This is a genomic window from Pannonibacter sp. CBAS1226 (assembly GCF_055685825.1).
Map to the genome: position 1 here is coordinate 55,412 of NZ_JBVOUO010000002.1, position 451,685 is coordinate 507,096.

Below are 451,685 nucleotides of genomic sequence, written 5' to 3' on the forward strand. Positions count from 1 at the left end.
CAGAAGCTTCCTGTGCCGCCAGACGGCCCTGACGGCGGGAAGGCGCCCCTATGACGGCATGCAGCGCGCGAAGAGCACCTGACTGTCGCCGCTTGTGCGCTGATCGAGAAGCTCGAAACCGGCCGGAAGCGCAACCGTGTTGCTGGCCCGCTCTTCCAGAACGCAGATGGCGCCACCGGCCAGCCAGCCGCCCTCGCGGGCAGAGGTCAGGGCCAGTTCGCCGAGGCCCTTGTCATAGGGCGGGTCGGCGAAGAGCAGGTCAAACGGCTCGATTGTTCCGGCAGCCCCCAGTTTTGTGGCATCCCGGCGCAGGATCTTGGCGGCGCCGTTGAGGCCGAAGGCTTCCATGTTGCGGCGGATCACGCCGCGTGCATCCGCGCCTTCCTCAACGAAGGTGGCGTGTTTTGCGCCGCGGCTGATGGCTTCGAAGCCGAGGGCGCCGGTGCCGGCAAAGAGGTCCAGCACCCGTGCGCCCTCAAGATCCGCGCCAACGCCATGCAGCAGGATGTTGAAGATGGTTTCGCGCAGCCGGTCGGAAGTCGGGCGCGTGGCGTCCGACTTCGGCGTGGCAAGGCTTGCGCCCTTGAACCGTCCGGCAACGATGCGCATCACCGGTCCTCTTAGCCGCGCGAACGGGGCTTGAAGCCACCGCCGCCGCCACCGCCGCGCTTCGGCCCGCCGGGGCCGCTGCGAACGGGACGGTTTCCACGGTCAGGCCGGTTGCCGCGGTCCGGACGGGGACCGCGATCCTCACGCGGGCCGCGCTCAGGCCGGTCATTGCGCTCGAAGCGGCTACCGCCTGCAGGGCGTTCGAAACGGCTGCCGCCGTCGGGGCGCTCGCGCCGCTCCGGACGGTCAGGGCGCTCGGAACGCTCGCGGGGACGGATCGGCCGGTCATCCGGGTCACGGAAGGCGGGCTTGCGGTCACGGCCGGTGCGCTGTTCCTGCTGCTTGTCCTCAACGAGGCCCTCTGCCCCCCAGATGCGGCGGGGGCGGGCGGTGCGCTGCGGGCGCTCGTCTTCAGCCTTGCGGACGGAAGGCTCACGCGTCAGGCGGAAGCGGCTGCGCGGGGAGATCTTCTGCGGACGCTGGCTCTCGCCACCTTCACGCTTGCCACCCTCCCGGTTGCCATCACGTCCGCCGTCTCTGGCACCAAAGCTGCGCTCGCCGCCTTCAGGGCGCGGCTTGCGCGGGCCCTTGGGGCGGTTCACGGCTTGTGCACCGTCACGGGCTGTCATCCACTCGCCGCGGGTCTTTGGACCCTGCTGCTGCGGCTTCTTTTTCTTCGGCTCTTCCTTCGGAGCGGCCTGGGTCAGCACCGGAGCCTCGAAATCAGCCCCTGCGGCTTCGGCCAGCTTGTCGCCCAGCTGGTCGCGCAGCACGCGGCCCTTGATTTCGCGGGCCTCGCCCTCGGGCAGATCGAGAAGCTGGAACGGACCGAAGGACAGGCGGATCAGCCGGTTGACCGACAGGCCCAGATGCTCCAGCACGCGCTTGACTTCGCGGTTCTTGCCCTCGCGCAGGCCCAGCGTCAGCCAGACGTTGTCGCCCTGCGTCTTGTCGAGCACAGCTTCGATGCCGCCGTAAAGCACGCCGTCAATGGCAACGCCATCGGCCAGCGCGTTCAGCTGGTCCTGCGTGATCTCGCCAAAGGCACGCACGCGGTAGCGGCGCAGCCAGCCGGTGGCGGGCAGTTCCAGCACACGGGCAAGGCCGCCGTCATTGGTCAGCAGCAGCAGGCCTTCGGTGTTGATGTCGAGGCGGCCAACGGACACCACGCGCGGCAGGTCTTCGGGCAGTTTCTCGAAGACGGTCGGACGGCCTTCCGGGTCGAAGTTGGTCGTCACCAGGCCACGCGGCTTGTGATAGAGCCACAGGCGGGTGCGCTCCTTCTGCGGCAGCGGCTCGCCATCCACCAGAATGATATCGTCTTCCGTCACGGTGATGGCCGGAGTGGTCAGCACGGTGCCGTTGACGCTGACGCGGCCGTTCGTGATCCACACTTCCGCATCGCGGCGCGAGCACAGTCCGGCGCGGGCCATCACCTTGGCGATACGCTCGCCGTCGTGGGACGACACTTCGGGCGCAACGCGCACGGCCTGCGGCTTGGGAGCCGCCTGACGCTTGGGCGCAGGCTTGCTGTCTGCGCGCTTGGGCCGGTCGTTGCGCATCGGGCGGTCATCACGATAGGGGCGGTCGCCGCCACGCGGGGCCCAGCCATCACGCTGCTGCGGGCGGTCGCCGCCACGGGGAGCCCAGCCCTCACGCTGCTGCGGACGGTCGCCGCCACGGGGAGCCCAGCCCTCACGCTGCGGACGTTCACCGCGCGGGGCGTCGTCATTGCGGCCGCCGCGCTGGCCATAGCCGCGCTCGCCGAAGCCACCTTCGCGGCCCTGACGGTTATCTTGGCGGTTACCTTGGCGGTCACCCTGACGGTCGCCTTGGGGGCCACTCTTGCCACCGAAGCGGGGGCCGGAAGAGCGGGGGCCAGAAAAGCCTTTGCCGGGCGCGCGGTTGTCGCCGCGTCCGGAAGAGGAAGAGCCTGCGCCATCGTTACGGCGCGACGGGCCGCCGGGGCGATTGCCGCGGGGCCGGGAAGGAGTTTTATTGCCGGTCATGGCCGCCTCATAGCAGAGCTTGCACGGTTTAGGAATCAAGCAAATGCGGCTGCCGCACAAAATTCGCAGCTCATGGCAAATATTGCCGCCGCAAGACAGGCTGACGTTCCGCACAGTTTGGTCTAAAAGCAGCGGAGAGACAGTGAGATAGCGGCGTTACCGGACATGAAACCGCCCAGGATGGCAGAGCAGAAGGCCCCCGTGCCGTCCTTCATGGACATGGCACTGGAAGAGGCGCGTCTGGCCGCTTCACGCGGTGAGGTGCCGGTGGGGGCCGTGCTGGTGCGCCAGGGGGAGGTTCTGGCAAGGGCGGGCAACCGCACGCTGGAACTCAATGATCCCACGGCCCATGCCGAGGTGCTGGTCATCCGCATGGCCTGCGAGGCACTTGCCTCCCAGCGCCTGCCCGAGTGCGATCTCTATGTCACGCTGGAGCCTTGCCCGATGTGTGCAGGCGCCATTTCCTTCGCCCGCATCCGCAGGCTCTACTATGGGGCGGGGGATGAAAAAGGTGGCGCCGTGGATCATGGCGTGCGCTTCTACGCCAGCCCCACCTGCCATCACGCACCTGAGGTCTATTCGGGCTTTGCCGAAGCCGAGGCCTCGCAGCTGCTGAAGGACTTCTTCCGCAGCAGGCGGGAAGAGTAAGGGTGTCTATCCGCCGCCCGGCATCATCACCATGACCGTGCGCTCGCCAGGCAGCACCTTGCGGGAGAGGACGGCGGCAGAGGTGGGATAGGGCGTCACGGCCCAGCCCTCGCTTGCCGCACGGACGAGAAAGCGCTCCAGCGCACCGGCGAAGTGGAAATGCATCGGCACCACGACGCTGGGCTTGATGCCGTCCAGCACCGCCATCAGGCTGTCGAGGCGCAGGGTGGCGGCATTGTCCACCGGCGCCAGCACCACGTCGATCCGGCCGAGCGTGGCCAGATCATCCGGCGTCAACTGGTGATGCAGGTGGCCGAGATGGGCGATGCACAGGTCCGCCAGTTCGAAGATGAAGATGGAATTGCCGAAGGCGCGTGTTTCCCCATCCCAGCCGCGGGCGTTGGTCGGCAGGTTGCGGATGCGCACGTCTTCGACGCGGATGTCGTGATGGATGGGGCCACCTTCCGGGTTCCAGCCCGTCAGCACATGCTCGATGGACGGATCCGGGTTGAGGGTGAAGTGGGTGGAATGGGCGTTGTTCATGGTCGCAACGCGCGGCGGCACAGCCGGCTTTTCGTAGTCGTTGTAGTCCGTTGCGATGCGCACGCCCTTGGGGCTGGTGATTTCGAAAGTCGCGTGGCCGATGTAGCGCAGACCCACCTCGTCCAGCGCCAGAGAGGGCGCCTGCGCCAGCTGCAGGACGAGATCCGGCGACGCGCTGGTGACCTTGATGCCGGAGGGCAGCACCCAGCCGCTGGTCTGAGGCGCTTGCGGGCCGGAAGCGATCAACTGGCAGCTTGCGGCAGCCGGAGTGGCAAGGTTCAGGCCCGCCAGAAGCAGCGCGGCAGACCAGACATGGGCGATCGGCTTGCGCCAGGTGGCTTCGTTCTTGCCGCGGAGCCCTTCAAAACGGGCTGACCTGCTGCGGCTTGTGGAGGTTTTCCGGACCATGGCGCACCCCGTCCTGATGCGTTGACACAGGAAAGCCTAGGCCAGTTTCTCTCGCAGACAAGCTCACAATTGCGTCAGAGCCGGGCGGGAAGGCAAAGAAAAAGCGCCGCTCCGGATGTCTGGCTGGGGGGAAGACGGAGCGGCGCGAGGCGGGGGCAGGCGGGAGGAGAGACCTTACCCCTTGATTACACAGAGAGTTACCGGCGGCCTTGTGCCGCGCTGAGGCTGGAACTTGTCGCAGGGCAGGCTGGCCTGCATCTCGCGGGACTGGCGGTAAAGAATTTCACCGGCATGACCGGCCTCGTCGAGCAGCGCGCGCAGGCTGCAGCCTGCTGCGATCATCAGCCCGATGGGCCGCAGATGCGCCTTGCGGTAGCAGAACACGGCAAGCCGGGCTTTCTGCTCTTCCGGCAGATCTCCGGCGGCGCTTGCGGCCGAGGCTGCATTCAGGTGCATCAGGTGCTGGAAGGTCTCTTCCGAGACCGGGCAGGTGTCCTCATCCAAGGACCGGGGTGCAACGCGGGTCATGCGGTTTCTCCTTCTGGATACAGGAGAAATTCTCAATCTTGCGTATTAAACAATGGTTAATTTGGCATTCCGCGTCAAATAATGGCAGGAAAAGATATCAAAACACTCTGCGAATACACGGGATCCGCGAATTCTGGCGGGTTACGCCGCTTTTTCGAGCAGTTCGGAGAGCTGTTTCTTCACAAGCTCACGCAGCGGAGCTGCGGATTCAAGCACCGTCCGGGTCTTCATGAAGTCGAGAACGCGGATGTCGTCGACGGCTGGCCGCACAAGTATATCCGGCCGTTTTTGCTTGAGCTTTTCTGCAGTAATTGTACGCATGAGGATCTGTGAGGATCCGAACAGGGAGTCCAGTGTGGCCGGTGCATTCTTGTGGGTGCGCCGCGGCACGGGCACGCCCACCACGTCCACCGCAACTGTCAGCCCGCAATCGGCCGGGAGAATGTCGAAGGGCAGGGGATTGGCGATGCCGCCATCCACCAGCACCCTGCCGCCCATCTCGACCGCCCGGAACACGGCCGGAATGGCGATGGAGGCGGCGATGGCGGGGCGCAGCGGGCCCGTGGTAATGTCAATCTCGCAGCAGCCGTAAAAGTCGGTGGCCAGCACCGTGAGCGGGATCTTCAGGTCCGCGAAATGATCGGGGATCAGATCTGCGGCAAACAGATTGACCACCTTCAGCGGGTCAAACTGGGCGATGCCGCCGGCGAACATGTCGGTGAAGCGTTTGGGCCGCAGCTGCCACAGGCGCGCAATCAGCGCATTGCGGTGGCGGAAGGTTTCAAGCGCATAGTCATAAAGCTCCTGACCGGACAGGCCCGCCGCATAGCCCGCCCCCAGCAGGGCGCCGATGGATGAACCAGTGATATGGCAGGGCTTCACGCCCAGATCGTCAAAGGCCTGAAACACCGGAATATGGGACATGCCGCGCGCTCCGCCGCCGCCAAGGGCAAGGCCGATCCGGGGGTAGGTCATCTTGAAACTCGCTTCCTGCATCTGCGCGGGGAGATATTCCTGTATCAGGGTTGTGCCTGTCTTGCGTGATTTATCCGGCAGGAAGATGACAGGACCGCCCGCCGCTTATCCTCCCTGCAGAAACGGCAGAAGGGCCGCCAGCGTTCCATCCGGGTTCTCCTCGGCGAGAAAATGCCCGCCGGTCACGCCCTGACCTTCCGCCTGAGGTGCCCAGCGGCGCCACACATCGAGCGGCGTGCCTGCGCCCGGCGCAATGCCTGACGTGCCCCACAGGGCGAGCAGCGGGCAGGCGATCTGGCGTCCTGCGGCGATGTCGGCGCCGTCATGCTCCAGATCCGTTGTGGCGCCTGCCCGGTAGTCCTGACACATGGCGTGGATGCGGGCTTGCTGGCGGAAGGCGTCCCGGTAGGCCTTCATGGCGGCGGGGGCGAAGGCGGTAAGGCTCCGCTCCGCCGTCCAGCTCGCCATGGTGTGATCGATGTAATAGTCCGGGCTGCCGCCGATCAGCGTCTCGGGCAGGGGCGCAGGCTGGGCGAGGAAGGCCCAGTGATAGACCTTGAGTGCGAACTGCCGGTCCATGCGGGCCCAGTAGTCATGGGTGGGCAGAATATCCAGCACGGCCGCGCGGCTGACGGCTTCCGGATGATCCAGCGCCAGCCGGTAGGTGACACGGGCGCCCCGGTCATGGCCGCAGACCATGAAGCGGTCATGGCCAAGGCCGCGCATCAATTGAGCCACGTCCTGTGCCATCTGCCGCTTGGAATAAAGGCTTGCATCCACCTCGGGCGCGTCGCTGGCGCCATAGCCGCGCAGGTCCGGGATCACCAGTGTGAAGTGCCGTGCAAGCTCCGGCGCGATGCGGTGCCACATCACATGGCTTTGCGGAAACCCGTGAAGCAGCAGCAGGGCTGGCCCTGATCCGCCGATACGGCAGAACAGGCGGACATCGCCAGCCTCAATCATTCTGGCGTCAAATCCGGGAAAAAGATCTGCCTCGGGTGCTGTCATCATCCGGCTCCTTCCTGTGCTGAAGACAGGATGGCCGGAGGGCGGGGCAGGCGCAAGGGAGATGCCTATTCACGAAAACAAGAAGCCCGGCACGGCGGATGCCGTGCCGGGCTTCTGCAGTCCGGTGCTGAGCCATCTGTCCTCAGAGCGCGCGCCAGGCGATGTCGCGGCGGCAGAAGCCTTCGGGCCAGTCGATCAGGTCCACGGCCCTGTACGCCCGCTCGCGGGCTTCGGCGACGGTCCTGCCGGTGGCGGTGACGTTGAGCACGCGCCCGCCCGTTGCCAGAATGCGCCCGCCGTCGGCCTTGGTGCCGGCGTGGAAGACTTTGACGCCTTCGACCTTGCCCGCAGCTTCAAGACCGCGGATCTCCGTGTTCTTCTCGTAAGCGCCCGGATAGCCCTTGGCGGCCATGACGACGGTGAGGGCCACGTCATCGCTCCAGGTGGCTGTGTGCTGGTCCAGCGTGCCGTCTGCGGTGGCGATCAGCAGCGGCAGCAGATCCTCCTTGAGGCGCAAGGTGATGACCTGGCATTCAGGGTCGCCGAAGCGGGTGTTGTATTCGATCAGCTTCGGGCCGTTTTCACCGATCATCAGGCCTGCGAAAAGCACGCCCTTGAACGGGGTGCCGCGCTTTGCCAGCGTTTCGATGGTCGGGAGGATGATCTCCTCCATGGTGCGGGCAATGACGGCATCGCTGGCGACGGGAGCCGGCGTGTAGGCGCCCATGCCGCCGGTGTTGGGGCCTTCGTCGCCGTCAAAGACGCGCTTGTGGTCCTGCGCCGCCACGAGGGGCAGGGCGGTCCTGCCGTCGGACAGCACGAAGAAGCTGGCTTCCTCGCCGGTGAGGAATTCCTCGATCACCACTTCCGCCCCGGCTGCGCCGAAGCTGCCGTCGAAACAGGCGTTCACTGCCGCCTCGGCCTCGTCCAGCGTCATGGCCACGACCACGCCCTTGCCGGCGGCAAGGCCATCAGCCTTCACAACAATCGGCGCGCCCTGCTGGCGCAGATAGGCCAGCGCCTTGTCCTTGTCCGCAAAGCGGCCATAGGCAGCGGTCGGAATATTGGCTTCGGCGCAGAGATCCTTGGTGAAGCCCTTGGAGCCTTCCAGCTGGGCAGCGGCCTTCGAGGGGCCGAAGGCCTTGATGCCGGCCGCCGCCAGATCATCGACGATGCCTTCCACCAGCGGGCCTTCCGGGCCGACGACGACGAAATCGATCGCCTTTTCCTTGCAGAAGGCAATCACGGCAGCGTGGTCTGCAACGTCCAGAGCAACGAGTTCCGCCTCTTCGGCAATGCCGGCGTTGCCCGGCGCGGCGTAGAGCCGGGAGGTGAGCGGCGACTTGGCAATGGCATAGGCGAGGGCGTGTTCACGGCCACCGGAACCGATGAGGAGAATATTCATGGGCAAGCTCTCACGTCTGCGCGGCATCGCCGCTGGGCCTTCCAGAGTTGCGGCGCGCATTAGCACGGCAGGCCGGGGGCGGCAATCCGCTGAGACGCCGGAGAGCGCCCGATGATGCGGCCCGGCGGTTTTTCGCTGCTGCTTGGAACGGCTGTCACGGCGCCGCGTATTGTCGAACTCGCCGGCCGCATGCGCGGCGAAACGGGGCTGCCAATGACACGGGCGCAGGAAAGTGCGCTGCGCATGCTGATGGTGGATGCAAATCTTGGCCGGGCGTGGCTCGCCAATTTCCGGGATCAGCCTGCGGGCTATGCCGTGGCGTTCTTCCGTCACTCGGTGGAAATGGCTGGCCGTCTGGCGCTCTTCGGCGAGTTCTACATCGCTCCGGAAGCCCGCGGGCGCGGGCTGGGCCGCCGCCTGCTGCGCGGGGCCTGTGCCGATCTTGCCGATTTCGGCATCCGCCATTTCCAGGCTGCTGCGCCGCAGAATTCCGTCGCGGCCGGATTGATCCTGTCCGAAGGCTTTGGCCGCAGCCCGCTTGCGGTCTATGAGCGCGAGATCGGTGAGGAAGACGATCTGGGGCCATGACTGCCCATGCTTGATGAGGCTGGCAGCCGGGAATGGGATTGGAAGACCTGGTTACATGGCGGACGTAAGGCTTCAGGCCGCCGCCAAGGGCTCGCCAGAGGCGGCAGGGTCGTGGTAACGAAGGGGCATGAGTCTCAAGATCTTCGGCACCCGCGACACGGGCCCGGTTTCCGATGCTGTGAAGCGTCACTGGGTCGACACCAAACTGCCCGCCTGGGCCCGGCCTTATGCGCGCCTTGCGCGCTGGGAGCGGCCCATCGGCTGGCAATTGCTGCTGTGGCCGTGCCTGTGGTCCTCCGCGCTGGCGGCGGTCGCGGCCGGAAATGCCTATCCCAACCCCTGGCACATCCTGCTGTTCCTCATCGGGGCGGTGGCCATGCGCGGGGCGGGCTGCACCTATAACGACCTTGTGGACGAGAAGATCGACGCGCAGGTGGAACGCACCCGCTCGCGGCCGATCCCCGCCGGGCAGGTGACCCGCGCACAGGCCAAGCTCTTCATGGCGCTGCAGGCGCTCGTGGGCGGACTGGTGCTGATCCAGTTCAACCTGTTCACGATCGTGCTCGGCCTCGCCTCGCTGCTCGTCGTGGCCATCTATCCCTTCATGAAGCGCTTCACCAACTGGCCGCAGCTGTTCCTCGGCTTTGCCTTCTCCTGGGGCGCGCTGATGGGCTGGGCGGCCCTGTTCGGCAAGCTCGATACGGCGCCTTTCCTGCTTTATGCCGGCGGCATTCTCTGGACGATCGGCTATGACACGATCTACGCCCATCAGGACAAGGAAGACGATGCGCTGGTGGGGGTTCGCTCCACCGCAAGGCTGTTCGGATCCTGGACGAAAGCGGCGCTGGTGGTGCTTTATTCCGGCGCAACGGTGCTTTTCGCCCTTGCTGCGGCCTTTGCGGACGCGGGGCCCTTTGCCTTTGCCGGCATTGCGCTGGGCGCGCTGCATCTCTTCTGGCAGATCGTGGTGCTGGATATCGATGATGGCGATCAGTGCCTGAAGCTCTTCCGCTCCAACGACCGCTATGGCTGGATTGTCTTTGCCGGGTTCTGCCTGGAGGCGTTGGTCAGCCGTCTGTAACGGCTACTGGGCAGCGGATGCCACGGGAAGATGCAGCACCTGGAGGACGGAGGAGGCTCCGGTCTCATTCTGCTCCTGGAGATCTGCGCCGCACTTCTCATGTCCGTTGCGAACCCGGTTTCGGCCCGCGCGCTTTGCAGCGTAGAGGCCATGGTCGGCGGTTGCCAGCGTCTGCTCCAGGCCATTGACGCCGCTTCTGCCCGCCGCGATCCCGGCACTGACGGTGACATGCAGGACACCGCCTGATTTCCGCACGGTCTTTTCGGCAAAGTCGGCGCGCAGCCGGTCTGCAACCGTTTCAAGCGTGCGTATGTCCGTATCCGGCAGGAAGATGGCAAATTCCTCGCCGCCGAGCCGGGCCACATAGTCACCCTTGCGGGTGTTCTCGCGCAGAACATCGGCAAAGATCGTCAGCATCTCGTCGCCGGCGGCATGGCCATGCAGGTCATTCACCTGCTTGAAGTGGTCCAGATCGAACAGGGCAACGGCAAATGGCCTGTCGGCAAATGCGTGCTTCTCCAGCCAGCGGCCCGCATCATTAAAGAAGGCGCGCCGGTTGGACAGCTCCGTCAGCGGATCGCGCAGAGCCTGTTCCCGCAGCAGCCTCTCCTCCCGTTCGATGATCATCGCAAAGGCGGAGATGATGGTGGCGAGCGTGGAGATGATGAGCGTGAGAAGGTAGATCGCGGTCAGATTGGATTTGACTGCAGCTTCAAAGCTATCGAGCCCGATGAAGGTGAAGCCGAGAACCATGGTCATCTTCGACATTATCTCGAAGATCATGCTGTCGCGGAGCCAGTTTGCTGATTTCAGCTGGTCATGATTGCACTTGCGCGTGACCTGGATCGACACGACCAGGAGCAAGAGGACCAATGCGTTGACCAAGACCACACGCGGCAGGAAGTTATTGTAGAACGCGGGCACGAGGCACATGGACATCCAAAGGGTGGCAGGCGCTGCGGTGACCATCCAGCTCTCATGCCGGTTCCAGAACATCTTGATGGCCTTGAGGCGCAAGCTCATCGCCAGCAGAATGATGCCATTGCCAAACGCAATGCTTGGGAAGTCCGGGATGTATCCGCGCAGGCTGACGAGAAAAACTCCAACGCCCATGAGGCCGAGAGCAACAGACCAGTAGCGGACGCTGTCGGCGTGGGCGCTTGGTCTGCGGATCGAGAACCGGAACACAAGCATCAGCATGCCAGCGCCCATCAGAAGCATGAGCGTGACTGCAGTTGAAAGCGTAACGGCATCAAGATGCATATGACTTTGTTCCTGCCCGGAAGGTGACAGATCTAGCGCAGAAAATGCTAAAATATCCGTTAGGTCAAACCCGTAGAAATTGAAAAAAATGCCTTTCGCGGCGATAAGAAAGTCCGGAGTTTTCAAATGAATAAATAAAAACAGAAGAGGCGGCCCAGGGCCGCCTGCCAGTTTCTAAGCTGAATGCCGTTCGGCGGCCATTCAGTGCCGGGCGATGATCTCGCGCTCGCCGCGGTGCACCGGCTGCAGGGCAAGGCCACGGCCCGTCTTGCGGCGGTTCAGAAAGCGGGGGCGGTGGCCGGTGAGGGCGTAGACCTTGCGCCGCAGGCAGGGCCTTGCGGGAAAATGCGGCTGCGCGGCATCCTGAATGGTCGAGACGCTGCCGTCCGGCTCCACAATCTGAAGCGGCAGGTTGAGCGCTTCGGCCCAGCCGGCCCAGTCTTCAGCCAGATCCTCTGCATTGTCCGCCTCACGCAGCGTGAGGCAAAGGGCCGGATCGGGATGGCGCAGGAAGAGCCGCGCCACCAGCGTGCCAAGAAGTCCCGCCGGGCGGATTTCCACGGCAATGCCTTCAAAGACATTGAGCGGCACCACCAGCGTCAGCGGCAGTCCGGCCAGCGGGCGCTTGATGATGGCGGTGTCACGGTCCAGATAGACCCTGGCATCGACGCGGGCGCTGCCGGCAGCGGGCGGCGCGCTCATGGTGGTGTCGAATCTGACGGGGAGGGTTGCCGGGTCGAGCCGCTCTGCGCGGCCCGCCCCGGCCTCCAATGCTCCGTCGATAGCTGTCTGACGTCTCAATTGCCTCTCCATCGGACCCTTGTTTTTGCGGTGGGCCTCGTGAATGACATCAATCTACGCAGCAGCCGGTGGGCATTGCCTTAACAGGCGTGGTTAAGAAAAGATGATCTGATTCAGGGTTATCAAAGACTAACCAGTTACTTAAGAAAAAACTTACTTTGCTTGTCCGTCCCCGCTGGCACGCCGGTCTTGCCGCCTGTGCGCCCGCGCCTTAAACAGGGGCATGACAAGGAGAAAAGACCAGCCATGAGCGATCTCGTCGACAAGCGGGTACTGGAAGAGCGGGCAGCGCGCCTTGTGGAGGCTGCGCGCCGTGCGGGCGCCGATGCCTGCGATGCGGTGGCCATCACAGGTGTTTCCCTGGGCGTCGAGGTACGGGAAGGCAAGGTCGAGGAAACCGAGCGGGCCGAGGGCGATGACGTTACCCTGCGCGTCTTCGTCGGCCGGCGCACCGCCTCCGTCTCTGCCAACACGCTGCAGGACCTGGACGGCCTTGCTGCCCGCGCCGTCGCCATGGCCCGTGTTGCGCCGGAGGACCCTTATGCCGGTCTTGCGGAGGAGGACCGCCTTCTGAAGACGCTGCCGGAGCTGGAACTGCTGGACACGCATCAGCCGTCTGCCGATGAACTGAAAGAGATGGCGCTGGCCGCTGAGGCCGCAGGCCTGTCGGTTGCCGGCGTCAGCCGGTCCGGCGGGGCGAGCGCCTCCTGGCGGCTGGGCGGCATGGTGCTGGCGACGAGCCACGGCTTCACCGGCTCCTACACCAGCTCCCGCTTTGGCCTGTCCATGACGGCGGTGGCCGGTGAGGGCACGGCCATGGAGCGGGATTTCGACTTCGATTCCCGCACCTTCTTCGCCGATATGGACGCCCCGGCGCTGATCGGCCAGCGTGCGGGCGAGCGGGCGGTGCGGCGGCTCAATCCGAAGAAGCTGTCCACCCGCAAGGGGCATGTGATTTATGAAGCGCGTGCGGCGCGCAGCCTGCTGGGGCATCTGGCCGGGGCCATCAATGGCGCGGCCATTGCCCGTGGCACCAGCTTCCTCAAGGACCGGATGAACGAACGCGTCTTCGCACCGGGCATCCGCATCAGCGACAATCCGCACAAGCCGCGCGGCGCAGCCACCCGCCCCTTCGACGGGGAGGGCACCGGTGCGCTGCCGCTTGACATGATCGAGGATGGTGTCCTGCGGCACTGGTTCCTGGACGGGGCAACCGCGCGGGAGCTGGGTCTTGCCGCCAATGGCCGGGCGCACCGGGGCGGTTCCGGCACATCGCCCGGGGCCACGAACCTGACGCTGCATCCGGGCACGGAAAGCCCGGAGGAGATGATGCGTGCCCTCGGCTCCGGCCTGCTGGTGACGGATCTGATCGGCCATGGCGCCAATGGCGTGACGGGCGACTATTCACGCGGGGCGTCCGGCTTCTGGTTCGAAAACGGCGAACTTGTCGAGGCGGTCAGCGAGATCACCATCGCGGGCAACCTCAAGGACATGTTCGCCCGGATGCGCCCGGCCAATGACCTGGATGCGCGCTATTCCACCGCCACGCCCTCTGTCGTCATCGAGGATCTGACCATTGCCGGAAACTGACGCTGGCCTTCTGGCGGATCTTGCGCTTCTGGAAGCGGCTGCCCGCAAGGCCGGGGAAATCACCCTCGGCTTCTTCGGACGCGAGCCGCAGACCTGGATGAAGGCGGGCAGCTCGCCCGTCTCTGAGGCCGATATGGCGGCCGATGCCTATCTGCGCGAGACGCTGCTCGCCGCCCGGCCGGATTATGGCTGGCTGTCGGAGGAAACGGCGGATACGCCCGACCGGCTCGGCAAGGCGCGTGTCTTCGTGGTGGACCCGATCGACGGCACGCGGGCCTTTCTCGCGGGCAAGGATGAGTGGACTATTTCGCTGGCGGTGGTTGAAGGCGGCCGCCCAGTGGTGGCGGTGCTGCTCAATCCGGTGCGGGGCGAGCTGTTCAGCGCCGTCACGGGCTGCGGCACCCGCCTCAACGGGCGGCTGGTGACGGCGAGCGTCCGGGAGAACCTGACGGGGGCAACGCTGCTGGGGCCGCAGGGCCTGCTCAACCGGGCTGCCGAAGGAAGCGGCATCGTGCCTTCCGGCACCATCGGCTCGCTGGCCTACCGCATCGCCAAGGTGGCCGCCGGAGATGTGGACCTCGCGGCTGCCGGAGGCAATGCCCATGATTGGGATCTTGCGGCTGCCGATCTTTTGGTGCAGGAAGCGGGTGGACGGTTGACGGACTGGTCCGGCGCTGCATGCCTTTATAACCGTAAGACACTGCAGCACCCGGAACTGGTGGCCGCCGGTGAAGCGCTGTCGGCAAAGGCCTCGGCCTTTCTGCGCGGATTGAAGCTGCGCTGAAGCCGTCCGCCGCTGAACTGCCGCCAGACTGCTGGAAGACAAGACGCAAGGAGCACATCGTGACGAACAGCACCGGAAACGAGCCCAAGCAACTGCTGCATCTGGTTTTCGGCGGTGAGCTGGAAAGCCCGGAGGGCCTGACCTTCCGTGATCTCGAAAAGCTCGATATCGTCGGCATCTACCCGAATTATGCGACGGCCTACACCGCCTGGAAGAGCAAGGCGCAGGCCACCGTCGACAATGCGCACATGCGCTACTTCATCGTCCACATGCACCGCCTGCTGGACCCGGAAACCGCCGCCTGAGAGCCTCTTGATCCCTCGGGCGCGACGTCAGGAACAGAATGCTTAAGAAACTCGGCCGGACTCCCGCGCTGTTGAAGGCCGCTGGCTTGCTGCTGGCGGCTTACCTGCGTCTTGTGCGCAAGACGAACAGCATGGTCATTGATCCGCCGGATGCCTACGAGCGGCTGCAGCCGCACCGGCCCTTCATTTGCGCCATGTGGCATGGCCAGCATTTCATGATGCCCTTCACCCGGCCTGACGACTGGGACGTGCATGTGATGATCTCCCGCTCCGCGGATGGCGAGATCAACGCAACGGCAGCTGAAAGGCTGGGCCTGAAGCTGATCCGCGCCTCGGGCAGCCAGAAGTCCTACCAGATCACCAAGCGCGGCGGCATGCGCGGCTTCATCGAGGGCCTGCGCGTGCTGAAGGAGGGCGGCATCATGGCCCTGACGGCGGATGTGCCGAAGGGGCCGGCCCGTGTTGCCGGACAGGGCATCGTGCAGATGGCCCGCCATTCGGGCCGCCCCATCGTGCCCTTTGCCATTGCCACCAGCCGCTTCCTCACCTTCAACAGCTGGGACAAGGCGAGCCTGAACCTGCCGTTCGGCCGCGCTGCCATCGCCATCGGCGAGCCCATCTATGTGGCCAATGATGCCGATGACGCGGCGCTGGAAGTGGCCCGCCTTGCCGTCGAGGCCGGCCTCAACGAAGTGACGGCCCGCGCCTATGCCCTGACCGGGAAACGCCATGGCTGACGCGCGCGCCGCTGCCGCCGCTTCCTTTCCCTTGCGCGCTTATGGAGCCGTGGCAGGGCTGGCCCTGCCGGTCCTGAAGCTGCTGCATGCCTCCCGCGTGCGTGCGGGCAAGGAGGATCCGGCACGGCGCGGCGAGCGTTTCGGCGTGGCGTCCTTACCACGCCCGCAAGGCCGGCTGGTCTGGCTGCATGCGGCGAGCGTTGGCGAAACCAACTCGGTACTGCCGCTGATCGAACGGCTGACGGGCGAGGGCGTCAGCGTGCTCCTGACCACGGTGACGCGCACCTCTGCGGAAATTGCCGCGCAGCGCCTGCCGCAGGGGGCCTTCCATCAATATGCCCCCTTTGATGCGCCGCAGCTTGTCCGCCGGTTTCTGGGCCTCTGGCAGCCGGATCTGGCGCTGGTCGTGGAATCGGAGATCTGGCCCGGCACCTTCGCCCGGCTGGCGCGGACGGGCATTCCGCTTGCCATCATCAACGGGCGCATGTCGGCCCGCTCCGGCGCCAAGTGGGAAAAAAGCCGTGCCTTCGGCCGCGCCGTCTTCGGCTGCGTCAGCCTGTGCCTGGCCCAGAGTGAGGCGGATGCCGCGCGCTACCGCAAGCTGGGCGTGGCCAATGTGCGCTCCCCCGGCAACCTGAAATTCGACGCCGCCCCGCCGCTGGCCGACCCTGCCGCCGTTGCCGCCCTTTCGGCGCAGATGGCTGGCCGCCCGCTGTGGCTGGCCGCGTCCACCCATCCGGGTGAGGATGAGATCGTCCTCGCCGCCCACAAGCACCTGGCGGAGCGCTTTCCCGGCCTGCTGACGCTGCTGATGCCGCGCCATCCGGTGCGTGGCGGTGATATCGCAGCGCTCGCTTCAGGCGCGGGCCTCAAGGCAGCACAGCGCTCCTGCGGGGCGTTTCCGGTGGCAGATCTTGATGTCTATATCGCCGACACGCTGGGTGAGATGGGGCTCTTCCTGCGGCTGGCACCGGCTGTTTTCCTCGGTGGCTCCTTTGCGCCCGTGGGTGGCCACAATCCGGTGGAACCGGCGCAGCTTGGGGTGCCGCTCGTCACCGGGCCGCTCGTTGCCAATGCCCGGGCCGTCTACCGCGACCTGTGGGATGCGCAGGCGGCCGTGCGCGTTGAGGACCCGGCAGAGCTGGGCCCGGCCATTGCCCGGCTTCTGGCTGATGGGCCGGGCCGCAAGGCCATGGCCGCACGCGCCTTTGCGGTGGCGGAGGCGGGTGCAGGCGCGCTGGATCGCACGCTGGAACATCTGCGGCCTTTGCTCTACGCTGACAGCGGTGCAAGGGACGGGATTTCCGGGGAATGAGAACGGCTCCAGCCTTCTGGTGGCATGACAGGATCAGCCTGAAGGCCGCACTGCTTTCGCCTCTCTCCTTCATTTACGGCGCGGTCTCCGGCCGCCGCATGCATCAGGCGCCTTCGGCCCATGCCAGCCTTCCGGTCATCTGCATCGGCAATTTCGTCGTGGGCGGGGCGGGCAAGACGCCCTTTGCCCTGAAACTCTGCGCCCTGCTGCAGGCCGAGGGGCACAAGCCGGTGTTCCTGCTGCGCGGCTATGGCGGGCGGCTGAAGGGCCCGGTGCTGGTGGACCCGGAAAAGCACAGCGGCGCCGATGTGGGCGACGAGGCCTTTCTGCTGGCCGCCGCTGCGCCCACGATCGTCGCCGCCAACCGGCCGGAGGGCGCGGCCTTCGCCGCCACGCTGGAGGCAAGCCTCATCCTCATGGACGACGGCTTCCAGAACCCGGCGCTGGCCAAGGATCTGACGCTGGCTCTGGTGGATGCTGAAGTCGGCACCGGCAACGGCCTGTGCCTGCCCGCCGGTCCCTTGCGCGCGCCGCTTTCCGCCCAGATCCGCAAGGCCGATGCGCTGGTGGTGGTGGGCGAGGGCAGCCGCGCCGCCAAGGCCGTGCATCTTGCTGCCCGGCGCGGCCTGCCGATCATCGAGGCAAAGATCACCCCCACCAATGGCGCGGAGTTCGAGGGGCAGAAGGTGCTTGCCTATGCGGGCATCGGGAGACCGCAGAAATTCTTCGCAAGCCTTGCCGCTGCGGGGGCCGAGGTGGTGGAGACCCGCGCCTTCGCTGATCACCACCCCTATTCGGAAGCCGAAGCCCAAAGCCTTCTCACCCGCGCCGAAACGCAAGGCCTGCAACTGGTGACCACAGCCAAGGACATGGCCCGCATCGAAAGCGCCGAGGGCGAGATCTACCGCTGGCTCGCCAAACGCTCCGCCGTGCTGGAGGTGGACATGCGCATCGAGCCGCAATCCCGCCTCATGGACCTCGTCTCCGAAACCCTCCGCCGCCGCCCCTTCCGCAGCCGGTGAGGGGAGGGGCTGTGTTCCCTGAGAGAAGCAGCGGGGATCCTGTCCTCTTGCCATGACTGAGGCACAGTTGGCCGAACCAGCAGGCAGAGAAACCCTCACAGGTCCCGGCTCAAGGCCGGGACGGCACAGTGAGGATGCTTAGGCAGTGCTCTCTAGACTTCGGGAAGGCGGAATTGCCCCAGAAGGCAATCATTTCTCCGCGCCGTCCCGGCCTTGAGCCGGGACCCGTAAGGGACGCAGGGCACGTCAAGCCCAATCCCCCGCTGTCCCGCATGCACAGAGGGGCAAATCCGCCCCGGACAGCAAAAACCTCAGAGGTCCTTGCCCTCGAACTGCACGAAGCGGGTGTGGGCGGCGGCGGGGTCCACATAGGCTTCCTGGCGCTCCACGTTCCAGTATTTCAGCTCGTCCAGCGGAATGGTCTGCCCGGTCACGGCGCAGCGCACGAAGGTGCCGGGAGACTCGATCTGGAAATCACCATCCAGATAGCGCAAACGCGCCTCACCCGGCATGCGCGGGGTTTCCATACGGTTCATCACATCTCTCTCCTGCATCCGGCCCACCCCTCAGGCAAGCCCCAACTCTTGCGCCGGTTATGGCCGGAAGCCGGGGGATGGTCAATGCTGGGGTGGGACTGCTGGAAGCCAAGGGACGGAACTGGGCCCACAGGGGATGAATTCCCCCATCCAACCCGCTATGTTACCTCAAAACCGGTGCCGCCTGTGCGCCGGTTCCCTGTTCCGCAAGTCAGCTGAAAGACACCGATGAGCCAGTCCCCTTCTGCCGCCGCAATTCCGGATCTGATTGAAGCCACGGGGCTCGGGATGGAGGCGGCGCGGCGGATTGTTGGGGAGGCGCTGGCGGGGGCGGATGATGGGGAGCTGTTTGTGGAATACCGGCAGTCCGAAGGGCTGGTGTTCGACAATGGCCGCCTGAAGGGCGCCAATTACGATACGTCGCAGGGCTTTGGCCTGCGGGCTGTCTGCGGTGAGGCGGCCGGTTATGCCCATTCGGGCGAGATTTCGGAAGCGGCGCTGAGGCGGGCGGCGGATGCGGTGTCTGCGGTGCGCTCCGGCCACGCGGGCAGCTATGCCGCCGCGCCTGCCCGCACCAATGTGCAGCTTTACCCGGATCTCAACCCGCTGGCGGGGCCAAGCTTCGAGGAAAAGGTGAAGCTGCTGCAGGAGATCGACGCCTTTGCGCGGGCGCGTGATCCGCGCGTGCGGCAGGTGACGGCCTCGATCGGCGGCTCCTGGCAGGTGGTGGACATTCTGCGGGCCGATGGCCACCGGGTGCGTGATGTGCGGCCCATGGTGAGCCTGTCCATCTCCGTGGTGGCGGCCTCGGGCGAGCGCATGGAAACCGGCTCTTTCAGCTGCGGCGGGCGTGAGGGCTTTGCCCGTTTCATCACGCCGGAGGCCTGGCAGGCGGGTGTGGATGAGGCGCTGCGCCGGGCGCTGGTCAATCTGGAGGCGGTGCCCGCGCCTGCCGGCACGTTTGACGTGGTGATGGGCCCCGGCTGGCCGGGCATTCTGCTGCATGAGGCGGTGGGCCACGGGCTGGAAGGGGATTTCAACCGCAAGAAGACGTCCGCCTTCGCCGGGCTGATGGGCCAGCGCGTGGCGGCCCCCGGCGTGACCATTGTGGATGACGGCACGATTGCCGGCCGGCGCGGCTCCATCACCGTGGATGACGAAGGCACGCCCTCGGCCTTAACGCCGCTGATCGAGGACGGCATTCTTGTGGGCTACATGCAGGACCGGCAGAACGCCCGGCTGATGGGCATGAAGCCCACCGGCAATGGCCGCCGCCAGTCCTTTGCGCATATTCCCATGCCGCGCATGACCAACACCATCATGATGGGCGGCGACAAGGACCCGCAGGAAATCCTCGCCTCGGTGAAGAACGGCATTTATGCCGTGTCCTTCGGCGGCGGGCAGGTGGATATCACAAGCGGCAAGTTCGTCTTCTCCTGCACGGAAGCCTACCGCATCGAGAACGGCAAGGTCGGCGCGCCGCTCAAGGGGGCGATGCTGATCGGCAACGGCCCGGATGCGCTGACCCGCGTCAGCATGATCGGCAATGACATGGCGCTGGACCCGGGCATGGGTACCTGCGGCAAGCAGGGGCAGGGCGTGCCGGTGGGCGTCGGCCAGCCGTCGCTGCGGCTCGATGGGCTGACCGTCGGCGGCACGGCGGTCTGATATCCGTTCCGGGGAGCCTGGCTCATCCGGCAGTGGCACGATGGCTCTCTGAAGCCCTTGCGGCGCTTGAGCATTTTCAAGGCGTGATGCGTCAGCATCGAAAGCCTTGGTACAACGCCTTGAAGCCGCCCTGCGCGGCTTCGGCTTCGAGGTGTGAAGGCTGCATGAAAAGACCCGCCAGCTGTTGCAGCAGGCGGGTCCTGAAGGCGCGAAGGTATGCGGCGGCGTTACGGCAGGGCGTCGAAGCCGGCGGAGAAGCCGGCGAGCGAAATCGGGATGCCGATGCCTTCTTCCGGGGTCTGGAAGATGATGAAGGTGGCCTGCTTGCCGCCGCGCAGCTTGCCCACCACGTCATCCTGCAGGATCACTTCGGCAATGCAGCCATTGGGCAGGCAGCGGACGAAGGCGGCGCGGCCGATATCGGCCTCATCAACACGCAGGCCAAGGCCGGAGGGCAGCAGCACGCCGAGCGGCGCCAGCACGCGCAGGATGCGCGCCTGCTTGTCGGCGGTCTTCAGCACGATGACGGAAAGGCCCACATTGTCCCGGTCTTCCGCCGTCACGTTCTGGATAAGGGCGCACTGTTCGCTTTCGGCCCCCGGAGGGGTGTCGCAGCGCATCTGCCAGTCACCATGAACAGCCTTCACCTCGCCCTGGGCAAGGGCGGGGCTGGTGATGGCCTGTGCTCCCAGGCCCAACAGGAGGCCAAAAACCGGGGCGGCAAAAGCGGCAAGGCGCGGGATACGGGTCAGCAAGGACTTTTCTCCGACTGGGTCATTCAACGCCGCAAGGGCGAATCAGGTTCTTAAAACTCAACGCACAATGCCGCAAGCGGGCAGCGTGATCCACATTTCAATAGGCTCCATGGCAGAAGCAAGGCGGAAACGCTGCAAGAGGCGGGAAAAATGCCAGCCTGCCGCTGGCTGCGTTGATTCTGATCAACCTGTGCATGGAGCTGGCCGCTGGCCGGAGGTTTCAGCCAAGCTGTAAAATATTGACAAGGATCAAGGCGGGGAAATGGACAAGCTCTGGCGAAATCACGACAAACCCATTGCTAAGGCCGTTCTCTTGTGGTTTTTGTGCCCGAAGAGGGAGAAGTGAAAAGGCTGCGGCAGAACGTCGCTCCTCCCTTGGCCGCATCGTGCAGCATGCGGTTATATGCGTATTATCATACGCGAAACGGACGCGAGACACTCCGGTCTGATGCAGGGCGCCAAAAGGGCGCCGGCCTCGGGCGGGAGGTTTGGCTGTCCCGCAAGAGTTTGAAGGTTCTGCCTTGACGACGAGGCAGCAGGGCACCCGCCGGAAACCGGCCGATGACCGGATTGTCTCCGGACGGGGCGTGCTGCAGGCGGAACCGGAAGCTGTCCCAACCCGCAAGGTGGGGATGGGGCATCTCCGCCGCAAGGGCAGGCCGCGCAGGCCGCCCCGGGGCGGACACAAGGAAAACCGCCGCAAGGCGGGCGAATTGAGCATGATCCGCCCGGGGGGCGGGCAAGGGAAGGGAGCGCGGACGTGAAGGCAAACTTCAAGCGTCTCATTGCGGCAGGTGCAGCGGCTGTCTTGCTGGCGGGAACCGCCGGTGCGGCAATGGCCGAAGTCTCAGGCGGTATGTCCAGCTGGCAGCTTGGCCTGCAGAACTCTGTCACCGAGGTGATGGACGACATTCACTGGTTCAAGAACTTCACGCTTGGCATCATCACCATCATCACGCTGTTCGTGCTGGCGCTGCTGATCTACGTGATGGTGCGGTTCCGCCGTCAGGCCAACCCGTCGCCCTCGCGCACCTCGCACAACACGATGATCGAAGTGGCCTGGACGGTTGTGCCGATCCTCATTCTGGTCGTCATCGCCGTGCCGTCTTTCCGCCTGCTGTACAAGCAGGTCGAGATCCCGGCCTATGACATGACCATCAAGGCCACCGGTTTTCAGTGGTACTGGGGCTACGAATATACGGACGAGGCGCTGGAAGGCATCGCCTTTGAAGCGATCATGCTCAAGGACGACGAGCGCCAGCAGGCGGCGCAGGAACGCGGCGTTCCCCTGAGCGACGTGCCGCGCCTCCTCGCCACCGACTATGATGTGGTCGTGCCGGTCAACAAGACCGTCCGCGTCCAGGTGACGGCGGGTGACGTGATCCATGCCTTCGCCATGCCGGCCTTCGGCATCAAGATCGATGCGATCCCGGGCCGCCTGAACGAGACCTGGTTCAACGCCCGCGAGACCGGCATCTATTACGGCCAGTGCTCCGAGCTTTGCGGCAAGGATCATGCCTTCATGCCGATCGCCATCCGGGTGGTCACGCAGGAGCAGTTCGACGCCTGGGCCGAGACTGCCAAGACCGACATCGACGGCGCACACAAGCAGCTGATGGCGGCCATCGCAGCTGAGCGCAACACGGCTGTCGCCGCTCGCTGAGGCGGAAAAATCCGGGGCGGCGGCACGACCACCGCACCTGCTCAAGCTGAAACGGGTGCGGCGGGGTTCTCGCCGCTTCCGCTCAATCCAGAGGGGCGCGGAGGGCAAGAGGAGCCGCCCGCCCTGTCGTGAAATTCAAGAGGGAGCTCGATCATGGCTGCGGCTGCTGCGCATGGCGCTCATGACCATCCGACTGGTTTCCGCCGGTGGGTCTATTCGACCAACCACAAGGACATCGGCATTCTCTATCTCATCTTCGCAATCATCGCCGGCATCATCGGCGGCGCGCTCTCGGTCGGCATCCGCATGGAGCTGCAGGAGCCGGGGATGCAGATCTTCTCCAACCCGGACATGTTCAACGTCTTCACGACGGCCCATGGCCTGATCATGATCTTCTTCATGGTCATGCCGGCGCTGATCGGCGGCTATGCCAACTACTTCGTGCCGATCATGATCGGTGCGCCGGACATGGCCTTCCCGCGCATGAACAACATTTCCTTCTGGCTGCTGCCGCCGTCCTTCGCGCTGCTGCTGCTGTCGCTGTTCGTGGAAGGGGCTCCAGGCTCCACCGGCGTGAGCGGCGGCTGGACCATGTATCCGCCTTACTCCTCCTCCGGCCAGCCCGGCCCGGCGGTGGACCTGGCGATCCTGGCGCTGCACATTTCCGGCGCCTCGTCGATCCTGGGCGCGATCAACTTCATCACCACCATCTTCAACATGCGCGCGCCGGGCATGACCCTGCACAAGATGCCGCTGTTCGCCTGGTCGGTGCTGATCACGGCCTTCCTGCTGCTGCTGTCGCTGCCGGTTCTGGCCGGTGCCATCACCATGCTGCTGACGGACCGCAACTTCGACACTGCCTTCTTCAACCCGGCCGGTGGCGGTGACCCGATCCTGTTCCAGCACCTGTTCTGGTTCTTCGGCCACCCGGAAGTGTACATCCTGATCCTGCCGGCTTTCGGCATCATCAGCCACATCGTCTCCACCTTCTCCCGCAAGCCGATCTTCGGTTACCTCGGCATGGCCTATGCCATGGTCGCCATCGGCGTGGTCGGCTTCATCGTGTGGGCGCACCACATGTACACCGTCGGCATGTCGGTCGAGACGCAGGCCTATTTCGTCGCCGCCACCATGGTGATTGCGGTGCCGACGGGTGTGAAGATCTTCTCCTGGATCGCCACCATGTGGGGCGGCTCCATCGAGTTCCGCACCCCGATGGTCTGGGCCATCGGCTTCATCTTCCTGTTCACCGTTGGCGGTGTGACGGGTGTGCAGCTGGCCAACGCCGGTCTCGACCGCGCGCTGCATGACACCTATTACGTGGTGGCGCACTTCCACTACGTGCTGTCGCTCGGCGCCGTGTTCGGTATCTTCGCAGCCTGGTACTACTGGTTCCCGAAGATCTCCGGCTACATGTACAATGAAACCATCGGCAAGGCACACTTCTGGATCACCTTCATCGGCGTGAACCTGGTGTTCTTCCCGCAGCACTTCCTCGGCCTCAACGGCATGCCGCGCCGCTACGCCGATTACCCGGATGCGCTGGCCGGCTGGAACTTTGTGTCCTCCATCGGGTCTTACATCTCGGCCTTTGCAGTGTTCGTCTTCCTGTTCGGCATTCTGGAAGCCTTCATGAAGAAGCGCGTTGCGGGCAACAACCCCTGGGGTGAAGGCGCGACCACGCTGGAGTGGACCCTGTCCTCGCCCCCGCCGTTCCACCAGTTCGAGACGCTGCCGCGCATCAAGTAAGCAGCGCTCCTGCAGGAAACAGAAATGCCGCGCCGCATGGGCGCGGCATTTCGCCCGGATCCTTCATACGGGAAAAGCCGTATTCTTGGCGGATCCAGCGGACAGGTCAGCTGTCTGCGCCCTGCTGCGGCAGGGCACCCGAAGAGAAAGGGCAGCACCTGGCCGCAGGGCCGCGGGTGCAAAGCCCTCATCTCCGCGCCCGCCGCGGAGCCCAGGACGCACAGGTACGAGGAAGAGCCGATGTCTCTCGCAGAGAGCAATGACAGGATGACTGCCGGCCCCGCCGTCTGGAACGGTGGCATGGGTTCGGTTGGCGACTACATCGCCCTGCTGAAGCCGCGGGTCATGTCGCTCGTGATCTTCACCGCCTTTGTCGGCATGATGCTGGCGCCCGGCTCGATCCATCCGCTTTTCGCCGGGGTTGCCCTTCTGTGCATTGCCGTTGGCGCTGGCGCCTCCGGTGCCCTGAACATGTGGTATGACGCGGACATCGACGCCGTGATGAGCCGCACCGCAAAGCGACCGATCCCGGCCGGCAAGATCACGCCGGACGAGGCCCTGGCCTTCGGCATGGTGCTGTCGATCGGCTCCGTGCTCGTGCTCGGGCTCCTGGTCAACTGGTTTGCCGGGGCCTTCCTTGCCTTCACGATCTTCTTCTACGCGGTTGTCTACACCATGTGGCTGAAGCGCTCGACGCCGCAGAACATCGTCATCGGTGGCGCGGCCGGTGCTTTCCCTCCGATGATCGGCTGGGCCTCCGTCACGGGCAGCATCAGCCTCGAAAGCGTCGTGCTGTTCCTGATCATCTTCATGTGGACGCCGCCGCATTTCTGGGCCCTGGCCCTGTTCAAGAGCGGTGACTACCGCGCGGCCGGAATCCCGATGCTGCCGGTCGTCGCCGGTGAAACGGCAACGCGCCGCCAGATCCTGATCTATTCCATCATTCTGGCGCCGCTGGCGGTGGCCCCCTATGCGCTCGGCTTTGCCGGTGTGGTCTATGGTGTGGCCGCCACCGTGCTGGGCGCCGTGTTCCTGGGGCTGGCGGTTGCCGTCTACCGCAAGCGCGAGGGCGAGGCGGCCCGCAAGGCGGCCGTGCGGCTCTTCAGCTTCTCCATCCTCTATCTTTTCCTGCTCTATGCCCTGATGCTGGGTGAGAGCCTTGCCGGGCGGATGCTTTGAGCCATGACGGAAGACGGTATCAAGCTCACCGATGAACAGCTGAAGCGGCGCAAGGCCCGCTCGCTCGCGATCGGCCTGTCCCTGGCCGGTCTCGTGGTTCTGTTCTATCTCGTCACCTGGTTGAAGCTGGGCGCAGCCGTCCTGCAGCGTCCTTTGTGAGGCCCTCATGAACAGCGAAACGAACGGAATGGACCTTCGCCGCCGTGATGCCAGCAATCGAAAGGTGGCTTTCGTCTGTGCGTCCATCTTCTTTGCGATGGTGGGCGCATCCTTCGCTGCCGTGCCGCTGTATGAGCTGTTCTGCCAGGTCACCGGTTTCGGGGGCACGACACAGCGCGCCGAGAGCGAGAGCGGCACCATCATCGACCGCAAGATCACCGTCCGTTTTGATGGCAACATCAATGGCGCGCTGCCCTGGAGCTTCAAGCCGCAGCAGCGCAGCGTGACCCTGCGCATGGGCGAGACCATGCAGGTGGCCTATGAGGCCCATAACACCAGCTCTGACGTGACCACGGGCACATCCGTGTTCAACGTCACGCCGTTCGAGGCGGGGGCCTATTTCAACAAGATGCAGTGCTTCTGCTTCACCGAACAGGCGCTGGCCGCCGGTGAGGGCGTTGAAATGCCGGTGGTGTTCTTTGTCGACCCGGCGATGGACGAAGATCCTGACCTGAAGCACGTCAAGGAAATCACCCTGTCTTATACTTTCTACCCGGTGCAACATCCGGTCAAACCAGTCGCTGCCAGACCTGCGGATCCGGCAGCGGAGAGCAATTTGTGATGGGTCAGGCCGCTGAACGGCCGGTCCGTCCGGAACGCATTTGGAACTTCGGGGAGCATGCCCATGGCTGAGGCACATACCAAGAACCACGACTACCACCTTGTGGACCCAAGCCCCTGGCCGTTCCTGGCCTCGATGGGCGCCTTCATTCTCGCTCTGGGCGGGATCGGCCTGATGCGCTCTGCCAAGGGTGCCGATTTCACCATCTTCGGTGCCGATCTCACCGGCTGGGGCCTCTTCGCCGTTGGCCTCGTGATCGTTCTCTACGTCATGTACGCCTGGTGGCGGGACACCGTGCGCGAATCGCTGGAAGGCCATCACACCCGCGTGGTCAGCCTGCACCTGCGCTACGGCATGATCCTGTTCATCGCCTCGGAAGTGATGTTCTTCGTCGCCTGGTTCTGGGCCTTCTTCGATGCCTCGCTCTTCACCAGCGAAGCCATCCAGTATGCCCGCGTCGAGGCAACCGGCGGTGTCTGGCCGCCGGAAGGCATCACCCCGTTTGATCCCTGGCACCTGCCGCTGCTGAACACGCTGATCCTGCTCACCTCCGGCACCACCGTGACCTGGGCACATCATGCGCTGCTCGAGAACGACCGTCAGGGCCTTAAGTGGGGTCTGACCCTCACCGTGATCCTGGGCGTGATCTTCTCGATCTGCCAGGCCTATGAATATGCCCACGCCAGCTTTGCCTTCTCGGGCAACATCTATGGCGCCACCTTCTACATGGCCACCGGCTTCCACGGCTTCCACGTGATCGTCGGCACCATCTTCCTGGCGGTCTGCCTCATCCGCGCTTCGGCCGGCCAGTTCACCCCGCAGAAGCATTTCGGCTTCGAGGCGGCTGCCTGGTACTGGCACTTCGTCGACGTGGTGTGGCTGTTCCTCTTCGCCACCATCTATATCTGGGGCGCATGGGGCGTGCCGACGCACTGACGCGGCGCTTAAACCGGTGTAAACAGAACGGGCCCGGACGGGTGGCATGCATGCCATCTGGCCGGGCCTTTCGCTTTCAGGCGGGGCAGGAGAGGTTTCGATGCAGAACAGCTTGCAGGACAGCTTGCAGGACAGGGCGCTTTATCCGCCGCAGAATCCGGTGTCCGCCGGTCTGAGATGCCGCTGCCCGCGCTGCGGCGAAGGGAGGCTGTTCCGTGGCTTCCTGACGTCGCGCCCGGCCTGCACGGCCTGCGGCCTCGACCTTGCCTTTGCTGCGGAAAGCGGCGATGGCCCGGCCGTTTTCGTCATCATGATCGTCGGCTTCATCGTGGTGGGGCTGGTGCTGGCGGTGGAACTGGCCTATGCGCCGCCCATATGGCTGCATCTGCTGCTCTGGCTGCCGCTGACCGTCATCCTCGGCCTCGGCGTGCTGCGCCCGTTGAAGGGGCTGATGATCGCCATGCAATACCGCAATGATGCGGCCGAAGGCAGGCTTGACGCGGATGGACAGGACGAAGCCTGAACCCGGCCGTCTCATACCAAGGCTTTCGATGCTGACGCATCACGCCTTGAAAATGCTCAAGCTCATCGAGCATTGGTATCAGCCAATCCGCAAGCCGAACAGGATCGAAGCACGTGTCCGCCTCAAACCGCCCCTCCCGTTCCCCCGGCCAATCTGCTGTCCGCCGCCTGCTTGTTCCGGGAGTGGCGGCTGCCATCGGCCTTGCCATTCTCGTCAATCTCGGCCTGTGGCAGATGCAGCGGCTGGCCTGGAAAGAGGCGCTGATTGAACGGGTGACCGCAGATGTGGCGCGGCCGGCCGTTCCGGCACCGGGGCCGCAGGACTGGCCGCAGGTGACCACCGATCCCCTGACCGACTACCGCCATGTGGCCGTCAGCGGCCGCTATCTGCCGGGCGCGGCCTATTACTACACATCCCTGCCGGTCAAATCCGGCGCACCGTCCGGCCCGGGCTACATGATCTACAGCCCCCTTGTCACGGAGGAAGGCTGGCTGGTCATGATCAACCGGGGCTTCGTGCCGCAAGGGCTGGCAGCGGATCTGATGGCGGCACTGGAAACCCCGCCGCTGGGCGAGCAGCAGCTGACGGGCCTTTTGCGCCGCCGGGAGGAGCCGAACTGGACAACCCCCGCCGTGGATACCGGAAAGCGCATCTGGTTTGCCCGCGATACGGATCACATGGCCAGAATTCTGGGCGCCACCGGCAGCCTCGCGCCCTACAGCATCGATCTTGATGCCGCCTTCACCGGGGCGGACGGATTGCCCAGGGCGGGCGAAACGGTGGTGAAGTTCAAGAACGATCACCTCGGCTATGCCCTGACGTGGTTCGGCCTTGCCGCCACGCTCGCCGGGGTTTTCATTGCCTATGCGGTGCAGATCTTCCGCCGGAAAGCCTGAACAGCTCAAGGCGCAATGCCTCCGGCCTCTGTAGATATGTGAGCCTGCAGGTATGGGTTTCTACAGGTATGGGCTTCTGTGCGCCCGGACAGACGGCAGCCGCCCAGCTCCATCTTCAGCCTGGCTTGCCTTTCGGCGGCTTGCTGAGGCTGGTCTGGCGCAGACGGAGACGGCTTGCGCTGCTCCTGGGCTCGCCCAGCCGGACAGCCCCGAGAAGCTGCCGCGGGGACAGGATGATGCGGCTGCGGCTGTCGGGCCCCGGCATGCCGAAGGGCGGCTGCGGCTGCATCTGCAGGGGCGCAAGCGTACGCACCACGGGACCGCCTATGGCAGATGGCTGGACGGAAGGTGTGGAACTGGCAGAGGTGGAAACGGAAGCGGCTGAGCCAGGCTCTGCATCCCGCCCACCGGCTTGGCCGGAGGGCTTCGGGTGAGGCGGCGCTTCGCTGCGTGCCCCGCGGCTGACCGTGTCCCGTTCGACCAGCGCAATCGCGGGCTTGCCTGAGACGGGCCTTTCCGGCTCTTCGCGGCCCCCGGTGGGCATGCGCGCCGTATTGGCCTGCCGCCGCCGCCGGGCACGCCGGACAGCATGGATCGCGGCAGCCGAAGCAACCACAAGAGAGACTGGCCACAGAAGGGCACCCGCCAGAGCGAGGAAAAGCTCCAGGCGGCTTGTGCGCCCGCGTTCCGCCAGTTCGAGCATGGCGGCAGTCAGAAAAACAAAAGCAATCAGGCCGTAGATGCCAATAGCCACGGCACCGGCAAGGCCGCCAACAAAGCCAAGCGCGGACATATCCCGCTCCTTATGTTGCTTGCCACCCCCACGCAGCATGCAATCGCAATGCGGCAAAAGTCCAGATCACCACTTAAAAAACCGCGTGAAAAAAGTCAGAAAAGAATGGAGGCCGCAATACCGGCCGCTGTCAGAACCAGGGCCATCGAGCCCCAGAACAGCATATTCTTGAACAGGAGGAAAGAGGTGGTCATGCCATCTCCCTCTGCGCGGGCCGATCGCCCTGCGTCTTCCCAGGCCTCATCCTGCAGATCCTCCGCCCAGGCCGCATCGGCAGGCGCGGATGGGCCGGAGGGCCTGTGCTCCGGTGTGCCGGATGACTTGCGGGTTTCGCCTGCTGCCGGTCGCATCAACTCTAAACTCCTGACTAGCCGTATGCCACCTGAGTAGGCCCGTCAATCGTTAACAACTGTTAAACATTGAGGTTGCAATTTGAAGGAAACGCCGGTTTCCGGTGGGAGTTCTGCACAGGGAAGATGGCCGCAGTAGGGAGCCCGTTCCGGCACGGCTTTTCAGCCCCCTCGTGTGGCATGTTTACAGCAGGCACAAGGCAAAGGAATGCACTCTCCTTCTGCCGCAGCGCCCCTTTCCCCCTGGTACCCACCGCATGCACACATCGTGCATGAAGCCGGAGACGGTTTGGGGAAAGGCTGCAGTCTGGTTACTCTGGCGCGGCGTTTCAGCCCCCTCCCCCTGGTGGGGAGGGGGTAGGGGTGGGGGGATAGCCTTTCCGGCTGGCAAGGTGTCCATTGATTTCAGACAGCTGCTCCTCCTGATGCCTATTCAGGAAAATCTCTATCTTTCAGACGGTTGCGGACTCAGAGCCCCCCACCCCTTCCCCCTCCCCACGAGGGGGAGGGGGGCGGAGGGGCCCTGCCATCATGCCGGTGCATTCTTCTTCCGTGCGTCCAATGTAAACACTGCCCCACCAGGGGGAGGGGGGCGGCAGGTGTCCTCCCGAAAAGCAAACGCCTTACTGCGGGCGATGTCCGAACCTGATGTGTGAATCCGGCAGCCCTTGAGGGGGAGGGGGCTGAAAGGCCGTGCCGGGGTGGCCGGACCGCAGGCTTGCCCTAAGCCGCGGCTGTCTTCCCGCACGATGCGTGAAGGTGGCAGCTCAAGGGGCAGAAGTGTTGATGCCTGATCCTCTTCCGTATCAGGCCCGCCAGAACGGTTTTGACACTTCGAGAAGAACGGCGGACCGCTCGAGGCCGGCGTCGGCCAGAACGCTGTCGGGCTGCGGCAGCAGCTCCTTGCGCAGCATGCGCCGGTAGCTGATCCGCTCCAGCCAGATGCGGGTCCACACGCCTGCAATGCGGTGCAAGCCGTGGTCTCCGGCGCGGGCGCGGTCCTGCACATGGAGGGATGGGTTCGGGAAAAGGTAGATGACGCTGGGCATGATCTTGCTTTCTGTTCTTTTTTCTTGATGTAGCCGAGGTGACATGCCCCAAAAAATTGAATATTTTTCGGGGTAATGTAACCGGAAGGAACAAAGATGCGCCGTCTCCCTCCGCTGACAGCCCTGCCGGCCTTTGAGGCGGCGGCGCGGCTCGGCTCCGTCACGGCTGCCGCAGGGGAGCTTGGGCGCACCCACAGCGCCATAAGCAAGCAGATCGCCCATTTGTCGGAAGACCTTGGCGGCAGCCTGTTCGAGAAGGCCGGCACGGGGCTGAAGCTGACACCGCGCGGCGAACGGCTGCGGGTGGCGGTCACGGCCGTTCTGGACCAGCTGGACGGGGTGTCGCGCGGCCTCCGGGGCGAGGTGGACGGGAACCACATCACCCTGCTGCTCAGCGCCACCCTGGCCACCCGCTGGCTGACCCCCAGATTGCCGCGCCTCTACCGGACCCATCCGGAGATCGAGATCCGCCTGCTGATGGCCGGGCCCAGCCGGGTGCCCGACCACGAATTTGATCTGATGCTGAGCTATGACCGCCTTCGCACGCCCGCTGTGGAGCCCGGTGTCACGCCGATCGGGGACACCTCCTACGGGCCGGTCTGTTCACCGGACTATCCCTTCGGCGTGCAGGACGGCATATGGACCGCACCGGTGAGCCTGACGCATATGGAGGCGGCCGGAAGCTGGCAGGAATGGGCGCGCCGCGCCGGCGTCACGTTCCAGGCGGGGCAGGATCTGGAGCACCCACATCATATGCTGGCCATTGAGGGCGCGGCCGCCGGGCTGGGTGTGGCCCTTTCGGAGCGGCGGCTGGTCGAGCGGGATCTGGCCACGGGACGGCTTGCCGCCCCCTTGGGATTTGTGCCGGTTCCCGGCGGGTTTCACGCCAAGATCACGGCCAAGGCCGCCCCCCGCAAAGCCGTGCGCCATCTGCTCGGCTGGCTGTCAGCCGAGCTGGAACGGGATTTCCCGTAATACCTGCGCTCGATGAGCTTGACTCATCGAGCGTTGGTCAAGCCCGTGCGGCGCTTGAGCATTTTCAGGGCGTGATGCGCCGGCACCGGCAGCTCTGGTCTCAGCCCTTGGCGCCTTGTCCGCGGGAATAGATGTCGTCGTAGCGGATGATATCGTCTTCGCCGAGATAGGCCCCTGTCTGCACCTCGATCAGCACCATCGGCACCTTGCCGGGGTTTTCCAGCCGGTGGGTGGCGCCGAGGGGGATATAGACGGACTGGTTCTCGGTGAGCAGCTGCACATCCTCATTCACCGTCACCCGCGCGGTGCCCGACACCACGATCCAGTGTTCGGAGCGGTGCAGGTGGCTCTGCAGCGACAGGGCAGCGCCCGGATGCACGACGATGCGCTTGACCTGGAACCGGCCGGCCAGCGCCAGCGTCTCGAACCAGCCCCACGGCCGGTGATCGCGCGGGAAGGTTTCGGCCTGGCGGGCGCTTTTCTTCTTCAGCGCCTCGACGGCAAGCTTCACATCCTGGGCGCGGGACTTGTCGGCCACCAGCACCGCGTCATTCATCGCCACGGCGATGATATCCTTGAGGCCGATGCCGACGAGCTGCAGCCCGTCGCTGTCGGAGCGCAGCAGCGTGCCGTCGCAGTCGATGGCCGTGGCCTCGCCGCCGAGGCTGTTGCCGCGGCCGTCCGGCCCCATTTCCTTGGCCACCATGTCCCAGCCGCCAAGGTCCGACCAGCCGGCGCCAAAGGGCACGGCCGTGAGGTTGGTGGCGCGCTCCATCACCGCATAGTCGATGGAGATGGACGGCGCCCGGCCAAAGGCCGCCGGATCAAGCCGCAGGAAGCCGAGATCGGACTTGGCATCGTCAACCGCGCGGGTGACGGGCTCCATCAGTTCCGGCGCCAGCGCCTGGAAGGCATCCAGAATGGTGGAGACCTTGAACAGGAAGATGCCGGCATTCCACAGATAGGACCCGGCGGCGAGCATCGCCTCGGCCTTCTCCCGGTCCGGCTTCTCGACAAAGCGCTTCAGCGCCACCGGCTCGCCTTCGGCGGCAGCGGCGGAAAGCTCCAGCCAGCCATAGCCGGTCTCGGCATGGGTGGGGCGGATGCCGAAGGTGACGATCTGCCCGGCCTCTGCGGCCGGCACGCCGGCAGCCACGGCCGCGCGGAAGGCGGCCGGGTTGGGCACCACATGGTCGGAAGGGGCAACCAGCATCAGCCCGTCCGGGTCGGATTTTGCGATGTAGAGCGCTGCGGCCAGCACGGCCGGGGCCGTGTTGCGCGCCTCCGGCTCGATCAGGACCGCGCCGGGATCAATGCCCGCGGCGGCCAGCTGTTCGGTGACGATGAAGCGGTAATCCGACCCGGTGATGACGACAGGCGCGGCAAAACCCTCCGCCGAAAGCCGCCTGGCCGAGCCCTGGAACAGGCTTTCCCCGCCGATCAGCGGCGCAAACTGCTTCGGATAGCTCTTGCGTGACAAGGGCCAGAGCCGGGTGCCCGAACCGCCGACGAGGAGAAGGGGAGTGATAGTCATTCTGTCTCCATTTCAGAATTTTACAATATTTTTCAATTGTTAACTTGCTTGATTTATTGATAATTCCATGTGATTCCGATATTATTGCACATTTAACTTATTTACTAACTTCAATCGCTTGCCAATATCTTTCCAATGCCCTTTCAAGGCTGTATCTGCTCGCTCCAACTCGCGATTTTTCCATCCAAATATTTCGCATGGAAGGTGATGTAATGATATTGATTGCTTCTGCCATCTCGTCAGGAGCATCTGTTGGAACCAATATCCCATACTTAGCTTGGTGAACCTCTTTTACACCTGCGTATGGAACGTCATCGAGAATTTCTGCTGGCCCAGAATGACAATCTGTAGAAATAACAGGTCGTCCTAATACCATAGCTTCCACGAGGCCGTTTGGAAATCCCTCTCCATTTGATGGAAGAACATATGCGTCGGCTTTTACAATAATGGGAAAGGGATTATCAACAAAACCGACGAGAGTTACTCGTGTTTCGATTTCAAGTTCCTTTATCAAATTCATCAAGTTCTCATGCTCTGGGCCTGTTCCGAGTATAACTAATCCACCTTGGTACGATGATTTAGCGAAGGCTCGAATAAGAAGAGAAAAGTTTTTTGATTTCACAAGACGCCCCATTCCAACTATGAAAGGAACAGGTATGGCAAGAGGTGATGCTTTAGAGGATTGTTCAATTATAGATTTGCCATTTACTGGATTACTTATAATAAGGCATTTCTCGGGATATACACCGAAGTTATCTTGTAAGTCCTGGCGTATATCAGCGGAAACACTAATAACACAATCCGCATAAGGATAAATTAGCCGAACAAGAGTGCGGTAAATTCGTCCAAAAAATATCGATTTATGGTGACCACTTGTATGCGCTCGTTCACTAATTACCGCTCGATGTCGGATGATTTTCTTTGTGAGAACATTGCAAAAATTTGATCTAGTAAGAAAACTCAACACAACATCTGGTTTAATTTTATGAAGAATATTCAGGACATGAAAGAACGATCTGAAAAGAGATTTTCTTCCATTAAGTCTATGAACTTTTATAAATGGTGGGGGCGTGTATATTTCTTTTTCTTTATCGATTAAAACGAGATGCATTTCATATGCATCCTTTTTTTCCTCAGAATGCGCGATAATAGTACTAATGACTCGCTCGGCGCCTCCTCCGGCAAGTGAGTTTATCATGAATACGATTCGTTTGCGTTGACAGGTCACTGATTGGGTAACTCCAACAGGTCCATGTATATAGTCGCTGTTTTCAGACATACTTGCTCCCAATCGAGGAATTTATTCTTCTCTATACGATATTTCTCAGGTTCTGATATTGCATTCAGCATGCCGCTAGCAATAGCTAGATGATCATTAGGATCGACGTATATCTGTGGTGGAAGTTCCATATCGTGATTTTCAGGAATTGCGCTTAATAGCACCGGCTTATCGTAGCTAATTGCTTCCAACGTCGCATTGGAGCTGCCTTCGTGTAATGACACATTCACAAAAAGCTCAGCACCGCGCAAAAGATCTGGAACCTGACTTCTGGGGATGCGTCCCAGAAATTTGGTCTTCTCATTTGCCATTTGTTTCAAGTCGTTGGCATACTTTTCGTCATCAAGTCCACCGGCGATATATAAATCGTACTCTGGCCTAATCTCAGAAAAAGCACAAAAAGCCTTGATTAAAGAGCCAACATTTTTCTGATGGGTGACGCGGCCAACCATCAGAATGTAAGGCCTTGACTGAGTAGGAGTGATGACGGGGGGGGGTATATGCGTAATCCAATGCATTGGGGATCATGTGAACGTTCTCAGATATTCCTTTGCTTGCCAGACGCGACGAAAGTGAGGGTGCCACTGAGATCACCGCGTCCGCATAGCGGAGTTGCCACTCGCTGAAAAGAAATCCTAATCTTCCAATTATTCCCCATTTAGGCAAAATGTAGTCCGCAGACCCATAGCGAACTACAACGGTCCTGCCTAGCATCTTATACACAAGCAAAAAAATAGCCGCACCGAGTCCTTGAAGGTGAACGATATCTGGCTTGAGACGTATTGTCTCTCCAATTGCGGCAACATAATAAGCCAACTTATCGGTTTTCAGGACACGAAATGTTGGGGCAGCCTTCAATGTTACGCCTTTGTAACAAGGAGATTTGATATTCTGCTTAAGTCCCATTAGGGTTACGTCGAAACCGCGCTGAACAAGCCTTGGAAAGAGAGCCTCTGCGTTTTTTTCAGCTCCACCTTCGGCATCGGGGATACCGCGGGCGCCGATTACAAGAATACGAGGTTTGGCATCCCCTGAGATTTTTCGGCTAGTTTTCATTGTTTAACTCCAAATGAAAAAAAACTTAGTGATAGGAAGGCTCAGCTTCTTGGTGGGCCATATGTTTGTAGGGCGACAGAAGACCAAGTTTGGTCGGCCGCATGAAGACGTGCATTCCGAGCTAATGTTGCGAGTTGGTCTCGGTTCATGAAAAGATTAGCAATTTGATCTGAAATTTCCCTTGCGTTATTTGGTTCACACAAAAATCCTGTATGCCCGTCAATAACAGCATCTGGCACCCCGCCTACTCTTGTAGCAAGCGATGGCACACCTAAGGCCGCGGCTTCTAAGTATACAAGGCCGAAGCCTTCTACGCCGCCATTCGAGTCAATCAAACCTGGTAGGCAAAATAGGTCGGCTGTTGACATTATAGAAAGCAACTCAACATCGTCGATCGACCCCATAATCCGTATGTCTATGGGTAATTTCGATACTAGATGCCTGAGCTCGGATTCGTAGTTAGTGTCGTTCTTAGGACCAATAATAAGCCATGTAAGGTTATTAGATACACTTGTAGGAAGATTCTTCAATGCCTCGGCTATGACGTGAAGTCCTTTTCGCGGAACAATACGTCCAACTGAGACGATTACAAAGCGATCCTCTCCAATATCATGCCGAGATCGTGCTGCTTGCTTATCGACTTTGTAGTCAAGCCATTTGCGGCTTACACCTAAACCTATTGGACGAGCCTGACCTTCCGGAAGACCAAAGGCGGTGCAAAGAGAATTTGCCGTATAATTCGAGTTCGCAATGTACTCCGCCCATCCATTCCAGAATTTAAGTATTTGTAGTAGCCAAGATCTCCGCCTTTGCTGCATAAAAGCGACTTCTGACCCATGAAAAGTCAATAAACATCTAGATTCTTTGCGATACCTTGATAGTGCTAAAGGAATATAAAAGGGCCAGTCTGCAGCATGTACAATGTCGAATGATCGATTTTTCGCTAATTTGTGTACGAACGCAATTTTATTAGCTAGATGCTTCATCGAGTGCTGTTGTCCTGAGAAGCGAATGGTTTCAAATGGGTAGGTTTGATCTAAGGATGTCTGATCCTCGTAGTAGTCTGCGGCAGCAACAGTTACTTTATACCCGATCTCTGCTGCCGCTTGCGCGAGATTGACTGCATATGCACCTATACCGCCGCGCCGAGGAGGAAATTCGCTTGTTAAAAGAAGCAAAGTAGAATGTTGCATCATGTTATTCTCCGGTTTTTTCGATAGATGATTTGCTTTTTCTCACTGCAGAATTGCGTTTACGACGAAGAATGTGGCGCATATTCCTCGCGATTTCTGGAAGTAAAAATAGTATTAGGATAAAATATATAATTGCGCCCATGACTATTTTTCCCAATAGATAAAATGATGTATGCGTTTCTGGTAAAATCCATACAGATATAAACATCAACAATGTAGCTATGGTGACACGGAACAGCTCACGAGTTGGCAAGAAAAAGCCAAATTTCAGTCCGGAGAGTGCTATAGATAATATTAAGGATATAACGGCAGCAGCTAAAGATCCTGCCGCGACGCCGGCCAAGCCCCACATTTGGACGCCAATAAATGAAAGAGTAATTCCTACAACTAAGTCTATTAGAGAAATAACGGTAGAGAAGCGTGTTTTATTGTGCAGTAGGAAAATTTGATTTGTTGAGTGACTCCGAAAATCCCGGATAACGCCAGCGATAGCCGCTATTGGCAGGATTAAGAGAGCACTTTCGCGAAAGTCAGGGGGGAGGATTATATTGACAAGGGATTGGTTGATGGCAATGAGACCGAACACGGCGGGCATTACACATGCTGCAAGCATGATCGTGTTTTGCTGAAGCTGTTTGTGAGCCGCGCGACTTCCTTCGGCTTCATATTTGTTCACTACAAGAGGATATGCACCAGCTGTCACCAACATGGATGCAATGTTTGAGGTGCGCACACCCAAGCCGTAAATCACTGCGAACATTCCCGCTGCAGCTAAATCAATTGTCTGATCGACAATGAAGCGTGGAGCATGAACTGCAACAGCAGTTAGCAATGCTGAAGCCATTACCGGGATGCCGAAACTAAGCGCGTTATTAATAAGGTCGCGATTTAACATAGGTTTCACGCGAAAAACATCGCTAAAGGATACTGAAACTACCAGACTCATTGTTTGAGAAAGCGTAAAACCAAAGAGTACTGAAGCTGCAGAAGCATCAAAGAGATAAACAAACAAAACGCTTAATGCTAGGCCTGCCGCAGGTACCAGGGCACGTTGAATAGTATATATAAAAATACGAGCATCCGCTCGAGCGCGCTCCGCAAGATAAATGTTAATCGATCTGGTTGCGATGAATGCAAGTGTAGATAACAGAAAAGTATATGAAATTAAATCGGAAAAATACCATATTAATATGGGTGTCATGAAGACAATTTGCGCCAATAGTAAAATAAAAATTACAATAGATTCACTTGATAGAAATGAAGTAATGCTATCTTCCTTACGAAATCGAACTATATTCCGCAACGCAAAATGTGACCACCAAGCAAAGAAGAGAGATGAGCTAATTTCTTGAAATGATATTATTAAAGATGCTGCACCGAGCTCCGTGGGGGGGAGCAAAAATGCCCAGATCAATAAAGTAACAGCCTGAACTAGTGGGGAAATCAACTGTGCAGGCATGTAGAGAATTGTGTGTCGGATCAGCATGATTTTTTTGAGGTACTCTGTCGTGAATGAGTTACTATTTAAATTTACAAAGTATAAATAAACCCCCTTTCCAGAAATATTTTTTTGTTCCGTAGCGTGCCTCGTCTTTCATGATATTTGGAGTTTCGCTAAGTTTTTTCTAGATATTAGTATCGTGCGTAGCGAGACTGGCAAAATACATACAAAAAATCTAAAGGCACGGTTCATTCTGCTGGCATATGCCTAGACAAGAATAAGATATTAACAAATACAGAGTTGTCAATCCTGTCTATGCCGTGCTTGTATAGAGGTGGTGTTCACCAGGAGGAGAGGTCGACGTTGCCCCTTTGCCTAACCCGCCAATCTGAAGTTTATTCTGGCTCTGTTTGGTAATCTTGCCTGTTAAATTAAAACGTATTACTCTTGACTGTGTTTCTAGCTACTTATTTTGCGGAGCCTTTGCCGATTGATGTTTTAATTTCCGCTTATTTCGATATGAATAAGATATGTGCTTCAAAAAAGTTTGAATCTTTCATCAATTTTTCTGCGTGGATTATGAACGGAAACCTTCAGTTCTGGATGCCCCAATTTATCGGGGGGGGCTTGATTTACGAGGCGGTTGCGTTGCGCTGGTTTCAGTCCCTAATAGTGATGCTGTAATAATTATAAAAATGCTTGTAGAAAGCGTCTTTGATGAAATTGATACGGATGTGAAAGTTGTAAGAACATAATAATATAAGGCGTAGAGAGAAGATAGATCTTTTTCTTTTCGGTATGTAATCATTAGTCTGAACAAAGAAAATATTAATAAAGCTGCAGATGGTACGCCAAAATTAGCAGCAAGTGCTATCCAGGATAGCTCGATTCCATGGACGGAGTTCAGAGAAATTTGTCTCGATATCCTTTCCTCAATCGGGACGCCGATCGCAATTTCAACTTCACTCATCGACATGAGGAATTCTATGGCTGCAAGTCGTGTTGCATCGCTTTTGCTACTGTTTTGTGCTCGATCCAGCACGGTATCGGTGACTGAGCTCATCATTAGAAGTGGAATCGATAGAAATAATGTAATTATCAAGTAGGTTACGTGGTAAAAAATTCGATGACTATACCCATTTATCTTGACTGATATCATCGCGTGCACGCCATAGGCTATGGATACAAGAATTATAAAAAACAATCCAGCGCGCCCCCCAACTAATAACATTGCGCAAAAAGAAATACCGCATAATACAAATATTTTTGGCGTTAGGCCTATTCTTATCAGCTTGGTGAATAGTATGAAAACATACAGGCCGGTCAATAAAGAGTTGACCAGCGGGTGCCCCAGAAGGGCGGTCGGCCTGTCATCAAACGTTATGACTTCAGATCCTGCAGTATATGGAAGTATTCGTTCATTAGTTATTGATTCAAATATTATTATCATTGAATTTATTAGAAAGAACGTGTGGATGTAAGCTGATAAATTCTTAAGGTGGTTATCGCTTATATATAGCATTAATACGACAAGCATCGCCGGAGTGATGAAGGTGACAATGAGTGCTGATTGTTCACCGCCCCCGCCTCCAGGGCCACGGCTTAGGATGACTGCAAAAGCGATTAAGGTGGCAAAAACTACTAACGATGCTCGAGTGAAAGCTCGCACCGTGAGATGTGGCTTCAAAATATCTTTAGAGCTGAGCGCATAAATTAAAGCAAAAAAGATAAGATAAGTGGATGGATGAATTTTCTCTAAAGCTCCACCTGTCGGGTCCATATACTTTACTCCTAAATAGTAAAGCAAATTAGGAGATAGTAGCAGCATCGATATGGTAGTGGATATGAGGGTAAATTGCATTTTGTATTCCAAAATACTTATTTAAGAAATCACGCTGACGCGATGCTTGGATGATAATCTATTTAGCGAAACTATGCGTTCCTGACAATGCCTGACTGGACGGTGAGTGCAGATACAGAATGCCTCTCTCGAGAGGCCCCGCGATGATGATCTATCACCGCGGGGAGGAGTTGTCAGCTTGCCGCAAACTTCAGCAGGCGGAGGGCGTTGAAGTCGGAGATGCCGCCGCCGACGCGCTTGGTGGCGTAGAACAGGATGTATGGCTTGGCGGAATAGGGATCACGCAGGATCTGCACGCCCTGGCGGTCCACGATCAGATAGGCCCGGCGAAAGTCGCCGAAGGCAATGGAACTGCTGCCGGCGCTGATTACGGGCATCTCGTCGCATTCGGTGATGGGGAAGCCCATCAGAGACATGCGGAACCCGTCCGCAATGCTGGTCTGGAACAGGTAGCTGCCATCCCCGGTCTTCAGCCGCCGCACGGCGCTCAGGGTCATGCGGTTCATCAGGAAGCCGCCGTTCTTGCGGTAGCGGGCGGGCAGGGCGTGGACCAACTCGATCAGACTATCGGCCCCGTTCTTCGCATCGAAGCCTCCGGCGGTCCCGGTCAGGCTGGTGCCGACGCTGCCGAAGGCAGGCGTGCTGCTCACCTGCTGCGGATAGGAGAGAATGCCGCGCGGGCTGGCGCTGCCGTTGCCGGAGATGAAGGCCTCCGTCTCCTGTGCGCTGAAGGCATCGGCCAGTTCCTGCACCAGCCAGCTTTCCACATCGATGATGGCATCATCCAGCAACTGCTTGGTCGTCACGGGCATGGCATAAAGCTCCATGGCCGGGAAGGAGAGTTCCGCAATCTGCGGTGTGCTGGTGGCCGGGCGCTCCGCCGTTTCCGCCACCCAGCCGGTGCCCGGCCCGGAGATGGAAAAGGGGCGCTTGTAGACTGCGCTGGAAATGGTCATCACCGAGGCAATCGACCGGATGGGGGACTCGGCCTTCAGCGACGTGTGCAACTGTTCGTCCATTTCCGGATGCACGATGAAGCCGCCATCGGCTTCCGACCCCACCGAAAGCCCTTTGATTTCCAAGCTGTCGAAGCCGTCCGTCTTGCCCTTGCGGATATAGGTGTCAAAGGCTGACTTCTGCTCGTTCGGCCCCTGAGGCAGATCCTGCCCCAGATGGGGGCGCTGTGCCCGCAACAGGTTGCGGGTCATCTCGTCAAGGCGGTTCTCGATCCGCATGAGCTTTTGCTCCGTCAGCGGGTCCGCCCCCTTCTGCGTGGTGATCTCGCGCAGGCGCTCGTCATTCACCGCCTTGAAATCCTCAAACACGCGCAGGTGTTCCTCGAACTGCTGCTCCAGCGCAGCGGTTACAGCCGTTTCCTGGTGCTGCCGCGGCTCGATGCCATAGGCCTTGTATTCAAGCCCGGCACGGGGCGCCAGAAAGCTGCCCTCCTTGAAGTTTGCACCGTAAAGATCTGCCGATTGCATGCTGTCCATGCTGCTTTCAATCCGGTCTTCCATGTCTGCGCCTTCCTCTTCTGTGTTCCTTGTGATGGAGGCGCCGCCCGCCCTGAAGAAGCCCCGCGCCGCATCCGGTTGCCTTGCTGCCGATGATCGAAACTCATCGGGTCGAGGTCTTGGCCGCTGGCGTCCCGCCATTGCCTGGCAGGGCGCCGCTGCTTGCAACCACTCAGCAACAACAGGAAGATATTCCTACAGGTCCGGAGAGTGAGGATAAGTTTTCAAGGATTATTTTTTTTGTTCCTGAATTCAGCGGGTTACTGGATGCCCAATTGGAAAGGCCGTTGATAAGTGCTGGCATGCGCCTTTTTGTTGAAGGTCACTTGCCTCAGTCTCACGTGCCCTTGCCTCATTTGCGCCCGTCCCGGGGCTCTGCATCGGGGACGCATCAGGCCCCACAAGGCTCAGGCGCTGTGCGCGGGAACACAAGACCCCGGTGAGACGGGCTCACCGGGGTCTTGTCTCATATCAAGGCTCCGCCCCCAGCGCTGAGGTGCCGAAGCATCACGCCTTGAACTTGCTGAAGCGGTACACGGGTTGAACTGCTCCCGATGCGGTGAGGCGCATCGGGAGTTGGTATCAGGCGCCGGCGGCGAGGCGGACGGCAATGAGCCGGGCGGCGTCTCCGGTCAGCGGCCCCTGGCGGCAGCGCTCGCCGGAAGGGCCAGCATCACACAGCGCGCTGATGGCGCGGATGGTGTCCCGGGTGAGCAGGCCGTTGAGCGGCCCCTTGTACAGCCCGCGTGCCTGCATCTCGTCCTGCACGAGATAGACAAAGGCATTGGCATTGGACCAGCGCAAGGTGATGAGCAGGTTGAGGCGCGTCTGCTGCGGGGCCTGCCTGAAAGCCTCGGCCAGCGCCGTAAAATCGGCGCGGGAACTGGCCGCAACGCCGCGGATCATCAGTTCCTCGCGCGCCACAAAATTCGGCCCCAAGAGGGCGGCATGGGCGGCCAGTGCGGCCCGCGCCTTGGCCGGATTCGGCTTCAGCAGTTTGCCGGTTCCGCTGCGGTGGAGGCTGACGAGCCGCCGCGCCGCATCCGCGTTGCCGGAAGCTGCCGCTTTTTCCAGCCTGGCCAGCGCACCGGCAGGATTGGCCCTGGTGCCCTTGCCGCGCAGCATCCACTCGGCGGCCAGCACGGCGGCGGCCGGAATGTTCCGCGCCTCCGCTTCCTTCAGATAGGCCGCGGCCTTTGCCTGGCTCGACTGGCGGCCGAATTGGCCGTCCATATGCCCCCGGGCAAGATCAAGCAGCGCGGTGCTGTTGCCTTCCGCTGCTGCGCGCTCCAGGTGGGAGAGGGCCTTGCCCGGGTTCTGCCCGGCCAACTGGCCGGTCCGGTAGGCATTGCCAAGGCGCAGCAGGGCTGTGGCATTGCCCTGTGCTGCGGCCTCTTCAAGCAGCCGGATCCCTTCACCTCGGTCTGCCGCAACGAGTTCGCCGCGCAGCAGCACATCCGCGAGGGCCAGCATCGCGGAGGCATTTCCGGCCTCGGCCTGCTCCCGCAACAGGCTGATGCCCTTCTCCGTGTCCTGCGGCTCGCCCTGGCCCCAAAGCGCGGCCTCGGCCAGCCGGAGTGCTGCGTTTGATGCACCGGCCGACTGGGCCGCCTCGAAGGCGGCCAGCGCCTTCGCCGCATCGGCCGGCACGCCGATGCCGTCGCGGTAGATTTCCCCAAGGCGGAGAGAGCTGGCGGCGTTTCCGGCTTCGGCGGCCTGGGTCAGGTATTCCACGGCCCTGGCGCCATCCACCGGAATGGGGCCGCCGCGCGAATAAAGATCGCCCAGGGTGTGAAGCGCCCAGCGGTCGCCGGTCTCCGCCACTTCGCTCAGCAGGGCAAGGCCCTCTTCCGGATTGGCTTCAACGCCCTCGCCGTTGATGAGAGCTAGAGCATAAGCACGCTTGCCACCGGTATTGCCGTTGTCTGCGGCGGACTTGAAAAAGGCGGCTGCCCTGGCCCGATCCTTGTCCACGCCAATGCCGTCCCGGTAAATTTCCCCCAGACGGAGAGAACTGGCGGCATTTCCGGCTTCTGCGGCACGGGTCAGATAGTCAACGGCCCTGGCCCCATCCACCGGAATGGGGCCGCCGCGCGAATAAAGGTCACCCAGATTGTGAAGCGCCCCGCGGTCACCAGTCTCTGCGACTTCTGTCAGCAGGGCAAGGCCCTCTTCCGGATTGGCTTCAACGCCTTCGCCACTGATGAGGGCACGGGCATAGGCGCGCCTGCCGGCGGCATTGCCGTTGTCTGCTGCCGATTTGAAGAAGGCGGCTGCCTTTGACTGATCCTTGTCAACGTCAATGCCGTCCCGGTAGATTTCCCCCAGGCGCACCTTACTCCAGTCGTTCCCGGCTTCGGCGGCACGGGTCAGGTAGTCAATGGCCCTGGCGCCATCCACCGGCACCAGGCCGCCACGCGAATAGAGATCACCAAGGGCGTGGAGGGCATCCTTGTCGTCCGCCGAGGCCGCGTCTTCCAGGTGCTGCAATGCGGTCTGCGACGCGGCTTCGTCCGTGCCCTGCCGCACGATCTCGCGCAGGTCCTGTATGCTCGGCGTCTCCGGCGTGGTCTGTGCGTAACTGTCAGAGGCTCCCGGCAGGACTATTGCTGACGAGAGCAAAAGACATGCGGCGGCCGTCCTGCCGAAACGGGGCAGAGCGGCACGGCGCCAAAAAGAACTGGTCTTTCCACTATTTAGGTCAAGATTTAGATCAAGGTTCAAGTATGGTATTGGCATGGCAAATTGCCTCCGGAATGCAGGTGAAAATCAAGTATGAGAATGATCGTGATCATTAAAATTTTAAACAGGCATGTCAACCTTTGTCATTTGATTTGATGGCTGTTTATGTATTTCTATGCGTTTCCTGAATATAGTGAATGCGCTTTATTTGTCGGGATTTTTTACCGCGTCAATGTTCGTGCCGGGTGATAAATAAAACAGCAAGTCTTACGATTTGTTGCCGGGGCGGGCAGGTGATACCAGCTCCCGATAAGCTTGACGCATCGGGATCCGGTACAGCCTGAGCGGCATCCGCGTATTCTCACGGCGTCATGCGGCAGCATTGCGGCGCCTTGATATTGAACGGCGTCACACCCGTCCTGACCGGATGCCACGGGCACATGACCCTGTAGGCCAGGAGCGGATTTCCAGAAGACGGGGCATCGTCAGACGGGGCACTGTCCGCTGGCTGCGGCCTCCGCCGCCCGGAGGGCGTTGAAACCGGTCACGCGAATACGGGCGAGCAATGTGCCTGCCGCAGCCTGATGTCTGCGGGGCTGTTTTCCCGAGGAAAAACATGCACTTGCCGGAAATGAGATCGGCCGGTGGGCTGGTCTGTGTGTTGACCGGTGGGCTGGCCTGTGAGCTGGTCTATGTGTTGCCCGGTGGGCTGGATGGATCTGTTGAAGCGGTGCTTGCAGTCTGCCGCCGCATGGGGCAAAGCTGCCATGTTTGCGGTGGCGGGCTGCCGCCGGTGCAGGCTTCGTTTCGAAGGAAAGACATTTGCCATGACGACACTCATCACCGGCGGCGCCGGCTATATCGGCAGCCACATGGCTCATTGCCTGGTGCGGGCGGAGGAGAAGGTTGTTGTGCTCGACAATCTCACCACCGGCTTCGGCTGGGCGCTGCCTGCCGAGGCACAGCTGGTGGTGGGGGATGTGGCCGATGCCGCGCTGGTGGGCCGCCTGCTGGCGGATCATGGCATCGAGGCGGTGATCCATTTCGCCGGATCCGTCATCGTGCCGGAATCGGTCTCCGATCCGCTGAAATATTACCGCAACAACACCTCCGCCTCGCGCAGCCTGATCGAGGGCTGCGTCACGGCCGGGGTGGACAAGTTCATCTTTTCCTCCACGGCCGCCGTCTATGGCGATCCGCTCAGCGTGCCGGTGCCGGAGGATGCGCCGCTGGTGCCGCTGTCGCCCTATGGCATGTCCAAGCTGATGACGGAGCTGATGCTGAAGGATGTCAGCGCCGCGCATGACTTCCGCTACACGGCGCTGCGCTATTTCAATGTGGCCGGGGCTGATCCGGAGGGCGCGACGGGGCAGAGCACGCCGCAGGCAACCCATCTCATCAAGGTGGCCTGCGAGACGGCGCTGGGGCGGCGCCCGCAGATGAGCCTGTTCGGCAGCGATTACGACACCGTGGATGGCACGGCGGTGCGCGACTATATCCATGTGAGCGACCTTGTGGAGGCGCACCGGCTGGCGCTTTTGCGCCTGCGCGAAGGCGGGGCCAGCGCGGTGATGAACTGCGGCTATGGCGAGGGCTATTCCGTGCGCCAGGTCATTGAAACGGTGAAGGCCGTTTCGGGCATCGATTTCAAGGTGGAGGAAGCCCCGCGCCGGGAGGGCGATTCGCCAAAGGTGGTGGCGGACAGCGCCCGCGCCCGGCAGGAACTGGGCTGGCAGCCGAAATACAATGATCTCGAGCTGATCGTCCGCCATGCTTTCGCCTGGGAGGAGACGCTGAAGGCCCGCCGGGTCAATTCGGTACAAGAGGGGTGACGGGAGACGGCGGGACCGCATCAGGCTTCCGGTGCTGGCGCATTATGCCAAGGCTTTCGATGCTGAGGCATCACGCTTGAAATGGCTCATGCGCCGCACGGGCTTGAGCACCTCCCGGTGAGCCAGACTCACCGGGAGGTGGTATAAACGGGCCGCTGCCGCCACAGGCCGGGTCACCGCCAGCCCACAGCCGTCACCAGAGGCGCTGCGCCAAACGGGCTTTCCGGCACGGACAGGCCGGCCGGGCCTGCGGCCGTGGCGGCGCTTGTGTCCAGTGTCAGCGTTGCAGCGGTTGCGGCAGTCAGCGTCACACTGCGGGTGCCTTGCGGCAGATGCAGGGTGAGCGCGTCCGCCGGCCGCAGGACAGGGCTGCCGCGCGTCGGCACTGGCGCGGCCAGCCCCCGCGCGGACAGGCTCGCGGCGGGCGAAAGTTCCAGATGCGCACCGGCGATCCGCAAGGTCAGGTCGAAAGCGCCGGAAAGGGTCAGTTCCAGCCCGAATCTGAGGCGCGACGTCCCGCTGTTCTGGACCGTCCAGTTCTTGCTGAAGTGCGCAAGCTCCAGGGCGGCGGCGGACGGGACGACGGTTTCGAGTTGCTTTGTGAGATAGACGTTGCCTGCGGCCAGTTCTGTCAGGCGCAGGCGGCAGGTGACGTTGCCGAGGCTGCCGGCCGCAAGCACCAGGTTCAGGTTGCTGAGAACTGCCGCGCTGCTCCCCGCTGTGATGCCGAGGTGCTGGTCTTCGGCATTGGAAAAGAAAAGCTGCAGGTCCGTGGCGGTGGAATTGCCCCAGAAGCGGACATCCACGTAAGGCAGGCCGCCAAAGCTGCCTTTGGCGGTGATCCGGGCCCGGATGGTGGAGCCATCCACCCGGGATTGCCCCCAGCTGCCGGACAGTCCGTTCAATGTGTCGGTGGTAGAAAGGCTTGCCCCGGTTCCGGTGCTGTCCGCGATGGCATTGCTGACGGCCGGAGAGAGAAACAGGCCAAGGTCCGTGCGGGCAGGCACATGGGCGGCAAAACCTTGATAGCTGCCGGTACTGTCAGGGGCGAGGGCTTCGCCGCCGCGCGTCAGGCTGAAGGTGGCGGCCGGTGTGATGCTGCGCCCGCCTGTCATATAGCGGTGCTTGCGGAAGTCGGCGGCATAAAGGGCCCCGCGCGGCCACCAGCCGCCGCCCTGCATCGGGGCCGCAAGGCCAAGACCCAGCATCGGCCCCAGACAGAGGCTGGGTGCTGCGAGCGAGGGAACGGCGGCGCTCACAGCAGGCCAACCAGGCCGGAGGCGGTGGTGCCGGTGGCCTTCACCGCCGTGGTGCGCAACGGCAGCAGGCTGCCATCGGGCACATTGGTGAGGGTGATGGCCGCGCCGCTGCGCAGGGTCAGGGCGAGTGACCCGCCGGTGCCCACATAGATTGCGCGCACCACTTCGCTCAAGGCGGCGCTGTCGCTGGGGGTGATGGAAAAGCCGTGGCTGGCGGGGGCGGTCAGGCCGGCGCCATGGCTGTCGAAGCGGTCCGTCATCGCATCTGTCTCCTTGCAGCAGGCCGCGCCTGCGAGGAGGACAGAATAGGGCTGCCGGAGGAGGCGGGGATAAGCTGCCGGCAGCGTGACGCTGGCAGGCGCTTGGGCGCAAACAGGCAGGCGGTGGGGCGGACCCGGGGCAGGGATTTGAGTCTGGCCGGAACAGTGTGACCAGGATTTGCGATGATTTTCAGGTGCTTGTAGACGCCGTCTTTCGGCGGGGCTTCGGCAAAATTAGCGAAGACGGATGGCTGGGGCGGGAGGATTCGAACCTCCGAATGTCGGTACCAAAAACCGATGCCTTACCACTTGGCGACGCCCCAGAATGAGGAACAAGCGGTGTCTCACCGCGCCTCAGGCGCGCTGTATGCCTCAAGCCCGGCGCGGGCGCAAGTCTTCCGGTCAAACACCTTCCACACATCCACATGATGCGCAGGGCCGCATTTCGTGAAACAGGAGAAGCGGTGCAGGGACTTATCCACTGCCGGAGGGCTGATTGTGGAGCACTGGCAAACTTTCTTTGCCGATGTGCGAGAGGGGGCTTGCGGGGTCAAAAAAGCGGTGCTAATACCCGCCACATCGACGGGGCGGCGCCCCGGCGGTTCCCGGCCCGGGTTTCCCGGTGCTCGACTGGATCGGAGTGTAGCGCAGCCTGGTAGCGCACCTCGTTCGGGACGAGGGGGTCGAGTGTTCGAATCACTCCACTCCGACCATCCAGTTTTCTTCCGCAAAATCAGATAGATAGCCGCCCTTGGGCGGAGCCGTCATGCCGTTTGCGCCGCAATTCCGGATAAAGCCGCACACTCTGCGCCGCCCCGGGCGGAGCGAAGCGCAGACCCGGGGACCACTCGCTTGCAGAGCGGTGAGGCCTGAGCGCGGCGTTGAGGCTTGCTCAAGATCCCGCTGCCGCAGCACTCATGAAGACGTCCTCTCTCTGCAAGCGAGTGGATCCCGGCTCGTGCTGCGCTTGGCCGGGACGACCCGGAGGCCGGTCTGCGCTCAGGGGAAAATGACTCAGCCACAAAGAAAAAGCCGGAGACATGTGCCTCCGGCCTTATGTGTTCCCGTTCCGGTTTCCCGAACTGGATCAGAGCGCTTCCAGCATCGCGGCGGCACCGGAAACGGTGGCCTGGCCGGGGGCGTCTTCCACGTTGAGGGCGGTGACAACGCCGTCCTTGGCGATGAGGGCGAAGCGCTTGGAGCGGATGCCCATGCCGAAGCCGGAAGCGTCCAGCTCAAGGCCCAGTTCCTTCACGTAGGACGCGCTGCCATCGGCGAGGAAGAGGATCTTGTCGCCGGCGCTGGTGGCCTTCTTCCAGGCATCCATGACGAACATGTCATTCACGGAAACCACGGCGATGGTGTCCACGCCCTTGGCCTTGAAGGCGTCGAAATGCTCGACAAAGCCCGGCAGGTGATTCATGTGGCAGGTCGGGGTGAAGGCGCCCGGCACACCGAACAGGACAACGGTCTTGCCGTTGAAGATGTCGCTGGCCTTCATCTCCACAGGGCCGTCGCCGCCGATGACCTTGAATACGCCGTCGGGCAGACGGTCGCCAATCTTGATGCTCATCCGGATCTCTCCACGTCCAAAGAAAAACGCTCGAGGACTGCCGCAGGCGTTGCACGCAAAGGCGGTCCGCCCTTCGACATAGGGTCATATGGCGGCGCCGTCGAGCCTTTTTCAGCGGAAGGGGCGCTACTGCCCCGGGCCGTCCGTCCGCCGGATGCTGCGGGTCCTGCTGTCGATCGTATAGGAGGCCTCGACCGCCTGTCCGTCCGTTACCAGCACGAGGCGCAGGGGCAGGGCCTCTTCCGGCCCGCTCAACCCCTTGAGGGACAGGCTCCAGCGGACTTTGCTGCCGTCCCGCGCGCCCGGCTTGGGCAGGCCGGTGGTGGCTTCTGCTGCGCCTTCGGCAAAGAGATCGGCCGAGGTGGCGTCTCCCACATCCGCGGTGATGTCGAGTTTCAGCGCGCTCTTGCCTTCCCGGAAACTGAAGCCGACAAGGCGCGGGCCTTCGGTCTCCTGCATGGCAACGGGCAGGGCAGCCCGGGCCGTGCTGATGAGCCGTGCGGCAATGCGGTCCGGCTGCGGATCGGCGGCCAGGTCCAGCGTGAAACGCGCTTCAGCGGGCACACAGATCTTGTTGCAGACGCCGAAGAAGGCATTGGCCTCCAGCTTGAGCGGCGTGTCTGCTGCTTCGGGCGTCAGGCGCAGGGGCAGAAGAACGCTGTCCGTATAGACAATGGACTGGCTGAAGCCGTCGTCATAACGCTCCGGGGCGGGGAAGGAGAGACTTCCATGCGCCAGATTCGCGCTTCCCTCGAAGCTGAGTTCCGGCGGAATGCCGGTTTCGCCCGGATAGCGCCAATAGGTGTGCCACTCAGGGTCCAGGGCGATTTCAAGGCCGGCCTCGTAGCTGCCATCGGGCGCCTTGCCGGCCACCACCAGCCGCACGGCACCGCCCTCAATCACCTGCCACTCGGTAATGACGGCGCTGGCGGGGGCCGTTCCGGCCAGCAGCAGGGCGGAGCAGGCCGCTGCAAGACGCTGTGCTGCAGAGCGAAGGGGCGTTGCCGTCTGATCGTGGGGCTGACGTGAAGACATGCGATAGGTGATAGCGCAAAGCCTGCGCGGCGTCCTCCCCTTCTGTGGCCGGGGAATGCTCATAACTCTGTGAACGCTGCAAAAATTGCAGCCCGCCACGGCGTGAAGCAAGTTAACAAATCACCTGGCAGCAGGTAATCTCTACAGGGGTGCAATGCAAAAGGGAGGCTGCATGACACAAGGTTCGGACACAGGCTGGCTCGATGGGCAGTTTCTGATTGCCATGCCGAACATGCCTGACAGCCGGTTCGCCCATACTGTCATCTATCTCTGTGCTCACTCTTCCGAAGGGGCGATGGGGCTGATCATCAATCAGCCATCCAACAGCCTGTCCGTGGCCGATCTTCTGGTGCAGCTCAACATCGTGCCGGAAGGCCAGTCGATCCGCCTGCCCAATGCCCTGCGCGGCATGAGCGTCTATCGCGGCGGCCCGGTGGAAACCGAGCGTGGCTTTGTGCTCCATTCCGATGACTTCCAGCTGGAAAGCTCCACCTTGCCCATTCAGGACGGCATCTGCCTGACGGCAACGATGGACATTCTGAAGGCGCTGGCCGAAGGGCGCGGCCCGTCGCAGGCGATGCTGGCGCTGGGCTATGCCGGCTGGGCGCCCGGTCAGCTGGAACAGGAGATTCAGTCCAACGGCTGGCTGACCGGCCCGGCTGATCCGTCGATCCTGTTCGATACCGAAATCGGCACCAAGTGGCAGAGGGCGATGTGGCAGATCGGCGTTGATCCTTCCATGCTCTCCGGCGATGCCGGCCATGCCTGATGCGGGGCAGGGCACCCGCCAGCCATGCTGAGCCGGGCGGGCAGATGTTCTCAAATGCAGTTTGCGCGCCTTGGCAAACTGTCTTATGGGTCATGGTCCCGGGACGCCCGTCCCGACGAAGATCAAACGCCTGTTGACTGCACCCGCCGCAAATTGGCCAGGGCGCAGGACTGTAGCCAGACATAAAGGGATCCGGCGCGGTGAGATATGTCAGTACGCGTGGTGACGCACCTGTTCTCGATTTCGCAGATGTTCTTCTTCAGGGCCTTGCCCGTGACGGCGGGCTTTACCTGCCCGAGACCTGGCCGCAGTTTGACGCAAAAACCATCGCAGGCTTTGCCGGCAAGTCCTATCAGGATGTTGCCTTCGAGGTGATCCGCCCCTTCACCGGCGGCACCATCAAGGACGCTGATCTCAAGCGCATGATCGATGAGGCCTATGCCACGTTCCGCCATCCGGCGGTGACGCCGCTGGTGCAGATCGCGCCGAACCGCTTCGTGCTGGAGCTGTTCCATGGCCCGACGCTGGCCTTCAAGGACGTGGCCATGCAGCTGCTGGGCCGCCTGATGGACCATGTGCTGGCCGAGCGCAACCAGCGCGCCACCATTGTTGGCGCCACCTCCGGCGACACGGGCGGTGCGGCCATCGAGGCCTTCCGCGGCCGCGAGCGCACGGATGTGTTCATCCTCTTCCCCGAAGGGCGCGTGTCCGACGTGCAGCGCCGCCAGATGACGACGCCCACGGAAGCCAATGTTCATGCACTGGCGGTGGAAGGCAATTTCGATGATTGCCAGGCCATCGTGAAGGGCATGTTCAACCACTTCGATTTCCGCGACCGTGTGGGCCTGTCGGGTGTGAACTCGATCAACTGGGCGCGCATTCTGGCGCAGATCGTCTATTACTTCGTGGCAGGCGTTGCCGTTGGCGCGCCGCACCGTGCCGTATCCTTCACCGTCCCGACCGGCAATTTCGGCGATATCTTTGCAGGCTATGCCGCCATGCGCATGGGCTTGCCGGTCGACAGGCTGGTGATTGCCACCAACCGCAACGACATTCTGGTGCGCACGCTGGAAACGGGCCGCTACGAGATGCGCGGCGTCTCGGCGACCATCTCCCCGTCCATGGACATCCAGATCTCGTCGAACTTCGAGCGCCTTCTGGCGGAAATGCATGGCCGCGATGGCGCCGCCGTGAAGGCCATGATGGGCAGCCTTTCCCAGTCCGGCAGCTTCACCATCTCTGATGGCCCGCTCGGCGAGATGCGCAAGCTCTTCGCAGCCGGGCGCTGCGGCGAGGATCAGACGACTGCCACCATCGCCCGCACCCATGCGGAAACCGGCTACCTGCTCGACCCGCATACCGCCATCGGCGTGCATGTGGCGGAAGAGCTGGGGGCGGGCGAAGCGCCGATGATCGTGCTGGGCACGGCCCATCCGGCCAAGTTCCCCGCCGCCGTCAAGGCTGCCAGCGGTGTCTATCCGGCTCTGCCCGAACAGCTGGAGCCGATGATGACCGCCCCGGAGCGCCAGAGCGTGCTGCCGGCGGATCTGGGTGCCATCGAGCGCCATGTCGAGGCAAATGCCCGCGCCGTGAAAGGCACGGCCTGAAACTGACGCGGGGAGGGGCGCAGAATGCTTGCGCCCCTTTCTGCTTGAGCTGCCATCTGGCCGTGCCCTAGGGTATGTGTCACAACAATGACAAGGGCTGGCAAAGGCCCGCAAGCCGTGAAACAGTATTGCCGCAGCCGGAGCGCCGGAATGCCTGAGGGCAGGAGGGCTGAAACGAGGGCAGGCGTGACACGCCGCCCGCTCCCCTGTGAGCCCGGGAGGACCGCATGGAAGTAAGGACGACCCGGTTGGCCAATGGGCTGACCGTCATCACGGACCGGATGCCGAGCCTCAGGACTGCGGCGCTCGGGGTGTGGGTGAGGACCGGGTCACGGGCGGAGGCACCAGAGCAGAATGGCATCACCCATCTGCTGGAGCACATGGCCTTCAAGGGCACCGCCACCCGCAGCGCCCGCCAGATTGCCGAGGAAATCGAGGCCGTCGGCGGTGAGCTGAATGCCTCCACCAGCGTCGAACACACCAATTACTATGCCCGCGTGCTGGCCGAGGACGTACCGCTGGCGGCAAATCTTCTGGCCGATATCCTGAAGAACTCCGTTTTCGATGCGGAAGAGTTGGCGCGCGAGCAGCATGTGATCCTGCAGGAAATCGGCGCCTCGCTGGACAGCCCGGACGATCAGGCCTTCGACCTGTTCCAGTCCACCGCCTGGCCGGGTCAGCCGCTGGGCCGGCCGATCCTTGGCACGCCCGAAACCCTGATGAGCTTCGACCGGGATTCGCTGACCCAGTATCTGGCCAACCGCTACCGGGGGCCGGACATGGTTCTGTCGGCGGCAGGGGCCGTGGATCACGACGAGCTGGTGCGCATTGCGGAGGATCAGTTCTCCAGCTTCAGCGGCGAACAGGCGGCGCCTGTGGGCGAGGCCACCTATGCCGGTGGTGAGGGCCGTCTGGAAAAAGAGCTGATGGAGGCGCAGATCCTGCTGGGCTTCAAGGGCCAGTCCTATGCCTCGCCGGATTATTATGCCTCGCAGATCCTGGCCTCGGTGCTGGGCGGCGGCATGTCCTCGCGTCTCTTCCAGGAAGTGCGGGAAACGCGCGGCCTGTGCTACGCGATCTATGCCTTCCACTGGGCCTTCAACGACACGGGCCTTTTCGGCCTGCATGCGGCAACGGGCGAGGAAAACCTCGAAGAGCTGATGCCGGTGATCCTGGGAGAACTGGAGCGCGCAGGCAGCGACATTTCCGAGGAGGAGGTGGCCCGTGCCCGTGCGCAGATCCGCGCCGGACTGATGATGGCACTGGAAAGCCCGGCCGCCCGCGCCGGCCAGATCGCCCGGCAGATGCTGATCCATGGCCGCACGCTGAGCCTTGAGGAAGTGTCGCAGCGCATCAATGCGGTGACGGCCGAGAGTGTGCGCCGTGTGGCATCGGACATCTTCACCTCCAGCCAGCCGACGCTGACGGGCCTTGGCCCCATCGGCAAGATGATGACACTGGACGAGATGCAGCAGCGCCTCAGCGGCCCTGTGCCGCGGCGTGCCTTCGCCTGAACCGGGCCGGGATAAGGGGGGCGTCAGGTGGCCTTGCTTCTGTCCTTCGGAGCGTCGGAGACAGAGCCCACATTGCGGGGGCAGGGCTTCTATCTGCGCCCGCCCCTGATGGCGGACTTCCCGCAGTGGTCTGTGCTGCGGGAAGAAAGCCGCAGCTTCCTGACCCCGTGGGAGCCGCTCTGGCCGGTGGATGATCTGACCAAGCCCGCCTTCCGCCGCCGCCTTCGCCGTTATGCCAATGACCGCAAGGAGGGGCGCAGCTATCCCTTCTTCCTCTTTTCACAGGACGGACAGCTTCTGGGCGGGGCGACCTTGTCGAACATCCGGCGCGGTGTCGCCCAATGCTGCTCGCTCGGCTACTGGATGGGCGCACGGCACGCTGGAAAAGGTTACATGTCCAGCGCGGTCGCCTTGATCGCGCCATTCTGTTTCGATGTGTTGCGCCTGCACCGGATCGAGGCGGCCTGCCTTCCCAGCAACGGGCCGTCGATCCAGCTTCTACGCAAGAACGGGTTCACACGCGAAGGTTATGCGCGCCGCTACCTCAATATCAACGGTCAGTGGCAGGACCATATCCTCTTCGCGCGCCTTGCTGATGATCCGGTGCCGGCCGTTGCGGCCGCCTCTCCACAATGGACCAGTGGCGCCTCGAAAGAAATCTTGTGACATGGCCGACAACCCTTTAACTGTTCGAGCCATGCTCGCCACTCCGCTTCAACTGCCGGTGACATTTCTCCGGTTCCTGGCTGCCGTATTGCTGTTGCTGACTGCGACCCTGTTCGCAGGCCGCGCCCTTGCGCTTGAGCCGATCCCGGTGCCGCTGGATGTGGAGGCGCTGGAACTCACCGGCGCAATCGATCTTTACCGCGACGCCGGACCGCGCCTGCAGGTCTCCACCGCGCCCGGTGCCGATGGCATTGTCCGGCGTATCGAGGTGGCCTCGCGTGACGGGCAGAACACCAACTGGGCGGTTTTCTCGCTGACCAACACCTCCGATGAGCAGGTCGACCGGCTCATCGTCGCGCCTTTCTATCAGCTGGCCGGGTCACGCATGATCTGGCCGGATCTGGGCACCTCCCGTGTGGCTTCGATCACGCCCAGCCAGGGCATTGCCCCGGAGCGGCAGAAAAGCCTTGAGGCCGATGTCTTCCTGATCACGCTCGATCCGGGCGCCATCGTCACCTATGTGGCCGAACTGCGCACGCCCGAACTGCCGCAGATCCGCCTGTGGGAGCCCGATGCCTACAAGGAAACGGTCAACGCCTACACGCTGTACCGCGGTATCATTCTCGGCATTTCCGGTTTGCTGGCGCTGTTCCTGACCATTCTGTTCGTGGTCAAGGGCACGGTGATGTTCCCGGCAACGGCCTCGCTGGCCTGGGCGGTTCTGGCCTATCTGTGCATTGACTTCGGCTTCTGGAGCCGGGTGTTCAACCTGACACAGGGCGAAGACCAGCTTTACCGGGCGAGCGCCGAAGTGATGCTGGCGGCCAGCCTCATCATCTTTCTCTATGCCTATCTCAACCTGAACCGCTGGCACATCCGGTACAGTCACTTGGCACTGGGCACGCTCACCCTGCTGCTCGGGCTTCTGGGTGTCGCGGTGTGGGATCCCTCGATTGCGGCCGGCATCGCGCGTCTGTCGCTCGGCTTCATCGGCTTTGTCGGCTTTGCCACGGTTCTGGTTCTGGCGCTTCAGGGCTATGACCGGGCGATCATGCTGATCCCCACCTGGTTCCTGCTGATCGTCTGGCTCATTGGCTCGGCGATGACCGTTCTGGGCGTGCTCAACAACGACATCGCCCAGCCGGCGCTGGGCGGCGGTCTGGTGCTGATCGTGCTTCTCATCGGCTTCACGGTGATGCAGCACGCCTTTGCAGGTGGTGCCATCGTCCAAGGCCTGATTTCGGATGTGGAGCGGCGCGCTCTGGCCCTGACCGGCGCAGGAGATATCATCTGGGATTGGGATATCGACCGTGACCGCATCTACACCGGCCACGAAGTCGAGGATCTGCTGAACCTTCGCCATGGCACGCTGGACGGCCCGGCGCGTGACTGGCTGGACGTGTTGCACCCGCAGGACCGCGACCGTTTCCGCGCCACGCTGGATGCAGTGGTGGATCAGCGGCGCGGCAAGGTGCAGCAGGATTTCCGCCTGCGTTCCGAGGATGGCCATTTCCGCTGGTTCCGCCTGCGTGCCCGCCCCATTCTGGGCTCGGATGCCGAAGTCATCCGCTGCGTCGGCACGCTGCTGGACATCACCGAGCAGAAGACGGCCGAAGAGCGGCTGCTGCATGATGCGGTGCATGACAACCTGACGGGCCTTGCCAACCGCGAACTGTTCATGGACCGGCTGGAGGCAGCTCTTGCCCGCTGCAAGGCGGACAGCAGCATCGCCAAGCCGACGGTGCTTCTGCTCAATCTCGACCGGTTCAAGCAGGTGAATGACGGGATCGGCCTGTCGGCAGGGGATTCCATCCTGCTGACCATTGCCCGCCGTCTCGACCGCATGCTGCAGCCGCAGGATTCCCTCGCCCGGCTCAGCGGCGACCAGTATGGCATGATCCTGCTGTCGGAGCAGGAGGCCGGACGCATTGCCCAGGTGGCCGATGCCTTCCGCAAGGCCGTGCGCGCGCCGGTGACCTATGGCGACCGCGAAGTCTTCCTCACCTGCTCCATCGGTTTTGCCCTGTTCGAAGGCGGACGCCAGACGGCGGAAGAGCTGGTGACGGATGCGGAAATCGCGCTGAACCATGCCAAACGCCTCGGCGGTGACCGTCAGGAAGTCTTCCGCCCGATCCTGCGCCCGCTGGGCCGCAATGTGATTGATCTGGAAGGCGACCTGCGCAAGGCGATCAAGGACGGCGAACTCGCCGTCCATTTCCAGCCCATCGTGCGCCTTTCCGATCAATCCGTCGCCGGGTTCGAGGTTCTGTCCCGCTGGAAACACGCCAAGCGCGGGCCGATTGCTCCGAGCGAATTCATTCCGATTGCCGAACAGTCCGGTCTCATCAACGAACTGGGTGTCTATGTGCTCGACAAGGGCGCGCGCCAGCTGGCTGAATGGCAGGACAAGATCCGCACGCCGGTGCCGCTGTTCCTCTCGGTCAACATCTCCTCCCGCCAGCTGCTGCGTCATGACCTCATCAACGAAGTGAAGGCCATCCTGTCGCGCTCGCGCATTGTTCCGGGCACGCTGAAGCTGGAGCTGACCGAATCCATGGTCATGTCCAACCCGGAATATGCCGCCAAGGTGCTGGAGCGCCTGCGCGGTCTGGGGGCAGGGCTGTCGCTGGATGATTTCGGCACGGGCTATTCCTCGCTGGCCTATCTGCAGCGCTTCCCCTTCGACACGATCAAGATCGACCAGTCCTTCGTGCGGCACAACGGCCAGTCGGCCCGCCCGGTCATCCTGCGCTCCATCATCGCCCTCGGCCATGATCTGGGCATGTCCATCGTCGCGGAAGGAGCGGAAAGCGAGTCCGATGCGCTCGAGCTGTTCCAGCTCGGCTGCGAATATGCGCAGGGCTATTTCTTCGGCGAAGCCATGACCGCAGATGAGGCCACCGTGTATCTGCGTGAGCACCACGAGGCTTGAGGCAGCAGAAACGGCCGTTTTTCGCGCCCGGGTGCAGGCAACGCTCCGATCTCTCCATCGTCATCCCGGACGCGCCCCGCGCGATCCGGGACCGGAGAGCCGGGGTGCAGCTTAATCACATGAAATCCAAAGCATAAGCCGTGACTCACCGGTCCCGGATCTCCGCTTCGCTGCGTCCGGGACGACGCCGGAGAGGTTTAACCTGGAGTTTGTGCTGAACTGGCTGGCCAAGCTCGGAACGCTCTTCCAGTAAGCGTCACCCCACCAGCAGGGCCAGCGGACGGTTGCCGTCCGTCAGGGTCAGCGGCGTGACGCCGAAGGGATCGCCGTCGATCTGGGCGGGCACGGCGCGGCGGCTGGTGAGGGTGAGGCTGTTCACCGGCACCAGCGTGACACCCTTCGTCTTGTGCAGGCGGCCTGTCAGGAGGGCAAGACCGAAGCGCAGGGCGGCCAGCGGGGTGTCCTTTTCCAGCGCCAGAAGATGCAGGCCGGGCCTTGTCACGCCGCCATCCGGGCAGATGACGAAAGGACCGCCATAGTGGCGGGCCTTGGTGACGACGGCGAGGCGGCAGGTCAGCGTCCGGCCCGCATGGTCGCCGTTCTCCGGCTCATCACCGATCCGCACGAAGAGGTCTTCCCCATGGCGCGAGAAGGCGATGTCGAGCGCGGTGAGCACATAGGCGAGCTTGCCGAGGCGGCGCTTCAGCGCCAGCGGCACCGCATGCACCACTTCCGCATCAAACCCGGCAGAGGCCATCAGCACGAATGGCCGGCCATTGGCGAGGCCGTAATGCAGCGGCACACTGCGCCGTTGCAGCATCATGCGGGCGATGCCTTCGGCGCTGCGCGGAAGCTTCAACTCGGCGGCCAGAACATTGGCGGTACCGCAGGGAATGACCGCCAGTTCGGGAGCGGCCGCTGCCGTGTTCTGCTGAAAGCCGCGGATTGCCTCATTGACCGATCCATCGCCGCCGGCCACCGCCAGAATGCCGGTCCGCAGGGCCGGATCGGCACAGATCTCACCGATTTCTCCGGCCCGGCGCGTCAGGCGGATGGTCACCGTGCAGCCCCTGGCTTCCAGCCTTGCGGCAATGTCCTGCAGAAGGCGCGGGCGGTAGCCGCCGGAAGCCGGATTGGCGAGGATCAACACGCTGCGGGCAAGGGCGGCGGCACTGTCATGCGCGCCGGATCCGCCTTCCTGGGAATGAGCGGCGGCCCGAGCCTCTTCCGGCCCGGAGCTGTCATCTCCCGCCATGAAATCTGCCTTGCGCAGGGGCTTCATCCGTTGCTGTCTCCAGCTGCCTTGCGGCCTTTCTGATAGGGCTTCATGCCGAGCCGGGCCAGTTCGTCGGCCCGTTCATTCTCCGGGTGTCCGGCGTGACCTTTCACCCAGTGCCAGGAAATCTGATGCTGGCGCTGCGCGGCGTCGAGAGCCTGCCACAGGTCGGCATTCTTCACCGGCTTCTTGTCCGCTGTGCGCCAGTCGTTGCGCTTCCAGTTGAACATCCACTTGGTGATGCCATCACGCACATAAACGCTGTCGGTGTAAAGATCGACGGCGCAGGGGCGCTTGAGGGCGCTCAAGGCCTCGATGGCCGCCGTCAGCTCCATGCGGTTGTTGGTGGTGTCCGCCTCGCCGCCGTTGAGTTCCTTCTCGTGCGGGCCGAAACGCAGGATCGCGCCCCAGCCGCCCGGTCCAGGATTTCCCGAACAGGCACCGTCCGTGTATATGACGACCTTCGCGTCCTCGCTCATGCGTCCAGTCCGTAATCATGAGCGGAGATGGCGCCCCGGTGGAAGCGCAGCTTGCGCAGATATTCGGTGGGGTCCTTCGGCGTCACCAGCGCGCCGGGTGGGACGTTGAGCCAGTCGTAAAGCCGCGTCAGCAGGAAGCGGATGGATGCGCCGCGCGCCAGCAGGGGCAGGGCCGCGAACTCTTGCCGTGTGAAGGGGCGGATCTTGCGGTAGCCATTGAGGAAGGCGCGCGCCTTGGTGACGTTGAAGGCGCCATCTGCCTCGAAGCACCAGGCGTTGATGCAGATGACCGCGTCATAGGCAAAGCTGTCGGTGCAGGCGAAGTAGAAGTCGATGAGGCCGGACAGTTCGCTGCCGAGGAAGAACACGTTATCGGGGAAGAGATCCGCATGGATCACGCCGCCCGGCAGGTCCTTCGGCCAGTTGGCTTCCAGATAGTCGAGTTCGCCGGCAAGCTCTTCGGCAAGGCCGGGCACCACCGTATCGGCGCGCTCCGCCGAGCGGTTGAAGAGGGGGCGCCAGCCGCTGACATCCAGCGCATTGTGCCGCGTCATCGGGAAATCGGCACCGGCCAGATGCAGCCGGGCAAGCGCTTCGCCAAGGGCGGCGCAATGCTCAAGGCGCGGGCGGCGCACCCACATGCCTTCCAGGAAGGTGACCATGGCAGCGGGGCGGCCGGACAGTGTGCCCAGCATGGTGCCGTCTGCAGCCACCAGCGGCTGCGGGCAGTTGATGCCCTTCTTCGCCAGATGCTGCATCAGGTTGAGGAAGAAGGGCAGATCGTCCGGGTTCACCCGCTTTTCATAGAGGGTGAGGATGAAATTGGCCTGATCCGTGCGCACCAGAAAGTTGGAGTTCTCCACGCCCTCGGCAATGCCCTTGTAGGACAGGAGACGGCCAACGCCGTATCGGGCGACAAAGGCGGCAAGGTCTTCGTCGGCAACTTCGGTATAAACGGCCATTGGGGGCTACTCGGCTGCGCTGGGAACGTCTGCCATGGTGCGAAGCTCGCGCGGCAGGTTGAAGGCGATGGTTTCTTCCGCGGTGCGCACCTCGTTCACCGTCACGGTGAAGCGCTCGGCAAAGGCGGCGATGATTTCCTCGACCAGCGTTTCGGGCGCAGAGGCGCCAGCCGTCAGGCCCAGGCTGGAGATGCCCTCGAAATCAGCCCAGTCGATGTCCGACGCCCGCTGCACCAGCACGGCCTTGCGGCATCCGGCCCGTTCGGCCACTTCGCGCAGGCGCTGGGAGTTGGAGGAATTGGGGGCGCCCACCACGATCATCGCATCCACCTGCGGCGCCACCACCTTCACCGCATCCTGGCGGTTGGTCGTGGCGTAGCAGATGTCTTCCTTGTGCGGGGCGACGATATCGGGGAAGCGCTGCTTCAGCACCTCGACAATGCCCTTGGTGTCGTCCACCGAAAGGGTTGTCTGGGTGATGAAGGCAAGCTGACGGCCGGTGCGCGGCTGATAGTTGCGCGCATCCTCTTCCGTCTCGATCAGGAACACCGTGCCTTCCGGCAGCTGGCCCATGGTGCCGATCACTTCCGGGTGGCCGGCGTGGCCGATCAGCAGGATCTCACGGTCGCGCCGGTCGTGGATCTCGGCTTCCTTGTGAACCTTGGAGACGAGCGGGCAGGTGGCGTCGAGGAAGAACATGTTCCGCCCGCGCGCGTCTTCCGGCACGGATTTCGGCACGCCATGGGCGGAGAAGATCACCGGGCGGTCGCGCTGGTCTGACGGGATCTCGTCAAGCTCCTCGACGAAAACGGCGCCCTTGGCCTTCAGTCCGTCAACCACAAACCGGTTATGCACGATCTCGTGGCGCACATAGACCGGGCGGCCGAACTTCTCCAGCGCCAGTTCGACGATCTGGATGGCACGGTCCACCCCTGCGCAGAAGCCGCGCGGTGCACACAATTTCACGTCCAGCGCCGGAAGAGCGCCATGATTGCCGGTCATGTCAGGTCCTTGAGCGTGGCTCATGGGGGCAATAGAGTGATCACCCCATGGCATGTCAAGGGGAAGCATGCGCATTGCTGCGGGGCAAGCCCTGCATTCTGCGCCGTGCATCCATAGAGGCAGGCTGCGTCTCGCCAAAACGGATATGGCCTGTTATAGACCGGCGAACAGGTTTCGAGTGAAGTGGAACTTCTGAATGCTGCAAGTCGAACGCATTTCCGCCCGTTCTGCCGCAGGCCGCGTGGCCACCTTTGCCGCGCTGGCGGGGCTCCTTTCCGGCTGCATGTCATTCGGCGGCGGTGATTCCGCTGATACGGGCGGTGCGCCGGCAGGCCCCAGCCTGACGCAGAAGATCGTCAGCGGCGGACAGGGGCCGATCCAGGTGGACCCGCAGGCCTTCGAAAAGCAGCCTTATTGCCCACCGATCGAGTTGCAGTCGGACACGTTCCTCATCACCAAATATGAGCGCGGCAAGGAGCATGACGCCCGCGCGCTGCTCTATCAGGCCAATCTCGAGGATTGGGCGCGTGAGTGCCGCCGCGAGGGAGATCAGACCCGCATCAAGGTCGGTCTTGCAGGCCGCGTGACGCCGGGTCCCGCCTGGCCGGGCGGTGAAATCAAGCTGCCGGTGCGTGTTACCATCATCCCGCAGGGCGTTTCGGATGCCACCCCGGTGGTTTCTCAGCTTCTATCCGTGCCCGTGACGGCGGCGGCAGGGGCTCCGGCCATAACCTGGTCGCTGGTCGAAGATTCCTTCGTGGTGCCGCGTGATGCCTCGCTCAAGATCGTCTTCGGCTTTGACGAAGGCGCGCCGCAGCGGACGAAGCGCCGCTGAGGCATGTGCAGACGTTCTTAACCCTTGCCGTCAAACGGGACGGGAATACCTATCCGTCTCAGGATGGCGGATATTGACAAGGGCAGGACGGGAATAGACAATCACGCCGCTCATCTGGGTCGTGACAGGTGGGCGGAACGGCGGTGCCGGCACTTCATCTGGCAGGTGCCGCCGGTTCAAAAAGGCGACAGCGGGAGAGGCTGGAGAGGTGCCCTGCAGCAATGCGGGGGATCTGAGACAGCGCCGAAGGAGCAACCGCCCCGGAAACTCTCAGGCAAAAGGACCGCTTCGCTTTGACGCTCTGGAAAGCAGGCCTCGCATGCTGATGCGTGAGGTCTCACCGAAGGAGTAACCTTCCGGCTGCATTCGTGCGCCGGGCGGGAAATCTCTCAGGTACTCGGACAGAGGGGGTGCGGATGGGCCGTTACAGGTCTGTCCTTGCGCCACTGACGACGAGGACCCTTGATGGCCACGACTGATTCTGCGGCCGCCCCTGAGGCGGACCTGAAGCGTACCCCCCTTCATGACCTGCATGTGGCGCTTGGCGCCCGCATGGTGCCTTTCGCGGGCTATGAGATGCCCGTGCAATATCCCGCCGGCATCCTGACCGAACATCTCCACACACGCGCCGCTGCCGGGCTCTTCGACGTGTCGCATATGGGCCAGGCCTGGCTCATCGGCCCGGACCACGCCACCACCGCCCGTGCGCTGGAGGCTCTTGTGCCCTCCAACATGGTGGAACTGGGCCGCGGCAAGCAGCGCTACACGGTTCTGCTCAACGCAGAAGGCGGCATCGTTGATGACCTGATGGTCACCCGCCCGGTGTCTGAGGACGACGATGGCCGCCTGTTCCTGGTGGTTAATGCCTCGCGCAAGGATGTGGACTATCCGCTGATCGAAGCCGCGCTCCCCGAAGGTGTCCGCCTTGAGATCATCGAGGACCGCGCTCTGATCGCGGTGCAGGGGCCGGAGGCTGTTGCCGCCGTTGCCCAGCATGCGCCGGAAGCGGCGGACCTTGCCTTCATGAGTGCGGCCTGGATGGACTTCGACGGCATCCGCTGCCACGTGTCGCGCTCCGGTTACACCGGCGAAGACGGGGTGGAAATGTCCGTCCCCGCAGACGCTGCCGAAGCCATCGTCAAGGCGCTGCTGGCGGACGAGCGGGTGAAGCCCATCGGCCTTGGCGCGCGCGACAGCCTGCGCCTTGAAGCCGGGCTCTGCCTCTATGGCCATGATCTTGACGAGACCACCTCGCCGGTTGAGGGCGACATCACATTCATCCTGCAGAAGCGCCGCCGCGAGGAAGGCGGCTTCCCCGGTGCCGCCCGCATCCAGGGCGAACTGGCGGCTGGCCCTTCCTGCAAGCGTGTCGGCCTGAAGCTGGAAGGCCGTGCACCGGCGCGTGAGGGTGCGGAAATCCGCGTGCCCGGCGGCAGCGAGGCCATTGGCACCGTCACCTCCGGCGGCTTTGCCCCGACCCTCGGCCAGCCCATCGCCATGGGCTATGTCGCCGCTGCCCATTCTGCCCCCGGCACGAAGCTCGCGCTCATCGTGCGCGGCAAGGAGCTGGAAGCCACCGTCACCACGATGCCTTTCGTGGAGCACCGTTACGTGCGCGCCGCCAAGGCGTGAGCCGTTCAGAAACAGAAGATCATCCAGTCTGGAGACCAGAGAATGACGACCTATTACTCCAAGGATCATGAATGGGTTGCCGTGTCCGGTGGCGTCGCCACCGTCGGCATCACCACCTATGCCCAGAGCCAGCTTGGTGATGTGGTCTATGTGGAACTGCCGGATGTTGGCCGCACCGTCTCGCAGGGCGATGACGCCGCCGTGGTGGAATCGGTGAAGGCTGCCAGCGAGGTCTATGCCCCGGTCAGCGGTGAGGTGACCGAGGTCAACAGCGCCCTGACGGACAGCCCGGCCATGGTGAACGAGGATCCGGAAGGCTCGGCCTGGTTCATGAAGCTGCGCATCTCCAACGAGGGCGAACTGGCAGAGCTGATGGACGAGGCGGCCTACAAGGCCTACGTGGACACGCTCTGACCCATGCCCGGCCATCTCTACACCGCCGAAGTGATCTGGCGCCGCGAGGGCGAGTTCCGCAATGGACGCTACTCCCGCGGCCACACCTGGCGCTTTGACGGCGGTGTGGAGGTGCCAGCCTCTGCCTCGCCCACCGTCGTGCCGCTGCCCCATTCGGTGCCCGAAGCCGTGGACCCGGAAGAGGCATTTGCTGCCGCCATCTCCTCCTGCCACATGATGACTTTCCTCGATTTCGCCCGCCGCGACGGGTTTTTGATCGAGGCCTATGAGGACCGGGCAGAGGCGGAAATGCACCGCATCGCGCCGGGGCGCATGGGCATCACCCGTGTCACCCTGCGCCCCGTGATGACCATCATCGCGGACAGCCAGCCAGACCCGGCCCGGCTCGCCGAACTGCACGAGAAGGCGCATGAAATGTGCTTCATTGCCAACTCGGTGAAATGTGAAATCGTCGTGGCGCCCGGTCCGGTGCGCCTCGTTGCTCCGCAACCGCATGAAGGGACGTAAACCCGATGCGTTATCTGCCGCTTTCCGACACTGACCGCGCCGACATGCTGGCGCGCGTCGGCGTGTCTTCGATTGATGACCTGTTTGCCGATATCCCGGAAGCCGCCCGCCTCAAGGGCCTCGTCGACCTGCCCAGGCGCAAGTCCGAGATCGAGGTGGAGCGCCACCTGAACCGCATGGCCGGCAAGAATGTCGCTGCCGGTTCCGTGCCCTTCTTTGTGGGTGCAGGCGCCTACCGCCACCACGTTCCGGCGACGGTGGATCACCTGATCCAGCGCTCCGAATTCCTCACCTCCTACACGCCCTATCAGCCGGAAATCACGCAAGGCACCCTGCAGTATCTGTTCGAGTTCCAGACGCAGGTCGCCCGCCTCACCGGCATGGAAGTGGCCAACGCCTCCATGTATGACGGCTCCACCGGCACCGGCGAAGCCGTGCTGATGGCCCACCGCGTCACCCGCCGCAACAAGGCGGTTCTCTCCGGCGGGCTGCATCCGCAGTACCGCGCCGTGGTCGAGGGCCTGTCGAATCTCTCCGGCGACAAGGTGGAAGCGCTTCCCGCCGATCCGATGGGCACCGAGGACATTCTGGCAGCCATCGACGGCGAGACGTCCTGTGTCGTCGTGCAGTCCCCGTCCTTCTACGGCCAGATCATCGACCTGAAGCCGATTGCCGAGAAGGCCCACGCCCATGGGGCGCTGCTGATCGCCGTCTTCACCGAGGTGGTGTCGCTGGGTCTGATCGAGCCGGCTGGTACGCAAGGCGCGGATATCGTCGTCGGCGAAGGCCAGTCCATCGGCAATGGCCTCACCTTCGGCGGCCCTTACGTTGGCCTCTTCGCCACGAAGCAGAAATACATGCGGCAGATGCCGGGGCGTCTGTGCGGCGAGACCGTGGATGCGGAAGGCAAGCGCGGCTTCGTGCTGACGCTCTCCACCCGCGAGCAGCACATCCGCCGCGAAAAGGCGACGTCGAACATCTGCACCAACTCCGGCCTCTGCGCGCTGGCCTTCACCATCCACATGACGCTGCTGGGCGAAGCCGGGCTGACGCGCCTTGCCCGGATCAACCACGCCAATGCGGTGAAGCTGAAGAAGCTGCTGGCCGCCGTGCCGGGCGTCGACGTGCTGAACAAGGCCTATTTCAACGAGTTCACCATCGCCCTGCCGAAGGTGGCCGATCAGGTTGTCGAGGCGCTTGCCGAACGGGGCATCCTCGCCGGTGTGCCGGTGTCGCGGCTGGAGCCGCGCAACAAGGACCTTGCGAACCTTCTCGTTGTCGCCTCGACCGAAATCAACACCGATGAAGACCGCGCTGCCTTCGCAGCCGCGCTCAAGGAGGTGCTGGCATGAGCATGAACACTCAGGGACGCCCGACCGCTGCGGGCGATGCGGGCGCGGCTTTCCGGCCCAAGACCTTCACCGGCAACCGTGCGCTCGACATGGAAGAGCCGCTGCTGTTCGAGATCGGCCGCCTGGATGTGACAGGCGTTGATCTGGACGAGCCGGAGGCTTTCGAGGCGGAGCTGGGCACCCACGCCCGCACGGCGAAGATCGGCCTGCCGGGCCTTTCCGAGCCGGAGACGATGCGTCATTACGTGCGCCTGTCGCGCAACAATTACGCCATCGACAGCGGGCTTTATCCGCTCGGCTCCTGCACCATGAAGCACAACCCGCGCCTCAACGAGAAGATGGCGCGCGTGCCGGGTTTTGGCGACATTCACCCGCTGCAGCCGCTCTCCACCGTCAAGGGCGCCGTGGAACTCATCTCCGAGCTGGGTGACTGGCTGATGGAGCTGACCGGCACCACCGCCGTGGCCATGAGCCCGAAGGCGGGCGCCCATGGCGAGCAGTGCGGCATGATGGCAATCAAGGCCGCGCATATCGCTGCGGGCCGTGATCCGAAGATCGTGCTGGTGCCGGAAAGTGCCCATGGCACCAACCCGGCCACCGCTGCGCTGCTCGGCTTCAAGGTCGTCGCCATCGACGCCAAGGACGACGGCACGGTGGATCTGGCCTCGGTGAAGAAGGCGATTGCGGAGAATGACGGCAACATCGCCGCCATCATGCTGACCAACCCGAACACCTGCGGGCTGTTCGAACGGGACATCATGGAGATTGCTGCCGCCATCCACGCCGCCAATGCCTATTTCTACTGCGACGGCGCCAACTTCAACGCCATCGTCGGCAAGGCGCGTCCGGGGGATCTGGGCATCGATGCGATGCACATCAACCTGCACAAGACCTTCTCCACCCCGCATGGCGGCGGCGGACCGGGCTCCGGCCCAGTGGTTCTGTCGAGCCGTCTTGCCCCGTTCGCGCCGCTGCCCTTCGTCCGCAAGTCGGAAGGCGGGCTGGAACTGGTGGAAACGGAAGCGGGCCTCAAGGATGGCGAGAAGCCGTTTGGCCGCATGACGGCCTTCCACGGCCAGATGGGCATGTTCGTCCGGGCGCTGACCTACATGCTGAGCCACGGCTCGGACGGGCTGCGTCTGGCGTCCGAAGATGCGGTGCTGAACGCGAACTATGTCCGCGTTGGCCTGCAAGACCTGATGAGCCTGCCCTTCGGCGAGCGCCCCTGCATGCATGAGGTGCTGTTCGATGACAGCTTCCTCAAGGACACGGGCGTCACCACTCTCGACTTCGCCAAGGCGATGATCGATGAGGGCTATCACCCGATGACCATGTATTTCCCGCTGGTCGTCCATGGGGCAATGCTGATCGAGCCGACCGAGTCCGAAAGCCGGGCTTCGCTCGACCTGTTCGTCGCCACGCTGCGGGATCTCGTGATGTCCGCCAAGCGCGGTGAGACGGAGCGCTTCACCGGCGCGCCGTATCTTGCCCCGCGCCGCCGCCTTGATGAAACCCGCGCTGCCCGCAGCCCGGTTCTCACCTGGAGCGAACCGGCCCCGGCCAGCGTCACCCCGGCTGCGGCGGAGTAAGCGGAAACGCAAAGCGCCCGGAGCCGGAGGGCTCCGGGCAGCGTCACTCCGGTTGCGGCGGAGTGAGCGGAAACGCAAAGCGCCCGGAGCCGGAAGGCTCCGGGCGGTATTCAGGCCTGCAGGAACGCAAGCCTTTCATCCAGCCGCGAAGGCTGGATCTCGTGAATCTCGGCGCTGACAATCTTCTCCCGGACAAAGGGATCTCCGGCGACACGTGCCTCCAGATCTGTCCGGCTGATCTGATGTGCGAGAACCATTCCGCCTTTTCCGGGGACAAGACTGCCGGTCATCAGAAAGACCCCATCCTCGAAACCCTTGCGGATCCAGTCGTTATGGGCGGCCATGTGGGCCGGTGCGGCGCTCCGGTTGGGGCCGAATGCAAGAAACACGGCATACATCTTTCAGTCCTCTTTCTGCTGCTCAAGGGGGGAAAGGGGGGAGGTTGCCAGCGGCAGCGCCGCAATCTGCTGATCAAGCCAGAGCGACATGGCTTCAGCTTCCCGGTGGACGAATTCGGCATCCTTATAGGCGTTGGCCAGCGCGGCCACGCCCTGACTGCGCATGAGAAGATGCATGGCCAGGGCGTCTGACTGACCTGCAAAACCAAGAGCCTCGAATTGCTGCCTGAGCCAGGAGCGGAAGACCGTGAACAGCTCATTGGCCTGATCGAGTGCCGGATGGTTCAGCTTCGCCAGTTCTGCAGACAGGGTTCCGACCGGACAGCCGAAGGTCATGATCTTGCTCTGGTTGGTGATCAGTATCCCGATGAAGCAGCGGATCCTGTCCTCTGGCGGGAAGGCCTCCGCCCAGCCTTGCAGCAAGGCCTCCCGGTCTGCGATCCGCTTGGCGATGACGGCTTCCAGGATCTCGTTCTTCGTCTTGAAATGGTAATAGAAGTTCCCGCGCGAGATCTTCACCTCAGACGCGATGCTGGCAAAGGAGGCCGCCTCAAAGCCGCGCTCATAGAAAAGCTGGTCGGCTACGGCCGTTATGATTTCTCTGGTGGATCTGGAGCTCATCACATTCACGAATTAGGACATTTGACCTAATAATCATTAGGTCAAATGTCCTAATTCCGCAAGCTCCCATTCATTCCGCTTTTGGAAAGTACTTATATCATTGACTTAAAATTATAATTTTAAGGCCTGCGGCGTGGATCGGCGCGGTGAGGCTCAACGGGAGAAGACTCCATGCCGGGGCCGCCGGAATTCTGCTTTTCATGGCCGCTTGACAGACGGGATGGTTCCGGGGCATCTATCCTGCCATGATCAAGACCGCCGCCACCTTTGTGTATTTTTATTACGTCACCTCCATACCGGCGGCTGCGTAGGATCTTGCTCATTTGATCAAACCCGAAAAAGCCGCCGCGTCAGGCGGCTTTTTGGTTTTCAAAGGCTCTCCTGACAGGGGCAAACTCCCGAAGGAAGCCGCAAGTGACCCAGCATATGATCGAGGCCGGAAAACCGGCCAGCCCGCTCAAATCCGAAGCTCTGCAGGTGCTGTTCGAGCGTGGGCTCGTCAACCAGACCACGGAACTGGAGGCGCTGGATGCGCGCCTCGCGGAAGGGCCTGTCACGGTCTATGCCGGTTTTGATGCCACGGCCGCGAGCCTGCATGTCGGCCACCTGATGCCGCTGATGACCATGCGCTGGCTGCAGAAACTCGGCCACCGGCCCATCATCGTTCTGGGCGGTGGCACCAGCCAGGTGGGTGATCCCAGCTTCCGCAACGAGGCGCGTCCTATCCTCGAAAAGCAGCAGATTGCCGCCAACATCGCCGGTATCCGCCGCTCGGTGGAGACGCTGATCGACTTCTCCGGCGCGGAAGGCGCGCTGCTGGTGGACAATGCCGACTGGCTGACGGAAGTGAAGTTCCTCGAATTCCTGCGCGATTACGGCAGCCATTTCACCGTCAACCGCATGATGACCTTCGACAGCGTCAAGTCCCGGCTTGAGGCGCAGATGCCGCTGACAGTGCTGGAATTCTGCTACATGATGCTGCAGGCGGTGGATTTTCTGGAACTCTCCCGCCGCCATGGCTGCAGCTTGCAGGTCGGCGGTTCGGACCAGTGGGGCAACATCATCAACGGCGTCGAGCTTGGCCGCCGCGACGGGCGCAAGCTGCATGGGTTGACCGTGCCGCTGGTGACCACGGCGAGCGGGGCCAAGATGGGCAAGACGGCGGCCGGCGCCGTGTGGCTGCATCCCGAGCACCTGTCGCCCTTCGGCTTCTGGCAGTTCTGGCGCAACACGGCAGATGCGGACGTGCCGCGCTTCCTGCGGCTTTTCACCGAGCTGCCCTTGAGCGAGGTGGAGCGCCTGTCCGATCTGCAAGGCGCCGAACTCAACGAGGTGAAGAAGCTGCTGGCCACCCACGTCACCGGCATCGTCCACGGTGCCGATGCCGCCCGCCATGCGCTGGAGCAGGGCGATGCGCTGTTCTCCGGTGACGAGATGAGCGCCGAGCCGACCCATACCCTGCCGCTCGCCATGCTGGCGCAGGATCTGGGCTTGCTGGAGCTGCTGGTCGCCACCGGCTTTGCCGCCTCCAACAGCGACGCCCGGCGTCTGGTTGAGGGCGGCGGCGTGCGCCTCAACGGCAATGTCGCCGACGATCCGCGCCGCCGCATTTCCAGCGGAGATCTGGGCGCCAACGACCGCCTCACCCTCGCCGCCGGCAAACGCCGCAAGGCGCTGGTGGCGTTTGGGTGAGGATATACCCACTCCCGATAAGCTTGACTCATCGGGAGTTGGTCAAGCCCGTGCGGCGCTTGAGCCGTTTCAAGGCGTGATGCGTCAGCATCTCAGCGCCTTGGCATTGGCGGCGAGGCGGCGGGCAACAGCCCGCCGCCTGCCAATCCGTCAGGAGAAGCTGCGGATCATTGTCATCAGGAAGGATTGCTGCTCCGCGCTGGAATCGAACATAGTGCGCGGGAAATACTGCACATTGCTGCGGATCGGGATCGACAGGCTGCGGCCGGTGGAGGGCAGGGGAATGGTCAGTTCCTGCTTGCTCTGGCCTGCTTGCAGCAGGGCGGTCATCAGCCCGGGGAAACGGCTCTCATAGAAGCTTGTGATTGACTGGGGCATGGCAACCGAATGCCCCCAGTGAGCGCCAGTGGTGGTGTTGATGTTTGCCAGATCCAGATCCAGCATGTTGAGGGGCTGATACTTATTATTTGTCGCGGTTGCGCTGCCACCGAAGAACAAACCCTGCAAGGGACCTGCGTTGATATAGACCGTGTTCTGTCCCATCGGTATCGGATTGTTGGCCGCGTTGAATGTGTTGAGCTGCTGGGTGCTCATCTGATTTGCTTGCGAAGCCAGCAGGTTGGCATTGATCGTTGTCTTGTTGTTGCCAAGCTGGACCGAGTAGATCGTGTTGGCGGCAAGGTTTGCCTGAATCGTCAGGGCATCGTTCCACTGGCCTGCATACATGTAGACTTCGCGGCCCGCCTTCTCGGAGATAAGAAAGCCATCCCGGTGCAAGGGGCGGTAACGGATGAAGTTCACGACATTGTCGATGAAGTAGAGGCTCGGAAACTGGCCGTCTTCGATGCTGTACTGACCGGCATTGTTGGCAAGGCGCAAGGTGCCAAGCAGGAAGTTGCCCGGAATGACGGGCCGGATCGGTGTGGGATTTGCAGGCATGTCAGTGGTCCTTTCGGCAGGAAGGCTTGGGGAAGGTGGCAAGCTGTCCTGGGGAAGGGCCGGCAGAAGCGAGGCCAGCATGGCAGCAGCCGCTTCCTCGGGAGAAAGAGGCTGTGTCTGCTGGCGGTTCTGCCTGAAAAAGCGGTAGGCCAAAGCGGCCAGCATCAAGTCCATCTGGGTCACCGTTCCGGGCAGGACATGCCCACACGTGCAAGGACGCCTGATGCTCATTCATGTGAAAAAGGCCCGGAACATGTGAAAAAGACCCGGAGCGGGTTCTCCGGGCCTTGAAAGCTGCTTGCAGGAGTGCGCTCAGCTGATCCGCTTGCCGTCCGCGTCCAGAACCTTTTCGCCGTCTTCCTTGGTGAAGGCGCCCTTGTGGGTGTCCGGAAGGATCTCCAGCACCACTTCCGAGGGGCGGCAGAGCCGGGTGCCGAGGGGGGTGACGACGAAGGGGCGGTTGATGAGGACGGGTTCGCGCATCATCGCGTCGAGCAGCGCCTCGTCACCGAGATCCGGATTGCCAAGGCCCATCTCCTCGAAGGGCGTCCCCTTCTCGCGCAGGGCGCCGCGCACGGTGAGGCCTGCGGCGGCGATCATCGCGGTCAGGTCCTCGCGGGCGGGCGGGGTCTTCAGATATTCGATGACCGTGGGCTCGATCCCGGCGTTGCGGATCATCTCCAGCGTGTTGCGCGAGGTGCCGCAGGCGGGGTTGTGATAGATCGTGGCATCCATGGTTCAGGCCTGTCCTTCTGTGATGCTGCGGGCAGAAACGGCGCGGGAGGCCTCGTACCAGCCCTTGCTGCGGTTGACGACGGCAACGAGCGCCAGCATCACCGGCACCTCGATGAGCACGCCGACAACGGTGGCGAGCGCTGCGCCGGAATTGAAGCCGAAGAGGCTGATGGCGGTGGCGACCGCCAGCTCGAAGAAGTTCGACGCGCCGATCAGGGCGGAAGGGCCTGCGATGCAATGGGCCTCACCGGTCACCCGGTTGAGGATATAGGCAAAGCCGAAGATGAACACGGTCTGCAGCAGGATCGGCACGGCCAGCAGGGCGATCACCAGCGGCTGGGCAAGGATCTGGCTGCCCTGGAAGGCGAAGAGCAGCACGACGGTCAGCAGCAGGGCGCCGATGGACAGTGGCTGGATCTGCTCCTGAAAGCGCGCCAGCGCCCGGCCATCACCTGTGCCCAGCACCTTGCGCAGCATCTGCGCGGCAATCACCGGCACGACGATGAACAGGGCAACCGAGATCAGCAGCGTATCCCAGGGCACGATGATGGAGGAGACACCCAGCAGCAGCGCGACGATAGGGGCGAAAGCCAGCACCATCACAGCGTCGTTGAGGGCAACCTGCGTCAGGGTGAAAGGCGCGTCGCCCCGGGTCAGGTTCGACCAGACGAAGACCATGGCCGTGCAGGGCGCGGCCCCCAGGAGGATCAGCCCGGCGATGTAGCTGTCGATCTGGTCCTGCGGCAGCAGCGGGGCAAACAGCCAGCCGATGAAGATCCAGCCGAGCACCGCCATGGAAAAGGGCTTCACCGCCCAGTTCGAGAACAGCGTGATGCTCATGCCGCGCCAGTGCTGGCCGACCTGCCGGATGGCGGCAAAGTCGATCTTCATCAGCATGGGGATGATCATCAGCCAGATCAGCGCGGCGACGGGCAGGTTGACCTTGGCGATTTCCAGCGTGCCGATCACCTCGAACACCTGCGGCAGCAGGTGGCCGAGGGCGATGCCGGCGATGATCGCCAGCCCCACCCACAGCGTCAGGTAGCGTTCAAACAGGGACATGGATCACTTCACCTTTTCAGCAAGATTGGTGGCACCTTCAAGGGTGCCGATGTCGGTGAGCTTCTTCTTCAGGGCCATGGCGTCGATGGAGGCCAGCGGCAGATTGAGGAAGGCGCTGATGCGGTTCTTGAGATAGCGGGCGGCCTGGCTGAAAGCCTGCTCCTTCTCGAACGCTGCGCCTTCAAAGGCGGCAGGATCCTCGATGCCCCAATGGGCTGTCATCGGCTGACCCGGCCACACAGGGCAGGCTTCGCCAGCGGCGTTGTCGCAGACCGTGAAGACGAAATCGAACTGCGGTGCGCCGGGCACGGCGAATTCGTCCCAGCTCTTGGAACGGAACCCTTCTGCCGGATAACCAAGGGCATCCAGCGTCTTGAGGGCAAGCGGATGGACCGCGCCCTTCGGCTGGCTGCCCGCAGAATAGGCGCGGAACCGGCCGCCGCCTGTCGCGTTCAGGATGCCTTCGGCGAGGATGGAGCGGGCAGAATTGCCGGTGCAGAGGAACAGCACATTGTAGGTCTTCTCGGTCATGGCAGGCTCCTTATGGCATCCGGCTGTCAGGCAATGGGGCACAGGCCGGAGAACAGGTATCCGTGTAGCTTCCGGTCAGTTCGGCGATCAGCGGCTCGCACAGGCTGGCCTTGCCGCCGCAGCAATCTTTCAGGAGGTAGAGCATCATCTGCCTGAGCTGCTCGGGATTCGCGTGATAGACGATAGAGCGTCCTTGCCGCAGTCCTGTGACAAGTCCTGCTTGCGAAAGAACCGTCAGATGCGCGGAAAGCGTGTTCTGTGGCACGCCGAGGCGCTGGGCGAGGTCACCGGCGGCAATGCCATCGGGTTCTGCCTGCACGAGTGCGCGGAAGGCCTGAAGGCGGGTCGCCTGAGCAAGGGCTGCAAGGGCAGCGATGGTTTCTAGTTCATCCATATATCCAGAATTATGGATATATAAGGAGCGAGTCAATCCCCCTGCGCCGGGCTGGCGCACAAAAAAACACCCCCGGCCTCGGGGAGCCGGGGGTGTTCCGGGAATTCGCGGGGACGCGAATGTCCGGCCTTTCGCCTATGGATCAGGCGAAGAGGCGGGATCTGAGTTCCTTGCGCAGGTCATCCACCGGGTTGAAGCTGCCCCGGTCCTTCAGGTGCCAGAAGGTCCAGCCATTGCAACTTTCCGCGCCCTGAACGAGCGCACCCACCTTGTGGATGGAGCCGGAGTGCTGGCCGCTGACCAGCGAACCGTCAGCGCGCACAATGGCCAGATGCTTGCCCTTCGGGCAGATGAGTTCGGTGCCCGGTTCCAGCAGGCCAGCCTCCAGCAGCGAGCCGAAGGGAATGCGCGGTTCGGCGCGCTTGCCCTTCTGCATGTCGAGGGACACGCCCTCGGCCGGCACGATGGCATTGATGCGGGCAGTGGCCGCATCGATGTAGCTCTGCTCGCGCTCGATGCCGATGTAGTTGCGGCCAAGGCGCTTGGCGACGGCGCCGGTGGTGCCGGTGCCGAAGAAGGGATCAAGCACCACATCGCCCGGACGGGACGAGGCCGTCAGCACCCGGTAGAGCAGGGACTCCGGCTTCTGGGTTGGATGGACCTTCTGCCCGTCCTCATCCTTCAGCCGTTCCGCACCCGTGCACAGCGGCAGGTGCCAGTCGGAGCGCATCTGAAGGTCTTCGTTGAAGGTCTTCAGCGCATCGTAGTTGAACACCGGCTTGGAGGCCTTCGACTTCGAGGCCCAGATGATCGTCTCATGGGCATTGGTGAAGCGCTTGCCACGGAAGTTCGGCATCGGGTTGGACTTGATCCAGACGATGTCATTCTGGATCCAGAAGCCCAGATCCTGCAGGATTGCGCCGACGCGGAAGATGTTGTGGTAGGAGCCGATGACATAGAGCGAGGCATCGTCCTTCATCACACGGTGCACGGCCAGCAGCCATGCGCGGGTGAAGGCATCATAGGCCTCGAAGCTCTCGAACTGGTCCCAGTGATCGTCGCAGGCATCCACCTTCGACTGATCGGGACGGTGAAGATCGCCGCCGAGCTGAAGATTGTAGGGCGGATCGGCAAACACCAGATCCACCGACTTCGAGGGCAGCTTGCTGAGGGCGGCAACGCAGTCGCCCTTCAGGATCGTGTTCAGCCAGGCCGGAGTGGCGGCATTGTCTTGGGTTTCAAGGGGTGTCACAGAGGACACCCCAGTACGCAGAACTTTCATTGCGACGCAGCACCTCACGCAATTTCGAGGCTCATGGTTACCGGATCTGGTAAATCGCGGGTTAAGGCTCGCTCTAATTTTTCTTTTTGATTTCAATGCTTTCTTTAGGTTTGTGAAACCCGTGCGGCAGGTTAACTTTTGGCCGCAGGAAAACTGGCGGAAATAGTGTGCTTTTCCGGCAGGCAGGGCCGGGAAGGGCCTGTCCGCATTAACCATGATCCCGGGCAGCGGAGGCGGGAAGAAAGCGGAGCCGGGGTCCTGATGGGTTCGCGCGGATTCACCATGCTGGCTCTGTCATGCCCCTGCAATGCGATCCCATCAAGCTGCAAAATCATTCGCGCGATGAAAAATATTTCAAAAAATGACGTCTTTGGCTTGACGAAAGCGGGCCTCTGTTAGAGCCTGCCCGGTTAAGAACAATAAGGAGAACGCATTTGAAAAACCGGCCCTACCGAAATCCCCTTACGGATCCCCGCCCGTTCGTGCTGGCGCCCGCTGCGCCGCTGGAACCCTTCACCGATGCGGCCGTTGCCGTCGCCCGGCTGATGGAGCTGTTCGAGCGCAACACCGCCTTCATCCGGGACGCTTTCCGCGATCTCGTGGCAGGGACGGCGCCCGAGGGCCGGGTGAGGGCCTATTATCCGCAGATCCGTCTGATCACGGAGAGCCATTCGCGGCTCGACAGCCGCCTGCCGTTCGGGTTTGTCTCAGGCCCCGGCATCCATGGCACCACGATCACCCGGCCGGATCTGTTCCAGCAGTATCTGACGCAGCAGATTGCCCTGCTGATCCGCAATCACGGGGTGCCGGTGCTGGTGGGGGACAGCACGACGCCGATCCCGCTGCACTTCGCCTTCTATGATGGCACCCATGTGGAAGGGGCAGGGGATCTGGCCGGAGAGCGGCCGCTGGCGGACATGTTCGACCTGCCGGACCTGACACTGATGGACGACGCCATCGCCAACGGCACCTATGAGCCGGTGGACGGCATCATGCCGCTGGCGCCTTTCACCGGTCCGCGCATCGACTATTCCCTGCACCGCCTGCAGCATTACACCGCGACGGCGGCAGAGCATTTCCAGAACTACGTGCTTTTCACGAATTACCAGTTCTACATCGACGAGTTTTGCCGCATGGCGGAAGCGGCCATTGCCGATCCGGCCAGCGGCTACACCGCCTTCGTCGAGCCCGGCAACCTGCTGACGCTGGCGGGGCAGAAGACCCCGTCGTCCGGCACGGCGCCGGCCAAGCTGCCGCAGATGCCGGCCTATCACCTGAAGCGGGCCGACAGTTCCGGCATCACCATGGTCAACATCGGCGTCGGCCCCTCGAACGCCAAGACCATCACCGACCATATCGCCGTGCTGCGGCCGCATGCCTGGCTGATGCTGGGCCACTGTGCGGGCCTGCGCAACAGCCAGACGCTGGGCGACTATGTGCTCGCGCACGGCTATGTGCGCGATGACCATGTGCTGGATCAGGACCTGCCGCTGTGGGTGCCGATCCCGCCTCTGGCCGAGGTGCAGGTGGCGCTGGAAAGCGCGGTTGCCGAGATCACCGGTTTCTCCGGCTATGAGTTGAAGAAGGTGATGCGCACCGGCACGGTGGCCTCCATCGACAACCGGAACTGGGAATTGTGGGACCAGCGCGGCCTCGTGCAGCGCTTCTCCCAGTCCCGCGCCATTGCGCTGGACATGGAATCGGCCACCATCGCCGCCAACGGTTTCCGCTTCCGTGTGCCTTACGGCACGCTGCTCTGTGTCTCCGACAAGCCGCTTCACGGCGAGTTGAAGCTGCCGGGCATGGCGACCGATTTCTACAAGCGGCAGGTGGCCCAGCATCTGGAAATCGGCATGCGGGCCATGGAGCTGCTGCGATCTATGCCGCCGGAACGCCTGCATTCGCGCAAGCTGCGCAGCTTTGCGGAGACTGCCTTCCAGTAAGGTCCGGACATGACGGCAGGCGGGCGCTGCCTGCCGTCTTTGCCTTGTAAAAAAGGGCAGGCACTCTTGCCACTGTCCGTCCGGCGTCACATTTGACCTGAGGCACACGCGTGGAGGCGAAGGCATGAACTGGACGGAACCGCTGAACAACTACTGCGAGCGGCTGGACGCCAGTTTTTGGTCCGAGCCGGTCAATGCCATCACCAATGCCTCCTTCATTCTGGCGGCGCTGGTGGCCTTCCTGATGTGGCGCAAGCGGGCACCGGGCGACTGGCTGGCTCTGGCGCTGATCCTGATCACACTGGCAACAGGCATCGGTTCCTTCCTGTTCCACACCTTCGCCAACCGCTGGTCGCTGCTGGCGGATGTCATCCCGATTGCCCTTTTCATCCATGTCTATCTCTTCGCGGCGCTGAACCGCTTCCTGGGGCTGCGCTGGTACTGGGCGGTGGGCGTCACGCTTGTCTTCTTTGCCGCATCGCCCTTTGCCGGCCGGCTGTTTGCGCCGCTGGTGGGGTCTTCGGCCGGTTATGTTCCGGCGCTTGCCGCCATCTTCGTTGTCGCGGCGCTGGTATGGCGCTCCAGCGCCCGGCTGGCGAAGGGCCTTGCCGCTGCGGGAGTGGTTTTTGCCGCCTCGCTGACCTTCCGCATGCTGGACATGCCGGTGTGCGACAGCCTCGCGCTGGGCACCCATTTCATGTGGCATATCCTCAACGGGTTGGTTCTCTTCCTGCTTTTGCGGCTGCTTTTGCCTGCAACCGGTGGAGCAGGTGCGAAATAAGGTTGAACCGCACGCGCGGATGGGCCATGCCTCCTTGAGGGAAAGGCGGCTGAGACCGCTGTTGAGACGAGAGGCGACATGAGCGACAAGAAACCGGCTGGAAGCGATCTCACAGAATCCGCACTGTTCTTCCACATGCATCCGCGCCCGGGCAAACTCGAGATCAAGGCCACCAAGCCGCTCGGTAACCAGCGCGATCTGGCTCTGGCCTACTCCCCCGGTGTTGCCGCTCCCTGTCTTGAAATTGCCCGTGACCCGTCCACGGCCGCGCTCTACACCTCCCGCGCCAATCTTGTGGCCGTGATTTCCAACGGCACCGCCGTGCTGGGCCTCGGCAACATCGGCCCGCTCGCCTCCAAGCCGGTGATGGAAGGCAAGGCCGTCCTGTTCAAGAAATTCGCCGGGATCGACGTCTTCGACATCGAGGTGGACGAGCTCGACGTCGACCGGTTCGTCGATGCGGTTGCCGTTCTGGAGCCGACCTTCGGTGGCATCAACCTTGAGGACATCAAGGCGCCGGAGTGCTTCCAGATCGAGGCCAAGCTGCGCGAGCGGATGAACATTCCGGTGTTCCACGACGACCAGCACGGCACGGCGATCATCGTCGGTGCGGCGGTCAAGAACGCGCTGGAACTGGCCGGCAAGCCGATCGATCAGGTGAAGATCGTCGCGTCGGGTGCCGGTGCCGCCGCGCTCGCCTGCCTCAATCTCATCGTCTCCCTCGGCGCCAAGCGCGAGAACATCTGGGTCTCGGACATCGAGGGCGTGGTCTATGAAGGCCGCGAAGCCCTGATGGACCCGTGGAAGGGCATCTTTGCCCAGAAGACGGACAAGCGCACGCTGGGCGAGATCATCGAAGGCGCCGACGTGTTCCTCGGCCTGTCTGCCGCCGGTGTGCTGAAGCCGGAGATGGTCGCCAAGATGGCGCCGAACCCGCTGATCCTGGCGCTCGCCAACCCCAATCCGGAAATCATGCCGGAAGCCGCGCTGGCCGTGCGCGACGACGTGATGATGTGCACCGGCCGTTCGGACTTCCCGAACCAGGTGAACAACGTCCTGTGCTTCCCCTACATCTTCCGCGGCGCGCTGGATGTGGGCGCGACGGCGATCAACGAAGAGATGAAGCATGCGGCGGTGAAGGCCATCGCCGATCTTGCCAAGGAAGAGCCGTCAGACGTTGCCGCCCGTGCCTATGGCGGCGTGACCGAGACCTTCGGGCCGAAGTACCTGATCCCGTCGCCGTTCGATCAGCGCCTGATCCTGCGCATTGCACCGGCAGTCGCCCGTGCAGCCATGGAAACCGGTGTCGCCACGCGCCCGATCGAGGACTTTGACACCTATCTCGACACGCTGAACCGCTTCGTCTTCCGCTCCGGCCTGGTGATGAAGCCGATCATCCAGGCCGCCACCCGCGAGCCGAAGCGCATCATCTATGCGGAAGGTGAGGACGAGCGCGTGCTGCGCGCGGCGCAGGTGCTGATTGAGGACAAGGTCGCCGTGCCGGTCCTCGTCGGCCGTCCGGACGTGCTGAAGGCCCGCTGCGAGCGTTTCGGTCTGAAGATCCGCCCGGGTGTGGACTTTGAGTTCGTCAACCCGCAGGACGATCCGCGCTACCGCGATTATGTGGAGGAGTATTTCTCCTGCGTCGGCCGCAAGGGCGTGCCGCATGATGCGGCGCGCACCATCGTGCGCACCAACTCCACCGTCATTTCGGCGCTGGCCGTGCGGCGCGGGGAAGCCGATGCGGTGATCTGCGGTCTTGAAGGCCGTTTCATCCGCCATTTGCGCGATATCCGCCAGATCATCGGCCTCAAGGCCGGTGTGCGCGACCTCTCGGCCCTGTCGCTGCTGATCAACGACCGTGGCGCGATCTTCCTCACCGACACCTTCGTCTCCGAGGATCCGGACGCGGAAGAGCTGGCCGAGATGGCACGGCTTGCTGCTGAGGAAATCCGCCGCTTCGGCATCGAGCCGAAGGTGGCGCTGCTGTCGGCCTCCAACTTCGGCTCGCGCGAACTGGCCTCTGCCGACAAGATGCGCAAGGCGCTGGACATCCTCTGGAATGAATGCCCGGAGCTGGAAGTGGACGGCGACATGCACGGCGATTCGGCCCTGTCCGAATTGCTGCGCCAGCGCGTCATGCCGGACAGCCGCCTGAAGGGCGAAGCGAACCTGCTGCTCTTCCCGAATCTGGATGCGGCCAACATCGCGCTGAACCTGCTGAAGGTGGCGACGGAGGCCCTGCATGTCGGCCCGATCCTGCTCGGCACAGCCAAGCCCGCGCATATCCTCACCGGTTCGGTGACCTCGCGCGGCGTGGTCAACATGTCGGCTCTGGCCTGCGTCGAGGCACAGAAGAAGGCGGAAGCCTGAGCCATCCATCCCGTCCGCCTGCCGGAGCCAGCAGCACCGGCAGGCGCTACGGCGTTCATCCTCTCCGGCTTGGACAGGCAAAGGGCCTTTTGGAATGAAACCTGCGAAGGACTGCGTCACCAAGGGGGACATCCGGACCGAGATCGACCGGATCGACCAGCTTCTTCTGAAGCTTTTCGCCGAGCGGCAGACCTATGTGCGCCAGATGGCGCAGATCAAGCAGCACCCGGACGAAGCCTTTGATGCGGAGCGGATCGAGACCATGATCGAGCGCCTGCGCGGGCGGGCGGAAGACCTCGGACTGGAAGCCGGTCAGGCTGAAGCCGTCTGGCGTGTGCTGATCGACTGGAATGTCGATTATGAACGCCGCACCATTGCCGCCCGTCTGGGGCTCGCGCCGCAGGGCGCCGTTTTATCTTGACTTTCAGGCTTCAGGCGCCGATACAGGCGCCAAGATACGGTTTGGCCGCCGCGTGAGCGGCCTGCGTCCTCTCCACGCGCCTGCCCCTCACATGTTGTTGCGGGGCACCCGCAGATCCTGCGGTCTGGCAGATCCGGCCCTTCCCGAAAGGTGATCCGCGACGGAGACAGACAGGATGCGTGAGCCGTTCCGCGTCGCGCCAGAGGCTGCGATGCCTTTTCCCAGGTTCCCATTTCACGCGGGGTTCTGACGGTCCGGATTGCCATTTGGCCCGTGCCGTAACCGCCACGAAAGGCTGGTCCATCATGGGCCGGTCCACCTTGTGCGCGTGCCCTTTGATGCGGCAGGCGCGACAGTTGAAGGTTTTCATTTGACTCAGTTTGAAGCTCTCGGGCTTTCCCAGTCGATCCTCAAGGCCATCGCCGCTATCGGCTACGACCAGCCGACCCCGATCCAGCGCGAAGCCATCCCGCTCATTCTCGCCGGCAATGACCTGATGGGCCTGGCCCAGACCGGCACCGGCAAGACCGCCGCTTTCGGCCTTCCGCTGGTCGAGCGCATGCTCGCCAACCCCAAGCCGGCTCCGGCCCGCGCCACCCGCGCCCTGATCCTGGCACCGACCCGCGAACTGGTGAACCAGATCGCGCAGAACCTCATCGGCTTCATCAAGTCGACGCCGCTGCAGGTTGCCACCATCATGGGCGGTGTTTCCATCGGCCCGCAGATCAAGCGCATGTCCCGTGGCTGCGATATTCTCGTCGCCACGCCGGGCCGTCTGCTCGACCTGATCGACCGCAACGCCCTGCGCCTTGACCAGGTGGAATATCTGGTGCTGGACGAAGCCGACCAGATGCTGGACCTCGGCTTCATCCACGCCCTGCGCAAGATCGCCAATCTGGTGCCGAAGAAGCGCCAGACCCTGCTGTTCTCGGCCACCATGCCGAAGCAGATCGAGGAGCTGTCCCGCTCCTATCTGACCGATCCGGTCCGCGTGGAAGTGGCTCCGGCTGGCCGCACGGCGGACAAGGTGACCCAGTGCGTTCACTTCGTCTCGAACGGCGACAAGATCAGCCTGCTGATCAACTGCCTGTCCGAGCGCCCCGACGATCTGTCGCTGGTCTTTGCCCGCACCAAGCATGGCGCGGACAAGGTGGTGCGCCGTCTGGAAGCTGCCGGTTTCAAGGCCAATGCCATCCATGGCAACAAGAGCCAGAACCAGCGTGACCGCGCCATCAAGGAACTGAAGTCCGGCGAGACCCGCATTCTCGTGGCCACCGATGTGGCTGCGCGCGGCATCGACATTCCGGGCGTCAGCCACGTCTACAACCTCGACCTGCCGGATGTGCCGGAAAGCTACGTGCACCGCATCGGCCGTACCGCCCGTGCAGGCGCCGATGGCGATGCCATCGCCTTCTGCGCACCGGACGAAATCGGCCTGCTGCGTGACATCGAGCGCCTGACCGGCCTCCGCATCCCCGTCGCCAGCGGTGAGGCACCGGCCGAAGGCCGTGGTGCTGCCAAGCGCCCGGCGCGCGGCGGCGGCCAGCAGGGCCGTGGCCAGGGCCAGGGACGCGAACAGGGCCGTGGTGAACAGGGCCGTGGCTACGGTGCCCGTTCCGAAGGCGGCCGTGGCCGTGGTGAAGGTGGCAAGGGTGGTTTTGGCAATGGTCATGGCAAGTCGCATGGCAGCCAGGCCCGCAAGCCCGGCAGCGGCGGCCAGCGCCGCCCGCAGAACGGCGGCCCGGCCCAGATTGCCGCGCAGGTCCAGTCCCGCAGCGACCGCCGCGACGCCCGCCCGTAAGGGTAAGGCTGCTTCCGGTGTGAAAGTTTCAGGGCCCGGCGGGAAACCGCCGGGCCCTGTTGATTGAAAGCCCTCTCTATCGTCTTCCCGGACGCGCTTGCGCGATCCGGGACCGGAGAGCCGAGGTGCAAGTTGTTTGTGCCTCATACCAAGGCTTTCGATGCTGGCGTATCACTCCTTGAAAATGCTTCAGCGCCGTATGGACTTGGTCTCAGCCGATGGACCTTGACTCACCGGTCCCGGATCTCCGCTACGCTGCGTCCGGGAAGACGATGGAGAAGCTTCATGTTCTCCAAACAAAAAAGCCCGCAGCGGTGGCGTTCCGCTGCGGGCTTTTTTGTTTCAGGTCGCTGAACTCAGCCGGCGACTTTCGAGAAGTCGGCGACGAGGCCGGCGATGTCGCGGATTTCGGCGAGGAGCTTCAGGCGGTTGGCGCGCAGGGCGGCTTCATCGGCGTTGACGAGGATGTCGGCAAAGAACCGGTCGACCGGCGCGCGCAGGGCGGCGAGGGCCTCCATCGCGGCGGCGAAGTCTTCGCCCGAAAGCGCATCACTCACCGCAGCGCGGGCGGTATCGATGGCGCTGGCCAGCGCAATCTCGGCCTCCTCGCGGAAGTGGCTTGCGACCGGGCGGCCGGAAACGGCGGCGCCGTCCTTCTTCTCCTCGGCCTTGAGGATGTTGACCGCACGCTTGTAACCCGCCAGCAGGTTGGCGCCGTCCTCGGTGGCAAGGAACGCCCCCAGAGCCTCGACGCGGCGCACGACCATCAGCAGGTCATCCTGCCCGCCAAGCGCAAAGACGGCATCAATCAGATCATGCCGCGCGCCTTCTTCCTTCAGATGGACCTTGAGACGGTCTGCGAAGAAGGAGAGGAGGTCGTTGCATATCTCCGAATAAGGAAGAAGATGCCCTATGATTTCTTCTGTTTTTTCTCCACTTGAGAAAGATACTACTTTGCCTCTTTTTGTATTTCTCAAAATATCAAATTTCTCAGTGAGAATATTGTCGCGAATGTAATCCATCTTGTCAGCAAATGAATCGGATAAATTCATCATCGGGATGCTGGAGAAGGAAAACCCATCGCTAGTTTTGACTATGATGGATTTATTCTCGATGGCATGGAAGATTTGTATCCAAGATCTCAATATCTCGAGCAAGTTGATCCTAATTCCATTAGCAATCAAGATGCGGATGACGCCAAGTGCGGCGCGGCGCAGGGCGAAGGGGTCCTTGGAGCCGGTCGGCTTCTCGTCGATGGCCCAGAAGCCAGTGAGAAGGTCCAGCTTGTCGGCCAGCGCAACCGCGATGGCCACCGCATCGGTGGGCACGCGGTCGGACGGGCCCTGCGGGCGGTAATGGTCCTCGATGGCCGTGGCAACGGCGGCGCTTTCGCCCTGGTGTGTGGCGTAGTAGCGGCCCATCAGGCCCTGCAGCTCAGGGAACTCGCCAACCATGCCGGAGACGAGATCGGCCTTGGCCAGACGGGCAGCGCGGCGGGCTTCACTAGCATTAGCACCGCATGAAGAGGCAAGCTCTGTGGCCAGCGCCTCAAGGCGCTTCACGCGCTCACCCTGCGAGCCGAGCTTCTCGTGGAAGACGATGCTGTCCAGCTTCGGCAGGTTGTCTTCCAGCCGGGTCTTGAGGTCCGTTTCCCAGAAGAAGCGCGCATCGGACAGGCGGGCGCGGATTACCTTTTCGTTGCCTGCGATGATCGTCTTGCCGCCATCGGCCGCAATCAGGTTCGAGGTCAGCACGAAGCGGTTGGCAAGGCGGCCCGTTGCCGGGTTGCGAAGCACGAAGCATTTCTGGTTGGCGCGAATGGTCAGGCGGATGCACTCGTCCGGGATCGACAGGAACGCCTCGTCGAAGGAGCCCGTCAGCACCACCGGCCATTCCACCAGTCCGGCAACTTCCTCCAGCAGGCCTTCGTCTTCCACCAGTTCCAGCCCCAGCGCCATGGCCTGATCGCGCGCATCATGCACGATCACGTCCTTGCGCCGATCGGCATCGAGGATGACCTTCTGCTTTTCCAGCTTGGTCATGTAGTCGTCGAAGCGGCGGACGGTGAAGGTCTCGTTGCCGTGGAAGCGGTGGCCGCGCGTCGTGTTGCCCGCGGTGATGCCGTCGATGTCGAAGGCGATCACTTCCGGCTCTTCCGTTTCCGGGCCGAAGGTGGCGACGATGGATTTCAGCGGGCGCACCCAGCGCAGGGTACCCGTGCCCCAGCGCATGGATTTGGGCCAGGGGAAGTTGCGGATGATGCCGGGCATCACGTCCGCGATGATCTGTTCCGCCGGGCGGCCCGGCTTCTCGATGACGGCGATATAGAACTCGCCCTTCTTCGGGTCGCTCTGGATCGTGGCTTCCTCGATGGAAGAAAGGCCTGCACCGCGCAGGAAGCCTTCCAGGGCCTGCGCCGGGGAGCCGACGCGCGGACCCTTGCGCTCTTCGCGGGTGGCCTTCGAGGCAACGGGCAGGCCGGCGATATGCAGGGCAAGGCGGCGGGGCGTGGCAAAGGCCTTTGCGCCCTCATAGGTCAGACCGGCTTCCACCAGCGCATTGGTGACCAGTGACTTCAGGTCATCGGCAGCACGGCGCTGCATGCGGGCAGGGATTTCCTCGCTGAACAGTTCAAGCAGGAGATCGGGCATGGGTCTGAACCTTCGATAGAAAACATCAGGGCAGGGCGCGGGCAAGCACTCGCACACCGCAGCGCGTGTGCCTACCAAGCCCGGCCAAAAATGTCACCCCCAACCTTGCGGCAGCGCCGCGAAATGGCGCCTTTTCCGCCGTCAGCGCAAATTCCGTCGGGGTATGTTTCGGGGGCGTGTGCAGATTTAAGAGGTTCGTTTCATGCTTTTTCAATGGGATTCAAGAGATAATCTATCGAGAGCAGTTTGGAGTTCGCCCTAACTTGGCAAAAATACCAGTAACAAAAAGCCTGTCTGAAATAATACTTTTGATATCAAGTAGCAAGTTCTGCTTACCTGTAATTGTGTCTGCTGTTCTGTTTATTATATTTTTGGTTGCAGCTTCTGCTTTAGCCACTGAACAGGGTGATTGGCCATATGCCACTGTGATCGTTCTCTCCTTTCTGTCCAGCGCTGCTGCCGGGGCGTGGGTTGGCTCTGTCCGCAAGACACATGAACTGTCCGATGCCCTGGAAGAAGCAGAGGCCTCGCTGACGGAGGCGCAGGCGCAGGCCCAGCATGATCCGCTGACCGGCCTGCCGAACCGGCGTCATATCGAAATGGTGTTTCCTTCCATGGTGCACATGATGGAGCCGGACGAGTTCCGCGCTGTCATCATGATGGACATCGACGGCTTCAAGCCGGTCAACGATGTCTATGGCCACAGCTTCGGCGATCTTCTGCTCAAGGAGTTCGCCGGCCGCCTGATCGAGGCCGTGGGCGAGGGCGGGCTTGTCGCCCGGCTGGGGGGGGATGAGTTTGCCATCGTCACCGGGGTTCTGGCCAACAAGGACGCGGCTGCGGGCGTCGCACGGCGGGTGCTGAACCGGGTGCAGGAGCCCTTCCTCATCGGCGCCCGGCAGGTCACGGTGGGCTCCGGCGTCGGCATCGCCGTTTTTCCGGACAATGGCTATTCCATCGTCGAGCTGCTGCGCCGGGCCGATGTGGCGCTGTACCGGGCCAAGACGTCCGGCCGTTCCACGTTCCGCTTCTTCGAGACGGAAATGGATGCGGCGATCCTGCACCGCACGCTGCTGGAGCAGCGGCTGCGCGGGGCGATTGCCAGCAACCAGATCAGCCCCCACTTCCAGCCGATCTGGAACCTGCGCAGCGAGAAGATTGCCGGCTTCGAGGCTCTGGCCCGCTGGACGGACCGGGACTTCGGCAAGGTGCCTCCCTCGCATTTCATTCCCATCGCGGAAGACTGCGGCCTGATGCCGGAGCTGACCGACCACCTTCTGACGAAATCCTGCGAGGCGGCACTGCGCTGGCCTGACGGCGTCTATCTGTCTTTCAACCTGTCGCCGGTGCAACTGCACGACCGGATGCTGCCGCTGCGCATCCTGACCATTCTGGGCAACACCGGCTTTCCGCCGGAGCGGCTGGAAATCGAGATCACGGAGAATGCCCTGATCAAGGACCCCAAGACGGCGCGGGAGATCCTCGGTCAGCTTTCGGATGCGGGCATCCGCATTGCGCTGGATGATTTCGGCACCGGACACTCCAGTCTCAGGTATCTCAGGGACTTCCGTGTCGACCGCATCAAGATCGACCGGTCCTTCATCGCGGGCATGGGAGAGGGGGGCGAGAACGCCGCCATCGTCCGCGCCATTCTGGGGCTTGCGGCGGGCCTTGGTATCGAGGCCATTGCCGAGGGGATCGAATTGCAGGAGCAGCGGGCGCAGCTGCGCCACGAAGGCTGCAACTACGGGCAGGGTTTCCTGTTGTCCCATGCGGTCAGCGCGGAAGATGCTTATGCCCTGCTCTGCGCCAACATTGCCCGCCAGCAGAGCCTGGATGCCTCGTCTCCTGCTTGAGCATTTTCAAGGCGTCAAGCCCGTGCGGCGCTTGAGCATTTTCAAGGCGTGATGCGTCAGCATCGAAAGCCTTGGTATCAACATCGAAAGCCCTGGTATGAGGCGCAAAAAGGGGCACCCGCTGTGCGGATGCCCCTCTGTCATGTCTGCCGGATTTTGACGGTGAAAGGCGGTCTCAGCCCGAATAGCCGATGCCGCCCGCTGCCGTCTGCAGGAAGGCGCCGCCGCAGGCCTTGGCCAGCTCGCGCACCCGCAGGATGTAGCTCTGGCGTTCGGTCACCGAAATGACGCCACGTGCATCCAGCAGGTTGAAGGCGTGGCTGGCCTTGATGCACTGGTCATAGGCGGGAAGCACCATCTGATGCACATCGGCGCCGGCCGCTTCCTTAGCCGCTTCGCCAGCGGCGAGCAGGCGGCGGCATTCTTCCTCGGCATCGCGGAAGTGGCGGAACAGCATCTCGGTGTCCGCATGCTCGAAATTGTGCCGCGAGTACTCCTGCTCGGCCTGCAGGAACACATCGCCATAGGTGATCTTGTCCGCGCCTTCGCGGCCGTTGTAATTCAGGTCATAGACGTTATCGACGCCCTGAATATACATGGCCAGGCGCTCCAGCCCGTAGGTCAGTTCCCCGGAGACGGGTGAACACTCGAAACCGGCCACTTGCTGGAAATAGGTGAACTGCGACACTTCCATGCCGTCACACCAGCATTCCCAGCCAAGGCCCCAGGCGCCGAGGGTGGGGCTCTCCCAGTCGTCTTCCACGAAACGCACGTCATGCACCGACGGGTCGAGGCCGATGGCATAGAGGCTGTTGAGGTAGAGTTCCTGCAGGTTCTCCGGCGAAGGCTTCAGGATCACCTGAAACTGGTAATAGTGCTGCAGGCGGTTCGGGTTCTCGCCATAACGGCCGTCGGAGGGGCGGCGCGAGGGCTGCACATAGGCTGCCTTCCACGGGCGCGGCCCAAGCGAGCGCAGCGTCGTCGCCGGATGGAACGTGCCTGCTCCCACTTCCATGTCATAAGGCTGCAGCACGACGCAGCCCTGATCCGCCCAGTAGCGCTGCAGGGTCAGGATCAGCGCCTGAAAGGAATTTTCAGGGCGCATGTGGTCCGGAAGGGTTTCATTCGGCATCTGGCATTTCCCGGTCGTTCGAGACGGAGAGGGCACGGCGCAGCTGGCCGCCGCCCTGATTGGCCGGAGAGGTGCCACGGAGGCGGGACAAGGTCAAGCCGCACCCGCACGCAGGCGCGTGATTTGGGTGCCTGTAAGCCTTAGGGATCAGTCCTGCGGCTGGTAACGGCCCAATCAGTCTTGCGGCCGGTAACGGCCGGTGCTGGGGTCGAGCTTCAGCGTTACCGGAATGGGTGTGCCCGGCGCGGGACGAACCTTCGACAGGCGCTGGTCCACCTTGGCCATCTCACGGCGCATGACGCGGGCAAGAAGGAGACCGGCGGTTCCGGCAAGGGCGAGGATGGCGAGAGGATGCATGAGGAATATCTCCAGATGATGTGCAATCCTCCCGCCCGATCGTGGCGGAGGCAAGGCAAAACGGGCCTCAAGGTGTGGCGTCCCGGTCAAAAAATGTCACAGACCGTAACGGGCCCACAGGCTGCGGCTTTCGAGGGCGCCCAGCACGTCCTCTGTCAGGGCGCCTGCGTTCAGCGTGGTCCCGAGGCTGCTGCCAACGCCGCCTGAGGATCTGCGGCCGAACAGCCCGCGCGGCTGGCTGATCAGCACCGGCTGCGCCTTCTCGCCGAACCGTTCCTTCAGCACGGAGACAAGATCTCCCTCCCTGTCGGCAAGGCCAAGGCTGCAGGCGGTGCGTCCGGTCCAGAACAGGCCGCTGAACAGATCCGGATCCTGTGAGAGCAGCTCCCCGCGCCGGTCCTTGACCATGGAGATGAACACGTCGTGGATTTCGGCCTGCAGCGACTTCAGGTGCGCCACGTCTTCCGGGTTCTCCGGGCTGAAGGCGTCCAGCGACACCTTGCGGGTGCCTGCGGTATAGACGCGCCGTTCCACGCCGATCTTGCTGATGAGTTCGGTAAAGCCAAAGCCAGCGGAGACGACGCCGATGGAGCCGACCACGGAGGACGGATCGACGATGATTTCATCGCCTGCGATGGCGATCATATAGCCGCCGGATGCCGCCACATCCTCCACGAACACAAGCACCTGCTTGCCATGTTCTTCGGCAAGGGCGCGGATGCGCGTATAGATGAGGCGGGACTGCACGGGTGAGCCGCCGGGCGAGTTGATGATCAGCGCCACGGCCGGGGCCTTCTTCATCGAGAAGGCCCGTTCGAGCGGTTTGGCCACGGACGCGAGCGTTAGGCCGCTGCGCAAAGGGCCGGTACTGCCAATGACGCCCTGCAGGCGGACCACAGGAATGGCGGTGCCGCCGCGCCCGAGGAGTTTCTGAAATCTGTTCTTGAGTGCTGTCAGCATGAAATCCCGTTCCGGCTTGCCAGGGCAGGCGGTGATGCCTGCCAGTGAGCATTAGATAGTGCCGCGCGCGAGAAAATCAGCCTTTGTCTTGGCCGCCAGCTGACTGACAGCTTCCCAGTTGAGGCGCAGGCCCGCCCCCTCATCGTCGCACCACATGACTTCCGCCACGATGGCGCGGGGCATGCCCAGCACGCGCAGATGGATGGTCTTGCCCAGATGCTTGACGCCGGCCGCCTGTACGCGGCATCCGGAACGGGCGGCATCAACGATGCGCCCCGTGACGCGGCGTGTGCGTTCAGGGTCCGTCAGCACCACCTGGATCGAGACGGCGCGGCGCGCTTCCTTGCGCTGGCTTTCGGCATCGCCCGCCACCCCTGCAAAGACAATCGTTGCGTCATTGCCGTTGATAGAAGTCACCGTTGCTGCGCGGAGGCTTTTTTCGTCGCTGAAGCGCAGGGCGATGTTCTTCTGCAGCAGCGTGATATCGGGAGAGGAGAGAAGGCACCCCCACTGTGTGAGGTTGCTGATGGACGCCGGAATGCAGGTCAGGCGCTCGATGTCGATGGCCAGAACAGTCTGAGCCGCTTGCGTATCAGGTGCAGGCTTGGCCCTGCGGGGGGCTGCGAAACCGGATGGGATCCCGGCCGCTGCAGGCTTGACCACGGCCACAATTCCGCCGTCTGGCCCGGATGGTTTTTCCGGCGCCTTTTCCGCTGTCTGGTCCGGCCTTTGCCGCCTTGTCGAGAATGCCGTATCTGTCATCGCCCACGATGCCCCGCCCAACATAATAGAGCTAGCTGATACAACTTTAACAATGGGTATACTTAAGGGCTCGCCCGGTCATCCAATTGCGTCACTTGCGCTGGAAAGTGCTTGTCTCAACGCAAGGAAGTCCCGCCAGGCAAGCCGTTTTTCCAGCGGGCTGCGCAGGAGATAGGCCGGGTGATAGGTCGCGATGGCGCGGATCTTGCGGCCGCCCGCATCATAATCCATCCAGCGCCCGCGCATGCGGCGGATGCCATCCGTGTTGCCTGTCAGCGCCTTGGCGGACGCAGCGCCCAGGAAGACCAGAAAGTCCGGGTTGGCCAGTTCGATCTGCCGGGCGATGAAAGGACGGCAGATTTCCGTTTCCTGCGGTGTCGGCGTGCGGTTGCCCGGCGGGCGCCAGGGCACGACATTGGCGATATAGACGGAAGATCTGTCGAGCCCGATGGCCGCCAGCATCCGGTCCAGCAACTGCCCGGAGCGGCCGATGAAGGGCACGCCGGACAGATCCTCGTCCCGGCCCGGCGCTTCGCCCACCAGCATCACCCGGGCGGACGGGTTGCCATCGGCAAAGACCAGCGACTTGGCGGTGAGGCGCAGATTGCAGCCGTTGAAGGCGGCAAGGCAGGCCTTCAGGTCTTCCAGCGTTGCGGCTGACTTTGCCGCTTCGCGGGCAGACTTCACCGCCTGTTCGCCGGGGATGACCGCCGGATCCGTGGAGGCAGAAACAGGTGCCTGCGCCTGCGGTTCGGGCGCTGCGTTGCGGTTGAGTGACGGCAGGTTGAGAGGCGGCGGGGCGGCTTGACCGGCAATGCGTGACTGAACCGGACCCTGACCGTAATCTTGCGGGCTGAAACCGCCGCCGCGCGGGTCCGCCATGCCAGGGCCTGCATCAAAGCTGCGGCCCGGAGCTGCCGGCATGCCCTGCGGCCCCGGCGCTCCGCGCGACTGGCGCGCCATCGCAGCCTGCTCTGCCTCCAGCGCCGACTGGGCAAAACGGTCGATGACGTCATCTTCCACCCAGCCATCCACACCGGCGCCCTGAAGAAAGTCCAGAAGCGCCTCGATGTGCCGGGCCGTCAGGCCAGATGCTGAGAAAGACGTGATCATGCCGCCAATGTAACGGGAGATGGCGCAAACACAACATGCCTTGCCCCGCTCTCCCGTGATATCGGTTCCATTCCTGCGGCAAGCTGACGGGTTGACTAACGCTTACGTTAACGTAAAGTCTCAACCAGCCGAAACGGAGGAATTGCAGGTCCACTTGAGCTGCTCTAAAGAGGACGCGACGCTTAGACAGTCAAGCGGGCAGGGTGGGGCCGCCTGCTGCAATTGCGCCAGTCTGTTCGCAGTCTGGCGTGCTTGAGAGGGAGAGTGCGATGACGGAAGAGCTTGAGCTGCCCGAGCGCGAAAGCATGGATTTTGACGTGGTGATTGTCGGTGCTGGCCCCGCAGGCCTTTCCGCCGCCATTCGCCTCAAGCAGATTGCCAACGAGAAGGGCGAAGAGCTGTCCGTCGTGGTCCTGGAAAAGGGCTCGGAAGTGGGCGCGCACATTCTCTCTGGCGCAGTCATTGACCCGATTGCCCTGGACCGCCTGCTGCCGGACTGGCGCAGCGAGGACACGCCGATCAAGACGGCGGTGACGGCTGACCATTTCCTCGTGCTTGGACCTGCCGGTTCCATGCGCCTGCCGAATGTTCTGATGCCCAAGCTGATGAACAACCACGGCAATTACATCGTTTCGCTGGGCAATGTCTGCCGCTGGCTGGCCACCAAGGCCGAAGAGCTGGGCGTGGAGATCTACCCCGGCTTTGCCGCCGCCGAAGTGCTCTATGACGATGAGGGCAAGGTTGTCGGCGTTGCCACCGGTGACATGGGCATTGGCCGTGATGGCAAGCCCAACCACAGCTACACCCGCGGCATGGAGCTGCGCGGCAAATATGTGCTGATTGCCGAAGGCGTGCGCGGTTCGCTGGCCAAGCAGCTCATCTCCCGCTTCGAGCTGGACAAGGATGCGGATGTGCCGAAATTCGGCATCGGCATCAAGGAACTGTGGCAGATCGATCCGGCAAAGCACCAGCTGGGTCTGGTGCAGCATTCCTTCGGCTGGCCGCTGGACAACCGCACGGGCGGCGGCTCCTTCCTCTATCATCTGGAGGACAATCAGGTCGTCGTTGGCTTCGTGGTGCATCTCAACTACCAGAACCCGCACCTGTCGCCCTTCGACGAGTTCCAGCGCTTCAAGACCCATCCGGCGATCCGTGACACCTTCGAGGGCGGCAAGCGCCTTGCCTATGGTGCACGCGCCATCACCGAGGGCGGCTACCAGTCGGTGCCGAAGCTGTCTTTCCCCGGTGGCCTGCTGATCGGCTGCTCCGCCGGTTTCGTCAACGTGCCGCGCATCAAGGGCTCGCACAACGCTATGCTCTCCGGCATGATCGCGGCCGAGCATGTGATGGAGGCGCTGGGCCGGGGTGAGGCGAATGCTGAACTGACGGCCTTTGACACCGCCTGGCGCGAAAGCGACATCGGCAAGGACCTGAAGAAGGTGCGCAACGTCAAGCCGCTGTGGTCTCGCTTTGGCGCGGTCATGGGCGTCATGCTGGGCGGCCTCGACATGTGGACGAACGAACTGTTCGGCTTCTCCTTCTTCGGCACCATGAAGCACGGCAAGACCGACGCGCAGAGCCTGAAGCCGGCTGCCGAGTGCAAGCCGATCGCCTATCCCAAGCCCGATGGGGTCGTCTCCTTCGACAAGCTGTCCTCGGTGTTCCTGTCCAACACCAACCATGAGGAGGATCAGCCGGTCCACCTGAAGGTGAAGGACATGGCGCTGCAGAAGGCCTCCGAGCACGACGTCTTCGGCGGCCCGTCCAACCGCTATTGCCCGGCCGGTGTCTATGAATGGGTCGAGGAAGGCGAGGGCGCGCCCCGCTTCCAGATCAATGCGCAGAACTGCGTCCACTGCAAGACCTGCGACATCAAGGACCCCAACGGCAACATCACCTGGACGGTGCCGGAAGGCTCCGGCGGTCCGAACTACCCGAACATGTGATCCTTCTTCAGCCCCCGGCGAGCCCAGCTTTCCGGGGGCTGTTTTTGGGCAAACAGGAACATTCCCGCGCCGTCCCGCAGATTCTGCGTCGTCCCGGACGAAGCGAAGCGGAGATCCGGGAACCACTCGCTTCCAGAGCGATGAGAGGTGTTGACGCCGGAACGGCTTGCATCGGGCGAGAGCCTGCCGCCAGGCTCCGGGCAATCGCCCTTCTCTGCAAACGAGTAGTCCCCGGCTCGCGCTACGCTTGGCCGGGGTGACTCAGTGCTGGTTATAGCGCCGGTGCATGGGCGTATGGCGGCAGGTGGGGGCTTTGCTGTGCAAATCATTCAACGCCTTAACCATGTCCAGCGTCCGCAAGAAAAAATAACGCAGGGGCAGGCTGGAAATTTCGCGGCATTAACTCCTTCTCAAGGTTAACAGGACAAACTCAAGGTCAAGTCTTGATGGGATGTCCCCTGTTGCGTTCGCGGCCCTGTAAAGGCGCGGAAGGTTGGAGTTGCGTTGCGTATGTTCGGCCCCGTTTATCTCTGCGGCAAGCCCATCCGTCCGCGCCGGCGCTTCAAGCTCCGTCACGCGCTGGCCGCCGCCCCCCTCGCGTTCATCGGTCTCACCGGCTCCATCGGCCAGCAGGATATCAGTGCACTGATGTCAGCAGGCGGCATGCCGTCCTGGATGCAGGCGCTGGAGACCGTCGATTTCAGCTCGCAGCTGCCTCCCACTTTGACACTGGCACAGGCAACGCCCCTGCCGGCGCCGGAGCTGACGCTGGAAGGCGTCACTGTATCGGCACCGCAGGGCATGCAGAACACCGTGATCAAGGGGCTTGAGCCTCTGGTGCGCGAGACGCTGCCGACGGAAGTGCCGGATGAGATCCGGATCAACCGCACCGGCAAGGGCGACCGTTTCATGTCCATGGCGCCGGACCGGGAAATGCTGGAGCAGGCCTCCGGCTCGGTCTATGCCATGGCCAGCCTCATTGGAAACGGCGGTCAGGCCGACATGCCGCGCGTTGCCTTCGTCAAGCCCGAGCCGCTGACGGCCGATCAGCGCAATCAGTTTGCCAGCGCCGCCAAGCAGCCGAAGGGCGGCCGCAGCAAGGGCACGGAGGAAGCGGGCGAGCCGATGGATCTGCAGCGCATGATGATGGCGCGCAACGCGGCTGCAGCCGGCTTCTCGCTGGTGTCAGCCTATGCGCCGGAAGCGGCCGATACGTCCCGCGATCCGTTTACGGCTCTGTTCGGTCCGCAGTATGAAGTGGACCTGCCGCCGCCGGAAGATCCGCAGAACCCGCATTGGTGGGCGCAGAAGCCGTTGCCGCTGTCTGTTGTGGAACCCAAGGAACAGCGCTGCATGGCCGAGGCGATCTACTTCGAGGCACGGGGCGAATCCGAGGAGGGGCAGGTCGCGGTGGCTCAGGTGGTGCTGAACCGGGTGAAGAACCCGGCCTATCCGAACTCCATCTGCGAAGTGGTCTATCAGAACCAGAACAGGCGCAACCAGTGCCAGTTCTCCTTCGCCTGTGACGGCATTCCGGACCGGATCACCTCGCAGGCCGCCTGGACCAAGGCGCAGCGCCTTGCCAAGGAAGTGGTCTCGGGCCAGCAATATCTGAAGATGGTGGATGCCTCCACGCACTATCACGCCACCTACGTGAAGCCGCGCTGGGCCGGTGAAATGAACAAGCGCGGCCAGATCGGCCTGCACATCTTCTACAAGACCAAGGCTGGCGGCTGGAACTGAGGCTGATCAGGAAATGTGAGGGGCAGGAGAACTGCCCCTCCGTCGTCGTCCCGGACGCAGCGAAGCGGAGATCCGGGACCGGTGAGCCGAGGTTTACCTGTTCTATAACGTCCTGAACCAATTGACACTCCGGCTCGCCGGTCCCGGATCGCGCGGGGCGCGTCCGGGATGACGATGGAGAGGTCAAGGCACTGGTTCCGCCCAATCACCCGATGCCGATATCGAGCCCCAGATCGAGAACCGGGGCGGAGTGGGTGATCCAGCCGGAGGAGATGAGGTCGACGCCAGCCTCGGCCACGGCGCGCACGGTGGTCTCGTCGATGCCGCCCGAAGCTTCCAGCAGCACCTTGCCGCCGGCGATGGCGACGGCCTCGCGCAGGCGGTCCGGGCCCATGTTGTCCAGCATGATGACGTCGGGCTTTGCCTCCAGCGCCTCGCGCAGCTGGTCCAGCGTGTCCACTTCCACCTCGATCTTCACCAGATGCCCGGCAAAGGCCTTGGCCGAGTGGATGGCTTTGGCGACGCCCCCTGCAACGGCGATGTGATTGTCCTTGATCAGGATCGCATCATCGAGGCCGAAGCGGTGGTTGGAGCCGCCGCCGCAGCGCACGGCATATTTTTCGAAGGCGCGCAGGCCCGGTGTCGTCTTGCGGGTGCAGACGATCTTCGCTTTCGTATGTGCAATCGCATCGGCAAAGCGGGCTGTTGCCGTGGCGATGCCGGAGAGGCGGCCCAGATAATTCAGCGCCACGCGTTCCGCAGCCAGCAACGCCCGTGCCGGGCCATCGATGCGGGCGACGATGGCGCCCGGCGTCAGCCTTGCGCCGTCGCGGACCAGCACGTCCACCTTGAGCTTTGGCGAGGTGAGGGCAAAGGCGGTGATGGCAAGGTCGATGCCCGCCAGCACGCCGTTCTTGCGCGTGGCGATGACGGCGCTTGCCGATACATCCGGGCCGATGGTGGCCTGTGAGGTGATATCCCCGGCGCGGCCCCAGTCTTCCAGCAGGGCAGCGCGCACGGCGTCTTCCACCATCAGATGCGGCAGTTCGGGCAGGAAGGCGGTCATGCGCCTTCTCCCGCCATGTTGGCGAGGTCAAAGGCAGACAGCGGATCCTTCACCGCCTCGCTGGCGCCTGCTGCGGCTGCGTTCACCTGATCCAGGGTCAGGAAGCTGCGCTTGGCCTGTGCCGGATCGGCCTGCGGGAAGTCGGAGCGGTAATGCGCGCCCCGGCTTTCCTTGCGCAGGAAAGCGGCTGCGGCCACGATCTTGCCCGCAATCATCATGTTGCGGATGGAGGTGCGCTGCACCCGCAACTCGGCGGCCGCAATGCGGGCGAGGGCGGTCTGCAGCCCGTCCGCATCCCGCTCCACGCCCACCAGATCATTCATGGTCTGGCGCAGGATGGAGATGGCGGTACGCTCATCGTGGTTGCGCTGGCTGGGCAGGCCGGGTTCATCGTCCAGCTCTTCCCAATAGGCGGTGCGCGGGGTCGGCATCAGGCCCTGAATGTCCTCGGCGATGCGCGCGGCAAAGACCACGGCTTCCAGCAGCGAGTTGGAGGCCAGCCGGTTGGCGCCATGGGCACCGGTGGAGGCGACTTCGCCCGCCGCCCACAGGCCGTCCAGCGAGGTGCGCCCGTTCGCGTCCGTCAGCACGCCGCCCATGTGATAATGCTCGGCCGGGGCAATCGGGATCGGCTGCGTCACCGGGTCGATGCCCGCGGCAATGCAGGTGGCGTAAACGGTGGGGAAGTGCTCGGCAAAGCCTGCGCCGATCGCCTCGCGGCAATCGAGGAACACGCCGCGCCCGGCGGCCCGCTCGCGGAAGACGGCGCGGGCGACGATGTCACGCGGGGCCAGTTCGGCCAGCGGATGCACCTTCTGCATGAAGCGCTCACCGGCGGCATTCACAAGGATCGCGCCTTCGCCGCGCAGGGCTTCGGTGGCCAGCGGTGCCGGATCACGGCCAAGGTCCAGTGCCGTCGGGTGGAACTGCACGAACTCCGCATCCGCCAGAACGGCCCCGGCGCGGGCTGCCATGCCGAGGCCGTGGCCATTGGCCTCGCCCGGATTGGTGGTGACGGAATAGAGATGACCGATGCCGCCGGACGCCAGAACAACGGCCGGTGCCTGGAAGGCGAGGCGCTCCAGCCCGCCGCGGCGGCGGGCCATCACACCCGTGACATAGCGGCCTTCGGTAATGAGACTTTCGCCGAGATACCCTTCGATAACGCGGATGGACGGCGTGTTGCGCACTGCCGTCACCAGCGCATCCATGATGGCGCGTCCGGCCATGTCGCCGCGCACCCGCACCACGCGGCTCTGGGAATGGGCGGCCTCGCGCGAGACCTGCAGGCGGCCCTCCAGATCCTTGTCGAAGGGCACACCGTAGCTCAGGAGGTCATGCACCCGGCGCGGCGCTTCCGCCGTCATCATGGCAACGATCTTGTCCTGGCAGATGCCGCCGCCCACGGCCAGCGTGTCGGCGAGATGGCTTTCGGATGTGTCCCCGTCGGAAACGGCAGCGGCAATGCCGCCCTGCGCCCAGGCCGAGGAAGCCCCTTCACCGATCGGCGCATTGCTGATGATGGTGACGGGGCGCGGGCTGAGTTTCAGCGCGCAGAACAGGCCTGCAAGACCGCCTCCGAGGATCACCACATCGTCCACGCCGCGCGCAGACAGGGAGGGGGCCAGGATTTCGCTACGTATTGCCATCGCAGGGGCTTTCCAAACGGCGCCGGAAGGCAGCTCCGCCTCCGGCCGCAAGGCCGCACCCGGACAGATGGGGGGAGGGAGGGTCCGGGCGGGTCAGAAAACAGGACAGGCCGGCGCGCCAGGGTGACGCGCCGGCTTGCCGGTCAGCTCTTCAGGTTGATCATACGTTCCACCGCCCGGCGCGCAAGGCCTGCAACGGCGGGATCAACCGTGACTTCTTCCTTCATCTCGATCAGGGCATCGAGGATCTTGGACAGGGTGATGCGCTTCATGTGCGGGCACAGGTTGCAGGGGCGGATATAGTCCACGCCCGGCGTTTCGCTCGCCACATTGTCCGCCATGGAGCATTCGGTGATCATCATCACCTTGGCGGGCTTCTTTTCCTTCACCCAGTCGATCATGTGCTTGGTCGAGCCGGCAAAGTCTGCCTCATCCACCACTTCCGGCGGGCATTCCGGATGGGCAATGATCTTCACGTCCGGATCGATCTTGCGGTAGTCGCGCAGCTCCTGCGCGGTGAAGCGCTCATGCACTTCGCAGGCGCCATCCCAGACCAGAACTTCCACGTTGGTCTTGCGGGCGACATTGGCAGCCAGATACTTGTCCGGGATCAGGAACACCCGGTCCACGCCAAGGCTCTCCACCACTTCGACGGCATTGGACGAGGTGCAGCAGATGTCGCACTCGGCCTTCACGGCGGCAGAGGTGTTCACATAGGTGATGATCGGCACGCCGGGATTGCGCTCGCGCAGGGCACGCACATCTTCGGCAGTGATGGACTCGGCCAGCGAGCAGCCGGCGCGGCTGTCGGGGATCAGCACTGTCTTGGACGGGTTGAGGATCTTGGAGGTCTCGGCCATGAAATGCACGCCGCACTGGACGATCACGTCCGCGCTGGTGCGCGTTGCCTCGATGGCCAGCTGCAGGCTGTCGCCCACCACATCCGCCACGCCGTGATAGATGTCCGGCGTCATGTAGTTATGCGCCAGGATGACGGCGTTGCGCTCCTTCTTGAGCTTGTTGATCGCATGGATCGTCGGCGCAAGAGCGGGCCACTCGATGGCGGGGATGATGTGCTTGACCTTCTCGTAGATGGGCGCCGTTTCGCGCGCCACCTCTTCCGTATAGGCCAGGTCCGGACGGTTCACCGCACCATGACGGTCAATCGCCAGCTCCGCTGCAGGCCTGACCTCGCAGGCGGAACGTGAGGAAATCAGCGTGGTAGCCATAGGGCCGTACTCCCTTTGGAGCTCAGATCTATTATGCTCATTTTGAGCATATGGCCGGTAAAAGAAAACGGGACTGACCGCCCCTTGCCTGCCACCGTCTTTTGCTCTTCCTGAGCTTATATAGTCTTGCCCGCAGACCAAATCCACACTTTCTGCAGAAAAGTGTCATATTTTTGAAAAGATGATATTTTCCAGAGGCTTGTTTGTGTGCTGGCAATGGGTTGCGGATTGGAGGCGAGGCCGTTCCAAAACAAAGCCCCCGTTCAGACGGCCCATAAGAAGCTCTCATCTCTGCATCACAAACATTCACTTGAGTGACAAAGGCGCAGGCGCATAGTAGCGGGCGAGGGGCTCATCACACGGCCCGGAGTGTGTGAAACAGGGAAACCGGGTCATGTCCGCCGCATCTGCGCCCGCAAGGGCCAATATTCCGCTGATCATCATCTGCGGCTGTGCCATTGCGCTTCTGTCCTTCGGGCCGCGCTCGACCATGGGCATGTTCTTTCAGCCCATGACCGAAGCGCGCGACTGGTCGCGGGAGATCTTCTCGCTGGCCATCGCCATCCAGAACCTGATGTGGGGCATCGGCCAGCCGGTGGCGGGCATGTTTGCCGACCGGTTCGGCACCTGGAAGACGATTGCGCTGGGCGCGGTGTTCTATGGCTCGGGCCTGTGGCTGATGGCGGACGCCACCTCGCCAGTGGCGCTGCACATGACCGGCGGCGTGCTGATCGGCCTTGGCATTGCCTTTTCCAGCTTCTCCATGGTGCTCGCCGCCTTTGCCCGTACGGTGACGCCGGAAAAACGCTCGCTCGCCTTTGGTGTCGGCACGGCCTCCGGTTCGCTGGGCCAGTTCCTGTTTGCGCCGCTGGGTGCGGGGCTGATTGCCGAAATCGGCTGGCACAACACGCTGCTGGCCTTCTCCGGCCTGATGGCGCTTCTCCCGCTGCTCGCCATCGCCCTGCGCGGCAAGCCGGATGCGGCCGCCTATGCCGGCACCACCGCTGACCAGAACCTCGGCCAGGCCATCGCCGAGGCGTTCAAGACACGCGGCTACCTGCTGCTGACGCTGGGCTTCTTCGTCTGCGGCTTCCATGTGGCTTTCATCACTGTGCATCTGCCGCCCTACATCTCCGACCTTGGACTTGAGGCACGCTGGGGCGGCTATGCCATCGCCCTCATCGGCCTGTGCAATGTCTTTGGATCGCTGGCGTCGGGCTATATCGGCACACGCCATTCCAAGCCGCATTTCCTGTCGCTGATCTATTTTGCCCGTGCGGTGGCCATCACCCTGTTCCTCATGGCCCCGGCCTCACCGGCCTCGGTGCTGATCTTCTCGGCGGCCATGGGCTTTCTGTGGCTGTCCACCGTGCCGCCCACGTCCGGCCTTGTGGCGGTCATGTTCGGCCCGCGTTACATGGCAACGCTTTTCGGTTTCGTCTTCCTGTCGCACCAGATCGGGTCTTTCCTCGGTGTCTGGCTGGGCGGCAAGCTCTATGACGAGTTGGGTTCCTATGATGCGGTCTGGTGGCTCGGCATCGCCCTCGGCCTTCTCGCGGCCATCGTCCACTGGCCGATCCGCGAACAACCCGTCGCCCGCCTCGCTGCGGCGGAGTGAGTGATCTGCACCTCTACCTCTCCATCGTCATCCCGGGCGCGCCTGCGCGATCCGGGATCGGAGAGCCGGGGTGCAAGTTGACTGGTTTTACAAATAGATAGGCCTCGGCTCACCGGTCCCGGATCTCCGCTTCGCTGCGTCCGGGAAGACGTTTGAGAGGATGTGCCGCTGTCTGGACTTATCTCATCGCCCGCCAACCCTGAGCCCCGGGGCGGGGCGTTCTTTCAGGATTTCGCGGCGGAAGCGGAAGAGGGCGGCGGGGCGGCCGCCGGTGGCGGTGGAGGTGGCGCCGGTGGGCTCCACCAGTTCGGCGTTTTCCACGAGGCGGCGGAAGTTCTGCTTGTGCAGGTGCCGCCCGAAGATCGCTTCCACCGTCTGCTGCAATTCGGTGAGGGTGAAGGTGTCGGGCATCAGCTCGAAGATCACCGGGCGGTATTTCAGCTTGCCGCGCAGGCGCGAGAGGGCGGTGGCCAGCACCCGGCGGTGATCGAAACGCATGGGGCGGCCGAATTTCGGCAGATCCGGGCAGGCCAGCGCCTCGGGCCGCCCGTCACGCAGGGCCTCCTGCACAAGCCCGGCGCCATAGATCAGCTCATAGCGGTCAAGCGCGCGCTCTTCGTCCCAGCTGCCTTCATCCTCGCCAAAGGCAAGGCGGATGCGCTCGGCCCGGCCAAGGCCGCTGTGTGGCGCTTCCGGCGGCATGCGGCCGGAGGCAGCGTGCAGCGCGGGCAGAAGATCGCGGTCGAGCATTGCAGGGCGCCCGTCGCGCCAGTCTTCCCAGGGGAAATAGTCATACCAGGACCGCCAGGACGAATGATGCTGCGACAGCACATCCTCGCTGTCCGCGCTCTTGCGGGTGAGGGCGAGATAGCCGACGGAGACCACATGCGGGCCACTGTCGCCGCTGGTCATGTGGCGGCCCCGGTCGCCGAAGGTGTACAGCTGTTCCACGTAGCCGATGGTGAGCGCGGTCTGTTCCTCCACCCAGGTGCGCAACCCGCTTTCAAAGGTGCGGTGATGCAGCGGATCGAAAGGGCCGAAGGGCAGGCCCTCAGCCTCCGCCTCATCCTCTCCGCCACCGGCAAAGGTGACGACCTGCGGCACGCCCTCGCGCACGGCCACGATCACGGCGTTGAGACCGATTTCGATGGTTGCCGTGGTCTGGTTCATCCGCGCCCGCTCCTTCAGGCCAGAGGCATTTCGAAGGGCGTGCCCTCGAAGGCATCTGCCCCGCGGCCAATGGCCCGGATCGCCTCGATCATGCGCCCGTCGCGGGCAAGCATGCGGTCGGCAATCGCCACCAGCCTTGCATTGGGCGTGGCGGAGGGCGCACGGGCACGCAGAACCGAGGCAAGCTCCGCCTCATCCGCATCCGGCGTCAGCGCACAGGCGGTGATGAAGGCGCCCGCCGTGGACCGGCTGATTCCCGCCCAGCAATGGATGACCAGCGGGGCGGCCTTGTCCCAGTCCTGCACGAAGCCCAGAAGCGAGCTCACATGCACCTCGCCGGGGGGCACGAGGCCTTCCACCGGGTCCACGATGTCGTTGAAGCCAAGGAACAGGTGATTGGCCACCGCAATGGACTGGGGCCGTTCCACCGGCGTGCCGGCATTGATCAGGCTGACCATGCGGGTGGCGCCCGTCCGCTCCACCGTTTCCTTGAGGCGGGAAAGAGAAGACACGTAAAGCATCAATCGGTCATCCTGAAACTGTGTCTTTGGAGAGTAACCTTTTTACACCCCTGCGTCACCGCCCGCGCGCGGCCTTCTGCGGCGTGTTTGCGGCAAGGGCGGCTATGGCCTCGAAGCGTTCGGTGAAGGCAATCTGGGCGGCAGCTGCGGGCATCGGTTCAAGGCCAAGGCGCGGAGCGCTGGCCGGGCCGGAGCCGAAGCCCTTGGGCCGTCCGAAGATCTTGCCTGCCTCCTCATCGCCGAATCCTGCCAGTTCCACCGCCTCGAAGTAAGCGCAGATGATATCGGCCTTCTTCGCCAGTTTCTTGACAGCCTCCGGCAGCTTGCCCGGCAGGCCGAAACGCCTGTGGATGGCTTCCTGCAGACGGCCTTCCACCAGCTTGTAGTCGCCGCCCATCACCGCCTTGAAGGGGGAGATCATGTCGCCAATCACATATTCCGGCGCATCGTGCAAAAGCACGGCCAGCCGCCACTGCGGCGTCAGGTCCGGCTTCAGCTGCAGGGCGATGTCTTCCACCACGAGGCTGTGCTGGGCGACGGAAAAGGCGTGATCGCCGTGCGTCTGGCCGTTCCAGCGGGCGACACGGGCAAGGCCGTGGGCAATGTCGGACAGCTCCACATCCAGCGGCGAAGGGTCCAGCAGGTCGAGCCTGCGGCCGGAAAGCATGCGCTGCCAGGCGCGGGGCGGAAGTTCGGGGCGGTCGGCAGCCATGGATGCTCCGTCAGTCTGGGGCCGGTCAGTCTGGGGCCCGTCAGTCTTGGGCCGGTGCGGCGAAAGGGTTGAAGGGCTGCTCAGGCGCTGTCTATGCCTGCGCCGTTGCCGCTTTCGGGCCAGGTGAAACGCGCCCAGCCGGGCAGCGTCACATCAAGCGCCGTTCCGGCAGCGGTCAGCTGGACGCCCTTGTCGAGGGCCGCCTTCACCTTGTCAAGCCGCAGCAGCGCCAGTCCCCGGCCGCCTGAGGAGGATCCAAGCGTGCCCACCTCCTGTTCCCCGGCAAGAACCGGGCTGCCCATGGTGGGCAGGGCCTCTGCCGCTTCCACCCTGACGAAGCGCTTGCGGGCGGTGGAGCGGTGCTCCATGCGCGAGACGATCTCCTGCCCCACGTAGCAGCCCTTGCGGAAGGAGACGCCGTTCAGCTGGTCCATGTCCGCGTCATGGGGGAAGATCTCGCCATAGGCAAAGTCGCTTTCCGCCTCCGGCACGCCAAGGCCGATGCGGTGGGCATGCCAGTCTGCGGGCTCTGCCGCCTGCAAGCCGAGGTCTTCCAGAACGTTCGCCAGCCCCTTCGGCCCGGCAACCCGCAGGCCCAGTTCAGCAAGGCGCGGGTCGGCTGCGGCCAGCACCGCCGGTGCCAGTGGCATAGCAGGCAGGGCACCGCCGAAAACCACCGCCACCTCATGGGTGGCGGAGCAATCCTCCAGCGTCACCTTGGCGCGAAGCCGGTAGAAGCCGAGCCGCTTCACAAGCGCTGCCACCTGCGAGGCCGGCGTATCGAGCAGGAAGCCGTCCGCATCCTTCAGCACCAGAAAATCGAACAGGATCTTGCCCTGCGGTGTCAGCAAGGCGGCAAAGGCTGCTTCGCCCGTGGTCAGGCCTTCCACGTCGCGGGTCAGCAGGTTCTGCAGGAAATGCGTGGCTTCCGGCCCGCTCACCCGCACCAGGCCACGGTCAGGCAGAAGGGCAAAACGGGCAGCGGACATGAAGGCCTCCAGTGAAACTGCGTATATCTCTCCCGTTGAGATAGCCCCGCGCCTGCCCGGCGGCAAGGCGCGGCATTGCCGGGCAGGCTCTTTCCCGAAAAGCCTGTGGACCCGTGCGCCCTGCCAATCGTATAAGCGCGCCAGAAAAAGCCGTGCGCCAAGGCCCGCGCCGAAGATGGAAGAGGAGTCATCAATGTCTGCTGCCCATGATCTCATTCTCACCGGCGCCACGGTCGTCAATCAGGACGGCACGGCCATCCGCGATGTGGCCGTGCGCGGCGGGCGCGTTTCCGCCATCGGTGATCTGCGCAGCGAGACAGCGGCGGAAGTCATCGACTGCAAGGGCCTGACCATTCTGCCGGGCGTCGTCGACACGCAGGTGCATTTCCGCGAGCCGGGCCTCACCCACAAAGAAGACCTTGAAACCGGCTCCCGCGCCGCCGTCATGGGCGGTGTGACGGCGGTGTTCGAGATGCCGAACACCAATCCCAACACCACCACGGCCGAAACGCTGGCGGCAAAGGTCTCGGCCGGCCATCACCGCATGCACTGCGACTTTGCCTTCTTCGTCGGCGGCACGGCGGAAAACATCGAAGAAATTTCGATGCTGGAAAAGCTGCCGGGCGCAGCCGGCATCAAGGTCTTCATCGGTTCGTCCACCGGCAACCTGCTGGTGGAGGATGACGAGAACCTGGCGAAGATCCTGAAGAAGATCACCCGCCGCGCCTCGTTCCACTGCGAGGACGAAATGCGCCTGCGCGACCGGATGAACCTGCGCGTGCCGGGTGATCCCCGCTCGCACCCGGTCTGGCGCGATGAAACGGCGACGCTGCTGGCCACCCAGCGCCTCGTGACGCTCGCCCGCCGCCTCGGCAAGCGGGTGCATGTGCTGCATATTTCCACCGGCGACGAGATGGAATATCTGGCGGACCACCGCGATGTGGCCAGCACGGAAGTCACGCCGCATCACCTGACGCTGTTTGCCCCGGACTGCTACGAGCGGCTGGGTACCTATACCCAGATGAACCCGCCGGTGCGTGATCTATCGCATCAGAAGCGCCTGTGGTGGGGCGTCAATCAGGGTGTCGCCGATATTCTCGGCTCCGACCATGCCCCGCACACCCGCGAGGAAAAGGACCACGCCTATCCGGGCTCCCATTCCGGCATGACGGGCGTGCAGACGCTGGTGCCGACGATGCTCGATCACGTCAATGCCGGGCGGCTGACGCTGGAGCGTTTTGTCGACATGACCAGCGCCGGCCCCGCCCGCCTGTTCAACATGGCGCGCAAGGGCCGCATTGCCGTTGGCTATGACGCCGATTTCACCATCGTCGACATGAAGCGCAAGGAAACCATCCGCAACGAGTGGATCGCCTCCCGCGTGGGCTGGACGCCCTATGACGGCGTGGAAGTCACCGGCTGGCCCGTCGGCACCTTCGTGCGCGGCCACAAGGTGATGTGGCAGGGCGAACTGACCACCCCCTCGCAGGGCGAAACCGTCCACTTCCAGGACGCCCTCCAGCCGCAGGGGTGAAGGAAGTAGCCCGAACTGTCTGGCTGGCAGGGCGGGGCGGCGGTCTGGCCTTTACGGCACGGCGTTTCAGCCCCCCTCCCCCTGGTGGGGAGGGGTTAGGGGTGGGGGGAAGGGCCTTTCCGGCTGGCAGAGTATTCATAAATTTCACACAGCTGCTCCTCCTGATGCTTTTTCAGGTATCTGACTGTTTTTCATGTCGTTTTCGGCTCAGAGCCCCCACCCCTTACCCCTCCCCACGAGGGGGAGGGGGGCGGAGACGTTCAGCCGCGAACCAGGTGCATCACTTCGGGCGGTTGATGCATAGAAGCCTGCGGCCGCGCCGTTCGCGTCCCCCTGCCTCCCTCAAATCCGGCGAAAATGTGACGGGCGCCACAGCGGGTTCAGGGTTAAGCTTCTATGACCGGAACCGGTCAAATTCGCACACTTCGGTAACCCTGTTCCCTAACCCTAAGTACACGGAGCGTGGGTAAGGTGAGTGCGGGCTGACGGGTATGGCGTAGATGAGGCTCGCATGGTGATGGAGACGGCAACAGGATTGGTGGACGGCGGAGCGATGCGCGAGCGCATCTGGCGCGTGGCGCTGATGACGGGCTGTGCTCTTGCCATGATGCATTTCGCAGTTCCGCAGGCGAGAGCCGAAGGCCCGGCCGGGCTGAAGCAGATCGCGGGGCTGGCGAAACCTGCCGAAGCCAGCATGACCGCCGGTGCAGCGGAAACGCTGCAGGGGGCCGTTGAGATCAGCGATCCCGAGCATCCGATGCAGATCGTCGTGTCCTTGCGCGAGCAGAACCTCAAGGTCTATCGCGGGCTGGAGCTTGTCACCTCCACGCCGGTTTCCTCCGGCAAGACCGGGCACAGGACGCCGACGGGCGTGTTCTCCATTCTCGAAAAGCGCCGCAAGCACTTTTCCAATCTCTATGACAACGCGCCGATGCCCTATATGCAGCGGCTGACCTGGTCCGGCATCGCCCTGCATGAGGGCAAGCTGCCCGGCTATCCGGCCTCGCACGGCTGTGTGCGCATGCCCATGCGCTTTGCGCAGGACCTCTTCACCATGACCCGGCACGGCATGCATGTGGTGATCACCGATGGTGAAGCCTTGCCTGCCGCGATTGCCCATTCTGCCTTGCCGCAGCCCTATCAGCCGGGCACGGCGGTGGCGAGCCTGGATGAGGCCATCCTGCCGGAAGGGCAGGGGCTGCGCGGTTCCATCATGACGGACAGCGGCACGGGATCGATCGTCACCGGCTCCATCGAGCCTCAGACACCGGCGCAGGGCGCTGCTGCGGCCGATTTCGGTACGCCGCTGCGCATGATCATCCTGCCCCGCCCCTCGGGCCGGGAAATCCACGACCTGCAGGCCATGCTGAACCGGCTCGGCTTCGAGGCGGGCCCCGTCGATGGGGTCATGGGCCGCAAGACGCGGGATGCAATCCGTCTGTTCCAGGAAGGCTACGAGCTGCCGGTCACCGGCAATTACAGCCTCAGCCTGTTGAAGCGGGTCTACCGCGAGGCGGGCGAGGATCTGCCGCTGAACGCGGAACTGCGCATCCGGGCGAAGTTCAAGGACATCTATCAGGCAGGCGTCACCCTGAAGGACCCGAAGGCGCCCATCGGCACCGTCATCTTCACGGCGCTGGGCTTCAAGCCCGGAGACAGCGAAACCGGCTGGATGGCCGTGGTGGCGGAAGAGGCCGAAGGCATGACGCCGGCGCGCATCCTCGACCGGATCGACATGCCCGCCACTGTGCGCAAGGAGGTTGGCGCCATGCTGACGCCGGGCTCCTCGCTCATCGTCACGGACCGGTCGTTCCTGCGCAACACCGGCCTTGGCACCGACTTCGTGGTGACGACAACGAACTGATCTGGCAGAGCAGCTTAAAGGCTGTCCCCGCCGTCATGTCTCTGTCGCGTGTCTGCAGTATCGCTCCCCCTCAGGTTCTTATCCGGCGGAAGAATCGCCGGTGGGCAGTCCCTGAGGGAGCGAACAATGCCGGTGAGCACGCTTGAAGCATCGAAAGCCAGACTGAAGAAGGCCGTCCACCGGTCCAGCGCCACGTCCCGCGAGGGCTTTCTGGAGCGCATGTTCACCTTCGCCTTCAAGGGGCTGGTCTATCCGCAGATCTGGGAAGACCCGGATGTGGATCTGGAGGCGCTGCAGCTCAAGCCGCATTCGCGCATGGTCACCATCGCCTCCGGTGGCTGCAACGTCATGTCCTATCTGACGGCCGATCCGGCGGCGATCACGGCGGTGGATCTCAACCGCGCCCATGTGGCGCTGGGCCGTCTGAAGCTCGCTGCAGCTCAGCACCTGCCGAACCATGACAGTTTCTATCGCTTCTTCGGCGAAGCGGACGAGAAGGCGAACATCGCCGCCTACGAGCGTTTCCTGCGTGACAAGCTGGACGGGGAAACCCGCAGCTATTGGGAAGGCCGGGGCATCAGCGGGCTAGGCCGCCGCCGCATCACCCTGTTCTCGCGGGATCTCTATCACCACGGTCTGCTGGGCTATTTCATCGGCGTGGGCCATTTCGTCGCCCGCCTCTACGGCATCGACCCGAAGCATTTCGTCCGCGCCCGCACGCTGGATGAGCAGCGCAGCTATTTCGAGACGGCGCTGGCGCCTCTCTTCGACAAGCGGCTGGTGCGCTGGGCAACCTCCAAGAAGATGTCGCTCTACGGCCTCGGCATTCCGCCCGCCCAGTATGAGGCGCTGGTTTCTGCCAGCCCCACGGGCGACATGTCCGATGTGCTGAAGCAGCGGCTGCAGAAGCTTGCCTGTGATTTCTCGCTCTCGGACAACTATTTCGCCTGGCAGGCCTTCAACCGGGGCTACGCGCCGCAGGGCGGGGATGAGAGCACGGGTGCCTCCGGTCCGCTGCCGCCCTATCTGAAGCGCGAGCATTTCGATGCCATCCGCGAGCGGGCCTCCCGCGTCGAGGTGGTCAACCGCAGCTTCACCGAACATCTGGAAGGCGAAGTTCCGGCCACACTCGACGCCTATGTCCTGCTGGATGCGCAGGACTGGATGACCGACGAGCAGCTGAACGCTCTGTGGACCCAGATCACCCGCACCGCCCGCCCCGGCGCCCGCGTCATCTTCCGCACCGCCGCAGAGCCGACGCTCCTGCCGGGCCGCGTGCACGATGCCATTCTGGACCGCTGGACCTATGAGGCGGAGAAGAGCCTTGAGCTGGGCCGCCGCGACCGTTCCTCCATCTATGGCGGGTTCCATCTCTATGTCTTCAATGGATGAACCCCGCAGCCAGAGCGGCGCCCCCTCTGGCGCTTCCGCTGCGCTGATGGACAGCGTGTACCGCAACCAGCGGCACATCTATGACCTGACGCGCAAATATTACCTCTTGGGCCGCGACCGGCTGATCGCCCGGCTGGCGCCGCCTGCAGGTGGTTCCGTACTGGAACTGGGCTGCGGCACGGGCCGCAACCTGATCGAGGCGGCGCGGCTCTATCCCGATGCCCGCTTCTACGGCCTCGACATTTCGCGCGAGATGCTGGCAACGGCAGAAGCGAATATCCGCCGCGCCGGGCTGGAGGACCGTATCCGGCTCGCCTGCGGCGATGCTTCGGCTTTTGACGCAGAAGCCCTGTTTGGCCGGGACAGCTTCGACCGGGTGTTCATGTCCTACACCCTGTCGATGATCCCGCCCTGGCGCGAGGCGATGGCAGCAGGCTTTGCGGCGCTGGCGCCGGGCGGGCAGCTGTCGGTGGTGGATTTCGGCCAGCAGGAGCGTCTGCCGGGCCTCTTCCGCCGCCTGCTGCATGCCTGGCTGGCGAAGTTCCACGTCACGCCACGGGCGGATCTGTCCGGCGCCGTGGAAGCTCTTGCCGGGCAGCACAAGGCGCGCTTTGAGGCCGGTTCGCTCTATCGCGGTTATTCGGTCTGGGCGGAAGTCACCCGCGTTTGAACGGCCGCCGTGGCTTGTCCAACTCCCGATACTTGGAACTCACCGGGAGCTGGTTTCATTCGCCTGCGACGAAATAATGCAGCGTGCCGTCCGGACCAATGCCGACACGGTAGAACAGCCAGGCGCCGTAAGCGTCCATTTCCGCGAAATCGGCGGCGGTGACAATACGGTACATCTCCACCTTCTGCTCCGGTGTCAGCTTGTCGAAGGGGTAGCGGGCGAAATAGGGCCAGATGTACATTTCCTGCGGGGTTCCGGCGTCCACATGCACCCAGCCCGCTTCCATCACGTCCAGAAGGATCGCCAGGATTTCCTGGCCCTGCCCATCGCCGGAACTGTGCTTCAGGAACTCGATCGGGTCACCGATTTCCGCCAGGGACAGGGTCGGCATCATCTCGTTGCCTTCCAGCACCATGCGCATGCGCTCGACGTCGCCGCTGCGGGCCGCTTCCATCAACTGGTCCCGCATGCGGGCGACAGGCGCCGGCAGGCCCTCCGGTCCGTAATGCACCTCAGGGACAGGGAGCAGGTTCTGCGGAGAGACTTCAGAAGACTGGCCTTCCTCCGGGCTTTCGATGCCCTCGGCCGGATCAGCCTCATCCATGGGGCCGCCCGCATCATCCGCGCCGGCCTCATCGGGGATTGGGGGCAAGAGATCTTCCGGCGGAATGGCCGGGTTGCCGGAGGCATTCTGCTCCGGCGGGGTGACCAGGATCGTCTCGGTTCTCACGGTCGCAGCTTCCGCAGCCGGAAGCAGCAGGAGTGCAAAACAGAGGGTGGCAATGCAGTTGCGCAGCATGGTCAGACTCAGCCGGGAAGATTTTCAACGACTATACGCAGCCGCAGCGGAAAGGCCATTCAAAAGAGCCTGCACGCTTGGCATCCTGTCCTCCTTTCGTTAAACCGCAGGCACATGTGCCATTTTTGCCAGAGTTTTCCTGCATGACGCCATCGCTTTCATATGCACTGCTTGGACTGGCAATTGGCGTGATGACCAGCGCTCCCGTCGGGCCCGTGAACATCATGGCGCTGCGAAGGGCCCTTCACCGGGGCTTCCGGTCTGGTTTTCTCGTCGGTCTTGGGGCCGTTGCGGCAGACACGCTGTTCGCCGCCGCCGCACTTTTCGGCATTTCGGTTGTGGCCGAGTTCGTCGAACTGCACGAGACGGCCATCAAGCTGGTGGGGGCGAGCGTTCTGGTCGTATTTGGCATTGCGGTGCTGCGCAGCCATCCGCACATGGATACGCAAAAGAGCAAATTCGATCACACCCTGCTGCGTGATGCCCTGGCTGCCTTTGTCATGACAATCACCAATCCGGGTGCGATCCTGGGGTTTCTGGCGATCTTCGGCAGTCTTGGCGACTGGGCTCCGCAGCCGGGCAGGCATCTGGATGCACTGAGCATGATCTGCGGTGTGGCGGCGGGGGCTTGCCTGTGGTGGGCCGTCGTGGCCGGAGGGGCAAGCGCGCTGCGTGATCGCTTTACAGACCGCTGGCTTGAAATGGTGAACCGGGCCGCCGGTGCCGTGCTGATTCTCTTTGCGGCCGGAATCCTTGTCAGCCTGCTGGGCGTATTCTGAGCGTAACGGGCTGGAAAAGGCTGATCAGAGGATCAAAAAAGATCATTGGGGGAGCGCAGGGGCCGTGTCTCGCGCTCCGCCGTTCGCCGGCGTCACTGAAGGACGCGATTGACCGAATAGTCACCGCGCAGAATACGCTCCGGCAGGCCTTCTGCCAGCTTGGCAACTGCATCTTCGCCGTAAGTGGAAACAAGATCGGCAAGCGCAGTAAACATGGCTGCGTGGGCAACAGCATCCGTATCAACGCCGCAGGCAATCGCCTCGGACCATGCATCCTGAATGAAACCAAGCGCAGCACGGCGAATATCGTCGTCTTCAAGGTATTGGACGTCCGCAGACATCTCGCTGAATTCGTCGTTGGTCATGCTGTCCCTTAGGTCTTTGCCGCTTTCGCTTCGGATGAGTCGGTGCCGTTCCCCGAATCTGCGAAGACCTTACCATGGGAAGACTACGCGGGAAGCGAGTGTGAAGGCCTTCTTAACGTCCACCCACAAATTATACGTGGAGGGTTAAGCCTTTGGTAACGGAGCGCGGCTAGCGCGCATAACGGGCCGCAACATCGCGGCTCAGCTTCTCGCCTTCCTGGACATAGGCGTTCATGGCAGCCCGTGCAGCGGGCGTACAGCTTTGATACACCGAAGAAAATCCGCGATAGCCGAGGTTGAAGCGCTCGATGTGGCGGCGCTTGCGCACTTCCCCCTGCATTTCGGCTGCCAGCAGGTCTTCCATCCGCTCCCGCCAGCTTGGCGCATCATCGCGTCCGCACAGGGGGCGCAGGAAATGCAGAGCGCCGAGGATTTCCGACAGGCGGAGCAACTGGCGTTCATAAGGGGCTTCGGACAGGGGATCCTGCGCGCGAACCGGCAAAGCCGCGAGCATCAGGACAGCCGCTGCAAGGCCGGCAAGTGCTCTTGTGGTCATGCGGCGCCGGGCGCTGGTGTGTGTGCTGGAGTCCATTGGGTCCCTACCTGTCCGGCAGGATAATGGGCTGCAAGGACCGGCGGTGCAAGGCCGCGGTTGCCCCGTCAACAGGCCATCAGTTTCCGGATGCGTTCGGCAGTGCCTGGCGTCATTTCAAGGCTGCCGAGCGCGGAGAGGGGCTTGAAGCAGGCCTCTGCCGCATCATCGCCCGCGATGGGTTCGCCTGAGACATGTGCGCCCATGAAGATGGTCAGATGAAACCGGGCACGAATCGCCCCGCTTTCGTCCCGGCTGTCGATGGTGAGCGTTCCGGCCGGCTCTCCCAGCTCTGCGGTGACGCCGGTTTCCTCCAGAAGTTCGCGCTGTGCCGCCTGCAGAGGAGTCTCACCAGCCTCCAGCTTGCCGCCCGGCAGGCTCCAGTATCCTGCATAGGGCGCCTTGCCCCGCCGGATGATCAGAACGTCCCCATTCCTGTGGCAGAGGATGCTGACACCGGGAACAAGTGGAGGAGGAGGGAGCGTCCCGGACATGGTTCAGGCAAACCGGCTTCAGGCAAACAGGGCGTCGATTTCCGCCTGCGCTTCCGAGCCTTCGTGGGCGGGGACATCCTGCGCGCTGATATGGCCGTGGATGACGCCGCTGGCCATGGCGATCAGCGGCTTGATCTCGTTTGTCGCCTTCTCCGCCAGCTCAAAGGCGACCTCCGACGGTGACACAGCGCTGCGAATCATGTCCTGCGAATTCAGCACCGCCGAATTGATTCCGGAAACGAGCGTTTCCAGATGCGCGCGCAGACGCACGGGGGCGGCATGATAGGCCTCAATGGCAAGCTGGCGTTCGGAGAAACTGGAGTTCTCAAAATGGGTCTCGTAGTCCGCCGGGCTCCAGGCGAGCACGTCCTCGGCGCATTCCGGCATGGCCGGGAGCATTTCGAGCAGCATCACCACTTCGTTGAAGTGGTTCAGATAGTCGGTTGCAAGGCCAGTCGCTGGGTTGATATTGGCTTTGACAAGCCGCTCGGCGGACAGATCGCCGGTGCCCAGCACTGGATCCTCCTGCGTCATGCCATCCCCCCGGTTGAACTCTACTTCTCCCGAACCTAACCTGCCTTTGTTGCCAAAGAACTAATCAGATCACTGCAAGGATTTTCATGTGCGGACGCTTCACCCTGACGTCATCCCCGCAAGCGCTGGAGCAGCTGTTTGACTACCGGGACCGGCCAGACTTTCCGCCGCGCTACAATATCGCCCCCACCCAGCCGGTTGCCACCGTCCGGCATGAGCATGGCCAGCGGCGGTTCGCGCTGGTGCGCTGGGGATTGATTCCCGGCTGGGTGAAAGATCCGGCCAGCTTTACTCTCCTGGTCAACGCCAGGGCGGAGACGGCAGCGGAAAAGCCTTCGTTCCGTGCGGCCATGCGCCATCACCGCTGCCTCGTGCCGATGGACGGCTTTTACGAATGGCGGCGGACAGGCGGGCAGAAGCAGCCCTTCTTCATCCGTCCTGCGGGCGGCGGGTTGATGGCGGTGGCCGGGCTGTGGGACACATGGTCCGATCCGTCGGGCGGTGAGATCGACACCGGCGCCCTGCTGACCGTGCCTGCCAACCGTGCCATGCAGGCCGTGCACGACCGCATGCCGGCCATTCTTTTCGAACAGGATTTCGACGCCTGGCTGGATACGGGGCAGGTGAGGGCGGAGGAAGCGCGCCGCCTGCTGCGGCCGGTGGCGGATGACTATCTGGAGTTCATCCCCGTATCGTCCCGCGTCAACAGTGCCGCGCAGGATGATCCGGGGCTGACCGGGCGGGCCGCCGGGGCGGCGCCCGATGCTGTCTCTGAAAAAGCTCCGAAAACCCGTCCCGCCCGCAGAAAGGCGCAAGAAGACGGTGGCAATTCCGGTCAGCTTGATCTTTTCTAGGAAGATTGCCGTTTTCTGCGGCGGCCTAAACGGAAATGTAAATGCCTTCGCGTTAGCTTTGCTCTACCAGACATGGAAGGGAGCCAGATGCGGGCCGCGTTGAATGATCACCTGGCTGAAGTGCCGGAGCCCATGGCTGCCCGCCTGGTGCGCCCGATGCGTCGGGATGATCTTCCGGTCGTCGCTGGGCTCTTTGGCCGTGTGTTCCGGCCCTCCGGGGTCAGGGATGCGGCCGCGCTCGAAGCCTATCTCGGCGAATTGCTGTTCGGCAGCCCATCCTATAGCGAAGCATCCGGCAGCCTCGTGCATGACCATCCCTGTTCCGGCATCAAGGCGGCGGTGCTCGCCATTCCCATGGCCTTCAGCGTTGAGGGGCGGCCTGTCACGGCGCGGCTTTTGTGCTCCTTCATGTCGGAAGGGCGGGAGGGGCAGTCGGGCGCCGCGCGGATTGCGCGCTGCTTGAGGGCCAGCACACAGGATCTCCTCCTGTCCGACAGCGCCTCGCCGCTCAGCGCCAGCCACTGGATTGCCGGTGGCGGTCAGGTGCTGACGACGCAGAGCCTGGCATGGCGGCGGGTGATGCGGCCTGCCTCGGCAGCCCGGTTGATCGCGGGTCAGAGCCTGCCGCGTCTGCGTCCCTTGCTGGGGTTGCTGCCTTGTGGTGCGGTTGATGCTCTTGCCCGGTGGCTGAAGCCTGCGCTTGTCCCGGAAGAGCGGGCCGGGCTTGGTGTGGAAGAAACGGATGCTGCCGGTTTCCTGCAGGCCGCAAGACCGCTGCTTGCCCGCTTCCCGGTTCATCCCCTGTGGCCGGATGAAGAGTTTGTCTGGCTGACCGGCCTTGCCGCCCGGAACCTTGCGCTCGGAACCTTGCGCTTTGCCCTGGCCAAAGATGGCAAGGGCAGCTTTGCGGCTCTGGCCTGGTACAGCGATGGGCGCAGGGCAACGGTTCTGCATCTGCTGACAGAAGAGGGCCGGGAGCTCGACGCCGCCGCCGCCATGCTGGCCGCCTTCGAGGCTGAGGGTCTGACAATGGCCGAGGGCATGGCAAAACCCAGCCTGATGCGCGCGCTTCTTTCCCAGCGCTGGATCAGCTTCTCCCCGCGCGGCCTGTTCTGCATTGGCAGCCGGTTTGCCAGCGTCAATGACGCCGCGCGCCGCGGGGATCTTTATGCGGGCGGCTTTGCCTCGGAAAGCTGGAGCCGGCTGTTGACGGATCTTTGATCCGCTCCCCAGCTTGGTGATTGCGCCTGTCCTTTTCGGGCGGAGAGCGGTAAGAGGCGATCAGAAATACCGCACGCAGGAAAGGGCTGACCATGGCCGAAGAAGAAGAGACCGCATCCTTCGACGAGGAAGTGCTGGCCGGGGTCTATAACCGGGGCCTCGAGCTCGAAAAGGCCGGGGATCTGGATGGTGCGGAAGCCGCCTACCGGGAAGCCCTGACCATCGATCCGGCGGACCATTGCGGCGCCAGCGTGCGCCTGGCCGCCATGGGCCGGGACACGGCGCCCGATGCCATGCCGGAAGCCTATGTGGCGACGCTCTTCGACCAGCATGCAGATGTGTTCGAGGCCATTCTCGTCGATCAGCTCGGCTACTGCGTGCCGCTCCTGCTGCGCGAGCAGCTGCGCAGCCATGCGCCGGGGCCTTACAACGCCGGGCTGGATCTGGGCTGTGGCACGGGGCTCACCGGTGAGGCGCTGGGCGATATCTGCGAAGAGATGACCGGCGTCGATCTGTCCGAAAAGATTGTCGAGATCGCCTTCGACCGGGAGGTCTATACCGACCTTTACGTCGGCGAGGCGGTCGCCTTTCTGGAGGAGTTCGAGGACGACGACGGCCAGCGCCCGGTCTATGACCTGATCGCGGCAACGGACGTCTTCCCCTATCTCGGCAAGGTCGAGCGGATTGTGGCAGCCGCCGCAGACCGGCTGAACCCGGGCGGCGTTTTCGGCTTCTCGACCGAAACCCTGCCGGACGAAGCGCTGGGCGGGAAGGACTATCTCGTCGGCCCGAAGCGGCGCTATGCCCATTCCCAGGGATATCTGACCCGCGTGCTCGAAGCGCATGGCTTCACCATTCTGGCCATGGACCCGATCACCGTGCGCCTGGAAGAAGGCGAGCCGGTGCCCGGCCATCTGGTGCTTGCCCGCCGGGGCTAAGAAAAGCCGGGCCGCATGGATCTGTTGCTAGCCCAGTTCGAGGGTCGTGATCCCGAACACACCATCCAGCCGGATGGCAGGGGCTGGACCGCAGTACATGCGGCTCGTCTCGAAGCCGGGGGCAAATCCGGCGTCTTCCAGAAAGCGGATGAAGTCTCCGGCCGTCTCCGGGACGTCGATATGGATGCCGCCCTCGCATCCTTCTGCGAGCGCTGCGAACAGGGATCCGGCAACGGCGGTATCTTCGGCGAAGAGCGGGCCGATCTTCCAGCCCTCGCGGCAGGGGCGCGCCACCCCATACCCACGCAAGGTGCTGCCCTCGAACGCGGCAAGCGCCCGGCGTGGCCGCGTCAGCCACTGGCTGAGAAACCCGGTTCTTGGCGCAGGGAAATATGCGCGGTCGAAGGCTTCGACGGCCGGCATGTCTGCGCTTTCCAGCGGGCGGATGCCGCCAGCTTTGTCCGTGCGGGCAGAGTGTCCGCTGTAGCGGATGGTTCTGTACTGTGAGACGAAGCCCATCGAGCGGTAATTCGCCTGCTGTTCCGGCACGCCATCAAGCCCGATGGTTCGGCCTTCAAGGTGCTTGAGGCCAGCGTTCCAGACGGTTTTGCCATAGCCTTGCCCGCGAAAGTCCGGATGGCAGATGTAAAGCCCGATGAAGCCGAAGTCCTCACCATAGCGGACGGCCGAGATCCCGGCAGCCATTTCCCCTTCGGCGAAGGCGCCCAGGAAGCCGCCGGGATCGGCAGCCTGAAACACCACGGCATCGTCAAGGCCGGGGTTCCAGCCTTCGGCCGCAGCCCAGCCGATGAGCTGTTCCACTTCCGCCGTGGTGAGCTGGCGGATCACGGGGCCGGTCATTGTGCAGGCTCCGCTTCATGGGCAAAACCGGACAGAAGACCGGTAAAGGGCTTGCGGGCCGGCGTCGAATAGGCTCCGCGCTTGCCGGTCGATAGCCCCAGCGCCAGCAGCGCCTCGGCCTGCTTGACCGCTGCCCCCACGCCATCGATGACGGGCACCCTGAATTCCCGCTGCAGGGAAGCAGCCAGATCCGCCATGCCGGCGCAGCCCAGAACAATGGCCTCGGCGTGGTCTTCCCCAAGCGCGCTTGAAATCTCGCTGCGCAGCCGGTCCACCGCATTGGAGGCGGGGTTTTCCAGCTCAAGCACGGGCACGCCTGCAGCGCGCACGCGCACCCGCGAACTCATCCCGTAGCGATGCACAAGCTCCTCGACCGGAACGATGGACAGATGTGACATGGTGACCACGGTGATGCGCCGGGCGACAAAGGAGGCAAGGCTGAGCGCTGCCTCGCAGATGCCGATCACCGGAATGGTGGCCAGAGCACGTGCGGCATCAAGGCCCGTATCATCGAAACAGGCAATCACGGCGGCAGCAGCGCCCTCACGTTCGCCCTCGCGGATGGCCGTCAGGACGCCGGGAATGGCCAGCACCTCGTCATAATAGCCTTCGATTGAGGCCGGTCCCATGGCGGAGGTGACCGCGCAGATGTCGCTGGATGGTGCGGCCGCCCCCCGGGCGGCTTTGGCAATGGTCTGTGTCATCGATGCCGTGGTGTTGGGATTGATGACAAGAATACGCTGGTTGCTGATGGCCGTCATCCCTTGGTCCTGCGCCGGTTGAGCCAGACGATGACACCGAGCGCCGTGCCGATGACCGTCAGCGAGAACAGGGTGGTCACGGTGCCAAGGGCATAGAGTACAGGCGTCGTTACATTGGTGGTCATGGCATAGATTTCGAGCGGCAGCGTGTTGTAGGTGCCTGCCGTCATCAGGGTTCGCGCGAATTCGTCATAGGACAGCGTGAAGCCGAAGAGCCCGACGCCGGTGAGCATCGGCGCGATCATCGGCAGGACAACATGGAGGAACGTCTGCCAGGACGAGGCGCCAAGGTCGCGCGCCGCTTCTTCGTAGGAGGGGGAAAAGCGGTTGAAGACGGCGAACATGATCAGAACACCGAAGGGCAATGTCCAGGTCAGGTGCGCCCCGAAGGCCGAGCCGTACCAGGAGGGGCGCAGGCCAAGCTGCTGGAACATGACCCCGATCCCGAGCGAGACGACGATGGACGGAACGACGAGGCTGGCGACCGAGAGATAGAACAATGGCGTCGCGCCGGAAAACCTGCGCCGGAAGGCAAGTCCGGCCAGCAGGGAGACGAGCACCGTCACGCTCATCACCATCAGTCCGAGCGTGAAGGAGCGGCGGAACGAGCCGCCGAAATCACCGACGGCCTGCTGCTGGGTGAGGTTGTGGAACCAGTGCAGCGAGACGCCGTTCATGGGGAAGGTCAGCCCGCCGTTCGGCCCTTGAAACGACAGCATGACGATGGCCGACAGCGGGCCGTAGAGGAAGACGACGAACAGGGCGAAAAAGACCGCGAGCACCCAGAAGCTGCGTCCGCGTTTTTCGGAGATCATGTCAAAGCTCCTTGCGGATATCGACGGCGCGCAGGATTGCGGCGACCATCAGCAGCACGACAACCAGCAGCACCACCGCATTGGCGGCGGCCGCCGGATATTGCAGCAGGGACATCTGGTTGCGCATCATCAGCGCCACCGACGCGCTCTGTCCGCCACCCATCACCAGAACGGTGACGAAATCGGCCATCACCAGCGTGACGACAAAGATCGTGCCGATGGCCATGCCGGGTTTTGCCAGCGGCAGGATGACGTTCCACAGGATCTGGAAGCTGCTGGCGCCCGCATCCCGTGCGGCCTCGATGAGCGAACGGTCGATGCGCATCAGCGTGTTGAAGACCGGCGTCACCATGAACAGCGTGTAGAGATGCACCATGGCCAGCACGATGGCGAAGTCCGAATAGAGCAGCCATTCGATGGGCTCGGATATGATCCCGGCCTGTATCAGTCCGGAGTTCACCAGCCCGTTGCGCCCCAGCACGGGGATCCAGGAGATCATGCGGATGATGTTCGACGTGAGAAAGGGCACGGTGCAGACGAGGAACAGCACCATCTGCATGGCGGCCGTGCGGATGTGGAAGGCAAGGAAATAGGCCACCCAGAACCCGAGGACCAGCGTGATGGCCCAGACCATGACCGCATATTTCAGCGTGTTGAGATAGATCCGCCAGGTCACCCGGGAGCCGAGGGTTTCGGCATAGTTGGTCATGACGAAATCCGGGTAGAGCCGGGCAAAGTCATAATCCCAGAAGCTCACCACCGCGATCATCAGGACGGGAGCCAGCAGGAAAAAACCCAGAATGGCCGCAAGGGGAAAGGCCTGGAGATAGGCGGAGAACCGGTCAAAAAACGCGGTCAGCACACCGGCGGCCGGTGTGCCCGTGACCGGAACCGCTGACGGCTTTGCGGCTTGCGATGCCATATGGCTGTCTCCCAGGGAATATCCGCTGACTGTGACCGGTCCTCCTCCCCGCGGCAGCAGGGAGGAGGGGGATGCGATGATCAGGAGGCGATGAACTCGTTCCAGCGGCGGACCATGTAGCGGTCTTCGTCCATGACCGAGTTCCAGCAGGCAACCTTGCCCATGCGCTCTTCGAAGGAGCCGCCGTCACGCACGGCGCCGGCCGTTTCCATGACCGTGCCATCGGGGGCAAGAATGTCGCCCTGCGCAGGCTTGCCCTCGATCCAGTAGCCCCATTCATCCGCCGACATGTAGTCCTTGGCCGTTTCCATGCAGGCCGAGTAATAGCCCTGGCGGTTGAGATAGCCGCCGACCCAGCCGGAGGTGTACCAGTTGATGTACTCATAGGCCGCGTCGAGCTTGGCACCCGACAGGTGGGCGGCCAGGCCAAGACCGCCGCCCCAGGAGCGGTAGCCTTCCTTGAGGGGCTGGTATTTGCAGGCAATGCCGCGCGAACGGACGGCGGCGACGGCGGGTGACCACATGGACTGGATGATCACTTCGCCCGATGCCATCAGGTTGACGCTCTCGTCGAAGCTTTTCCAGAAGGCGCGGAACTGGCCGTTGCGCTTGGCTTCGATGAGGAAGTCGATGGTGGCATCGATCTCCTGCACCGTCATGTTGCCCTTGTCGGCATAGGTGATGTTGCCCATCGCCTCCATGATCATCGCCGCGTCCATGATGCCGATGGAGGGGATGTTGAGGATCGAGGTCTTGCCGCGGAAGGCCGGGTCCATGATATCGGCCCAGGTCGTGATTTCGCGGCCCACCAGATCCGGGCGGATGCCCAGGGTGTCGGCGTTGTAGATGGTCGGGACCATGGTGAACCAGCCGGTTTCGCCCGTGGCAAAGGTGCGGCTGTCCGGCCCTTCGACGAAGCCCACCGTGTGGGGTGCCGTGCCTTGCGCAATCACGCTGCCCGGCAGCAGCTTGCCGGTTTTGAACAGCGGCACGATCTTGTCGTAATAGGTGAGGCGCGAGGTATCCATCGGCTGGATGACGCCGGACGGGAACACCTTCTTCAGGATCCAGTATTCGATGTCGGCAATATCGTAGCTGTCCGGCTGGGTGACGGCGCGTTGGGCGGCAGCATCGGAATCGCTCGCCGTCATCTCCAGCGTGATGCCGAGGTCTTCCTTGCATTTTTCGGCAATGGCATTGAGGTTGGAAACGCCGGTGCCGAACTGGCGCAGGGTGATCGGGTTCTGCGCCCAGATGGTCGGGAAGCCGGTGATGGCACCCGAACCGGCGGCAAGACCGGCGGCCGCAGCCCCGGCCTTGAGAAGCGAACGCCGGGAAATATCAGTCTTGCTGCTGGTCTGGTCTGTCATGGCATGTCCCCTTGTTTTTGATGCTGCGAGATCTGGTCAAATCCGGCCAAGAACGATGGCGTCTTCGGCATCCCACGCGAATGGAACGGCCTCGCCGCGCTTGACGGGATTCGTGTAGAAAGCGCCGTCGCTGACGATTGCAGTGAACTCTTCCACACCTGGCCCCTCCGCCGTCAGCTTCACGGTCGGGCCCAGATATTCGATGTTGGTGATGATGCCGGTGAAGCCGAGGCCCGGACTTGCCGGTTGCGCCAGCCTGACCTTGTGGGTGCGCACGGCGATATCGGCTGTGCTGCCGGTTTCCGCGGCTCGCCCGGATGCTGCGAAACTGCCGCCGCCGGACGTCTCGATGAGGACGCTGTCCCCGGTGGTGCTGGCAACGCGCCCCGTGATGACATTGTGGTCGCCCATGAAGCGGGCAACAAAGGCCGTCGCCGGACGCTCGAAGATGGTGCGGGGGCTTGCGGCCTGTTCGATCCGGCCATCGTTCATGACCACGATCAGATCAGCCAGAGCCATCGCCTCTTCCTGGCTGTGGGTGACGTGAACGAAGGTGATGCCGAGTTGGTGCTGCAGACGCTTGAGTTCGGCGCGGACCTTGATCTTCAGAAACGGGTCCAGCGCCGACAGCGGCTCATCCAGCAGCAGCACTTCCGGATCGGTGATCAGGGCGCGGGCGAGGGCAACGCGCTGCTGCTGCCCGCCCGAAAGCTGCGCCGGGCGGCGCTCCGCATAGGGCTCCATCTGCACCAGGCGGAGCATTTCCAGCGCCTTGGCCCGGCGTTCGGGCTTGGCCACGCCCTTCATCTTCAGGCTGAAGGCAACGTTATCGGTGACGTCGAGGTGAGGAAACAGCGCATAGGACTGGAACATCATCGCCGTGCCGCGCTTTGCGGGCGGCAGATCGTTGATCATCGTGTTCCCAAGCAGGATATCGCCCGACGAAATGGCCTCATGGCCGGCAATCATGCGCAAGGTCGTCGACTTGCCGCAGCCGGACGGCCCCAGCAGGCAGCAGTAGCTTCCGGCCGGAATCTTGAGACTGATCGAGCGGACGGCCGTAGCCGTGCCATAGACCTTGGAAACGGAGGCGATTTCGATGGTGGCTGCTTTGCTCATGCGGCGTTCCTTGCTGGACCATCGCTTCGCATCATTCGTGCCAGTTTGCGGCCGGCCACCTAACCTGTTGTTTTGAAAAGGAATGCCGGTTGAGCCTGTGATTTGTGCCGATGCCCGGTCCACGCGCTGCTTAAAAAATACCCGATTGCGTTCAATGAACTGAATAAATTGTATGCAATATTTTCCGGCAGATGTATGCAAGAAGGGATTTCATCCTGCGCGTTTCGGAGTAAGAAATGGTGGGCAGAACAGGGGAGCCATGGGCGCCATCGATTCGACATCACAGGACGGGCCGCAGGCCGGGGATGACCGCACCCAGGCCATCCGCGATCATTTGCGCGATGCCATCGTTGACCGCCGCCTGGCGCCCGGCGCCAAGCTCACCGAAAGCGAAGTTGGTGCGCTGTTCGATGTGAGCCGCACCGTCGCCCGCGCCGCCTTGCAGATGCTGTCGTTTGAGGGGCTGGTGCGGTTCGAGCGCAACCGTGGGGCCTTCGTGGCAAATCCGACGCCTGCGGAAGCCCGGCAGCTTTTCGCTGCACGGCGGCTCGTCGAACCGGGGATTGTGGCTTCCGTGATCGAGAACGCCACGCCCGCCGACTTTGCCCGCTTGCGCGAGCATCTGATCGAAGAGCAGGGCCACATGAATGCGCGCGGGCCGAACGCGCGCCGCGCCGAGATCAAGGCTTCAGGTGAATTTCACCTGCTGCTGGCCGCCATCGGCGGCAACCAGATCCTGCAGCGCTTTATCGAGGAACTGATCGCCCGGTCCTCGCTGGTGATTGCGCTTTACGGACGGACAGGCTCGTCCAGTTGCGGCCTGGACGAGCACCGCCAGATTGTCGATGCGCTTGAAGCGGGGGATGCGAAGGGCGCCGAGGCCCTCATCATCCATCACATCGATCACATCGAAATGGATCTGGACCTCGACACCCGCTCCGGTCTGGCACTGCGGGAGGCCCTGCAGCTTTAGAGCAATTCCAGCAAAAGTGGGAACCGGTTTTGCGTCCGGAATTGCGTGAAAACAAAGAAATAGAGCACTCTCGGCGGCCCGTTTTTCAACGAAAGTGCTCCAGGTTCCGCGCCTATCCCAGATGTTGCTTGAAGAAGGCGATGGTGCGCTCTTCGGCAAGCTTTGCGGCGGCCTCGTCGTAACGCGGCGTGGTGTCGTTGTGGAAACCATGGTTCACGCCGGGATAGATATAGGCCGTGTAGGTCTTGCCATTGGCCTTCAGCGCTTCCTCGTAAGCGGGCCAGCCCGCATTGATGCGCTCATCCAGCTCCGCATATTGCAGCAGCAGCGGTGCCTGAATGGCCGGAACGCCGTCCAGCGGCGCCTGACGGCCGTAGAAGGGCACGCCCGCCGCAAGCTCCGGATAGGCAACGGCAATGGCATTGACCACGCCGCCGCCATAGCAGAAGCCGACCGCGCCCACCTTGCCGGTGCCGTCCTCGCGGGCCAGCAGATGCTCGAAACCGGCGAAGAAGTCATTCATCAGCTTTTCCGGATCAACCGTCTGCTGCAGCTCGCGGCCCTTGTCGTCATTGCCCGGATAGCCGCCAACGGAGGTGAGTCCATCCGGCGCCAGCGCCATGAAACCGGCCTTGGCGAGCCGCCGTGCCACATCCTCGATATAGGGGTTGAGACCCCGGTTCTCATGGATCACCAGCACGGCCGGCAGCGTTGCAGCGGCTCCTGCGGGCTTCACCAGATAACCGTTTACCTCGCCATTGCCATTGGGGGAGGCATAGGTGATGCGTTCCGCCACGATCCCGGCATCATCGGGCGCCACCTGTTGGGCGAGGGCGTAGTTGGGGGTCAGCTGATCCAGCAGCATGGCGGCCGTAACGCCCGCGACTGTAAACTTGGCGGCCTTTTCCAGGAAGTCGCGCTTGGTGATCTTGCCGTGGGCATAGAAGTCGTAAAGGTCGAGCAGTTCCTGCGGGAAATCCCGTGCGGTCTTGCGCTGCATGGGCGTCATGTCATTCATGATGTGCTCCCTGTCGATGATGGCCCGCCCCCGGGCGGTGCCATTCGCCAGCTGGTACACTAATGCGCCTTTATGCCAGTTCGAGGCTGATGAGCCTCGAGCACGCAAACGTGAACGTCCTGTCTTGCCGTTACGCCCGTTCCAGCGCAGCCACCACTTCCACATGCGGGGAGTAGAGGAACTGGTCCACCGGCGTCACGCGGGTGACCTTGAAGCCGCCGTCGATCAGGATGCGCAGATCGCGGGCGAGGGTGGCCGGATTGCAGGAGACGGCAGCAATGCGCTTCACCCTGGAAAGGGCCAGCTGCTCGGCCTGAGCCTGCGCGCCCGTGCGCGGCGGATCAAAGGTGACGGCATCAAAGCCTGCCAGCTCTGCTGCCATCAGCGGCCGGCGGAACAGGTCGCGCCGCTCGAAGGTGATCTGCCTGAGGCCTGCCGGCTGGCGCGAGGCACGGTCGAGAGCGGCCACGGCTGCGGCCTCGCCTTCCACCGCATGCACGGACATGGTTTCGGCCATGCGGAAGGTGAAGGTGCCGATGCCCGCGAAAAGGTCGGCCGCCTTCTTCGACTTGCCGAGGGCTGCCAGAACCAGAGTGGCCAGATGGGCTTCGGCCTCGGCAGTGGCCTGGGTGAAGCCGCCGGGCGCCGGAACGGCAGCCACCTTGCCCATCGGCAGGGCCGGGGCGCGGGCTTCCAGAATGATCTCGCCATCGACGGAAAGGCGGGCAAGACCGAGATCCGCCGTCAGGCCGGAGAGCTGCACGAGCTTCTTCTCGATGCCGGGCGCCACATTGGCCAGCGCCACATCAAGTCCCGCCTGTGTTGCCAGAACGGTAAGCCGCAGCTCGCCCTTGCGTGGCATCAGCACTTCGGCAAGGCGCTTGAGGCCCGGCACGGCGGCCACGATCTTCGGATCAAGAACGGGGCATTCGGTGATGTCCACCAGCCGGTTGCTGGCGCGCTCGTGATAGCCGAGCAGCAGCTTGTGGCCCGCGCGCACGGCCGTCAGCACGGCACGGCGGCGGGAGCCCGGCGCACTGGGGATGACTTCATCCACCGGCACCTCGATGCCCCGGTCTTCCAGAGCGCGCACCACCTGATCCCGCTTAAAGGCGAGGTATTCGGGCTCGGCCATATGCTGCAGCGAGCAGCCGCCGCAGGCCTCGAAATGGCGGCAGGTGGGCTCGACGCGAGCCGGGCTGCGGGTGAGGATTTCGAGGATGGTGGCCCGGTCCCCTTGCGCCTTCACGCGCAGCACGTCGCCCGGCAGGCCGCCGGGAACGAAAAGGGGGCCTTTCGGGCCAGAAGCCAGCCCGTCGCCCAGGTGGCCGAGGGCGGTGATGGTGATGTCGATTGTCGCGTCCGTCATCGCCGTGCGATACCCCGGCCCGCCCTCAACCGCAAGCGCGGAATTGCGGGGGAGATATTGTGACAGAAGCCCTTCTTCTTGCGCAGCCGAATTCTTCAATCAATTAAAGACGTATAGCCGTAGTGATGCATTTGTTTCCTGGCGGGACTTTTGCCGCCCCCCTCCCCCTGGTGGGGAGGGGTAAGGGGTGGGGGGCTCTGAGCCCGCAACTTACTGAAAGATAGATATTTTTCTAAATTGGCAGTCATCACGAACTGCAACTCGGGATCAATTGGTTTTCTCTGCCGGACGGAGAGGCGTTCCCCCCACCCCTACCCCCTCCCCACCAGGGGGAGGGGGGCTGAAACACCGTGCCGAAGTTACCAAACTGCTGCCTTTTTCTAAGGTATGAAGTGCTTCGATTGCGCTGTGCTTTACCAACGGTGAGAGAAGGACGGCGGCCTAATGCTTATCCTCAGCCGTTCTTGCGGCCGTAGAGCAGAAACTCGCGGTTGCCGTCGCCGCCGGTGACGGGGGAGGGGATGAGGCCGAGAGACTTCCAGCCGGGCAGGGCATCGAGCCAGAGGCGCAGGTCTTCGGCGCAAGGGCCCACCAGATCCGGCTGCACTAGGCCGCCCTTGCCGATGCCCTGACGGCCCACCTCGAACTGCGGTTTGACCAGAAGAATGGCTTCGGCGCCGGGTGCTGCAAGCTCAAGGGCCGGAGGCAGGGCGAGTTTCAGGGAAATGAAGCTGACGTCCGAGACGATCAGCTGCGGCGCCTCGCCCTCAAGGTCTGCCAGCGTCAGGTCACGGGCGTTGAGCCCGTCACGGCGGTTGACCTTCGAGTTGGAAGCAATGCGCTCGTGCAACTGGCCGTGGCCTACATCGATGGCATGGACACGGGCCGCACCACGCTCCAGCAGCACCTGCGTGAAGCCGCCGGTGGACGCGCCGACATCCAGACAGGTCTTGCCGGCAGGATCAACTGGAAAGGCCTCCAGCGCTGCCAGCAGCTTTAGCGCGGCGCGGGAGACGTAGTTTTGTGCAGGGTCGGCCAGCGTGATCTTCTGGGTGGAAGCAACAAGCTGACCCGGCTTGGTGATGACCACGCCATCGACACTGACCGTGCCGCGCAGAATGGCATCGCGCGCACGGGCGCGGCTGGGGGCAAGGCCGAGGTCGGCAAGGCACTGGTCAAGGCGCTGGCGGCTGGACATGCGGGCGGGGTTCCGGAGGGGTGAGGCTGGTGTTCAGAGGCAGCCGGCGAGGCCGGCCACCAGAACATCGAAATAGAGCTGTTCGCCATAGCGCAGCCAGCCGAAACCGGCCAGCGCAATCAGCGCTCCGCCCGTCAGCCCGCCTGCCGCGATCCAGCGTCCGGATACCACGTCCAAGTCTCCCGTTGTCCTGGCTCCCCTGCCTCTGCAGGGGCCAGCTGTCAGGCGCCGTTGCGGGCGATCAGGTTCTTCAGCTTCTGCAGGGCAGTTGCCTGATCTTCCTCATAGGCGATGGTGCCGACGAAGCGGTTGCTGCCATCCATGAGGTAGATCATCGCCGAATGATCCATCGTATAGCCGCCGCCGTCCAGCGGAACTTTCTTGGCATAGACGCGGTAGGCCTTGATCACTTCGTCGATCTGCTCGCGCGAGCCGGTCAGCGGCGTGATGCGCGGGTCGAAGGCCGCCACATAGTCGCCGATCACCTGCGGGGTGTCGCGCTCCGGATCAACCGACACGAAGGCATAGCTCATCTTGTCCGCATCCGGCCCGAGCTGCTCGATCCAGCCCTGCAGGTCCGACAGGGTGGTGGGGCAGACATCCGGACAGAAGGTGAAGCCGAAGAAGATGGCCAGCGGCTTGCCGGCAAAATCCTTGTCGGTCACTGTCGTGCCGTCGCCGCGCACGAGCGTGAAGGGGCCGCCGATGCTGGCAACGGACGCAACCTGCGCCCCGCCGCCGCCGGTCTGCATCTGCGAGACGGTGACATATCCTGCGCCGATGGCGAGGGCGGCAACTGCCGCCCAAGCGCCGTAGCGGATGAATTTCAGAGAAGACATGTTCCCTCTCAGTGGCTGTGGGCTGCCCCGTTGTGGCTGCCGTGGTCATTGCCCTTGGCGCCCATCTTTTCGACTTTCAGTGTCACGTCGATGGGGCCTGCCTTTTCGAAGGTCAGGGTCATGGGAATGCTTTCGCCTTCCACCAGCGGTCCCTTCAGCTCCATGAGCATGATGTGCAGGCCGCCCGGCTTCAGCTCGGTGTCCTGACCGGCCGGCAGCGCGATGCCGCCTTCGACTTCCCGCATCTTCATGATGCTGTCGACAACCGCCATTTCATGCAGCTCGACGCGGCCTGCAGCCGGGGACGTTGCAGAAATCAGCTTGTCATCGGCTGCACCGCCGTTGTGCACCTTCAGGAAGCCACCGGCTGCCGGAGCATTCGGCGGGGTGGCACGGGTCCAGGGGTGGTTGATGACGAGATCGCCGAGCTTGTACTCATGCGCCATGGCGGAGGAGGCAAGCAGGGCGAGTGCGGCGGCAGCACCGGCAAGGGTCTTCAGAATGGTCATGTGTATCTTCCAGTCATGTAGGCGGCAGCATCAGGCGTACCGCAGATCATCAGGGTTGCTTGCGGGCAGATGTCAGGCCGCAGGCGGTGCCCGGATGGCCTTGCCGGTCAGCAAGGCTTCGGTGACGGGAAGGGATTGGTTCTGCAGCAGCGGCAGGACCGCCGCTTCCGGAATGCGCAGGCTTGAATCGCTCAAGGGCGCGGCAAACAGCGGGCCGGTGATGGCAATGTGACAGCCCGTGGCACAGACGCAGGCTGCCGGATCATGCGGCGCCCTGGGTGCTTCAGCAGGCGTATCGCCGGGCAGGGTAGCTTCGACACTCTGGCTCATGCCGAGACAGATGCTGCCGAAGTCCACATCCCCGGCCAGCGCCGCCGCATGGGCAGGCGAAGCCAGCAGGAAGAGCCTGAAGACAAGGGCAATCACCGCCATCAGTGCGAATGGCGTGCGTTCCGTGCGCAGGATTGCAAACAGGCTCGAAGGCGTCTTCATGGGCGCACTATGACTATTTCCTGTGCAGTGTGCGAGCGCAAATTTGCCGCACCTTGCCCCTCACGCGGTGCCATCCGTCTTTTCCGTGTCCTGTCCGGCGCCGGGGACATTTTCCTCCGTGACACCGGGTTCCGCCGGATCGAAGGCCTGCGTGTCATAGGCCGGGAATTCTTCCGGCGGAATGATGAGCGGATCGGCCGTGTCCAGCGGATCGGGGGCGATGACCGAGCCGACCTGCGCGGTCGCGGCATATTCGAAGTCGGTCTTGTCGGCGCGCGAGGGGGTCTTGCGGGCCAGCAGACGGCCGGAGACGAACAGGATCGTCACCACCTGCACCAAAGCCACCTGGGCGTAAAGTCCTTCCGAGCCCATGACATACATCAGCAGCGAGGCTGACATGGGGCCCAGGATCGAGCCGATGCCATAGGCGAGCAGCAGGCCGGAAGAGGTTTCCACATATTCCGCCGGGTCGGCATGATCATAGGCATGGGCGACGGCGACGGAATAGGCGGGCTGCAGGAAGGCGCCGACGCTCATGGTCATCAAGGTGGCGATGAGCGGGTTTGATGGCTTGAAGACAACAATCAGGCAGGCCATCGTCAATGTCGCCATGGCAAGGCCGACGAGCACGAAACGCCGGTCGATACGGTCCGACAGGCGGCCAAAGGGCCACTGTGCAAGCACGCCGCCGCCGATGAAGGCTGCGGCATAGAACGCGGCCTGATCATTGCTGAGGCCGATCTGCGAGCCATAGAGCGGCGTCAGCGTCCACATGGCGCTGCTGGCGACGCCGACAAGGAAGCAGCCGACAAGGGCGGCGGGCGAGGTGATGTAGAGCTTCACCGGGCGGAAGCGCACCAGCGTGATCGGCGCCGGCTGATTGGCGTTGGTCAGCGACACGGGGATGACCGCGAGGCTGACCATAACGGAGGCCACGGCAAAGGGCAGGAAGCTGCTGATGCCGGTTGCGGAAATTGACACCTGGCCAACCATCATCGCTGCATAGAGCACGACGATGTAGACCGACATGATGGTGCCGCGGTTGCGGTTGTCGGCGGCCTCGTTCAGCCAGCTTTCGACGATCATGTAGAAGCCGGCGAGACAGAAGCCCGAGATGGCGCGGATGAGGCTCCACGAGATCGGGTCCATCAGCACCGGGTGCAGGATGACGGCAGCCGACATCAGCGAAACCAGCGCCGCGAAGGCCCGGATATGACCGGCACGCATGATCACGTAGGGCGAGCCAAGGCAGCCGAGCACCATGCCGACAAAGTAGAACGACGACATGAAGCCGATTTCGAGATCGGAAAAGGACGCCTGCTGGGCGGCAAGCGGCAGCAGCGTGCCCTGCAGGCCGTGGCCGACGAGCAGCAGCGCCACCGAGGCAAGCAGGGCGGAGATGGAGGCCAGAGCCTTGATCATGATGTCATCCTCAACGCACGCGCGGCAGCAGTCTACCCGGTGGTTGTGAAAATTTTCGTTCTGCTGTGCCGGTGCACTCAGGCGCGCAGGGCAAGACCGGCGGCGTCCTTGCCCAGCACCTCGAAGACCTTGCGCATGATGCCTTCGGCGTTGAGACCTGCGTCGCGGTACATCACGTCCGGCTTGTCATGGTCCTGATAGCGGTCCGGCAGGGTCATGGTGCGCACCTTGAGGCCTTTGTCCAGCGCGCCAAGCTCGGCCAGCGCGCTCAGCACGTGGCTGCCGAAGCCGCCAACGGAGCCTTCCTCGACGGTGATCAGCACCTCGTGCTCGCGGGCGAGCCGTGTCAGCAGATCCAGATCCAGCGGCTTGGCGAAGCGGGCGTCGGCCACGGTCGTCGAAAGACCGGCTGCATCCAGTTCATGCGCCGCCGTCATGCACTCCGCCAGACGGGTGCCGAAGGACAGCAGCGCCACCTTGGTGCCTTCCTTGCGGATGATGCCCTTGCCGACCGGCAGCACCTGCCCGCGTTCCGGCAGCTCGATGCCAAGGCCCTCACCGCGCGGATAGCGGAAGGAGATGGGGCCTTCGTCATAGGCTGCAGCGGTTGCCACCATATGCTTCAGCTCGGCTTCGTCGGCGGCCGCCATCACCACGAAGCCGGGCAGGCAGGCGAGGAAGGCCGTGTCGAAGGCACCTGCATGGGTGGGGCCATCGGCACCCACCAGCCCCGCACGGTCGATGGGAAAGCGCACGGGCAGGCCCTGAATGGCCACGTCATGCACGACCTGATCGTAGCCGCGCTGCAGGAAGGTGGAATAGATGGCGACGAAAGGCTTGTAGCCTTCGCTGGCAAGGCCCGCGCCGAAGGTGACGGCATGCTGCTCGGCGATGCCGACGTCGAAGACACGGGTGGGGAACACCTGCTGCATCAGGTCAAGGCCCGTGCCGTCGGGCATGGCTGCGGTGACGCCGACGATCTTCTCGTCGCGCTCGGCCTCTTCCACCAGCGCACGGGCAAAGACGCTGGTGTAGCTCGGCGCGTTGGCCTTGGGCTTGTCCTGCTTGCCGGTGATCACATCGAAGCGCGCGACGCCGTGATACTTGTCCTTGGCGCCTTCTGCCGGGGCGTAGCCCTTGCCCTTCTGTGTGACCACGTGAATGAGCACCGGCCCCTGGTGGGTGTCGCGCACATTCTTCAGGACGGGCAGCAGATGGTCCATGTTGTGGCCATCGACCGGGCCGACGTAATAGAAGCCCAGTTCCTCGAACAGGGTGCCGCCGGTCCAGAAGCCCCGGGCATATTCCTCGGCCCGCGCCGCCTTTTCCTGCAGCGGGCGCGGCAGGGTGTGGGCAATCTTCTTGGCCGCATCGCGCAGCGACTTGTAGGTCGGGCCCGAAACGAGCCGCGCCAGATAGGCGGACATGGCGCCCACCGGCGGGGCAATGGACATGTCGTTGTCGTTGAGGATGACGATCAGCCGCGAGTTGAGCGCCCCGGCATTGTTCATGGCTTCATAGGCCATGCCGGCGGAGATCGACCCGTCGCCGATGACGGCGATGACATTGTTGCTGCGCCCGTCCAGATCCCGCGCCACGGACATGCCGAGGCCGGCGGAAATGGATGTGGAGGAATGGGCCGCGCCGAAGGGATCAAACGGGCTTTCGCTGCGCTTGGTGAAGCCCGAAAGGCCGCCCGGCTGGCGCAGGGTGCGGATGCGGTCGCGCCGTCCGGTCAGGATCTTGTGCGGGTAGCACTGGTGACCCACGTCCCAGATCAGCCGGTCATCGGGCGTGTTGAAGACATAGTGCAGCGCCACCGTCAGTTCGACGACGCCAAGGCCCGCGCCAAGGTGCCCGCCGGTCTGGGAGACTGCATCAATTGTTTCCGTGCGCAGTTCTTCGGCCAGCTGGCGCAGGTCGCTCTCGGGCAGGGCGCGCAGGGCGTCCATGCCGGTGATCCCGTCAAGCAAAGGGGTATGCGGCTTAGAAGACACGCTTTGGGTCACTCCATGACACGGCAATGATGCGGCGCAAACAAGGTTCGAGCCTTACACCAACCATCTGGGCGGCGCAAACCGTTCGGCAAGGCCCGTCAGGTTCCGGAGCGGGAGTCGTGAAGCGAATGGCAATCCAGGCGCTGAAAAATCGTACCATAAGCCCCTGATTGTCACCCGAAAGGGTGATGCAGCAAGGTTTGAAATGTCCTAAGGGTTACGCGTGGTCGATGGGGCCACGTGCACAGTGATAACTTGGACCGTGTTTCGGCACGGTCCTTTTTTTTAAAGCCATGGATGACCTTACGTCAGGCGTGGTGAGCTTATCCAGCGGAAACCGCCTGGGGATTTGAGGGGACTGGTCAGGTTACGGATAGAGGCTCGCGAGCCTGAAGATCACCTGAGCCAGTTCCAGCTGGGACCGCGTGCCGGTCTTTTCATAAATCCTGCGCAGATGGGTCTTGGCGGTGTTGCGCGTGACGGACAGCGAATCCAGCGTGTCTGTCAGGGAGCCGCTGACAACGAGAAAAAAGGCAAGCCGCGCCTCACTTTTCGACAGGCCATATACCGCTTGCAGCGCAGTGCCGATTTCTTCGGGCAGATTGCGCGGCAGATGAATGCGGATCAGCACATGGGAAGCGCCTTCCTGTCCCTCCTGCCCGGTCACTGTCATCACGATGCGGCACGGGGTCCCGCTTTGCGTGATGAGAACAAGCTCCTGCGGCCGGGACAGATCCGTTTCCCGCTTTGCCGAGCGGCCGGATCCGAACAGGAGGCCCGGCGTCAGCCGGTCGAGCAGCGGATCCAGCTTCTCTTCCAGTTCCTTGGCAAGAATGTTCAGCCTGCCCGCCCGCACTTCCACAAGGTCGTTCAGGCCAAGTTCGTCGAGCGTGGTGCCGCAAGACGTGACAATCCGCCGCGTGCTGTCGATCAGAAGGGACAAGTGGCTGCCGGATTGCAGCATCAGCCGCATCTGCCCCGCTTGCTGCCGGGCCTCGCCAATGCGGGCAGCACAGTCCAGCGCCAAATTGAGGCGCCTGGACAGCAACTCGATGAGACAAAGCTCCTGCGTGCCGAAGGGCGGCTGCGGGGCCTCACGGAACGCGGCGAGCAGAGCCTTCTGCCCGTTCCTGTCATAGATACGGGACATCAGCGCCTTTTTAGAACGCAGGTCATCCTGCGCTTCAGGGGGAGCCGGCGCCGGGCTCTGAGCGGGGCTGCTGATCTTGCGCTTGCAATGGAAAGTCAGCTGATCCGCATCATGCAGCATATAGGCTATGATGGATTTGCCGCTTTCCACCTGGCTGCGGGCCAGATGAACGAGAACCGGCTCGGCCACGGCCCTGTCGCAAAAGCGTGCATCATGGCGTCCGTCCGGTCCGAACGTCAGCAAGACAAGCCTTGCGTCAAGTATCTGGTTCAGTGCGTTGCAGATGCGTGGCCAGCCGGCGGGTTCCAGAATGGCATCCAGAAGCCCCTCAAGCTCCCTGTTGAGAGCGGCAACAGGATCGTCAGGCCTGCCGCACCCGGGTGTCCGGCTGTTCCCGTCCGCCTCCATCGGCTTATGAACCTCTGTGACGGGCCGTTCAGGCCTCAGGGTCAAGCGGCACTGTCTTTGCGGCGCGGCCGTCAGCGCCAAGCTGGATCTTCTCCACCTTTTCTTCCGCAGCTTTCAGAAGCTGGTCGCAACGGGCACGCAGGCGGTCGCCGCGCTCATACATCTCGATGCTCTTTTCCAGCGGCACATTGCCCTGTTCCAGAGCCCTGACGATGCTTTCCAGCTGGCTCAGCGCCTCTTCAAAGGACAGGGCAGCCAGAGCCGCAGCTTCGTCGTGGGAAAGCGTTCCGTTCGCCATGGTGTCATCCTCGCCGGTTGGTCAGGCTGGCGACCCTTGCCGGAACGCTGCCGGGCGTCAAGCCTGACAATCCTGTTTTGCCGAAGTTTCCTACCCTGTCATCAGCGTCATGACATGGGCGGCCGTAGAGCGGGCCAGCCCTTCAAGGTCATAGCCGCCTTCCAGCAGGGAGACCACACGCCCACCGGCATGCTGGTCCGCTACATCCATCAGCACGCGGGTGATCCAGCCGAAATCGGCTTCCACCAGATTGAGCCCGCCGAGCGGATCGCGCGCATGGGCATCGAAACCGGCAGAGATGATGATCAGTTCCGGCTTGAAGGCTTCCAGCCGCGGCAGGATGCCGGTTTCCACAGCCTCGCGGAAGATGGCGCCGTCATCGCCTGCGGCCAAAGGCACGTTGACGATCGTATCCGCTTCGCCGCGCTCGCTGGCGGCACCCGAACCGGGGTAAAGCGGCATCTGGTGGGTGGAGCAATACATGACGGACGGGTCGGCCCAGAAAATGTCCTGCGTGCCATTGCCGTGATGCACGTCGAAATCGACGATAGCGACGCGGCCAATGCCGTGAACGGCCTGCGCGTGGCGGGCGGCAATCGCGGCGTTGTTGAACAGGCAGAAGCCCATGGCCCGCTCATGTTCCGCGTGATGGCCGGGCGGGCGCGATGCCACGAAGGCATTGCTGACCTTGCGGGTCACCACTTCATCGACCGCCTGACAGGCCGCGCCTGCGCCGCGCAGGGCCGCCTCCCAGCTGCCGGGGGAAAGCGTCGTGTCTGCGTCGAGCCGCACCAGCCCTTCTTCCGGCGCAGCCTTGTAGAGCCGGTCCACATGCGCCATGGGATGGGCCCGGGCGATGGCCTCCACCGTGCCCATTGCGGCCGTTTCCCGCTCCAGCGCCTGAAACCGCTCGTGCTCCAGCACCCTGTCGATGGCACGCAACCGGTCCGGCCGCTCCGGATGGCCGATGGGCGTCAGGTGATCGAGAAAGCAGGGATGGGAAATCAGAAGGGTGGACAAGGAACTGCGCTCCTCCGCAAGAACAGGGGTGCCAGTGAGCGGCATTTCATCCCGGCCTGTCAATCCGTGAGGTCACGCTTGCGCTGATTGCTGAGGAGAAGGGAACTTGAGGGGGCAGCAGACAAAAGAAAGGACTTGGCCACAAGGTCAAGTCCTTCTGAAGGTGCGAGCATCGCTATGCTCGGGGGAGGTCCGCTGCATCTCCTGTCCTCAAGACTATTGGTAGCTGATTCTGTGCCGCCTTACGCAGGTGATTACAGTAAAAAATGCCGGTCAGGCTGTGCATAAGCCAGCTCATCAACGGGGTTCAACGGGTCTGATATTGGCGAAATATTCAGGCAGGTAAATTGCTTACGCGGATCAGCCTAGGAAATTTCAGCAGGATGACGTCCTGGCTTGACCAACGTGCTCTTACCTTGGGGCAGCGGCGCGCCGCAGCCTGTCGTTGATCGCCTCGCCCAGTCCTTCGCCGGGGACCGCCTGCACTGCGATGACAGCGGCCCCGCTCGCATCCAGCTGGCGCAGGGCAGAGAAAAGATTGGCGGCTGCTTCCACCAGATCGCCGGTGGGGGAGAGGTTGAGGCTGGCCCTTGCCTGATCTGCACCGGGCAGACCTTCGGGGCCAAACAGCAGCGCTGCCTCGCCCGTTGCAATGCTGCTCGCCTCAAGCCGCACGGCGGCAGCGGGGGCGTAATGGGAGGTCAGCATGCCGGGGGCCTGCGGCGCGTGATCATCGGCGGCAGCGCGGATCAGGCGGCAGCCCAGCACCGCTTCGATCTCTTCCGCCGGAACGCCGCCGGGCCGCAGCAGCGCCGGAGTTTTGCCCGTCAGGCTGACGATGGCGGATTCGATGCCGATGGGGCAGGGGCCTGCGTCGATGACATGGGCAATCTTGTCCCCCAGATCCGCAATCACCGCATCCGCATCTGTTGTTGAAATGCGGCCCGAGAGATTGGCGCTGGGCGCCGCCAGCGGGCGGCCAAGCCGGCTGGCGAGCCAGCGCATGACGGGCGCGGCAGGCACGCGCAGCGCAACGCTGTCGAGGCCTGCAGTCGTCAGGCTGGCGATGGGGGATGCCGGATTGCGCGGCACCACCATGGTCAGCGGCCCCGGCCAGAAGGCTGCGGCCAGCGCCTTTGCCCTGTCATCAAACAGGCCGTGCTGCTCCGCCGCTTCGAGGCTCTCCACATGCGAGATCAGCGGATTGAAGCTCGGCCGTCCCTTGGCTTCATAGATACCGGCACAGGCGCGCCCGTTCGTGGCGTCGGCGGCAAGGCCGTAGACGGTTTCCGTCGGCACGGCCACCAGCTTGCCCCCGGCCAGCGCCTCCACCACCGGCTGAAGCAGGCCGGACATCATCCAGTCGGTGGACTTCAAATCGATGGGCCAGCGCTGCATTCTGGGGCTCCGGAAGCCGGGGCGGCTGCGCTGTGCCAACAGAAAACGGCGCGGCCTGCCTCTGGGTAACGTATTGACGTTTACGTAAACTGCGGTACGTTCGCAGGAGACACATGAGATGCGCGGCTTTTGCGGACTTCAGCGGTCCACGTCAAGCACCAAGCGCGTCCACAGCAGGGAGAAACAGGATGTATCGCGCGCCTCTCGCCGAAATTGCCTTCACGCTCAAGCATGTGGCCGGACTGCCGCAAGTCCGGGACGCCTATGGCGCGGAAGAGCTTGGCGAGGATCTGGTCGAAGCCATTCTGACCGAGGCCGGGCGTTTCGCCGCCGAGGAAATCGCCCCGCTCAACAAGATCGCCGACAGGCAGGGTACACCCTTCGCCAACGGCACGGTGACGACGCCGGAAGGCTGGCGCGATTGCTATCATCACTGGATCGAGGGCGGCTGGAACGCGCTGGCCGCCACCACGGACTTCGGCGGGCAGGGCCTGCCGGTGATGCTGAACATCGCCGCGCTGGAAATGTGGAACTCCGCCTCCATGGCCTTCGCCCTTGGCCCGACGCTGACCATGGGCGCCGTCGAGGCGCTGGAAAAGCACGCGGCGCCGGAATTGCAGGAGAAGTACCTCGCCAAGCTCGTGTCCGGCGAGTGGATGGGGACCATGAACCTGACCGAGCCGCAGGCAGGCTCCGATCTCAATGCGCTGAAGGCACGGGCGGAGCGCAACGCCGATGGCAGCTACCGTATCTTCGGGCAGAAGATCTTCATCACCTATGGCGAGCACGATCTGACGGACAACATCATCCATCTGGTGCTGGCCCGCCTCCCGGATGCGCCTGCAGGCACGCGCGGTATCTCGCTGTTCCTGGTGCCGAAATTCTTCGTCAATGACGATGGCTCGCTCGGCGCGCGCAACGATGTGCGCTGCGCGGGCATCGAGCACAAGCTCGGCATCCACGGTTCGCCGACCTGCACCATGATCTATGGGGACGAGGGCGGCGCCACCGGCTGGCTGATCGGCGAGGAGAACCGGGGCCTCGCCTGCATGTTCACCATGATGAACAACGCCCGCCTCGCGGTGGGCGTGCAGGGGCTGGGCGTTTCCGAGCGCGCCTTCCAGCAGGCGCTGGCCTATGCGCTGGACCGGCGTCAGGGCCGCGCTCCCGGCGACAAGGGCGAGAGCATGAGCCCCATTGCCCTGCATCCCGACATCAAGCGCACCCTGCTCGCCATGCAGGCCCGCACGCAGGTGGCCCGTGCCATCTGCTATTCCTGCGCCCATGCCATCGACATGGCGCATCTGGCCGCAACGCCGGAAGAGCGGGCGCATTGGGCAAGCCGCGCAGGCTTGCTGACGCCCATCGCCAAGGCGCTCTCCACCGACTTCGGTGTGGAATCGGCCTCGCTCGGCGTGCAGGTTCACGGCGGCATGGGCTTCATCGAGGAAACGGGGGCCGCCCAGCACCTGCGCGATGCCCGCATTGCGCCGATCTATGAGGGCACCAACGGCATTCAGGCGATTGACCTCGTACAGCGCAAGCTGCCGCTGGAGGGCGGGGCACATGTGGACGGGTTTATCGCCGAACTGAAGGCAATTGCGGAGACCGCCGCTGCCCATTCGGATGTAGATATCAAGGCCGCTGCCGCCCATCTTCTGCCCGCCCTCGACGGCCTGTCCTCCGCGACAGACTGGCTGAAGCAGGCGCAGGCCGATGGCCGGGTGGCGGAAACGCTGGCGGGTGCAACGCCCTATCTGCGGCTGGCCGGTCTGGCGCTGGGTGGTGCCCTGCTGGTCAAGGGCGCGATGGCGGCTGACGGGCAGAACCCGGCAGCTGAGGCCCACCGCCGCCTGCTGGCACGGCACTTTGCCGAAACGCTGCTGGGCGAGACAGCGGGCCTTGCCCGCGATGTCACCGGAGCGGCGGGCGCAATCCTGGCCTTCGATCCGGCGGCCCTTTCGGCTCGCATCGGCTGATGGCTGACCTTCTGACCAAACATGAAGCGGGGAGGGCGGCATGATCCGTCATGAAAGCAGGGATGGCGTCAACCTTGTCAGGTTCGACCGGCCGGACAAGAAAAATGCCATCACCGGCGAAATGTATCTCGCCCTCGTGGACGGGTTGATGGCGGGTGAGGCGGATGCAGGTATCGGCTGCCACCTCATCAGCGGCTCGCCCGGCGCCTTCACCGCAGGCAATGATATTGCCGACTTCATGCGCTACGCCTCGCAGGGCGACCTGTCGGACACGCCGGTGCTGAAGTTCCTGTTCGTCCTTGCCCGGCTGGAAAAGCCGCTGGTTGCGGCGGTGGACGGGCTTGCCATCGGCGTCGGCACCACGCTGCTGTTCCATTGCGACATGGTCTATGCCACGCCCCGCACGGTGCTGCGCACGCCGTTTGTCGATCTGGGGCTTGTGCCGGAGGCTGGCTCCAGCCTGCTGGCGCCGCGCATCATGGGCCACCAGCGCGCCTTTGCGCTTCTGTGCCTTGGTGATCCCTTCACTGCGGAAGCCGCGCGTGAGGCGGGCATTGTCAATCATGTGGTCAGCGAGGCCGATCTCGAAACGGCGGCTTTCGACTGCGCCAGCCGCATTGCCGCCCGTCCGCGTGAAGCCATGGGCCTCTCCCGCCGCCTGCTGCGCGGGGACCGGACGGAGGTTCTGGCACGGATGGACGAGGAAGCCCTCATCTTCGGCCAGCGCCTCTCCTCCCCGGAAGCCGCCACCGCCTTTGCGGCCTTCATGGGCAAGGGGAAGGGGTGATCTGGAACGGCGTGGAACTTGCTCCGCCCCGTCACAGACATGCTGCCTTGCAGCTTGCTCAGGTGTCACCCCGGCCCTTTGAGCCGGGGCCCACTCGTTTCCAGAGATGTGCCGTTGTTTGAAAGGGCGCGGCAATGGAAGCCACTTTTTGTTAGCCTCTACGGCGGCAATTCAATCCCGCCGCTCTGGGAGCGAGTGGTTCCCGGATCTCCGCTTCGCTTCGTCCGGGACGACGGCCTTGAACGCTTGACAGCAGCAACTCCCTGACAGGTCCCGGCACGGAGGCCGGGACGGCGTGGTGTGGGCTGAAAGCCTGCGGGAACCTGACCAGCAGAAGCCTGCAGACCCAAACAAAACAGCCCGCCGGACCTCTCCGGCGGGCTGTTTCAGTTCAGATTGCCCCAAATGGGGCGGAGTCAGTCGAACTCGGGGCCGCGGGCCGGGTAGGGGGTGACTTCCCGCCAGGCCTTCATCAGCGTCTCCAGCTCTTCGTCGGCATGCGGTGGCAGCACGATTTCGAGGCGGACCAGAAGGTCGCCATGGCCGCCGTTTTTCGTCGGCAGGCCCTTGCCCTTGAGCCGCATGGTCTTGCCGCTGCTGGAGCCGGGCGGAATGGTGAGATAGGCCGCGCCGTCGAGCAGCGGTGTGCGCACCTTCGCGCCCAGAACCGCCTCATAGAGCGCCAGCGGCAGATCGAGATGCAGGTCGTTGCCCCGCACCACGAACAGCTTGTGCGGCTTCAGGCGGATCTCGATCACCGCATCGCCCGCAGGCCCGCCGTTGACGCCGGGCTGGCCCTGACCGCGCAGGCGGATCTTGTCGCCCTCCACGGTGCCGGCCGGGATTTTCATGTCGATGGTCTTGCCATTGGGCAGGGTGACGCGGGTCTTGCCGTCGCGGCCAAGCTCTTCGACCGTCACAAGTGCGATCATCTCGACCGTCTGTCCGGCACGGGGGGCGCCGCCGCGCGCTGCGCCCGGATCCCCGGCAAAGCCGCGCGCCCCGGCACCAGCGCCGGGCCCTGCGCCCGCGCCGCCACGGCGTGCGCCGAAGCCGCCGAGAATGTCGTTCAGAATGTCGTCAAAGGCACCGCCCGTGAAGCCGCCGCCGGCACCGCCACGCGCGGAGCCTTCGCGGAAGCCGTCGAAGCCTTCAAAGCCATGCGCCTGAAAGCGCGGCTTGCCGTCGGCGCCGATCTCGCCCCGGTCGAATTTCTGGCGCTTCTCCTTGTCACCCACGATCTCATAGGCCTGGTTGATCTCGGAAAAGCGTGCCTGTGCATTCGGATCATTGGCGTTCTGATCCGGGTGATACTGCTTTGCAAGCTTGCGGAAGGCCCGTTTGATGTCCGCTTCGCTTGCCGTTTTGGTTACGCCAAGAACGGAGTAAGGGTCTTTCATTGTCAGTCCGCTATGTGGTGAAGGCGCCCGGAGCATCCGGACGCCTGATAAGTCTAGTCACGTCTCATATGGGAAGCGACAGGAAATGATGCCAGTACAAGCTTGCACGTAGCTCATGCAACGCCGGAATATCTTCTTTCAAACCCCAAGTGCGGCAAGACTGATGACGGCAAGGTTCTGGCGCGCATCCCGGCAGGCGCTTCCCTCATAGGCCTTCACCCCCTGAAACGTGTTGGCTGTGGTGCGGAAGCTCATGCAGCCGGGCACCTGCGCGCCTTCACCGGACACCTTGGTGATGGTGCCGGAGTTGCCGCTTTCGGGGTTGAGCCAGGGAATTTCGACCTCGCCGCCCCCGGCAGGCGCGGTCCCGGCAAGTGCAAGGGCGATGACCTGACGGTCTGCCGGTTCAACGCCCGCACTGGCATCCGTGGGCATGCCATTGATGGAATTGGTCAGATCCAGCGGCGCGATCATGTCGTTGGTGGCGAGCGTGGCTGACATCTGCGAACAGCCGGCCGCAATCCAGCCCAGTGACAAAATCACACCAAGCGGAACCAGCCGCTTGGAAAGCGGCCGGGGATATGAAAGGTTACGCATCACAAAAGCCCTTCTTTCCCCGGGTCGGACCTTCCCGCCTGGAGGCAAAGCGCCCATCAGAACCAGTCGTGAAAGCCGATGACCCATACAGTAAACACTCCCCCGGAAGCGTTAACAAAAGGTGACTTCACGGAAGTAGCGGAACCGTTTCAGCTTTTTGCTGAATGGCTTGCGGACGCCACGGAGAAAGAGATCAACGACCCCAACGCGGTCGCGGTTGCGACGGTCGATGACAGTGGATTGCCGAATGTGCGCATGGTGCTGCTGAAGGATTTCGATGAGCGCGGCTTCGTGTTCTACACGAATCTGGAAAGCGCCAAGGGGCGCGAGCTTCTGTCGGCCGGCAAGGCCGCCATGTGCTTCCACTGGAAGTCGCTGCGCCGCCAGGTGCGGGTGCGCGGGCTGGTCACGCAGGTCAGCCCGGAAGAGGCGGACGAGTATTACAAGTCCCGCCCGCGCGGCAGCCGGATCGGGGCCTGGGCCTCGAAACAGTCCCGCCCGCTGGAAAGCCGTTTTGCGCTGGAAAAGGAAGTGGCGCGCTACACGGCCAAGTTCGGCATCGGCGATATTCCCCGCCCGGACCACTGGTCAGGCCTGCGCATCGTGCCGGTGGAAATCGAGTTCTGGCACGACCGTCCGTTCCGCCTGCACGACCGGGTGAAATTCACCCGGGCATCGGAAGGCGAAGCATGGACGAAGGCCCGCCTCTATCCGTGAGCCACTGGAAGCTGCCCTGACAAACCGGCTCCCGGTGAGCTTGACTCATCGGGAGCCGCTATAAGCCCGTGCGGCGCATGAGCAATTTCAAGGTCTGATGCCTCAGCATCGAAAGCCCTGGTATCAGAGCAGCTTCTTCCAGCGGAAATAGAGGAAGTTCACCAGAACCGCGAGAAGCATCAGGCCGAGCGAAAACGGGTAACCCCAGTCCCATTCCAGCTCCGGCATCTTGGCGAAGTTCATGCCGTAGATCGAGGCAATCAGCGTCGGCGGCAGGAACACGACAGCAAGAACCGAGAAGATCTTGATGATCTGGTTCTGCTCCAGATTGACCAGGCCGACCGTTGCGTCGAGCAGGAAGCTGAGCTTGGCATCCAGTGCATCGGCATGCTGCTTGATCGAGTTGATGTCACGCCCCAGCATCTTGCAGGCCGCCACCTGCTCGTCCGTCAGGTTCACCCGTGTTGAGCGGGCGGAGAGGAACAGGAACAGCCGCGTCAGGCTGGCGCAGACATCATGCATGCGTGCGACCTGCAGACCGATGCGCCCCTGCGTGCGGATGGCGGAACGGTAGGTCTCGGCCTTGCGCGAACTCAAGCCCTCCTCGAATACCTGCATCGATATCCGGTCGAAAGCATCCGACGCTTCTTCCATCACATCGGCGCAGCGGTCGCAGATGATATCCAGCAGCACGAACAGCACACCGGGGCCATTGCGCGGGATGGTGCCATCCTGCTGGACGCGGCGGGCGCAGGTCTGGATCGACTGGGGTTCGCCATAGCGGACTGTCACAAGCCGCCGGGAACTGAGGACAAAGGTGACGGATGAGGTGCGCGGATCGGGCATCCGTGCGGCCATGGGCAGCACCGCCGTCATGACGATGGCGCCGGGTTCTTCATAGAGCCGCTCCGACGTTTCGATCGAGGAGATTTCCTCCCGCGTCGGGATCTCTGCGCCCATCAGTTTTTCCGCCAGCCGCTGTTCTTCGAAGGTGGGATTGAACAGGTCAATCCACACTGCAGACGGCGGTATCTGTTCGCCGCCTTTCACTTCAACCCTAACCATGGCGGCGGCTGATGGTGTGTATGCAATGATCATGAAGGAACTCCCGCCCGATGCGCCGGGGTGACGATGCCACGCCGCATACGATTCCACCATGACAGAAAGACGACAGGCACTGGCGCATGTGAAAGAGCGCCCTGCGCGGAAGGGGGCAGAAAAAGCAAGAGCCGGGCACCCTCCTCAGATGCCCGGCTCAGAAATCAGCGGTCATGCGCATTACTTGCGGTTGGAGCCGGCCTTGGCGGCCTTGCTCTGCTTGAAGCACATGGCGGCAGCCGTCACGGCCTGAATGCCCAGCGGCTTGTAGAGATCTGCAAGGTTCGGGGCGGCGGCGGCTTTCGGGGTCTGCTTTGCAAGGGTCGACATTGTTTCTGGTCCGTTGGGCGTTGAATGGCGCGCTCAGTGATGCCCGATTGCGGCATCTATGTGGCTTTCGCGCGGGTTTTTTCTTGCCTTTCCCTGAAAAACACAGAGGAAAGACACTGACTAAAGCGTAAACTTCGACAGTTTACGTCTGGTAAAAACTTAATCCTTGGGTAAGGCGAGTTGAAGGCAAATGCCGGTCAAATAAAATGTCGTCTTGTTACAATCCGCTCACGCCTTGAAAAGGCTGATGCCCCGTATGGCCGTTCCAAAGGCGGCAAAGGCAAATTGACGGATGCGGCGGGATAAAATCCAAGGAAACCGCCTTCTCCTTTCAGACGGGTCTTGCATGGGCGGGCAAGTCATGTCTGTCTGCGCAAAAGGGCGGAATCAGCCCGCAACAGAAGTTTGGTCCCGTCTCCGGCCTTTCATGTCCGGCCCCGGGCATCGGAGATGCAAGGCATGAGCACACGGCCGCAAACCCCGGTCAAGGCAATCCTGTTCGACAAGGACGGCACGCTGATCGACTTCCAGCAGACCTGGTCGCCCGCCTTTGCCCGGCTGCTCGACACGATGGCCGCCGGAAATGCGCTGGTGAAGACCGAGCTGGCGCGGATCACCGCCTTCAATCTGGAAACCGGCTTGTTCGAGCCGCATTCTCCCTTCGTGGCGGGGGCCAATGATGCGGTCATCGGCGAATGGGCCCAGGTGATGGGCATTGCCGATACCACGGCACTCCTGCGCGAGATCGAAGCGCATCTGAAGGCCTTTGGCCTTGAAAGCCTTGCGCCGTTCCCGGCGCTGGAAGCGACGATCCGGACGCTGCATGACGCCGGCTACATCCTCGGCATCGCCACCAACGACACGGAAAGCTCCGCCCGCGCCCAGATGCGCGCACTGGGCATCGAGCAGTGCTTTGCCCAGATCTATGGCTATGACAGCGGCTTCGGGGCAAAGCCTGCGCCCGGCATGGTCATGGCCTTCCAGGAGCAGAACGGCCTGCACCCGCAGGAGGTTGCCATGGTGGGGGACAGCCTGCATGACATGCATGCAGGGCGCCAGGCCGGCGCCGTTGCCGTGGCCGTTGCCACCGGGACAATTGGTGCGGACATTCTGGCCCCGCATGCGGATCACGTTCTCACCGGTCTTGATGATCTCCTGGACTGGCTGGATGCAATGATGCCGGTGCACTGAACACCGTCTCTTTGCCGGGGACGGCGTTTCTGCTCTTGCTTTTGACGGCGGCAGACGGCACCCAGATAGGGATGCCGCCTTCCGGCGGCCATTCCGGCAACAGGCCCAGCTGGGCCGGGCAGGGGAGCAGGTGGTGAGAAAGCGGTATCCCGTTCCGCGTTCTGAACTTGGGCGCGCCTCACGCTTCATGGCGGCAATGGGCGTTCCGACGCTGTTTGCCGCTGCCGTAGCCTATCGAAGCGGGGTCATCGCAGCCAACCAGCTTGAACTCAGCCTGCTGCTCGGCGCCGCTCTTGGGCTGTCCGGCCTTGGTTTGGCCATCACGGCCATCTTCCTGTGGTGGCAGCGCGGCGGGACCGGCGTCGGCGATGCTGTGCGCGCGGTGTTCTACGGTCTTGTCCTGCTCGTGCCGCTGACACTGCTGGCTGCGGGCTGGAACATGTTTCCCCAGCTCAATGATATCAGCACCGACCCATCCGATCCGCCTCCGGCCGTTGAAGCCCTTTCTGCCCGTGATGCTCTCGCGCCGCCGCGGTTCGATGCTGCCTTGCAGACGCAGGCCTATCCGGAAATCGTCTCGCGCCGCTTCCGGCTGGAGCCGGTCGATCTGCATGCGGCTGTGCGCAAGGTGATGGAAAAGAACGGCTGGGAAATCGTCACCGAACTGCCGCCGGACATGCGCGATTCTCCCAGCCTGCTGCAGGCGATCGCCCGGGTTCCGCTCATCGGCCTTCCGGCCGGCATATCCGTGCGCGTGGAGCCTGACGTGACCGGATCCATCCTCGATGTGCGGGCCAGCTCGCGTTTCGCCGCACATGATCTGGGTTTCAATGCCCAGCAGATCCGCAGCTTCTACCGGGATCTCGATGCGGCATTGACCGAGGCCTACGGGAGCATCGGCCGCCTCAACGTCACTGAGGAAGAAGCCGAGGAGGCCCGTGCACAGGCCGAAGAACTGCCGCTCCTGACCGAGCGGCCGGAAGAGGACGCGGGCAGGCCAGTGCCTTTGCCAGGCTTCAAACCCTATCAGGCACCGGAGCCTGCCGCTGCAGAGCCGGAGTTCGACGAGATTTATCAGGGGGATGAGGTGCAGGGTCATATCGCCCCTCGATGAGCTTGACTCATTGAGGGGTGGTCGAGCCCGTGCGGCGTCTGAGCAATTTCAAGGCGTGATGCGTCAGCATCTCAGAGCCTTGATATCAAGGCGCGAGCTTTCAGGGCGCCGCCCAGTAGAGCCCTTCGAGCCGTGCTTCTCCGTCGCACTGCGCCGCTCCTGTCTCCACCAGCCGCTCCAGTTGCGCAAAGACGGAGAGGGCTGCTGCCCCCTTCAGGCGCGGGTCAAGGCCTGCATAGACCGCATCAACGATCTGCGGAATGTTCGACTGTCCAAGGCGCTGCAGCACGCCGAGGATGGCTGCCTCCCGCTGCATCCGGTGTGCCTTCAGGGCGGCCATGTAGTCCTGCGCCGCGTGAAGCAGGTTGCCGTGGCCGGGCAGATAAAGGCTCTCGCTGCGCTCCATCATCCTGTCGAGTGAGGCGAGATAGGCCTGCATCGATCCGTCCGGAGGAGCGACGATGGAGGTGGACCAGGCCATGACGTGATCGGCGGAGAACATCAACCCGTCATCCGGCAGGGCGAAGGCGAGATGATTGGCCGTGTGGCCGGGGGCTTCCACCGCCTCGAACAGCCGTCCGCCGGCGGTGAAGCGCTCTCCGTCAGCCAGCTGCCGGTCCGGCCGGTAGTCCATGTCGGCGCTGGCATCCAGCGGATTGACCTCGTTGCCATGCAGTGCCCGGGCTGGCCGGTGGGGCGCGCAGCCGAGTATCTGGGCACCGGTGAGCGCGGCAAGCCGCGCGGCGGCGGGCGAGTGATCCTTGTGGGTGTGGCTAACGAGAATGGCCGTGACGCTCTGGCCGCGGGTGGCCGCCAGAATGGCCTGCAGATGCGCCTCATCCTCCGGGCCCGGGTCCAGCACGGCCACCTCGCCCTCGCCGATCAGATAGGTGTTGGTGCCATGAAACGTGAAAGGGCCGGGATTGTTCACCGTCAGCCGCCGGATGCCGGGGGCCACCTCCACCGGCTCGCCATGACGCGGATCGAAGGAAAGATCGTGCTGCAGTTTCGTCATCACCGGTCTCTTTGGAGCGGGCAAGCCGTGCGGCGCCTGAGCAATTTCAAGGCGTGACGCGTCAGCATCTCAAAGCCTTGCTATCGCCTGTTCCTGCGCATCTGTTCAGCGCAGGACAAGTCAAGTCAAGCAATTGTCAGGTCCGGCACACAACCGTTTCCCGTTTTGATTGACCGGTCGCATTGGCGCCACTGGCATGAAGCGGTAATGTGGACGGGTTAGAAAGCGATGGGCGGCGCTGTCTTTCCCCGAAGGAGAGGTGCGCGCGGCCGCTCGCATGACCAGCCAGATGAGGACAGGCAAGGCCCCATGCCCGAACATGCTCTTTCCCTGGAAGCCGTTCTTCCCCTCAAGCGCGAGGCGGCCTTTGCCCTGACTGTGGACAGGATTGCCTCCTGGTGGCCAAGGCATGATCCCTTCTTCGGCCAGTCCGCGCAGGACGTCCTCATTGATCCGCATCTGGGCGGGGCCTGCTCGCGGGTGGGCGAGGATGGCCGGCGGATCATCTGGGGCACGGTCCTGTCCATTGAAGCGCCGCTCTATCTGCGGCTCGCCTGGCAAATCGGCCCGGACGGAAAGCCGGTTGCCGATCCTTCCGCAGCAAGCCGGGTGGTGCTGTCCTTCCGCGATGCCGGGGAGGCGACGCGCCTTGAAGTCAGCCACGGGGATTTCATCCGCCATGGCGCGGCAGGCGAGGATTACCGCGCCTTCATGGCCTCCGGGGCTGGCTGGCCGCGTTTGCTGGAAGCCCTGACGAGGGCCGCCTCTTCACGCTACATCACCTCAGGATGAGTTCCGTTCGCCCGGCAGCGCCGGCCGCTCCCCGCATCAGCCTTCCGGGGCCAGGGGACGCCTGCCGTTTCGCACAGTGACAGAACATGTGAAATGCCGTCAAAATGACACGGGACATTCATCTGGGCGTTGGTTCGATACGCTAATCTGGTTTTTGTCGTGTGAGTGACATAGAGCCGGGTTATTTCACCGGCTCATGATATTCCGTGGGAGCGGCGGGGCGGAAGCAGGCGCAGGTTCGCGATGACCAATACACAGATTGAAGACGAGAAGCTGCCTCCGCGCGAGCTGCAGGCAAGGCCGTCGCAGCGCCTGAAGGATGCGCGCTGGGTGCTGTTCACGGCCGGCGCCGTGCTGATTCTGCTCTGGGCCGTCTTCCGTATTCCGCTTCTGGCCGTGCTTTGCGGTTTCTTCGCCGTGTTTCTGGCCGCAGCCCTCGGTCCCCGCCGCAGCGATGCCGTGCGTGCCCTGCAGCTTGAGAACAAGCGCGACCTGCGCCGCATGTGGCCCGGAACCGGCATCAAGGTGACGGCCGACGCGCTGCCCATGCCCTGTTTCATTGCCGACGGGCGGGGCATCACCCGTTATGTGAACACGCTGGCCCGCGAGCACTATCCGGCCGTCCGCCCGGGGGACCCGATTTCCTTCGGCCTGCGCACGCCATCCCTGCTGGAAGCCTTCGACCGCGCCCGCTCGCAAGGCACGGTGGAACGGATCGAATGGGCGGAAAAAGTGCCGACCGAATCCTGGTTCGAAGCCAGTATCGCGCCGATCTATCTGCCCTCGCTGAAGCCGGGGCAGGACGAACCCGCCATGCCCGACTTTCTGCTGGTGGCGCTGCGGGACCTGACCGAGCAGCGCCGGCTGGAGCGCATGCGCACCGACTTTGTCGCCAACGCCAGCCATGAGCTGCGCACGCCTCTGGCATCCCTCACGGGCTTCATCGAAACCCTGCAGGGGCCGGCCAAGGACGATGAGCGGGCGCGGGAGCGGTTCCTTGCCATCATGCTGGAACAGGCGAACCGGATGCGCCGCCTGATCGATGACATTCTGTCCCTGTCCCGCATCGAGCTGAAAGCCCATGTGCGTCCGGACAAGCTGGTGGATCTGCGCGAGGCCGTGCGCCACACCAATGACGCCCTGTCTCCGCTGGCGCGCGAGCTTGGCATGGAGGTGCACGTGGATGTGCCCGAGCAGGAGGCCGTTGTCCGGGGTGACCGTGACGAGTTGATCCAGGTGACCGAGAACCTCGTGGAAAATGCGCTGAAATACGGCAGCACCGGCAAGCGTGTCGATGTTTCGGTTCGCCCGCAGGGAAGCGGGCAGGGCTGGGTGCTGACCGTCCGGGACTATGGCGAGGGCATTTCGTCGGAGCATCTGCCGCGGCTCACCGAACGGTTCTACCGCGTCGATGTCGCCTCCAGCCGCGCCATGAAGGGCACCGGCCTCGGGCTTGCCATCGTCAAGCACATCCTCACCCGGCACCGGGCCCGCCTGGATATCGAAAGCCAGCCGGGGCAGGGGGCGGCATTCTCGATCACCTTCCCCGCAGATGGACAGACCGGGGCTGCAGCCTCACGTTGATCCGTCAAAATCTGCAAGGCGTCATGCAACTCTCACATCGTCTCATTAGGACATGTGCTATAGGCAGTCCTGCCGAAGCGGCCGTCCCCGTGACGGATCCCGCGCTTGAGTTGCACGCCGGAGATCATCAGCATGACAAGACATTATCTTGGGGCTGCGTTGCTTCTGCCCGCCCTCGTGGGGGCTGGCCTGCCTGCACAGGCGCGTGACAAGGTGCAGATTGTCGGCTCCTCGACGGTCTATCCCTTCGCGGCAGCGGTCGCCGAACGGGTTTCCCTTCAGAACGGCGGAAAATTTCCGGTCATCGAATCCACCGGCACCGGAGGCGGCATCAAGCTGTTCTGTGCCGGCGCGGGGGATGCGACACCCGACGTCACCAACGCTTCAAGGCCGATGAAGCCGGCCGAACTGGAGGAGTGCCGCGCAAATGGCGTCACGCCGGTCGAGATCCGGTTTGGCTTTGATGGCATCGTGCTTGCCGGAGCCGCAAGCGGGGAAGACATGGATCTTTCCCTCGAACAGCTCTTTCTGGGCCTCGCCCGCAAGGTGCCTGTGGAAGGCCGTTTGCTGGACAATCCCTTTCAATCCTGGCGTCAGATCAGCGCAGAGCTGCCGGACAAGCGCGTCGAGATTCTTGGTCCGCCGCCGACCTCCGGCACACGCGATACATTCGTCGAAATTGCCATGGAGCAGGGCTGTTCCGCACTTGCCGATGCAGGAAGCCTCGGGCTGAAGGGCGCAACCTGTCATGAATTGCGGCAGGATGGGGCCTTTCTGGAGACGGGCGAGAACGATGACCTCGTTGTGGCCATGCTGGAGCAGAACCCGCGGGCCCTCGGCATCTTCGGCTATTCCTTCCTGGACCAGAACCGCGGCGGGCTGAAAGCCGTGAAGATCTCCGGTGTCGAGCCATCCGCCGTCACGATTGCGGCTGGCACCTATCCCCTGTCCCGGCCGCTTTATTTCTACGTGAAGGAGGAGCATCTGGGAAAGATCCCGGGGCTTGAGGAATATCTCCTTGAATTTGCGTCTGAAAAGGCGCTGGGACCGGGCGGTTACCTGGCCGGGAAGGGCCTCATTCCGCTGCCGAAGCACCAGCGGCTCGAGAACGAGAAGCTGGCTGAGGAACTGGCGGCGGCCCATTGACCGCAGCTTTTCAAGAGGGGATGGGAGGCATTGCCGCTCTCCGCTGCTGCGGGCGCTGCCGGCAGGGTTCCTGGCGCGCTGCCGGCTAACAAGATGCTCCCGGTCTGACAGGCTGTTCCAGCCGGAGCGGCCCTGCTCGCCCGCCAATGTCACAAAACGGCATTTATTGGGGCAGCTTCGGAAAAATTATTCAACTTTATCAATAACTTAAATTGTCACAAAAGTGATATGGAACTGACATAGAAGTCTCATCTGCGGCCGTTAGGTTCCGCTCGTCGCCAGGGCCTCAGGGGAGGCTGGGTGGCGCGCCCAAAAACCTTGACATTCAAAGGGAGTGGTCAAGTGAAGTTCAAAACCCTCGTAAGCACGGTTGCCCTCGCGGTTGCCGCCACCGCAGTCGCCGGCGCCGCTCAGGCTCGTGATCAGATCCAGATCGCCGGTTCCTCGACGGTTCTGCCCTATGCTTCCATCGTTGCTGAAGCTTTCGGCGAAAACACCGACTTCCCGACCCCGGTCGTGGAATCCGGCGGTTCGGGCGCTGGCCGCAAGAAGCTCTGCGAAGGCGTTGGTGTGAACACCATCGACATCGCGAACTCCTCCAGCCGCATCACGCAGTCGGACATCGACACCTGCAACGCCAACGGTGTCACCGAGCTCATGGAAGTGCGCATCGGCTATGACGGCATCGTGTTTGCTTCCGACATCAACGGAAACAAGTTCGAGTTCACCCCGGCTGACTGGCACTCCGCTCTGGCCGCCCAGGTCGTGAAGGATGGCCAGCTCGTTGCCAACCCGAACAAGAAGTGGAGCGATGTGCGCGCTGACCTGCCGGAGCAGGACATCCTCGCCTTCATTCCGGGCACCAAGCATGGCACCCGCGAAGTGTTCGACGAGAAGGTTCTGCACGCTGGCTGCAAGGCCAACGGCATCGAAGAAGCTCTGACGGCTGCCAACGGTGGTGACGCCAAGGCTGCTGCCAAGGCTTGCATGGCGCTGCGCACCGATGGCGTGTCCATCGACATCGACGGCGACTACACCGAGACCCTGGCTCGCGTTGCTGCCAACCCGCATGGTATCGGCGTGTTCGGTCTGTCCTTCTACCAGAACAACACCGACAAGCTCCAGGTTGCGACCATGGGCGGCATCGTTCCGACGGTCGAGAGCATTGCCAAGGGTGAGTACCCGGTTTCCCGTCCGCTGTTCTTCTACGTGAAGAAGGCTCACATCGGCGTGATCCCGGGCCTGAAGGAATACGTCGAGTTCTTCGTCTCCGACGATATCGCAGGTCCGGATGGCCCGCTCGCTCAGTACGGCCTCGTTTCCGATCCGGAACTGGCTGCGACCCAGAAGGCCGTTGCTGACGAAGTCGTCATGGGTCCGCTCAAGTAAGCGGTTCGAGCCTATGGAAGACCAGGGTGGCGCAATAGCGCCACCCTTTGCTCTGTGGATTGGATAGCTCATGAGCCTCGGTGCCCTTCTCCTTATAATTGTTGCTCTTGCCTTTGTTGGGGCGTTCGCTGGCAGAAGCCGGGCGGTGGCTCTCGTTGGCGGAGATAGACGGAAACTGCATTCGCTGCCGGGCCACTATGGCACGGTTGTGTTTCTGTTCACGGCCGTTCCGGCGCTCGTGCTGATGGCTGCCTGGCTGTTTTTGTCGCCGGTGATTATTGAAGGAGCGGCGTCGCGGAGTCTTCCGGAGGCGTCATCCGACAGCTCGACCGCCATGACACTGGTGATGACCGACGTTCGCCGTATTGCCGGCGGGCTGCAGGTTCTTGCCCGCCGTGGTGATCTGTCTGAGGAAAGCATCGCGGAAATGCGCGGTGATCTCAGCCTCATTCGCGGCCGCATGGCGCAGGCTGGGGTTGCCCTCGGTGCCGATGTGCGCAGCGAAGTCTTTGAGGCTGCCAAGTCATACCGGGCGATGACCAATTCCTCCCGGTTCATGATGGCCATTGCGGTGATTGCGGTTGCGGCCGCCGGGCTTGTCTGGTCGTTTTTCCGGATTAATCCGGACTTCCGCGCCAGAAATGTCTCCGAGCAGTTCACGCGTTCAATGCTTCTTGCTGCATCGCTCGTCGCCGTGCTGACGACCTTCGGCATTGTGTCGTCCCTGCTGTTTGAGACCTATAATTTCTTCAACATGTACCCTGCTACCGAGTTCTTCTTCGGTACGGTCTGGAATCCGCAGTTCCGCGGCGGCTCCGAACTGGGCATCCTGCCGTTGCTCTGGGGTACCTTGTATGTCTCGACCGTCGCGCTCCTGTTTGCCGTGCCGGTTGGCCTTTATGCGGCAATCTACATGTCGGAATATGCGTCCAAGCCGGTTCGAAGCATCGCCAAGCCGCTGCTTGAGCTGCTGGCGGGTATCCCGACCATCGTCTACGGCCTTTTCGCCCTGATTACGGTTGGCCCTTTCCTGCGCGACTACTTCGCCCAGCCCATGGGCCTGGGCAATTCGTCGTCGTCGGTGCTGACTGCCGGTCTCGTGATGGGCATCATGCTCATCCCCTTCGTGTCATCTCTTTCGGATGACATCATCAATGCGGTTCCCCAGTCTCTGCGTGACGGTGCCTATGGCCTTGGGGCCACCAGATCCGAGGCGATCCGGCAAGTTGTCTTTCCGGCGGCCTTGCCGGGCATTGTCGGCGCTGTCCTTCTGGCAGCAAGCCGCGCCATTGGCGAGACCATGATTGTGGTGATGGGCGCCGGAGCTGCAGCCAAGCTGGGGCTCAATCCGTTCGATGCCATGACCACCGTTACAGTGAAGATCGTCAGCCAGCTGACAGGTGACACGGAGTTCGCCTCACCGGAGACACTGGTCGCCTTCGCGCTTGGCATGACGCTCTTTGTCTTCACTCTGGGACTGAATGTCGCCGCTCTTTACATCGTCCGTAAATACCGGGAGCAATACGAATGACCAGCGTCGATACTGTTCCGTTCAAATCGATCTATAACCCGGATGCACGGACCAAGCGGAGAAACGCGGCTGAGCGCCGGTTCCGCTTCTATGGAATGACGGCCATTTTCATTGGCTTGATGTCCCTCGTCATCCTTCTGTCTTCAGTGCTTTCCAGTGGCCTTGCTGCATTCAACCAGGCCTTTGTTGAGTTCGATGTGCAGCTGACGGAATCCGCCCTCGACAAGTCGGGCCAGCGGGATCTTGAGGAGATGAAGAAGGTCAGCACGGTCGGCTACGGGAATGTAATCCAGAAGGCGCTTCTGGAGGCTCTGAACCGTGCGGGCATTGAGACCGGCGGTTTGTCCGACAGGGAAATTTTTGATCTCGTCTCCAAGGAAGCACCGGCGACACTGCGCAACATGGTGCTGGCGGATCCGAACCTTGTCGGCCAGACAATCAAGTTCAAGACCTACGCCAATGGCCGTGTCGATGGCTACTTCAAGGGCCGCGTCACGATGGACAGCGCGAAGCTGGATAGCAATATCTCGCCTGAGCAGCTGGAACTCGCCGACAGAATGCGCGCAGCCGGCATGATGTATGAAGGCTTCAACTGGGGCTTCTTCTTCGGGCCGGATGCCTCCGACTTGCGTCCTGAAGCGGCAGGTCTGGGTATCGCCTTCCTCGGCTCCATGTATATGATGATGATTGTTCTTGTCCTGGCGGTTCCGATCGGCGTGGCGGCGTCCATCTACCTTGAGGAATTTGCCCCCAAGAACTGGTTTACTGACCTGATTGAAGTCAACATCTCGAACCTGGCAGCCGTTCCGTCAATCGTGTTCGGTATCCTTGGCCTGGCTGTTTTCATCAATTTTGCCGGTCTTCCCCAGTCGGCCTCGCTGGTTGGCGGTCTTGTCCTGACGCTGATGACGATCCCGACAATCATCATTGCCACCCGTGCTGCGCTGCGCGCGGTGCCGCCGAGCATCCGGGATGCGGCGCTTGGGGTCGGTGCGTCGAAGATGCAGTCGATCTTTCATCACGTGCTGCCGCTTGCCGCTCCCGGCATCCTGACTGGAACGATCATTGGCTTGGCTCAGGCCCTTGGTGAAACCGCGCCCCTGCTGCTGATCGGCATGGTTTCATTTGTTCGCAGTTTCCCGTCTGCTCCGCCGGAAGGCTTCTTCGAGCCGGCAGCTGCCCTGCCTGTTCAGGTCTTCAACTGGACGCAGCGTGGTGACCCGGCTTTCGTCGAGCGCGCATCCGGAGCCATTATCGTGCTGCTGGTGTTCCTGATCGTAATGAACCTGGTTGCCATCATCCTGCGCCGCCGCTTTGAGCGCCGCTGGTAAGAAAGGGATTACCGATGAATGTCAGCGCAAAAGTGGAGAACGGCGTGACCCACGCAGAACCCAAGATCGTCGCCCAGAAGGTTCAGGTCTATTACGGCGACAAGCACGCCATCAAGGACGTGGACATCAAGATTCAGCCCCGTTCCGTGACCGCCTTTATCGGTCCGTCGGGCTGCGGCAAGTCCACCTTCCTGCGCACCCTCAACCGGATGAACGACACCATCGACATCTGCCGCGTTGAAGGTGACATCCTGATCGACGGCGAGAACATCTACGATCCGAAGGTCGATCCGGTGCAGCTGCGCGCCAAGGTCGGCATGGTGTTCCAAAAGCCGAACCCGTTCCCCAAGTCGATCTACGAGAACGTCGCCTATGGTCCGCGCATCCACGGCCTGACCCGCAACAAGGCGGAACTCGATGAAGTGGTTTCTGCCTCGCTGCAGAAGGCCGGCCTGTGGAACGAAGTGAAGGACCGTCTTGATGGTCCGGGCACGGGCCTGTCCGGTGGCCAGCAGCAGCGTCTCTGCATTGCCCGCGCCATCGCCGTCAGCCCCGAAGTGATCCTCATGGACGAGCCGTGCTCGGCCCTTGATCCGATTGCGACCGCCAAGGTCGAAGAGCTGATCGACGAGCTGCGCACCAACTTCACCATCGTGATCGTGACGCACTCCATGCAGCAGGCTGCCCGCGTGTCCCAGCGCACCGCTTTCTTCCATCTCGGCAATCTGGTCGAGGAAGGGGCGACGCAGGACATCTTCACCAATCCGCAGGACAAGCGCACGCAGGATTACATCACCGGCCGTTTCGGCTGATACTGGATCTTGCGCTCGAGAATTTGAGAGGAACACGACATGTCCGAGCATACCGTAAGCTCGTATGACGAGGAACTGCGCGCCCTGGCCGGCCGGGTCGCCGAAATGGGCGGTCTGGCGGAGAAGCTGGTGAATGATGCCGTCACCGCTCTGCTGACTCACGATCTGCCCAAGGCACAGGCCACCGTTCAGGCCGATGCCAAGCTGGACGAGATGCAGCAGGAAATCGAGGCGAAGTTCATCCGCATCGTCGCCCTGCGCCAGCCGATGGGTCAGGATCTGCGCGAGATCATGGCCGCAGGCCGCATCGCCAACGATCTGGAGCGCGTCGGTGACCTTGCCAAGAACATCGCCAAGCGCGTGATTGCCATCGACGGCGTCTTCAATTCCAAGAAGGCCGCCTTCGGCGTCGAGCACATGTCCGATCTGGCGCTGAACCAGCTCAAGTCGGTGCTGGACGCCTATACGGGCCGTGATGCCGAAGCCGCCAAGGCTGTGCGCGAGCGCGACGATGAGGTGGATGCCATCTACACCTCGCTGTTCCGCGAGCTGCTGACCTACATGATGGAAGATCCGCGCAAGATCACCCAGTGTGCCCACCTGCTGTTCTGTGCCAAGAACATCGAGCGCATTGGTGACCACGCCACCAACATCGCCGAAAACGTCTATTTCATGGTGACCGGTGACCAGCTGCTGGAAGCCCGCCGCAAGATCGACGAGATGGGCATTGCCGAAAACGAAGGCGCCTGATCTGCCTGCCTGTAAGTGACGTCCGGAGCATATTGCCATGCCCAAGGTTCTTATCGTTGAAGACGAAGAGCCCCTGAGCCTTCTGCTGCGCTACAATCTGGAAGCGGAAGGCTATGACGTGGACTCCTGCGACCGGGGAGATGACGCCGAAATCCGGCTGCGGGAGACGCAGCCGGACCTCTTGCTGCTGGACTGGATGCTGCCAGGCCTTTCCGGCATCGAGCTGTGCCGCCGCGTCCGGGCCCGGTCCGAAACCGAACGCCTGCCGATCATCATGCTGACGGCACGCGGCGAGGAGGCCGAGCGCATCCGGGGCCTGGCCACCGGCGCCGATGACTATGTGGTGAAACCCTTCTCGATCCCCGAGCTGATGGCCCGCGTGCGCGCCATCCTGCGCCGGGCCCGCCCGGAAGTGGTGTCCACCATGCTGAAGTCCGGCGATCTGGAGCTGGACAAGGAAACCCACCGCGTCCGTCGCAACGGCAAGGAAATTCACCTGGGGCCGACCGAGTTCCGCCTGCTGGAATTCCTGATGACCTCGCCCGGTCGCGTATTCTCCCGCGAGCAGCTGCTCGACGGTGTGTGGGGTCATGATGTCTATGTGGATGAGCGCACCGTCGATGTTCACGTCGGCCGCCTGCGCAAGGCCATCAACAAGGGCAAGGTGAAGGATCCGATCCGCACGGTCCGCGGCGCGGGTTATGCCTTCAACGATCAGTTCGCCGTCGCCAGTTGATCCGCTCTGCTGCAATTCTTCTGGAAAGGCCCGCCATCCGTGCGGGCCTTTTGGCTTTTGGAGGCTCTCTGCGCTGCCCCTACACCAAGGCTTTCGATGCTGACGCATCACGCCTTGAATTTGCTCAGGCGCCGCACGGCTTGACCAACTCTCCGTTGTCATCCCCACGAAGGTGGGGATCCAGTGCGCTCTGAAACCAAGGCCCTGAGATGCTGACCATCATGCTCAATCGCCACAAGGGCTTGAGCAGCTCACGGTGAGCCAGGCTCGTCGCGAGTTGGTCTGAGTTTGAAATTTGAAGACTGGGGGTACTGGTTCCCCGCATGCGCGGGGATGACAACGGAGAGGTTTGGGCGGTGGCTCTCGTCCCTTCTGACGGAGCCTTTTGCGCCGGTATTCAATGCCGTCCCCCACCTCCAGCCAACAAAAAAGCCTGCCGCAACGGGCAGGCTTGATTGGGTGAGGGAGCCGCTTGGGGTGCTGGTTGGCCCCCTCTGAAGCATCAGCCGCGAAGGGCTTTCTTGTCCGGAGCGGCGCGGCGGCGGTCGTTGACCGGCTGGTAGGCGATCCGGCAGTGCTGCGGGCAATAGGGAACGCCGGGCTCCGAATGGCGGCCGCAGAAATAGAAATCCGAAGAGGACGGGTCACCGATCGGCCACTTGCAGGTGCGCTCGGTGAGGGTGAGGATCGTGGCGCGCTCGGTGAAGGGCACCAGTTCGGCGAGCGGTGCTGCTTCCACGTCGATGGCCACATCTTCCTGCGGTGCCATCTTCAGCGCCGTGGCGCCGCGCAGCTGCGGCGTTCCTGCCGAAGGCGTGCGGATGGTGGAGGTGGCCTGCACCGTGGTCTGCTGCGGCGCGGCGGCTGCCGTCACCGGCGCCGTTGCGCTGCGCGGGCGGCGCTGCTTGGTGACAGGGGCCGCCGTCTTGGCGCGGCCCGACAGGCCAAGGCGGTGAACCTTGCCGATGACAGCGTTGCGCGTGATGCCGCCAAGCTCGGCAGCAATCTGGCTCGCGCTCAGACCGTCCGTCCAAAGCTTCTTCAAGAGATCTACGCGTTCGTCAGTCCAGCTCATCTGTCGCACCCCGTCGTTTGCGGCTGTAGAATTTTACGCATTAACCATGAATTAAGGCACGCGTGGTCCGCGCCTTAGTGGCCATATCCAGTATGATTTGGTGAACTACAGCACGACATGTCGTATCCGACTGGTTGGACACTACAATGGGCGGTGAAGGCGAGGCAAGTTGGGGGCAAACATGAACCGGGGACGAAACGACTTTTCCCCAGATAACCGGGGTTGACTTTTACCTTCTGCGGCAATGGCGGAAATGCGCCATTTGCATTGACACCCATAGGTAGGACCGTTGTATAAACGGTCCTTGTTCGGTGTGCCGCCTGCGAGGGCGGCACAGTTCGTTTTGAGAACCCGTTGATGGTAGACGCCCTGGCATGAACCCCATGCGGAAGGCGCGCTTAACTACCTGAAGGAGCAAGGGAAATGACTGCGTCGGCACTTTTCGGCACATACGCACGGGCGGACCTGGATTTCGTCCGCGGAGAAGGCGTCTGGCTGGAGACCGCTGACGGGCGACGCTTTCTCGACTGCGGGTCGGGAATCGCGGTGAATGCGCTGGGTCATTCCCACCCCCATCTCGTCAATGCGCTGAAGGCGCAGGCCGAGAAGCTGTGGCACATCTCCAATCTCTACAAGGTTGCGGGGCAGGAAGAGCTCGGCCAGCGGCTGGCGGATGCCACCTTTGCGGACCGGGTGTTCTTTTCCAACTCCGGCGCCGAGGCGATGGAAGCCTGCATCAAGACGGCGCGGCGCTATCATTATGTCAATGGCCGCCCGGAACGGATCGGCATCATCACCTTTGAAGGCGCCTTCCATGGCCGGACCATTGCCACCATCGCGGCGGGCGGTCAGGCCAAATATATGGAAGGCTTCGGCCCCAAGGCGCCGGGCTTTGATCAGGTGAAGACCGGTGACCTGGATGCGCTGAAGGCGGCCATCGGCCCCACCACCGCAGCACTCTGCATCGAGCCCATTCAGGGCGAGGGCGGCGTGCGCGAGGTGGATGCGGAATTCCTGCGCAAGCTGCGCGAGATCTGCGATGCCGAAGGCCTCCTGCTGATCTTCGACGAGATCCAGACCGGCGTTGGCCGCACGGGCAAGCTCTTTGCCCATGAATGGGCGGGTGTGACGCCGGACCTGATGGCCGTTGCCAAGGGCATCGGCGGTGGCTTCCCCATGGGCGCCTGCCTTGCGACGGAAGCGGCTGCTGTCGGCATGGTTCCCGGCACGCATGGCACCACCTTCGGCGGCAACCCGCTGGCCATGGCCGTGGGCAATGCGGTGCTGGATGTCATTCTGGCTCCGGGCTTCCTGGAAGAAGTGCAGCGCAAGGGCCTGTTGCTGAAGCAGCGGCTGGCTGCGGTGATCGACGCCCATCCCAAGGTATTCGAGGATGTGCGCGGGCGCGGGCTGATGCTCGGCATCAAATGTGTCCGCCCGAATGCGGAAGTTCTGGCCAAGGTGCGTGCCAATGGCCTGCTGGTGGTTCCCGCCGGCGACAATGTGCTGCGGATCCTGCCGCCGCTGACGATCACGGATGAGGAAATCGGCGAGGCTGTGGCCCGCATCGAGGCGGCCGCAGCGGCCGTGGAGGCCGATCTGGCCAAGGAAGGGGATGGGGTGTGAACATGTCTGCGAATGGGCGTCATTTCCTCGATCTGACGCAGTTTGACGGTGAGGAACTGCGCGGAATTCTGGCCCTCGGGCGCAAGCTGAAGACTGAGCGCAACGGTGTCCGCCGCGGTGAAGGCCCGCTGGCCGGCAAGGTGCTGGCGATGATCTTCGAGCAGCCCTCCACCCGCACCCGCATTTCCTTCGACGTGGGCATGCGCGAACTTGGCGGTGAAACGCTGATGCTGACCGGCGCGGAAATGCAGCTGGGCCGGGGCGAGACCATCGCCGATACGGCCCGGGTGCTGTCCCGTTTCGTTGATGCCATCATGATCCGCATTCTCGACCATGATGACCTCAACGAGCTGGCGGCAAACGCCACCGTTCCGGTCATCAATGGCCTGACCAAGCGCTCGCATCCGTGCCAGATCATGGCCGATCTGATGACCTTTGAGGAGCATCGCGGCTCCATCAAGGGCAAGTCCGTGGCCTGGACCGGCGACAGCAACAACGTGCTGGCCTCCTGGGTGCATGCCGCGCCGCGTATGGATTTCGAGCTGCGCATCGCCACGCCGCCGGAACTGGCACCGCCGCCTGCGCTCATTGAAGCCGCGCGTGCGGAAGGCGCCTCGATCATCGTCACCGATGATCCCTTCGCCGCCGTGAAGGGCACCGATTGCGTCATCACCGACTGCTGGGTGTCCATGGGCGACGACGACGAGGCAACCCGTCACAACCTGCTGAGCCCCTATCAGGTGAACAAGCGGCTGATGGCGGAAGCCCATGCGGATGCCCTGTTCATGCACTGCCTGCCGGCCCATCGCGGCGAGGAAGTGACATCGGACGTGATGGACGGACCCAATTCTGTGGTCTTTGACGAGGCCGAAAACCGGCTGCATGCCCAGAAGGGTATTCTGGCCTGGTGTTTCAACGGCCTTTGAGGACGTAAAACGTGGCACTTGATCTTGCATCCTATGGCGTGACGCCTGCGGGCACCGATGCCGTCCGGCCCTTCTCCGTGGAAGGGCTGGATGTGCGCGGCCGCGCCGTGGCGCTTGGCCCCATCCTGAACCAGATCCTTGACCGGCATGACTATCCGGCCCCCGTGGCCCGCCTGCTGGGCGAAGCCATTGCGCTGACGGCGCTGCTCGGCACCTCGCTGAAGTTCGAGGGACGTTTCACGCTGCAGACCCAGACCGACGGCCCGGTGAACATGCTGGTGGTGGATTTTTCCTCACCTGATGCCATCCGCGCCTATGCCCGTTTCGAGCCGGAAGCCTTTGCGCCGGGCGGGGCAGGGGAACATGGCGATGCGGCCGCGCTTCTGGGCCGTGGCCATCTGGCGATGACCATCGACCAGGGCAAGCACATGCAGCGCTATCAGGGGCTGGTGGAGCTGGACGGCATTTCGCTGGAAGAGGTGGCCCGCCGCTACTTCGCCCGCTCCGAACAGATCCCGACCGAAGTGCGCCTTGCCGTTGGCCGTCTCTTCACCCGCCGCGAGGGCGAAGCCCCGAGCCAGCAGTGGACTGCCGGCGGCATTCTCGTGCAGTTCCTGCCCGAAGCGCCGGAGCGCATGCGTCAGGCTGATCTCCACCCCGGAGACATGCCGGAAGGCGTGGAAGAGCACAGCATTGATGAGGACGATGCCTGGACCGAGGCCCGCAGCCTCACCGGCACCGTGCGCGATGACGAGCTGACCGATCCGGACATCCCGGTGGAGGAACTGCTGTTCCGCCTGTTCCATGAGCGCGGCGTGCGCCTCTATGACGCCCAGCCCATCGCCGACCGCTGCCGCTGCTCGCGCGAGAAGATCGAAGGCATCTTCCAGAGCTTCTCCGAAGAGGAGAAGGCGGAGATGGTTGTGGACGGCAAGGTGGTGGTGACCTGCGAATTCTGCAGCGCCGTCTACGAGTTCAAGGCCGAAGCCGTCTGAAAGAGATGAAGGCTGCCCGCCCCGTTGAGGGCGGGCGCTTTTTTAGGCTGCCTCCGGCCCGGCAATGACGGCACCTTCCGTCCTGTTGCTCTCCAGAAGCTTCGCGATCAGGCCGGAACTGCGGGAGCGGGCAAGAAAGGCGTTGAGCGCCCCGATCAGGCGGGGATCCCGGCCTGCGGGCACGCCCAGGGCCTGCTTGATCACCATGAAACGCTCGGGCAGCAGACGCAATCCCGGCACGCGCCGCTGATCTGCTTCCAGCTGCTGGCGGACACCGGCCGCGACTTCCAGGTTCTCACGCATGAAGAAGTCCACGACTTCTTGTGACGTCGTGACCTTTTCCAAAGTGGCTGAGTGGATGGCGCGGCTGAGATAAAGGTCATAGGCGCTGCCACGGCCCACGGCAATCCGGATGCCCGGACGGTCCACCTGCTCCAGCGCCGTGATGGGCGAGTTCTCCCGCACCAGATACCAGCCCTCGATCAGAAGCCAGGGGTTGGTGAAGGCAACCACCTCTGCCCGTGTGGGATCGACCGCGAAGAAGCCGATGTCGGCGCGCTCTTCAGCTACCAGAGCCACGGAGGCTGCAGCATTCGTGACCGGCAGCAGTTCCAGCTCCAGCCCGCGTTCGGCGGCAAAGGCCCGGGCAAGGTCAACTGAAACACCGGCGGGAAGCTGTCCTTCGCCTGGCCTTGTCAGGATGGCGTTCCCGGTGTTGATCACCACCCGCAGCACCCCTGTTGGAGCGAAAAGAGCGTTCAGTCCGTCATTTGTCATTCGGCGTCTCCTCAGATGCTGCTGCTCTCAATAGCCTCAACAAGACGCGCAGTGAAGGCTGCAGTTCCGAGCGGGCCTCCCATATCGCCGGTTCTCCATTCCGGCACGGCGATGACGCGGGTCACCGCAGCTTCAATCATTCCGGCTGCTTCAGCCAGCCGCACGTCCTGCCGCCGTTCCGCCAGCCACCGCAGAAGCATGGCCGCGGAATTGATCAGGGACGCAGGATTGGCCCGGTCCTGTCCCGCGATCGAAGGTGCGGAGCCGTGCTGGGCCTGTGCCATTGCATGATCCGTCCCTGCATTCAGCGAGGCCGCCAGGCCAATGCTCCCCGCGATTTCGGTTGCCTGATCCGAAAGAATGTCGCCGAACATGTTCGTCGTCACGATCGTGTCAAAGGCGGAGGCATCCCGTACCAGCAATGCTGCCATCGCGTCGACGAGCACTTCCTCCAACTGGACATCGGGATAGGCCTTGGCAGTCTCGCGTGTGCAGGACAGGAACAGCCCATCGCTGAGACGCAGGACATTTGCCTTGTGCACTACGGTCAGCTTGCCGCCGCGCTGACGGGCCATCCGGAAGCCGGCCTCGGCAATGCGCAGGGAGCCTTGCCGGGTGACCTTGCGCATGGCGATGGCCACATCCTCGGTGGGCATGAACTCTCCGGTCCCGGCAAACATGGTGCGGTCGGCGTAAAAGCCCTCTGTGTTTTCCCGAACGATGACCAGATCCACCGGCACGCCGCAGCGGGCGGGGAAATCGGGATGCGACTTCGCGGGGCGGATATTGGCAAACAAATCCAGATGCTTGCGCAGATGCCCCGACGGATTGATGCCACCTTCTGAGGCGGGCGGATAGTCGTTGTGGGACACCGGACCCAGGATCACGCCATCGGCCGCCCGGGCCTGCTCCAGCAGGCCAGCGGGAAAGGTGGTGCCTTGTGCGGCGAGCGGGCGCAGCCCGACCTCGGCACGGCTCACCTGCAACCGCAGGCCAAGCCGGTGCTGCACCGCATCCAGCACCTTCAGCGTGGCCGTGGTGATCTCGGGGCTGATGCCATCGCCATCGAGGAGCAGCAGGGAAATGGGGGCGGATGGCTGGGCGGTCATGCGTGGCTCCAGTGTTGCGTTCGATCCTGCATATATCCATTTTTAGATTTAAAAATGCAATATCAAAACAGGGAGCCGCCGTGATAGGGTGAAAGCCTGTCTTCCCATTCATAGCCAAAGCACGCCATTGACCGCTTCGTCCACCTCGCGCAGCAGCATAAGTTCCCATCTGGCGGCCGATATCGCCGCCTTCATCGAAGCCGAGTCGCTGCCTGCAGGAGCGCATCTGCGCACCGGTGAGCTGGCGCGCCGTTTCGCGGTGTCCCGCTGGCCGGTTGAGCAGGCGCTGAAACAGCTGGCCGAGGCAGGACGTGTCAGGCACGAGTCCAATCGCGGCTTCTTCGTTCACGGCACCCATTCCGCCGCGCCCCCTGCGGCGCAGGATCCGATCCACGCCGCCTATCTGAAGCTGGCAGGATTGCTGGCCAGCCGGACCATCGGGCCGAGGGTGACGGAGCAGGAACTGCGCGACCGGTTTGCGCTGACGAAACGTCAGACGGCGGATCTGATGGGCCGCATGATCCGCGAAGGCATTGCCGAAAAGCGGGCAGGCTACGGCTGGGACATCAACACCGAACTGACGGCGCCGGATGCCCTTGCCCATACGACACAGTTGCGGCTGATCCTTGAGCCGGGTGCCCTGCGGCTGCCGGGCTACCGTTTGCCCCCGGAGGACATTGCCCGGTTGCGCCGCGTGGAGCACGATCTGCTGGAGGGCGGCATCGACCGTGTTCCGCCCGACACGCTCTACCTGCGGGGCGCACAGTTCCACGAGACGCTGATGACGGGTGCGGGAAACCCCTTCATGCTGCAGACCCTCGTGCGCGTGAACCGGTTGCGCCGGCTGCTGACCTATCAGGCGATGGAGGACCGGGAGCGCTACTACCGGCAGGCCCGGCAGCACTTGCGCATTCTGGACCTGCTTGAGACGGGTGACTGCGAAGGCGCGGCGGGGGAGATGGAGAGCCATCTCCGCCAGGTGCGTGACAGCCTGTCGGCACTTGGCTTCATTGTGCCGCCGGACGGTCCGGAGCGGTCCTGAAAGACGGTTGGCCTGCTCTGGAAACAGGCTGAGGCAGATCTATAATGGCTGGCATGAATCTCATCCTGCCCGCCGCCCCGCCTCTTCCTCCTGTTGTCCATCATCCGGCCTATTGCGCCGAGCTGCCGGAAGAGCACCGCTTTCCCATGAACAAGTTCCGGCGTGTGGCGGAGCTGGCGCTGGCCGAAGGGCTGGTGCCGGGCGGCAAGTTCCTGAAGCCACGGGCCGCTCCGGCGGAATGGGTGGCTTTGGCCCATGATCCGGCCTATGTGGAGCAGGTGTTCAGCACGGCGGTGCCGCCTGCCATTGCCCGCGAGATCGGCTTTCCGATGACGCAGAGCATTGCCCTGCGCGGGCGCTGTGCCACCGGCGGCTCGGTACTGACTGGCTATCTGGCGCTGGAACACGGCCTTGCCTGCAACACGGCGGGCGGCAGCCATCATGCCCGCAAGGCGCATGGGGCGGGCTTCTGCGTCTTCAACGATGTGGCCGTGGCCATCCGGGTGATGCAGGCCGATGGCGTCATCCGCCGGGCGCTGGTGGTGGATCTGGACGTGCATCAGGGCGACGGCACGGCGGATATCTTCGCAGGCGACCCGTCCGTCTTCACCTTCTCCATGCATGCGCAGAAGAACTATCCGGTGCGCAAGGTGCCGTCGGATCTGGATCTGGGGCTGGAGGACGGGCTTATGGACGCGCCTTATCTGGACCTTTTGGCGGAGCATCTGCCTCAGGTGATCGACCGGGCCGAGCCGGACATCGTGTTCTACAATGCCGGGGTTGATCCCTTTGCAGGCGACAAGCTGGGGCGGTTGGCGCTGAGCCATGAAGGCCTGCGGCTGAGGGACGAGCATGTCATCCGCACCGTGCGCCGTCTCGGCCTGCCGCTGGCTGGGGTGCTGGGCGGAGGCTATTCCACGGACATTGATGAACTGGCGGGCCGGCATCTCACCCTGTTGCGGGCGGCAGCCGCGGTCGCCCGCGAAACGTCCGTTCTGTCAGCTTGAACGGCTCGCCATCAGCCGCATGACCAGCCACACCGGCACCACCACGACGGCGCCAAGCACCAGATAGTGCCAGACCTGCTCGATGGCGGAAAAGCCCATGTTCCAGAGGCGCTGGACGAAGGAGATCAGCAGGTCGAAGAGACCCAGCGGGTCAAGGTTCAGCGCCGACAGGATGACGCCGACCACAAGCGACAGGAACACGAGGCGCAGGAGCACCCGTGCCGGACTGTCACCCAGAAACTTGTTGAGGCCACCGGACATGCCGAACTCCCTTGAAGCAGCGTCTGCGCCACAACATAGGGATTCGCCAGCCGTTCCGCATCCCCCCTGTGCGATCAGTCGGCAGCTTGCCAGCTGAGCGGGGCCGGAGTTTCCCCATGCAGCCGCACAGCCTTGGGCGGCACGCCGTACCAGGTCTTGACCGCGCGGGAGAAGGCCGAGAGCTCCGAGAAGCCAAGAAGGAAAGCGATTTCCTTCAGCGGCAGCGACGTGTCGCGCAGATAGCGTGCGGCCATGTTGCGGCGGATCGTTTCCGTCAGCTTGCGGAACGATGTCCCCTCCGCCTCCAGCAGGCGCTGCAGCGAGCGCTGCGACATGCCCAGTTCGCTGGCGACACGCTCCAGACTGACGGCGCCTGCCTTGAGGCTTTCGTTGATGGTATCGGCAACGCGCACCAGCGGATCGCTCTGGACCCGGAACTCCTCCATCTCCCGGATCGCGGCCTGTTCAACGATGCTGTAGAGGTTTTGCTCGCTGTTGGGTGTCGGCCGGTCGAGATATTTCGCGGGGATGAGGATACGGTCAAGCGGCTGGCCGAAGCGCAGCCTGCTGCCGTAGCGCTCCTGAAAGGCGGACCGGCATCGGGGCGCTGGCTGGCTGATGTCGATGCGCAGCTGCACCTGCGGGTCCTGCGTCGCATATTCGACGCGGCTGGCAGCCCAGGCAACGCGTTCGAAGGTATGCTGGGCACGGGGCATGTTCCGGTCGGGCACAATCCACTCGATGATGCCCCAATCCTCGTCCTCGCGGAAATTCAGTCCGTAGCTGTTGGAGCGCAATGGTAGGAAGCGGACCCAGTTGCGTATGCCTGCACGTAGATTGGGGGCGCACAGACCCACGTAGTCGAAGGTTGAAAACACGCCTGTCGGCATACTGGAGGCCACATCCAGAATGATGGCGTCATCCCGTGTTTCAGCCGCCACGAATTCGCAGACGGAAAGAGCGATGCGGTAGGGAATTGTCGCACCCGTTTGATGGACCGTCTCGGGAGAAATGCCAAACCGCCGGGCAATGCGGGGCCAGTCGAGGCCTTTTTCCTCGCAGATAATTTCGAGGGATTGCAGCGTGTCGGCCCGGCACCATTCCTCCACCATGCGGCGAGGCAACGACTTATCCATCAGATCTTCCCCGGCTTCATCCTGTGATTGCATAGGATGATACAACTCCCGCATTGGCGCAACATGTCAATTTTCCGTCAGATTCAATCAAAAACGGTTTGCGCCAGTGCAGGTGCCTATGCAGGTGCCAGTGCCAATGCCAGTACAGGTGCTGGCATGGTGCTTCCTCCTTCGCGCCACAGGATTCTGCCATCATGCCTCAGTCTTTACGGCTGGAAAGCGGGGAAGAATGCCTAGCGATTTCTGCCGTTGGGCTCAGGGCTGGGGGAGAGAATGAAGCGCAGGGGCAGAAGCCGTCTCCGCGCCGGTATCCTGTACATCAAACGGGTTTTCCCATGCCGGGATGAGCGGGGTTTCAGCGCGGGAACTGGCTTGATCCGGCGCACCTTCATCTTGGAGTATCTCGATGGGCGCGGGTCTTTGCGGTGCCGTGTCACCGGTCATGCCGATGAGCGGCATGTCCGGTATGGGGGTGCCTTGCGGCAGGGGTTGGAAGTCTGCCTGTTGCCATTGGCCGAGCCCAGCCTCGCGGGCTGCGGCCTCAGCCGTTGTGTAGTCTTCCGGCGCATCCTCGGAAGCCCTTGCCCAGCCTTGCTGCACCAGCCAGTAGCCAAGGTCCACCGGTCCCTTGCGGCAGATGGCGGACATGTGATGCGGGCCCAGGGAGGCGGCCGGTTCGCAGTCCACTCTGTGGCTGCGGACAAGCGCGCGCAGGGCCGTCAACGCCCTTGTGCCGCAGGGCCAGATCTGGCCGCTTGCGGTTTCACAGGTCCCGGCAGCAGGCAGGCCGGTGACATGGGCGAGTTCAACCGTCAGCTTCCCCGACTTGAGGGCGGCTCTTTCCAGGACGAGCGGGCGAATGATGTGGAAACTGCGTTCAGGCAGGGCGGCGGCTTCGCTCTGGCGGGCAGCCTGCGGCCGGACGCGCTCAATCCGCTGCAGGGGGGCCGTGATGTGAGGTACGGCGACACCCGGTGGCGAGACATTGCGCACGGCGGATTGACTGAAGGCTGGGCCTGCAAGAAAGACAAGGCTGCAAGCCCATGTGAAGCGAATGATTCCGCGGCATGAGACCGGGTGTCTGATCTCTTGTCCGGCCATGCAGTTCCGCCTCGTACCGTCCCGGTCTACTGACTGGCCCAGACGATCCGCGCCATCCAGGCGATGCTGTCGAGGTCCATCGCAGTGATGGTGCCCGAACTGCCCAGCGTATGCAACTCCAGCCGCCGCGCGGTGCGCATCACGAAGCTGCCGACCAGCATCCCGCCAGTGGTCTGGCGGAGCACGATCCGGTCGCCCCGGCGGATGGGAATGCCCGGCGCGATGACGATGATGTCTCCGTCCCGGTAAAGCGGCAGATAGTCATCGCCTCCCACACCCAGTGCATAGACCTGACTGCCCAGATCATCGGGAAAGGAGATCTCGTCCCAGCCGGCGCCCGCCGGATTGCCTGTCGCGTCGAAGAGGCCAGCGCCGTCGCCGGCCCCGCAGAGACGGGCAAATGGCATGGTTATGCCGTTTGCTGTCTTGGCGGGTGCGAGGATTGCGTCACCTTCCACAAGTTGTGCAAAGTCGGACAGCTGCGCACCTGTTGCCTCAAGTATCTTGGCAAGAGACTCCGTCGAGGGCCAGCGGGGGCGGCCGTCGCCGGCGACCCGCTTTGACGGATTGAAGGTGGTCGGATCCAGCCCGGCACGGCGCGCGAGGGCCGAGGGCGAAAGACGCTTGCGTGTGGCCAGGGCGTCTATCGCTGCCCAGACGCGCTCGTGCGAGAGCATGGTTCTTTCCTCCACGTGCTGCCTCATCAGGAATAAATCCCTTTGAATTCCATTGATATTGGCAAATATTCCTGATGCAAATGAATAGGCGGTTGATCCTGTGGTGCGTGCTGGTTGTCCAATGCAAAATCCCGGACTAGGGTCCGCCTCAACCAACGCACAGGGGCCAGTTCAGAGGCTCCCCAAAAGCACATGGGCGGACCGGCATGACGGTGATTTTCAAGATACTGACGCGCAACCTCTGGGATGAGGCCGTGAGCCGGGGCAGGTTCGATGGCGCGCCGGTCGACCTTGCCGATGGCTACATCCACTTCTCGACGGCGGAGCAGGTGCGCGAAACGGCAGCCAAACATTTTGCCGGGCAGGACGGCCTCTTGCTGGCTGCCTTCGACAGCGAGGCTTTCGGGCAGCCGGTCAAGTGGGAGCCCTCGCGCGGCGGCGCGCTGTTCCCGCATCTTTACGCCAGCTTCGATCCGGCCTGCGCCCTGTGGGTCGAGGCGCTGCCGCTCGGCCCGGATGGGCAGCATGTGTTTCCTGACCTGACGAAGTGATCTCACGCCCATGTTCCAGTCCCTTGCCAATCGCCTGACCCTCCGGGCTCTCCATTGTGTCGACGCCGAAACGGCCCATGGCGTGACGATCCGCGCGCTCGCCAGCGGTGTTTATCCGCGCTTTTCCAACACCAGCCTGCCCTCCCTGCGGCAGGAGGTGCTGGGTTTGAGCTTCCCGAACCCGCTCGGCATGGCTGCCGGCTTTGACAAGAACGGCGAAGTGCCGGATGCGATCCTCGGGATGGGCTTCGGCTTTGCCGAGGCGGGAACCGTGACGCCGCGCCCGCAGGAGGGCAACCCGCGTCCGCGCCTGTTCCGCCTGCCGGCCGATCAGGGAGTGATCAACCGCTTCGGCTTCAACAACGAGGGGCATGCGGCGCTGCTGGCCCGGCTGGAAGCGCGCAAGGGCAGGGGCGGCATCGTTGGCGTCAACGTGGGGGCCAACAAGGATGCGGCGGACCGGGTGGCCGACTATGTGGCCGGCATCCGCACCTTCGCGCACCTGGCGTCCTACTTCACCGTCAACATTTCCTCGCCCAACACGCCGGGCCTGCGCGACCTGCAGGCCAAGGCGGCGCTGGATGAGCTGCTGTCTGCCGTGATGGCCGAGCGCGATGCGCAGAGCCTGCAGGTGGGACGCAAGGTGCCGGTGCTTTTGAAGATTGCGCCGGATGTCTCCGCCGAAGGGCTGGAGGACATTGCCGAAGCGGTGCTGACCCACAAGGTGGACGGGCTGATCGTCTCCAACACCACGCTGTCGCGCGCAGGACTGCAGGACATGCGGACCGCGCAGGAAGCGGGCGGGCTTTCCGGGCGCCCCCTGTTCCGCCGTGCCGCGATCGTTCTTGCCCGCGCGCGCAAGCTGGTGGGGCCGGATCTTCCGATTGTCGGCGTTGGCGGCATCGACAGCCCCGAAACGGCTCTGGTCAAGATCACCGCCGGGGCAACGCTGCTGCAGATCTATTCGTCGCTGGTCTACAAGGGGCCGGGGCTGGTTCCCGCCATCCTCAAGCATCTGGATGGGGAACTGAAACGCGGCGGCTTCTCCAGCCTCGCCGGGCTGCGCTCAGCCAATGTGGATGCCTGGGCGAGCGAAAATCTGGACTGAGACCAAATCCCGACGAGCTTGACTCATCGGGATTTGGTCAAGCCCGTGCGGCGCTTGAGCAATTTCAAGGCATGATGCGTCAGCATCGAAAGCCTTGGTATGGAAACTGCGAAGAGGCCGGAGTTGTTGAACTCCGGCCTCTTCGCATTTGTACTTCGTGAAAGTCCCCGTCAGCGGCCCGCCGTCTGCTGCCGCAGCGCCTCGATCTCCCGGCGCAGGGCGCGGACTTCTTCGAGAATGACCCCCGTTTCGTCGTGGATCGCCTGCCGGTCAGCTTCGGCAATCGTCTCCGTTTCGGACTGCATGGCCGAAACGATGATACCGATGAAGAGGTTGAGCACGGTGAAGGCGGTGCAGACCAGGAAGGGCAGGAAGAAGGCCCAGGCATAGGGGTGAACTTCCATCACCGGCCGCACGATGCCCATGGACCAGCTTTCCAGCGTCATCACCTGGAACAGGGTGTAGAGCGAACGGCCAAGATCTCCGAACCAGTCGGGGAATGTCTCGCCATAGAGCTTCGTGGCCATGACGGCGAAGACATAGAAGACGAGGCTCATCAGCACCATGATGGAGCCCATGCCGGGCAGGGCGGTGATCAGTCCGCCGATAACCCGCCGCAGCGACGGAACCACCGAGATGAGGCGCAGCACGCGCAGGATGCGCAGCGCACGCAGCACCGAGAAGGGGCCGCTGGCCGGAACAAGGGCAATCGCCACGATCACGAAGTCGAAGATGCTCCAGGGATCGCGGAAGAAGGACAGCCGGTGCACATAAAGGCGCAACGTCAGCTCGATCACGAAAATGCCGAGGATGATCTTGTCGAGCGTGTGCAGCAGCGGGCCGATGGCAGAAACGACAGTGGGGCTGGTCTCAAGCCCGAGGGTGAAGGCATTGACAACAATGATCGCAATGATGGCCGCTTCCCAGCGGCTTGACGTGATGAGGGCCTTTAAAGTCTGGCGCATACTGAAAAATGTCCATCTGGAAACACGGCCGGACGCCGCCCGCGCAAACTGGCAATTCCGCTCTTGATACGCAATAGCCCGCAGGACATTGAAACGCAAAATCCCTCAGTTTTGCAGGTCAGTTTCCCGCGCCGGCCTCTGGAAGCACTCTGCGGAAGCCGCCCTGCATCCGGCTCCCGTTGAAAAGCGTCCCAGCGCCGCTTGACAGAACCGCCGCCGCAGGCGATCTAATGCGCCAAGGCCACGGCATCCGGACACACCTTGTCCCCTTTTGATGCCGTCATGCTCCGGCGGGTATGATGTAATGGTAGCCTGTCAGCTTCCCAAGCTGAACGCGCGGGTTCGATTCCCGCTACCCGCTCCAGATTTTCCAAGCCACTTCGAGATGCGCACTGGATCTGCCCTTGGCTGGCAGCCCTCTATGGCAAATGCTGATAGGCCCCCACATACCGGATCTTGATATTGTATCTCAAATGAGATACGGTAAGCTTGTTCGTTATAAGGGACAGGCCGATGAGCGCGACGCAGATGATCCATGTCCGTGTAGACCCTGAGCTCAAGGCAGGTGCCGAGCAGGCACTTGAGAATGTTGGGCTGTCCCTGTCGGAGGCAATCCGGGTCTTCTTGCATCGTGTGGTCCGGGATAATGGCATGCCGGTGGGTCTTGGGTCTGATCCTGACACCTATGAGCGCTGGATCGAGGAACGGATTGAAATGGCATTGGCCGATCGCCGTCCCTCCGTTTCAGGGAGCGATGCTGACCTTCAGATCGAAGCGGTTCTTGCTCTCAAGAAGTGAGCTCCATGGCAGGGCGGGCCGAGTCAGTTCGGAAACCTTGTCATCCAGTTTGATCGTTCTGGAAACACGCCAAGCACTTCTACATGCCCTTCATGTGCGATGAAGAGCACCGTCTCACCGAAACGGTTGATCTTGCGTATGCCCCGATCCTTATCGTGAAATGGATACAGGAGCGGTGTTGCCGAAAGTTTGCGGAGAATTGCCTGAACAGCCTTGTGTGTCTGCGCTGCCTGGCTCGCCGGGAGCCTCTCTAGACGGACTATGTACTCCTCAAGAGCAAAGGCGTTCCAGAAGACTTCGATGGATGGCATGACTGTTTTCCAGTTGCTGCGTTTGTTGAGCATTCGGGACCGGTAGCCCTCTACCCGCTCCCATCCTCCCCCTTCTTCCCGAAATCCGGCGTCTTGCGCTTGCGGGCGGTGCCGTGGGTGGTCTTGTGCCAGTGGTGGGGGCGGATGAAGAAGTCCCAGACGGCGCGGTAGAAGGCGAAGCTGGCGCAGAGCCAGTAGGCGGGAATGAGGGCGAGATCGCTGAAGCGCGGTTCGAAGCCGCGGGCGCGGGCGGCGCTGCGTCCGGCGATGACGGCGGCGCCATAGCCGGAAATGGCGGCCAGCGCGCTGAGGCAGACGGTGATGTCGGACATGAGCCCATCGGGCACGGGCATGTTCCACAGGCCGATCAGGTAACCCATCAGGATCATGCAGAATATGGGGTGCAGGCCGAGCGTCAGCAGGCTGCCGCCGATGAGGAAGGCGATGGGTACCGCGCGGCGCGGGCTCATATCGTGCCACAGCATGGACGGATCGCGCAGGTGGACGAGCACTGTCTGCAGCCAGCCCTTGTACCAGCGCGCCCGCTGCGCATACCAGACCTTCCACGTCACCGGCGCCTCTTCATAGGTGGCGCTGTCGAGGGCGGCACTGGAAAAGCCGAAGCGGGCAAGGCGCAGGCCAAGGTCGGCATCTTCCGTCACATTGTAGGGGTCCCACCCGCCTGCGGTAACGAGGGCCGCGCGGCGGAAATGGTTTGAGGTGCCACCCAGCGGAAAGGGCCATTCCTCGCCGGAAAACCACGGAATGACCTGATCGAACAGGCTGGCATATTCCATGGCAAACTGGCGGGTGAAAAAGCTCTCCTCCGCATTGTCGATGACAAGGCTCGCCTGCAGGCAGGCAAGGCTTTCCGGGCTTTCCCGGAACTTGCGCACCGCCTTTTTCAGCTGGCCGGGCTCTGGCCGGTCTTCCGCGTCATAGATGGTGACGAACTCGCCCATGGAGGAGTCCAGCCCATAGGCCAGTGCCCTTGGCTTGGTGCGCGGATGGCCCGGCGGCACCACCACCACTTCCATGCCTTCGCGCAGCAGGCCCCTGAAGGCCACGCGGGTTTCCCGGTCGTCCTGCTCCACCAGAAAACGGATGTCGAGCCTGTCCGCCGGATAGTCGAGCCTGGCAAGGCCATCCACCAGCGACGGCACGACTGCCGCTTCCTTGTAGAGCGGGACCAGCACCGTATAGAGCGGCCACTCTTCTTGAAATGGCCGCGCATGAGGTTGCGCTGCCGCCCTCTGGGACGGAAAAAAGGCTTCCTCTGCGGCAAGGCGCGCCCGTTCCTGGGCCTGCCTTGCGCTCGAAAGCCGGGCGATTGCGGTGAGAATGCAGGTGAGGCCCACAACAAGGCTCAGCAGCAGCATCTGCACATCAAAGGGCAGAACCATGCCGGCGAAAAAGCTTGCGGCCATGGCGGCCGCGCCGATTTGCTGGCGGGGCGTCACGCGGGTGCGGGCCGACATGTGGGGAAAGCGCGCTTCCAGTTCGCCGGCGGGCGCATTCAGCACCGTCAGGGCGTGGCGCAGAGCCGAAGGCGTGGCGATGCGCACGGCCGCACTCCAGTCCGGATGGCGCAGAAAGAAGGCGCGCAGTTCGGCGACGTGCTCAGGTTCGGGCGCAACCACATAGACCGGCCCCTCCCGGCCGAGACCGATCATCATCGGCCCGGCTTCACCCGGGCCGCATTGCAGCACGTGGCCATTGACCAGCAGCGGGCGGAAGCTGCCGACTGGCAGAAAGGGAACGCCGCAGACTTCCGCCACTGCGCTGTAATAGGCCTCTTCCGTGAGGATGGCATTGCGCATCATGTAGTGCACGGGATGGACACCGTGATAGGATGCCAGCTGACAGGCAGACCGCAGCGCAGAGGCAGAAAGACCCCGTGACACAAGGACATGCATCTCCTCTTGCAGCAATTGCTGCGGCGCGGCTCTTTCATTTTTCGGGACTGGCCCGTTTTCGGAAGAGGCCTGATGGGCCGCTGCCTGCGGGCGGGGCGAAGGAGATTCACACTGCAGGAAAGCTTCGCCGGCGTCTGCTGCCATTCTTGGCAGCTTCACAGTGTCTGACGCAGTCTCCTCTGCCACAACAGACATCGCCCGCCCCTTCCGAGGCCGCCGGACACACACTCATCCGGCTCCCGCAAGGAGTACGGCAGAAGATATTCCCACAATCAACAGTTTTATATTTTTTAGTCTCAATTGCGATTGGTTTTATACCAGCCCAGGCACCAGCTCAGGAAACTGCGGATCCTTCGCCGCTGAACGGAGCGGGCATGACCATTGTCATTCCCAACTTCCGCGATCCGCGCGCGCTGGCCGAACGTCCCGCGCAGCCGCCGGAGAAGATTGAATTCCTCGCCTCGGATGATTTTCCTCCCTTTTCCTTCCGTGACCCGCAAGGACGCCTGACCGGCTTCAATGTGGATCTGGCGCGGGCGGTCTGCGAGGAGCTTGGGGCCTCCTGCAGCTTGCGGGTGAAGGCCTTCGAGGCTTTGCCGGATGCGCTGATGGCGGGGGAGGGCGATGCCATTCTCTCCGGCCTTGCCAAGACGGAAGCTCTGCGGCGGGAGATGGCCTTCTCCGACACCTACATGCGCTTGCCCGCCCGGTTCGTGCTGGGGCAGGGCACGGACAGCTTTGATCCCAACATGCCATCCGCAAAGCGCATCAGCGTGGAAGCCGGCAGCCGCCACGAGGCCTTTCTGAAGGCTGCCTTTCCGAGCCTTGCCGTCGAGCCGTTCCCCACAGCAGGGGAGGCAAGGGCTGCGCTGAAGGAGGGCAAGGCCGATGTGCATTTCGGCGACGGCATGGCGCTGTCCTTCTGGCTGGCCAGCAAGGAGGCGGATGGCTGCTGCCGCTTTGCCCCCGGCCCCTGGCTGGAGCCGCGCTATTTTGGCGACGGGCTTTCCATTGCCTTGCGCCGTGATGAGCAGGCGCTGCTGGATGCGCTGAACTATGCCCTGCGGCAGGTGCAGGACAAGGGCATCTATGGCGAGCTTTACCTGCGCTATTTTCCGGTCGGGTTCTACTGAGGCTTCAGACCGCCAGCAAAGCCATTGCCAGACCGGCCGGTTCTGGCTAAGCCGGGTCACTCTTTGCGCGCGGAGCCCATCCGCCGCCACAACAGGACAGCCTGATGACCGAATTTCTCTGGACCCGCCCGGAAGGCACGCCGGATGCAACCCTGCTTCTGGCCCATGGCGCCGGTGCGCCGATGGACTCCGCCATCATGAACCGGCTTGCCACAGCCCTCGCGGCCGAAGGCATTGCCGTGGTGCGGTTCGAGTTTCCCTATATGGCCGCGCGCCGCACCACGGCCAAGAAGGCTCCGCCGCCGAAGGCCGAACTGCTGGTCGGGGCCTATCAGAAGGCCATGCAGGCGCTGATGGGTGAGGTGGAAGGCCCGTTCCTCATTGGCGGCAAGTCCATGGGCGGGCGTGTGGCCGCCATGCTGACGGCCGGCGCTTCGCTGCCGGGGCGTGTGAAGGGCGTTGTCTGCATCGGCTATCCGTTCCACCCGCAGGGCAAGTCCGATGTCTGGCGCCTTGAGCCGCTGGAACAGGCCCGCCGCCCCATCTTCATTGCGCAGGGCGAGCGTGACCCCTTCGGCAGTCAGGCAGAGCTGGAAGACGTGACCCTGCCGGGCACCTGCGAGATCCTGTTCCTCGAAGACGGCAACCACGACCTCGGGCCCCGCGGCCAGTCGCCCGCGACCTGGGACAGTAACATCACCGCCACCGCCAAGGCCGTTGCAGAGTTTGCCCGCAAGGTTCTGGCCGTCTGAGATAGCAGGCCCGGTGCGCCTGCCGCGCGGACTTGAGCAACTCCCGATGAGCTAGGCTCATCGGGAGTTGATATCAGCTGAGCGGACGGAAATGCTTGGAGAGCTTCAGCTCCTGCCCCTGATAGTTGGAACCGATGCCCTCGCCATAGAGCTGATGCGGGCGCTCGGCCATGTGCTCATAGACCAGCCGCCCGACCGTCTGGCCATGCTCCAGAATGAAGGGCACGTCGTGCGAGCGCACTTCCAGGACGGCGCGTGAGCCTGTGCCGCCCGCGGTGCTGTGGCCAAAGCCGGGATCGAAGAAACCGGCGTAATGCACGCGGAATTCTCCCACCAGCGGATCGAAGGGCACCATCTCGGCGGCAAAATCCGGCGGCACATGCACTGCCTCCTGGCTGACGAGGATGTAGAACTCGTTCGGGTCGAGCACCAGTTCGGCCGCCCCGCGCCGGTAGATCGGGTCCCAGAAGTCGAGCGGGTGATGCGCGTCCTTCAGATCCACGTCGATGACGCCCGTGTGGTGCTTGGCGCGGTAGCCGACGAGGCTGCCATCGCCGGAGCCTTCCAGATCGATGGACAGCTGCACGCCGCCGCCGATGCGCTCCATGCCGCCGGAGACAAGGCGCAGGCGCGCATGCACGCCTTCCAGCTCGCTGTCCGGGATCAGCGGCTCACCGGCGCGGAAGCGGATCTGCGACAGGCGCGAGCCGCTGCGCACCAGAATGGGGAAGGTGAGCGGCGAGATTTCCGCATAGAGCGGCCCGTTGTAGCCGGCCGGCACCGTGTCAAAGGCGCGCCCGCCATCGGTGATGACGCGGGTGAAGACATCAAGCCGCCCGGTGGAGCTTTTCGGGTTGGCGGTCGCCGAGATGGCATCGGGCAGCGCCAGGCTTTCCTGCAAGGGCACGATATAGACGCAGCCCGTCTCCAGCACGGCGCCGCGCGTCAGGTCGATGGTATGCAGCGCGAAGGCATCCAGCTTGTCGGCGACGGCGACGCCATTGCCCGGCAGGAAGCTGGCGCGCACCCGGTAGGCTAGCCCCCCGAGGCGCAGGTCAAGGCTGGCCGGCTGAATCTGGCCGTCGACAGGCGCCAGCTCGCTGCGGATCGTTCCGGCGCGGAACATGTCCTCGATCATGTGGGCGGGCAGAATGCCGTCTGGGCGCATGGCAAGCCTTTCATGGAGCCGGGGGAGCCGGGGAGGGGCGTTATCTTCCTCTGCGCTGTCATTAGCCGATGGCAGGGTCTTGGCCAACCCTTTCATGGCGGGTCCATGGCTGGCAAAGATTGACCACCGGCCATGAAAGGCGTATTTGCAGACAGGATCCGTGGTGATTTGAGCCGGCCGGCTTGCAGCCACGTTAAAGAAGTTGCTAAAGAGGCCGGGGAGAAACACCCGGCCTTTATGGCCGGTTTTTTGTTTCTGGAGCGAAGACCGATGAGCGCATCCGATACCCCGTCCTCCCGCCCCCTGCGTCCGGCCACCCGTCTTGTGCATGGTGGCACTGTCCGCTCCCAGCATGGCGAGACCTCCGAAGCCATCTTCCTGACGCAGGGCTTCGTCTACGCCAATGCGGAAGCAGCAGAAGCGCGCTTCAACGGCGAGGATCCGGGCTATGTCTATTCGCGCTATTCCAACCCCACCGTTGCCATGTTCGAGCAGCGCATGTGCGAGCTGGAAGAAGCGGAAGCGGCCATCGGCACCGCCAGCGGCATGGCCGCCGTCAATCTGGCGCTGATGGCATCGGTCAAGGCCGGTGATCATGTGGTTGCTGCCAAGGCGCTCTTCGGCTCTTGCCGTTACATCGTTGAAACCCTGCTGCCGCGTTTTGGCGTCACCAGCACGCTGGTGGATGGCACGGATCTGGACCAGTGGCGCGCTGCGGTGAAGCCGAACACCAAGGCCGTGTTCCTTGAGAGTCCGACCAATCCGACGCTGGATGTGATCGATATCGCCGCCGTCGCGGAGATTGCCCATGCCGTTGGCGCCCGCGTCATCATCGACAACGTCTTCGCCACGCCGATCTTCCAGTCGCCGCTGAAGCTGGGCGCCGATGTTGTGGTCTATTCGGCCACCAAGCACATTGACGGCCAGGGCCGCTGCCTGGGCGGTGTCGTCCTGTCCGATGCCAAGTGGATCGAGGAAGAGGTGCTGCCGCTGGTCAAGCACACCGGCCCGGCGATGAGCCCGTTCAATGCCTGGGTGCTGCTGAAGGGGCTGGAGACGCTGCCGCTGCGCGTTGCCCAGCAGTCTTCCAGCGCGGCCCGCATTGCCGACCGGTTGGCGGGCGACCCTGCCATTGCCCGCCTGATCTATCCGGGCCGTGACGACCATCCGCAGGCCGCCGTCGCCCGCAAGCAGATGCGCGGCGGCTCGACCATGCTGGCCTTCGAGCTGAAGGGCGGCAAGGCGGCAGCCTTCGCCTTCACCAATGCGCTGGAAGTGATCAAGCTGTCCAACAATCTGGGCGATGCCAAGAGCCTGATCACCCATCCATCCACCACCACGCACAAGAGCGTTGCCGAAGAGGCGCGACTGGAACTGGGCATCACCGAAGGCATGCTGCGCCTGTCCGTGGGCCTTGAAGATCCGCTGGACCTTCTCGAGGATATCGAGCGGGCACTGGCGGCAGCCCGCTGAGCACGGGACGATATCAGGACGGGGTGGAGTGCTTGAAAGCACTCCACCCCGTCAGTCATTTGCACGCTTGCACTTTTCGGGCGCGTTGCGGCGCTCTATATCTTGAAAATGACACGCGGAGCCGGCAACAGCCTGATCCGCTTCACGAATTGTTGAGGAGCCGGAAGGCCATGTACCGGGCCGTTACCAACGGGATACAGGTCACAGTCGAACCCTTCTATCTGGCGGACCAGTCCTCGCCGGAAGAGGGGAGCTATGTCTGGGGCTATACCGTCGAGATCGTCAATCTCGGGGATGTGCCGGTCCAGTTGCGCCGCCGCCACTGGCTGATTACGGACGGCAACGGCCAGATGCAGGAAGTGGAAGGGCCAGGCGTGGTCGGGGAAGAGCCGGTCATCAAGCCGGGCGAGGCCTTTGAATATTCCTCCGGCTGCCCGCTGACCACGCCCTCCGGCATCATGGAAGGCGCCTATCTGATGGAACTGCCGGACGGGCGCATGATGAATGTCTCCATCCCGCCCTTCTCGCTGGACACTCCGAACCGGCGCGGGTTTCTGAACTGAAACCCACTCCGCTCAAACCCGCTCTGCCGGAGGCCTCTCAGGCGAGGCGGTAGCGGGCGATGGCGCCGCGCTCGATGGCGGCGCAGGTCAGCTTGTCGAGGCGGAACCGGTCGCGCAGGATCTGCAGGATGCGCATTTCCTCCTTCGAGACCGCAATGTCGGAAGCTGCCACCTCCACAGCCAGCGCATAGGCCGTGTCATAGAGTAGGTGCGGCAGGGTTTCGGCGATGATGGTCAGCACGTCATTCATGCCGTCCTCGGCCTGCAGCAACTGGGTGCAGCGCTGGGCTGCGGGCAGCACGTTGGCCGGGTCGAAACCATCAAACACCGGCAGCATGCGGGTCACGTCGCCGATGGTGGCAAGCTCATTGTCGGTCATCAGCCCATCAGAGGCCGATGTGATGACCATGACATAGATCAGGGCTTCCTGGATGCTGAACGGCTTGCTCATTGTGGCTGCACGGTCCTGTTGAACAGTTTCAAGGCCCAATGGGTAATGCTTCGGCAGGCTGCCTTCAAGAAGGGCAGCGAATATTTGTGTCTCTGCCGTCAGCCAGCCTCCAGAGTTTGATTGACGCAAGCCCGTGGCTTTTCTAGTGTCCGCGCTCCGGCCGCCCGCAGGATCTCGCGGGCAACGGAACCGGATTCCCGAAAACATCACGGACCATCTGAGATTATGAGTGAACGTTCCCTCCCTTCGCTTGACCTGTCGCCCGCTTTTGTCGAGGCGGCCCGGACCTCCAAGGCCTGGCCGTTCGAGGAAGCCCGCAAACTGGTGAAGCGCATCGAGAAACGTGATCCCTCGATCCCGGTCCTGTTCGAAACGGGCTACGGCCCCTCGGGCCTGCCCCACATCGGCACCTTCGGCGAGGTGGCGCGCACGACCATGGTGCGCACGGCCTTCCGCATCCTCACCGAAGACAAGATCCCGACCCGCCTGCTGTGCTTCTCCGACGATATGGACGGCATGCGCAAGATCCCGGAAAACGTGCCGGATCAGGAAGCGCTGAAGCCCTATCTGCAGATGCCGCTGACGGTGGTGCCGAACCCCTTCGGCGGGGACTACAAGAGCTTTGGCGACCACAACAACGCCATGCTGCGCCGCTTCCTCGACACCTTTGGTTTCGAGTACGAATTCGCCAGCGCGACCGAGTATTACAAGTCCGGCAAGCTGGATGGCATCCTGCTCAAGGCCGTCGAGAAGTATCAGGAACTGATGGACGTGATGCTGCCGACGCTCGGTGAAGAGCGCCGCGCTACCTACAGCCCGTTCCTGCCGATTTCGCCCCTCTCCGGGCGCGTGCTCTACGTGCCGATGAAGGACGTGAACGCCCGCGAAGGCACCATCACGTTTGAGGATGAGGACGGCACCGACGTGACCCTGCCGGTCACCGGCGGCAAGGTGAAGCTGCAGTGGAAGCCGGACTTCGGCGCCCGCTGGGCGGCGCTCAGCGTTGATTTCGAGATGTTCGGCAAGGACCATGGTCCGAACATGCCGGTCTATGACCGCATCTGCGAAGTGCTGGGCGGCACCCCGCCGGAGCATTTCGTCTATGAGCTGTTCCTGGCCGATGACGGTTCCAAGATCTCCAAATCCAAGGGCAACGGCCTGACCATCGACGAGTGGCTGACCTATGCCTCGCCGGAGAGCCTTGCGCTCTACATGTTCCAGAAGCCCAAGACCGCGAAGAAGCTTTACTTCGACGTGATCCCGCGTGCCGTGGACGAATATCTCGCCTTTGCGGGCAAGTTCGCGGAGATGACGCCGGAACAGAAGCTGATGAACCCGGCCTGGCACATCCATTCCGGCAACGTGCCTGCGACCGGCTCGCCGGTGCCTTTTGCCATGCTGCTGAACCTCGTCTCGGCCTCCAACGCCGAGAACAAGGACGTGCTGTGGGCCTTCATCACCCGATATGCGCCGGGCGTGACCAAGGACACCCATCCGAAGCTGGACGAACTGGTCACCTATGCGATCCGCTACTTCGACGACTTCGTGAAGCCGTCCAAGCAGTTCCGTGCACCGGACGATGTGGAGCGGGCCGCTCTCGAGGCGCTCGATGCATCGCTCGCCGCCCTGCCGGCCGGTGCCGATGGCAACACCATTCAGGATGCCGTGCTGGATGTGGCGCGCAAGATCGAGCGCTATCAGGACCAGACGAAGAAGAGCCCGGACGGCGGCCCCGGCGTGTCGGTGGCCTGGTTCCAGGCGCTTTACAAGGTGCTGCTGGGCCTCGAACAGGGCCCGCGCTTCGGCTCCTTCGTGGCACTCTACGGCATCGCCGAGACCCGCGCGCTCATCGCCAAGGCCCTCAGCGGCGAGCTGGCCGCCTGAGCCTCTGGAGTTTTGACGTTTTGAGCCGCCGCAGCCTGCAAGGGCTGCGGCGGTTTTGTTTTTTTGGGCAGGGCGCACCGCTTCTCGTGATGACGGGTAACGGCCTGGATGCCATGGTCGAGCCATGGCATGACGAAAATGGGGAGGTTTGTGCGGAAATCTCGCCTAGCATGTGGGGCCGTATCCGCAGAAGAGCTGTCTCGAAGCCTCAACCACTCGCTCCGTCATGCCATGGCTCGACCATGGCATCCATGCCGTGATCTCTCCAGACGGGCAGCCCCGCGACATGCCCGTTCCATCACTGCTTCGCGTAGGTGAACAGCGTAGAAAGCAAAACGCCCGGCACATGGCCGGGCGTCGAGGTTAACTAGCAGAACCTGTCAGGCTGCATCCGCCGTGACGGCGGCTTCGGCCTTGGGCGGGAACTTGCCGTAGAAGCTCTCGTTGGTCTTGGCCATCTCGCGCAGCAGGCGGTTGGGCTTGAAGCGCGGGCCCCACTTCTTGGTGAACTTCTTGCACAGCTCCACGAAGGCATGGGTGCCCATCATGTCGATGTAGCTCAGCGTGCCGCCGGTATAGGGGGCGAAGCCGAAGCCGAGGATTGAGCCGACATCGGCCTCGCGCACGTCCGTCAGGCACTTTTCCTCGAAGATGCGGGCGGTTTCCAGCGCCTGCATCACCAGCAGCCGCTGCTTCAGCTCCTCGATGTTGAAGTGATCGGCTGCCTTGGGCTTGCCCACGACCTCCGGAATGCCGGGCCACAGGCTCTTTTCCTTGCCTGCATAGTCATAGAAGCCCTTGCGGTTCTTGCGGCCGAAGCGTTCGCGCTTGACCACCATCTCCTCAAGGATGTTGTCGAGCGGGCCTTCCACATAGTTGACGCCAAGGTCCTTGCGGGTGGCCGAGACGATCTTCCAGGCAAGGTCCAGCGCCACTTCATCACCCAGCGACAGCGGGCCGACCGGCATGCCGGCCATCTTGCCCGCATTCTCGATCATGGCCGCCGGAACGCCATCGGCCAGCATCATCAGGCCTTCGCGGACATAGGTCATGACCACACGCGAGGTGTAGAAGCCGCGGCTGTCGTTGACGACGATCGGCGTCTTCTTGATGGCCTTGATATAGTCCAGCGCCATGGCCAGCGCCTTGTCGGAGGTCTTCTTGCCGAGGATCACTTCCACCAGCATCATCTTGTCGACGGGCGAGAAGAAGTGGATGCCGATGAAGTTCGTCGGGCGGGACGAGGCTTCCGCCAGCGAGGTGATCGGCAGGGTGGAGGTGTTGGAAGCGTAGATGGCGCGGGCCTTCATCGCCGCCTCGGCCTTTTCCGTCACCACGCGCTTGACCTCACGGTCCTCGAACACGGCCTCGATCACCAGATCGCAGTCGGCGAGAAGGTCATAGTTGTCCGTCGGGGTGATGCGGGCGAGGAGCTTTTCCTTTTCCTCCGCCGTGGCATGCCCGCGCGAGACGGCCTTGCTCATCAGCTCGTCCGAATGGGCCTTGCCCTTGTCGGCGGCGGCCTGATCGCGGTCGATCAGCACCACGTCGATCCCGGCCTTGGCCGTGACATAGGAAATGCCCGCGCCCATGAAGCCGGCGCCGAGCACGCCGATCTTCTTGATCTTGTTCGGCTTCACGTCCTGCGGACGGCGGGCGCCCTTGTTCAGCTCCTGCATGGAGACGAAGAGCGAGCGGATCATGTTCGCCGCTTCGGGGCTCTGCAGCACATTGGCGAAGTAGCGGCTTTCCACCTGCAGGGCGAGATCCATCGGCAGCTGCAGCCCTTCGAAGACGGACTTCAGCAGAGCGCGGGCGCCGGGGTAATTGTCGTGGGTCTCACGCCGGTAGATGGCATTGGCGGCAGGCCAGAACTGGAAACCGGCGGGGGAATAGACCGGGCCGCCCGGCAGCTTGAATCCCTTTTCGTCCCACGGCTTCACCGGCTTGACGCCAGCCTGCAGCATCTTGCGGGCGGTCTCCACCAGCTTCTTCGGCGCTGCCGTCTCGTCCACCAGCCTCATCTGCTTGGCCTTGGCGGCGCGCAGGGTCTGGCCCTGCAGCAGGAACTGAAGGCCGGCCTGCGCATCGGTCATGCGCATGACGCGCTGGGTGCCGCCTGCGCCGGGGAAGAGGCCGACCTTTACTTCCGGCAGGCCCATCTTGAAGCTGTCATCCTCCGCGGCAACCCGGGCATGACAGGCGAGCGCCAGCTCGGTGCCGCCACCCATGCAGGTGCCGTTGATGGCGGCCACGAAGGGTTTGCCGCAGGTCTCCAGCTTCCGGTAGATCAGCGAGAGGCGGCGGGAACCCTCGAACAGCGCCTTTGCGGCCGCTTCCTGATCCTTGGCACGCTCGGCATGGAAGCCCTTCAGCAGGCCTTCCAGCATGGTCAGGTCCGCACCGCCCGAGAAGGCGGCCTTGCCGGACGTGATGATGGCGCCATTGATGGCGTCCGCCGTGGCCACCTGGGTGACGATTGCTTCCAGATCGTCCATCACGGACAGGTCGATGACGTTCATCGACTTGTCCTTCATGTCCCAGGTGATCAGGGCGATGCCGTCTGCGCCGGTTTCAAGAGTGAAGTTCTTGTAGGTCATGGCTTGTCTCCTCCGGTCTCTTGTCACACGCGCTCGATGATCGTCGCCGTGCCCATGCCGGCGCCGATGCAGAGGGTGACAAGGGCAGTGTTCAGGTCGCGGCGTTCCAGTTCATCAAGAACCGTGCCGAGGATCATGGCGCCGGTGGCGCCCAGCGGATGGCCGAGCGCGATGGCTCCGCCATTGACGTTGACCACGGACGGGTCAAGGTCGAAGGCCTGCCGGTAGCGCAGCACCACGGAGGCGAAGGCCTCGTTGATCTCGAAGAGGTCGATGTCCTTCAGCTTCATGCCGGAATTGGCCAGCAGCTTTTCCGTCACATCCACCGGGCCGGTCAGCATAAGCGCGGGCTCCGAGCCGATGTTGGCAAAGGCGCGGATGCGGGCGCGGGGCTTGAGGCCAGCCGACTTGCCGGCCTTGCGCGAACCGATCAGCACGGCGGCAGCGCCATCGACGATGCCGGAGGAATTGCCCGCGTGATGCACGTGGCGCACCTTTTCCAGCTCCGGATGGGCGGCAATGGCCACCGCATCGAAGCCACCCATGGCGCCCATCATCTCGAAGGAGGCGTTGAGCGAGGCAAGCGACTGCATGTCCGTGCCGGGGCGCATGTGCTCGTCACGGCCAAGGATGGTGATGCCGTTGACATCCTTCACCGGCACCACGGACTTGTTGAAGTAGCCCTTGTCCCAGGCGTTCGCCGCCCGCTTCTGGCTCTCCACCGCATAGGCGTCGCAGTCGTCACGGGTGAAACCGTATTTGGTGGCGATGAGATCGGCCGAGACGCCCTGCGGCATGAAATAGGAGGGCAGGGCCACCTGCGGATCGACCGGCCAGGCACCGCCGGATGCGCCGATGCCGATGCGGCTCATGCTTTCCACGCCGCCCGCCACGACCAGTTGATGCTGGCCGGACATGACCTGCGCGGCAGCCATATTCACCGCATCAAGGCCGGAGGCACAGAAGCGGTTGATCTGCATGCCCGGGACCGAGTTGTCGTATCCGGAAGCAAACACCGCCGCACGGGCGATGTCGCCGCCAGCCTCGCCGATGGGATCGACGCAGCCCAGCACCAGATCGTCCACCTGACGGGTGTCCAGCTTGTTGCGGTCGCGCAGTGCCTCCAGTGCGGTGGCGGCAAGGCGGACGGCGGTCACCTCGTGCAGGCTGCCGTCCTTCTTGCCGCGCCCGCGCGGGGTGCGCACATGGTCGAATACATAGGCCTCGGGCATGGTTTCCTCCTGATGTGGTTCTTGTCAGGCCTTGGCGGGCAGCGGGTGCCCCGGCATGAGTTCATAAGGGTGCACCCAGCCGGGCAGGGCGCGGATCGCATCCAGCCAGCGGGCGATGTTGGAATAGGGGGTAAAGTCGATGCCGATCTCTTCGGGCCAGAAGAGATAGCCGCACAGGGACAGATCCGCCGTGGTCGGCCGGTCCGCCGCCACGAAACGGCGCCCGTCCAGATGCTTGTCGAGAATGGCAAGGGCGGACTTGGCCCGCGCCTCGAAGAAGGCCGTTACCGGCGTCTCGCCGGTCCTGGCGAACTGGCGCAGGAAGCGGAGCGTTGCGGTGTAGCTGGTGAGCTTGTGGTTGTCGAACAGCACCCAGCGCAGGATCTCGCGGGCCTCGTCTTCCGTGTGGGCGCCGAACTCGCCCAGTTCCTCGGCGAGGTAATCAAGGATGACGCCGGACTGGCTGAGCTTCAGGCCCTTGTGCTCCAGCACCGGAATCTCGCCCATTTCGTTCACTTCGGCGCGGAACTCCTGCGTGCGGGTGGCGCCGTTGAAGAAGTCGCAGAAGCGGGCTTCCCACTCAGCTCCGGCAAGCTGGAGCATGAGGGCAACCTTGTAGGCGTTGCCGGACTGGGCGAAACAATGCAGGACATACTCGGCCATGAAACCTCCAGCCCGCAGCGGCGGGCTCTTCTTTGGCGGGGCTGCCCCGGGCATGGCGCCCGGGGCTATGGCGTATCAAAGGCTTAGAATGCGTCCGCCGCAAGGTTCATCATGGTGGCGGAACCGCTGGTGATGCGGGCCAGATGCGCGCCCGTTTCCGGCATGGTCCGTTCCATGAAGTAGCGTCCGAAGGTCAGTTTGGCCTCGAAACGCTCCGTCTCTTCGCCGCTGGCGATCTTGGCCTGCGCTGCCTTGGCCATCTGCGCCCACATGTAGCCAAGGGCAACCAGCCCGAAGAGATGCATGTAGTCGGTGGAGCCAGCGCCTGCGTTGTCCGGGTTGCTCATGGCATTCTGCATGAACCACATGGTCGCGGCCTGCAGATGATCGAGCCCCTGCTTCAGCGGTTTGGTGTAGGGCGCCAGCGCCTCGTCTTCCTTGTGGGCCTTCAGGAAGGCGCCGACCTCTTCGAAGAAGGCCATGACGGCGCGCCCGCCATTGGCCGGAAGCTTGCGGCCGACGAGATCCAGCGCCTGAATACCGTTGGCACCTTCGTAGATCATGGCGATGCGGGCATCGCGGACGAACTGCTCCATGCCCCATTCGGCGATGTAGCCGTGGCCGCCGAACATCTGCTGCGCATTCACCGCATTGGCAAAGCCGGTGTCGGTGAGCACGCCCTTCAGAACCGGGGTCATCAGCCCCATCATGTCATCGGCCTTGACGCGCTCGGCCTCGTCATCGGAGCGGTGCGACACGTCGCCCTTGAGGGCCGTCCACAGCACCAGAGCGCGGGCGGCCTCGTTGAAGGAGCGGATCGACATCAGCACGCGGCGCACGTCCGGATGCACGATGATCGGATCTGCCGCCTTGTCCGCCGCCTTCGGTCCCGTCAGGGCGCGGCCCTGGATGCGGTCCTTGGCGTAGATGACGGCGTTCTGATAGGCGACTTCGGACTGCGCCAGACCCTGCACCGCGACGCCGAGGCGGGCCTCGTTCATCATGGTGAACATGGCGCGCAGGCCCTTGTGCTCCTCGCCGACCAGCCAGCCGCGTGCGCCGTCATAGTTCATGACGCAGGTGGCATTGCCGTGGATGCCCATCTTGTGCTCGATGGAGCCGCAGGAAACGCCGTTGCGCTCGCCCGGTGCGCCGCTGGCATCAGGAACGAATTTCGGCACGACGAAGAGCGAGATGCCCTTCACCCCGTCCGGTGCGCCTTCGATGCGGGCGAGCACAAGGTGGATGATGTTCTCCGCCATGTCGTGCTCGCCGGCGGAAATGAAGATCTTGGTGCCGGAGATGGCATAGCTGCCGTCGCCCTGCGGCACCGCCTTGGTGCGGATGAGGCCCAGATCCGTGCCGCAATGGGGCTCGGTCAGGTTCATGGTGCCGGTCCAGGTGCCGGCCACCATCTTCGGCAGATAGATTTCCTTCTGCGCATCCGTGCCATGCAGGGTGAGGGCGGCGATGGCGCCGGCCGTCAGGCCCGGATACATGGCAAAGGCCATGTTGGCGGAGGACATGTACTCGGCCATGATCATCGCCAGCGTGTGCGGCAGGCCCTGGCCGCCGAAGTCCGGGCTGACGGACAGTCCGCCCCAGCCGCCTTCGCAATAGGCGTCATAGGCAGCCTGGAAGCCCTTGGGCGCGCTCACCCGCCCATCTTCATGGCGGACGCAGCCTTCCCGGTCACCGGTCTGGTTCAGGGGCTGGACGATTTCCTCGCAGAACTTGGCGCCTTCGCGCAGGATGGCTTCCACCAGATCCGGCGTCGCATCAGCGAAGCCCGGCAGATTGCTGTAGCGTTCGTAGCCGAACACATCATTGAGCAGGAAGAGGGTGTCCTCGACGGGAGCACGGTAAGCCGGCATCAATTCCTCCCAGAACGTAACCGTTGGCAGTTGACGTTTCCGTAAACGTCACCTCTCCCGATATATACGTCTCAATTTTCGGGCGGGCAAGCCATGTCCTTGGGGAAGGTACGCCTGTTTTTGCGTGAAATGAATGAAAACTGTGTCATGAAACGCGAAAAACCGGAGCGAAGGCCCCGGTTTTGATGGTCAGGCGCGCTGTTTTGCCGCCTCCAGGAGAAAATGGCGGCCGGACCGGGATCACTCCCCGCCTTCGTTTTCCTTGTGCTTCAGCATGCCGGAGACGATGGCGACGGTGCGCGACAGCTCTTCAATCGCCTGATCGATGTCCTTGCGCTGGGTCTCCAGCACGGCAATCTGCTCGTTGAAGCGGGAGAGGGCGACGCGCAGCTGGGTCACCTGACCGTCGCGCAGATCATAGAGGTCCAGCATGTCGCGGATCTCGGACAGGGAAAAGCCGACGCGCTTGCCCATGACGACGAGCTTCAGGCGGGCGCGGTCGCGGCGGGTGTAGACGCGGTTGAGGCCGTCACGTTTGGGGTTCAGCAGGCCCCGGTCTTCATAGAAGCGCAGGGTGCGCAGGGTGACGCCGAATTCCTTGGCAAGGTCACCGATGGTGAACTGGGTCTTCTTGGTGCTGTCGTCGGCTGCGGCAACGACATCGGCAATCTCGTTGCCGTCCTGAATGGAAAGTGCTTCGCTCATTGCCTTGTCCTGTCCGTCCGCATGTGGCCGAACCTGCTGTACTGCGGAAAATCTGACGTGCATGCGGGCGGATGCCCCCGGCGTCACGGCCCTTGAGGAGGGAGGGCCCGAGACTGCCTGCTTGTCTCTGCCTTACCTTACGCATACGGAATGGTCCAGTGACCTTACGCAATTTTTTGACAAACAGCCCCGCCAGAGCGCGTTTCCGGGGGCCTGCTGTTGCAACATGCAGGGCCAGTTAACGCGGTGTTTACCCTAACACGACAAAGATTCATCAATTGCTTCGTTGCCAAGTCAGTATCGCGTTCCGGGCTTCTGCAGCATCTCTTGTGTTCAATGGTCAGCACGACCGCAAGGCCAGGTCCAGTCAATGTCCTCTTGGAAAACCCGCAAGCCTGAAAGCGGCAGCGTACGTCATGACGCGGGATATGCCCGGCGTAGCCATGACGGCTGGGATGGTCCGGGATATGACGAAGAGGATGACGGCTTTGACGAGGGCTATGGCTTGCGCACAGAGCGTCCGCAGGAGCGTGTCGAGCGTCTGACGCGCACATCCACCGCTGCCGGCAACTTTGGCCGGGCCAGCCACGCCTCCGAAACCGCGCAGGAACTGGAAGAGGTGGCGAGCGAGCTCGACCGCCTGATGAACAGCCGCCAGCGCGCCCGCCGCAAGCCCGAAGAAAACCGCCGCCGTCCGGCCCATGACACCGCAGAGCATGGCGAGCGCTCCGCGCGTGCGCGCCGTGAGGCTGCTCCCGCCCGCCCTGCCGCGTCCGGCCGGATCGACGCCGTTCTCGAGGCGCTGGAGCGTCTGGACCGCCGTGTGGAAACCCTGTCCTCGCCCGTCCGGCCTCATGAAACGGCGGACGATGAGGCAGACTTCGGCAGCGGGGCTTACGGCTCTCATTTCGAGGATGAGGACTATGAGGACGAGGCGCCCGCCCGTGCTCCGGCCCATGCTTCTGTCCGGCCTCAGGCCCGCCGCCCCCAGCGTGCCGCGACGCCGAAGAAGGGCCGTGGTGTGCCCGGTTATGACTTCGACGAACTGGCAGCCGGCGCGGAACTGGATGACGAAGACGATTTTGCCGCCCGCACCCCGCGCCGTGCCCCGGCACAGCCACGCCGCCGCGGCAGCCCGCTGGAGCGGCTGATCGAGGAAGATTTCGAGGCGCAGGACACCCGCTCCCGCCCTGTCCCGCGCCGCGCTGCGGCTGAGCAGGCCGCCCGTGAGGGGGAAGAGCAGTCCCGCCATCTCTATCAGGATCTGGCCCGCCGCATCGACGCCCTGCGCCATCCGCAGGAAGAGGCGCTGGATGTGGTGCGGCAGGAAATCGGCTCCCTGCGCGAAGCCATTGGCAACATGCCCGCCGCCCGGCGTGATGACAGCGACCGGCGTGAGATGCGGCGCCTTGCGGAAATGGTTGAGGGCCTGCGTGCCGGAGGTGGCAACGACCGTCTGGCGAAGGAACTGCGCGGCGAGATTTCCAGCCTGAAGACGCTGATCGGCCAGACCAATGTGGATGGCACGCTGAAGTCGCTGGAAATGGGCTATGCCCATGTGGTGCAGCGATTGGACGAACTGACCCGTTCTGCCGTTGATCCGCGTGTCGTGCGCAATCTCAGTGCCCGTCTGGTCGAGATCGAGGACGGCCTTGCTTCGCTGCCGCGCGCCGAGCATCTGATGGTGCTGGAAGGCCGGGTGGGCGATATCTCCGACCGGGTGGAAAGCCTGCTGCGTTCCCATACGCGCCCCGACATCGAGCCGCTGCGGCAGGAACTGCGCGACATGCGCAAGCTGGTGGAGCAGGTTGATTTTACCGGTCTCATCGGATCGGTGGACGACCGCATCCGCTTTGTCGCCAGCCGCCTGGACGAGCTGGAAATCCTGGCGCGCGAGCAGCGCGGCCTTGATGACCGGCTGTCCGCGATGGAAGACCGCATGCCGGATGCCGAAGCCCTTGACCGCCTCAACGGGCGGCTGGAGGAGATCTTCGGCATGCTGTCGCGCGAGAACGGCCGCGCAGGGCGTGACGATGCCCGCTTCGGCCAGGTGGACAACCGTCTCGACGAAATCATGGACCGGCTCTCCGGCATCGAGCAGGGCGGCACGGCGCAGCCTGCCTATGACCGCGCCTTTGCCGAGCTGGAAAACCGTCTCGACGGCATCCACAGCCAGATTGCCCGCATTGAGGAACGTGCCAGCCAGCCGATGAACCTGCCGTCCTTCGGCGAAGGCAGTGCCTTTGAAGCGCAGATGCTGGCCCAGCTTGAGCGGCAGATTTCGGATTTGTCCGGCCGTCTGTCCGCGCCGCGTGACAGCGTCACGGCCGAGGACATGGCCGCGCTGCGCAGCGAGATCGCCGGGATCCGCCGTTCGGTCGAGCAGCCCGCGCCTTCCGTGGCTGCGCTTGAGGCACGCATCAGCGAACTGGCGGACGCCGTCTCCCGGGGCGGCGACAGTTTCGATGACCGGCGCCTTGACCAGATCACCGGCAAGATCAGTGCGCTGGCGGATCAGCTGCAGGCAACGGAAGGGCGCCTGTCCAGCGTTGCCGGCATTGAGAAGGTGCTGTCGCGCATCGAGAGCAATCTGCGCGCCACCCGCGAGGAAGTGATTGAGGTGGCCGAAAAGGCTGCCCGCCGCGCCGTGATCGAAAAGGCTCCGGCCACGGACGAATATGACGGTGCCATCGGCGCGCTGCGCGACGATCTGCGCCGTCTCATGGATGCTGCGCAGGGCTCCGAGACGCGCACGCGCAACACATTTGATGGCGTCCAGTCCATTCTGACCGGCATCACCGACCGGCTCGACTCGCTGGAACGCAGCACGCTGGACCGTGGTACCGCCTCCCGCCCGGCCGGTGAGAGCAGCAGCGCCCGCCGTGCTCCACTGCCCGGCCTGCCGCAGAGTGCCGCAGCCGCAGGCGAACAAGAGCGCCCGCGCGACCGCACCCGCGACCGCAAGGCCGATTTCATTGCTGCTGCCCGCCGTGCAGCCCATGCAGCATCTGCCGAAGTTCAGCAGCAGGCCAAGCTTGAGCAGGATGAAGGCGAGGACGCTGCCGGCGATAGCCGCGCCAGCTGGTTCCGCCGCGCCCTGCGCCGGGATACGGCAAAGACTGTGGCAAGGACTGCCGCGAAGGATGATGCCCGCAAGCCGGAGAAAGCGGCTGCGGAGGGGGGCACCCGCGCCAAGATCGAGCCTATGGTCGGCAAGCCGCAGAAGGCCCCCGCAGATGAGGGCAAGGCTGCAGGTGATCTCGATCTGGCGGACCTTGCTGCCGATATCCGCGACGAAGCCGCAGCGGGCAGCGGCAGCAGCCTGTTCGGCACCGGCCGCAAGCGCGCGATCCTGCTGGCGGCGGCTGCGGTCGTTCTGGCAATCGGCACGCTGCAGGTCTTCCGTCTGTCGACCGGAGGCGGCGATACGGCTTCGGCTCCGGATGCTCAGGACGAAGGCAAGCAGCTGGCGGAAGCTTCCGATGGCACCGGCACGCAGCCCGTTCTGGAGCTGACCGAGCAGGACATTGCCGAGGCTCTGGACGCGGCCACGGCGCAGCCCGGTTCAACGGCCGGGCAGACGCAGATGGCCGAAGCGCCCGCCCGCAATGTGACCCCGCCATCCAGTGGGGCCATGCCGCTGGAGCAGGTGCCTGCCGCCCAGGTGCCGCCGGCGGTCTCTGCCCAGCCTTCTGTTCAGGCCCCGGAAATGGCACCTGATCTCGCCTTCGCTCCGCCTGCGATCAGCGGCAAGTTCGGCGATACACCTTTTGTCACCGGGCCGCAGCAGCCGTCCGCCAGCCTCGCCGCCGCCGATCCGCAGTCCGGTGCCGACGCCGGTGCCCTGCCGCCGGAAACGGCGGGTCCGATGGCCCTGCGCAGCGCCGCTGCCGCTGGCAACGCCGCAGCGGAATTCCAGATCGGGGTTCATTACACCGAAGGCAAGGGTGTCACGCCGGATCTGGCGGAAGCCGCCCGCTGGTATGAGCGCGCAGCGGCCAAGGGGCTCGCTCCCGCGCAGTACCGCCTTGCCAGCCTTTATGAAAAGGGCCGTGGTGTGCCGCGCGACATCACCAAGGCACGCGACCTCTATCTGAAGGCTGCGGAAGCCGGTAACGCCAAGGCCATGCACAATCTCGCCGTCATCTATGCCGAGGGCGCCGAAGCCCAGCCGGACATGGCAGCGGCCGCCAAGTGGTTCAAGTCGGCCGCTGAACACGGGGTTGCCGACAGCCTCTACAATCTGGGCATCCTCTATGCCCGGGGTATTGGCGTCGAGAAGGATCTGGTCGAAAGCTACAAGTGGTTCGCCATTGCCGCGCGCGGCGGCGACGCGGAAGCTGCCCGCAAGCGTGACGATGTGGCCAACATGCTCGACGCCAGCGGCCTTGCCGCTGCCCGCCTTGCGGTGGAGACATTCAGGCTCAAGGACCTTAACCCGGCCGCCAACACGGTTCTGCTGGATCCGGCCTGGGATGAGGCGGCGCTGGCCATGCCAGTCAATGCCGCTGCGGGCGGGGAAGTGAACGAAGTTATCCAGGTTCAGGCTCTGCTGCAGAAGCTCGGTTTCGATCCTGGCGTGGCTGATGGCTCCATGGGCCCGAAGACCCGTTCTGCGATTGAAGCTTTTCAGCGCAGCGCCAACCTTCCGGTAACCGGAAACGTGGATGCTGGTCTGATCAGGGCTCTGCTCGGACGTTCAATCTGAATGTGAGCAGATTGCTGAAATTCCAAGGTTGACAGGGCTGCAAAAGCAGCCCTTTTAACACGTGTCTTTCCGTTCAGGCGCCGCGCCCCGCGCGGCTGCCGCAAGCCGGTATTGAGCCCGTGCAACTGTATCTGCCCATCGCCGAGATTTCGGTGAACATGTTCATGATCTTCGGCATGGGTGGCGCCGTGGGCTTCTTGTCCGGGCTCTTCGGCATTGGCGGCGGCTTTCTGCTGACGCCGCTTCTCATTTTCTCCGGCATCCCCCCCGCCGTGGCTGTGGCCACCGTCACCACGCAAACCGTGGCCTCATCGGCCTCCGGCGTGCTGACCTACTGGCGGCGCGGGGCCATCGACATGAAGATGGCCGGCATCCTGCTCACGGCGGGTATCGCCGGTTCGGCTGTCGGCGCCTGGCTCTTCGGCAAGCTGCAGGCCATCGGCCAGCTCGATGTGGTCATTGCCCTGTCCTACGTGACGTTCCTCAGCACCGTTGGCGGATTGATGCTGGTGGAATCCCTGCGGGCGATCCGCCAGCGCCGGGCAGGCACGGCCCGCGCGGCCCGCAAGCCCGGCCAGCACAACTGGATCCATGGCTTGCCGCTGAAGGTGCGCTTCCGCAAGTCGAAGCTTTATCTCAGCGTCATCCCGATCATCGTGCTTGGTGCCGGCATCGGCTTCATTGGCACGGTTCTGGGGATCGGCGGCGGCTTCCTCATGGTTCCGGCCATGATCTATCTGCTGCGCATGCCGACCAGCATCGTCATCGGCACCTCGCTGATGCAAATTCTCTTCACGATGGCTTTTGCCACGCTGTTCCTGTCCATCAGCACCCAGACGATCGACATCGTGCTGGCCTTGACGCTGATGATTGGCGGCGTCATCGGGGCGCAGTTCGGTGCCCGCATGGGCCAGAAGCTGCGCGGTGACCAGTTGCGCCTTCTCCTGGCGCTGCTGGTGCTGGCGGTTGGCGTGCGGTTCGCCGTGGATCTTGTCGTCATGCCGGACGAGTTCTACTCGGTCGCCGTGCGCAAGGGGGAGGGCCTGTGATGCATTCGCTGTCCCGTCATCTTGTGGCTGTGTGTGTGCTAGCAGGGGCCTTGCTGCCGTCTGCAGCGCGCGCTGAAGGTCTGGTAACGGCCCTGTCCGCGGACACGGTCAGCATCGCCTCGAATTTCACCGGCGCGAAGATCGTCGTCTTCGGCCAGGTGGAATTGCCGCCCGGCGTTTCTGCGCCGGATGCCGGTTATGACCTCGCCGTGGTGCTGAAAGGTCCGCCCGAAAACGTCACGACGCGCCGCAAGGGCCGTTTTCTCGGTGTGCTGTGGGTCAACCGGGAAGCCGAGACGTTTTACGGCGTGCCCTCATTCTACGTCATGTCCTCGACCGATCCGGCGAGCGAACTGGGCCCGCGGCAGATGCTGGAGGAGAACAGCATCGGGGCAAGCTACGTCAATCTGCCCATGAGGGCCGATTCCGAGATGCCGCTCGCCGAGAGAGCCCATTTCCGCCACGCTTTTCTGCGGCTGCGCAAGGAGCATGGCACCTACGTGGACCAGCCGGGCAAGGTGGAGTTTCTGACCCCGACCATGTTCCGCACGACCATTTCACTGCCTGCGACGACGCCTGTCGGCGTCTATACGGTGGACACGTTTCTTCTAAGGGGCGGAGAAATGCTGGCGCAGGATCAGAAGGGACTGACGGTGGCCAAGACCGGCTTCGAGCAGATGACCTTCGACATGGCGCATGAGCAGCCTGCGCTTTACGGGCTTGCGGCGATTGCGCTGGCGGTCTTCACCGGCTGGCTTGCCGGTGTCGTCTTCCGCAGGGATTAAGCGTAAGCCGCTGGCGGGATCAGTCTGCGATCAGCTTGGCGGCTGTGAAGGGGTAGAGCCTGTCCGCTCCCAGAAGGAAAGCCGAGAAACGGCGGGGCGGGAAAACGGCCGCAAAGGCCGGATCCATCACATTCAGACCGCCCGTCAGCGCGCCGAAGGCCGGCAGGACCAGCCGTGTGCCATCGGTGGCAAAGCAGGGGCGGCGGATGGAGCGGCCATAGCGGCGCACCTTGGCCGCCGGATGCAGATGGCCGCAGACTTCACCCTTTGCAGCGCCGTTGCCTTCTGAGGGCTCGTGCCGGAAGGTGAGGCCGCCCAGGGTGAGATCGTCGACGCATTCCCCGCAGAGCCGCACAGGCGCCACAGGATCATGATTGCCGGTGACCCAGATCCATTCGCGGTTGAGCTGCAGCGTGGCAAGGAAGGCGCGGTACGGTGCGGGCAGCCGGTCCGAGCCTTCCGCATCATGGAAACTGTCCCCTAGGGCAATGATGCGCGACGGGTCGAAAGCCTCGATCACCAGTGCCAGACGCTCCAGCGTGGCCGCCGTATCATAGGGCGGCAGCAGAACGCCGCGGCGGGCGAGGGAGGAGGCTTTTTCCAGATGCAGATCGGCGACGATGAGGGTGGCTTCTTCGGCCCACCAGGCGACGCCGCTGTCATGCAGACCGAGCTGGGTTCCGGCAACGGCAATATCGTGACACACGGGCGTGGTGCGCCGCATCAGTCCCGGCTGTCTCAGCGCCGTCATGCCATGGCCTCCCCGATCAAATCATCCGCTGCTTCTGCAAGGATGCTTTCCTGAGCCTCGCCATAAATGGGTTCTCTTCCGATTTCCAGCAGAACAGGAACCGCCAGGGGCGAAACTCTTGCGAGATGAGTATGCGTGATTCGACCCTTGATCCTTAAAAGAAGTTCACCAAGCCGGGAGATATCCAGAAGTCCTTCTGCTGCATCGTTCCATGTTGCACGCAGAAGGATATGGTCCGGCTCGTGCTGGCGCAGCACATCATAGATGAGATCGGATGAAACCGTGACCTGGCGGCCGGATTTCTCCTGCCCCGGATGGCGCCGCTCGATCAACCCGGAAATGACGGCGCAGTAGCGGAAGGTGCGCTTCAAAAGGCTGGACTCCGCCAGCCAGGCATCCAGGTCATCGCCCAGAAGATCCTCCTCGAACAGGGCATCGAGGGATAGACGGCCGGTACGGATGAGAAGATCCGGATCTCCCAGCCCCCAGATCGCCAGCGCATAGTCATTGGCGACAAAGCCCAGCGGCTTGGCGCCCAGCCGCTCCAGCCGCCGGGTCAGCAGCATGCCGAGTGTCTGGTGGGCAAGGCGGCCCTCGAAGGGATAGCAGACGAGGTAGTGCTTGCCCGCACGCGGGAAGGTCTCCACCAGCAGGCCGCTGCGGCTGGGCAGCAGGGACTTGGCCCGCTGCAGTTCCAGCCAGTCGCGCACCTGATCCGGCAAGGCCGGCCAGTGGTCCGGCTCGGACAAAAGCCGCCGCACGCCATCGGCCAGATAGGTGGAGAGCGGAAACTTGCCGCCCTGATAGGAGGGCACCATCGGCTTTTCGGCCTTTGCCCGCGAGACATAGGCCTCGCTTTCGATGATGCTTTCAAACCGCAGGATCTCGCCTGCAAAGAGGAAGGTGTCGCCGGGGGCAAGCTGCTCCAGAAACCATTCCTCGATCTCGCCCAGCACCCGGCCGCCGCGCCCCAGCGGCGTGCGGCGGCCCTGCTCCTTGCCGCGCACCAGCCTCACCTTCAGCATGGGGGCTTCGACAATGGTGCCCACATTCAGCCGGTATTGCTGGGCAATGCGCGGATGGGTGATGCGCCACAGCCCGTCCGGGCCCTGTTTCAGCTTGGCGTAGCGGTCATAGCTTTTCAGCGCATAGCCGCCGGTGGCCACGAAATCGAGCACGCGGGCAAAGGTTTCGCGGTCTAGATGGCGGTAGGTCTGCGTTTCGCGGATTTCGGCGTAGAGCTCATCGGCATCAAAAGGCCCGGCGCAGCCCATGCCGAGAATATGCTGAGCCAGCACATCCAGCGCGCCGCGCCGCAGCGGCGGTGTGTCCTGCCCGCCGCTGGTGGAGGCTTCGAGCGCGGCTCGGCATTCCAGCACTTCGAAACGGTTGGCGGGCACGAGAACGGCGCGGGATGGCTCGTCCATGCGGTGATTGGCGCGGCCGATGCGCTGGGCAAGGCGGCTTGCCCCCTTCGGCGCGCCCACGTTGATGACGAGATCGATATCGCCCCAGTCGATGCCCATGTCGAGGGACGAGGTGGCAACCACGGCGCGGAGCTGACCCGAGGCCATCGCCGCTTCCACCTTGCGCCGCTGTCCCACATCCAGCGAGCCATGGTGCAGGGCGATGGGCAGGGTGTCCTCGTTGATCTTCCACAGATCCTGAAACAGGCTTTCGGCCTGCGAGCGGGTGTTGACGAACAGCAGCGTCACCCGGTGCGCCTTGAGAAGCCGGTAAATGTCATCCAGCGCATAGCGCGCCGAATGCCCGGACCATGGCACGCGCTCCGCAGTATCGAGAATGGTAATATCCGGTGCAGCCCCGCCAGTGACGGTGACCAGCTCGCTGAGGCGGCGGCCATCCGGATCCGTCTGTGCCACAAGATAGGCGCGCAGGTCATCCGGCTCTGCCACCGTTGCCGACAGGCCGACGAGCCGCACATCCGGGGCAATACGGCGCAGGCGGGCAAGCCCAAGCGCCAGCAGATCGCCGCGCTTGGAGGTGACGAGCGCATGGAGTTCATCCAGAACGATGGTCTTCAGGCCCTTGAACATGCCGGAGGCTGCGGGGTCGGACAGCAGCAGGGCGATCTGTTCCGGCGTTGTCAGCAGGATATCGGGCGGTGCCTGCTTCTGCCGCTGGCGCTTGTGGGTGGGGGTGTCGCCGGTGCGCGTCTCGATCCGCACCGGCAGGTCCATCTCCGCCACCGGCGTTTCCAGATTGCGGGCAATATCGACGGCGAGCGCCTTGAGCGGGGAAATGTAGAGCGTATGCACGCCCTGCCGCATCGCCTGAACCGTGCCCGGCTTCGGCCGTCCCCGTTCCGTCAGCTCGACGAGGCTCGGCAGGAAGCCGGCCAGCGTCTTGCCCGCGCCGGTCGGGGCAATGAGCAGCGCGGATTGTCCGCGGCCCAGCACATCCAGCAAGGCCAGCTGATGCTCACGCGGGCTCCAGCCGCGCGCGGCAAACCAGGCACGGAACTGTTCGGGCAGAAGCTGATCCTGAGAGGAGGCGGTCATGTGCAAGGGCTGGCCGTGGCCTGAGGCTGTGAGAGGAAAGGCCTGGGGCCATGGCTTCTGATTATAGGTCAGCCGGTTGCCGCTCCAAGCTCTTTCGAGACAGGAATAATCCGCATGTTGACCGCCTCTGGCAAATGGCCGCGAAGGCCCTATGCTTCTGCCCCATGTCCATTGCCGCATCCAGCCTTCTGCATCTGACGCCGGAAGGGCTCTTCTGCCCTGAGGCGAACGCCCATGTCGATCCTGTGCGCCCGGTGGCGCGGGCCATCATCACCCATGCCCATGCCGACCATGCGCGGGCCGGACACGGGGCAGTTCTGGCGACGGAAGAAACGCTCGGCATCATGGCCCTGCGCTATGGCGAGGGCTTTTGCGGCCAGCGGCAGACATTGGCCTATGGTCAGAGGCTTGATCTGGGCGGCGTGACTTTGACGCTGAAGCCTGCCGGGCACGTGCTTGGATCGGCGCAGGTGGTGCTGGAGGCGGGCGCTGCGCGTGCGGTCATTTCCGGCGACTACAAGCGGCAGGCTGATCCCACCTGCACGCCGTTCGAGCTGGTGCCCTGCGATGTCTTCGTGACGGAGGCAACCTTCGGCCTGCCGGTCTTCCGTCATCCGGATGCCGGTGCGGAAATGGCCAAGCTGCTGGCCTCGCTGGCGCTGTTTCCGGAGCGCACGCATCTTGTTGGGGCCTACGCCTTGGGCAAGGCGCAGCGCGTCATCGCGGAGTTGCGCCGCGCCGGATATGACCGGACCATCTATCTCCACGGCGCGCTGGAAAAGATCACCGCCTATTACCAGAGCCGGGGCATTGCGCTGGGGCCGGTTGAGCCGGTCGGGCGGCTTGGCAAGGAGCTTGCCGGGGAAATCGTGCTGTGCCCGCCCGGCGAACTTGCCGGACGCTGGGCGCGGCGCTTCGGCGATCCGGTGACGGCGGTGGCCTCGGGCTGGATGCGCGTGCGTGCCAGAGCCCGCCAGCGCGGGGCCGAACTGCCGCTGGTCATTTCCGACCACGTGGACTGGCCCGATCTCACCCGCACTGTGCTGGAAACCGGGGCGGCGGAAACCTGGGTCACACATGGCGCCGAAGAGGCACTGGTGCACTGGTGTGAAACCGTTGGACGCAAGGCCCGGCCTCTCCATATGATCGGCTACGGGGAAGATGAAACCGAAACCGATTCTGCCCCGGCTGACACTGACACTTAAGCTTGAGGCGCGCTGCAGACCTGCCGCGCCCTTTCAGGAAGACGGCCATGGCGGACAAGAACGAGATCGAAGACACCGCAGAACCTGCCGAGCAGGAGCTGGAAGCAGCCATTGCGGAACTTTTCGAGGATTATCTCGCCGGTTTCAACGATGCCGATGCAGAGGCGCTCATCGATTGCTTTTCCTTGCCTGCCACCATCTGGCAGATGGAAAAGGGCTATGTCTTTGATGACGAGGAAGAGCTGGCGGAGAACATCGACGCCCTGCTGGATGCGCTCGACAAGGAGAATATCTCCTATTCCGAATTTGACGTGGTCTCTGCCCACATCTCAGGCCCGACGGCGCTGGTCACGCTCGACTGGCGCCAGGAAAGTGCCGATGGCGAAAGCGTCTTCGAATTCACCTGCCACTATCACCTCGTCTCCGATGGTGAGGTCTGGCGCATTGCCATGATCGTCAACGAGCAATAAGCGGCAGCTGATTTTACGTCTTTCCCCCCTTGCTCTGAGTCACCCCGGCCAAGCGTAGCGCGAGCCGGGGTCTACTCGTTCGCAGAGAGGCGGGTTTGGGCAGGAGCGCTGCACCAGACCTGCCCGGTCTTATGTCCCGCTGCGAGGGCAAATCTGATTGCTCTGCAAGCGAGTGGTCCCCGGATCTGCGCTGCGCTTCGTCCGGGGCGACCTCAGTGTGTGGCGCGGCCTATACCAGTTCCCGATGACGTGAGTTCACCGGGCGCCTGCCTCAGCCGTCCTGCTTCTTCGACTTCTTCTTCACGCCGTCGCCCTTGCGGTGGGCAGCCTTTTTCGGGCCGCCTTCCTTGAAGGCCGGCTTGCCCTTGCGCGGGGCGAAGCCTTCACCGGTTGGTGCGCCGCCGAAGCCGCCGCCGTCAGCGCCGCGCTTGCCGCGCTTCGGGCCACGGTCGAGCGGAGCTTCGTCCATCGGGGCAAAGGCCGGATGCGTCGGGCGCGGTTCATCGTCCTCGAAACGCCTGCGGCGCGGAGCCGGGCCGCCACGGCCAGCGGGGGCACCGCCACCGAAGCCACGGCCGGTGTTGCGTTCGCGGGCACGCTCGTAGCGGCTCGGGCCGTCCTCGTCATTGCCACGGAAGGAAGGGGCAAAGCCGCCGCGCACGTCGGCGGGCTCGATCACCACACCGCGCTCGCCGGAGCCATCGCGGCGGATCACATCGGCATATTTCTCCGCGTGGCCGCCCATGATCTCGAAGAGGGTTTCGGTGTTGCCGATCTTGATGGCACCCACTTCCTTCTTCGTCACATGGCCGGCGCGGCAGATCATTGGCAGCAGCCAGCGCGGGTCGGCGCGGTGCTTGTGGCCGAGGGACAGGCGGAACCAGACGCCATCTTCAAACTTGTTGCGGACTTCGAAGCTCTTGCCGCCACCGAAGTCATCACGCGGGCCCCTGTCTCCTCTGTCACCACGCTCACGCGGGCCGCGGGCTTCAAAGCTGTCTTCCGTCAGCTCTTCCGGCGGCGGCAGGCGCAGCTGGTACAGGCGCACGAAGGCCGCCGCGATGCGCTCGGCATCATGCACGGCCAGAAGCTCGCGGGCCGTCTCCAGATCTTCTTCTTCTGCCGGTTCGTTCAGAACCGGATCGGCAAGAAGACGGGCCTTGTCCTGGGCGCGGATGGCATTGGCAGAGGGGGCTTCACGCCATTCGGCCTTCACACCGGCCAGCTGCAGCAGGCGCTCTGCGGCGCGGCGGCGCGGGAAGGGCACGACGACAACGCTCGATCCCTTGCGGCCGGCGCGGCCCGTACGGCCAGAGCGGTGCAGCAGGGCAGCCTTGCCGGTCGGCAGGTCGGCGTGAATGACGAGATCAAGGTTGGGCAGATCGATGCCGCGTGCGGCCACATCGGTGGCGACGCAGACACGGGCACGGCCATCACGCATGGCCTGCAGCGCATGGCTGCGCTCGGCCTGGCTCAACTCGCCCGACAGCGCCACGACCGAGAAGCCCCGGTTGGCAAGGCGCGACGTCAGCCGGTTCACCGCCTCGCGGGTGGCGCAGAACACGATGGCCTTCTGGGCCTCATGGAAGCGCAGAATGTTGATGATGGCGTTCTCGCGCTCGTTCGGCACGACCGGCATGGCGATATAGTCGATGTCGACATGCTGCTCGCGGCCGCTGATCGTGGTCAGGCGCACGGCGTTGCGCTGGAAGCGCTGGGCGAGATCGGCAATTGGTTTCGGCACGGTGGCCGAGAACATCAGTGTGCGGCGGTCTTCCGGAGCGGCGTCCAGAATGAACTCCAGATCCTCACGGAAGCCGAGGTCCAGCATTTCGTCGGCTTCGTCCAGAACCACGGCGCGGATGCCGGAAAGGTCGAGGGCGCCGCGTTCGATGTGGTCGCGCAGGCGTCCAGGTGTGCCGACGACGATGTGGGCGCCGCGTTCGAGAGCCCGGCGCTCGGCGCGCGGGTCCATGCCGCCAACGCAGGACGCGGTCTGGGCGCCGGCCTGCTCATAAAGCCAGGTCAGCTCAGCCTTGACCTGCAGGGCCAGCTCGCGGGTCGGGGCGATGGCAAGGGCCACCGGCGCACCGGCGGGGCCGAGGTGTTCATCGTCTCCAAGCAGCGTCGGAGCAAGGGCGAGGCCGAAGGCAACAGTCTTGCCGGAGCCGGTCTGGGCGGAAACCAGAAGGTCGGCGTCTGCGGGGGCGTCGGCCAGGATGGTTTCCTGAACCGGAGTAAGGCTGGAATAGCCCCGTTTTGCCAAAGCGGCGGCCAGCGCCGGTGCAACGGCGTGCGTCTCGATCATGTGTGTCTTTCGTGAAAAAGGGGGCGGAGCAGCCTTCATATGTCCGGCGTGCCCGTCATGTTGGAACCCCCTATACGGCAAAATAGCCCTGCCGTCCACTGGCTGCGGCAAACCTCTGGCACACGGCTGCTTGCCGGGAGCTGCATGCGTGCGGTCCGGATAGGTCCAAACACCTAATATGCCAGAAATCACGCTTTGAGGTTGTCTGGTTAGTCTGGCGTTAACTCAGAGTACCTACCGAAGCATATTCAGGTTGTAGGTCCGGACTGATGGATGGTGGGCTTCGATGCGCAATATACGTCTGCAAATCGCTTTCATGGCGGTAGTACCGCTTCTGGCAGTTGTTGTTTATGCCAGTAATTTTCTTCTGAGCGAATTCACATACCTGCGCAAGATGCAAGACATGAAACCGCTCGTTGAGGTTTCGGGCCTTGTCGAGGCTGTCGTGGACGAATTGCAGAAGGAACGTGGCCAGACGGCGGTGTTCATTGCCTCCGGCTATGACCAGGCAGCGGCAGCGGCTGTCACCAAACAGAGGGGCGCAACGGATGCAGATCTGCAGGCTCTGCAGGCGTTTCTATCGCAGGCTGCTGTGGCGGATGCCTCTGCCGAGCTCAAGGAGATGGCCAGCCTCCCGCGCGTCATTGCCAGCCACCGGTCCGCGGTCGATGCCCGTTCGGTCAATGGCGCTGACAACCTGAAGGTTTACACAGATCTGATCTCCGGCCTCATGGGCACGGTTTCTGCGATCGCGCTTGATACGGGCGAGCCGCGCCTGGCAGCAGAATTGCTGCCGTTCACGGCGCTTATTCAGGCCAAGGAAGCTGGCGGGCTGGAGCGCGCCATCGGTGCGCGCCTGTTTACGGCGGCCAGCAAGGGGGAGGTGACCGACTATGCGGTGTTCCTGTCCTTTGTCGACCGGGTGGCTGCCGGCGAGGCCTATCTTCAGAGCTTTCACATGCTGGCGACGCCTGACCAGGCCGCAGCGCTTGACCGGATGATGACCGGCAGCGCCGTTCAACAGGTCAGAGACTGGCGCAAGGTGCTTCTCACCCTGCCGCAGACGGACAATGGGCAGGGGGTGACGGGACCGCAGTGGTTCGACGCGGCAACGGCCCGGCTCGACATCATCCGCAAGGAGACACTGGACCTGCTCAAGGCCGCCGGTGAGACCGTCGCGGTCATGGAGGGCGAAGCCTATTCCCGCGCGCTGGTTGCCGGGCTCATGTCTGCCGCGGCCATCGCGGTGACGGTGATCATCAGCCTTCTCAATCTGCGTGCGATCCTCGCCAACTTGCGCCAGATCCGCGCAGCGCTGGGCCGGGTGGCGCAGGACGAGACCGACTTCACCATGCCGTTGCTGGAGCGGGGCGACGAAATCGGCGATCTGGCCCGTGCAGGCACCGTGTTCCAGGACAATGCCCGCCGCCGTCAGGCGCTGGAAAAGGAAATGGAGCAGGAGCGTTCGCTCGAAGGCGGCCGCCAGTCGCAGGTCGAGGCCATCATTGACCGTTTCCGCAGCATGATCGATGCCAGCATGCAGGCCGTGGCCGAAAAGACGGAAGCGATGGCCGGCAGCGCCCAGCGGGTGACGGAAGTGTCGGGTCAGGCCTTTGCCGCTGCCGATCAGGCAAGAGCAGCCTCCGCAAGCTCCTCGCGCAGCGTCCAGACCGTGGCCGCAGCAGCCGAAGAACTGTCCAGCGCCATCTCCGAGATCCTCAACCAGTCCGACCGGTCCTCCGTCGCCATCACTGCCGCAACCGAAGTGGCGCACGAGACGGATGTGCATGTGTCGAGCCTGGCGGAAGCGACGGACAAGATCGGCGTTGTCGTCGAGATGATCCGCGCCATCGCCGAGCAGACGAACCTTCTCGCCCTCAACGCCACCATCGAGGCAGCCCGTGCCGGAGAAGCGGGCAAGGGCTTTGCCGTTGTGGCGGCCGAAGTGAAGGAACTGTCCAACCAGACGGCCCGGGCGACGGAGGAAATCGCCGCCCAGATCACTTCGGTGCAGGGCATGACCAGCAAGGCGGTGACCTCGATCCAGCGCATCACCGGATCGATCGAATCCGTGATGGAAATGACGACGGCCATCAAGAACGCGGTCGGCGAACAGAGCGCAGCAACACGCGAGATCACCCAGAGCATCACCATCGCGGCCGATGGCTCGGATCAGGTTGCGGCCAGCGTCGCCAATGTGACCCGGACCGCACAGGACACGCGCACCGAGGCGGAGATGGTCGACAGCCTGTCGCGTGATGTGAAGTCCGTCTCCGAGAACCTGTCCAGGGCGGTCGATGCCTTCCTCGCGGATATGGTTCAGGACGTGGAAGCCCGCCGCGCGGCCCTGCGCCGCCAGATGGCTAGCTGATACGCGCAGCAGAGACATGTTGATGAAGGACGCCGGTGGCAGCCCCGCCGGCGTCCTTTTGCTGTTCCACGAGCCAGCTTCGTGGACTTGGGGCCCCGGCGCGTTATCATCTTGGTATGCGTGCCTTTTCCCGCCTTCTGGACCGCCTTGCCTTTGAAAGCTCCCGCAATGCCAAGGAGGCGCTGCTGGTGGATTATTTCCGCCGCACGCCGGACCCGGACCGTGGCTATGCCCTTGCGGCGCTGACGGGCACGCTGGAGTTCCGTTACGCCAAGCCAGCGGTGCTGCGGGCGCTGGCAGGCGAGCGGACGGACCCGGTGCTTTTCGCGCTGTCCTATGATTTCGTCGGCGATCTGTCCGAGACGGTGGCGCTGATGTGGCCTGCACCGGACCGGGCCGGCGAAGCTGATGGTGAGGGGCCGGGACTTTCCGCCGTGGTGCAGCGGCTCTCTGGCGCTGGCCGCAGCGAGGTGCCGCAGCTGATTGCCGGATGGCTGGACCTTCTGGATGAGACGAGCCGCTGGGCGCTTTTGAAGCTTGTCACCGGCGGCTTGCGGGTGGGTGTATCCGCCCGCCTCGCCAAGACCGCGCTGGCGCGGCTTGGAACTGTCAGCGTGGATGAGATCGAGGAGGTCTGGAACGCGCAGAAGCCGCCCTATACGGCGCTGCTGGCCTGGGTGGAGGGGCAGGGCAGCAAGCCGGAAGCCTCGGACCCGGCGCCCTTCCGCCCGCCGATGCTGGCGCACCCGCTGGATGAGGCGCGGGACGTGGAGGCGCTGGATCCGGCTCAGTTTCTGGCCGAATGGAAATGGGACGGTATCCGCGTGCAGGCTTCAGCCGGGCGAGATGCGGCGGGCAGGCGTGTGGCGCGGCTTTACTCCCGCTCCGGCGATGACATTTCCGCCGCCTTTCCCGATGTACTGGAGAGCCTGACCTTCGAGGGCTGTATCGACGGGGAACTGCTGATCCTGCGCGATGGTGCGGTGCAGCCCTTTTCCGAGCTGCAGAAGCGGCTGAACCGCAAGACGGCAGCACCGAAGCTGATGCAGCAGCTTCCGGCCGCCATCCGGGCCTATGATCTTCTGATGGACAATGGAGAAGACCTGCGCGCCCTGCCGTTTGAGCAAAGGCGGGCGCGGCTGGAGGCTTTCCTGGTCGCGCAAGCCCCGCCGCGCATTGACCTGTCGCCACTGGTGCCCTTTGCGAACTGGGAGGAACTGGCCCGCTGGCGGGAGGAGCCTTCCGCGCATCTGCCGGAGGCTGATGCAGGCGCCGTGGAAGGGCTGATGTTGAAGCGGCGGCAGTCGCCCTATCTGGCAGGGCGTCCGCGCGGGGAATGGTTCAAGTGGAAGCGCGATCCCTTCACGGTGGATGCGGTGCTCATGTATGCGCAGCGCGGCCACGGCAAGCGCTCGTCCTATTATTCGGACTATACCTTCGGCGTCTGGCGGGGCGAGGAGCTTGTGCCGGTAGGCAAGGCCTATTCCGGCTTTACAGATGAGGAGTTGTTGGAGATCGATAGGTTCGTCCGCAACAACACCGTCAACCGCTTCGGTCCGGTGCGGGAAGTGGCGCATACGCCCGATCTGGGGCTGGTGCTGGAAGTGGCGTTCGAGGGGCTGAACCGCTCCGGACGGCACAAATCCGGCCTTGCCATGCGCTTTCCCCGCATCGCCCGCCTGCGCTGGGACAAGCCGCCGCATGAGGCCGACCGGATCGAGACTCTGGAGGCTCTGTTGCCAATGCCTGCCAGCGTGACTTGAGTCTCCGGCGCGAAACCGTCAAGGTTCTCCCTGACCGGAAAAGCCGGTTCGACGGGAGACCTGCCAGTGATCGACTATTTTTACACCCACGTTTCGCCCTGGGCCTATCTCGGCCATCAGGCCTTTGTGGATCTTGCGGCGGCGCATGGGCAGGAGGTGCGGTTCCGGCCGGTCAATCTGGCCGGGGTCTTCGAGGTGTCGGGCGGTCTGCCGCTGGCCAAGCGCCATCCGGTGCGTCAGGCCTACCGTTTTGTCGAGTTGCAGCGCTGGCGGGAAAAGCGCGGCGTGCCGCTGACACTGAAGCCTGCCTTCTTTCCCGCCAATCCCACCCTGGCCGATTGCTGCGCCATTGCCGTTGCCGAAGCGGGTGGACCGGTGGCGGCCTGTTCGGCACGGCTGTTCCGCGCCATCTGGGTGGAAGACCTGAACATCGCCGACGAAGCGGTTCTGGCCGGGCTGATGAGGGAGCTGGGCCTTGATGCAGATGCCTTGCTTGAAGCAGCTGGCAGCGCGGCCATTCAGGAGGCCTATCAGGAGAACCAGCGCCGTGCCATCGAACTGGGCGTCATCGGCTCGCCCTGCTACGTGCTGAAAGGTGAGCCCTTCTGGGGGCAGGACAGGCTGGACCTGCTGGAAGATGCGCTTGTCTCGGGCCGGGATGCCTTCCGGCCGGTTTGAGGCGGGACAAGCTTCCTGGGCAGAACTGCCGCAACGGCGTGCTTTTGACATAGTCCCCCGCTAACATGCGGCTTATGTGGGCGAGTCCCCCGGCGCGCGGCGAATGGAGGCATGGGCGATGGCTGATCCGAAACTGGCATCATCTGCGCGGCTGCGCGCAGGAAGGCTCGCCGTGGCTCTTCTGGCCCTGTCCGGCTTCCTGCATGGACAAGTGGCAGAGGCGAAAAGCGCGGCACCGCAGGGCGGCCTTGCGGCCGGCCAGGTGGCAGGTCAAGGGGCTCCCGCAAAGACCGTGCCCTCAGGCAAGCCTGCCGCCAAGGCAAAAGCTCAAGGCCAGAGTCAGAGCCAGAGCCAGGTTAAAACCAAGCCCAAGCCTGCTCCCGCCGTTCCCGCAAGCAAGACTGCAAACAACGCTGCTGGCAAATCCCAAGCGGGCTCACCAGCGAAAGTGCCGGTGAGCCGGCCTGCAACGGCACCTGTCCCGGTGGCGGACCAGCAGGCGGATCAGCAGGCAAATCCGGCGCAGGAAACCGCACCTTCTGAGGCTCCGGTCGCTGATCCGCGGCGTTACGCGCTCGTGAAAGTGGACGGCAGCTACCTGCGGCTGGACAGGGTGGCCGGAACGATCGCCTTCTGCAAACCGGCCAATGGGGTGTGGCGCTGCATGCCTTCTCCGGATGCAGAAGCCGCTTATCTGGGAGAAATCGACCAGCTGCGGCAGGAAAACGCGGCCCTGCGGCAAGAAATTGCGGCTCTCAAGGGCAACTCGGACAGCGGTGCCCCGGGCCGCCCATCCGCAGAAGCCCCCCGCGGCAACACCCGCCCTGCGCCAGAACTGTCGCAAAAGGATGAAGAACAGCTCGACGAAATGCTCTCCTTCACGGAGCAGGCCATGCGCCGGTTCTTCGGTCTGATGCGGGATCTGCAAAGAGAAACGGGCCAGTAGACGGCCTTTCCCTCGCATCTCACGGCCGCGTTGCAGGCTCCGGCGCCAGTGTTTGCAACGGACTGCCAGTCAGGCTCCAACTCCTCTCCCCCCTTGAGCTACCAGATTCACACATCAGGTCCGGAAACTGCCCGCAATGAGGCGTTTGCTTTTCGGGAGGACGCCTGCCGCCCCCCTCCCCCTGGTGGGGAGGGGTGAGGGGTGGGGGGGCTCTGAGCCGAAAACTATATGAAAGACAGATAGATACCTGAAAAGGTCTCACGAGGAGCAGCTGTCTGAAATCAATGGACACCCTGCCAGCCGGAAAGGCTATCCCCCCACCCCCAACCCCTCCCCACGAGGGGGAGGGGGGCTGAAACGCCGCGCCAGAGTAACCAGACTGCTGGCTGTCCCCAAACCGTCTTTTCTGCTCAGTCTGCCCGCAGGCGTGACAGGGCTTCCTGCGTGCCAGTGGGCAGGAGCGCTGGCTCGCCGTTCTCCCGGCAAACGGGGCCGAAAGCGGTGTCAGTGATGGCGCAAAGACGGCTGGCGCGGCTTTCAAACACGAAGAAACGCGCGCCCAGCATGTTTGCCTGGGTGCCGGTCAGGCTGACGGCGATCACAAAGCTTTCGCCTGCCTTGAGCGGACTGATCCAGGTCAGTTTCATCTCGAAAAGGCGGCGCTCACTGCCTGTTTCCTGTTGCCAGCCGAGGTTCAGGGGAGTCTGTTGCCAGACATGAGGCAGCGCCTCGCCGATGCATTGCGCGACAAAGCCATCATCTGCCTTGTTGTCCGCCCCAAGATGCCTTGGGAGCACGGTTCCCCGGTAAATGACCGATCCGCCGCCCTCGACAATGCTTTCCAGCGTTGCCTTGTTGGCCAATGGAGAGGGGGGCAAGGCACGGGGTGCCGCTTCCTCCGGCATGGCCTGAACCACATCCTTGAACTTGCTGCGGAACGTGCGGGCGGTGCCGGCAGGCGGGGTATAGCCATCGATAGCCGTGGCCAGAACCTCTCCGGTCACGGCGTTCTTCATCTGATGGACGATGGTCAGAATATGCGGGCCGTCGAAACAGACGAGAGAGGAAACCACAAGCAGCGTGCTGCAGGGGGCCGGAGTGTGGAAGCGGATATGCCGCACGCGGCGGGCGCCGACCAGAGACTCACTCAGCGCGCAGATGAGCCGGAACTGCCTGTCCGCCTCATCGAGCCGCTGGACGCAACCATGTTCGCTCAAAACACCCTGTTCTGTACAATCGCTGTGGCTCACATAGGAGAACAGGGTTTCTTCAGTCAGCATCGTGTGGTGGCCCTGATGGTTGCTGTAGCCGGGAAAATATGTAACTTACTTTCAGGTAATAGTAGAGTTATTCATAATTACGCTAAGGAAATTATCAATAAGAGATTTGCTCTGGTCCGCTATTTCGAGAGGAAAGCTCTGGAAAACATGGCATCCGCCGGGGAAGACGTCCAGCGTGGCGGAGTTCCCGGACGATATCCATCGGGATGCCTGAAACAACGTGTCATCCAGAAGGGGATCCCGGGTTCCCACCACGAAATAGGCGGGCGGCATGCCGCTCAGGTCTGCCATCAGGGGGGAAATGTCCGCAGACTTGGGGTCTTCGCCGTTCTGCAGATACAAACGGACGAACATTTCGATATCGCGCGTGTTCAGGACCAGCTTCTCCGTGCCCCAGGATCTGGCGCTCGGCGTCAGGCTCAGATCGAAACAGCCGGCGATAAAGACGGCGGCACTGAAGGGTGTCAGACCGTGCCTGTCCCGCAGGCGCAGGAGGGTGACGGCAGCCAGATTGGCGCCTGCGCTGTCCCCGCCGATGGAAAACCGTGACAGCCCGTATTCCTGCGCGGCCGGCCCGATGAGCCAGAGGGCTGCGGCTTCGCAGTCATCCGGTGCGGCAGGATAGGGATGTTCCGGAGCAAGCCGGTAGTCCACGGAAGCAACCAGAAGTCCCGTCCTGTCCGCCATCTCGGCCAGCCGCAGATCCTGCAGGTCCGCCCCGCCGAACGTCCAGCCGCCGCCATGAATATGCAGGAAGGCGCCCTCCGGCCGGCTGTCCTGTGGCCGGAAAAGCCGCAGGCGAAGCTTGCCCGCTGCCCCGCCACGTGCAGGGCCCTCGATCCAGATATCCTCAGCGCGCGGGCTGCGGACAGGGGCCGGGAAGGGGCCTATGCCTTGCTCCCGCCGGTCGCGGACCACCTGCGGGGGGAAGCTCCACTGATCCGGCTCGGCAGCCAGACGTGCCGCGAGAGCCTCATTGAAGGCGCGTGTTTCTTCGCTCGCGGCTTCGGGCAGGAAGAGGGAATGGTGAAGGCTCAGCATCAAGGGTTCTCCGGTTCCGGTGACTGGGGAAAGCTAAAGTGTCAGATCGTGCCTGCCAATCTGCTTCAGTCAGGGGACGTCAGGGGGCAATCCGGAGAAGTTGCAGCGCGTTGCCGTTTCTCCCATGTCACTTGCAGGAGATTTCGGGCAAGGCTTGATCTGGTGCAAGGTGATGTGCACTGTGAAGGCAGAGCCTTCTGACCGGGACGGCCGCGCCCGTTGTGCGGTGTGCGCTGGCCTGACCGGATGGAATGGCGTTCGAGCGGATCCGGGAAGCAGATGCGTCAGCATTCCGGTCCGTCCGGACGGTATGTGATAAGGGGCCGGGAGCCGTGGAGCGGCCCAGACGCCGGCAGACGTGCCGGGGTGTAAAATCGGGGGGAAAGCATTGGCGGACAGCAACAATTACCATTTCATCATTGCGGATGATCATCCTTTGTTTCGCGGCGCGCTGCGGCAGGCGCTTGATTTGCTCTATCCCGGATCGGTGATCGACGAAGCCGGTACGCTGGAGGATGTGACCGCCCGCCTGGAGGATGCCGGTGGCGTGGATCTGGTGCTGCTGGATCTGTCCATGCCCGGCATGCGCGGCTTCTCGGGCCTGATGTTCCTGCGCGCCCAGCACCCTTCGGTCCCGGTGGTGATTGTCTCGGCCAATGAAGAGCCTCAGGCCATTCGCCGGGCCATCGGCTTTGGGGCGTCGGGGTTCATTCCCAAGTCCCATGGCATCGAAGTCATCCGCAATGCGATCGAGCAGGTGATGGCCGGTTCGCTCTGGACCCCGCCGGAAATCGACCTCACCATCGCCGACAAGGATTCTGATGCGGCGCGCCGGCTGGCCAGTCTGACGCCGCAGCAGGTGCGCGTCCTCATGATGCTGTCGGAAGGTCTTCTGAACAAGCAGATCGCCTATGAGCTGTCCGTATCCGAGGCAACCGTCAAGGCGCATGTGTCTGCCATCTTGCAGAAACTGGGCGTTGAAAGCCGGACGCAAGCGGTGATTGCGGCCTCCAAGATCGAAGCCGGAAGCTGGCAGATACCGGAAGCAAGCCAGGATCTTTGATCCTGCTGTTTTGAATTTCAGCCCTGCCAGATTTCGCGAACAGTCAACCGCTGTTCTGCGGGCGTGCCCATCCTTTAGGCATGCTTACTGAGCAATGCTGGGCAGGCTGGAGAGCGTGGACAGGTATTTTATCAAGTTGATTAAATTGATTGGGCCGTTTCCTGTTGAGCTCAATTGGAAATCTTCGCTTTGTTTAATTCAAATCGTGATTTTTACCCCCTCTTTACGGAGATATGAGACATTACGTTCCCCAGCGACACATGTACCCTGTGCGCAAATATTGACCGGATAGTGGATGAGCCAGGCGAAGGCCGAGAAGCAGGTCGCATTCGGAGCAGCAGAGCCCGGTGATGCCGGGCGGGCTGCAGCAGGGGAAGACGTGTGCATGAACGGGGAACTCAGCATCGCTGATTTTCTGAGGCGTCCACTTCATCACTTGACCGACGCCGTGCGCTTCATCTTCCGGGGACTGTTGGATGAGGATGAGCTGAGCGGCCGGATACGCGCGCAGCAGATCACGGCGATTGTCCGGTTCATGCCGTATATTACGTCATGGAACGTCTTCAGCGCTCTCATCATCATCAATCTGAATTTCGGTGTGACGCCCCTCTACCTGCTGCTCGCCTGGTCAGTAGCCATGATGTTTGTCATCGGCCGCGGTGTTGCCGTCTGGCAGAAGAGCCGGAAGCGGACATTTACGACGGCGTCCTCCAGGGGCATTGTTTCCGCGACCATACAGGCCGGCGTACTGGGCATCCTGTGGTGCCTGGCACTGTTCATGACCTTTTACTACGGCTCTGAGGACACGCTCATCCTTGTCGCCTGCCTGATTGCCGGACTGATCTGCGCGGGCGGCTTTGTGCTGGCGACGGTGCCTCTGGCAGGCCTTGCCTGGGTCGTGACGATCTGGTGCGGATCGGTGTTCCAGATCATGCAGATCGGCAAGGGGCCGATGGTCGAGCTTGCCAGCTTGCTCTCGGCCTATTCCTTTATGGTGGTGGTTTGTATTCTGGCGGTTTCCCGGGTGTTTGTGGCCCGTGTGATAACGGAGCAGGAACTCGAACACCGGGGACAGGTGATCGGCCTGCTGCTCAACGAGTTTGAGGAAAGCGCCAGCGACTGGCTGTGGGAAACCGACAGCGCGGGCAGTCTGAAACGGACATCTGCCCGGTTCTGCGAGGTTTGCGGGCGCGCCCCGGAAGACCTGCAGGGATACGGCCTGATCGATGCCCTGCAGACAAGTGCCGAGCAGGGGGATGGCTGGGATGAGGTGCGGGAGGTGATGAACGCCTGTCAGCCTTTCCGCGACATGCCCGTGCTGACCATCGTCAATGGTGAGCGCCGCTGGTGGTCTCTCACCGGCAGGCCCTATTTCGACCGAGCCTGCAAGTTCACCGGCTATCGCGGCGTCGGGTCTGACATCACCGATGCCCGCCGCGCCCACGATCTGGTCAAGTATCTCGCTGAGCATGATGCGCTGACCGGAGTGGGCAACCGCAACTGGCTGCTGGGCCGGGCTGGCGAGAGCCTGGAGAACGCGCTGGCCGATGGCAGCAATGTCAGCCTGCTGATGGTGGATCTCGACAACTTCAAGGCCATCAATGACATGCGCGGTCATCCCGTGGGCGACGAGATCCTCAATCTGGTCGCGCAGCGGTTCAGCGAAATCTGTGCCGGACGCGCGGATCTTGCCCGCATTGGCGGTGATGAATTCGCCATTCTGCATGTGGGGCAAAGCCGCCAGAACACCGAGGCGCTGGCGAACGAACTGATCAACAGCCTGAAGGCGCCGCTGCTGACCGATAGCGGCAGCTACACCGTGGGCGCAACGATTGGCATCGCCTGCGCGCCGCGTCAGGCGGACACCATCGATGACCTGATGCGCTGCGCGGATATCGCGCTCTACAAGGCCAAGCGCAGCGGACGGGGGCAGGCCCTGTATTTCGAAGCCGAGATGGACCGGGAACAGCGTGAGCGGCGCGAAATGGAAGCCGCGCTCCGCAGGGCCGTCGAAAAGGGCGGCCTCGCCCTGGCTTTCCAGCCGATTGTCTCGGCGCAGACCGGACACATCCAGTCCTGCGAGGCCCTGCTGCGCTGGAACGATCCGTTCATCGGTCCGGTTTCGCCCGCCGTCTTCGTCCCCATCGCCGAAGAAGCCGGGCTGATTGTTCCGATCGGGGAATGGGTGCTGCGGGAGGCTTGCAAGCGGGCTGCCGGGAGCAAGCACGAGATATCCATTGCGGTCAATCTGTCGCCGCTGCAGTTCGCGGCGGCGGGGCTTGTTGACGCGGTGAAATGGGCGCTGGAGGAATCGGGACTGCCGGCACAACGGCTGATCCTGGAAATCACCGAATCCGTGCTGATCCAGGACGCAGGGTCAACGGCCGAGATCCTCAGTCAGCTCAAGGCGCTGGGCGTGCGCATCGCTCTGGACGACTTTGGAACAGGATATTCGTCGCTGAGCTACCTGCGCCACTATCACTTCGACAAGATCAAGATCGACAAGTCCTTCGTCAGCGAACTGGGCGATGGCGGGGAGAGCATGGCCATCATCTCTGCGGTCATCATCCTGGCGCGCAGCCTGAAGATGGAAGTGACGGCAGAAGGCGTCGAGACAGAAGAACAGGCCAATCAGTTGCGCCTCATGGGCTGTGGCAGCTTGCAGGGCTATTATTTCGGCCTGCCGGTGGAAAACTGCCCGGACACGCTCGTGCCGCGTCCTGACTATGGCGCCAGCCGGGTAGGGTCGCGAAAGATCGTCACTCAGTAACCAGCATTTCTGCCCGGACCCGCGCCAGCTGGGCCCTGAGCGCCGCCGGCCGGACCGGTTTGTTGAGCAGGCCGATATCCCGCTCCGCCGCTTCCGCCCGCACGGCGCGGCTGCGGTCCGCGGTGATGAGCAGCGCAGGAATGCTGCGGCCGAATTTCCAGCGCAGCCGCACGGCACATTCAATGCCATTGCCCTGATCAAGATGATAGTCGACCAGCATGATGTCGGGCGTGCGGCCAAGCTGCGTCACGTGCTGGGCTGCTTCCATGTCGTTGCTGGCGGTCAGAACCTCGCAGCTCCAGCTTTCCAGCAGGCGGCGCATGCCGTCGAGAATGTTTGGCTCGTTGTCGATGGCCAGAACCAGCATGCCATCCAGCTGGCTGCTGGTCACGGCAACCGGCTCACCAACGCTGGGCAGCACGGGAACAGGGGCTGCTGAGGGAACTTCCACCGCAAAGCAGGAGCCTTTCCCCATTCGCGAGCGCAGGGTGACGGGATGATCCAGCACCCGGCTGATCCGCTCCACGATGCACAGGCCGAGTCCCAACCCTTTGGCCGTGCGGATGCCATCGTCCAGCCGATGGAACTCCATGAAGATGGCTTTCTGCTTGGAGGCCGGAATGCCGATACCTGTGTCGTGAACCTCAATGACGACACGTGAGCCATGGCGGCGGCAGCCGACAAGGACGCGGCCCGTCAGGGTGTATTTCAGGGCATTGGACACAAGGTTCTGCAACAGGCGGCGCAGCAGGCGGCGGTCTGAACGGACGGTGAGCGAGGTCGGCACGAAACTCAGCCTGAGGTCCCGTTCGCGCGCGACCGGGTCGAACTCCAGCTGCAAGGCGCGGAAAATCTCGTCGAGGCGGAAGGTGCCGTATTCCGGCTTGAGTGCGCCGGTGTCGAGGCGGGAAATATCCAGAATGGCGCTGATGATGTCCTCGACGGATTCGAGCGAGGCTTCGACATTGCGCACCAGATCCCCTGCCTCCCCCTCGCGGAACCTGTCGACCAGCACGGAGGCGTAAAGGCGGGCGGCGTTCAGCGGCTGCAGGATGTCATGACCGGCGGCGGCCAGAAACCGGGTCTTGCCGATGTTGGCCTCTTCGGCGGCATGAGTTGCCTGGACGAGCTGCTGGTTGACGCGGGTCAGCTCCTCGGTGCGCTCGCGCACCCGGCGCTCCAGCGTTTCGTGGGATCTGGACAGGGCTTCCTCGGCCAGCACGCGCTCGGTGATGTCGGTGAAGGTGGTAACGATGCCGCCATCCGGCATGGGGCTGATGCGCACCTCCAGAATGGTGCCGGTGATCGACAGGCGCTCCTGGAACGTCTCCTGGCGGATGACCAGCTTCTCGATCCTGTCGGCCACAATCGCATCGGCCGAACTGCCTCTCAATTCGCCCCGCTCCGCATTGAAGCGGATGATGGTGTCGAGCGGGGTGCCCACTTGGCCATATTCAGGCGGAAGGCCTAGCAGGTCGCGGAACTGACGGTTCCAGCAGATCAGCCGCAGATCCCGGTCGAACACGGCGATGCCCTGACGCACCTGATCAAGCGCCGTCTGCAAAAGGTCGCGGTTGTACTGGATGGCCTCCGAGGCATCATCCAGCAGCTTCATGGCGCCCTTGATGGTGGCATCGCGCCGTTTGAGCAACAGCGACAGGACCAGCCTTGCGGAGGCCGCGCCGATGGCCGAGGCCAGCAGCTGCTCTGAGTAGCGCAGCACCTGCGCATCCGCCGGAGCGTTGAGATCCAGCGTCAGGCCGCGTTCACGGGCGTACCGGTGGAAGGAACGCTCGGAGCGTTCCACCCCCAGATAGCGGGCGACGGTGGCCTTCAGATCACCAACCGTCACATGGGTCCGCCACAGGCGGAAGGACGGCGTCGAGGCCAGCTCCTGCGGCACGAAGAGATTGGCCTGAAGCCGTTCGGACGGCTCGGGCGCCCGGGTCAGCGAGAAGAGAATGAAACAGGTGAGATTGGCCAGAAGACTGAAGGCTACCCCGTGCAGGAACGGGTCGGCGGGGCTGTAGAACAGGGATTGCGGCCGCAGCCATTCGATGCCGAACGGCCCGTCGAAGAGGATCGCTTCGGCAATAAGCCCGGACTGGACAAAGGTCGGCAGCAGCAGGGTGTAGAGCCACAGGCCAAAGCCCGCCACCATGCCGGCAATGGCACCGCGCGCCGTTGCCTTGCGCCAGAAAAGCCCGCCAAAGAAGGCCGGAGCGAACTGGGCAATCGCGGCAAAGGAGAGGAGGCCGATCGAGGCAAGGGCGGCGGTATCTCCGGCTGCTCTGTAATAGGCATAGGCGAGCAGCAGGATGACGAAGATGGAGGCACGGCGCACGCGCAGCAGCATGCGGCTGAGATCCTTGCCCCGTGTCGAGGCGATATCGTCGCTGCCGCGCTGGCGCAGAATGAGCGGAACCACGATGTCATTGGAAATCATGATCGCCAGCGCCACCGTGGCGACGATGATCATGGCTGTGGCCGCCGACAGGCCGCCGATGAAGGCGAAAAGGGCGAGAAAACCCTGGTTCGAGGCCATCGGCAGGGCGAGGACGTAGGAGTCCGGATTGATGCCGGGATCCAGCGTCAGCATGCCCGCCGCGGCAATCGGCACCACGAAGATGTTGATGGCGATGAGGTAGAGCGGGAACATCCAGGTGGCGAGGCGCAGCTCCGCCTCGGAATTGTTCTCGGTGACCACCACATGGAACTGGCGTGGCAGCAGCAGCGAGGCGATCAGCGACAGGCACGTGATGGCGATCCATTCCGCCGGCTGGAACGGCTGGGAAAAGACGCTGGCGACCTTGGGGCTTGTGGCAATTGCCGCCACCAGATCCAGCGGCCCGTCATAAAGGGCATAGGTGACCCAGAAGCCAACCGCCAGGAAAGCGAAGAGCTTGACCACTGCTTCGAGCGCAATCGCCAGCATCAGCCCTTCCTGATGCTCGGTCGCATCAATGTGCCGGGTGCCGAACAGCCAGGCGAAGACGGCCATACCGATGGCGATCAGCAGGGTGATGTCGCCGAAGGACGTGAGCAGCGACACCCCGTCCGGCGGGCCGAAGGGGCCGATCATGGTGGTGACCGACAGGGACAGCGCCTTCAGCTGCAGGGCGATGTAGGGAATGATGCCGATGACGGCGATGACCGTCGCCGTTGCGCCAACCGTCTGGCTCTTGCCGTAACGGGCGGCCATGAAGTCGGCAATCGAGGTGATCCGCTCCGTCTTGGCGACCCGGATGATCCGCCGCAGCAGCGGAAAGCCGAAGGCAAAGAGCAGGATAGGGCCTGTGTAGATCGCCAGAAACTCCAGCCCGTTCTGCGTCGCCCCGCCAACCGAGCCATAGAAGGTCCAGGATGTGCAGTAGACAGAGAGAGACAGCGCATAGATGAAGGGCCGGCTCTTCACCGCCAGCGGCAGGCGCGAGCGCCGGTCCCCGAAACTGGCGATGGCAAAGAGCAGCAGGATATAGCCCAGTGCGCTTAAGGTGACGATCCAGCCGTCCAGCATCGCAATCCTGTCCGCCCTTGTCCGGTTGAACCGGACTGCTTGTTGCCTCTGGCCGGAGGCGCCGGATTTTTCCGTGCGTCTCCGTCCTCCCGTGCTGATCGGACCATAGGCGCGCGGGCTTGTCCATTCGTCTTGCGGCGGGGGCGTGCCTGCGCAAATCTTCCCTTGCGGATAGGATGTGTTAACACTGTCAGGCAGACCGGGCGGACGGCCCGGACCAGGAGCACCAGATCACGGGGGCGGAAATGCTCAAGGAATTCAAAGAATTTGCCATCAAAGGCAACATGCTCGACATGGCCGTCGGCATTGTCATCGGCGCAGCCTTCAGTGCCATCGTCTCCTCCATGGTGGACGATATCATCATGCCACCGATCGGCCTCATCCTCGGCAACGTGGATTTTTCCGAGCTGTTCCTGGTGCTCAAGCAGGGCATGCCGGAAGGCCCTTATCCGACGGTTGACGCTGCCAAGGCTGCCGGTGCCGTGACCTGGAACCTTGGTCTTTTCGTCAATGCGATGGTGAAATTCACCATCGTGGCCTTCGCCCTCTTCATCGTGGTGAAAGGCGTCAACCGGCTGCGGCGCGAAGAAAAGGCCAAGCCCGCAGAACCGGCCAAGCCGCCGCGCCAGGAACTGCTGCTGGAAGAGATCCGCGACCTTCTGAAGAAGTGAAGTCCTTCACGATGGAGCGGCACCGCCGGGGCTGACACCCGGCTGCAATCATCGCTTTGGGTGAAGTCAGCTTCACGCAGATTCATGTGCTTTTGCCGGAGAGGATTTGTAAGGTCGATGACCAGACACATCCTTCCGGCGGAGCCTGACGTGACCTTGCACACCCCCAATGATCGCATCCTTGATGCTCTCCGGGCGCCTGCCCGCAATGCGCCGGAAAGCGGCATCGTCGAAGTCGTCAATGCGGCGCGCGAGCTGCCGGATGTGATCCCGCTCTGGGTGGGCGAGGGCGATCTGCCGACGCCAGCCTTCATCTGCGAGGCGGCGGAAGCGGCGATGAAGGCGGGCGAGACCTTCTACACCTATCAGCGCGGCTTGCCGGAACTGCGCAAGGCGCTGGCGGATTATCATGGCCGCGTCTTCGGCCGCCCGTTTGATCCGGAGCGCTTCTTCGTCACCGGGTCCGGGATGCAGGCCATCCAGATCGCGGTGCAGATGATCGCCGGGCAGGGGGACGAGGTGCTGGTTCCGGTGCCTGCTTGGCCGAACATTGCCGCCTCTGCCGGGTTGATGGGCGGGGTGCCGGTCTCCGTGCCCCTCGATTTCACGCAAGGCGGCTGGTCGCTGGATGTGGCGCGTCTCGAAGCGGCAATCACGCCGCGCACCCGCGCCATCTTCATCAACACGCCGGCAAACCCGACCGGCTGGGTGGCGAGCCGCGAGGACCTGAAACAGATTCTCGATATTTCCCGCCGCCACGGTATCTGGATTATTGCCGACGAAGTTTATGGCCGTTTCTACTATGGGGCCGGCAATCATGCGCCCTCCTTCCACGAAATTGTGGAAGAGGACGACCGGGTGATCCAGGTGAATACCTTCTCCAAGAACTGGGCCATGACCGGCTGGCGCATCGGCTGGATGTCCGCGCCCAAAGCGCTGGGTCAGGTCATTGAAAACATGGTGCAATATTCCACGTCCGGCGTTGCTGCCTTCATGCAGCGCGGGGCGATTGCGGCGCTGTCTCCGCAAGGGGATGCCTTCCTTGAGGAGCAGAAAGCGCGGGCGCTGGCGGGCCGCAAGATCGTCTGTGATGCGCTGGCGGCCATGGATGGCGTGCGCTTCACCGTGCCGGATGGCTCTTTCTACATGTTCTTCGGCATCGAGGGGCACACGGATGCGCGCCAGCTGGCCATGGATCTGGCCCTTCAGGCGCGGGTGGGGCTGGCGCCTGCTTCGGCCTTCGGTGTCACCGGGCAGGGCTTCCTGCGGCTGTGCTTTGCCCGCCGGGCCGATCATGTGGAAGAGGGGATGAGGCGCCTTGCCGCTTGGCTAAAGCGTTGACGCAGCTTCGTAGAATGCGTTACGGATTTCCACGTAAGGACTTGTTACCCAGCGTTGTGCTTTGCCGCGCTCGGGACATTTTGGCGGCAGGGCATGGACGAGGGACAGGGACATTGTGGTCAGGGCGCGGCTTGGACCGTATCTGACGCACGTCTGGCCAGTGTTCTGGAGACGGCCGTCGACGGCATCATTGTCATCAACGACCGTATGCGCATCCTGGGCTTCAACAAGGCCTGCGAGCGCCTTTTCGGATACACGGCCGCCGAAGCTCTGGGTCAGAATGTTACCCTGATCATGCCGGGCTCCTATGCCCGCGAGCATGACCACTATGTGGAGCGCTATCTGGAAACCGGCGAGCGGCGGATCATCGGCATCGGCCGTGAAGTCGCCGCGCGCCACAAGGATGGCACCGAGTTTCCGGTGGAGCTGTCGGTCGGCGAGGCGAAGACACCCGATGGCCGCCAGTTCATCGGCATCCTGCGGGATCTGCGGCACCGCAAGTCGGTGGAGCAGAGCCTAGCGAGGGCGCAGGCGCAACTGGTTCACATGACCCGAATCAGCGCCATCGACGAGATGGGCGCGGCGATTGCCCATGAACTGAACCAGCCGCTGACTGCGATCTTGTTGTATCTTCAGGCCGTTGTCCGCAAGGCGCGCAATGCCGATACCGTCGATGCACAGTCCCTCGGCGTGATCGAGAAGGCCATGCGCGAGGCCGAGCGTGCGGGGGAGATCATCCAGCGCATGCGCCAGCTGGTGGAGAAGCGCGATCCGGAACGGGTGCCGACGGATCTGCTGAGTTTCAGCCGGTCCTGTGTGGAACTGGTGGAACTGGGATCGGGTGACAGCGGCGTGCGTTTCGAGATGAAAATCCAGCCGCAGCTGCCGGAACTGCCGATCGATCCGGTGCAGATCCGCCAGGTTCTGGTCAACCTTCTGCGCAACGCCCGCGAGGCGGTGCAGGGTTCGCCGGAAAAGACCGTGCGGCTCGAAGTCGAACGGAGCGGCGATTACATCGAGTTTCGCGTCCAGGACAGCGGGCCCGGGGTCCCCTCCGAGGTGGTTCCGGAACTGTTCCGCGCCTTCTCAGGCCACAAACGCAAGGGGCTGGGGCTTGGCCTCGCCATTTCCCGGACCATCGCCCAGAATCACGCCGGTGATCTGAGCCTTGAAAAAGCTGCCGAGGGAGAAGGGGCAACGTTCGTTCTCCGCCTTCCTATTAATTGCAATATTGATCCAGATCGTCACGCTGACGGCAAGTCGTGATATGCCCTTGGGCTATACGCAAGAAAGAGGACTTTAGGGATGACCGAAGCCATCTACATCGTTGATGATGATCCCGCCGTGCGCGATGCATTGTCTGTCGTGTTCGAGATGGAGGGCTTTTCGGTCGAAACCTTCGAGGACGGGGACAGCTTCGTCACGGTTGCCAAGGAGCGTGTTCCGGCTTGCGTCATTCTCGACGTGCACATGCCGGGCCGTTCCGGCATTGACGTGCTGAAGGCCCTGAGCGCGGACAGCTATGAAGCGCCGATCTTCATCATCTCCGGCCAGGGCGATATCCCGATGGCTGTGGAGGCCATCCGCAACGGTGCCTTTGATTTCATCGAGAAGCCTTTTGACGCCGACACGGTGGTTGCCCGTGTGCGCGAGGGCATCGAGGCGCAGCGGAACAAGGGGGCACCTGCAAATGGTGAGACCGGCAGCTTCCCCGGCGCTGAGCTGTTGACCCGGCGCGAGCGTGAGGTCCTGGGGCGGATTACCGCCGGAGCCTCCAACAAGGAAGCCGGCCGGGAGCTGGGCATCAGCCCCCGCACGGTCGAGGTGCACCGCGCCCGCATCATGGAAAAACTCGGCGCCAAGAACGCGGCCGATCTCGTCCGCATCGTCCTTGCTCATTGAAGTGAAACTGCATCAGCCCGCACTCCGTAAGCGGGCTGATGACATCGATTGCAAAAATTTGATTCAGATCCCTCGTAATAGTGCGTAGATCATATTGGGCAAAAGGGCCGTATAAAGAGAGCAGTGCCCAATGCACACGCTCTATCGTGGACCATTTGCGTGACAGTTCACATTGTCGAAGATGATTTCGGGGTATCGGACGCGCTGTCCATTCTCGTGGAGGGAATGGGTCACGAAGCGGTCGTATACCCCGACGCAGAGTCCTTCTTTGAAGGCGAGCCGCCGGTTTCCGGCGACCTGGTGATTGTCGACCTGGGCCTGCCCGGCGTCAGTGGCGCGCAGGTGGTGCGCTGGCTGGGTGAATTCCGCGACCCTCCCAAGGTCATTGTCATCTCCGGACAGCCGGGGAACCGCCTGCGGGAGATGCTGAGCGGCATCAATCCCTTTGCCTTCCTGCGCAAGCCTCTGTCCGAAGAAGAGCTGGCGCCTTATCTTTGAAGGCGGAATTGCAGCCGCGACAAAATCCTGCGTTTCTTTTGTCTTGTGAAGTGGAATTGTATCAGTTCCCCGGTTGCGATCTGCTGCCGGATTTATTTGCTTTGTGGTGTTTCCCCTCTGAGAGGCGGAGTACAACTCCCTTACACTACTGAATTCTACGGATGCGTCATCCTGTCCTGAGTATAAGGCCTTACGCACTCGACCGGATTTCGCCCTGCAAATCTCCAAGATAGTTTGTCACCATCAGCAGCAATACAGGCAGCCCGCCGGACGGGGCAGGTTGCCGGAAACGTGGTGCATGGGGAAACCCGTGCCGTGTTTCCTTGCGGGTTGAAAGCCACAGGAGGGAAACATGGCTTATCTGGAACGCAGTCTCACAAGATCACCCATGGCCGGTACCATCGCATCCCGCGTTCCTGCCCCTGAGGTCGCCTCTCACTTCGCCAGCTTTGGCGCCAAGAGCGTGAGCTACAAGCCGCATGATGTGATCTATTACCAGGGTGACCCTGCCGACCGCATTTTCGAGGTTGGCCGCGGCACGGTGATGCTGTTCAAGCTGCTGCCCGATGGCCGCCGTCAGGTGGTCGAGGTGCTGCGCGCCGGGGATATCTTCGGTATGCCCGCCGGTGAAGAGCAGGATTGCACCGCTGAAACCCTGACCGATGCCTGCGTCCACACGCTGGACCTGCACCAGATCGAAGTCTCTCCCGACATTCAGCGCCAGCTGACCAAATGCCTGATCTCGCAGATGCAGCATCTGCATGAACACGCGGTTCTGCTTGGCCGCAAGTCGGCAACCGAGCGTGTCGCCAGCTTCCTGATGCATCTGGTTCCGGACCGCGGCGGCAACAACTGCATGGGGCCGGTGGAAGACGGCCTGCCGGACAGCCGTCAGGTCAAGCTGCACATGACCCGCCAGGAAATTGCTGATTACCTTGGTCTGACCATCGAGACAGTCAGCCGTGTGATCTCGGATATGAAGCGCCGCGGCCTCATCACGCTGGAGCGCAACGACGAGATCCGCCTCAACCGGGTTTGCGCGGTCTGCCAGCTCACCGGCAAGCACTGATCAGACAAGCACAAGACCCCATCGATCATTGTAAGCCCTGTAGCCAGTCCGCAAGGACTGGCTGTTGGCGTTTCTGCGGGCAAAAACAGGGCGCCGCCCTCGCTTCCTGCCCTGGCCCAGCCTGCCATCTGGCTGGGCGTCCTTTCCAATCCTTACACCGCCATCGAGTGGCGCGGCACGACGGCGCTGGGGGCGGCCTTGCCGAAATAGGCATCGAAGGCAGCCGCCGCGATCCGCACATAAGGCCGGCCTTCCGGCGTGATCTTCACCCAGGCGTCCCTGCAGGTCAGCAGGCCGTCGGCTGCGAGTTCCTCCAGCTTTGCGAGGCTTTCGCTGAAGTGGCTGAGGGGCAGGCCATGCCGTTCGGCAATCCGGACCACGTCCACGGTATAGGACGTCATCAGCTGTTCGATGATATCGGCCCGCGCCCGGTCATCATCGGACAGGGCAAAGCCCTTGTTGACCGGCAGCTGGCCGTTTTCCACCATGCGCTGCCACGTGCCCGTGTCGCTGACATTCTGCACAAAACCGGCAGGCAGGCGGCCGATGGAGGAGACGCCGAGGCCGATCAGCGCTTCACCCTGATCGGTGGTGTAGCCCTGGAAATTGCGCTTCAGACGGCCTTCAGCCAGTGCAATCGCCATGCTGTCGTCCGGCCGGGCGAAATGATCGAGGCCGATGGCCACATAGCCCGCCTCCATCAGCGCTTCACGCGCCGCATCGGCCATGGCAAGGCGCTCGGCCGGCGCGGGCAGGGTGGTCTCGTCAATGAGCCGCTGGTGCTTCTTCATCCAGGGCACATGGGCATAGCCGAAGAGGGCGATGCGCGAAGGCTGCAGCGCGACGGAGCGGGCCACGGTGTCGAGAATCGTGTCGCGCGTCTGCAGCGGCAGGCCATACATCAGGTCGAAATTCAGGGCGTCCAGTCCGGCATCCCGCAGGTGATCGACGGCTGCCTGCAGCACCTCGTAGGACTGCACCCGGCCGATGGCCTTCTGCACATCCGGGTTCAGGTCCTGCACGCCGAGGCTGGCGCGGTTGATCCCCATCACGGCCAGCGTCAGCGCAAGGCGGCGGGTGACATAGCGCGGGTCCAGTTCGATGGCGTGTTCGAGATCCGGCGTCAGATCGAACAGCACCCGGATCAGGCCGGAGAGTTCCAGCAGGCTTGCTTCCGGCAAAAGGCTCGGCGTGCCGCCGCCCCAGTGGATGTGGCGCACACGCCGCTGCGCGCCCAGATGCCCGGCGACCAGCTCGATCTCGGCTTCCAGCGATTTGGCATATTGCACCAGAGGCGCGTCCTTGCGGGTCGCCTTGGTGTGGCAGCCGCAATAGTGGCACAGCTCCCGGCAATAGGGCACATGCAGGTAGAGGGACAGGTCCGTCTCTTCAGGCAGGCCAGCCAGCCAGCTGCCGTAAAGGCCGGGTGTCACCTCCGCACTGAAGTGCGGTGCGGTCGGGTAGCTTGTGTAGCGCGGCACGTTACGGGCCGCATATCGGGCAAGATGGTCGCTCATGAGGGCAATCTGGCAGATGTCCGGGAGGGGAACCTTGATCTTCCTCAACGTTCCTGAAGGTGTGTTGCAGCTTCAAGCCATGCGTCATGCGCGCAGGTGCAAGGGTTCAGCCCGGCTGCAAATGCACTGGTTGGCCTGCCGCAGGCCGCTATAGTGACATGGCATGCCTGCCAGCCCCCTGATTTCCTGATCCGCGACCAGCCAGATGACATCCAGCCAGATCGACGCCGAACCAACCGTTTCCCGCCGGACAGCCTTGGCGCAATTCTGCCTGACGATTGCCATCGGCGGGGCTGGCGCGGCCGGGTTCAACTGGCTCGGCCTGCCTGCGGCCTGGCTCTCGGGCGCGATGATCGTTGTTGCCGCCGCTACCTTTGCCGGGCTGCGGGCGAAGTTTCCAACCGGCATTCAACCGCCGCTCTACACGCTGCTGGGCATGACCATGGGCAGCGGCGTGACGCCGGACGTGGTGCATCGCATCGGCGACTGGCCGGTTTCGCTGGCTGGCCTTGCCGTCGTCGTGGCACTGGTGATGCTTGCGACCTATGTCTTCCTCCGCCAGCTTTGCGGCTGGACGAAAGAAGAGGCGTATTTTGCCGCCATCCCCGGCGCCCTGACCTTCGTGATGGCGGTTGCCTCCGACCGCAGGACCGATGTGACGCGTTTCTCGACGGCCCATATCATCCGGCTGTTCTTCCTGGTGGCAGCTCTGCCGCTCTTCATCGGGCAAGCGGGCGGGGCAGGGATGGGCGGCAGCGCCGAGGTCGCTCCCGTGCCGCTTCAGGACACGGCATTGGGCCTTGTCATCTGCGTCGCGGCCAGTTTTGCGGCGGTGCGGCTGCGCATTCCGGGTGGCTGGCTGACGGGGGCGTTCTTTGCCAGCGCGCTGGCGAGCGGCACGGGCTTTCTGGATACGCATGTGCCGGACTGGGCGCTGATTCCCTGCTTTGTCATTCTGGGCGCTTCCATCGGCATCCGTTTCTGCGAAATTTCCCCGGCCATGCTGCTGCGCCTTCTGGCGGCCTCCGTCGGAGCCTTCGCTGCGGGACTCACGGTGTCGGTGGTGGGGGCGCTGGCCGTTGCGCTGACGCTGGGCATTCCGGCCGGTCAGGTGCTGCTGGCCTATGCGCCGGGCGGGCTGGAGGTGATGATGCTACTGGCCTATCTGCTCGACATGGATCCGGCCTTTGTCGCTGCCCATCAACTGGCCCGCTATATTGCGCTGATCCTGATTCTCCCGCCCGTGACCCTTGCCGTGCTTGGCCGCAGCCCGCGCGGCGGGGCGTAACCAAGGCTTTCCCCTCTTTGCAGCGTCCAGCCGGATGGCTGCCTGCGCCCGGGATAAATGCCTTGCGGCACTCTCACGGCCTTCCCGCCTGATACCTTTTTGCCATCAAACCGAAGCCTTTCCGCCCCGTTGATCTGAATCAACGCGTCTGGCCCCATCCCATGTGCAAGGTCAGCGTCGGACTGCTGGCCCTTCCCTCGCCAGCGGCATTCAAGACTGGGGCGGAAGAATGGCACAATCAAAGGCCAAACTCATATCGCTCGAGGAAGGGGCCTTCGCCCTATTCCTTGTGCTGCTCGCCTTCGCCTGCCTGATCGTGGCAGGGAAGACTTACGACCAGGTGATGGCATTCCATACGGCAATCGGCGCTCTGTTCGCTGCTGCCGGTGCCTTCATCATCTTCAAGAACTACTTCGATGACGGCGGGATCGAGATCCCGCAGGAAATCGGCGGCAAGCCGAACTACAACATGGGGCCGGTCAAGTTCGGCACCGTGGCTGCCATGTTCTGGGGCATCGCCGGTTTCACCGTCGGTCTCATCATCGCGCTTCAGCTGGCCTTTCCGGCGCTGAATTTCGATCTGCCCTGGACCAATTTCGGGCGCCTGCGTCCGTTGCACACCTCCGCGGTGATCTTTGCCTTCGGCGGCAACGTGCTGCTGGCAACGTCCATGTATGTGGTGCAGCGCACATCCCGGGCCCGTATGCCCGGCAAGATCCTGCCCTGGTTCGTCATTCTCGGCTATAACGCCTTCATCGTCATTGCCGGCACGGGCTACCTGCTGGGCGCGACGCAGGGCAAGGAATATGCCGAGCCGGAATGGTACGCTGACCTGTGGCTGACCATCGTCTGGGTGGCTTACCTGTTCCTGTTCCTCGGCACTTTGTGGAAGCGCAAGGAGCCGCATATCTATGTGGCGAATTGGTTCTACCTGGCCTTCATCGTCACCATCGCGATGCTGCATCTCGTCAACAACGCCACCATTCCGGTGTCGGTGTTCGGGACCAAGTCCTACATCGTCTGGTCTGGCGTGCAGGATGCGATGGTGCAGTGGTGGTACGGCCATAATGCGGTGGGCTTCTTCCTGACCGCCGGCTTCCTCGCCATCATGTACTACTTCGTGCCCAAGCGTGCCGAACGGCCGGTCTATTCCTACCGTCTGTCGATCGTGCACTTCTGGGCGCTGATCTTCATCTACATCTGGGCTGGCCCCCACCACCTGCACTACACGGCTCTGCCGCAGTGGGCTTCGACGCTGGGCGCCACCTTCTCCGTGATCCTGTGGATGCCCTCCTGGGGCGGCATGATCAACGGCCTGATGACCCTGTCGGGTGCCTGGGACAAGCTGCGGACCGATCCGGTGCTGCGCATGATGGTCGTGTCGGTTGCCTTCTACGGCATGTCGACCTTCGAAGGCCCGCTCATGAGCATCCGTGCCGTGAACTCGCTGTCGCACTACACCGACTGGACCATTGGCCACGTGCATTCCGGTGCTCTGGGCTGGGTGGGCTACATCTCCTTCGGTGCGCTCTACTGCCTGGTTCCCTGGCTGTGGAAGAAGAAGGGCCTCTACTCGCTGAAACTGGTGGACTGGCACTTCTGGCTCTCCACCATGGGCATCGTCCTGTACATCTGCGCCATGTGGGTGTCGGGCATCATGCAGGGCCTGATGTGGCGCGCTTACGACAAGATGGGCTTCCTTGAATACTCGTTCATCGAAACCGTCGACGCCATGTTCCCCTACTACGTCATCCGTGCTCTCGGTGGTGCGCTCTTCGTGATCGGCGCCGTGATCATGGCCTTCAACCTCTGGATGACCGTCCGTCACGGCGAGGCCGAAGCGGCTGAAGCCGGTACGGCTGGCAATCTGGCTCCGGCCGAATAAGGGGGAGAGCAATCAATGTCTGCCTGGGCAAAACACCAAATCTTCGAGAAGAACTCTATTCTTCTTCTTGTAGGCATCCTCTTGATGGTCTCCATCGGCGGTCTCGTCGAGATTGTCCCGCTCTTCTATCTGAAGAGCACGATCGAAAAGGTGGAAGGGATGCGTCCCTACTCCCCGCTCGAGCTGGCCGGCCGCAACATCTACATCCGTGAAGGGTGCTACCTCTGCCACTCGCAGATGGTCCGCCCGATGCGTGATGAGCTGGAGCGTTACGGCAAGTACTCGCTGGCGGCGGAGTCCATGTACGATCATCCGTTCCAGTGGGGCTCCAAGCGCACCGGTCCGGATCTGGCCCGCGTCGGCGGCAAGTACTCCGACGACTGGCACAGGGATCACCTGATCAACCCGCGCTCTGTCGTGCCGGAATCGATCATGCCGGGCTATCCGTTCCTCATGACGGCCAAGCTCGACACCCGTGGCATTGCCGACCACCTGAAGGTGAATGCAATCGTCGGCGTGCCTTACACGGACGAAATGATCGAGAACGCAGCCGCTGATCTGGCCATCCAGGCCAATCCGGATGCGGACGGTGTCGATGAATTCCTGGCCCGTTATCCCAAGGCTGTTGTCCGCGACTTCGACGGCAATCCGAAGGACCTGACGGAAATGGATGCGCTCATCGCCTATCTGCAGATGCTTGGCACGCTCGTGGATTTCACGATCTACGACGACAAGGCGAACCTGCGCTGAGGAGGCTCACATGAACGAGACCTACATGACCCTGGCCAGCTTCGCCCAGACGGGTGGCACGATCTACTTCGTGCTGATGTTTGCAGGTGTGCTCGCCTATGCCCTCTGGCCCCGCAATGCAGAACGCTTTGACGAGGCCTCCAAGATCCCGTTCCGGGAGGACTGACAGATGAGCGACAATCACAAGAAGGAGATCGATGCTGTCTCCGGCGTCGAAACGACAGGCCACGAGTGGGACGGGCTCAAGGAGCTCAACAATCCCCTGCCGAAGTGGTGGCTCTATGTCTTCTACGCCACGATCGTCTGGGCGATCGGCTACTGGGTGGTCTATCCGTCCTGGCCGCTGCTCAGCGGTTACACCGCGGGCGTCCTTGGCAACAGCCAGCGTGCAGACGCGCTGGCGGCTGTCGAGGCTGGTCAGGCCGCCCGTGCCCAGCTGGGTGCGGGGCTGAATGACGCAAGCCTGGAAGAGATCGCCGCCAAGCCGGAACTGCTGGACTTCGCCATGGCAAATGGCCGTGCAGCTTTCGGTGACAACTGTGCCCCGTGCCACGGCTCCGGCGGTACAGGCGCCGTGGGCTATCCGAACCTGCAGGACGACGTCTGGATCTGGGGCGGCACCCTGGACGACATCCACACGACGCTGCAGTACGGCATCCGGTCGGGCCATGACGAGGCCCGGTTCGCCGAGATGCCGGCCTTCGGCCGCGATGGACTGCTCGACAAGACGGAAGTCGATCAGGTTTCCAGCTTCGTTGCTGCGCGCGCCGGGCTGGAGCCGGAAGCGGGTGTGGATCTGGCTGCGGGCGAGGTCGTCTATCAGGACAACTGCGCATCCTGCCATGGCGAGGATCTCGCCGGCATTCGCGAGATGGGCGCACCGAACCTGCTTTCGGCGAACTACGTGTTCGGCAAGTCGGTTCAGGCCATCAAGGCGCAGGTCAATGCCCCGCGTCATGGTGTGATGCCCGCCTGGGAAGGCCGTCTGGACCCCGCGACCATCAAGTCGCTGGCCGTCTACGTCCACTCCTTCGGTGGTGGCGAGTAACCTCGCCGCCCGGCCCGCGCGGCCAGGAGCAGAACTGCAGAAAACCGGAGGCCGGGCGCGCAAGCGTCCGGCCTTTGACATATTGCCGCATTTGATCAGGCTCAAGGCCCGAAGTATCCGCGCCGTCTAGTGTGCCTTGAAGGTCAGCATGAACCCGGGTCTGCGCCCTCGCGCTGCACCCGGAATCGCCCGGGTGCCGTTGGGGCCGGAAACCGGGACGAAAGGACGGAAAGATGCGTGTCGAGCCAAATGCCGGCGGAGCCGGCGGAGAGCCAGAAGAGTGGTTTGCGTCCGCCAGGAAAATCTATCCGATGGCGGTCAAGGGAACTTTCCGCAAGATCAAGTGGGCGCTTCTGTTCATCACGCTGGGTATCTACTATTTCCTTCCCTTCATCCGCTGGGACCGGGGGCCGAATGCACCCGGTCAGGCCGTTCTGGTCGACCTCGAAGGGCGGCGCGCCTATTTCTTCTTCATCGAAATCTGGCCGCAGGAGGTCTATTACCTCACCGGTCTGCTGATCATTGCGGCACTGGCGCTGTTTCTGATGAATGCGGTCGCCGGGCGTCTGTGGTGCGGCTATCTCTGCCCGCAGACGGTGTGGACCGACCTGTTCCTCTGGGTCGAGCGCAAGATCGAAGGGGACCGGCGCGAACGCATCGCCCTCGACAAGGCGCCGATGAGCCTGTCGAAATTCGGCAAGCGGGCCGCCAAGCATGTGTCCTGGCTGATGATCGCCTGGTGGACCGGCGGTGCCTGGGTTCTCTATTTCTCCGATGCGCCGACGCTGGTCTATGAACTCGCCACCTTCCAGGCACCGCTGAGTGCCTATATCTGGATCGGCATCCTGACCGCGACCACCTATCTGCTGGCCGGCTTCATGCGCGAGCAGGTCTGCATCTACATGTGCCCTTGGCCGCGCATTCAGGCGGCGCTGACGGACGAAAAGGCGCTGAACGTCACCTACCGCTGGGACCGGGGCGAGCCGCGCGGACCGCTGAAGCGCAACAAGGAACTGGCGGCGCTTGGCCAGCCGGCTGGTGACTGCGTTGATTGCGCCCAGTGCTTCCACGTCTGCCCGACGGGCGTCGACATCCGTAACGGCCTGCAGCTCGACTGCATCCAGTGCGGGTTGTGCATTGACGCCTGCGATGCGGTGATGACCCGCGTCGGCAAGCCCACGGGCCTTATCGGCTATGACACGGACGAGAACATCCAGCGGCGGCTGGAAGGCAAGGACCCGACCTATGATATCGTGCGTCCGCGCACCATCATCTATGCGGCAGTCATCGCCATCACCGGTGCCATCATGCTCTATGCGCTGCTCAGCCGGGACTTTGCCGGGATCAGCGTGCTGCATGACCGCAACCCGATCTTCGTCCAGCAGAATGACGGCTCGGTGCGTAACGGCTTCACCGTGCGCCTGCTGAACAAGCAGAACCATGAACGCACCTTCATGCTCAATGTTGAAGGCATGCCCGGCGGCACGAGGGTCGAGGCAATCGGCATCGACCACTATGTGGATGGCCGTCCCTTCATCGTTGTCGGCCCGGACCAGAGCCGTGAGATCCGCGTGCTGGTCTATTCCCCGGCCGATGCAAAACTTGCATCCTCGACACCCGTCATCTTCCGCCTGACGGATACGCTGATGGGCGAGGTTGTCTACACCAGTGATTACTTCAAGGCCCCATAGGAGGACCAGATGACACAGACACTTGCGAGGATGGGCAAGGGTGATGGAACGGGAGGGGCGGCACGCCGCCCCATGACCGGATGGACGGTTCTGATCTGGCTGACAGGCTTTTTCGGGGTCATCTTCGCGGTCAATGGCTTCTTCCTCTGGGTGGCCCTCGGCAGCTTCCCCGGAACGGTTGTCGACAGTTCCTACAAGGCCGGACAGGCCTTCAACAATGAGGTGGCAGCGGCCCGTGAACAGGCCACACGCGGCTGGCATGTCGGCGTGCATCTCGAGCGCAGCATCGAAGGCCGCGCCCAGATCGCCATCAACGCCGAGAAGGCCGACGGCTCGCCGGTCTCCGGTGTGACGTTCGAGGCCAGGCTGATGCACCCCGTGGCAAGGGGGCAGGACCAGACCGTGGACCTGATCGAAGGAGAAAGCGGGCATTACACGGCCTTGACGCCGGAGCCGGTGGCAGCGGGCAACTGGCACCTGATCATCGAGGCTCATGGGGCCGAGGGCCGGGTGTTCCGGTCCGAGAACAAGCTGTTCCTCAAGGACTGAGTTTGACATGCGCCATGCGCGGTTCGGGGGGCGAACCGGGCATGGCATTTTCTCCCGCGAGAAGGACGGATCATGACTGTGCATATGCGTGACTGGGACGCATTCGTCACACCCGGAGAAGAGGGCAGGGCCCATATGGACCTGGCCGTCGAGGGCATCACTTGCGCGGCCTGCATGGGCGACATCGAGCGGGGGCTGATGCGCCTGCCGGGCGTCGCCAGAGCGCGTGTCAACCTCACCTCCCACCGGCTCGCGGTGGACTGGGATGCCGCAGCCACAGGGGCCGACAAGATTGTCGCCACGCTGGCACGCATGGGCTACAAGGCCCACCCGTTCGATCCGGCATCGGCGCGCAACCGTCAGGACCAGACGGGGCGGGAACTGATGCGCGCCATTGCCGTCTCAGGCTTTGCAGCGATGAACATCATGCTGCTCTCCGTCTCGGTCTGGTCGGGCAATGTCACGGATATCACCGACGAAACCCGCGACCTGTTTCACTGGATCTCGGCGCTGATCGCCCTTCCGGCGGTTGCCTATGCGGGCCGCCCCTTCTTCAGAAGTGCCTTCAATGCCATCCGCGGCCGCCGCCTCAACATGGATGTGCCGATTTCCATCGGCGTGTGCCTTGCGGTCGGGCTGTCGCTGGTCCAGACCGCGCAAAGCCAGCATCACGCCTATTTCGAATCCGCCACCATGCTGCTGTTCTTCCTGCTGGTAGGCCGCTATCTCGATCACAACATGCGCGGCCGCACCCAGTCGCTGGCGGAGAATATCGCGGCCTTGAAGGGCGAGGTCGCGGCGCGGATCAATCCGGATGGCAGCGTGCGGGAGGTGCCGCTCTCCCGCATTCAGCCCGGCGACCTCGTGCTGGTGACGGCGGGCGAGCGCATCCCCGTCGACGGGATCATCGAGGAAGGCATTTCCGAGGTCGATCAGAGCCTTGTGACCGGCGAAACGGCGCTGGAGCCGGTGAGGCCCGGGGACCGGGTCTATGCCGGCACCAGCAATGCCGATGGCGTGCTGCATGTGCGTGTGGCGGTTGCCTCCGGTGCCACGGTGCTGGACGAGGTGAACCGCCTGCTGGAAGCGGCCGGACAGGCCAAGTCCTCCTATGTCGTGCTCGCCGACCGGGCCGCCTCGATGTATTCGCCGGTGGTGCATGCGGCGGCAGCGCTGACCTTTGCCGGATGGGCGCTTTATGGCATCGGCTGGCAGCCGGCGCTTGTCATCGCCATTTCGGTTCTCATCATCACCTGCCCCTGCGCGCTTGGCCTTGCCATTCCGGCGGTGCAGGTCGTCGCTTCCGGGCAATTGTTCAAGGCAGGCGTGCTCATCCGCTCGGGCGATGCCATCGAGCGGCTGGCGGCTGCCGACACCATCGTCTTCGACAAGACCGGCACGCTGACCCTGTCCGAACCGGAACTTGTGGAGGAGCCGGATCTGTCGGACCGGGATCTGCTGCTCGCCGGGCGTCTGGCCCTGTCCAGCCGTCATCCGCTGGCCCGTGGCCTTGCCCAGGCAACGGCCGCCAGCGAGCCGCTGGCCGGTGTGGCGGAAACAAGCGGGGCAGGCGTTTCCTGCGATCTGGGGGCACGCGAAATCCGGCTTGGCAGTCCCGTCTTCTGTGGTGCGGCAGAGGCAGATGTGGCGGCGCTGATGCAGCGCCATCCCGATGCCTCGCTGCTGGCCTATCGGGTCGGCGAGGGGCAGGTGCGGCTGATCGCCCTGCGGCAGAAGCTCCGGCCTGATGCTCCGGCCGTTGCCGCCAGCCTCAGGTCCATGGGCTACCATCTGGAGATTCTGTCCGGTGACCGGGCGGGCGCGGTGGAGCAGGCCGCCAATGCCCTTGGCATCAGTGAATGGCGGGCCGGGATGACGCCTGCGGGCAAGATTGCCCGGTTGGAGGAGTTGAAGCAGGCAGGCCGCACCGTGCTGATGGTCGGTGACGGGCTGAATGACGCTCCGGCTCTGGCCGCAGCGCATGTGTCGCTGTCGCCGGTGACCGCGGTTCACATCAGCCAGGCCGCTGCCGATGCCGTGTTCCTGGGCGATCCGCTGCGCCCCGTCGCCGAAGCGCTTGCCATCTCCCGCAAGGCCAAGGCCGCCATGATCGAGAACCTTTGGATCTCGGTCATCTACAATCTGATCGCGGTTCCGATTGCGGTTGCGGGCTTTGTCACGCCGCTGATTGCGGCTGCCGCCATGTCGGGCTCGTCTCTCATCGTCACGGCCAACGCCCTGCGCCTGCGCCTCGTCACTGCGCGCATGGCACAAGACACGGTGCCCGGCCAGACTCGAACCGGCGCGGCCGCTGGCCGCGAGCCTGCCATTTCTCTCAAGCCTCGGGGGGCAGAATGACCATCCTGCTGTTTCTTATCCCGGTCGCCCTGTTCCTCGGTGGTTTGGGGCTTGTGGGCTTCCTGTGGTCGCTGAAAAGCGGCCAGTATGATGATCTGGAGGGCGCCAGCTGGCGTATTCTGGATGATGATGATCTGGAAGATGATGACGGGAAAAAAGCCTGACCGGCTGCACAAAAGCGGTCAGGCACGCCTGTCTCAGCCGACGAGAGCGGTGATCACCATGCTGGCTGAAACGATCAGCAGGGCCAGGCCGGAGAAGAGAAGAATATTCTCGTGAGCAGGGCCAGAGCCGGCGCTGAAGGACGGGGCCTGCGTGCCGGGTTCCTCCCCGCGTGCCTCCCTCTTCTTCTCTATGCGTTCGCTCTGCATGGCTGGCTCCGGAGTGTCTGGAAGAAAGGCTATTGCTAAAACCCGCCTTGTCCGACTGTGACGGATTTATAGCACGGCTCCCTGAAAGGCGCGTTAAGCCATAGCTCCGGATCGAGTTAATGCTTCGCAACTTTACCAAGGTTTAAACCCGGTAATTTGAATCTTATGTCAAATTCGCGGCATCTCCGGTTAAATGCCCTTGGGTAAAAGAAAATCCTCTGCCGCTGCTTCTCTCGTGCAACGGGCTGAATTTATTGGAAAAATAGGTGGACAGGCTGAAAATGGCCACATCAGGCCACGGAAATGCCCGCTTGAGCAGTCAAACCCTGTGCGTCTGTTAACAGTTGCGCTGAGCTGCTCCCGTGCAGAGGCCTTTGGTGCGGCTGTGGCCTGACAACGGAGCGCCGGGCACTGGCAGAGTTGACTAACTCTCTTTTCATCCTTTGCCCGTAGTCTGATCTGGACGAACGGAGGTGGCCGGTGAGCCTTGATCTTGCCTCGCTGACATTTCTTCTGGTGGAAGACAGCGCCTATATGCGCACGATCCTGCGCACCATGCTGCAGGGTTTTGGCGCGCGGCGTATTGTCGAAGCCGAAGATGGTGCGTCTGGCCTTGAGGCCATGGACCGCGCCAATCCCGACATTCTGATTCTCGACTGGGTGATGCCGATCCTCGACGGCGCCGACATGGTGCGCATGATCCGCACCCAGAACAATCCCTTTGCCTATATCCCGATCATCATGGTCACAGGGCATACGGAGCGCAGCCGCATCATCGAAGCGCGGCGTCTGGGCGTGCATGAGCTGTTGTCCAAGCCGATCTCGGCCAAGGCGCTTTATCAGCGGGTCTCCAGCGTGATCATGCAGCCGCGCGACTTTGTGAAGACCCCGAGCTACTTCGGCCCTGCGCCGCGCGAAATCCGCAACCGTCAGAAGATCTGGCAGAGCGGGCTGCCGCAGCCGGGAAATGCCGGCGCGCCTGCGCAGGAAACCCAGGAAACTCAGGCCATCGGCTGAGGCCGGTTCTGCGCCGGGAATTTCGTAAAAACAAAGAGATCGAGCACTCTCGGCGGCTTCGTTTTCAACGAAAGTGCTCTGGCTGCCGTCCCGCAGCACGTCCCAACCGCAAAGGGCCCGTATCAGGCTGCGATCGAAGCGGCGGCGGAACTGGCGGCAGCGTGATTGACCTGCTGCAGTTTCATTGCGCTGGCAAACTCGGAAAGCTGGTCCAGATCAACGAGGTAGTTGTCGAGCAGGAAGCGGACCAGCAGTTCGGTGGGCAGATGTGTATAGCCTTCCACCGCTGCAAAGAAGTCGTCCAAAGTCTCAAGGCGTTTGCGCAAGCGAACCATGCCGGTCTCCCCGATATCCACGATTACAGCTTCGGCATTTATGGTTAATGCACAATGAATGACTGAGTCTGGATCGTCTGAAAAGAGATCTTTGCAAGGCTTTGGGGTGCGCTGCAGCGCTTACATCACGGAAGGCGCGGCTGCTCCCAGCAGCATCGAGGCCGCCGCTCCTGCGCTGAGCGGCAGGCGCAGCGCCGGATACCAGAGCGGAAACTTGCCCTCCCTCGATGCGGTCAGATCAAGGGCGAACATGGCGGCAAAGCACGCGGCCAGCAGCAGAAGCCCTGAAGTCTGCGGCAACAGCAAGCCTGCCCAGCCTGCAAGAGAAGGGGCGACGGCGATGGCGAGCCGCGTGAGAAGCTCCCTGTCTTCGAAAGGCCCGTCCTGTCCGGTGGATGCGGCCATGGCCACGCCCCAGTGAATGCCCCCCAGAAAGGACAGGATGACCGCGCCATAAGCTGCAAGTGCGAAGCCGGCTTGCGGGCGCAGCTCGGGCGGTCCGGCAAAGGTCATCAGGCTGGCGGCCACAAAGGGGATCAGCCCGGCAACTCCGAGGGCAAGCGCCGGGCGCGGCACAGTCAGGGGATTGAAGGTGAGGTGCCGTGTCATCTGTCTTGCTCCTGCGGATGAGGGCGGAACACGCGCCTTGCCAGGGCTTGCAGGGCAGGGCGGATGATGAGCGTCAGACGGTAGCCGGACTCCAGGATGGCGCGCGGAACCGGCCGGTCGAGCAGGCGGGCAGCACGGGCAAAGCGTGGCAGGCTGTGCCACAGGCTGAGAAAGGCTGCCGCGCCCGAGCGCAGCTTTCCATCGGCGCCGCGAACATGGAGCCGGGCAAGGGCTGCGCTGCGCGTGAGCCCGTCCGGCAGGGTTTCCGAGGCCTCTGAGGAGACATCCACCCAGCAGACACCCTCCGCGCCGGCCTGCCGTCTGTAGACGGCGATCTCGCGCGCGCAGAGCGGGCAGGCGCCGTCATAATAGACTGTGACGGGCGGCGTTTCCGGCTGTGCTGCCGGGGGCGTGACGGCGGTGCTCACCATACGATCTCCTTGCCTTCCGCATCATGGAAACTGCCGGTCTGCGCAGCGCTGAGATGATCGATGGTCTGCAGCAGCAGCCGGGCTGCCTCCCGTGGCGGACGCACGGTGAGGCCGGATCTGGCGAAGGGCTCTGACAAACGGCTCTCCACCGTGCCGGGATGCAGGGCGATGCAAAGGCTTTCAGGGCGCTTGCGGGCCAGCTCGATGCTGGCGGAGCGGACAAGCTGGTTGAGTGCGGCCTTTGCAGCACGGTAGCTGTACCAGCCGCCCAGATTGTTGTCGCCGATGCTGCCGACGCGGGCAGAGAGTCTAGCAAACACTGCCTTTCCCTCACCTGCCAGCAGCGGCAGGAAGTGCTTCATGAGCAGGGCCGGGCCGATGGTGTTGATGGCAAACACCCGCGCCATGGCGGCCGGATCCATCTGCCGCCAGCTCTTTTCGGGCTGGATATTCCCCTCATGGAGCATGCCGGTGGCATCGAAGACAAGCCGCAGGGGCGCGGTTTTTGACGCCTCGCCAATGGCGAGCGCAGCGGCGGCAATGCTTGCCTCATCCGTCAGGTCAAAGGAGAGGCCACCGGTGCCGGACCGGGAGAGCCCGATCACCCTGGCGAAACGGCCGCTTGCCTCGATCTGGCGCGCGATCCCGGCACCTATCGCACCCGTGCTGCCTGCAACAACGGCGAGGCCACCGGGCGGGAACGAGTTCAGGTCTTGCGCAGCGGGTCCGGTCAACTCGGGTGCTCCAGTCAATTCAACCGCTATTAATACGTCGCAGACGCGCTGCCGGTTCAGATGCCCCCGATGATGCCAGTGCCTTGTTTCTCCACGGAGATAATCCGCATTTTTGCCAAGCCGGATAAGGTGTGCTTCTGAGCGCCTGCTACCTTGTCATCTGCCTGTGACACTGAGCCATTAACCGGTCGGGCGAGGCGATAGACCTCGTAAACAGTTTCGAGAGAGAGCTAGCCATGCCCGACATCAAGAAGAGCGATCTGTCCTGGGACGAATGGGATGAACTGCAGAACCCGCCCCCGGCCGTGACGGATTTCGACCGCGTGGTCGAAAGCGCCCTGTCCCGCCGCGGCTTCCTTGGCGGTGTCCTGGCTTTCGGCTCCGCCGCCGCTGCCATGGGCACCGTTGGCAACCTGATGTCCTCCACCGCGGCACTGGCGCAGGACACGTCCTCGCGCTTCCAGTTCAAGCCGGTGCCGATTGCGACCGACCACACCGTTCATGTTCCGGAAGGCTACACCTGGAAGCCGCTGGCCAAGTGGGGTGAGCCGCTGTTCTCGGGCGTGCCGGATCTGGACCCGGAAAAGGCTGTCAGCGTTGAGCACTCGGACAAGGTGTTCGGTGAAAACACCGACGGCATGGAACTCTTCGTCATCGGCGGCCATCAGGTCATCGCCGTGAACCACGAATACGTGAACCCGGAAATCAATCTGCCGCATACGGCAGACGGTATGCCGCAGAGCGCCGACGACGTGAAGATCCTGCAGCACATGCAGGGCGTCACCGTCATGGAAGTGTCGGAAGGCGAAAACGGCTGGCATATCGTGGTGGACAGCCCGTTCAACCGCCGCATCCATCACAACACCCCGATGAAGCTCTCCGGCCCGGCTGCCGGCTCGGACCTCGTCAAGACCGATGCCGATCCGTCCGGCACCGAAAGCCTCGGCACCTTCAACAACTGCGGTGCAGGCAAGACCCCCTGGGGCACCTATCTGACCTGCGAAGAAAACTTCAACGGCTACTTCGGTTCGACCGATGCCGAATTCAAGCTGCCGGACGACTACAAGCGTTATGGCATCACGGTTGAAACCCGCTACGCCTACGAGAAGTTCGACGAGCGTTTCGACATTTCCAAGCACCCGAACGAGCCGCGCCGCGCGGGTTATGTGGTCGAGATCGATCCGTCGGACGCCTCCTCCACACCGGTCAAGCGCACCGCTCTCGGCCGCATCAAGCACGAGAACGCTGCCTGCGTGATCGCGCGTGATGGCCGCGTGGTCGTCTACATGGGCGACGATGAGCGTGGTGAGTTCCTCTACAAGTATGTCTCCAACGGCATCTACGTTCCCGGCGGCGACACTTCTAAGCTGCTGGACGAAGGCACGCTCTACGTGGCCAAGTTCGCGGAAGACGGCACCGGCGAGTGGCTGGCTCTGACGCCGGACACCACCGGCATGAAGATGGACGAGATCTGCGTCTTCACCCGTCAGGCTGCTTCCAAGGTCGGTGCCAGCACCATGGACCGCCCGGAGTGGGTTGCCACCAACCCGGTCGCCATCGAAGCCTACTGCGCGCTGACCAACAACAGCCGCCGTGGTGAAGTGAAGGACGGCAAGCTGCGCACCAACGCTGGCGGCGACCCGCTGGAAGTGAACGCTGTCAACCCGCGCGAGAAGAACAACTACGGCCAGATCGTCCGCTGGTTCCCGGCGAACGAAGACCATGCAGATGCTGCCTTCAAGTGGGACCTGTTCTGTATGGCCGGCAACCCGGCTGTCCACAAGGACGCCTATGCCGGCTCTTCGAACATCAACGAAGGCAACATGTTCAACTCGCCGGACGGCATGATGTTCGACACCACGGGTCTGCTCTGGATCCAGACGGACGGTGAAGACAGCAACGAAGGCGACTATGCCGGTCAGGGCAACAACCAGATGCTGGCAGGCGACCCGGTGACGGGGCGCATCGAGCGCTTCCTCACGGCCCCGAAGGGTTCGGAAGTGACCGGCATGACCTGGTCTTCCGACAAGCGCACCCACTTCGTCGGCATCCAGCACCCGGATGCTCCGTTCCCGGACGGCGAAGGCAAGCTGCCGCGCTCGGCCATCGTTGCCATCAAGCACGAAGACAACCGCATCATCGGCTGATCTGCCGTGATCCTGTGAAAAACGAAGGGCGCGCCCACCCGGCGCGCCCTTGGGCTTTTTGGAGGCTTTCGGCACCTCTCCCCGCGTCAAGCCTCCCCGTCTTCGTCTTGCCATGGTTCGACCATGGCATCCACTCCGTGACCGTACTGCAAGCTCAGCCTCTCTGAAGGCTCGCGTGCTCTCACCGCTTTGGCGCGGGGAGAGGCAGGGGTATGGATGCCATGATCAAGTCATGGCATGACGGAGTGTGGTCTTTGAAACACGAAGGGCGCGCCCAACCGGTGCGCCCTTTGGTTTTTTGGAGGCTTTCGGCCCCTCTCCCCGCGTCAAGCCTCCCCGTCTTCGTCTTGCCATGGCTCGACCATGGCATCCACTCCGTGACCGTGCTGTAAGCTCAGCCTGTCTGAAGGCTCGCGTGCTCTCACCGCTTTGGCGTGGGGAGAGGCAGGGGCATGGATGCCATGATCAAGTCATGGCATGACGGAAGGGCGGAAAGCTCTTGAAAAATATGAATGTCTCTCAATCCCGGAACACGGTCAGCGCCAGGTGGTAGAGCAGCAGGATGGTCTTGCCGTCGCAGATGCGGCCGTCGCGGACCATGGCAAACGCCTCGTCAAAGGCAAGGTCCAGCACCTCGATGTCCTCGCCTTCCTCTTCAAGGCCGCCACCGTCACTCACCCGGTCATCGGGGGAATAGGGGGCGATGAAGAAGGTGACCTGTTCGGTGACCGAGCCGGGGCTCATGAAGGGCGCAAACAGGCGCTCCACCTTGCCCAGCCGGTAGCCGGTTTCCTCTTCCACCTCGGCGCGGATGCGGGTTTCGGGATCGAGCTTGTCGAGCAGCCCGGCGGGCGCCTCGATCATCTCTTCCTGATGCCCGGCAACAAAAGCCGGCAGGCGGAACTGGCGGGTGAGCAGCACGTGGCGGCGCTCCAGGTCATAGGCCAGCAGCACGGCGCCGTGCCCCCGGTCATAGACTTCCCGCGTCTGCTCCTGCCATTGACCATCTGACCGGCGCAAATCAAAGCGGTAGCGGGTCAGCTTGCCCCAGTTGTCGGAAAGCAGCGCAGCTTCGCGGATGCGGACCCGGTCCTGCAGAGTGCGGGCGGGCGTATCGGTCTCTGACATGGGAAAGGCCTTCTTGTTGCAATGCAGCAGGAAGGCCTTTCCCAAGTCTGTCTGTCAAGGCCGACCGGTGGCCAATCAGCGCGCGATGGCCTTTGCAAGGGCCTTGAAGGAGGCCTTTGGCGTGCGCACCAGCGTGTCAAAATCCGTATGCACGATGCCGAAGCGCTTCTCGTAGCCCACGGCCCACTCGTAATTGTCCATCAGCGACCAGAGGAAATAGCCTTTCACCGGCACGCCGGCCTCGGCTGCCCGGCGAATGGCGGCAAGGTGCTGATCGAGAAAATCGATGCGCCCGTCATCCTGTACCTCGCCGTTGATCAGGTGATCATCATTGGCAAGGCCGTTTTCGGTGACGTAAAGCGGCAGGCCTTTCGTGTATTCCGCATGGGTGCGCTTGAGGAAGAATTCGAGGCCTTCGGGATAGATCTCCCAGCCCATCTGGGTTTTCGGCAGGGGGCCTTCCACCTCCTTGTGGGACGGCCAGGCGCTGTCCGGATCCGGTGCGATGAGCTTGCGAGTGTAGTAATTGAGCCCGCACCAGTCCACCGGCGTGCCGATCACGTCAAAGTCGTTCTCCCAGCCCTTCGGCATATGGGGGGCAAGGCCCTCCAGCACATTGGCCGGATATTCCTTCTTGAAGATGCCGCCGAGGAACCAGCGATTGTAATAGCCGTCGTAGAGCTCTGCCGCCTTGCGGGCTTCCTCGCTGTCATCGGCAGGCGCTGCATATTCGAAATTGCAGACGGCGCCGAGGTTCTTCACGCCCAGTGCGCGCATGGCCTGAATGGAGCGGCCATGGGCCAGCAGCACATGGTGCATGGCTCGGGCGGTGGCGCGAATATCGCGCACGCCCGGCGCATGGATGCCGAGGAAATGGGACAGCCAGGTGACGCACCAGGGCTCGTTGATGGGGGCGACGGACCACACACGGTCGCCCAGCCGTTCCATCATGAGAGTGGTGTAATCGGCGAACCAGTCCGCAATGTCCCGGTTGCGCCAGCCCCCCAGATCGAGAAGCGCCGAGGGCAGTTCCCAGTGATAGAGGGTGAGGGCAGGCTTGATGCCGCGATCCAGCAGGCCGTCCACCAGCCGGTCGTAGAAATCGAGCCCTTCCGCATTCACCGCGCCGCGCCCTTCCGGCATGACACGGGCCCAGGAGGTGGAGAAGCGGTAGACGTCGAAATTGCCCTGTTTCAGCAGGTCCAGGTCCTCGTCCATGCGCAGGATATGCTCGCAGGCGCGCGCGCCGTTTTCGGCGCGGATGACGTTGCCTGGCGTTGCGGCAAAGTCATCCCACTGGCTGCGGCCCGCCCCGCCGAGGGCGCTGCCCTCGATCTGGTAGCTCGAGGTGGAGGCGCCGAAGAGGAAGTCTCCGGGGAAATCGGCACGGGTGAAGTTCATGGAAATCAGGTCCTGGCTGGCGCCGGTCCGGTGGACTGGCCAATGATGAGATCGCATTCAAGAAGGCGGGTCTGCGGCTCGCTGGCAGGCTCGGCAATCTGCGCCAGCAGCATGTCCGCCGCCAGACGTCCGGCCTCGCGCACGGAGGAGCGGGTGGCGGTGAAGAGGGGCACTTCCGCGCCGTTCTTCAGATATCCAAGCTCATCATCATGGATGATGACGGACACATCCTTGCCCAGCTTCAGGCCGCGTTCCTCGACAGCGCGGCGCACGCCGATGCCGGAGATCATGGAAGACGCAAGGAAGGCGGCCGGTGGTTCGGGCAAGGCGAGCATCGCGGAAGCAGCGGCATAGCCCTGTCCCTCGGTCATCTCGGCACTGAACATCAACTCGGGGGCTGCCGTCAGCCCGCGTGCTTCGAGCGCCTCCAGATAGCCGGAGCGGCGGCGGGCGGCGAAGTCCATGAACTCCAGGCCGTTGACCAGCCCGATGCGGCGGTGGCCGAGATCCAGCAGGAAGTCCGTGGCGCGGCGGAAGGCGCGGCGGTTGTTGATGTCGAGCCAGGCATAGGGAACCGCCGTGCCGCTGGAGCGGCCATGCACCACGAAGGGCAGGCCGATGTCCTGGAGCAGCGGAATGCGCGGATCGGCCATCTTGGGGCCATGGACGATGATGCCATCCACCGTGCCGCGCGATTTCAGCTCCCGGTAGACGCTGGCTTCCTGATCATCCGGCACGATGGACAGAACCATCTCGTAGCCGGCGCGCGAGTAGCTCTCGCCTGCACCTGCGATGAAATCGGCAAAGACGGGGTTCACCATCTCGTGCCGGGTGGCGATGGGGATGACGTGGCCGATGGCCATGGCGCGGCCCGTGGCAAGGCGCTGGGCGCGGGCATTGGGCTGATAGTTATGCTGCTTTGCGGCGGCCAGCACCCGCTCACGCGTGGCCTCATTGACCTCCGGATACCCGTTGAGGGCGCGGCTGACCGTGGTGGGCGAAAGCCCCAGCTTCTGGGAAAACTGCTTCAGATTCATCGGGGCACATCGCGAATAAGTTCGGGTCTGAGCACCCAAACCGCTTTGAAGTTTGCGTGACTTTAGCTGCCTGCGGTGCGTGCGTCAAAGATCTTTGACCGGGTGTTTTGTTGCAGTGCGGTGAGAAAACTCAGGTTGTATGCGGTGTTGTAGCATGTCTGAAAAACATCCCCGTTGACTCGCATGCGCCGATCAGCGAGTGTGAGGCATTCAAAGCGGTTTGAATGACGCTTGGTCCGGCGTGTGAAGCGCAGGAACCTGGCGCGGTACTGGGAGGTAGCGATGAAGACAGTTTTGCTCGCCGGCGCGGCCGGGCTGGCGCTGATGTGCGGCGCAGCCAATGCGCAGAGCCTGAAGTTCGAGCCGGGCGCCGACAGCCGTTTCAACTGGGAAAGTTATGAAGGCGTGAAGTCCGATGCCCTGAAGGGGCAGTCGATCACGGTGCTTGGCCCCTGGCTTGGGCCGGACAAGGTGCTGGTGGAAAGCGTCTTTGCCTATTTCGAGGCGGCGACGGGGGTGAAGGTCAACTATTCCGGCTCCGACAGCTTCGAGCAGCAGATCGTCATCGATACGGAAGCTGGTTCCCCGCCGAATGTCGCTATCTTCCCGCAGCCGGGGCTTGCACGCGATCTGGCAGCCAAGGGCTTCCTGACGCCGCTGGGTGATGAGGCCTCCAACTGGCTGCGCGACAACTATGCCGCAGGCCAGTCCTGGGTGGATCTGGCCACTTTCAAGGGCAAGGACGGTCAGGATGCGCTCTACGGCCTGTTCTACAAGGTCGATGTGAAGTCGCTCGTCTGGTACGTGCCGGAGAATTTCGAGGATGCGGGCTATGAAGTGCCCACGACCATGGAAGAGCTGAAGGCGCTGACGGATCAGATCGTCGCCGATGGCGGCACACCGTGGTGCATCGGTCTTGGCTCGGGGGCTGCCACCGGCTGGCCGGCCACCGACTGGGTGGAAGACATGATGCTGCGCACCCAGTCGCCGGAGGATTACGACGCCTGGACGCGCAATGATCTGAAGTTCGATGATCCCAAGGTGGTGGGTGCCATCGAGGAATTCGGCTATTTTGCCCGCAACGAAAAATACGTGGCTGGCGGTGCGGCCGGTGTCGCCACCATCGATTTCCGCGACAGCCCGAAGGGCCTCTTCGCCTCGCCGCCGCAGTGCTACATGCACCGCCAGGCATCCTTCATCCCGTCCTTCTTCCCCGAAGGCACGGTGATCGGTGAGGATGTGGATTTCTTCTACTTCCCGGCCTATGCGGAGAAGGATCTCGGCCAGCCGGTGCTGGGTGCGGGCACCATGTTCTCCATCACCAGGGACAGCCCGGCCGCCCAGGCGCTGATCGATTTCCTGCAGACGCCGATCGCCCATGAAGTGTGGATGGCACAGAAGGGCTTCCTGACCCCGCACAAGGGCGTCAACACGGAAGTCTATGGCGATCCAACCCTGAAGAAGATGGGTGATATCCTTCTGAATGCGACCACCTTCCGCTTTGACGGGTCCGACCTGATGCCGGGCGCTATTGGTGCCGGTGCCTTCTGGACCGGCATGGTGGACTATGTGGCCGGCGGCAAGGACGCGGCCGTGGTTGGCGCGGATATCCAGAAGGCCTGGGACGCGATCAAGAAGTGATGGCCTGAAGTGACGACCTGTGCCGCCAGCCGCGATACGGCTGGCGGCTCTTCACAACGACAAAAAGCCGGTTGAACCGGATGCCGGGACCCCGCAGGCGCATGTGCTGCCGGCGGGCCGAGGCGGGCGGGAGGGGCAATGCTCCAGCAGATCATGATGGCGGGTGCGACGATTGTTGCCGGCGTGTTCGGCTGCGTCGCCTATTTCTACGGCTCCAACCTCATCCTCGACGCGGTGTTTCCCCCGCGCGGGGCCAATGCGGGGCGCAACATCAACCGGGCGGCCCTGATCCGGCCCTGGCTGTTCCTGGCGCCCGCCCTGCTGCTGCTGGGCGTCTATCTGCTTTACCCGGTGTTCGTGTCGGTGTGGCTGTCGCTGCATGACAGTTCGGGCACGCGCTTTGTCGGCCTTGGCAACTACATCTGGCTGGTCGAGGACGCGAAATTCCGCGAATCCATCCGCAACAACATGCTGTGGCTGCTGTTCGTGCCTGCCGCCTCCACCGCATTCGGCCTGCTGGCGGCAGCGCTGACGGACCGCATCCGCTGGGGCAATCTCGCCAAGTCCCTGATTTTCATGCCCATGGCGATCTCCTTCATCGGCGCCTCGGTGATCTGGAAATTCATCTATGACTACCGGCCCGCCGGGCAGGAGCAGATCGGCCTTCTCAATGCGGTGGTGGTGTTCTTCGGCGGCGAGCCGCAGACCTGGCTGACCATCGATCTTTGGAACAACCTGTTTCTGATGATCGTGCTGGTCTGGATCCAAACCGGCTTTGCCATGGTCATTCTCTCCGCCGCCCTGCGCGGCATTCCGGAGGAGACCATCGAGGCGGCGATCCTTGATGGGGCTTCGCCGCTGCAGGTGTTCTTCCGCATCAAGGTGCCGCAGATCTGGGGCACCATTGCCGTGGTCTGGACGACGATCACCATCGTGGTGCTGAAGGTCTTCGATATCGTGCTGGCCATGACCAACGGCCAGTCGGGCACGCAGGTGCTTGCAAACCTCATGTTTGACTGGATGTTCCGCGGCAATGACGCGGGCCGTGCCTCCACGGTGGCACTGGTGATCATGCTGCTGGTGACGCCGATCATGATCTGGAATATCCGCAATGCCCGCAAGGAGATGCAGTGATGGATCATATTGCGGGCAAGCGCTCGGGGCTCACCTGGGCCGTCAACCTCTCCGTCATCGCGCTGGTGCTGCTGTGGACGGTTCCGACCATCGGGCTTCTCGTTTCCTCCTTCCGGCAGGCGGATCAGATTGCCGCCACCGGCTGGTGGAAGGCGCTGTTTCCATCGGTTCAGAATTCCATCGTCCGGGCCGGTGACGCAGCCTCCCAGCGGGAGGAGGCGGGGCGGTTCGTCATCGATGGCAATGTCTTCGACACAGGCAGCGGCATCGTCACCGCCTTCGGCACCTCCACGCGCGAACATGCGGCCCATGAGGCGGGAACCATGGCCAGCCTTGCCGATGGGCAGACGCTGACGGTGGAAGCCGATGGCGCCTACCGGCTGGAAAGCCCGGCGCGGTTCGAAGGCCGCAGCCCGCGCATCTTCGTGACGGCGGAAACGCCGCCGAGCTTCACCATGGCCAATTACGAGACGGTGCTGTTTGCCGAGGGGCTGGGGAGAGCGTTTCTCAACACGCTGACGGTGACCATTCCGGCGACGGTCATCCCGATCCTGATTGCCGCCTTTGCCGCCTATGCACTGGCGTGGATGGAGTTTCCGGGCCGGGCGCTGCTGATTGCCGCGATTGTCGGCCTTCTGGTGGTGCCGTTGCAGCTGGCGCTGATCCCTCTGCTGCGGCTGCATAATTCGCTGGGTATCGGCAAGGAATATCTGGGCATCTGGCTCGCGCATACGGGCTTTGGCCTGCCCATGGCGATCTATCTCTTGCGCAACTACATGGTGGGCCTACCGCGCGAGATCATCGAGAGCGCGCGGGTGGACGGGGCGAGCGATTTCCAGATCTTCCTCAAGCTGATCCTGCCGCTCAGTTTCCCGGCGCTGGCGTCCTTCGCCATCTTCCAGTTCCTGTGGACCTGGAACGATCTGCTGGTGGCCACCGTGTTCCTTGGCAACAACCAGCAGCAGCTCGTCATGACCGGCGTGTTGCGCGAGCTTCTGGGCTCGAAGGGCGGGGAGTGGGAAATTCTCGCGGCTTCCGCCTTCGTGTCCATCTTCGTGCCGCTGCTGGTGTTCTTCGCGCTGCAGAGGTTCCTCGTGCGCGGGCTGCTGGCCGGCTCCGTCAAATAACCTTCCTCCCTCAAGTATCAGACGTATCAACGACAGGATTTCGTGAATGACCACCCTCATCAAGGACAAGGACTGGTGGCGCGGTGCGGTGATCTATCAGATTTATCCGCGCAGCTATCAGGACTCCAATGGCGACGGCATCGGTGATCTGGCGGGTATCGTCAGCCGCATTCCGCATATCGCCAGCCTTGGCGCGGATGCCATCTGGGTCAGCCCGTTCTTCACCTCGCCGATGAAGGACTTCGGCTATGACGTGTCCGACTATTGCGATGTGGACCCGATGTTCGGCTCGCTGGCCGATTTCGACCGGGTGATTGAAACCGCCCATGCCCATGGCATCAAGGTGCTGATCGACCTTGTGCTGTCCCACACCTCGGACAAGCACATCTGGTTCGAGGAAAGCCGCCAGAGCCGCAATAACCCGCGCTCGGACTGGTATGTCTGGGCGGATCCCAAGCCGGATGGCACGCCGCCGAACAACTGGCTGTCCATCTTCGGCGGCCCGGCCTGGCACTGGGATGCGAGGCGCGAGCAGTATTACCTGCACAACTTCCTGATCTCGCAGCCGGATCTGAACTTCCACAATCCCGATGTGCAGGACGCGCTGCTGGATGTCGCCCGCTTCTGGCTGAAGCGCGGCGTCGATGGCTTCCGTCTTGACACCATCAACTTCTATTTCTGCGACAGGGAATTGCGCGACAATCCGGCCCTGCCCCTGGAGGAGCGCAACGATCTGACGGCGCCGAAGGTGAACCCCTACAACCACCAGCGCCACGTCTATGACAAGAACCAGCCGGAGAACCTGGAATTCCTGCGCCGTTTCCGTGTGGTTCTGGACGAGTATAACGCGGCCACCGTCGGCGAGATCGGTGACAGCCAGCGCGGGCTGGAGCTTCTGGGGGAATATACCCGGGGCGATGACCTGATGCAGATGTCCTATGCCTTCGAGTTTCTGGCAAACCGCCCGATGACCGCGTCCTATGTGGCCAGCGTCTTCGAGGAACTTGACCGTGTGGCCTCGGACGGCTGGGCCTGCTGGGCCTTTTCCAACCACGATGTGGTGCGCCACATCACCCGCTGGCACCTGACGCCTGCTGCCGCGCGGACCTATGCCACGCTGCTCATGTGCCTGCGCGGGTCGGCCTGCATCTATCAGGGCGAGGAACTGGGCCTTCCGGAAGCAGAGCTTGCCTTCGAGGATCTGCAGGATCCCTATGGCATCGAGTTCTGGCCGAAGTTCAAGGGCCGCGACGGCTGCCGCACACCAATGGTCTGGAATGTTCAGCAGCACAGCGGCGGCTTCTCGGATGCCCGGCCCTGGCTGCCGGTGCCCAGCGAGCACTATGCTCTGGCCGTGGATGCGCAGGACAATGATCCGGCGGCGCTGGTCCACCACTACCGCCGTGCCATTGCCTTCCGCCACGCCTATCCGTCCGTGATGAAGGGCAGCCAGTCGCCGATGACGGTGACGGGAGATGTGCTGAGTTTTTCCCGGAAGCTGAATGGCGAAACCATATTCTGTGCCTTCAACCTCTCGGACACGCCGGCCGATATCCGTATTCCCGCGCAGGACTGGGAAACGATCGGGCATGAGATTGGCAGTGTTTCGGAGCATGATGGCATCATCGCGCTCGGGCCCTGGGGCGTCAGCCTCATGCGCAGGCGCTAAAGGGAAGGGGAGGGCCGGCAGATGGCAGATCTGAAGCTTACGGACGTGGCCAAGGCCTATGGCGGCGTCAAGGTTCTCAGCAATATCAACCTGGACATCAGGAAGGGTGAGCTGATCGTCTTCGTCGGCCCCTCCGGCTGTGGCAAGTCAACCCTGCTGCGCATGATTGCCGGGCTTGAGAAGATCTCCGGCGGCACGCTGGAGATTGGCGGCGGGGTGATGAATGACGTCCCTCCCGCCCAGCGCGGCATCGCCATGGTGTTCCAGAGCTATGCGCTCTACCCGCATATGACCGTGCGCGACAACATGGCCTTCGCCCTGAAGATTGCCGGCAAGAGCAAGGCGGAGATTGACGCCGCAGTCGCCCGTGCAGCGGATATCCTGCAGCTGACGCCTTATCTCGACCGCTTGCCCAAGGCGCTGTCCGGCGGCCAGCGCCAGCGCGTTGCCATTGGCCGGGCGATTGTGCGTGATCCCAAGGTCTATCTGTTCGACGAGCCGCTTTCCAACCTCGATGCAGCGCTGCGGGTGGCCACCCGCATCGAGATTGCCCAGCTCAAGGAGCAGATGCCGGACAGCACCATGATCTATGTGACCCATGATCAGGTGGAAGCCATGACGCTGGCCAGCCGCATCGTCGTGCTGGCGGGCGGCGGCATCAGCCAGGTCGGCACGCCGATGGAGCTTTATCAGAAGCCGCAGAACGAGTTCGTCGCCCAGTTCATCGGCAGCCCGGCCATGAACCTGCTGCCGGGCGAGATCATCGCCACCGGCGAGATGACCCGGGTGCGGCTGGACAGCGGTCTGGAAGCTGTGGCCGCCATCCAGACCCGTGACGGCGACATGGGCCTCAAGGTCAATCTCGGCGTCCGGCCCGAGGACCTGCGCGAGACGGAGGGTGATCCGCTGTTCACCGGCACGGTGGACATCACCGAGGCACTGGGCGAGGTGACGCTGCTCTATTTTGAGAAGGATGAGGCGGGGCGACAGATGGTGGCCAAATTGCCGGGCATCCGCTCGGGCCTCAGGCATTCCGCCGTGCGGCTGACGGCCGCGCCGGAGGCGCTGCATCTGTTCCATGACGGCGTGTCGCTGCTCTACCGCTGAGGCTGCTTGGTTCAAGCAGCCTTGGCGATGGCCTCGATCAGGGCCTCGACCTGCGGGCCGAACAGGGCCTGGGTGTCGATGGTGTAGCGTCCGCCCGAAGGGGTGCGCAGCTGCAGGGCAGGCACGCCCTGTGCCCGCATGGCCTGCATCAGGCCCATGCCCTCGCTGATCCAGTCCTGCATGGCCGTTTCCAACGCCCCGTCTGCGGCTGCCAGCCTCTCAGACGCGGCCTGCAATCCCGCGTCACTCAGGATTTCTAAAAGGACGGCCGGACTGGTGATGTCCTTGCCATTGACATATCGCGCTGCCTGCAGCGCCTTCAGGGCTTTGTGCAACTCGTCCGGTTCAGTCAGGCGCACGGCGGTGAGGGCGAGATTCGCAGGGCCGCTGTCGATCCTCTGCGTGCCGCCGAACAGCACGTTTTGCCGGTAGGTATCGCTGTAGGGCTGGCCGGTCATCGCCGTGATCCGCTCGTCGGCCTTGACGATATAGGAGGCGAAAGCCGGGTCCATGGGCCGCGCACCTGCTCCGGCAAACAGGCCCACCGGCTGCAGGGTGACCGTGATGCTGGGCTCCGCCGCGAGCCGTGCAACCCCCGGCCCGGCGCCATAGCACCAGCCGCAGAGCGGATCGAAAAGATAGATGACTTCAGGGTTCACGGCATGGCCTCTGCTGATGAGGCAGATCTTATGGCATGTTCCCTGGCGAGGAAAAAGAACGCCTGCGTGGATGACGTGTCCACGCAGGCGAGACAATCGGTGCAGGGGAGGCCTCAGGCGCTGGCGAAAGTCAGGCTGACCTTGATGGCCTGCGAACGGTCACCGGCAATGCGGAAGGCCTCTTCCGCATCGTCCAGCGCAAAGCGGTGGCTGATGACCGGCTTCACGTCGATTTCGCCGCTGTCAATCAGACGCGCAGCAAGCGCATATTCCTCGTGGAAGCGGTGCGTGCCCACGAACTCGATCTCCTTGCCGACGATCAGATTGACCGGAATGGGCAGATCGCCGGTTACGCCGACCTGCACGATACGGCCGCGCGGGCGGACGCATTCGATGGCCGTGCGCAGGGCCGGGGCTGCGGCGGAGCATTCGAACACCACGTTGAAATGGCCCTTGTCCGCCTTGAAGGGCTCCAGCGCTTCGGGCTGGGTCATGACGTTGATGGTCTGTGAGGCGCCCATTTGTGCTGCCACAGCCAGCGTTGCGTCCTGCAGATCGGTGACAGTGATGCTGGCAGCGCCGGCCCGTCTGGCAGCAGCCAGGCAGAGAAGACCGATGGGGCCCGCGCCGGTGATGAGCACGTGACGGCCTTCCAGAGGTCCGGCCTGATTGGCTGCATGCAGGCATACGGCCAGCGGCTCGGCGCAGGCCGCCTCCGCGTGGTCGACATGGGCGCCGACGGGCTCGCACTGGATGGCATCGGTGACCACAAGATCGCGGAAGCCGCCCTGTTCATGGGGAAAGCGCAAGGCCGATCCCATGAAGCGCATGGCCAGGCAGTGGGCGAAAAGCCCTTCCGTGCAATATTTGCAGGTGCGGCACGGACGGCTGGGATTGACGGCGACTTTCTGGCCCAGGCTGAGCGAGGTAACGCCCTCGCCAAGGGCTGCGATGGTTCCGGCAATCTCGTGGCCGAGGATGATCGGTTCGCGGACGCGGATGGGGCCGAAGCCGCCATCCTGAAAGTAGTGCAGATCCGAGCCGCAGATCCCGCCCGCGCCGATGGCGACAAGCACCTCACCGGGGCCGGGCTGCGGCACGCCGGCCGTTTCAATGCGCAGGTCATGCTGGCCGTAAAGGCGGCACACGCGAGTTTCCATGACGGTTCAATCCAGAAGATAGGCGGGCAGCCAGGTCGACAGTCCGGGGATATAGGACACGAGCAGCAGCACGATGATGTTGGTGATGAGGAAGGGCGTGATGGCCCGGATGACCGGCGACAGCGGCAGTTTGGCAATGTTGGCGCAGATGAACAGGCACACACCCACGGGAGGCGTGGTGAGGCCGATCATCAGGTTCAGCACCGCAAAGGTGGCGAAATGCAGCGGATCAATGCCGACACCCTGCGCAAGGGCGAGGAGCGGCACAAAGAGGATGATCAGCGCCGCGATCGTTTCCATGAACATGCCGACAATCAGAAGCACGATGTTGATCAGCAGGATCACGACGAACTTGTTGTCGGTGACGGACAGCACGCTCTGGGCAATCATCTGCGGGATGCGCTCGGAAACGAGGATCCAGCCGAAGACATTGGCAAAGCCGACGAGCGCCAGGATGGCCGCCGAGGAAACGGCGCTGTCGATGACGATCTTCGGCACTTCGCGGAGGGGCAGTTCCCGGTAGAAGAAGGCGCCGACGACGAAGGCATAGATGCTGGCGACAACGGCGGTTTCCGTGGGCGTGGCAAGGCCCGTCAGCAGACCGCCGACGATAAGGCCCGTCATGGCCAGAGCCCAGAAGGCGCCGAGGAAAGCGAGGCAAAGCTCGCGCACGCCCTGCCAGGGCTGGCGCGGAAAGCCTTTGCGCACGGCGATGATATAGGTCGTCACCATCATGGCGAGGCCCATCATGATGCCGGGAATGGCGCCGGCCATGAACATCTTGCCAACGGAGATGCCGGAGAGGGCGCCGACGATGATCATCGGCACGCTGGGCGGAATGATCGGCCCGACGGTGGAAGAAGCTGCCGTGATTGCGGCGGAGAAATCGGCCGGATAGCCGGCCTTCTTCATGCCGGGGATCATCATGCCGCCGATGGAGGCCGCATCGGCCACGGCGGTTCCGGAAATGCCGCCGAAGAGCATGGAGCCGGCGACATTGGCCTGTCCAAGACCGCCGCGCATCCAGCCCACGAGCGCATTGGCAAAGCGCACGATGCGTCCGGTGATGCCGCCCCGGTTCATCAGGTTACCGGCCAGGATGAAGCCGGGAATGCACAGGAGAACGAAGACGTCGATACCGGCAAACATCTTTTGCGGCATGACGACGAGAGGAATGCCCTTGAACCAGAGGTAGGTCATGGAGGCGAGGCCCAGCGTCACCGCAACGGGGGCGCCGATGATCAGGCCGAGGGCGAAGACGCCGAAGAGAATGGCAAGGCTCACGGGGTTTCTTCTCCGACTGCCTGCGGCAGGCCGTCACTTTCGCCGGTGGCGATGGACAGGAAGCGCGCGAGGGAAAAAATGCAGAGCGAGACGAGGGCAACCAGCATGCTGGCGTGAATGAAGTCCATCCGCCAGGTCAGGGCGGGAGACGTCTGCAGGGCGCCGATGGAGGTGAAGCGCCAGGCCGGGCCGATCAGGATCAGGCACAGCATCGCCGTCAGCAGGGCCGACAGCGCCCGCAGCAGCTTCGGCCAGGGGGCGGGCAGGCTCTCGCAGACCAGATCCACGTTGACCAGGTCCCCGCTGCGATAGGCAAGGCCGAGGCCGATGGCGGCGACATAGAGCAGGGCGAAGCGGGTGAGTTCCTCTGTCCAGACGGGTGACGAATGAAAGAGCGTGCGCCCGAGCACCTGAACGAGCACGGCGCCCATCAGGATGAAAAAGGCGGCTCCGGTGGCAAAACGGCTGACCGTTGCCACAAGCGCGAGGGCCTGTCTGAAAATCATGATTGTCTCCCGAAGGAGGCATGCTGCGGCCCGGGCGAGGTGCCGGGGCCGCAGCCGCCTTGTCACTTCATGAGGTCTTCAACGATCGGGCGGATTTCCGGCTTCACATTGGCCAGAACGGCCGGACGTGCCTTTTCGGCGAAGGCGGCAGCATCCACCTCGACAAAGGTCATGCCGGCAGCCTGAAGCTCCTTCACGAGGTTTTCCTCGTCGGCAAGGAACAGCTCGCGCTCATAGGCCTGTGCCCGCTTGGCCGCTTCCAGGACCGCGGCTTGATCTTCGGCGCTGAGCTGCGACCAGGTCATTTCCGAGATCGTGAGATAGATCCAGGAGCGCACATGCTCGGTCTTGTTCACGAACTTCTGCACTTCGGCAAAGTTGGCCGACTTGATCAGCGCCAGCGGGTTTTCCTGCGCATCGATCACGCCGGACTGCAGCGAGGTGAAGACCTCCGAGAAGGCCATCGGCGTGGGCTGTGCGCCCAGCGTCTTCCAGGTGTCGACGAACAGCGGCACGTTCGGCACGCGCAGGCGCAGGCCCTTCAGGTCATCGGGAGACTTGATCTCGCGGTTGGCGGTCAGGTTGCGCGGGCCGCGGGCGAAATAGGCGATCGGACGGATCTGGGCACGTGCCACGATCTCTGCCTTGATGTCCTCGCCGGTCTTGCCGGAGGCAACCTCATCCATGTGCTCCAGCGACTTGTAGGCGTAAGGCACGGCCAGAAGGGCTGCCATGGGCGCCCAGTTCTGCAGGCTTTCGCCGGTGATCGTCATGTCGGCCGTGCCAAGCTGCATGCCGTTGATCAGGTCGACTTCCTTGCCGAGGGATTCGTTCGGATAGACCTCAACCTCGATACGGCCGTCGGTGAGCGCCTTCAGTTCCTCACCGAACTTCACGGAGGCCTTGTGCCAGGTGTTCTGCTCGTTGGCGAGATGGCCAAGCTTGAGCACGCGCTCCGCGGCAAGGGAAGGGTTGCCAAGGGCAGCCAAGCTGGCAAGCCCGATGGCGGCGGCAAGGGCCTGCCTTGTGAAACGACGCATGTTTTTCCTCCACTTCATGTGATTATGGGGTGACTTGCACCTCTTCCATGTCGAACAGTTCCGGCCGGGCGGCCGCGATGTTCGGCAGGTCTTTCAGGATCTCCCGCAGATGGATCCGCATGGCCTCCTCGGCGGCTTGCGGGTTGCGGGCTTCGATCGCATCGACGATGGCCTCATGCTGGGCGATGAGGCGCGAGATTGGAAAATCGGCGAAGCTGAGATAGCGCACCCGGTCCATCTGGGCCTTGACGCTTTCCACCACGTCCCAAGCATAGGTCTTGCCGATCGCCCGGGCCATGGTGTGGTGAAAGGTTTCGTCCAGCGCCATGAACACATCCTGCGCATCGGGAGCGGCCTCGCGCTGGCGGGCGATCTGGGCGCGCAGGTCCGCGATGATGGCCGGTTCGGGCTCGCTGGCCAGCAGGTGAACCACATTCGCCTCAATGGCCTCCCGCACGAAGCGGATGTCCATCACGCGCTTGATGGAGATCTTGCGCACCAGCGTGCCGCGCTGCGGGCGGACTTCGACAAGGCCTTCCTCTGCGAGCTTGATGAAGGCTTCCCGCACGGGCTGGCGGCTGGAGCCGAAGCTGCGCGCCATCTCCGCCTCGGACAGAAGGGCGCCCGGCGCAAGCTCACCGCGAATGATGCGCTGACGCAGGTCACGATGCACCAACTGGCCGACGGGAACGCCCGGTTCGGATGCGGCAAGTGGTCTGAGCGGCAGAATCTGACCCGTCATGTTCCCGTCCATTTTCCACACTCTCCTCTTGTCAGCATCATTTTCCATACTACCATACAAGTCAATATCAAACTACCATACTAGTCGGCAGGGGCGAGGGCATGCTATGCCTTCCCCCTGAAAGAGGCGGCAAACCGGGGCAACCGGAAGGCCCGAAGGACCGGCCGGGCCAGAAGCGGCAGGCCGGAAACAGGAGTGGAACGCGTGCGGCAGACCTGGCGCTGGTTTGGTCCCAAGGACCTTGTGAGCATTGACGACATGTTGCAGGCAGGGGTGGAAGGCGTGGTCTCCGCGCTTCATCACGTGCCGAGCGGTGCGGTGTGGACGCCTGAGGAGATTTCCCGGCGTCAGCGGGAGATCGCCACGCGCAGCGATGGCAGCCCGTCGGGGATCGCCTGGGAGGTGGTGGAAAGCCTTCCGGTCTCCGAGGATATCAAGAAGCAGAAGGGCAACTGGCGCGAGCACATCGAGAATTACAAGGTCAGCCTGCGCAATCTGGGCGCGGCCGGCATCGAGGTGCTTTGCTACAATTTCATGCCGGTGCTGGACTGGACGCGCACGGATCTGGCCTGGCGGGTGGACCATGGCGGCACCTGCATGCGCTTTGACCATGCGGATTTTGCCGCCTTCGACATCCACATCCTGCAGCGCAAGGGGGCGGCAGAGGACTTCCCGGCAGAGATCGCTGAAGAAGCGGCCCGCCGCCATGCGGGCATGAGCGAGGAGCAGAAGAAGGCGCTGGCCATCAACGTGGCCTTTGGCCTGCCCGGTGCTGCCGAACACATGACGCTGGACGATGTGCGGGCGCATCTGGCCGAATATGGCGCGATCGATGCCGATCAGCTGCGCCGCCATTTCATCGCCTTCCTCGAGGAGGTGATCCCGGTGGCGGAGCAGGAAGGCATCCGCATGTGCTGCCATCCGGATGATCCGCCCTATCCGCTGCTCGGCCTGCCGCGCATCATGTCGACGGAAGCCGACTACAAGGCGATTCTCTCGGCGGTGGACAATCCGTCGAACGGCATCACCCTGTGTTCCGGGTCGCTGGGCGCGCGCTCGGACAATGACCTGCCGGGCATGATGCGCCGCCATGGCGCCAAGGTGCATTTCCTGCATCTGCGCAACGTGAAGCGTGAGACGGATGCGCTCTTCGGCTCCTTCCACGAGGCAGAGCACCTGAAGGGCAATACCGACATGGTGGCGCTGCTGGCCGAGGTGGTGAAGGAAGAAGCGCGCCGCAAAGCCGAAGGCCGCAGCGATGTGTCGATCCCCTTCCGTCCGGATCACGGGCAGGACATTCTCGATGACCTGAAGCGCAAGGCACAACCCGGCTATCCGGCCATCGGCCGGCTGAAGGGGCTGGCGGAACTGCGCGGCATCGTCACCGCGCTGGAGCACGCCGAACACGGCCTTCTCGCCCGCACCTGAGATTTGTCCCCAGGACTGGCACTTGATCATGCGCTGCCGTAGGGCTACCTGCGGCAGCGCATTTGTGTCTGAGGGAGGAACATCAGCGGATGAATGGACTTGGCAGTCTGGCCGGATTGTTTCTGGCTGCCTTTCTGGCGGCGACGCTGCTGCCGGCCCAGTCCGAAGGGGTGCTGGCGGCGCTGGTGATTGCCGGAGGCTGGCCCCTGTGGCTGCTGGTGGGCGTTGCCACGGCGGGCAATGTGCTGGGCTCGGTGGTCAACTGGCTGCTGGGGCGCGGGATTGCCAGTTTCCGGCACAAGCGCTGGTTTCCGGTTTCGGACAAGGCGCTGGCGCGGGCTGAGGGCTGGTATCACCGCTATGGCCGCTGGAGCCTGCTGTTCGCCTGGCTGCCCGTCATCGGTGATCCGCTGACCGTGATTGCTGGCACATTGCGCGAGCCGCTGGGCATCTTCCTGCTGCTGGTCACCATCGGCAAGGCCGGGCGTTATGTCCTCGTGGCGCTGGCAGCTTCCGGGCTGGCCTGAGATGCGCAGGACAGGGAACCTGCATCCGCATGGCCTTCCGCCGGCCGGTAGTTGCCGACAAAATAAAGTGGGCGCTGCTTCGTTTCGTTGAAGATGCGGCCCACATATTCACCCAGAATGCCGAGCGAGATCAGCTGCACGCCGCTGAGGAACAAGAGGCCGACCATGAGCGAGGCATAGCCCGGCACGTCGATGCCATGAAGCAGCACATCGGTCACCAGGATGAGCGCATAAATGATGGCGATGAAGGAGACCAGAATTCCGGCGATGGAGGCGAGCCGCAGCGGGACGGTGCTGAAGGCTGTCAGCCCGTTCAGCGCAAGCCCAAACAGACGCCGCATGTTCCAGGCGCTTGCCCCGGCCGTGCGCTCGGCCGGCTCGTAGGGGATCTGCTTCTGGCGGAAACCGACCCAGAAATACAGGCCCTTCATGAAGCGTGCGCGCTCCGGCATGGATTTCAGCGCATCCAGCGCCGCCCGGTCCAGCAGGCAGAAATCGCCCGCGCCGCGCGGCAGCTTGATGTCGGAAAGCTGTGCCAGCAGCTTGTAGAAGGATTTCACGCAAAGGCGCTTGACCATGCCTTCGGACGGGCGGACGGCCTGGGTGGCGTGGATGATCTGGAAGCCCTCGTCCCAGGCCGCGGCAAGCTCGATGATCTTTTCGGGCGGATGCTGCAGATCGGCATCCATCAGGATCGCCGCATTTCCGCGCGCATGGTCGATGCCGGCGGTGATGGCGATTTCCTTGCCGAAATTGCGCGACAGGGCGAGGATGCCGATGCGCGGGTCGGCAGCGGCAAGGCCTGCAGCCACCTCGAGCGTGCGGTCGCGGCTGCCGTCATCCACCAGCAGGATCTCAAAGCTGCGGCCAAGCCCTTCCAGCACCGGAACAAGCCGGGCCATCAAGGGCGCCAGATTTGCAGCTTCATTGAAGCATGGTATCACGACCGAAAGTTCTGGAGCCTTGCCGTTCATCTCTCTCGCATCCCGGTCCAGGGACGGCAGCCCCCGCAGCAGCTGAATAGCGCCGTATTCTTTTCACAGTGTTTCTGTTGGCTGTTTACCTAAAGCAAGAGGAAAGGTTTTTCAAAGGGTGGCATCTGATAAAAAACAGGTGATTCTGAGCGCGGATGACTATGGGTTGACGCCGGGCATCAGCGAGGGTATCCGCCAGCTGCTGCGCCAGCAGCGCCTGACGGCCACGGCAGCCATGACGGTGAGCCCTTTCTGGGCAGAAGAGGGACGTCACCTTCTGGCCGGGGCGGAGCAGATCGATGCGGATACCGGGCTGCATCTGACGCTCACCGATCACATTCCCCTGACCCAGATGCCGAGGCTGGCGGAAAGCGGGCATCTGCCGTCGAACGGGCGGCTGATCATCATGGCCCTGCGCGGCCAGCTTGAGGATGAGACCATCCGGCAGGAACTGGCCGGGGAGATCGCCGCCCAGATCGATGCCTTCGGGGCTGTCATGGGCCGGGTGCCGGATTTCATCGATGGCCATCATCATTGCCACCAGCTGCCGGTGATCCGCGATCTTGTGCTGGAGGCCTTCGCAGCCCGCATCGCCCCCCAGGGTGGCTATCTGCGCCTGTGCCAGGAGCCGCTGGCGGCGATCCTGAAGCGGGGCAGGGCGGTGTTGCGGGCCGCCGTCATCAGCGCGCTCGGGCAAGGCTTTGCCCGCAAGGTGAAGGCGGCGGGGTTCAAGGCCAATGACAGTTTCCGCGGCGTGCGGGATTTCACTGCGCGGGAGAAGACCGGCGATCTGTTCGGCCGGTTCCTGAGCGGCGAGGGGGAGCGGCCGCTGATCATGTGCCATCCCGGCCTCGTCGACGGGCATCTCATCGGGCTCGATCCGCTGACGGATCTGCGCGAGGCGGAACTGGCCTATCTCGCCAGCGATGCCTTCGCCGCGCTTCTGGAAGAAAAGAACGTCCAGCTCGTCCGGTTCAGCGGCTTTTCCGTCCGCTGAACCGGAGAGCATCAGGGTCAGCCGGTGATGGTCAGGCTGATCTCCAGCCGGTCATCCCAGCGGGCTGTCCAAAGACCGGGAGCAGGGGCGTTCTGCACGCCGCTCATGGAACCGGTGATGATCCAGTCTCCGGCCTTGAAGCCGCCGAACCGGTCACCGCCTGCATTGACATAGGCCGTCAGCGAGCCTGCCGGATCGATGTCATTGGGCGTGAAGGGCTCCGGCGTGCCGTCCCGCATCAGCACGAGGCGCTTTACCGGGGAGAGGATATCGCCGGTGAAGGGCACCGGTGTGCCGAGGACAAGGCCGTCATTGGACAGGCAGTCGGCGATCTTCTCTTCCACTTCCACATCCTTCACCAGCCACCGCGAGGCGCACAGCTCAAAGGCCAGAGCGTAGTGGGAGACAGCGGCAAGGACGTCCTCACGGGTGTAGGGTTCGCCGTCGCGGAAGGGCAGATCCTGGCCAAGCTGCAGGGCGATCTCCGTCTCCAGGGCGTTGACGCGGCCAACGCTGGCGGGGCTCGTGAAGATGCGGCTGCCGTGGATCGGGGCGGTCATCGCGCCCTTCGGGCCGGTTTCGGAGGTTTTCCAGTGCCGGACCGGAGCATCGCCCAGCAGCGCATGGACGCGGCGCTGGATCTCGTAGCCCTCCAGCATGGACTGCGGGCGGGCTGCTTCCGGCAGGCGCTCCAGCGCGCCGCCCTGACGGCGGCATTCGGCGAGCATGGCACTGGCCTGCGTGAGGCGGGCTTCAAGGGCGGCATCAAGCTTCATTGTTCCAGGTATCTCCGGTTCGGGGCCGTGAGGTTAATCAGGTTCATGCGGGCTTGAGAAGGTCAATTCTGCCAAGGGTCATCGCCCGATACCTTGGTAGCTGTTCCTGAAAGGAGACCTTTCGCCTTTCCCGAAGCTGTGACAGCATCCCGCCCGGGAGATTCTTCAAGATGAAAGAACTGACACTCCGGCAGGTTGAGGTCATCCGCGCCGTGATGATGGCCGGGACGATTGCGGGCGCCGCCAAGCTGTTGAACGTGTCTGCGCCCGGCGTCAGCCGCCTCATCAAATACACAGAGGATTCGCTCGGCGTGCGCCTGTTCGAGCGCAAGGCGGGGCTGTTCGTGCCGGTGCCCGAGGCGCAGAAGGTCTTCGACATGGTGCATCAGGTCTACCGGCAGATGGAGAACCTGAACCAGGCGGTGTCCTCCCTGCACAAGGGTGAGGAATTCACCCTGTCGATTGCCTGCGCCCCCTCGATTGCCCAGTTCATCGCCGCACGCGCCATCCGCAATGTGCGCCAGCGCTTTCCCGATCTCTTCATCGATCTCAACATCCTCAAGATCGAGGAGACCCTCGATTACCTGCTGCTGGAGCGCGGCGAGTTCGTGATCATGAGCTCGGCCATGGACAATCCGGCGGTGGATAGCCAGAAGCTGGTGGAGGGGCGGCTTGTCGCCGTGGTGCCGGAGGGGCACCGGCTGGCAGCAAAGCCGGTCATTTCCGTGCATGACCTCATGGAAGAGCCGATCATCGGCATCGATGAGAGTGATCCATACGGGCGCATCCTGTCCCACCCTTACCGGGACGCCGGGCTGGAGCCGCGCTTTTCCATGCGCGGGCGCTTTGCCCAGACGATTGTCAGCCTCGTCCGGCATGGGCTGGGTGTTTCGGTGATTGACGAGTTCTCGGTGGCGGAGGTCTACATGCCTGGCCTCGTGCGGCGCCCGCTGAAGGAGCCCGCGTCAATCAACGCCTGGGTGCTGACCAAACATGGACGGCAGCTCTCCAGCTTCGCCGAATTCACGGTCGAGCGTTTCCGCCACGAACTCCAGCGCGCCCGTGCCCGCGAGGCCTGGGACCCCGCACCTTCAGCAACGGGAACGGGCTGAGAAGCTGGATTAACATCATGTTACCATGACGGCAAAATCGGTATTTGCTGTTATCTCTGACTTCTGGCAATCAAGAGTTCGGGCGGCTCAAAAGGAGAATGGGCCGGGACCGTTCAAATGGGAGGATCTTCATGAAGAAGACGCTTATCGGCGCAGCTCTTGCGCTTGGGCTTGCTGTTGTTCCGGCTCTTGCGGAATATCCGGACAAGGAAATTCAGGGCATCATCCAGTGGGGCGCAGGCGGCTCCACCGACACGGTGATGCGCGCCGTCACCCCGCATGCCGAACAGGCGCTGGGCGGCAAGATCATCATGCAGAACGTCACCGGCGGCGTTGGCGCTCTGGCGCTCAACATGGTCGAGGCCGGTGATGCCGATGGCTACACCATCCTGTTCGGCGCGGAAAACCCGCTGCTCTACAAAGTGATGAAGCTGGGTGAGAAGGACTATTCCGACTTCACCCCGATCAATGTTCTGGCGCGCGGTATCCCGATCCTGGTGGCCCGTCCGGATGCTCCGTTCAACACCTTTCAGGAGATGATCGCCTATATCAACGCCAATCCGAAGGCGGTGAAATTTGGCTCCACCGGTCCGGGCGGCCTGCCGTCTGTCGTGACCGCGATGATCAACCAGAAGACGCCGATCGACGTGACCTTCGTTCCCTACGACGGTGACGGCCCGGCCCTGACCGCCCTGCAGGGCGGCGCCATCGACGTGATGCCGGCGGTGCTGGGCGCTGCGGTCGAGAACATCAAGGCCGGCACGATGAAGCCGATTGCCCTGTTCGACGTCGAGCCCACCCCGGCCCTGCCGGACGTGCCGACCATCGTGTCCACCAACCCGGAATTTGCCGAACTGCTGCCCTGGGGCCCGTTCTTCGGCATTTTCGTGAAGAAGGGCACCCCGGATGACGTGGTTGCCAAGCTGGTGGCCGCATATCAGGAAGGCGCCAAGAACGAGGACTTCCTCAAGCTGATGGACAGCCGCGGCTTCAAGATGATGTCCTATTCCGGCGCCGAGGCGGAAGACTTCCTGTCGAAGTGGCAGTCCACCACCAGCTGGCTTGTCTGGGAAGCGGGCCTTGCCAAGGCCTCGCCTGAGGAATTCGGCATTCCCAAGCCCTGATCCTCGCCATAAACCAGAAAACGCCGCCTGATCTTCCGGGGCCTGGCCGCCGACGGCAAAGGGAAAGCACCCTGCCGGGCCTCGGGAAACGCTTCTGAAGCAGCCTGCATCATGCATGATTTCATGCGCGGCAGGCTGCCGAAGAGGGGCGGCGTTTTGCATGGGCAGGTGGTAAAACCCTGCCTGCCTGATCCGGCTGCTGGAGGTCACATGGAAAACCCGCAACCCCGCCGCTCCTTTGAACTGGTTTTCAGCTTCTTCATGTTCGGCGCCAGTCTGTTCCTGTTCTACACCGCTTACGGGATTTCCGGCTTTGAGGCCTTGTCCGCACCGGGCGGCGTGCCGATGATGACGACCGGTCTGATGACCGTGACCTCCGGCATGGTGCTGATCCAGACCCTGCGCAAGCCCGCGGAAGGCAACCAGTGGGCCCTGCGCGAGATCCTGCCGCTGCCGGTGGTGCTGATGACCGTGCTGATCACGGCCTATGCCTTCCTGCTGAAGCCGCTTGGCTTCATCCCCACGTCCTTCCTGTTTCTGGTCATCGGCATCCGCATCCTGACCCGCCGCAACTGGGGCTGGACGGTGATGGTCTCGGCCTTCAGCATTCTTCTGATCTGGGTGATCTTCCGGCTGATCTTCTCGGTGCTGATGCCCGCCGGCATCGTGCCGGAGGCGGAAATCCTCGCCTTCTTCCGCAAGCTCATGGCGTAAGGCAGAGACCCTGATGGATATTCTCAACGCTCTTCTCGTGCCGCTGCTGGACATCAAGCTGCTCGCCCTCATCGCGGCAGGCACCATGGCCGGCATCTATATCGGCGCCATTCCAGGTCTGTCGGTAACGATGGCCGTCTCCATTCTCATCTCTTTCACCTTCTCCTGGGACGTGCTGCCCGCCCTGTCGCTGATGATCGGCATCTTCATGGGCGGGGTGTATGGCGGCTCGCGCACGGCGATCCTCCTGAACATCCCCGGCGCGCCTTCGGCCATCGCCACGGCGCTGGACGGCTATCCCATGGCCCAGCGGGGCGAAGCGGGTGAGGCCATTGGCGTCACCACCGTCATGTCCTTCTTCGGCGGCCTGATCGGCATTCTGGTGCTCGCCCTGGCTGCGCCTGCCGTATCCGATTTCGCCATCCGCTTTCAGCCGCGCGACTTCATGCTGCTGGCCATTCTCGGCCTGCTGCTGGTTGGCTCCCTGTCGGGGGAAAGCCTGGTGAAGGGCGTCTTCGCAGGCTCTCTGGGCCTGATGATCGGCTCTGTCGGCCTCGACCCGCTGACCATGGACCAGCGCTTTACGTTTGGCTCCCCGTCGCTGATGGGCGGCATCTCCTTCATTGCCGTGATGATCGGCATGTTCGGCGTGTCCGAAGCCCTGATGCAGCTGCACACGATCAAGTCCGAAGCGGTGAAGCAGAAGATCAGCCGCATCGTTCCGCGCTTCAGCACCATCCGCAAGCATCTGCCGTTGTCGCTGCAGACCTCGGCCATCGGTGTCGTCGTCGGTGCGCTGCCCGGCACGGGCGGGGATATTGCCGCGCTGATGGCCTATGATCACGCCAAGCGTGTGACGAAGGATCCGGAAGTGCCCTTCGGCAAGGGCGCCATCGAGGGGCTTGTTGCCCCCGAGACGGCGAACAACGCCGCTGTCGGCGGGGCCTTCATCCCGATGATGACGCTCGGCATCCCCGGGGATGCGGTGACGGCCATCATGATCGGCGCGCTGTTCATCCACGGCCTCAATCCGGGGCCGCTGCTGATGGTGCAGCAGCCGCACATGTTCTGGTTCATCGTCAGCGCGCTGATGATCGCCAACTGCTTCATGCTGCTCTTCGGCCTCACCGGCATCCGCCTCTTCGTCAAGGTGGTGGAACTGCCGCGCGGGCTGCTGATCCCGCTGATCCTGCTCCTGTCCATCGTCGGCGCCTATGCGGTGAACAACCGGCTGGGAGATGTCTACTGGATGCTGGGCTTCGGCGTGCTGGGCTATTTCATGCGCCTTTATGGCTATTCCCTGGGCCCCGTCATTCTCGGCGTGATCCTGTCGCGCCTTCTGGATGACAACTGGCGCCGGGCCATCATCTCGGAGCAGGAAAGCCTGCCCATGCTGTTCAAGGGCATTCTCACCAGTCCGCTTTCGGCCACGCTGATGGCCGGTGTGGTGCTGATCCTTCTGTCCAAGACGCCGCTCTGGCGCCGCATTTTCCGCAAGCGAGCCTGACACGCCATGTCCGCATCCTCTCCCGCTTCATTGCCGCAGACCGGCACCATCCGCCTCGGCCTCATCGGCGACAACATCGCCGCCTCATCCTCTCCCCGCCTGCATGTGCTGGCGGGGCTGCAGAACGGGCGCGTGGTGACCTATGACCGGCTGGTGCCACGGGAGATGGGCATGGAATTCGACCCTCTGTTTGCCCATGTGGCGGCAGATGGCTACCGGGGCGTCAACGTCACCTATCCCTACAAGGAGCGGGCGGCGGCCAAGGTTCAGGTCGATGATCCGCTGGTGCGGGCCATCGGGGCGGTCAATACGGTGATCTTCGAGGACGGTAGGGCACGCGGCTTCAACACCGACTATTCCGGCTTCATCGCTGCCTATCGCGCAGTGCGCGGCGATGCAGCGCCCGGTCCCGTTCTGATGATCGGGGCAGGGGGCGTCGGCAAGGCGGTTGCCTTCGGCCTCATCGCACTGGGCCTTGCCGAAATCCGCATTGCCGACCGGGATGTGGCCAAGGCCGATGCGCTGGCCGAAGCGCTGAAGGCCGTGCGGCCGGAGCTCGTCACCCGCACCGGACCGGAAGCCGCAGAGCTATCCACTGGCGTCAGCGGCCTCATCAACTGCACGCCCGTCGGCATGGTCGGCTACGGCGGCACCCCACTGGAGCGGGCGCGCATGACGGGCGCTGCCTGGGTGTTTGATGCGGTCTACACACCCGTCGACACGCCTTTCCTCAAGGATGCGGGAGCCGAAGGCCTGACCATCATATCGGGCTATGAGCTATTCTTCGGGCAGGGCGTTGATGCCTGGGCCATCTTCACAGGACTGCCGCTCGATCATGGCCGCCTGCGCCAGGATCTCCTCAAGCCGGAGTGAACCGATGCTGAATTCGATCGCCACCGTTTCCATCTCGGGCAATCTGCCGGTCAAGCTGGAGGCCATCGCCAAGGCGGGCTTTCAGGGGATCGAGATCTTCGAGCAGGATTTCATCGCTTCGGACCTGAGCCCCGCCGATGTGGGCCGCATGGTGCGCGATCACGGGCTGACCATCACCCTGTTCCAGCCTTTCCGGGATTTCGAGGGCCTGCCGGAACCCTACCGCGCCCGCGCCTTTGCCCGTGCGGCGCGGAAATTCGATCTGATGAACCAGCTGGGCACCGACCTGATGCTGGTCTGCTCCTCCGTGCATCCGGCAGCCATGGGCGGTATCGACCGGATGGCGCAGGACTTCCACGAACTGGGCGAGCTTGCCGCCCGCTTCGGCGTGCGTGCCGGGTTCGAGGCACTGGCCTGGGGGCGTCATATCAATGACCACCGCGACGCCTGGGAAGTGGTGCGCCGTGCGGACCACCCGCGCATCGGCCTGATCCTCGACAGTTTCCACACGCTCGGGCGCGGCATTCCGCCGGATTCGATCCGCGCCATTCCCGGCGACCGCATCTTCTTCGTGCAGCTGGCCGATGCTCCGGCCATTCCCATGGACCTGCTCTACTGGTCGCGCCACTTCCGCAATATGCCGGGCGAGGGCGATCTGGATGTGACCGGCTTCATGCGGGCGGTGCTCTCCACCGGCTATTCCGGGCCGCTGTCGCTGGAGATCTTCAACGACCAGTTCCGCGCCGGCCTGCCGCGCCTTGTGGCGCTGGATGGCCACCGCAGCCTCATCGACCTGCAGGACCGGGTGCGCCGGGCCGAACCAGCGCTGACCGTCGATCTGCCGCATTTCCCCGCGCCTGCCCCCGTGGAAGGTGTCGAGTTCCTCGAAATCGCCACCTCGGAAGCGGAAGAACCGGCCATCGCCGCCTTCCTGACGGCGGCAGGCTTTGCGCCCGTGGCGCGGCACGTCTCCAAGCCGGTGACGCGCTGGAGTCAGGGCGCGGTGAACATTCTCGTCAACACGGCCGTCACCGGCTTTGCCCACACCGCCTATGTCACCCACGGCACCACCGTGTCCGAAATCGCGCTGAAGGTGCCCGATGCCGCCGCTGCCGCCGGGCGGGCGCAGGCGCTGCTGATCCCGGCCCATCAGAGCCATATTTCCGAAGGGGAGCTGGCCATTCCGGCCGTGCGCGGCCATGGCGGCAGTCTGCTGCGCTTTGTCGATGGCGGGGAGATGCTGGGCCGCCTGTGGGATGTGGACTTCCGCCCGCTGCCCGATGCCGGCAAGGCTGGTGCGGGCAAGGCTACGGCCTCCGCAGGTGCCGGGCTGACGCGCATCGACCACATCGCCCAGACCATGGCGCATGACGAAATGCTCAGCTGGTCGCTGTTCTACCACGCCCTGTTCGATGCCCGCCGCGCGCCCATGGTGGATGTGGCCGATCCGGATGGGCTGGTGAAGTCGCAGGCGGTGGAAACCGGCGCGCTGCGCGTCACGCTCAACGGAGCGGAAGCCCGCCACACGCTGGCCGGGCGCTTTGTGAAGGAAAGCTTCGGATCCTCCGTCCAGCATATCGCCTTTGCCACGGATGACATCTTCGCCACCGCCGCCGCGCTCAGCGCCCGTGGTTTCCCCATCCTGCAGATCGGCGCCAACTATTACGCCGACGTGGAAGCCCGCTTCGGCCTCGATCCGGCACTGGTGGCCCGCATGAAGGCTGCTAACGTGCTCTATGACGAGGATGCAGGCGGCAGCTTCTTCCAGCTCTATTCGCAGACCCGTCCGGAAGGGCTGTTCTTCGAATTCGTCCAGCGCGGCGGCAACTACGCCGGCTACGGCGCCCCCAACGCCCCCTTCCGCATCTCCGCCCAGAAACGGGCCTTGAGGCCCGCAGGGATGCCGCAGGCGGAGTGAATCTGCGCGGAAAGATGGTGGTTATTCCAGGCTGCACGCGATAGGCTGCTTAACAGTCGTATTGCGTATTTTGCACCATATAAGGTACATTGCAGCATGGTCGATCAGAAGCGGCTGGCAGCGCGGTTCTTTGAGAACAGCAGCGGGCGGGTGCCGGTTCGGGAATGGCTTCTTGAGCTGAAGCCCGAGGATCGCAAGATCGTCGGGTTTGACATTCGCACGGCGGAATTCGGATGGCCTGTCGGTATGCCGCTCTGCCGGGCGATGAGCTCCCACAAGGGGCTTTGGGAGATCAGATCAAATCTGACCGATGGCAAAATCGCGCGCGTGCTGTTTTGCATTCACGGCGGATCAATGGTGCTGCTGCACGGCTTCATCAAGAAGACGCAGAAGACACCCAAGGCCGATCTGGATCTGGCGGCAAGGAGAATGAGAGGTCTGACATGACGGCTGATGTGGAGCAAGGCAAGGCAGGCACCCTGTTTGAGGACTTTCTCAAGGAGGAGGGCATTCATGAGGAGGCGACAGAGCAGGCAGTGAAGCGGGTTCTGGCCTTTCAGCTTGCCGAGGCGATGAAGGCGCAGAAGATCAGCAAGGTGGAAATGGCAAGGCGGTTGCAGACAAGCCGCTCGCAGCTGGACCGCCTGTTGGACCCGGATAACGACAGTGTCACACTCGCCGTTCTTTCCCGTGCAGCACGCATCGTCGGGCGGGAAATCAGACTGGAACTGGCTTGAGGTTTTGGGCTTTGGCGCTGCACGCCAAACGGATTTCATCTCGAAATCCGTTTGGCAATTGAAAGCCGCAAGATATCAGCGATGATCAATGTGCAAGTAATTTAAAGACGTAAGGAAGGAAGGAAGATGGTGCTGCAAGAGAGGATTGAACTCTCGACCTCTCCCTTACCAAGGGAGTGCTCTACCACTGAGCTACTGCAGCATCTCCGGGCGGACCCGCTGGCCTTTTGTCCGGTGATCCGGAAGGCCGTTCGTGACCGACGCGCTGTGGCGCCGCGAACGGGTCGGCTTGTGCCATAGAAGGCTGGACATGGCAAGCGCTTATCGTGCTGATTTTTCCGCGTGCCTGTGGACAGTTTGCCGGGCAGGGAAGGGGGATGCCTTCCGGTGGCGGAAAGCATAAGCTATTCCTTGGAAAATTGGAAACAGCAGGGATGGCGATGACCAGGCAGAACAAGCCGGACGGGCCTAAGCCCGGCTCCCGCGAGGCGCGCCTTGCCGAGGCGCTGCGGCAGAATCTGAAGCGGCGCAAGGCGGCAGACCGCCAGCGCCGCGAGACGGCGGCAGGACCGCTTGAGGCAGACGATGGTGCCGCAGCGCCCGCCGGGCAGGGTGGGGATGCGGACGCGGTGCCGCAGGCGTGATGGCGTCAGATGAGGGCATGCGGGAGTGGCGGGAAGCTGCGGACCCCTCGTGCTGCCGCAAGGCGGAAGCAATGCAGGCAGGGCGGTGTGCCACGCTGCCTTGCCTCAGCCTTTATCCCGGTGTAGAGCCGGGCCAGTTTTCTATTTGCCGGCAGGCCTGAGACCTGCCCAATCAGGTGATTCAATGGACAGCATCAAGATCATCGGCGGCGCGCAGCTCAATGGCGTCATCCCGATTTCCGGCGCCAAGAATGCGGCCCTGCCGCTGATGATCGCCTCGCTCCTGACGGACGAGACGCTGACGCTGGAAAACGTGCCGCGCCTGCGCGACGTGGCGCAGCTGACGCATATCCTGTCGAACCATGGCGTCGACTATTCGGTCGATGGCAAGCGCACCGGCGTTGACGAGCTGCGCGGCCAGACGCTGCATCTGACGGCGCGCGCCATTGTGGACACGACCGCGCCTTACGAGCTGGTGTCGAAGATGCGTGCCAGCTTCTGGGTCATCGGCCCGCTGGTGGCGCGCATGGGCGTGGCCCGCGTGTCGCTGCCGGGCGGCTGCGCCATCGGCACCCGGCCGGTGGATTTCTTCATCGATGGCCTGAAGCAGCTGGGCGCGGAGATCGAGATCGAAGCGGGTTATGTGGTGGTCAATGCGCGCAAGGGGCTGACCGGTGCGCATATCACCTTCCCGCGCGTCTCTGTGGGGGCCACCCACACGCTGATGATGGCGGCGACTCTGGCCAAGGGCGAGACCATTCTGGAAAACGCCGCCCGTGAGCCGGAAGTGGAAGACCTTGCCAATTGCCTGAAGGGCATGGGCGCGAAGATCGAAGGCGCCGGCACTTCCACCATCCGCATCGAGGGCGTGCCGCGCCTCAAGGGCCACCGCCATGCGGTGATCGCCGACCGCATCGAGACCGGGACCTACGCCATGGCGGTTGCCATGACCGGCGGCGACGTTGTGCTGCAGGGCGCAAGGCCTGAGCTTCTGGACGAGGCGCTGAACGTGCTGCGCCAGACAGGCGCGGACATCACGCAGGTGGAAGACGGCCTGCGCATCTATCGCAATGGCAACGGCATTGCGCCGGTGGATGTCACCACCGAGCCGTTCCCCGGCTTCCCGACGGACCTTCAGGCCCAGTTCATGGCGCTGATGACGCGGGCGGGCGGTCAGAGCCGCATCACTGAGACCATCTTCGAGAACCGCTTCATGCATGTGCAGGAGCTGGCCCGCCTGGGTGCCCGCATCCGCATCGACGGCAAGACGGCCATCGTGGACGGCGTGGACAGCCTGCGCGGCGCCCCGGTGATGGCGACGGACCTGCGCGCCTCCGTGTCGCTGGTGATTGCCGGTCTGGTGGCCGAAGGCGAGACGAATGTGAGCCGCGTCTATCACCTCGACCGTGGCTTCGAGCGGCTGGAAGAAAAGCTCGGCCGCTGCGGCGCCATGATCGAGCGTATCTCGGCGTAATTGCTGCGTGCGGCAGGCGTGGTGCACGGCCTGCCGCATTGTCAAACGGCCCCGGACGCGCTAGGCAACGGATTGGAATGGCGGGAGCTCTCCCGCCCTTTGCCACAAGCCTTCCGGAGACAGAGCCGCCCATGGACCTGCTGAAACTTGCCGCCCTCGATGAGGAAGATCTGGCCGTGGTTTCCGCCCATGTGCAGGACGCGGTGCTGAGTGTTGGCGACATCCGTTACCTGCCGAAAGAGCGCAAGGTGATTGTCGCCATGAACCGCTTCGTCTGGGACAAGGCGGAAGACCGGCGTTCGCGCACGCATGAAAGGCGCCGCTCGGCGCTCGCCTTTGCCCGCGTAACGGCGATGCGCGCGGCCCACATCCGGCAGGAGGCGAAGGGTGCCATCCTGTCGCTGCTGGCCATCCGCTTCGAGCCGGGGGCGGACGCCCCTTCCGGCACGGTGCGGCTGGAATTTGCCGGTGGCGGCACGCTGGCGCTGGATGTGGAATGCATCGAGGCGCAACTGACCGATCTTGGCGCGGCCTGGGCCACGCCCAACAAACCTCATCATCAGATCGACTGAGATTTTTCCAGCTGGCGGGCGCAGGTTTGCCGGCGACAAGCGGCGCGGCCCCTTGCAGGGTGAGCCGGCGCCGCGAAAAGGCCTTGCAAGGAGACAGACGTGGCAATCCGGCTTTCTACCGCAGATGCAGATTTCGAGACCCGCTTCAAGGACCTGCTCGCAGGCAAGCGCGAGGCGTCGGAGGATGTGGATCAGGTCGTCCGCGCCATTCTGGACGATGTGCGCACGCGCGGCGATGCGGCCGTCGTGGACTATACCAACCGCTTCGACCGGGTGAGCGTCTCTTCCATTGCAGAGCTCAGGGTGACGGCTGAAGAGATCGAGGCTGCCACTGCGGCAGTCGAGCCGGCGACGCTTGATGCGCTGAAGCTGGCGCGGGACCGCATCCACTCGCACCACGCCCGCCAGATGCCGAAGGATGACCGCTATACGGATGCTCTGGGCGTCGAGCTTGGCTCGCGCTGGACGGCGGTGGAGGCGGTCGGCCTCTATGTGCCCGGCGGCCTTGCCAGCTATCCCAGCTCCGTGCTGATGAATGCGGTGCCCGCGCTTGTCGCCGGGGTGGAGCGCATCGCTATGGTGGTGCCCGCGCCGGACGGGGTGCTGAACCCGCTGGTGCTGGCGGCAGCCAAGGTGGCGGGGATCACGGAAATCTACCGCATCGGCGGCGCGCAGGCTGTGGCGGCGCTTGCCTATGGCACGGAAAGCATTGCGCCGGTGAGCAAGATCGTCGGACCCGGCAACGCCTTTGTGGCCGCCGCCAAGCGCCGGGTCTTCGGGACGGTGGGCATCGACATGATCGCAGGCCCTTCCGAAGTGCTGGTGGTGGCCGATGCGGACAACAATCCGGACTGGCTGGCAGCGGACCTTCTGGCGCAGGCCGAGCATGATCCGGTGGCCCAGTCGATCCTGATCACCGATGACGAAGGGCTGGCGGCTGCCGTGGAAGCGGCGGTGGAGCGCCAGCTGAAGACGCTGCCGCGTGCGGAAGTGGCCTCGGCCAGCTGGCGCGATTTCGGTGCCGTCGTCATGGTGAAGGATCTGGAGGAAGCCATTCCGCTGATCAACCGGCTGGCGCCGGAGCACCTCGAGCTGGCGGTGGAAGATCCCGAAGCGCTGCTGGGCCGCGTGCGCAATGCGGGCGCCGTGTTCCTGGGCCGCCACACGCCGGAAGCCATCGGCGATTATGTCGGCGGTTCCAACCATGTTCTGCCGACCGCCCGTTCGGCGCGTTTCTCGTCCGGCCTGTCTGTGCTTGACTTTGTGAAGCGGACGTCGATCCTTAAGTGCGATGCGCAGAGCCTCAGGGCTCTTGGGCCTGCGGCAATTGCCCTGGGCGAGGCGGAAGGCCTCAGCGCGCATGCAAGGTCCGTTTCCATCCGGCTCAATCTGGGAGCCGAATAGGCAAGCGGCTGGGAGGAGGACAGCATATTGAGGGCTCTGACGGGGAAGGTGCGAGCCGTATGACCTTGGTGGAAAGCAGTGCGTCCTCCGGCGCCGGAGAGGGTTCCGGCGAAGATGCTTCAGGCCGTCTTATCGATGTCATTCTCGATGAGGCGTCCATTGCCCGTGCGGGGCCCGACATCGAGCATGACCGGGCCGTGGCCATCTATGACCTGATCGAGGAAAACAGCTTCTGCCCCAGCGGGCTGGGGGGCGGCCGCTTCGTGCTGCGCCTGTCCGTCGTGGAAAAGAAGCTGGTGTTCCAGATCACCAGCGAGGGCGGCGAGGATGTGGCCACCCATGTGCTGTCGCTGACGCCGCTGCGCCGCGTGGTGAAGGATTACGACCTGATCTGCGAAAGCTACTATCAGGCGATCCGCCATGCGACGCCCAGCCAGATCGAGGCGATCGACATGGGCCGGCGCGGCGTGCACAACGAGGGGGCAATGGTCCTGAAGGAGCGGCTGGAGGGCAAGGTGGAGATTGACCAGCCCACGGCCCGCCGCCTCTTCACCCTTGTCTACGCCTTGCACTGGAAAGGCTGAGCACCATGACCGGGCCGGGCTCCCGTCCGACTGCGGTCCTGTTTGCCTGCAGCATGAACGCTGTGCGTTCTCCCATGGCTGCAACGATTGCCCGCAGCCTGTTTCCGGGGCAGGTCTACGTGCGCTCGGCCGGCGCACGCAAAGGCGAGCGTGACCCGTTCGTGGATGCGGTGATGGCCGAAATCGGCATGGACGCCAGCACCCATCAGCCCAAGACGCTGGAGGATCTGGACGAGTCCGGCTTCGACCTTGTGATCACCCTTTCGCCGGAAGCCCATCACAAGGTTCTGGACCTGACCCGCGCCGATGCGGTGGACGTGGAATACTGGCCAACCATGGATCCGACCATCGTTTCCGGCAGCCGCGACCAGATTCTGGACGCCTACCGTTCGGTGCGTGATCAGCTGATGATGAAAATCAAGAAGCGGCTGGGCTGGACGCCGCCACCCAGCGGGTGATACAGAGAAGCGAAAGAGCTGGGAAGCTGCTGCGAAGCGGCCCTTTTCCGCCCTCACGCCTGAACCGGCAAGTCCGCATGACGGCCCGCCCGATGGAAAATCACCGGCGCGGAGATTGCCCTGTTCACTTTTTTGCTTTGATCCTATAGGTTCCGCGCACCTCAGGATCGGTTTAACCGGGATACCATATGGCTAAGGAAGAAGTTCTGGAGTTTCCGGGCGTCGTCACGGAACTGCTGCCCAACGCGACGTTCCGCGTGCGTCTTGAAAATGACCATGAAATCATTGCTCACACTGCAGGGCGCATGCGCAAGAACCGCATCCGTGTTCTGGCAGGCGACCGGGTTCTCGTCGAGATGACCCCGTATGACCTGACCAAGGGCCGCATCACCTACCGCTTCAAGTAAGCCGCGGTCCGGCCGGGAGCGAGACACCCATGAGCGATACTGCCACCGTTCCCCTCGTTCTGGCCTCCGCTTCGCCGCGCCGTCTGGCTCTGCTGCAGCAGGCCGGCATAGAGCCGCAGCATCTCATTCCGGCCGATCTGGACGAGACCCCGCTGCGCGGCGAGACGCCGCGTGCCCTGGCGGTGCGTCTGGCGAAGTCCAAGGCCCGTCACGTGCGTGAGCAGCTGGCGGAAGATGCCGTGCTGTCGAAAGCCGTCATTCTGGCGGCGGACACGGTGGTCTGCGCCGGCCGCCGTATTCTGCCCAAGGCCGAGACGGTGGAGCAGGCAGAGGCCTGCCTTGGCCTTCTCTCCGGCCGCGGCCATCGGGTGCTGACCGGCCTTGCCGTGATTTCGCCATCTGGCTCCGTGCGGACGAAGATCGTAGAGACTCGCGTGCGCTTCAAGAAGCTGTCGCGCCGGGAAGGTGACGACTATCTGGCTTCCGGTGAATGGCGCGGCAAGGCGGGCGGCTATGCCATCCAGGGCCTTGCGGGCACCTTTGTCGTGAAGCTGACCGGCTCCTATCCCAATGTGGTTGGCTTGCCGCTCTATGAGACGGTCAACATGCTGGCTTCCGCCGGTCTGGATGTCCGCGCCCTGTGGCGCGATCCGCTGAAGCTGCCCGCGTGAGGATGCCGCAATGACCGCAGCATCCGGCAATGCAGGGGACCAGGGCCGCCGCATGCGGCCATGCCCCATCTGCTCCAAGCTCTCCACCCAGGCCGACTATCCCTTCTGCAGCGACCGCTGCGCCAAGATCGACCTGCACCGCTGGATGGTGGAAGGCTACAGCATTCCCGCCGTCGAGACGGATGATGTTGATGACGAGGCAGAGGGCGGCGAAGACCGCTGATTCCTGCCTTGCCGGTCTGCGCCGTGAAATTCCGGGCAGGCTTGCTGAAAAAATCATCTTGTCCTGAAAAATTTTCCGCTGTCATAATCAGGGCTGCCTGTCACAAACGCTGTCACAATTCAGCGGAAGGCGGGAGGCTGGCCTGCCCTCTTGCGCGCTGCTGCGAATAAAACTGTCGCAGACCTGTGCTAGGGCGGCTGTGTAGAAAAAGCGGAGGCCGGGGCTGGCTTCCAACAGGCGAGGCGAACATGAAAAAGATGCTTCTTGGCGCGACTGCCCTTTTTGCCGCGATGGCAATGGGCGGCGCAGCGCTGGCCGATTATTCGGTGACCATCCTTCACACCAACGACCTGCATAGCCGCATCGAGCAGATCAACAAGTTTGATTCGACCTGCAGCGCCGACGAAGATGCCAAGGGCGAGTGCTTTGGCGGTGTTGCCCGTATCAAGACCAAGGTGGACGAGCGCCGCAAGGCGCTGACGGACGCCGGCAAGAACGTGATCCTGCTGGACGCTGGTGACCAGTTCCAGGGATCCCTGTTCTACACCACCTACAAGGGCAAGGCGGCAGCCGAGTTCATGAACATGATCGGCTATGATGTGATGGCCGTGGGCAATCATGAGTTCGATGATGGTCCGCAGGGCCTTGCCGACTTCCTGGCGGATGTGACGTTCCCGGTCATCTCCGGCAACACCGATGTCTCCAACGAGCCGCTGCTCAAGGACAAGGTGCCCGGTTCGGTGATCCTGGAAGTTGGCGGGCAGAAGATTGCCATCGTCTCGGTTCTGGCCGAAGACACCGCCGAGACCGCATCCCCCGGCCCCGGCGTCACGTTCGTGAAGGCTGAGGATTACCTCAAGGGCGCCGTGGGCGAGCTGGAGGCACAGGGCGTCAACAAGATCATCGCCCTGACCCACATGGGCTACGAGCGTGACAAGGAAATCGCCAGCGCAGTTTCCGGTATTGACGCCATTGTCGGCGGCCATTCTCACACGCTGCTGGCCAATGACAATGACAAGGCCGCCGGTCCTTACCCGACCATCGTTGCCAACCCGGACGGCAAGGACGTGCCGGTTGTCACGGCCTATGCCTACAGCAAGTATCTCGGCGAGATCGAGCTGACCTTCAACGACAATGGCGATCTGATCTCTGCCAAGGGCGACCCGATCCTGCTGGATGCGTCCGTCACTCCGGATGAGACCGTCGCCGCCCGCGTCGCTGAACTGGCCCAGCCGCTGGAAGAGCTGAAGGCCAAGGTGATCGGTTCCACCACCGCCGCCATCGATGGCTCGCGCGACACCTGCCGTGTCTCCGAGTGCCAGATGGGCAATCTGGTGGCCGAAGCGATGCTGGACCGCGTGAAGGAGCAGGGCGTCGAGATCGTCATTCAGAACGGCGGCGGTCTGCGTGCCTCCATCGATTCGGGCGAGATCACCATGGGTGAGGTTCTGACGGTGCTGCCGTTCCAGAACACCCTGGCCACGTTCCAGCTCAAGGGCTCCGACGTTGTGGCCGCTCTGGAAAATGGCGTGTCCAAGGTTGAAGAAGGCGCTGGCCGTTTCGCGCAGGTCGCAGGTCTCCGCTACGAGTGGACCAAGGCCAAGCCGGCCGGTGAACGTATCCTCAAGGTCGAGGTGAAGGACGGCGACGGCTGGGCCCCGATCGACCCCGAGAAGGTCTACGGCCTTGCCACCAACAACTACATGCGTGGCGGCGGTGATGGTTATGCCGTTTTCGCCAAGGCCGGCATGAATGCCTATGACTTCGGCCCGGGCCTTGAAGAAGTGCTGGCGGAGTACATTGCCAAGAACGGCGGCGACTACACCCCGTTCACGGACGGCCGCATCACCGAAGTGCAGTAAAGGCCAGGCTTGCGGGCAGGGCCGCCTGATCCTGTCCGCAGGGCCCTGTCCCGTGCGGCGGCCGGGCTTGCGCCCGGCGATGCACCCCGAAAAAGCCACAGGCTCCGGAATGGCGCGGGATTTTGCTCCTCGCGCCATTTCTCTTTTCATGCCAGTGCTTTGGCTGAGGGGAGGTCAGGTGTAGCCGTTGATCAACGCACGGCGAGATAAGTGTCCCGTGCCGGATTGCAGGTTTGCTCCGGCGGGACTCTCATGTATCTCTGCAAGCACGGGGCGATCTTAAAATCTGGTAAAGCGTGGGATGCCGGGGAACGTGACAAGTATCGGGGCAAAATCACCGCGGATACGGGCAGGCCGCACGGGCAGCTGCCGCAGCAGGGCGCGCCGGTTTGGCGGCCTTCTTGCGCTTGCCGTGGTGTTTGGCACGGCGGGTCTCGATGGTGCGGCTCAGGCGCAGCAGTTTCCGGCGGCAAATCTTGCTGCGCGCCAGCAGCAGCTTCTGCAGGCAACGCTGGCAGAGCCGCAGAATCTGGACATCGCCTTTGAATATGCCATGGTCTCGGCGCAGATTGGCGACCACGAAGCGGCTATCGGCACGCTGGAGCGCATGCTCGTCTACGCGCCGGGCCTGCCGCGCGTGCAGCTGGAACTGGGCGTGCTCTACATGCGCCTCGGCGCCAAAGATATGGCGCGCAATTATTTCGAAAGCGCCATTTCCGGCCCCAATGTGCCGCCGGAAGTGACACAGCGGGTGAACTACTTCCTTGCCTCCATTGCGGAGCAGGAAGCGCCGGCCAAGGTCAGCGGTCTGCTCACCGCCGGGGTGCGCGGTCAGAGCAATGCCAACGCCGCCCCCGAAAGCCGCATCATCAACCTGAACGGAACCGCCTTCACGCTTGATGATGCAGGAACGGGCAAGGCGGACATCAATGCGTTCCTCTCTGCAAACGTGCGCTTTTCCTATGACCTTGCCAGTCAGGGGGACCGGCTTGAGGCAGACCTGATCTTCTATGGTGCGCGCTACGGGGATATCAGCCGTCTTGATACGGAGATGGCAGAGATCACCTTTGGCCCGTCGTTCAACCTCGCCCGCTTCGGCATTGATGACGCAAGGCTCGGGATTTACGGCATCGCCAACGGCATCCGGCTGGATGGGGCGAACTACAGCGGCGGCTTTGGAGCCGGCGCGCGGGTTGCCATGAACCTGAGTGAGCGGGCAGGCCTCCTGGCACGGGTAGAGGTGCGCCACAGCTGGTTCAACGATACCGTGAAACAGCCCAATCTCTCCGACAGGGCCGGTTATGCGGTGCGGATTGCATCCGGGTATCAATACCGCCTGACCGAGACTTTCACCGCCCGGCTGACGCTGCTTGGCGACGTGGTGACGGCGAACAAGGCTTACAAATCCAATACAGCCAGCGGCTTTTCTGCCGGCGGGACTTACCGCTTCTCCTCGCCTTTCAGGCTGTCCGCTGCGCCCTGGTCCGTGGATGTTGAGGGCGGCTACCTGTACCGCGCCTATAACGAGCCGGACAGGCTGATCAATCGCAACAGGGCCCAGCGGGACAATGAGGGGTGGTTGCGCTCGTCGCTGACGATGCCGCTGGGTGAAGGCAAGACGGCCATAGGCCTGTCGGGCGAACTGCGCCGCCAGCAGTCCAATTATGATCTGAATGATTACACCAATGCATCGGGCATGCTGTCTGTCATGCGCCGGTTTTGAGGTTTGATACCATGATGAGCCGCTTCCGCACCGCCCGTTCTCTCGCTGCTGCCGTCAGCCTTCTGCCGGCGCTGCTGGCCTCCACTGCGATGGCTGCAACGGATGTGGGCGTTGCCACTGCGGTGAACCCGCAGGCGCAGGGTACGGCGCCGGGGGCAGGCGTGCGCACCATCATGCTTGGCAACAACATCTATCACAACGAACGCATCCGGACCGGCGGCACGGGCCTCGTGCAGGTGCTGTTTGTCGATGGATCGACCTTTACCGTCGGGGCGAATTCCGATCTGGTGATTGACGAGTTCGTGTTTGATCCAGAGGCAGGCACCGGCAAGCTGGTGGCCAGCATGGGCAAGGGCGTGGCCCGGTTCGTCGGCGGCAAGCTGTCGAAGAACAAGGGCGGCGTCAATGTCCGCACGCCGGTCGGGACCATCGGCATCCGCGGCGGCATTGCCAATCTGGAGGTGCGTGAGGATGGCGGCACCTTCTCGCTGGTCTTTGGCAAGGAACTGACCTTCACCGGGCCGAGTGGCACCGGGCAGCGGATTTACGAGCCTGGCTACACCATGGTTGTGGGCGGCAGGGGGAGCGGCCTGCCCGAAATACGCCCGACAACGCAAGCGGATCTTGGCTCCCTGCAGCAGTCGCTGACCAGCCGGCCGGGCCAGAATGGCGGCGCGCCGCGCCCGCCCACCAACGAGATCGTGGCCCGGAGCGGCATTCCCTCCGTCAACTCGAACCTTTCCACAGTCAACACCTTGCCGTCCCCCAAGCCGCAGGTGGTTGTCGCGACCGAACTCGGGCGCGTCGAGGACGCAATCGAAAAGACGCCGCGTCCGGACGTCAGCGAAGGAAGCGGCGGCACTGCGCCTGCAATACCGGTCCCGCGGCTTCATGCCCTCAGCGGCGGCAGCTGGCTTGAGTTGCCGTGGCCTCACTATCTGTCAGATCCGGGGCGGCAGGGCGTTCTGGGCAAGGGAGGGGGTGCGATCGATGGCGAGCTTGTTCTGGAAGGATCGCTGTCCGGTGGCTCCTCCGGGGCTTATTCGTCGGCAAACGGGGATTCCGTTCTGACGGGCGAAATCGACGGGCAGATCATCACCGTCGGCGTGCCCTCCATGCCGGGCATCAGCTACTTCCAGTCCGCGCTGACGGACAAGGGCTATCATATCGGTCAGATCAGCCAGTCCGGCGTGCCGTCATGGCTGAGCGTTGATGCGGGAACGGATGGCAATATTGAGACGAACGGGCGCGGGGTCTTCTACCGGGGCAGCGGTGACTTCATCGCACTGCTCTATCAGGAAGCCTTTTTCCCCGGTGATATGCCGTATTTCGGGACGGATCTTTCCGACGCAATCCTGGCATTCGGCGGAACTGCGGGATCCTTCGACGTGATGGATCAGGGGGACCTTCGAACCTATACCCTGACAGCCGATCTTCAGCAGTTGCTGTCTGCCGGGATGCAGAATTCGGATGGCAGCGTCACGGTTGCGGACACCGGTGCGCTGTTCCTCAATCCGCTCGTGGCGCAGGACCTGGGAGCCTCCTTCCTCAGCGGAGTGGGCAACACCGGCCTGCTCGTGCTTGAGAGCGATGCAGGGGCCGAATCCACGCCGCCGCCGCTGGCGCTCGCTGCCTCCTTCTCCATTCAGGGCAGTGGTTCATCGCAGCAGTCGATGGTCAGCCTGTTCCTCGGATCGATTACCGAGAATTATTTCTCCGGGACCATGACGCTGGATGGTGACCGCCGCGGCGGCTACAAGTCGGCTTCCCATGATGCAACCGGCAATTTCTCCGGCGGCATCGGTTCTCTGGAAGGCGTGGATGGGGCGCATGCCTATGGCTCCAATGCACAGAACTTCCTGCTGAGCGGCAATGCGAGCGGGAATATCTATGTCGACAGTTATGCCGTGGTGCCGTCCACCATCAGCGCGTCCGAGCAATACAGTGCCTCGACCCATATTGCCGAGCTGTCGTCGTCGGCCGATGGCTCGACGCTGACGCGCACCACCCGCAATCTGTCGGCCTTTGCTGCGGGAATGGTGCAGCAGGGCAGTGGCGGGACACTGGTGGTCACGCCCTATGCCTCCCAGGGTATCTTTGACAACACTGTCAGGTTTGATGCCGCCAGCAAGTCGCTCTCGGCCTCGTTCAGCTTGAGTGACCAGAGTTATACAGGTGCCGGCTACGCGCCGAAGATGACGGTGTCCTTCGGCAACAGCGCCTCTGCCCCCGAGAGCGAGCGGGCCTCTGTCTTCATCGACAACGACCGCTACGCGGCAATCGAGACCAGTGACAGTCTTGGCAATGGGCTGCGTGATGATGCAGGCACCAGCAAAGATGCCGATGCCAAGAGCTACTTCATTTCCAACACGCTGGTGGAGGGGGCAGACAGCGCTATTTTCGCCGGCGTGACAACCAAGTGCAGCTGCGCTTTCCTGGAATGGGGCTACTGGGGCACCAGCCTTGTCACCGACAACCCCTATCCGGCAGCCGATGATGTGGCCCAGGTGCATCTGGGAACCTGGGCGGCAGGGCGTATTCTGGGGCCGAATGATCTTCCGAGCAGCGGAAGTGCCAGCTATCAGGGCCATGCGGTCGGCAGTGTGGTGAACGGCGGCAGCCAGTATCTGGCAGCTGGCGACTTCAACATGAGCGTGGATTTCGCCAGCCGCCACGGCACCGCGACCATCAGCAACTTTGATGGCCGCACGTTCGGGGCCAATGTCTCGGAATCCAACCCTTTCGCCGACCAGAATCTCTTCAGCGGAGCGATCTTCGATAGCGGCACGATGGGCGGCACTTTCAATGCCTCTCTGGTGCAGGGGCCGAACAGCAATTTCGACGGCGTCATCGGCAACTTCTCTGCCATTGACGGCTCGTGGATGGCCACCGGTGTTGCGGTGGGCGAGCGGCTGCCCTGAGAAGGCCGCTGGCGGCTGTCCCGGCCAGAAGCCAGGCCAGCCGCGGGCCCCTGCCGGGGCGCTTGTCCACAGGCGGAATATGCTCCTGAAGTTGTTGAAACCATGGAGAAAAGCGGCGCTTTGCGGTGGCTGCGAAAATAATGGTCCAAGCCTGCGAAAAGTTTTGCCGGGGCGCTGGACAAGGCCCGGGCGATCTCCTATAAGACCCCCACTTCCGGCGGTCACGCCACATGAAGTCAGGCCCAGATAGCTCAGTTGGTAGAGCAGCGGATTGAAAATCCGCGTGTCGCTGGTTCGATTCCGGCTCTGGGCACCACTTCTCTCCCCCTTACGAAAATCAGATATAGTCGCCGCTGCATCGTGCTTTGTCTTGAGCTGCGAGCGCATAAACCAAGCCGCGTTCCGGCAGGCTCCGGGTGCAGACATCTGTCTCGGACTCCCCACACGCGCCGTCCCGGCCTTTGTGCCGGGACCCGTTATGGACGTGATGCGGGTGAGATGGGATGACCGCTGTAGAGCTTGGATTTGAGCCGGTGCTGTAGCTTTGTTTCAGCTGCCGTGCGTCAATAACAGGTCCCGGCACGTGGCCGGGACGGCGCGGAGAGAGGCGCTTGAGCCCGAAGCCAAGGCATCGTGATGCTGCTGCATCACCCCTTCTGCCCCGTCTCCTTCGCCAGAGCCAGCGCTTCAGCCAGTATTGCCGGGTCGCCGATGTGATTCATCAGGATGAGGATCAGGCGGGCGTTGAAGGCGTGGCTTTCGTCTTCCGTCAGGCTCTCATGAGCGGCGAGAAGGCTGGCGTAGGCGTCGTCCGGGTTGGGCAGGTTCGGGGCGGTGATCAGCATGGTTCATCTATCCCGGCTGCCGCCTGGGGCGGGCAGCCTGTCAGGGGTGATTGTTCACGTCACGCAAGGCATCTGGTGAAAGACGCATTAAGCAAGGCAGAGCGCGCGGGCGAGGGCGGTGGAGACTTCGTTTGCATCAAAGCGCTCCCAGCGGGCGGCGGTGTGCTGGTCCGGGCGCACCAGATAGACGGCGGAGGCTGCCTGCCCGAGATAGCGCTCGCGCAGCGGCTCGTTGCCTTGCGGCGAAAGCTGCAGGCAGGGCAGGGTGAGGCCGTGGGCGGTGAAGCTTTCGGGCGCATCCGTGCCGATGGCCAGCAGATGGAAGCCGCCGCCAAGCCGCGCCAGCAGCCAGTCTTCCGCGCCCGGTTCCCCGCCAAGAGGCGCATCCAGCAGCGGGGCACCGGGGCGGGTGCGGGGCGGCATCAGCGGATGATCCGGCCCGTTGAGCGGCAGCCCGTCATAGACGCAAGGTACGGACAGGCGCCCGGAGTTGACGATGCTGCGGGCAAAGGGGGCTTTGGCGGCCAGATCCAGCACCGCGTTGCGGAACATGCGCGACATGCCGCTTTTCGGGGTGATGAAGTCGGTGGCGCGGGTGGAGTTGAGGATGTTCTCGTCCGCCCCGTGGATGCGCTCTGCGCAGTAGCTGTCGATCAGGGCTTCGGGCGCAATGCCCTTCACCACCAGCGCCAGCTTCCAGGCGAGATTGTCCGCATCCTGAATCCCGGAATTCGCCCCGCGTGCGCCGAAGGGGGAAACCTGATGGGCAGAATCGCCGGCAAAGAGCACTCGGCCCTTGCGGAAGGTTTCCATGCGGCGGCACTGGAAGGTGTAGATCGAGGTCCAGACCAGTTCGTAATCCGCGCCTTCGCCCAGCATGGCATCCACCCGGGCGCGCACGCGCTCGGGCTCCAGTTCGCGCTTGCGGTCGATGTTCCAGCCCAGCTGGAAGTCGATGCGCCACACGCCATCCGGCTGCTTGTGCAGGAGGGCGCTGTCGCCGGACTTGAAATGCGGCTCGAACCAGAACCAGCGCTCGGTCGGGAAATCTGCATTCATCCGCACATCGGCGATGAGGAAATTGTCCTCGAACACCCGGCCCTCGAAGCCCAGCCCCAGCATGGAGCGCAGCGGCGAGCGGGCGCCGTCGCAGGCGATCACCCAATCGGCATGGAGCTGATAGGGGCCGTCCGGGGTTGAGATGTCGAGGCGGGCGCCGTTGCCGGTCTGCGCCAGCGCCTCCACCTTGTTGCGGCCGCGGATTTCGATGGGCGCGCCTTCCGCGATGGCCGCAAGGATGCGCTCATGCAGGAATTTTTCGAAATAGGGCTGCTGCAGGTTGATGAAGGCGGGAAACTCGTGCCCGCCTTCCGGCAGCAGGTTGAACTCGTAGAGCAGGCGGTCATCGCGGAAGACCTTGCCCTTGTTCCACTGCACGCCCTTGTCCAGCATGGGCCGCGCCGCGCCAAGCCGGGCGCAGATCTCCAGCGTGCGCTTGGCAAAGCAGATGGCGCGGCTGCCCTCGCCAACGCCTTCCTGGTCATCCAGCACCAGAACCGGCACGCCCTTGAGCCCAAGGTCGAGCGCGGTGGCAAGCCCCACCGGCCCGCCGCCAACGACGATCACCGTATGGCGGGCGGGAGCCTGCTGGTCCTGATCGGCCGAGCGGGCATAGGGGTAAAGCGCGAAGGCAAGGGCGCGTTCGCCGGCCTTGCTGGCGGGCGCAGGTGCGATTGCGGCGGGTCTGTCCACGAGGTCTCCTCCCTCTTGTCCCGTTTTCTATGCGACGCGTCGCAGGGCTGGTTCAGCCCTGCAGCGCGGCCCACATCTCGAGGTCGCGGGCGGCGGTCCAGATGCGCGGATGGCTGATGCCGCGCGCTTCGTCATAGGCGCGGGCAACGTTGAAGGGCAGGCAGTGCTCGTAAATGGCGTAGTCCTTGAACTTCGGATCGCATTCGGCGCGCACCGCGTCCCAGGCTTCCTTCAGGGTGCCGTTGCGGGCGGCGACCCGTGCCACCGGGCGGAAGGTGCTCTCCACGAAGTCGCGGGTGCGGTCCAGCGCGGCGTTGACCGCATCCCGGCCCAGAACGGCATCGCCGCGTCCCGGTGCAATGGCATCAAGGTCAAAGGCACGAATGGCCTCCAGCGTCGGGCTCCATTCGCGGAAATGGCCGTCGCCGCAGTAGCAGGCCGCATGGGCCTCGACGATGTCGCCGGTGAACATGACGTTCTGGTCCGGCACGTGGATGACGATGTCGCCCGCCGTGTGGGCGCGGCCAAGGTGCATCAGGTCCACCCGGCGCTTGCCGAGGAAGACGGTCATCCGGTCACTGAAGGTGGTGGTGGGCCATGTGAGGCCGGGGATGCTTTCATGGCCCTGGAACAGACGCGGGAAGCGCTGGAACTCGCTGTCCCAGTCTTCCTGGCCGCGCTCGGCCACCATGGCGCGGGCGGTCTCGCCCATGATCACCTGCTGCGCCTTGAAGGCGGAGGCACCCAGCACGCGCACGGCGTGATAATGGGTCAGCACCACATGGGTAATCGGCTTGTCCGTGACGCTGCGCACGCAGTCGATCACCTTCTGGGCAAGGCGCGGGGTGGCCTGCGCCTCGACGATCATCACGCTGTCATCGCCGATGATGACGCCGGAATTGGGATCGCCCTCGGCGGTGAAGGCATAAAGACCCTCGCCGACTTCGGTGAAGCTGATGGTCTTCTCGGTGAGGTCGCCCTGCGAGGCAAATTTCTTGCTCATGGATATGGTCCGTCCGTCCGTAAATCTGTTTCAGGCGCTCTGCTCAACGGTCTGTTCAACCGTTTGTTCGATGGCGCCGAAGATGGAATGGCCCGTCGCATCCAGCATCTCGATGCGCACCGTGTCGCCAAAGCGCAGGAAGGGGGTCTTGGCCGCGCCGCTGTTGATGGTTTCGATCATGCGGATCTCGGCAATGCAGGAATAGCCTGCGCCGCCCTCGCTCACCGGCTTGCCGGGGCCGCCGTCCAGCTTGTTGGAAACCGTGCCGGATCCGATGATGGAGCCGGCGGCCAGCGGCCGGGTCTTGGCCGCATGGGCGATGAGCTGCGGGAAGTCGAAGGTCATGTCGATGCCGGCATTGGCGCGGCCGAAGGGCTTGCCGTTGAGATCCACCTTCAGCGGCAGATGCAGCCGTCCGCCATCCCAGGCATCGCCCAGCTCGTCCGGCGTCACGGCAACGGGGGAGAAGGCAGAGGATGGCTTGGACTGGAAGAAACCGAAGCCCTTGGCCAGTTCCGCCGGAATGAGCCCGCGCAGCGACACGTCATTCACCAGCATGATGAGGCGGATGGCCGCCCGTGCTTCGTCCACGCTCGCTCCCATCGGCACGTCATCGACGATGACGGCCACTTCGCCCTCCATGTCGATGCCATAGGCTTCATCAGCCATGCGGATGGGATCACGCGGGGAGAGGAAGCTGTCGGAACCGCCCTGATACATCAGAGGATCGGTCCAGAAGGTTTCCGGCATCTCCGCGCTGCGCGCCTTGCGCACCAGTTCGACGTGGTTGACGTAGGCCGAGCCATCCGCCCACTGATAGGCGCGCGGCAGCGGCGAATGGGCGTCATGCTCGTGAAAGCGCATGGAGGGCACGGCATCGTGCTCCAGGCTTTCGGCCAGCACGGCCAGCTTGGGCGCGAGTTCTGCCCAGTCGTCCAGCGCGGCCTGCAGGGTTGGGGCAAGGTGGGTGGCTTCGGTGCAGCGGGTCAGGCTCTTGTTGACCAGCACAAGCCGTCCGTCACGGCTGCCGTCCTTCAGCGTGGCAAGTTTCATGATGTTTTCCCGAAAACTGGTGTGAGAGGGCGGCAGGCTCCCCCGGCCCGCCGCTGCCCCGTGTCATGCCTGGTTGTGAGCGGGTGCCGCTCACTTCACGCCGGGCGTGCCGTCGAACTTCTTTTCGAGGCTGTCCCAGCAGTCGATGTAATCATCCTGCAAGGGCGCGGAGGTAGCTGCCCATTCGGTCAGGTGCTGGGGAAAGCGGGTTTCGAACATGAAGCTCATGGTCTCGTCCAGTTTTTCCGGCTTCAGTTCCGCGTTGGAAGCACCCTCGAAGGCGTTGCGGTCCGGCCCATGCGGCAGCATGCAATTGTGCAGGCTCATGCCGCCGGGCACGAAGCCCTTCGGCTTGGCATCATAGATGCCGTAAATGTTGCCCATCAGCTCGGACATGATGTTCTTGTGGTACCAGGGCGGACGGAATGAGTGCTCGGCCACCATCCAGCGCTCGCGGAACAGCACGAAATCGATATTGGCGGTGCCTTCCACGCCCGAAGGTGCGGTCAGCACGGTGAAGATCGACGGGTCCGGATGGTCGAAGAGAATGGCTCCGACCGGCGAGTAGGTGCGCAGGTCATATTTGCAGGGCGCGTAATTGCCGTGCCAGGCCACCACATCCAGCGGCGAATGGCCGATCTTCGTCTCGTGGAACTGGCCGCACCACTTGATGATGACGGTGGACGGCACCTCCCTGTCCTCGAAGGCGGCAACCGGCGTCTTGAAATCGCGCGGGTTGGCGAGGCAGTTCGCGCCGATGGGGCCACGGTTCGGCAGGTCGAATTTCTGGCCGTAATTCTCGCAGACAAAGCCCCGGCACGGGCCTTCCAGCACTTCCACCCGGTAGACCAGGCCGCGTGGCAGGATGGCGATTTCCTTCGGTTCCAGATCAATGACACCCAGCTCCGTGCAGAAGCGCAGGCGGCCTTCCTGCGGCACCACCAGAAGCTCGCTGTCGGCGGAGAAGAAATACTCGTCCACCATGGAACGGGTGACCAGATAGATGTGGCTGGCCATGCCGGTCTGGGTGTTGACGTCACCGGCCGTCGTGGCGGTGCGCATGCCGGTGACCCAGGTCAGCGGCTCATCCGCGTGGGGCACCGGGTCCCAGCGGTACTGGCCCAGGCTGATCACATCATCAACGATGTTGGGTGCGCTCTTCCAGAAGGGCACGTCAATCTTGGTGAAGCGGGTGGTGTGCTTGACCGAGGGGCGGATGCGGTAGCACCAGGTGCGCTCGTTCTGGCCGCGGGGGGCAGTGAAGGCGGTGCCGGAAAGCTGCTCTGCATAAAGGCCGTAATTGCATTTCTGCGGCGAATTCTGCCCCTGTGGCAGGGCGCCGGGCAGGGCCTCCGTCTCGAAGTCATTGCCGAAGCCGGGCATGTAGCCCTCAACCGTGCCGTTGACCGTGGCGGCGCGAACCATGCCTGTGGGCAGGGCGTGCGTTGTCATGATGTCCTCCTCTTGCCGGCTCCCCCGGCCGTTGTCTGTGATAATAGTTGCAAGTGCAACCAAGTCAAGAGAGGATGACAGGCAAGGACGCTCGTGGCAGTTTGCGCGCCCGAAGCAGCCCATGAAACAGGGATGCGGCGCGGGAGACGGGGTGAAGATGACAGGTCCGGCAGATGGATTCGATCTGGAGGCGTTTCTGCCTTATCTGCTCAATCAGGCGGCAGAGGCGACCAGCCGGTCCTTTCAGGCGGTCTACCGGGACGACTTCGGCCTGACACGAACCCAGTGGCGGGTGATGGCCAATCTCGGCAAGTTCGGCTCCATGACAGCACGGGATATCTGCGCCATTTCCCACATCGAGAAAACCAAGGTCAGCCGCGCCGTCGCGGGGCTGGAGGCGGGCGGCCACCTGCAGCGGCAGACGGCGCCGCAGGACCGGCGGGCGGAAATCCTGTCACTGACGCCCAAGGGCCGGGACGTCTTCCTCCGGCTGGGGGAGCGGGCGATGGCCTATGACCGGGACCTGCGCGCAGGTCTTGGGCCGGACATCTCGGCTGCCCTTGAGGAGTTCCTGCGCCGGCTTATCCGTGAGGGGCGGGATATGCCGCCAGATGAAGATGCGGATTCGGGTGCTTGAGATCGTTTATCCGCAGATTTGACAATGCAAAACGCTCTGCTGACCACTTGGATTTCATCTGGTCAGACCACGGGTGGCGAAATTTTGGGCGGCATGCGGGGCGTCAGGGATCAGATGGGCGCAGTGGATTGATGCCTTGATGGCCGGCAAAACCCTTCCGCCGTCATCCCGGCCAAGCGCAGTGTGAGCCGGGATCGGTGAACTGGAGTCTTATATAATTCAACAGGTTATGGTTGATAGGCCCTGGCTCTCCGGTCCCGGATCTTCGCTTCGCTGCGTCCGGGAGGACGATGGAGAGGGGAGGTGATGGGCATGGAGCAGACTGCAATGTGCTGGTCCGTATGATCCGTCATGACCGGATTAACTATCTGAATATAAACATAAAAATCTTCTATGCCTGCTTCTGTTGCGCTTCCGTGCTGAAACGGCAAGCAGCGTAAAAACCTGCTTGCCTGCTGTGCATCCCCGCGTCACTCTGCTTTCACAAACTGGGAAAACCAGAGGGGAACAGCATGCGTCGTCTGATGGGTTTTGCGATGGGTCTGGCGCTGTCGGCGTCTTCGGCTCTCGCTGCAACGGATGTGAAATTCACGCTCGACTGGAAGTTCGAGGGCCCGGCGGCTCCGTTCTTCATTGCGCTGGACAAGGGCTATTTCGCTGAGGAAGGGCTCAATGTCACCATCGACACGGGGGCAGGCTCGCGCGAGTCGATCCCGCGTGTGGCAACGGGCGCCTATGAATTCGGCTTCGGCGATATCAACGCCCTGATCAAGCTGCTGGACGAGCAGCCGGACCTGAAGGCCAAGGCCGTGCTGATGGCCTATGAGCGTCCGCCCTTTGCCATCATCGGTCGCAAGAGCCTCGGTGTTACGGAAGACCCGAAGTCGCTGGAAGGCAAGAAGCTGGGTGCGCCCCCGCCGGATGCAGCCTTCGGCCAGTGGCCGGCGTTTGCGGAAGTGGCTGGCCTCGACACGTCCAAGATCACCATCGAGAATGTCGGCTTCCCGGTGCGCGAGCCCATGCTGGCGCAGGGGCAGGTGGATGCCATCTTCGGCTTCTCCTTCTCTTCCGTGCTGAACCTGAAGGCGCAAGGCATTGCTGACGACGAGATCGTCACCATCCTGATGGCCGAGAACGGCCTCGACCTTTACGGCAACGTGGTGATGGTGAACACGGACTTCGCCGCAGCCAACCCGGAAGCGGTGAAGGGCTTCGTCAAGGCGCTGACCAAGGGCTATCTCGACGCCATCGCCGATCCGGAAGCGGCCATCCCCTATGTGATGAAGCGCAACGAGGTGCTGGATGCCGCCGTGGAGACCGAGCGTCTCAAGATGGCTGTCGAGCAGGCCATTGCCACCCCGGCGGTCAAGGCCAATGGCTTTGGTGGCGTGGATATGGTCAAGCTGACCAAGAGCATGGACTATCTCAAGGCCTCCATGGACGTGAGCGACACGCCGCCGGCCGCTGAAAAGGTCTTTGATCCGTCCTACCTGCCGTCTGCAGAAGAGCGGGCCGTCAAGTAAGCCAGACTTTACACCCTCCCGGCTGGCCTGCCGCCTGCCGGGAGGGTGTTTGCATCATGCGGAATGATCTTTTGGGGGCGCGGGTGACCGGTTTTGTAGAATTGCGGGATATCCGCCTCACCTATGGCGGCGGAGACACGGGCACACTGGCGCTGGACGGGCTGACCATGTCGGTGAAGAAGGGCGAGTTCGCCGCCGTTGTCGGGCCGTCAGGCTGCGGCAAGTCCACGCTGATGAAGCTCGCCACCGGCCTGATGCGCCCCAATGCGGGCACCGTGGAAGTGGCGGGCAAGGAAGTCAGCGGCCCGGTGAGTGTGGCCGGAATGGCCTTCCAGAACCCGTCCATGCTGCCCTGGCGCACCACGCTTGACAACGTGATGCTGCCTCTGGAAATCGTTCAGCCGCACCGCGCCCGCCTGCGCAAGGAAAAGGCCGCCTATGTGGCCAAGGCCGAGGCGCTGCTGTCGCTTGTCGGCCTCAAGGGGTTCGGCGCCAAGTTTCCCTGGCAGCTTTCCGGTGGCATGCAGCAACGTGCCAATTTGTGCCGTGCGCTGGTGCATGATCCGGCCCTGCTGATGCTGGACGAGCCCTTCGGTGCGCTGGATGCCTTCACCCGTGAAGAGCTGTGGCAGGTGATGCGCGACCTGCATGCGGAAAAGGGCTTTACCACCATTCTCGTCACCCACGACCTGCGCGAAGCCGTCTATCTGGCGGACCGGATCTTCGTCATGAGCGCAAGGCCGGGGCGTGTGATCATCGAGCGCGAGGTGACCTTCCCGCGCCCGCGGCCCATCGATCTGACCTATGAGGCCGGGTTCAACGACATCGTGCACGAGCTGCGCGGCTATATTGCAGAGGCGAGGGCGGCAGCATGAGCGAGCGTTGGATCAAGGCGGCCCCCTGGCTGTGGACCATCGGGCTCTTTCTCATCTGGCAGGCGGCCTGCAGCATCCTGAAGCTGCCGGTCTATATCCTGCCTGCACCCACGGATATTTATGCGGCCACGGTGAAGTTCTGGCCGGCCATCTGGAAGAACTCGCTGCAGACCCTGTTCACCACCGTGCTCGGCTTTGCGCTGGCAGTCGGCGGCGGCCTGCTGCTCGGTCTTGCCATCGGCTGGAGCCGGGCGATCTATGCCGGGCTCTATCCGCTGATGATCGGCTTCAACTCGGTGCCCAAGGTGGCTGTCGTCCCGATCCTGGTGATCTGGTTCGGCATCGGCACGGTCCCCGCAGTGCTGACGGCCTTCCTCATCGCCTTCTTCCCCATTGTGGTGAATGTGGCGACGGGCCTTGCCACCATCGAACCTGAGATGGAAGACGTGCTCCGAGCGCTGGGTGCGCGCAAGATGGACATCATGCTCAAGGTCGGCATTCCGCGCTCGATGCCGTACTTCTTCGGCTCGCTGAAGGTGGCCATCACGCTGGCTTTCGTCGGCTCGGTGATCTCCGAAACGGTGGCCGCCAACTCCGGCCTTGGCCACATGATGCTGGCGGCGCAGTCGCAGTTCAACGTGCCGCTGGTGTGGGCGGGACTGATGGCGCTCGCCGTGCTTGGCATCGTCATGTATGCGATCATGGCCTGGCTTGAAATGCGCATGACCGGCTGGGCGCACCGGTCCGGTTCGGCGAGGGCCTGATACCATCTCCCGATGAGCCTGGCTTGCCGGGGGCAGGCAAGCCCGAGCGGTGTCCGGGCAATTTCGAGGCGTGAGGCATCACCATCTCAGAGCCTTGGGGGCAGTCCGTTTTGTCATCGGAAAATGCCGTTCAAAGAATTGTGCGCTGCACGCCTGCGGACGGTGAATTCCGGGCGTTTTCCGTTGCTGCGGCATTCGGTCAATCTTGATCCAGCTGCGCATTAAGGCTTGACGCATCAAGGCATTACTGTGACGTTTCCGTGCTGTCACATTTGGCGCGGCTGGAGTTTCATGAAACTGTCATAAAAGAGAATCCGAACTGACATGCTGATGCTCTAAGGCGCATGTCTGAAACCTTCGCGGTGATCACGAAGGGCGGCGGCAGGGCCGGGTGGGAGGGGCAGTATGGGCTGCCCGTCTTCCGGCCGTCACAGGTGCAGGGCGAAGGGCCTGGCACTTGCCGCAGGAGCAAGCGGGTTCCCCGGCCAAAGGCCAAGAGGGCGACTGGTTGACACCGGCGGGCGCCGTCCGCCGGAACAGTGAGGAGAAGCGAATGAGCATGAAAAAGACACTCGCTGCAGCGGTGAGCCTTGCGGCTCTCATGCAGACCACTGCGGTGAACGCGCAGTCGATGGAAGAACTCATCGAAGGTGCCAAGAAGGAAGGCATGCTGACCACGATCGCTCTCCCGCATGACTGGTGCGGCTATGGCGACATCATCGCGTCCTTCAAGGAAAAGTACCCCTTCCTGACCGTCAACGAGCTGAACCCGGATGCCGGTTCCGCCGATGAGCTGGAAGCCATCCGCGCCAACAAGGGCAACACCGGCCCGCAGGCTCCGGACGTCATCGACGTTGGCCTGTCCTTCGGCCCGCAGGCCAAGGGCGAAGGCCTGATCCAGCCGTACAAGGTTTCCGTCTGGGATCAGATCTCCGACGATGTCAAGGATGCCGACGGCTACTACTACGGCGCCTATTATGGCGTGATGTCCTTCATCGTGAACAAGGACCTCGTCACCAACACCCCGGCCGAATGGGATGATCTGCTGAAGCCGGAATATGCCGGTCAGGTGGCCCTCGCCGGTGATCCGCGCGCGTCCAACCAGGCGATCCTCGGCGTTCTGTCCGCCGGCATGGCCCAGGGCGCTGCTGCTGGTACGGCTTCCGGTGAAGCTGGCCTCGAATTCTTCAAGAAGCTGAATGATGCCGGCAACTTCGTTCCGGTCATCGGCAAGGCCGGCACGCTGGCCCAGGGCACCACGCCGATCATGGTGATGTGGGACTACAACGCCCTGACCGCCCGTGACACCCTGAAGGGCAACCCGCCTGTGGAAGTCGTCGTGCCGACCAAGGGCACGCTGGCTGGCGTCTACGTTCAGGCCATCAGCGCCTACGCCCCCCATCCGAACGCTGCCAAGCTGTGGATGGAGCACATCTTCTCCGACGAAGGCCAGAACGGCTACGTGAAGGGCTACTGCCACACCGCCCGCTTCAACCAGATGGTTGCTGACGGCAAGATCCCGCAGGACCTGCTGGACGCCCTGCCGCCGGCCGGCCCCTATGAGAAGGCCTACTTCCCGACCATCGAAGAGCAGAACGCCAACAAGGAAGCTGTTGTCGGCGGCTGGGACAAGGTCGTTGGCGCCAACGTTCAGTAAGAACGTCTGACGCATGAGACTGTCCGGTTCCGGCCCTTTGGCCGGGACCGGTTCTCTGCATTCCGAGTCAGCTGCCTGCGCGTGGCTGGCATGCGTTTCACAAGGCGCCTTGGGGGCTCAGCCTTATGACGAAACCGGCAAGGGCAAGCGCGTTCCGATTGAACCTCAATTGGCTCGGCCTTGCTCCCTTCACGCTTTTTGCGTTCCTTTTCCTGATCCTGCCTGCCCTGCAGATCGTGGTGGGGGCGTTCCAGACGCCCGATGGCAGCTTCACCCTCGAAAACATCCGCGGCCTGAACACGGACTCGATCAAGTCCTCCTACTGGGTGTCGATCCAGCTCAGTTTGGTGACGTCGCTCCTGGGATGCCTGATCGGCTTTGGCATGGCATCTGCGGTCATCCTCGGCGGGCTGCCGGCGCGGGTGCGTTCGGCGCTGATGACCTTTTCCGGCGTTGCCTCGAATTTCGCCGGCGTGCCGCTGGCCTTTGCCTTTCTCGCCACACTTGGTCCGGTTGGTCTTGTCACCATTTGGCTGCGCAACGAATTCGGCATCAATCTCCGGGCGATGGGCTTCAACCTCCTGTCCTTCTGGGGGCTGGTGGTCGTCTATCTGTTCTTCCAGATCCCGCTGATGATCCTGATGATCGCGCCTGCGCTGGACGGCCTGAAGCGCGAGTGGAAGGAAGCGGCCTCGATCCTGGGCGCGACCTCCGCGCAATACTGGCGCATGGTGGCCATCCCGATCCTGTTCCCGTCCTTCCTCGGCACGTTTGCGCTGCTCTTCGCCAATTCCTTCGGCGCCATTGCAACGGCCTTCGCGCTGGCCGGGCCCCAGTTCAACATCGTGCCCATCAAGCTGTTTGCGCAGATCCGCGGCGACGTGCTCGGCAATCCGCATCTGGGCTATGCGCTGGCCTTCGGCATGATCGTCATCACCGGCGTTGCCAACGGGATCTACATCTGGCTGCGGGTGCGCAGTGAAAGGTGGCTCAAGTGAACCGTCTTCTTGCCTGGGGCACGCTCATCCTCGGCTGCATCTTCTTCGCCCTGCCGCTGATCGGCATGACGGAATTCAGCTTGCGGATGCGGCGCGATGCCTATTCCTTCGATGCCTATGTGGCGGTTCTGGCCGACAGCCGCTTTCAGGACACCTTCATCTACTCTGTGTCCATGGCGCTGGCGACGATCGTTGCCGGGGTCTTGCTGGTGGTGCCGACGGCCTTCTGGGTGCGGCTGAAGCTGCCCGCCGCCCGGCCATGGGTGGAATTCATCACCCTGCTGCCGCTGGTGATCCCGGCCATCATCGTGGTCTTCGGCTATATCCGGCTCTACAACACCTCGTCCTTCCTGCCGCTGACGGGCAGCATCTGGGGCACCAACATCCTGCTCATGTGCGGCTATGTGATGCTGGCGCTGCCCTATATGTACCGCGCGGTGGATACGGGGCTCAGAACCATCGACGTGGCGACGCTGACGGAAGCAGCCATGAGCCTTGGCGCCGGATGGACGACGATCCTGTTCCGGGTGATCCTGCCCAACGTGCTGATCTCGGTGCTTTCGGGGGCTTTCCTGACCTTTGCCATCGTCATTGGCGAATTCACCATGGCAGCGCTTCTGAACCGTCCGGCCTTCGGACCCTTCATGGCAAGCCTTGGCGTCAACCGTGCCTATGAGCCGGCGGCGCTGGCGGTGATCGCCTTTGCCATCACATGGGGCTGCATGGCGCTGATCCAGCTGGCCGCCCGCTTCTCCAAACATCTACAGGCTCGACGCTGATGGCTTTTCTCGAACTCAAGAACCTGCAGAAGTCCTTCGGGCTCAACACCGTCGTGAAGGATTTCTCCCTGTCCGTAGGCGCGGGGGAATTCATCTCGCTGCTGGGGCCTTCGGGCTGCGGCAAGACGACGGTGCTGCGCATGGTCGCCGGCTTTGAAACGCCGACCACCGGCGTCATCGAGATCGGCGGGCAGAACGTCACCTACGCCAAGCCGAACGCCCGCAACATCGGCATGGTGTTTCAGGCTTACGCCCTGTTCCCCAACATGACGGTGGCGCAGAACGTTGCCTTTGGCCTCAAGATCAAGCGCGTGTCCAGGGCCGAAACTGATGCCCGTGTAGCGGAGATGCTGAAGCTGATCGGCCTGCCGGATCTGGGCGGGCGTTACCCGTTCCAGCTGTCGGGCGGCCAGCAGCAGCGCGTGGCCCTGGCCCGTGCGCTGGCACCGCGCCCCAATGTGCTGCTGCTGGACGAGCCGCTGTCGGCGCTCGATGCCAAGATCCGCGTCAGCCTGCGCAACGAGATCCGCGAGATCCAGAAGGAACTGGGCATCACGACCATCTTCGTGACCCACGACCAGGAAGAGGCGCTGTCCATGTCCGACCGCATCGTCGTCATGTATGGCGGCGTGGCCGAGCAGGTGGGCAATCCCTTCGAGATCTACAGCCGCCCGAGAACGCAGTTCGTTGCCAATTTCGTCGGCACGCTCAACACGTTCGAGGCAAAGGCGGTGGATGGGGAGAAAGGCATCGTCAGCCTTGCCGGGCGTCAGATCATGCTGACGGAAGGCGGCCTTGCTGCGCGCAAGGATGAGGCGCTTTCCGTGGCGCTGCGGCCGGAGGCGCTGCATCTGGGCCGCGGCAATGACGATGACGTTCTTCTGCCCGCCGAGGTCGAGGATGTGCATTTCATGGGAGCCATCATCCGCCTGAAGCTGGATGTGGCGGGCACGAAAGTGTCGCTCGACACCTTCAACCGCAGCGATGCCCCGCCGCCCTCTGCAGGCTCCACAGTCGAAATCGGCTTCGCCCCGCGCGACCTGATCGTGCTGCAGGGCTGACGGAAATTGACCTGGGGCTGCCTGATGGCTGCCCCAGGTGCTCTTGGCGTGCTGGTGATCAGGCGCGGGCAAAGGCCAGCAGATCCGGGTTGATCACCTCGGGATGGGTCGCGAAGGGGGCATGCGAGAGGCCCGGATAGGTCTTCAGCGTGCCGTTCTTCAGAAGCTTGATGGCCTTGTGCGCGGAGTTCGAGATCGGGACGATCTGGTCATCCTCGCCATGCATCAACAGGACCGGGATGGTGAGGGCCTTCAGGTTCTCAGTGAAATCGGTTTCCGAGAAGGCCTTGATGCAATCGTAATGGGCCTTGGCACCGCCCATCATACCCTGTCTCCACCAGTTCTGGATCTGGCCCTGGCTGACCTTGGCGCCCTCCCGGTTGAAGCCGAAGAACGGCCCGCTCGGAATGTCGAGGAAGAACTGGGCCCGGTTGGCGACGAGGGCCGCGCGGAAGCCGTCGAAGACCTCGAGCGGAATGCCGTCGGGATTGGCTTCCGACCTGACCATCACCGGCGGAACCGCGCCGATCAGGACAGCCTTTGCGATGCGGCCCTTTTCGGCACGGGCGGCGTAGCGCGCCACTTCGCCACCGCCGGTCGAATGGCCGATATGGATCGCGTTCTTCAGGTTCAGGGCGCGAGCGAGTTCGGCCACGTCATTGGCGTAGGTGTCCATGTCATTGCCGGTGTCCGTCTGATCCGAACGTCCGTGGCCACGCCGGTCGTGGGCAATGACGCGGTATCCCTGCTCCAGGAAATACAGCATCTGATTGTCCCAGTCGTCGCCGGACAGCGGCCAGCCGTGATGGAAGACAACCGGCTGGGCGTCCTTGGGGCCCCAGTCCTTGTAGAAGATGTTGGTTCCGTCCTGCGTCTTGATCGTCGCCATGGTGATTTCTCCTTGCGCTTGGGCGCTCGTGGCCCGGTTCAGTATGAGAAGGGCGGCGGCGGCCGCCCCGGTGGAAAGAAGAGTTCGCCGTGTGAGGTCGAAGGTCATTGCGATCCCTTTCTGTTTGGCATGGACAAGCTACGCCGTAGCCCGTACGAAAGGACGTGGCGGAAAAGACAATAACCGGGGTAAAACGGACAATGACGCAGGCGCCAGCACTCGTGGCCGAAATCGGCCTTCTGATTTATCCGGACTGCCAGCTTGCGGCGGTCTACGGGCTGACGGACCTGTTCCGTATTGCGGGCGAGTGGACCGGAGAACCGCCGCGCGCCATCCGTGTCTCGCATTGGCAGGCAAGCGATGCGGGCGTGGAGCCTGTTTGGGACAGCCATCCTGGCGGGCCCCACCGGTTGAGCCACGTCATTGCCCCGCCGAGCCTGATCATGCCGGACCGCATGGCGCCGATGCCAGCGGCTGCGCACTGGATGAAGGATCAGCACAGGTCCGGGACCACGCTCTGCTCAGTCTGTGCCGGTGCATTCGTGCTGGCTGAGACCGGGCTGATTGACGGCCGCCGTGCCACGACGCATTGGGCCTTCGCACAGCAGCTGGCGCAACGGTTTCCCAAGGTGCATCTGGCCGACGAGAAGATGGTGGTCGACGAAGGGGACATCATGACGGCTGGCGGCATCCTGGCCTGGGCCGATCTGGGGCTGACGCTGGTGGGGCGGCTGCTGGGGCCGGCAACCATGCTGGCCACGGCGCGCTTTCTGCTGATCGAGCCGCCGCGCCAAAGCCAGCGCCCGTTTGCGCAGTTCATTCCGCGGCTGGACCATGGCGACGATGCGATCCGGCAATGCCAGCACCGGATCCATGCCGAGGCAGCCAGCCTGCAGGGCGTTACCGGTCTTGCCGCTGCCGCAGGCATGACCGCACGGACCTTTCTGCGCCGCTTTAGCGCGGCCACAGGGCTGACACCCGTCGAATATCTGCAGCAGGTCCGTATCGCCAAGGCCCGGGAGGCGCTGGAGCGCACATTGACCCCGGTCGACCGGATTGCGTGGGATGTCGGCTATTCTGACCCGGCAGCCTTTCGCAAGCTGTTCCAGAAACTGACAGGCCTGCCACCTGCCGCTTATCGCCAGCAGTTCGGCATCGCCTCAGAGGGAGCCCAGGAAGGGCGCCAGAGTGAGATCTCAGCCCTTTGAAATCATCCAGTTGAGAATGAGGCGCCAGTCGGTCATGCGGATCGGGGTGCCGTGGGTGCCGGTCTCGAACAGGGTGAAGCGGACCGGGTAGCCGGGGGCTCTGGCGCGGAACTGCTCGAAGAACTGCACCTGTTCTTCCCAGTTGTAGACCTTGTCCCAGCTGCCGTGGCCCATGTAGATGGGCACGCGCAGGGCCGGATCCTTCAGGGTGCGGCTGGCGAAAATGCCCTCGTCCTTGGGCGAGCCGAAGAACAGCAGGCCTGAGAGCTTGCGCGCGGTGGCCGGGGATTTGGCGAAGTTCCAGCACAGGATGCCGCCCATGGAGCCGCAGGCCACGAAGATCTTTGCGCCCGGCGAGTTGGCGGCATAGGCATCGATGATGGCTTCCACGTCCTTCGTGCCTTCAGCGCCGAAATTGGTGAAGTCCGGGGTGATGTAGACACCGCCGTTGCGCGACATCAGGTTCTTGATGCGGTTGAAGTTGCCGCCGAAGGTGACGTCATTCATGCCCTGAAAGCGGTTGCCGCCCTGACCGTGAACATAGATCACCACATAGGCTGCACCGCCCCTGGTCTTGCCGGCCGCCATGTATTTCACTGTCCGGCCGTTGGCCTTCAGCTCCAGATCTTCCTGGCTTCCACGCGGATGGTAGGAGACATAGTTGCCCCAGACCTCGCGCTCCGGCTCCTTGTCCCGCTGGTGAATGTCACGGGCCTTGTCATAGGCGACCACTTCAAAATCACCATCATGGTAGCTGTTGAGCAGGCCCGGATAGGCAAAAAGGTCATCCTTGTAGGGGGCCAGGGACCGGGCGGCCGCGGGGGCAAGGGAAAGGCTTGTGGCCACAAGAAGGGCACTCAGTCCGGCAAGGAAGCGGGAAGGTCTTGCGGTCATTGCGGCATCCGGTTGAAATCGGCGCTGTATCCGTCACCCGCCTCACGAAATTGCGCAGAGGGGCCGGACATGCAGCTCATGGTGCCAAGAGATAACGGCGGGGGAGGGGCCTGACAAACGATTAATGGCACTTTTGAACACGCAGTCCCCTGGCCAAGGAACACCTGTGAATTTGTTCTGCCTCTTCCAGAGTGGCTGATTGATTCTCGTTCGCTTCTGCGATTTTTGCTTGGCTCTGTCATGATGATGGCGCCCGTAGACTGCCAATACTGTGGAATTAAGTAGGTATTAATGACAGGAAATTGCATTTTGCAGACCGGTTATGAATTTGTTAACCATGGAGTATTGTAATCACTCCCGGGAGAGGCAGTCAGCAAAGCGCCACCTGCCGCAGATCCAGGAGAGACCAGATGCCCGTTATTTCCTTCGCAAATGCCAAAGGCGGGGCCGGCAAGACGACAGCGGCATTGCTGCTGGCAACGGAAATTGCCGAAAGGGGGATGACCGTCACCATTTTTGACGCGGACCCACAGCGCTGGATCTCCACCTGGTCGGACCTGCCGGGCCGGCCGGCGAATATTTCAGTCCAGAGCCAGCTGACGCCTGCCACCATCACGGAACAGATCATCGAGGCATCTGCCGTCAGTGATTACGTGATCGTTGATCTGGAGGGGACGGAGAATCTGCTCGTCGCCAACGCCCTTTCCGTGTCCGATCTGGTGGTGGTGCCGATCCAGGGCTCGTCCATGGATGCAAGGGGCGGGGCGAAGATCCTGCGTCTCATCACCAAGCTGGAAGAAATCGTCCGTCACGAAATCCGCCATTGCGTCGTGCTGACACGCACCAATGCCGCCGTGACAACGCGCGCGCTCAAGGCGGTGCAGGATCATCTCGCCGTCAGCGGCATCGATGTGCTGATGACCGCGATTGTGGAGCGTGCTGCCTATCGCGACATGTTCGAATTCGGCGGCAGCTTGGCAACGCTTGATCCCAAGCTGGTGACCAATCTCGACAAGGCGCGGGACAATGCTGCCCTGTTTGCAGCTGAGGTGCTGGAACGCATCCAGGCCCGCCAGCAGCGCCGCTGGTACGACTGGTTCCGCAAGGCGTCCTGACCGTTTCCCGATTGCAACGCGACGCCCGGCTGGAACAGCCGGGCCGCTCCGCATATTGGATGCCCTTTGACCGGGATGGCAGAAACCTCATGCCATGCGGCGCGCCACGATGAAGTGGCAGGGCGGACTGACCGGAAAATCGCCTGTTTCCAGGATTGCAAATCCATGTGCCCTGACCCGGTCCTCAAGGTCTTTCCGGGACAGAAAAAGCACATGCGGGGCCTTGCCGGCGAGCTTCATCAGGCCCAGCACCGGCCGGAGCAGACGGTAGGGTGAATCGGACAGACAGACGGTTTTGGAGATGAACAGCCCGCCAGGACGGACCCGCCGGGCAAGCGCTGCCAGAGCTGCATCGAGATTGCGCGACAGGTGCAGGATGTTGAAGGCCATGACTGCATCGAAGGGCCCCTCCGGCAGGCTTTCATCATCGAGTGCGGCAACCTCGAATGTGACGTTGACCGGCGCATCTGGCTCCAGAAGCTTTCGTCTTGCGATCTCGATCATCGCGGCGGAGATATCCGTGCCCAGAATGTGAGCCGTTGATCCCGCAAGGCGCAAGGCGGTCGTTCCGGTGCCGCAGCCAGCTTCCAGAACATCGGAATGAGGCGGCAGGAAACTGCGCGTTCTTTCGAGAGTGTATTCGTAGGACTTTATGTCCTTGATGGGGGAGCGCGCATATTTCTCAGCCGCCCTGTCCCAGAACTTCGCGTCACTGTTCATCTGCTGTCCCTGCGTCTTTGCCGAACTCCTTGGTAGATCCATGCGGGAAAATTTGAAATTGCGGATTCATGTAATCATGATATGCAAAAATGCATGAATTGGCCAAAACTCGCCTTTGACTGGAACCATGCCCGTGCGCTGGCCGCGGTGGCGGATCTCGGCTCCCTTTCGGCTGCGGGCAAGGCGCTTGGACTTACCCAGCCGACTGTCGGACGCCAGATTGCCGCCTTGGAGCAGGAGCTTGGCCTTGTTCTGGTGGAGCGGACGGGGCGCACGCTCGTCCTGACGGAAACGGGCAGGCAGCTCGTGGAAGCGGCCCGGTCGATGGCGGAAGCGGGCCTGCGGCTCAGTCTCGTGGCCTCAGGTCAGGCGCAGGCCGTGGCCGGGCCGGTCAGCATTTCAGCTTCTGACATGTTTGCGCATTATTTGCTGCCGCCGGTCCTGCGCCATCTGCATGCCATTGCGCCCGGCCTGGAAATCGAGCTGATCTGCTCCAACGAAATCAGCGATCTGAAGCGGCGTGAGGCAGATATCGCCGTGCGTCATGTCCGGCCGGAGGGGGGAGACCTGATTGGGCGCCTGTTACGGCACACGGACGCCCATCTGTATGCCGCACGCAGCTTTCTTGATCAGGCCGGACGTCCTGAAACGGCCGCTGATCTGACCGGTCAGCCCTTCGTCGCTTTCGGCAACAAGGCTGAAATGATCAGATATCTGAAGATGTTTGGCATCCAGGCGGCTGAACGGGACCTTCGTTTCAGTTCGGCCAGCGGCACCGCCGCCTGGGAAGCGGTGCGGCATGGGTTCGGCTACGGCTTCATGGCCGTTGACTTCATTCCTTTCGCTCCGGAGGTCGAGGTGGTGCTGCCCGGGGAAATCAGCATCAGCTTTCCGGTCTGGCTGGTCACGCACCGGGAGCTCCACACCAGCCCGCGCATCCGGCTCGTGTTCGACGTCCTGGCAAAGGCACTGTCAGCCCAGCCAGAGCTGCGCTGACAGCTCCCTCAAGCCCCTCCCTGCCAGACCTTGATGGCCTCCAGCGGATAAAGCAGCATGATCACGTTGAGGGTCAGGTTGTCGCGGATGACCCAGAGGGCGATCAGCTCGAAGGCGATGGCGACGGCAACCGTGACCCAGACCGGCATGCGGGCGGCGAACCAGAAGCCGGCGAGCATCCAGAGGATATCGGCGATCGAATTCAGCACGCTGTCGCCGGTGTAGCCCACGGCGATGGTGGCCTCGCGGTAGCGGTCGATGACCCAGGGGCTGTTCTCGACGATCTCCCAGGCCGCTTCGATGACGATGGCAAGCAGTGCCTTTTCGCCCAGCGGACGGGCGCGCATTACGAGCCAGGCCAGTCCAAAGAACAGGAAGCCGTGGATGATGTGCGAAGGGGTGTACCAGTCGGCAATATGCTGGGAGGAGCCGGAGACATCGCTCGCCGGGGTCCAGAACTTGACGTAGCCGCATTCGCAGATGGGAATGCGGCCCATGGCGAGCAGGATTGCGGCGGTGGCGGCCAGAAGAACGAGGCCGGTGATGAAGGAAGCACGTGCGGACAAATGGATCTCCTGTTGAAACTGCCCATATCATCCTTAGCCGCAGGCGCTTGCGCTGGCCAGAGGCGCTGCGTGACGGCTCGGGGCAGGGGGCCGGCAAGCGGCGGGAAAGCCCTATTCTGTGCTGGCATTCTGGCGCTGCTGGCTCTATGACCTTGCGCCAATGACAGACCCTGCCGGCTGAAGCCTGCGGCGCCTGGCGCGTCCGCGCTGCCTTGTTCGCCCACGCTTCGCCTGTGCCCGCCTCTCGCCAAGGAGCCGACCATGACCGCCCCCTATCTGACCCGCCGTACCTTTGCGATCATCTCGCATCCGGACGCCGGCAAGACGACGCTGACGGAAAAGCTGCTGCTTTCGGGCGGCGCCATCCGGGCTGCCGGTCAGGTGCGTGCCCGCGGCGAGCGGCGCCGCGCCCGGTCGGACTGGATGAAGATCGAGCAGGAGCGCGGCATCTCGGTGTCCTCCTCCGTGATGACCTTCGAGCGCGGCGGCATCATCTACAATCTTCTCGACACGCCGGGCCACGAGGACTTCTCGGAAGACACCTACCGCACGCTGACGGCGGTGGATGCGGCCATCATGGTGATCGACGCGGCGAAGGGCATCGAAACCCAGACGCGTAAGCTGTTCGAGGTCTGCCGCCTGCGCGACATTCCGATCATCACCTTCGTCAACAAGATCGACCGTGAAGGCCGCCACGCGCTGGAGATCCTCGACGAGGTGCAGGAGGCGCTGGCGCTGGACGTGTCACCGATGACCTGGCCGGTGGGCATGGGCTCGGATTTCTTCGGCATTTATGACTGGCATCGCAAGACGTTCCAGACTTCGTCCGGCGAACGCGGCGGCCCCTATGCCCGCACGCTGGAGGTCTCCGGTCTGGAAGACCCGGCGCTGACGGACTGGGTGTTTGACCGCATCATGGGCGAATTGACGGAAAATGTGGAACTGGGCGCGGAAGGCTACACTCCGTTCGACCGGGAAAGCTTCCTCGAAGGGCATCTGACGCCGGTGTTCTTCGGCTCGGCCCTGCGCGACTACGGCATCAACGATCTGCTGGATTTCATTGCCGAATATGCGCCAGCCCCCCACTCGCAGGCGGCAACGGGCGGGCGGACAATCAGCCCGGACGAGCCGGATGTGACCGGTTTCGTCTTCAAGGTACAGGCCAACATGGACCCCAAGCACCGCGACCGCATCGCCTTCGTGCGCCTGTGCTCGGGCACCTTCAAGCGCGGCATGCGGCTGAAGCATGTGCGCGCGGGCAAGAGCATTGCCGTTTCGGCGCCGATCCTGTTCTTCGCCGAAGAACGCGAAATTGCCGATGAGGCCTATCCCGGCGACGTGATCGGCGTGCCGAACCACGGCCAGCTGCGGGTGGGCGATACGCTGACGGAGGGCGAGGAAATCCACGTCACCGGCCTGCCGGCCTTCGCGCCGGAGGTGCTGCGCCGCGTGCGCCTGTCCGACACCATGCGCGTCAAGCAGATGCGGCAGGGCCTTTCGGATCTGGCAGAAGAGGGACTGGTGCAGATCTTCAAGCCCGACCTTGGCTCCAACTGGATCGTCGGCGTCGTCGGCATGCTGCAGCTTGACGTGGTGGTGGACCGCCTGAAGAACGAATACAGCACCGAAATCGGCTTCGAGACCGTGCCCTATACGACGGCGCGCTGGATCGAGTGCAATGATCCGGTCAAGTTGCAGAAATTCATCGAGGCCAACCGCATGAGCGTCGCCCTCGACCGTGACGACAAGCCGGTCTTCCTGTTCAAAAGCGGCTGGGAAGTCAATTACGTAGGGGAAAAGAACCCGGATATCGGTTTCCGTGAAACCCGTGAGATTGTGCACAGTGCCTGATTGTTGATCCGTTTGCCGGAACGATTGAATGGCATGGAGAAACTGGCTACCTCTTAGTTGTTTTGACAGGGCTCTGTCTGAATGACTTGAGAGGCTAAGATTGTCGTAACATCTATCCCGCATCATCCCACATGGTTTGGTACGTTCACCACATGCACCAAAGAGGGATTGCGGGATGCGTGTTTCAGGGAAGCTGCTGAGTATTTTCTCCGCAATGGCTGCAGTCGTTGTTGTGACGGGCGTACTGACTTTCATACAAAGTGCCAGACTGGCCGATGAGGGCCTCCACGTCGGAGAGAGGCTGGCGCCGCTCGCTGACGCTGCGATGGAAATCAAGCTGACGGCTACCCGCGCCCATCTGGTCTTCGAAGAAATCATGACCGGGGACGAGGGCGAGGACATCAACGAAGTCTGGGGCCTTCTGAAGGAAGCGCGCTTCTTCGCCGGGGCCATCCTGAATGGCGGCACCAATGATGAGGGCAGGTTCTTTCCCACGGAATCGGCGGAAGTGCGCCGGGTGATGCAGGGTGTTCTGAAAGAACTCGATACCTTTGAGGGTGTCGCCCGCGAGCGTTACAGGAATGTGGGCACCGACATAGCCGGCAGCACGGCTGACGAAACGTTTGACAAGGCGTTCGACATGCTGATCGCCGAGGCCGATGTGGCGGAAGAGCTGATCAAGGAAGAGATGGCCGAAGGCATTGCTGGTCTGCGTGCCACCGCCAGCGTTGTGGCGCTGGTGCAGATGATCTCGATTGGCGCGACCCTTGTTGCGGCCATTGGCGGCTGGCTGTTCCTGCGCTCGCGCATCGCGGTGCGGGCGGATGAACTGGCGGCAACCGCCGGTGCCCTGTCGCGAGGGGAACTGTCCCACCGGCTGCCGGAATGGTCCAGCGCGGATGAACTGGGCGATCTGCGCGATGCTCTTGCCGGATTCCGCCAGTCGCTGATCGAGCAGGCTGAGCTTGCCGAGACCGTGCGCAGGCGTGAGGACGAGGCGCAGGCCGAGAAGGCCGAACTCATGCGCCGCCTTGCCGAGGACTTCCGCGCCACGACAGGCAGCTACTTCGATGCCCTGCAGAATGCGGCGGTGGAACTCGGGCGTGATGTTTCGGCGATGGACGCGACCGCGCGCCAGAGCAGCGGCATGGTGAGTGCCGCCGCCGACGCCGCGCTGCAGGCATCCGCCAATGTGGAAACGGTCGCCGCGGCCTCCGAGGAACTGTCTGCCTCGATCGGTGAAATCACCCGGCAGGTGACGACCACGGCACAGGTGGTGGATGATGCCTCCCGTCAGGCGGAGGCTACGAACCAGAAGGTGACCAGCCTTGCAGTCGCGGCCGACAAGATCGGCCAGGTGGTGACGCTGATCCAAGAGATCGCCGCCCAGACCAACCTTCTGGCACTCAACGCCACCATCGAGGCGGCGCGGGCCGGCGAGATGGGCAAGGGCTTTGCGGTTGTGGCATCCGAGGTGAAGCAGCTTGCCTCCCAGACGGCCAAGGCCACGGACGAGATCTCCAGCCAGATTTCGGCCATTCAGGCCTCGACGGATGACGCGGTGCTGGCGATTGAGAAGATCACCGAGATCATGCGCACCATTGATGAACATGCCGAATCCGTCAGCCGCTCCGTCGAGCAGCAGGGGCAGGCGACAGCGGAAATTGCCTCCAACGCACAGGTCACCTCCGCCCGCACCTCCGAAGTTACCGGCAACATGGAGCAGATGCGCAGCGCGGTGGCGCAGACGAATGAGACTGCGGCCCGGCTCATGACTTCCTCGCATGCGGTGGGCAGCCAGACGGATGCCCTGCGCCGTGCGGTGGATGACTTCGTGCGCAGGCTTGCTGCTGCATGATCTGCCTGCAGGCGGCGCAAGGCGGCTTTGACCTTGCCCGCTGCGGCTTGTATGAGTGCGGATGAACCGGCCGGGCGGCAGTGCAGAACTGCCGCCCGCCTGCATTGAAAGCGCCGCCATGTCCGATCCTGTCCTTGAAACGCTCCTCCTTCCCTTTCTGAACGGCACGCTGGACCTGCCCAAAGCGCGGGGCAGCATCCTGTTTCTGCGTGCCCGCGCGGGCGCGGACCTGAAGGAGCTGCCCGAGGGCGCGCTGGTGCCGGTGCAGAGCTTTGCGCCCGACCGGGATGCGCTGGCCGCACTGGGCCACACGGTGCTGCATCAGGCGGAGGGCGAGGGCTATCCGCTGGTGCTGGTGCTGCCGCCGCGCCAGAAGCAGGAAGCCCGTGCCCTGCTGGCCGATGCCGTGCGCCGCACAGCGCCGGGCGGGCTGATCGTGGTCTGTGCCACCAATGCGGAGGGCGGCAAGGCGCTGGAAGGCGATCTCGAAAGCCTTGCCGGACTGGACGGCAAACTCTCCAAGGCCAAGTGCCGCGTTGCCTGGACCATCAAGGACGAGGCCCGCGTCAACGGCGCGCTGGTGGCCGAATGGGTGGAACTGGATGCGGTGCGCCCGATCCTTGACGGGCAGTTCCTCAGCCGTCCGGGTGTTTTCGCCTGGGATCACATTGATGCCGCTTCCGCGCTGCTGGCGGCCAATCTGCCGTCGAGCCTCTCCGGCGAAGGCGCGGATCTGGGGGCGGGCTTCGGCTATCTCTCCACCGAGGTTCTCAAGCGCTGTGCCAAGGTGACCGGGCTCGACCTTTACGAGGCCGAACAGCGGGCGCTGGATCTGGCGCGGGAGAATGTGACGCCACTGGCCACCGGCCGCCGTCTCGGTTTCCACTGGGTGGACGTGACCAAGGGGCTGAACAAGACCTATGACTTCATCGTCACCAATCCGCCGTTCCACCAGACCGGCAAGGCCGGACGGACGGATATCGGCCAGGGTTTCGTGCGGGCGGCTGCGCGGTCCCTGAAGCCGGGCGGGCATCTGTGGCTCGTCGCCAACCGGCATCTTCCCTACGAGGGCGTCATCAATGAAGTCTTTGCCGAGGCGATCATGGTGGCGGACGAGGGCGGCTACAAGGTGATCCACGCACGCAAGGCGCGCGGCCGATGAGACTGGTCAAGCTTCTCGCCAACCTCGGCTACGGCACCCGCAAGGAAGTGCAGATCGCCATTCGCAACGGCTGGGTGACCGACCGGGCCGGGCAGCGGCTCAAGGCCGATTCCAAAACCGCTCATGAGGACATCCTGTTTGATGATGAGCCTCTGGATCCGCCGCAGGGCATGATCCTTCTGCTCAACAAGCCGGTGGGCTACACCTGCTCGACCAAGGATCAGGGGCGCCTTGTCTATGACCTGCTGCCGGACCGGTTCCGCTACCGCAAGCCGGTGCTGTCCACCGTTGGCCGCCTCGACCGCGAGACAACCGGCGCGCTGCTCTTCACCGATGACGGCACCTTGCTGCACAAGATCATCTCGCCCAAGGCCGAGGTGCCGAAGGTCTATGAGGCAGAGCTGGACAGGCCCTTGCAGGGCAATGAGGCTGAACTTTTTGCCTCCGGCACGATGATGCTGGAGAGCGAGGACAAGCCGCTGAAGCCTGCCGAACTGGAAGTCCTGACCCCGCAAAAGGTGCGGCTGACGCTGCATGAGGGCCGTTACCACCAGGTCCGCCGCATGTTCGCCGCCACCGGCAACCACGTGAACACCCTCTCCCGCATCCGCATCGGCAATTTGCCGCTGGACGGCGTCGAAGAAGGCAAGTGGCGCCTGCTGGATGCCACTGACGTGGACAAGGTGTTCGGAACGGTTTGAGGGACGTGCGGCAGAACAGATCTGCCTGCCGCACCCTTAAAGGGGCCCCGTTCCGTCAGCTTTCGGGTGCGCTTGGCTTCTGCCGCGCAGCCACCGGCCGGTGTGAGGCATCCACTGCGACCATGACGAACTGCCCTTTCGCGGCCAGTTGCCTCTTTCCCGTCAGCAGGCCTTCGGACCACAGATCCACCTCGACATGAATCGAGGACCGTCCGACGGAAGCTATCCGCGCCACAGCCTCCACGATTGCCCCGAGGGCAACGGGATGGTGGAAGTCGATCTGCCTTGTTGCTGCCAGCACTGTGAGCCTGCCGCTGAGCCGCGAGGCGGTGATGAAGGCTGCCTTGGTCATGAAGGCAAGGGCGTGGCCTCCGAACAGGGCACCATTGCCATTGACCTGATCTGCAAAGACAATGTCCGCCATGCACAGTTCGTCAGGCCTGGCAGGGGCAGCCTCTTCCGTCAGGGGCGGAAGGCTCCAGCCGGCAGTCTTTCCTTCACCGGGCATGGCAACCATGTGGAACACACCCGCCGTGCAGAGATGACGTTCGCCGCCCAGAATGGTCTGGGCAGCCATCTTCACTTCCACAGTCAGCGACCGGCGCCGCACCTCACGGATGGAAGCGTCAAAGGAGACGATCTCGCCCACATGCGCGGGCTTGCGAAAATCCACATTTTCGCAGGAGGCCGTGACGAAAGGCACACGGCCGTGACGGCTGGCTGCGATGAAGGCGATCCGGTCCATATAGGCCAGACCGGCACCGCCGAAGAGTGTGCCATGGTGGTTGGTGTCGCCCGGAAAGACGATCTCCAGCAGAGTGGCGATCGGGGCTGGCGCGTGCGCCAGTCCTTCCTGCGGTAAAATGGCTGTGGCCGTCATGCTGCGTCTCCGCCTTGTGTGCGGGCATTTGCGGCACGGCGCAGGGCACGGGCTGCCTCAACCATGTTGATCAGGGCCGGGCGCACCTCATCCCACTTGCGCGTCTTCAGCCCGCAATCCGGATTGACCCAGAGCTGGCCGTCGCGCAACCGCTGGTGCGCGAGGGTCAGAAGGGTTTCGATCTCGCCGATGCCGGGAATGCGGGGCGAGTGAATGTCATAGATGCCGGGACCGATCTCATTCGGGTAGCCCTGTGATGTCAGGGCATCCAGCAGTTCCATCCGCGAGCGGGAGGCCTCGATGGAGATGACATCCGCATCCATGGCGATGATGGCGGGAAGGATGCCATTGAACTCCGAGTAGCACATATGGGTATGGATCTGGGTCGAATCGCCCGTCTCGCTGCAGCAGATGCGGAAGCAGCGGATGGCCCAGTCGAGATAGTGATCCCAGTCCCTGCGGCGCAGCGGCAGGCCTTCCCGCAGGGCGGCCTCGTCGATCTGGATCATCGAGGCACCCGCCGTCTCAAGGTCCGACACTTCATCCCGGATGGCCAGGGCGATCTGCCGGCAGACCGTTTCGCGTGGCAGGTCGTCGCGCACGAAGGACCAGTTCAGAATGGTCACCGGACCGGTCAGCATGCCTTTGACCGGCTTGCCTGTCTGGGACTGGGCGAAGCGCCACCAGTCCACCGTCATGGGAGCGGGCCGGGAGACATCGCCATAGATGATGGGCGGGCGCACGCAGCGGGAGCCATAGCTCTGCACCCAGGCATTACGGGTGAAGGCAAAGCCCTTCAGCTGCTCGCCGAAATACTGCACCATATCGTTGCGCTCGAACTCGCCATGAACCAGCACATCAAGGCCGATTTCCTCCTGCCAGCGGATGGCTGCGGCGGTCTCGCGCTTGAGGAAGGCTGTGTAATCCTCATCCGTCAGCTTGCCGCGCCCATTCAGGGCGCGGGCCTTTCGTACATCTGCCGTCTGCGGGAACGAACCGATCGTGGTGGTTGGAAAGAGCGGTAGCGGATTGCGGGTGCGCTGCAGCACCTGCCGCAAGGCAAAAGGCGCACCGCGTAGATGCTGCCCCGTGCCGAGGGCCTGCACTCTTGCCTGCACGGATGGGTCGCTGACCCTGTGGGACCTGCTGCGCGTTGCAAGGGCTGCAGCCGCCGTGTCAAAGGCCGCCTGCGTGCCGCCGTTAAGCTGGCTGCTGCCGCTGGCCCGGGCTGCGAGAGCATTCCGCAAGGCTGCAAGCTCGCCCAGCTTCTGCGTGGCAAAGGCGAGCCAGGATGCAAGCTCCTGATCGAGGTCCGTTTCAAGCGCGAGATCCACCGGCACATGCAGCAGGGAGCAGGATGGTGCGATTTCGATGCCGCCTGGCCAGGTGGCTGCCGTGCTGATGCGGTCGAGGCATCGGGCGAGATCCGCACGCCACACATTGCGCCCGTCGATGATGCCCAGTGACAGGCGCAAATGCTCCGGCGCATTGGCCAGCAAGGGGGCAAGGGTCTGCGGTGCGCGGACAAGATCCACATGCAGTCCGGCAACGGGCAGGGAAAGGGCCGTTTCGAGGTTGTCCTCAAGTCCGCCGAAATAGGTGGCCAGCATCAGAGAGAGGCCGGGAACCTCTGCGGCGAAGTACCGGTACGCCTGCACCAGCGCTTCCTTCTCGATGGTGGAAAGGCTGGTCACAAGGCAGGGCTCATCCATCTGCACCCAGTCTGCGCCTGCCGCCTTCAGCTCCTTGAGGATCTGGCCATAGACCGGCAGCAGCTTATCCAGCAGCGCGAGAGAGGCTGATCCGTCCCGCGTCTTGGCAAGCGTCAGGAAGGTCACCGGCCCCAGAATGACGGGCCGGGTATGAATTCCCAGAGCGGCGGCTTCCCGGAAATGCTCCAGCGGCTTGTTGCCGGTCAGGCTGAATGTTTGCCCTGCGTGCAGTTCCGGCACCAGATAATGGTAATTGGTGTCGAACCATTTGGTCATTTCCAGCGCAGGCTTTGTCTCTGCCCCATCAGGAGACTGGCCGTTGCAGTTGCAGAGGTGGCTGCCAGTGCCGGCAGAGCCTCTGGCAAGGGCGAAGAGGGTGGCAATGGAGACCGGTCCGCCGGTCCAGCCATAGCCATCCGGGATTGCCCCGGTCATCACCGCCAGATCAAGGACATGGTCGTAGAGCGAGAAATCGTTGGACGGGATGATGTTTATTCCCGCCTCCCGCTGATGCTGCCAGTGGGCCGCGCGCAAGGCGCGGGCCTTGGCCTGCAGGGTGGCCTCGTCAGATTTGCCTGACCAGAAGTCTTCCAGAGCAAACTTGAGTTCGCGCTGTCTGCCAATTCTCGGAAAACCGAGGTTTGCGGTCTGCATGCTCATTTCCTTACCCCGAAGGTTGCGGGCAAGGTATGGGCATGACGCAAGACAGCCTGAGCACGCGCATGCGTGTGCCGGGCGGAACAGGCGCACACCGGGACACCCCGCCCGAGAACGTTATCTACCGTGGCAGGTCTCCTGGCTTGCAGGTCATCACGGCCATCCGTCTTCCCGGGGCGTCTTCCCCAGTGACATGGTGAATGGCTGCTCGCTGCTTACAGTTGCGGGGGCAGCTCCGGCATGGGCGCATCTCTGCACCGCACCGGATTCCCTCTTAGCTCCGGATCATTGATCCGCAGAACCACGATGAAGGCAGTGTTGCCGCAATATTTGCGCATGTCAATGATATAAAGATATCTTTATATCGAACTCATCAGAGCGGCAGCGTCACCGTGGCGGTGAGGCCGCCTTCGGAGCGGTTGGTGAGGGTGATGGTGCCGCCGTGGGCGTGGATGAGGGAACGGGCGATGGCAAGGCCGAGGCCGATGCCGCCCGTTTCGCCGCTGCGGGATGTCTCCAGCCGGACGAAGGGCTCGAACACATCGCCCATCCGGTCTTCCGGAATGCCGGGGCCGTCATCTTCCACGCGGATGATGACTTCACGCTGGCCCGTCTCCAGCGAAATGCGGGCCACGCCGCCGTAGCGGACGGCGTTTTCGATCAGGTTGCGCAGGGCACGCTTCAGCGCCATCGGGCGGCAGGGCAGGGTGACAGGCGCTGTCTCCGCATCTGTCCCGGGTGCCATCAGGCGCACATCGTGGCCCATGTCGGACTGGTCACCTGCAAGGCTTTCCAGAACGGCGACAAGGTCCACGGCTTCACGCGGCTCGCTGACGGCTTCGTCCCGGGCGAAAGCGAGAGTGGCTTCCGTCATTGCGGCCATTTCATCCAGCGTGGCGATCATCTTCTCCCGGTTCTCGTCATCGTCGATGAACTCGGCCCTGAGGCGCAGGGAGGTGATGGGGGTGCGCAGGTCGTGGCTGATGGCGGCCAGCATGCGCGTGCGGTCTGCCACGAAGCGGCTCAGCCGGTTCTGCATGGCGTTGAAGGCGGAGATGGTGCTGCGCAATTCGCGCGGGCCTGCCTCCGGCACCGGCGGCACGTCTTCGCCCCGGCCCAGCCGGTCTGCCGCATCGGCCAGCTGGCGCAGAGGGCGGGAGACCTGCCGGATGGTGAAGGCAACGATGGCGATGATGGCCAGCGCCATCAGGCCCATCTGCAGGACCAGCGTGTAGAAGGCGCCGGGTGGCGGCGGGCGCTGGCTGGTCACCACGTTCAGCCATTGCCCATCGGCGAGAGGCACGGAAAACTCGATCGCAATCAGCCGGTGGCGCTGCCGCTCCTCGCGGCGGCGCTCCCGCTCCTCCAGCTTTTCAAGATTGGTATCGCCTGCCTCTTCGCGCTTCTTCCGTTCTTCGCGCGGCGGCCTGCTGGAGCCTCTTTCAGCGCCTCTTTCCGGGCCTTTGCCCGCTGCGCTGAGCGAGGCACGGATGCCGGGGTCCTGTCCGAGCTCGTCGGCCAGTGCTGCGGCAAGCCGCCGCTCCGCGCCGGACTGAGGCACGTTGGCCACCGAGGGCTTCTGGTCCAGCCAGAAGCGGGTGATGGCAGAGCTGGTGGCCTGCAGCAGCTGGGTGCGGGTCGCTTCGCCGGAGGTCTCCAGCAGCGGCACCAGAGAGGCGGTGCGGACAATCACCCCGTCGCCGATCGCCTCATAGACCGCAAGCCGCCGCTCCCCGGCAAAGAGCCAGATGGAAACCGCCTGACTGCCGATGAGGGCGATCAGGAGCAGCGCGATGAGCTGGCCGCCAAGGCTGCGCGGCCACAGGCGCCGGAGAAAGGCGGCGGATTTGCGGAAGAAGGCGGGCGCGGTCATGCGTCAAGCTCCTCCACGGCAGCGGTGAACATGTAGCCGCCGCCCCAGACGGTCTTGATGATGCGCGGCTCCTTCGGGTCCTCCTCGATCTTGCGGCGCAGGCGGCTGACCTGATTGTCGATCGACCGGTCGAAGACACCGGGCGTGCGCCCGCTCGTCAGGTCCATCAGCTGGTCACGGGTCAGCACCATGCGCGGCCGCTTGAGGAAGGCGAGCAGCAGCTGGAATTCGCCGCTGGACAGCGCGATGGGCGCACCTTGCGGGTCAAAGAGCTCACGCCGCGCCGTATCCACGGTGAAGCCTTCAAAGACGAGGCGCTCCTGCGTGATCGGATCGCGGGGCTTGGGCACGCTGGCGGTGCGGCGCAGGACGGCCTTGATGCGGGCCAGCAGCTCGCGCGGGTTGAAAGGCTTGGTGACATAATCATCCGCGCCGATCTCCAGGCCGATGATCCGGTCGGTGTCCTCCGCCATGGCGGTGAGCAGGATGATGGGCGGGCCATCTGAATCAACCAGGCTGCGGCAGAGGCTGAGACCATCTTCACCGGGCATCATCACATCCAGCACGACCAGATCGATGACGGCCGCCTTCAGCGCCTTGCGGGCAGAAGCTGCACTTTCGGCAGCGGTGGCCCGGTAGCCGTTCTTCACCAGATAGCGGGCCAGCGTTTCCCGGATATCACGGTGGTCGTCGACCACAAGAATATGGGGGCTTGGGTCACTCATCACGCTGATTCCGGTTCACTGTTCTCTGCCGGCGGGCTGATGCCGCCGTCCTTCATCTTCTAGGTAGCGCCATTTTCCGCGCCGGGGCAGGGGAAAGTGTAACAGTCTGTCGCAGGAGGCCAGACCTGTCACAGGTCACGACACTTGGGCCTCCTGCCCGCCCTAATCCGGCGCGGATCCTTCGCCTATGTTCAGGTCATCGCAGGACGGCACGGCGGTTTCGCCAAAGACCGCCAGGCACAGACCGCAAGGTACGCCTTGCCGCTGCAGACATCCGGATAGGCCGGAAAAGGAGAAGATTGATGACCGCACTCAAGACCATCGCCATTGGCACGCTTGCTGCCGCGCTTGCCACCTCTGTGGCCGGGATCGCGCTGGCTGACAGCTTCGGGCCCAAAGGCTGGGGCGGCATGGACCGCGAAGGCGGCCGCCACGGCGGACGGATGATCGAAATGTTCGATCAGAACAAGGACGGCGCCGTCACCCAGGATGAAGTGAACGCCGTTGTCGCGGAGCGCTTCGCAGCCGCTGACGCCGACAAGGACGGGCGCGTCACTCTGGAAGAATTCAAGGCTTACCGCTTTGCTCAAATGCAGCCGATGAAGGTGCGTGCCTTCCAGCGGCTGGACCGCGATGGCGACGGCAAGGTCACCCGCGCCGAGTTCGACCGGATCTCTGACCGCATGTTCGCCCGGCTCGACCGGGATGGTGACGGGGAACTGAAGGCGATGCCGGTGCCGCCGCGCGGCCCTGAAGGCCGTGGTGCCGAGGCACGTGGCCCTGGTGGCAAGGGTCCGGAAGGTAAGGGACCGGAAGGCAGGGGCCCTGAAGGGAAGGATCGTGAGGGCTGGAAGATGGGCCATGGCCCCCAGGGTCCGCATGGCCGTCACGGCATGATGATGATGGAGATGTTCGAGCGCTTCGATGTGAACGGCGACGGCACGGTGACACGCGCTGAATTCGACGAGGTGCGCGGCCAGCTCTTTGCCCTTGCTGACACGGGCAATGCCGGCAGCTTCGACCTGCAGGGCTTTGATGCGCTGTTCGCCAGCATGGCCGAGCCGCGCCTGGTGCGTATGTTCCAGCGGCTCGACACGGACGGCGACCTTGCCATCACCGCCGAAGAAAACGCGGCACGGACTGCTGATCTTGTGGCCCGCATGGACCGTAACGGAGATGGTGTGCTGACCAAGGCCGACTTCCGCAAGGGTGGCAAGGAAGGCCGCAAGGGCCCGCATGGTGAGCGCCACGGTGATCGCCAAGGTGGCGACAAGGGCAAGGGCCCGCAGGGCCGCCAGGGCTGATCTGCAGGCGCAAACCTGAACAGAATCAGATCTGTCCGTCAAAAGCCGCCAAGCTTCGCCCCCCGAACGGCGGGCAGATCTCAGCCGAAGGGCCGCCCCAGTGCGGCCCTTCGTGCTTATGAAGAAAAGCATCTGATTGCTGCTGGGACGGCATGCCGTTGCCCCATCTGCGGCCGCTGCGCGGCGGGCTTCTGCGCGCGATGTTTGCACGTCTAAAAAAGTGGCGAAAATCCGGCGTTTACCTTGTCTTTTCCAGGCTTCCGGCTTCACGAAAAAAATCTGCGCCTCATTCAAAAAATCCCTTGAACATGACAGCGAATGAGCGCAAATAACCCTTGCCCAAATTCGCACGTGCCCGTGGTCGTCCATGAATTCCAGTGGCAGTCAGACAAGCCCCACTACGACTCTTGGGGTCTGACAAAACCGGACGGCTTAAAGCAACGACGTAAGAGGGCTTTTTTGGTCTCTGCCGGGTTTCCACATCCCGGGGTTACTGAAGAGGCACTTGTTACTTCATTGCCGGCCGTGCGGAGCGATCCCCGTTCCAAGCCAAGGCATCCCATAAAGGGACAGTGTGCAGCCCCCGCTGTGCGCTCGACCGATCGTCACCTCTTGCCGAGCCTCCCTGTCCATACCGGAGGGCTCCGCGGCGAGCGGACGGACGACCTCGCGCCAAGACTTGATGAACGGGAGAACCCCGATGACCGATCGCATCCGTGAATTCCTCCGCCAGCGCACCGAAGATGGTCCTTGCGTTGTTGTCGACCTTGACGTTGTGCGGTCGAACTACGAGGCCTTTGCCCGTTCGCTGCCCGACACCTCCGTCTTCTATGCGGTAAAGGCTAACCCGGCCCCCGAGATCCTCAGCCTGCTGGCTGAACTCGGCTCTTCCTTCGATTGCGCCTCCGTCGGCGAAATCGAAATGGCTCTGGCCGCCGGTGCCAGCGCCGACCGCATTTCCTATGGCAACACCATCAAGAAGGAGCGCGACATCGCCCGCGCCTTTGAGCTGGGCGTGCGCCTCTATGCCGTCGACTGCGAAGCCGAAGTCGAGAAGATCGTCCGTGCCGCACCGGGCGTGCGCGTGTTCTGCCGCATCCTGTGCGATGGCGCAGGTGCCGAATGGCCGCTGTCGCGCAAGTTCGGCTGCGCTCCGGAAATGGCTCCGGACGTGCTGGAAGCTGCGCACCGCGGCGGCCTCACCGCCTATGGTGTCTCCTTCCACGTCGGCTCGCAGCAGGCAAACCTGGGTGCATGGGACAGCGCGCTGGCAACGGCTGCCGGTGTGTTCCGTGAATGCGCCACCCGCGGCATCCCGCTGAAGATGGTCAACATGGGCGGTGGCTTCCCGGCCCGTTACCTCAAGGATGTCCCGGGCGTTCCGGCCTATGGCAATGCCATTTTCCAGGCTCTGACCGATCACTTCGGCAACAACCTGCCGCAGACGATCATCGAGCCGGGCCGTGGCATGGTGGGCGATGCCGGCCTGATCGAAGCGGAAGTCGTGCTGATTTCCCGCAAGTCGGCTGACGACACCGTGCGCTGGGTCTATCTGGACATCGGCAAGTTCCATGGCCTCGCCGAGACCATGGACGAGGCGATCCGTTACCCGATCCGCACGCCGAAGGATGGCGATGCCACCGCGCCCTGCGTGCTGGCTGGCCCGACCTGCGACAGCGTGGACGTTCTTTACGAAAAGACGCCCTACGAGCTGCCGGTCTCCCTGTCGATCGGTGACAAGGTGCTGATCGAGTCCTGCGGTGCCTATACGACGACCTATTCCACGGTCGGCTTCAACGGCTTCGCCGCTCTCGCATCCTACGTGATCTGAAGGATCAGGTGAGATGATCGAAATCCTGGACGAGGCGCCGGAGCACACCGGCGCCCGCGAGCTGCTGCTCGACCGGGCGTTTGGTCCGGACCGGCATCAGAAAACCTCCGAACGCCTGCGCGAAGGCCGCGTGCCCGCCATCGCCCTGACCGCGCTGGATGACCTTGGTGTGCTCGTGGGCACCCTGCGCCTGTGGCATGTCACGGCCGAAGGCGGCCAGGGCTTGCTGCTGCTCGGACCGCTTGCGGTGGAGGCCACCTGCCGCAGCGAAGGGCTTGGCGCGCGTCTGATGCGTGCCGCGCTCAATCAGGCCGCCATTGCCGGCTTTGGCGGCGTCATGCTGGTGGGCGATCATGCCTATTATGCAAGGTTCGGCTTTTCGCCGGACCTGACGCTTGGCCTTGATCTGCCGGGACCGGTGGAGCGTCAGCGCTTCCTCGGCCTCGAGCTGAAGGAAGGCGCACTCGCCGGAGCCTGTGGCCTCGTCGAGGCAAGCGGTGCGGAAGATCCGGTCTATGCGCAGATGATGCCTTTCACCGGACTGCGCAGCGTCACCTCCCGCGCGGCCTGAACCAAATGCATGAGCCCTGTGCCTGCGATGGCGCAGGGCTCATGCAACTGCGATGATCTGCCGGATTTCGTCCAGAATCGGAACCGGGATTGACAGACCTTCGGCGGTGGCTTTCTGCCGGGCAGCGAGGCGGCGGGAGCCGGGCAGGCGTGCGCCGTCTTCAGCCGCCACCGTATCCAGCAGGGTATCCATTCTTTCGCCAAACAGGCCGCCGGACACCAGCTCCGGGTCAATGGCAATGATCGTCTGGCCGAGATTGAGCACCGGCCCCTCGGACGTGAACAGGCTGGGTGCCTCAAAGGCCAGGCTGGCGCCCACCATGGCGGCGGACATCACTTCCACCATCATCGCCAATGCCGCGCCCTTGGCCTCGCCGATCGGGATCATGGTTCCGGCCATGGCTGCGCTGGCATCGGTCGTCGGATTGCCGTCGGGATCAAGCGCCCAGCCTTCGGGAATGGATTTGCCTGCCTTTTCCGCTGCCATGATCTTGCCCTTGGCGACGCGCGAGACAGCCAGATCGATGATAAGCGGCGCGCGGCCCTTGTCTGCGGGGGCAGCGAAGGCAATCGGGTTGGTGCCGAACAGCGGTGTCCGTCCGCCCCAGGGCGCGATGGATTTCGGCGCGTTGCCATAGACGAAGGCTGCCAGCCCATGTTCTGCCAGCTTTTCGCAATGCGCCCCGGCCTGGCCGAAGTGATGCGAGCGGCGCACGGCCGCCATGGCGATGCCCAGCTTGTGCGCACGCTCCGGCAGATGCTGGATGACCATGTCAAAGGCGGGATAGGCAAAGCCGTCGCAGGCATCCACCCTGAAGAGGGCCGGCGTCACATCCTCCAGCTTCGGCACCGCATGTCCGTTCACCTTGCCGCTGCGCGCTTGCCCTGCATAGGAGGGAACCCGCGACAGGCCGTGCCCGCTCTGGCCATCTGCCTCTGCGGCCACCAGCGCCTGCGCAACGCTTTCAGCCACATCCGGTGCCGTATTGCTGGCCACAAGGGCTGCAACGGCCAGTTCATGAGCTTCGGCAAGGGTAAGTGTCTCGGTGGCGGACATGGCGGGCTCGCGGCAGGGTGTCTGATATGTCTGCCTAGCATGCCGGAGCTCATCCGGACAAACGTGGCGTCAGGTTTCCTCCCCCGGCAGCGACAGCCTCACCACCGTTACCGGCTGGGTCTTGCCCTTGACGGTCTGCTCGCCGAGCGGTGTGACGACGGGGCGGGCGGAGCCTTGCTGTGCGGCAAGGGCGCCGGCTACCTCGGCGGAGGCAAGGATGATGGCTTCCGCGCCGGGCTCTGCCGTGTGGCCGAGCCTCTCCAGTCTTGCGGCGATGTTCACCGTATCCCCAATGACCGTGTAGTTCACCCGGCCCGGTGCGCCGATGTCCCCGACGATCAGGGGCCCCACATGAAGGCCTGCCCGGATGCGCACGGGGGCAAGGCCTTGTTCGCGCCTGACGGCATTGTCGGCCTTGAGCGCCCGTTCGATATCGAGTGCTGCGGCTGCAGCAGCTGCCGCGGGATTGTCCATGTGATCGGGCGCGCCCCAGAAGGCCATGACGCTGTCGCCGATATATTTGTCGATGGTGCCGCCGTGGCGCTCGACGACGCTGCCGATGAGCGTGAGGTGGTGATTGACGAAATCCGCCGTCTCCCGTGCGTCCATGCCTTCACAGATGCTGGTAAAGCCCACCACATCGGTGAAGAGCACGGCCACCTGGCGTTCCTGCGGAGCGGCGCTGCCGCTGCCTTCACGCAGCAGCTTGAGAACGAGGCTGCGCGGCACGTAGCGCACGAAGGCGGTCAGCGCCGTCGTCATGGCGTTGAAGCCGCTGGCCAGATCCTTCAGTTCCTCGATGCGGCTGGAGGGCAGGGGCTTCAGCCCGGCAATATCCAGCCGCGCGATGGCCCGCGCGCCTGCCGCTGCCCGGCGGATGGGCTGGGCGATGCGGTAGGCCATGACGGCGCTGCCCGCAAGGGCTGCGGCCAGAATGGCCAGGGCAATGAGAATGGAGACGTAAAGCTCCTCCAGCGGCTGTTCCAGAACGGAGGCAGGCATGATCGCCCCGGTGATGACTGGCAGCTCGCCGAATTTCGTCGCCGTGCGCTCCAGCACCACATAGTAGCGGCCATGCTCCTCCGTCTCGCCCTCAAACATGGCATGGGCTTCATTGAGGTCGAACCGGAGCGGATCAACGGGCTTGAGGCTGGCAAGGCGGGCGAGCAGCGGGTCGGGCGCGTCCTCTATGTCCACAAGGTCATTTTCTTCGGACAGGGTGGCATCCAGCGGGTCGAGATCCGGGTGGGCGAGAATGTCGGCCTCTCCGTAAAGAAGAAACACCTTCAAAGTCTCGTCAGACAGGGTTTGCGCAATGCGGGACAGGCCGGAGGAGGGGATGGAGACGGCGGTGTAGCCCAGATAGGTGCCTTCCCGCCTGACCGGAACCACGTAGGAGAGCAGCGTTTCCTGGCGCTGCGCATCGTAGTCCGGCGGCAGCCAGAAGGGGACATCTGCGGTCTCCGCCTCTGTGAGGCGGGTTGTCAGCGCCGCATCCTCCGTGTGCGGGATCCGGCGCAGCATCATGCCGCCGCCGGGCATCTGGCCGACTTCCAGCGCATCGCCCTGCGCTGCACGGGCAACGGTGATGCGGGTGCCCTCCGGCGCGGCGGCCAGCCCGCCAAAGGCAAGGCGCGCCACATCCTCATCCAGCGCGATGGGCGAGGCGCCGCGCGCGAAGGCGGCGGCTATGAACCCTGCCTGATTGCGCAGGACGTTGATCTTGCTTTCGAATTTCTGCTCATAGGCATCCATGCCAAGATCGACGAGCCGGCTGCCGAGCCCGGCCACGATCCGCCGGGAGGCCGTGCTTTCCACATAGAGGACGGAAGCGGTGGTGAGAAAGACGAAGGTGCCGATCACGGTGGCGAGCGTGGGCGTGAGGCGCAGGGTAAAGGGCATGGGCTGTCGCTGGCCTTGTCGTTTCATCCGGCGGCAGGGCTGATCCGCACAGATTCGCTGAAGGCTCATCCTAACCCGCATTGGCGGCCTCTGTCCGTTTGCCCCGGAAAGTGGCAAGACAGCACAAAGAAAAACCCCGCCGGGCGAACCGGCGGGGGCAAAACCATCGCGTCAGGGCAGCAACAGATCAGTTGCAGACTTCCTGATGGCCGACGACAACATACTGGCCGATATAGCCATCCCAGCGCTGCACCGGGCTCAGGTAGCAGCGGACCGGCGGGGGCGGCGGCGGCGCGTAATAGACCGGACCACCATAGACGACCGGCGGCGGGGGCGGCGGGGCGTAATAGGCCGGAGGAGCGTCGATATAGTCCGGGCCGCTGTTGGCCATGGCCGTTCCCAAAAGGGCGCCAGCGGCAAGGCCGACGACAGCACCAGCTGCCAGCGCGCCGTTGCGCCCATCCCGCGCTTCGGCAGAGCCCGTGGCGGCGCCCAGCGTCAGCGCACCGGCCATCACCAGCGCCAGCGCGGTGGCGCCGGCTTTGCGGGCTAGAGCCGCGAAATTCATGTTCGATACAGTCATCATGACTTCGTCTCCGAAGGAACCGGCCCCACCGCCTCGCGCCCATTCTCAAGAGGGCGAAACAGGGGCTCCGGACCAAGCTCAAATTATCTGAACCCGGATCGCGGCGAAGTGATGGCAATCACAGAGGGCAGGAATCCTTCCCCGCAGACGGCCGCCTCAATGGCAGTGATAGGGTTTAGCGCGCCATCGCGGTTCCCGGCCTCCGGGGCATTGCGGGCGCCCGTGCGGCAGCGCCCTCAGCATTTGCTGCTTGGTCCGGAAAGCACTATATTGCAGGCATCAGGAGATCGAAGATGCTGTTGAAGAAGTTCGATGAGAACAAGAAAGCCCTGATGCAGATCGGCCGGGAAGCGATCGCCGAGAGCCGCCGTTTGGGGCTGCCAGTCTCTGCCAAGGATCTCGAGAATGAGGCCAAGGATTGTGCAGAACACGATAAGGAAGAACGCACTCCTGCGGCCATAAGGCGGTAAAGCTTGCCGCAGCCTTCCTGTATCATCCTCGGCGGCCCGAATGGTTCGGGTAAAACATCAGCGTTTGCAAAGCTGAATCTGGATGGTGTTTGGGTTAATGCCGACGAAATTGCACGTGCGCTGCCCGGCTCCGGCGGCGGCAAGTCAAGAGAACGCCGGGCATCCGAGATTGTGCTGCGCCAGCTTTCGGAGTTGGTGGGTGCACGTCAGCCGTTTGTCTTCGAGGCAACGCTTAGCAGCCGGCATTCCATCAATCTGATGTCACGTGCCAAGGCGGCCGGGTTCCTGGTTGGCCTCTATTACGTTGCTCTGGATGATGTTGAGACGAATATTGAGCGCGTGCGGCAGCGTGTACTCAAGGGCGGTCATGACATCCCCGAGACTGTCATCCGTGAGCGCTACAAGCGATCACTCGACAATCTGGCGGAAGCTCTAAGGTTGGCTGACGAAGTCCTTTTGATCGACAACAGCGCGATCCAGCCTCATGAGGTGATCCGGATCAGCTCCGGGGAGGTCAAGGCATCCGCCATCGATGAGGGTAAGGAACTGCATCGTCTGTTTTCGGCCAAAGTCTGCGAGGCCTATGCTCTGGTGCACCTCGACGGTGGCTTCAAAACCACCGGCCCAATCCGTCCTGTCCAGAATTCCCCCACTCACGACGCTGAACCGGATGCTGAAGAGTAGATTACGGGAATTGCTCCGGCCGGTACCTGTCAGCGCCTGCCCTTCTTTCGCGCTTGGCGGGGGGCGGGGTGGGGGGTAAAGGTGAGGGGAAGTGGCAGGGGGTGAGTCTTCTGCCGCAACAAGAGGCCTGTGCGGATGTGTCCGCCGGGCCTGATGCTTTGGACGGGGCAGGAGGTGCTTTTCCATGAAGCCGACAAACCTGGTGTTCACCGGGCTTGAGACCACGATTTTCGAGACCATGTCCCGCCTTGCCAACGAGCATGGGGCGGTCAATCTCGGCCAGGGCTTTCCGGATGTGGACGGTCCGGAGGATGTGCGGCGCGTGGCCGCCGAGGCTTTCATTTCCGGCCCCAACCAGTATCCGCCCATGCTGGGCCTGCCGGAACTGCGGCAGGCGGTGGCGGACAGCGCCAGCCGCTTCTACGGTCTCGACGTGGACTGGAAGAGCGAGGTCATGGTCACCTCCGGCGCGACGGAAGCGCTTGCGGACTGCCTGCTGGCACTGATGGAGCCGGGCGACGAGGTGATCCTGATCGAGCCGCTTTATGATTGCTATCTGCCGATGGTGCGGCGCACGGGCGGCATTCCGGTGCGCGTGCGGGTGACACCGCCGACCTGGAGCCTCGACCTTGAAGCGCTGGAAAAGGCCTTCACCGAGAACACCAAGGCCATCCTCATCAACAATCCGATGAACCCGGCCGGCAAGGTGTTCACCGAGGCGGAACTGGCCCGCATTGCCGAGCTTTGCGTGGAGCATGACGTCTTCGCCATCTGCGACGAGGTCTATGAGCACCTGCTGTTCGACGGGGTGAAGCACCGCCCGCTGATGAGCTTTCCGGGCATGCGCGAGCGCACGGTGCGGATCGGCTCTGCCGGCAAGACCTTCTCCTTCACCGGCTGGAAGGTGGGCTATGTCACGGGCGCGGCCAAGCTGCTCGACCCCATCGCCAAGGCGCATCAATATGTCACCTTCACCACGCCGCCGGGGCTGCAGAAGGCCGTGGCCTATGGGCTGCAGAAGGATGACAGCTATTTCACCGGCCTTGCCGCCGAACTGCAGGCCAAGCGCGACTTCTTTGCCGCTGGTCTGTCCGAACTCGGTTTTGGCGTTCTGTCCTGCGAGGGAACGTATTTTCTCACCTGTGACGTGGCACCGCTGGGCATCAAGGGCACGGATGTGGACATCTGCCGCCGCATGGTGACGGAAGCGGGCGTTGCGGCAGTGCCGGTGTCTGCCTTCTACATCACTGACGCGCCGCCCAATTATGTTCGTTTCTGCTTCTGCAAGCGTGATGAGGTGCTGAGCGAGGCGCTGGACAGGCTGCGGGCCTGGCTGATGCCGATGAAGGCTGCGAGCAACGGCTGACAGGCCGCAAACGGAAATCCTTGAGGAGACTGGCAAACATGAGCAATCCCGTCCTTGTGGAAGTGACACGCGGGCAGATGACCGAGAGCCGCCACCGGGGCGCGATTGCCATCTTCGATGCCAATGGTGATCCGGTGCTGCGGATTGGCGACACGGGCGCCCGGGTCTTTCCGCGCTCGGCCATCAAGGCGCTGCAGGCGCTGCCGCTGATTGAATCGGGTGCCGCCGATGCGCTGGGCTATGAGGCGCCGGAACTGGCGCTGGCCTGCTCCTCCCACAACGGCGAGGAGCGGCATGTGAATGCCGCCCGCGTCATGCTGATCAAGGCGGGGCTGGATGAGGATGCCCTTGAATGCGGCGTTCAGTGGCCTTCCCGGCTGGAGGATATTGCCAGCCTCGCGCGCGCTGATGAAACCCCTTGCGCCCTGCACAACAACTGCTCGGGCAAGCATGCCGGTTTCCTCGGTCTTGCCAAGGCGATGGGGCTGAAGACGAAGGGCTATGTGGAATCGGACCACCCGGTGCAGCAGGAAATCCGCCTCGTGCTGGAATCCCTCACTGGCGACAGCCTGACGGCGGATGTCTGCGGTACCGACGGCTGCTCCATCCCCACCTATGCCAGCCCGCTGGACGGCTTTGCCCGCGCCTTTGCGGCCTTCGGCACCGGTGAAGGGCTTGAGCCGAAGCGGGCGGAGGCGGCGCAGCGGCTGCTGAAGGCTTGTGTTGAAAATCCCTTCATGGTGGCTGGCACCGGCCGCTTCTGCACCCGTGCCATGGAAGGCCTGCGCCAGCGCGTCTTCGTCAAGACCGGGGCGGAGGGCGTGTTCTGTGCCGCGATCCCCGAACTGGGGCTTGGCATCGCGCTGAAATGCGATGACGGCGCGTCGCGGGCCTCGGAAGTGATGATGGCTGCCGTGCTGGAGGCCTTCCTGGATCTTAATGACGACGAAGCCCGCCTGCTGGCGGACCTGCGCCAGCCGGTGCTGAAAAGCCGGAATAATGCAGAGGTGGGGCTGATCCGCCCCGCGCAGGACTTCCTGACGGACCTGCGCCGCGCCGCCAGCGTCAGTGCCTGACGGCGGGCCGGATGCCACCGGACAGTTGCCCGGCTTCAGTCGAATTCCAGCGTCCAGTGGACGGGGAAAGGCGTTGCCTTGCCGCCCGCTGTGGTGTCCACCGTGCCGGCAGGCCCCGGCGCACGGCGCAGGTTCTGCTTTTGCAGCAGCGGCATGGCAACGGCAGGAATGGCCACCTGATTGATGTGGGCGCCGAAGCAGGTGTGCATGCCATAGCCCCAGAGGATGTAGCTGCTCCAGGGCCGCCCGGGGCGGAAGTCCTCGGGTGCCTCCATCAGGAACCGGTCGAACATGGCGGAAAGATTGGCCGCCATCACCATTGCGCCCTCCTTCACCTTGACCGACCGCAGCGTGCCGCGTGCAATGCGGGTATCCCGGTTGGCCCGCCGGTAGATGACCGGATTGACCGGGTTGAAGCGCAGCGCCTCGAACATGCATTGCGCCACCAGCGTCTCGTCTCCGGCGCGGGCGGCGCCTTGCGCGCGGGCGAGGTCTGAGGGCCGGTCCAGCAGCACATCCAGCGCCTGAACGGCCGCCTTGCTGATGGTCGGAATGCAGCCGATGAGCATGCCGAAGAGATTGTTGCGGATCTCCACGTCGCTCATGCCCGGCATGCCTGCGGCCTGCATGGTCAGGCAGCGGCTGATGACATCCTCCCCGGCAAAGCCCTGCGGGTCACCTGCAGCGGCAGCCTTGCGGGCCGCGATGACCTGATCAATGTAGTCACAGCAGGCTTTTCCTGCGGCAAGCGCCTGCTGCTCAACCTGTTTGTCCCCTGCCAGATCGATGAAAAGGTACCAGAACATGATGGTGGTCCAGGCGGTCATCGTCTCCCGGTCCGGTCCCGGCAAACCGAGATAGCGGGCGGCGATGGCCCAGGACACCAGCAGGGACAGATCCTGCGGCACGTCAATGCGCCTGACAGCGGAATCCACGGCGGCTTGCGCCGTCTGATGTGCCAGCGGCTGGACGAGCCCGGGAATATCCTCCCGCCGTATGGCGAGGCGCATGTTGGAGACATCCCGGGTGTAGTCCGGCGTGTCCTGCATGCCGAGGAAAAAGTTGCCGCCGCCTGTCAGCGCCCGCATCTTCGGTTCGTAGACGACGCCGAAATCGCTCTCCCTGTCCAGCACCTCGCGCACATCGGCATTGCGGGTGACGAAGACGGTGCCGGTGTTGTCGTAGGCCGTCACCACCTTTTTCGAAATGGCCAGATTGGGCAGGAAGGCCCGGGCGATGGCCATGACGGCGCGCAGGTTCGCAGGTTGCGTCAGCGCTGACAGGCCGCCCCGGATGAGCGCCACGGCCAGCCGGACAATGGCCGCCAGTGCGTCCCACAGCATGGCGAGGCGGACCAGAACCGCCTTGATCAGATTGCCGATGACTGCCATGCCCGTTTGTCTCCCTCGTTCTGTTCCGGTGCGGTTTGCCTTCCCGCTGCGGATCAGGTCGGATCGATGATGCCCATGCCCAGCATGCGCAGCGCGGTCATGCTGGGGACGAAGAAGTAGTCGCCGCCGCGCATGGTGACGAACTGAGGCAGGCGGGCGGCGATGAACGGCGGCTTGCCGCTGTCCTTACCCACTGCAATGACGAATTTGGCCTCTGCATCGTGACGGCCGAGTATCGGGCAGGTGTCGTTTCCGGCGTTGAAATCGAGGCCGTAGTTGATCCACTGCTGCTGCACGAACTCGAACTGGCGGAACAGGCTGGCGCACATGATCAGCATCAGGACGCCATGGTCACCGTCGTCGGTGGGCGCTGCCGGATCACTGGCGCCATAGGGCAGGCCCCGGCGCAGGATGCGGCGCCGGTTGTTCAGGACCGATGACGCCCTCTTGCGCGTTTCAGCCGAGCCGTAGCCGGGATCGAGATTGTCACGGGTGTTCATACGGCGGGTATGGGCGGTGATGGGACAGGCCGTGCCGTTGGGGTCGCCCTTGAAGTCGTAGTCGGTGATCACCTGCGACAGAGCCAGCACCTTGGCATCATCGCCTGCAATCTGTGCCTTCAGAAGATCCGACCGCCACGTGTTCCAGCGCTCGCTGATCCAGTCCTGATAGGTTGGGGCGAGGATGAGCGGGATACCGTCGGACCAGCGCCCGGCGAACTTGGCCATCAGCGTCTCATAGGCTTCGTCTTGCGGAACGCCCATGATGCGGGCGTAGAGTTCTGCCTGTTCGCTCATGTAGGATTTGAAGGTGGCGACGTTCTCGTGAAGCTTGCGGTAGGCGATGAAGGTGCCATTGCGCGAGAACTCCAGCGGCATGGCCGCGCCGGGCACTTCCTGCGCCTCGTCCGGATAGCCGAGCAGGAACTCGCCCGTCGCCAGCGGCTCCCATGTCTGGTCCGGCGTCAGCTTGCCGTTGCCAACCACAACGGTCTTTTCCGTTTCAGGCCCGTACTGGCCATGGAACACCGGGTCACTGATGCCGTCGGTGAAGCCGAAATGCTCCTTTGGCGTCGGAATGGGGTGGCCTGACGAGCGGTCGTAGAGGACGGTGACTTCCTGGAAATCCGGATTGGGGCCGCCGTGTCCGGCAAGAATTTCGACGCGATGTTCCGCACAAAGGGCGCGCAGGTTCGCCGTGGCCTTTTCCAGGGCATCGGGGACCGTCATCCGGGCATTCAGGGTGACGAGCATGTGGATGCGCCGGGCGATGGCGAGATTGGGCTCGCCATTGGTGCGCCAGACCGGATCCCAGTCCTTGATCGAACCGGCGGGGCCATCATCCCCCAGGATCATGCAGCGCTTGGGCATGCCGTCGATGAACTCGTCCGGGAAGCCCTGCAGGGTGCGTGTCGGCACGTCCAGCATGAACAGGCCGGAGAAGGTGAAGGCGATGTTGATGGCGATTTCGGGAGGGGTGACGGCAGTGCCTTTGCTGCCCGGCAGGGATGCGGCCGTCGTGACCTTGCGGCGGATCGCCTCGACAAAACGCCGCCCTTCGGCGGGGTCATTGATCCGCAGCGTGAAGTAGCGTGCTTTCGGATAGCCCTGCTTGCCATAGGGCGCCAGAATGTTGCCCTGAATGTCGGCGAGATCGAGTTTCACGGTCATGAAGAAGTCTCCTCGTCGTCGGCGGCTCAGCCGATGACACCGGGCGGTTGGGTGGGCGCGGACACATTTGCGGGCTGATGCTGGGTGATGAACTCGCCAAAGTTCCGGTAGAGCGTTTCGTCATCCAGCCCCTGGTTGGCGATCATGAAGCGCGTGAAATGGCGCTGCAGATAGATAGCCTTGAGAACGGAGCGCAGATCGGAATTGGGTGCCGGAGGGAAGGGAACGGCGCCCCGCCGCAGGACCAGGACGTATGCGAAAACCGCCAGAAGCAGCAGGCTGATGAAACCGCCGCAGGTGATCCAGCCCCAGGTGGAGGCTGCCATCCAGAGGAAGGGATCAACGCCAAAGAGACCGCTGATCAGCCAGCCGATGAGGCCGAGCACGAAGGCAGCGCCGGCAAGAATGGCTGGAAACGCGTAGAAGCTGAAGAAGCCACCGAGGGAAGGCAGGGGCGGCGGCGTGATCCAGTAGTCGTTGAAGGGCATGGTCGTCTCGACCTGGCAGTCGAGGATGTAGCGGGCGAAGCTGTCCGCGTCCTTCACCCGGTCGGCAAAGCCGTAGCAGTTGATGAAAACATCATGCAGCATCGGCTGCATCTGGGCCCAGAGTTCGCGCAGGTAGGCAGCGGGTTCCTCGGAGGGCGGAGCTTTGGGGTCGACGGGATCAAAATCCACGGCCCAGAGCAGGTAGGGGCAGGAAAGCTGATCCTGCGGCTGAGGCTGCGTCAGGTCCGTTGCGGCGATGGACGCATAAATGGAATCCTGCGGATTCCGGCCATTGTACATCGGGGTCTCAATGACCACGAAGCGTGTGAGATGTGTGCGCAGGTTACGTGCGAAGAAACTCTGGATGCCTGTGTGAATGGTCGCAGGCGATTGCAGCGCCACCGGCAAGGTGGAGAGGGTGCTGCGCAACTGGTCGGCATAGGAAACAGGCGTGTTGTCGTCCCGTTCCAGCAACTCGTCCGTCACTTTCGTTTGCGGCAGAAGGTCAGTGCGGACCGGCACCAGAACGGTGAGAAAATAGTGGCCACCATCGAAACTGGGCATTGGGTTCCTCCGGATCAGGTTGGGCCGTTGCGGTGCCGCGAGCAGCAGGAAAGCGGGACCGGTGAAGGGGCTGGCATCAGGCGCCGCTATCAGGCGCCCGGAGATGCGGGGCCGCTGGGCAGCGGTGGGCTGCCCCAGCGGGCGCGGACATAAGGCTCGCGGTTACGGTCGGCGTTTTCGGTGTCGTTACTGGCGACCGGGGCAAAGCCGGGAACGCCCAGGTTGTTCTGGGCCGCGATGCAGGCCTTGCGGTACGCCTCGGAAAATTGTTCCGGTGTCATCCGGCCATGGGCTTCCGCCAGCGGCAAAAGCTGGCTGTAGACCCTGAGCGCCATCTTGATTTCACGCTGCGAGGACCCGGGCGTCGCATTGTAATAATAGTCCGTGTCGATCTGGTTCGCCCGGATGTAGCGTTTGAAGGGTGAGATCGAAATGGAATGAGGGTATTTGGTGGAGCAGTACCAGAAGAGATCGAGGCCGCCGGGAATGCCATCGGAAAAGGCGTCGATATACTGGTCCCAGGTGCCGTTGAAATTGCTGCAGAAGAGCATGTAATCGTTCTGGAGCGTCTGTTTTCCTTGCCCCAGATCGGGCCACTGGTCGCGCCGGATGATGACCCAGCGGGCAAAATGGATGATCGACAGGCCAAGCAGACCGGAAAGCGTCGATGGCAGCACGCGGGCGACCATGAAGATCAGGGCATTGAGCCAGGACCATTTCGGCGGAACCGGCGTGATCACGTTCATGCCATAGGCTTTGCCCGCAACATTCGACATTTCAACGCCCCCTCAGACATTTCGCGTTAAGGTAGCACTCGCGCATCCGTGAAACCACATAAAAATCCGCAGAGCGGGTATGCAACCGCAAATTCAATCATGGGTTATAGGGTGTGTGTGCCGCTGATGGATGGACCTGCCCAGAGGCTTGCTTTAACAAGCTGCTTCGAACGGCTGTACGGGCGAGGAAGAACATGAAGTCCATTTGCGTTTTCTGCGGGTCGAATTTCGGCACGGACCCGGCATTTGAACAGGCCGCCCGCGAGACGGGGCGGGTGATTGCCGAGGCGGGCAAGACGCTGGTCTATGGCGGGGCCGCGGTGGGCCTGATGGGCGCGGTGGCCGATGGTGCGATTGCTGCGGGCGGCAAGGTGATCGGTATTCTTCCCGAAGCCCTCAAGGCCAAGGAGATGGAGCACAAGGGCCTCAGTGAAATTCACATTGTCCGCTCCATGCATGAGCGCAAGGCGATGTTTGCCGAACTCTCCGATGGCTTCATCACCCTGCCGGGCGGCACGGGCACCATGGAAGAGATCTTCGAGGTCTGGACCTGGGGGCAGCTTGGCTATCACTCCAAGCCCTTCGGCCTGCTCAATACGGCGCATTTTTACGATGCGCTGCTGACTTTCCTCGATGAGCAGGTTTCCAAGGGCTTTGTGCGGGCGGAGATGCGCAGTATGCTGCTGGTATCGGAAGATCCGGCGCATCTGATCGCAGGCTTTGAAGCCTATGTGCCGCCGGTGATTTCCAAGTGGATCAAGAAACAGGATACCTGACAGTCCGCTGATCGAAACGGCTGGTTAACCCGGATCAACCATTGTCCCGCGCAACAGGGGGCAGGCTTGCCGCAGGGCTGCCCCAATTGGCTGGCAAAGGAATGCCGTCTGGCCCGGCTGCCTGCCGATTTGCCGAAGCATCATTCTAGTGTCCGGAGTAATTCTCACATGCGTCTTCCGCTTGCCGCTGCACTTGGTCTTGCCCTGCTTCTGCCCGCATGCTCGCGAACGTCGGACTATGCGGAGACCACGTCTTCGGTCAGCACCATGTCCTATGCAGCGGTGCCGGCCGCGCGGACGTCGAATGTGACGCTGGTGCAGATCACCGGGGCCGGTGTTGGCGGCATCCGTGCCGGAACGGCCTATTCCTCCAAGGCCATTCAGGCTGCCCTTCCGGGCTTTACCACCGACACCATCCAGACGGCGGAAGAAACCACCACCGAAAATGCGCTGGGCGCGTTCAACTCGGATGGTTTCCAGGTGCTGCAGATCTTCCGTGGACGGGATGGCAATGTCCGCGCCGTGCATGGCGTGACCCATCATCTGGCCGGCCCCAACGGCGAGCGCATCGGCATGACCTTTGCCGAGGCCGGCATGCGCCGGTCCGATTGCCGTGTCGGCCAGAACCTGTGGCGCGGCATGGCCATCTGCCGTTCCAAGGGCGCGCCGAATGTGGAGCTTGTCTTCGCCATTCCGCAGTATCAGGGCCCTTGGGATGCCCTGCCGGATGAAGGCCAGCTGCGCGGCGCTGCCCTGCAGCGCATCGTCTGGACGCCTACCGCTCAGGGCTGACACCCAGACATTCGGCGATGGTGACGGGGCGGGCCTGATCGGCTAAGCCTGAAGGCATGAGCGCCGAATCCCTTGTCCGCACGCCGTCCGTTGACGATCTCGCCCGGCAGATCCTTGCCGGGAACAGGGCGATGCTGGCCCGTGCGATCACGCTGGTGGAATCGCGCAAGGCCGAGCACCGCCAGTCCGCGCGGGAGCTTCTTACCCTGTTGATGCCCCATACGGGCAAGGCACAGCGCGTCGGCATCACCGGCGTGCCGGGCGTCGGCAAATCCACCACCATCGACACGCTGGGCAGCAACCTGACCGAAGATGGCCACAAGGTCGCGGTGCTGGCGGTTGATCCCTCCTCCACCCGCACCGGCGGGTCCATTCTGGGCGACAAGACCCGCATGGCGCGGCTGGCTGTCGATCCGAAGGCCTTCATCCGTCCATCCCCCTCCGCCGGAACGCTGGGCGGCGTGACGGCGCGCACACGCGAGACGATGCTTCTGTGTGAAGCGGCCGGTTTCGACGTGATCCTTGTGGAGACGGTCGGCATCGGCCAGTCGGAAACGGCCGTCGCGGAGATGGTCGATTTCTTCCTCGTGCTCATGCTGCCGGGCGCCGGCGATGAGTTGCAGGGCATCAAGAAAGGCGTCCTGGAAATCGCCGACCTCATCGCCGTCAACAAGGCAGACGGCGAGGGGGCCATGCGGGCGCGGGCGGCGGCGGCCGATTACCGCAGTGCGCTGCATATCATGGCACCGCGCTCGCCCACGTGGTCGCCGCCGGTGGTGACGGTCTCCGGCCTTGCCAACGAGGGCCTGCGCGAGATGTGGGCGCAGGTGGAACTGCACCGCGACAAGATGCAGGCGACCGGCGAATGGCAGGAGCGGCGCGCCCGCCAGCAGGTGTCCTGGATGTGGGACATGCTGCAACAGCGGCTGATGGAGGCCCTGACCCGCGATCCCGGCCGGGCCGCCCATATTCGCGCGCTTGAGGACAAGGTGCGCTCCGGCGAGGTTCCCGCTTCCGCCGCCGTGGAGGACATCGCCAGACTTACCGGCATCTGACCCTTGCTTGCCCCTGTCTGCGGGCATGGTTCTTGCTCCCTGTTGCACAATGGCAGGTGGCAGCGCCGCCTGCTGCGCCAGATTGAAACGTGCGGTGAGGCGATGAGCGGGATTTGCAGGTCAGACAGGCTGAAGATGGGCCGCAGGGGCTTTCTGGCCGGGCTGGGCCTGTGCCTTTCCGGCACACCTGTTCTGGCGCTGACACAGGTGGCGGATCTGCGCGGCAGCATTGACGGGCAGGATCTGGGCCTTGTGCCGGACCGGCCCGAAGACCAGAGCGCCGCCATGCAGAAGGCCATCAACCGGGCCGTGGCCCGCGGCAAGGCGCTGTTTCTGCCAGCTGGCAGCTATCCCGTTTCCAACCTCGATCTTCCCTCCGGTGCCATGATTGTTGGCGTGCCGGGGCGCACACAGCTGGTGCATCTGGGCGGCGGCGGTGTGCTGATGGGGGCCAATGGCGCCAGCCGCATCCGTCTGGAGGGCCTCTCCTTTGACGGTGGCAACAAGACGCTGGGGGAGGGAAGCTTCGGCCTGCTGCATTTTATTGGCGTCACCAATCTCGGCATGACGGATTGTGAGATCACCGGTTCCAGCCGATCGGGACTGGCGCTGGACCGCTGCAGCGGCCATGTGGAGCGCTGCGTGATTTCCGGCGCGGCGGAGGCCGGCATCCGCTCCGTCGAGGGTGCGGGGCTGACCTTCTCCGGCAACACCATTACAGGATGCGCCAATGGCGGGCTGCTGGTGCTGCGCTGGACGCGAGGCGAGGACGGCACGCTGATCACGGGCAACCGGATCAGCGCGATTGCAGCCAAGGCGGGCGGCACCGGTCAGCACGGCAATGGCATCAATGTCTTTCGCGCGGGCGGCGTCATCATCGCCAACAACCACGTGTCGGACTGCGCCTTCTCAGCGATCCGGGCCAACTCGGCTTCCAATGTGCAGATCAGCGGCAACACATGCCTGCGCTCGGGCGAGACGGCGGTTTACAGCGAATTCAGCTTCGAGGGGGCCATCATCTCCGGCAATCTGGTGGATGGCGGCACCATGGGTATTTCGGTTGCCAACTTCCAGCAGGGCGGGCGGCTGGCGTCGGTCACGGGCAATATCGTGCGCAACATCCGCCTGGATGGCCCCTATCCGGAAGAAGTGGCGGGCTTTGGCATCGGCATCGCCGTGGAGGCCGATACGGTGGTCAGCGGCAATGTGGTCGAAGGCGCGCCCAAATACGGCATCCTTGCGGGCTGGGGTCCTTACATGCGCGACCTGTTGATTGCCCAGAACATTCTGAGAGACTGCCCGCTGGGCATTGCCGTGACCGTGGTGGAGGGCGCGGGCACGGCCGTCATCCAGGGCAATATCATTTCCGCAGCGCGCCGCGGGGCCATTGTCGGCCACCGCTGGCGCGAGGCGGTGACCGGCGACCTTGCCGGAGCCCGCACCGTCCCGCAGCATCTGACAATTTCGGGGAACACGGTGAGCGGCTGACAGCCCCTCAGGCGGAGGGCTGATCCATGCCGCCAAACAGGCGCCTGAACATGATGGGATGGAAAGCCTCGATATTGGAGGCCACATGCCGTGCCATCAGCTTGCGGCAGAGCTCCGGGTCCCGCTGACCAACTGCCTCGATGATGGCCACATGCTGATCCGGGAACAGATCCAGCCAGAAGGTTTCCCCCACGCGCTGGGCGATCATGAAACGGTGAACCAGCAGAAGTGTCCGCGCCAGAACCGGCATCAGGTTTGGCAAATCCGCGCGCTCGAACAGTTTCAAGTGAAAAGCGAGATCGACACGGCTGAGAAGGTAGCCATCCCCCAGATCACGGATCTTGCGGTAATCTTCGACCGATTGGAGCAGGAACTCACGGGTGGCCGTATCAATGTTCAGGCAGGCCCGGGCGATGCCGGCGCTTTCGAGGGCAATACGCTGGTGGATGAGGATCTCTGCCTCGGCCTCACTGATGCTTGTGACGAAGGTGCCTTGATAGCCCCTGCGTTCGACAAGCCCATCCTGTTCGAGCCGCAGCAGCGCCTCTCTGATGGTGCCTTGCGAGCAGGCGAACTCGTGCGCCAGGGACTGTTCGGTCAGAATGCTGCCGCCATTCAGCTCCGACAGCATGATGAGCCGTCTCAAGCTGCCGTAAACCGCATTCGATTTGCGCCCGTTCTCCTTCGGAAGCGTCGGAAACTTCATCTGCATCGCCACTGACATGCGGCTGTGCCCCCACCTTCTCACATGCACGTTCCGGGCAGCGGCCCGGCAGGAAACAGCAAACCAGACCCAAATGGCACCGGAGGCTGAAGCGTGCCGCTGACAGCAGAATGCTGATTGAAGCGGTCTTTTGGAAGAACCTTCTGGCGGGAACAAGCCTGCCGCGCCACTTCGGCAGCTGGAATTGTCTCATTCTGAAGCAAACGGCCTGCGATGCATGTAGATCAGCTTACAGTGACGCTTATCCGGACATGTATCATAATTTATCATGAAATTTGTATAGTACTGTAAACAAGTTTACGCTCGATTGGTCCGGTCTATATGGACCGGCTTCAAATTCCGCTGCGCGAGATGACGGAGATCCAGTTCTTCCAGGCCAGCTTTTCGATCAGATTTTCACCAAACCCGTGGTCCCGGAAGGCGGCGATCAGACGCGGCAGGCCCGAGACATCGCCGATATCGCGGGGCACAAGGCATCCGTCGAAGTCGGAACCAAGGCCAACGTGATCCTCGCCCAGCTTGTCAATGAGATAGGCGGCATGGCGCACGACTGTTTCGAGCGGCGTATTGCTGTCGGGGCGTCCATCCTCGCGCAGGAAGGCGCAGTGGAAATTGACGCCGGCAAGCCCCTTGCTTTCTGCGATGGCAGCCAGCTGGCGGTCCGTCAGATTGCGGGCGCTGGGGCACAGGGCATGGGCGTTGGAGTGGGAGGCGATGAGCGGCCTGTCCGAGATGGCTGCCACATCCCAGAAGCCTTTTTCGGTGATGTGCGACAGGTCCACCATGATGCCGAGAGCATTGCAGCGGCGCACAAGCTGGCGGCCAAGGTCTGTCAGCCCCTCGCCGGTATCGGGCGAGGAGGGAAAGGCCATGGGCACGCCGTCGCCAAAGATGTTGCGGCGGCTCCAGACAGGGCCGAGGGAACGCAGGCCCGCGGCATGGAGCACATCCAGCGCAGCAAGGTCCGGGCCGATGCACTCCGCCCCTTCGATATGCAGCACCATCGCCATCTGTCCGGCTGCCATTGCCGCCTCGATTTCGCGGGCGCTGCGGGCGATGCGGCAGGCGCCTTGCGAAGCGGCTTCCAGCTTCAGGGCACGCGATGTCATGGAAAGGGTCCAGCTCAGGGCTTCTTCCTGACCCAGCCGCTGATAGTGGCGCGGATCGGCGGAGCCAAGCGAGCGCATCAGCTGCATGTCCTGCACGCCGGGCACGAACATGGCGAAGAGCCCGCCGGCGAAACCGCCCGCCCGGGCGCGGGGCAGGTCTATGTGGTCCTCTGAGGAATGGTCGAAGAAGGACTTGCCGCGCCCGGCACGCTCGCGCATCTCCAGCTTGAGGAGAGTGTCATTGTGGCCATCGAAAACGGGCACGGGCGGATGGCCGGACTGTGATTCGCTCAAGGGAACCTCGTGAAGGGAGCCGGGAACTGGCGGAGGGCAGGCTGGAGTGGCGTCCATTTAGCCATTCCGGCACCCCATATGGCAAGCCGGAGCACGCATCTGTGGCGGAATTGCCGCGCTCGCGGGGATTTCATTTGTCCATTCTTCCCGAATATTGCCTTCTCCTGAAGAACCGGCGCAAAAGATGGCGTTTATGACGGTTCGTCAGGTCAAGGGTGAGCCCAAAATGGCAGCGGATGTTGCTTCGGAATTTGAACGTGAGTCGCGCGGTCTGAGCCGGCGTGGTTTTCTTTTCTCAGGTGCGGCGCTCATGGTGCTGTCGGCCGCTGGGTGCCAGACGCTCGAGCAGCCTGTCGGGCTGCCGAACCAGCCGCCGCTGCCGGACGAAAAGTTCGACTATGATCTGGCCTATGCGGCCCGCAAGGATGGCGACTGGAACATTCCGGCGATCAAGTACAAGAACTTTGACCGGCAGTTCTGGCGTCAGGTTGTGGACTACGAGACCAAGGAAGCCCCGGGAACGATCATCGTCGATCCCTATAATCACTTCCTGTACTGGACCATCTCCCGCAAGAAGGCCCTGCGTTACGGCATCGGCGTCGGCAAGGCCGGTTTCGGCTGGTCCGGCGCTGCGACGATCCGCATGAAGCAGGAATGGCCCGCATGGTTCCCGCCGAAGGAAATGATCGAACGCCGCCCTGAGCTGAAGAAGTACAAGGACGGCAAGATGGATGGCGGCATCGACAACCCGCTGGGTGCCCGCGCGCTCTATCTGTGGCAGGGCAATGTCGACACGCTGTACCGGATTCACGGCACCACCGAGCCGCAGAGCATCGGCCGCAGCGTATCGAGCGGCTGCATCCGCATGTGGCATCAGGACGTGATCGACCTCTATGAGCGCGTTCCGATGAACACCAAGGTCGTCGTTCTGGGGGATGCCATCCCGGACAGCGTGAAGAAGCAGATGGCCGAGGCGGAAAAGAAGAAGGCCGGCTGAGCCGCTTTCATTCCTGCCTTTCGAGACGATCGGGCCCCGCCATGTGCGGGGCCTTTTCCGTTCCGGCTCAGGTCAGGACGGGTGTCAGGGCCACATCGGAAAGAATGGCGCCGAAGTGGCAGATGGCAGCGGCCAGCACGAAGCTGTGCCAGATGGCATTCTGGAAGGGCAGGGACTTCCAGGCGTAGAAGGCCGTGCCCGCCGAATAGAGCGCACCGCCCGCCACCAGCAGCCAGAAGCCCAGCGGAGACGCGTTTTGCAGCAGCGGCTGATAGGCAAAGACGATGACCCAGCCGAGCGCCAGGCAGATCGGGACGGTGTATTTGTCAAAGCGCTGCAGGCGCACCAGCTTGATGGTGGCGCCCGTGATTGCCCCCGTCCAGACGACCGCAAGCACCAGCATGCCCGGCCAGCCGCCGATGACCATGGCGGCAAAGGGGGTGTAGGTGCCTGCAATCATCAGGAAAATGGCGGCATGGTCAAAACGGCGGAACCAGCTGGCATGGTTGTTCTTGGCCAGCATGTTGTAGAGTGCCGAACAGATCAGCATGGCCATCAGGCAGGCTGTATAGACGGAAATGCTGGCAATGCGCCCAGCCGCATCTTCCTGCGGGATAACCAGTGTCAGAAGAATGATGGTGGCTGCCACCCCCAGTGCTATGCCGATGACATGCACCGTTCCGTCTGCAATCCGCTCTGCTCTTGTCTGCTCCCGCATGCGCCCCTCGTCTGGCTATCTTCCGATTACGTCAACGTAATGTATCGTCCGGTCAAGCGCAAAGATAGATCCGTTCTTGTCAGATTTGATGGCGGCTGATGCCTGATTTGTGGGCATTTCCCCTGCGTCTTGTGCAGTCTTGCCGCAAGGTGTCTGCGGGAAATGCCGGTTTCCTGCCGTCCCGGTAGTCATTGCGCCTTGGCACGGCACTTGCAAAACATCACGCAGAGTTTAGCGGCTAGGGTTCCGGCGTCTCATGACGTGGCTGGTCCGAGAGCTGCTACCGGCGGGGAGACAGTCCGCCGGGTGCACGGCGGGATAAAAGCCCGGGAGACCTCGTAAGCCAAGGGATTGGCGGCGCGAAGGTCCATGCCGATCCCTTTCTAAAGATGCAAGAAGGGGAACACCAATGCAGACCATTTCCAAATTCCTGGCGTCCATTGCGGTTGCAGCCCTCGTGGCGGGCGCTCCATTTGCCGCCCATGCTGCTCCCAAGAAGGACTTCAAGGTTGCCTGGTCCATCTATGTGGGCTGGATGCCCTGGGGCTATGCGGCAGATCAGGGGATCGTGAAGAAGTGGGCTGACAAATACGGCATCACCATCGAGGTCACCCAGTTCAACGATTATGTGGAGTCCATGAACCAGTATACCGCCGGTGCTTATGACGCGGTGACGCTGACGAATATGGACGGCCTGTCCATCCCGGCCGCCGGCGGCGTTGATACGACAGCAGTGATCACCGGCGACTTCTCCAACGGCAATGATGCGGTGATCCTCAAGGACAAGGACAGTCTGGAGGACATCAAGGGCCAGAACGTCAATCTGGTCGAATTCTCCGTCTCGCATTACCTGCTGGCCCGGGCACTGGAGACCATCGGGTCGTCCGAGCGTGACGTGAAGGTGGTGAATACCTCCGATGCGGACATGGTGGCCGCCTTCCAGACACCGGACGTGACGGCGGTGGTGACCTGGAACCCTCTCGTATCCTCGATCATGGAAGACCCCTCGGCCCGCAAGGTCTTCGACAGCTCGCAGATCCCCGGTGAGATCATTGACCTCATGGTGGCCAAAACCGAAGTGCTGAAGGACAATCCGGAGTTCGGCAAGGCACTGGCCGGCATCTGGTACGAGACCATGGGCATCATGCTGGCCGATAGCCCGGAGGGCAAGGCTGCGCGCGAGGCGATGGGCGCGGCATCAGGCACGGATCTGGTCGGCTTCGAGGCGCAGATGGCGGCGACGATGCTCTTCGGCAAGCCGGATGAGGCCCTGGCCTTCACCCTCTCGGAAAGCCTGCCCAAGACCATGGACCTGGTGCGCAACTTCCTTTTCGAAAAGGGGCTCTTGGGCAGCGGTGCCGCCTCTGCGGACGTGATCGGTATCGAGATGCCGGACGGCAGCGTGCTGGGCGACAAGGAGAACATCAAGTTCCGCTTCACCGGCACCTTCATGGAAGCAGCCGCCAAGGGCGACCTCTGATCTCCTGCCCGGTCCGGGAATGGGGAGAGCCTCCATTCCCTCTCCCGCTGTCCCGAGAGGTACCTATGCGCTGGATCAATTCACGCCCGGGAAAAGGCGCCAGCCTGACACTGGTGATGCTGCCCTTCGTGCTGCTGCTGGCGGCCTACATGCTGGGCTCAGCTGCAAGGCTGGCGGAAAACCCCAATGACAAGCTCTTGCCGGGCCTTGCGGCACTTGGTGATGCCATCAGCCGCATGGCGCTTGAGCCCGATGTGCGGACGGGGGACTATCTCCTCTGGACCGACACCCTGGCGAGCCTGAAACGGCTGTTTGCGGGTCTTGGGATTGCCACGGTCATCGCGCTGCTGACCGGTCTTGTCATCGGCATCCTGCCCTATGCGCGGACGCTGCTTTCGCCCTTCGTCGGAGCCTTTTCCATGGTGCCGCCGCTGGCGCTGCTGCCGGTGCTGCTCATCGTCATGGGGCTGGGGGAAGCGTCCAAGATTGCGCTGATCGTCATCGGCGTTGCTCCCGTCATGATCCGCGACCTAGCGCTCAAGGCCATCGAATTGCCGCGCGAGATGATCGTCAAGGCGGAAACTCTCTCCGCCTCCTCCTGGCTGATTGCCTTGCGTGTGGTGCTGCCGCAGGTGCTGCCCCGGCTGATCACTTGCCTTCGGCTGCAGCTTGGGCCTGCCTGGCTGTTCCTGATCGCGGCGGAGGCCATCTCGGCGGACAGCGGTCTTGGCTACCGCATCTTTCTGGTGCGCCGCTATCTCTCCATGGATGTGATCTTTCCCTATGTGGTGTGGATCACCCTGCTGGCTGTCGTGACGGACATCCTGCTGGACAGGCTGCGCATCGCCGTCTTTCCCTGGTCTGAACTGGAGAAGGGCAAATGAGCGCGCTGTCCGTCAGGCACCTCTGGAAGGAATATGGCGACCAGATCGTGCTGGAGAATGTCTCCATCGAGATCGAGTCCCGTGCCTTCGTTGCGCTGGTCGGCCCTTCCGGCTGCGGCAAATCCACCTTCCTGCGCATGCTGCTTGGGCAGGAGGTGCCCACAAGGGGCGAAATCCTGCTCGACGGGATGCCGCTGCCGAAGGAGCCGGGCCCGGACCGGGGTGTCGTCTTTCAGCGCTACTCGGTGTTTCCGCATCTGACGGTGCTGGGCAATGTGATGCTGGGCAAGGAACTGCAAGCCTCGCGCATTGCCGGGCGGCTGTTCGGTGCGGCCCGCCGCACCTGTGCAGATGAGGCGCGGGCGATGATTGCGGCGGTTGGCCTTGCTGGCGCCGAGGCCAAGTATCCGGCCCAGCTTTCCGGCGGCATGCAGCAGCGGCTTGCCCTGGCGCAGGCGCTGATCATGCGGCCCAAGGTGCTGCTGCTGGACGAGCCCTTTGGCGCGCTCGATCCCGGCATCCGCGCCGAGATCCATACATTGATGAAGAAGCTCTGGCACGAGGCGCCGATGACCGTGGTCATGGTCACCCATGACATGCGGGAGGCCTTTACCCTCGCCACCCGCGTTGTCGCCTTCGAGCGCCCGCGCGACCGGCCCGAGGAGAAGCTGCGCTACGGGGCCACCATCACCCGCGATATCGGCATCTGGCCGCCCCGCAAGGCGGGACAGCCCTCACTCTTTCGCCCTGACCGGGACGGCCCGGTCTCTCTGGACGGGCAATAGCCGGGACGGCCCGGCCATCCATCCACAGGAGCTGCAACCGTGCACATCCGCCGTTCTCCCGAAGAGATCGCCGCCAACAGGGCGCGCTATGAGGAACATCAGAAGAAGGGTCTAGAGTTTGCCCCCAAGGCCCTGCCGGGCAAGAGCGTGAAGCCCGCGCCTGCCATCGCCGCAGACAGGATCATCCACCGGGAGGTCATTCCCGGCGGCTGGTACTGGACAACCCGCGTCAAGATCGGAGAAACCCTGCGTGTTGCGCTGGATGAGGGCCTGTCCACCGTGTCTCTGGTCGCCTGGAGCGCAGCGGATCCGAGCGAGCGGCTGAACCTGCCCGATACGGTGAAGGTTCAGTGGACCACCGCCCTTGCCATGGGCCGGGTGATCTTCTCCGACATGGGCAAGGTGATGTTCTCCATCACCGGGGACAGCTGCGGTACCCATGACTGCCTGATGGGCGGGTCCACTGCGGCGTCCAATGCCCGCAAATATGTCGGCGCAAACGGAGCCTCCTTGCGCAACACCCGCGACAACTTCGTGCTGGCCGCCACCAAGGCCGGGTTGGACAAGCGCGACATTCCCGCCGCTCTTGCCCTGTTTGCCCCCGTGCGTGTTGATGCAGAAGGCCGGTTCAGCTGGGTGGCGGACATGGTCTCGGCTGGCGACTACGTGGAGCTGCGCGCCGAGATGGACATGACCGTCGCCTTTTCCAACTGCCCGCATCCGCTCGACCCGAGTCCGGTCTATGCACCCAGTCCCGTCACCATCACCCGCATTGCGGCCAGTTTGCCCGCTGCGGACGACCTGTGCCGCACGGCAACCGCCGAAGCCGTGCGTGGCTTTGAAAACAATGCGCTGGCAGCGCTGTGAGGGGGAGACAGACCGATGACCGCATTCATTCAGACTTCTGCCGCCCGCACGCCTGAAACCGCCGTACAGGACCACTACATTCCCGCTGAAGCGCCGTTCTCCACCTTTGTCCGCAAGGGGCAGGTGCTGCGCATTGAGGACAGCTATGGCCAGCAGGCCGTCGACACGCTGTTCTACAACGCCCATGACTTCTCCGAGCGCTATTCCAGCCAGGACACCATGCGCGAGCAGGGGGCGGCCTATGTCTCCACCGGCACGAAGATCATGTCCAGCGAAGGCCGGGTGATGCTGACGGTAACGGCGGACAGCTGCGGCCGCCATGACACCTCCGCCGGGGCCTGCTCCTGCGAGAGCAACACGGTGCGCTTTGGCGCCTACACGAAATATCTCCATGCCTGCCGCGACAATTTCGTCATCGAGGTATCGAAGCACGGCATGAGCAAGCGGGATGTGGTGCCGAATATCAACTTCTTCATGAACGTGCCGATCGAGCCGTCCGGCAAGATGACCATCGTTGATGGCATTTCCTCGCCCGGTGACTACGTGGAGATGAAGGCGGAGATGGACGTGCTGCTCGTCATCTCCAACTGCCCGCAGATCAACAATCCCTGCAATGGCTTTGACCCGACACCCATCCGGGTTCTGGTCTGGGATGACGGGGCGGCGTGATGTTCCAGAAGGTTCTGATCGCCAACCGCGGCGAAATCGCCGTGCGCGTCATCAAGACGCTGCGCAAGATGGGGATCGCAAGCGTTGCGGTCTATTCCGATGCCGACCGGTTTTCTAAAGCGGTGCTGATGGCCGATGAGGCTGTGCGGCTGGGCCCCGCCCCGGCGGCTGAAAGCTATCTCAATGTTGAGGCCGTCATCGCCGCCTGCCGTGAGACGGGGGCAGAGGCTGTCCATCCGGGCTATGGCTTCCTGTCGGAGAACATCGGCTTTGCCGAAAGGCTGAAGGCGGAGGGGATCACCTTCATCGGCCCCTCGCCGGACAATATCGCGGCCTTCGGCCTCAAGCATACGGCGCGGGAACTGGCGAAGGCCAGCGGCGTGCCGCTGCTGCCGGGCTCCAGCCTCATTGCCAGCGGGACTGAAGCTCTCGCAGCGGCGGAGGCCATCGGCTATCCGGTGATGCTGAAGTCCACCGCCGGGGGCGGGGGCATCGGCATGCAGCTGTGCGAGACGCCGGAAGCGCTGGGCGCCGCCTTCGAGACGGTGCAGCGGACGGCGCAGGCCAGCTTCGGCGATGCCCGTGTCTATCTGGAGCGCTTCGTTGCCAGAGCCCGCCACGTGGAGGTGCAGATCTTCGGGGACGGAAAGGGCAACGTGGTGGCGCTGGGCGAGCGGGACTGCTCGCTGCAGCGGCGGAACCAGAAGGTGATCGAGGAAACTCCGGCGCCGGGTCTTTCCGCTGAGGTGCGGCAGAAGCTGCATGCGGCGGCTGTGGCGCTGGGCCGTCAGGTGAACTACGCCTCGGCCGGTACCGTGGAGTTCATCTACGATCCGGCGCGGGAGGAGTTCTACTTCCTTGAGGTCAACACCCGCCTGCAGGTGGAGCATCCGGTGACGGAAGCCGTCTTCGGCATCGATCTGGTGGAATGGATGATCCGTCAGGCCGCCGGGGAGGATGTGCTGACTGGCGCAGAGTATCTGAGGCCGAAGGGGGCGGCCATCGAGGCGCGCGTCTATGCGGAAATGCCCCATGCGGGCTTCCGCCCCAGCGCGGGCCTTCTGACGGAGGTGCGCTTTCCTGAAGACGTGCGCGTGGATGGCTGGGTGGAGACGGGCACGGAGGTGACCGCGTTCTATGACCCGATGCTGGCCAAGATCATCGTCAGTGGCAAGGACAGGGCCTCGGCCATTGAAGCCCTTTCTACAGCACTGTCACAGACATCCCTGTGCGGGATCGAGACCAATCTCGGCTATCTGAAGGCGATTGCCGCCTCGGACCTGTTCCGCAGCGGTCAGGTGGCGACGACGGCGCTCAGGGATTTTGCCTTTGTGCCGGATGTGATCGAGGTGATCGCGCCGGGGGCTCAGTCGAGCCTGCAGGAGTTGCCGGGCCGTCTTGGCCTCTGGCATGTGGGCGTGCCGCCGTCGGGACCGATGGATGAACGCTCCTTCCGCCATGCCAACCGGCTGGTGGGCAATGCGGATGAGACAGCGGCGCTGGAACTGACCGTTTCCGGCCCGGTGCTGCGGTTCTTCTCGGACGTGCGCGTGGCGCTGGCTGGAGCCCTGATGCCTGCCTCGCTGGACGGCACGCCGGCGCCGCACAACGAGGCCTTCGAGGTGCTGGCAGGCCAGACGCTCTCCATCGGAGCCATCAAGGGGGCCGGACAGCGGACTTACCTTGCTGTTGCAGGCGGGCTTGATGCGCCGGTGGTGCTGGGCTCGCGGGCAACCTTCGGGCTGGGACAGTTCGGCGGCAATGCCACCGGCACCCTGCGGGCTGGCCATGTGCTGCGGCTGGCGCGGGCGGAGCAGGTTCCGGTCAAACCTGCCGGTGTGCCTGCGGAGCTGACGCGGGAGTGGCATGTGGGCGTGCTCTATGGCCCGCATGGCGCGCCGGATTTCTTCCTTGAGGAAGATATCGAGACGCTGTTTTCCGCCGCTTACGAGGTGCATTACAACTCGGCCCGCACGGGCGTGCGGCTGATCGGCCCGGCACCGAAGTGGGCACGGGCTGATGGCGGGGAGGCGGGGCTGCACCCTTCCAACCTGCATGACAATGCCTATGCCATCGGTGCCATCGATTTCACCGGCGACATGCCGATCATCCTGGGGCCGGATGGCCCCAGCCTTGGCGGCTTCGTCTGCCCGGCGGTGATCGCCCGGGACGAGCAGTGGAAGATGGGCCAGTTCAAGCCCGGCGACCGGATCCGTTTCCATGCGGCCGGGCGCAAGGGCGATCCGCTGGCGGGGCCTGCGGTCCGCAAGCTGGGTGAGGAGGCGGGGGCGCCTGTGCTGGCAACGGGCATGGCCGGGACAGTGCCCGTTGTCTACCGCCGTCAGGGCGATGACAACCTGCTGGTCGAATATGGCGCGATGCAGCTCGACATCGGCATCCGCATGCGTGTCCACCTGCTGATGGAAGCGGTGAAAGCGGCGAAGCTGCCCGGATTGATCGACCTGACACCGGGCATCCGCTCGCTGCAGATCCATTATGACGGCACGAGCCTGACCCGCCGCCGCCTGCTGGGTCTTCTGGCGGAGATCGAGGAGACTCTGCCGCCGGCCTCGCAGGTGAAGGTGCCAAGCCGCACCGTCTGGCTGCCGCTGTCCTGGAACGATCCGGACGCGGAACTGGCAATGCGCAAGTATCAGGAACTGGTGCGCCCCAATGCGCCCTGGTGCCCCTCCAACATCGAGTTCATCCGCCGCATCAACGGCCTTGCAGATGAGCAGGCGGTGAAGGACACCATCTTCGACGCAGCCTATCTGGTGATGGGGCTGGGGGATGTGTATCTCGGCGCACCTGTGGCAACGCCTGTCGACCCGCGCCACCGGCTGGTGACGACCAAGTACAATCCGGCTCGCACCTGGACACCGGAGAACGCGGTCGGCATCGGCGGCGCTTACATGTGCATCTATGGCATGGAAGGGCCTGGGGGCTATCAGCTGTTCGGGCGCACCATTCAGATGTGGAACACATGGCGGCAGACGGATGTGTTCGGCAAGGACAAGCCGTGGCTGCTCGATTTCTTCGACCAGATCCGCTTCTTTCCTGTCTCGCATCAGGAACTGACCGAAGCGCGGGCCACCTTTCCCCATGGCGGTTATCCGCTGAGGATCGAGGAGGGCATTTTCTCGCAGGCAGAGTATGAGGCTGGCCTCGCGGCCAATGCGGCCGGCATCTCCGCCTTCAAGCAGGGGCAGCAGGCTGCCTTCGAGGCAGAGCGCCAGCGCTGGAAGGACGCGGGGCTCGACAGTTTCGTGGCGGACGAGGGGGGCGGGCCGGGCCTTGGAGGCGACATTCCGCAAGGCTGCACGGGCGTCGAAAGCGCCGTGCCCGGCAATGTCTGGAAAGTGCTGGTGGAGGCCGGCCAGAAAGTGGAAGCTGGCGAAACGCTCGCCATCATCGAGTCAATGAAGATGGAAATCACGGTCACCGCCCATGTGGCCGGACGGGTCAGCGAGCTGCGTGCCGCCCCCGGCCGCAGCATCCGGGCCGGTGACGTGCTGGTGGTACTGGAGGATGGACTATGATCCCGGTGATGCTTGACCTTGCCTCCCTGCGGGCAGCCTATCAGAGTGGCCTGACGCCGCTTGCTCTGGTGGAAGAGGTGATTGCCCGGTGCAACGCCTGTGATGATCCGGCGATTTTCATCACGCGTGCGAAGGACGAAGATCTTCGGGCCGCCGCCATGGCGCTGATGGCGCGGGCGCCGGAGCCCAACAGCCTGCCGCTCTGGGGAATTCCCTTCGCGGTGAAGGACAATATCGATGTGGCGGGCCTGCCGACGACCGCAGGCTGCCCGGCCTATGCCTATCAGCCGGAGACGGATGCGGCAGTGGTGGCGCGGCTGAAGGCTGCCGGGGCTCTGGTGGTGGGCAAGACCAATCTTGACCAGTTCGCCACCGGGCTCAACGGTACCCGCTCTCCGCATGGGGCACCGCGCTGCGTCTTCAACAAGGACTATGTCTCCGGCGGCTCTTCCTCCGGTTCGGCGGTTGCTACGGCGGCGGGGCTTGTCAGTTTTGCGCTGGGCACGGATACGGCAGGGTCTGGCCGCGTGCCTGCGGCCTTCAACAATCTCGCCGGCATCAAGCCGACGCCGGGACTGGTGCCCAACACCGGCGTCGTGCCCGCCTGCCGCAGCGTGGATGTGGTGACGGTGTTCGCCGCGACTGTGGGCGATGGCGTTGCCATCCGCAAGGTGATGGATGGCTTTTACGCGGGCGATCCCTATTCCCGCAAGGCAGAGCCTGTGAGCCTGCCCGTCTCCGGGTTAAGAGTCGGGGTGCTGGCAGGTCCAGAGCGGGAGTTTTTCGGCAATGCCAGCGTCGAAGCCCTTTATGATGCAGCCATCGAGCGGGCGCGGGGGCTGGGGGCCGTCATCGTGCCTTTCGACTATGCCCCGTTCCGGCAGGCAGCGGAGCTGCTCTACAACGGCCCCTGGGTGGCGGAGCGCCTGGCGGCGGTGAAGGATTTCATCGCCACGAATGCCGCTGACTTCGACCCCACGGTGCGCGCCATCATCGAAGGGGCGAGGGCCTATGATGCGGTTGCCGCTTTCGAGGGCCAGTACAGGCTGGGCCACCTGCGCCAGAAGACGCTGGCCGAGTGGGCGAAGGTGGATGTGCTGATGCTGCCAACCTCGCCCACGATCTATACGGTCGAGGAGATGCTGGCTGATCCTGTCACCAGAAACAGCCACTTTGGCCGTTACACCAACTTTGCCAATCTCTTCGGCTATGCCGCCATTGCCGTGCCGGCCGGGTTCGGCCCGGATGGCCTGCCGGGCGGGGTGACCCTGTTCGGTCCTGCCTTCAGCGATGATGCGCTCGCTCCCTTCGCCGATGCCCTGCACCGGGCAGCGGCCTGCGGCATGGGCAAGGACAAGACGGCAGAGCTGCCTCAGGCCAGCCGCGTGCCGGAGCCCGACGACGGGCTGGTCCCGGTTGTGGTGGTTGGCGCGCATCTGACCGGCATGCCGCTCAATCACGAGCTGACCGGGCCGGGCGGCAAGCTGGTGAAAACCTGCCGCACGGCGGGCGACTACCGCCTCTTCGTGCTGCCGGGCTCCACGCCGCCAAAACCGGGCCTCATCCGCGAGCCGGGCTTTGCAGGAAGCGGGCTTGAGGTGGAAGTGTGGAAGGTGACGCCGGAGGCTTTCGGCCGGTTTGTCCAGAAGATCCCGGCACCGCTCGGCATTGGCAAGGTGACGCTGGATGACGGCAGCGCCGTCTCCGGCTTCCTGTGCGAGGGCCATGCCGTGGCCGGAGCGCAGGAGATCACCAGCCTCGGCGGCTGGCGCGCCTATATCGCGCAGAGGAATTGAACGCAGAAGCGGCGGCAGGGCAGGGCCTTGCTGCCGCTCGTCCACAAGGCGATCGCAGAAGAGCGGGGGAATCGGCTTCACCCCCGCCTGAAAATCGCTATGTTTGCGGCGCAGAGCATTGACCTTGCCCACCTTGAGGGAGTACCGCCGGACGGCCGGGTTTGACCGGCAAGTCTCAGGCGGCAGCAATGCCATGCCCGAGGTCTTTAGACCTAACCGGATTTCAGCGGCACGGGACGGGGAATGACGGTCAGCATCGATATCGGCGAAATGTCAGGCGGCGCAAAGGCGCTGATGGATCTGGAAGAACTGCTCGCAACGCGCCTGCTGGTGCAGGGCAACTCCGGCTCTGGCAAATCGCATCTTCTGCGCCGTCTTCTCGAACAGTCCGCCAGCTGGGTGCAGCAGGCGATCATCGATCCGGAGGGCGACTTCGTCAGCCTTGCCGAGAAATTCGGCCATGTGGTGGTGGATGCCGCCGGAACCGAGCGTGACCTGCAGATGATCGCTGCCCGTGTGCGCGCGCACCGGGTTTCCGTCGTGCTCAATCTGGAAGGTCTGGACGCCGACCGGCAGATGAAGGCGGCGGCGACGTTCCTTGACGGCTTGTTCGATGCGGACCGTGATCAGTGGTATCCGATGCTGGTGGTGGTGGACGAGGCGCAGCTTTTTGCCCCTGCGGCTGCCGGTGAAGTGAGTGAAGAGGCGCGCCGCCGCTCGCTGACCGCGATGACGAACCTCATGTGCCGCGGCCGCAAGCGCGGGCTGGCCGGCATCATTGCGACGCAGCGCCTCGCCAAGCTTGCCAAGAACGTGGCGGCGGAGGCTTCCAACTTCCTGATGGGCCGCACCTTCCTGGACATCGACATGGCCCGCGCGGCCGATCTTCTCGGCATGGAACGGCGGCAGGCGGAAGCTTTCCGCAATCTCGACCGGGGGCATTTCATTGCCCTGGGGCCTGCCATGTCGCGCCGTCCGGTGCCGGTGCGCATCGGGCCGGTGGAGACCTCCGGCCGCGGCGGCGGGCCGAAGCTGACGCCGCTGCCGGACAAGCCGGCGGAAGACGCTAAGGATCTGATCTTCACGCCCATGCCGGATGAGGCCTTGCGCATCCGTCCGCGTGCGCCGGAGCCTGTTTCGACGGCGGAGATCCTGACGCAGCTGTCGGCTGCGGGCCGCATGGAAAGCGCCCGCAACCAGCCCGCACCTCAGCCGGACGAACTGCCGGTGGACACGGCCGAGCGGGATGCGGCAATCGACGAGATCATGACGGCAATTCTGGCGGAGCCCGAGGCGGCCTTCCAGCCGGTGGCAGCGCTTTATCAGGACTTTCAGGTCCGCTGCCGTATCGCCAAGGTGCCCGGCGGCGTGCCGGATCTCTCCGTCTTCCGCGAGAAGCTGTCGGTGGCCCGTGCCGGCGTCGACAGCGGTGAGGTGGACACCAATGACTGGGAGCGGGCGGCACTGATTGCCGCGGAACTGCCGGAGGACATGCGCGGGGTCTATCTGCTGCTGGCCAAAGCGGCGCTCGCCAAGGCGCCGTGCCCGCCGAATGCGGAAATCGCCAAGGCCTATGGCACCCGCTCGCCGGGCCGTGCCCGTTGGCTGCTGGCCCATATGGAGGAGCGGGGCTTCCTGCTCTGCGCCACCGACATGCGCGGCAACCGCATTGTCACGCTGACGGACCTGGGCTGGCAGACAGCCCCGGGCGATGCGGAAGCGGCAGCCTGAGAGCATTCTCAAGGCCTGACGCGCCAGACCTCGCTCCCCTGACATGAAAAGGGGCGCCGCAGCGCCCCTTCGGTTCCTTGTGACGATAGTTGTTGCCTGTCAGGCGGCGCGCACGCGCTGCAGGAAGCTCGCGATCGTCCCTTCCAGCTTTGCCGCCTGACGGGTCACATCCTGCGAGGCCTGCAGAACATCGCTGGCCGAACCGCTGGTCTCCTGGGCCGACTGCATCACATTGCCGACGCTGCCGCTCATGTCGCTGGTGCAATCTGCGGCGCGCTGAACGTTGACCGTGATTTCACGCGTTGCCTCTCCCTGCTGGGAAATGGCATCGGCGATGGTGGTGGTGAACTGGTTCACCTCACCCATGGTCTCGGCAATTTCCTGGATCGAGCCAACCGCCTCGCGGGTGGAGGACTGGATGCCGCTGATCTGCGACGAGATTTCCTCGGTCGCTTTCGCGGTCTGGTTGGCGAGTTCCTTCACCTCCGCCGCCACAACTGCAAAGCCCCGTCCGGCTTCGCCCGCACGGGCCGCCTCGATGGTGGCGTTGAGGGCTAGAAGATTGGTCTGCTCGGCAATGGCCTGAATGAGCTGCACCACTTCGCCGATCTTCTGGGCCGCGGTATCAAGGCTCCCGACCCGCTCGTTGGAGAGGGCGGCGGCACGGGCCGCAGCTTCCACCACGCCCTTGGTCTGCTCCACCTGGCGGCTGATTTCGCCGATGGAAGCGGACAGCTCCTCCGCCGCAGAGGCAACCGTCTGCACGCTGATCTGGGCCGTTTCAGAGGAGGCAGCCACGGTGGAAACCTTGCTGGAGGTCGCCTGGGCAATCGAGGTCAGTGCACCTGCCGTTTGTTCCATCCGGCCCGAGTTGGCCGATACCTCGGAAATGGCCTGGCGGACCTCTGCCTCAAAGTCCTGGATGAGCGCCTCGACATGCTCCTGCCGGGCAAGGCGCGCCTGCTGCGCTGCCTCGCTTTCGCCCTGGAGCTTCACCCGTTCGATCGCATTTTCCACGAAGACGCCGAGGGCGCCGGCCATCATGCCGATCTCGTCTTTCCGTTCCCGGTGTGCAACGGGGCTGTCCACATCCCCGGCCGCAAGGGCACGCATGCGCTGGGTGAGCTGGGAAATGGGGCGGGAGATATTGCCGCCCAGCAGCCACATCAATGCCGTGCCCGCCGCCAGAATGACCAGAGCCAGGATGATGGCGGTGTTGCGGGTGGTGATGGCGGCTGCCAGCAGCTCGCTTTCCTCAACGGTGAGGATGACGAACCACTTCTGGCTGGTGTTGACCAGCGGAATGGCGCGGATTGCTTCATAGACGCCATCCGTCTCCTTCATGCTGATGCCGTCCTGAGCCTGCGAAAGGCGGGCGATCAGGCTCTGGTCCGCCGTCTTGCCCAGCAGGCTGTTGTCGGGATGGGAAACCCAGACGCCGCCCTCGCTGATGAGGCCGACATAGCCTGTCTTGTAGGGATCGAAGGAGGCGACCTGCTTCTGCAGTCCTTCCAGAGACACATCGATGGTGGCGCCGCCTGCGCCGCTGCCCCTGACATCGATGATGGGAGAAGACGCGGTGGCCATGAGCACATCAACGTTGTTGACCGGGTAGAGATAGGGCTCGGTCACCGTGTCCTGCCGCAGCTGGCGGGGCTTGTCGTACCAGTCCTCCGATCCGCTGTCGCCGCCGAAGATCAGCGGCTCCATCGCCACCTTGCCGTCCGCATGATAGAAATAGGGAATGAAACGGCCGTTCCCGTCCGAGAAGCCGGTTCCCTTGTTGTCCGCATCAAGGCCGGCGAGATCGGGTTCCAGGATGGCGCCGCCGCCGACAAACTGCGGGTTGCGGGCAATGATCTGCTGCATGACCGCGCCATAGGCATTGCGGTCCGTGATCCCGGCATGGAGCAGGCCTTCCATCGCATCTGCGGCAGAGCGTGCGGCCAGCTGAGCTTCGGCCACGGTCTTGCTGACCTGTGTGGCAAGCGACAGCGTTGCCTGTTCAACCTGCTCTTCGCCTGACCTGCGGGCAGACGATTGCATCATTGCCGAGATCACCGCGATGACCACGACAAACCCGATGATGAATACGGCACTCGCCGAAATGAAGATGCGGCCCTTCAGCGACATGGAATGCTCCAGACATCTTGAACAAGTGCCGGAATTCTGCGTGTGTGCGGTGAAAAAAGTGTAACCCTTCAGGAATAAATATAAATTCGATAGCCGACTATTGAATATATAGTCCAGTATTCCTCAGCGTAAGACGGGGCTGCCACAGTTTATTGCGCACGGCGCATCCGTGTCATGGGGGTAGAGGATGGCTGCACCGATGGGACCGGAAACTCCGGGTCCGCCAGTAAAAATTTCAGTTGTGCCAGTTCCAGCTCCAACCCCTCAATGGTGCGGGCGAGCACTGTGTCGAGGTAGCTTCCAGCCGGGGCGTTGCTGCGGATGCGGCTGGCCTGATTGAGCGTTGCCCGCAGATAGCGCGCAACGTCTTCCACTTCGAAGCGGGTGATGCTGATATCCATCTGTCCGTCCATGGCAGTGACTCTGGTTCGTTCTCTTTTTGTTCCTATACTCCGTTCCTTCAAGACAGGCAAGAGGAGTCTCCGCTCCTGTCTGGATCCACCCGATCAGCTCCTGCCGGATCAGTATCAATGCCTGTCCATTCCCGGCTTGCGCTTTGCCGCAAGGCTGACATGATCGCCTGAGAGAGAAAGCGGCATGGCAGGGATTCTGCCGCTTTAAAACATGCTGCAGTCCCGGCGAGGCCGGGTGCGCCAGATGGGGTGAGTGCCGGAAATGCTGAAGACAGCCGTGTTCGCAATTGGGCTTGTCCTGCCGGGGGCCGTTCTTGCCGCCGATGCCACCGCGCCGGTGCGCGAGATCATGAAGATGACGGAAGCGAATTGGTCCGAGAGCGGGGCCGAGTATCAGGACATCTTTGACGCCAGCCGGCTGAAGGTGCTGTTCAGCTCCGATTTTGCTGCCCGCTACGAGAAGGCGATGCAGGGCGAATATGCCCGCGAGAGCGGCTCGCCCTTTGATTATGATGTGATCGTCAACGGTCAGGATGGCTGTCCTCTGAAGAATGTCACGATCACCGCCGCGCCGCCGCAGGGCGCCGTGACAGATGTGAAGGCCCGTTTTCAGGCCGTGACCTGCTTCGGTCAGGAGGCCGAATATCAGGCCTATAACGAGACGCTGTTCAAGGTCATCGTCGAGAACGGCAAGCCGGTGGTCGATGACATCGTGCTGTCGATGGATGGCACGCCCTTCTCGATCAAGGCGGAACTGGGCGCTGCCGCAGGTCAGTAAGCTTCCCTTGCGGTAGGTCGGGAAATGGCAGACGGCAGGCCTTCCTAACCTTCCGCCGTCAGAATCCTGTTGCGTTATTTATTTCGGGCAAGCGCCTTCCCTTGAGTCGAGGCTGTGCCGCCCCGGGCTCGGAGCAGAGTCAATCCGCTGAAGAGTGCGGTTTTTAAGCTGTGCCCTCTGCTGCGCATAAGGCCTGATTTATTTAACCTGGAGGAATTTACTGAATTTTTATTCCGATACCCCGTAATTCCTGCAAGGGTAACGGGAGTTGAGTATGCCGGGGCTGCGCGGGGTTTTTTCCCATCTGAAAGTTTCCACCAAGCTGGCGGGCGGTTTCGCCGCCATGATCCTCCTGACGGGTCTAGCGGGCGGGGCAGGCACGCTGGCCGTGCTGGACCTCAAGGACAAGCAGGCGGTCAGCGGTCTGGCAACGGAGTCGATTGCCGCGCTTCAGGAGGCGTCGGCGGCCAGTCAGGCCTATCTGGCAGCGCCTGCCGCGGAAGCTGCACAAACGGCAGAAGACAGGCTTTCCGCACTGGCGGGCCAGCTCACCCAGCTCCAGTCCCGTCTCACTGACGGCCAGGCCCGCGCCGCGACTCAGGCGGCATCGGGCGCTGTCGCGGAGCTGCAGGCGAATTTCACCGAAGTGGTCGGCACCATCGCAGCCCGTCAGGCTCAGCTTGAGCGGCTGACGGCTTCTGCAGGCAAGCTCGACACACTGGTGACCTCCATCAGTGACCAGATGCAGCAGGCACAGCGCGCCGCCATTGACGAAAGCAAGAAGGCTGGCGGCACCCGTGACCGGGCCGACCGCGTGGTGCGGCCCTTGTCCGGCATGCTGGAAAACCTGCTGATGGTCGAGATCACGCTGCTGCGGGCAGGGCGCGACGGAAATCTCACTCTGATCGGCGATGCCGTCTCCCTCAGTGGACATCTCACGGATGCTGCCGGGGCGATTGCCAAGGTCAAGGGCAGCGGCATTGAGCCTGCCAGCCTGACTGCACTGACCGAAGGCCTGACGGCCTTTGCTACCCGTCTGCAGCCGTTGGGTGCCATGGACAACCCCTGGGGCCGCCGCGCGGCGGTGGCTGTGCTGGCGGGTGAACTGGAGGGCGTGCGCAAGCAGGCCTCCGGCCTGCAGCAGAGCCTTTACGCAGTTCAGGATGACGCCCGCAAGTCGGCAGCCTCTGCCCAGAGTCGGGCAGGGATCGTGGATCTGGTCAAGAGCAACGTGGACAAGCTGACCCGCGCCGTGCTGGAGCTGCGCTCGGCCACGATGGAAACGCTGGCCGCAGATGGGCCGTTCAAGCCCGATCCGGTGCTGAACCGGATGGAATCCCTGCGGACCCTGGCCAACACGCTGGCCGCGGATGCAGGTGCCTTTCCCGAAATCAAGCCCGCCGTGGAAGCGATTACGGCCGAGGTGGATGTCTATGCCGCCGAATTTGCCAGCCTGACCAGCGCCCTGCAGCAACTGGCCGAAACGGCCACGGCGCTGGATGCCTTGTCGGCAGATGTGCGCCAGCAGATCAGCCAGCTCGCCAGCGCCCAGTCCCAGGCTGCGTTTTCCGCCGCCAACGGCGCTCTGGGCACCATTGGTGGTGCGGTCGCGCTTGCCATTGCCGCAGGCATCGGCTTGGCGGTCCTGCTGGCCATGCTCATCACCCGGCCGCTGCGTGCCATTGGCGTGCAGATGGAGCGGCTGGCGGAAGGACGCACGGACATTGACCTGTCGCAGGAGGCGCGCCGGGATGAATTCGGCGGAATGATGCGCACCATCCGCGTCTTCCGTGACAATATTCTCGAGCGTCAGCGGCTTGAAGCAGCCAATGAAGAAGAGGCCCGCGCTCAGGTGGAGCGGCAGGAACGGATGACGGCCCTGATTGCCAGCTTCCGGGACCGGGTGCAGGAAACGCTGGCGGCTGTGGGTGAAACCGCGTCCGGCATGGAAGGCACTGCGCAGGCGCTGGCCGGGATTGCAGGCGAAAGCGCGCGCCAGGCCGGCGATACGCTGGATGTCAGCGGCGTTGCGGCCCACAGTGTCGAAAGCGTTGCAGGCGCCGCCGAGGAACTGGCCGCCTCCATCGGCGAGATCGGCTCCCAGGTTCAGCGCACCAGCCAGGTTGTTGAAATGGCAGCCGCCTCTGTGGACGACACCAACCGCAAGGTCGAAAGCCTGTCGGAAGCGGCCGACCGCATTGGCGAGGTCGTGACCCTGATCCGCGCCATTGCCGAGCAGACCAACCTTCTGGCGCTGAATGCCACCATCGAAGCGGCCCGTGCCGGTGAAGCCGGCCGCGGCTTTGCGGTGGTTGCCTCCGAGGTGAAGGAGCTGGCGACGCAGACGTCCAAGGCAACCGAGGAAATCTCAGGACAGATTTCCGCCATTCAGGATTCCACCCGGGCTGCCGTCGATGCCATCGCGGGAATTGCCCGCACCATGTCGGACGTCAACAGCTACACCACGGCCATTGCAGGGGCCGTAACGCAGCAGGGGGCGGCAACGGGCGAAATCTCCGGCAACGTCCAGAAGGCCGCCGAAAGCACGCAGGCCGTGCGCGGCAACATGAACGCCCTGTCTGCCACCGTGGAACAGGCGAGCGAAGTTTCAGGCCAGGTGCTGGAAGCCAGCGAAAAGCTCGCCGCCCGCACCTCGGACCTGCGCAGTGAAGTGGAGCGGTTCCTCAACGGTATCGCGGCGGCCTGATGCCAAGGCGTGATGCGCGGCTGCCGCAAGCGCGGGCGTCATACCAAGCCTTATGATGCTGACGCATCATGCCTTGAAACTGCTCAAGCGCCGCAAGGATTTAACCACCTCTCGATGAATCGTTCTCATCGAGAGGTGGCGTCAGCCGAGGGGCGGATTCCGGCGTTTGACGGGCTGTGACTTGACGATCGAGGTGTTGGTCTCTGCCTTGTCGGCGATCCGGTCCAGCAGCTTGTCCAGTTCATCAATCGACCGCACGGCAATGCGGGCAATGTAGCAGTCGTCACCCGTCACCTTGTCGCATTCAAGCACCTGAGGCAGATCGGCAATCATCTGCTGCACGATATGCAGCTTGCCCGGCAGGGGGCGGATGCGGGCGATGGCCTGCAAGGTATAGCCCAACGCCTCGTGGGAGAGATCTACCGTGAAGGCGCGGATGATGCCGCGCTCCTCAAGACGGCGCAAACGCTCCGATGTGCTGGGCGATGACAGACCGGCGGCCTGCGCCAGTTCCTTCAGTGAAACGCGTGCGTCCCGGGTGAGGATGTCAATGATCCGGCGGTCTGTGTCGTCAAGCATCGGCTCTCTTTAAGGTATTCTTCCTATTTCACCTTCGCAAATAAGGCTTCGACGAGATACTGCCTACTCTAGATCATGTTTTGCGCTCCTGTCTGCCCTTATCATGAGGGCATTCAGGATGGAGCGCCACAATGACAAGCACTCATGCCCGCGGAACGGCCGAAATGACCGCCGCAATGATCATATCCGGAACAATCGGCGTTTTCGTCGTTCTCTCCGGACAGCCGGTTCTCAACATTGTCTTCTGGCGCTGCGTCTTTGGCGCGGGCGTTCTTCTGGCGGTTTGCGCGGGCCTGGGACTGTTCCGGCGCAGGCGGATCAGCCTGCCGCAGGCAGGACTGGCGGCTCTTGGCGGGGTGGCCATTGCCATCAACTGGATCCTGCTGTTTGCCGCCTACCCGCGGGCCTCGATTTCCGTTGCCACGGCTGTCTACAACACCCAGCCTTTCATGCTGGCGGTCATGGCCTCCGTCATTTTCGGGGAGAAGCTGACGGCATCCCGGCTCGGCTGGATGGTCATGGCCTTCGCAGGCATGCTCGCAATCATTCAGGGGCGCCCCGGAGCGTTGACTGAGGCCGGGGCAGGCAGCTATCTGGCGGGCGTGGGACTGGCATTGGGAGCAGCGTTCTTTTATGCGGCCGCCGCCATCATTGCCAAGAAGCTCAAGGGCATCCCACCGCATCTGATTGCACTCATTCAACTGGCCACGGGCCTGCTGATGCTGGCGCCGCTCGCGGACTTCGGCCAGATGCCGGCGGACTTGCATGCCTGGGCGCTTATCATCACGCTGGGCGTCATCCATACCGGGTTCATGTATGTACTGCTGTATGGTGCCATCCAGAAACTGCCAGCCAGCCTTGCCGGATCGCTGTCGTTCATCTATCCGGCCGTTGCCATCGTGGCGGATTTTCTGGTTTTCGGGATCAGGCTGGAGCCGCTGCAAATGGCTGGCGTGGCCGTTATCCTGCTGGCTGCAGCCGGTGCCGCATTCGGCTGGTCCCTTACGGGCCGCCCGGCTGAGCGGACAGGATCTTGTTAAACGGAAACCGCCCAGAGCACGGTGGCGTTGTGCCACGACAGTGATCACGCTGTCTGCATAACAAAAAAGGGCACAGCTAAGGCTGTGCTCTTTTTGATGGTGCGGCGCAAAAGCTTGGGCTCAGTAGCCCGAGCCGCGCGTGAATTCATTGACCACGGTCATGACGATGATCTTCAGATCGCCGCGCGTGCTCTGGGACTTCAGATATTCGAGATCATATTCGAGACGCATGGACGCATGGTAAGGGTCGGTCGTCTCGCCGCGGAAGCCGTTGACCTGTGCAAGGCCGGTGATGCCGGGACGCACTTGGTGGCGGGATAGATAGCGGGTGTCGAACTCTTCATAAAGCTTGCCGGCGGCGAGCATACCCGGAACATGCGGGCGCGGGCCGACGAGAGACATCTCGCCTTTCAGCACGTTCCAGAGCTGCGGCAGTTCGTCGAAGTTCGACTTGCGCAGGAAACGCCCGATCGGCGTGATACGCGGATCGTTCTTCCGGGTCTGGACAACGCCGGTGGCATCCTGCTTGGCCACATACATGGAGCGGAACTTGAGCGCCATGAACAGTTCGTTGTTCCGTCCATAGCGTGCCTGACGGAAGATTACCGGGCCGGGGCTTGACAGCTTCACGCCAATGGCAAGACCGGCGAGCAGGGGGCTCAGCAGGATGAGGCCTGCAGCGCTGCCGGCAATGTCGATGCTGCGCTTCAGGAAAGGACGGATACGGCTGCGAAGGCCGCTTTGAATACCGCTCGCAGCGGCTAGAGCATCCTGAAGCGCCTCTTCAGGTGCCGGAATGGAAGGGTGAAGCGCCTGTCCCATGCCTGAGGACTGTGCTGCCAGTGGGGCGCCCAGTTCCGGTGTGTGGGTGACGCCATGCTGCCGGCCGGCGGCCAAAGGGCCAAGATGCCGGGCAGGCGCCAGATTACGCTCTGAAAGGGCTCTGGAGAGAAAGGGAAGGCGTTTCGCGGGCTTCTGCGGGGTGGAGCGCTTGCGTGCTTCACCTTCAATAAACTCGTGCACCATTGCAATCTCCAAACTCACAAGAAATTAACACGTCAGGTGCCTGAACGGCGTTCTGTCCGATGCGATCTCCGCTTCAAAACCGGCGCGGATGTTGATCAATTTAAATCAATTCTCAGACTTACTTTAGGTCTTTGGTAACATATTCCGCACCGCAGCGCAATCGGCGGGATGCGGCACTTTTAGGCACGGTCTCCTTTAAGGCGCTGAAATACTGGCGTATCACGCCTTGAAATTGCTCACGGGCCGCGCCGGCTGGACCGGCATTCGCTGCGTTTGGCTCATAGGACACCGGTCCATACGCCGTCTTTGCAGCCAATCTGCATCCGGCGCGGGAAGTCTGCGCGGCGATGGAACCTGACGTAGGTTCGGGCAGCCTCCGGCCATGAAAAAACCGGCTGCGGAACCGCAGCCGGCCGGTTGTGGGGCTGATTGTCAACGGCCGTTGATGAGCCGGCTTGTCCACCGCCCTCCGGCGGACAAGCCGCCGCCTGCGCCCGCACCTACTCCGTGTAGTAGTCGGAATAGGTGTTGTAGAAGGTCGTCTTGCCTTCCTGCTGGTTCAGGGCGGTCAGAATACGGCAATGCTCGCTCTTTGTCTGGCTGAGGCGCTGGATGGCGTTGACGCACATGCGTTGCGGCGTCCGGGCCCAGCGGATGACGAAGGTGATCACATCCGCATATTTTGCGAGATAAAGGCCATCGACCACCGGCTCGATCGGGGGGGAATCCAGCACGATATAGTCAAAGCGGGGACGTGCGGTCTGAATGAGACGGGAGAACTTCTCCCGGGTCAGCAGCTGATCCGTCGGCACGTCTGCCCGGCGGGCGCCGACCACGGCCGTGAGCGACGTTTTGGGATCAGACCTTACGATGTTCTGCAGCAGCTCATCCGAGCCGATGTCACCAATCAGGAAGTCCACCAGCCCATTGGAGGGCTCGATGTTCAGATGGCGCTGGATACTCGGCTTGCGGAAGTCGCAGTCGATGATCAGCGTGCTGGCGCCCGAAAGAGCCAGCGTGCGTGCCAGTGACAGGGCGAGAGTCGACTTGCCTTCTCCGGGCATGGCTGAAGACAGCATGATCACACGGCCAGACTTGCGGGCCTCTTCCGGCTGCTGTGCCCAGGAGCTTTGAAGCGCATTGTCGAGTGTCGCCCGGAGCCTGCGGATGGATTCCGCATACATGGACAAAGGACTGTCGACAAGCGCATCTGAAATGGAGTGCATGTCGGCTACATTGCTGTTGTGCCGGGGGACGACGGTTGCAAGCGGCAGGCGTGTCACGGCCTGAACCTGCTCCTCGTCCGTAAAGCCGCCAACGAAATTCTCGAAGATGAAAGCCAGTGCAAGGCCGGCGCCAATGGCAAAGAGAACAGCCACACCGAGAATCAGGGGCACTTTCGGCGAACTGGGCCTGTTCGGCGGATAAGCCGGAGAGACGACACGGCTGTCGGCAATCTGCAGGGCGGCTTCCGTTTCCAGCGTCTGCGAGCGGGCAAGAAGCATCTGGTACTGGGAAGTCGCGTTACGGGAGATCTGCTGGAGCCGGTAGATCTGCGCCAGCATGTCGGCAGGCAGATTGCTGTTGAGGATGGCGCTGCTGAGGTCTCGCCGCAGCGTTGCAGCTTCCTGGTCATACTGAGATGCGGAGTTCTGGAGCTGTTGCAGCGCCGAGGTCGTTTCCTGCTGCAGGCTGGCGTTGATCTTGTCCAGTTCCTCGCGCAGATTGATGGCCCGTGCAGAGCCGCCTTCTACCTGTGCCAGGCTGCGCTCCAGTTCCATGCGCTGACGGTTCAGCTCGGCTACGGCAGCCGTCTGGAGATTGTCGGCAACGCTTTGCCAGTCGCTCCGCGCCACGCTTTGGCGCAACGCCATGGCCTGGCTTTCTGCCGAGGACCGGTCCGCGATCAGCTGATCGATCCGCCCGCGCATGCTGGTCAGATCAGTGCGTCCTGTCTGCTCGGCAATTGCGTTGACATTGGAGAGAATGAAATCGTCGTAGGCCTTCTCGGCGGTGACGACGGCATTTTCAGCATCGGCCACCTGGCGCTGCACGATATCGCGCGCCTCTCTTGTATTCGATGTCTTGGACTCGATCTGCAGCCGGATGTAGGTCGTGGTGATTGTGTTGGCGAGCTCGGCAGCACGGGCCGGATTCTCTGACCGAACGCTGACTGCAATCAGATAGGTGAGGCCGCGGCGGGACACGGATACATTGTTCTTGAGCTTGGCCAGAACCGAGCCAAGTGCCTCTTCGCCCGTCGGAATCGTTATGTCTCTGATACGCAGGAATGCGAGCAGTTTGTCCCGAAGGCCAATCTTCACACCGAACTCGGGATCGGTCACAAGCCCCTTTTCAGCAATGACAGAAAGAAGAACAGCGTCGGAATCGACTATTTCCACTTCGCTCTCGACGCGCGCGCTGTCAGCTGCCGAAGATCCCATGGAATTGCTGGGATCCAGAAGGTTTTTGCGGCTGGGATCGACAAGAACCAGGGCGGTTCCGGTGTAGAGCGGTGTAATCGAGAAAAGTGCGATGCTCGCAATGGCGAGGATGATTGCAATTGTCGCAATGATTAACTTGAGCTGGCGGCGAACTATGCCAAAAAGGCGGCGGAAATCAATCTCTGCGTCATCCATGAAAAGACATCTTTCCTGTCAGACTGAGGGGAGGGCTCAGATCTTGGGTCAATGATTGGAGACAAAACATTATCGCGCAAAGTCATACTTGAGCAGCGCCTTTGCGTCCAGCGCTTGCCTGCAGGAATGAAATATGCCCGTCGTAGGTCACGCGCAGAGCCGTCAGTATACCGGTTGCATATGCGCCGGTGTCGATGGCGATGCGGTTGCTATGGACCTCGGGCGCCTGAACGACCGTATGCCCATGCACCACGATGGCACCATGGTCGGCGGTGCTGGACAGAAAATCCTGTCTTATCCAGGCCAGATCCAGATCGTCCTGCAGCGCAAGCGGCACATTCGGGCGGATGCCCGCGTGAGCGAATATGATGCCGGGCATCGCGTATGCCGTCGGCAGGCTGTCCAGCAGCTGCACATGCTCTTCCGGGATGTAGCTGCGCAATAGCATTGCAGCCGTTCTGGGATTGCGCCGGAGGTTGTCAATTTCTTCCGCGCTCATGCCGTAGGAAAACAGCGCCTCCTTGCCGCCGTGGGCCAGCCAGGCCATGTTCGCTTTCGGATCCTCCAGGAAGCCGAGCATCATCATTTCATGATTGCCCGCAAGAATGGTGCGCCTCATGCCGCCGCGAGGCGGGGCCAGCATGCGATCGAGCATCTGCGCGGTCGAAGGGCCGCGGTCGACTATGTCGCCGAGCAGAATGAGGTCTGCAGGGCCGGAGAACTGGGCCGCGTCCTCCAGGATCATGGCCTCGAGCTCTTCATAGAGATCAAGGCATCCATGGATGTCGCCTACGGCATAGAGCACCTGTGGCCGGTCTTCGCGCAGGATAACGCGCGGATTGACGCCTCCGGTTTCCCGTGCTCTGCCCGAAAAGAGGCCGCCAAATGCAGTCAGCAGGCGCCTCATGCGCTGCCTCCTGCGTCTCCCGCGGCGCGCGCAGCGCGTTCACGCGCTGCGGCATAGCCAAGGCCCAGCATGATGACAAAGAGGAAGGTGACGGCTTCGATCTCAAGGCTGAAGTCGACAAGCGAGTGAACGGCACCCAGGACGATGGCTCCCGTTGCAGCGCAGATTTCGATCTGCCGGTTGCCGCGAAACAGAGCCGCCGGCAGAAGCGAGGCGGCAATGACAAGGACGATGACGATCGGCAGGCTGCCGAACAGGAGGCCCATCTCGCTCCAGTGTGCGAGGTAAGTGGAATGCGCCTTGTCAAAGACGACGGACGTGGACCGGGGCATGACATTGTAAAGCGGATAGGCCGCTTCGAACGTGCTCGCGCCGAAACCGAGAAGGGGACGGTCGCCGATCATTCTGAAGGTGTTTTCGTAGACTGCCCAGCGGACGTCGGCATCCCGTTCAACGGTCAGGCTGCGCTCCAGCGTGCCCTGGCCATAAACGGCAACGATCGCCAGTCCGCCCGCTATCAGCAGGCTGAAGGCAATGAGGCGGCTGCGCAGTGAGGGCAGGCGCAGGAGCACGGCGGTTGCGACGCCGCAGCCGCCGGCAAAAAGACCCATGCGCGAATTGGAGGCGGCAAGTGCCGCTATGATGATGAGGAAGGCGGTGGCAGCCAGGACCTGCTGGGATGAGATCCTGAAGCCCCGCTTGGGCAGGCCGCTGCGCTCGCCGACGCCGCGCAACTGCGGCGGGGGCGAGCCGGGCTCGTTCTCAGCCGGTGGCAGGACAAGCAGGGCAGCCAGAATGGCGCCGAACCCCATGAAAGTCGCAAAGGAGTTCCGGTTGATGAATGTGCCTGTGGCATCGCCCATGTATTGCGACTTTTCGACGAACAGCACGCCATCACCCAGGTAAAGCAGGGCGATGATGGCATAGAGCGCCTGGGCCGTGACGATGCCTGTCAGAAACAGCGTAATTCGTCTTGCACGGTTCTTGCGCACGCCTGCCTGTACTGCGAGGAAGAAAAGCACGCCATAGGACAGCCAGCGCAACAGGGCAAGAAATGTGTCGCCCGGCACAAGGCTGATGCTGCGGCTTTCGAAAACGGCACCGGTCTGCCCGGTGAAGGTGAAACTGCCGAGCGGCAGGATCTGGGCCAGCATGAAGGCAGCAACGGCGAAAAACGGGATCGCCACCGGCCATGTGGCGGAAAGAGGCATCCGCAGGCTGACGCTGCCGGAGCGGCTGAACTGCAAGCAGTACCAGGCGAGCACAAGCCCGAGCACCAGGGCCCAGAGCGCCCAGAAAACAGGCCTGTTGCTGCCGAATGGCACCGGGGCCACAAGCATGACGGCAAGGAGAACCCTGCCGGCGGTGTCATTGAGACGGGTGGTGCCGCTGCCGCCTGAGGACAGTCTGTCCCGGGTTGCTCTGGGCCTGCTGCTGAACATTTATGGGTCTCTGAATAACGTCGTTCTTATGGACCGCGTCAGGCGCCCTGACGCGACAGGGCGCGTAGCTGCCGCAAGAATTGCGTCTTTGGCTCATTCGGCAAGCTGTCGATTATACCGATCAGCGCCTGACCGTTTTCACCGTTCTGCTGGTAGAGTTCCGCAAGGCGGGCCGGACCGTTGCGCGACATCGCCAGCAATGTCACGTCAGGCACAAGGATGGTCCGTCCCTCCTCACCCATCGCCGAAAGTCTCGGCAGCAGAAAGCGGATGCGTGAAACGGCGAGCCAGCCTTCTCCCGCCGAAGCCTCCTGGGAGCGCCGGATCGCCGCCGCCGCGGCGGCCCGATCTCCAAGCATGTCCTGTGCCTTTGCCTGAATGAGCCATGCCACGCCGCTGGCAGGCGAGCCGCCTGTCACTTCCCGTGCAAGGGCAAGGCAGTTGCGCGCTCCGGCCTCCCGCTGCTCCTGGGGAAGAAGACGGGCATAAACGGAGGACAGGGCTTCGTCGCAGTCCCGCATCAGCAGCTTGTTCGAGTAGGTCGACAAGCTGGCCCGGGCCCCGCCATCATAAAGCGGCTGCAGCCGTTCGGCCTGATTGCCCGACCGGGTGAAGAAGGCGCTGCTTTCGCCGATGACCGCATCCAGCCCGGCAAGGGCGAGGCCGAGGCCGGCGATGCAGCCGGCAAGCGCCAAACGCGCCGGTCGTCGCCCGGTTGGGAAATTTCCTTTACGAGACTTCAAGGCTAAAGTTGCTCTGCTTTGTTGCCTGCAGTGCCTGCAGGACGTGAACACAAACCCATCCTGATGCGTCTGACACGGCAAAATCTGTCATTGGCATCACGTTATTGCGTATTACACCAAAATTCTAAATAGATGCGGAAGGGTGGCGGAGGGCAGTGTCCCCAGAAAGTGCCGCCAGCCGGACTTTCCTTCGCGGAAAATGGCAGGTAACCATGATCCTTGCATGGGTTAACGGAATCTTTAAAAACTGATGACAAGTTTTGAAAGGTATGGCATACAAGAGTCCGAGATTGCCGGACTTTACGGCATGCGCTCCGTTGCGTAATGAAATTTATAGTTTAGGAGACACAAAATGGCTCTTTTGAAGATGGTTCAGGTTGCTGCCGCAGCCGCAATGATCGCAGGTGTTTCTGTTCCGGCGCATGCTCAGCAGGCGTTGACTGTCGAGGCAGTCGTTGCAGGCTGCGCGTCCGGCAGTGATTGTGCCGCGCTCGTCAATGCGTACCTCGCCAGTGTGCCGGCTGCCCGCCGTGTCGCCGCGATCGCCAATCTCGGAGCGCGCCTTGCAGAAATTCCGGGTGCCGGCGCAAACGTGGCCCGCGGCATTCAGGCCGCCGCCGCATACAGCCCGGATGCCGGTCAGCGCGCCCAGCTTGCCAGCCTCGCCAGCACCCTCAGCGCAGACGCCGGTGGCCTTGATATCGAGACGGCTGCCAGCGAAAGCTGATGCTGCTGCCTGACCTCGTCAGGCTTGATGCGAATTCCTGCCGCTTTGCGGTAGACTAAAAGGCGCGCCATTTGGCGCGCTTTTCTTTTGTTTGGCACGCCTTTTCCTCATCCGGCCTCACACCGCTGCGTGCAGCGGGAGGGCGGGGGATCGCAAGCTGCCCGCGCGAGAGAACATGCATGATCTCCCGCAGCACCATTTTGAAAAAAAGCGCCGCCTGAGGCGGAGCCAGGCGGCGCTTTGGCACTTCAGGGCACAATGCGTTTGTGTCGCATGTCCCGTGTCAGAGGCGTTCCCACTTCAGCGGGTCGGCAGAGGCAAGACCGATCCAGCGGTAGTTCGTCTGTTCGCGGGTGAGGACTTCATCCTTGGTGTTGTCGAGAACAAGATCGCCCTTGGTGGTGCGGACCACCAGAACAGCATGCCCTTCGCCCTTGCGTGTCTTCACGACGGCCATGCGCAGTGCTCCGGCAGGAACGCCCATGCGGATCAGGCGGCTGCGCTTGGTCAGGGCAAAATCTTCACAGTCGCCGGCTGCGCCGCCAACCTTCCAGACGTCTCGCTCGTCCTGCTTCCACTTCATTGAGCGGTTCACGGACAGGTTCACCCGTTCGATCTTGGCGGCAAGGGCGGCCGAGTAGGGAACAGACGTTGCACCCTTGGACTTCCGGCACTCGGCACTGTTACGCAGGCAGAAGATCTGATAGGCCAGCGGCGCGCGAACAGTGTTCTTCGGCTCGATGCGCGAGATTTCCGGGTCTCCGAGCGTGCGGGCACCGCCAAACCAGCTGGCTTGTGCCGGTTGATATGCGGTTGCGCTGAGAAAAAGCGCTGCGGCCGCCGCTGCAAGTACTTTCTTGAACATGACCTTTTCCCATCTTCGAATGGTGGAAGCAGCAGCCATCGGCTTGAGACCTTACGGCGCATGACTTTCCCTTGATCCTGTTCCGTTGATACAGCGTCTCCTCCTGAAACCATTTTAAATGGATCGGGACAATTTTATCGAAGTGCTCTTTTTCTGGCGCTTGAAGAGAAGTGTGACGGGGCCGTGGAGCCGCTACGGAAGTTCAAGCCTTGTTAATGATTTCCAGTCTATGAATCGAATTGCTCAAATGCCGAGGATCTCCACCGGGCGGCAGTGCCCGCGGAGACTGGCATCGGCAGTCGACCGGCGTGGAGTTTGCGATGACTGGAACCCTTGTTCTGAGCCTTCTCGGTGGCGGGATCTATTGCATTGTTGCCGGATTTTTCCTGACGTTCTCCTTTGCCGAGCTGGTTGAAACCCGTAACTCCTCCCGCTTCTCCGCCGCACTTGCCGTGGTTTCCGCGCTGTTCTGGCCTGTTGCGCTTGTGGTGGCGACGCTGGCAGCGCTGATGATGCGGCCGAAGGCTGGCCCCGTCCTTGGCCAGCAGGCACGTGCAAGGGCTGGAACCCAGCCCGCAGAACGTCTCGCGGCTTGAGAGCTTTCAGCGAAGCCGCTGATTTCATTCGCAACTTCTGCTGCCAATTTCCGCTCGCGCTGCACAGCTTTCCTCTGTATGAGAAGAGCAGTGTAAAGCGTGGGGATCTGGTGTGACAGAGCTTGGCCATATGGCTGCGGCGAGTGAAGCTGCCATCGACTGCAAACCTCTGATCAGCATGGCGCTGGAGGCGGGGCGGGCTATCCTCGCTATTTATACCGGTGATCATGACGCGGCCGAAAAAAAGGACGGATCGCCCGTGACCCTGGCTGACCAGGCGGCTGAAGCGGTCATCCTGAAGGGCCTTGCGGATGCCTGCCCGGACATTCCGGTTATTGCGGAGGAGGCAGTTTCGGCCGGGCATGTGCCGGCTGCTGCAAGCCGTTATTTTCTCGTCGACCCGCTTGACGGAACCCGCGAGTTCATCAGCCGCAACGGCGAATTCACGGTCAATATTGCACTGATCGACCGGGGTGTTCCGGTGGCCGGCGTCGTCTATGCTCCGGCCTCAGGCGAAATCTACTGGACCGGCGGTGCGGATGCCCGCATGGCCAGGGTCAGCCCTGACGCGCTTGAGGCGGGGGACGGTGTGCCGGTCCATGTTCGCCCCGCGCCGGAGGGTGGTTTGACGGTGTTGGCCAGCCGTTCCCATGCCTGCGCGCGCACCAAGCAGCTGATTGAGCAGCTGCCCGTCTCGGATGTCACGTCTGCGGGATCTTCATTGAAATTGTGCCTGGTGGCCGCAGGACGCGCGGATGTCTATCCGCGCCTGTCGCCGACCATGCAATGGGATATTGCTGCCGGTCACGCGGTTCTGCGTGCAGCCGGCGGAAGGGTTTTGTCTCTGACCCCGGGTGGGGCAGAGGCCACGGAACTCGCGTACCACGCTCCCGCCTCCCGGGATGGCAGCGGGCTCGAGAATTCCGCTTTCATCGCGATCGGCGATCCGGAGCTTGCTCCGGTGGTTCTGAAAGCAAGTCATATTTGATTAAATGAGGTTACCGCCATGCGCGTGACAATGATTGGGACTGGGTATGTCGGGCTTGTTTCCGGTACCTGCTTTGCGGATTTTGGTCATACGGTCATTTGCGTCGACAAGGACGCCAGCAAGATTGACGCCCTGAACAAGGGCCAGATCCCGATCTATGAGCCGGGCCTGGCTGAACTTGTTGCCAAGAATGTGCGCGAAGAGCGCCTGTCCTTCACCACCGACGCGGCAGACGCCATTGCCGGTGCCGATGCGGTGTTCATCGCCGTGGGCACGCCGTCGCGCCGTGGCGATGGCCATGCGGACCTGAGCTATGTCTATGGCGCGGCCGAAGAGATCGCCGCCGCCATCAAGGATTTCACGGTGGTGGTCACCAAGTCCACCGTTCCGGTGGGCACCGGTGACGAGGTGGAGGACATCATCCGCCGCGTCAACCCGGCAGCTGATTTCGCCGTTGTGTCCAACCCGGAGTTCCTGCGCGAAGGCGCGGCCATCGAGGACTTCAAGCGTCCGGACCGTATTGTCGTCGGCACGGATGATCCGCGTGCCGTCGAGGTGATGCGCGAACTGTACCGCCCGCTTTATCTCAACGAGACCCCGATCCTGGTGACACGCCGCCGCACGTCCGAACTGATCAAATATGCCGCCAACGCCTTCCTCGCCGTGAAGATCACCTTCATCAACGAGATGGCCGACCTTTGCGAGAAGGTGGGGGCCAACGTTCAGGAAGTGTCGCGCGGCATCGGCCTCGACAACCGCATCGGCTCCAAGTTCCTGCATGCAGGTCCCGGCTATGGCGGCTCCTGCTTCCCGAAGGACACGCTGGCCCTGTCCAAGATCGGCCACGAGGCCGGGTCTCCGGTGCAGATCGTCGATACGGTGATCAAGGTCAATGATGACCGCAAGCTGGCCATGGCCGACAAGGTGATCCGTCATCTGGGCGGTGACATCGCCGGCAAGACGGTGGCCGTGCTTGGCCTTGCCTTCAAGCCGAACACCGACGACATGCGCGAGGCGCCGTCCATTCCGATCATCAAGCGCCTGCAGGAAGCCGGCGCCACGATCCGCGCCTTCGACCCGGTGAGCATGCACGAGGCCTCCAAGTCCATGACGGACGTGATGTTCTGCGACGGCCCGTATCATGCGGTCGAGAATGCCGATGCGGTGGTGATCATCACGGAATGGGACCAGTTCCGTGCGCTGGATCTCAACCGGCTGAAGTCGATCATGCGCACGCCGAATGTCATCGACCTGCGCAACATCTACCGTATGGAAGACATGACCCAGCGCGGCTTCAACTACGTCAGTGTTGGCCGCAGCTACTGATATCTGTCAGGTCTCATGAAACAGCAATGCCCCGGCGATGAGCCGGGGCATTTTCCGTTTCGCGGGGGATTTGACTCATCGAGAATTGGTTAAGCCCGTGCGGCGCTTGAGCATCTTCAAGGCGTGATGCGTCAGCATCGAAAGCCTTGGTATCAGTTTCCGTCCATGACCTCGACGGTGACGCGGCGGTTGAGCGCGCCGGTGCGGCCGAAGCGGCGGGTTTCGCCGCCGGTGACGATGGTGATGCGGTCCGCGCTGGCGCCCTGTTCCGTCAGGAAATCTGCCACGGCCTGCGCACGCACATGGGCCAGGGCCTCGTTCATCTTGCGCGGCCCAGCCACACTGCTGAAGCCGGTCACCTCCAGCTTGCAGCCCTCTTTTGCACTCAGCTCCGCCACCGCCTTCAGCGGCAGATGCGCTTCGCCGGGCAGGTCCGAGCGGTTGAGCGGGAAGCCGGTCACATCAACGCGCTTGGGCGCGCATTTGGCTTTCGGGCTCGGCGTTGCCGTGTTGGTCGATGCCTTGGACTTCGGCGCATTCGGCACCTTTTCACCAGCGGCAGGCACGGCAGCCTCCGGCGCAGAGGCCTGAGGAGCGGCCGGGGCGTCGGGAACGGCCGGGGACGTGGACGGCGCGGCAGTGGCGTCAGCCTGTGCTTCCGGAGTCTTGTCCGCGGGAGCAGGCTCGGCCGGAGACTGGGGCCCCGGTGTTTGCGCGTCCTGTGTTTGCGGCTCCTGTGTTTGCGCGTCCGCAACCGGAGGCTCCGCACCTTCGGAAGGCGTGTTTTCCCCGGCCTGTGCAGAGGCCGGCAGCCAGCCGGTTGCCGGCGGCTCGATCACGGCAATGCTGGAATTGTTGCTAAGCCGGGCGCCGCGCGGTCCGGTGGCGTTGTCCTTGGGCTGAGCCTTGTCGAGCACCTTGATGTCTTGCGCTGGAACCTTCACGCTGCCGATTTCCGCCGACAGCACGTAGAGGTTCCGGTCCATCGCCGTGCCTGCGCCGCCCCATTTGTCATTGGTGAAGTGGACGGAGAAGGGCTGGTTCTTTTCAAGATCGGCAGAATCGATGGTGAAAGTGACTGCCTTCTGATGATCCTGCCAGTCCGTCAGCTTCGAGAGCGGTCCGTCTGTGGATGTATCGATTGCGTTTTCAACAGTGCCCTTGGCTATTTCCTGATCACCATATCGGATTTCGTAGGCGGGCGGGCCGTCGAATGCCTCGCCGGCCAGAGTGAATGTAATGTTGATGCTCCCGGCATTTGCCGGGAAAACGAACAGGGAAACGCCGGCAAGTGAGATGGCGGCGAGCCGGGCAAGAGAATAACGGGTTGAAATCATCTGGTCCGCTCCGCGAATAGAAATCTGGAGCGGCATTAAGGCCAGAGAATGCGGCGGCAAGATGAAGCCGCAGGACGGCGTTCAGGCGTCCTGCGTGGCGGCTTCCGGCTCCCGGCAGACATCCACCCAGATGGCATCCGTCAGTTCGGCCATGCGCTCCGGGGTGATGCAGACGGCAGCATTGACGGCACCGGCCGCCGGATAGACCACATCAAAGGCCTTCAGCGAAATGTCGCAGTGGACCTTCAGCGGCTGGACGAGGCCGAAGGGGCAGACACCGCCGACCGGGTGGCCGGTGATCTCTTCCACCACATCCAGCCCCAGCATCTTCACCTTGCTGCCAAAGGCGGCCTTGGCCTTCTTGTTGTCGAGGCGGGCATCGCCGCGTGTGACCAGAAGGATCGTCTCATCGCCTGCAGCGATGGAGAGCGTCTTGGCAATCTGCGCCGGTTCCACGCCAAGGGCAGCTGCTGCTTCCACAACGGTGGCGGTGCTGGCGTCCTTCACCATCACCTCGATATCCGGTGCCTTGCTGGCAAAGAAGGCGCGCACGCTTTCAAGGCTCATAGTCTTCCCCTGCAACTCTGGTGATGATCTGCGTACCGAACCGTTCGGTTCGTTTTTTGGGAGAGTAATGACCGGTTGGCGGACTGTCCAGCCCCTCATCTCACATGTGCAGCGTCCCTGCGTCCCTGGGAATGGAAGCCTCTCCTGAGCGGGTGGAGAAGGTCAGCGCCCTCCCGGGGCTTTGCCGGATGGGCATAGGGAGGCCGGAATGTCAGATGGTCAAACCGCGGGGTCAGGCAAAGTGGGCGCTGGCGCGGAAGGTCGGGGGCAGGGGGTGCTCAGGTTCCTTGCCGCAAAGCTCGGCGGCAAGGGCGGCGCCAACAAGGTGGGCGATGCCAAAGCTGATCTTGAAGCCGCCGGTGGCGGCAAAGATGCCGTCAAAGCCGGGGATGCGGCCAACCAGCGGATCACGGCCAAACGGCTTTGGCCGCACCCCGGCCCAGGTCTCCACAAGCTCACGGCCAGCAAGAGCGGGGCAGAAACGGATGGCACGGGCGAGCAGGGCCGCGGCGGGGCCCGCCTCCGCTTCGGTGTCCGTACGGCCGGCAATCGCGGTGCTGCCGATGGCGACGGTGCCGTCCCCGTGGGGGACAACGTAGAGGCCGTCGCAGTAGACGGCGGGCATGGCGGAAAGCTCCGGGGCGGCGACGCGCAGGGCCTGTCCCTTCTCGCCCTCGCCAAGCGGCTTGCCGGTCAGCGCCTCCAGCATGGCAAAGCTGGAAAAGCCCTGCGCCAGAACGATGGCACCGGCGCTCAGCACCTGACCATCCGCGAGGGTGACGGAAGGGGCGCTGCCGCTGACGCTGGCAACGGGCGCACCGGTGATGAGGTGCCCGCGCGCGGAAAAGGCCTGCGCCAGCGCCTGAAGATAGCGGCGGGGGCTGATGCGCGCGGCCAGCGTCTCACGCACAACGCCAAAGGGCGCGGCCTCGGGGGCAAGCCAGGCAGCGTGGTCCCCCGCCTCCTCGATCTCGTAGGCAAAGCCGGTAACAGGCGTGTTCCAGTGCGTCCGCGCCTCAGCCGCCCGGGCGTGGTGGTGCGCGAGAAGATCCGCCGTGGTGATGGGAAGAACCCGGCCGCAGCGGCGGTAGCCGGTCTCAAGGCCCGTCTCGGCCTCAAGCCGGGCAATGTGCCCCTCAAGACCGGCAAGGGCCTCAAATTGAAAGGCCTTCTTGGCATTCCAGCGGGCGGGCATATGCGGCATCAGCGCACCAAGAACGCCGCCGCTGGCACCTGACCCCACTTGATCCGCTTCCACCAGTGTGACCGACAGACCGGCCTCTGCCGCAGCCCGTGCGGTGGAGAGGCCGAAGACGCCAGCACCGATGACCAGAACATCCGGTGCCCCCTGAAGGATGGCGGGGCTGGGCTGCTGGGTCATGCGGGGCGTCCTTGGCTTGTGCTGATGGCGCGGGCAGAAGGATGGATTGGCTTTGACATCTCGTCCGGAAGTGATGCAATCCAAGGCAACTGTCACGATCCGATCAGTAGCGCATGACACAGGCAGGGCAAGAGGATTTGAGTGCTGTATTGCCGCAGGCAGGCACAGCGCCGGAGCTGGAATGGCTGGAAGACGGAGTGCCCCGCGCCGGGCGCTTCGGCGACACCTATTTCTCCCGCGCGGGCGGTCTGGCCGAGACGGGGCACGTGTTCCACGCAGGCAATGGCCTGCCGCAGCGCATGGCGGGGCGTCAAGGCTTCACCATCGGCGAACTTGGCTTCGGCACCGGGCTGAACCTTCTGGCGACGCTGAAGCTGATCCGGACACTGGAGGCGCCGCCGCAGCTGACCTTTCTGTCCTTCGAGGCTTATCCCTTGACGCTGGTGCAGCTGGAGCGGGCGCATGCGGCCTTTCCGGATGTGGCCGGGGAAGCAGCTGAGCTGCGGTCGGCGCTTGCCGGCATGGCTTCAGATGACGGCGCCCTGACGCCGGGCTGGCACCTGGCGGGGGTGGACGGGGCGCGCCTGTGGCTTGGCATTGGTGACGCGCGCAGCTTGCTGCCCGAGCTGACATCGGGACAGGGGCCTGAGGGGCTTTTGTCCGTGCTGCCGGTCGAGGCGTGGTTCCTCGATGGCTTCTCCCCGGCGAAGAATCCGGAGCTCTGGAGCCCGGAGCTGATGGCGGCTGTGCATGGCCTGACGGCACCGGACGGCACCTTTGCCACCTATAGCGCCGCTGGATGGGTGCGGCGAAACCTTGAGGCGGCGGGCTTCGAGGTGGAGCGCATCAAGGGCTTTGCGGGCAAGCGGCAGATGATGCGTGGCATGCGGCGCTGAGCGCTTCCTGCCAAGGCTTTCGATGCTGACGTATCACGCCTTGAAACGGCTCAAGTGCGGCAGGGGAGTTGATATCAGAAGCCGATGGAAAGGCGCCCCGTGGCGCTCCAGCTCTGGCTGCTGGCGCCGATGTCGGACACCTGGCCGCCCAGATTGAGGCTGGCTCCCCGGCGGCCTGTAAAGTTGACGCCGAGGCTGGCGCTGGTGAGGGCAGACCAGGCTCCGGCCACCATTGGCTCGGTATTCGGTTGGCTGAGATCCAGCGCCTGCGAGTAACGCAGGTTGGCATAGACGCCCGCATAGGGAGAGGCCTTGATATAGGGGGTGAGTGTCTGGGTGATGCTGGCCCGCGCGCCGAGGGTCGTGCGCCCCAGAAACACATCCATCGCCTCCATTGAGGTGCCGTTGCTGGCCGTGAAGCTGCCGTGCCGCTCATAGGCGCCGTAGAAGCGCGCTTCCGGAGAAAGGGTAACGGGACCAAATGTCTGACGGCCTGTCAGGCCGGCACCCACGAGATAGCGTGAGCCGGAGAAATTGCCGCCAATGTCATCGGAGCGGCCCTTGTAGGTGAGACCCGACCATGCGGCCATGGTGGTGAGCGTCAGCGCCGGGGTCAGGCGCCAGCCGGAATAGCTGCCAAGGGTGGTGCCTTCACCGATGAGGCCGGATTTTGCGGAGCTGTAGCCGTAATCGAAGCGCTCGGACCCGGCCATTACCCCGAGGATTGTATCCGGTGCCACCCGGTATCCGACGCCTGACAGGGCATTGATCTGGCTGCCGGTGCTTTCCGGGCCGCCGCTCAGCCAGCTGCCGCGTACGGTGGCCCACGCAGTCCACGGGCGCTGCACCGGCACGGGCTGGCGGGTGGCGGCAAGTGCCAGCCTTTCATCCATCCGCAGCTTGCGGAAGAGTTCCCGGTTGCGCGCCGCATTCTCCTTGGCGGCGATGCCTTCGCCAAGGTTGAGGGTGATATAGCCGGGGGCTGCCGCGAAGAACTTTCCCCCGCCGAAGCCGGCGCCGATGCTTCCGCTCACCACATCGCTCATGGTGCTGGCCGAGGCAGCGAGAGCGGAGAGAGAGGCCCGCCCCTGTGCCTCCCGGAAACTCCGGATGCTGGCAGCTTCCGGGCTCAAGGGGCCTGTCTCTCGCGATGGAACGCAGGCGGCGGTAACCGTGACCGTGTCGAAATAAAGCCCCTCAGTCCGGAACTGCAGCGTCAATGCACTGTTTGCCCGCTCGATGGTGCGGGTGATCGTCATCGCACCGGAGGGAGCGGCGGATCTGGGCGCTTCGCCGGTTTCGGACAGGGTGTAGCGATAGGGCGTGCCGCTGTTCGGCGTGAAGGTGATGGTCACCGTGTCCCCAGTGCCGAAGCCGGTTGCCGTCCGCTCGATCTGATTGAGATTGCCGGACATGGCGTTGAAATGCCCGGCGTTGATCTCAAGGCAGCCTTGCGAGACTGCCTGTGCATTGGCCGGTGCCTCTCCTGCCAGCAGCAGCAGCACGGCCGGAAGCAGACCGTACCGCAGGCGCCGGTAGCTGTAGAGCGGGTGAGGCACGGGGCTGGCTCCGTGAATTCCTAAATCAAAAACAAGGTCTTCGCCTTGCCGAAAACTGGCAAAGCTGCGTTACCTGAAAAGATGGACTGTCTGTTTGGTGTTTATGTGGCGATTTTGCAGAAAAAATGTTGCAAGTAATTCTGAAATAAACAGAGATTTATTGATGAGACTCTTCAGCTCTCTGTGAGAAGTGGCCTGCACAAGACTGCAAAATAAAAATGCCGCCGGAAGGTCCGGCGGCATCTGCGTCAGATGTTGGAAGAAAATCAGCCGCGGCCGATGAAGGGCATATTTGTGGCCATCACGGTCATGAACTGGACATTGGCCTCCAGCGGCAGGCTGGCCATATGCAGCACCGAGTTGGCGACGTGGGCGACGTCCATCACCGGTTCCGGGGCGATGGTGCCATTGGCCTGCGGCACGCCTTTCTGCATCACTTCCGTCATGTCCGAGGCGGCGTTGCCGATGTCGATCTGGCCGCAGGCGATGGAGAAGGGCCGCCCGTCGAGCGAAAGGGTGCGGGTGAGGCCGGTGATGGCATGCTTGGACGCGGTGTAGGCAACAGAACCCGGACGCGGCACGGCGGCGGAGATGGAGCCGTTGTTGATGATGCGCCCGCCCTGCGGCGACTGGCGGCGCATCATGCCGAAGGCGCCACGGGCGATGAGGAAAGCGCCGTAGACGTTCACGTCCAGCACCTTGCGGAAGTCCTCCGGCTTCATGTCGTCGATCAGCGTCGAGGGCAGGCTGATGCCGGCGTTGTTGAACACCACGTCCAGACGGCCGAACCGCTCGCCCAGACGGGCAAAGAGACCATCGGTGAAGCTTTCGGTGCTTACGTCTCCGGCAAGGATCAGCGCCTTGTCAGCGGCAGCACTCGAGCGGGCGAGCGTGTCCGCCAAGGCATCCTCCCGGCGGCCGGTGAGAACCACATTCGCGCCGGCCTTCAGGAAGGCAATGGCGGTGGCACGGCCAATGCCGGAGCTTGCGCCGGTGACGAGAACGGTCTTGCCGGTGAAATCCATGAAACATCTCCCATACGGCCACAAGCCTGTGCGGCCATGTTGTCTGACAACTCCGGCTGCAAGCTAGCCCGCAGGTCCGCCCTCCGGCAAGACCGGAAGGCGGCAAAAGTGTTCTGCAACAAGGGAAAGCTATTCCGGCGTGGCAAGCGCTGCCGCATCTGCCTGGTTCATGCCGAGGCGGACCTGGGCCAGATGCTCCACGTGGGCGCGCAGATCCGCCGAACGCTTCATCAACGCACGGAAATCGGTGGCCGAGAGCACCAGCAGATTGCAATAGCCAAGGGCGACCACATCGGCACTGCGCGGCTGGCCGGTCAGAAGGGCGATTTCGCCCACCACGTCACCACGTCCGACAGCATGAGTGCCGAAGGCGGTCCGCACCTCTGCGGCTCCCGATGAGATGAAATAGGCGGCGTCGCCTTTCTCGCCCTTGCGGATAATGTATTCGCCGGGCGTTGCAAAGCGCGGGCGCATCAGCCGGACGATTTCCTCACGCTCGGCATCCTTCAGCCCGGAGAAGAACGGGTTCTGGGCAACGAGATCGCGCGTCTTCAGGCCAAGGTCCAGACGCGGGCGGCCGCCGCCCGTGGTGCGGCGCTGGGCCAGCTCGTGCTTGAGGTCGTTGTACAGCTCGGTGCCGATCAGTGTCTGGGTATAGGCGTCGGAATAGGCCGCCTCCTCGAAACGCTGGCCGGTGCGGCGCAGGAAGTCCAGCTCCAGCGCATCGGCATAATCGGGATATTGCAGGCGCATGGCATCCAGCCCCTGGACGATATCCTCGCGGCGGATGTCGAGGGTTTCGTGCAGGATCGAAGCCACACGGTCGCCCAGGAGCGGCTTGATGCGGTTGCTGTTGAACTCGATCAATTCGTTCAGGACGATGCGGGTCAGCAGCAGCCGCTCGAAACGGTCGGCCACGACGATGCGCAGCGGCAGGTCGATCTTCAGCCAGCGCTGGGTCCACTGGGCGAGGCGGAACAGCTTGCCGAAAGAGACGATCCGCCGGGCCGAGCGGTTGTAGCCGGTCCGGCCCTTGGTGCGTGCCTGATCGGCGATCCGGCCGACAAGAGCCAGATGGCTGGTGATGGTACGGTTGGAAACCGTGCCTTCGCGGAAATGGCGCAGCACCAGAACGCGCTCGCGGTCGGCAAGGGCGATGAGGCCCAGCAGCACGCGTTCACGGTCCATGATGTCTTCGGCAAAGGCATTGATCTCCGCCGCTTCCGCCGAACGCGCCGCATAGTCATCGCTGACCTTGCGGGCGATGGCATCCGAAATGGAATAGGCGTGCGCGGCCTCGTCCACCTCGTCCCGCACATCCGAAAGGGCAAGCGCCTGGAACTGGTGCCGCAGCGCCTGATCCAGCGGCGACAGGGTGTTGAGCTTCAGGATCTTGATCAGCGGCTTCAGCGTGGTGCCGTAGATCAGCAGGGTGAAGAGCACGAAGCTGGTCGCCAGAACGGCCACGAAGCGCTGCACATCATCCGGCAGGGTCCGGTGCTCGGTGATGGACAGGGCAAGGATCAGCGTCACCGCACCGCGCATGCCGCCCCAGAGAATGACGGTCTTGTAGCGTGTATTGACCGGTTCGCTGAGTTTCATCACCTCAAGCAGTGGCATGATCCCGAATATGACCACGGCGCGTGCGGCAAGGGCGGCAACGATGAGAACGACCAGCAGCAGGGCGTCCAGCATGCGGAAGCCTGTCAGCAGCTCGGGGATCAGGATCGAGGCAAGCACGAAGATGAGGGAACTGGCCCAGAAGGCGATCTGCTCCCACACATCATGCAGATAGGACCAGGCATCCGGGGTGATGCGGGCCGGGCCGTAGAGATTGAAGACGATGCCGCTGGCGACCACGGCGACTACGGCCGAAACATCCGCCAGCTGCTCGCTGACCACGTAGACGAGATAGGGCAGGGCGACGGAGAAGGTGACCTGCGCCAGCTTGTTCTCCCGCATCATCGGCAGGAGGGCCACCGCTCCGCGCCCCGCAACGAGGCCCAGAAGGATGCCGCCGATGAAGGAGCGGAAGAAGGTGACGACAGCTGCCATCGGCTCGGGGGTCTGCGCACCGGTCAGCATGCCCAGCAGAATGACGAAGAGCACGATGGCGGCGGCGTCATTCAGCAGGCTTTCGCCTTCAACGAGGCGTCCGAGGCGCCCCGGAGCGCCGATGTCGCGGAAGATGGAGACAACGGCCACGGGGTCTGTGGTGGCGACGATGGCACCCAGCAGCAGGCAGGCCACCAGGGAAACGCCCGCCAGCGGGAACAATGCAAAGCCGATGATCGCGGTGGCCACCAGCACGGCGATGACTGCCAGCAGCAGGATCGGAACCCAGTCTTCCAGGATCCGCCGCACGTCCAGCGTCAGCGTCGTCTGGAAGAGCAGCAGCGGCAGGAAAATGTAGAGCACCGTCTCGGAATCGATCGGCGGATCGACGAAGACATAGGCCAGCGCGTTGAAGGTGTCGGTCCGCGGCGTATAGAGCAGATAGGCCGCGAGAACGCCGATCATGGCGCCCACCGCGGCAATGAGAACGCTGGGCGCAAGGTCAAGCCGCCGCGCCAGAGGCTGCAGCAGGGCAATGACAACAAGGAGGCTGGCGAAGGCCGCGATGACGACAGGAGTGTGCATGTGCCTATCTTGGCGGGCGATGTGGCAAAATGTGGTTAAAATTCTCTGCCAAGCTGCTTTGAAAGCAGTTTTTTTATGTGCTTAGCCCTCACCTGACGCAGAGGCGGCCTCCGGTGCCTTCCGCCGCTCGGACAGCCAGATGCCGGTGAACACCAGACCCAGCGCAAGGGCGTGGTAGAGGTGGAAAGGCTCGCTCAGGATCAGCACGGCCAGAATGGCGCCGAAGATGGGCACCAGATTGATGAAGATGCCCGCCCGCGCCGGGCCGATCAGCTCCACGCCGCGCATGAAGAAGATCTGCGACAGGAAGGACGGAAAGACGGCGATGAACAGCACGATCAGCCAGCCCTTGGGCGTCGGCCACAGGGCATTTCCGGCCATCACCTCATAGATCACCGGCGGAACGGAGGCGGCGGCGGAAATGAGTGCCATGACGCCGAAGAAGATGGCGCCCGGCACGAGCGGACGGTTGCGCAGGGCGAGCGTGTAGCCTGCATAAAAGACGCAGGCGATCAGCATGATGCCGTCGCCCATGTTGATCTCCAGTGCCGCCAGATTGCTCAGATCCCCCTTGGCCGCCACCAGAGCGACGCCCGTCATGGTGACAAAGATCCCGGCAACCTGCAGCGCCACCACCCGTGTGCCGAAGGCAATCACTGCGCCGATGAGCACAAGGGCGGGCATGGCGCCCTGGATGATGCCGAGATTGACTGCCGACGTTGAATGGGCGGCAATGTAGAACAGCATGTTGAAGCCCACGAAGCCGAAGAGGGCCATCAGCGTCAGATGCAGGAAATAGGGGCGCATCTGCGGCCAGTGGGCGGTGATGCCCTTGCGCATGGTCACAAGCACAATGCTGCCGACGATGGCCCACCGCAGGAACACGATCACCATCGGTGACACTTCGCCAATCGCCATTTTGCCTGCCACCGAATTGCCGCCCCAGGCCAGTGTCGCCAGCATCAGCATGAGAACGGGACGGTCATAGGCGCTCCGCAGGAGGCGTGAAAGCGGCTGTATCATGATGGCTCCATGACGGACGCCCCCGAAAGGAGGCTCCGGCGCCTGCAGGCGCTTCTGGCTGGAAGGTCGGACGTTGCGCGGTGTGCCCAAAGAAGTTGCACGGCTGATCCACTGCTGGCAAGCGGCCCTGCCTGAAAATTCCTCTCTGCCTTGCGTCTGCATCAGGCCCGGCTCCCTTTCTCAAAGGGAGCCGGGAGATTTGATTTGTTCCCTCAGGGAAAAGGTCATGTGGGATTTCGTTGGATTGACGCAAAGCCTGCTCGCGGAGAGAGTGCGGGCATGATGCGGCGGTATCTGCCGCGAGAGGTGTTTGCACAGGGCAGTTGCCGGGAGCTGGACATGACGGAACGGATTGAAATCGATGGCCTGAAGATTGCGCGCGCGCTTCATGACTTCGTGAATGATCAGGCCCTGCCGGGTACTGGCATCAGTCCGCAGGTGTTCTGGAGCGGCTTTGCGAAGATCCTGGCGGATCTGGCGCCGGTGAACCGGGCCCTCCTTGAAAAGCGCGACGGGCTGCAGGCCGCCATTGATGCCTGGCACCGGGCCAATCCGGGCGCGCCGGACATGGAGGCCTACAAGGCTTTCCTGACGGAGCTCGGCTATCTGGTGCCGGAAGGCGCGGATTTTGCGGTTGGCACGCAGAATGTGGACCCGGAAATCGGCGAAGTCGCCGGGCCGCAGCTCGTGGTGCCGGTAATGAATGCGCGCTATGCGCTGAATGCGGCCAATGCCCGCTGGGGCTCGCTCTATGATGCGCTGTATGGCACCGACGCCATGGGCACGCCACCGGCAGGCGGTGGCTATGACGAAGCGCGCGGGGCGCAGGTGATTGCCTATGCCCGCAAGGTGCTGGATGAGGCGGCGCCTCTGGCCGAAGGCTCCTGGTCGCAGGTGACCGGGCTTGCCGTTGAAGGCGGGGCGCTGGTCTGTTCGCTCATGTCCGGCAAGACCGGGCTTGCCGAGCCGGAGCAGTTCGCCGGTTACACGGGCGGGGCTCAGGATCCGGAGAAGGTGCTGCTGCGCCGCAACGGCCTGCATCTGGAAATCCTGCGGGACCGCACCCACCGGATCGGCGCCACGGACAAGGCGGGCATCGCCGATGTCGTGGTGGAGGCGGCGCTGTCCACCATCATGGACTGCGAGGATTCCGTTGCTGCGGTTGATGCGGAAGACAAGGTGACGGTCTATGCCAACTGGCTGGGCCTGATGAAGGGCGATCTGGAAGATACGTTCGAGAAGGGCGGGCGCCAAATGACCCGCCGCCTCAACGGCGACCGGACCTATCTGTCGCCGCGAGGAGACACCTTCACGCTGCATGGCCGCTCGCTGATGCTGGTGCGCAATGTCGGGCATCTGATGACCATCGATGCGGTGCTGGATGCGGAGGGCAACGAGGTGCCGGAAGGCATTCTCGACGGCATGGTGACAGCGGCCATCGCGCTGCATGACATTGGGCCGAAGGGCCGGCGCGCCAACAGCCGGGCGGGCTCGGTCTATATCGTCAAGCCGAAGATGCACGGGCCGGAAGAGGTGGCCTTTGCCGATACGCTGTTTGCGCGCATCGAGGACGTGCTGGGCATGGCCCGCAACACGCTGAAGATGGGCATCATGGACGAGGAGCGGCGTACCACGGTGAACCTGAAGGAGTGCATCCGCGCTGCGAAGGACCGGGTGTTCTTCATCAACACCGGCTTCCTCGACCGCACGGGCGACGAGATGCACACCTCGATGGAGGCCGGGCCGATGATCCGCAAGGGCGACATGAAGGCCGCCGCATGGATCTCGGCCTATGAGGCAAACAACGTTGATGTGGGTCTTGCCTGCGGGTTGCCGGGCCATGCGCAGATCGGCAAGGGCATGTGGGCCATGCCGGACCTGATGAAGGCGATGATCGAGCAGAAGATCGGCCACCCGATGGCCGGCGCCAACACCGCCTGGGTGCCGTCGCCTACCGCTGCCGCACTGCATGCGCTGCATTACCACAAGGTCAGCGTCGCCGCCCGCCAAGAGGAGCTGAAGAGCCGCCCGAAGGCAAAGCTGAAGGACATTCTCTCCATCCCGGTGGCCACTCGGACGAACTGGAGTGCGGAAGACATTCAGGCCGAGCTAGACAACAATGCCCAGGGCATCCTTGGCTATGTGGTGCGCTGGGTGGATCAGGGCATCGGCTGCTCCAAGGTCCCGGACATTCACAATGTCGGGCTGATGGAGGACCGGGCGACGCTGCGTATCTCCTCGCAGCATATCGCCAACTGGCTGCGCCATGGCGTCTGCTCACGCGAACAGGTGATGGAAACCATGAAGCGCATGGCTGCTGTGGTGGACAGGCAGAACACCGGTGATCCGGCCTATCAGCCGATGGCCGCAGATTTCGACGGTTCCGTCGCGTTCCAGGCGGCCTGCGATCTGGTGTTCAAGGGCGTTGAGCAGCCCAATGGCTACACCGAGCCGGTGCTGCACGCCCGCCGCCGCGAGGCCAAGGCCCGCCAGCGCGGCTGAGACCGGCAGCATGGGAAAAGCAGGAGGCGCAGGCAGCGGTTGCCTGCGCCTTTTCTCATGGGGGTGAAGCCGCTGAAATGAGCTGTGATTCTCGATACTTGTTCGTCCATCCCGTAAGCGTGTAGGGCGGTTGTATCGTTTTGGTGCGTCTTGGAACGTTTTCATCAAACATTGTAAGACTTTGGTGGGATTCATCTAGACAAGTTTTCTGCGTGCTTCTCATTCGGCTTGAAAGCGCAAAGGGACAAGCATACCTTGGCGTTAGTACAGAACGCATAACGCGCCCCATCGACGCTGTACCACCGGTGCGAGAAGAGCCAGAAGGCTCCCGGTACCGGGCCCCGGTTGCGAGGCCAGCAGCCGGGGAGACTGGACGGAAAGTGCTTGTTTCCAGTCCCATTCAGGCTTGCGCCTGTTCTGGAGACTGGGGAGACCGCGCTGCCTGTCCGTCTTGGGCTGGTCAACTGTTTGAAGAAGGCAACCTTGCAGCTGCGGCAGCGGGGTTGCCGTTTTCTTTTGCGGGTCCACCCGGTGTTTTGCCATCTGACGGGTATAGTACCTTGCGTTCTGCTGTGCCCGCTGTAGCCTTGCCGCAAATGGGGTGTTGCGGATGGGAGCAGGGCTGTCACCATGCTGATTGCGGAAGGGCTTGCCCGCAACGAACGGATCGATCTGGCGCTGGCCTGCTCGCTTGCCGCGATTTCAGGTGCGCTGAATGCGGCAGCTTTTTACGCTGTCGGCTTCTTCTCGGCCAACATGACGGGCAATGTCTCGCTGTTCTCCGACAAGGCGGCTGAGGGCAACTGGCTGCCGGCCTTGTTTTTTCTGACGATCGTCGTGGTGTTTATCGCCGGTGCTGCCGTGTCCGCTCTGATGATCAGCGCCGGGCGCCGCAGAGGCAATATCGGCATCTATGCCTACAGCATCTTCAGTGAGGCCGTTCTGCTGGCGGCGCTGGCGGCGGCGGACCTGTGGCTGCTGGCGGAATGGCGCAGCACGGTGCTGGTGCTGGGCCTTGCCTTCCTCATGGGGCTGCAGAATGCCACGGTGACCCGCATTTCCGATGCGCGGGTGCGCACGACGCATGTCTCCGGCATGGCGACGGATATCGGCATCGAGATCGGCGTTGCCGTTGATATTGCGCGCGGGCGCGATACGCAGACGGACGCAGCCCACAACATGGCCAAGCTGCGCCTGCATGGCGCGACGATCCTGTCGTTCCTCGCCGGAGGCGTGGCGGGTGTTCTCGTCTACCGGGAGATCGGGGCGGGGCTCTTGTTCATCTGCTCCGGCGCGCTCAGCCTCATTGCCACGCGGGCCATCTTCCATGTGCGCAAGCGCAGCCGCCAGAACGGCGCCTCGGGCGCCGGGGCCTGACCGCTCCGGAGCATTGTCCGGAACGGTCAGGCAGAAGGCGTCTGATCAGGCCTTGGCCAGCTCTTCCAGCACGCGGGCCCAGGAGCGGATGCCCTTGTGGAAGCTCTTCAGCTCGTATTTCTCATTCGGCGAGTGGATCTGGTCGTCATCAAGACCAAAGCCGATCAGCATGCTGTCCATGCCGAGCATGCGCTTGAAGTCGCCGACGATCGGAATGGAGCCGCCCATGCCGATGAGGGCGGCTTCCTTGCCCCATTCTGCCTTCAGCGCGGCCTGACCCTTGGCGATGGCCGGCATATCCGGGTTGAGGGAAATGGCCGGGCTGCCGTCCTTGGCGATGAAGTCCACCGTGCAGTCCGCCGGGATCTTGGAGCGTACATAGGCGCGGAAGGCCTCGCGCACCTTTTCCGGATCCTGATCGCCGACGAGGCGGAAGGTGAACTTGGCATGGGCTTCGGCCGGGATCACCGTCTTGGAGCCGGGCCCCTGATAGCCACCCCACATGCCGTTCACTTCGGCGGTCGGGCGGGTCCAGATGTGCTCCAGCGGCAAGCGGCCCTTTTCGCCGCGCGGATACTTGAGGCCGATCTCGCCGAGGAATTCCTCTGCCGAGAAGTCGAGCTTCGACCACATGGCGGCGAGGCTCTCCGGCAGGTCATGCACGCCGTCATAGAAGCCGGGCAGGGTGATGCGGCCATTTTCGTCATGCAGGCCCGCAATGATGCTGGCGACGATATGGTTCGGGTTCTGTGCCGAGCCGCCGTAGCTGCCCGAGTGCAGGTCACGGGCGGCGGCCTTGACGATGATCTCGTCCCCCACCATGCCGCGCAGCATCAGGGCAATGGCCGGGGTGTCCCGGTCCCACATGCCCGTGTCGCAGACAAGCGCGAGGTCGCAGGAGAGTTCGTCCTTGTTGGCTTCGAGGAACGGGTGCAGCGAGGGCGAGCCGGATTCTTCCTCGCCCTCGAACAGGATGGAGACATCCACCGGCAGATCGCCGGTTTCGGCGATATAGGCGCGAGCGGCTTCGACGAAGGTCATCAGCTGGCCCTTGTCGTCGGCGGCACCGCGCGCAACGATCATCTTCGAGCCATCGGCGCGGGTGACAATGCGCGGCTCGAAGGGATCGGTCTCCCAAAGGTTCAGCGGATCGACCGGCTGCACGTCATAGTGACCGTAGAACAGCACATGCGGGCCGGGCTTGCCGGACTTGCGGTGGCCGACGACCATCGGATGGCCCGCCGTGTCGCGCACGCTTGCGGGAATGCCGATGCCGGTCAGCTCAGCCGCCAGCCACTCGGCCGCCTTGCGGCAATCGGCCTTGTAGGACGGGTCGGTGGAGATACTGGGGATCTTGATAAGGTCGAAGAGGCGCGCAAGGGCGTTGTCGAGATCCGCGTCAATGCGGGCGAGAACCTTGTCGATCTGGCTCATGAAGAGGCTCCTGGGGTATGTCTGCCATCACGGGGCAAAAGGCGGGGGGCGAAGGCATGGGCCTTGCTCCGGTTGCGCCACAATGGCGGCATCGGACCAGCGGGGCAAGTGTGCTGCGGACAAAGGACACAGTTGGCTGCGCCCTGCGTCAATCCGTTCCTTCCTGCCAAATTGCATCTGGCCGTGCCGGTGCTAGGATCGCCGGCACAAGCTGAAGGAAAAACTCATGTTCTCCATCTCCCGCCGCGAATTCCTGACCGGGACAGCCGCAAGCCTTGCGGCCTTCGGGGCGGGTGGTCTTGCCGCAAGCCGGGCAAAGGCGGCGGATTTCGTGCTGCCGATCCGCCCTTGCGAGCATGAATTGCGCCCCGGCATCGTTACCCGCGGCATGATGGGTTTCGGTGAGACGGGCGTGCCGCCCGTGCTGCGGCTGAAGCAGGGGCAGCCCTTCATTGTCGATGTGCAGAACCAGCTGGAAGAAGCCTCCGTGGTGCATTGGCATGGCCTGCGTATCGCCAATGCCATGGACGGCGTGCCCTATCTGACGCAGGACCCCATCGAGCCGGGGCAGAGCTTCCGTTACGAGCTGACCGCGCCGGATGCGGGCACCTTCTGGTATCACCCCCATTGCAACACGCTGGAGCAGATGGCCAGAGGGTTGACGGGCACGCTGATCGTGGAAGAGGCGGAAGATCCCGGTTTTGATCTAGACCTGCCGCTGAACCTGCGCGATTTCCGGCTGGGCAGCGACGGGCAGTTCATCGAGTTCTATAAGCTGCGCAACGCGGCCAGAGGCGGCACGCTGGGCACGGTTTCCACGGCAAACTGGCAGGAAGAGCCCGTCTATGAGGCCCCGGCTGGCGGGCTTGTGCGGCTGCGCCTGATCATGACGGATGTGACGCGCGTTGGAACCTTTGCTGTTTCAGGCGGCGAGGCGCGGGTGATTGCGCTCGATTCCAACCCGCTGGCGGCTTCTCTTCCCGCAGACAGCATTCTGCTTGCCCCCGGCCAGCGCGCTGATGTGGCGCTGCGCATGCCGGATGGGGAAGGGCAGGAAGTGCAGGTGACGCTGGCCACCCAGAAGGGGCCGCGCGTGATGGCCCGGCTGAAGGCGCAAGGGCAGAGCCTTAAGCGCAGTCTGGCGGAGCTGAAGCCGTTGCCCGCCAATCCCGTGCTGCTGCCGGATCTGGCATCTGCGGAGACAATCGACTTCGTCTTCGGCTGGACGCCGGATGGCACCGCGCCGCAGCCCAGCATCTGCGGCACGCTGGGGCTGAACTTCTGGTCGATCAACCGGGTGGCCTGGCAAGGGGACGCGCCGGGGCCGGTCGATCCGCTGGCGGTGCTGCGCAAGGGCCGGTCCTATGTGCTGCGCCTGCGCAACGAAACGCAGAACGACCACCCCATCCATCTGCACGGCCTGTCCTTCCAGTTGCTGCGCTCCAACAAGCGCGAGCTGCCGCCGCTGGTGACCGATACGGCGCTGCTGATGGCGCAGGAAACCATCGAGGTTGGCCTTGTGGCCGACAACCCCGGCAACTGGGCCTTCCACTGCCATGTCATCGAACACCAGAAGACCGGACTGACGGGCTATATTTCCGTTGAGGCGTGACGAAAGGGCAGCTCACCCCCTCGGCATCACCTCCACATTGTCGATGAGCCGCACGCCGTCGAGCCAGACGGCGGCGAGGAGGCGGGCGGGGCGGTCGGCGCGGGACAGGGGCGTCAGGTCGCTTTCGGCGCGCAGTTCCAGATATTCAAGGTCGCCAAATCCGGCAGCGGCAATGGCGGCGCGGGCGTCTGCCAGAACAGGCTCTGCCGCTTCGCCGCCGGACAGGCGCTCTGCGGCGGCGAAGAGGACAGCGGGCAGGGCCGTTGCCGTGCTGCGGGCCTGCGCTGACAGGCGCACATTGCGGGATGACATGGCGAGGCCATCCGCCTCGCGCACCGTCGGGCAGGGGACGATCTCGACCGGTATGTCGAGATCGCGCACCATGCGCTTGACCACTTGCAGCTGCTGGAAGTCCTTCTCGCCGAAGAAGGCAAGGTCTGCGCCGGTCTGCAGCAGAAGCTTGCTGACGACCGTTGCGACGCCATCGAAGTGCCCCGGCCGGTGCGCGCCGCACAGACCTTCGCTGACGCCGCTGACGGAGACATTGGTGGCAAAGCCGTCGGGATAGATCTCTTCCACTTCCGGCGCATAGAGCACATGGGTGCCGAGCGGAGCGAGCTTGGCCGCATCGCTTTCGACCGTGCGCGGGTAGGCGGCGAGATCCGCTGCGTTGTTGAACTGCTTCGGGTTGACGAAGAGAGTGACGATCACCCGGTCCGTGCGGGTGAGGGCGGTGCGCACAAGGCTGAGATGGCCGTCATGCAGCGCGCCCATGGTCGGCACCACGCCAATGGTCAGCCCCTCGCGCCGCCAGCCGGCAGTGCGGGCACGCAGGGCGGCAAGGCGGTTGATCGTCTCAAGGCTCATGCTTTTTCTCCCTTGGAGCGCGGCGCATCGGCGAAGACATGTTCGGGACCGGGGAAGCTGCGGGTGCGCACCTCTTCGGCATAGGCGGCAACGGCGGCTTCAGCCGTGTCGCCCAGTTCGGCGTAGCGCTTGACGAAGCGGGGGCGGAAGGCGGTGAACATGCCGAGCATGTCGTCGATGACGAGGATCTGCCCGTCGCAATCCACCGAGGCGCCGATGCCGATGGTGGGAATGGCAAGCTCCTGTGTGATCTGGCGCGCGAGGCTGTCCGGCACTTTTTCCAGCACCACCGAAAAGGCGCCGGCCTGCGCCACCGCATGGGCATCGGCCAGAATGCGAGCCCCATCCTCGCCCCGTCCCTGCACCTTGTAGCCGCCAAAAGCGTTGACCGCCTGCGGCGTCAGGCCGATGTGGGCCATGACGGGAATGCCGCGCCGGGTGAGGAAGGCGATGGTCTGCGCCATTGTCTCGCCGCCCTCAAGCTTGACCGCGCCTGCGCCCGTTTCGCGCATCAGCCTGGCAGCATTGCGGAAGGCCTGTTCGGGGCTCTCCTCATAAGAGCCGAAAGGCATGTCGATGACGAGCAGGGCCTTTTCGACGCCGCGCCGGACGGCCTGGCCATGCAGGACCATCATCTCCATGGTGACGCCGAGGGTAGAGGGCAGGCCATGCAGCACCATGCCGACGCTGTCGCCCACCAGAACCACGTCACAGGCGGTGTCGGCAATGCGGGCGACGGGGGTGGTGTAGGCGGTGAGGCACACCAGCGGTGTGCCGCCCTTGCGGGCCTTGATCTCGGGCGGCGTCAGGCCGCTGATGGAAGCCGAAGCGCTCATGCAGTTCCTCCCAGAGGCCTGATGGCGGAGACTGCCGGAAGGTCCGGGCGGGGCCGCCGCAGGCCGATGCGTTGCGCATGGCCTGCGTCATTGGCATATTTTCTTGCGCCTGCGAAGTGAATTGTGCGCCGCAGTAGTGAAGCAGGGCTCAGAAGCCCCGCTTGAGCGAGCCCAGAACACCGCGCACCAGCGCCCGGCCCAGCGAGGAACCAAGGCTGCGGGCGGCGGATTTCATGCCTGCTTCCAGTGCAGTGTCGCGGGAAGAGGCCCGCTGCCGCCGCTGGGTCTGGCTGTCCTGCCGGGGCCGGTCGTCGCGGCCGAAATCCGGCAGCTGAAAGCCGGTGCGCGTGCGGTGGACAGGCTCTTCCCGGTCATAGGCGCCGGTGCGCAGGTCTTCCGTCCTCTGGCGCTCTTCCACACGGGCCTGATCGCGTGCCCGCTCGGTCAGCATTTCATAGGCGGACTCCCGGTCACGGGCGCGGTCATAAAGGCCGAAGAGGGGGCTGGACTGGATGCAGTCGCGCCGCTCTGCCGCGCTGATGGGGCCAAGGCGGGAGGAAGGGGGGCGGATGAGCGTGCGCTGCACGACAGAGGGCACGCCCTTGCCTTCCAGCGTCGAAACCAGAGCCTCGCCGACGCCCATTTCCATGATGACGCTGCTTGTATCAAGGTTCGGGTTGGGGCGAAAGGTTTCAGCGGCCGCACGCACGGCCTTCTGCTCGCGCGGGGTGAAGGCGCGCAGGGCGTGCTGCACCCGGTTGCCAAGCTGCGCCAGCACCGTTTCGGGCACGTCCATCGGATTCTGGGTGACGAAATAGACGCCCACGCCCTTGGAGCGGATCAGGCGCACCACCTGTTCCACCTTCTGCAGCAGCGCCTTGGGCGCGCCGGTGAACAGAAGATGCGCCTCGTCGAAGAAGAAGACCAGCTTCGGCTTTTCCGGATCGCCCACCTCGGGCAGCTCCTCGAACAGCTCCGACAGCATCCACAGCAGGAAGGTGGCATAGAGCCGGGGCGAGTGCATCAGCCGGTCGGCGGCCAGAATGTTGATGGTGCCGAGCCCGTCGCGGCTCTGGCGGGCAAAGTCGCGGATGTCGAGGGCAGGCTCGCCAAAGAACTTGTCGGCGCCTTCGCGCTCGAGCACCAGCAGGGCGCGCTGAATGGCACCGACGGAGGCGGAGGAGACATTGCCATAGATGCGTGACAGCTCGGCCGCCCGCTCGCCCACATGGGCGATCATGGCACGCAGATCCTTCAGATCCAGCAGCAGCAGGCCCTCGTCATCGGCCAGTTCAAAGGCGATGTTCAGCACGCCTTCCTGCGTTTCGTTGAGGTCCAGCATCCGGGCCAGAAGCAGCGGCCCGATCTCGGAGATGGTTGCCCTGAGCGGATGGCCTTGCTCGCCGAATAGATCCCAGAAGACGGTGGGGAAGCCTTCAAATTCATAGCGGTCTGCAAAGCCGATGTCCTTTGCCCGCTTCAGCAGGAAGTCCTTCGGATCGCCCGGCATGGCAATGCCCGACAGATCGCCCTTCACATCGGCACAGAAGACCGGGACGCCGGCCTTGGAAAAGCCCTCCGCCAGGATCTGCAATGTCACCGTCTTGCCGGTGCCAGTGGCCCCGGTGATGAGGCCGTGCCGGTTGGCAAACTTCAGGTTCAGAACCTCATCCTTGCCGCTGCTGCCAATGAAAATGCTGTCCGTCACGTTTTCCCGTCCTTTGGCGTCATGTCCCTTGGTGATTTCTATCACCGTAAGGGGCGCGGTCCAGAGGCAAATCTGTTTCCGGAAAATCTTGCGGAACCGGTGATTGCATTTTCTGACGCAACGGCTTCAATGGATTGGGGCTGGCGCTGCCGCGCCGGACCGGTGGGAGCTAAAGGGAGTAATGCGCATGTCTTATCCAGTCATTGATATTGAAGGCATCGGTCCTGTCTATGCAGAAAGGCTTCACGCGGCGGGCATCCGGACGACCGGCGATCTGCTGGAGCGTGCCAAGGATCCCAAGGGGCGCGAGGCGCTGGGCGCGGAAACCGGCATCGAGCACAAGCGGATCCTGAAATGGGCCAACATGGCCGATCTGATGCGCATCAGGGGCGTTGCAGAGGAATATTCCGAACTGCTGGAAGCTGCTGGTGTCGACACGGTGAAGGAACTGAAGCACCGGGTGCCCGCAAATCTGACCGCGAAAATGGCCGAGGTGAATGCGGTGAAAAAACTTGTCCGCCAGGTGCCGTCGGAGACGATGGTGGCCCGCTGGATCGAAGAGGCCAAGCAGCTGCCGGCCATCCTCACATACTGACAGCCGAGCTTCGCAGCTGCCTGAAAAACAAAAGGCCCGCCGGATGCAACTGGCGGGCCTTTTGAAACTTGGAGTTCGGGAGCCTTCAGCGCTCAGACGCGGATCTGGCCGTAGCGCAGGGCCTCAACGACCGTATGGGTCTTGTTGGAGGCGTTCAGCTTGACGCTGGCGTTCTGCAGGTGGGCGTGCACCGTGCGCTGGGAAATATCCAGAAGCTCGGCAATTTCCCCTGCAGTCTTGCCGAAGGCGGTGAGCTCAAGCACCTTGCGTTCGCGGGTGGACAATGCGCCGGGGCGCTGGGCGGTGATGACGCCCATGTCCTGCAGCTTCACGAAGACCGCTTCCGCAATCATTTCGATAGCCGCGAGGGAGCATTTGTCAGCCTTCAGGCTGGGGCCGGCGCAATAGACGAAGGCCTGGAAGGGCTGCAACTCGGTCACCGGCACCGCGATGATCTGGTAGCCTTCTCCAACCGCAGCCATCAGGCGCGAATGCTGTGTGTCACCGGCCGACACGGTCCAGACCGAGGTGCGGTCCGAGGCAAGGCCGAGAGACAGGACCGCATCATTGGCCGAGAGCGGCGGATTGTCAGCCGAACCGGTGCGGGCATCCGGCCAGCGGTAGCGCTGAACAAGGCTCTCGATGGAGCGCTTGGGCATCGGCAGGCCGGTGACGAGAATATGGGTCGCACCCAGGCGACGGAGATTTGTCTCCAGAACGTCAAGGACAATCTGGGCAGAGTTCGACTCTGAAATGGTACGCAGCTCTGTGCTGAGTTCAGCTTCATCCATCATTGTGCACATCCACTTGCAGGCGGCATGAACCGCTTGTTGTTATACTTCCGGGTGACCGGAAGTTTGACCTCATTCGGGTCTGCAGGCCGTCCGCTGTTTTTTGATGGGAAGCGTTTCCGGTCTGCAGGCTGCCGGGAAACAAGCGTTTTGCTTGCTCGGAAGCTTGTCTTTGCTTTTAGCCCAGAAACCATAAAAATACCAACCGTAATATGAGCAGAGTTTTTGCCAAATCCGCCAATCTGCAGCTGAGGCCGGAACAATCGGGCAAAGACGGGCAAACGGCGGCTGGATGGTTATCATCATGATAACGCTGCGTCCGTTGGCGAAAAGGCTTCAGCCTTTGGGCGAGCTTGTCTCACTCTCCCTCAAATGAAATAAAGGTGACAATCCCGAGGAGTTGAGCGTCGTGGCAGAATTGCACCCGGACTGGACACCTGATGAAGCTGCATGGCTGGCAGCCGTTGACAAGGCGCTCAAGGGCGCTCCGCGCGAGCGTCTCGTCTCGCGCAGCGAGGACAGCCTTGCCATTGCGCCCTTGTATCCGCGCAAGGCGGAAGCCTCCCCGCGCGCCGGCCGCCCGGCCGGGCAGCCCTGGAAAATCCTGCAGCGCGTTGACCACCCGGATGTGGAAGCTGCCAACCGGCTGCTGCTGGAGGATCTGGCGGGCGGTGCCGATGGCATCGACCTGGTTCTGACCTCCTCAGCCAATGCCCATGGCTTTGGCTGCGGGGCGCAGGATGCAGCCGGGTTCGACCGTCTGTTCGAAGGTGTCTACACCGATCTCATCACCATACGGGTCGATGGCGGCTATGAAAGCGGCTCGACGCTGGCCCTGCTGATTGGTCACGCTCAGCGCATGGGGCTGGACGTGTCGAAGCTGAATATCATTTCCTGCAGTGACTATGTGGCCAAGCTGGTGCACACCGGCACGCTCAAGAATTCCATTCCCGTATTGCGCAAACGCATCGCTGACCTGTCCCGCTTTGCACAGGCAAAGGGGATGCGTGGGCCGCTGCTCTGCGCCGACGGGCGCAGCTGGCACAACCGGGGCGCAACGGATGCGCAGGAGCTGGCCTTCACACTGGCGACGGCCCTGCATTATCTGCGCGACCTCGATGCAGAAGGCGAAGGGGGAGACAACCCCGCCTCGCTCATCAGCATGACGCTGGCCGCGACGGCCGACCAGACCGGCACCATTGCCAAGGGGCGGGCGATGCGCCGTCTCTGGGCGGCGGTGCTGGAGCAAAGCAGCCTGCCGCAACACCACCTGCATCTGCATATGGAGACCTCCTGGCGGATGCTGACCAAGGCCGATCCATACGTGAACATGCTGCGCGGCACCGTGGCCTGCTTTGCGGCTGGCGTGGGCGGGGCGGACAGCATCAGCGTGCTGCCCTTCACCACCGCCTGCGGCCTGCCGGACAGCTTTGCCCGGCGCGTTGCCCGCAACACCCAGACCATCCTGATCGAGGAGAGCAACCTGCACCGGGTGGCCGATCCGGGCGCCGGTTCCGGCGCCATCGAAGCCCGGACTGAAGATCTGGCCGCTGCTGCCTGGGCGCTGTTTCAGGAAACGGAAGCGGCTGGCGGCATCGTTGAAGCCATGGTGGCCGGAACCGTGCAGAAACACGTGGACGCGGCAAGGACGGAGCGCAGCCAGAAGATTGCCCGCCGCCGCCAGCAGATCACCGGCGTCAGCGCCTTCCCCAACCTGCAGGAAGGGCCGGTGCGGGTTCTGTCCGGTGAGCATCTGCTGCTGGACGTCGCCTCTTCAACCCTCGCCCTGCCGAGACCGGGGGAGGGTTCCGTCATGCAGGCGATTTTCGACGCGCTGGAACAGGGCGCGACGCTGACGGACATCATGGCGTCCCGCCCGCTGATCGACGAGATCAGCCTCAACACCAGGATGCCGCAGCCGGAGCGCCAGTCCGAGCCATTCGAGCGCCTGCGGGAGGCCGCAGCCCTGACCAACCCGGCCGGGCGTACCGTTTTCCTGGCCGGGCTGGGGGCGCTGGCGGATTTCACCGCAAGGGCAACCTGGGCCAAGAATTTCTTCGAGGCGGGCGGCCTGCCGGTGACCGGCGGGACAGAGACGGACGGCATCGGCGCCGCCGTCGAGGCCTGGCGCGCCAGCGGGGCGCCGCTGGTCTGCCTTGTTTCTTCCGACAAGATCTATGCCGCGCAAGGCGCGGAGGCGGCCGCGGCCCTTTCCGCCGCCGGGGCGGAGCACATCTATCTGGCCGGAAAGCCGGGCGAACTGGAGGCTTCCTTGAAGGATGCAGGCGTCAGCGCCTTTGTCTTCGAGGGCTGTGCCATGCTGGACATCCTTGCCGATGCGCACAGGCGTCTTGGATTGCCGGTTGCGGCGGGAACATCAGGGGAGGGGCTGCTGTGAGCCGGATTCCGAATTTTGCCGACCGCCCGTTCCGTGATGTGCTCGGCAAGGCCGAAGCGCCTGAAGGCTTGCACAGCTGGATGACGCCGGAAGACATCGCCGTCCCCCCGGTGCCAACAGCTGCCGATCTTGAAGGGCTCTCGCATCTCGACAGCTACCCCGGCCTGCCGCCCTTCGTGCGCGGGCCTTACCCCACCATGTATGTGCAGCAGCCCTGGACGGTGCGCCAATATGCGGGCTTCTCCACGGCGGAGGATTCCAACGCCTTCTACCGGCGCAATCTGGCGGCCGGGCAGAAGGGGCTATCCGTCGCCTTCGACCTTGCTACCCATCGCGGCTATGACAGCGACCATCCGCGTGTGGCCGGGGATGTGGGCATGGCAGGGGTGGCCATCGACAGCATCTTCGACATGCGCACGCTGTTCTCCGGCATCCCGCTGGACCAGATGAGCGTGTCCATGACCATGAACGGCGCCGTGCTGCCGGTGCTGGCGCTCTATATCGTTGCCGCCGAAGAGCAGGGCGTGGCGCAGAACCTGTTGTCCGGGACCATCCAGAACGACATCCTCAAGGAGTTCATGGTCCGCAATACCTACATCTACCCGCCCGCGCCTTCGATGCGGATCATTTCGGACATTTTTGCCTATACCTCGCAGAACATGCCGAAGTTCAATTCCATCTCCATCTCCGGCTATCACATGCAGGAGGCCGGGGCGACGGCGGATCTGGAGCTGGCCTATACCATCGCCGACGGCATCGAATATGCCCGCGCCGGGGTGGCGGCGGGCATGGACATCGACCAGTTCGCGCCGCGCCTGTCGTTCTTCTGGGCCATCGGCATGAACTTCTTCATGGAAGTGGCAAAACTGCGCGCCGCGCGCCTGATCTGGGCGCAGCTGATGCAGCAGAATTTTGCGCCGAAGAGCGACAAGTCCCTGTCGCTGCGCACCCATTCGCAGACCTCCGGCTGGTCGCTGACGGCGCAGGATGTCTACAACAACGTCATCCGCACCTGCGTGGAGGCCATGGCGGCGACGCAAGGCCACACCCAGTCGCTGCATACCAACGCGCTGGACGAGGCGCTGGCCCTGCCGACGGACTTTTCCGCCCGCATTGCCCGCAACACCCAGCTGTTTCTGCAGCAGGAAAGCGGCACCACCAGCCCCATCGACCTGTGGGGCGGGTCCTTCTATGTGGAGAAGCTGACGGCTGATCTCGCCGCCAAGGCCATGGCGCATATCACCGAAGTCGAGGCGCTGGGCGGCATGGCCAAGGCCATCGAAAAGGGCATTCCGAAGCTGCGCATCGAGGAGGCCGCTGCCAAGACGCAGGCGCGCATCGACAGCGGGGCGCAGACCGTGGTGGGCGTCAACAAGTACAAGCCCGACTTTGAAGAGCCCATCGAGGTTCTGAAGGTGGACAATGCGCAGGTGCGCGCCATGCAGATCGAAAAGCTGCAGCGCCTCAGGGCCGAGCGCAACGAGGCCGAAACGCAGGCCGCGCTGGCCGCCCTTACCGCCTGCGCGGCCTCCGGCGAAGGCAACCTGCTGGACCTTTCCGTCAAGGCGGCAAGGGCGAAGGCGACGGTGGGCGAAATCAGCCTGGCGATGGAGCAGGTGTTTGGCCGCCACAAGGCGGAGATCCGCTCCATTTCCGGCGTCTACAAGCGCGAGGCAGGGGCCATGTCGGACAAGGTGGGCAAGGTGCAGAAGCTCGTGGAGGCCTTTGAGGAGAACGACGGGCGCCGCCCGCGCATTCTCGTCGCCAAGATGGGGCAGGACGGCCACGACCGCGGCCAGAAGGTGATCGCCTCCGCCTTTGCCGACCTCGGCTTCGACGTGGACATCGGCCCGCTGTTTGCAACGCCTGAGGAAGCCGCCCGGCAGGCGGTGGAAAATGACGTGCATGTGGTGGGCGTCTCGTCACTTGCCGCCGGCCACCTCACCCTGGTGCCCGCCCTCAAGGCGGCACTCGCCGCTGAAGGGCGCGAGGACATCATGATCGTCGTCGGCGGCGTCGTCCCTCCGCAGGACTACGACGCCCTCTACGCCTCCGGCGCCACCGCCATCTTCCCCCCCGGCACCGTCATCGCCGACGCCGCCGTGGACCTCATCGCCAAGCTGAATGCGAGGCTGGGGTATGAGGGGAGTGCGGCGGCGTGAGGGGGGGGGCTATCTATTTGGGAATCCCCTTTCTTTCCGGGGCTTTGAGCCAGCGAGACATGGCCCCTATAAAGTCCCACACATCGCCGTCCGTTGGCGTTACATAGCTTTCCGAAGATGGGTTACTTCCCATCCTCGAGAAGATATTCTGAAGCCATTGGCTCTTTGTGCGACATATATCTAAATTACTTAACCAGCTTTCCAATTCACCGTTAGGGACAACAAATATTCCGTATTTCTGCAGGTCTTGAAGCAGATTTTTCGCCGCTTCCAGATCTTGGTCTTTGAGTGTATTTATCCCGCCGTCTTTTTTGAAGTCGGCGCTGGAATCTTGCAGTAAATTTAAAATGGAAATTCTTCGTGTCGAGTATGATTGGTGTTCTGCTTCGGGAATGTGAGCGGCTTCTAAATATGACGCCCAAACTTTTCCTCCATCTTTTAAAACATCGATGTCAACGACAGCCGCTGCTGGTATGCCAAGTCTGCGCAAAATGCCTATGATACGCGGAATCGTTTGCTTGTTTTGTGCATTTAGAAATTGCGCGTGCGGTGCCCCTCTTGGATCATTCTTTGCAAGCAATCGTTCGTTTATTTCTTGATAGAATGCGCGATCGGCATCGGCTTCGCCTACAATAACTGACTCGTGAAACAACCCCTCGAGTACTCCCACAGAACGCAGTAAGGGGTCGTTCATCAGATTTCTCAGTTCAGCATTTGGGAGCAGTCTGGCAGTTCCAGTTCCATTCTTATATGTCAGCCGAATAATATTGACTGTTGCCCCGGATGATATGGCTCCCATAAGAAAATGCGCGCTGTGAGTTGCAGCAAATATGTGCTTTTTCTCATCCATTGCTCCCTTTGATATTTCCTTTCCAAGTTTGAAGGCAAGGCTTGGGTGTAGGAATGCTTCTGGTTCATCAATAAGAATTATTCTTTTTTTACTTGCGTGAATATTGATGATTATACCGGAAAATGCTTTTACTCCATCACTAACTTCTTCGACTGAAAGTGAACTTTCCATGTAATGTAAATTTTCCTCCCCTAATGACCTCTCATCAAGTGGTGGGGTCTTTCCAAATCTGACTTGAATCTGATCCCCGTTTGAAACGTCTAAGGCGAGATATAGCTGCGTAGATTCAAAAATAATATCTCTCATAATTTTACGTTTTTCGTCATCTCTAAAAATTCTTGCAAGTAGACTTCTTGGATGTTTCAAATCTCCTCTGCTTTGGGGTGCCAAAAGATTAATTCTTGAGGTTCCGTCGATGTAAAGTGTATTACCTCGAATAAATATGGAAAAATTTTCTTGACTGATTTGATCTTTTATATTTGGATTTTGAAAGGATTTTATGAAGTTATTCACATTAATGCTGTGTATTTCTTCGTTGAATTGAATTAATTTTTGTCCGGGATATATGTTTTGACCGGGTATTGGTTTGGTTTGATGGCTTTCAAGGAACTCTTGAGCTGCCTGTTCTGGAACTGGCTCATAATTAATTTCAGAAATTACTTTTTTTTGAGGATTTGCCCAAGTTTGAGCCGCATGAAGTATATCCTTTAGCGCTTGGCTTTTACCCGAGTTATTGGGCCCCAAGAAAATCGTTACTGATGGAGGGAGTGAGATTTCGAGTGGCTTTTCGGTTGCTGACGATCCAAAACTGAAGTGAAGTGAGCTAATCAAAGTGTGTCTCCATTGAAGTTGAGGTGAGACGTGTCTTACTGCTAAGTTTAGGTCGTGAATCCAGCTATGGGTAGCGAATTCTCAAGATTTTAAATTTAAGTATCTATACGGGAACGGTAACAGTCAGAAGATGTCGCATTATGATGCGATGCCGGAAAGTTGCCTCGGCTGCTAACCAAGCGGTTATTCTCTCCTTCGTCATGGTCGGGCTTGTCCCGGCCATCCGCTGACCAACGGCTTGTGCAGATCCTCGGCACAAGGCCGAGGATGACGATGGAGAGGTGCCGGGATCTTTTCACGCAGAGACGCGCGCAGCCGTTGAAGATCCCGTATTGCGGTGGGGGCGAAGATTACTTGCGGCATTTGGGGGCGGGCAGTTCGGTGTCAGAGCCCCAGCTCGTCAGCCATTGATCCACCTCTTCGGCGGTGGCATGCATGCCGGTTTCCTGAAATTCCTGCCATGCCTTGAGGGTTTCCTGACGCAGTGCCTCGCGTTTTTCCTCGCGCTCGACATACTGGGCAATGGCTTCGCGCATGATCCAGTGCGAGCTGCGCTGACGCGCCTCCGCCAGATTCTGGATGCGCTCTTTCAGGCTGTCGTCCAGCTTGATGGAGGTTGCCGATGCCATCTCATGCTCCGGAGTAAAAGGTATTACCTTTTAATACTTTACCGCGTTCGTGCCTGATGTGTCCATTCCCGTGACCCTGCCAAACGTGAGCAGATCGTACCGGCCGGACGGCGCGAAAGACCGCAGATCTGGCGGCATCGTGAGTGATTTCGGCGCATTGTTTTGCCCGCATGGTGCGATGAAGGGCTGATCGGGCCTTTGTGTCCGCAGTCCTGCAGCCGAGGTTGATTGGAACATGTCGCCCATAGTCGAACGCATTCCGAGCGATGAACGCCTTCCGGCTGAGGCCGATGCCGTCATTGTTGGCGGGGGCATCCTCGGCGCCACCGCTGCCTATTTCCTGGCAAAGCGGGGCCTGTCTGTGGCTCTGCTCGAGAAGGGGCATATCGCCTGCGAACAATCGAGCCGGAACTGGGGCTGGTGCCGCCAGCAGAACCGCGACAGGCGGGAGTTGCCGCTCTCGGTGATCTCCATGCGGCTGTGGGACGAGCTGACGCGGGACATCAACCGGGATCTCGGCTTCCGGCGTTGCGGCCTTGTTTATGCGACCCATGACGAAGCGGTGCTCGCCGGCTGGGAAAAATGGCGTGAAGTCGCCAGAGACTATGGCGTCGGCACCCGCGTGCTCAGCCGGGCCGAGCTGGCCGAGCGCGTTCCCGAGACGCGTGGCAAATGGGTTGGCGGCACCTATTCAGAGCACGATGGCAAGGCCGAACCGGCACTCGCCGCGCCAGCCATCGCGGAAGGGGCCAGAGCTCTGGGTGCCACGATCCATCAGGGATGCGCCGCCCGGGGGATTGATCTGGCCAATGGCAGGATCACCGGTGTGCACACGGAGAAGGGCTATATCAAGACCAGTGCGGTGCTGTGTTCGGCGGGCGCCTGGTCCTCGCGGTTCCTGAGGCCGCTTGGGGTCAGCTTCCCGCAGGCAAGCATCCGCCAGACTGCGCTGCGCTCCGCCCCGACGGTCAACATCGGCGAGGCGATTTCCACGCCCTATTGCACGATCACGCGCCGGCTGGACGGAAGCTACACACTTGCCATCAGCGGCAAGGCGAACCTCGAGATCACACCCCAGGCCATCCGCTACAGCCGGGAATTCATGCCGCAGTTCATCCGCCGGCTGAAGAATGTCAAACTCGGCATTGGCAAATCGTTCCTGTCCGGGCCGGATTCACTGTCTGCCCTGCTGGCCACCGACGACCGGATCTTCGAGAAGAACCGGGAGCTGGATCCGCCGCCGTTGAAGTGGCTGATCCGTCAGGTGGTGGAGAGCGTCAGCAAGACCTTCCCCCAGCTGGAGGGCATCAAGATCGAAAGCGCCTGGGGCGGCTTCGTCGATTGCACGCCGGACGCCGTGCCTGTGGTCTCCAAGGTGGACAAGGTTGAGGGGCTGGTGCTCGCGGCGGGCTGTTCGGGCCATGGCTTTGGTCTGGGGCCGGGGCTGGGCTATCTGGCCGCAGAACTCATCGTCAACGACACGCCCAGCGTCGATCCGGCGCCGTTCCGCCTGTCGCGTCTGGTTGATGGCTCGAAGCTGGACGTCTCCGCCATCTGATATCCGGGCGTGATGCGTCAGTGCTAAGCGGGCGGCCCGCATATTGGCCGGGGGAGCAGGCATCTGCCGTTCCCCCGGTTCGCAGCCGCCTGATCTGGCGTGTCAGCCTTGCTGTGTCTTGGCACGGATCAGCGCATCGGCGATGAACAGGTCCTGAAGAGAAATCCCCGAACTGTCGAAAACGGTGATCTCCTCATCGCTGCGGCGTCCGGGCGCCCGTCCCTCGATGACATCGCCGATCTGCGTAACCTTGAGAGTGCCCGCTTCGATCTCCTGCCGCGCGTGCTGGAAATCACCGATCTGGACGGATTGGGACAGCAGATCGCAGAAAAGGCGCGCACGCGGATAGAAACCGGCGGGCAATTCGTGCTTGCCGGGCGCATCCGAGCCCATGCTGACCACATGCGTGCCGGGGCGCACCCAGCCGGCATCGAACAGCGGTTCACGCGAAGGGGGTGCCGTGACGATGATATCGGCGGCCTGCACCGCTTCCTGGGCCGAAACCGCGCGGGCCTTGAGCCCGGTCTGAGAGACTTGCCCGACAAAGGCGTCCAGCCGTTCGGACGGGCGGGAGACGATCAGCACCTCCGTAACCGGCCGGATCCTTGCAAGGGCTGCAATCTCGAAGCTGGCCTGATTGCCGGACCCGAAGACGGCAAGGGTCCTGGAATCCTTGCGCGCCAGCAGGCTGGCGGCAACCGCATCGGCGGCGGCGGTCCGGTAGGCGTTGACCTTGCCGCCCTCAAGCACGGCGCGCAGACGGCCGGTCCGCTGATCGAGCAGCACGATGGTCGAATTGTGCCGCGGCAGACCGATGGCCGGGTTGCCGGACCAGAAGGAGCCGACCTTCACGCCGGTCAGCTCGTCCGACCAGCCCGACTTCAGGGAGAACCTGTTGGTTGGGTCCTTGGAGTGCCCCAGGACAGCCGGAAAGACGCCGCTCTGGCCGGAAGCTGCGGCAGCGAGCGCCTGGCGCGCCGCCTCGAACGCCAGCTCATGCGTCACCATTGCGGCGGATTCTTCTTCGCTCACATAGATCATCCGGGGGCTCCGATTGCGCGTGGAACGCCGCAGGCCGCTGACAGGGGCAGTGTCAGGGGCGGGGGTGTCAGGGGGCAGACTGCATCTTTGCCCGCACGGCCGCCGTCAATTGTGCCGATTGAACGGCAAAAACGAATGATTCCACTGGCTTGGCTGCGGCAAACGGCAGGGGCGCCTTGACGGAGGATGACATCCTGTCTGTGACTTCAACAGAAGCCGGACCCCGTTGCACCTGTGGCAAGCCAGAGCGTTCGAGACACTGCGGCTTGCATGACCATCGCCACGCCTCCGGCGCAGGGCAATGGCATCCGGTTCTTCAAAGATCTGCCTGGGCCGCAGGGCGGCCCTCAGGTCCGCCCCTGAAAATCAATCCTTCGGCCAGTGATGAGGACCGCGCCACCCATGCAAACCGCAGAACAAACCAGCCCGCACCCGCAATCGATCCACGATCTCGTCACGCCGTCGCTTCTGCTCGACCGCAGCAAGCTCGACCGCAACATCACCCGGCTGGCTGATCACGCGCGGCAGCTGGGCGTGGTCCTGCGCCCGCATATGAAGACCGCAAAGAGCATTGACGTGGCACGGCGTGTCTTTCCGGATGGGCAGGGGCCGATCACCGTCTCCACGATTGCCGAGGCCGAGTATTTCGCCAGCCACGGCTATCGTGACATGACTTATGCAGTGGGCCTGTCGCCTGCTTCTGCCCTGCGCGCCATGGAGCTTTGCGCCCGCACGGGCGCAGACCTCAAACTGCTGCTCGACACGGTGGAACAGGCCGATGCCCTGGCTGCGGTGCGCGAGGCGTCCGGGGTGGTCCCGTCGGTGCTGATCGAACTGGATGTCGATGATCATCGCGGCGGGCTCAAGCCCGACGACCCCAAGCTCATCGAGGTGGCCGGGCGCGTCGTTGCGGCGGGCGCCAAGCTTCTCGGAGTTCTGGCGCATGCCGGCGAGTCCTATGGATTGAACACGCCTGAAGCCCTGGTAGTCGCCGCCGAGAGCGAGCGGGTGGCCACGGTCCGGGCCGCCGAAATCCTGCGAGCGCATGGCCATGCCTGCCCGGTCGTCAGCCTGGGCTCCACCCCGACCGCCCACTTCGCGCGGAACCTCGAGGGTGTCACGGAGCTGCGCGCGGGCGTCTACATGTTCTTCGACCTTGTCCAGCACGGTGTCGGCGTCTGCAGCAAGGATGACATCGCCATTTCCGTGCTCGCCTCGGTGATCGGCGTCAAGCCGGAGAAGGGCTGGATCCTGGTCGATGCCGGCTGGATGGCTCTGTCGCGTGATCGCGGCACGGCAAGTCAGCGCGTTGACCAGGGCTATGGCGTGGTTTGCGACGAAGCCGGGCGGGTGATTGAGGACGTGATCGTCTCGCAGGCAAGCCAGGAGCACGGCATCCTGTCCATCCGGCCAGGCTCGGGCAGGACCATGCCGGATCTGCCCGTCGGCACAAGGGTCCGCATTCTGCCCAACCATGCCTGCGCCATGGCCGCCCAGCACGGGTTTTACAGCGTTGTTGACGGCGAGGATGCCGGTATCGAGGCACGCTGGGAACGCATTCGCGGCTGGTGAAGGCCGCCGCTACGACAAGAGGCACGAAGCAAGATGAAACTGACATCTGGCGGGGCGGTGTCCCCGCTCACGCACCTCGCCGACAACGGCCATCTCGGCCTTTTCTACATCGGCGGCCAATGGGTTTCCCCCAAGGGCGCTGCCCACGCCGATGTGGTCAATCCGGCCACCGAAGAGATCATCGCGCGGGTGCCGCTTGGAAACGGCGCTGATGTGGATGCTGCGGTGGCTGCCGCGCGGGGGGCGTTCGCCAGCTGGAGCCGGACGCAGCCGGGCGAACGCGCTGCGCTGCTGGAGCGTCTGCAGCAGCAGCTCGAGGCGCAGAGCGAACGCATCGCGCAGTGCCTCAGCCTCGAAATGGGGGCTGCGATCAGTTACGCGCGGAGCGCCCAGGTGCCGCTGGCCATCGCCCATGTGAAGGCCGCACGTGAGGTCCTTGCGGACTTCCGGTTCATCGAGCGGCGCGGCCAGACCGCCATCGCACGCGAGGCAATCGGCGTCTGCGCGCTGATCACGCCGTGGAACTGGCCACTCTACCAGATCACGGCCAAGGTGGCACCGGCCCTTGCCGCAGGCTGCACCGTGGTGCTGAAGCCGAGCGAACTGTCGCCGCTGAGTGCGCTGCTGTTCGCCGAAGCCATCGAGCAGGCGGGTTTCCCGGATGGCGTGTTCAACCTCGTCCACGGCAACGGCCCGGACGTTGGGGCCGCGCTCGCCGCGCATCCCGATGTCGACATGATCTCCATAACCGGCTCCACCCGCGCCGGCATTGCGGTGGCCCAGGCTGCCGCAATGACGGTGAAACGCGTGGCCCAGGAACTCGGGGGCAAATCTCCCAACGTTATCCTGCCGGATGCCGATCTCGCGCGTGCAGTTCCTCCCGGCGTTGCTTCCAGCTTCCGCAATCTGGGACAATCTTGCAGCGCACCGACCCGCATGATCGTGCCGCGCGCGCGGCTGGCCGAGGTCGAGGCACTCGCCGTCAAGGCTGCGGCCGATATCGTTGTCGGGGATCCCTTTGTGGAAACGGCAACGCACGGGGCCATCGCCAATCGCGCGCAGTTTGACCGCATCCAGATCATGATCGGGGCGGCCATTGCCGAAGGCGCCAAGCTGCTGACTGGCGGGCAGGGCCGCCCGGACGGCCTCAAGGCCGGGTTCTTCGTCAAGCCGACCATCTTCTCAGACGTGCGCACGGATATGCGGATCGCGCAGGACGAGGTGTTCGGGCCGGTGCTCTGCATCCTTCCCTATGACACGGTCGAGGAAGCCGTCGCCATCGCCAACGACACGGTCTATGGCCTCGGAGCCCATGTTCAGGGCAGCGACATGGATCTGGTCCGGCACGTTGCCTCGCAGATCCGCTCCGGCCAGGTGCACCTGAACTATCCGGCCTGGGACCCCCACGCCCCATTCGGCGGCTACAAGCAGTCCGGCAACGGGCGCGAATATGGCCTTGAGGGCATGCTGGAATATCTCGAAGTCAAGTCGGTGCTGGGATACTATCAGGAGGCCTAGGTTCGGCCGCTTCTGTTGTTGCTTGTTGACAGCGTCCGGACACACCGTGCCGGACGCTGTCTGCTTTTGTGAGGGACAGTGTGAGCGGCGAGCAGACGACTGCTGGTCTCAGGTGTTTGGCCCAACGATGCGGGATCTTTGACCTGTTGCAGGGTTTGGATGGCATGGGCGGATCAGGGTTCCCGCGTACTCCTGCCTGGAACTGACCTAACGTCCTGAATTGCATGGCCAAACCGCGTTTCCGGCTATTTGATCAGAAAATCTGATTGATACAATCAGAAGATACGAATTTTGCTAATTCCAGCAATTGGGTAACGTCATGTCACTGGCGCTGTTTCTGATCAGGGAACGGCGGCTGATCCCTGCTGAAGCGGGGCAAAGTTTCCGGGCAGCGTAACCCCGCCGCTGCCTGCCGAAGGAGAGGGCGGCGCGCCGTGCCGCCCTGCTGACGTGCCTCAGGCGGCAGAGATGCTGCCGGGGCCAATGTTCGGGCGGTCGGCTGTACCGCTTGGGGTAAACACAGGCGGCGTCTGGCCGCCTCAAGAACCATATGGACCGGAGAGAGACAATGGACGCGACGAATGCCAGCAAGGCAGGCAAGTGCCCGGTGATGCACGGTGGAAACACCGCCACCGGCAATTCGAACATGGAGTGGTGGCCGAACGCCCTCAACCTCGACATCCTGCATCAGCATGACGCCAAGTCCAACCCGCTGGGCAAGGACTTCAACTACCGCGACGAGCTGAAGAAGCTGGATGCAGAGGCGCTGAAGGCCGATGTGAAGGCGCTGCTCAAGGACAGCAAGGACTGGTGGCCGGCTGACTGGGGCCATTACGGCGGCCTGATGATCCGCCTTGCCTGGCACTCGGCCGGTTCCTACCGTCTGGCCGATGGCCGTGGCGGCGGCGGCTCGGGCAACATCCGCTTTGCCCCGCTCAATTCCTGGCCGGACAACGCCAGCCTCGACAAGGCCCGCCGCCTGCTGTGGCCGGTGAAGAAGAAGTACGGCAACAAGATCTCCTGGGCCGACCTCATCCTCCTCTCCGGCACCCTGGCCTATGAGGACATGGGTCTGAAGACCTTCGGCTTCTCCTTCGGCCGCGAGGACATCTGGCATCCGGAAAAGGACACCTACTGGGGTGCAGAAAAGGAATGGCTGGCGCCGTCCGACAACCGCTACGAGGACGTGACCAAGCCGGAGACCATGGAGAACCCGCTGGCCGCCGTGCAGATGGGCCTCATCTACGTGAACCCGGAAGGCGTCAACGGCAAGCCGGACCCGCTGGCCACCGCCGCCCAGGTGCGCGAGACCTTCGCCCGCATGGCCATGAACGACGAGGAAACCGCTGCACTGACCGCAGGCGGCCACACCGTCGGCAAGGCCCATGGCAATGGCGATGCCGGTGCGCTCGGCGTCGAGCCGGAAGCTGCTGGCCTTGAAGCTCAGGGCCTCGGCTGGCTCAACCCGAACCAGCATGGCAAGGCCAGCGAAGCCGTGACCTCCGGCATCGAAGGCGCATGGACCACGAACCCGACCGTGTTCGACATGGGCTATTTCGACCTGCTGTTCGGCTATGAGTGGGAACTGACCCGCAGCCCGGCAGGAGCCCAGCAGTGGCAGCCGGTCGGCATCAAGGAAGAGGACATGCCGGTTGATGCGACCGACCCGTCCCTCCGCCGCATGCCGATGATGACCGATGCCGACATGGCCATGAAGATGGATCCGAAATACCGGGCCATCTGCGAAAAGTTCATGGCTGATCCGGAGTACTTCAAGGACACCTTCGCCCGCGCCTGGTTCAAGCTGACCCACCGCGACATGGGCCCGAATGTGCGCTACATCGGCCCGGATGCGCCCAAGGAAGACCTGATCTGGCAGGACCCGATCCCGGCTGGCCCGAAGAACTACGACATCGGCGCCATCAAGTCGAAGATCGCCGCCAGCGGCCTTTCGGTTGCCGAACTGGTGTCCACCGCCTGGGACAGCGCCCGCACCTACCGCGGCTCTGACATGCGCGGCGGTGCCAACGGTGCCCGTATCCGCCTTGCCCCGCAGAAGGACTGGGAAGGCAACGAGCCGGCCCGCCTGGCCAAGGTGCTGGGCGTGCTGGAGCCGATCGCCAAGGCCTATGGCGCGAGCCTCGCCGATGTGATCGTTCTGGCGGGCAGCGTGGGGATCGAGAAGGCTGCCAAGGCCGCCGGTTTCGATGTCTCCGTGCCGTTCGCTCCGGGCCGTGGTGATGCCACTGCCGAGATGACCGACGCGGACTCCTTCAGCGTGCTGGAGCCGATCCATGACGGCTTCCGCAACTGGGTGAAGAAGGACTATGTGGTTTCGCCGGAAGAGCTGCTGCTCGACCGCGCCCAGCTGATGGGGCTGACCGGTCCGGAAATGACCGTTCTTCTCGGCGGCATGCGCGTTCTTGGCACCAATCACGGCGGCTCCAAGCATGGCGTGTTCACGGACCGCGAAGGGGCGCTGACGGCGGACTTCTTCGTCAACCTGACCGACATGGCCTACACCTGGAAGCCGGCCGGCAAGAACCTCTACGAAATCCGCGACCGCAAGACCGGCGCGGTGAAGTGGACGGCGACCCGTGTGGATCTGGTGTTCGGCTCCAACTCGATCTTGCGCGCCTATGCCGAGATCTATGCCCAGGATGACGCGGCAGAGAAGTTTGTGAAGGACTTCGTGGCTGCCTGGGTGAAGGTGATGAACGCAGACCGTTTCGACCTGACGGCCTGATCCGTCCGGTCACGGAAACAAAACACGGCGCTCCGGGAAACCGGGGCGCCGTTTTTCGTTTGCAGGCCTTGTGTGTCAGAGCCCGTAGCCTTGGGCCATGGCGGCGGCAAAGAGCGGGAGAAGCGGGAAGAGCAGCAGTTCGGCCACCAGCGCGCGGCGGACCTGCCTGCGCTCTGCCTGCGAAGGCACAAAGGCCGCATCTGCCTTCTGCTTGCGCCGCCAGGACAGGATGCGCAGGGTTGGCAGGATGGAGATAAGGCCGATGGCGAGGAAGACGCCTATCTTTGCCCAGAAGAACAGGTTCTCGAGATAATACTCCGGCCCCTTGCCGCCATACATGACGCGCAGGCCGCCAGCCAGCAGCACCAGGACGGCGAGCGCGCCATAGTGGAGATCGAGCAAAGCAAGCCGCTTCAGATCCTCCGCTGCGAGTGTCTGGCGTAGGCAGATGGCCAGTTCCATCACCAGCACCGCGAAGAGCGCGAAGACGGCCAGATGATGCAGGCCAGCAAGAACAAGGCCAGAAAGAGCAAAGGACGCGTCTGCCATTCAATCCTCCAGAGGGAACAAAACGGCCCGGCAACCCGCCCCCGCGCGCCCCACCTGCAGGTGGGGCCGTTGCGGCGCGCAGGGTATGACTGGCCCTGTGGTCACACCGTATTCCCCCGCACCGGAAAAATAGTCTGAGCAGCCTGCCAGGGCACGTTGCCAGGGGGATATCTTGATGTGTACACTGTAAACATAAGCTCAGATGTAAACGGTGTCAACATGCCTGATAAAACCGGAAATGGCCGCAGGCCTGCCTATCACCACGGCGATCTGCGCCGAGCTCTTGTTGATGCTGCAATGGCGGAAGCGGGCAGGGGCAGTCTTGCAAATCTGTCGCTGCGGTGGCTGGCGGCGAGCGCCGGGGTCTCCCCGGCGGCGGTTTACAGGCATTTTCCGGATGTCGAGGCCCTTCTGGCCGCCGCAGCACACGAGGCTTTCGACCGGTTTGCCGCATATCTTCAGGCTGGTGCCCGGACAGGCGGCGATGATCCGGCAAAACGCCTGAAGGCCATGGGCTGGGCCTACCTGCGCTTTGCGGAAACTGAGCCGGGGCTTTATTCACTCATGTTTGGCCGGACCTACAGCCCGTCCCATACCGGACTGATGGAGGCTGCGGCCCATGCGTTCCGTCAGTTGACGGAAGGGCTGTCGCACCTGCTGCCGGAGGGACAGACGGCTGATGCCGAAAAGATTGCGGGCAGCCTCTGGGCGCTGGTGCATGGGCTTGCAGATCTGCGGGCCAGGGGGCTGTTATGCGCGAATGGCAGCACGCTGCAGGGGGCGTTTGACGAGCAGGCGGAATATGCGCTGACACTGGCCGTCGAAAGCATGGTTTCGGGCCGCAGCAGGCAGGAAATCTCTCAGTAGGGCGTCAAAAGGCCTGGGTGGCGAGATGCCGGCTGGCGAGCATTGGCTCGCCCGTCAGGCTGAGGGCAGCCTGGCGGCCGTGATGCCATAGAACGCTGGCGGCGCAGACCGTCTGATCCTGCTCGTCCAGCACCAGAACGCGGGGCGGCAGGGTGACTTTCACCTCGATGAGGGCGCCCGTTTCACCGCTTTCCGCATCAAACAGGGTGCAGGCCGTGATGTCCGCGCCGTCTTCCGTCTTCAGGCGGCCGCCGCGCATGCGCGCCCTCAAGGCGGGCTTGAGCTGCGGCGGGCGGAAGCGGTGGCCTGTACGGGCTGGAGTTGCGCGGGTCATGGTTTGTCCAAATGGCAATAGCGGCGCGCAGCATGCGCAGCCGTTCATCCTCCTGTCAGTTGTAACAGGGTTAGACACCTTAACTTGCCCGGAGCTTGCCGGAATGGCACTCAGACCAGAAACGGCAGGCCCGTCAGGTCGGACAGAACGGCGCTGGGGGCCAGGTCCGGATATTCGTCCGGCTGGGCGGTGCGGTTCATCCAGACGGTGCGGAAGCCATAGGCGGTGGCGCCTGCAATGTCCCAGCGGTTCGAGGACTGGAAGGAGATCGCTTCCGGATAGACCCGGAAGTGGTTCGTCACCAGTTCATAGACGCGCGGATCGGTCTTGTAGGTGCGCAGGTCATGCACCGAGAAAATCTCGTCCAGAAGCTCGGTGATGCCGGCAGCCTTGGCCGCTGACTCCAGCATGGAGGGTGTGCCGTTGGACAGGATGGCCAGCCGTGCCCCGGCCTGCTTCAGGCTGGTGAGCACTTCGGGCACTTCCGGATAGCAGTCCAGCGCCCAGTAGGCGTTGAGAAGGTCGGCCCGCAGGCCCCGGTCGGCGGAGGGGAAGAGATTGAAGGTGGTGTCGAGCGCCTGCTCGGTCAGCACCCAGAAATCCTCGTAGCGCTGCATGAGGGCGCGGACCCAGGAATATTCCAGCTGCTTCTGCCGCCACACGAAGGAAAAGGTCTGCGCGTCGGGCCCCAGTTTCGCGGCATGTTTGCGCACGGCGGCGTGAACATCAAAGAGGGTGCCGTAAGCGTCAAAGACATAGGCCGAATGGGCCATCGGGATGCTCCGTGGGGTCGCAGGACAAGTTCCGCCGTCAGCTTTCCTGAACAGCGTCCGAACATATGCCGATCATTTGCCGGGATGCAATCAGGACAAAGGGTAAAGGCCGATATCGCTGTTGACCTGAACAGCGGACGCTGGAGCACTTTCGATGAAGACGCTGCCATCGAAAGTGCTCTTTCCGTTCATTTTACGCAATTCCAGCCGCAGAACCGGTTCTAACTTTTTGCTCTGGCCGGGCTGTTCAGGGCACCGCGACGATCCGTCCGCTGCCATCGCGCTGCTTTCCAACGATGAGCTGGAAGAACACATAGATTGTGTGCAGCACATCAATGGCCAGAAGCAGGAGGCCAATCAGGATGAGGTTCGTGCCCTGGGAAGGTGCCACAAGAAGGCAGAAGATCCAGAGCGCGAAGAGCCCAAGGTCGAACAGGCCGTGCAGGATGTTGCCGAGGTAGAAGTGATGGAGCCCCATCACGCCGAAAACGCCGCACAGGGCAACCGCAACGCCGTAACTCTTGTCACTGACGTTCTCTGCCTGTGCTTTGCCTGCTTCCGGCTGGGGGGAACCGCAATGCGGGCAGAAATGCGCCCGGAAAGCGATCTTGTCCCCGCAGTGGATGCAGAAGCTCCATCCGCCGCCCTGCGGCTCTGTACGGGGCTCACTCATCGGCGGAGCGGCAGCCCCTGTTTGTCCTTGTAGGACCCGACGATGATCATGATCAGGTCAATGAGCGACCAGATGCCAAGGCCACCGAGCGTCAGGATCATGAGGATGCCGGTGCCGATCTTGCCGGTGTAGAAACGGTGGATGCCGAAGGTGCCGAGGAAGAAGCAAAGCAGAGCCGCAGCAACCATGCTTTTCTCGGAGACAGGCGCTGCGGCCAGGGCGTTCGGTGCGCCGCACTTGGGGCAGGACGGTGCCGTTGACGCAATCTGGTGGCCGCAGGTGCCACAGAAAATCATGGACGGATTGGCACCCATGCCAGAATTGGTGACCGAAACGGTGCTCGACGACATTTGAAGACCTCTGATCGAAAATTGAGTTGCTTTTCACAACAAGCGCACGGGTCTTAACATGGTGAAAGCTGCAGGGTCATGTCCAGAGGATCACAAATTGCAGGTTTCCAGCCGGTAGTCACAGCTTCTCCACGGCCCGGCCAAGGGCTCAGCCCGGCAGCACGATGGCCCCGTGTTCATCCAGGGACCAGAACGGGTTGAAGGCGATTTCCAGAAGATGGCCGCCGGGAATGCGCACATAGGAGGTGTAACCGCCCCAGAAGGCCTTTTCCGGTGGCACGACGGCTTCAGCGCCAGCCGACAGCGCCCGTGCATAGGCGGCATCGACCTCGGCCTCGTTGCGGCCGTTCCAGGCAAGGGAGACTGCACCCAGCCCTTCCGGAACGGGGCGGCCAATGTCCTTTTCCAGCGAGGCGCGGGGATAGAGGGCAAGAGCAAGGCCGGGAAGCTGATAGAAGGCGATGCCTTCCTGGCTTTCGGAGGAGGCTGTCCAGCCGAGCCCATCCTCGAAGAAGCGCCGGGTTTCGGCCAGATCATCGACGGCAAGGGTGATGAGGGAAAGGCGCTGTTCCATGATCGGATTTCCTTGGGCTGGAGGCATCAGCGGGTGACGATGAGCGTGGCACCCGTTCCGGCCATGACGGCTCCGGCGGTGCGGTTGACCCGGCGCACGACGGCAGGGCTGTGCAGCAGGCGGCGGGCGCGCATGGCCATGAGAACATGCCCGCCGATGACCACCACTTCAACCGCCAGAATGACGGCAGCAAGCTCCAGCACACTCAACGGGGTGAGGGCGGTTCCGGCCACATTGGGCAGAAGCGCCACATAAAACAGCGGCATCTTCGGATTGCCGAGGTTGAGGGCGATGCCGGTGGCAAAGGCGGACAGGAGATTGCCGCTGCCGGTAGGTTGCAGGGCCGGCACCACAGGCTCTGCCGTCCACAGGCGGATGCCCGTCCAGATCAGCCAGAGGGCACCGGCGTAGCGCAGCACGGTCATGGCCGTGCCCATTTCCGAGGCCAGCAGCGACAGGCCGAAGGCGGCAAGGCAGAGGAAGATGAGGATGCCCGCCACGGTGCCTGCCCCATAGGCAAGGCCGGACACGGCCCCATGCGACAGGGTGCGGGCGATGATGGTCATGTTGTCCGGGCCGGGGCTGGCGGCAAAGACGAAGAAGGCGGCAGCAAAGGCAAGAAGCGTGGCGAGGTCCATGGTCAGTCCTCCGGATGGCGCCCGGCGAGCGGCGGGCAGATGGAGGATCAGGCGGAATCCGTGAAAGATCAAAGGCTTTGTGCGCCGATGAGCCGTGGCGGATGGCGATGCTGCGGATCAATTTTCCTGCAAGAGCGCTTTTCAGGAATGAGAGCCTGTCCGGGTGCGGCCTTGCCGGAGCAAGTCTTCCGATTTTCGGGTGAAGGGCGTCAAACGGTTGACCTTGCCTTTTTCCGGGCGTTTGTTCGCTGGCAGTGAAAAATACAGCGGAGGACGCGCAAGATGAGCGGCTGGAGTGAGACCTGGACCTATGTGGATGGCGCCTGGCATGAGGGCAATCCGCCGCTGATGGGGCCGCGCACCCATGCGGCCTGGCTGGGATCTTCGGTCTTTGACGGGGCCCGGTTCTTCGAGGGCGTGACGCCGGATCTCGACCTGCATTGCCAGCGCGTGAATGATTCGGCCGTGGCTCTCGGCCTGAAGCCGACAGTCAGCGCGGGCGAGATGATCGAGATGACCCGTGAGGGCGTCACCAGGTTCAAGCCGGGCAGCGCCGTCTACATCAAGCCGATGTATTGGGCGGAAGGCGACGGGCCGGGGGTGATCGTGGGCGATCCGGAGAGCACCCGGTTCTGCCTGTGCCTGTTCGAGGCGCCGATGGCGCCGGCCGGTGCTTCCTTCTCGATCACCCTGTCGCCGTTCCGCCGCCCGACCATGGAAACCATGCCGGTGAATGCCAAGGCGGGCTGCCTTTATCCGAATAACGCCCGCGCCATGGCCGAAGCCAAGGGCCGCGGCTTTGACAATGCGGTGGTGCTGGACATGCTGGGCAATGTGGCCGAGCTGACCAGCGCCAACATTTTCATGGTCAAGGACGGGGCGGTGCATACGCCCGCGCCCAACGGCACGTTCCTCAATGGCATCACGCGCCAGCGGGTGATCCAGCTGCTGCGCAACGCGGGCCATGCGGTGCATGAGCGCACCATTGGTTATCGTGAGTTCCAGGAGGCGGACGAGATCTTCTCCACCGGCAACTATTCCAAGGTGGTGCCGGTGAACCGCATCGAGGAGCGCAGCCTGCAGCCGGGACCGGTGGCCGCCAGGGCGCGGGAACTCTATTGGGACTTCGCCCACGGCTGAGGCGTCGGCTGATCACTGCTGCCGGGCGGGCATAAGCACCAGTCCGGCAGCCAGCAGCAGGCAGATGGCAGCACCTGCCGAGGGCAGGGCAAAGCTGCCCGTGCTGCCTGCGGCAAAGCCGGCAAGGGTTGGCCCCAGCATCTGGCCGAGGCCGAAGCTGGCCGTCATCAGCGCGATGGTGCGGCGCGGATCGCCCGTGGACAGGCGCCGGGCTTCGATGAGCCCCAGCGCGGTGATGCCCATGAAGGTTATGCCGAGCAGAAAAGCCGCGAGCAGGATGCCGGCAGGGCCGGTTGCGGTGACGCTGAGCGCGACGCCGCAAGCCTCGATGACACAGGCCAGTGCATAGGCCCGCGGCACGCCGGTGCGGTCAGCGATTCGGTTCCAGATGAAAATGGACGGTGCGGCGGCAAGGCCCACGATCAGCCAGAGATAGGGTTCGGCCGTTGCCAGCGCCGGATCGGAGCGGGCGATTACGGCGATGAAGGTTGCCGTCACCACATAGCCGATGCCGAACAGGCCGTAGGCAGCAATCAGCTGCGGCAGCCCGGCGGGCAGGCGGCGGGGGCCGGTCCTCGCGGGCGCGGGTGGTGCTGTTTCGGTGGCGCCCGGCACCATCCATGCGATCAGGACCGTCAGTGCCAGACTGATGACGCCGCAGCCCGTCCACAAGCCCTGCCAGTCTGCGCCCATGACGGCCAGGCCGGAGACGATGAGGGCGGAGCCAGCAATGCCCGCACCAACGCCCGAGAAATACAGCGCCGACAATCCGGGCCGCCCGGCCTGTGCCAGCCGGTCGAGGATGAGTGCTGCCGAGAAGACGAAGGCGAAGGCGCTGGCAAGGCCCGCCAGAAACCGCAGCAGCATGAAGACCGGGATGCTGTCCGTCCATGCCATGGCGAAGGAGAGGGCAGAGCTGGCAATCAGCGAGCCGATGAACCACATCCGGCGGCTGCCGGGCAGGGAGCCGGAGGAGGCCGCAAGCGCCCCCACCAGATAGCCGAGGAAATTCGCCGAGGCGATGAGCCCGCCGTCTGCCTTGCTGAGGGGCACCTGAGCGATCATGAAAGGCAGCACGGGCGTGTAGACGAAACGCCCGATGCCCATGGCCGCAGCCAGCGACAGAAGGCCGCCGAGAGCAAGGCGGACGGGAGAGGCGGCTGAGGGGGCGGCAGAGGTCACGGAAGGGCTCCGGCTGGCAGGTGAGCCGGAGCCTAGCGATTGATGGCGGACTTGGCGAGTGGCCCGAAAGGCGGGCGGGTGTTTACTTCACCTGCGCCAAAAGCTCATCCAGCCGCTCACCCTTCATGACCAGCTTGGAGCGGAGCTTGGCGGCCTTCTGGTCCAGATCGGCGCGGTTGACGGCCTCTCCGGCCTGGATCATGCCGATCATGCTCATCATCAGATGCGGCGGGCAGTAATAGAGATAGACGCCGGGCTGGCTGATGGTGACGGTGGTCTTCTCATCCAGCGGTGTGTTCCAGGCCGCAACGCCTTCCGGGGCCACGTAGGAGCGGACATTGTGGCCCGAATTCGTGGGAATGAAGGTGACCGTGTCGCCCACCTCAACCTGCAGGAACGAAGGCTCGAACACCATGCTGCCTTCGGTTCCGTAGTTCAGCATCTTCACCTCGTGATCGGCAGCCGAAGCACTGAACGGTGTGAGGCAGAGGGTGATGGCCAGAAGGGCGTTGCGGGTCGTGAGCTTCATGCTGTGTTTCCTGAGGTTCAAGGGTTCAGGGGTGGAGTGTTGCGGGCATTGACCGCAAGGGGCGGACGACGGGGGCGCCGGCGCTGTCGGTGAGGATTTCCACATCGACGCCATAGGTGCGGCTGATGAGATCGGCCTTCAGCACTTCGGCGGGGCTGCCTGCGGCTTTCAGCTCGCCATCGCCGATCAGGATCAACTGGTCGGCATATTGGGCGGCAAGGCTGAGGTCATGCAGGATCAGGATGCTGATGCGGTTGCGGGCGCGGGTCTCGCGGTGGACGATATCCAGCAGCTTCTGCTGATGGTGCATGTCGAGCGCGCTGACGGGTTCGTCCAGCAAGAGGATGCCGGGATCGCGCAGCAGCACCTGCGCAAACAGCGCCAGCTGCCGCTGGCCGCCGCTGAGCGAGAGAATGTCGTGGCTGGCCAGATGCGCAATCCCTGCCGCCTCCATGGTGGTGACGGCGGCATGGAGCGTTGCATCATCCACGTGGAAGGAGAGTTCATCCATCCGGCCCAGCAGCACGACTTCCAGCGCCGTGAGGGAGGCTTCAAGGGCGGTGTCCTGCGGCATGTAACCGATGGCCTTGCGCCAGTGGCGCAGGGTTTCGCGGGTGAGTTGTCTCTCTCCATGGGCGATGCGGCCCGTCTGCGGCCAGAACTCGCCGAAGAGCGCGCGCAGCAGCGAGGATTTGCCCGCGCCATTGGGACCGAGGATGACATGCACCTTGCCCGGCTCGAACTTAAGGGAGAGATCGCGGGCGACGCAGTGCTTGCCCCGGAAGAGGGTGATGTCCTGAAGGGTGAGATCGTTCATCGCCGCCGCGCCAGCATGATCCAGAAGAAGAAGGGCACGCCGACCATGGCGGTGACGATGCCGACCGGAAACAGGGCGCCGGGAATGACCACCTTGGAGATGACCGAGGCCATGGACAGGAAGGCCGCGCCCGCCACCATCGACATGGGCAGGAAGAAGCGCTGATCCTCACCCACCAGCAGCCGTGCCACATGCGGGGCGACAAGGCCGACGAAGCCGATGATGCCGACGAAGCTGATGGCGGTGGAGGTCATCAGCGCGGTCAGCGTCAGCGTGGTGACGCGCAGATGCGTGAGGTTGACGCCAAGGCTCTGAGCCCGCGCCTCACCCAGACGCAGGGCGGTGAGCTTCCAGGCATCGCGGAACAGCAGCGTCACGCAGAAGACGGTAACGCCGAGCGTGACCCAGAGGCTGGTCCAGGTGGTCTTGGTCAGGCTGCCGAACAGCCAGAACAGGATCTGCTGGCCGACTTCCGGCGAGGCAATGAACTGTAGCAGCGACAAAAGCGACTGGAACAGGAACAGAAGCGCAATGCCTGCGAGCACCAGCATGGTGGAGGATATGCGCGCAAAGGCCGCCAGCGCGAAGAGGAAGGCGGCGGCCAGCATGGAGAAGAAGAAAGCGCCCAGCGGCACTGCTATGGCCGGATGCAGGCCGAAGCCGCCGGTGAAGATGCTGAAGGCGGCGCCAAGCCCGGCAGCGGCAGCAAGGCCGAGCGTATAGGGGCTGGCCATGGGATTGTTCAGCAGGGTCTGGATTTCCGCCCCGCCCGCACCCAGCGCGCAGCCGACGACAAGGGCCATCAGCGCCATGGGCAAGCGCAGGCTGTTGACGATGGTCACGGTCATGCTGTCCGTGCCTTCCAGCCGCAGGAGGCCGGCCAGCACATCGGCGGGGCTGAGCATGGACGGGCCGGTGCCGATGTCGAGCACCAGCGTCACGCAGCAGAAGAGGGTGAGGCCGAAAAGCAGGCGCCAGCGCCGCCGTTCCCGGTTGCGCTGGCTTGCAATCGCGGTCGCAACATGAGTTGTGCCGGTCACTGGTTGTCAAAGTCCCTGAAAGAGGCAGCAGGCATGCCAGCGCCCGGAAACGCGAGGTTTCCGGGCGCTGGCAAATGCAGGTTTATTCCTTGATGGCGAGGGTAAAGGTGCCCTCGGGTGCCACCGGCAGGTACTTCTTGTAGAAGTCCTTGTAGGTCTCTTCCGGGTTCAGGTCGGTGAAGAGGTCCGGGTAGAGCACCTTGGCGAAGAACTGCAGCATGGCGTGGTCAGCCAGCGTGCGCGAGGCACCCTGATAGACGCCATAGAAGCGGCCGTCCTGCACGGCGGGAAGCTGATCCCAGCCGGCGCGGGCGGTGAAGCCCTGCAGACGCTCCAGGGCTTCAGCCTTGGTCACGTCCTCCCCCATGAGCATGGAGGTCGGGTTCTTGCGCGATTCGGTACCGGCAATGACGATCACGTCCGGCTTGGAGGCCAGAACCTGTTCCGGGTTGATCGGGCCCCACCATTCGACGAAGGGGGCTGCGATGTTGTCGCCGCCGGCCGCAGTGGCCATGGCGCCCCACATGTTCTTGCCGTAGGTGAAGCTGTGCTCGGCCGGGCCCTTGTTGCCGAACTCGATGTAGATTTTCGGCTGCGGCTTGCCTGCATCGGCGATGCGCTTGGTAATGAGGTCGGCGGTCGCCTTGTACTCGCCGGAGATCTCAGCGGCGCGGTCTTCCTCGCCGGTGATCAGGCCGAGAACGCGGGCGCTGTCCAGATGGCGCTCCACCGTCTGGGCGTTGAAGTCGACGACGGCGATGGGGATGCCTGCTTCTTCGATGCGGTCGGCATCAAGGCCGAGGCCCTTGTACTGCCAGTCGGCCAGAACGACCATGTCCGGCTTCAGCTCCAGCACCTTTTCGACGGAGAAGGTCTGAGCTTCGACTTCGCCCACATCCGGCAGGGCATCGAGGGAGGGGCGGTGCTTGACGTAGCGGGTCCAGGAGGCCGGGCGCCAGCCTTCCCAGGCTTCACGCGAGATACCGACAACGTTGTCGTAGGAGGCTTCGCCGCCAACGGCCATGTAGTCTTCGAAGTAGAAGCCGAGCAGAACGCGCTTGGACGGCAGGTCCGCCTTGACCTCGCGGCCTATCACATCGGTGAAGGTGTTTTCTTCCGCAAAGGCGCCGGTGGTCAGGCTGGTGGCGGCGGCAAGGCCGAGCAGACCCGCGAGGGTGCCGGTTCTCAAGTGCTTGAAAATGCGCATGGACTACTCCCGATTGAGGATGCGTCCGTTTGTCAAACTTGATAAAAAAAGTCAACTTTAATGCCTCCCTGTCCGTAGTCCTCCGTAGTTTTGTGTGGATCAGCAGCTCTCACGCGTCCGTGATTTCAGTTTTGCGGCGCAGTCGGGTCTGAATGGGCGCACCGGCCAGTGACGCGGCCGGCTCTTTTGAGGGAGACTTTGATGCGCAAATATTTTGTGGCCGGCGCCTTGCTGGCCGTAACCCTGACTGCGGCATCGGCTGCCGGTGACCCTGTCGCGACCCGCAAGGCCATCATGCAGTCCGTGGCTGCCAATGCCGGTCTTGCCGGTGCGATGATGAAGGGTGAAATTGCCTACAGCCCGGCAGCGGGCAAGGCGGCGATCGCTTCGATGAATGCAGCCGCCAATGCTCTTGGTGCGTTCTATCCCGATGGCACGCAGAATGCGGAAGGCTCTTCCGCCAGCCCGAAGATCTGGGAAGATGCAGCTGGCTTTGAAGCTGCGCTTGCCAAATTTTCCGAGGTTACGGGCGCTGCAGCTCAGGCCTCCGGCAAGGATGGCCCGGCCGATGTGGAGGCCTTCAAGACCGCGATGGGGCCGGTGATGGCCAGTTGCCGGTCCTGCCATGAGGCCTACCGGGTGCAGAGATAAGAGATAAGCAAGACGTGGAAGGCGTGGTCCGATGCTGAAGAAACTGGCTCTTGCCGGTGCCCTCGTACTGGGGGCGGGTGGATTGGGTTTCTGGGCTCTGACTGCGCCCGCCTCGATTGAGCCCGTGCGGCTCGCAGCCCTGCCGGAGGGCAATGCCGGGCGGGGAGAAGCGATGTTCTGGGCGGGAGGCTGCGCCTCCTGCCACGCCGCGCCGGGCGCATCGGGGCTGGACAAGCTGAAGCTGGGCGGCGGATTGCGGCTGGAAACACCCTTCGGCGTTTTCGTTGCCCCGAACATCTCGCCGGACATTGAAACGGGCATCGGCAGCTGGACGCTGCCGGACTTTGCCAATGCCATGCTGGCCGGAATTTCGCCCGAGGGAGAGCATTACTACCCCGCCTTTCCTTACACATCCTATGCCCGCATGAAGGATCAGGACATCTCCGATCTCTTCGCCTTCCTGAAGACGCTGGAGCCGGTGCAGGGTGTTGCGCCCGGCCATGAGCTTGCCTTTCCCTTCACCCTGCGGCGGGGACTGGGGCTGTGGAAGCTCATGTATCTCGATCCGGGTCCGGCCGTGGTGCTGCAGAGGATCGACGAGCAGCTGCAGCGGGGCCAGTATCTGGTGGAAGGGCCCGGCCACTGCGGCGAATGCCACACGCCCCGGGACATGGCCGGTGGCCTGAAGCTGGATCAATGGCTTGCGGGGGCAAAGGCGCCGGTTGGCGAAGGCCGGATACCCAATATCACCGGCGGTGAAAGGGGCATCGGCGACTGGTCTGTCCCGGATATTGCCTATTACCTCGAAAGCGGCTTCACGCCTTCCTATGACTCCGTTGGCGGGGAAATGGTGGCCGTGCAGGAGAACATGGCCCGGCTGACGGCGGAAGACCGGGAGGCCATTGCCGCCTATCTGAAGGCCATTCCCGCCCACGCGCAGGGCCAGTAGGCGAAAGGCCGCAGTCTTCCTCACTGGCCTGTCCCCATCCGCTGCCGCTAGACTGGCAGCGATTACAGGGAGGCGGAGCAGGGGCATGAGCGGACAGATTGCGGGCCGCAGTTTTGAAGAGGCACTGCGCCTGATGGGGCTTTCGGAGCTCTCCGAGGCCGGGCGCCGGACCGTTGAACAGGCCCTGCGGCAGATGGCCATTCCGGCTGGAACCGAAGTCTTTGCGCCCGGACAGGCCTGTCCGGGCTGGCTGGTGCTCACCTCCGGCAGCGTCCGCGTGCTGATGACATCCGATACAGGCCGGGAAATCCTCCTGTACCGCGTTGCGCCGGGTGAGAGCTGCGTGCTGACCACATCCTGCCTGCTGGGCGAAGAGCCTTATGCCGCGTCGGGCATCACCGAAACGGCCTGCCAGGCCTTCATGATACCGGCCGGGGTGGTGGCGCGGCTGCTCGACAGCGAGCCGGTTTTCCGCAGGCGCATCTTTCAGGGCTTCAGCCTCCGCCTTGCCAGCATTCTGCGGAAGATGGAAGACACCATGTTTCACCGGCTGGACGCGCGGCTGGCGCGGCTGCTGCTGGAACTGGCCGGAGACGGGTCAGCCATTCACCTGACACAGGCTGCCCTTGCGGCAGAAACCGGCAGTGCCCGCGAGGTAATCGCCCGGCTGCTGGGGCGCTGGGCCGAGGCCGGTCATATTGCGCAGGGGCGTGGTGAAGTGCAGTTGCTCAACCCCGCGGCGCTGCGCCGGATCGCGGATACCGGCTGACCAGTTGCGGGGCTACGTGCAACTACGTTGCCGGGTTTTGTTTGTGACCATGTCACAGACGGGGTGTCCCGCTGGCGCTAGGGTCGTCTCACCGTCCGGACAGTCCGGACAAGCCTTGAGCCAAGGGGACGGGATATGACTGTGAACATGGGAACCCTCGACCGGGCCATCCGCTTCCTGGTAGGGATTGCACTGATTGGTTTCGCGCTTTTCGGCCCGGCTGACATCAGCTGGAAGTGGATTGGCTGGTTCGGCGTCATTCCGGTCGTTGTCGCACTGGTTGGCTGGTGCCCTGCCTATACGCTGTTCGGGATCAAGACCTGCAGGGCAAACTGACCCCCTGCATTGATCCCGCAGACCGGAAGCCGGAGCAGCCCCATGCTCCGGCTTTCTTGCGTCTAGAGGATGTCTTTACAGCCGCTTGCATTCCCGCGAATAGACGAAGTCGATATAGCCGCTCATCACGTTGAGGAAGGCCAGGCATTCCTGTTCGGTTCTGAAACAGCCTTCGCGGCTGACAGGGCGCGTCTGGCCTGTATCCGGCCAGACCTGACCACCGATCAGGCCGCGCCAGACGCCTGCCGTCTGATTGGCGGCTTTCAGCGGACGGCAGTCATAAGCCGTGCCATAGGTCTCCGGGACGTCTCCCGGGGTGCGGGTCGGGGACAGCAGAAGATGCTCCAGAAAACTGCCCTGCGCCATGGCAGCCGATTGCCCGATCACGAGGACCAGTGCGGCGAGCGTGGATCTCTTCAACATTTTCATGACTTCTCCAAACATGAGGCAATCTGCCGGCCGCTGCGGTGATGCAGCCAGGGCGGGCACCTGCCGGGCCCAGCTCAGCCTTATGGAAGGTTATGGGAAGCGTAAACGCAAATGGGAAGAAGCTTCTGCGACATTTGTGCTGTTTCTGACAATCCTGTTCAATTGCTCTGCCGCAGCGCCTTGTGCAGGGGGAGGCGGGCAGCGGTGAGGGCGGGGAGGGCGCCGCCTGCAAGGCCGAGGGCGAGGCCGAGCAGGCTGCAGGTGAGCATCACGTGGCTATCGACGGAAAGTTCAAAGGCAAGGCGGGTGTTGCTGCCAGCGGACGTGCTAGCCTGCCAGCCGTTGAAGGCAAGCCATGAGCCGAAGACACCGATGGCGGTGCCGAGCCCGGCAAGGCAGATGGCCTCGATCCAGACCGCAAGAAAGGCGGGCAGACGGGCAAAACCAAGGGCCCGCAGCGTGGCGATTTCGCCAGACCGGCTTGAGACGGCGCTGAACATGGTGTTGAGCACGCCCGCCGCCGCCCCCAGCGCCATCAGCCCGGCAACTGGCCAGCCGAACAGGCGGATGAGATCTGCCGTGCGGGCCGACTGGCCGGAATAGAGCTGTGCTTCGGTGAGGGCCGTAAGAGATGGTCCGGGCAGAGACGAGAGTTTCTCCTGTAAAGGTGCGAGGCCATCCGGTTCAGTCAGCAGAAGCCGCAGGCTGTGGACGTCTCCCGGGCGGTTGAAGGCGGCCTGCACGGCTTCAAGGCTGGTCCAAAGTTCCGATTCAAAGGCGCTGCCGCCTGCGCTGAACAGCCCGGTGACGGTCCATTCCATGCCGGAAAGCCTGATCTTGCTGCCCGGTGCAAGGCTGGACATGCTGCGGGCGAGACTTTCGCCCGCCACCAGTTCCCGCGCGCCGGGGGAAAACATCCGCCCTGCAGTCAGCCTCACATCCGGCCGGGCTGGAAGGCCTTCAACATCCATACCGCGCAGGGCCAGGGTGGCTTCCTGCCCGTCCGGCCGTGTCAGGCTGGCGGGCATGACCAGTTCGCGGGAGACAAGCGGGACACTGGATGGTGTCTTGCGGATGCCGAAATCATCCCGCGACGCGAGCAGCGTACGGATGGCACCGGCGGAGATGCTGGAGCCGGTTTCCTGCACCTGCGTGCCGCCGAGAACCACGGCTGTGAGCGGGGAGCCGGTGCCCTTGAGCGTTTTCTCGAAACCGGCGGCCATGGCGAGAAATCCGGCAAGAACGCTGACGGCAAGAGCAGCGGAGAGCACCATGGAGAGGGCGAGCGCTGCCCGGCGCGGCAGGCTGAGAAGGCTGCTGCGCAAGAGGGCATGTGTCTGGCGGAAGAGGGAAGCTGCGGCGGACATGGGTTACCTCGTGCGGAAGGCGGCAATGACGGGAATGCGCATGGCGCTCCAGGCGGGAAGAAGGCCGGTGAGCAGGGCAAGGCCTGCCAAGAGCAGCAAGGCTTCGCCAATGACGGCACCGGTGAGCGCCAGCCCCAGAACGGGCGGGCCGAACATGGCGGCAAGGCCGGTGAAGCCGAGGCCAATGGCGCCGCCAAGGGCAAAGATGAAGCCCGTCTCGCCAAGGATCAGCAGGGCGATGCGCGCGGGCGGAACTCCGAGGGCCTTCAGCACGCCGGTCTCAAAGCGCCTTTCCCGCACGGCAAAGACCATGGTGTTGGTGATGATCATCAACAGGGAGATGAAGGCAGCTGAGGTGACGAGGCCTGTGATCAGCTTCACATCGGCAAACTGCCGCAGGAAGGCTTCCAGAAACTGCTTTTCCGATTGGGTTCGGGTTGGCGCAGGCGAGTTGGCGAACTGTGCGTCAATCGCGGCGGCCAGCGCGCTGGCGCTGGTGTCCGGTTCGGGTCGGATGGCGAAGACATCGGCGGTGTCTGAGCCACTGGCGCGCAGGGCGTTGATGTAATCGTACCGGGCAATCGCAAAATAGGTGTCTGTGCTAGCAGAGGCGCCGTCGAAGATGCCCGCGATGCGGAAGCGCCAGATCCGGCTGCCATCCTTCTGCGCCATGGTGAAGGCGGTAACGGCAACGCTGTCACCCACGGCCCAGCCTTGCGCCTGCGCCAGAGCGCGGCCTGCCAGAAGGGTATCGCGGCTCTCGCTGAGGCTGGCGGTGAGGGCAGGCGTCAGCCCCAGCTCCTGTCCGTTGACGGCGGCAGCACGGGCAGGATCCACTGCCGCGACCGCGATGACATTGGTCTCCCGGTCGAGGAAGCCGCGCAGGCGTGCCACATGGGAGACGGCGGTTACGCCGGGCTCTGCTTCCAGACGGGGCAGGTACGAGAGCGGCAGCGGCTGAGCTGGGCCTGCGGCAGACATGACACCGAGCAGGTCGTCACTTGCCGCTGAACTGCCTTGTGAACCGGCCAGAAAGCTGGCGGTGAGGCCGTGGATCAGGAAGGCGATGGCCACGCTGAAGACGAGCAGGGCAAGGCGCAGCGGCTTGCGGGCGGCGTTCTTGCGGGCAAGGCGGAGCCAGGTCATCACGCGGCCCTCCGCTCTTCAAGGAAGCTGCCCTTGTCGAGATGCAGGGTGCGCCTTGCGCTGGCGGCGGCCAGAGGATCGTGGGTGACCATGAGGATGGTCTTGCCCAGTTCCGCATTCAGCACGCGCAGCATGGCGAGAATGTCATCGGCGGATTTGCGGTCGAGGTCGCCGGTGGGCTCATCGCAGAGGATCAGCTCCGGATCGGAGACGATGGCGCGGGCAATGCCGGTGCGCTGCTGCTGGCCGCCGGAAAGCTGGGAGGGCCGGTGGCGGGCGTGGCCGGACAGGCCCACGAGCTCCAGCACCGTCATCACCCGCTCGCGCCGCATGCGGGCAGAGAGCGGCTTCAGCAGCAAGGGCAGCTCCACATTCTCCGCCACCGTCAGCATGGGCAGCAGATTGTAGAACTGGAAGACGATGCCGAGATGATGCGCCCGCCAGCTGGTGCGGGCGGCCTCACCCATCTGGTCCAGCCGGGCCCGGCCAATGCGGATTTCACCCCGGTCCGGATGGTCTATGCCTGCCAGAAGGTTGAGCAAGGTGGACTTGCCGGAGCCCGAGGGGCCCATGATCGCGGCAAAATCCCCTCTCGGAAAGGTAAGGTTCAGGCCGGAGAACACCGGCAGCAGGCTGCCGCCTGCGGGGTAGGATTTTTCAAGGCCCTGAAGGCTTATGAAGGCGGCGTCTTCCTGTGGTGCGGGCTGGGTCATCGGGGCGTTGCTCCGGCTGTCTGTGTGGTGGAGGGAAGGCTGATGCGGATGCGCGCGGCCATGCCGGGGCGCAGTGGGACAGGTGGGGCGAGCGGAGTGAAACGCAGGCTGAAGGTGCCCTTGGCCGGGCTCGCCTCGGGCGCGGCCAGTGTCAGGCGCACTGGGAAGGGCGCGCCGGGGGCGGCATCAAGTTCTGCCTCAGCCTCAAGGCCGGGCGTGAGACCGGCGATGCTGCGCTCGGCCACATCCGCCTCTATGACGAGACTGTCCATGCGGGTGAGGGTGAGCAGGCTCTCTGCCTCACGGATGCTGTCGGAGCGGTCGAGGATCATGGCGCCGGGGCGGGCATTGAGCTGCGTGACCGTTCCGGCAAAAGGCGCGCGGATGGTGAGGGCCTCCACCCGTTCGGCAGCGATGGCGGCAGATATCCGGACTTCCTCAATGGCTGCACCGGCCAGATCAACGCTGCTGGCGGCTGTCCGGGCGGCGGTGGCGGCGTTTTCCAGCACGCTTTGGGACAGGCTGCCACGGGCGGCAAGTGCTTCGGCGCGGCGAAGATCGGCGTTCGCCTGGGAGAGGGTAATCTGGCGGGCAGCAAGGGTGAGCTCCGCCGTTCGCAGCCGTGCGTGTGCCTGATCCAGGGCAAGACGGGCGGCGGGGTCGGCGAGAACGGCCAGCACATCCCCGGCCCGGACTTCAGACCCGAGCGTGACGTTGACGCTTTCGATCCGCCCCTCGTAACGGGCAAAGACAGGGACGGAGTGCAGGGCAATGACATGGCCCGAGCCGGTAATCTCCCGCGACAGAGGAGCAGGAGGGAGCGGCGGCGGTGCGGCCGCCTGCTGCTGCGCAACCGCGGTTGCGGCAGGGATTGAGGCCGTGCCGGTGAGGGCGGCCGCTCCGATGGCAAGGGCGGCGCTGCCGAGGCCGGTGAGCAGAAGCCATGTGGGGGAAAGACGCGGCTTGCGCTGCGGCTGTTCCGTGCCGGGTGCGGGACCGGGGAGGGAGAGAGACCGCAGCGTCCCGGCGAGCTGGCGGTTCTGGTCTGTCAGGGTTGTCATGGACCCAGACTGGCGCCGTCAGGCCATAGGCTCGACCTTGAACACGATTAGGGAGGGTGCAGATCGTGATCGAGGACCTGCAAGGAGAGTTTCAGGCCGAGCCAGTCTTCTGCTGGCGCCACTCCACCGGGCTCAGGCCGGTCACGCGGCGGAATTCACGGTTGAAGTTGGATTTGGTCTGGAATCCGGCCTCGAACATGATGGCGGTCACAGGCTTGTCCGTGCTTTGGAGAAGCTGGCAGGCCTCTGCGATGCGGAACTCGTTGACATATTGCGAGACGTTTTTGCCGGTGGTGCGGTTGATCGCGCCGGAGATCTGCCGGGCGGGAATTCCGGCACGCCGGGCCAGCCGGTCCAGCGTGAGATTGGCGTCCCGGTAAAGCGTGCGGGTCTGCATCAGGGATTCGATGCTTGCCATCACCTCACGGTCGGCAGCGGCGCTGTCTGCGGCTGGTTCTGCCGCTTCCGGAGCCGGGGCTTCATCCGGCAGGCCCCTGTCTGCAGAGGAGGATTCAACCGGCGTGCGGCTGGCGGCGGAAGCTGCGATGGCGAGAACGATGAGCACGCCGATGTTGCCGCCGGTGATGACGCCAAGCGCATGCCGGCCATCAAGCCAGACGAAATCCAGGGCAAGGTAGATATCCACCAGCGCGGACAGGATCAGTCCGGCAGCGGCAAAGAGAATGGCCTTGTGGGCGCGGGACGCATCCTCGAAGGCGGCAAGCCGCAGGGCATCCGTGCCCTGGCGCATGAGCCGCAAGATGGCGGCCGCATAGCCGAGAAAAATGGCGACCAGCGTGACATCGATGGCCATGGGCAGGACGGCGAGCATCAGTGCCACAAGCACCGCCGGCGTGCTGTGCAGGGCAAGGCGCTGGAAAAGTGACAGCGTGCTCCGGCGCACCAGCCGGGCGACGCCGCAATAAGCCAGCGGCGGCACCAGCGCGGCGGTGACAGGCAGGACATGCATGATGGCGGTGATGCCATAGCCCCAGCGCAGGCCAATCAGGACCGATTGTACGGCCGCCAGAAGGATCAGGGCGAGGAACGGAATGTTGCGGCCTTCCCCTCCGGACCGGCGCAGCGATCCGGCGAAGAGCATCAGCAGCACCATGGCTGCGGCAAAGGGGAAGGGAATGAAGAGCATGGAGGGGATCACGCAGAGCCAGCAGAACCCGCACTATGCCCGCCCCGGCCGGTAAATTCGACCTGAAACACGTTTGAGGACGAAAGGTTTCAGGGGCAATCCGCACCGCCCCGGCGAGTGACCGGGGCGGTGCAGGCGTTTCTTCAGGCCTTGCCGGTCAGCATCAGGGCGAAGGCCTGGACGAGGGCAACTTCCTTGAGGCGGTCGAAGCGGCCGGAGGCGCCGCCGTGGCCGGCGTCCATGTTTGTCTTCAGCATCAGCAGGCTGTCACCGGTCTTGCGTTCGCGCAGGCGGGCAACCCACTTGGCCGGTTCCCAATAGGTGACACGCGGATCCGTCAGGCCGCCGACGGCGAGGATGGCCGGATAGTCCTTCGCCGCCACGTTGTCATAGGGCGAGTAGGAGGCGATCAGGTCATAGGCCTCGCGCGAGGCAATGGGGTTGCCCCACTCCGGCCACTCCGGCGGGGTGAGGGGCAGGGTGTCGTCGAGCATGGTGTTCAGGACATCGACGAAGGGCACCTCGGCGATGATGCCGCCGAACTTCTCCGGCGCCATGTTGGCGACCGCGCCCATCAGCATGCCGCCGGCAGAGCCGCCCTGCGCGACGATGCGGTCATGGGCAGTGAAGCCCTCCTTCACCAGATGCACCGCTGCGGCGATGAAGTCGGTGAAGGTGCTGGTCTTGAACTCGCGGCGGCCCTTCTTGTACCAGGCATAGCCTTTGTCCTTGCCGCCGCGGATATGGGCGATGGCGTAGACGAAGCCCCGGTCCACCAGCGACAGGCTGGTGGTGCTGAAGCTGGCCGGGATGGAGATGCCGTAGGAGCCATAGCCATAGAGCAGGCAGGGCGCGGAGCCGTCCAGCGGCGTGTCCTTGCGGTAGAGGATCGACACGGGCACCAGCTCCCCATCCGGGGCCGGGGCCATCAGGCGGCGGGTGATGTAGTCATCCGGATTGTGGCCGGAGGGCACTTCCTGCTCCTTGCGCAGGGTGCGCTGGCGCGTTTCCACGTCATAGTCATAGACCCGCGCGGGCGTGGTCATGGACGAGTAGGTGAAGCGGATGATGTTCGTGTCGAACTCGTAGCCATCGGCAAGACCCAGCGAATAGGCTTCCTCGGCAAAGGCAATCGGGTGTTCGAGGTGGTCCGCCAGCCGGTGGATGATGATGCGCGGCAAGCCCTCGGCCCGCTCCAGCCGCACCATGAAATCCTTGTAGAGCGTGTGCGACAGGATCAGCCGGCCAGCCTCATGGGGGATGAAGTCGCGCCAGTTCTCCCGGCCAGGCGTCTCCACCGGAGCGGTGACGATCTTGAAGTCCTCGGCATCATCCGCATTGGTGAGGATGTAGAAGGTGCCGCCGTTTTCCTCGACCGAGTATTCGATGCCTGTATCGCGCGCAGCGATGAGGCGCGGCGCAGCGAGCGGCTGATCCGCCGGAATGACGTGGACTTCCGAGGTTTCATGGTCGTGGATGTCGATCAGGATATGGCTGTCGGATTGGGTCTTGCCGACGCCCATGAAGAAACCGGCATCCTCTTCCTCGAAAACCAGCACATCAGCGGATGGATCAGTGCCGATCTCGTGGCGGAAGAGCCTGGACGGGCGGTGGTTCGCGTCAAGGCGCACGTAGAAGAGATAGCGTCCGCAGGCGGAGAAAACGCCGCCGCCAGCGGTATCCTCGATCCGGGTGGGCAGGTCCTTGCCGGTGGTGAGATCGCGGATGAGCAGCGTGAAGAACTCCGAGCCCTTGTCGTCAAAGGCCCAGGCCAGCCGGTCGTGGGCGGGGGAATGCATGGCACCGGCCATGCGGAAATAGGCCTTGCCTTCGGCTTCCTTGTCGCCATCGACGAGGATCTCCTGCGCGCCGCCGCCAAGAGGCGAGCGCACAAGGCGCGGGTGCTGGCCGCCGGTGACGTAGCTCACGCCATATTCGAACGGGCCGTCCGGCATCGGCACGGAACTGTCGTCTTCCTTGATCCGGCCTTTCATCTCGGCAAAGAGCTTGTCCTGAAGCTCTTTCGTGGGCGCCATGACCGTTTCCAGATAGGCGTTTTCCGCCTCCAGATAGGCGCGGATATCCGGCGCCAGCACGGACGGATCACGCATCACGTCCTGCCAGTTTTCGGCCCTCAGCCAGGCGTATTCGTCCTGGCGGGTGATGCCGTGAGCTTCGAGGGTGAGGGGGCGCGCTTCGGCGCGGGGGGGAAGTGTCTGTGTCATGGCGGGGAGGTAGGGTTTTTCCGGAAAGGAAGCAAGGGCGGGAACCGAATTCCAACCTTACCGCATGGCTGAACCGGCCGCAGCATCTTCACTGGTGCGTTCACAGTGATTTCAGCACGCGTGCCGCGTGAACCGGCTTGCAAGGCGCGGCGTATCTGGCAGCATCAGGATCTGGTTCAAAGGGGGACGGGGCTGATGGAGCGCATTACCAAGCTTGCCCGTATTTCCGTGACGCGGGCCTGGGGCTTTTGCGGTCTCGCCATCCTGATGGTGATGATGGGCACGGCCTCGCATCCACCCTATTGCTTCACCTTCGGAGCGCTGGGCTGCGGCATCACCGGGCTGGTGATGGCGTGGTATGGCCTGACCTATCATCACCGGCGGCGGGTCGAGGACACGGAAGTGTGGATGCTGCTGGCCCCCGAAGACCGCCCGGCCAAGGCGGTTGCACTGCCTCTCATAGCGACGGCGATGCGCGATGAGCTTCTGGAAAAGGCCTGGTACTCGGCGCGGCTCTGCGGGCTGTTTCTGGTGCTGGCCGGAGCGCTTCAAGGCGTGCGGCTGGTTCTGGGGCCGGCGGGGTGAAGTCGGCGGCCCCAGAGTGGAGTGAAGCGGGTATTTGAAAGAAGTCTCAGGCCTTGCCGGATTTTTCCAGCCGGGCGATGAGGCTGGAGGTGTCCCAGCGGTTGCCGCCCATGTCCTGCACTTCGCCGTAGAACTGATCCACCAGCGCGGTGACCGGCAGGCGGGCGCCGGTCTCACGTGCGGTGTCGAGCACGATGCCGAGATCCTTGCGCATCCAGTCCACGGCAAAGCCGAAGTCGAACTTGCCGTTCAGCATGGTCTCCCAGCGGTTTTCCATCTGCCAGGACTGGGCCGCACCGCCCCGGATGGCGGCGATGACGGCGGGAACATCAAGGTCTGCCTTCTTGGCGAAGTGGATGGCTTCGGCAAGGCCCTGCACCAGACCGGCGATGCAGATCTGGTTGACCATCTTGGTGAGCTGGCCGGCACCCGGCGCGCCCATCAGGCCCACGAACTTGGCAAAGCACTCGATTATGGGCTTGGCCGCGTTGAAGTCTGCCTCCTCACCACCGCACATGACGGTGAGAATACCCTTCTCCGCGCCCGCCTGACCGCCGGAAACGGGGGCATCGACAAAACCGCAGCCGGCGGCCCTGGCGGCGGCATGGAGTTCGCGCGCGACTTCTGCGGAGGCGGTGGTGTGGTCGATGAGGATGGCGCCCTTCTTCATGCCGTGGAAGGCGCCGTCCGGGCCGGTGGTGACGGCACGCAGGTCGTCGTCATTGCCGACGCAGGCAAGAACGAAGTCGCAGCCTTCGGCGGCCTGACGCGGGGTGGCGGCGGATTTGCCGCCGTGTTCAGCCACCCACTTGTCTGCCTTGGCTGCGGTGCGGTTATAGACGGTGACCTCGTGGCCGCCGCGAGAGGCAAGGTAACCGGCCATGGGATAGCCCATGACGCCAAGACCAATGAATGCAACTTTTGCCATGCCAGAACTCCCGGTAAGCGGACTGTTGCGTTTTGCTCGCACAGCCGCGCGCCGGGTGCAACGGATAATCGGCCCAATGACGCTACTTGCCGTGACGCAGATGGCGGGTCAGGCGCCGCTCCATCAGGTCCCAGGCGCGGCGGATGAGTTCTACCGCGATGAGATAGGCAACTGCCGCCCAGATATAGGCCTGAAAGTCGAAACTGCGCGAAAATGCCCGGTTTGCCTCGCCCATGATGTCGTAGATGGTGACGATGGAGGAAATTGCGGAACCCTTGAGCAGCAGGATGATCTCGTTGCCATAGGGACGCAGGGCCACGATCAGCGCTTGCGGCAGGATGACCTTGAAGAAGGTCACGCCACGGGAAAGCCCGAGCGAGAAGGCGCCCTCCCACTGGCCCTTCGGCATGGACTGGACGGCGCCGCGCAGGATCTCGGCCTGATAGGCGGCGGTGTTGAGCGCGAAGGTCAGGAGCACGCAGTTCCAAGCGTCACGGAAGAACCACCATAGGCCGACCGTGTCCAGGGCGCTGCGGAAGGAGCCAAGGCCGTAATAGATCAGGAAGACCTGCGCCAGCAGCGGGGTGCCGCGGAAGAAATAGACATAGGCATTGCCGAGTGACCGGACGGCTGAGTTCTTTGCGGAACAGGCCAGAGCCAGCGGCACGGAAAGCGCGGCGCCAATGAGGAAGGAGTAGATCGTCAGCTTCAGCGTCACCACCGCGCCGGTGACATATTTGGGCAGATACTGGCTGGCGAAGGTGCTGAAGAGGTTCTGGCCGAGGTAAAGGGCGAGACCAATGCCGCTGACGATCCAGAAGGCCATGAGCACATGGCCGGTGATGCGTGCGGCCGTCCAGGGGCGCCGGGCGGGCAGGGGCGGGCGGCTGATGGCGGGGGCGGCGGTCTGGCTCATCGGGCCATCTCCGCGCGCTTGGCCCAGCCTTCGGTGCGGCGCAGGACCAGGGAGGACAGGATCGCCAGCATCAGATAGATGAGGCAGGCAAGACTGTAGAAGAAGAAGGCTTCCTTGGTGTTGCGGGCGGCAATGCCGGTCTGGCGCATCACATCGACAAGACCGACAGCCGACACGAGGGATGTTTCCTTCAGAAGGATCAGCCAGAGATTGGTCAGGCCCGGCAGGGCAAGGCGGATCAGTTGCGGCATGACCACGAGGCGGAAGGTCTGGAAACGGCTGAGGCCAAGCGCCTTGCCGCCCTCATACTGGCCCTGCGGGATGCCGAGGAAGGCGGAGTGGAACACTTCGCTGGAATAGGCAGAGAACACCAGCGCCAGCGCGATCATGCCGGCGAGGAAGCTGTTCACCTCGATGGAGATGCCATAACCCATGCGCTCGGACAGGGTTTTGATGGCGATCTGGAAGCCGAAATAGACGAGGAACAGCGTCAGCAGCTCCGGCAGACCACGGAAAATCGTGGTGTAGATCGTGCTGGCAAGCTGCAGGGACGGCTCGGGCGATTTCTTGCCCAGGGCAATGATGAAGCCCAGCACCAGCCCGAAGGGCAGGGTGGACAATGCAAGGCTGACCGTGATGAACAGGCCGCCGAGAAGTTCATCACCCCATCCTGTGGGGCCGAATGCAAGAAGTTCCAGATATTTGTCCATCAGCTGCCCGGACCCTGCGCCTCAGAGGCACATGCCCCTGATCCTGGCTTTGCCGGACATGCCATGCTGTCAGGGGATGGACCGGCAGCGCCGGCCAATCCTGCCCGCGCTTTCCAGCCTGTACCTGCATCCGGCGTTCCGGCCACCTGTCTGAAGCGGTGCGGGCAGGGGATCGCCTGCCCGCCCGTGCCTCATCAATCGCCGTAAACGTCGAACTCGAAGTACTTGTCGTTGATTTCCTTGTACTTGCCGTTCGCGCGGATGGCGGCAATGGCAGCGTTCAGCTTTTCCTTTAGCTCCTGGTCTTCCTTGCGGATGGCAATGCCGGCGCCTTCGCCGTTGATCACCGGGTCCGGCTTCAGGGTGCCGAGGATCTTGCAGCAGGCGCCGTCTTCGCTCTTCACCCATTCCGAGAGCACGACAACGTCGTCAATCACGCCGTCGATGCGGCCGTTGACGAGGTCGAGCTTGTACTCGTCGGACGTCGGATAGAGCTTCAGATCGGTCGAAGGAAGCTTCTCTTCCGCATAGTTGGAGTGGGTGGTGGAGCTCTGCGCACCGATGGCCTTGCCAGCGAGGGCCGCATCGGTGGCTTCCGTCAGCGGGCTGTCCTTCGGCACGGCAATCGCCGGGGGGGTGTTGTAATACTTGTTGGTGAAGTCGACCTGCTGCTTGCGCTCTTCGGTGATCGACATGGAGGCAATGATGGTGTCGAACTTGCCCGCCTGCAGCGCCGGGATGATGCCGTTCCAGTCAGAGGTGATGAATTCACACTCGACCTTCATTTCCTCGCAAAGCGCCTTGGCAATGTCGATGTCGAAGCCCGTCAGCTGACCATCGGAGCCCAGCACGTTGAACGGAGGATAGGCGCCCTCCGTGCCCATGCGGATCTTGCTCCAGTCCTTCGCCTCGGCTGCACCGAATGCGGCGACGGACAGGATTGCAGCTGCGGCAATCGTCTTGATACCCATGTAACTTACCCCTCGCGCCTTTTGTCGCGGCAGCAGGCCGCTGGCGGCTGCTGTGCCTCAGGTTGCTTGTTCTTTCATTCATCCAGGCACCGGTCCGCAGCACTTCAGCAAGCGGCAGACCCGGCGCCCATTGTATGAACATATCCCGGCAGAAACCGCTCGCCCAGATGAAAAAACATGCTGGCACAGAAGATGTGCACTGACATTTTTGCCGGTATTCACCCTATGACGCAGCGTCCGGCTGAGGCTGCAGGGCGCGACATCATGCCAGAAAGCTGCTGAAGGGAAGAAAACACACCGCATCGCCCCTGTGGATGGCCGCCGTTTCTTCCGGAATTTCGATGAGGCCATCCGCCTCTCTGAGGCTCGAAATCAGCCCGGAGCCGGAGCGGGGATAAAGCTCTGCATGCACGGAGCCATCGGGATGTGTGACAAGCCGCCCGCGGCTGAACTCCCGCCGCCCGGTCTTGCGCCGGGGCAGGTCGAAGGCGGCCTGCACCTGAAAACCCTGGACTGGGGCGGCCGCCATTCCGGCACGGCGCAGCAGCAGGGGGCGGGCATAGAGCAGGAAGGAGACCATCGCCGCCACGGGGTTGCCGGGCAGGCCGATGATCAGGCAGTCTCCGGCCCGGCCCGTGATCAGCCTGCGGCCCGGCTTGATGGCAAGGTCGAAGACCTGTGCTTCACCGATGCGCTCCAGCACGGCCAGAAGGTGATCTTCCTCTCCGTGGCTGGCCCCGCCGCTGGTAAGGATGACGTCGCAGCGGCCCGATGCCTCAGACAGGGCAAGCTGCAGGGCATCGCGCCGGTCCGGGCAGATGCCGAGATCGGTGATGTCTGCCGGGCAGCTTTCGAGCAGCGATGTCAGCAGGAAATGATTGGCATCATAGAGCCCGCCCGCGCCAAGGGCAGTGCCGGGACGGACGAGTTCATCGCCGGTCGAGATCACACCGGCACGGATGCGGTTGAACACCGGGACCTGGGCGGTGCCTGTCGAGGCGATGGCGGCAAGGTCCTGGGCCCGCAGCCGGTGGCCTTGCACAAGGATCTGCGTGCCTGCCGCGAGGTCTTCCCCCGCCAGCCGCCGGTTGGCGCCCTTGGGCAGACCTGCGGGGATGACAACAACACTCTGGCCGCCGCTGGTCTCAAGGCGGCAGTCTTCCTGCATGGCCACCGTGTCGGCACCTTCCGGCATCACGCCGCCGGTGAAGATACGGGCGGCGGCCCATGGGGCCTGCGCCTGCACGGCCGGGTGGCCTGCAGGAATGCGCGTTTCCAGCCGGAAGAAGCCGCCGCAGGGGTCGAAGTCCTGATGGCGGAAGGCGTAGCCATCCACGGCGGAGGTGTCGTGCTGCGGCACGTTGCGCGGGGCTGTGACGGGCGCTGCCAGAATGCGGCCGCGCCCTTCGCCGAGGCTGATGGTTTCATGGCCGGGCGCAGGCAGAGGCAGGCGTGCGAGCAGGTCCAGCGCCTCGTCATGGAGCAGGCGCGTGTCATCCGCGCCGAAACAATCCTCACCCCGCATCCGCTTTTCCCGCTGTCCTTCTGCCGCCCGTGCGCGGCCGTCCCGAACATTCCCTGCTTTGCGCCTGCGTGCAAGCCGCATCAGGATCATGCGTCAAGAGGTCAGGTGTAGCTGAGGCCCGCTCCCTCCCGCGCGGCAAGGATCCGTTGGGCTTCGGCGAGATCTTCCGGCGTGTTGATGTTGAAGAAGGGGTCTGTGCCATCCTCATCGAGCGGAAAATCCACCTCGATAGCACCGCATTCGCTCAGGAACTGGCCCACGCGGGCGTTGCCGGCTGCCACCCAGTCCTGCAAGCGCGGCAGCAGCGAAACGGGCCAGCAGGCGAACAGCGGATGCCTGCGGCCATCAGACACCGCTATGCCCGGGGTGCCGGGGCCGCTGGCTGCGGTCAGCCGCTCAACCAGTGTTTCAGGGAAGAAGGGGCCATCACAAGGAACACTCACCAGATGATTGCACTCCGGATAGTTTTCCCTTGCGTAAAGCATTGCCGTAATAATACCGACCAATGGCCCGCCGCGCCCCGGCTGAAAATCACGGGCGACCGGTAGCTTCAGAGTTTCAGGCAAATAGCCGGGATCGTTATTGATAATTATAACAGTCTCGACTTGTTTCTGAAGCCTTGCCGCCACATGCGAGATCAGTGGAAGTTCCGTAAGTGGAATTGATGGCTTGTGACCACCTTTCATCCGGGATCCGGCGCCTCCTGCAATAATAAAGCCGATGATCATCGTGGCCTCTAACTTTCCCGTGTTTGAGCTGGCCGTTTTGCAGCGCATTGTTGAACAGGCTTGTTAACTTCACCTAGAGATTTCACGACGTATTGTTGCGCAATCCAGAACAGGAGCTGTCATGTTTATCTCGACCGTTCGTGCGAAGCTTTTTGGCGGATTTGGCGCATCTGTTGCCGCCCTGCTTGTCGTATCGTACATCGGCTACAGTGGTTTGCAGACTGCTGCCACCTATTTCAGCCAATTCCGCGAAACGGCGAGGCAGAGCCTGACTGGTTATGAGGCGCAGGCCGCGCTGATGGAAGCCAGGCTCGCCATCTTGCGGTATCAGCTGGAGGAAACCGCGGACAGCGCGGCCCAGGTGAACGACCTGATCGGAAAGATCAGTTCGGGCGCATCGCAGATCGAGGAGGTTTTCGCCGGATCTCCCCTGCTGGCCGAACTTCGGGAACTGATCCAGCAGGTTGACGCCTATCAGGCCGCCTTTGATGAGTTGCGTGCGGTGAATGAGGAAGTCGCTCTCAGCCTGACCCAGGTGAAAGAAGGGGGCGACGCTTTCCGTCAGAATATGGCCGGTGTGATGCACAAGGCCATTGAGGAGCAGAATTACCTCGTTCTTGAAACCGTGGCCCCGGCGATGCAGGAATTTCTGCTGGCGCGGATCTATGTCGAGCGTTACGCCAGCAGCGGAAACGCGGACGACCTCTCTGAGGCCATGGACTATTACGATGAAGCGACTACGCTGCTTCAGCGGCTGCAGTTTGCCCAGAAGTCGCCAGAGCTGAACCGGCTTGTGGCGCCGCTGCCCGCGCAGACGGAAGATGTGATCAGCGAAGCGTCCTATCTGGAAATCGCCATTTCCAAGGCCGCGGACATTCGCGAGAACAAGCTCGAGATGCTGGGGCCGCTGATCATGTCCGGATATCAGGCGGCCGTCGACAAACTGATCGATGCGCAGAACGAAATGGGGCCGGTGGCCGAGGCCGGCATTGAAAACACGAGTTCGACGACGCTGACGCTGGCAAGCCTCTTCACGCTGGTGATGGCGGCCATTGCCCTGTTCCTGGGCACATCCATTTCCCGTGCCATCAACGCCATCACGGACTGCATGCGGGCCATTGCGGCAGGCGATCTGTCCATGAAGGTGTTCGGGGCGGGGCGTTCCGACGAAATCGGCGAGATGGCTGCGGCTGTTCAGGTTTTCCAGGCCAATGGCATTGAGAAAGAGCGGCTGGAGCGTGAGCAGGCCGCTGTCAAGGAGCAGCAGGAGGCCGAGCGCCGCAAGCTGATGAACGACCTGGCCGACAGCTTCGAACAGGCGGTGGGCGGCATTGTCGAGACCGTGTCTTCCGCATCGCGGGAAATGCAGGCTGCGGCGAACACGCTGAGTGCCTCGGCAGAACAGACGTCGCATCAGTCGACGGCGGTTTCCGCCGCATCGGAAGAGGCGGCGGTCAATGTGCAGACGGTTGCAGCGGCCACCGAGCAGCTGGCAGCCTCTGTGCGCGAGATCGGCCGCCAGGCAGAGGAATCCTCGACCATGTCGCACCGGGCCGTCGGGGACACCCAGACCGCCAGCGAGCGCATCGCCTTCCTGTCTTCGGCCTCGCAGAAGATCGGCGACGTGCTGAGCATGATTTCGGACATCGCAGGCCAGACGAACCTGCTGGCGCTGAACGCCACCATCGAGGCGGCGCGCGCTGGTGAGGCCGGCAAGGGCTTTGCGGTCGTGGCAACGGAAGTGAAGGCTCTTGCCGAGCAGACGTCCCGCGCCACGCAGGAAATCTCCGGCCAGATTGCCGAGATCCAGGCGGCGACCAACGCGTCCGTTGACGCGATCCAGAATGTCGGGGACACGATCGCGCGGCTGAACGGCATTGCCGCAACCATCGCCGCTGCGGTGGAAGAGCAGAATGCGGCCGCGCTTGAGATTGCCCGCAACGTGCAGCAGGCCTCTGCGGGCACGGTGGAAGTCTCCTCCAACATCACCGGCGTCAGCCGGGCTGCCGAAGAGACGGGGGCAGCCGCTTCAGAGGTTCTGGGCTCCGCAGGCGGACTTGCCAGGGACGCGGAAACCCTCAAGGTCGAGGTCGCCCGCTTCATCGCACAGGTGCGCGCCGCGTAATGCCAAGGCTTTCGATGCTGACGCATCATGGCCTGAAGGACCCGGGTGCCGCAGGGGCTTGAGCCCTGCGTGAAACGTGACATCTATCAGACGCTGATATCAGACACAGCAAAGGCCGGGCAGCAATGTCCGGCCTTTTGCCGTTGGCTGCGTGCCAACGCCGGGGCAGTGGGCAGGCGATGCCTGGCGCGGCAGGCTTCCGAGGCGGCTGGCTGTTTAACACACCGGCCGTTCCAGGCGTTGTGTCATCTGCAACGTGCGGAGCGGAAGGGAGTTTTTACACTAGTTAAAATTAACGATAACTCTACGTAAGGTTTCGGCGGGCTCGTCACGTGAATACGGTTCACGGTAACCTAGGATAACTTTCCTTCGTCAAAAGAAAAACTTCAATAAATCCGACGGGGCCGATTTAATTCCTGTGCTGTCTAGGGTGCGAGGCCGAAAAGATCAAGTTTTCCGTTAGATTTTTATCGATGCATGCCGGAGGAGTTGATCCGGTTCGAGTTGGGACAACCTTTCCGAGATGAATATGTGCGATTTGCATTCCGTAGAGTTTGTTCTATGTATTTTTTAAATATGGCTATTATTATTGCTCGTATATTGGAGTAAAATTCGCTTAATTTTTGCATTTTTTGTCTTAATTCTGCTGCTGAAAGTATGATTGTCATGTATTTTTATATTTAAATCGTGGTGTTAACCATGTTTATATTGTTTTGGCGCAATCTGTAGAGGCCTGTTAACCGGGGGTTCTAATGCTAAATCTCACTGTGCGCTCCAAACTCTTCGGCGGCTTCGGTCTATCTGTCGCTGCACTCCTTGCGGTCTCCTGGCTCGGCTATAGTGGCCTGCAGACCGCCTCCAATTATTTCGATGACTACCGGGCAGCGGCCCGGCAGTCGCTTGTGATTTCTGAATCGGCCACGATCCTGACGGAGGCCCGCCTTGCGGTGGTCCGTTATGCTCTTGCTCCCAATGACACGGACGGGCAGCGAGCTGAAAAGCTGCTGTCGGATCTCAAGGCCAGCAAGGCCAAGGTCAGCCAGTTCTTTGCAGGCTCCCCGCAGCTTGCCGAGCTTCAGGCGCTTGAGAGCGATGTCGTTGCATATGAGCGGGCCTTTCTCGATTTCCGCACGTCCAATACCGCTGCTACGAATGCTCTTGAAGGATTGCGGAAAGAGGATGGGGAACTCCGGGCGCTTCTGACGGAAACCATCGAGAAGGCCATTGCCGAAGACAACAGTGTCGTGCTGGCTAACTCTGCGCGGGTCTTGCAGGAGTTCCTGCTCGCCCGGGTGTATATGGAGCGGTATGGGCTTGCCGCAAATCCGGCGGATCTGGCTCAGGCCCAGACCCGCTATGCGAATGTAGAGCCTCTCCTGAAGACGGTTACCTCGGCACAGCAGAGCTCTGGCTTGTCTCAGCTGACGGGCAGGCTTGTCGCGGAGTTCGAGCAGGTCAGGCAGCAGGCCAGGGACGTCGAGACCAATGTTGCGGCCCAGCAGGAGGCCCTGACAGCGCGGATCTTCAAGATCGGTCCGGCCATATCAACGGCCTATCAAACCGTCAGCAATGAAGTGATTGCAGTACAGAACGAAGTCGGCCCCAAGGCATCCGCCGGGATCGACAGCACCTTGTCCACGACGCTGACGCTGGCAAGCATCTTCACGCTGGTGATGACGGCGATTGCTGTCTTCCTCGGCATGTCCATCTCCCGGGCCATCTCTGCGATCACGGATTGCATGCGGGCCGTTGCGGCTGGCAACCTGACGATGAAGGTCTTCGGATCGGGCCGCTCTGACGAGATTGGCGAGATGGCGGCGGCTGTCGAGGTGTTCCAGGCCAATGGCATCGAGAAGGAACGGCTTGAAAGCGAGCAGGCGGCGGTCAAGGGCCAGCAGGAGGCCGAGCGCCGCCGCATCATGAACGAGCTGGCTGACAGCTTCGAGCGTGCCGTGGGCGGGATCGTCGAGACCGTGTCGGCCGCCGCGCAGGAAATGCAGGCTGCAGCCAACACGCTGAGCGCTTCGGCAGAAGAAACGGCCCAGCAGTCCACCGCCGTGTCGGCGGCTTCCGAAGAAGCTGCTGCCAATGTGCAGACCGTGGCCTCGGCAACTGAGCAACTGGCGGCGTCAGTCAATGAAATCGGGCGCCGGGCTGAGGAGTCGTCCAGCATGTCCCAGCAGGCGGTTGGTGATACCCAGACCGCCAGCGAGCGGATTGCCTTCCTGTCTTCGGCTTCGCAGAAGATCGGCGACGTGCTGAACATGATCTCGGAGATTGCCGGCCAGACCAACCTGCTGGCGCTGAACGCCACCATAGAGGCGGCCCGTGCCGGTGAAGCCGGCCGTGGCTTTGCGGTGGTTGCTTCGGAAGTGAAGGCGCTGGCGGAACAGACCTCCCGCGCCACGCAGGAAATCTCCGGTCAGATCGCCGAGATTCAGTCTGCCACCAGCGCTTCGGTGGATGCAATCCAGAACGTCGGCGACACCATCGCCAAGCTGAACAGCATCGCCGCGACGATTGCCGCCGCGGTGGAAGAGCAGAACGCAGCCACTTCGGAAATTGCCCGCAATGTGCAACAGGCCTCTGCGGGCACGGTGGAAGTCTCCTCCAACATCACCGGTGTCAGCCGTGCGGCGGAAGAGACGGGCGCAGCCGCCTCGCAGGTCCTGGGCTCGGCCGGTGGCCTTGCGAAGGATGCAGATACGCTGAAGATGGAAGTTACGCGCTTCATCGCACAGGTGCGGGCAGCGTAAGCTTCAGGCAATCACGTTAAACAGCGAAGGCCGGGCAGCAATGTCCGGCCTTTGTGTTTTCTCAGCCTTCGGCTTCCTCGCGCAGCATTTCCAGTTCCAGCCATTGCTCTTCGGCTGCATCCCTTTCACCGGTGAGGCGGGTGATTTCGGCGGAGAGCTTGGCGAAGCGGTCCGGACTTTTTGCGTAGAGGTTCGGGTCGGCCATCTCGGCCTGCAGCTTCTCCAGCTTCTTCGTCAGGCTGTCGACGGTCTCCGGCAGGGTCTTGAGAAGATGCAACTGGGTGAAGGAGAGCTTCACCTTCGACGAGGACTTGGCTTCGGTGGCGGCCGGGGCAGGGGCCTTTTCGGCCTTGGCTGCTTTCTCGGCCTTGCGGGCGGTCACGCCATCGCCGCGCTGTGCCACCATGTCGGAATAGCCGCCGGCATATTCCTGCCACTTGCCATTGCCTTCCGAGACGATGACGGAGGTGGCGACGCGGTCGAGGAAGTCACGGTCGTGCGAGACGAGGAGCACTGTGCCCTCGTAGTCGCTGAGCAGTTCCTGCAGGAGGTCCAGCGTCTCAAGGTCGAGATCGTTGGTCGGCTCGTCGAGCACCATCAGGTTGGACGGGCTGGCGAGGGCGCGGGCGAGCATGGCACGGGCGCGCTCGCCGCCGGACAGAACGCCGACAGGGGTGCGGGCCTGTTCGGGAGCGAAGAGGAAGTCCTTCATGTAGGACATGACGTGCTTCGTCTCGCTGCCCAGAACCACCGTGTCGCCGCGCCCGCCGGTGAGGACGGTGGCCAGCGTGTCGAGCGGATTGAGATTCTCGCGCTTCTGGTCGAGGGTCACCATCTGCAGGTTGGTGCCAAGGCGCACGGTGCCGCTGTCCGGCTCCAGTTCGCCGGTGAGCATCTTGAGCAGGGTGGTCTTGCCCGCGCCATTGGCGCCGATGAGGCCGATGCGGTCGCCGCGCTGGATGCGGCTGGAGAAATTCGAGACGATGGTCCGCTCGCCATAGCCCTTGGAAATGGACTTGGCCTCGATCACCAGCTTGCCCGAAGTTTCCCCTTCGGTGGCGGCCAGCTTCGCGGTGCCCTGCGGGCCACGGTGGCTGCGGGCCTTGTCGCGCAGGTCCGCCAGTTCACGCACGCGGCGCATGTTGCGCTTGCGCCGGGCCGTGACGCCGTAGCGCATCCAGTGCTCTTCCCGCTTGATCTGCTGGGCCAGCTTCTGCTGGTCGCGTTCTTCCTGCTCGAAAAGCTCGTCGCGCCAGGCCTCGAAATGCTCAAACCCCCGCTCCATCCGCCGCGATGTGCCCCGGTCGATCCAGACGGTGGCACGGGAGAGGTTTTCGAGGAAGCGCCGGTCGTGCGAGATGAGCACGATGGCGGACCTGAGGCTCTTCAGCTCGGTTTCGAGCCACTCGATGGCCGGAAGGTCAAGATGGTTGGTCGGCTCGTCGAGAAGAAGAATGTCCGGTTCCGGCGCCAAGGTGCGGGCGAGCGCCGCGCGGCGGGCTTCGCCGCCTGACAGGCTCTTCGGATCTTCCTTGCCGGTGAGGCCAAGGACTTCCAGCAGATAGGGCGCACGGTAGGGATCATCGCCGGGGGCAAGGCCTGCGGTCACATAGTCGAGCACGGTTTCGTAAGCCGACAGATCCGGCTCCTGCGGCAGATAGCGGATGGTGCGGCCGGGCTGCACGAAAATCTCGCCCTTGTCGGCCTCAATCATGCCGGCGGCAATCTTCAGCAGGGTGGATTTGCCCGAACCGTTGCGCCCGACAAGGCACAGCCGGTCACCTTCCGAAACGCTGAGCTCGGCTCCGGTCAGAAGCGGCGTGGCGCCGAAAGTGAGATGAATGTCACGCAGGATGAGAAGCGGAGGGGCCATGTGGTCCTGTCAAAGGTCGAGTGTCAGAGGCGCTGCCATGGAGGGGCGGCGCGAAGTCTGGCGCAGAGGAACGCCATCTTGGGCCGCCATGCAAGAGGAAACCGCAGGAGGGCCGATTCTCTGTTTTCAGCGCGTCCGTGCAGGGGGCAGGTGAAAAAAGCCGCAGAATGCAGGCGTTTTTCTGACGCCTTGATTGTGGGCACGATGAATAACTAAGCGGAATGCATAAATTTTCAGGGGAGGAAAAATTTTTCGAATGACTGGCACTGCCGAAAAGAATCCGTTTTTTTACCCTCCTGCAACCCGTGTTCCCCCGTGGCAGGGTTGAACAGGGTGGGGCTGCATGTGAACGTGCCAGCGCACCGGCACCAGGTGCTCTTCAAGTGTTGAAGAGGGGAGACTAAAATGTTCAAGTCCGCAAGGATGACTGCGCTCGCCGCCGCGCTTCTGGCTGCAACCTCCTTCTCTGCCATGGCGGAGATGGTTTATCACCGTGGCAATTCCGCCGATCCGGAAACGCTGGACCAGCACAAGACCTCGACGGTCTATGAAGGCAATATCCTGCGTGACCTCTATGAGGGGCTTGTTGCCTACAGCGCTGCCGGCAAGATCATTCCGGGCGTTGCAGAGAGCTGGACCCAGTCCGAGGACGGCAGGACCTACACCTTCAAGCTGCGCGACAACGCCAAGTGGTCGAATGGGGATCCGGTCACGGCCGGTGACTTCGTTTTCTCGCTCCGCCGCATCATGAACCCGGAAACGGGCGCGAAATACGCGACCGTGCTCTATCCGATCCTCAATGCCGAAGCGATCAACAAGGGCGAGAAGCAGGGTGAAGAACTGGGCGTGAAGGCGGTTGACGACCACACGCTGGAAATCACCCTTGAGCGGCCGACCCCGTATTTCGTGGACCTCCTGGCCCACCAGACCGGCCTGCCGGTGCATCCGGCCAGCGTCGAGAAGTTCGGCAGTGACTTCGTCAAGGCCGGCAACATGGTGTCGAACGGCGCCTACATGCTGGCCGAGTTCACGCCGAACGCCCAGCTCAAGGCCGTGAAGAACCCGAACTTCCATGATGCTGCCAATGTGGCCATCGACACCGTCGTGTTCTATCCGACGGAAGACCGCGGCGCTGCGCTGCGCCGCTTCCAGGCCGGCGAACTGCATTCCAACGATGACGTGCCGACCGAGCAGATGGCCTTCATCGAGAAGGAACTGGCCGATCAGTTCAAGCCCGCTCCCTATCTGGGCACCTACTATTACGCCCTCAACATGAAGGATGAGGCGCTGGCCAAGCCGGAAGTCCGCCGCGCTCTTTCCATGGCCATCGACCGCGAGTTCCTTGCGGACGAGATCTGGGGCGGCACGATGATTGCCGGCTACTCGCTGGTTCCCCCGGGCATCAACAACTATGGTGAGCCGGCCTATGCGGATTACAAGGATCTGCCGCAGATCGACCGCGAGGAGCAGGCCATCGAGCTGATGAAGCAGGCTGGTTACGGCCCGGACAAGCCGCTGAAGCTGACGATCAACTACAACACCTCCGAGAACCACAAGAACACGGCTGTTGCCATTGCCGACATGTGGAAGCCGCTGGGTGTGGAAGTTTCGCTGGTGAACACGGACACTGCGACCCACTACGCCATGCTGCGTGACAAGCAGGACTTCGACGTCGCCCGTGCCGGCTGGATCGGCGACTATTCCGACCCGCAGAACTTCCTGTTCCTGGTGGAGTCCGGCAACGACGGCTTCAACTACGCGAACTACAACAACCCGGACTACGACAACCTGATGAAAGAGGCCGCCAATACGACGGACCTCGAAAAGCGCGCTGCCATCCTCAAGGAGGCAGAGACCATCTTCATGCGCGATCTGCCTTTCATCCCGATGATGTACTACGCCTCCAAGAACCTCGTCTCGCCGAAGCTCAAGGGCTTCGAGACGAACCTCATGGACGTGCATCCGACCCGCTGGATGAGCATTTCCGAGTAAGACAGGACACGGCTGGTTGCGGCTTCCGAAAGGGAGCTGCAACTGGCCGTTTTGCGTCATGACGGGCGCTGTCTTGCAGCTTCTGGCTGCCGGGCAGCGTTTCCCGCTGGCGAAGGAAAGGTCTGGGCATGTTGCGCTACGTGCTTGAACGGCTGTTGGGAGCCATCCCGACACTCTTCTTTATTGTCACCATCTCCTTCTTCCTGATCCGCATCGCGCCGGGCGGGCCCTTCGATCTGGAGCGGCCGCTGGAAGCCAAGGTGATGGAAAACCTCAACCGGATTTATCATCTCAATGAACCGCTCTGGAACCAGTACCTGATCTATCTGAAGAATATCGCGGTTCTGGATTTCGGCCCCAGCTTCTACTTCCGTGATTTTTCGATCAACGAGCTGTTTGCAGCCAGTCTGCCGATCTCCATCCAGCTTGGCCTGAGCGCGCTGGTTTTGGCGCTGATCGTTGGCGGTGTGCTGGGCGTGATCGCGGCGCTGCGCCAGAACCACGGCCTTGATTATTCCGTGATGGCTGCCGCAACGCTGGGCGTGACCATTCCGAATTTCGTCGTGGCACCGGTGCTGCAGCTGGTGCTGGGCGTCAATTTCGGCTGGCTGCCGGTCGGCGGATGGGCGGCCGGCAACTACGCCTATGCAATCCTGCCCGTGGTGACACTGGCTCTGCCGCAGATTGCCGTGGTGGCGCGCCTGACGCGCGGCTCGATGATCGAGGCGCTGCGCTCCAACCATGTGCGCACGGCGCGGGCCTATGGCCTGTCGGCCTATACGGTCATCGTGGTGCATGCGCTGCGCGGGGCACTGCTGCCGGTGGTCTCCTACCTCGGACCGGCCGCCGCTGCGCTGCTGACCGGATCGGTGGTGGTGGAAACCATCTTCGGCATTCCCGGCATCGGCCGCTACTTCGTGCAAGGGGCGCTCAACCGCGACTACACGCTCGTCATGGGCACCGTGGTGATCGTTGCCTGCTTCGTCATCCTTTTCAATCTTCTCGTGGATCTGCTCTATGCGCTGCTTGATCCGCGCGTGCGTTTCGACTGAGGACCAGCCATGAGCCTGACTTCCTCTGCAAACGGACCACAGCCGGTCAAGGGCCGCTCCCTCTGGGATGACGCGCGGGACCGGCTGAAGGCCAACCGGGCGGCGGTTGCGAGCATGATCGTGCTGGCACTCGTGACGCTCGTCTCCATCATCGGCCCCTATCTGTCGCCGCATGGCTTCGATCAGGTCTACCGTGACTTCGTGAAAGTGCCGGCGAGCCTGCAGCCCTATCCGCAGCCTGAACAGGTGGAACCGGGTCTGATGAATGTGCTGCGCCGGGCGCGCCTGGACGCTGAGAACTTCCAGCGCGACGGGGACACGGTGAGCGTGCGGCTCACCTCCTCGCGCGAGATCGATCCGCGTTCGGTGCAATATGTGGACCGCAGCGATTACTTCCAGAATGCCCGCCTTGAGGACATGGCGGCCGACGGCAAGTCGGTGACGCTGAAGGCAGACGTGCGCAAGCTGCATTTCTACTTCGGCACGGACGCCAATGGCCGTGACCTGATGACCCGCACCATGATCGCAGGCCGCGTATCGATGACCATCGGTCTGCTGGCGACGGTGGTGGCCATCTCCATCGGCGTCATCTATGGCGCAACCTCCGGCTATCTCGGCGGCCGGGTGGACCAAGTGATGATGCGCATCGTCGATGTGCTCTATTCGCTGCCGTTCATCTTCTTCGTCATCATGCTGGTGGTGTTCTTCGGCCGGAACTTCGTGCTGATGTTCATTGCCGTGGGCGCGGTGGAGTGGCTGGACATGGCCCGCATCGTGCGCGGGCAGACGCTGACCATCAAGCGGCAGGAATATGTGCAGGCGGCCGAAGCCATGGGCGTTGGCAATGCCGGCATCCTGCGCCGCCATGTCATCCCCAACACTCTGGGGCCGGTGGTGGTCTATATGACGCTGCTGGTGCCGAAGGTGATCCTGCTGGAAAGCTTCCTCTCCTTCCTGGGCCTTGGCGTGCAGGAGCCGATGACGAGCTGGGGCGTGCTGATTTCGGAGGGCGCGCGCAACCTGCAGGGCGGCGTGTGGCTTCTGATCTTCCCCTCGATCTTCCTGACCTCGACGCTGTTTGCGCTGAACTTCATCGGCGACGGCCTGCGCGATGCGCTTGATCCGAAGGACCGCTGACATGACGACATCTCAGAACCAGAATGATGCGGTGCTGAAGATCGAAGGCCTGACGGTCAGCTTTGCCACGAATACGGGCGTGGTGGAGGCCGTGCGGGGTGTCGATATCCACGTCAACCGCGGCGAAACGGTCGCCATCGTGGGGGAAAGCGGATCGGGCAAGAGCCAGACGATGATGGCAGCGATGGGGCTGCTGGCGTCCAACGGCATCACCGGCGGGCGCGTGCTCTACCGGGACCGGAACATCCTCGGCCTGAAGACCGGCGAGCTGAACCAGGTCCGCGGCAAGAAGATCACCATGATCTTCCAGGAGCCGATGACCTCGCTCGATCCGCTCTACACCATCTCCCGCCAGCTGTGCGAGCCGATGGTGGAAAACGGCGGCCTGAGCTGGGCCAAGGCCAGGGCACGGGCGCTGGAGCTTCTGAAGCTCGTCAATATTCCCGAGCCGGAGCGCAAGCTGAAGTCCTATCCGTATGAGCTGTCCGGCGGGCAGCGCCAGCGCGTGATGATCGCCATGGCGCTGGCCAATGATCCGGACGTGCTGATCGCGGATGAGCCGACCACGGCGCTGGACGTGACGACGCAGGCGCAGATCCTCGATCTTCTGGCGGATCTGCAGAAGCGGCTGGGCATGGCGGTGGTGTTCATCACCCATGACCTTGGCATTGTGCGCCGGATTGCGGACCGCGTTTACGTGATGCGCAAGGGCGAGGTGGTGGAAGAAGGCGAGACGGCGCAGATCTTCGAGGCGCCCGCCCATGACTACACCCGCATGCTGCTGGATGCCGAGCCTGAGGGCACCAAGGCGCCGGTTGACGTGTCGGCACCGGTGGTGATCGAGGGGCAGAAGGTGTCGGTGGAATTCGCCCTCGGCGGCGGCCTGCTGACCAAGCCTTTCATCCTGAAGGCGGTGAACGACATCTCGCTGACCGTGCGCAAGGGCCAGACGCTGGGTATCGTGGGCGAGAGCGGGTCCGGCAAGTCGACGCTGGGCCGGGCGCTGCTGGGGCTGATGCCTGCACAAGGCCGGGTGTTCTTCAACGGTACGCGCATCTCGGACAAGAGCAAGGCGGAGCTGCGCCCACTGCGCAAGCATATGCAGCTGGTGTTCCAGGATCCGTTCGGCTCGCTGAGCCCGCGCATGACCGTGGGCCAGATCATCACCGAAGGGCTGCTGGTGCATGAGCCGGGCCTGAGTGGTGCCGAACGTGACCGCAGGGCCTGTCAGGCGCTGGAAGAGGTGTCGCTCGATCCGGTGATGCGCAACCGCTATCCGCACGAGTTCTCCGGCGGCCAGCGCCAGCGCATCGCCATCGCGCGGGCCATGGTGCTGAAGCCGGATCTGATGGTGCTGGACGAGCCCACATCGGCACTGGACCGCACGATCCAGAAGCAGATCGTGACGCTGCTGCGCGACCTGCAGAGCGCCCATGGGCTGACGTATCTGTTCATCAGCCACGATCTTGCGGTGGTGCGGGCCATGTCGGACACGGTGATGGTGATGCAGCACGGCAAGATCGTCGAGGCGGGGCCTGCGGCGGATGTGTTCGAGGCGCCGCGGGAGGATTACACCCGCCGCCTGATCGCCGCCGCCATGCTGCCCGAGGCGCATGCGGCCGCGTGATCTGTGACGAAAAACCTCTCCCGGATGGCTCCGGGAGAGGCTGACATGCGGCGTGAAAGGCGGTTGGGGGGTCAGCCCTTCACGGCCTCAGCGACCATGACGGCCAGCGACGTCGTGGGGCGGCCCGTCAGGCTGGAAAGCGTCTTGCTGTTGTCCTCAAGGTCGCCCTTGGCGGTGCAGGTGTCGCAATCAGCCAGAATGGCGGCAAAGCCTTCCGGCAGGCCGACCTGCACGAGAACATCCTTGTAGGCCGCTTCCGGCAGGTTGGTGTAGGTCACCGGTTTGCCCGAGGCGCGGGACAGTTCAGCCGCATAATCCGCCTTGCTGAAGGACGTATCTCCGGCCAGTTCATAGATGGTGCCGGAGGGTGCGCCCCTGCGCAGCACTTCAGCGGCGGCAGCGGCATAATCAGCGCGGGCTGCCGCGGAGATGCGGCCATCACCGGAGGCGCCGACGACGCCATGAGCAATCTCGGCCTGCACGGCGGAGAGATAGTTCTCGATATACCAGCCGTTGCGCAGCAGGACGTAGTTGAGGCCGGACGCGGCGAGCATGTCTTCGGTGGCCTTGTGTTCACCGGCAAGGATCATGCCGGACTGCTGGGCGCGCAGGACGCTGGTGTAGAGGACGAGGCCGACGCCCGCAGCTTTCGCTGCCTCGATGACGGCCTTGTGCTGCGGCACGCGCTGGCCGACTTCGCTGCCGGAGATGAGCAGCAGGCGGTCAACGCCGGCAAGGGCAGGGGCGAGGGTTTCCGGCTTTGAATAGTCGAAGGCCACCACTTCCACGCCGCGTGCGGCAAGATCGGCCACCTTTTCCGGGGACCGGACGAGCAGGCGCAGCGAGGCGGCCGGTTCGGTGGTGAGCAGGTTTTCGGCGACGAGGCGGCCAAGCTGACCGGAAGCGCCGGTGATTGCGAGTTTCATATGCGGCTCCATCTGTTGTTTTCTCCGGCGGGCTCGCCGGGGCAATGCGATGCGGCAGATATGCGCTATTTACTTTCTTTTGGAAAGTACATACAATTTGGTAAGTTAGCGGAAAGGCGTCCCGACTGGATGTGCCTTTCAGGAGAAAAGATATGGAAAACAGTACCTTGGACAGGGAAGAAAAAATCTCTGACGAAGCCGGAACTGTGGACGTGGCCCCGGATCTGGTCACCGGTCAGCCGCTTTCGGAGCTGATGCGCCGGGGCGCGCTGTTCAGTGTGGCCTGTCCGTCGCGGGAAATTCTCAATCATCTGACCAGCCGCTGGGGTGTGCTGATCCTGCTGGCGCTGCTGGAGGGCACGCACCGTTTCAGCGAGCTGCGCCGCAAGGTCGGCGGCGTGAGCGAGAAGATGCTGGCGCAGACGCTGCAGCAACTGGAGGGGGATTGCATGATTGACCGGGTATCGCTGCCCGTGGTGCCGCCACATGTGGAATACAGCCTGACGCCGCTGGGCCGCGAGGCTGCCGAGCGGGTGAAGACGCTGGCAGACTGGCTGGAGGTCAACACCCCCAACATCATGGCGGCGAAGACGGAGCGGCTACGGGGGACCAGTTGATCAGCTGCTGTGGGCGGCCCGCCAGCCCGCGGCAATGGCTTCCGCTTCCGTGCAGAACCAGCGCTCCCCCTTGCTTTCGTTGATGCTGGTGCGGGCGTAGGACGCGGACCAGGGCATGTGATAGATGCGGCCGTTCTTGGAGATGTTGCCCTTGATCGGGCATTCCCTGTCCGCATCCGCCGAAGCCTGCACGTGTCTTTGAGTGCTGGCATTCTGCCACTTGGCGGCTCTGAACTCCCACGGGGCTTGGGCTGTGCCTGCGAACATGCCGATACGCCCCGCACGGGCACGGGCTTCCTCGGCCACGTAGCTGGAGGAATAGCGGACGAAGGCGAAGGCGTGACCGCTTTCCACCATGGCCGCGTTCACGTTGACGCCGCCGGAATAGCAGGTGCCCAGCCGGCGGCCATAGGTGTCGGTAACATCGCCCTTGCAGGTCACCGGCCCACGTGAGAGCAGCGCCTTCAGGGCATTTGCCGCCTCTTTGCCGCAGTCATACTCCTTGCCGGAAGACGAAAGGCAGCGCTGTGCCAGCTCGGGCGCGTCAATCCCTTCCAGGCGGATCTTCTCGCCGTTCAGCACGATCGTGTCGCCATCCGTGACCTTGAGCCCCTGAAGCGCGAGAGGGGCCGCACCGCCGGTGACACATGCAGCAATGACAAGCGCGCCGAGCGGAAGGCGGCTCCGGAGTGAGGGCCGGATTGCGTTTGTTTTCAAGACTGTAATCCCGGAATCAGGCGTGGCCGAGGTGGCATGCCGGGAAGTGTGGGGAGCAAGGGTTAACGGGCTGTTAAGTTCTTGCTTCCGGTTTTAAGGGACGCACGGATTGGCCGCTTGTGAAAGGCGGGAGGCGCTGAACGCGGCGCGCCGGAAATGGTTCCAGCTAATAAACCAAGAAAAATATTTTTTTATTTGCCCGGACGCATTGCCCACGAGCGAGAAGACGCCTATTTTGCATCCCGGCGCGAGCTGCTTCCCCGCAGCTCCGGAAGGGCCGGGCCAGCATGAACGCATGCAGCCGGGCCGCACCACAGCTTTCCTGAAGGAGGATTTGCCATGTCTTTCGAACTTCCCGAACTGCCGTATGCCTATGACGCCCTTGGCCCCTACATGTCCAAGGAGACGCTTGAGTATCACCACGACAAGCACCATCAGGCCTATGTGACCAACGGCAACAACCTGCTGAAGGACAGCGGCCTCGAAGGCAAGACGCTGGAAGAGATCGTCAAGGAGAGCTTCGGCAAGAATGCCGGTCTCTTCAACAACGCCGGCCAGCACTACAACCACATCCATTTCTGGAAGTGGATGAAGCCGAATGGTGGCGGCAAGTCCATCCCGGGTGCTCTGGCCAAGGCCATCGACAGCGATCTGGGCGGCTATGACAAGTTCCGTGCCGACTTCATCGCTGCCGGCACCACCCAGTTCGGCTCCGGCTGGGCCTGGGTTGCCGTCAAGGATGGCAAGCTGATCATCTCCAAGACCGCCAACGGCGAAAGCCCGCTGGTGCAGGGTGCGTCTCCGATCCTCGGCGTCGACGTGTGGGAGCACTCCTACTACATCGACTACCGTAACGCCCGTCCGAAGTACCTCGAGGCCTTCGTCGACAACCTGATCAACTGGGACTACGTCCTGGAAATGTACGAAGCTGCGGCCAAGTAAGCTTCCGTTTCGTTGAAAGGCCCGGCCTCGCGCCGGGCCTTTTGGCATTGAAGGGGAGGTAGAAGGCATGACCATCCGGCTTCGCGGACATCACCTGTTGTGCATGCTGACCTTCGTCGGGGAGGGCTATTCCCCCCGCTTTGTCGCCAATTATGCGAGGGTGATCCGGCGGATGAGGGCAGGGGAGCCTGTGGTGATCGTTCAGGGGCCGGACGACATCTGTGCGCCGCTTCTGGCTGGTGACGCTCCCCATTGTCACCGCGACAGCGTTGTGGAACGTGACCGGTTGGCTCTCGAAAGTGCCGGAACACTGCTCGGACGGCGGCTGGAAGCTGGCAGCGAGGTGATCGTGGACGGGGACATGCTGAACCGGATGCAGTGTGGCTTTGCTTCGGGCGAACTCCGCCCGGCCTGCAGTGGCTGCGAGTGGTCCGGCCTGTGTGACAAGGTTGCCGAGGCGGGGTTTGAAGGGACCCGGCTTAGGGCAGGGACGGGGGACTGACCCGGCAAACATCTGATTCGGCCCCTTGCGATGCGGGGCAAGATCTCGGTGGGCAGTGCCAGGTAAACGTGCCGTTCAGGCAGCTTTTCTACCCGGAGATTTTCGTCCCGGGTTGCTCCTTTCCGAATTGCCGCAGCGTGAAGGCGCGCGGTCTTGCGATTATGGCGAAAAGTGGTCTTCGCGCCCTTGTGCAGCACCTCGACAGAGCCTAACTCGATCAAGATTCTTAACTCTCGGCCGCTACACTGAGAGTCCCGATTTGCATGTACTGGCAATTTGCCCTAGCCGAAGAGTGAGCATGACACCCGCCGCACTCGACACGACCATTCTCGCCGTGCTTGCGCCCTTCGCGGCTGCAATCATCGCGCCATTCGCCACGAAAGTGCTGAAGCACAATGCGGCCTGGCTGCTTGCCATCGTGCCGCTGCTGATCTTCCTGCACTTCACCCGGTTCGTACCGGGTGTGTCCGAGGGTGAAGTCTATACCGTCGCTAAAGAATGGGTGCCCGCCTATGGCGTCACCCTTTCTTTTTATCTGGACGGGCTTTCGACGCTGTTTGCGATGCTGATCTCCGGGATCGGCACCTTCATCATTCTCTACGCGGGCGGCTATCTGAAGGGACATCCGCAGCAGGGCCGGTTCTTCTCGTTCCTGTTCATGTTCATGGGGGCGATGCTGGGACTGGTGACGAGCGATAACCTGCTGTCGCTGTTCATCTTCTGGGAACTGACCTCGATCACGTCCTTCCTGCTGATCGGCTTTGATCATCTGAGGGCTGCCTCGCGCCGTGCTGCGCTGCAGGCGCTGCTGGTGACCGGTGGCGGCGGACTGGCGCTGCTGGCCGGTTTCCTGCTGATCATGCAGGTAACCGGCATGTCGCAGATGTCTGAGGTGCTGGCGGGCGGCGATGTGCTGCGCAACAGCGGCCTCTATCTGCCGATCCTGATCCTCGTTCTGGGCGGCGCCTTCACCAAGTCGGCGCAGTTCCCGTTCCATTTCTGGCTTCCCAACGCCATGGAAGCACCGACCCCGGTGTCTGCCTTCCTGCACTCGGCCACCATGGTCAAGGCCGGTGTCTACCTGCTGATGCGCATGCATCCGGCTCTGGGCGGTACCGAAGTCTGGATGACCGTGCTGCCGCTGTTTGGCGGCATCACGCTGCTGGTGGGCACGGTCCTGGCCGTGCGCCAGACCGACCTGAAGCTGATGCTGGCCTATACGACGGTTGCCTCGCTCGGCCTTCTCGTCATGCTGACGGGCACCAGTTCGCAGAAGGCGCTGGAAGGCGCTGTGCTCTATCTGCTGGCGCACTCCCTGTTCAAGGGCGCTCTGTTCATGGTGGCCGGTATCATCGATCATGAGACGGGCACGCGCGATGTGACGAAGCTGGGCGGGTTGCGCAAGGCGATGCCCATCACCTTTGCGGCTGCCGCGCTCGCCGGGCTTTCCATGGCCGGCCTGCCGCCCTTCATCGGCTTCATCGCCAAGGAAGTGCTGTATTACGGCACCTGGGGGCTCTCCAGTGGCGCTCTGCTGATCACCGCCGTGGCTGTGGCGGGCAATGCGCTGATGCTGGTGATTGCGGCAGCTGTCGCCATCAAGCCGTTCTTCGGGCCCGAGGTGCATACGCCCAAGCATGCCCATGAAGGCCCCGCATTGTTGTGGGCTGGACCTGTCGTGCTGTCGCTGACCGGTCTTGCCGCCGCTCTGCTGGCCCATTCGACGGGCGAACTGTTCATCGGGCCGATGCTGTCCTCCCTGATGGGCGCGCAGACGGCCGTGGAACTGCATCTCATCCCCGGCTACATCTCCGCACCGCTGATCCTGTCAATCATTACCGTGGCGCTGGGGATCGGGCTGTTCCTGATGCTGGACCGCCTGCGTGCGGCGGTGGCCGGTGTGCTGAAGGCCATCGGCTGGGGACCGGACAAGGGGTTCGACCAGTTTGTGGCTGCCATCGTCAAGCTCTCCACCGGCATCACCCGCCTGCTGCAGGGCGGTTCGATGCAGACCTATATGGCCGTTGTCTTCCTCGCCACGGGGGCCGCGCTGCTGTTGCCGGCAGTCTTTGCCAATGGCATGCCGCAGGTGCCGGAATGGCCCGAGTTCCGCTTCTATGAGTGGGCCGTGATCCTGATCGCTGTGGCTGGCCTGGGGGCGGTTCTGTTTGCCAACACCCGCCTGACGGCCATCGTGACACTCGGCATCCAGGGCTTCGCGGTGGCGCTGATCTTCATGCTGTTTGGTGCACCGGATCTCAGCTTCACCCAGTTCATGGTGGAAACCCTGTCTGTGGTGATCCTGGCCCTTGTGATGACCCGGCTCAACCTGTCACCCCGCGACCACCGCCCGATGCTTGCGCGGATCGTCAGCCTTGGCATTGCCGGTGCTGTCGGCCTCGGCTTCACGCTCGTGCTGCTGGCCATCACCCAGCAGCCCTTCGACGCGCGCCTGTCCGAGTTCTTTACCCAGTACAGCCGCGTGATTGCTCATGGCCGCAACATCGTCAACGTGATCATCGTCGACTTCCGCGGTTTCGATACGCTGGGCGAAATCGCGGTGGTGGTTCTCACCGGGCTTGCCGTGCTGGCGCTGATCCGGGTCCGCACCAAGCCGGACACCGAGACGGCCAAGGGCGGCAAAACCACGAAGACCAAGCCTGCGGAGGCACGCTGATGCGCACGATCATCTTCCGCACCTTTGCGCCCTATATCGCGGCCCTGATGGTGCTGTTTTCCATCTTCGTACTG

401 protein-coding genes, 5 tRNA genes, 1 pseudogene and 5 riboswitches (1 of these 412 cut by a window edge) are annotated in these 451,685 nt (G+C 63.2%); of the genes and pseudogenes, 207 read left to right on the forward strand and 200 right to left on the reverse strand.

The window, feature by feature from the left end; translation table 11 throughout:
- Positions 1–48: 48 nt before the first annotated feature.
- Entirely contained in the window at positions 49–609 is a 561-nt protein-coding gene (gene rsmD / locus AC0CMF_RS07295; RefSeq protein WP_050471994.1) for a 16S rRNA (guanine(966)-N(2))-methyltransferase RsmD, read from the reverse strand.
- An 11-nt stretch (positions 610–620) separates the two neighbouring features.
- Entirely contained in the window at positions 621–2,171 is a 1,551-nt protein-coding gene (locus AC0CMF_RS07300) for a pseudouridine synthase (protein WP_472481583.1), read from the reverse strand.
- Positions 2,172–2,798: 627 nt separating this feature from the next.
- Between AC0CMF_RS07300 and AC0CMF_RS07305 the strand changes: the two genes are divergently transcribed.
- Positions 2,799–3,266, forward strand: a complete 468-nt coding sequence (locus AC0CMF_RS07305; RefSeq protein WP_208977298.1) for a nucleoside deaminase — start codon at positions 2,799–2,801, stop codon at positions 3,264–3,266.
- A gap of 6 nt (positions 3,267–3,272) precedes the next feature.
- Here AC0CMF_RS07305 and AC0CMF_RS07310 read toward each other — a convergent pair whose 3' ends face one another.
- From AC0CMF_RS07310 to purD, 5 genes are all read right to left on the reverse strand, one after another.
- The gene (locus AC0CMF_RS07310) at positions 3,273–4,217 is read right to left on the reverse strand and encodes an MBL fold metallo-hydrolase (RefSeq protein WP_374629969.1); all 945 of its coding nucleotides are present in this window, start codon (positions 4,215–4,217) and stop codon (positions 3,273–3,275) included.
- Between the two features lie 174 nt (positions 4,218–4,391).
- Positions 4,392–4,745 carry a hypothetical protein gene (locus tag AC0CMF_RS07315; protein ID WP_050471993.1) on the reverse strand — a complete coding sequence of 118 codons (354 nt, stop codon included), beginning with the start codon at positions 4,743–4,745 and terminating at the stop codon, positions 4,392–4,394.
- Positions 4,746–4,886: 141 nt separating this feature from the next.
- On the reverse strand, positions 4,887–5,720 hold the full coding sequence (locus AC0CMF_RS07320) for a patatin-like phospholipase family protein (RefSeq protein WP_374629968.1): 834 nt from the start codon (positions 5,718–5,720) through the stop codon (positions 4,887–4,889).
- Positions 5,721–5,825: 105 nt separating this feature from the next.
- Positions 5,826–6,728: an alpha/beta fold hydrolase gene (locus tag AC0CMF_RS07325; protein WP_472481360.1), complete on the reverse strand. Its 903-nt coding sequence runs from the start codon at positions 6,726–6,728 to the stop codon at positions 5,826–5,828.
- Between the two features lie 142 nt (positions 6,729–6,870).
- Complete coding sequence (purD, locus tag AC0CMF_RS07330; RefSeq protein ID WP_374629966.1) at positions 6,871–8,133, reverse strand: phosphoribosylamine--glycine ligase; 1,263 nt, start codon at positions 8,131–8,133, stop codon at positions 6,871–6,873.
- 111 nt (positions 8,134–8,244) lie between these two features.
- On the opposite strand from purD, the gene AC0CMF_RS07335 reads away from it, so the two are divergent.
- Together AC0CMF_RS07335 and ubiA are read left to right on the forward strand one after the other, a co-directional pair.
- Positions 8,245–8,721: a GNAT family N-acetyltransferase gene (locus AC0CMF_RS07335; protein WP_374629965.1), complete on the forward strand. Its 477-nt coding sequence runs from the start codon at positions 8,245–8,247 to the stop codon at positions 8,719–8,721.
- Between the two features lie 127 nt (positions 8,722–8,848).
- On the forward strand, positions 8,849–9,802 hold the full coding sequence (ubiA, locus tag AC0CMF_RS07340) for a 4-hydroxybenzoate octaprenyltransferase (RefSeq protein ID WP_058897836.1): 954 nt from the start codon (positions 8,849–8,851) through the stop codon (positions 9,800–9,802).
- A gap of 3 nt (positions 9,803–9,805) precedes the next feature.
- Here ubiA and AC0CMF_RS07345 read toward each other — a convergent pair whose 3' ends face one another.
- The gene (locus AC0CMF_RS07345) at positions 9,806–11,065 is read right to left on the reverse strand and encodes a GGDEF domain-containing protein (protein ID WP_374629964.1); all 1,260 of its coding nucleotides are present in this window, start codon (positions 11,063–11,065) and stop codon (positions 9,806–9,808) included.
- A gap of 201 nt (positions 11,066–11,266) precedes the next feature.
- Positions 11,267–11,866, reverse strand: a complete 600-nt coding sequence (locus AC0CMF_RS07350) for a DUF6101 family protein (protein ID WP_208982601.1) — start codon at positions 11,864–11,866, stop codon at positions 11,267–11,269.
- Between the two features lie 246 nt (positions 11,867–12,112).
- Here AC0CMF_RS07350 and AC0CMF_RS07355 point away from each other — a divergent pair, with 246 nt between their 5' ends.
- From AC0CMF_RS07355 to lpxK, 6 genes are read left to right on the forward strand one after another with little or no spacing between them, the layout of a single operon-like run.
- Positions 12,113–13,456, forward strand: coding sequence for a TldD/PmbA family protein (locus AC0CMF_RS07355; RefSeq protein ID WP_374629963.1), 1,344 nt, complete (start codon positions 12,113–12,115; stop codon positions 13,454–13,456).
- On the forward strand, positions 13,443–14,240 hold the full coding sequence (locus AC0CMF_RS07360) for a 3'(2'),5'-bisphosphate nucleotidase CysQ (RefSeq protein WP_374629962.1): 798 nt from the start codon (positions 13,443–13,445) through the stop codon (positions 14,238–14,240). The genes AC0CMF_RS07355 and AC0CMF_RS07360 overlap by 14 nt, the downstream gene beginning before the upstream one ends.
- A 59-nt stretch (positions 14,241–14,299) precedes the next feature.
- Positions 14,300–14,545 carry a DUF4170 domain-containing protein gene (locus tag AC0CMF_RS07365; protein ID WP_019963126.1) on the forward strand — a complete coding sequence of 82 codons (246 nt, stop codon included), beginning with the start codon at positions 14,300–14,302 and terminating at the stop codon, positions 14,543–14,545.
- A gap of 38 nt (positions 14,546–14,583) precedes the next feature.
- Positions 14,584–15,282 (forward strand): lysophospholipid acyltransferase family protein, encoded by a 699-nt coding sequence (locus tag AC0CMF_RS07370; protein WP_374629961.1) that lies wholly within the window; start codon positions 14,584–14,586, stop codon positions 15,280–15,282.
- Positions 15,275–16,597: a 3-deoxy-D-manno-octulosonic acid transferase gene (locus AC0CMF_RS07375; RefSeq protein WP_374629960.1), complete on the forward strand. Its 1,323-nt coding sequence runs from the start codon at positions 15,275–15,277 to the stop codon at positions 16,595–16,597. The genes AC0CMF_RS07370 and AC0CMF_RS07375 overlap by 8 nt, the downstream gene beginning before the upstream one ends.
- Positions 16,594–17,619, forward strand: a complete 1,026-nt coding sequence (lpxK, locus tag AC0CMF_RS07380; RefSeq protein ID WP_374629959.1) for a tetraacyldisaccharide 4'-kinase — start codon at positions 16,594–16,596, stop codon at positions 17,617–17,619. The genes AC0CMF_RS07375 and lpxK overlap by 4 nt, the downstream gene beginning before the upstream one ends.
- 311 nt (positions 17,620–17,930) lie before the next feature.
- Here the strand turns inward: lpxK and AC0CMF_RS07385 are convergent, their stop codons facing one another.
- Positions 17,931–18,155 (reverse strand): DUF2093 domain-containing protein, encoded by a 225-nt coding sequence (locus AC0CMF_RS07385; RefSeq protein WP_162936311.1) that lies wholly within the window; start codon positions 18,153–18,155, stop codon positions 17,931–17,933.
- Positions 18,156–18,443: 288 nt separating this feature from the next.
- Between AC0CMF_RS07385 and tldD the strand changes: the two genes are divergently transcribed.
- Positions 18,444–19,823: a metalloprotease TldD gene (gene tldD, locus AC0CMF_RS07390; protein ID WP_374629990.1), complete on the forward strand. Its 1,380-nt coding sequence runs from the start codon at positions 18,444–18,446 to the stop codon at positions 19,821–19,823.
- Positions 19,824–20,050: 227 nt separating this feature from the next.
- On the opposite strand, the gene AC0CMF_RS07395 is transcribed toward tldD, so the two are convergent.
- Positions 20,051–20,524 (reverse strand): invasion associated locus B family protein, encoded by a 474-nt coding sequence (locus AC0CMF_RS07395; protein WP_244284715.1) that lies wholly within the window; start codon positions 20,522–20,524, stop codon positions 20,051–20,053.
- An 814-nt stretch (positions 20,525–21,338) separates the two neighbouring features.
- Here AC0CMF_RS07395 and coxB point away from each other — a divergent pair.
- The 8 genes from coxB (at position 21,339) to AC0CMF_RS07435 (ending at position 28,305) form a co-directional block, all read left to right on the forward strand.
- On the forward strand, positions 21,339–22,241 hold the full coding sequence (coxB, locus tag AC0CMF_RS07400) for a cytochrome c oxidase subunit II (protein WP_058897829.1): 903 nt from the start codon (positions 21,339–21,341) through the stop codon (positions 22,239–22,241).
- A gap of 153 nt (positions 22,242–22,394) precedes the next feature.
- Positions 22,395–23,990, forward strand: a complete 1,596-nt coding sequence (gene ctaD / locus AC0CMF_RS07405; protein ID WP_050471981.1) for a cytochrome c oxidase subunit I — start codon at positions 22,395–22,397, stop codon at positions 23,988–23,990.
- A 240-nt stretch (positions 23,991–24,230) separates the two neighbouring features.
- Positions 24,231–25,169, forward strand: coding sequence for a heme o synthase (locus tag AC0CMF_RS07410; RefSeq protein ID WP_208975589.1), 939 nt, complete (start codon positions 24,231–24,233; stop codon positions 25,167–25,169).
- Between the two features lie 3 nt (positions 25,170–25,172).
- Complete coding sequence (locus AC0CMF_RS07415) at positions 25,173–25,328, forward strand: hypothetical protein (protein ID WP_019966588.1); 156 nt, start codon at positions 25,173–25,175, stop codon at positions 25,326–25,328.
- Between the two features lie 7 nt (positions 25,329–25,335).
- Complete coding sequence (locus AC0CMF_RS07420; protein ID WP_050471979.1) at positions 25,336–25,950, forward strand: cytochrome c oxidase assembly protein; 615 nt, start codon at positions 25,336–25,338, stop codon at positions 25,948–25,950.
- 63 nt (positions 25,951–26,013) lie between these two features.
- Complete coding sequence (locus AC0CMF_RS07425) at positions 26,014–26,886, forward strand: cytochrome c oxidase subunit 3 (protein WP_050472237.1); 873 nt, start codon at positions 26,014–26,016, stop codon at positions 26,884–26,886.
- Between the two features lie 100 nt (positions 26,887–26,986).
- The gene (locus AC0CMF_RS07430) at positions 26,987–27,409 is read left to right on the forward strand and encodes a DUF983 domain-containing protein (protein WP_472481368.1); all 423 of its coding nucleotides are present in this window, start codon (positions 26,987–26,989) and stop codon (positions 27,407–27,409) included.
- A 113-nt stretch (positions 27,410–27,522) separates the two neighbouring features.
- Positions 27,523–28,305, forward strand: a complete 783-nt coding sequence (locus tag AC0CMF_RS07435; RefSeq protein WP_472481370.1) for an SURF1 family protein — start codon at positions 27,523–27,525, stop codon at positions 28,303–28,305.
- 115 nt (positions 28,306–28,420) lie between these two features.
- On the opposite strand, the gene AC0CMF_RS07440 is transcribed toward AC0CMF_RS07435, so the two are convergent.
- The 3 genes from AC0CMF_RS07440 to AC0CMF_RS07450 form a co-directional block, all read right to left on the reverse strand.
- Positions 28,421–29,098, reverse strand: a complete 678-nt coding sequence (locus AC0CMF_RS07440) for a hypothetical protein (RefSeq protein ID WP_472481372.1) — start codon at positions 29,096–29,098, stop codon at positions 28,421–28,423.
- 95 nt (positions 29,099–29,193) lie between these two features.
- Entirely contained in the window at positions 29,194–29,448 is a 255-nt protein-coding gene (locus AC0CMF_RS07445) for a hypothetical protein (RefSeq protein ID WP_055455114.1), read from the reverse strand.
- Between the two features lie 806 nt (positions 29,449–30,254).
- Positions 30,255–30,497 (reverse strand): DUF1127 domain-containing protein, encoded by a 243-nt coding sequence (locus AC0CMF_RS07450; protein WP_055455115.1) that lies wholly within the window; start codon positions 30,495–30,497, stop codon positions 30,255–30,257.
- Between the two features lie 96 nt (positions 30,498–30,593).
- Between AC0CMF_RS07450 and AC0CMF_RS07455 the strand changes: the two genes are divergently transcribed.
- Positions 30,594–31,472, forward strand: a complete 879-nt coding sequence (locus AC0CMF_RS07455; RefSeq protein WP_472481375.1) for a LysR substrate-binding domain-containing protein — start codon at positions 30,594–30,596, stop codon at positions 31,470–31,472.
- Between the two features lie 100 nt (positions 31,473–31,572).
- Here AC0CMF_RS07455 and AC0CMF_RS07460 read toward each other — a convergent pair whose 3' ends face one another.
- The 9 genes from AC0CMF_RS07460 to AC0CMF_RS07500 all read right to left on the reverse strand — a co-directional run bounded on the left by AC0CMF_RS07460 (position 31,573) and on the right by AC0CMF_RS07500 (position 43,972).
- Positions 31,573–33,006, reverse strand: a complete 1,434-nt coding sequence (locus AC0CMF_RS07460) for a mannose-1-phosphate guanylyltransferase/mannose-6-phosphate isomerase (protein WP_472481377.1) — start codon at positions 33,004–33,006, stop codon at positions 31,573–31,575.
- Positions 33,007–33,103: 97 nt separating this feature from the next.
- The gene (locus AC0CMF_RS07465) at positions 33,104–34,285 is read right to left on the reverse strand and encodes a glycosyltransferase (protein WP_472481379.1); all 1,182 of its coding nucleotides are present in this window, start codon (positions 34,283–34,285) and stop codon (positions 33,104–33,106) included.
- Positions 34,231–34,785, reverse strand: a complete 555-nt coding sequence (locus AC0CMF_RS07470; RefSeq protein ID WP_472481585.1) for a glycosyltransferase — start codon at positions 34,783–34,785, stop codon at positions 34,231–34,233. The genes AC0CMF_RS07465 and AC0CMF_RS07470 overlap by 55 nt, the downstream gene beginning before the upstream one ends.
- Positions 34,670–35,341 (reverse strand): glycosyltransferase, encoded by a 672-nt coding sequence (locus tag AC0CMF_RS07475; protein ID WP_472481381.1) that lies wholly within the window; start codon positions 35,339–35,341, stop codon positions 34,670–34,672. The genes AC0CMF_RS07470 and AC0CMF_RS07475 overlap by 116 nt, the downstream gene beginning before the upstream one ends.
- A 41-nt stretch (positions 35,342–35,382) precedes the next feature.
- Positions 35,383–36,537 (reverse strand): glycosyltransferase family 4 protein, encoded by a 1,155-nt coding sequence (locus tag AC0CMF_RS07480; protein ID WP_472481383.1) that lies wholly within the window; start codon positions 36,535–36,537, stop codon positions 35,383–35,385.
- A gap of 1 nt (position 36,538) precedes the next feature.
- Positions 36,539–38,020 carry an oligosaccharide flippase family protein gene (locus AC0CMF_RS07485; RefSeq protein WP_472481385.1) on the reverse strand — a complete coding sequence of 494 codons (1,482 nt, stop codon included), beginning with the start codon at positions 38,018–38,020 and terminating at the stop codon, positions 36,539–36,541.
- A gap of 568 nt (positions 38,021–38,588) precedes the next feature.
- Complete coding sequence (locus AC0CMF_RS07490; protein WP_472481387.1) at positions 38,589–39,836, reverse strand: VpsF family polysaccharide biosynthesis protein; 1,248 nt, start codon at positions 39,834–39,836, stop codon at positions 38,589–38,591.
- A gap of 173 nt (positions 39,837–40,009) precedes the next feature.
- Positions 40,010–41,353 (reverse strand): phage major capsid protein, encoded by a 1,344-nt coding sequence (locus AC0CMF_RS07495; protein ID WP_472481389.1) that lies wholly within the window; start codon positions 41,351–41,353, stop codon positions 40,010–40,012.
- A 579-nt stretch (positions 41,354–41,932) separates the two neighbouring features.
- On the reverse strand, positions 41,933–43,972 hold the full coding sequence (locus AC0CMF_RS07500) for an SEL1-like repeat protein (RefSeq protein ID WP_472481391.1): 2,040 nt from the start codon (positions 43,970–43,972) through the stop codon (positions 41,933–41,935).
- A gap of 887 nt (positions 43,973–44,859) precedes the next feature.
- Here AC0CMF_RS07500 and galE point away from each other — a divergent pair.
- Positions 44,860–45,864 carry a UDP-glucose 4-epimerase GalE gene (gene galE, locus AC0CMF_RS07505; protein ID WP_472481393.1) on the forward strand — a complete coding sequence of 335 codons (1,005 nt, stop codon included), beginning with the start codon at positions 44,860–44,862 and terminating at the stop codon, positions 45,862–45,864.
- A gap of 173 nt (positions 45,865–46,037) precedes the next feature.
- Here the strand turns inward: galE and AC0CMF_RS07510 are convergent, their stop codons facing one another.
- The 3 genes from AC0CMF_RS07510 to AC0CMF_RS07520 form a co-directional block, all read right to left on the reverse strand.
- Entirely contained in the window at positions 46,038–47,123 is a 1,086-nt protein-coding gene (locus AC0CMF_RS07510; RefSeq protein WP_472481395.1) for a hypothetical protein, read from the reverse strand.
- Positions 47,120–47,383: a spike base protein, RCAP_Rcc01079 family gene (locus tag AC0CMF_RS07515; protein ID WP_055455122.1), complete on the reverse strand. Its 264-nt coding sequence runs from the start codon at positions 47,381–47,383 to the stop codon at positions 47,120–47,122. Before AC0CMF_RS07515 ends, AC0CMF_RS07510 begins: the two co-directional genes overlap by 4 nt.
- A 248-nt stretch (positions 47,384–47,631) precedes the next feature.
- Positions 47,632–47,706 (reverse strand) — tRNA-Gln (locus AC0CMF_RS07520).
- Positions 47,707–48,019: 313 nt separating this feature from the next.
- Between AC0CMF_RS07520 and AC0CMF_RS07525 the strand changes: the two genes are divergently transcribed.
- A tRNA-Pro gene (locus AC0CMF_RS07525) sits at positions 48,020–48,096 on the forward strand.
- Between the two features lie 374 nt (positions 48,097–48,470).
- Here the strand turns inward: AC0CMF_RS07525 and AC0CMF_RS07530 are convergent.
- Both AC0CMF_RS07530 and AC0CMF_RS07535 read right to left on the reverse strand, forming a co-directional pair.
- Positions 48,471–48,956, reverse strand: coding sequence for a peroxiredoxin (locus AC0CMF_RS07530; RefSeq protein ID WP_055455123.1), 486 nt, complete (start codon positions 48,954–48,956; stop codon positions 48,471–48,473).
- A 126-nt stretch (positions 48,957–49,082) separates the two neighbouring features.
- Positions 49,083–49,991 carry a protein-disulfide reductase DsbD domain-containing protein gene (locus tag AC0CMF_RS07535; protein WP_472481397.1) on the reverse strand — a complete coding sequence of 303 codons (909 nt, stop codon included), beginning with the start codon at positions 49,989–49,991 and terminating at the stop codon, positions 49,083–49,085.
- Positions 49,992–50,163: 172 nt separating this feature from the next.
- Here AC0CMF_RS07535 and AC0CMF_RS07540 point away from each other — a divergent pair, with 172 nt between their 5' ends.
- From AC0CMF_RS07540 to AC0CMF_RS07560, 5 genes are all read left to right on the forward strand, one after another.
- Positions 50,164–50,760, forward strand: coding sequence for a YqgE/AlgH family protein (locus tag AC0CMF_RS07540; RefSeq protein WP_244274451.1), 597 nt, complete (start codon positions 50,164–50,166; stop codon positions 50,758–50,760).
- A gap of 200 nt (positions 50,761–50,960) precedes the next feature.
- Positions 50,961–52,367: a threonine synthase gene (thrC, locus tag AC0CMF_RS07545; RefSeq protein ID WP_472481399.1), complete on the forward strand. Its 1,407-nt coding sequence runs from the start codon at positions 50,961–50,963 to the stop codon at positions 52,365–52,367.
- 227 nt (positions 52,368–52,594) lie between these two features.
- Complete coding sequence (locus AC0CMF_RS07550) at positions 52,595–53,881, forward strand: M16 family metallopeptidase (protein ID WP_058897815.1); 1,287 nt, start codon at positions 52,595–52,597, stop codon at positions 53,879–53,881.
- Positions 53,882–53,989: 108 nt separating this feature from the next.
- Positions 53,990–54,547, forward strand: coding sequence for a GNAT family N-acetyltransferase (locus AC0CMF_RS07555; RefSeq protein WP_197717649.1), 558 nt, complete (start codon positions 53,990–53,992; stop codon positions 54,545–54,547).
- 58 nt (positions 54,548–54,605) lie between these two features.
- On the forward strand, positions 54,606–57,479 hold the full coding sequence (locus AC0CMF_RS07560) for an EAL domain-containing protein (protein ID WP_374629988.1): 2,874 nt from the start codon (positions 54,606–54,608) through the stop codon (positions 57,477–57,479).
- A 256-nt stretch (positions 57,480–57,735) separates the two neighbouring features.
- Here AC0CMF_RS07560 and AC0CMF_RS07565 read toward each other — a convergent pair whose 3' ends face one another.
- The 4 genes from AC0CMF_RS07565 to ispH are packed head-to-tail and all read right to left on the reverse strand — an operon-like array spanning position 57,736 to position 61,198.
- A complete protein-coding gene (locus AC0CMF_RS07565) occupies positions 57,736–58,761 on the reverse strand; it encodes a diacylglycerol/lipid kinase family protein (RefSeq protein ID WP_019963107.1) in 1,026 nt (341 codons plus the stop codon).
- Positions 58,758–59,234: a ribonuclease HI gene (gene rnhA, locus AC0CMF_RS07570; protein ID WP_186393076.1), complete on the reverse strand. Its 477-nt coding sequence runs from the start codon at positions 59,232–59,234 to the stop codon at positions 58,758–58,760. Before rnhA ends, AC0CMF_RS07565 begins: the two co-directional genes overlap by 4 nt.
- On the reverse strand, positions 59,231–60,196 hold the full coding sequence (locus AC0CMF_RS07575; RefSeq protein WP_094462289.1) for a homoserine kinase: 966 nt from the start codon (positions 60,194–60,196) through the stop codon (positions 59,231–59,233). Before AC0CMF_RS07575 ends, rnhA begins: the two co-directional genes overlap by 4 nt.
- Before the next feature lie 6 nt (positions 60,197–60,202).
- Positions 60,203–61,198 carry a 4-hydroxy-3-methylbut-2-enyl diphosphate reductase gene (ispH, locus tag AC0CMF_RS07580; RefSeq protein ID WP_094462288.1) on the reverse strand — a complete coding sequence of 332 codons (996 nt, stop codon included), beginning with the start codon at positions 61,196–61,198 and terminating at the stop codon, positions 60,203–60,205.
- Between the two features lie 196 nt (positions 61,199–61,394).
- Here ispH and AC0CMF_RS07585 point away from each other — a divergent pair, with 196 nt between their 5' ends.
- The 6 genes from AC0CMF_RS07585 (at position 61,395) to gcvPB (ending at position 67,527) form a co-directional block, all read left to right on the forward strand.
- A complete protein-coding gene (locus AC0CMF_RS07585) occupies positions 61,395–62,033 on the forward strand; it encodes a hypothetical protein (RefSeq protein ID WP_472481402.1) in 639 nt (212 codons plus the stop codon).
- A gap of 181 nt (positions 62,034–62,214) precedes the next feature.
- Positions 62,215–62,329: riboswitch (glycine riboswitch) on the forward strand.
- Between the two features lie 3 nt (positions 62,330–62,332).
- Positions 62,333–62,440, forward strand: a riboswitch (glycine riboswitch).
- 58 nt (positions 62,441–62,498) lie between these two features.
- The gene (gcvT, locus tag AC0CMF_RS07590) at positions 62,499–63,665 is read left to right on the forward strand and encodes a glycine cleavage system aminomethyltransferase GcvT (RefSeq protein ID WP_374629940.1); all 1,167 of its coding nucleotides are present in this window, start codon (positions 62,499–62,501) and stop codon (positions 63,663–63,665) included.
- Positions 63,666–63,707: 42 nt separating this feature from the next.
- Positions 63,708–64,079, forward strand: coding sequence for a glycine cleavage system protein GcvH (gene gcvH, locus AC0CMF_RS07595; protein WP_374629939.1), 372 nt, complete (start codon positions 63,708–63,710; stop codon positions 64,077–64,079).
- A gap of 3 nt (positions 64,080–64,082) precedes the next feature.
- Positions 64,083–64,586, forward strand: a complete 504-nt coding sequence (locus AC0CMF_RS07600; RefSeq protein ID WP_050471953.1) for an OsmC family protein — start codon at positions 64,083–64,085, stop codon at positions 64,584–64,586.
- 5 nt (positions 64,587–64,591) lie between these two features.
- Positions 64,592–65,938, forward strand: coding sequence for an aminomethyl-transferring glycine dehydrogenase subunit GcvPA (gcvPA, locus tag AC0CMF_RS07605; protein ID WP_122519433.1), 1,347 nt, complete (start codon positions 64,592–64,594; stop codon positions 65,936–65,938).
- Positions 65,935–67,527 carry an aminomethyl-transferring glycine dehydrogenase subunit GcvPB gene (gene gcvPB, locus AC0CMF_RS07610; RefSeq protein ID WP_050471951.1) on the forward strand — a complete coding sequence of 531 codons (1,593 nt, stop codon included), beginning with the start codon at positions 65,935–65,937 and terminating at the stop codon, positions 67,525–67,527. The genes gcvPA and gcvPB overlap by 4 nt, the downstream gene beginning before the upstream one ends.
- Before the next feature lie 110 nt (positions 67,528–67,637).
- Here the strand turns inward: gcvPB and AC0CMF_RS07615 are convergent, their stop codons facing one another.
- Both AC0CMF_RS07615 and AC0CMF_RS07620 read right to left on the reverse strand, forming a co-directional pair.
- Positions 67,638–67,925 (reverse strand): YciI family protein, encoded by a 288-nt coding sequence (locus AC0CMF_RS07615; RefSeq protein WP_050471950.1) that lies wholly within the window; start codon positions 67,923–67,925, stop codon positions 67,638–67,640.
- 3 nt (positions 67,926–67,928) lie between these two features.
- A complete protein-coding gene (locus AC0CMF_RS07620) occupies positions 67,929–68,546 on the reverse strand; it encodes a TetR/AcrR family transcriptional regulator (protein ID WP_374631082.1) in 618 nt (205 codons plus the stop codon).
- 426 nt (positions 68,547–68,972) lie between these two features.
- Here AC0CMF_RS07620 and tyrS point away from each other — a divergent pair, with 426 nt between their 5' ends.
- Positions 68,973–70,238 carry a tyrosine--tRNA ligase gene (gene tyrS / locus AC0CMF_RS07625; protein WP_050471948.1) on the forward strand — a complete coding sequence of 422 codons (1,266 nt, stop codon included), beginning with the start codon at positions 68,973–68,975 and terminating at the stop codon, positions 70,236–70,238.
- Positions 70,239–70,388: 150 nt separating this feature from the next.
- Here tyrS and AC0CMF_RS07630 read toward each other — a convergent pair whose 3' ends face one another.
- From AC0CMF_RS07630 to AC0CMF_RS07655, 6 genes are all read right to left on the reverse strand, one after another.
- Complete coding sequence (locus AC0CMF_RS07630) at positions 70,389–71,177, reverse strand: hypothetical protein (RefSeq protein WP_152967483.1); 789 nt, start codon at positions 71,175–71,177, stop codon at positions 70,389–70,391.
- A gap of 312 nt (positions 71,178–71,489) precedes the next feature.
- Complete coding sequence (gene arsC / locus AC0CMF_RS07635) at positions 71,490–71,912, reverse strand: arsenate reductase (glutaredoxin) (protein ID WP_374631084.1); 423 nt, start codon at positions 71,910–71,912, stop codon at positions 71,490–71,492.
- A 3-nt stretch (positions 71,913–71,915) separates the two neighbouring features.
- Positions 71,916–72,974 carry an ACR3 family arsenite efflux transporter gene (arsB, locus tag AC0CMF_RS07640; protein ID WP_058897800.1) on the reverse strand — a complete coding sequence of 353 codons (1,059 nt, stop codon included), beginning with the start codon at positions 72,972–72,974 and terminating at the stop codon, positions 71,916–71,918.
- Positions 72,975–72,977: 3 nt separating this feature from the next.
- Positions 72,978–73,505, reverse strand: coding sequence for an arsenate reductase ArsC (locus AC0CMF_RS07645; protein WP_050471944.1), 528 nt, complete (start codon positions 73,503–73,505; stop codon positions 72,978–72,980).
- A 10-nt stretch (positions 73,506–73,515) separates the two neighbouring features.
- Entirely contained in the window at positions 73,516–73,899 is a 384-nt protein-coding gene (locus tag AC0CMF_RS07650; RefSeq protein WP_050471943.1) for an ArsR/SmtB family transcription factor, read from the reverse strand.
- Between the two features lie 142 nt (positions 73,900–74,041).
- Positions 74,042–75,181, reverse strand: a complete 1,140-nt coding sequence (locus AC0CMF_RS07655) for a site-specific DNA-methyltransferase (RefSeq protein WP_050471942.1) — start codon at positions 75,179–75,181, stop codon at positions 74,042–74,044.
- 434 nt (positions 75,182–75,615) lie between these two features.
- On the opposite strand from AC0CMF_RS07655, the gene AC0CMF_RS07660 reads away from it, so the two are divergent.
- The 5 genes from AC0CMF_RS07660 to AC0CMF_RS07680 all read left to right on the forward strand — a co-directional run bounded on the left by AC0CMF_RS07660 (position 75,616) and on the right by AC0CMF_RS07680 (position 82,500).
- Positions 75,616–77,124, forward strand: a complete 1,509-nt coding sequence (locus AC0CMF_RS07660; RefSeq protein WP_472481407.1) for an AMP nucleosidase — start codon at positions 75,616–75,618, stop codon at positions 77,122–77,124.
- Between the two features lie 124 nt (positions 77,125–77,248).
- Complete coding sequence (locus tag AC0CMF_RS07665; protein WP_374631089.1) at positions 77,249–77,905, forward strand: ceramidase domain-containing protein; 657 nt, start codon at positions 77,249–77,251, stop codon at positions 77,903–77,905.
- Positions 77,906–77,983: 78 nt separating this feature from the next.
- Entirely contained in the window at positions 77,984–80,278 is a 2,295-nt protein-coding gene (locus tag AC0CMF_RS07670) for an NADP-dependent malic enzyme (protein ID WP_374631091.1), read from the forward strand.
- 94 nt (positions 80,279–80,372) lie between these two features.
- Positions 80,373–80,699, forward strand: a complete 327-nt coding sequence (locus AC0CMF_RS07675) for a chorismate mutase (protein ID WP_019963085.1) — start codon at positions 80,373–80,375, stop codon at positions 80,697–80,699.
- A gap of 370 nt (positions 80,700–81,069) precedes the next feature.
- Positions 81,070–82,500 (forward strand): DEAD/DEAH box helicase, encoded by a 1,431-nt coding sequence (locus AC0CMF_RS07680; RefSeq protein ID WP_374631093.1) that lies wholly within the window; start codon positions 81,070–81,072, stop codon positions 82,498–82,500.
- Positions 82,501–82,856: 356 nt separating this feature from the next.
- Here the strand turns inward: AC0CMF_RS07680 and glyS are convergent, their stop codons facing one another.
- The gene (gene glyS / locus AC0CMF_RS07685) at positions 82,857–85,151 is read right to left on the reverse strand and encodes a glycine--tRNA ligase subunit beta (protein WP_374631095.1); all 2,295 of its coding nucleotides are present in this window, start codon (positions 85,149–85,151) and stop codon (positions 82,857–82,859) included.
- Positions 85,152–85,576: 425 nt separating this feature from the next.
- On the opposite strand from glyS, the gene AC0CMF_RS07690 reads away from it, so the two are divergent.
- The gene (locus tag AC0CMF_RS07690) at positions 85,577–87,007 is read left to right on the forward strand and encodes a putative bifunctional diguanylate cyclase/phosphodiesterase (RefSeq protein WP_374631097.1); all 1,431 of its coding nucleotides are present in this window, start codon (positions 85,577–85,579) and stop codon (positions 87,005–87,007) included.
- A gap of 175 nt (positions 87,008–87,182) precedes the next feature.
- Here AC0CMF_RS07690 and AC0CMF_RS07695 read toward each other — a convergent pair whose 3' ends face one another.
- The 5 genes from AC0CMF_RS07695 to AC0CMF_RS07715 form a co-directional block, all read right to left on the reverse strand.
- Positions 87,183–88,139 carry a glycine--tRNA ligase subunit alpha gene (locus AC0CMF_RS07695; RefSeq protein WP_208977289.1) on the reverse strand — a complete coding sequence of 319 codons (957 nt, stop codon included), beginning with the start codon at positions 88,137–88,139 and terminating at the stop codon, positions 87,183–87,185.
- Positions 88,140–88,313: 174 nt separating this feature from the next.
- Positions 88,314–88,496 carry a hypothetical protein gene (locus AC0CMF_RS07700; protein WP_050471935.1) on the reverse strand — a complete coding sequence of 61 codons (183 nt, stop codon included), beginning with the start codon at positions 88,494–88,496 and terminating at the stop codon, positions 88,314–88,316.
- A gap of 96 nt (positions 88,497–88,592) precedes the next feature.
- Complete coding sequence (locus AC0CMF_RS07705) at positions 88,593–89,456, reverse strand: S49 family peptidase (RefSeq protein WP_374631099.1); 864 nt, start codon at positions 89,454–89,456, stop codon at positions 88,593–88,595.
- A gap of 51 nt (positions 89,457–89,507) precedes the next feature.
- Complete coding sequence (locus tag AC0CMF_RS07710; protein WP_374631101.1) at positions 89,508–90,119, reverse strand: PilZ domain-containing protein; 612 nt, start codon at positions 90,117–90,119, stop codon at positions 89,508–89,510.
- Positions 90,120–90,296: 177 nt separating this feature from the next.
- Entirely contained in the window at positions 90,297–91,331 is a 1,035-nt protein-coding gene (locus AC0CMF_RS07715) for a uracil-DNA glycosylase (protein WP_050471932.1), read from the reverse strand.
- A 269-nt stretch (positions 91,332–91,600) separates the two neighbouring features.
- Here AC0CMF_RS07715 and AC0CMF_RS07720 point away from each other — a divergent pair, with 269 nt between their 5' ends.
- Both AC0CMF_RS07720 and AC0CMF_RS07725 read left to right on the forward strand, forming a co-directional pair.
- Positions 91,601–93,277, forward strand: coding sequence for an electron transfer flavoprotein-ubiquinone oxidoreductase (locus AC0CMF_RS07720; protein ID WP_374631103.1), 1,677 nt, complete (start codon positions 91,601–91,603; stop codon positions 93,275–93,277).
- Between the two features lie 510 nt (positions 93,278–93,787).
- Positions 93,788–95,020, forward strand: coding sequence for a cell wall hydrolase (locus AC0CMF_RS07725; protein WP_058897787.1), 1,233 nt, complete (start codon positions 93,788–93,790; stop codon positions 95,018–95,020).
- 205 nt (positions 95,021–95,225) lie between these two features.
- Here the strand turns inward: AC0CMF_RS07725 and nadC are convergent, their stop codons facing one another.
- From nadC to nadA, 3 genes are all read right to left on the reverse strand, one after another.
- Positions 95,226–96,086: a carboxylating nicotinate-nucleotide diphosphorylase gene (nadC, locus tag AC0CMF_RS07730; protein ID WP_374631105.1), complete on the reverse strand. Its 861-nt coding sequence runs from the start codon at positions 96,084–96,086 to the stop codon at positions 95,226–95,228.
- Positions 96,083–97,735: an L-aspartate oxidase gene (locus AC0CMF_RS07735; RefSeq protein ID WP_123193683.1), complete on the reverse strand. Its 1,653-nt coding sequence runs from the start codon at positions 97,733–97,735 to the stop codon at positions 96,083–96,085. The genes nadC and AC0CMF_RS07735 overlap by 4 nt, the downstream gene beginning before the upstream one ends.
- 143 nt (positions 97,736–97,878) lie before the next feature.
- Positions 97,879–98,964, reverse strand: a complete 1,086-nt coding sequence (nadA, locus tag AC0CMF_RS07740) for a quinolinate synthase NadA (protein ID WP_141658900.1) — start codon at positions 98,962–98,964, stop codon at positions 97,879–97,881.
- 394 nt (positions 98,965–99,358) lie between these two features.
- Between nadA and AC0CMF_RS07745 the strand changes: the two genes are divergently transcribed.
- Complete coding sequence (locus tag AC0CMF_RS07745; RefSeq protein WP_374631401.1) at positions 99,359–100,582, forward strand: MFS transporter; 1,224 nt, start codon at positions 99,359–99,361, stop codon at positions 100,580–100,582.
- 183 nt (positions 100,583–100,765) lie between these two features.
- On the opposite strand, the gene AC0CMF_RS07750 is transcribed toward AC0CMF_RS07745, so the two are convergent.
- From AC0CMF_RS07750 to ygfZ, 4 genes are all read right to left on the reverse strand, one after another.
- The gene (locus tag AC0CMF_RS07750; RefSeq protein WP_374631403.1) at positions 100,766–101,752 is read right to left on the reverse strand and encodes an NUDIX hydrolase; all 987 of its coding nucleotides are present in this window, start codon (positions 101,750–101,752) and stop codon (positions 100,766–100,768) included.
- A gap of 14 nt (positions 101,753–101,766) precedes the next feature.
- A complete protein-coding gene (locus AC0CMF_RS07755; protein ID WP_374631404.1) occupies positions 101,767–102,273 on the reverse strand; it encodes a tyrosine phosphatase family protein in 507 nt (168 codons plus the stop codon).
- 55 nt (positions 102,274–102,328) lie between these two features.
- Complete coding sequence (locus tag AC0CMF_RS07760) at positions 102,329–102,985, reverse strand: YfbR-like 5'-deoxynucleotidase (protein WP_374631406.1); 657 nt, start codon at positions 102,983–102,985, stop codon at positions 102,329–102,331.
- 80 nt (positions 102,986–103,065) lie between these two features.
- Positions 103,066–103,974, reverse strand: a complete 909-nt coding sequence (ygfZ, locus tag AC0CMF_RS07765; protein ID WP_374631408.1) for a CAF17-like 4Fe-4S cluster assembly/insertion protein YgfZ — start codon at positions 103,972–103,974, stop codon at positions 103,066–103,068.
- A 193-nt stretch (positions 103,975–104,167) separates the two neighbouring features.
- Here ygfZ and AC0CMF_RS07770 point away from each other — a divergent pair, with 193 nt between their 5' ends.
- The 4 genes from AC0CMF_RS07770 to AC0CMF_RS07785 all read left to right on the forward strand — a co-directional run bounded on the left by AC0CMF_RS07770 (position 104,168) and on the right by AC0CMF_RS07785 (position 109,434).
- A complete protein-coding gene (locus AC0CMF_RS07770; RefSeq protein ID WP_472481415.1) occupies positions 104,168–105,508 on the forward strand; it encodes a dihydroorotase in 1,341 nt (446 codons plus the stop codon).
- A gap of 511 nt (positions 105,509–106,019) precedes the next feature.
- On the forward strand, positions 106,020–107,372 hold the full coding sequence (locus AC0CMF_RS07775; RefSeq protein ID WP_472481417.1) for a L,D-transpeptidase family protein: 1,353 nt from the start codon (positions 106,020–106,022) through the stop codon (positions 107,370–107,372).
- Positions 107,373–107,498: 126 nt separating this feature from the next.
- Positions 107,499–108,764, forward strand: coding sequence for a BtaA family protein (locus AC0CMF_RS07780; RefSeq protein WP_050471920.1), 1,266 nt, complete (start codon positions 107,499–107,501; stop codon positions 108,762–108,764).
- A complete protein-coding gene (locus tag AC0CMF_RS07785; RefSeq protein ID WP_374631268.1) occupies positions 108,757–109,434 on the forward strand; it encodes a class I SAM-dependent methyltransferase in 678 nt (225 codons plus the stop codon). Before AC0CMF_RS07780 ends, AC0CMF_RS07785 begins: the two co-directional genes overlap by 8 nt.
- A gap of 55 nt (positions 109,435–109,489) precedes the next feature.
- Here the strand turns inward: AC0CMF_RS07785 and AC0CMF_RS07790 are convergent, their stop codons facing one another.
- The gene (locus AC0CMF_RS07790) at positions 109,490–110,164 is read right to left on the reverse strand and encodes a hypothetical protein (protein WP_208999551.1); all 675 of its coding nucleotides are present in this window, start codon (positions 110,162–110,164) and stop codon (positions 109,490–109,492) included.
- Between the two features lie 260 nt (positions 110,165–110,424).
- On the opposite strand from AC0CMF_RS07790, the gene AC0CMF_RS07795 reads away from it, so the two are divergent.
- Complete coding sequence (locus tag AC0CMF_RS07795; protein ID WP_208977287.1) at positions 110,425–111,012, forward strand: LysE family translocator; 588 nt, start codon at positions 110,425–110,427, stop codon at positions 111,010–111,012.
- 92 nt (positions 111,013–111,104) lie between these two features.
- Here the strand turns inward: AC0CMF_RS07795 and AC0CMF_RS07800 are convergent, their stop codons facing one another.
- The 4 genes from AC0CMF_RS07800 to AC0CMF_RS07815 form a co-directional block, all read right to left on the reverse strand.
- Positions 111,105–111,377, reverse strand: a complete 273-nt coding sequence (locus tag AC0CMF_RS07800) for a hypothetical protein (RefSeq protein ID WP_050471916.1) — start codon at positions 111,375–111,377, stop codon at positions 111,105–111,107.
- Positions 111,378–111,546: 169 nt separating this feature from the next.
- Positions 111,547–111,969 carry a TIGR02301 family protein gene (locus AC0CMF_RS07805; protein WP_374631265.1) on the reverse strand — a complete coding sequence of 141 codons (423 nt, stop codon included), beginning with the start codon at positions 111,967–111,969 and terminating at the stop codon, positions 111,547–111,549.
- A gap of 68 nt (positions 111,970–112,037) precedes the next feature.
- Positions 112,038–112,463 (reverse strand): NUDIX hydrolase, encoded by a 426-nt coding sequence (locus tag AC0CMF_RS07810; RefSeq protein ID WP_050471914.1) that lies wholly within the window; start codon positions 112,461–112,463, stop codon positions 112,038–112,040.
- An 18-nt stretch (positions 112,464–112,481) separates the two neighbouring features.
- A complete protein-coding gene (locus AC0CMF_RS07815; protein WP_058897773.1) occupies positions 112,482–112,997 on the reverse strand; it encodes a hypothetical protein in 516 nt (171 codons plus the stop codon).
- Between the two features lie 86 nt (positions 112,998–113,083).
- Here AC0CMF_RS07815 and AC0CMF_RS07820 point away from each other — a divergent pair, with 86 nt between their 5' ends.
- The 3 genes from AC0CMF_RS07820 (at position 113,084) to AC0CMF_RS07830 (ending at position 116,010) form a co-directional block, all read left to right on the forward strand.
- Positions 113,084–113,851 carry an SOS response-associated peptidase gene (locus AC0CMF_RS07820; RefSeq protein ID WP_374631262.1) on the forward strand — a complete coding sequence of 256 codons (768 nt, stop codon included), beginning with the start codon at positions 113,084–113,086 and terminating at the stop codon, positions 113,849–113,851.
- Between the two features lie 87 nt (positions 113,852–113,938).
- Positions 113,939–115,072: a GNAT family N-acetyltransferase gene (locus AC0CMF_RS07825; protein ID WP_472481422.1), complete on the forward strand. Its 1,134-nt coding sequence runs from the start codon at positions 113,939–113,941 to the stop codon at positions 115,070–115,072.
- Between the two features lie 92 nt (positions 115,073–115,164).
- Complete coding sequence (locus tag AC0CMF_RS07830; RefSeq protein ID WP_374631258.1) at positions 115,165–116,010, forward strand: methyltransferase; 846 nt, start codon at positions 115,165–115,167, stop codon at positions 116,008–116,010.
- Positions 116,011–116,037: 27 nt separating this feature from the next.
- Here the strand turns inward: AC0CMF_RS07830 and AC0CMF_RS07835 are convergent, their stop codons facing one another.
- The 6 genes from AC0CMF_RS07835 to AC0CMF_RS07860 form a co-directional block, all read right to left on the reverse strand.
- Complete coding sequence (locus tag AC0CMF_RS07835) at positions 116,038–116,871, reverse strand: GNAT family N-acetyltransferase (protein ID WP_374631256.1); 834 nt, start codon at positions 116,869–116,871, stop codon at positions 116,038–116,040.
- Positions 116,868–117,632 carry an aspartate/glutamate racemase family protein gene (locus tag AC0CMF_RS07840; RefSeq protein WP_374631254.1) on the reverse strand — a complete coding sequence of 255 codons (765 nt, stop codon included), beginning with the start codon at positions 117,630–117,632 and terminating at the stop codon, positions 116,868–116,870. The genes AC0CMF_RS07835 and AC0CMF_RS07840 overlap by 4 nt, the downstream gene beginning before the upstream one ends.
- Positions 117,629–118,447 (reverse strand): ABC transporter permease, encoded by an 819-nt coding sequence (locus AC0CMF_RS07845; RefSeq protein WP_374631252.1) that lies wholly within the window; start codon positions 118,445–118,447, stop codon positions 117,629–117,631. Before AC0CMF_RS07845 ends, AC0CMF_RS07840 begins: the two co-directional genes overlap by 4 nt.
- A 1-nt stretch (position 118,448) precedes the next feature.
- Positions 118,449–119,369 (reverse strand): ABC transporter permease, encoded by a 921-nt coding sequence (locus tag AC0CMF_RS07850; RefSeq protein WP_374631250.1) that lies wholly within the window; start codon positions 119,367–119,369, stop codon positions 118,449–118,451.
- An 80-nt stretch (positions 119,370–119,449) separates the two neighbouring features.
- The gene (locus AC0CMF_RS07855) at positions 119,450–120,739 is read right to left on the reverse strand and encodes an ABC transporter substrate-binding protein (RefSeq protein ID WP_374631248.1); all 1,290 of its coding nucleotides are present in this window, start codon (positions 120,737–120,739) and stop codon (positions 119,450–119,452) included.
- 36 nt (positions 120,740–120,775) lie between these two features.
- Positions 120,776–121,858, reverse strand: a complete 1,083-nt coding sequence (locus AC0CMF_RS07860; protein ID WP_374631246.1) for an ABC transporter ATP-binding protein — start codon at positions 121,856–121,858, stop codon at positions 120,776–120,778.
- Between the two features lie 259 nt (positions 121,859–122,117).
- Between AC0CMF_RS07860 and AC0CMF_RS07865 the strand changes: the two genes are divergently transcribed.
- A complete protein-coding gene (locus tag AC0CMF_RS07865) occupies positions 122,118–122,831 on the forward strand; it encodes a GntR family transcriptional regulator (RefSeq protein ID WP_374631244.1) in 714 nt (237 codons plus the stop codon).
- A 112-nt stretch (positions 122,832–122,943) separates the two neighbouring features.
- On the opposite strand, the gene yghX is transcribed toward AC0CMF_RS07865, so the two are convergent.
- The 13 genes from yghX to AC0CMF_RS07930 all read right to left on the reverse strand — a co-directional run bounded on the left by yghX (position 122,944) and on the right by AC0CMF_RS07930 (position 135,949).
- Positions 122,944–123,831 (reverse strand): YghX family hydrolase, encoded by an 888-nt coding sequence (gene yghX / locus AC0CMF_RS07870; protein ID WP_058900491.1) that lies wholly within the window; start codon positions 123,829–123,831, stop codon positions 122,944–122,946.
- 148 nt (positions 123,832–123,979) lie between these two features.
- Positions 123,980–125,218, reverse strand: a complete 1,239-nt coding sequence (locus tag AC0CMF_RS07875; RefSeq protein WP_058897763.1) for a class I SAM-dependent RNA methyltransferase — start codon at positions 125,216–125,218, stop codon at positions 123,980–123,982.
- A gap of 454 nt (positions 125,219–125,672) precedes the next feature.
- The gene (locus AC0CMF_RS07880; protein ID WP_058897762.1) at positions 125,673–126,416 is read right to left on the reverse strand and encodes a TlyA family RNA methyltransferase; all 744 of its coding nucleotides are present in this window, start codon (positions 126,414–126,416) and stop codon (positions 125,673–125,675) included.
- 33 nt (positions 126,417–126,449) lie between these two features.
- Positions 126,450–126,587 carry a hypothetical protein gene (locus tag AC0CMF_RS07885; RefSeq protein ID WP_157757070.1) on the reverse strand — a complete coding sequence of 46 codons (138 nt, stop codon included), beginning with the start codon at positions 126,585–126,587 and terminating at the stop codon, positions 126,450–126,452.
- Between the two features lie 50 nt (positions 126,588–126,637).
- The gene (locus AC0CMF_RS07890) at positions 126,638–127,255 is read right to left on the reverse strand and encodes an SCO family protein (protein ID WP_058897761.1); all 618 of its coding nucleotides are present in this window, start codon (positions 127,253–127,255) and stop codon (positions 126,638–126,640) included.
- Between the two features lie 8 nt (positions 127,256–127,263).
- Positions 127,264–127,764 carry a copper chaperone PCu(A)C gene (locus AC0CMF_RS07895; RefSeq protein ID WP_058897760.1) on the reverse strand — a complete coding sequence of 167 codons (501 nt, stop codon included), beginning with the start codon at positions 127,762–127,764 and terminating at the stop codon, positions 127,264–127,266.
- A gap of 72 nt (positions 127,765–127,836) precedes the next feature.
- Positions 127,837–128,256: a hypothetical protein gene (locus AC0CMF_RS07900; protein ID WP_374628470.1), complete on the reverse strand. Its 420-nt coding sequence runs from the start codon at positions 128,254–128,256 to the stop codon at positions 127,837–127,839.
- 60 nt (positions 128,257–128,316) lie between these two features.
- Positions 128,317–129,678, reverse strand: coding sequence for an MFS transporter (locus tag AC0CMF_RS07905; RefSeq protein WP_374628471.1), 1,362 nt, complete (start codon positions 129,676–129,678; stop codon positions 128,317–128,319).
- 77 nt (positions 129,679–129,755) lie between these two features.
- Complete coding sequence (dxs, locus tag AC0CMF_RS07910) at positions 129,756–131,675, reverse strand: 1-deoxy-D-xylulose-5-phosphate synthase (protein ID WP_082676107.1); 1,920 nt, start codon at positions 131,673–131,675, stop codon at positions 129,756–129,758.
- A gap of 367 nt (positions 131,676–132,042) precedes the next feature.
- Entirely contained in the window at positions 132,043–133,068 is a 1,026-nt protein-coding gene (locus AC0CMF_RS07915) for a helix-turn-helix transcriptional regulator (RefSeq protein ID WP_186392931.1), read from the reverse strand.
- A gap of 193 nt (positions 133,069–133,261) precedes the next feature.
- The gene (locus AC0CMF_RS07920) at positions 133,262–133,531 is read right to left on the reverse strand and encodes an exodeoxyribonuclease VII small subunit (RefSeq protein ID WP_019963041.1); all 270 of its coding nucleotides are present in this window, start codon (positions 133,529–133,531) and stop codon (positions 133,262–133,264) included.
- A 90-nt stretch (positions 133,532–133,621) separates the two neighbouring features.
- Positions 133,622–134,551 (reverse strand): histone deacetylase family protein, encoded by a 930-nt coding sequence (locus AC0CMF_RS07925; RefSeq protein ID WP_374628473.1) that lies wholly within the window; start codon positions 134,549–134,551, stop codon positions 133,622–133,624.
- 411 nt (positions 134,552–134,962) lie between these two features.
- Positions 134,963–135,949 carry an L-threonylcarbamoyladenylate synthase gene (locus tag AC0CMF_RS07930; RefSeq protein WP_374628475.1) on the reverse strand — a complete coding sequence of 329 codons (987 nt, stop codon included), beginning with the start codon at positions 135,947–135,949 and terminating at the stop codon, positions 134,963–134,965.
- Positions 135,950–136,137: 188 nt separating this feature from the next.
- Between AC0CMF_RS07930 and AC0CMF_RS07935 the strand changes: the two genes are divergently transcribed.
- Both AC0CMF_RS07935 and AC0CMF_RS07940 read left to right on the forward strand, forming a co-directional pair.
- Entirely contained in the window at positions 136,138–137,928 is a 1,791-nt protein-coding gene (locus tag AC0CMF_RS07935; protein ID WP_374628477.1) for an acyl-CoA dehydrogenase family protein, read from the forward strand.
- Between the two features lie 40 nt (positions 137,929–137,968).
- On the forward strand, positions 137,969–138,715 hold the full coding sequence (locus AC0CMF_RS07940) for a crotonase/enoyl-CoA hydratase family protein (protein ID WP_374628478.1): 747 nt from the start codon (positions 137,969–137,971) through the stop codon (positions 138,713–138,715).
- Between the two features lie 416 nt (positions 138,716–139,131).
- On the opposite strand, the gene AC0CMF_RS07945 is transcribed toward AC0CMF_RS07940, so the two are convergent.
- Together AC0CMF_RS07945 and AC0CMF_RS07950 are read right to left on the reverse strand one after the other, a co-directional pair.
- A complete protein-coding gene (locus tag AC0CMF_RS07945; protein WP_122519478.1) occupies positions 139,132–140,115 on the reverse strand; it encodes a DnaJ C-terminal domain-containing protein in 984 nt (327 codons plus the stop codon).
- Positions 140,116–140,253: 138 nt separating this feature from the next.
- Entirely contained in the window at positions 140,254–140,712 is a 459-nt protein-coding gene (locus tag AC0CMF_RS07950; RefSeq protein ID WP_374628479.1) for an RT0821/Lpp0805 family surface protein, read from the reverse strand.
- Between the two features lie 78 nt (positions 140,713–140,790).
- Between AC0CMF_RS07950 and pdxH the strand changes: the two genes are divergently transcribed.
- Positions 140,791–141,429: a pyridoxamine 5'-phosphate oxidase gene (gene pdxH / locus AC0CMF_RS07955; RefSeq protein WP_058897752.1), complete on the forward strand. Its 639-nt coding sequence runs from the start codon at positions 140,791–140,793 to the stop codon at positions 141,427–141,429.
- A 123-nt stretch (positions 141,430–141,552) separates the two neighbouring features.
- Here the strand turns inward: pdxH and AC0CMF_RS07960 are convergent, their stop codons facing one another.
- Entirely contained in the window at positions 141,553–142,527 is a 975-nt protein-coding gene (locus AC0CMF_RS07960; protein WP_050470863.1) for a magnesium transporter CorA family protein, read from the reverse strand.
- Positions 142,528–142,707: 180 nt separating this feature from the next.
- Positions 142,708–142,857, reverse strand: a complete 150-nt coding sequence (locus tag AC0CMF_RS07965) for a hypothetical protein (RefSeq protein WP_157757068.1) — start codon at positions 142,855–142,857, stop codon at positions 142,708–142,710.
- 459 nt (positions 142,858–143,316) lie between these two features.
- Here AC0CMF_RS07965 and AC0CMF_RS07970 point away from each other — a divergent pair, with 459 nt between their 5' ends.
- A complete protein-coding gene (locus AC0CMF_RS07970; RefSeq protein WP_050471350.1) occupies positions 143,317–144,048 on the forward strand; it encodes an HAD family hydrolase in 732 nt (243 codons plus the stop codon).
- Between the two features lie 133 nt (positions 144,049–144,181).
- Positions 144,182–145,162 (forward strand): DUF1499 domain-containing protein, encoded by a 981-nt coding sequence (locus AC0CMF_RS07975; RefSeq protein WP_186415205.1) that lies wholly within the window; start codon positions 144,182–144,184, stop codon positions 145,160–145,162.
- 100 nt (positions 145,163–145,262) lie between these two features.
- Here AC0CMF_RS07975 and AC0CMF_RS07980 read toward each other — a convergent pair whose 3' ends face one another.
- Positions 145,263–146,177 (reverse strand): MBL fold metallo-hydrolase, encoded by a 915-nt coding sequence (locus AC0CMF_RS07980; protein WP_472481434.1) that lies wholly within the window; start codon positions 146,175–146,177, stop codon positions 145,263–145,265.
- Positions 146,178–146,486: 309 nt separating this feature from the next.
- Here AC0CMF_RS07980 and AC0CMF_RS07985 point away from each other — a divergent pair, with 309 nt between their 5' ends.
- From AC0CMF_RS07985 to phoB, 9 genes are all read left to right on the forward strand, one after another.
- Positions 146,487–146,969 (forward strand): SRPBCC domain-containing protein, encoded by a 483-nt coding sequence (locus AC0CMF_RS07985; RefSeq protein ID WP_050470866.1) that lies wholly within the window; start codon positions 146,487–146,489, stop codon positions 146,967–146,969.
- 243 nt (positions 146,970–147,212) lie between these two features.
- Positions 147,213–148,553: an ATP-binding protein gene (locus AC0CMF_RS07990; protein WP_050470867.1), complete on the forward strand. Its 1,341-nt coding sequence runs from the start codon at positions 147,213–147,215 to the stop codon at positions 148,551–148,553.
- 132 nt (positions 148,554–148,685) lie between these two features.
- Complete coding sequence (locus AC0CMF_RS07995; RefSeq protein WP_123195598.1) at positions 148,686–149,699, forward strand: substrate-binding domain-containing protein; 1,014 nt, start codon at positions 148,686–148,688, stop codon at positions 149,697–149,699.
- A gap of 342 nt (positions 149,700–150,041) precedes the next feature.
- Positions 150,042–151,088, forward strand: a complete 1,047-nt coding sequence (locus tag AC0CMF_RS08000; RefSeq protein WP_374628482.1) for a substrate-binding domain-containing protein — start codon at positions 150,042–150,044, stop codon at positions 151,086–151,088.
- 70 nt (positions 151,089–151,158) lie between these two features.
- Positions 151,159–152,619, forward strand: a complete 1,461-nt coding sequence (gene pstC / locus AC0CMF_RS08005; protein WP_050470869.1) for a phosphate ABC transporter permease subunit PstC — start codon at positions 151,159–151,161, stop codon at positions 152,617–152,619.
- On the forward strand, positions 152,616–153,950 hold the full coding sequence (gene pstA, locus AC0CMF_RS08010) for a phosphate ABC transporter permease PstA (RefSeq protein ID WP_050470870.1): 1,335 nt from the start codon (positions 152,616–152,618) through the stop codon (positions 153,948–153,950). Before pstC ends, pstA begins: the two co-directional genes overlap by 4 nt.
- A gap of 14 nt (positions 153,951–153,964) precedes the next feature.
- Entirely contained in the window at positions 153,965–154,762 is a 798-nt protein-coding gene (gene pstB, locus AC0CMF_RS08015) for a phosphate ABC transporter ATP-binding protein PstB (protein WP_050470871.1), read from the forward strand.
- A 39-nt stretch (positions 154,763–154,801) separates the two neighbouring features.
- Positions 154,802–155,512: a phosphate signaling complex protein PhoU gene (gene phoU / locus AC0CMF_RS08020; protein ID WP_050470872.1), complete on the forward strand. Its 711-nt coding sequence runs from the start codon at positions 154,802–154,804 to the stop codon at positions 155,510–155,512.
- A gap of 37 nt (positions 155,513–155,549) precedes the next feature.
- Positions 155,550–156,248, forward strand: a complete 699-nt coding sequence (gene phoB, locus AC0CMF_RS08025) for a phosphate regulon transcriptional regulator PhoB (protein WP_050470873.1) — start codon at positions 155,550–155,552, stop codon at positions 156,246–156,248.
- A gap of 502 nt (positions 156,249–156,750) precedes the next feature.
- Here phoB and AC0CMF_RS08030 read toward each other — a convergent pair.
- On the reverse strand, positions 156,751–157,323 hold the full coding sequence (locus tag AC0CMF_RS08030) for a GcrA family cell cycle regulator (protein WP_123193714.1): 573 nt from the start codon (positions 157,321–157,323) through the stop codon (positions 156,751–156,753).
- Positions 157,324–157,746: 423 nt separating this feature from the next.
- Here AC0CMF_RS08030 and AC0CMF_RS08035 point away from each other — a divergent pair, with 423 nt between their 5' ends.
- Genes AC0CMF_RS08035 through AC0CMF_RS08045 form a run of 3 tightly spaced genes read left to right on the forward strand, consistent with a single transcriptional unit; the run spans position 157,747 to position 160,870 of the window.
- Positions 157,747–158,949, forward strand: a complete 1,203-nt coding sequence (locus AC0CMF_RS08035) for an aspartate aminotransferase family protein (protein ID WP_374628483.1) — start codon at positions 157,747–157,749, stop codon at positions 158,947–158,949.
- Positions 158,950–158,951: 2 nt separating this feature from the next.
- Positions 158,952–159,875, forward strand: coding sequence for an ornithine carbamoyltransferase (gene argF / locus AC0CMF_RS08040; RefSeq protein WP_050470876.1), 924 nt, complete (start codon positions 158,952–158,954; stop codon positions 159,873–159,875).
- 11 nt (positions 159,876–159,886) lie between these two features.
- Positions 159,887–160,870: an Hsp33 family molecular chaperone gene (locus tag AC0CMF_RS08045; RefSeq protein ID WP_050470877.1), complete on the forward strand. Its 984-nt coding sequence runs from the start codon at positions 159,887–159,889 to the stop codon at positions 160,868–160,870.
- Positions 160,871–160,912: 42 nt separating this feature from the next.
- Here AC0CMF_RS08045 and AC0CMF_RS08050 read toward each other — a convergent pair whose 3' ends face one another.
- The gene (locus tag AC0CMF_RS08050; protein WP_094462244.1) at positions 160,913–161,647 is read right to left on the reverse strand and encodes a transporter substrate-binding domain-containing protein; all 735 of its coding nucleotides are present in this window, start codon (positions 161,645–161,647) and stop codon (positions 160,913–160,915) included.
- An 11-nt stretch (positions 161,648–161,658) separates the two neighbouring features.
- Complete coding sequence (locus tag AC0CMF_RS08055; protein WP_472481441.1) at positions 161,659–162,756, reverse strand: isocitrate/isopropylmalate dehydrogenase family protein; 1,098 nt, start codon at positions 162,754–162,756, stop codon at positions 161,659–161,661.
- Between the two features lie 127 nt (positions 162,757–162,883).
- Here AC0CMF_RS08055 and AC0CMF_RS08060 point away from each other — a divergent pair, with 127 nt between their 5' ends.
- Positions 162,884–163,798, forward strand: a complete 915-nt coding sequence (locus tag AC0CMF_RS08060) for a GntR family transcriptional regulator (RefSeq protein WP_374628486.1) — start codon at positions 162,884–162,886, stop codon at positions 163,796–163,798.
- A gap of 44 nt (positions 163,799–163,842) precedes the next feature.
- The gene (locus AC0CMF_RS08065; protein ID WP_094462241.1) at positions 163,843–164,805 is read left to right on the forward strand and encodes a histone deacetylase family protein; all 963 of its coding nucleotides are present in this window, start codon (positions 163,843–163,845) and stop codon (positions 164,803–164,805) included.
- Here the strand turns inward: AC0CMF_RS08065 and AC0CMF_RS08070 are convergent.
- From AC0CMF_RS08070 to AC0CMF_RS08085, 4 genes are all read right to left on the reverse strand, one after another.
- Positions 164,797–165,066: a DUF6460 domain-containing protein gene (locus AC0CMF_RS08070; protein WP_050470882.1), complete on the reverse strand. Its 270-nt coding sequence runs from the start codon at positions 165,064–165,066 to the stop codon at positions 164,797–164,799. The two genes, AC0CMF_RS08065 and AC0CMF_RS08070, sit on opposite strands and share 9 nt — an antisense overlap.
- Before the next feature lie 74 nt (positions 165,067–165,140).
- On the reverse strand, positions 165,141–166,202 hold the full coding sequence (locus tag AC0CMF_RS08075; protein WP_374628488.1) for an AraC family transcriptional regulator: 1,062 nt from the start codon (positions 166,200–166,202) through the stop codon (positions 165,141–165,143).
- 255 nt (positions 166,203–166,457) lie between these two features.
- The gene (locus AC0CMF_RS08080; protein WP_374628490.1) at positions 166,458–167,195 is read right to left on the reverse strand and encodes a thermonuclease family protein; all 738 of its coding nucleotides are present in this window, start codon (positions 167,193–167,195) and stop codon (positions 166,458–166,460) included.
- Positions 167,196–167,329: 134 nt separating this feature from the next.
- Positions 167,330–167,980 carry a S24 family peptidase gene (locus AC0CMF_RS08085; RefSeq protein ID WP_058897742.1) on the reverse strand — a complete coding sequence of 217 codons (651 nt, stop codon included), beginning with the start codon at positions 167,978–167,980 and terminating at the stop codon, positions 167,330–167,332.
- Between the two features lie 206 nt (positions 167,981–168,186).
- Here AC0CMF_RS08085 and AC0CMF_RS08090 point away from each other — a divergent pair, with 206 nt between their 5' ends.
- On the forward strand, positions 168,187–168,531 hold the full coding sequence (locus tag AC0CMF_RS08090) for a DUF952 domain-containing protein (RefSeq protein ID WP_374628491.1): 345 nt from the start codon (positions 168,187–168,189) through the stop codon (positions 168,529–168,531).
- Between the two features lie 10 nt (positions 168,532–168,541).
- Entirely contained in the window at positions 168,542–169,639 is a 1,098-nt protein-coding gene (locus AC0CMF_RS08095; protein WP_374628493.1) for a quinone-dependent dihydroorotate dehydrogenase, read from the forward strand.
- A 170-nt stretch (positions 169,640–169,809) separates the two neighbouring features.
- Here AC0CMF_RS08095 and AC0CMF_RS08100 read toward each other — a convergent pair whose 3' ends face one another.
- Entirely contained in the window at positions 169,810–170,604 is a 795-nt protein-coding gene (locus AC0CMF_RS08100) for an ion transporter (protein ID WP_122519496.1), read from the reverse strand.
- 290 nt (positions 170,605–170,894) lie between these two features.
- On the opposite strand from AC0CMF_RS08100, the gene AC0CMF_RS08105 reads away from it, so the two are divergent.
- Both AC0CMF_RS08105 and AC0CMF_RS08110 read left to right on the forward strand, forming a co-directional pair.
- Positions 170,895–170,968, forward strand: a tRNA-Gly gene (locus AC0CMF_RS08105).
- A gap of 149 nt (positions 170,969–171,117) precedes the next feature.
- A complete protein-coding gene (locus tag AC0CMF_RS08110; RefSeq protein WP_050470888.1) occupies positions 171,118–171,402 on the forward strand; it encodes a type II toxin-antitoxin system RelB/DinJ family antitoxin in 285 nt (94 codons plus the stop codon).
- Between the two features lie 23 nt (positions 171,403–171,425).
- On the opposite strand, the gene AC0CMF_RS08115 is transcribed toward AC0CMF_RS08110, so the two are convergent.
- Together AC0CMF_RS08115 and AC0CMF_RS08120 are read right to left on the reverse strand one after the other, a co-directional pair.
- Positions 171,426–171,713, reverse strand: a complete 288-nt coding sequence (locus AC0CMF_RS08115; RefSeq protein WP_163001214.1) for a hypothetical protein — start codon at positions 171,711–171,713, stop codon at positions 171,426–171,428.
- 50 nt (positions 171,714–171,763) lie between these two features.
- Positions 171,764–173,536 carry a glycosyltransferase gene (locus AC0CMF_RS08120; protein WP_374628760.1) on the reverse strand — a complete coding sequence of 591 codons (1,773 nt, stop codon included), beginning with the start codon at positions 173,534–173,536 and terminating at the stop codon, positions 171,764–171,766.
- A 467-nt stretch (positions 173,537–174,003) separates the two neighbouring features.
- On the opposite strand from AC0CMF_RS08120, the gene AC0CMF_RS08125 reads away from it, so the two are divergent.
- The gene (locus tag AC0CMF_RS08125) at positions 174,004–174,762 is read left to right on the forward strand and encodes a transporter substrate-binding domain-containing protein (RefSeq protein ID WP_374628494.1); all 759 of its coding nucleotides are present in this window, start codon (positions 174,004–174,006) and stop codon (positions 174,760–174,762) included.
- A gap of 104 nt (positions 174,763–174,866) precedes the next feature.
- On the forward strand, positions 174,867–175,514 hold the full coding sequence (locus tag AC0CMF_RS08130; RefSeq protein WP_374628495.1) for an alpha/beta family hydrolase: 648 nt from the start codon (positions 174,867–174,869) through the stop codon (positions 175,512–175,514).
- A 73-nt stretch (positions 175,515–175,587) separates the two neighbouring features.
- Here the strand turns inward: AC0CMF_RS08130 and AC0CMF_RS08135 are convergent, their stop codons facing one another.
- On the reverse strand, positions 175,588–176,682 hold the full coding sequence (locus tag AC0CMF_RS08135) for a 2'-deoxycytidine 5'-triphosphate deaminase (RefSeq protein ID WP_374628496.1): 1,095 nt from the start codon (positions 176,680–176,682) through the stop codon (positions 175,588–175,590).
- Between the two features lie 150 nt (positions 176,683–176,832).
- A riboswitch (SAM riboswitch) is annotated at positions 176,833–176,912 on the forward strand.
- A gap of 40 nt (positions 176,913–176,952) precedes the next feature.
- Between AC0CMF_RS08135 and AC0CMF_RS08140 the strand changes: the two genes are divergently transcribed.
- The gene (locus tag AC0CMF_RS08140) at positions 176,953–178,155 is read left to right on the forward strand and encodes an O-succinylhomoserine sulfhydrylase (protein WP_058897735.1); all 1,203 of its coding nucleotides are present in this window, start codon (positions 176,953–176,955) and stop codon (positions 178,153–178,155) included.
- Positions 178,156–178,325: 170 nt separating this feature from the next.
- Positions 178,326–178,718 carry a Co2+/Mg2+ efflux protein ApaG gene (gene apaG, locus AC0CMF_RS08145; RefSeq protein WP_019962998.1) on the forward strand — a complete coding sequence of 131 codons (393 nt, stop codon included), beginning with the start codon at positions 178,326–178,328 and terminating at the stop codon, positions 178,716–178,718.
- A 37-nt stretch (positions 178,719–178,755) separates the two neighbouring features.
- Here the strand turns inward: apaG and AC0CMF_RS08150 are convergent, their stop codons facing one another.
- Positions 178,756–179,169, reverse strand: a complete 414-nt coding sequence (locus AC0CMF_RS08150) for a tellurite resistance TerB family protein (protein WP_334250276.1) — start codon at positions 179,167–179,169, stop codon at positions 178,756–178,758.
- Positions 179,170–179,394: 225 nt separating this feature from the next.
- Here AC0CMF_RS08150 and AC0CMF_RS08155 point away from each other — a divergent pair, with 225 nt between their 5' ends.
- The gene (locus AC0CMF_RS08155) at positions 179,395–181,053 is read left to right on the forward strand and encodes a lysine--tRNA ligase (RefSeq protein ID WP_374628497.1); all 1,659 of its coding nucleotides are present in this window, start codon (positions 179,395–179,397) and stop codon (positions 181,051–181,053) included.
- 380 nt (positions 181,054–181,433) lie between these two features.
- Here AC0CMF_RS08155 and AC0CMF_RS08160 read toward each other — a convergent pair whose 3' ends face one another.
- The 5 genes from AC0CMF_RS08160 to AC0CMF_RS08180 all read right to left on the reverse strand — a co-directional run bounded on the left by AC0CMF_RS08160 (position 181,434) and on the right by AC0CMF_RS08180 (position 188,127).
- A complete protein-coding gene (locus AC0CMF_RS08160; RefSeq protein WP_374628498.1) occupies positions 181,434–183,653 on the reverse strand; it encodes a 3-hydroxyacyl-CoA dehydrogenase NAD-binding domain-containing protein in 2,220 nt (739 codons plus the stop codon).
- Between the two features lie 23 nt (positions 183,654–183,676).
- On the reverse strand, positions 183,677–184,885 hold the full coding sequence (locus AC0CMF_RS08165) for an acetyl-CoA C-acetyltransferase (protein ID WP_094462236.1): 1,209 nt from the start codon (positions 184,883–184,885) through the stop codon (positions 183,677–183,679).
- Between the two features lie 24 nt (positions 184,886–184,909).
- Positions 184,910–185,548, reverse strand: coding sequence for a glutathione S-transferase family protein (locus AC0CMF_RS08170; protein ID WP_374628499.1), 639 nt, complete (start codon positions 185,546–185,548; stop codon positions 184,910–184,912).
- Between the two features lie 83 nt (positions 185,549–185,631).
- Positions 185,632–187,422 (reverse strand): acyl-CoA dehydrogenase C-terminal domain-containing protein, encoded by a 1,791-nt coding sequence (locus AC0CMF_RS08175; protein WP_374628500.1) that lies wholly within the window; start codon positions 187,420–187,422, stop codon positions 185,632–185,634.
- A 240-nt stretch (positions 187,423–187,662) separates the two neighbouring features.
- Positions 187,663–188,127 carry a MerR family transcriptional regulator gene (locus tag AC0CMF_RS08180; protein ID WP_050470901.1) on the reverse strand — a complete coding sequence of 155 codons (465 nt, stop codon included), beginning with the start codon at positions 188,125–188,127 and terminating at the stop codon, positions 187,663–187,665.
- A gap of 370 nt (positions 188,128–188,497) precedes the next feature.
- On the opposite strand from AC0CMF_RS08180, the gene AC0CMF_RS08185 reads away from it, so the two are divergent.
- From AC0CMF_RS08185 to AC0CMF_RS08195, 3 genes are all read left to right on the forward strand, one after another.
- Positions 188,498–192,835: a peptidoglycan-binding protein gene (locus AC0CMF_RS08185; protein WP_374628502.1), complete on the forward strand. Its 4,338-nt coding sequence runs from the start codon at positions 188,498–188,500 to the stop codon at positions 192,833–192,835.
- Positions 192,836–192,954: 119 nt separating this feature from the next.
- Positions 192,955–193,884, forward strand: a complete 930-nt coding sequence (locus AC0CMF_RS08190; protein ID WP_058897728.1) for a sulfite exporter TauE/SafE family protein — start codon at positions 192,955–192,957, stop codon at positions 193,882–193,884.
- A complete protein-coding gene (locus AC0CMF_RS08195) occupies positions 193,884–194,669 on the forward strand; it encodes a TIGR02186 family protein (protein ID WP_122519508.1) in 786 nt (261 codons plus the stop codon). The genes AC0CMF_RS08190 and AC0CMF_RS08195 overlap by 1 nt, the downstream gene beginning before the upstream one ends.
- Positions 194,670–194,688: 19 nt before the next feature.
- Here AC0CMF_RS08195 and pdeM read toward each other — a convergent pair whose 3' ends face one another.
- Positions 194,689–195,420 (reverse strand): ligase-associated DNA damage response endonuclease PdeM, encoded by a 732-nt coding sequence (pdeM, locus tag AC0CMF_RS08200; protein ID WP_374628503.1) that lies wholly within the window; start codon positions 195,418–195,420, stop codon positions 194,689–194,691.
- Complete coding sequence (locus tag AC0CMF_RS08205; RefSeq protein WP_374628504.1) at positions 195,417–197,948, reverse strand: ligase-associated DNA damage response DEXH box helicase; 2,532 nt, start codon at positions 197,946–197,948, stop codon at positions 195,417–195,419. Before AC0CMF_RS08205 ends, pdeM begins: the two co-directional genes overlap by 4 nt.
- 158 nt (positions 197,949–198,106) lie before the next feature.
- Between AC0CMF_RS08205 and AC0CMF_RS08210 the strand changes: the two genes are divergently transcribed.
- A complete protein-coding gene (locus AC0CMF_RS08210) occupies positions 198,107–199,147 on the forward strand; it encodes a ligase-associated DNA damage response exonuclease (RefSeq protein WP_374628505.1) in 1,041 nt (346 codons plus the stop codon).
- 47 nt (positions 199,148–199,194) lie between these two features.
- On the forward strand, positions 199,195–199,617 hold the full coding sequence (locus AC0CMF_RS08215) for a DUF4440 domain-containing protein (RefSeq protein WP_050470907.1): 423 nt from the start codon (positions 199,195–199,197) through the stop codon (positions 199,615–199,617).
- Positions 199,618–199,888: 271 nt separating this feature from the next.
- On the opposite strand, the gene AC0CMF_RS08220 is transcribed toward AC0CMF_RS08215, so the two are convergent.
- A complete protein-coding gene (locus AC0CMF_RS08220) occupies positions 199,889–201,925 on the reverse strand; it encodes a DEAD/DEAH box helicase (protein ID WP_374628506.1) in 2,037 nt (678 codons plus the stop codon).
- Between the two features lie 403 nt (positions 201,926–202,328).
- On the opposite strand from AC0CMF_RS08220, the gene AC0CMF_RS08225 reads away from it, so the two are divergent.
- The 4 genes from AC0CMF_RS08225 (at position 202,329) to AC0CMF_RS08240 (ending at position 207,683) form a co-directional block, all read left to right on the forward strand.
- A complete protein-coding gene (locus tag AC0CMF_RS08225; protein WP_374628507.1) occupies positions 202,329–204,296 on the forward strand; it encodes a methyl-accepting chemotaxis protein in 1,968 nt (655 codons plus the stop codon).
- Between the two features lie 116 nt (positions 204,297–204,412).
- Entirely contained in the window at positions 204,413–206,059 is a 1,647-nt protein-coding gene (locus AC0CMF_RS08230; RefSeq protein ID WP_374628510.1) for a cisplatin damage response ATP-dependent DNA ligase, read from the forward strand.
- 66 nt (positions 206,060–206,125) lie between these two features.
- The gene (locus tag AC0CMF_RS08235; RefSeq protein WP_374628511.1) at positions 206,126–206,737 is read left to right on the forward strand and encodes a 2-hydroxychromene-2-carboxylate isomerase; all 612 of its coding nucleotides are present in this window, start codon (positions 206,126–206,128) and stop codon (positions 206,735–206,737) included.
- A 118-nt stretch (positions 206,738–206,855) separates the two neighbouring features.
- Complete coding sequence (locus AC0CMF_RS08240; protein WP_119396607.1) at positions 206,856–207,683, forward strand: hypothetical protein; 828 nt, start codon at positions 206,856–206,858, stop codon at positions 207,681–207,683.
- 410 nt (positions 207,684–208,093) lie between these two features.
- Here AC0CMF_RS08240 and AC0CMF_RS08245 read toward each other — a convergent pair whose 3' ends face one another.
- Together AC0CMF_RS08245 and AC0CMF_RS08250 are read right to left on the reverse strand one after the other, a co-directional pair.
- Positions 208,094–208,963 carry a thioesterase gene (locus AC0CMF_RS08245; RefSeq protein WP_472481455.1) on the reverse strand — a complete coding sequence of 290 codons (870 nt, stop codon included), beginning with the start codon at positions 208,961–208,963 and terminating at the stop codon, positions 208,094–208,096.
- 51 nt (positions 208,964–209,014) lie between these two features.
- Positions 209,015–210,004, reverse strand: a complete 990-nt coding sequence (locus AC0CMF_RS08250) for an alpha/beta hydrolase (protein WP_094462223.1) — start codon at positions 210,002–210,004, stop codon at positions 209,015–209,017.
- Between the two features lie 388 nt (positions 210,005–210,392).
- Here AC0CMF_RS08250 and AC0CMF_RS08255 point away from each other — a divergent pair, with 388 nt between their 5' ends.
- A complete protein-coding gene (locus tag AC0CMF_RS08255; protein WP_050470915.1) occupies positions 210,393–211,067 on the forward strand; it encodes a response regulator in 675 nt (224 codons plus the stop codon).
- A 436-nt stretch (positions 211,068–211,503) separates the two neighbouring features.
- Positions 211,504–213,837 (forward strand): putative bifunctional diguanylate cyclase/phosphodiesterase, encoded by a 2,334-nt coding sequence (locus AC0CMF_RS08260; protein ID WP_374628513.1) that lies wholly within the window; start codon positions 211,504–211,506, stop codon positions 213,835–213,837.
- On the opposite strand, the gene AC0CMF_RS08265 is transcribed toward AC0CMF_RS08260, so the two are convergent.
- The gene (locus AC0CMF_RS08265; protein WP_050470917.1) at positions 213,827–217,354 is read right to left on the reverse strand and encodes a PAS domain-containing hybrid sensor histidine kinase/response regulator; all 3,528 of its coding nucleotides are present in this window, start codon (positions 217,352–217,354) and stop codon (positions 213,827–213,829) included. The genes AC0CMF_RS08260 and AC0CMF_RS08265 overlap by 11 nt on opposite strands.
- Before the next feature lie 245 nt (positions 217,355–217,599).
- Here AC0CMF_RS08265 and mscL point away from each other — a divergent pair, with 245 nt between their 5' ends.
- From mscL to AC0CMF_RS08295, 6 genes are all read left to right on the forward strand, one after another.
- Positions 217,600–218,025, forward strand: a complete 426-nt coding sequence (gene mscL, locus AC0CMF_RS08270) for a large conductance mechanosensitive channel protein MscL (RefSeq protein WP_050470918.1) — start codon at positions 217,600–217,602, stop codon at positions 218,023–218,025.
- Positions 218,026–218,142: 117 nt separating this feature from the next.
- The gene (locus AC0CMF_RS08275; protein WP_374628514.1) at positions 218,143–219,366 is read left to right on the forward strand and encodes a pyridoxal phosphate-dependent aminotransferase; all 1,224 of its coding nucleotides are present in this window, start codon (positions 218,143–218,145) and stop codon (positions 219,364–219,366) included.
- A 93-nt stretch (positions 219,367–219,459) separates the two neighbouring features.
- Complete coding sequence (locus tag AC0CMF_RS08280) at positions 219,460–220,632, forward strand: two-component system sensor histidine kinase NtrB (RefSeq protein ID WP_050470920.1); 1,173 nt, start codon at positions 219,460–219,462, stop codon at positions 220,630–220,632.
- A gap of 39 nt (positions 220,633–220,671) precedes the next feature.
- Positions 220,672–221,268: a response regulator transcription factor gene (locus tag AC0CMF_RS08285; protein ID WP_050470921.1), complete on the forward strand. Its 597-nt coding sequence runs from the start codon at positions 220,672–220,674 to the stop codon at positions 221,266–221,268.
- A gap of 159 nt (positions 221,269–221,427) precedes the next feature.
- Positions 221,428–221,766: a response regulator gene (locus tag AC0CMF_RS08290; protein ID WP_208975598.1), complete on the forward strand. Its 339-nt coding sequence runs from the start codon at positions 221,428–221,430 to the stop codon at positions 221,764–221,766.
- Positions 221,767–222,118: 352 nt separating this feature from the next.
- Positions 222,119–222,835: a helix-turn-helix domain-containing protein gene (locus AC0CMF_RS08295; protein ID WP_374628515.1), complete on the forward strand. Its 717-nt coding sequence runs from the start codon at positions 222,119–222,121 to the stop codon at positions 222,833–222,835.
- 152 nt (positions 222,836–222,987) lie between these two features.
- On the opposite strand, the gene hemN is transcribed toward AC0CMF_RS08295, so the two are convergent.
- Positions 222,988–224,352 carry an oxygen-independent coproporphyrinogen III oxidase gene (gene hemN, locus AC0CMF_RS08300; RefSeq protein WP_374628516.1) on the reverse strand — a complete coding sequence of 455 codons (1,365 nt, stop codon included), beginning with the start codon at positions 224,350–224,352 and terminating at the stop codon, positions 222,988–222,990.
- A 205-nt stretch (positions 224,353–224,557) separates the two neighbouring features.
- Here hemN and AC0CMF_RS08305 point away from each other — a divergent pair, with 205 nt between their 5' ends.
- The 9 genes from AC0CMF_RS08305 to ccoS all read left to right on the forward strand — a co-directional run bounded on the left by AC0CMF_RS08305 (position 224,558) and on the right by ccoS (position 234,085).
- The gene (locus tag AC0CMF_RS08305; protein WP_123193747.1) at positions 224,558–225,640 is read left to right on the forward strand and encodes an AbrB family transcriptional regulator; all 1,083 of its coding nucleotides are present in this window, start codon (positions 224,558–224,560) and stop codon (positions 225,638–225,640) included.
- A gap of 229 nt (positions 225,641–225,869) precedes the next feature.
- Positions 225,870–227,525: a cytochrome-c oxidase, cbb3-type subunit I gene (gene ccoN / locus AC0CMF_RS08310; protein WP_050470924.1), complete on the forward strand. Its 1,656-nt coding sequence runs from the start codon at positions 225,870–225,872 to the stop codon at positions 227,523–227,525.
- Positions 227,526–227,540: 15 nt separating this feature from the next.
- Complete coding sequence (ccoO, locus tag AC0CMF_RS08315) at positions 227,541–228,275, forward strand: cytochrome-c oxidase, cbb3-type subunit II (RefSeq protein WP_058897710.1); 735 nt, start codon at positions 227,541–227,543, stop codon at positions 228,273–228,275.
- A gap of 10 nt (positions 228,276–228,285) precedes the next feature.
- On the forward strand, positions 228,286–228,441 hold the full coding sequence (locus AC0CMF_RS08320) for a cbb3-type cytochrome c oxidase subunit 3 (RefSeq protein WP_019962961.1): 156 nt from the start codon (positions 228,286–228,288) through the stop codon (positions 228,439–228,441).
- Positions 228,442–228,444: 3 nt separating this feature from the next.
- Positions 228,445–229,323 (forward strand): cytochrome-c oxidase, cbb3-type subunit III, encoded by an 879-nt coding sequence (ccoP, locus tag AC0CMF_RS08325; protein ID WP_058897709.1) that lies wholly within the window; start codon positions 228,445–228,447, stop codon positions 229,321–229,323.
- Positions 229,324–229,556: 233 nt separating this feature from the next.
- Positions 229,557–231,014: a cytochrome c oxidase accessory protein CcoG gene (gene ccoG, locus AC0CMF_RS08330; protein ID WP_206110548.1), complete on the forward strand. Its 1,458-nt coding sequence runs from the start codon at positions 229,557–229,559 to the stop codon at positions 231,012–231,014.
- Between the two features lie 9 nt (positions 231,015–231,023).
- Complete coding sequence (locus tag AC0CMF_RS08335; RefSeq protein WP_208977216.1) at positions 231,024–231,563, forward strand: FixH family protein; 540 nt, start codon at positions 231,024–231,026, stop codon at positions 231,561–231,563.
- Between the two features lie 72 nt (positions 231,564–231,635).
- A complete protein-coding gene (locus AC0CMF_RS08340) occupies positions 231,636–233,921 on the forward strand; it encodes a heavy metal translocating P-type ATPase (protein WP_374628517.1) in 2,286 nt (761 codons plus the stop codon).
- Entirely contained in the window at positions 233,918–234,085 is a 168-nt protein-coding gene (gene ccoS, locus AC0CMF_RS08345; protein WP_050470930.1) for a cbb3-type cytochrome oxidase assembly protein CcoS, read from the forward strand. The genes AC0CMF_RS08340 and ccoS overlap by 4 nt, the downstream gene beginning before the upstream one ends.
- Before the next feature lie 33 nt (positions 234,086–234,118).
- On the opposite strand, the gene AC0CMF_RS08350 is transcribed toward ccoS, so the two are convergent.
- Positions 234,119–234,292 carry a hypothetical protein gene (locus AC0CMF_RS08350; protein WP_157757064.1) on the reverse strand — a complete coding sequence of 58 codons (174 nt, stop codon included), beginning with the start codon at positions 234,290–234,292 and terminating at the stop codon, positions 234,119–234,121.
- A 480-nt stretch (positions 234,293–234,772) separates the two neighbouring features.
- On the opposite strand from AC0CMF_RS08350, the gene AC0CMF_RS08355 reads away from it, so the two are divergent.
- Positions 234,773–235,309 carry a response regulator gene (locus tag AC0CMF_RS08355; RefSeq protein WP_082205720.1) on the forward strand — a complete coding sequence of 179 codons (537 nt, stop codon included), beginning with the start codon at positions 234,773–234,775 and terminating at the stop codon, positions 235,307–235,309.
- 122 nt (positions 235,310–235,431) lie between these two features.
- On the opposite strand, the gene AC0CMF_RS08360 is transcribed toward AC0CMF_RS08355, so the two are convergent.
- The 4 genes from AC0CMF_RS08360 to AC0CMF_RS08375 all read right to left on the reverse strand — a co-directional run bounded on the left by AC0CMF_RS08360 (position 235,432) and on the right by AC0CMF_RS08375 (position 237,418).
- Positions 235,432–235,644 (reverse strand): hypothetical protein, encoded by a 213-nt coding sequence (locus tag AC0CMF_RS08360; protein WP_374628518.1) that lies wholly within the window; start codon positions 235,642–235,644, stop codon positions 235,432–235,434.
- Positions 235,645–235,764: 120 nt separating this feature from the next.
- Positions 235,765–236,253 carry a DUF3429 domain-containing protein gene (locus tag AC0CMF_RS08365; protein ID WP_374628519.1) on the reverse strand — a complete coding sequence of 163 codons (489 nt, stop codon included), beginning with the start codon at positions 236,251–236,253 and terminating at the stop codon, positions 235,765–235,767.
- Positions 236,250–236,684, reverse strand: coding sequence for a thiol-disulfide oxidoreductase DCC family protein (locus AC0CMF_RS08370; protein WP_122519525.1), 435 nt, complete (start codon positions 236,682–236,684; stop codon positions 236,250–236,252). The genes AC0CMF_RS08365 and AC0CMF_RS08370 overlap by 4 nt, the downstream gene beginning before the upstream one ends.
- Positions 236,678–237,418 (reverse strand): SDR family NAD(P)-dependent oxidoreductase, encoded by a 741-nt coding sequence (locus AC0CMF_RS08375; RefSeq protein WP_374628520.1) that lies wholly within the window; start codon positions 237,416–237,418, stop codon positions 236,678–236,680. The genes AC0CMF_RS08370 and AC0CMF_RS08375 overlap by 7 nt, the downstream gene beginning before the upstream one ends.
- A gap of 236 nt (positions 237,419–237,654) precedes the next feature.
- Here AC0CMF_RS08375 and AC0CMF_RS08380 point away from each other — a divergent pair, with 236 nt between their 5' ends.
- Complete coding sequence (locus tag AC0CMF_RS08380; RefSeq protein WP_374628522.1) at positions 237,655–239,565, forward strand: PhoX family protein; 1,911 nt, start codon at positions 237,655–237,657, stop codon at positions 239,563–239,565.
- A 519-nt stretch (positions 239,566–240,084) separates the two neighbouring features.
- Here the strand turns inward: AC0CMF_RS08380 and AC0CMF_RS08385 are convergent.
- The 3 genes from AC0CMF_RS08385 to AC0CMF_RS08395 all read right to left on the reverse strand — a co-directional run bounded on the left by AC0CMF_RS08385 (position 240,085) and on the right by AC0CMF_RS08395 (position 243,131).
- Positions 240,085–240,693 (reverse strand): NUDIX hydrolase, encoded by a 609-nt coding sequence (locus tag AC0CMF_RS08385; RefSeq protein WP_374628523.1) that lies wholly within the window; start codon positions 240,691–240,693, stop codon positions 240,085–240,087.
- Positions 240,694–240,768: 75 nt separating this feature from the next.
- On the reverse strand, positions 240,769–242,094 hold the full coding sequence (locus AC0CMF_RS08390) for a GH1 family beta-glucosidase (RefSeq protein WP_472481465.1): 1,326 nt from the start codon (positions 242,092–242,094) through the stop codon (positions 240,769–240,771).
- A gap of 5 nt (positions 242,095–242,099) precedes the next feature.
- Positions 242,100–243,131, reverse strand: a complete 1,032-nt coding sequence (locus AC0CMF_RS08395) for a LacI family DNA-binding transcriptional regulator (RefSeq protein ID WP_472481466.1) — start codon at positions 243,129–243,131, stop codon at positions 242,100–242,102.
- A 282-nt stretch (positions 243,132–243,413) separates the two neighbouring features.
- Between AC0CMF_RS08395 and AC0CMF_RS08400 the strand changes: the two genes are divergently transcribed.
- The 5 genes from AC0CMF_RS08400 to AC0CMF_RS08420 all read left to right on the forward strand — a co-directional run bounded on the left by AC0CMF_RS08400 (position 243,414) and on the right by AC0CMF_RS08420 (position 249,809).
- Positions 243,414–244,772: an ABC transporter substrate-binding protein gene (locus AC0CMF_RS08400; protein ID WP_058897701.1), complete on the forward strand. Its 1,359-nt coding sequence runs from the start codon at positions 243,414–243,416 to the stop codon at positions 244,770–244,772.
- A 138-nt stretch (positions 244,773–244,910) separates the two neighbouring features.
- Complete coding sequence (locus AC0CMF_RS08405) at positions 244,911–245,906, forward strand: carbohydrate ABC transporter permease (RefSeq protein WP_094462210.1); 996 nt, start codon at positions 244,911–244,913, stop codon at positions 245,904–245,906.
- Positions 245,906–247,033 (forward strand): carbohydrate ABC transporter permease, encoded by a 1,128-nt coding sequence (locus tag AC0CMF_RS08410; protein ID WP_374628524.1) that lies wholly within the window; start codon positions 245,906–245,908, stop codon positions 247,031–247,033. Before AC0CMF_RS08405 ends, AC0CMF_RS08410 begins: the two co-directional genes overlap by 1 nt.
- Positions 247,034–247,079: 46 nt before the next feature.
- Positions 247,080–248,702, forward strand: a complete 1,623-nt coding sequence (locus tag AC0CMF_RS08415; RefSeq protein WP_374628525.1) for an alpha-glucosidase — start codon at positions 247,080–247,082, stop codon at positions 248,700–248,702.
- A gap of 21 nt (positions 248,703–248,723) precedes the next feature.
- Positions 248,724–249,809, forward strand: coding sequence for an ABC transporter ATP-binding protein (locus AC0CMF_RS08420; protein WP_374628526.1), 1,086 nt, complete (start codon positions 248,724–248,726; stop codon positions 249,807–249,809).
- Positions 249,810–249,820: 11 nt separating this feature from the next.
- On the opposite strand, the gene AC0CMF_RS08425 is transcribed toward AC0CMF_RS08420, so the two are convergent.
- The 6 genes from AC0CMF_RS08425 to AC0CMF_RS08450 all read right to left on the reverse strand — a co-directional run bounded on the left by AC0CMF_RS08425 (position 249,821) and on the right by AC0CMF_RS08450 (position 255,200).
- Positions 249,821–250,468, reverse strand: a complete 648-nt coding sequence (locus AC0CMF_RS08425) for a DsbA family protein (RefSeq protein WP_374628527.1) — start codon at positions 250,466–250,468, stop codon at positions 249,821–249,823.
- A gap of 113 nt (positions 250,469–250,581) precedes the next feature.
- Entirely contained in the window at positions 250,582–251,628 is a 1,047-nt protein-coding gene (locus AC0CMF_RS08430) for an L-idonate 5-dehydrogenase (protein ID WP_374628528.1), read from the reverse strand.
- A 6-nt stretch (positions 251,629–251,634) separates the two neighbouring features.
- Positions 251,635–252,912 (reverse strand): TRAP transporter large permease, encoded by a 1,278-nt coding sequence (locus AC0CMF_RS08435; RefSeq protein ID WP_374628529.1) that lies wholly within the window; start codon positions 252,910–252,912, stop codon positions 251,635–251,637.
- Positions 252,909–253,418 carry a TRAP transporter small permease gene (locus AC0CMF_RS08440; protein ID WP_122519533.1) on the reverse strand — a complete coding sequence of 170 codons (510 nt, stop codon included), beginning with the start codon at positions 253,416–253,418 and terminating at the stop codon, positions 252,909–252,911. The genes AC0CMF_RS08435 and AC0CMF_RS08440 overlap by 4 nt, the downstream gene beginning before the upstream one ends.
- Before the next feature lie 62 nt (positions 253,419–253,480).
- The gene (locus AC0CMF_RS08445; protein ID WP_122519534.1) at positions 253,481–254,458 is read right to left on the reverse strand and encodes a TRAP transporter substrate-binding protein; all 978 of its coding nucleotides are present in this window, start codon (positions 254,456–254,458) and stop codon (positions 253,481–253,483) included.
- A gap of 22 nt (positions 254,459–254,480) precedes the next feature.
- A complete protein-coding gene (locus AC0CMF_RS08450) occupies positions 254,481–255,200 on the reverse strand; it encodes a GntR family transcriptional regulator (protein WP_374628530.1) in 720 nt (239 codons plus the stop codon).
- Between the two features lie 204 nt (positions 255,201–255,404).
- Here AC0CMF_RS08450 and uxuA point away from each other — a divergent pair, with 204 nt between their 5' ends.
- Both uxuA and AC0CMF_RS08460 read left to right on the forward strand, forming a co-directional pair.
- Positions 255,405–256,628 (forward strand): mannonate dehydratase, encoded by a 1,224-nt coding sequence (gene uxuA, locus AC0CMF_RS08455; protein WP_050471361.1) that lies wholly within the window; start codon positions 255,405–255,407, stop codon positions 256,626–256,628.
- A gap of 89 nt (positions 256,629–256,717) precedes the next feature.
- Positions 256,718–257,155: a YqaA family protein gene (locus tag AC0CMF_RS08460; RefSeq protein WP_019962933.1), complete on the forward strand. Its 438-nt coding sequence runs from the start codon at positions 256,718–256,720 to the stop codon at positions 257,153–257,155.
- On the opposite strand, the gene AC0CMF_RS08465 is transcribed toward AC0CMF_RS08460, so the two are convergent.
- Positions 257,116–258,129 carry a glycosyltransferase family 2 protein gene (locus tag AC0CMF_RS08465; RefSeq protein ID WP_050470946.1) on the reverse strand — a complete coding sequence of 338 codons (1,014 nt, stop codon included), beginning with the start codon at positions 258,127–258,129 and terminating at the stop codon, positions 257,116–257,118. The two genes, AC0CMF_RS08460 and AC0CMF_RS08465, sit on opposite strands and share 40 nt — an antisense overlap.
- Positions 258,130–258,268: 139 nt before the next feature.
- Here AC0CMF_RS08465 and AC0CMF_RS08470 point away from each other — a divergent pair, with 139 nt between their 5' ends.
- Positions 258,269–259,126 (forward strand): ChbG/HpnK family deacetylase, encoded by an 858-nt coding sequence (locus tag AC0CMF_RS08470; RefSeq protein WP_472481471.1) that lies wholly within the window; start codon positions 258,269–258,271, stop codon positions 259,124–259,126.
- 17 nt (positions 259,127–259,143) lie between these two features.
- Here AC0CMF_RS08470 and AC0CMF_RS08475 read toward each other — a convergent pair whose 3' ends face one another.
- Complete coding sequence (locus tag AC0CMF_RS08475) at positions 259,144–259,902, reverse strand: hypothetical protein (protein WP_374628534.1); 759 nt, start codon at positions 259,900–259,902, stop codon at positions 259,144–259,146.
- 170 nt (positions 259,903–260,072) lie between these two features.
- On the opposite strand from AC0CMF_RS08475, the gene AC0CMF_RS08480 reads away from it, so the two are divergent.
- From AC0CMF_RS08480 to AC0CMF_RS08515, 8 genes are all read left to right on the forward strand, one after another.
- Positions 260,073–261,014, forward strand: coding sequence for a LysR family transcriptional regulator (locus tag AC0CMF_RS08480; protein ID WP_374628535.1), 942 nt, complete (start codon positions 260,073–260,075; stop codon positions 261,012–261,014).
- Between the two features lie 131 nt (positions 261,015–261,145).
- Positions 261,146–262,138: a tripartite tricarboxylate transporter substrate binding protein gene (locus AC0CMF_RS08485; protein WP_019962928.1), complete on the forward strand. Its 993-nt coding sequence runs from the start codon at positions 261,146–261,148 to the stop codon at positions 262,136–262,138.
- Positions 262,139–262,348: 210 nt separating this feature from the next.
- Positions 262,349–262,852, forward strand: coding sequence for a tripartite tricarboxylate transporter TctB family protein (locus tag AC0CMF_RS08490; protein ID WP_019962927.1), 504 nt, complete (start codon positions 262,349–262,351; stop codon positions 262,850–262,852).
- A 13-nt stretch (positions 262,853–262,865) separates the two neighbouring features.
- Entirely contained in the window at positions 262,866–264,359 is a 1,494-nt protein-coding gene (locus AC0CMF_RS08495; protein ID WP_019962926.1) for a tripartite tricarboxylate transporter permease, read from the forward strand.
- Between the two features lie 6 nt (positions 264,360–264,365).
- Positions 264,366–265,232 (forward strand): shikimate dehydrogenase family protein, encoded by an 867-nt coding sequence (locus AC0CMF_RS08500; RefSeq protein WP_374628536.1) that lies wholly within the window; start codon positions 264,366–264,368, stop codon positions 265,230–265,232.
- 4 nt (positions 265,233–265,236) lie between these two features.
- Positions 265,237–267,150 carry a bifunctional sugar phosphate isomerase/epimerase/4-hydroxyphenylpyruvate dioxygenase family protein gene (locus tag AC0CMF_RS08505; RefSeq protein ID WP_374628537.1) on the forward strand — a complete coding sequence of 638 codons (1,914 nt, stop codon included), beginning with the start codon at positions 265,237–265,239 and terminating at the stop codon, positions 267,148–267,150.
- Positions 267,151–267,246: 96 nt separating this feature from the next.
- The gene (locus AC0CMF_RS08510) at positions 267,247–267,597 is read left to right on the forward strand and encodes a type II toxin-antitoxin system RelE/ParE family toxin (RefSeq protein ID WP_122519540.1); all 351 of its coding nucleotides are present in this window, start codon (positions 267,247–267,249) and stop codon (positions 267,595–267,597) included.
- Positions 267,594–267,887, forward strand: a complete 294-nt coding sequence (locus AC0CMF_RS08515; RefSeq protein WP_058900474.1) for a helix-turn-helix domain-containing protein — start codon at positions 267,594–267,596, stop codon at positions 267,885–267,887. The genes AC0CMF_RS08510 and AC0CMF_RS08515 overlap by 4 nt, the downstream gene beginning before the upstream one ends.
- A gap of 127 nt (positions 267,888–268,014) precedes the next feature.
- Here the strand turns inward: AC0CMF_RS08515 and AC0CMF_RS08520 are convergent.
- Positions 268,015–268,089 (reverse strand) — tRNA-Thr (locus tag AC0CMF_RS08520).
- Positions 268,090–268,327: 238 nt separating this feature from the next.
- Between AC0CMF_RS08520 and AC0CMF_RS08525 the strand changes: the two genes are divergently transcribed.
- From AC0CMF_RS08525 to AC0CMF_RS08585, 13 genes are all read left to right on the forward strand, one after another.
- On the forward strand, positions 268,328–268,531 hold the full coding sequence (locus tag AC0CMF_RS08525; RefSeq protein ID WP_122521133.1) for a hypothetical protein: 204 nt from the start codon (positions 268,328–268,330) through the stop codon (positions 268,529–268,531).
- Between the two features lie 184 nt (positions 268,532–268,715).
- Positions 268,716–270,005, forward strand: coding sequence for a UDP-N-acetylglucosamine 1-carboxyvinyltransferase (gene murA / locus AC0CMF_RS08530; RefSeq protein ID WP_122519541.1), 1,290 nt, complete (start codon positions 268,716–268,718; stop codon positions 270,003–270,005).
- Positions 270,006–270,136: 131 nt separating this feature from the next.
- Positions 270,137–270,577 carry a DUF2948 family protein gene (locus tag AC0CMF_RS08535; RefSeq protein ID WP_374628538.1) on the forward strand — a complete coding sequence of 147 codons (441 nt, stop codon included), beginning with the start codon at positions 270,137–270,139 and terminating at the stop codon, positions 270,575–270,577.
- Between the two features lie 99 nt (positions 270,578–270,676).
- The gene (gene hisD, locus AC0CMF_RS08540) at positions 270,677–271,981 is read left to right on the forward strand and encodes a histidinol dehydrogenase (protein WP_122519543.1); all 1,305 of its coding nucleotides are present in this window, start codon (positions 270,677–270,679) and stop codon (positions 271,979–271,981) included.
- A gap of 59 nt (positions 271,982–272,040) precedes the next feature.
- A complete protein-coding gene (locus tag AC0CMF_RS08545) occupies positions 272,041–272,565 on the forward strand; it encodes a UPF0262 family protein (RefSeq protein WP_050470963.1) in 525 nt (174 codons plus the stop codon).
- 5 nt (positions 272,566–272,570) lie between these two features.
- Positions 272,571–273,023, forward strand: a complete 453-nt coding sequence (locus AC0CMF_RS08550; protein WP_050470964.1) for an arsenate-mycothiol transferase ArsC — start codon at positions 272,571–272,573, stop codon at positions 273,021–273,023.
- Between the two features lie 188 nt (positions 273,024–273,211).
- On the forward strand, positions 273,212–273,430 hold the full coding sequence (gene infA / locus AC0CMF_RS08555) for a translation initiation factor IF-1 (protein WP_019962913.1): 219 nt from the start codon (positions 273,212–273,214) through the stop codon (positions 273,428–273,430).
- Positions 273,431–273,459: 29 nt separating this feature from the next.
- Positions 273,460–274,101 (forward strand): Maf family nucleotide pyrophosphatase, encoded by a 642-nt coding sequence (locus tag AC0CMF_RS08560; protein WP_058900470.1) that lies wholly within the window; start codon positions 273,460–273,462, stop codon positions 274,099–274,101.
- Positions 274,102–274,111: 10 nt separating this feature from the next.
- On the forward strand, positions 274,112–274,324 hold the full coding sequence (yacG, locus tag AC0CMF_RS08565) for a DNA gyrase inhibitor YacG (RefSeq protein ID WP_050470966.1): 213 nt from the start codon (positions 274,112–274,114) through the stop codon (positions 274,322–274,324).
- 248 nt (positions 274,325–274,572) lie between these two features.
- Positions 274,573–276,186: a bifunctional metallophosphatase/5'-nucleotidase gene (locus AC0CMF_RS08570; protein ID WP_050470967.1), complete on the forward strand. Its 1,614-nt coding sequence runs from the start codon at positions 274,573–274,575 to the stop codon at positions 276,184–276,186.
- Between the two features lie 313 nt (positions 276,187–276,499).
- Entirely contained in the window at positions 276,500–277,909 is a 1,410-nt protein-coding gene (locus AC0CMF_RS08575; protein WP_374628540.1) for a tetratricopeptide repeat protein, read from the forward strand.
- An 11-nt stretch (positions 277,910–277,920) separates the two neighbouring features.
- Complete coding sequence (locus AC0CMF_RS08580; protein ID WP_374628542.1) at positions 277,921–280,830, forward strand: FecR family protein; 2,910 nt, start codon at positions 277,921–277,923, stop codon at positions 280,828–280,830.
- Between the two features lie 240 nt (positions 280,831–281,070).
- Positions 281,071–281,146 (forward strand) — tRNA-Phe (locus AC0CMF_RS08585).
- A gap of 331 nt (positions 281,147–281,477) precedes the next feature.
- Here the strand turns inward: AC0CMF_RS08585 and AC0CMF_RS08590 are convergent.
- From AC0CMF_RS08590 to hmgA, 5 genes are all read right to left on the reverse strand, one after another.
- Positions 281,478–281,675, reverse strand: coding sequence for a DUF2783 domain-containing protein (locus AC0CMF_RS08590; protein ID WP_050470970.1), 198 nt, complete (start codon positions 281,673–281,675; stop codon positions 281,478–281,480).
- Between the two features lie 87 nt (positions 281,676–281,762).
- Positions 281,763–283,427: an FAD-dependent oxidoreductase gene (locus AC0CMF_RS08595; protein WP_374628543.1), complete on the reverse strand. Its 1,665-nt coding sequence runs from the start codon at positions 283,425–283,427 to the stop codon at positions 281,763–281,765.
- 52 nt (positions 283,428–283,479) lie between these two features.
- On the reverse strand, positions 283,480–284,430 hold the full coding sequence (locus tag AC0CMF_RS08600; protein ID WP_050470971.1) for an MBL fold metallo-hydrolase: 951 nt from the start codon (positions 284,428–284,430) through the stop codon (positions 283,480–283,482).
- Between the two features lie 30 nt (positions 284,431–284,460).
- The gene (locus AC0CMF_RS08605) at positions 284,461–285,483 is read right to left on the reverse strand and encodes a fumarylacetoacetate hydrolase family protein (RefSeq protein ID WP_374628545.1); all 1,023 of its coding nucleotides are present in this window, start codon (positions 285,481–285,483) and stop codon (positions 284,461–284,463) included.
- 90 nt (positions 285,484–285,573) lie between these two features.
- Positions 285,574–286,935: a homogentisate 1,2-dioxygenase gene (hmgA, locus tag AC0CMF_RS08610; protein WP_026355358.1), complete on the reverse strand. Its 1,362-nt coding sequence runs from the start codon at positions 286,933–286,935 to the stop codon at positions 285,574–285,576.
- 157 nt (positions 286,936–287,092) lie between these two features.
- On the opposite strand from hmgA, the gene AC0CMF_RS08615 reads away from it, so the two are divergent.
- The 8 genes from AC0CMF_RS08615 to AC0CMF_RS08650 all read left to right on the forward strand — a co-directional run bounded on the left by AC0CMF_RS08615 (position 287,093) and on the right by AC0CMF_RS08650 (position 295,229).
- Positions 287,093–287,572, forward strand: coding sequence for a MarR family winged helix-turn-helix transcriptional regulator (locus AC0CMF_RS08615; RefSeq protein WP_050471363.1), 480 nt, complete (start codon positions 287,093–287,095; stop codon positions 287,570–287,572).
- A gap of 512 nt (positions 287,573–288,084) precedes the next feature.
- Positions 288,085–289,095, forward strand: a complete 1,011-nt coding sequence (locus AC0CMF_RS08620; protein ID WP_374628546.1) for an ABC transporter substrate-binding protein — start codon at positions 288,085–288,087, stop codon at positions 289,093–289,095.
- 56 nt (positions 289,096–289,151) lie between these two features.
- Positions 289,152–289,970 carry an ABC transporter ATP-binding protein gene (locus tag AC0CMF_RS08625; protein WP_050470975.1) on the forward strand — a complete coding sequence of 273 codons (819 nt, stop codon included), beginning with the start codon at positions 289,152–289,154 and terminating at the stop codon, positions 289,968–289,970.
- Positions 289,967–290,734 (forward strand): ABC transporter permease, encoded by a 768-nt coding sequence (locus AC0CMF_RS08630; protein WP_058900463.1) that lies wholly within the window; start codon positions 289,967–289,969, stop codon positions 290,732–290,734. The genes AC0CMF_RS08625 and AC0CMF_RS08630 overlap by 4 nt, the downstream gene beginning before the upstream one ends.
- Positions 290,735–291,335: 601 nt before the next feature.
- Positions 291,336–292,391, forward strand: coding sequence for an ABC transporter substrate-binding protein (locus tag AC0CMF_RS08635; protein WP_050471364.1), 1,056 nt, complete (start codon positions 291,336–291,338; stop codon positions 292,389–292,391).
- A 125-nt stretch (positions 292,392–292,516) separates the two neighbouring features.
- Positions 292,517–293,389, forward strand: a complete 873-nt coding sequence (locus tag AC0CMF_RS08640) for an ABC transporter permease (protein WP_050470977.1) — start codon at positions 292,517–292,519, stop codon at positions 293,387–293,389.
- Positions 293,386–294,168 (forward strand): ABC transporter permease, encoded by a 783-nt coding sequence (locus tag AC0CMF_RS08645; protein ID WP_050470978.1) that lies wholly within the window; start codon positions 293,386–293,388, stop codon positions 294,166–294,168. Before AC0CMF_RS08640 ends, AC0CMF_RS08645 begins: the two co-directional genes overlap by 4 nt.
- The gene (locus tag AC0CMF_RS08650; protein WP_374628547.1) at positions 294,168–295,229 is read left to right on the forward strand and encodes an ABC transporter ATP-binding protein; all 1,062 of its coding nucleotides are present in this window, start codon (positions 294,168–294,170) and stop codon (positions 295,227–295,229) included. Before AC0CMF_RS08645 ends, AC0CMF_RS08650 begins: the two co-directional genes overlap by 1 nt.
- A gap of 58 nt (positions 295,230–295,287) precedes the next feature.
- Here the strand turns inward: AC0CMF_RS08650 and AC0CMF_RS08655 are convergent, their stop codons facing one another.
- Positions 295,288–296,118: an alpha/beta fold hydrolase gene (locus AC0CMF_RS08655; RefSeq protein ID WP_374628548.1), complete on the reverse strand. Its 831-nt coding sequence runs from the start codon at positions 296,116–296,118 to the stop codon at positions 295,288–295,290.
- Positions 296,119–296,318: 200 nt separating this feature from the next.
- Between AC0CMF_RS08655 and AC0CMF_RS08660 the strand changes: the two genes are divergently transcribed.
- Positions 296,319–297,326 carry a GlxA family transcriptional regulator gene (locus AC0CMF_RS08660; protein WP_050470980.1) on the forward strand — a complete coding sequence of 336 codons (1,008 nt, stop codon included), beginning with the start codon at positions 296,319–296,321 and terminating at the stop codon, positions 297,324–297,326.
- On the opposite strand, the gene AC0CMF_RS08665 is transcribed toward AC0CMF_RS08660, so the two are convergent.
- The gene (locus AC0CMF_RS08665) at positions 297,315–298,220 is read right to left on the reverse strand and encodes an alpha/beta hydrolase family protein (RefSeq protein WP_050470981.1); all 906 of its coding nucleotides are present in this window, start codon (positions 298,218–298,220) and stop codon (positions 297,315–297,317) included. The genes AC0CMF_RS08660 and AC0CMF_RS08665 overlap by 12 nt on opposite strands.
- A gap of 410 nt (positions 298,221–298,630) precedes the next feature.
- On the opposite strand from AC0CMF_RS08665, the gene AC0CMF_RS08670 reads away from it, so the two are divergent.
- A complete protein-coding gene (locus tag AC0CMF_RS08670; RefSeq protein WP_050470982.1) occupies positions 298,631–299,335 on the forward strand; it encodes a ParA family protein in 705 nt (234 codons plus the stop codon).
- A gap of 87 nt (positions 299,336–299,422) precedes the next feature.
- Here AC0CMF_RS08670 and AC0CMF_RS08675 read toward each other — a convergent pair whose 3' ends face one another.
- A complete protein-coding gene (locus tag AC0CMF_RS08675; protein WP_374628549.1) occupies positions 299,423–300,055 on the reverse strand; it encodes a class I SAM-dependent methyltransferase in 633 nt (210 codons plus the stop codon).
- A 93-nt stretch (positions 300,056–300,148) separates the two neighbouring features.
- On the opposite strand from AC0CMF_RS08675, the gene AC0CMF_RS08680 reads away from it, so the two are divergent.
- Positions 300,149–301,051 (forward strand): LysR family transcriptional regulator, encoded by a 903-nt coding sequence (locus AC0CMF_RS08680; RefSeq protein WP_050470984.1) that lies wholly within the window; start codon positions 300,149–300,151, stop codon positions 301,049–301,051.
- Between the two features lie 8 nt (positions 301,052–301,059).
- On the opposite strand, the gene AC0CMF_RS08685 is transcribed toward AC0CMF_RS08680, so the two are convergent.
- Positions 301,060–301,617 carry a DUF2585 domain-containing protein gene (locus tag AC0CMF_RS08685; protein ID WP_050470985.1) on the reverse strand — a complete coding sequence of 186 codons (558 nt, stop codon included), beginning with the start codon at positions 301,615–301,617 and terminating at the stop codon, positions 301,060–301,062.
- Between the two features lie 261 nt (positions 301,618–301,878).
- Here AC0CMF_RS08685 and AC0CMF_RS08690 point away from each other — a divergent pair, with 261 nt between their 5' ends.
- From AC0CMF_RS08690 to AC0CMF_RS08705, 4 genes are all read left to right on the forward strand, one after another.
- A complete protein-coding gene (locus AC0CMF_RS08690; protein ID WP_123193783.1) occupies positions 301,879–303,468 on the forward strand; it encodes a peptide chain release factor 3 in 1,590 nt (529 codons plus the stop codon).
- A 214-nt stretch (positions 303,469–303,682) separates the two neighbouring features.
- Positions 303,683–305,326 carry a methyl-accepting chemotaxis protein gene (locus tag AC0CMF_RS08695; protein WP_374628551.1) on the forward strand — a complete coding sequence of 548 codons (1,644 nt, stop codon included), beginning with the start codon at positions 303,683–303,685 and terminating at the stop codon, positions 305,324–305,326.
- A gap of 118 nt (positions 305,327–305,444) precedes the next feature.
- Positions 305,445–306,488 carry a class I SAM-dependent methyltransferase gene (locus AC0CMF_RS08700; protein ID WP_374628552.1) on the forward strand — a complete coding sequence of 348 codons (1,044 nt, stop codon included), beginning with the start codon at positions 305,445–305,447 and terminating at the stop codon, positions 306,486–306,488.
- Positions 306,485–307,189 (forward strand): pseudouridine synthase, encoded by a 705-nt coding sequence (locus AC0CMF_RS08705; protein ID WP_374628553.1) that lies wholly within the window; start codon positions 306,485–306,487, stop codon positions 307,187–307,189. Before AC0CMF_RS08700 ends, AC0CMF_RS08705 begins: the two co-directional genes overlap by 4 nt.
- Positions 307,190–307,244: 55 nt before the next feature.
- Here the strand turns inward: AC0CMF_RS08705 and AC0CMF_RS08710 are convergent, their stop codons facing one another.
- The 4 genes from AC0CMF_RS08710 to AC0CMF_RS08725 all read right to left on the reverse strand — a co-directional run bounded on the left by AC0CMF_RS08710 (position 307,245) and on the right by AC0CMF_RS08725 (position 313,036).
- Positions 307,245–308,069 (reverse strand): acyl-CoA thioesterase, encoded by an 825-nt coding sequence (locus AC0CMF_RS08710; protein WP_374628554.1) that lies wholly within the window; start codon positions 308,067–308,069, stop codon positions 307,245–307,247.
- Positions 308,066–310,441 (reverse strand): 5-methyltetrahydropteroyltriglutamate--homocysteine S-methyltransferase, encoded by a 2,376-nt coding sequence (metE, locus tag AC0CMF_RS08715; protein WP_374628555.1) that lies wholly within the window; start codon positions 310,439–310,441, stop codon positions 308,066–308,068. The genes AC0CMF_RS08710 and metE overlap by 4 nt, the downstream gene beginning before the upstream one ends.
- Positions 310,442–310,549: 108 nt before the next feature.
- A riboswitch (cobalamin riboswitch) is annotated at positions 310,550–310,759 on the reverse strand.
- A 52-nt stretch (positions 310,760–310,811) separates the two neighbouring features.
- The gene (locus AC0CMF_RS08720) at positions 310,812–312,311 is read right to left on the reverse strand and encodes an ATP-binding protein (RefSeq protein WP_374628556.1); all 1,500 of its coding nucleotides are present in this window, start codon (positions 312,309–312,311) and stop codon (positions 310,812–310,814) included.
- Positions 312,308–313,036 carry a response regulator gene (locus AC0CMF_RS08725; protein WP_374628558.1) on the reverse strand — a complete coding sequence of 243 codons (729 nt, stop codon included), beginning with the start codon at positions 313,034–313,036 and terminating at the stop codon, positions 312,308–312,310. Before AC0CMF_RS08725 ends, AC0CMF_RS08720 begins: the two co-directional genes overlap by 4 nt.
- 302 nt (positions 313,037–313,338) lie before the next feature.
- On the opposite strand from AC0CMF_RS08725, the gene AC0CMF_RS08730 reads away from it, so the two are divergent.
- From AC0CMF_RS08730 to AC0CMF_RS08740, 3 genes are all read left to right on the forward strand, one after another.
- On the forward strand, positions 313,339–314,340 hold the full coding sequence (locus tag AC0CMF_RS08730) for an EF-hand domain-containing protein (RefSeq protein WP_374628559.1): 1,002 nt from the start codon (positions 313,339–313,341) through the stop codon (positions 314,338–314,340).
- A 700-nt stretch (positions 314,341–315,040) separates the two neighbouring features.
- Positions 315,041–316,171 (forward strand): type III PLP-dependent enzyme, encoded by a 1,131-nt coding sequence (locus AC0CMF_RS08735; protein WP_058900455.1) that lies wholly within the window; start codon positions 315,041–315,043, stop codon positions 316,169–316,171.
- Positions 316,172–316,184: 13 nt separating this feature from the next.
- Positions 316,185–316,742, forward strand: a complete 558-nt coding sequence (locus AC0CMF_RS08740; protein WP_122519565.1) for a GNAT family N-acetyltransferase — start codon at positions 316,185–316,187, stop codon at positions 316,740–316,742.
- A 39-nt stretch (positions 316,743–316,781) separates the two neighbouring features.
- On the opposite strand, the gene AC0CMF_RS08745 is transcribed toward AC0CMF_RS08740, so the two are convergent.
- From AC0CMF_RS08745 to AC0CMF_RS08755, 3 genes are all read right to left on the reverse strand, one after another.
- Positions 316,782–317,798: an Ldh family oxidoreductase gene (locus AC0CMF_RS08745; protein ID WP_374628561.1), complete on the reverse strand. Its 1,017-nt coding sequence runs from the start codon at positions 317,796–317,798 to the stop codon at positions 316,782–316,784.
- A gap of 69 nt (positions 317,799–317,867) precedes the next feature.
- Positions 317,868–319,700 carry an adenylate/guanylate cyclase domain-containing protein gene (locus AC0CMF_RS08750; RefSeq protein WP_186392520.1) on the reverse strand — a complete coding sequence of 611 codons (1,833 nt, stop codon included), beginning with the start codon at positions 319,698–319,700 and terminating at the stop codon, positions 317,868–317,870.
- Positions 319,701–319,887: 187 nt separating this feature from the next.
- Positions 319,888–320,286, reverse strand: a complete 399-nt coding sequence (locus tag AC0CMF_RS08755; protein ID WP_186392607.1) for a hypothetical protein — start codon at positions 320,284–320,286, stop codon at positions 319,888–319,890.
- Positions 320,287–320,579: 293 nt separating this feature from the next.
- Here AC0CMF_RS08755 and AC0CMF_RS08760 point away from each other — a divergent pair, with 293 nt between their 5' ends.
- From AC0CMF_RS08760 to AC0CMF_RS08775, 4 genes are all read left to right on the forward strand, one after another.
- Complete coding sequence (locus AC0CMF_RS08760) at positions 320,580–320,756, forward strand: hypothetical protein (protein WP_163001219.1); 177 nt, start codon at positions 320,580–320,582, stop codon at positions 320,754–320,756.
- Positions 320,757–320,759: 3 nt separating this feature from the next.
- Positions 320,760–321,440: an AAA family ATPase gene (locus AC0CMF_RS08765; RefSeq protein ID WP_374628563.1), complete on the forward strand. Its 681-nt coding sequence runs from the start codon at positions 320,760–320,762 to the stop codon at positions 321,438–321,440.
- 184 nt (positions 321,441–321,624) lie between these two features.
- The gene (locus tag AC0CMF_RS08770; protein WP_374628564.1) at positions 321,625–322,806 is read left to right on the forward strand and encodes an aminotransferase; all 1,182 of its coding nucleotides are present in this window, start codon (positions 321,625–321,627) and stop codon (positions 322,804–322,806) included.
- Positions 322,807–322,844: 38 nt separating this feature from the next.
- Positions 322,845–323,882 carry an asparaginase gene (locus AC0CMF_RS08775; RefSeq protein WP_374628565.1) on the forward strand — a complete coding sequence of 346 codons (1,038 nt, stop codon included), beginning with the start codon at positions 322,845–322,847 and terminating at the stop codon, positions 323,880–323,882.
- 35 nt (positions 323,883–323,917) lie between these two features.
- Here AC0CMF_RS08775 and AC0CMF_RS08780 read toward each other — a convergent pair whose 3' ends face one another.
- The 4 genes from AC0CMF_RS08780 to AC0CMF_RS08795 form a co-directional block, all read right to left on the reverse strand.
- Entirely contained in the window at positions 323,918–325,273 is a 1,356-nt protein-coding gene (locus tag AC0CMF_RS08780) for a cytochrome P450 (protein ID WP_374628566.1), read from the reverse strand.
- A 53-nt stretch (positions 325,274–325,326) separates the two neighbouring features.
- Positions 325,327–326,943 carry a Dyp-type peroxidase gene (locus tag AC0CMF_RS08785; RefSeq protein ID WP_374628567.1) on the reverse strand — a complete coding sequence of 539 codons (1,617 nt, stop codon included), beginning with the start codon at positions 326,941–326,943 and terminating at the stop codon, positions 325,327–325,329.
- A gap of 26 nt (positions 326,944–326,969) precedes the next feature.
- A complete protein-coding gene (locus AC0CMF_RS08790; protein WP_374628569.1) occupies positions 326,970–327,995 on the reverse strand; it encodes a hypothetical protein in 1,026 nt (341 codons plus the stop codon).
- An 89-nt stretch (positions 327,996–328,084) separates the two neighbouring features.
- A complete protein-coding gene (locus AC0CMF_RS08795; RefSeq protein ID WP_058900449.1) occupies positions 328,085–328,771 on the reverse strand; it encodes a hypothetical protein in 687 nt (228 codons plus the stop codon).
- A 194-nt stretch (positions 328,772–328,965) separates the two neighbouring features.
- Between AC0CMF_RS08795 and AC0CMF_RS08800 the strand changes: the two genes are divergently transcribed.
- The 4 genes from AC0CMF_RS08800 (at position 328,966) to AC0CMF_RS08815 (ending at position 332,882) form a co-directional block, all read left to right on the forward strand.
- The gene (locus AC0CMF_RS08800) at positions 328,966–329,547 is read left to right on the forward strand and encodes an LOG family protein (RefSeq protein ID WP_050471004.1); all 582 of its coding nucleotides are present in this window, start codon (positions 328,966–328,968) and stop codon (positions 329,545–329,547) included.
- Positions 329,548–329,715: 168 nt separating this feature from the next.
- Positions 329,716–330,339, forward strand: a complete 624-nt coding sequence (locus AC0CMF_RS08805; RefSeq protein WP_019962872.1) for a DUF1131 family protein — start codon at positions 329,716–329,718, stop codon at positions 330,337–330,339.
- Positions 330,340–330,395: 56 nt separating this feature from the next.
- Positions 330,396–331,394 carry a methylmalonyl Co-A mutase-associated GTPase MeaB gene (gene meaB / locus AC0CMF_RS08810; protein WP_058900448.1) on the forward strand — a complete coding sequence of 333 codons (999 nt, stop codon included), beginning with the start codon at positions 330,396–330,398 and terminating at the stop codon, positions 331,392–331,394.
- Between the two features lie 102 nt (positions 331,395–331,496).
- Positions 331,497–332,882 (forward strand): TIGR03808 family TAT-translocated repetitive protein, encoded by a 1,386-nt coding sequence (locus AC0CMF_RS08815; RefSeq protein WP_208991397.1) that lies wholly within the window; start codon positions 331,497–331,499, stop codon positions 332,880–332,882.
- A gap of 7 nt (positions 332,883–332,889) precedes the next feature.
- On the opposite strand, the gene AC0CMF_RS08820 is transcribed toward AC0CMF_RS08815, so the two are convergent.
- Both AC0CMF_RS08820 and AC0CMF_RS08825 read right to left on the reverse strand, forming a co-directional pair.
- Positions 332,890–333,588, reverse strand: coding sequence for a GntR family transcriptional regulator (locus AC0CMF_RS08820; protein ID WP_167665881.1), 699 nt, complete (start codon positions 333,586–333,588; stop codon positions 332,890–332,892).
- A gap of 350 nt (positions 333,589–333,938) precedes the next feature.
- Entirely contained in the window at positions 333,939–335,009 is a 1,071-nt protein-coding gene (locus tag AC0CMF_RS08825) for a dipeptidase (protein WP_374628570.1), read from the reverse strand.
- A gap of 226 nt (positions 335,010–335,235) precedes the next feature.
- Here AC0CMF_RS08825 and AC0CMF_RS08830 point away from each other — a divergent pair, with 226 nt between their 5' ends.
- Positions 335,236–336,006, forward strand: a complete 771-nt coding sequence (locus tag AC0CMF_RS08830; RefSeq protein WP_123195607.1) for a L,D-transpeptidase — start codon at positions 335,236–335,238, stop codon at positions 336,004–336,006.
- A 67-nt stretch (positions 336,007–336,073) separates the two neighbouring features.
- Here AC0CMF_RS08830 and trhA read toward each other — a convergent pair whose 3' ends face one another.
- On the reverse strand, positions 336,074–336,724 hold the full coding sequence (gene trhA / locus AC0CMF_RS08835) for a PAQR family membrane homeostasis protein TrhA (RefSeq protein WP_050471009.1): 651 nt from the start codon (positions 336,722–336,724) through the stop codon (positions 336,074–336,076).
- 227 nt (positions 336,725–336,951) lie between these two features.
- Positions 336,952–337,059: riboswitch (guanidine-I (ykkC/yxkD leader) on the forward strand.
- Positions 337,060–337,133: 74 nt separating this feature from the next.
- Between trhA and AC0CMF_RS08840 the strand changes: the two genes are divergently transcribed.
- From AC0CMF_RS08840 to AC0CMF_RS08875, 8 genes are all read left to right on the forward strand, one after another.
- On the forward strand, positions 337,134–338,204 hold the full coding sequence (locus tag AC0CMF_RS08840; protein WP_374628572.1) for a putative urea ABC transporter substrate-binding protein: 1,071 nt from the start codon (positions 337,134–337,136) through the stop codon (positions 338,202–338,204).
- A 65-nt stretch (positions 338,205–338,269) separates the two neighbouring features.
- The gene (locus tag AC0CMF_RS08845) at positions 338,270–339,088 is read left to right on the forward strand and encodes an ABC transporter permease (RefSeq protein ID WP_058900442.1); all 819 of its coding nucleotides are present in this window, start codon (positions 338,270–338,272) and stop codon (positions 339,086–339,088) included.
- Complete coding sequence (locus AC0CMF_RS08850) at positions 339,085–339,873, forward strand: ABC transporter ATP-binding protein (protein WP_058900441.1); 789 nt, start codon at positions 339,085–339,087, stop codon at positions 339,871–339,873. Before AC0CMF_RS08845 ends, AC0CMF_RS08850 begins: the two co-directional genes overlap by 4 nt.
- A gap of 39 nt (positions 339,874–339,912) precedes the next feature.
- Positions 339,913–340,740, forward strand: a complete 828-nt coding sequence (locus tag AC0CMF_RS08855; protein WP_374628573.1) for an urea amidolyase associated protein UAAP1 — start codon at positions 339,913–339,915, stop codon at positions 340,738–340,740.
- A gap of 15 nt (positions 340,741–340,755) precedes the next feature.
- Entirely contained in the window at positions 340,756–341,409 is a 654-nt protein-coding gene (locus tag AC0CMF_RS08860) for an urea amidolyase associated protein UAAP2 (RefSeq protein WP_058900439.1), read from the forward strand.
- Positions 341,409–344,948 (forward strand): urea carboxylase, encoded by a 3,540-nt coding sequence (gene uca / locus AC0CMF_RS08865; RefSeq protein ID WP_374628574.1) that lies wholly within the window; start codon positions 341,409–341,411, stop codon positions 344,946–344,948. The genes AC0CMF_RS08860 and uca overlap by 1 nt, the downstream gene beginning before the upstream one ends.
- Positions 344,945–346,744, forward strand: coding sequence for an allophanate hydrolase (gene atzF, locus AC0CMF_RS08870; RefSeq protein ID WP_374628575.1), 1,800 nt, complete (start codon positions 344,945–344,947; stop codon positions 346,742–346,744). The genes uca and atzF overlap by 4 nt, the downstream gene beginning before the upstream one ends.
- A gap of 243 nt (positions 346,745–346,987) precedes the next feature.
- Positions 346,988–348,475, forward strand: coding sequence for a helicase HerA domain-containing protein (locus tag AC0CMF_RS08875; protein WP_472481495.1), 1,488 nt, complete (start codon positions 346,988–346,990; stop codon positions 348,473–348,475).
- 99 nt (positions 348,476–348,574) lie between these two features.
- Here AC0CMF_RS08875 and AC0CMF_RS08880 read toward each other — a convergent pair whose 3' ends face one another.
- Entirely contained in the window at positions 348,575–350,608 is a 2,034-nt protein-coding gene (locus AC0CMF_RS08880) for a methyl-accepting chemotaxis protein (RefSeq protein ID WP_374628576.1), read from the reverse strand.
- A 149-nt stretch (positions 350,609–350,757) separates the two neighbouring features.
- On the reverse strand, positions 350,758–351,021 hold the full coding sequence (locus tag AC0CMF_RS08885) for a hypothetical protein (protein ID WP_050471019.1): 264 nt from the start codon (positions 351,019–351,021) through the stop codon (positions 350,758–350,760).
- A 262-nt stretch (positions 351,022–351,283) separates the two neighbouring features.
- Between AC0CMF_RS08885 and AC0CMF_RS08890 the strand changes: the two genes are divergently transcribed.
- Positions 351,284–351,799, forward strand: coding sequence for a hypothetical protein (locus tag AC0CMF_RS08890; RefSeq protein WP_374628577.1), 516 nt, complete (start codon positions 351,284–351,286; stop codon positions 351,797–351,799).
- Positions 351,800–352,073: 274 nt separating this feature from the next.
- Complete coding sequence (locus AC0CMF_RS08895) at positions 352,074–354,506, forward strand: methyl-accepting chemotaxis protein (RefSeq protein WP_374628578.1); 2,433 nt, start codon at positions 352,074–352,076, stop codon at positions 354,504–354,506.
- A 141-nt stretch (positions 354,507–354,647) separates the two neighbouring features.
- Here the strand turns inward: AC0CMF_RS08895 and AC0CMF_RS08900 are convergent, their stop codons facing one another.
- Positions 354,648–355,085: an Lrp/AsnC family transcriptional regulator gene (locus AC0CMF_RS08900; RefSeq protein ID WP_050471022.1), complete on the reverse strand. Its 438-nt coding sequence runs from the start codon at positions 355,083–355,085 to the stop codon at positions 354,648–354,650.
- A 131-nt stretch (positions 355,086–355,216) separates the two neighbouring features.
- On the opposite strand from AC0CMF_RS08900, the gene AC0CMF_RS08905 reads away from it, so the two are divergent.
- On the forward strand, positions 355,217–356,125 hold the full coding sequence (locus AC0CMF_RS08905; RefSeq protein ID WP_374628579.1) for a DMT family transporter: 909 nt from the start codon (positions 355,217–355,219) through the stop codon (positions 356,123–356,125).
- 120 nt (positions 356,126–356,245) lie between these two features.
- Here AC0CMF_RS08905 and AC0CMF_RS08910 read toward each other — a convergent pair whose 3' ends face one another.
- The 5 genes from AC0CMF_RS08910 to AC0CMF_RS08930 form a co-directional block, all read right to left on the reverse strand.
- The gene (locus AC0CMF_RS08910; RefSeq protein ID WP_208997460.1) at positions 356,246–357,151 is read right to left on the reverse strand and encodes a sugar transferase; all 906 of its coding nucleotides are present in this window, start codon (positions 357,149–357,151) and stop codon (positions 356,246–356,248) included.
- Positions 357,152–357,651: 500 nt separating this feature from the next.
- A complete protein-coding gene (locus AC0CMF_RS08915; protein WP_094462166.1) occupies positions 357,652–359,790 on the reverse strand; it encodes a GumC family protein in 2,139 nt (712 codons plus the stop codon).
- Positions 359,791–359,872: 82 nt separating this feature from the next.
- On the reverse strand, positions 359,873–360,697 hold the full coding sequence (locus tag AC0CMF_RS08920; protein ID WP_374628580.1) for a metallophosphoesterase: 825 nt from the start codon (positions 360,695–360,697) through the stop codon (positions 359,873–359,875).
- Positions 360,694–362,139: an O-antigen ligase family protein gene (locus AC0CMF_RS08925; RefSeq protein WP_374628582.1), complete on the reverse strand. Its 1,446-nt coding sequence runs from the start codon at positions 362,137–362,139 to the stop codon at positions 360,694–360,696. The genes AC0CMF_RS08920 and AC0CMF_RS08925 overlap by 4 nt, the downstream gene beginning before the upstream one ends.
- Before the next feature lie 38 nt (positions 362,140–362,177).
- Complete coding sequence (locus AC0CMF_RS08930) at positions 362,178–362,834, reverse strand: hypothetical protein (RefSeq protein ID WP_374628584.1); 657 nt, start codon at positions 362,832–362,834, stop codon at positions 362,178–362,180.
- Between the two features lie 400 nt (positions 362,835–363,234).
- On the opposite strand from AC0CMF_RS08930, the gene AC0CMF_RS08935 reads away from it, so the two are divergent.
- The gene (locus AC0CMF_RS08935; protein ID WP_374628585.1) at positions 363,235–363,609 is read left to right on the forward strand and encodes a hypothetical protein; all 375 of its coding nucleotides are present in this window, start codon (positions 363,235–363,237) and stop codon (positions 363,607–363,609) included.
- A 283-nt stretch (positions 363,610–363,892) separates the two neighbouring features.
- Here the strand turns inward: AC0CMF_RS08935 and AC0CMF_RS08940 are convergent, their stop codons facing one another.
- On the reverse strand, positions 363,893–364,474 hold the full coding sequence (locus AC0CMF_RS08940; protein WP_058900428.1) for a transglutaminase-like cysteine peptidase: 582 nt from the start codon (positions 364,472–364,474) through the stop codon (positions 363,893–363,895).
- 320 nt (positions 364,475–364,794) lie between these two features.
- Here AC0CMF_RS08940 and AC0CMF_RS08945 point away from each other — a divergent pair, with 320 nt between their 5' ends.
- The 3 genes from AC0CMF_RS08945 (at position 364,795) to AC0CMF_RS08955 (ending at position 367,384) form a co-directional block, all read left to right on the forward strand.
- Positions 364,795–365,070 (forward strand): hypothetical protein, encoded by a 276-nt coding sequence (locus AC0CMF_RS08945; RefSeq protein WP_374628586.1) that lies wholly within the window; start codon positions 364,795–364,797, stop codon positions 365,068–365,070.
- Between the two features lie 178 nt (positions 365,071–365,248).
- Complete coding sequence (cysQ, locus tag AC0CMF_RS08950; RefSeq protein ID WP_209004791.1) at positions 365,249–366,058, forward strand: 3'(2'),5'-bisphosphate nucleotidase CysQ; 810 nt, start codon at positions 365,249–365,251, stop codon at positions 366,056–366,058.
- A gap of 18 nt (positions 366,059–366,076) precedes the next feature.
- Positions 366,077–367,384 (forward strand): UDP-glucose dehydrogenase family protein, encoded by a 1,308-nt coding sequence (locus AC0CMF_RS08955; RefSeq protein WP_019962851.1) that lies wholly within the window; start codon positions 366,077–366,079, stop codon positions 367,382–367,384.
- 152 nt (positions 367,385–367,536) lie between these two features.
- Here the strand turns inward: AC0CMF_RS08955 and AC0CMF_RS08960 are convergent, their stop codons facing one another.
- The 3 genes from AC0CMF_RS08960 to AC0CMF_RS08970 form a co-directional block, all read right to left on the reverse strand.
- Complete coding sequence (locus tag AC0CMF_RS08960) at positions 367,537–368,721, reverse strand: OmpA family protein (protein WP_374628588.1); 1,185 nt, start codon at positions 368,719–368,721, stop codon at positions 367,537–367,539.
- A gap of 81 nt (positions 368,722–368,802) precedes the next feature.
- The gene (locus AC0CMF_RS08965) at positions 368,803–369,288 is read right to left on the reverse strand and encodes a YbaK/EbsC family protein (RefSeq protein WP_050471034.1); all 486 of its coding nucleotides are present in this window, start codon (positions 369,286–369,288) and stop codon (positions 368,803–368,805) included.
- A 232-nt stretch (positions 369,289–369,520) separates the two neighbouring features.
- Positions 369,521–370,669, reverse strand: a complete 1,149-nt coding sequence (locus AC0CMF_RS08970) for an NAD(P)/FAD-dependent oxidoreductase (RefSeq protein WP_374628589.1) — start codon at positions 370,667–370,669, stop codon at positions 369,521–369,523.
- Positions 370,670–370,806: 137 nt separating this feature from the next.
- Here AC0CMF_RS08970 and mnmC2 point away from each other — a divergent pair, with 137 nt between their 5' ends.
- Complete coding sequence (gene mnmC2, locus AC0CMF_RS08975) at positions 370,807–371,565, forward strand: tRNA (5-methylaminomethyl-2-thiouridine)(34)-methyltransferase MnmC2 (RefSeq protein ID WP_374628590.1); 759 nt, start codon at positions 370,807–370,809, stop codon at positions 371,563–371,565.
- A 74-nt stretch (positions 371,566–371,639) separates the two neighbouring features.
- Here mnmC2 and AC0CMF_RS08980 read toward each other — a convergent pair whose 3' ends face one another.
- The 4 genes from AC0CMF_RS08980 to AC0CMF_RS08995 all read right to left on the reverse strand — a co-directional run bounded on the left by AC0CMF_RS08980 (position 371,640) and on the right by AC0CMF_RS08995 (position 377,812).
- Positions 371,640–373,124, reverse strand: a complete 1,485-nt coding sequence (locus tag AC0CMF_RS08980; protein ID WP_374628591.1) for an autotransporter outer membrane beta-barrel domain-containing protein — start codon at positions 373,122–373,124, stop codon at positions 371,640–371,642.
- A gap of 266 nt (positions 373,125–373,390) precedes the next feature.
- On the reverse strand, positions 373,391–374,149 hold the full coding sequence (locus AC0CMF_RS08985; RefSeq protein ID WP_374628592.1) for an SDR family oxidoreductase: 759 nt from the start codon (positions 374,147–374,149) through the stop codon (positions 373,391–373,393).
- Positions 374,150–374,278: 129 nt separating this feature from the next.
- Positions 374,279–376,789 carry a cation:proton antiporter gene (locus AC0CMF_RS08990; RefSeq protein WP_050471039.1) on the reverse strand — a complete coding sequence of 837 codons (2,511 nt, stop codon included), beginning with the start codon at positions 376,787–376,789 and terminating at the stop codon, positions 374,279–374,281.
- An 81-nt stretch (positions 376,790–376,870) separates the two neighbouring features.
- Positions 376,871–377,812: a DMT family transporter gene (locus tag AC0CMF_RS08995; protein WP_374628593.1), complete on the reverse strand. Its 942-nt coding sequence runs from the start codon at positions 377,810–377,812 to the stop codon at positions 376,871–376,873.
- A gap of 339 nt (positions 377,813–378,151) precedes the next feature.
- Here AC0CMF_RS08995 and AC0CMF_RS09000 point away from each other — a divergent pair, with 339 nt between their 5' ends.
- Together AC0CMF_RS09000 and AC0CMF_RS09005 are read left to right on the forward strand one after the other, a co-directional pair.
- The gene (locus AC0CMF_RS09000) at positions 378,152–380,314 is read left to right on the forward strand and encodes a malate synthase G (RefSeq protein ID WP_374628595.1); all 2,163 of its coding nucleotides are present in this window, start codon (positions 378,152–378,154) and stop codon (positions 380,312–380,314) included.
- Between the two features lie 630 nt (positions 380,315–380,944).
- Entirely contained in the window at positions 380,945–381,691 is a 747-nt protein-coding gene (locus AC0CMF_RS09005; protein ID WP_123193821.1) for a YoaK family protein, read from the forward strand.
- Positions 381,692–381,736: 45 nt separating this feature from the next.
- Here AC0CMF_RS09005 and AC0CMF_RS09010 read toward each other — a convergent pair whose 3' ends face one another.
- Positions 381,737–383,125, reverse strand: a complete 1,389-nt coding sequence (locus AC0CMF_RS09010; protein ID WP_050471042.1) for a dipeptidase — start codon at positions 383,123–383,125, stop codon at positions 381,737–381,739.
- Between the two features lie 226 nt (positions 383,126–383,351).
- Here AC0CMF_RS09010 and AC0CMF_RS09015 point away from each other — a divergent pair, with 226 nt between their 5' ends.
- A complete protein-coding gene (locus tag AC0CMF_RS09015; protein ID WP_374628596.1) occupies positions 383,352–384,737 on the forward strand; it encodes a multicopper oxidase family protein in 1,386 nt (461 codons plus the stop codon).
- Between the two features lie 12 nt (positions 384,738–384,749).
- Here the strand turns inward: AC0CMF_RS09015 and panC are convergent, their stop codons facing one another.
- The 3 genes from panC to AC0CMF_RS09030 all read right to left on the reverse strand — a co-directional run bounded on the left by panC (position 384,750) and on the right by AC0CMF_RS09030 (position 388,148).
- Positions 384,750–385,604, reverse strand: a complete 855-nt coding sequence (gene panC / locus AC0CMF_RS09020; RefSeq protein WP_374628597.1) for a pantoate--beta-alanine ligase — start codon at positions 385,602–385,604, stop codon at positions 384,750–384,752.
- Positions 385,601–386,440: a 3-methyl-2-oxobutanoate hydroxymethyltransferase gene (gene panB, locus AC0CMF_RS09025; RefSeq protein WP_374628599.1), complete on the reverse strand. Its 840-nt coding sequence runs from the start codon at positions 386,438–386,440 to the stop codon at positions 385,601–385,603. Before panB ends, panC begins: the two co-directional genes overlap by 4 nt.
- A 148-nt stretch (positions 386,441–386,588) precedes the next feature.
- On the reverse strand, positions 386,589–388,148 hold the full coding sequence (locus AC0CMF_RS09030) for a helicase HerA-like domain-containing protein (RefSeq protein ID WP_122521143.1): 1,560 nt from the start codon (positions 388,146–388,148) through the stop codon (positions 386,589–386,591).
- Between the two features lie 187 nt (positions 388,149–388,335).
- Between AC0CMF_RS09030 and AC0CMF_RS09035 the strand changes: the two genes are divergently transcribed.
- Positions 388,336–388,743 (forward strand): DUF4332 domain-containing protein, encoded by a 408-nt coding sequence (locus AC0CMF_RS09035; RefSeq protein ID WP_123195610.1) that lies wholly within the window; start codon positions 388,336–388,338, stop codon positions 388,741–388,743.
- 92 nt (positions 388,744–388,835) lie between these two features.
- On the opposite strand, the gene AC0CMF_RS09040 is transcribed toward AC0CMF_RS09035, so the two are convergent.
- Entirely contained in the window at positions 388,836–389,537 is a 702-nt protein-coding gene (locus AC0CMF_RS09040; RefSeq protein ID WP_050471046.1) for a helix-turn-helix transcriptional regulator, read from the reverse strand.
- Between the two features lie 69 nt (positions 389,538–389,606).
- The gene (locus tag AC0CMF_RS09045; RefSeq protein ID WP_374628600.1) at positions 389,607–389,840 is read right to left on the reverse strand and encodes a hypothetical protein; all 234 of its coding nucleotides are present in this window, start codon (positions 389,838–389,840) and stop codon (positions 389,607–389,609) included.
- A gap of 103 nt (positions 389,841–389,943) precedes the next feature.
- Between AC0CMF_RS09045 and AC0CMF_RS09050 the strand changes: the two genes are divergently transcribed.
- The gene (locus tag AC0CMF_RS09050; RefSeq protein WP_374628602.1) at positions 389,944–391,932 is read left to right on the forward strand and encodes a methylmalonyl-CoA mutase subunit beta; all 1,989 of its coding nucleotides are present in this window, start codon (positions 389,944–389,946) and stop codon (positions 391,930–391,932) included.
- A complete protein-coding gene (scpA, locus tag AC0CMF_RS09055) occupies positions 391,929–394,094 on the forward strand; it encodes a methylmalonyl-CoA mutase (protein WP_374628603.1) in 2,166 nt (721 codons plus the stop codon). Before AC0CMF_RS09050 ends, scpA begins: the two co-directional genes overlap by 4 nt.
- A 13-nt stretch (positions 394,095–394,107) precedes the next feature.
- On the opposite strand, the gene AC0CMF_RS09060 is transcribed toward scpA, so the two are convergent.
- Both AC0CMF_RS09060 and AC0CMF_RS09065 read right to left on the reverse strand, forming a co-directional pair.
- Positions 394,108–395,775 carry an ATP-dependent nuclease gene (locus AC0CMF_RS09060; RefSeq protein WP_374628604.1) on the reverse strand — a complete coding sequence of 556 codons (1,668 nt, stop codon included), beginning with the start codon at positions 395,773–395,775 and terminating at the stop codon, positions 394,108–394,110.
- A gap of 350 nt (positions 395,776–396,125) precedes the next feature.
- Positions 396,126–396,404 carry a CopG family ribbon-helix-helix protein gene (locus AC0CMF_RS09065; RefSeq protein ID WP_374628605.1) on the reverse strand — a complete coding sequence of 93 codons (279 nt, stop codon included), beginning with the start codon at positions 396,402–396,404 and terminating at the stop codon, positions 396,126–396,128.
- 235 nt (positions 396,405–396,639) lie between these two features.
- On the opposite strand from AC0CMF_RS09065, the gene AC0CMF_RS09070 reads away from it, so the two are divergent.
- A complete protein-coding gene (locus AC0CMF_RS09070; protein ID WP_050471050.1) occupies positions 396,640–397,962 on the forward strand; it encodes an NAD(P)/FAD-dependent oxidoreductase in 1,323 nt (440 codons plus the stop codon).
- Positions 397,963–398,064: 102 nt separating this feature from the next.
- On the opposite strand, the gene AC0CMF_RS09075 is transcribed toward AC0CMF_RS09070, so the two are convergent.
- Positions 398,065–399,003, reverse strand: a complete 939-nt coding sequence (locus AC0CMF_RS09075; RefSeq protein ID WP_374628607.1) for an ornithine cyclodeaminase family protein — start codon at positions 399,001–399,003, stop codon at positions 398,065–398,067.
- A gap of 402 nt (positions 399,004–399,405) precedes the next feature.
- Between AC0CMF_RS09075 and AC0CMF_RS09080 the strand changes: the two genes are divergently transcribed.
- The 3 genes from AC0CMF_RS09080 to katG all read left to right on the forward strand — a co-directional run bounded on the left by AC0CMF_RS09080 (position 399,406) and on the right by katG (position 404,839).
- Positions 399,406–400,575 (forward strand): alanine racemase, encoded by a 1,170-nt coding sequence (locus AC0CMF_RS09080; protein WP_374628608.1) that lies wholly within the window; start codon positions 399,406–399,408, stop codon positions 400,573–400,575.
- 33 nt (positions 400,576–400,608) lie between these two features.
- Positions 400,609–402,093, forward strand: coding sequence for an aldehyde dehydrogenase family protein (locus AC0CMF_RS09085; RefSeq protein ID WP_374628609.1), 1,485 nt, complete (start codon positions 400,609–400,611; stop codon positions 402,091–402,093).
- Between the two features lie 568 nt (positions 402,094–402,661).
- Positions 402,662–404,839 (forward strand): catalase/peroxidase HPI, encoded by a 2,178-nt coding sequence (gene katG, locus AC0CMF_RS09090; protein ID WP_374628610.1) that lies wholly within the window; start codon positions 402,662–402,664, stop codon positions 404,837–404,839.
- A gap of 75 nt (positions 404,840–404,914) precedes the next feature.
- On the opposite strand, the gene AC0CMF_RS09095 is transcribed toward katG, so the two are convergent.
- Positions 404,915–405,388 (reverse strand): DUF2214 family protein, encoded by a 474-nt coding sequence (locus AC0CMF_RS09095; protein WP_122519611.1) that lies wholly within the window; start codon positions 405,386–405,388, stop codon positions 404,915–404,917.
- A 219-nt stretch (positions 405,389–405,607) separates the two neighbouring features.
- On the opposite strand from AC0CMF_RS09095, the gene AC0CMF_RS09100 reads away from it, so the two are divergent.
- Complete coding sequence (locus tag AC0CMF_RS09100) at positions 405,608–406,255, forward strand: TetR/AcrR family transcriptional regulator (protein ID WP_374628612.1); 648 nt, start codon at positions 405,608–405,610, stop codon at positions 406,253–406,255.
- A 4-nt stretch (positions 406,256–406,259) separates the two neighbouring features.
- Here the strand turns inward: AC0CMF_RS09100 and AC0CMF_RS09105 are convergent, their stop codons facing one another.
- The 6 genes from AC0CMF_RS09105 to AC0CMF_RS09130 all read right to left on the reverse strand — a co-directional run bounded on the left by AC0CMF_RS09105 (position 406,260) and on the right by AC0CMF_RS09130 (position 409,597).
- Positions 406,260–406,589 carry a hypothetical protein gene (locus AC0CMF_RS09105; protein ID WP_152967445.1) on the reverse strand — a complete coding sequence of 110 codons (330 nt, stop codon included), beginning with the start codon at positions 406,587–406,589 and terminating at the stop codon, positions 406,260–406,262.
- 110 nt (positions 406,590–406,699) lie between these two features.
- Positions 406,700–407,362, reverse strand: coding sequence for a haloacid dehalogenase type II (locus tag AC0CMF_RS09110; RefSeq protein WP_019962823.1), 663 nt, complete (start codon positions 407,360–407,362; stop codon positions 406,700–406,702).
- A gap of 247 nt (positions 407,363–407,609) precedes the next feature.
- The gene (locus tag AC0CMF_RS09115) at positions 407,610–408,035 is read right to left on the reverse strand and encodes a TM2 domain-containing protein (protein ID WP_094462155.1); all 426 of its coding nucleotides are present in this window, start codon (positions 408,033–408,035) and stop codon (positions 407,610–407,612) included.
- A complete protein-coding gene (locus tag AC0CMF_RS09120) occupies positions 408,032–408,385 on the reverse strand; it encodes a TM2 domain-containing protein (RefSeq protein ID WP_374628613.1) in 354 nt (117 codons plus the stop codon). The genes AC0CMF_RS09115 and AC0CMF_RS09120 overlap by 4 nt, the downstream gene beginning before the upstream one ends.
- A 148-nt stretch (positions 408,386–408,533) precedes the next feature.
- Positions 408,534–408,959, reverse strand: a complete 426-nt coding sequence (locus AC0CMF_RS09125) for a VOC family protein (RefSeq protein ID WP_094462153.1) — start codon at positions 408,957–408,959, stop codon at positions 408,534–408,536.
- Positions 408,960–408,985: 26 nt separating this feature from the next.
- Positions 408,986–409,597, reverse strand: a complete 612-nt coding sequence (locus AC0CMF_RS09130; protein WP_058900402.1) for a LysE family translocator — start codon at positions 409,595–409,597, stop codon at positions 408,986–408,988.
- A gap of 282 nt (positions 409,598–409,879) precedes the next feature.
- On the opposite strand from AC0CMF_RS09130, the gene AC0CMF_RS09135 reads away from it, so the two are divergent.
- The gene (locus AC0CMF_RS09135) at positions 409,880–410,737 is read left to right on the forward strand and encodes a branched-chain amino acid aminotransferase (protein WP_374628614.1); all 858 of its coding nucleotides are present in this window, start codon (positions 409,880–409,882) and stop codon (positions 410,735–410,737) included.
- Between the two features lie 12 nt (positions 410,738–410,749).
- Here the strand turns inward: AC0CMF_RS09135 and AC0CMF_RS09140 are convergent, their stop codons facing one another.
- The 5 genes from AC0CMF_RS09140 to AC0CMF_RS09160 form a co-directional block, all read right to left on the reverse strand.
- Positions 410,750–411,919: a YbfB/YjiJ family MFS transporter gene (locus AC0CMF_RS09140; RefSeq protein ID WP_472481510.1), complete on the reverse strand. Its 1,170-nt coding sequence runs from the start codon at positions 411,917–411,919 to the stop codon at positions 410,750–410,752.
- An 82-nt stretch (positions 411,920–412,001) separates the two neighbouring features.
- Positions 412,002–412,448 (reverse strand): pseudoazurin, encoded by a 447-nt coding sequence (locus AC0CMF_RS09145; RefSeq protein ID WP_457166124.1) that lies wholly within the window; start codon positions 412,446–412,448, stop codon positions 412,002–412,004.
- Positions 412,449–412,473: 25 nt separating this feature from the next.
- On the reverse strand, positions 412,474–413,265 hold the full coding sequence (locus AC0CMF_RS09150; RefSeq protein ID WP_050471063.1) for an ABC transporter ATP-binding protein: 792 nt from the start codon (positions 413,263–413,265) through the stop codon (positions 412,474–412,476).
- Positions 413,262–414,305 (reverse strand): FecCD family ABC transporter permease, encoded by a 1,044-nt coding sequence (locus AC0CMF_RS09155; protein ID WP_472481512.1) that lies wholly within the window; start codon positions 414,303–414,305, stop codon positions 413,262–413,264. Before AC0CMF_RS09155 ends, AC0CMF_RS09150 begins: the two co-directional genes overlap by 4 nt.
- Positions 414,306–414,387: 82 nt before the next feature.
- Complete coding sequence (locus AC0CMF_RS09160; RefSeq protein WP_374628622.1) at positions 414,388–415,512, reverse strand: ABC transporter substrate-binding protein; 1,125 nt, start codon at positions 415,510–415,512, stop codon at positions 414,388–414,390.
- A gap of 201 nt (positions 415,513–415,713) precedes the next feature.
- Here AC0CMF_RS09160 and AC0CMF_RS09165 point away from each other — a divergent pair, with 201 nt between their 5' ends.
- The 4 genes from AC0CMF_RS09165 to AC0CMF_RS09180 all read left to right on the forward strand — a co-directional run bounded on the left by AC0CMF_RS09165 (position 415,714) and on the right by AC0CMF_RS09180 (position 418,217).
- On the forward strand, positions 415,714–416,163 hold the full coding sequence (locus AC0CMF_RS09165; protein WP_122519619.1) for a c-type cytochrome: 450 nt from the start codon (positions 415,714–415,716) through the stop codon (positions 416,161–416,163).
- A gap of 31 nt (positions 416,164–416,194) precedes the next feature.
- Positions 416,195–417,112, forward strand: coding sequence for a cytochrome c (locus tag AC0CMF_RS09170; RefSeq protein WP_122519620.1), 918 nt, complete (start codon positions 416,195–416,197; stop codon positions 417,110–417,112).
- A gap of 85 nt (positions 417,113–417,197) precedes the next feature.
- Positions 417,198–417,881 (forward strand): Crp/Fnr family transcriptional regulator, encoded by a 684-nt coding sequence (locus AC0CMF_RS09175; RefSeq protein WP_122519621.1) that lies wholly within the window; start codon positions 417,198–417,200, stop codon positions 417,879–417,881.
- Between the two features lie 135 nt (positions 417,882–418,016).
- Positions 418,017–418,217: a YgaP family membrane protein gene (locus AC0CMF_RS09180; RefSeq protein WP_050471068.1), complete on the forward strand. Its 201-nt coding sequence runs from the start codon at positions 418,017–418,019 to the stop codon at positions 418,215–418,217.
- Positions 418,218–418,292: 75 nt separating this feature from the next.
- On the opposite strand, the gene AC0CMF_RS09185 is transcribed toward AC0CMF_RS09180, so the two are convergent.
- The 7 genes from AC0CMF_RS09185 to AC0CMF_RS09215 all read right to left on the reverse strand — a co-directional run bounded on the left by AC0CMF_RS09185 (position 418,293) and on the right by AC0CMF_RS09215 (position 426,305).
- Positions 418,293–418,640 (reverse strand): hypothetical protein, encoded by a 348-nt coding sequence (locus AC0CMF_RS09185; RefSeq protein ID WP_163001226.1) that lies wholly within the window; start codon positions 418,638–418,640, stop codon positions 418,293–418,295.
- A 164-nt stretch (positions 418,641–418,804) separates the two neighbouring features.
- Complete coding sequence (locus AC0CMF_RS09190; RefSeq protein ID WP_122519623.1) at positions 418,805–420,013, reverse strand: ABC transporter permease; 1,209 nt, start codon at positions 420,011–420,013, stop codon at positions 418,805–418,807.
- Between the two features lie 3 nt (positions 420,014–420,016).
- Positions 420,017–421,159, reverse strand: a complete 1,143-nt coding sequence (locus tag AC0CMF_RS09195; protein ID WP_374628762.1) for an ABC transporter permease — start codon at positions 421,157–421,159, stop codon at positions 420,017–420,019.
- A complete protein-coding gene (locus tag AC0CMF_RS09200) occupies positions 421,159–421,872 on the reverse strand; it encodes an ABC transporter ATP-binding protein (protein ID WP_374628623.1) in 714 nt (237 codons plus the stop codon). The genes AC0CMF_RS09195 and AC0CMF_RS09200 overlap by 1 nt, the downstream gene beginning before the upstream one ends.
- On the reverse strand, positions 421,869–422,933 hold the full coding sequence (locus tag AC0CMF_RS09205) for an efflux RND transporter periplasmic adaptor subunit (protein ID WP_374628624.1): 1,065 nt from the start codon (positions 422,931–422,933) through the stop codon (positions 421,869–421,871). Before AC0CMF_RS09205 ends, AC0CMF_RS09200 begins: the two co-directional genes overlap by 4 nt.
- A gap of 91 nt (positions 422,934–423,024) precedes the next feature.
- The gene (locus tag AC0CMF_RS09210; RefSeq protein WP_374628625.1) at positions 423,025–424,080 is read right to left on the reverse strand and encodes a helix-turn-helix domain-containing protein; all 1,056 of its coding nucleotides are present in this window, start codon (positions 424,078–424,080) and stop codon (positions 423,025–423,027) included.
- Positions 424,081–424,223: 143 nt separating this feature from the next.
- The gene (locus tag AC0CMF_RS09215) at positions 424,224–426,305 is read right to left on the reverse strand and encodes a S9 family peptidase (protein WP_374628626.1); all 2,082 of its coding nucleotides are present in this window, start codon (positions 426,303–426,305) and stop codon (positions 424,224–424,226) included.
- 195 nt (positions 426,306–426,500) lie between these two features.
- Here AC0CMF_RS09215 and AC0CMF_RS09220 point away from each other — a divergent pair, with 195 nt between their 5' ends.
- Entirely contained in the window at positions 426,501–426,890 is a 390-nt protein-coding gene (locus tag AC0CMF_RS09220) for a hypothetical protein (protein ID WP_050471076.1), read from the forward strand.
- Positions 426,891–426,936: 46 nt separating this feature from the next.
- Here the strand turns inward: AC0CMF_RS09220 and AC0CMF_RS09225 are convergent, their stop codons facing one another.
- The 6 genes from AC0CMF_RS09225 to mobA form a co-directional block, all read right to left on the reverse strand.
- Positions 426,937–427,818, reverse strand: a complete 882-nt coding sequence (locus tag AC0CMF_RS09225) for an NAD(P)-dependent oxidoreductase (RefSeq protein ID WP_374628627.1) — start codon at positions 427,816–427,818, stop codon at positions 426,937–426,939.
- Positions 427,819–427,900: 82 nt separating this feature from the next.
- Positions 427,901–428,734, reverse strand: coding sequence for an ABC transporter permease (locus AC0CMF_RS09230; protein ID WP_050471078.1), 834 nt, complete (start codon positions 428,732–428,734; stop codon positions 427,901–427,903).
- Complete coding sequence (locus AC0CMF_RS09235; protein ID WP_050471079.1) at positions 428,731–429,444, reverse strand: ABC transporter permease; 714 nt, start codon at positions 429,442–429,444, stop codon at positions 428,731–428,733. The genes AC0CMF_RS09230 and AC0CMF_RS09235 overlap by 4 nt, the downstream gene beginning before the upstream one ends.
- 194 nt (positions 429,445–429,638) lie before the next feature.
- Positions 429,639–430,415 carry an ABC transporter substrate-binding protein gene (locus tag AC0CMF_RS09240; RefSeq protein WP_050471080.1) on the reverse strand — a complete coding sequence of 259 codons (777 nt, stop codon included), beginning with the start codon at positions 430,413–430,415 and terminating at the stop codon, positions 429,639–429,641.
- Positions 430,416–430,677: 262 nt separating this feature from the next.
- Positions 430,678–431,940 carry a molybdopterin molybdotransferase MoeA gene (locus AC0CMF_RS09245; protein ID WP_374628628.1) on the reverse strand — a complete coding sequence of 421 codons (1,263 nt, stop codon included), beginning with the start codon at positions 431,938–431,940 and terminating at the stop codon, positions 430,678–430,680.
- Between the two features lie 101 nt (positions 431,941–432,041).
- Positions 432,042–432,668: a molybdenum cofactor guanylyltransferase MobA gene (gene mobA, locus AC0CMF_RS09250; RefSeq protein WP_162936328.1), complete on the reverse strand. Its 627-nt coding sequence runs from the start codon at positions 432,666–432,668 to the stop codon at positions 432,042–432,044.
- A gap of 121 nt (positions 432,669–432,789) precedes the next feature.
- Here mobA and AC0CMF_RS09255 point away from each other — a divergent pair, with 121 nt between their 5' ends.
- Both AC0CMF_RS09255 and AC0CMF_RS09260 read left to right on the forward strand, forming a co-directional pair.
- The gene (locus tag AC0CMF_RS09255; protein ID WP_472481518.1) at positions 432,790–434,793 is read left to right on the forward strand and encodes a HAMP domain-containing methyl-accepting chemotaxis protein; all 2,004 of its coding nucleotides are present in this window, start codon (positions 432,790–432,792) and stop codon (positions 434,791–434,793) included.
- A gap of 752 nt (positions 434,794–435,545) precedes the next feature.
- The gene (locus tag AC0CMF_RS09260) at positions 435,546–437,549 is read left to right on the forward strand and encodes a methyl-accepting chemotaxis protein (RefSeq protein WP_050471083.1); all 2,004 of its coding nucleotides are present in this window, start codon (positions 435,546–435,548) and stop codon (positions 437,547–437,549) included.
- Positions 437,550–437,610: 61 nt separating this feature from the next.
- Here AC0CMF_RS09260 and AC0CMF_RS09265 read toward each other — a convergent pair whose 3' ends face one another.
- Positions 437,611–439,422, reverse strand: coding sequence for an ABC-F family ATP-binding cassette domain-containing protein (locus AC0CMF_RS09265; protein WP_058900384.1), 1,812 nt, complete (start codon positions 439,420–439,422; stop codon positions 437,611–437,613).
- A 405-nt stretch (positions 439,423–439,827) separates the two neighbouring features.
- Between AC0CMF_RS09265 and AC0CMF_RS09270 the strand changes: the two genes are divergently transcribed.
- The 4 genes from AC0CMF_RS09270 (at position 439,828) to AC0CMF_RS09285 (ending at position 445,230) form a co-directional block, all read left to right on the forward strand.
- Positions 439,828–441,414 carry a peptide ABC transporter substrate-binding protein gene (locus tag AC0CMF_RS09270; RefSeq protein WP_058900383.1) on the forward strand — a complete coding sequence of 529 codons (1,587 nt, stop codon included), beginning with the start codon at positions 439,828–439,830 and terminating at the stop codon, positions 441,412–441,414.
- A gap of 128 nt (positions 441,415–441,542) precedes the next feature.
- Positions 441,543–442,466, forward strand: coding sequence for an oligopeptide ABC transporter permease OppB (gene oppB, locus AC0CMF_RS09275; protein ID WP_374628631.1), 924 nt, complete (start codon positions 441,543–441,545; stop codon positions 442,464–442,466).
- Positions 442,467–442,475: 9 nt separating this feature from the next.
- Positions 442,476–443,603: an ABC transporter permease subunit gene (locus AC0CMF_RS09280; RefSeq protein WP_058900381.1), complete on the forward strand. Its 1,128-nt coding sequence runs from the start codon at positions 442,476–442,478 to the stop codon at positions 443,601–443,603.
- Between the two features lies 1 nt (position 443,604).
- Positions 443,605–445,230, forward strand: a complete 1,626-nt coding sequence (locus AC0CMF_RS09285) for an ABC transporter ATP-binding protein (protein ID WP_374628632.1) — start codon at positions 443,605–443,607, stop codon at positions 445,228–445,230.
- 71 nt (positions 445,231–445,301) lie between these two features.
- Here AC0CMF_RS09285 and AC0CMF_RS09290 read toward each other — a convergent pair whose 3' ends face one another.
- Positions 445,302–446,156, reverse strand: a complete 855-nt coding sequence (locus AC0CMF_RS09290; protein ID WP_374628633.1) for an SDR family oxidoreductase — start codon at positions 446,154–446,156, stop codon at positions 445,302–445,304.
- Between the two features lie 254 nt (positions 446,157–446,410).
- On the opposite strand from AC0CMF_RS09290, the gene AC0CMF_RS09295 reads away from it, so the two are divergent.
- On the forward strand, positions 446,411–446,773 hold the full coding sequence (locus tag AC0CMF_RS09295) for a winged helix-turn-helix transcriptional regulator (protein ID WP_374628763.1): 363 nt from the start codon (positions 446,411–446,413) through the stop codon (positions 446,771–446,773).
- Here AC0CMF_RS09295 and AC0CMF_RS09300 read toward each other — a convergent pair whose 3' ends face one another.
- Both AC0CMF_RS09300 and AC0CMF_RS09305 read right to left on the reverse strand, forming a co-directional pair.
- The gene (locus AC0CMF_RS09300; RefSeq protein WP_472481590.1) at positions 446,774–446,929 is read right to left on the reverse strand and encodes a sunset domain-containing protein; all 156 of its coding nucleotides are present in this window, start codon (positions 446,927–446,929) and stop codon (positions 446,774–446,776) included.
- A 120-nt stretch (positions 446,930–447,049) separates the two neighbouring features.
- Positions 447,050–447,355, reverse strand: a pseudogene (locus AC0CMF_RS09305) (thermonuclease family protein); the annotation flags it as partial.
- Positions 447,356–447,829: 474 nt separating this feature from the next.
- Between AC0CMF_RS09305 and AC0CMF_RS09310 the strand changes: the two are divergent.
- The 4 genes from AC0CMF_RS09310 to AC0CMF_RS09325 all read left to right on the forward strand — a co-directional run.
- The gene (locus AC0CMF_RS09310) at positions 447,830–448,432 is read left to right on the forward strand and encodes a superoxide dismutase (protein ID WP_050471091.1); all 603 of its coding nucleotides are present in this window, start codon (positions 447,830–447,832) and stop codon (positions 448,430–448,432) included.
- A gap of 67 nt (positions 448,433–448,499) precedes the next feature.
- Complete coding sequence (locus AC0CMF_RS09315) at positions 448,500–448,934, forward strand: DUF1284 domain-containing protein (RefSeq protein WP_374628634.1); 435 nt, start codon at positions 448,500–448,502, stop codon at positions 448,932–448,934.
- A gap of 298 nt (positions 448,935–449,232) precedes the next feature.
- Complete coding sequence (locus AC0CMF_RS09320; RefSeq protein WP_374628635.1) at positions 449,233–451,611, forward strand: putative monovalent cation/H+ antiporter subunit A; 2,379 nt, start codon at positions 449,233–449,235, stop codon at positions 451,609–451,611.
- On the forward strand, positions 451,611–451,685 hold the 5' end (the start) of the coding sequence (locus AC0CMF_RS09325) for a Na+/H+ antiporter subunit B (RefSeq protein WP_050471094.1). 345 nt of this gene lie beyond the right edge of the window; only the first 75 of its 420 coding nucleotides appear in the window; the start codon lies at positions 451,611–451,613; the stop codon falls past the right edge of the window. Before AC0CMF_RS09320 ends, AC0CMF_RS09325 begins: the two co-directional genes overlap by 1 nt.

What these genes read in the sequence shown, in the direction of transcription:
- argF (WP_050470876.1), top strand. Translation starts at nt 158,952, where the DNA reads ATGTCTGCGAATGGGCGTCATTTCCTCGATCTGACGCAGTTTGACGGT.
- AC0CMF_RS08650 (WP_374628547.1), top strand. Translation starts at nt 294,168, where the DNA reads ATGGCTTTTCTCGAACTCAAGAACCTGCAGAAGTCCTTCGGGCTCAAC.
- AC0CMF_RS08180 (WP_050470901.1), bottom strand. Translation starts at nt 188,127, where the DNA reads ATGAGCGAAGCACTTTCCATTCAGGACGGCAACGAGATTGCCGATGTC.
- AC0CMF_RS07370 (WP_374629961.1), top strand. Translation starts at nt 14,584, where the DNA reads ATGCTTAAGAAACTCGGCCGGACTCCCGCGCTGTTGAAGGCCGCTGGC.
- AC0CMF_RS09180 (WP_050471068.1), top strand. Translation starts at nt 418,017, where the DNA reads ATGACTGTGAACATGGGAACCCTCGACCGGGCCATCCGCTTCCTGGTA.
- AC0CMF_RS07775 (WP_472481417.1), top strand. Translation starts at nt 106,020, where the DNA reads ATGGTGATGGAGACGGCAACAGGATTGGTGGACGGCGGAGCGATGCGC.
- AC0CMF_RS08730 (WP_374628559.1), top strand. Translation starts at nt 313,339, where the DNA reads ATGACCGCACTCAAGACCATCGCCATTGGCACGCTTGCTGCCGCGCTT.
- AC0CMF_RS07630 (WP_152967483.1), bottom strand. Translation starts at nt 71,177, where the DNA reads ATGCCTGCAAATCCCACACCGATCCGGCCCGTCATTCCGGGCAACTTC.
- AC0CMF_RS08550 (WP_050470964.1), top strand. Translation starts at nt 272,571, where the DNA reads ATGACCGGGCCGGGCTCCCGTCCGACTGCGGTCCTGTTTGCCTGCAGC.
- AC0CMF_RS09290 (WP_374628633.1), bottom strand. Translation starts at nt 446,156, where the DNA reads ATGAAACTCGCAATCACCGGCGCTTCCGGTCAGCTTGGCCGCCTCGTC.
- AC0CMF_RS09280 (WP_058900381.1), top strand. Translation starts at nt 442,476, where the DNA reads ATGAGCCTGACTTCCTCTGCAAACGGACCACAGCCGGTCAAGGGCCGC.
- rsmD (WP_050471994.1), bottom strand. Translation starts at nt 609, where the DNA reads ATGCGCATCGTTGCCGGACGGTTCAAGGGCGCAAGCCTTGCCACGCCG.
- AC0CMF_RS07865 (WP_374631244.1), top strand. Translation starts at nt 122,118, where the DNA reads ATGGGCGCCATCGATTCGACATCACAGGACGGGCCGCAGGCCGGGGAT.
- AC0CMF_RS07385 (WP_162936311.1), bottom strand. Translation starts at nt 18,155, where the DNA reads ATGAACCGTATGGAAACCCCGCGCATGCCGGGTGAGGCGCGTTTGCGC.
- AC0CMF_RS08410 (WP_374628524.1), top strand. Translation starts at nt 245,906, where the DNA reads ATGGATCATATTGCGGGCAAGCGCTCGGGGCTCACCTGGGCCGTCAAC.
- AC0CMF_RS08680 (WP_050470984.1), top strand. Translation starts at nt 300,149, where the DNA reads ATGAATTGGCCAAAACTCGCCTTTGACTGGAACCATGCCCGTGCGCTG.
- AC0CMF_RS09100 (WP_374628612.1), top strand. Translation starts at nt 405,608, where the DNA reads ATGCCTGATAAAACCGGAAATGGCCGCAGGCCTGCCTATCACCACGGC.
- pdxH (WP_058897752.1), top strand. Translation starts at nt 140,791, where the DNA reads ATGACCCATACAGTAAACACTCCCCCGGAAGCGTTAACAAAAGGTGAC.
- AC0CMF_RS08760 (WP_163001219.1), top strand. Translation starts at nt 320,580, where the DNA reads ATGCTGTTGAAGAAGTTCGATGAGAACAAGAAAGCCCTGATGCAGATC.
- AC0CMF_RS07540 (WP_244274451.1), top strand. Translation starts at nt 50,164, where the DNA reads ATGACACAAGGTTCGGACACAGGCTGGCTCGATGGGCAGTTTCTGATT.
- AC0CMF_RS08165 (WP_094462236.1), bottom strand. Translation starts at nt 184,885, where the DNA reads ATGCCCGAGGCCTATGTATTCGACCATGTGCGCACCCCGCGCGGGCGC.
- AC0CMF_RS08440 (WP_122519533.1), bottom strand. Translation starts at nt 253,418, where the DNA reads ATGATTTTCAGACAGGCCCTCGCGCTTGTGGCAACGGTCAGCCGTTTT.
- AC0CMF_RS08790 (WP_374628569.1), bottom strand. Translation starts at nt 327,995, where the DNA reads ATGCCCAGTTTCGATGGTGGCCACTATTTTCTCACCGTTCTGGTGCCG.
- AC0CMF_RS07465 (WP_472481379.1), bottom strand. Translation starts at nt 34,285, where the DNA reads ATGTCTGAAAACAGCGACTATATACATGGACCTGTTGGAGTTACCCAA.
- AC0CMF_RS07645 (WP_050471944.1), bottom strand. Translation starts at nt 73,505, where the DNA reads ATGACCGAGAAGACCTACAATGTGCTGTTCCTCTGCACCGGCAATTCT.
- AC0CMF_RS07750 (WP_374631403.1), bottom strand. Translation starts at nt 101,752, where the DNA reads ATGAACCAGACCACGGCAACCATCGAAATCGGTCTCAACGCCGTGATC.
- AC0CMF_RS07920 (WP_019963041.1), bottom strand. Translation starts at nt 133,531, where the DNA reads ATGGCGAACGGAACGCTTTCCCACGACGAAGCTGCGGCTCTGGCTGCC.
- AC0CMF_RS09320 (WP_374628635.1), top strand. Translation starts at nt 449,233, where the DNA reads ATGACACCCGCCGCACTCGACACGACCATTCTCGCCGTGCTTGCGCCC.
- AC0CMF_RS08560 (WP_058900470.1), top strand. Translation starts at nt 273,460, where the DNA reads ATGAGCGATACTGCCACCGTTCCCCTCGTTCTGGCCTCCGCTTCGCCG.
- AC0CMF_RS07650 (WP_050471943.1), bottom strand. Translation starts at nt 73,899, where the DNA reads ATGGATGAACTAGAAACCATCGCTGCCCTTGCAGCCCTTGCTCAGGCG.
- AC0CMF_RS09200 (WP_374628623.1), bottom strand. Translation starts at nt 421,872, where the DNA reads ATGACCCAGCCCGCACCACAGGAAGACGCCGCCTTCATAAGCCTTCAG.
- AC0CMF_RS08195 (WP_122519508.1), top strand. Translation starts at nt 193,884, where the DNA reads ATGCATTCGCTGTCCCGTCATCTTGTGGCTGTGTGTGTGCTAGCAGGG.
- AC0CMF_RS07670 (WP_374631091.1), top strand. Translation starts at nt 77,984, where the DNA reads ATGAGCGACAAGAAACCGGCTGGAAGCGATCTCACAGAATCCGCACTG.
- gcvH (WP_374629939.1), top strand. Translation starts at nt 63,708, where the DNA reads ATGACGACCTATTACTCCAAGGATCATGAATGGGTTGCCGTGTCCGGT.
- mscL (WP_050470918.1), top strand. Translation starts at nt 217,600, where the DNA reads ATGCTCAAGGAATTCAAAGAATTTGCCATCAAAGGCAACATGCTCGAC.
- meaB (WP_058900448.1), top strand. Translation starts at nt 330,396, where the DNA reads ATGAGCGCCGAATCCCTTGTCCGCACGCCGTCCGTTGACGATCTCGCC.
- AC0CMF_RS08370 (WP_122519525.1), bottom strand. Translation starts at nt 236,684, where the DNA reads ATGGTGAGCACCGCCGTCACGCCCCCGGCAGCACAGCCGGAAACGCCG.
- AC0CMF_RS08805 (WP_019962872.1), top strand. Translation starts at nt 329,716, where the DNA reads ATGCGTCTTCCGCTTGCCGCTGCACTTGGTCTTGCCCTGCTTCTGCCC.
- AC0CMF_RS07745 (WP_374631401.1), top strand. Translation starts at nt 99,359, where the DNA reads ATGTCCGCCGCATCTGCGCCCGCAAGGGCCAATATTCCGCTGATCATC.
- AC0CMF_RS09210 (WP_374628625.1), bottom strand. Translation starts at nt 424,080, where the DNA reads ATGCTCTTCATTCCCTTCCCCTTTGCCGCAGCCATGGTGCTGCTGATG.
- AC0CMF_RS08580 (WP_374628542.1), top strand. Translation starts at nt 277,921, where the DNA reads ATGATGAGCCGCTTCCGCACCGCCCGTTCTCTCGCTGCTGCCGTCAGC.
- AC0CMF_RS07990 (WP_050470867.1), top strand. Translation starts at nt 147,213, where the DNA reads ATGACCAATACACAGATTGAAGACGAGAAGCTGCCTCCGCGCGAGCTG.
- AC0CMF_RS08780 (WP_374628566.1), bottom strand. Translation starts at nt 325,273, where the DNA reads ATGGCAGTCATCGGCAATCTGATCAAGGCGGTTCTGGTCCGCCTCGCC.
- AC0CMF_RS08880 (WP_374628576.1), bottom strand. Translation starts at nt 350,608, where the DNA reads ATGTCGCTGAAGGGCCGCATCTTCATTTCGGCGAGTGCCGTATTCATC.
- AC0CMF_RS08295 (WP_374628515.1), top strand. Translation starts at nt 222,119, where the DNA reads ATGGCTTATCTGGAACGCAGTCTCACAAGATCACCCATGGCCGGTACC.
- AC0CMF_RS07850 (WP_374631250.1), bottom strand. Translation starts at nt 119,369, where the DNA reads ATGGCATCGCAAGCCGCAAAGCCGTCAGCGGTTCCGGTCACGGGCACA.
- AC0CMF_RS07315 (WP_050471993.1), bottom strand. Translation starts at nt 4,745, where the DNA reads ATGACCCGCGTTGCACCCCGGTCCTTGGATGAGGACACCTGCCCGGTC.
- AC0CMF_RS09205 (WP_374628624.1), bottom strand. Translation starts at nt 422,933, where the DNA reads ATGACAACCCTGACAGACCAGAACCGCCAGCTCGCCGGGACGCTGCGG.
- AC0CMF_RS07830 (WP_374631258.1), top strand. Translation starts at nt 115,165, where the DNA reads ATGGCCGAAGAAGAAGAGACCGCATCCTTCGACGAGGAAGTGCTGGCC.
- AC0CMF_RS08775 (WP_374628565.1), top strand. Translation starts at nt 322,845, where the DNA reads ATGAGCAATCCCGTCCTTGTGGAAGTGACACGCGGGCAGATGACCGAG.
- AC0CMF_RS09245 (WP_374628628.1), bottom strand. Translation starts at nt 431,940, where the DNA reads ATGCGGGGTGAGGATTGTTTCGGCGCGGATGACACGCGCCTGCTCCAT.
- AC0CMF_RS08905 (WP_374628579.1), top strand. Translation starts at nt 355,217, where the DNA reads ATGACAAGCACTCATGCCCGCGGAACGGCCGAAATGACCGCCGCAATG.
- AC0CMF_RS07855 (WP_374631248.1), bottom strand. Translation starts at nt 120,739, where the DNA reads ATGACAGACCAGACCAGCAGCAAGACTGATATTTCCCGGCGTTCGCTT.
- AC0CMF_RS08830 (WP_123195607.1), top strand. Translation starts at nt 335,236, where the DNA reads ATGGCAGCGGATGTTGCTTCGGAATTTGAACGTGAGTCGCGCGGTCTG.
- AC0CMF_RS08265 (WP_050470917.1), bottom strand. Translation starts at nt 217,354, where the DNA reads ATGCTGGACGGCTGGATCGTCACCTTAAGCGCACTGGGCTATATCCTG.
- AC0CMF_RS09235 (WP_050471079.1), bottom strand. Translation starts at nt 429,444, where the DNA reads ATGGACAAATATCTGGAACTTCTTGCATTCGGCCCCACAGGATGGGGT.
- AC0CMF_RS09190 (WP_122519623.1), bottom strand. Translation starts at nt 420,013, where the DNA reads ATGTCCGCCGCAGCTTCCCTCTTCCGCCAGACACATGCCCTCTTGCGC.
- AC0CMF_RS08990 (WP_050471039.1), bottom strand. Translation starts at nt 376,789, where the DNA reads ATGCACACTCCTGTCGTCATCGCGGCCTTCGCCAGCCTCCTTGTTGTC.
- AC0CMF_RS08770 (WP_374628564.1), top strand. Translation starts at nt 321,625, where the DNA reads ATGAAGCCGACAAACCTGGTGTTCACCGGGCTTGAGACCACGATTTTC.
- ccoP (WP_058897709.1), top strand. Translation starts at nt 228,445, where the DNA reads ATGAGCGACAATCACAAGAAGGAGATCGATGCTGTCTCCGGCGTCGAA.
- AC0CMF_RS07785 (WP_374631268.1), top strand. Translation starts at nt 108,757, where the DNA reads ATGGATGAACCCCGCAGCCAGAGCGGCGCCCCCTCTGGCGCTTCCGCT.
- arsC (WP_374631084.1), bottom strand. Translation starts at nt 71,912, where the DNA reads ATGGATGCCACGATCTATCACAACCCCGCCTGCGGCACCTCGCGCAAC.
- AC0CMF_RS08250 (WP_094462223.1), bottom strand. Translation starts at nt 210,004, where the DNA reads ATGCTGAGCCTTCACCATTCCCTCTTCCTGCCCGAAGCCGCGAGCGAA.
- AC0CMF_RS07300 (WP_472481583.1), bottom strand. Translation starts at nt 2,171, where the DNA reads ATGCGCAACGACCGGCCCAAGCGCGCAGACAGCAAGCCTGCGCCCAAG.
- AC0CMF_RS09160 (WP_374628622.1), bottom strand. Translation starts at nt 415,512, where the DNA reads ATGCGCATTTTCAAGCACTTGAGAACCGGCACCCTCGCGGGTCTGCTC.
- AC0CMF_RS07455 (WP_472481375.1), top strand. Translation starts at nt 30,594, where the DNA reads ATGCGCCGTCTCCCTCCGCTGACAGCCCTGCCGGCCTTTGAGGCGGCG.
- AC0CMF_RS07535 (WP_472481397.1), bottom strand. Translation starts at nt 49,991, where the DNA reads ATGTCTTCACGTCAGCCCCACGATCAGACGGCAACGCCCCTTCGCTCT.
- AC0CMF_RS07825 (WP_472481422.1), top strand. Translation starts at nt 113,939, where the DNA reads ATGCGGGCCGCGTTGAATGATCACCTGGCTGAAGTGCCGGAGCCCATG.
- cysQ (WP_209004791.1), top strand. Translation starts at nt 365,249, where the DNA reads ATGGCGCTGGAGGCGGGGCGGGCTATCCTCGCTATTTATACCGGTGAT.
- AC0CMF_RS07565 (WP_019963107.1), bottom strand. Translation starts at nt 58,761, where the DNA reads ATGAAGCCCCTGCGCAAGGCAGATTTCATGGCGGGAGATGACAGCTCC.
- AC0CMF_RS07965 (WP_157757068.1), bottom strand. Translation starts at nt 142,857, where the DNA reads ATGTCGACCCTTGCAAAGCAGACCCCGAAAGCCGCCGCCGCCCCGAAC.
- AC0CMF_RS07475 (WP_472481381.1), bottom strand. Translation starts at nt 35,341, where the DNA reads ATGAAAACTAGCCGAAAAATCTCAGGGGATGCCAAACCTCGTATTCTT.
- purD (WP_374629966.1), bottom strand. Translation starts at nt 8,133, where the DNA reads ATGAATATTCTCCTCATCGGTTCCGGTGGCCGTGAACACGCCCTCGCC.
- AC0CMF_RS08510 (WP_122519540.1), top strand. Translation starts at nt 267,247, where the DNA reads ATGGTCGATCAGAAGCGGCTGGCAGCGCGGTTCTTTGAGAACAGCAGC.
- AC0CMF_RS07555 (WP_197717649.1), top strand. Translation starts at nt 53,990, where the DNA reads ATGGCGGACTTCCCGCAGTGGTCTGTGCTGCGGGAAGAAAGCCGCAGC.
- AC0CMF_RS08405 (WP_094462210.1), top strand. Translation starts at nt 244,911, where the DNA reads ATGCTCCAGCAGATCATGATGGCGGGTGCGACGATTGTTGCCGGCGTG.
- AC0CMF_RS08940 (WP_058900428.1), bottom strand. Translation starts at nt 364,474, where the DNA reads ATGTTCAAGAAAGTACTTGCAGCGGCGGCCGCAGCGCTTTTTCTCAGC.
- AC0CMF_RS09220 (WP_050471076.1), top strand. Translation starts at nt 426,501, where the DNA reads ATGGAGCGCATTACCAAGCTTGCCCGTATTTCCGTGACGCGGGCCTGG.
- AC0CMF_RS08755 (WP_186392607.1), bottom strand. Translation starts at nt 320,286, where the DNA reads ATGATGACTGTATCGAACATGAATTTCGCGGCTCTAGCCCGCAAAGCC.
- AC0CMF_RS07495 (WP_472481389.1), bottom strand. Translation starts at nt 41,353, where the DNA reads ATGGAAGACCGGATTGAAAGCAGCATGGACAGCATGCAATCGGCAGAT.
- AC0CMF_RS09165 (WP_122519619.1), top strand. Translation starts at nt 415,714, where the DNA reads ATGCGCAAATATTTTGTGGCCGGCGCCTTGCTGGCCGTAACCCTGACT.
- AC0CMF_RS08800 (WP_050471004.1), top strand. Translation starts at nt 328,966, where the DNA reads ATGAAGTCCATTTGCGTTTTCTGCGGGTCGAATTTCGGCACGGACCCG.
- pstA (WP_050470870.1), top strand. Translation starts at nt 152,616, where the DNA reads ATGACCAGCGTCGATACTGTTCCGTTCAAATCGATCTATAACCCGGAT.
- yghX (WP_058900491.1), bottom strand. Translation starts at nt 123,831, where the DNA reads ATGCAGCGCAAGACCGCACGGGATTTCCCGCAGGAACTGCTCGACCTT.
- AC0CMF_RS07755 (WP_374631404.1), bottom strand. Translation starts at nt 102,273, where the DNA reads ATGCTTTACGTGTCTTCTCTTTCCCGCCTCAAGGAAACGGTGGAGCGG.
- ccoG (WP_206110548.1), top strand. Translation starts at nt 229,557, where the DNA reads ATGCGTGTCGAGCCAAATGCCGGCGGAGCCGGCGGAGAGCCAGAAGAG.
- AC0CMF_RS07905 (WP_374628471.1), bottom strand. Translation starts at nt 129,678, where the DNA reads ATGATCAAGGCTCTGGCCTCCATCTCCGCCCTGCTTGCCTCGGTGGCG.
- AC0CMF_RS09260 (WP_050471083.1), top strand. Translation starts at nt 435,546, where the DNA reads ATGCTAAATCTCACTGTGCGCTCCAAACTCTTCGGCGGCTTCGGTCTA.
- AC0CMF_RS07600 (WP_050471953.1), top strand. Translation starts at nt 64,083, where the DNA reads ATGCCCGGCCATCTCTACACCGCCGAAGTGATCTGGCGCCGCGAGGGC.
- AC0CMF_RS08985 (WP_374628592.1), bottom strand. Translation starts at nt 374,149, where the DNA reads ATGGATTTCACCGGCAAGACCGTTCTCGTCACCGGCGCAAGCTCCGGC.
- AC0CMF_RS08385 (WP_374628523.1), bottom strand. Translation starts at nt 240,693, where the DNA reads ATGTCAGAGACCGATACGCCCGCCCGCACTCTGCAGGACCGGGTCCGC.
- AC0CMF_RS09215 (WP_374628626.1), bottom strand. Translation starts at nt 426,305, where the DNA reads ATGACACAGACACTTCCCCCCCGCGCCGAAGCGCGCCCCCTCACCCTC.
- AC0CMF_RS08090 (WP_374628491.1), top strand. Translation starts at nt 168,187, where the DNA reads ATGACGGTGATTTTCAAGATACTGACGCGCAACCTCTGGGATGAGGCC.
- AC0CMF_RS07480 (WP_472481383.1), bottom strand. Translation starts at nt 36,537, where the DNA reads ATGATGCAACATTCTACTTTGCTTCTTTTAACAAGCGAATTTCCTCCT.
- AC0CMF_RS07820 (WP_374631262.1), top strand. Translation starts at nt 113,084, where the DNA reads ATGTGCGGACGCTTCACCCTGACGTCATCCCCGCAAGCGCTGGAGCAG.
- AC0CMF_RS07780 (WP_050471920.1), top strand. Translation starts at nt 107,499, where the DNA reads ATGCCGGTGAGCACGCTTGAAGCATCGAAAGCCAGACTGAAGAAGGCC.
- AC0CMF_RS09075 (WP_374628607.1), bottom strand. Translation starts at nt 399,003, where the DNA reads ATGATCTATGTGAGCGAAGAAGAATCCGCCGCAATGGTGACGCATGAG.
- AC0CMF_RS07735 (WP_123193683.1), bottom strand. Translation starts at nt 97,735, where the DNA reads ATGGCAATACGTAGCGAAATCCTGGCCCCCTCCCTGTCTGCGCGCGGC.
- AC0CMF_RS08960 (WP_374628588.1), bottom strand. Translation starts at nt 368,721, where the DNA reads ATGATTTCAACCCGTTATTCTCTTGCCCGGCTCGCCGCCATCTCACTT.
- AC0CMF_RS08100 (WP_122519496.1), bottom strand. Translation starts at nt 170,604, where the DNA reads ATGCGCCAGACTTTAAAGGCCCTCATCACGTCAAGCCGCTGGGAAGCG.
- apaG (WP_019962998.1), top strand. Translation starts at nt 178,326, where the DNA reads ATGTACCGGGCCGTTACCAACGGGATACAGGTCACAGTCGAACCCTTC.
- AC0CMF_RS07335 (WP_374629965.1), top strand. Translation starts at nt 8,245, where the DNA reads ATGATGCGGCCCGGCGGTTTTTCGCTGCTGCTTGGAACGGCTGTCACG.
- AC0CMF_RS07310 (WP_374629969.1), bottom strand. Translation starts at nt 4,217, where the DNA reads ATGGTCCGGAAAACCTCCACAAGCCGCAGCAGGTCAGCCCGTTTTGAA.
- ccoN (WP_050470924.1), top strand. Translation starts at nt 225,870, where the DNA reads ATGGCACAATCAAAGGCCAAACTCATATCGCTCGAGGAAGGGGCCTTC.
- AC0CMF_RS08675 (WP_374628549.1), bottom strand. Translation starts at nt 300,055, where the DNA reads ATGAACAGTGACGCGAAGTTCTGGGACAGGGCGGCTGAGAAATATGCG.
- AC0CMF_RS07550 (WP_058897815.1), top strand. Translation starts at nt 52,595, where the DNA reads ATGGAAGTAAGGACGACCCGGTTGGCCAATGGGCTGACCGTCATCACG.
- AC0CMF_RS07410 (WP_208975589.1), top strand. Translation starts at nt 24,231, where the DNA reads ATGTCTCTCGCAGAGAGCAATGACAGGATGACTGCCGGCCCCGCCGTC.
- AC0CMF_RS08885 (WP_050471019.1), bottom strand. Translation starts at nt 351,021, where the DNA reads ATGGACGGACAGATGGATATCAGCATCACCCGCTTCGAAGTGGAAGAC.
- AC0CMF_RS08915 (WP_094462166.1), bottom strand. Translation starts at nt 359,790, where the DNA reads ATGGATGACGCAGAGATTGATTTCCGCCGCCTTTTTGGCATAGTTCGC.
- AC0CMF_RS09125 (WP_094462153.1), bottom strand. Translation starts at nt 408,959, where the DNA reads ATGGAACAGCGCCTTTCCCTCATCACCCTTGCCGTCGATGATCTGGCC.
- infA (WP_019962913.1), top strand. Translation starts at nt 273,212, where the DNA reads ATGGCTAAGGAAGAAGTTCTGGAGTTTCCGGGCGTCGTCACGGAACTG.
- galE (WP_472481393.1), top strand. Translation starts at nt 44,860, where the DNA reads ATGACGACACTCATCACCGGCGGCGCCGGCTATATCGGCAGCCACATG.
- AC0CMF_RS09120 (WP_374628613.1), bottom strand. Translation starts at nt 408,385, where the DNA reads ATGTCGTCGAGCACCGTTTCGGTCACCAATTCTGGCATGGGTGCCAAT.
- AC0CMF_RS09135 (WP_374628614.1), top strand. Translation starts at nt 409,880, where the DNA reads ATGAGCGGCTGGAGTGAGACCTGGACCTATGTGGATGGCGCCTGGCAT.
- AC0CMF_RS08050 (WP_094462244.1), bottom strand. Translation starts at nt 161,647, where the DNA reads ATGACAAATGACGGACTGAACGCTCTTTTCGCTCCAACAGGGGTGCTG.
- AC0CMF_RS08625 (WP_050470975.1), top strand. Translation starts at nt 289,152, where the DNA reads ATGCGGAATGATCTTTTGGGGGCGCGGGTGACCGGTTTTGTAGAATTG.
- AC0CMF_RS08720 (WP_374628556.1), bottom strand. Translation starts at nt 312,311, where the DNA reads ATGACCGCGCCCGCCTTCTTCCGCAAATCCGCCGCCTTTCTCCGGCGC.
- uca (WP_374628574.1), top strand. Translation starts at nt 341,409, where the DNA reads ATGTTCCAGAAGGTTCTGATCGCCAACCGCGGCGAAATCGCCGTGCGC.
- AC0CMF_RS07345 (WP_374629964.1), bottom strand. Translation starts at nt 11,065, where the DNA reads ATGCATCTTGATGCCGTTACGCTTTCAACTGCAGTCACGCTCATGCTT.
- AC0CMF_RS07440 (WP_472481372.1), bottom strand. Translation starts at nt 29,098, where the DNA reads ATGTCCGCGCTTGGCTTTGTTGGCGGCCTTGCCGGTGCCGTGGCTATT.
- AC0CMF_RS08220 (WP_374628506.1), bottom strand. Translation starts at nt 201,925, where the DNA reads ATGATCGAGACGCACGCCGTTGCACCGGCGCTGGCCGCCGCTTTGGCA.
- yacG (WP_050470966.1), top strand. Translation starts at nt 274,112, where the DNA reads ATGACCGCAGCATCCGGCAATGCAGGGGACCAGGGCCGCCGCATGCGG.
- nadC (WP_374631105.1), bottom strand. Translation starts at nt 96,086, where the DNA reads ATGACCGCCTTCCTGCCCGAACTGCCGCATCTGATGGTGGAAGACGCC.
- AC0CMF_RS08665 (WP_050470981.1), bottom strand. Translation starts at nt 298,220, where the DNA reads ATGACCGCAAGACCTTCCCGCTTCCTTGCCGGACTGAGTGCCCTTCTT.
- AC0CMF_RS08890 (WP_374628577.1), top strand. Translation starts at nt 351,284, where the DNA reads ATGCTGAAGACAGCCGTGTTCGCAATTGGGCTTGTCCTGCCGGGGGCC.
- panC (WP_374628597.1), bottom strand. Translation starts at nt 385,604, where the DNA reads ATGAGCCTTGAGACGATCAACCGCCTTGCCGCCCTGCGTGCCCGCACT.
- AC0CMF_RS08740 (WP_122519565.1), top strand. Translation starts at nt 316,185, where the DNA reads ATGATCGAAATCCTGGACGAGGCGCCGGAGCACACCGGCGCCCGCGAG.
- AC0CMF_RS08135 (WP_374628496.1), bottom strand. Translation starts at nt 176,682, where the DNA reads ATGCGCCCAGACGGCATTCTGCCCGCCCACATGATCGAGGACATGTTC.
- AC0CMF_RS08285 (WP_050470921.1), top strand. Translation starts at nt 220,672, where the DNA reads ATGACCGAAGCCATCTACATCGTTGATGATGATCCCGCCGTGCGCGAT.
- AC0CMF_RS08635 (WP_050471364.1), top strand. Translation starts at nt 291,336, where the DNA reads ATGCAGACCACTGCGGTGAACGCGCAGTCGATGGAAGAACTCATCGAA.
- AC0CMF_RS08840 (WP_374628572.1), top strand. Translation starts at nt 337,134, where the DNA reads ATGCAGACCATTTCCAAATTCCTGGCGTCCATTGCGGTTGCAGCCCTC.
- AC0CMF_RS09095 (WP_122519611.1), bottom strand. Translation starts at nt 405,388, where the DNA reads ATGGCAGACGCGTCCTTTGCTCTTTCTGGCCTTGTTCTTGCTGGCCTG.
- AC0CMF_RS09105 (WP_152967445.1), bottom strand. Translation starts at nt 406,589, where the DNA reads ATGACCCGCGCAACTCCAGCCCGTACAGGCCACCGCTTCCGCCCGCCG.
- AC0CMF_RS07490 (WP_472481387.1), bottom strand. Translation starts at nt 39,836, where the DNA reads ATGCAATTTACCCTCATATCCACTACCATATCGATGCTGCTACTATCT.
- glyS (WP_374631095.1), bottom strand. Translation starts at nt 85,151, where the DNA reads ATGCCCGATCTCCTGCTTGAACTGTTCAGCGAGGAAATCCCTGCCCGC.
- AC0CMF_RS08150 (WP_334250276.1), bottom strand. Translation starts at nt 179,169, where the DNA reads ATGAGCAAGCCGTTCAGCATCCAGGAAGCCCTGATCTATGTCATGGTC.
- AC0CMF_RS09070 (WP_050471050.1), top strand. Translation starts at nt 396,640, where the DNA reads ATGTCGCCCATAGTCGAACGCATTCCGAGCGATGAACGCCTTCCGGCT.
- rnhA (WP_186393076.1), bottom strand. Translation starts at nt 59,234, where the DNA reads ATGAGCGAGGACGCGAAGGTCGTCATATACACGGACGGTGCCTGTTCG.
- AC0CMF_RS08735 (WP_058900455.1), top strand. Translation starts at nt 315,041, where the DNA reads ATGACCGATCGCATCCGTGAATTCCTCCGCCAGCGCACCGAAGATGGT.
- AC0CMF_RS07900 (WP_374628470.1), bottom strand. Translation starts at nt 128,256, where the DNA reads ATGAAGACGCCTTCGAGCCTGTTTGCAATCCTGCGCACGGAACGCACG.
- AC0CMF_RS09185 (WP_163001226.1), bottom strand. Translation starts at nt 418,640, where the DNA reads ATGTTGAAGAGATCCACGCTCGCCGCACTGGTCCTCGTGATCGGGCAA.
- AC0CMF_RS08500 (WP_374628536.1), top strand. Translation starts at nt 264,366, where the DNA reads ATGTCCGCATCCTCTCCCGCTTCATTGCCGCAGACCGGCACCATCCGC.
- AC0CMF_RS07935 (WP_374628477.1), top strand. Translation starts at nt 136,138, where the DNA reads ATGTATCGCGCGCCTCTCGCCGAAATTGCCTTCACGCTCAAGCATGTG.
- AC0CMF_RS07700 (WP_050471935.1), bottom strand. Translation starts at nt 88,496, where the DNA reads ATGCATCCTCTCGCCATCCTCGCCCTTGCCGGAACCGCCGGTCTCCTT.
- AC0CMF_RS09000 (WP_374628595.1), top strand. Translation starts at nt 378,152, where the DNA reads ATGACGGAACGGATTGAAATCGATGGCCTGAAGATTGCGCGCGCGCTT.
- AC0CMF_RS08485 (WP_019962928.1), top strand. Translation starts at nt 261,146, where the DNA reads ATGAAGAAGACGCTTATCGGCGCAGCTCTTGCGCTTGGGCTTGCTGTT.
- AC0CMF_RS09240 (WP_050471080.1), bottom strand. Translation starts at nt 430,415, where the DNA reads ATGGGTATCAAGACGATTGCCGCAGCTGCAATCCTGTCCGTCGCCGCA.
- AC0CMF_RS08630 (WP_058900463.1), top strand. Translation starts at nt 289,967, where the DNA reads ATGAGCGAGCGTTGGATCAAGGCGGCCCCCTGGCTGTGGACCATCGGG.
- lpxK (WP_374629959.1), top strand. Translation starts at nt 16,594, where the DNA reads ATGAGAACGGCTCCAGCCTTCTGGTGGCATGACAGGATCAGCCTGAAG.
- AC0CMF_RS08335 (WP_208977216.1), top strand. Translation starts at nt 231,024, where the DNA reads ATGACACAGACACTTGCGAGGATGGGCAAGGGTGATGGAACGGGAGGG.
- AC0CMF_RS08175 (WP_374628500.1), bottom strand. Translation starts at nt 187,422, where the DNA reads ATGCCGGCTTACCGTGCTCCCGTCGAGGACACCCTCTTCCTGCTCAAT.
- AC0CMF_RS09130 (WP_058900402.1), bottom strand. Translation starts at nt 409,597, where the DNA reads ATGGACCTCGCCACGCTTCTTGCCTTTGCTGCCGCCTTCTTCGTCTTT.
- AC0CMF_RS08120 (WP_374628760.1), bottom strand. Translation starts at nt 173,536, where the DNA reads ATGATGCGCAATGCCATCCTCACGGAAGAGGCCTATTACAGCGCAGTG.
- AC0CMF_RS08815 (WP_208991397.1), top strand. Translation starts at nt 331,497, where the DNA reads ATGAGCGGGATTTGCAGGTCAGACAGGCTGAAGATGGGCCGCAGGGGC.
- AC0CMF_RS08705 (WP_374628553.1), top strand. Translation starts at nt 306,485, where the DNA reads ATGAGACTGGTCAAGCTTCTCGCCAACCTCGGCTACGGCACCCGCAAG.
- AC0CMF_RS07460 (WP_472481377.1), bottom strand. Translation starts at nt 33,006, where the DNA reads ATGACTATCACTCCCCTTCTCCTCGTCGGCGGTTCGGGCACCCGGCTC.
- AC0CMF_RS08750 (WP_186392520.1), bottom strand. Translation starts at nt 319,700, where the DNA reads ATGCCCTTTACCCTGCGCCTCACGCCCACGCTCGCCACCGTGATCGGC.
- AC0CMF_RS08900 (WP_050471022.1), bottom strand. Translation starts at nt 355,085, where the DNA reads ATGCTTGACGACACAGACCGCCGGATCATTGACATCCTCACCCGGGAC.
- AC0CMF_RS09270 (WP_058900383.1), top strand. Translation starts at nt 439,828, where the DNA reads ATGTTCAAGTCCGCAAGGATGACTGCGCTCGCCGCCGCGCTTCTGGCT.
- AC0CMF_RS07575 (WP_094462289.1), bottom strand. Translation starts at nt 60,196, where the DNA reads ATGGCCGTTTATACCGAAGTTGCCGACGAAGACCTTGCCGCCTTTGTC.
- AC0CMF_RS07450 (WP_055455115.1), bottom strand. Translation starts at nt 30,497, where the DNA reads ATGCCCAGCGTCATCTACCTTTTCCCGAACCCATCCCTCCATGTGCAG.
- AC0CMF_RS08535 (WP_374628538.1), top strand. Translation starts at nt 270,137, where the DNA reads ATGGACCTGCTGAAACTTGCCGCCCTCGATGAGGAAGATCTGGCCGTG.
- AC0CMF_RS07430 (WP_472481368.1), top strand. Translation starts at nt 26,987, where the DNA reads ATGCAGAACAGCTTGCAGGACAGCTTGCAGGACAGGGCGCTTTATCCG.
- AC0CMF_RS09080 (WP_374628608.1), top strand. Translation starts at nt 399,406, where the DNA reads ATGCAAACCGCAGAACAAACCAGCCCGCACCCGCAATCGATCCACGAT.
- AC0CMF_RS07760 (WP_374631406.1), bottom strand. Translation starts at nt 102,985, where the DNA reads ATGGCTGCCGACCGCCCCGAACTTCCGCCCCGCGCCTGGCAGCGCATG.
- AC0CMF_RS09035 (WP_123195610.1), top strand. Translation starts at nt 388,336, where the DNA reads ATGTCTTATCCAGTCATTGATATTGAAGGCATCGGTCCTGTCTATGCA.
- hemN (WP_374628516.1), bottom strand. Translation starts at nt 224,352, where the DNA reads ATGAGCGACCATCTTGCCCGATATGCGGCCCGTAACGTGCCGCGCTAC.
- AC0CMF_RS08420 (WP_374628526.1), top strand. Translation starts at nt 248,724, where the DNA reads ATGGCAGATCTGAAGCTTACGGACGTGGCCAAGGCCTATGGCGGCGTC.
- AC0CMF_RS07980 (WP_472481434.1), bottom strand. Translation starts at nt 146,177, where the DNA reads ATGACGAAACTGCAGCACGATCTTTCCTTCGATCCGCGTCATGGCGAG.
- katG (WP_374628610.1), top strand. Translation starts at nt 402,662, where the DNA reads ATGGACGCGACGAATGCCAGCAAGGCAGGCAAGTGCCCGGTGATGCAC.
- ygfZ (WP_374631408.1), bottom strand. Translation starts at nt 103,974, where the DNA reads ATGTCCGCTGCCCGTTTTGCCCTTCTGCCTGACCGTGGCCTGGTGCGG.
- AC0CMF_RS08110 (WP_050470888.1), top strand. Translation starts at nt 171,118, where the DNA reads ATGAGCGCGACGCAGATGATCCATGTCCGTGTAGACCCTGAGCTCAAG.
- AC0CMF_RS07940 (WP_374628478.1), top strand. Translation starts at nt 137,969, where the DNA reads ATGATCCGTCATGAAAGCAGGGATGGCGTCAACCTTGTCAGGTTCGAC.
- AC0CMF_RS09315 (WP_374628634.1), top strand. Translation starts at nt 448,500, where the DNA reads ATGACCATCCGGCTTCGCGGACATCACCTGTTGTGCATGCTGACCTTC.
- AC0CMF_RS08605 (WP_374628545.1), bottom strand. Translation starts at nt 285,483, where the DNA reads ATGAAACTTGCCACGCTGAAGGACGGCAGCCGTGACGGACGGCTTGTG.
- mobA (WP_162936328.1), bottom strand. Translation starts at nt 432,668, where the DNA reads ATGATCATCGGCTTTATTATTGCAGGAGGCGCCGGATCCCGGATGAAA.
- AC0CMF_RS09005 (WP_123193821.1), top strand. Translation starts at nt 380,945, where the DNA reads ATGCTGATTGCGGAAGGGCTTGCCCGCAACGAACGGATCGATCTGGCG.
- AC0CMF_RS07770 (WP_472481415.1), top strand. Translation starts at nt 104,168, where the DNA reads ATGTCTGCTGCCCATGATCTCATTCTCACCGGCGCCACGGTCGTCAAT.
- AC0CMF_RS09110 (WP_019962823.1), bottom strand. Translation starts at nt 407,362, where the DNA reads ATGGCCCATTCGGCCTATGTCTTTGACGCTTACGGCACCCTCTTTGAT.
- AC0CMF_RS09085 (WP_374628609.1), top strand. Translation starts at nt 400,609, where the DNA reads ATGAAACTGACATCTGGCGGGGCGGTGTCCCCGCTCACGCACCTCGCC.
- AC0CMF_RS07485 (WP_472481385.1), bottom strand. Translation starts at nt 38,020, where the DNA reads ATGCTGATCCGACACACAATTCTCTACATGCCTGCACAGTTGATTTCC.
- AC0CMF_RS09170 (WP_122519620.1), top strand. Translation starts at nt 416,195, where the DNA reads ATGCTGAAGAAACTGGCTCTTGCCGGTGCCCTCGTACTGGGGGCGGGT.
- AC0CMF_RS07665 (WP_374631089.1), top strand. Translation starts at nt 77,249, where the DNA reads ATGAACTGGACGGAACCGCTGAACAACTACTGCGAGCGGCTGGACGCC.
- AC0CMF_RS07835 (WP_374631256.1), bottom strand. Translation starts at nt 116,871, where the DNA reads ATGACCGGCCCCGTGATCCGCCAGCTCACCACGGCGGAAGTGGAACAG.
- AC0CMF_RS07585 (WP_472481402.1), top strand. Translation starts at nt 61,395, where the DNA reads ATGCTGCAAGTCGAACGCATTTCCGCCCGTTCTGCCGCAGGCCGCGTG.
- AC0CMF_RS08085 (WP_058897742.1), bottom strand. Translation starts at nt 167,980, where the DNA reads ATGCTCTCGCACGAGCGCGTCTGGGCAGCGATAGACGCCCTGGCCACA.
- trhA (WP_050471009.1), bottom strand. Translation starts at nt 336,724, where the DNA reads ATGCGGGAGCAGACAAGAGCAGAGCGGATTGCAGACGGAACGGTGCAT.
- AC0CMF_RS07840 (WP_374631254.1), bottom strand. Translation starts at nt 117,632, where the DNA reads ATGACGGCCATCAGCAACCAGCGTATTCTTGTCATCAATCCCAACACC.
- AC0CMF_RS08350 (WP_157757064.1), bottom strand. Translation starts at nt 234,292, where the DNA reads ATGCAGAGCGAACGCATAGAGAAGAAGAGGGAGGCACGCGGGGAGGAA.
- AC0CMF_RS08480 (WP_374628535.1), top strand. Translation starts at nt 260,073, where the DNA reads ATGAAAGAACTGACACTCCGGCAGGTTGAGGTCATCCGCGCCGTGATG.
- AC0CMF_RS07810 (WP_050471914.1), bottom strand. Translation starts at nt 112,463, where the DNA reads ATGTCCGGGACGCTCCCTCCTCCTCCACTTGTTCCCGGTGTCAGCATC.
- AC0CMF_RS07420 (WP_050471979.1), top strand. Translation starts at nt 25,336, where the DNA reads ATGAACAGCGAAACGAACGGAATGGACCTTCGCCGCCGTGATGCCAGC.
- AC0CMF_RS07530 (WP_055455123.1), bottom strand. Translation starts at nt 48,956, where the DNA reads ATGAGCATCAAGATTGGCGACCGTCTGCCCGACGGCGTATTCAAGGTC.
- AC0CMF_RS09285 (WP_374628632.1), top strand. Translation starts at nt 443,605, where the DNA reads ATGACGACATCTCAGAACCAGAATGATGCGGTGCTGAAGATCGAAGGC.
- AC0CMF_RS08320 (WP_019962961.1), top strand. Translation starts at nt 228,286, where the DNA reads ATGAACGAGACCTACATGACCCTGGCCAGCTTCGCCCAGACGGGTGGC.
- AC0CMF_RS07930 (WP_374628475.1), bottom strand. Translation starts at nt 135,949, where the DNA reads ATGCAGCGCTGGCCCATCGATTTGAAGTCCACCGACTGGATGATGTCC.
- AC0CMF_RS08995 (WP_374628593.1), bottom strand. Translation starts at nt 377,812, where the DNA reads ATGATACAGCCGCTTTCACGCCTCCTGCGGAGCGCCTATGACCGTCCC.
- AC0CMF_RS08690 (WP_123193783.1), top strand. Translation starts at nt 301,879, where the DNA reads ATGACCGCCCCCTATCTGACCCGCCGTACCTTTGCGATCATCTCGCAT.
- AC0CMF_RS07355 (WP_374629963.1), top strand. Translation starts at nt 12,113, where the DNA reads ATGAGCGATCTCGTCGACAAGCGGGTACTGGAAGAGCGGGCAGCGCGC.
- AC0CMF_RS08660 (WP_050470980.1), top strand. Translation starts at nt 296,319, where the DNA reads ATGACGCAGGCGCCAGCACTCGTGGCCGAAATCGGCCTTCTGATTTAT.
- AC0CMF_RS09195 (WP_374628762.1), bottom strand. Translation starts at nt 421,159, where the DNA reads ATGACCTGGCTCCGCCTTGCCCGCAAGAACGCCGCCCGCAAGCCGCTG.
- AC0CMF_RS08210 (WP_374628505.1), top strand. Translation starts at nt 198,107, where the DNA reads ATGTCCATTGCCGCATCCAGCCTTCTGCATCTGACGCCGGAAGGGCTC.
- AC0CMF_RS08965 (WP_050471034.1), bottom strand. Translation starts at nt 369,288, where the DNA reads ATGAGCCTTGAAAGCGTGCGCGCCTTCTTTGCCAGCAAGGCACCGGAT.
- pstC (WP_050470869.1), top strand. Translation starts at nt 151,159, where the DNA reads ATGAGCCTCGGTGCCCTTCTCCTTATAATTGTTGCTCTTGCCTTTGTT.
- AC0CMF_RS08970 (WP_374628589.1), bottom strand. Translation starts at nt 370,669, where the DNA reads ATGACCCAGCAGCCCAGCCCCGCCATCCTTCAGGGGGCACCGGATGTT.
- ccoS (WP_050470930.1), top strand. Translation starts at nt 233,918, where the DNA reads ATGACCATCCTGCTGTTTCTTATCCCGGTCGCCCTGTTCCTCGGTGGT.
- AC0CMF_RS09065 (WP_374628605.1), bottom strand. Translation starts at nt 396,404, where the DNA reads ATGGCATCGGCAACCTCCATCAAGCTGGACGACAGCCTGAAAGAGCGC.
- metE (WP_374628555.1), bottom strand. Translation starts at nt 310,441, where the DNA reads ATGAGCATGCAGACCGCAAACCTCGGTTTTCCGAGAATTGGCAGACAG.
- AC0CMF_RS08525 (WP_122521133.1), top strand. Translation starts at nt 268,328, where the DNA reads ATGACCAGGCAGAACAAGCCGGACGGGCCTAAGCCCGGCTCCCGCGAG.
- AC0CMF_RS07445 (WP_055455114.1), bottom strand. Translation starts at nt 29,448, where the DNA reads ATGCGACCGGCAGCAGGCGAAACCCGCAAGTCATCCGGCACACCGGAG.
- AC0CMF_RS09150 (WP_050471063.1), bottom strand. Translation starts at nt 413,265, where the DNA reads ATGAACGATCTCACCCTTCAGGACATCACCCTCTTCCGGGGCAAGCAC.
- AC0CMF_RS08515 (WP_058900474.1), top strand. Translation starts at nt 267,594, where the DNA reads ATGACGGCTGATGTGGAGCAAGGCAAGGCAGGCACCCTGTTTGAGGAC.
- AC0CMF_RS08155 (WP_374628497.1), top strand. Translation starts at nt 179,395, where the DNA reads ATGAGTGAACGTTCCCTCCCTTCGCTTGACCTGTCGCCCGCTTTTGTC.
- ctaD (WP_050471981.1), top strand. Translation starts at nt 22,395, where the DNA reads ATGGCTGCGGCTGCTGCGCATGGCGCTCATGACCATCCGACTGGTTTC.
- phoB (WP_050470873.1), top strand. Translation starts at nt 155,550, where the DNA reads ATGCCCAAGGTTCTTATCGTTGAAGACGAAGAGCCCCTGAGCCTTCTG.
- AC0CMF_RS08475 (WP_374628534.1), bottom strand. Translation starts at nt 259,902, where the DNA reads ATGAAGCTTGATGCCGCCCTTGAAGCCCGCCTCACGCAGGCCAGTGCC.
- AC0CMF_RS09295 (WP_374628763.1), top strand. Translation starts at nt 446,411, where the DNA reads ATGCGCCGGGGCGCGCTGTTCAGTGTGGCCTGTCCGTCGCGGGAAATT.
- AC0CMF_RS08505 (WP_374628537.1), top strand. Translation starts at nt 265,237, where the DNA reads ATGCTGAATTCGATCGCCACCGTTTCCATCTCGGGCAATCTGCCGGTC.
- AC0CMF_RS07655 (WP_050471942.1), bottom strand. Translation starts at nt 75,181, where the DNA reads ATGAAAGTTCTGCGTACTGGGGTGTCCTCTGTGACACCCCTTGAAACC.
- AC0CMF_RS08230 (WP_374628510.1), top strand. Translation starts at nt 204,413, where the DNA reads ATGCGTGCCTTTTCCCGCCTTCTGGACCGCCTTGCCTTTGAAAGCTCC.
- AC0CMF_RS07945 (WP_122519478.1), bottom strand. Translation starts at nt 140,115, where the DNA reads ATGAAAGACCCTTACTCCGTTCTTGGCGTAACCAAAACGGCAAGCGAA.
- AC0CMF_RS07695 (WP_208977289.1), bottom strand. Translation starts at nt 88,139, where the DNA reads ATGCCGAATGAAACCCTTCCGGACCACATGCGCCCTGAAAATTCCTTT.
- AC0CMF_RS08785 (WP_374628567.1), bottom strand. Translation starts at nt 326,943, where the DNA reads ATGACCGTGAAACTCGATCTCGCCGACATTCAGGGCAACATTCTGGCG.
- AC0CMF_RS09045 (WP_374628600.1), bottom strand. Translation starts at nt 389,840, where the DNA reads ATGATGATAACCATCCAGCCGCCGTTTGCCCGTCTTTGCCCGATTGTT.
- AC0CMF_RS07895 (WP_058897760.1), bottom strand. Translation starts at nt 127,764, where the DNA reads ATGACCATTCTGAAGACCCTTGCCGGTGCTGCCGCCGCACTCGCCCTG.
- AC0CMF_RS07890 (WP_058897761.1), bottom strand. Translation starts at nt 127,255, where the DNA reads ATGTCTTCTCTGAAATTCATCCGCTACGGCGCTTGGGCGGCAGTTGCC.
- AC0CMF_RS09015 (WP_374628596.1), top strand. Translation starts at nt 383,352, where the DNA reads ATGTTCTCCATCTCCCGCCGCGAATTCCTGACCGGGACAGCCGCAAGC.
- AC0CMF_RS08240 (WP_119396607.1), top strand. Translation starts at nt 206,856, where the DNA reads ATGGCTGATCCGAAACTGGCATCATCTGCGCGGCTGCGCGCAGGAAGG.
- AC0CMF_RS08945 (WP_374628586.1), top strand. Translation starts at nt 364,795, where the DNA reads ATGACTGGAACCCTTGTTCTGAGCCTTCTCGGTGGCGGGATCTATTGC.
- AC0CMF_RS08245 (WP_472481455.1), bottom strand. Translation starts at nt 208,963, where the DNA reads ATGCTGACTGAAGAAACCCTGTTCTCCTATGTGAGCCACAGCGATTGT.
- AC0CMF_RS07620 (WP_374631082.1), bottom strand. Translation starts at nt 68,546, where the DNA reads ATGAGCTCCAGATCCACCAGAGAAATCATAACGGCCGTAGCCGACCAG.
- ubiA (WP_058897836.1), top strand. Translation starts at nt 8,849, where the DNA reads ATGAGTCTCAAGATCTTCGGCACCCGCGACACGGGCCCGGTTTCCGAT.
- AC0CMF_RS08620 (WP_374628546.1), top strand. Translation starts at nt 288,085, where the DNA reads ATGCGTCGTCTGATGGGTTTTGCGATGGGTCTGGCGCTGTCGGCGTCT.
- AC0CMF_RS08185 (WP_374628502.1), top strand. Translation starts at nt 188,498, where the DNA reads ATGTCCTCTTGGAAAACCCGCAAGCCTGAAAGCGGCAGCGTACGTCAT.
- gcvPA (WP_122519433.1), top strand. Translation starts at nt 64,592, where the DNA reads ATGCGTTATCTGCCGCTTTCCGACACTGACCGCGCCGACATGCTGGCG.
- AC0CMF_RS08445 (WP_122519534.1), bottom strand. Translation starts at nt 254,458, where the DNA reads ATGCGTCGTTTCACAAGGCAGGCCCTTGCCGCCGCCATCGGGCTTGCC.
- pdeM (WP_374628503.1), bottom strand. Translation starts at nt 195,420, where the DNA reads ATGACGGCGCTGAGACAGCCGGGACTGATGCGGCGCACCACGCCCGTG.
- AC0CMF_RS09040 (WP_050471046.1), bottom strand. Translation starts at nt 389,537, where the DNA reads ATGATGGATGAAGCTGAACTCAGCACAGAGCTGCGTACCATTTCAGAG.
- AC0CMF_RS07715 (WP_050471932.1), bottom strand. Translation starts at nt 91,331, where the DNA reads ATGATCACGTCTTTCTCAGCATCTGGCCTGACGGCCCGGCACATCGAG.
- AC0CMF_RS08170 (WP_374628499.1), bottom strand. Translation starts at nt 185,548, where the DNA reads ATGGCCGAGTATGTCCTGCATTGTTTCGCCCAGTCCGGCAACGCCTAC.
- AC0CMF_RS09225 (WP_374628627.1), bottom strand. Translation starts at nt 427,818, where the DNA reads ATGGCAAAAGTTGCATTCATTGGTCTTGGCGTCATGGGCTATCCCATG.
- AC0CMF_RS08225 (WP_374628507.1), top strand. Translation starts at nt 202,329, where the DNA reads ATGAAACCGCTCGTTGAGGTTTCGGGCCTTGTCGAGGCTGTCGTGGAC.
- AC0CMF_RS07375 (WP_374629960.1), top strand. Translation starts at nt 15,275, where the DNA reads ATGGCTGACGCGCGCGCCGCTGCCGCCGCTTCCTTTCCCTTGCGCGCT.
- AC0CMF_RS08360 (WP_374628518.1), bottom strand. Translation starts at nt 235,644, where the DNA reads ATGGTTCGCTTGCGCAAACGCCTTGAGACTTTGGACGACTTCTTTGCA.
- AC0CMF_RS08065 (WP_094462241.1), top strand. Translation starts at nt 163,843, where the DNA reads ATGGCTGGCATGAATCTCATCCTGCCCGCCGCCCCGCCTCTTCCTCCT.
- AC0CMF_RS07325 (WP_472481360.1), bottom strand. Translation starts at nt 6,728, where the DNA reads ATGACAGCACCCGAGGCAGATCTTTTTCCCGGATTTGACGCCAGAATG.
- AC0CMF_RS08920 (WP_374628580.1), bottom strand. Translation starts at nt 360,697, where the DNA reads ATGAGGCGCCTGCTGACTGCATTTGGCGGCCTCTTTTCGGGCAGAGCA.
- nadA (WP_141658900.1), bottom strand. Translation starts at nt 98,964, where the DNA reads ATGGCTACCACGCTGATTTCCTCACGTTCCGCCTGCGAGGTCAGGCCT.
- AC0CMF_RS08670 (WP_050470982.1), top strand. Translation starts at nt 298,631, where the DNA reads ATGCCCGTTATTTCCTTCGCAAATGCCAAAGGCGGGGCCGGCAAGACG.
- gcvT (WP_374629940.1), top strand. Translation starts at nt 62,499, where the DNA reads ATGGCCACGACTGATTCTGCGGCCGCCCCTGAGGCGGACCTGAAGCGT.
- AC0CMF_RS08450 (WP_374628530.1), bottom strand. Translation starts at nt 255,200, where the DNA reads ATGACGGGTCAGATTCTGCCGCTCAGACCACTTGCCGCATCCGAACCG.
- AC0CMF_RS08365 (WP_374628519.1), bottom strand. Translation starts at nt 236,253, where the DNA reads ATGACACGGCACCTCACCTTCAATCCCCTGACTGTGCCGCGCCCGGCG.
- AC0CMF_RS08600 (WP_050470971.1), bottom strand. Translation starts at nt 284,430, where the DNA reads ATGAGCAAGAAATTTGCCTCGCAGGGCGACCTCACCGAGAAGACCATC.
- AC0CMF_RS07845 (WP_374631252.1), bottom strand. Translation starts at nt 118,447, where the DNA reads ATGATCTCCGAAAAACGCGGACGCAGCTTCTGGGTGCTCGCGGTCTTT.
- AC0CMF_RS07985 (WP_050470866.1), top strand. Translation starts at nt 146,487, where the DNA reads ATGCCCGAACATGCTCTTTCCCTGGAAGCCGTTCTTCCCCTCAAGCGC.
- phoU (WP_050470872.1), top strand. Translation starts at nt 154,802, where the DNA reads ATGTCCGAGCATACCGTAAGCTCGTATGACGAGGAACTGCGCGCCCTG.
- AC0CMF_RS08495 (WP_019962926.1), top strand. Translation starts at nt 262,866, where the DNA reads ATGGATATTCTCAACGCTCTTCTCGTGCCGCTGCTGGACATCAAGCTG.
- AC0CMF_RS08845 (WP_058900442.1), top strand. Translation starts at nt 338,270, where the DNA reads ATGCGCTGGATCAATTCACGCCCGGGAAAAGGCGCCAGCCTGACACTG.
- AC0CMF_RS08725 (WP_374628558.1), bottom strand. Translation starts at nt 313,036, where the DNA reads ATGAGTGACCCAAGCCCCCATATTCTTGTGGTCGACGACCACCGTGAT.
- AC0CMF_RS08710 (WP_374628554.1), bottom strand. Translation starts at nt 308,069, where the DNA reads ATGACGGCCACAGCCATTTTACCGCAGGAAGGACTGGCGCACGCGCCA.
- pstB (WP_050470871.1), top strand. Translation starts at nt 153,965, where the DNA reads ATGAATGTCAGCGCAAAAGTGGAGAACGGCGTGACCCACGCAGAACCC.
- AC0CMF_RS08030 (WP_123193714.1), bottom strand. Translation starts at nt 157,323, where the DNA reads ATGAGCTGGACTGACGAACGCGTAGATCTCTTGAAGAAGCTTTGGACG.
- AC0CMF_RS07970 (WP_050471350.1), top strand. Translation starts at nt 143,317, where the DNA reads ATGAGCACACGGCCGCAAACCCCGGTCAAGGCAATCCTGTTCGACAAG.
- AC0CMF_RS08875 (WP_472481495.1), top strand. Translation starts at nt 346,988, where the DNA reads ATGACGGTCAGCATCGATATCGGCGAAATGTCAGGCGGCGCAAAGGCG.
- AC0CMF_RS08390 (WP_472481465.1), bottom strand. Translation starts at nt 242,094, where the DNA reads ATGAACTTCACCCGTGCCGATTTCCCCGGAGACTTCCTCTTCGGCGCC.
- AC0CMF_RS09145 (WP_457166124.1), bottom strand. Translation starts at nt 412,448, where the DNA reads ATGAAGCTCACGACCCGCAACGCCCTTCTGGCCATCACCCTCTGCCTC.
- AC0CMF_RS07675 (WP_019963085.1), top strand. Translation starts at nt 80,373, where the DNA reads ATGAAACCTGCGAAGGACTGCGTCACCAAGGGGGACATCCGGACCGAG.
- AC0CMF_RS07860 (WP_374631246.1), bottom strand. Translation starts at nt 121,858, where the DNA reads ATGAGCAAAGCAGCCACCATCGAAATCGCCTCCGTTTCCAAGGTCTAT.
- oppB (WP_374628631.1), top strand. Translation starts at nt 441,543, where the DNA reads ATGTTGCGCTACGTGCTTGAACGGCTGTTGGGAGCCATCCCGACACTC.
- AC0CMF_RS07305 (WP_208977298.1), top strand. Translation starts at nt 2,799, where the DNA reads ATGGCAGAGCAGAAGGCCCCCGTGCCGTCCTTCATGGACATGGCACTG.
- AC0CMF_RS08075 (WP_374628488.1), bottom strand. Translation starts at nt 166,202, where the DNA reads ATGGATAAGTCGTTGCCTCGCCGCATGGTGGAGGAATGGTGCCGGGCC.
- AC0CMF_RS08395 (WP_472481466.1), bottom strand. Translation starts at nt 243,131, where the DNA reads ATGAATCTGAAGCAGTTTTCCCAGAAGCTGGGGCTTTCGCCCACCACG.
- tyrS (WP_050471948.1), top strand. Translation starts at nt 68,973, where the DNA reads ATGATCGAGGCCGGAAAACCGGCCAGCCCGCTCAAATCCGAAGCTCTG.
- AC0CMF_RS07815 (WP_058897773.1), bottom strand. Translation starts at nt 112,997, where the DNA reads ATGACGCAGGAGGATCCAGTGCTGGGCACCGGCGATCTGTCCGCCGAG.
- AC0CMF_RS08590 (WP_050470970.1), bottom strand. Translation starts at nt 281,675, where the DNA reads ATGCTGATCACCGCCCCGAACCTGCCCAACCCGGACGACGCCTACGCC.
- AC0CMF_RS08850 (WP_058900441.1), top strand. Translation starts at nt 339,085, where the DNA reads ATGAGCGCGCTGTCCGTCAGGCACCTCTGGAAGGAATATGGCGACCAG.
- AC0CMF_RS08465 (WP_050470946.1), bottom strand. Translation starts at nt 258,129, where the DNA reads ATGAACGGCAAGGCTCCAGAACTTTCGGTCGTGATACCATGCTTCAAT.
- AC0CMF_RS08130 (WP_374628495.1), top strand. Translation starts at nt 174,867, where the DNA reads ATGACCGAATTTCTCTGGACCCGCCCGGAAGGCACGCCGGATGCAACC.
- AC0CMF_RS08415 (WP_374628525.1), top strand. Translation starts at nt 247,080, where the DNA reads ATGACCACCCTCATCAAGGACAAGGACTGGTGGCGCGGTGCGGTGATC.
- AC0CMF_RS08275 (WP_374628514.1), top strand. Translation starts at nt 218,143, where the DNA reads ATGACCAGACACATCCTTCCGGCGGAGCCTGACGTGACCTTGCACACC.
- ccoO (WP_058897710.1), top strand. Translation starts at nt 227,541, where the DNA reads ATGTCTGCCTGGGCAAAACACCAAATCTTCGAGAAGAACTCTATTCTT.
- AC0CMF_RS08745 (WP_374628561.1), bottom strand. Translation starts at nt 317,798, where the DNA reads ATGTCCGCCACCGAGACACTTACCCTTGCCGAAGCTCATGAACTGGCC.
- AC0CMF_RS09265 (WP_058900384.1), bottom strand. Translation starts at nt 439,422, where the DNA reads ATGGCCCCTCCGCTTCTCATCCTGCGTGACATTCATCTCACTTTCGGC.
- AC0CMF_RS09255 (WP_472481518.1), top strand. Translation starts at nt 432,790, where the DNA reads ATGTTTATCTCGACCGTTCGTGCGAAGCTTTTTGGCGGATTTGGCGCA.
- murA (WP_122519541.1), top strand. Translation starts at nt 268,716, where the DNA reads ATGGACAGCATCAAGATCATCGGCGGCGCGCAGCTCAATGGCGTCATC.
- gcvPB (WP_050471951.1), top strand. Translation starts at nt 65,935, where the DNA reads ATGAGCATGAACACTCAGGGACGCCCGACCGCTGCGGGCGATGCGGGC.
- AC0CMF_RS08305 (WP_123193747.1), top strand. Translation starts at nt 224,558, where the DNA reads ATGACATCCAGCCAGATCGACGCCGAACCAACCGTTTCCCGCCGGACA.
- AC0CMF_RS08640 (WP_050470977.1), top strand. Translation starts at nt 292,517, where the DNA reads ATGACGAAACCGGCAAGGGCAAGCGCGTTCCGATTGAACCTCAATTGG.
- AC0CMF_RS09175 (WP_122519621.1), top strand. Translation starts at nt 417,198, where the DNA reads ATGAGCGGACAGATTGCGGGCCGCAGTTTTGAAGAGGCACTGCGCCTG.
- AC0CMF_RS07800 (WP_050471916.1), bottom strand. Translation starts at nt 111,377, where the DNA reads ATGACCAACGACGAATTCAGCGAGATGTCTGCGGACGTCCAATACCTT.
- AC0CMF_RS08820 (WP_167665881.1), bottom strand. Translation starts at nt 333,588, where the DNA reads ATGAAGTTTCCGACGCTTCCGAAGGAGAACGGGCGCAAATCGAATGCG.
- AC0CMF_RS07725 (WP_058897787.1), top strand. Translation starts at nt 93,788, where the DNA reads ATGTTCGGCCCCGTTTATCTCTGCGGCAAGCCCATCCGTCCGCGCCGG.
- AC0CMF_RS08490 (WP_019962927.1), top strand. Translation starts at nt 262,349, where the DNA reads ATGGAAAACCCGCAACCCCGCCGCTCCTTTGAACTGGTTTTCAGCTTC.
- AC0CMF_RS08430 (WP_374628528.1), bottom strand. Translation starts at nt 251,628, where the DNA reads ATGGAAACTCGCGTGTGCCGCCTTTACGGCCAGCATGACCTGCGCATT.
- AC0CMF_RS07320 (WP_374629968.1), bottom strand. Translation starts at nt 5,720, where the DNA reads ATGACCTACCCCCGGATCGGCCTTGCCCTTGGCGGCGGCGGAGCGCGC.
- AC0CMF_RS08125 (WP_374628494.1), top strand. Translation starts at nt 174,004, where the DNA reads ATGACCATTGTCATTCCCAACTTCCGCGATCCGCGCGCGCTGGCCGAA.
- AC0CMF_RS08615 (WP_050471363.1), top strand. Translation starts at nt 287,093, where the DNA reads ATGACAGGTCCGGCAGATGGATTCGATCTGGAGGCGTTTCTGCCTTAT.
- AC0CMF_RS08280 (WP_050470920.1), top strand. Translation starts at nt 219,460, where the DNA reads ATGGACGAGGGACAGGGACATTGTGGTCAGGGCGCGGCTTGGACCGTA.
- tldD (WP_374629990.1), top strand. Translation starts at nt 18,444, where the DNA reads ATGGAGGCGGCGCGGCGGATTGTTGGGGAGGCGCTGGCGGGGGCGGAT.
- ispH (WP_094462288.1), bottom strand. Translation starts at nt 61,198, where the DNA reads ATGACCGGCAATCATGGCGCTCTTCCGGCGCTGGACGTGAAATTGTGT.
- AC0CMF_RS08160 (WP_374628498.1), bottom strand. Translation starts at nt 183,653, where the DNA reads ATGACCTACAAGAACTTCACTCTTGAAACCGGCGCAGACGGCATCGCC.
- AC0CMF_RS08910 (WP_208997460.1), bottom strand. Translation starts at nt 357,151, where the DNA reads ATGGTGCACGAGTTTATTGAAGGTGAAGCACGCAAGCGCTCCACCCCG.
- AC0CMF_RS08400 (WP_058897701.1), top strand. Translation starts at nt 243,414, where the DNA reads ATGAAGACAGTTTTGCTCGCCGGCGCGGCCGGGCTGGCGCTGATGTGC.
- AC0CMF_RS08340 (WP_374628517.1), top strand. Translation starts at nt 231,636, where the DNA reads ATGACTGTGCATATGCGTGACTGGGACGCATTCGTCACACCCGGAGAA.
- AC0CMF_RS07950 (WP_374628479.1), bottom strand. Translation starts at nt 140,712, where the DNA reads ATGCGTAACCTTTCATATCCCCGGCCGCTTTCCAAGCGGCTGGTTCCG.
- AC0CMF_RS08935 (WP_374628585.1), top strand. Translation starts at nt 363,235, where the DNA reads ATGGCTCTTTTGAAGATGGTTCAGGTTGCTGCCGCAGCCGCAATGATC.
- AC0CMF_RS08955 (WP_019962851.1), top strand. Translation starts at nt 366,077, where the DNA reads ATGCGCGTGACAATGATTGGGACTGGGTATGTCGGGCTTGTTTCCGGT.
- AC0CMF_RS08095 (WP_374628493.1), top strand. Translation starts at nt 168,542, where the DNA reads ATGTTCCAGTCCCTTGCCAATCGCCTGACCCTCCGGGCTCTCCATTGT.
- AC0CMF_RS08700 (WP_374628552.1), top strand. Translation starts at nt 305,445, where the DNA reads ATGTCCGATCCTGTCCTTGAAACGCTCCTCCTTCCCTTTCTGAACGGC.
- AC0CMF_RS07705 (WP_374631099.1), bottom strand. Translation starts at nt 89,456, where the DNA reads ATGCTGACAGCACTCAAGAACAGATTTCAGAAACTCCTCGGGCGCGGC.
- AC0CMF_RS08545 (WP_050470963.1), top strand. Translation starts at nt 272,041, where the DNA reads ATGACCTTGGTGGAAAGCAGTGCGTCCTCCGGCGCCGGAGAGGGTTCC.
- hmgA (WP_026355358.1), bottom strand. Translation starts at nt 286,935, where the DNA reads ATGACAACGCACGCCCTGCCCACAGGCATGGTTCGCGCCGCCACGGTC.
- AC0CMF_RS08655 (WP_374628548.1), bottom strand. Translation starts at nt 296,118, where the DNA reads ATGGCGACGATCAAGACGCAGGACGGAACCAACATCTTCTACAAGGAC.
- AC0CMF_RS09230 (WP_050471078.1), bottom strand. Translation starts at nt 428,734, where the DNA reads ATGAGCCAGACCGCCGCCCCCGCCATCAGCCGCCCGCCCCTGCCCGCC.
- AC0CMF_RS08795 (WP_058900449.1), bottom strand. Translation starts at nt 328,771, where the DNA reads ATGTCGAATGTTGCGGGCAAAGCCTATGGCATGAACGTGATCACGCCG.
- AC0CMF_RS08140 (WP_058897735.1), top strand. Translation starts at nt 176,953, where the DNA reads ATGAGCGCATCCGATACCCCGTCCTCCCGCCCCCTGCGTCCGGCCACC.
- AC0CMF_RS08570 (WP_050470967.1), top strand. Translation starts at nt 274,573, where the DNA reads ATGAAAAAGATGCTTCTTGGCGCGACTGCCCTTTTTGCCGCGATGGCA.
- AC0CMF_RS08055 (WP_472481441.1), bottom strand. Translation starts at nt 162,756, where the DNA reads ATGACCGCCCAGCCATCCGCCCCCATTTCCCTGCTGCTCCTCGATGGC.
- AC0CMF_RS07515 (WP_055455122.1), bottom strand. Translation starts at nt 47,383, where the DNA reads ATGACGGACCGCTTCGACAGCCATGGCGCCGGCCTGACCGCCCCCGCC.
- AC0CMF_RS07720 (WP_374631103.1), top strand. Translation starts at nt 91,601, where the DNA reads ATGACGGAAGAGCTTGAGCTGCCCGAGCGCGAAAGCATGGATTTTGAC.
- AC0CMF_RS09115 (WP_094462155.1), bottom strand. Translation starts at nt 408,035, where the DNA reads ATGAGTGAGCCCCGTACAGAGCCGCAGGGCGGCGGATGGAGCTTCTGC.
- AC0CMF_RS07805 (WP_374631265.1), bottom strand. Translation starts at nt 111,969, where the DNA reads ATGGACTCCAGCACACACACCAGCGCCCGGCGCCGCATGACCACAAGA.
- AC0CMF_RS08380 (WP_374628522.1), top strand. Translation starts at nt 237,655, where the DNA reads ATGCCCGACATCAAGAAGAGCGATCTGTCCTGGGACGAATGGGATGAA.
- arsB (WP_058897800.1), bottom strand. Translation starts at nt 72,974, where the DNA reads ATGTCCCTGTTTGAACGCTACCTGACGCTGTGGGTGGGGCTGGCGATC.
- AC0CMF_RS07875 (WP_058897763.1), bottom strand. Translation starts at nt 125,218, where the DNA reads ATGACGGACGCGACAATCGACATCACCATCACCGCCCTCGGCCACCTG.
- AC0CMF_RS07415 (WP_019966588.1), top strand. Translation starts at nt 25,173, where the DNA reads ATGACGGAAGACGGTATCAAGCTCACCGATGAACAGCTGAAGCGGCGC.
- AC0CMF_RS07995 (WP_123195598.1), top strand. Translation starts at nt 148,686, where the DNA reads ATGACAAGACATTATCTTGGGGCTGCGTTGCTTCTGCCCGCCCTCGTG.
- AC0CMF_RS08035 (WP_374628483.1), top strand. Translation starts at nt 157,747, where the DNA reads ATGACTGCGTCGGCACTTTTCGGCACATACGCACGGGCGGACCTGGAT.
- AC0CMF_RS08115 (WP_163001214.1), bottom strand. Translation starts at nt 171,713, where the DNA reads ATGCCATCCATCGAAGTCTTCTGGAACGCCTTTGCTCTTGAGGAGTAC.
- AC0CMF_RS07880 (WP_058897762.1), bottom strand. Translation starts at nt 126,416, where the DNA reads ATGTCCAGCCGCCAGCGCCTTGACCAGTGCCTTGCCGACCTCGGCCTT.
- AC0CMF_RS08695 (WP_374628551.1), top strand. Translation starts at nt 303,683, where the DNA reads ATGGCTGCAGTCGTTGTTGTGACGGGCGTACTGACTTTCATACAAAGT.
- AC0CMF_RS07615 (WP_050471950.1), bottom strand. Translation starts at nt 67,925, where the DNA reads ATGTATGCCGTGTTTCTTGCATTCGGCCCCAACCGGAGCGCCGCACCG.
- AC0CMF_RS08215 (WP_050470907.1), top strand. Translation starts at nt 199,195, where the DNA reads ATGGCGGACAAGAACGAGATCGAAGACACCGCAGAACCTGCCGAGCAG.
- AC0CMF_RS07425 (WP_050472237.1), top strand. Translation starts at nt 26,014, where the DNA reads ATGGCTGAGGCACATACCAAGAACCACGACTACCACCTTGTGGACCCA.
- AC0CMF_RS08925 (WP_374628582.1), bottom strand. Translation starts at nt 362,139, where the DNA reads ATGTTCAGCAGCAGGCCCAGAGCAACCCGGGACAGACTGTCCTCAGGC.
- AC0CMF_RS09310 (WP_050471091.1), top strand. Translation starts at nt 447,830, where the DNA reads ATGTCTTTCGAACTTCCCGAACTGCCGTATGCCTATGACGCCCTTGGC.
- AC0CMF_RS08860 (WP_058900439.1), top strand. Translation starts at nt 340,756, where the DNA reads ATGACCGCATTCATTCAGACTTCTGCCGCCCGCACGCCTGAAACCGCC.
- AC0CMF_RS09010 (WP_050471042.1), bottom strand. Translation starts at nt 383,125, where the DNA reads ATGAGCCAGATCGACAAGGTTCTCGCCCGCATTGACGCGGATCTCGAC.
- AC0CMF_RS08895 (WP_374628578.1), top strand. Translation starts at nt 352,074, where the DNA reads ATGCCGGGGCTGCGCGGGGTTTTTTCCCATCTGAAAGTTTCCACCAAG.
- atzF (WP_374628575.1), top strand. Translation starts at nt 344,945, where the DNA reads ATGATCCCGGTGATGCTTGACCTTGCCTCCCTGCGGGCAGCCTATCAG.
- AC0CMF_RS08070 (WP_050470882.1), bottom strand. Translation starts at nt 165,066, where the DNA reads ATGTCCGGTGGCCTCAACAAGTTTCTGGGTGACAGTCCGGCACGGGTG.
- AC0CMF_RS08460 (WP_019962933.1), top strand. Translation starts at nt 256,718, where the DNA reads ATGAATGGACTTGGCAGTCTGGCCGGATTGTTTCTGGCTGCCTTTCTG.
- panB (WP_374628599.1), bottom strand. Translation starts at nt 386,440, where the DNA reads ATGAGCGCTTCGGCTTCCATCAGCGGCCTGACGCCGCCCGAGATCAAG.
- AC0CMF_RS07795 (WP_208977287.1), top strand. Translation starts at nt 110,425, where the DNA reads ATGACCAGCGCTCCCGTCGGGCCCGTGAACATCATGGCGCTGCGAAGG.
- AC0CMF_RS07960 (WP_050470863.1), bottom strand. Translation starts at nt 142,527, where the DNA reads ATGATCATTGCATACACACCATCAGCCGCCGCCATGGTTAGGGTTGAA.